336 protein-coding genes and 3 rRNA genes (2 of these 339 running past the window's edge) are annotated in these 344,406 nt (G+C 50.1%); 202 read left to right on the top strand and 137 right to left on the bottom strand.

The window, feature by feature from the left end:
• From AC55FS_RS19235 to AC55FS_RS19220, 4 genes are all read left to right on the top strand, one after another.
• A 16S ribosomal RNA gene (locus AC55FS_RS19235) occupies positions 1 to 448 on the top strand; it begins 1,091 nt to the left of the window's first position.
• Between the two features lie 234 nt (positions 449 to 682).
• Positions 683 to 3,570: ribosomal RNA gene (locus AC55FS_RS19230) — 23S ribosomal RNA — on the top strand.
• Positions 3,571 to 3,734: 164 nt separating this feature from the next.
• Positions 3,735 to 3,850: ribosomal RNA gene (gene rrf, locus AC55FS_RS19225) — 5S ribosomal RNA — on the top strand.
• The 16S, 23S and 5S rRNA genes sit together here, the layout of an rRNA operon.
• Positions 3,851 to 4,054: 204 nt before the next feature.
• A complete protein-coding gene (locus AC55FS_RS19220; protein WP_496933914.1) occupies positions 4,055 to 4,234 on the top strand; it encodes a hypothetical protein in 180 nt (59 codons plus the stop codon).
• 175 nt (positions 4,235 to 4,409) lie between these two features.
• Here AC55FS_RS19220 and AC55FS_RS19215 read toward each other — a convergent pair whose 3' ends face one another.
• The 4 genes from AC55FS_RS19215 to pomA all read right to left on the bottom strand — a co-directional run bounded on the left by AC55FS_RS19215 (position 4,410) and on the right by pomA (position 7,587).
• Complete coding sequence (locus AC55FS_RS19215; RefSeq protein ID WP_496933913.1) at positions 4,410 to 5,135, bottom strand: 16S rRNA (uracil(1498)-N(3))-methyltransferase; 726 nt, start codon at positions 5,133 to 5,135, stop codon at positions 4,410 to 4,412.
• A 98-nt stretch (positions 5,136 to 5,233) separates the two neighbouring features.
• A complete protein-coding gene (locus AC55FS_RS19210; protein WP_496933912.1) occupies positions 5,234 to 5,818 on the bottom strand; it encodes a PilZ domain-containing protein in 585 nt (194 codons plus the stop codon).
• Positions 5,819 to 5,848: 30 nt separating this feature from the next.
• Entirely contained in the window at positions 5,849 to 6,826 is a 978-nt protein-coding gene (locus tag AC55FS_RS19205; RefSeq protein ID WP_496933911.1) for a flagellar motor protein MotB, read from the bottom strand.
• Positions 6,827 to 6,828: 2 nt separating this feature from the next.
• Positions 6,829 to 7,587: a flagellar motor protein PomA gene (gene pomA, locus AC55FS_RS19200; RefSeq protein WP_496933910.1), complete on the bottom strand. Its 759-nt coding sequence runs from the start codon at positions 7,585 to 7,587 to the stop codon at positions 6,829 to 6,831.
• A 220-nt stretch (positions 7,588 to 7,807) separates the two neighbouring features.
• On the opposite strand from pomA, the gene AC55FS_RS19195 reads away from it, so the two are divergent.
• The 4 genes from AC55FS_RS19195 to nosR all read left to right on the top strand — a co-directional run bounded on the left by AC55FS_RS19195 (position 7,808) and on the right by nosR (position 12,377).
• Positions 7,808 to 8,050 carry an exodeoxyribonuclease VII small subunit gene (locus AC55FS_RS19195; RefSeq protein ID WP_496933909.1) on the top strand — a complete coding sequence of 81 codons (243 nt, stop codon included), beginning with the start codon at positions 7,808 to 7,810 and terminating at the stop codon, positions 8,048 to 8,050.
• On the top strand, positions 8,047 to 8,925 hold the full coding sequence (gene ispA, locus AC55FS_RS19190; RefSeq protein WP_496933908.1) for a (2E,6E)-farnesyl diphosphate synthase: 879 nt from the start codon (positions 8,047 to 8,049) through the stop codon (positions 8,923 to 8,925). The genes AC55FS_RS19195 and ispA overlap by 4 nt, the downstream gene beginning before the upstream one ends.
• Before the next feature lie 90 nt (positions 8,926 to 9,015).
• Entirely contained in the window at positions 9,016 to 10,896 is a 1,881-nt protein-coding gene (gene dxs / locus AC55FS_RS19185; protein WP_496933907.1) for a 1-deoxy-D-xylulose-5-phosphate synthase, read from the top strand.
• A 68-nt stretch (positions 10,897 to 10,964) separates the two neighbouring features.
• Positions 10,965 to 12,377 (top strand): response regulator c-di-GMP phosphodiesterase, NosR family, encoded by a 1,413-nt coding sequence (gene nosR / locus AC55FS_RS19180; RefSeq protein WP_496933906.1) that lies wholly within the window; start codon positions 10,965 to 10,967, stop codon positions 12,375 to 12,377.
• Here nosR and ribA read toward each other — a convergent pair.
• Positions 12,346 to 12,957, bottom strand: a complete 612-nt coding sequence (ribA, locus tag AC55FS_RS19175) for a GTP cyclohydrolase II (RefSeq protein ID WP_496933905.1) — start codon at positions 12,955 to 12,957, stop codon at positions 12,346 to 12,348. The two genes, nosR and ribA, sit on opposite strands and share 32 nt — an antisense overlap.
• A 134-nt stretch (positions 12,958 to 13,091) precedes the next feature.
• On the opposite strand from ribA, the gene AC55FS_RS19170 reads away from it, so the two are divergent.
• The 8 genes from AC55FS_RS19170 to AC55FS_RS19135 all read left to right on the top strand — a co-directional run bounded on the left by AC55FS_RS19170 (position 13,092) and on the right by AC55FS_RS19135 (position 18,700).
• Positions 13,092 to 13,766: a zinc metallopeptidase gene (locus AC55FS_RS19170; RefSeq protein ID WP_496933904.1), complete on the top strand. Its 675-nt coding sequence runs from the start codon at positions 13,092 to 13,094 to the stop codon at positions 13,764 to 13,766.
• 232 nt (positions 13,767 to 13,998) lie between these two features.
• Positions 13,999 to 14,442 carry a 30S ribosomal protein S6 gene (gene rpsF / locus AC55FS_RS19165; protein WP_496933903.1) on the top strand — a complete coding sequence of 148 codons (444 nt, stop codon included), beginning with the start codon at positions 13,999 to 14,001 and terminating at the stop codon, positions 14,440 to 14,442.
• 14 nt (positions 14,443 to 14,456) lie between these two features.
• A complete protein-coding gene (gene rpsR, locus AC55FS_RS19160) occupies positions 14,457 to 14,687 on the top strand; it encodes a 30S ribosomal protein S18 (protein WP_094059612.1) in 231 nt (76 codons plus the stop codon).
• A gap of 60 nt (positions 14,688 to 14,747) precedes the next feature.
• The gene (locus tag AC55FS_RS19155; protein ID WP_496933902.1) at positions 14,748 to 15,578 is read left to right on the top strand and encodes a hypothetical protein; all 831 of its coding nucleotides are present in this window, start codon (positions 14,748 to 14,750) and stop codon (positions 15,576 to 15,578) included.
• A 28-nt stretch (positions 15,579 to 15,606) separates the two neighbouring features.
• On the top strand, positions 15,607 to 16,053 hold the full coding sequence (gene rplI, locus AC55FS_RS19150) for a 50S ribosomal protein L9 (protein WP_094059614.1): 447 nt from the start codon (positions 15,607 to 15,609) through the stop codon (positions 16,051 to 16,053).
• Positions 16,054 to 16,171: 118 nt separating this feature from the next.
• Positions 16,172 to 17,545 (top strand): replicative DNA helicase, encoded by a 1,374-nt coding sequence (dnaB, locus tag AC55FS_RS19145; protein ID WP_496933901.1) that lies wholly within the window; start codon positions 16,172 to 16,174, stop codon positions 17,543 to 17,545.
• Positions 17,546 to 17,555: 10 nt separating this feature from the next.
• Positions 17,556 to 18,182 (top strand): GNAT family N-acetyltransferase, encoded by a 627-nt coding sequence (locus tag AC55FS_RS19140; RefSeq protein WP_496933900.1) that lies wholly within the window; start codon positions 17,556 to 17,558, stop codon positions 18,180 to 18,182.
• Entirely contained in the window at positions 18,179 to 18,700 is a 522-nt protein-coding gene (locus tag AC55FS_RS19135; protein WP_496933899.1) for a GNAT family N-acetyltransferase, read from the top strand. The genes AC55FS_RS19140 and AC55FS_RS19135 overlap by 4 nt, the downstream gene beginning before the upstream one ends.
• Positions 18,701 to 18,714: 14 nt before the next feature.
• Here the strand turns inward: AC55FS_RS19135 and AC55FS_RS19130 are convergent, their stop codons facing one another.
• Positions 18,715 to 18,858: a zinc ribbon domain-containing protein gene (locus AC55FS_RS19130; RefSeq protein ID WP_496933898.1), complete on the bottom strand. Its 144-nt coding sequence runs from the start codon at positions 18,856 to 18,858 to the stop codon at positions 18,715 to 18,717.
• Between the two features lie 154 nt (positions 18,859 to 19,012).
• On the opposite strand from AC55FS_RS19130, the gene AC55FS_RS19125 reads away from it, so the two are divergent.
• Positions 19,013 to 19,852 (top strand): N-acyl homoserine lactonase family protein, encoded by an 840-nt coding sequence (locus AC55FS_RS19125; protein WP_496933897.1) that lies wholly within the window; start codon positions 19,013 to 19,015, stop codon positions 19,850 to 19,852.
• Positions 19,853 to 19,999: 147 nt separating this feature from the next.
• On the opposite strand, the gene AC55FS_RS19120 is transcribed toward AC55FS_RS19125, so the two are convergent.
• Complete coding sequence (locus tag AC55FS_RS19120) at positions 20,000 to 21,961, bottom strand: TonB-dependent copper receptor (protein ID WP_496933896.1); 1,962 nt, start codon at positions 21,959 to 21,961, stop codon at positions 20,000 to 20,002.
• Between the two features lie 163 nt (positions 21,962 to 22,124).
• Here AC55FS_RS19120 and AC55FS_RS19115 point away from each other — a divergent pair, with 163 nt between their 5' ends.
• Together AC55FS_RS19115 and AC55FS_RS19110 are read left to right on the top strand one after the other, a co-directional pair.
• Positions 22,125 to 23,135, top strand: coding sequence for a type I glyceraldehyde-3-phosphate dehydrogenase (locus tag AC55FS_RS19115; protein WP_496933895.1), 1,011 nt, complete (start codon positions 22,125 to 22,127; stop codon positions 23,133 to 23,135).
• A gap of 110 nt (positions 23,136 to 23,245) precedes the next feature.
• Entirely contained in the window at positions 23,246 to 24,409 is a 1,164-nt protein-coding gene (locus AC55FS_RS19110) for a phosphoglycerate kinase (protein WP_496933894.1), read from the top strand.
• A 64-nt stretch (positions 24,410 to 24,473) separates the two neighbouring features.
• Here the strand turns inward: AC55FS_RS19110 and AC55FS_RS19105 are convergent, their stop codons facing one another.
• From AC55FS_RS19105 to AC55FS_RS19085, 5 genes are all read right to left on the bottom strand, one after another.
• Complete coding sequence (locus tag AC55FS_RS19105) at positions 24,474 to 24,917, bottom strand: GNAT family N-acetyltransferase (protein WP_496933893.1); 444 nt, start codon at positions 24,915 to 24,917, stop codon at positions 24,474 to 24,476.
• 253 nt (positions 24,918 to 25,170) lie between these two features.
• Positions 25,171 to 26,895, bottom strand: coding sequence for a hypothetical protein (locus AC55FS_RS19100; protein WP_496933892.1), 1,725 nt, complete (start codon positions 26,893 to 26,895; stop codon positions 25,171 to 25,173).
• A 363-nt stretch (positions 26,896 to 27,258) separates the two neighbouring features.
• Complete coding sequence (locus AC55FS_RS19095; RefSeq protein ID WP_496933891.1) at positions 27,259 to 27,696, bottom strand: GNAT family N-acetyltransferase; 438 nt, start codon at positions 27,694 to 27,696, stop codon at positions 27,259 to 27,261.
• A gap of 59 nt (positions 27,697 to 27,755) precedes the next feature.
• On the bottom strand, positions 27,756 to 28,181 hold the full coding sequence (locus AC55FS_RS19090; RefSeq protein WP_496933890.1) for a bifunctional diaminohydroxyphosphoribosylaminopyrimidine deaminase/5-amino-6-(5-phosphoribosylamino)uracil reductase RibD: 426 nt from the start codon (positions 28,179 to 28,181) through the stop codon (positions 27,756 to 27,758).
• 33 nt (positions 28,182 to 28,214) lie between these two features.
• Positions 28,215 to 28,637: a VOC family protein gene (locus tag AC55FS_RS19085; RefSeq protein WP_496933889.1), complete on the bottom strand. Its 423-nt coding sequence runs from the start codon at positions 28,635 to 28,637 to the stop codon at positions 28,215 to 28,217.
• A 247-nt stretch (positions 28,638 to 28,884) separates the two neighbouring features.
• Here AC55FS_RS19085 and AC55FS_RS19080 point away from each other — a divergent pair, with 247 nt between their 5' ends.
• Positions 28,885 to 29,508, top strand: a complete 624-nt coding sequence (locus AC55FS_RS19080) for a LysE family translocator (RefSeq protein ID WP_496933888.1) — start codon at positions 28,885 to 28,887, stop codon at positions 29,506 to 29,508.
• Positions 29,509 to 29,800: 292 nt separating this feature from the next.
• Positions 29,801 to 31,498 (top strand): phosphoinositide-specific phospholipase C-related protein, encoded by a 1,698-nt coding sequence (locus tag AC55FS_RS19075; protein ID WP_496933887.1) that lies wholly within the window; start codon positions 29,801 to 29,803, stop codon positions 31,496 to 31,498.
• 3 nt (positions 31,499 to 31,501) lie between these two features.
• Here AC55FS_RS19075 and AC55FS_RS19070 read toward each other — a convergent pair whose 3' ends face one another.
• The 7 genes from AC55FS_RS19070 to AC55FS_RS19040 all read right to left on the bottom strand — a co-directional run bounded on the left by AC55FS_RS19070 (position 31,502) and on the right by AC55FS_RS19040 (position 36,362).
• Entirely contained in the window at positions 31,502 to 31,852 is a 351-nt protein-coding gene (locus tag AC55FS_RS19070) for a cupin domain-containing protein (protein ID WP_496933886.1), read from the bottom strand.
• A 2-nt stretch (positions 31,853 to 31,854) separates the two neighbouring features.
• Positions 31,855 to 32,298 carry an Aq_678 family protein gene (locus AC55FS_RS19065; protein ID WP_496935993.1) on the bottom strand — a complete coding sequence of 148 codons (444 nt, stop codon included), beginning with the start codon at positions 32,296 to 32,298 and terminating at the stop codon, positions 31,855 to 31,857.
• Between the two features lie 99 nt (positions 32,299 to 32,397).
• Positions 32,398 to 32,739 carry a UCP032817 domain-containing protein gene (locus AC55FS_RS19060; protein ID WP_496933885.1) on the bottom strand — a complete coding sequence of 114 codons (342 nt, stop codon included), beginning with the start codon at positions 32,737 to 32,739 and terminating at the stop codon, positions 32,398 to 32,400.
• Positions 32,729 to 33,088, bottom strand: a complete 360-nt coding sequence (locus tag AC55FS_RS19055; protein WP_496933884.1) for a glycine-rich domain-containing protein — start codon at positions 33,086 to 33,088, stop codon at positions 32,729 to 32,731. The genes AC55FS_RS19060 and AC55FS_RS19055 overlap by 11 nt, the downstream gene beginning before the upstream one ends.
• A gap of 168 nt (positions 33,089 to 33,256) precedes the next feature.
• Positions 33,257 to 34,456, bottom strand: a complete 1,200-nt coding sequence (locus tag AC55FS_RS19050) for a type III PLP-dependent enzyme (RefSeq protein ID WP_496933883.1) — start codon at positions 34,454 to 34,456, stop codon at positions 33,257 to 33,259.
• Between the two features lie 519 nt (positions 34,457 to 34,975).
• A complete protein-coding gene (locus AC55FS_RS19045; protein ID WP_496933882.1) occupies positions 34,976 to 35,815 on the bottom strand; it encodes a delta-class carbonic anhydrase in 840 nt (279 codons plus the stop codon).
• 91 nt (positions 35,816 to 35,906) lie between these two features.
• On the bottom strand, positions 35,907 to 36,362 hold the full coding sequence (locus tag AC55FS_RS19040) for a GNAT family N-acetyltransferase (RefSeq protein WP_496933881.1): 456 nt from the start codon (positions 36,360 to 36,362) through the stop codon (positions 35,907 to 35,909).
• A gap of 415 nt (positions 36,363 to 36,777) precedes the next feature.
• Here AC55FS_RS19040 and AC55FS_RS19035 point away from each other — a divergent pair, with 415 nt between their 5' ends.
• Genes AC55FS_RS19035 through AC55FS_RS19025 form a run of 3 tightly spaced genes read left to right on the top strand, consistent with a single transcriptional unit; the run spans position 36,778 to position 39,039 of the window.
• Positions 36,778 to 37,755 (top strand): GNAT family N-acetyltransferase, encoded by a 978-nt coding sequence (locus AC55FS_RS19035; RefSeq protein ID WP_496933880.1) that lies wholly within the window; start codon positions 36,778 to 36,780, stop codon positions 37,753 to 37,755.
• A gap of 9 nt (positions 37,756 to 37,764) precedes the next feature.
• Positions 37,765 to 38,322, top strand: coding sequence for a riboflavin biosynthesis intermediates N-glycosidase (gene ybiA / locus AC55FS_RS19030; RefSeq protein WP_496933879.1), 558 nt, complete (start codon positions 37,765 to 37,767; stop codon positions 38,320 to 38,322).
• Positions 38,323 to 38,337: 15 nt separating this feature from the next.
• Entirely contained in the window at positions 38,338 to 39,039 is a 702-nt protein-coding gene (locus AC55FS_RS19025; RefSeq protein ID WP_496933878.1) for a class I SAM-dependent methyltransferase, read from the top strand.
• Between the two features lie 386 nt (positions 39,040 to 39,425).
• On the opposite strand, the gene AC55FS_RS19020 is transcribed toward AC55FS_RS19025, so the two are convergent.
• From AC55FS_RS19020 to AC55FS_RS19010, 3 genes are read right to left on the bottom strand one after another with little or no spacing between them, the layout of a single operon-like run.
• Positions 39,426 to 39,860 carry a YqaA family protein gene (locus AC55FS_RS19020; protein ID WP_496933877.1) on the bottom strand — a complete coding sequence of 145 codons (435 nt, stop codon included), beginning with the start codon at positions 39,858 to 39,860 and terminating at the stop codon, positions 39,426 to 39,428.
• On the bottom strand, positions 39,857 to 40,564 hold the full coding sequence (locus tag AC55FS_RS19015; protein ID WP_496933876.1) for a gamma-glutamyl-gamma-aminobutyrate hydrolase family protein: 708 nt from the start codon (positions 40,562 to 40,564) through the stop codon (positions 39,857 to 39,859). The genes AC55FS_RS19020 and AC55FS_RS19015 overlap by 4 nt, the downstream gene beginning before the upstream one ends.
• Positions 40,565 to 40,570: 6 nt before the next feature.
• Entirely contained in the window at positions 40,571 to 41,578 is a 1,008-nt protein-coding gene (locus tag AC55FS_RS19010; protein WP_496933875.1) for an amidoligase family protein, read from the bottom strand.
• A 335-nt stretch (positions 41,579 to 41,913) separates the two neighbouring features.
• On the opposite strand from AC55FS_RS19010, the gene AC55FS_RS19005 reads away from it, so the two are divergent.
• On the top strand, positions 41,914 to 42,870 hold the full coding sequence (locus AC55FS_RS19005; protein WP_496933874.1) for a ribonuclease Z: 957 nt from the start codon (positions 41,914 to 41,916) through the stop codon (positions 42,868 to 42,870).
• 109 nt (positions 42,871 to 42,979) lie between these two features.
• On the opposite strand, the gene AC55FS_RS19000 is transcribed toward AC55FS_RS19005, so the two are convergent.
• Both AC55FS_RS19000 and AC55FS_RS18995 read right to left on the bottom strand, forming a co-directional pair.
• Positions 42,980 to 43,795: a Tle-like phospholipase domain-containing protein gene (locus AC55FS_RS19000; RefSeq protein WP_496933873.1), complete on the bottom strand. Its 816-nt coding sequence runs from the start codon at positions 43,793 to 43,795 to the stop codon at positions 42,980 to 42,982.
• A gap of 597 nt (positions 43,796 to 44,392) precedes the next feature.
• The gene (locus tag AC55FS_RS18995) at positions 44,393 to 44,797 is read right to left on the bottom strand and encodes a winged helix-turn-helix transcriptional regulator (protein ID WP_496933872.1); all 405 of its coding nucleotides are present in this window, start codon (positions 44,795 to 44,797) and stop codon (positions 44,393 to 44,395) included.
• 173 nt (positions 44,798 to 44,970) lie between these two features.
• Here AC55FS_RS18995 and AC55FS_RS18990 point away from each other — a divergent pair, with 173 nt between their 5' ends.
• The 20 genes from AC55FS_RS18990 (at position 44,971) to AC55FS_RS18895 (ending at position 58,647) form a co-directional block, all read left to right on the top strand.
• Positions 44,971 to 45,450, top strand: coding sequence for a nuclear transport factor 2 family protein (locus tag AC55FS_RS18990; protein WP_496933871.1), 480 nt, complete (start codon positions 44,971 to 44,973; stop codon positions 45,448 to 45,450).
• 151 nt (positions 45,451 to 45,601) lie between these two features.
• The gene (locus tag AC55FS_RS18985; protein WP_496933870.1) at positions 45,602 to 46,309 is read left to right on the top strand and encodes a hypothetical protein; all 708 of its coding nucleotides are present in this window, start codon (positions 45,602 to 45,604) and stop codon (positions 46,307 to 46,309) included.
• Between the two features lie 177 nt (positions 46,310 to 46,486).
• Positions 46,487 to 47,551, top strand: coding sequence for a class II fructose-bisphosphate aldolase (gene fba / locus AC55FS_RS18980; RefSeq protein ID WP_496933869.1), 1,065 nt, complete (start codon positions 46,487 to 46,489; stop codon positions 47,549 to 47,551).
• 909 nt (positions 47,552 to 48,460) lie between these two features.
• Positions 48,461 to 48,880 (top strand): hypothetical protein, encoded by a 420-nt coding sequence (locus AC55FS_RS18975; RefSeq protein WP_496933868.1) that lies wholly within the window; start codon positions 48,461 to 48,463, stop codon positions 48,878 to 48,880.
• A gap of 90 nt (positions 48,881 to 48,970) precedes the next feature.
• On the top strand, positions 48,971 to 49,492 hold the full coding sequence (locus AC55FS_RS18970) for a hypothetical protein (protein WP_496933867.1): 522 nt from the start codon (positions 48,971 to 48,973) through the stop codon (positions 49,490 to 49,492).
• Positions 49,493 to 49,620: 128 nt separating this feature from the next.
• Positions 49,621 to 50,016: a cupin domain-containing protein gene (locus AC55FS_RS18965; protein ID WP_496933866.1), complete on the top strand. Its 396-nt coding sequence runs from the start codon at positions 49,621 to 49,623 to the stop codon at positions 50,014 to 50,016.
• A gap of 171 nt (positions 50,017 to 50,187) precedes the next feature.
• Complete coding sequence (locus AC55FS_RS18960; RefSeq protein WP_496933865.1) at positions 50,188 to 50,400, top strand: SDR family NAD(P)-dependent oxidoreductase; 213 nt, start codon at positions 50,188 to 50,190, stop codon at positions 50,398 to 50,400.
• Positions 50,401 to 50,447: 47 nt separating this feature from the next.
• Positions 50,448 to 50,861 carry an SDR family NAD(P)-dependent oxidoreductase gene (locus AC55FS_RS18955; RefSeq protein ID WP_496933864.1) on the top strand — a complete coding sequence of 138 codons (414 nt, stop codon included), beginning with the start codon at positions 50,448 to 50,450 and terminating at the stop codon, positions 50,859 to 50,861.
• A gap of 707 nt (positions 50,862 to 51,568) precedes the next feature.
• A complete protein-coding gene (locus tag AC55FS_RS18950; protein ID WP_496933863.1) occupies positions 51,569 to 51,799 on the top strand; it encodes a hypothetical protein in 231 nt (76 codons plus the stop codon).
• Positions 51,775 to 52,005, top strand: coding sequence for a hypothetical protein (locus AC55FS_RS18945; RefSeq protein WP_496933862.1), 231 nt, complete (start codon positions 51,775 to 51,777; stop codon positions 52,003 to 52,005). The genes AC55FS_RS18950 and AC55FS_RS18945 overlap by 25 nt, the downstream gene beginning before the upstream one ends.
• Before the next feature lie 136 nt (positions 52,006 to 52,141).
• Complete coding sequence (locus tag AC55FS_RS18940; protein WP_496933861.1) at positions 52,142 to 52,888, top strand: DUF6348 family protein; 747 nt, start codon at positions 52,142 to 52,144, stop codon at positions 52,886 to 52,888.
• A gap of 541 nt (positions 52,889 to 53,429) precedes the next feature.
• Positions 53,430 to 53,729, top strand: a complete 300-nt coding sequence (locus tag AC55FS_RS18935) for a hypothetical protein (protein WP_496933860.1) — start codon at positions 53,430 to 53,432, stop codon at positions 53,727 to 53,729.
• Between the two features lie 97 nt (positions 53,730 to 53,826).
• Positions 53,827 to 54,108 carry a hypothetical protein gene (locus AC55FS_RS18930; protein WP_496933859.1) on the top strand — a complete coding sequence of 94 codons (282 nt, stop codon included), beginning with the start codon at positions 53,827 to 53,829 and terminating at the stop codon, positions 54,106 to 54,108.
• A 439-nt stretch (positions 54,109 to 54,547) separates the two neighbouring features.
• Positions 54,548 to 55,117 carry an HD domain-containing protein gene (locus tag AC55FS_RS18925; protein ID WP_496933858.1) on the top strand — a complete coding sequence of 190 codons (570 nt, stop codon included), beginning with the start codon at positions 54,548 to 54,550 and terminating at the stop codon, positions 55,115 to 55,117.
• 69 nt (positions 55,118 to 55,186) lie between these two features.
• The gene (locus tag AC55FS_RS18920) at positions 55,187 to 55,648 is read left to right on the top strand and encodes a hypothetical protein (protein WP_496933857.1); all 462 of its coding nucleotides are present in this window, start codon (positions 55,187 to 55,189) and stop codon (positions 55,646 to 55,648) included.
• 116 nt (positions 55,649 to 55,764) lie between these two features.
• Positions 55,765 to 56,181 (top strand): GFA family protein, encoded by a 417-nt coding sequence (locus AC55FS_RS18915; RefSeq protein WP_496933856.1) that lies wholly within the window; start codon positions 55,765 to 55,767, stop codon positions 56,179 to 56,181.
• A 92-nt stretch (positions 56,182 to 56,273) separates the two neighbouring features.
• Positions 56,274 to 56,714 carry an NUDIX hydrolase gene (locus AC55FS_RS18910; RefSeq protein ID WP_496933855.1) on the top strand — a complete coding sequence of 147 codons (441 nt, stop codon included), beginning with the start codon at positions 56,274 to 56,276 and terminating at the stop codon, positions 56,712 to 56,714.
• Between the two features lie 274 nt (positions 56,715 to 56,988).
• On the top strand, positions 56,989 to 57,261 hold the full coding sequence (locus AC55FS_RS18905) for a DUF3088 family protein (RefSeq protein WP_496935992.1): 273 nt from the start codon (positions 56,989 to 56,991) through the stop codon (positions 57,259 to 57,261).
• Between the two features lie 155 nt (positions 57,262 to 57,416).
• Positions 57,417 to 58,031, top strand: coding sequence for a LysE family translocator (locus tag AC55FS_RS18900; RefSeq protein WP_496933854.1), 615 nt, complete (start codon positions 57,417 to 57,419; stop codon positions 58,029 to 58,031).
• A gap of 151 nt (positions 58,032 to 58,182) precedes the next feature.
• On the top strand, positions 58,183 to 58,647 hold the full coding sequence (locus AC55FS_RS18895; RefSeq protein ID WP_496933853.1) for an SAM-dependent methyltransferase: 465 nt from the start codon (positions 58,183 to 58,185) through the stop codon (positions 58,645 to 58,647).
• A gap of 436 nt (positions 58,648 to 59,083) precedes the next feature.
• On the opposite strand, the gene AC55FS_RS18890 is transcribed toward AC55FS_RS18895, so the two are convergent.
• A complete protein-coding gene (locus AC55FS_RS18890; protein WP_496933852.1) occupies positions 59,084 to 60,910 on the bottom strand; it encodes a ricin-type beta-trefoil lectin domain protein in 1,827 nt (608 codons plus the stop codon).
• 612 nt (positions 60,911 to 61,522) lie between these two features.
• On the opposite strand from AC55FS_RS18890, the gene AC55FS_RS18885 reads away from it, so the two are divergent.
• The 11 genes from AC55FS_RS18885 (at position 61,523) to AC55FS_RS18835 (ending at position 69,854) form a co-directional block, all read left to right on the top strand.
• Positions 61,523 to 62,152: a Type 1 glutamine amidotransferase-like domain-containing protein gene (locus tag AC55FS_RS18885; RefSeq protein WP_496933851.1), complete on the top strand. Its 630-nt coding sequence runs from the start codon at positions 61,523 to 61,525 to the stop codon at positions 62,150 to 62,152.
• 123 nt (positions 62,153 to 62,275) lie between these two features.
• Positions 62,276 to 62,581, top strand: a complete 306-nt coding sequence (locus AC55FS_RS18880) for a hypothetical protein (RefSeq protein WP_496933850.1) — start codon at positions 62,276 to 62,278, stop codon at positions 62,579 to 62,581.
• Between the two features lie 269 nt (positions 62,582 to 62,850).
• The gene (locus AC55FS_RS18875; protein ID WP_496933849.1) at positions 62,851 to 63,042 is read left to right on the top strand and encodes a GNAT family N-acetyltransferase; all 192 of its coding nucleotides are present in this window, start codon (positions 62,851 to 62,853) and stop codon (positions 63,040 to 63,042) included.
• Positions 63,043 to 63,622: 580 nt separating this feature from the next.
• A complete protein-coding gene (locus AC55FS_RS18870) occupies positions 63,623 to 63,718 on the top strand; it encodes a hypothetical protein (RefSeq protein WP_496933848.1) in 96 nt (31 codons plus the stop codon).
• A 159-nt stretch (positions 63,719 to 63,877) separates the two neighbouring features.
• A complete protein-coding gene (locus AC55FS_RS18865; protein WP_496933847.1) occupies positions 63,878 to 64,348 on the top strand; it encodes a bacteriohemerythrin in 471 nt (156 codons plus the stop codon).
• A 539-nt stretch (positions 64,349 to 64,887) separates the two neighbouring features.
• Positions 64,888 to 65,919 carry a phospholipase C/P1 nuclease family protein gene (locus AC55FS_RS18860; RefSeq protein WP_496933846.1) on the top strand — a complete coding sequence of 344 codons (1,032 nt, stop codon included), beginning with the start codon at positions 64,888 to 64,890 and terminating at the stop codon, positions 65,917 to 65,919.
• A complete protein-coding gene (locus AC55FS_RS18855; protein WP_496933845.1) occupies positions 65,919 to 67,262 on the top strand; it encodes a peptidylprolyl isomerase in 1,344 nt (447 codons plus the stop codon). Before AC55FS_RS18860 ends, AC55FS_RS18855 begins: the two co-directional genes overlap by 1 nt.
• A complete protein-coding gene (locus AC55FS_RS18850) occupies positions 67,259 to 67,891 on the top strand; it encodes a hypothetical protein (protein ID WP_496933844.1) in 633 nt (210 codons plus the stop codon). Before AC55FS_RS18855 ends, AC55FS_RS18850 begins: the two co-directional genes overlap by 4 nt.
• A gap of 126 nt (positions 67,892 to 68,017) precedes the next feature.
• The gene (locus AC55FS_RS18845; protein WP_496933843.1) at positions 68,018 to 68,335 is read left to right on the top strand and encodes a DMT family transporter; all 318 of its coding nucleotides are present in this window, start codon (positions 68,018 to 68,020) and stop codon (positions 68,333 to 68,335) included.
• Positions 68,332 to 68,742: an ACT domain-containing protein gene (locus AC55FS_RS18840; protein WP_496933842.1), complete on the top strand. Its 411-nt coding sequence runs from the start codon at positions 68,332 to 68,334 to the stop codon at positions 68,740 to 68,742. The genes AC55FS_RS18845 and AC55FS_RS18840 overlap by 4 nt, the downstream gene beginning before the upstream one ends.
• 377 nt (positions 68,743 to 69,119) lie before the next feature.
• Positions 69,120 to 69,854, top strand: a complete 735-nt coding sequence (locus AC55FS_RS18835) for a DUF4336 domain-containing protein (protein WP_496933841.1) — start codon at positions 69,120 to 69,122, stop codon at positions 69,852 to 69,854.
• Between the two features lie 78 nt (positions 69,855 to 69,932).
• On the opposite strand, the gene sstT is transcribed toward AC55FS_RS18835, so the two are convergent.
• On the bottom strand, positions 69,933 to 71,135 hold the full coding sequence (gene sstT, locus AC55FS_RS18830) for a serine/threonine transporter SstT (protein ID WP_496933840.1): 1,203 nt from the start codon (positions 71,133 to 71,135) through the stop codon (positions 69,933 to 69,935).
• Positions 71,136 to 71,381: 246 nt separating this feature from the next.
• Here sstT and AC55FS_RS18825 point away from each other — a divergent pair, with 246 nt between their 5' ends.
• On the top strand, positions 71,382 to 71,810 hold the full coding sequence (locus tag AC55FS_RS18825; protein WP_496933839.1) for a hypothetical protein: 429 nt from the start codon (positions 71,382 to 71,384) through the stop codon (positions 71,808 to 71,810).
• Between the two features lie 8 nt (positions 71,811 to 71,818).
• Here the strand turns inward: AC55FS_RS18825 and AC55FS_RS18820 are convergent, their stop codons facing one another.
• The 3 genes from AC55FS_RS18820 to AC55FS_RS18810 form a co-directional block, all read right to left on the bottom strand.
• Positions 71,819 to 72,244, bottom strand: a complete 426-nt coding sequence (locus AC55FS_RS18820) for a SufE family protein (RefSeq protein WP_496933838.1) — start codon at positions 72,242 to 72,244, stop codon at positions 71,819 to 71,821.
• 12 nt (positions 72,245 to 72,256) lie between these two features.
• A complete protein-coding gene (gene dapC / locus AC55FS_RS18815; RefSeq protein WP_496933837.1) occupies positions 72,257 to 73,447 on the bottom strand; it encodes a succinyldiaminopimelate transaminase in 1,191 nt (396 codons plus the stop codon).
• A gap of 65 nt (positions 73,448 to 73,512) precedes the next feature.
• Positions 73,513 to 74,409 (bottom strand): LysR substrate-binding domain-containing protein, encoded by an 897-nt coding sequence (locus tag AC55FS_RS18810; RefSeq protein WP_496933836.1) that lies wholly within the window; start codon positions 74,407 to 74,409, stop codon positions 73,513 to 73,515.
• A 146-nt stretch (positions 74,410 to 74,555) separates the two neighbouring features.
• Between AC55FS_RS18810 and AC55FS_RS18805 the strand changes: the two genes are divergently transcribed.
• From AC55FS_RS18805 to AC55FS_RS18770, 8 genes are all read left to right on the top strand, one after another.
• Complete coding sequence (locus tag AC55FS_RS18805) at positions 74,556 to 75,329, top strand: hypothetical protein (RefSeq protein WP_496933835.1); 774 nt, start codon at positions 74,556 to 74,558, stop codon at positions 75,327 to 75,329.
• A gap of 100 nt (positions 75,330 to 75,429) precedes the next feature.
• The gene (locus AC55FS_RS18800; RefSeq protein ID WP_496933834.1) at positions 75,430 to 76,002 is read left to right on the top strand and encodes a flavodoxin family protein; all 573 of its coding nucleotides are present in this window, start codon (positions 75,430 to 75,432) and stop codon (positions 76,000 to 76,002) included.
• A gap of 316 nt (positions 76,003 to 76,318) precedes the next feature.
• Positions 76,319 to 76,840, top strand: a complete 522-nt coding sequence (locus AC55FS_RS18795) for a GNAT family N-acetyltransferase (RefSeq protein ID WP_496933833.1) — start codon at positions 76,319 to 76,321, stop codon at positions 76,838 to 76,840.
• Positions 76,841 to 76,847: 7 nt separating this feature from the next.
• On the top strand, positions 76,848 to 77,447 hold the full coding sequence (locus AC55FS_RS18790) for an SIS domain-containing protein (RefSeq protein ID WP_496933832.1): 600 nt from the start codon (positions 76,848 to 76,850) through the stop codon (positions 77,445 to 77,447).
• A 28-nt stretch (positions 77,448 to 77,475) separates the two neighbouring features.
• Complete coding sequence (locus tag AC55FS_RS18785) at positions 77,476 to 78,126, top strand: class I SAM-dependent methyltransferase (RefSeq protein WP_496933831.1); 651 nt, start codon at positions 77,476 to 77,478, stop codon at positions 78,124 to 78,126.
• A 43-nt stretch (positions 78,127 to 78,169) separates the two neighbouring features.
• On the top strand, positions 78,170 to 78,715 hold the full coding sequence (locus tag AC55FS_RS18780; RefSeq protein ID WP_496933830.1) for a GNAT family N-acetyltransferase: 546 nt from the start codon (positions 78,170 to 78,172) through the stop codon (positions 78,713 to 78,715).
• A gap of 25 nt (positions 78,716 to 78,740) precedes the next feature.
• Complete coding sequence (locus AC55FS_RS18775) at positions 78,741 to 79,256, top strand: GNAT family N-acetyltransferase (RefSeq protein ID WP_496933829.1); 516 nt, start codon at positions 78,741 to 78,743, stop codon at positions 79,254 to 79,256.
• A complete protein-coding gene (locus AC55FS_RS18770) occupies positions 79,240 to 79,740 on the top strand; it encodes a hypothetical protein (protein WP_496933828.1) in 501 nt (166 codons plus the stop codon). The genes AC55FS_RS18775 and AC55FS_RS18770 overlap by 17 nt, the downstream gene beginning before the upstream one ends.
• A gap of 335 nt (positions 79,741 to 80,075) precedes the next feature.
• Here the strand turns inward: AC55FS_RS18770 and AC55FS_RS18765 are convergent, their stop codons facing one another.
• Positions 80,076 to 80,678, bottom strand: a complete 603-nt coding sequence (locus AC55FS_RS18765) for a hypothetical protein (RefSeq protein ID WP_496933827.1) — start codon at positions 80,676 to 80,678, stop codon at positions 80,076 to 80,078.
• A 625-nt stretch (positions 80,679 to 81,303) separates the two neighbouring features.
• Between AC55FS_RS18765 and AC55FS_RS18760 the strand changes: the two genes are divergently transcribed.
• On the top strand, positions 81,304 to 81,612 hold the full coding sequence (locus AC55FS_RS18760; protein ID WP_496933826.1) for a hypothetical protein: 309 nt from the start codon (positions 81,304 to 81,306) through the stop codon (positions 81,610 to 81,612).
• 273 nt (positions 81,613 to 81,885) lie between these two features.
• Here AC55FS_RS18760 and AC55FS_RS18755 read toward each other — a convergent pair whose 3' ends face one another.
• Positions 81,886 to 82,326: a GNAT family N-acetyltransferase gene (locus tag AC55FS_RS18755; protein WP_496933825.1), complete on the bottom strand. Its 441-nt coding sequence runs from the start codon at positions 82,324 to 82,326 to the stop codon at positions 81,886 to 81,888.
• Positions 82,327 to 82,569: 243 nt separating this feature from the next.
• Between AC55FS_RS18755 and AC55FS_RS18750 the strand changes: the two genes are divergently transcribed.
• The 3 genes from AC55FS_RS18750 to AC55FS_RS18740 all read left to right on the top strand — a co-directional run bounded on the left by AC55FS_RS18750 (position 82,570) and on the right by AC55FS_RS18740 (position 85,135).
• Positions 82,570 to 83,415: a M91 family zinc metallopeptidase gene (locus AC55FS_RS18750; protein WP_496933824.1), complete on the top strand. Its 846-nt coding sequence runs from the start codon at positions 82,570 to 82,572 to the stop codon at positions 83,413 to 83,415.
• Positions 83,416 to 83,760: 345 nt separating this feature from the next.
• Entirely contained in the window at positions 83,761 to 84,276 is a 516-nt protein-coding gene (locus tag AC55FS_RS18745) for a hypothetical protein (RefSeq protein WP_496933823.1), read from the top strand.
• A 346-nt stretch (positions 84,277 to 84,622) separates the two neighbouring features.
• On the top strand, positions 84,623 to 85,135 hold the full coding sequence (locus tag AC55FS_RS18740) for a hypothetical protein (RefSeq protein ID WP_496933822.1): 513 nt from the start codon (positions 84,623 to 84,625) through the stop codon (positions 85,133 to 85,135).
• Between the two features lie 59 nt (positions 85,136 to 85,194).
• On the opposite strand, the gene AC55FS_RS18735 is transcribed toward AC55FS_RS18740, so the two are convergent.
• Positions 85,195 to 85,668, bottom strand: coding sequence for a GNAT family N-acetyltransferase (locus AC55FS_RS18735; RefSeq protein WP_496933821.1), 474 nt, complete (start codon positions 85,666 to 85,668; stop codon positions 85,195 to 85,197).
• Positions 85,669 to 85,957: 289 nt separating this feature from the next.
• Between AC55FS_RS18735 and AC55FS_RS18730 the strand changes: the two genes are divergently transcribed.
• On the top strand, positions 85,958 to 88,957 hold the full coding sequence (locus AC55FS_RS18730; protein WP_496933820.1) for a ricin-type beta-trefoil lectin domain protein: 3,000 nt from the start codon (positions 85,958 to 85,960) through the stop codon (positions 88,955 to 88,957).
• A gap of 39 nt (positions 88,958 to 88,996) precedes the next feature.
• Here the strand turns inward: AC55FS_RS18730 and AC55FS_RS18725 are convergent, their stop codons facing one another.
• The gene (locus tag AC55FS_RS18725; protein ID WP_094059685.1) at positions 88,997 to 89,551 is read right to left on the bottom strand and encodes an XRE family transcriptional regulator; all 555 of its coding nucleotides are present in this window, start codon (positions 89,549 to 89,551) and stop codon (positions 88,997 to 88,999) included.
• Between the two features lie 122 nt (positions 89,552 to 89,673).
• Here AC55FS_RS18725 and AC55FS_RS18720 point away from each other — a divergent pair, with 122 nt between their 5' ends.
• Positions 89,674 to 90,399, top strand: coding sequence for an SDR family NAD(P)-dependent oxidoreductase (locus tag AC55FS_RS18720; RefSeq protein WP_496933819.1), 726 nt, complete (start codon positions 89,674 to 89,676; stop codon positions 90,397 to 90,399).
• 23 nt (positions 90,400 to 90,422) lie between these two features.
• Here AC55FS_RS18720 and AC55FS_RS18715 read toward each other — a convergent pair whose 3' ends face one another.
• Positions 90,423 to 90,887, bottom strand: a complete 465-nt coding sequence (locus AC55FS_RS18715) for a hypothetical protein (RefSeq protein ID WP_496933818.1) — start codon at positions 90,885 to 90,887, stop codon at positions 90,423 to 90,425.
• Positions 90,859 to 91,758, bottom strand: coding sequence for an alpha/beta fold hydrolase (locus tag AC55FS_RS18710; RefSeq protein WP_496933817.1), 900 nt, complete (start codon positions 91,756 to 91,758; stop codon positions 90,859 to 90,861). Before AC55FS_RS18710 ends, AC55FS_RS18715 begins: the two co-directional genes overlap by 29 nt.
• Before the next feature lie 155 nt (positions 91,759 to 91,913).
• Between AC55FS_RS18710 and AC55FS_RS18705 the strand changes: the two genes are divergently transcribed.
• The 6 genes from AC55FS_RS18705 to AC55FS_RS18680 all read left to right on the top strand — a co-directional run bounded on the left by AC55FS_RS18705 (position 91,914) and on the right by AC55FS_RS18680 (position 96,739).
• The gene (locus AC55FS_RS18705; protein WP_496933816.1) at positions 91,914 to 92,867 is read left to right on the top strand and encodes an SPFH domain-containing protein; all 954 of its coding nucleotides are present in this window, start codon (positions 91,914 to 91,916) and stop codon (positions 92,865 to 92,867) included.
• Positions 92,864 to 93,325 carry an NfeD family protein gene (locus AC55FS_RS18700; protein ID WP_496933815.1) on the top strand — a complete coding sequence of 154 codons (462 nt, stop codon included), beginning with the start codon at positions 92,864 to 92,866 and terminating at the stop codon, positions 93,323 to 93,325. Before AC55FS_RS18705 ends, AC55FS_RS18700 begins: the two co-directional genes overlap by 4 nt.
• Positions 93,322 to 93,768, top strand: a complete 447-nt coding sequence (locus tag AC55FS_RS18695) for a YqaA family protein (protein ID WP_496933814.1) — start codon at positions 93,322 to 93,324, stop codon at positions 93,766 to 93,768. The genes AC55FS_RS18700 and AC55FS_RS18695 overlap by 4 nt, the downstream gene beginning before the upstream one ends.
• Positions 93,765 to 94,691 (top strand): RluA family pseudouridine synthase, encoded by a 927-nt coding sequence (locus tag AC55FS_RS18690; RefSeq protein WP_496933813.1) that lies wholly within the window; start codon positions 93,765 to 93,767, stop codon positions 94,689 to 94,691. Before AC55FS_RS18695 ends, AC55FS_RS18690 begins: the two co-directional genes overlap by 4 nt.
• Positions 94,692 to 94,754: 63 nt before the next feature.
• Positions 94,755 to 95,837: a hypothetical protein gene (locus AC55FS_RS18685; protein WP_496933812.1), complete on the top strand. Its 1,083-nt coding sequence runs from the start codon at positions 94,755 to 94,757 to the stop codon at positions 95,835 to 95,837.
• 611 nt (positions 95,838 to 96,448) lie between these two features.
• Positions 96,449 to 96,739: a hypothetical protein gene (locus AC55FS_RS18680; RefSeq protein ID WP_496933811.1), complete on the top strand. Its 291-nt coding sequence runs from the start codon at positions 96,449 to 96,451 to the stop codon at positions 96,737 to 96,739.
• Positions 96,740 to 96,798: 59 nt separating this feature from the next.
• Here the strand turns inward: AC55FS_RS18680 and dbpA are convergent, their stop codons facing one another.
• The 7 genes from dbpA to AC55FS_RS18645 form a co-directional block, all read right to left on the bottom strand.
• Positions 96,799 to 98,175, bottom strand: a complete 1,377-nt coding sequence (gene dbpA, locus AC55FS_RS18675) for an ATP-dependent RNA helicase DbpA (RefSeq protein WP_496933810.1) — start codon at positions 98,173 to 98,175, stop codon at positions 96,799 to 96,801.
• Positions 98,176 to 98,269: 94 nt separating this feature from the next.
• Complete coding sequence (locus tag AC55FS_RS18670; RefSeq protein ID WP_496933809.1) at positions 98,270 to 99,118, bottom strand: SDR family NAD(P)-dependent oxidoreductase; 849 nt, start codon at positions 99,116 to 99,118, stop codon at positions 98,270 to 98,272.
• Positions 99,119 to 99,233: 115 nt separating this feature from the next.
• Positions 99,234 to 100,184, bottom strand: a complete 951-nt coding sequence (locus tag AC55FS_RS18665) for a cupin domain-containing protein (protein WP_496933808.1) — start codon at positions 100,182 to 100,184, stop codon at positions 99,234 to 99,236.
• 56 nt (positions 100,185 to 100,240) lie between these two features.
• The gene (locus AC55FS_RS18660) at positions 100,241 to 101,800 is read right to left on the bottom strand and encodes a PepSY-associated TM helix domain-containing protein (protein ID WP_496933807.1); all 1,560 of its coding nucleotides are present in this window, start codon (positions 101,798 to 101,800) and stop codon (positions 100,241 to 100,243) included.
• Positions 101,801 to 101,802: 2 nt separating this feature from the next.
• On the bottom strand, positions 101,803 to 102,108 hold the full coding sequence (locus AC55FS_RS18655) for a hypothetical protein (protein ID WP_496933806.1): 306 nt from the start codon (positions 102,106 to 102,108) through the stop codon (positions 101,803 to 101,805).
• Complete coding sequence (locus AC55FS_RS18650; protein ID WP_496933805.1) at positions 102,092 to 102,367, bottom strand: hypothetical protein; 276 nt, start codon at positions 102,365 to 102,367, stop codon at positions 102,092 to 102,094. The genes AC55FS_RS18655 and AC55FS_RS18650 overlap by 17 nt, the downstream gene beginning before the upstream one ends.
• A 251-nt stretch (positions 102,368 to 102,618) precedes the next feature.
• Positions 102,619 to 103,104, bottom strand: coding sequence for a GNAT family N-acetyltransferase (locus AC55FS_RS18645; protein ID WP_496933804.1), 486 nt, complete (start codon positions 103,102 to 103,104; stop codon positions 102,619 to 102,621).
• A 239-nt stretch (positions 103,105 to 103,343) separates the two neighbouring features.
• Between AC55FS_RS18645 and AC55FS_RS18640 the strand changes: the two genes are divergently transcribed.
• Entirely contained in the window at positions 103,344 to 104,063 is a 720-nt protein-coding gene (locus AC55FS_RS18640) for a GNAT family N-acetyltransferase (protein ID WP_496933803.1), read from the top strand.
• A 26-nt stretch (positions 104,064 to 104,089) separates the two neighbouring features.
• Here AC55FS_RS18640 and AC55FS_RS18635 read toward each other — a convergent pair whose 3' ends face one another.
• Positions 104,090 to 104,890, bottom strand: coding sequence for a substrate-binding periplasmic protein (locus AC55FS_RS18635; protein WP_496933802.1), 801 nt, complete (start codon positions 104,888 to 104,890; stop codon positions 104,090 to 104,092).
• A 220-nt stretch (positions 104,891 to 105,110) separates the two neighbouring features.
• Between AC55FS_RS18635 and AC55FS_RS18630 the strand changes: the two genes are divergently transcribed.
• A complete protein-coding gene (locus AC55FS_RS18630; protein WP_496933801.1) occupies positions 105,111 to 106,136 on the top strand; it encodes a glycoside hydrolase family 5 protein in 1,026 nt (341 codons plus the stop codon).
• Between the two features lie 109 nt (positions 106,137 to 106,245).
• Here AC55FS_RS18630 and AC55FS_RS18625 read toward each other — a convergent pair whose 3' ends face one another.
• On the bottom strand, positions 106,246 to 106,563 hold the full coding sequence (locus tag AC55FS_RS18625) for a cupin domain-containing protein (RefSeq protein WP_496933800.1): 318 nt from the start codon (positions 106,561 to 106,563) through the stop codon (positions 106,246 to 106,248).
• 239 nt (positions 106,564 to 106,802) lie between these two features.
• Positions 106,803 to 108,476, bottom strand: coding sequence for an AMP-binding protein (locus AC55FS_RS18620; RefSeq protein ID WP_496933799.1), 1,674 nt, complete (start codon positions 108,474 to 108,476; stop codon positions 106,803 to 106,805).
• A 365-nt stretch (positions 108,477 to 108,841) separates the two neighbouring features.
• On the opposite strand from AC55FS_RS18620, the gene AC55FS_RS18615 reads away from it, so the two are divergent.
• From AC55FS_RS18615 to AC55FS_RS18555, 13 genes are all read left to right on the top strand, one after another.
• Positions 108,842 to 110,179, top strand: a complete 1,338-nt coding sequence (locus AC55FS_RS18615) for a class II 3-deoxy-7-phosphoheptulonate synthase (RefSeq protein ID WP_496933798.1) — start codon at positions 108,842 to 108,844, stop codon at positions 110,177 to 110,179.
• Positions 110,180 to 110,324: 145 nt separating this feature from the next.
• Complete coding sequence (locus tag AC55FS_RS18610) at positions 110,325 to 110,942, top strand: nucleotidyltransferase domain-containing protein (RefSeq protein WP_496933797.1); 618 nt, start codon at positions 110,325 to 110,327, stop codon at positions 110,940 to 110,942.
• A 123-nt stretch (positions 110,943 to 111,065) separates the two neighbouring features.
• A complete protein-coding gene (locus AC55FS_RS18605) occupies positions 111,066 to 111,788 on the top strand; it encodes a riboflavin synthase subunit alpha (RefSeq protein WP_496933796.1) in 723 nt (240 codons plus the stop codon).
• A 476-nt stretch (positions 111,789 to 112,264) separates the two neighbouring features.
• Positions 112,265 to 112,735: an HAD family hydrolase gene (locus AC55FS_RS18600; RefSeq protein ID WP_496933795.1), complete on the top strand. Its 471-nt coding sequence runs from the start codon at positions 112,265 to 112,267 to the stop codon at positions 112,733 to 112,735.
• Positions 112,736 to 112,798: 63 nt separating this feature from the next.
• Positions 112,799 to 113,323: a GrpB family protein gene (locus AC55FS_RS18595; protein WP_496933794.1), complete on the top strand. Its 525-nt coding sequence runs from the start codon at positions 112,799 to 112,801 to the stop codon at positions 113,321 to 113,323.
• A gap of 10 nt (positions 113,324 to 113,333) precedes the next feature.
• Complete coding sequence (locus AC55FS_RS18590; RefSeq protein ID WP_496933793.1) at positions 113,334 to 113,792, top strand: GNAT family N-acetyltransferase; 459 nt, start codon at positions 113,334 to 113,336, stop codon at positions 113,790 to 113,792.
• Between the two features lie 163 nt (positions 113,793 to 113,955).
• The gene (locus AC55FS_RS18585; protein ID WP_496933792.1) at positions 113,956 to 115,599 is read left to right on the top strand and encodes a methyl-accepting chemotaxis protein; all 1,644 of its coding nucleotides are present in this window, start codon (positions 113,956 to 113,958) and stop codon (positions 115,597 to 115,599) included.
• Positions 115,600 to 115,709: 110 nt separating this feature from the next.
• A complete protein-coding gene (locus AC55FS_RS18580; RefSeq protein ID WP_496933791.1) occupies positions 115,710 to 116,297 on the top strand; it encodes an HD domain-containing protein in 588 nt (195 codons plus the stop codon).
• Between the two features lies 1 nt (position 116,298).
• The gene (locus AC55FS_RS18575) at positions 116,299 to 116,811 is read left to right on the top strand and encodes a GNAT family N-acetyltransferase (protein ID WP_496933790.1); all 513 of its coding nucleotides are present in this window, start codon (positions 116,299 to 116,301) and stop codon (positions 116,809 to 116,811) included.
• Positions 116,808 to 117,272 (top strand): ASCH domain-containing protein, encoded by a 465-nt coding sequence (locus AC55FS_RS18570; protein ID WP_496933789.1) that lies wholly within the window; start codon positions 116,808 to 116,810, stop codon positions 117,270 to 117,272. The genes AC55FS_RS18575 and AC55FS_RS18570 overlap by 4 nt, the downstream gene beginning before the upstream one ends.
• Complete coding sequence (locus AC55FS_RS18565; RefSeq protein WP_496933788.1) at positions 117,269 to 117,778, top strand: GNAT family N-acetyltransferase; 510 nt, start codon at positions 117,269 to 117,271, stop codon at positions 117,776 to 117,778. The genes AC55FS_RS18570 and AC55FS_RS18565 overlap by 4 nt, the downstream gene beginning before the upstream one ends.
• A gap of 22 nt (positions 117,779 to 117,800) precedes the next feature.
• Positions 117,801 to 118,352: a GNAT family N-acetyltransferase gene (locus AC55FS_RS18560; protein ID WP_496933787.1), complete on the top strand. Its 552-nt coding sequence runs from the start codon at positions 117,801 to 117,803 to the stop codon at positions 118,350 to 118,352.
• The gene (locus AC55FS_RS18555; protein WP_496933786.1) at positions 118,349 to 118,837 is read left to right on the top strand and encodes a GNAT family N-acetyltransferase; all 489 of its coding nucleotides are present in this window, start codon (positions 118,349 to 118,351) and stop codon (positions 118,835 to 118,837) included. Before AC55FS_RS18560 ends, AC55FS_RS18555 begins: the two co-directional genes overlap by 4 nt.
• A 7-nt stretch (positions 118,838 to 118,844) precedes the next feature.
• Here AC55FS_RS18555 and puuE read toward each other — a convergent pair whose 3' ends face one another.
• Positions 118,845 to 119,744 carry an allantoinase PuuE gene (gene puuE, locus AC55FS_RS18550; protein ID WP_496933785.1) on the bottom strand — a complete coding sequence of 300 codons (900 nt, stop codon included), beginning with the start codon at positions 119,742 to 119,744 and terminating at the stop codon, positions 118,845 to 118,847.
• Between the two features lie 237 nt (positions 119,745 to 119,981).
• Here puuE and AC55FS_RS18545 point away from each other — a divergent pair, with 237 nt between their 5' ends.
• Positions 119,982 to 121,043 (top strand): lipin/Ned1/Smp2 family protein, encoded by a 1,062-nt coding sequence (locus AC55FS_RS18545; protein ID WP_496933784.1) that lies wholly within the window; start codon positions 119,982 to 119,984, stop codon positions 121,041 to 121,043.
• 47 nt (positions 121,044 to 121,090) lie between these two features.
• On the opposite strand, the gene AC55FS_RS18540 is transcribed toward AC55FS_RS18545, so the two are convergent.
• Positions 121,091 to 122,587, bottom strand: coding sequence for a protein adenylyltransferase SelO (locus tag AC55FS_RS18540; RefSeq protein WP_496933783.1), 1,497 nt, complete (start codon positions 122,585 to 122,587; stop codon positions 121,091 to 121,093).
• A gap of 706 nt (positions 122,588 to 123,293) precedes the next feature.
• Here AC55FS_RS18540 and AC55FS_RS18535 point away from each other — a divergent pair.
• The 12 genes from AC55FS_RS18535 to AC55FS_RS18480 all read left to right on the top strand — a co-directional run bounded on the left by AC55FS_RS18535 (position 123,294) and on the right by AC55FS_RS18480 (position 130,563).
• Positions 123,294 to 123,638: a DUF7674 family protein gene (locus AC55FS_RS18535; protein ID WP_496933782.1), complete on the top strand. Its 345-nt coding sequence runs from the start codon at positions 123,294 to 123,296 to the stop codon at positions 123,636 to 123,638.
• A 156-nt stretch (positions 123,639 to 123,794) separates the two neighbouring features.
• A complete protein-coding gene (locus AC55FS_RS18530) occupies positions 123,795 to 124,133 on the top strand; it encodes a DUF6547 family protein (RefSeq protein WP_496933781.1) in 339 nt (112 codons plus the stop codon).
• Positions 124,090 to 124,566 (top strand): immunity protein Imm33 domain-containing protein, encoded by a 477-nt coding sequence (locus AC55FS_RS18525; protein WP_496933780.1) that lies wholly within the window; start codon positions 124,090 to 124,092, stop codon positions 124,564 to 124,566. The genes AC55FS_RS18530 and AC55FS_RS18525 overlap by 44 nt, the downstream gene beginning before the upstream one ends.
• A gap of 110 nt (positions 124,567 to 124,676) precedes the next feature.
• A complete protein-coding gene (locus tag AC55FS_RS18520; protein ID WP_496933779.1) occupies positions 124,677 to 125,261 on the top strand; it encodes a DMP19 family protein in 585 nt (194 codons plus the stop codon).
• A gap of 137 nt (positions 125,262 to 125,398) precedes the next feature.
• The gene (locus tag AC55FS_RS18515) at positions 125,399 to 125,806 is read left to right on the top strand and encodes a DUF2251 domain-containing protein (protein WP_496933778.1); all 408 of its coding nucleotides are present in this window, start codon (positions 125,399 to 125,401) and stop codon (positions 125,804 to 125,806) included.
• Positions 125,807 to 125,911: 105 nt separating this feature from the next.
• Positions 125,912 to 126,526: a DUF2185 domain-containing protein gene (locus tag AC55FS_RS18510; RefSeq protein WP_496933777.1), complete on the top strand. Its 615-nt coding sequence runs from the start codon at positions 125,912 to 125,914 to the stop codon at positions 126,524 to 126,526.
• A gap of 44 nt (positions 126,527 to 126,570) precedes the next feature.
• Entirely contained in the window at positions 126,571 to 127,029 is a 459-nt protein-coding gene (locus AC55FS_RS18505) for a hypothetical protein (protein WP_496933776.1), read from the top strand.
• A gap of 88 nt (positions 127,030 to 127,117) precedes the next feature.
• Positions 127,118 to 127,588 carry a GNAT family N-acetyltransferase gene (locus AC55FS_RS18500; RefSeq protein ID WP_496933775.1) on the top strand — a complete coding sequence of 157 codons (471 nt, stop codon included), beginning with the start codon at positions 127,118 to 127,120 and terminating at the stop codon, positions 127,586 to 127,588.
• Positions 127,589 to 127,610: 22 nt separating this feature from the next.
• Positions 127,611 to 127,922 carry a hypothetical protein gene (locus tag AC55FS_RS18495; RefSeq protein WP_496933774.1) on the top strand — a complete coding sequence of 104 codons (312 nt, stop codon included), beginning with the start codon at positions 127,611 to 127,613 and terminating at the stop codon, positions 127,920 to 127,922.
• Between the two features lie 83 nt (positions 127,923 to 128,005).
• A complete protein-coding gene (locus AC55FS_RS18490) occupies positions 128,006 to 128,320 on the top strand; it encodes a hypothetical protein (RefSeq protein ID WP_496933773.1) in 315 nt (104 codons plus the stop codon).
• 510 nt (positions 128,321 to 128,830) lie between these two features.
• Positions 128,831 to 129,490 (top strand): hypothetical protein, encoded by a 660-nt coding sequence (locus AC55FS_RS18485; RefSeq protein WP_496933772.1) that lies wholly within the window; start codon positions 128,831 to 128,833, stop codon positions 129,488 to 129,490.
• Positions 129,487 to 130,563: a hypothetical protein gene (locus tag AC55FS_RS18480; protein ID WP_496933771.1), complete on the top strand. Its 1,077-nt coding sequence runs from the start codon at positions 129,487 to 129,489 to the stop codon at positions 130,561 to 130,563. Before AC55FS_RS18485 ends, AC55FS_RS18480 begins: the two co-directional genes overlap by 4 nt.
• Before the next feature lie 204 nt (positions 130,564 to 130,767).
• On the opposite strand, the gene AC55FS_RS18475 is transcribed toward AC55FS_RS18480, so the two are convergent.
• The gene (locus AC55FS_RS18475; RefSeq protein ID WP_496933770.1) at positions 130,768 to 131,004 is read right to left on the bottom strand and encodes a protein adenylyltransferase SelO family protein; all 237 of its coding nucleotides are present in this window, start codon (positions 131,002 to 131,004) and stop codon (positions 130,768 to 130,770) included.
• Positions 131,005 to 131,466: 462 nt separating this feature from the next.
• Between AC55FS_RS18475 and AC55FS_RS18470 the strand changes: the two genes are divergently transcribed.
• Genes AC55FS_RS18470 through AC55FS_RS18460 form a run of 3 tightly spaced genes read left to right on the top strand, consistent with a single transcriptional unit; the run spans position 131,467 to position 134,987 of the window.
• Positions 131,467 to 132,645 (top strand): ABC-three component system protein, encoded by a 1,179-nt coding sequence (locus tag AC55FS_RS18470; protein WP_496933769.1) that lies wholly within the window; start codon positions 131,467 to 131,469, stop codon positions 132,643 to 132,645.
• The gene (locus tag AC55FS_RS18465; protein ID WP_496933768.1) at positions 132,638 to 133,132 is read left to right on the top strand and encodes an ABC-three component system middle component 2; all 495 of its coding nucleotides are present in this window, start codon (positions 132,638 to 132,640) and stop codon (positions 133,130 to 133,132) included. The genes AC55FS_RS18470 and AC55FS_RS18465 overlap by 8 nt, the downstream gene beginning before the upstream one ends.
• Positions 133,133 to 133,136: 4 nt before the next feature.
• Positions 133,137 to 134,987, top strand: coding sequence for an AAA family ATPase (locus AC55FS_RS18460; RefSeq protein WP_496933767.1), 1,851 nt, complete (start codon positions 133,137 to 133,139; stop codon positions 134,985 to 134,987).
• Positions 134,988 to 135,427: 440 nt separating this feature from the next.
• On the opposite strand, the gene AC55FS_RS18455 is transcribed toward AC55FS_RS18460, so the two are convergent.
• The 6 genes from AC55FS_RS18455 to AC55FS_RS18430 form a co-directional block, all read right to left on the bottom strand.
• On the bottom strand, positions 135,428 to 136,009 hold the full coding sequence (locus AC55FS_RS18455) for an NnrU family protein (protein ID WP_496933766.1): 582 nt from the start codon (positions 136,007 to 136,009) through the stop codon (positions 135,428 to 135,430).
• Between the two features lie 321 nt (positions 136,010 to 136,330).
• Positions 136,331 to 136,789 carry an NUDIX domain-containing protein gene (locus AC55FS_RS18450; RefSeq protein WP_496933765.1) on the bottom strand — a complete coding sequence of 153 codons (459 nt, stop codon included), beginning with the start codon at positions 136,787 to 136,789 and terminating at the stop codon, positions 136,331 to 136,333.
• Positions 136,790 to 137,115: 326 nt separating this feature from the next.
• The gene (locus tag AC55FS_RS18445; RefSeq protein WP_496933764.1) at positions 137,116 to 138,291 is read right to left on the bottom strand and encodes a lipocalin-like domain-containing protein; all 1,176 of its coding nucleotides are present in this window, start codon (positions 138,289 to 138,291) and stop codon (positions 137,116 to 137,118) included.
• Positions 138,288 to 140,786: an ABC transporter permease gene (locus tag AC55FS_RS18440; RefSeq protein WP_496933763.1), complete on the bottom strand. Its 2,499-nt coding sequence runs from the start codon at positions 140,784 to 140,786 to the stop codon at positions 138,288 to 138,290. Before AC55FS_RS18440 ends, AC55FS_RS18445 begins: the two co-directional genes overlap by 4 nt.
• A 24-nt stretch (positions 140,787 to 140,810) precedes the next feature.
• Positions 140,811 to 141,479: an ABC transporter ATP-binding protein gene (locus AC55FS_RS18435; protein ID WP_496933762.1), complete on the bottom strand. Its 669-nt coding sequence runs from the start codon at positions 141,477 to 141,479 to the stop codon at positions 140,811 to 140,813.
• Between the two features lie 73 nt (positions 141,480 to 141,552).
• Positions 141,553 to 142,953 (bottom strand): nicotinate phosphoribosyltransferase, encoded by a 1,401-nt coding sequence (locus tag AC55FS_RS18430; protein ID WP_496933761.1) that lies wholly within the window; start codon positions 142,951 to 142,953, stop codon positions 141,553 to 141,555.
• Here AC55FS_RS18430 and AC55FS_RS18425 point away from each other — a divergent pair.
• A complete protein-coding gene (locus AC55FS_RS18425) occupies positions 142,952 to 143,095 on the top strand; it encodes a hypothetical protein (protein ID WP_496933760.1) in 144 nt (47 codons plus the stop codon). The two genes, AC55FS_RS18430 and AC55FS_RS18425, sit on opposite strands and share 2 nt — an antisense overlap.
• Positions 143,096 to 143,120: 25 nt before the next feature.
• Here AC55FS_RS18425 and AC55FS_RS18420 read toward each other — a convergent pair whose 3' ends face one another.
• Complete coding sequence (locus AC55FS_RS18420) at positions 143,121 to 144,167, bottom strand: bifunctional nicotinamide-nucleotide adenylyltransferase/Nudix hydroxylase (RefSeq protein ID WP_496933759.1); 1,047 nt, start codon at positions 144,165 to 144,167, stop codon at positions 143,121 to 143,123.
• A gap of 122 nt (positions 144,168 to 144,289) precedes the next feature.
• On the opposite strand from AC55FS_RS18420, the gene AC55FS_RS18415 reads away from it, so the two are divergent.
• Together AC55FS_RS18415 and AC55FS_RS18410 are read left to right on the top strand one after the other, a co-directional pair.
• The gene (locus tag AC55FS_RS18415; protein ID WP_496933758.1) at positions 144,290 to 145,027 is read left to right on the top strand and encodes an NUDIX hydrolase; all 738 of its coding nucleotides are present in this window, start codon (positions 144,290 to 144,292) and stop codon (positions 145,025 to 145,027) included.
• Between the two features lie 58 nt (positions 145,028 to 145,085).
• Positions 145,086 to 145,559 carry a DM13 domain-containing protein gene (locus AC55FS_RS18410; protein WP_496933757.1) on the top strand — a complete coding sequence of 158 codons (474 nt, stop codon included), beginning with the start codon at positions 145,086 to 145,088 and terminating at the stop codon, positions 145,557 to 145,559.
• Positions 145,560 to 145,598: 39 nt separating this feature from the next.
• Here AC55FS_RS18410 and AC55FS_RS18405 read toward each other — a convergent pair whose 3' ends face one another.
• The 3 genes from AC55FS_RS18405 to AC55FS_RS18395 all read right to left on the bottom strand — a co-directional run bounded on the left by AC55FS_RS18405 (position 145,599) and on the right by AC55FS_RS18395 (position 149,020).
• Entirely contained in the window at positions 145,599 to 147,566 is a 1,968-nt protein-coding gene (locus AC55FS_RS18405) for a bifunctional 2',3'-cyclic-nucleotide 2'-phosphodiesterase/3'-nucleotidase (RefSeq protein WP_496933756.1), read from the bottom strand.
• A gap of 119 nt (positions 147,567 to 147,685) precedes the next feature.
• Positions 147,686 to 148,573: an alpha/beta hydrolase family protein gene (locus AC55FS_RS18400; RefSeq protein WP_496933755.1), complete on the bottom strand. Its 888-nt coding sequence runs from the start codon at positions 148,571 to 148,573 to the stop codon at positions 147,686 to 147,688.
• 33 nt (positions 148,574 to 148,606) lie between these two features.
• The gene (locus AC55FS_RS18395; RefSeq protein ID WP_496933754.1) at positions 148,607 to 149,020 is read right to left on the bottom strand and encodes a MarR family winged helix-turn-helix transcriptional regulator; all 414 of its coding nucleotides are present in this window, start codon (positions 149,018 to 149,020) and stop codon (positions 148,607 to 148,609) included.
• Positions 149,021 to 149,228: 208 nt separating this feature from the next.
• Between AC55FS_RS18395 and AC55FS_RS18390 the strand changes: the two genes are divergently transcribed.
• A complete protein-coding gene (locus tag AC55FS_RS18390; protein WP_496933753.1) occupies positions 149,229 to 150,089 on the top strand; it encodes an AraC family transcriptional regulator in 861 nt (286 codons plus the stop codon).
• 18 nt (positions 150,090 to 150,107) lie between these two features.
• Here the strand turns inward: AC55FS_RS18390 and AC55FS_RS18385 are convergent, their stop codons facing one another.
• Entirely contained in the window at positions 150,108 to 150,698 is a 591-nt protein-coding gene (locus tag AC55FS_RS18385) for a LysE family translocator (protein ID WP_496933752.1), read from the bottom strand.
• A gap of 127 nt (positions 150,699 to 150,825) precedes the next feature.
• Between AC55FS_RS18385 and AC55FS_RS18380 the strand changes: the two genes are divergently transcribed.
• The gene (locus tag AC55FS_RS18380; protein ID WP_496933751.1) at positions 150,826 to 151,380 is read left to right on the top strand and encodes a hypothetical protein; all 555 of its coding nucleotides are present in this window, start codon (positions 150,826 to 150,828) and stop codon (positions 151,378 to 151,380) included.
• 194 nt (positions 151,381 to 151,574) lie between these two features.
• Positions 151,575 to 152,585 (top strand): type I asparaginase, encoded by a 1,011-nt coding sequence (locus tag AC55FS_RS18375; protein ID WP_496933750.1) that lies wholly within the window; start codon positions 151,575 to 151,577, stop codon positions 152,583 to 152,585.
• A gap of 7 nt (positions 152,586 to 152,592) precedes the next feature.
• On the opposite strand, the gene AC55FS_RS18370 is transcribed toward AC55FS_RS18375, so the two are convergent.
• The 3 genes from AC55FS_RS18370 to AC55FS_RS18360 form a co-directional block, all read right to left on the bottom strand.
• Positions 152,593 to 153,075, bottom strand: a complete 483-nt coding sequence (locus AC55FS_RS18370) for a thioredoxin family protein (protein ID WP_496933749.1) — start codon at positions 153,073 to 153,075, stop codon at positions 152,593 to 152,595.
• A 137-nt stretch (positions 153,076 to 153,212) separates the two neighbouring features.
• Entirely contained in the window at positions 153,213 to 153,593 is a 381-nt protein-coding gene (locus tag AC55FS_RS18365; RefSeq protein ID WP_496933748.1) for a VOC family protein, read from the bottom strand.
• A complete protein-coding gene (locus tag AC55FS_RS18360) occupies positions 153,590 to 153,925 on the bottom strand; it encodes a zinc ribbon domain-containing protein YjdM (RefSeq protein WP_496933747.1) in 336 nt (111 codons plus the stop codon). Before AC55FS_RS18360 ends, AC55FS_RS18365 begins: the two co-directional genes overlap by 4 nt.
• Positions 153,926 to 154,146: 221 nt before the next feature.
• Between AC55FS_RS18360 and AC55FS_RS18355 the strand changes: the two genes are divergently transcribed.
• The gene (locus tag AC55FS_RS18355; protein WP_496933746.1) at positions 154,147 to 154,464 is read left to right on the top strand and encodes an antibiotic biosynthesis monooxygenase family protein; all 318 of its coding nucleotides are present in this window, start codon (positions 154,147 to 154,149) and stop codon (positions 154,462 to 154,464) included.
• A gap of 69 nt (positions 154,465 to 154,533) precedes the next feature.
• Positions 154,534 to 154,926 (top strand): GFA family protein, encoded by a 393-nt coding sequence (locus tag AC55FS_RS18350; RefSeq protein WP_496933745.1) that lies wholly within the window; start codon positions 154,534 to 154,536, stop codon positions 154,924 to 154,926.
• A 453-nt stretch (positions 154,927 to 155,379) separates the two neighbouring features.
• Here the strand turns inward: AC55FS_RS18350 and AC55FS_RS18345 are convergent, their stop codons facing one another.
• Positions 155,380 to 156,543, bottom strand: a complete 1,164-nt coding sequence (locus AC55FS_RS18345; protein ID WP_496933744.1) for a hypothetical protein — start codon at positions 156,541 to 156,543, stop codon at positions 155,380 to 155,382.
• A gap of 533 nt (positions 156,544 to 157,076) precedes the next feature.
• A complete protein-coding gene (locus tag AC55FS_RS18340) occupies positions 157,077 to 157,994 on the bottom strand; it encodes a LysR family transcriptional regulator (protein WP_496933743.1) in 918 nt (305 codons plus the stop codon).
• 159 nt (positions 157,995 to 158,153) lie between these two features.
• On the opposite strand from AC55FS_RS18340, the gene AC55FS_RS18335 reads away from it, so the two are divergent.
• The gene (locus AC55FS_RS18335) at positions 158,154 to 159,284 is read left to right on the top strand and encodes an alkene reductase (RefSeq protein ID WP_496933742.1); all 1,131 of its coding nucleotides are present in this window, start codon (positions 158,154 to 158,156) and stop codon (positions 159,282 to 159,284) included.
• Between the two features lies 1 nt (position 159,285).
• Positions 159,286 to 160,314: a zinc-binding alcohol dehydrogenase family protein gene (locus AC55FS_RS18330; RefSeq protein ID WP_496933741.1), complete on the top strand. Its 1,029-nt coding sequence runs from the start codon at positions 159,286 to 159,288 to the stop codon at positions 160,312 to 160,314.
• 22 nt (positions 160,315 to 160,336) lie between these two features.
• On the opposite strand, the gene AC55FS_RS18325 is transcribed toward AC55FS_RS18330, so the two are convergent.
• A complete protein-coding gene (locus AC55FS_RS18325; protein WP_496933740.1) occupies positions 160,337 to 160,687 on the bottom strand; it encodes a hypothetical protein in 351 nt (116 codons plus the stop codon).
• A gap of 149 nt (positions 160,688 to 160,836) precedes the next feature.
• Here AC55FS_RS18325 and AC55FS_RS18320 point away from each other — a divergent pair, with 149 nt between their 5' ends.
• Entirely contained in the window at positions 160,837 to 161,205 is a 369-nt protein-coding gene (locus AC55FS_RS18320; RefSeq protein WP_496933739.1) for a hypothetical protein, read from the top strand.
• Between the two features lie 278 nt (positions 161,206 to 161,483).
• Here the strand turns inward: AC55FS_RS18320 and AC55FS_RS18315 are convergent, their stop codons facing one another.
• Positions 161,484 to 162,350, bottom strand: a complete 867-nt coding sequence (locus AC55FS_RS18315; RefSeq protein ID WP_496933738.1) for an alpha/beta hydrolase family protein — start codon at positions 162,348 to 162,350, stop codon at positions 161,484 to 161,486.
• A gap of 110 nt (positions 162,351 to 162,460) precedes the next feature.
• Here AC55FS_RS18315 and AC55FS_RS18310 point away from each other — a divergent pair, with 110 nt between their 5' ends.
• Positions 162,461 to 163,444, top strand: coding sequence for a GlxA family transcriptional regulator (locus AC55FS_RS18310; protein WP_496933737.1), 984 nt, complete (start codon positions 162,461 to 162,463; stop codon positions 163,442 to 163,444).
• A 10-nt stretch (positions 163,445 to 163,454) separates the two neighbouring features.
• Here the strand turns inward: AC55FS_RS18310 and AC55FS_RS18305 are convergent, their stop codons facing one another.
• Both AC55FS_RS18305 and AC55FS_RS18300 read right to left on the bottom strand, forming a co-directional pair.
• Positions 163,455 to 164,291: an alpha/beta fold hydrolase gene (locus AC55FS_RS18305; protein ID WP_496933736.1), complete on the bottom strand. Its 837-nt coding sequence runs from the start codon at positions 164,289 to 164,291 to the stop codon at positions 163,455 to 163,457.
• Positions 164,292 to 164,300: 9 nt separating this feature from the next.
• Positions 164,301 to 164,723 (bottom strand): MarR family winged helix-turn-helix transcriptional regulator, encoded by a 423-nt coding sequence (locus AC55FS_RS18300; protein WP_496933735.1) that lies wholly within the window; start codon positions 164,721 to 164,723, stop codon positions 164,301 to 164,303.
• A 223-nt stretch (positions 164,724 to 164,946) separates the two neighbouring features.
• On the opposite strand from AC55FS_RS18300, the gene AC55FS_RS18295 reads away from it, so the two are divergent.
• The 4 genes from AC55FS_RS18295 (at position 164,947) to AC55FS_RS18280 (ending at position 169,780) form a co-directional block, all read left to right on the top strand.
• Complete coding sequence (locus AC55FS_RS18295) at positions 164,947 to 165,666, top strand: SGNH/GDSL hydrolase family protein (RefSeq protein ID WP_496933734.1); 720 nt, start codon at positions 164,947 to 164,949, stop codon at positions 165,664 to 165,666.
• Positions 165,663 to 166,628: a hypothetical protein gene (locus tag AC55FS_RS18290; protein ID WP_496933733.1), complete on the top strand. Its 966-nt coding sequence runs from the start codon at positions 165,663 to 165,665 to the stop codon at positions 166,626 to 166,628. The genes AC55FS_RS18295 and AC55FS_RS18290 overlap by 4 nt, the downstream gene beginning before the upstream one ends.
• Positions 166,629 to 166,692: 64 nt before the next feature.
• Positions 166,693 to 168,060 (top strand): sodium-dependent transporter, encoded by a 1,368-nt coding sequence (locus AC55FS_RS18285; RefSeq protein WP_496933732.1) that lies wholly within the window; start codon positions 166,693 to 166,695, stop codon positions 168,058 to 168,060.
• 148 nt (positions 168,061 to 168,208) lie between these two features.
• Complete coding sequence (locus tag AC55FS_RS18280) at positions 168,209 to 169,780, top strand: BCCT family transporter (protein ID WP_496933731.1); 1,572 nt, start codon at positions 168,209 to 168,211, stop codon at positions 169,778 to 169,780.
• 12 nt (positions 169,781 to 169,792) lie between these two features.
• On the opposite strand, the gene AC55FS_RS18275 is transcribed toward AC55FS_RS18280, so the two are convergent.
• Complete coding sequence (locus AC55FS_RS18275; RefSeq protein WP_496933730.1) at positions 169,793 to 170,443, bottom strand: replication protein P; 651 nt, start codon at positions 170,441 to 170,443, stop codon at positions 169,793 to 169,795.
• A complete protein-coding gene (locus tag AC55FS_RS18270) occupies positions 170,364 to 171,524 on the bottom strand; it encodes a DnaT-like ssDNA-binding domain-containing protein (RefSeq protein WP_496933729.1) in 1,161 nt (386 codons plus the stop codon). The genes AC55FS_RS18275 and AC55FS_RS18270 overlap by 80 nt, the downstream gene beginning before the upstream one ends.
• Before the next feature lie 178 nt (positions 171,525 to 171,702).
• On the opposite strand from AC55FS_RS18270, the gene alr reads away from it, so the two are divergent.
• The 4 genes from alr to AC55FS_RS18250 all read left to right on the top strand — a co-directional run bounded on the left by alr (position 171,703) and on the right by AC55FS_RS18250 (position 175,013).
• Positions 171,703 to 172,803: an alanine racemase gene (gene alr / locus AC55FS_RS18265; protein ID WP_496933728.1), complete on the top strand. Its 1,101-nt coding sequence runs from the start codon at positions 171,703 to 171,705 to the stop codon at positions 172,801 to 172,803.
• Positions 172,804 to 172,816: 13 nt separating this feature from the next.
• Positions 172,817 to 173,200 carry an MmcQ/YjbR family DNA-binding protein gene (locus AC55FS_RS18260; protein ID WP_496933727.1) on the top strand — a complete coding sequence of 128 codons (384 nt, stop codon included), beginning with the start codon at positions 172,817 to 172,819 and terminating at the stop codon, positions 173,198 to 173,200.
• An 86-nt stretch (positions 173,201 to 173,286) separates the two neighbouring features.
• Positions 173,287 to 174,288 (top strand): NADPH-dependent aldehyde reductase Ahr, encoded by a 1,002-nt coding sequence (gene ahr, locus AC55FS_RS18255; protein ID WP_496933726.1) that lies wholly within the window; start codon positions 173,287 to 173,289, stop codon positions 174,286 to 174,288.
• Complete coding sequence (locus AC55FS_RS18250; protein ID WP_496933725.1) at positions 174,288 to 175,013, top strand: helix-turn-helix domain-containing protein; 726 nt, start codon at positions 174,288 to 174,290, stop codon at positions 175,011 to 175,013. The genes ahr and AC55FS_RS18250 overlap by 1 nt, the downstream gene beginning before the upstream one ends.
• A 286-nt stretch (positions 175,014 to 175,299) precedes the next feature.
• Here AC55FS_RS18250 and AC55FS_RS18245 read toward each other — a convergent pair whose 3' ends face one another.
• The 7 genes from AC55FS_RS18245 to AC55FS_RS18215 all read right to left on the bottom strand — a co-directional run bounded on the left by AC55FS_RS18245 (position 175,300) and on the right by AC55FS_RS18215 (position 182,194).
• Positions 175,300 to 175,989 carry a winged helix-turn-helix domain-containing protein gene (locus tag AC55FS_RS18245; RefSeq protein ID WP_496933724.1) on the bottom strand — a complete coding sequence of 230 codons (690 nt, stop codon included), beginning with the start codon at positions 175,987 to 175,989 and terminating at the stop codon, positions 175,300 to 175,302.
• A gap of 94 nt (positions 175,990 to 176,083) precedes the next feature.
• A complete protein-coding gene (locus tag AC55FS_RS18240; RefSeq protein ID WP_496933723.1) occupies positions 176,084 to 177,310 on the bottom strand; it encodes a DUF2860 family protein in 1,227 nt (408 codons plus the stop codon).
• Positions 177,311 to 177,314: 4 nt separating this feature from the next.
• Positions 177,315 to 177,644: a hypothetical protein gene (locus AC55FS_RS18235; RefSeq protein ID WP_496933722.1), complete on the bottom strand. Its 330-nt coding sequence runs from the start codon at positions 177,642 to 177,644 to the stop codon at positions 177,315 to 177,317.
• Positions 177,645 to 177,723: 79 nt separating this feature from the next.
• Positions 177,724 to 179,370: a sensor histidine kinase gene (locus AC55FS_RS18230; RefSeq protein ID WP_496933721.1), complete on the bottom strand. Its 1,647-nt coding sequence runs from the start codon at positions 179,368 to 179,370 to the stop codon at positions 177,724 to 177,726.
• A 119-nt stretch (positions 179,371 to 179,489) separates the two neighbouring features.
• Entirely contained in the window at positions 179,490 to 179,861 is a 372-nt protein-coding gene (locus AC55FS_RS18225; protein ID WP_496933720.1) for a hypothetical protein, read from the bottom strand.
• Positions 179,862 to 180,006: 145 nt separating this feature from the next.
• Positions 180,007 to 180,783, bottom strand: coding sequence for a substrate-binding periplasmic protein (locus tag AC55FS_RS18220; RefSeq protein WP_496933719.1), 777 nt, complete (start codon positions 180,781 to 180,783; stop codon positions 180,007 to 180,009).
• A 223-nt stretch (positions 180,784 to 181,006) separates the two neighbouring features.
• Positions 181,007 to 182,194, bottom strand: coding sequence for a thiolase family protein (locus AC55FS_RS18215; RefSeq protein ID WP_496933718.1), 1,188 nt, complete (start codon positions 182,192 to 182,194; stop codon positions 181,007 to 181,009).
• A gap of 405 nt (positions 182,195 to 182,599) precedes the next feature.
• Between AC55FS_RS18215 and AC55FS_RS18210 the strand changes: the two genes are divergently transcribed.
• From AC55FS_RS18210 to AC55FS_RS18200, 3 genes are read left to right on the top strand one after another with little or no spacing between them, the layout of a single operon-like run.
• Positions 182,600 to 185,383 carry a hypothetical protein gene (locus AC55FS_RS18210; RefSeq protein ID WP_496933717.1) on the top strand — a complete coding sequence of 928 codons (2,784 nt, stop codon included), beginning with the start codon at positions 182,600 to 182,602 and terminating at the stop codon, positions 185,381 to 185,383.
• 20 nt (positions 185,384 to 185,403) lie between these two features.
• The gene (locus tag AC55FS_RS18205; RefSeq protein WP_496933716.1) at positions 185,404 to 187,296 is read left to right on the top strand and encodes a DUF1302 domain-containing protein; all 1,893 of its coding nucleotides are present in this window, start codon (positions 185,404 to 185,406) and stop codon (positions 187,294 to 187,296) included.
• A gap of 35 nt (positions 187,297 to 187,331) precedes the next feature.
• Entirely contained in the window at positions 187,332 to 188,693 is a 1,362-nt protein-coding gene (locus AC55FS_RS18200; protein ID WP_496933715.1) for a DUF1329 domain-containing protein, read from the top strand.
• A 52-nt stretch (positions 188,694 to 188,745) separates the two neighbouring features.
• Here AC55FS_RS18200 and AC55FS_RS18195 read toward each other — a convergent pair whose 3' ends face one another.
• Together AC55FS_RS18195 and AC55FS_RS18190 are read right to left on the bottom strand one after the other, a co-directional pair.
• Positions 188,746 to 189,720, bottom strand: a complete 975-nt coding sequence (locus AC55FS_RS18195; protein ID WP_496933714.1) for a serine/threonine protein kinase — start codon at positions 189,718 to 189,720, stop codon at positions 188,746 to 188,748.
• A 77-nt stretch (positions 189,721 to 189,797) separates the two neighbouring features.
• On the bottom strand, positions 189,798 to 190,454 hold the full coding sequence (locus tag AC55FS_RS18190) for a ComF family protein (protein ID WP_496933713.1): 657 nt from the start codon (positions 190,452 to 190,454) through the stop codon (positions 189,798 to 189,800).
• Positions 190,455 to 190,664: 210 nt separating this feature from the next.
• On the opposite strand from AC55FS_RS18190, the gene bioB reads away from it, so the two are divergent.
• From bioB to AC55FS_RS18160, 6 genes are all read left to right on the top strand, one after another.
• The gene (bioB, locus tag AC55FS_RS18185; RefSeq protein WP_496933712.1) at positions 190,665 to 191,711 is read left to right on the top strand and encodes a biotin synthase BioB; all 1,047 of its coding nucleotides are present in this window, start codon (positions 190,665 to 190,667) and stop codon (positions 191,709 to 191,711) included.
• A gap of 267 nt (positions 191,712 to 191,978) precedes the next feature.
• On the top strand, positions 191,979 to 192,230 hold the full coding sequence (locus AC55FS_RS18180; RefSeq protein ID WP_496933711.1) for a hypothetical protein: 252 nt from the start codon (positions 191,979 to 191,981) through the stop codon (positions 192,228 to 192,230).
• A gap of 12 nt (positions 192,231 to 192,242) precedes the next feature.
• Positions 192,243 to 193,169, top strand: a complete 927-nt coding sequence (locus AC55FS_RS18175) for a putative metalloprotease CJM1_0395 family protein (protein WP_496933710.1) — start codon at positions 192,243 to 192,245, stop codon at positions 193,167 to 193,169.
• Between the two features lie 529 nt (positions 193,170 to 193,698).
• Positions 193,699 to 195,504 carry an acyl-CoA dehydrogenase C-terminal domain-containing protein gene (locus AC55FS_RS18170; RefSeq protein WP_496933709.1) on the top strand — a complete coding sequence of 602 codons (1,806 nt, stop codon included), beginning with the start codon at positions 193,699 to 193,701 and terminating at the stop codon, positions 195,502 to 195,504.
• Positions 195,505 to 195,678: 174 nt separating this feature from the next.
• Positions 195,679 to 197,469, top strand: coding sequence for an acyl-CoA dehydrogenase C-terminal domain-containing protein (locus tag AC55FS_RS18165; RefSeq protein ID WP_496933708.1), 1,791 nt, complete (start codon positions 195,679 to 195,681; stop codon positions 197,467 to 197,469).
• A 244-nt stretch (positions 197,470 to 197,713) separates the two neighbouring features.
• Positions 197,714 to 198,319 (top strand): TetR/AcrR family transcriptional regulator, encoded by a 606-nt coding sequence (locus tag AC55FS_RS18160; protein WP_496933707.1) that lies wholly within the window; start codon positions 197,714 to 197,716, stop codon positions 198,317 to 198,319.
• A gap of 56 nt (positions 198,320 to 198,375) precedes the next feature.
• On the opposite strand, the gene hpf is transcribed toward AC55FS_RS18160, so the two are convergent.
• Complete coding sequence (hpf, locus tag AC55FS_RS18155) at positions 198,376 to 198,738, bottom strand: ribosome hibernation-promoting factor, HPF/YfiA family (protein WP_496933706.1); 363 nt, start codon at positions 198,736 to 198,738, stop codon at positions 198,376 to 198,378.
• A 183-nt stretch (positions 198,739 to 198,921) separates the two neighbouring features.
• On the opposite strand from hpf, the gene AC55FS_RS18150 reads away from it, so the two are divergent.
• From AC55FS_RS18150 to AC55FS_RS18085, 14 genes are all read left to right on the top strand, one after another.
• Complete coding sequence (locus tag AC55FS_RS18150) at positions 198,922 to 199,449, top strand: opioid growth factor receptor-related protein (RefSeq protein ID WP_496933705.1); 528 nt, start codon at positions 198,922 to 198,924, stop codon at positions 199,447 to 199,449.
• 72 nt (positions 199,450 to 199,521) lie between these two features.
• The gene (locus tag AC55FS_RS18145) at positions 199,522 to 200,193 is read left to right on the top strand and encodes an HAD family hydrolase (RefSeq protein ID WP_496933704.1); all 672 of its coding nucleotides are present in this window, start codon (positions 199,522 to 199,524) and stop codon (positions 200,191 to 200,193) included.
• A gap of 235 nt (positions 200,194 to 200,428) precedes the next feature.
• Positions 200,429 to 201,910, top strand: coding sequence for an anthranilate synthase component I (gene trpE / locus AC55FS_RS18140; RefSeq protein ID WP_496933703.1), 1,482 nt, complete (start codon positions 200,429 to 200,431; stop codon positions 201,908 to 201,910).
• 20 nt (positions 201,911 to 201,930) lie between these two features.
• Positions 201,931 to 202,515 carry an aminodeoxychorismate/anthranilate synthase component II gene (locus AC55FS_RS18135; RefSeq protein ID WP_496933702.1) on the top strand — a complete coding sequence of 195 codons (585 nt, stop codon included), beginning with the start codon at positions 201,931 to 201,933 and terminating at the stop codon, positions 202,513 to 202,515.
• 7 nt (positions 202,516 to 202,522) lie between these two features.
• The gene (gene trpD, locus AC55FS_RS18130; RefSeq protein ID WP_496933701.1) at positions 202,523 to 203,578 is read left to right on the top strand and encodes an anthranilate phosphoribosyltransferase; all 1,056 of its coding nucleotides are present in this window, start codon (positions 202,523 to 202,525) and stop codon (positions 203,576 to 203,578) included.
• On the top strand, positions 203,575 to 204,375 hold the full coding sequence (gene trpC / locus AC55FS_RS18125) for an indole-3-glycerol phosphate synthase TrpC (RefSeq protein ID WP_496933700.1): 801 nt from the start codon (positions 203,575 to 203,577) through the stop codon (positions 204,373 to 204,375). The genes trpD and trpC overlap by 4 nt, the downstream gene beginning before the upstream one ends.
• A gap of 364 nt (positions 204,376 to 204,739) precedes the next feature.
• Positions 204,740 to 206,728 carry a two-partner secretion domain-containing protein gene (locus tag AC55FS_RS18120; protein WP_496933699.1) on the top strand — a complete coding sequence of 663 codons (1,989 nt, stop codon included), beginning with the start codon at positions 204,740 to 204,742 and terminating at the stop codon, positions 206,726 to 206,728.
• Positions 206,728 to 208,350 (top strand): ShlB/FhaC/HecB family hemolysin secretion/activation protein, encoded by a 1,623-nt coding sequence (locus tag AC55FS_RS18115; RefSeq protein ID WP_496933698.1) that lies wholly within the window; start codon positions 206,728 to 206,730, stop codon positions 208,348 to 208,350. Before AC55FS_RS18120 ends, AC55FS_RS18115 begins: the two co-directional genes overlap by 1 nt.
• A 47-nt stretch (positions 208,351 to 208,397) precedes the next feature.
• Positions 208,398 to 221,384: a two-partner secretion domain-containing protein gene (locus AC55FS_RS18110; RefSeq protein ID WP_496933697.1), complete on the top strand. Its 12,987-nt coding sequence runs from the start codon at positions 208,398 to 208,400 to the stop codon at positions 221,382 to 221,384.
• 607 nt (positions 221,385 to 221,991) lie between these two features.
• Positions 221,992 to 222,414 carry a barstar family protein gene (locus AC55FS_RS18105; protein ID WP_496933696.1) on the top strand — a complete coding sequence of 141 codons (423 nt, stop codon included), beginning with the start codon at positions 221,992 to 221,994 and terminating at the stop codon, positions 222,412 to 222,414.
• A 141-nt stretch (positions 222,415 to 222,555) separates the two neighbouring features.
• Positions 222,556 to 225,735, top strand: a complete 3,180-nt coding sequence (locus AC55FS_RS18100) for a glycohydrolase toxin TNT-related protein (RefSeq protein ID WP_496933695.1) — start codon at positions 222,556 to 222,558, stop codon at positions 225,733 to 225,735.
• Position 225,736: 1 nt separating this feature from the next.
• Positions 225,737 to 226,156 carry a hypothetical protein gene (locus AC55FS_RS18095; RefSeq protein WP_496933694.1) on the top strand — a complete coding sequence of 140 codons (420 nt, stop codon included), beginning with the start codon at positions 225,737 to 225,739 and terminating at the stop codon, positions 226,154 to 226,156.
• A gap of 236 nt (positions 226,157 to 226,392) precedes the next feature.
• Positions 226,393 to 226,809 carry an Imm63 family immunity protein gene (locus AC55FS_RS18090; RefSeq protein ID WP_496933693.1) on the top strand — a complete coding sequence of 139 codons (417 nt, stop codon included), beginning with the start codon at positions 226,393 to 226,395 and terminating at the stop codon, positions 226,807 to 226,809.
• 246 nt (positions 226,810 to 227,055) lie between these two features.
• Positions 227,056 to 227,301 carry a hemagglutinin repeat-containing protein gene (locus AC55FS_RS18085; protein WP_496935991.1) on the top strand — a complete coding sequence of 82 codons (246 nt, stop codon included), beginning with the start codon at positions 227,056 to 227,058 and terminating at the stop codon, positions 227,299 to 227,301.
• Here the strand turns inward: AC55FS_RS18085 and AC55FS_RS18080 are convergent.
• Entirely contained in the window at positions 227,253 to 227,447 is a 195-nt protein-coding gene (locus tag AC55FS_RS18080; protein ID WP_496933692.1) for a hypothetical protein, read from the bottom strand. The two genes, AC55FS_RS18085 and AC55FS_RS18080, sit on opposite strands and share 49 nt — an antisense overlap.
• Here AC55FS_RS18080 and AC55FS_RS18075 point away from each other — a divergent pair.
• From AC55FS_RS18075 to AC55FS_RS18060, 4 genes are all read left to right on the top strand, one after another.
• Positions 227,433 to 229,106, top strand: a complete 1,674-nt coding sequence (locus tag AC55FS_RS18075; protein WP_496933691.1) for a hypothetical protein — start codon at positions 227,433 to 227,435, stop codon at positions 229,104 to 229,106. The two genes, AC55FS_RS18080 and AC55FS_RS18075, sit on opposite strands and share 15 nt — an antisense overlap.
• A gap of 116 nt (positions 229,107 to 229,222) precedes the next feature.
• Positions 229,223 to 229,540, top strand: coding sequence for a hypothetical protein (locus tag AC55FS_RS18070; RefSeq protein WP_496933690.1), 318 nt, complete (start codon positions 229,223 to 229,225; stop codon positions 229,538 to 229,540).
• 331 nt (positions 229,541 to 229,871) lie between these two features.
• Positions 229,872 to 230,219: a hypothetical protein gene (locus tag AC55FS_RS18065; protein ID WP_496933689.1), complete on the top strand. Its 348-nt coding sequence runs from the start codon at positions 229,872 to 229,874 to the stop codon at positions 230,217 to 230,219.
• A 105-nt stretch (positions 230,220 to 230,324) separates the two neighbouring features.
• A complete protein-coding gene (locus AC55FS_RS18060; RefSeq protein WP_496933688.1) occupies positions 230,325 to 230,921 on the top strand; it encodes a hypothetical protein in 597 nt (198 codons plus the stop codon).
• Between the two features lie 869 nt (positions 230,922 to 231,790).
• Here AC55FS_RS18060 and AC55FS_RS18055 read toward each other — a convergent pair.
• The 3 genes from AC55FS_RS18055 to crp all read right to left on the bottom strand — a co-directional run bounded on the left by AC55FS_RS18055 (position 231,791) and on the right by crp (position 234,994).
• Entirely contained in the window at positions 231,791 to 232,486 is a 696-nt protein-coding gene (locus AC55FS_RS18055; protein WP_496933687.1) for a substrate-binding periplasmic protein, read from the bottom strand.
• Between the two features lie 249 nt (positions 232,487 to 232,735).
• On the bottom strand, positions 232,736 to 234,286 hold the full coding sequence (locus AC55FS_RS18050; RefSeq protein ID WP_496933686.1) for a DUF3369 domain-containing protein: 1,551 nt from the start codon (positions 234,284 to 234,286) through the stop codon (positions 232,736 to 232,738).
• A 42-nt stretch (positions 234,287 to 234,328) separates the two neighbouring features.
• The gene (gene crp, locus AC55FS_RS18045) at positions 234,329 to 234,994 is read right to left on the bottom strand and encodes a cAMP-activated global transcriptional regulator CRP (RefSeq protein WP_496933685.1); all 666 of its coding nucleotides are present in this window, start codon (positions 234,992 to 234,994) and stop codon (positions 234,329 to 234,331) included.
• A gap of 207 nt (positions 234,995 to 235,201) precedes the next feature.
• On the opposite strand from crp, the gene AC55FS_RS18040 reads away from it, so the two are divergent.
• Genes AC55FS_RS18040 through AC55FS_RS18030 form a run of 3 tightly spaced genes read left to right on the top strand, consistent with a single transcriptional unit; the run spans position 235,202 to position 237,621 of the window.
• The gene (locus AC55FS_RS18040; RefSeq protein WP_496933684.1) at positions 235,202 to 235,624 is read left to right on the top strand and encodes an OsmC family protein; all 423 of its coding nucleotides are present in this window, start codon (positions 235,202 to 235,204) and stop codon (positions 235,622 to 235,624) included.
• 24 nt (positions 235,625 to 235,648) lie between these two features.
• Positions 235,649 to 236,440, top strand: a complete 792-nt coding sequence (speD, locus tag AC55FS_RS18035; RefSeq protein ID WP_496933683.1) for an adenosylmethionine decarboxylase — start codon at positions 235,649 to 235,651, stop codon at positions 236,438 to 236,440.
• A complete protein-coding gene (locus AC55FS_RS18030) occupies positions 236,440 to 237,621 on the top strand; it encodes an MFS transporter (protein ID WP_496933682.1) in 1,182 nt (393 codons plus the stop codon). The genes speD and AC55FS_RS18030 overlap by 1 nt, the downstream gene beginning before the upstream one ends.
• Positions 237,622 to 237,924: 303 nt before the next feature.
• Here the strand turns inward: AC55FS_RS18030 and AC55FS_RS18025 are convergent, their stop codons facing one another.
• From AC55FS_RS18025 to AC55FS_RS18015, 3 genes are read right to left on the bottom strand one after another with little or no spacing between them, the layout of a single operon-like run.
• The gene (locus AC55FS_RS18025) at positions 237,925 to 239,667 is read right to left on the bottom strand and encodes a TonB-dependent receptor domain-containing protein (RefSeq protein ID WP_496933681.1); all 1,743 of its coding nucleotides are present in this window, start codon (positions 239,665 to 239,667) and stop codon (positions 237,925 to 237,927) included.
• On the bottom strand, positions 239,633 to 240,637 hold the full coding sequence (locus AC55FS_RS18020) for a class I SAM-dependent methyltransferase (RefSeq protein ID WP_496933680.1): 1,005 nt from the start codon (positions 240,635 to 240,637) through the stop codon (positions 239,633 to 239,635). The genes AC55FS_RS18025 and AC55FS_RS18020 overlap by 35 nt, the downstream gene beginning before the upstream one ends.
• On the bottom strand, positions 240,634 to 241,551 hold the full coding sequence (locus AC55FS_RS18015) for a MerR family transcriptional regulator (RefSeq protein ID WP_496933679.1): 918 nt from the start codon (positions 241,549 to 241,551) through the stop codon (positions 240,634 to 240,636). The genes AC55FS_RS18020 and AC55FS_RS18015 overlap by 4 nt, the downstream gene beginning before the upstream one ends.
• Positions 241,552 to 241,718: 167 nt before the next feature.
• Between AC55FS_RS18015 and AC55FS_RS18010 the strand changes: the two genes are divergently transcribed.
• Complete coding sequence (locus tag AC55FS_RS18010; RefSeq protein WP_496933678.1) at positions 241,719 to 242,189, top strand: PAS domain-containing protein; 471 nt, start codon at positions 241,719 to 241,721, stop codon at positions 242,187 to 242,189.
• Positions 242,190 to 242,258: 69 nt separating this feature from the next.
• Here AC55FS_RS18010 and ppa read toward each other — a convergent pair whose 3' ends face one another.
• A complete protein-coding gene (gene ppa, locus AC55FS_RS18005; protein WP_496933677.1) occupies positions 242,259 to 242,786 on the bottom strand; it encodes an inorganic diphosphatase in 528 nt (175 codons plus the stop codon).
• 169 nt (positions 242,787 to 242,955) lie between these two features.
• Here ppa and AC55FS_RS18000 point away from each other — a divergent pair, with 169 nt between their 5' ends.
• From AC55FS_RS18000 to AC55FS_RS17990, 3 genes are read left to right on the top strand one after another with little or no spacing between them, the layout of a single operon-like run.
• A complete protein-coding gene (locus AC55FS_RS18000; protein ID WP_496933676.1) occupies positions 242,956 to 245,262 on the top strand; it encodes a TonB-dependent receptor plug domain-containing protein in 2,307 nt (768 codons plus the stop codon).
• 17 nt (positions 245,263 to 245,279) lie between these two features.
• Positions 245,280 to 246,167, top strand: a complete 888-nt coding sequence (locus tag AC55FS_RS17995; protein ID WP_496933675.1) for an ABC transporter substrate-binding protein — start codon at positions 245,280 to 245,282, stop codon at positions 246,165 to 246,167.
• A gap of 2 nt (positions 246,168 to 246,169) precedes the next feature.
• Positions 246,170 to 247,645, top strand: a complete 1,476-nt coding sequence (locus AC55FS_RS17990; RefSeq protein ID WP_496933674.1) for a HAMP domain-containing sensor histidine kinase — start codon at positions 246,170 to 246,172, stop codon at positions 247,643 to 247,645.
• 88 nt (positions 247,646 to 247,733) lie between these two features.
• Here the strand turns inward: AC55FS_RS17990 and AC55FS_RS17985 are convergent, their stop codons facing one another.
• Complete coding sequence (locus AC55FS_RS17985; protein ID WP_496933673.1) at positions 247,734 to 248,711, bottom strand: class 1 fructose-bisphosphatase; 978 nt, start codon at positions 248,709 to 248,711, stop codon at positions 247,734 to 247,736.
• Positions 248,712 to 248,859: 148 nt separating this feature from the next.
• Between AC55FS_RS17985 and mpl the strand changes: the two genes are divergently transcribed.
• From mpl to AC55FS_RS17970, 3 genes are read left to right on the top strand one after another with little or no spacing between them, the layout of a single operon-like run.
• Positions 248,860 to 250,224, top strand: coding sequence for a UDP-N-acetylmuramate:L-alanyl-gamma-D-glutamyl-meso-diaminopimelate ligase (gene mpl / locus AC55FS_RS17980; protein WP_496933672.1), 1,365 nt, complete (start codon positions 248,860 to 248,862; stop codon positions 250,222 to 250,224).
• Entirely contained in the window at positions 250,221 to 250,844 is a 624-nt protein-coding gene (locus tag AC55FS_RS17975) for a flavin prenyltransferase UbiX (protein WP_496933671.1), read from the top strand. Before mpl ends, AC55FS_RS17975 begins: the two co-directional genes overlap by 4 nt.
• Positions 250,841 to 251,212: a PA3694 family proteiin gene (locus AC55FS_RS17970; RefSeq protein ID WP_496933670.1), complete on the top strand. Its 372-nt coding sequence runs from the start codon at positions 250,841 to 250,843 to the stop codon at positions 251,210 to 251,212. The genes AC55FS_RS17975 and AC55FS_RS17970 overlap by 4 nt, the downstream gene beginning before the upstream one ends.
• Here AC55FS_RS17970 and AC55FS_RS17965 read toward each other — a convergent pair.
• The 4 genes from AC55FS_RS17965 to AC55FS_RS17950 form a co-directional block, all read right to left on the bottom strand.
• Complete coding sequence (locus tag AC55FS_RS17965) at positions 251,206 to 252,432, bottom strand: YHYH protein (protein WP_496933669.1); 1,227 nt, start codon at positions 252,430 to 252,432, stop codon at positions 251,206 to 251,208. The two genes, AC55FS_RS17970 and AC55FS_RS17965, sit on opposite strands and share 7 nt — an antisense overlap.
• A 268-nt stretch (positions 252,433 to 252,700) precedes the next feature.
• Complete coding sequence (locus AC55FS_RS17960) at positions 252,701 to 254,161, bottom strand: dihydrolipoyl dehydrogenase (protein WP_496933668.1); 1,461 nt, start codon at positions 254,159 to 254,161, stop codon at positions 252,701 to 252,703.
• Between the two features lie 104 nt (positions 254,162 to 254,265).
• Positions 254,266 to 254,685 (bottom strand): VOC family protein, encoded by a 420-nt coding sequence (locus tag AC55FS_RS17955; protein ID WP_496933667.1) that lies wholly within the window; start codon positions 254,683 to 254,685, stop codon positions 254,266 to 254,268.
• Positions 254,686 to 254,785: 100 nt separating this feature from the next.
• Positions 254,786 to 255,523 (bottom strand): glutathione peroxidase, encoded by a 738-nt coding sequence (locus AC55FS_RS17950; RefSeq protein ID WP_496933666.1) that lies wholly within the window; start codon positions 255,521 to 255,523, stop codon positions 254,786 to 254,788.
• Between the two features lie 200 nt (positions 255,524 to 255,723).
• Between AC55FS_RS17950 and AC55FS_RS17945 the strand changes: the two genes are divergently transcribed.
• Positions 255,724 to 256,107, top strand: coding sequence for a hypothetical protein (locus AC55FS_RS17945; protein WP_496933665.1), 384 nt, complete (start codon positions 255,724 to 255,726; stop codon positions 256,105 to 256,107).
• Here the strand turns inward: AC55FS_RS17945 and AC55FS_RS17940 are convergent.
• The 3 genes from AC55FS_RS17940 to AC55FS_RS17930 all read right to left on the bottom strand — a co-directional run bounded on the left by AC55FS_RS17940 (position 256,098) and on the right by AC55FS_RS17930 (position 258,920).
• Positions 256,098 to 256,640 carry a YbhB/YbcL family Raf kinase inhibitor-like protein gene (locus tag AC55FS_RS17940; protein ID WP_496933664.1) on the bottom strand — a complete coding sequence of 181 codons (543 nt, stop codon included), beginning with the start codon at positions 256,638 to 256,640 and terminating at the stop codon, positions 256,098 to 256,100. The two genes, AC55FS_RS17945 and AC55FS_RS17940, sit on opposite strands and share 10 nt — an antisense overlap.
• A 92-nt stretch (positions 256,641 to 256,732) precedes the next feature.
• Positions 256,733 to 257,536: a helix-turn-helix transcriptional regulator gene (locus AC55FS_RS17935; protein WP_496933663.1), complete on the bottom strand. Its 804-nt coding sequence runs from the start codon at positions 257,534 to 257,536 to the stop codon at positions 256,733 to 256,735.
• Between the two features lie 40 nt (positions 257,537 to 257,576).
• Entirely contained in the window at positions 257,577 to 258,920 is a 1,344-nt protein-coding gene (locus tag AC55FS_RS17930) for an OmpP1/FadL family transporter (RefSeq protein ID WP_496933662.1), read from the bottom strand.
• Between the two features lie 153 nt (positions 258,921 to 259,073).
• Here AC55FS_RS17930 and AC55FS_RS17925 point away from each other — a divergent pair, with 153 nt between their 5' ends.
• Complete coding sequence (locus tag AC55FS_RS17925; RefSeq protein WP_496933661.1) at positions 259,074 to 259,913, top strand: sugar nucleotide-binding protein; 840 nt, start codon at positions 259,074 to 259,076, stop codon at positions 259,911 to 259,913.
• A 7-nt stretch (positions 259,914 to 259,920) separates the two neighbouring features.
• Here the strand turns inward: AC55FS_RS17925 and AC55FS_RS17920 are convergent, their stop codons facing one another.
• From AC55FS_RS17920 to leuS, 4 genes are all read right to left on the bottom strand, one after another.
• The gene (locus tag AC55FS_RS17920) at positions 259,921 to 260,514 is read right to left on the bottom strand and encodes a hypothetical protein (RefSeq protein ID WP_496933660.1); all 594 of its coding nucleotides are present in this window, start codon (positions 260,512 to 260,514) and stop codon (positions 259,921 to 259,923) included.
• 207 nt (positions 260,515 to 260,721) lie between these two features.
• The gene (gene holA, locus AC55FS_RS17915; protein ID WP_496933659.1) at positions 260,722 to 261,726 is read right to left on the bottom strand and encodes a DNA polymerase III subunit delta; all 1,005 of its coding nucleotides are present in this window, start codon (positions 261,724 to 261,726) and stop codon (positions 260,722 to 260,724) included.
• Positions 261,723 to 262,223, bottom strand: coding sequence for an LPS-assembly lipoprotein LptE (locus AC55FS_RS17910; protein ID WP_496933658.1), 501 nt, complete (start codon positions 262,221 to 262,223; stop codon positions 261,723 to 261,725). Before AC55FS_RS17910 ends, holA begins: the two co-directional genes overlap by 4 nt.
• Positions 262,213 to 264,804 (bottom strand): leucine--tRNA ligase, encoded by a 2,592-nt coding sequence (leuS, locus tag AC55FS_RS17905; RefSeq protein ID WP_496935990.1) that lies wholly within the window; start codon positions 264,802 to 264,804, stop codon positions 262,213 to 262,215. The genes AC55FS_RS17910 and leuS overlap by 11 nt, the downstream gene beginning before the upstream one ends.
• Before the next feature lie 339 nt (positions 264,805 to 265,143).
• Between leuS and AC55FS_RS17900 the strand changes: the two genes are divergently transcribed.
• The 5 genes from AC55FS_RS17900 to AC55FS_RS17880 all read left to right on the top strand — a co-directional run bounded on the left by AC55FS_RS17900 (position 265,144) and on the right by AC55FS_RS17880 (position 272,770).
• A complete protein-coding gene (locus AC55FS_RS17900; RefSeq protein ID WP_496933657.1) occupies positions 265,144 to 265,794 on the top strand; it encodes a c-type cytochrome in 651 nt (216 codons plus the stop codon).
• A 60-nt stretch (positions 265,795 to 265,854) separates the two neighbouring features.
• Entirely contained in the window at positions 265,855 to 269,493 is a 3,639-nt protein-coding gene (locus AC55FS_RS17895; RefSeq protein ID WP_496933656.1) for a hydantoinase B/oxoprolinase family protein, read from the top strand.
• A 78-nt stretch (positions 269,494 to 269,571) separates the two neighbouring features.
• Positions 269,572 to 269,892, top strand: a complete 321-nt coding sequence (gene grxD, locus AC55FS_RS17890) for a Grx4 family monothiol glutaredoxin (RefSeq protein ID WP_189388420.1) — start codon at positions 269,572 to 269,574, stop codon at positions 269,890 to 269,892.
• A 193-nt stretch (positions 269,893 to 270,085) separates the two neighbouring features.
• Positions 270,086 to 271,501 carry a DUF4856 domain-containing protein gene (locus tag AC55FS_RS17885; protein WP_496933655.1) on the top strand — a complete coding sequence of 472 codons (1,416 nt, stop codon included), beginning with the start codon at positions 270,086 to 270,088 and terminating at the stop codon, positions 271,499 to 271,501.
• A gap of 81 nt (positions 271,502 to 271,582) precedes the next feature.
• The gene (locus AC55FS_RS17880; protein WP_496933654.1) at positions 271,583 to 272,770 is read left to right on the top strand and encodes an imelysin family protein; all 1,188 of its coding nucleotides are present in this window, start codon (positions 271,583 to 271,585) and stop codon (positions 272,768 to 272,770) included.
• A 60-nt stretch (positions 272,771 to 272,830) separates the two neighbouring features.
• On the opposite strand, the gene AC55FS_RS17875 is transcribed toward AC55FS_RS17880, so the two are convergent.
• The 3 genes from AC55FS_RS17875 to AC55FS_RS17865 form a co-directional block, all read right to left on the bottom strand.
• Entirely contained in the window at positions 272,831 to 274,129 is a 1,299-nt protein-coding gene (locus AC55FS_RS17875) for a DUF4382 domain-containing protein (RefSeq protein WP_496933653.1), read from the bottom strand.
• A 130-nt stretch (positions 274,130 to 274,259) separates the two neighbouring features.
• Positions 274,260 to 275,375 carry a DUF1513 domain-containing protein gene (locus AC55FS_RS17870; RefSeq protein WP_496933652.1) on the bottom strand — a complete coding sequence of 372 codons (1,116 nt, stop codon included), beginning with the start codon at positions 275,373 to 275,375 and terminating at the stop codon, positions 274,260 to 274,262.
• Between the two features lie 13 nt (positions 275,376 to 275,388).
• A complete protein-coding gene (locus AC55FS_RS17865; protein WP_496935989.1) occupies positions 275,389 to 276,264 on the bottom strand; it encodes a sterol desaturase family protein in 876 nt (291 codons plus the stop codon).
• A gap of 119 nt (positions 276,265 to 276,383) precedes the next feature.
• Between AC55FS_RS17865 and AC55FS_RS17860 the strand changes: the two genes are divergently transcribed.
• The 3 genes from AC55FS_RS17860 to AC55FS_RS17850 all read left to right on the top strand — a co-directional run bounded on the left by AC55FS_RS17860 (position 276,384) and on the right by AC55FS_RS17850 (position 282,553).
• Positions 276,384 to 278,573, top strand: a complete 2,190-nt coding sequence (locus AC55FS_RS17860) for a TonB-dependent receptor family protein (RefSeq protein ID WP_496933651.1) — start codon at positions 276,384 to 276,386, stop codon at positions 278,571 to 278,573.
• 130 nt (positions 278,574 to 278,703) lie between these two features.
• On the top strand, positions 278,704 to 281,298 hold the full coding sequence (locus AC55FS_RS17855; protein WP_496933650.1) for a LuxR C-terminal-related transcriptional regulator: 2,595 nt from the start codon (positions 278,704 to 278,706) through the stop codon (positions 281,296 to 281,298).
• Positions 281,299 to 281,377: 79 nt separating this feature from the next.
• Positions 281,378 to 282,553, top strand: coding sequence for a response regulator transcription factor (locus AC55FS_RS17850; protein WP_496933649.1), 1,176 nt, complete (start codon positions 281,378 to 281,380; stop codon positions 282,551 to 282,553).
• A 4-nt stretch (positions 282,554 to 282,557) separates the two neighbouring features.
• On the opposite strand, the gene AC55FS_RS17845 is transcribed toward AC55FS_RS17850, so the two are convergent.
• The 5 genes from AC55FS_RS17845 to AC55FS_RS17825 all read right to left on the bottom strand — a co-directional run bounded on the left by AC55FS_RS17845 (position 282,558) and on the right by AC55FS_RS17825 (position 286,569).
• Positions 282,558 to 283,403 (bottom strand): class I SAM-dependent methyltransferase, encoded by an 846-nt coding sequence (locus tag AC55FS_RS17845; protein ID WP_496933648.1) that lies wholly within the window; start codon positions 283,401 to 283,403, stop codon positions 282,558 to 282,560.
• 25 nt (positions 283,404 to 283,428) lie between these two features.
• Entirely contained in the window at positions 283,429 to 284,397 is a 969-nt protein-coding gene (locus AC55FS_RS17840; RefSeq protein ID WP_496933647.1) for a LysR family transcriptional regulator, read from the bottom strand.
• A gap of 221 nt (positions 284,398 to 284,618) precedes the next feature.
• The gene (locus tag AC55FS_RS17835) at positions 284,619 to 284,981 is read right to left on the bottom strand and encodes a DoxX-like family protein (RefSeq protein ID WP_496933646.1); all 363 of its coding nucleotides are present in this window, start codon (positions 284,979 to 284,981) and stop codon (positions 284,619 to 284,621) included.
• 9 nt (positions 284,982 to 284,990) lie between these two features.
• Complete coding sequence (locus AC55FS_RS17830; protein ID WP_496933645.1) at positions 284,991 to 285,464, bottom strand: DUF2269 family protein; 474 nt, start codon at positions 285,462 to 285,464, stop codon at positions 284,991 to 284,993.
• On the bottom strand, positions 285,457 to 286,569 hold the full coding sequence (locus AC55FS_RS17825; RefSeq protein WP_496933644.1) for a saccharopine dehydrogenase family protein: 1,113 nt from the start codon (positions 286,567 to 286,569) through the stop codon (positions 285,457 to 285,459). The genes AC55FS_RS17830 and AC55FS_RS17825 overlap by 8 nt, the downstream gene beginning before the upstream one ends.
• Before the next feature lie 525 nt (positions 286,570 to 287,094).
• Here AC55FS_RS17825 and AC55FS_RS17820 point away from each other — a divergent pair.
• Positions 287,095 to 287,715 (top strand): LysE family translocator, encoded by a 621-nt coding sequence (locus AC55FS_RS17820; RefSeq protein WP_496933643.1) that lies wholly within the window; start codon positions 287,095 to 287,097, stop codon positions 287,713 to 287,715.
• Between the two features lie 71 nt (positions 287,716 to 287,786).
• Here the strand turns inward: AC55FS_RS17820 and AC55FS_RS17815 are convergent, their stop codons facing one another.
• The 3 genes from AC55FS_RS17815 to AC55FS_RS17805 form a co-directional block, all read right to left on the bottom strand.
• Complete coding sequence (locus AC55FS_RS17815; protein WP_496933642.1) at positions 287,787 to 288,311, bottom strand: P-loop NTPase family protein; 525 nt, start codon at positions 288,309 to 288,311, stop codon at positions 287,787 to 287,789.
• 181 nt (positions 288,312 to 288,492) lie between these two features.
• Positions 288,493 to 289,008 carry a GNAT family N-acetyltransferase gene (locus AC55FS_RS17810; protein ID WP_496933641.1) on the bottom strand — a complete coding sequence of 172 codons (516 nt, stop codon included), beginning with the start codon at positions 289,006 to 289,008 and terminating at the stop codon, positions 288,493 to 288,495.
• A gap of 14 nt (positions 289,009 to 289,022) precedes the next feature.
• Positions 289,023 to 289,613 carry a histidine phosphatase family protein gene (locus tag AC55FS_RS17805; RefSeq protein WP_496933640.1) on the bottom strand — a complete coding sequence of 197 codons (591 nt, stop codon included), beginning with the start codon at positions 289,611 to 289,613 and terminating at the stop codon, positions 289,023 to 289,025.
• A gap of 119 nt (positions 289,614 to 289,732) precedes the next feature.
• Between AC55FS_RS17805 and AC55FS_RS17800 the strand changes: the two genes are divergently transcribed.
• From AC55FS_RS17800 to AC55FS_RS17790, 3 genes are all read left to right on the top strand, one after another.
• Positions 289,733 to 290,272, top strand: coding sequence for a GNAT family N-acetyltransferase (locus tag AC55FS_RS17800; RefSeq protein WP_496933639.1), 540 nt, complete (start codon positions 289,733 to 289,735; stop codon positions 290,270 to 290,272).
• A 64-nt stretch (positions 290,273 to 290,336) separates the two neighbouring features.
• On the top strand, positions 290,337 to 290,627 hold the full coding sequence (locus tag AC55FS_RS17795; RefSeq protein WP_496933638.1) for a Bor family protein: 291 nt from the start codon (positions 290,337 to 290,339) through the stop codon (positions 290,625 to 290,627).
• Between the two features lie 14 nt (positions 290,628 to 290,641).
• On the top strand, positions 290,642 to 290,935 hold the full coding sequence (locus tag AC55FS_RS17790; protein ID WP_496933637.1) for a Bor/Iss family lipoprotein: 294 nt from the start codon (positions 290,642 to 290,644) through the stop codon (positions 290,933 to 290,935).
• Between the two features lie 61 nt (positions 290,936 to 290,996).
• Here AC55FS_RS17790 and AC55FS_RS17785 read toward each other — a convergent pair whose 3' ends face one another.
• The 14 genes from AC55FS_RS17785 to AC55FS_RS17720 all read right to left on the bottom strand — a co-directional run bounded on the left by AC55FS_RS17785 (position 290,997) and on the right by AC55FS_RS17720 (position 304,715).
• Positions 290,997 to 293,057: a TonB-dependent receptor plug domain-containing protein gene (locus AC55FS_RS17785; protein WP_496933636.1), complete on the bottom strand. Its 2,061-nt coding sequence runs from the start codon at positions 293,055 to 293,057 to the stop codon at positions 290,997 to 290,999.
• A 60-nt stretch (positions 293,058 to 293,117) separates the two neighbouring features.
• Entirely contained in the window at positions 293,118 to 293,822 is a 705-nt protein-coding gene (locus AC55FS_RS17780) for a hypothetical protein (RefSeq protein ID WP_496933635.1), read from the bottom strand.
• Positions 293,804 to 294,313: a DUF2878 domain-containing protein gene (locus AC55FS_RS17775; protein ID WP_496933634.1), complete on the bottom strand. Its 510-nt coding sequence runs from the start codon at positions 294,311 to 294,313 to the stop codon at positions 293,804 to 293,806. The genes AC55FS_RS17780 and AC55FS_RS17775 overlap by 19 nt, the downstream gene beginning before the upstream one ends.
• Before the next feature lie 4 nt (positions 294,314 to 294,317).
• On the bottom strand, positions 294,318 to 295,571 hold the full coding sequence (locus tag AC55FS_RS17770; RefSeq protein WP_496933633.1) for a class I SAM-dependent methyltransferase: 1,254 nt from the start codon (positions 295,569 to 295,571) through the stop codon (positions 294,318 to 294,320).
• Positions 295,568 to 296,452: a DUF1365 domain-containing protein gene (locus tag AC55FS_RS17765; protein ID WP_496933632.1), complete on the bottom strand. Its 885-nt coding sequence runs from the start codon at positions 296,450 to 296,452 to the stop codon at positions 295,568 to 295,570. Before AC55FS_RS17765 ends, AC55FS_RS17770 begins: the two co-directional genes overlap by 4 nt.
• Positions 296,449 to 297,720: an NAD(P)/FAD-dependent oxidoreductase gene (locus AC55FS_RS17760; protein ID WP_496933631.1), complete on the bottom strand. Its 1,272-nt coding sequence runs from the start codon at positions 297,718 to 297,720 to the stop codon at positions 296,449 to 296,451. Before AC55FS_RS17760 ends, AC55FS_RS17765 begins: the two co-directional genes overlap by 4 nt.
• Before the next feature lie 11 nt (positions 297,721 to 297,731).
• Complete coding sequence (locus tag AC55FS_RS17755) at positions 297,732 to 298,490, bottom strand: SDR family NAD(P)-dependent oxidoreductase (RefSeq protein ID WP_496933630.1); 759 nt, start codon at positions 298,488 to 298,490, stop codon at positions 297,732 to 297,734.
• Positions 298,487 to 298,933, bottom strand: coding sequence for a nuclear transport factor 2 family protein (locus tag AC55FS_RS17750; protein ID WP_496933629.1), 447 nt, complete (start codon positions 298,931 to 298,933; stop codon positions 298,487 to 298,489). Before AC55FS_RS17750 ends, AC55FS_RS17755 begins: the two co-directional genes overlap by 4 nt.
• The gene (locus tag AC55FS_RS17745) at positions 298,930 to 299,904 is read right to left on the bottom strand and encodes an acyl-CoA desaturase (RefSeq protein WP_496933628.1); all 975 of its coding nucleotides are present in this window, start codon (positions 299,902 to 299,904) and stop codon (positions 298,930 to 298,932) included. Before AC55FS_RS17745 ends, AC55FS_RS17750 begins: the two co-directional genes overlap by 4 nt.
• Before the next feature lie 8 nt (positions 299,905 to 299,912).
• Positions 299,913 to 301,379, bottom strand: coding sequence for a deoxyribodipyrimidine photo-lyase (phrB, locus tag AC55FS_RS17740; protein ID WP_496933627.1), 1,467 nt, complete (start codon positions 301,377 to 301,379; stop codon positions 299,913 to 299,915).
• A complete protein-coding gene (locus AC55FS_RS17735; RefSeq protein ID WP_496933626.1) occupies positions 301,376 to 302,227 on the bottom strand; it encodes a MerR family transcriptional regulator in 852 nt (283 codons plus the stop codon). The genes phrB and AC55FS_RS17735 overlap by 4 nt, the downstream gene beginning before the upstream one ends.
• A complete protein-coding gene (locus AC55FS_RS17730; protein WP_496933625.1) occupies positions 302,224 to 303,219 on the bottom strand; it encodes a YbgA family protein in 996 nt (331 codons plus the stop codon). The genes AC55FS_RS17735 and AC55FS_RS17730 overlap by 4 nt, the downstream gene beginning before the upstream one ends.
• 143 nt (positions 303,220 to 303,362) lie before the next feature.
• Positions 303,363 to 303,731, bottom strand: coding sequence for a sirohydrochlorin chelatase (locus AC55FS_RS17725; protein WP_496933624.1), 369 nt, complete (start codon positions 303,729 to 303,731; stop codon positions 303,363 to 303,365).
• Positions 303,732 to 303,734: 3 nt separating this feature from the next.
• The gene (locus AC55FS_RS17720; protein WP_496933623.1) at positions 303,735 to 304,715 is read right to left on the bottom strand and encodes an NAD(P)/FAD-dependent oxidoreductase; all 981 of its coding nucleotides are present in this window, start codon (positions 304,713 to 304,715) and stop codon (positions 303,735 to 303,737) included.
• 182 nt (positions 304,716 to 304,897) lie between these two features.
• Between AC55FS_RS17720 and AC55FS_RS17715 the strand changes: the two genes are divergently transcribed.
• From AC55FS_RS17715 to AC55FS_RS17695, 5 genes are all read left to right on the top strand, one after another.
• Positions 304,898 to 306,667, top strand: coding sequence for an acyl-CoA dehydrogenase C-terminal domain-containing protein (locus tag AC55FS_RS17715; protein WP_496933622.1), 1,770 nt, complete (start codon positions 304,898 to 304,900; stop codon positions 306,665 to 306,667).
• Positions 306,668 to 306,681: 14 nt separating this feature from the next.
• Positions 306,682 to 307,593: a TIGR01777 family oxidoreductase gene (locus AC55FS_RS17710; RefSeq protein ID WP_496933621.1), complete on the top strand. Its 912-nt coding sequence runs from the start codon at positions 306,682 to 306,684 to the stop codon at positions 307,591 to 307,593.
• Positions 307,594 to 307,873: 280 nt separating this feature from the next.
• Entirely contained in the window at positions 307,874 to 308,203 is a 330-nt protein-coding gene (locus AC55FS_RS17705) for a hypothetical protein (RefSeq protein WP_496933620.1), read from the top strand.
• A 445-nt stretch (positions 308,204 to 308,648) separates the two neighbouring features.
• A complete protein-coding gene (locus AC55FS_RS17700) occupies positions 308,649 to 310,175 on the top strand; it encodes an FMN-binding glutamate synthase family protein (protein ID WP_496933619.1) in 1,527 nt (508 codons plus the stop codon).
• Between the two features lie 63 nt (positions 310,176 to 310,238).
• A complete protein-coding gene (locus AC55FS_RS17695) occupies positions 310,239 to 310,562 on the top strand; it encodes a DUF6482 family protein (protein ID WP_496933618.1) in 324 nt (107 codons plus the stop codon).
• A gap of 272 nt (positions 310,563 to 310,834) precedes the next feature.
• On the opposite strand, the gene AC55FS_RS17690 is transcribed toward AC55FS_RS17695, so the two are convergent.
• Positions 310,835 to 311,812: a helix-turn-helix transcriptional regulator gene (locus tag AC55FS_RS17690; protein WP_496933617.1), complete on the bottom strand. Its 978-nt coding sequence runs from the start codon at positions 311,810 to 311,812 to the stop codon at positions 310,835 to 310,837.
• A gap of 355 nt (positions 311,813 to 312,167) precedes the next feature.
• Between AC55FS_RS17690 and AC55FS_RS17685 the strand changes: the two genes are divergently transcribed.
• The gene (locus AC55FS_RS17685) at positions 312,168 to 312,974 is read left to right on the top strand and encodes a hypothetical protein (protein ID WP_496933616.1); all 807 of its coding nucleotides are present in this window, start codon (positions 312,168 to 312,170) and stop codon (positions 312,972 to 312,974) included.
• Between the two features lie 404 nt (positions 312,975 to 313,378).
• Here AC55FS_RS17685 and AC55FS_RS17680 read toward each other — a convergent pair whose 3' ends face one another.
• A complete protein-coding gene (locus AC55FS_RS17680; RefSeq protein WP_496933615.1) occupies positions 313,379 to 314,269 on the bottom strand; it encodes a dihydrodipicolinate synthase family protein in 891 nt (296 codons plus the stop codon).
• 58 nt (positions 314,270 to 314,327) lie between these two features.
• Positions 314,328 to 315,050, bottom strand: a complete 723-nt coding sequence (locus AC55FS_RS17675; RefSeq protein WP_496933614.1) for an aldolase — start codon at positions 315,048 to 315,050, stop codon at positions 314,328 to 314,330.
• 67 nt (positions 315,051 to 315,117) lie between these two features.
• On the opposite strand from AC55FS_RS17675, the gene pdxR reads away from it, so the two are divergent.
• Positions 315,118 to 316,722, top strand: coding sequence for a MocR-like pyridoxine biosynthesis transcription factor PdxR (gene pdxR, locus AC55FS_RS17670; protein ID WP_496933613.1), 1,605 nt, complete (start codon positions 315,118 to 315,120; stop codon positions 316,720 to 316,722).
• 1,288 nt (positions 316,723 to 318,010) lie between these two features.
• On the opposite strand, the gene AC55FS_RS17665 is transcribed toward pdxR, so the two are convergent.
• From AC55FS_RS17665 to AC55FS_RS17645, 5 genes are all read right to left on the bottom strand, one after another.
• The gene (locus AC55FS_RS17665) at positions 318,011 to 318,460 is read right to left on the bottom strand and encodes a hypothetical protein (protein ID WP_496933612.1); all 450 of its coding nucleotides are present in this window, start codon (positions 318,458 to 318,460) and stop codon (positions 318,011 to 318,013) included.
• A gap of 278 nt (positions 318,461 to 318,738) precedes the next feature.
• A complete protein-coding gene (locus tag AC55FS_RS17660) occupies positions 318,739 to 319,131 on the bottom strand; it encodes a hypothetical protein (RefSeq protein ID WP_496933611.1) in 393 nt (130 codons plus the stop codon).
• A 10-nt stretch (positions 319,132 to 319,141) separates the two neighbouring features.
• Positions 319,142 to 320,269, bottom strand: coding sequence for a hypothetical protein (locus AC55FS_RS17655; RefSeq protein ID WP_496933610.1), 1,128 nt, complete (start codon positions 320,267 to 320,269; stop codon positions 319,142 to 319,144).
• Between the two features lie 403 nt (positions 320,270 to 320,672).
• Positions 320,673 to 321,056, bottom strand: coding sequence for a RidA family protein (locus AC55FS_RS17650; protein ID WP_496933609.1), 384 nt, complete (start codon positions 321,054 to 321,056; stop codon positions 320,673 to 320,675).
• Entirely contained in the window at positions 321,028 to 322,323 is a 1,296-nt protein-coding gene (locus tag AC55FS_RS17645) for a D-amino acid dehydrogenase (RefSeq protein WP_496933608.1), read from the bottom strand. Before AC55FS_RS17645 ends, AC55FS_RS17650 begins: the two co-directional genes overlap by 29 nt.
• 127 nt (positions 322,324 to 322,450) lie before the next feature.
• Between AC55FS_RS17645 and AC55FS_RS17640 the strand changes: the two genes are divergently transcribed.
• Entirely contained in the window at positions 322,451 to 322,927 is a 477-nt protein-coding gene (locus AC55FS_RS17640; protein ID WP_496933607.1) for an Lrp/AsnC ligand binding domain-containing protein, read from the top strand.
• 241 nt (positions 322,928 to 323,168) lie between these two features.
• Here AC55FS_RS17640 and AC55FS_RS17635 read toward each other — a convergent pair whose 3' ends face one another.
• Together AC55FS_RS17635 and AC55FS_RS17630 are read right to left on the bottom strand one after the other, a co-directional pair.
• Positions 323,169 to 323,501, bottom strand: a complete 333-nt coding sequence (locus AC55FS_RS17635; RefSeq protein WP_496933606.1) for a hypothetical protein — start codon at positions 323,499 to 323,501, stop codon at positions 323,169 to 323,171.
• Positions 323,502 to 323,597: 96 nt separating this feature from the next.
• The gene (locus AC55FS_RS17630; protein ID WP_496933605.1) at positions 323,598 to 325,097 is read right to left on the bottom strand and encodes a methyl-accepting chemotaxis protein; all 1,500 of its coding nucleotides are present in this window, start codon (positions 325,095 to 325,097) and stop codon (positions 323,598 to 323,600) included.
• Positions 325,098 to 325,552: 455 nt separating this feature from the next.
• Between AC55FS_RS17630 and AC55FS_RS17625 the strand changes: the two genes are divergently transcribed.
• Positions 325,553 to 325,834: a hypothetical protein gene (locus AC55FS_RS17625; RefSeq protein ID WP_496933604.1), complete on the top strand. Its 282-nt coding sequence runs from the start codon at positions 325,553 to 325,555 to the stop codon at positions 325,832 to 325,834.
• Here AC55FS_RS17625 and AC55FS_RS17620 read toward each other — a convergent pair.
• Positions 325,822 to 326,379, bottom strand: a complete 558-nt coding sequence (locus AC55FS_RS17620) for a helix-turn-helix domain-containing protein (RefSeq protein ID WP_496933603.1) — start codon at positions 326,377 to 326,379, stop codon at positions 325,822 to 325,824. The genes AC55FS_RS17625 and AC55FS_RS17620 overlap by 13 nt on opposite strands.
• A 97-nt stretch (positions 326,380 to 326,476) precedes the next feature.
• Here AC55FS_RS17620 and AC55FS_RS17615 point away from each other — a divergent pair, with 97 nt between their 5' ends.
• From AC55FS_RS17615 to AC55FS_RS17595, 5 genes are all read left to right on the top strand, one after another.
• The gene (locus AC55FS_RS17615; RefSeq protein ID WP_496933602.1) at positions 326,477 to 327,691 is read left to right on the top strand and encodes a benzoate/H(+) symporter BenE family transporter; all 1,215 of its coding nucleotides are present in this window, start codon (positions 326,477 to 326,479) and stop codon (positions 327,689 to 327,691) included.
• A 264-nt stretch (positions 327,692 to 327,955) separates the two neighbouring features.
• Positions 327,956 to 329,578: a phospholipase D-like domain-containing protein gene (locus tag AC55FS_RS17610; protein WP_496933601.1), complete on the top strand. Its 1,623-nt coding sequence runs from the start codon at positions 327,956 to 327,958 to the stop codon at positions 329,576 to 329,578.
• 371 nt (positions 329,579 to 329,949) lie between these two features.
• Positions 329,950 to 330,600: a TetR/AcrR family transcriptional regulator gene (locus tag AC55FS_RS17605; protein ID WP_496933600.1), complete on the top strand. Its 651-nt coding sequence runs from the start codon at positions 329,950 to 329,952 to the stop codon at positions 330,598 to 330,600.
• Complete coding sequence (locus AC55FS_RS17600) at positions 330,597 to 332,024, top strand: efflux RND transporter periplasmic adaptor subunit (RefSeq protein ID WP_496933599.1); 1,428 nt, start codon at positions 330,597 to 330,599, stop codon at positions 332,022 to 332,024. Before AC55FS_RS17605 ends, AC55FS_RS17600 begins: the two co-directional genes overlap by 4 nt.
• On the top strand, positions 332,021 to 335,110 hold the full coding sequence (locus tag AC55FS_RS17595) for an efflux RND transporter permease subunit (protein ID WP_496933598.1): 3,090 nt from the start codon (positions 332,021 to 332,023) through the stop codon (positions 335,108 to 335,110). Before AC55FS_RS17600 ends, AC55FS_RS17595 begins: the two co-directional genes overlap by 4 nt.
• Here the strand turns inward: AC55FS_RS17595 and AC55FS_RS17590 are convergent.
• Positions 335,101 to 337,449: a winged helix-turn-helix domain-containing protein gene (locus tag AC55FS_RS17590; RefSeq protein ID WP_496933597.1), complete on the bottom strand. Its 2,349-nt coding sequence runs from the start codon at positions 337,447 to 337,449 to the stop codon at positions 335,101 to 335,103. The two genes, AC55FS_RS17595 and AC55FS_RS17590, sit on opposite strands and share 10 nt — an antisense overlap.
• A 214-nt stretch (positions 337,450 to 337,663) precedes the next feature.
• Here AC55FS_RS17590 and AC55FS_RS17585 point away from each other — a divergent pair, with 214 nt between their 5' ends.
• The 9 genes from AC55FS_RS17585 to AC55FS_RS17545 form a co-directional block, all read left to right on the top strand.
• Positions 337,664 to 338,356, top strand: a complete 693-nt coding sequence (locus tag AC55FS_RS17585) for a cytochrome c biogenesis protein CcdA (protein ID WP_496933596.1) — start codon at positions 337,664 to 337,666, stop codon at positions 338,354 to 338,356.
• Positions 338,357 to 338,380: 24 nt separating this feature from the next.
• Complete coding sequence (locus AC55FS_RS17580; RefSeq protein ID WP_496933595.1) at positions 338,381 to 338,917, top strand: TlpA family protein disulfide reductase; 537 nt, start codon at positions 338,381 to 338,383, stop codon at positions 338,915 to 338,917.
• A 10-nt stretch (positions 338,918 to 338,927) separates the two neighbouring features.
• On the top strand, positions 338,928 to 339,866 hold the full coding sequence (locus AC55FS_RS17575; protein WP_496933594.1) for a redoxin domain-containing protein: 939 nt from the start codon (positions 338,928 to 338,930) through the stop codon (positions 339,864 to 339,866).
• Between the two features lie 200 nt (positions 339,867 to 340,066).
• Positions 340,067 to 341,650 carry a peptide chain release factor 3 gene (locus AC55FS_RS17570; RefSeq protein ID WP_496933593.1) on the top strand — a complete coding sequence of 528 codons (1,584 nt, stop codon included), beginning with the start codon at positions 340,067 to 340,069 and terminating at the stop codon, positions 341,648 to 341,650.
• Between the two features lie 90 nt (positions 341,651 to 341,740).
• Positions 341,741 to 342,052, top strand: coding sequence for a hypothetical protein (locus tag AC55FS_RS17565; protein WP_496933592.1), 312 nt, complete (start codon positions 341,741 to 341,743; stop codon positions 342,050 to 342,052).
• A 118-nt stretch (positions 342,053 to 342,170) separates the two neighbouring features.
• Positions 342,171 to 342,602: a 50S ribosomal protein L13 gene (gene rplM, locus AC55FS_RS17560; RefSeq protein WP_496933591.1), complete on the top strand. Its 432-nt coding sequence runs from the start codon at positions 342,171 to 342,173 to the stop codon at positions 342,600 to 342,602.
• 4 nt (positions 342,603 to 342,606) lie between these two features.
• Complete coding sequence (rpsI, locus tag AC55FS_RS17555; protein ID WP_496933590.1) at positions 342,607 to 342,999, top strand: 30S ribosomal protein S9; 393 nt, start codon at positions 342,607 to 342,609, stop codon at positions 342,997 to 342,999.
• Positions 343,000 to 343,242: 243 nt separating this feature from the next.
• Positions 343,243 to 343,839, top strand: a complete 597-nt coding sequence (petA, locus tag AC55FS_RS17550; protein ID WP_496933589.1) for a ubiquinol-cytochrome c reductase iron-sulfur subunit — start codon at positions 343,243 to 343,245, stop codon at positions 343,837 to 343,839.
• Positions 343,839 to 344,406: the start of a cytochrome b gene (locus AC55FS_RS17545; RefSeq protein WP_496933588.1), read on the top strand. 665 nt of this gene lie beyond the right edge of the window; 568 of the gene's 1,233 nt are visible here — the first part of the coding sequence; the start codon lies at positions 343,839 to 343,841; the stop codon falls past the right edge of the window. The genes petA and AC55FS_RS17545 overlap by 1 nt, the downstream gene beginning before the upstream one ends.

Here is a 344,406-nt window from a genome sequence, read left to right as displayed (position 1 = left end):
GTCCCGTAACGAGCGCAACCCTTGTCCTTAGTTGCCATCATTTAGTTGGGGACTCTAAGGAGACTGCCGGTGACAAACCGGAGGAAGGCGGGGACGACGTCAAGTCATCATGGCCCTTACGAGTAGGGCTACACACGTGCTACAATGGCGTATACAGAGGGTTGCGAAGCCGCGAGGTGAAGCTAATCTCACAAAGTACGTCGTAGTCCGGATTGGAGTCTGCAACTCGACTCCATGAAGTCGGAATCGCTAGTAATCGTGAATCAGAATGTCACGGTGAATACGTTCCCGGGCCTTGTACACACCGCCCGTCACACCATGGGAGTGGGTTGCTCCAGAAGTAGCTAGCTTAACCTTCGGGAGAGCGGTTACCACGGAGTGATTCATGACTGGGGTGAAGTCGTAACAAGGTAGCCCTAGGGGAACCTGGGGCTGGATCACCTCCTTAAACGATGCTTCAGTCATCTCAGCTAAGTGCTCACACGAATTGCTTTAATGCTTTTAATACAAGACTTCGGTCCTGTATTGCTCTTTAAAAATTTGGATACATGAGAATGAGAATTCTCAAGCGAACCGGCGGTTGCTTGATTTGATTAATTACTACCCGTAATTAATCAGTAAGCCCAACCATAAAGTTTCACATTTCATAGCTTGTAAATGTTGAGACGGTTTGGGGTTATATGGTCAAGTGACTAAGCGTGCACGGTGGATGCCTTGGCATCTGGAGGCGATGAAAGACGTGGTAGCCTGCGATAAGTTTCGGGGAGGTGGCAAACAACCTTTGATCCGGAAATCTCTGAATGGGGAAACCCACCTGTCATAAGGCAGGTATCTGCAACTGAATACATAGGTTGTAGAGGCGAACCGGGAGAACTGAAACATCTAAGTACCCCGAGGAAAAGAAATCAACCGAGATTCCCTTAGTAGCGGCGAGCGAACGGGGACCAGCCCTTAAGCTGCTTTGTAGATAGTAGAACGCTCTGGAAAGTGCGGCCGTAGTGGGTGATAGCCCCGTATACGAAATCTTATCTGCAGTGAAATCGAGTAGGTCGGGACACGTGATATCCTGACTGAATATGGGGGGACCATCCTCCAAGGCTAAATACTCCCAGATGACCGATAGTGAACCAGTACCGTGAGGGAAAGGCGAAAAGAACCCCTGTGAGGGGAGTGAAATAGATCCTGAAACCGTGTACGTACAAGCAGTGGGAGCCGACTTTGTTCGGTGACTGCGTACCTTTTGTATAATGGGTCAGCGACTTAATGTTAGTGGCAAGGTTAAGCTTATAGCGGAGCCGTAGGGAAACCGAGTGTTAACTGCGCGTCCAGTCGCTAGCATTAGACCCGAAACCGGGCGATCTATCCATGAGCAGGTTGAAGGTTGAGTAACATCAACTGGAGGACCGAACCCACTGTCGTTGAAAAGCCAGGGGATGACTTGTGGATCGGAGTGAAAGGCTAATCAAGCCCGGAGATAGCTGGTTCTCCTCGAAAACTATTTAGGTAGTGCCTCGGACGAATGCCACTGGGGGTAGAGCACTGTTAAGGCTAGGGGGTCATCCCGACTTACCAACCCTTTGCAAACTCCGAATACCAGTGAGTACTATCCGGGAGACACACGGCGGGTGCTAACGTCCGTCGTGAAAAGGGAAACAACCCAGACCGTCAGCTAAGGTCCCAAAGTTACAGTTAAGTGGGAAACGATGTGGGAAGGCTAAAACAGCTAGGAGGTTGGCTTAGAAGCAGCCACCCTTTAAAGAAAGCGTAATAGCTCACTAGTCGAGTCGGCCTGCGCGGAAGATATAACGGGGCTCAAACTGTACACCGAAGCTACGGATGCACTTTGTGCATGGTAGAGGAGCGTTCTGTAAGCCGTTGAAGGTCAAGGTGTGAACCAGGCTGGAGGTATCAGAAGTGCGAATGCTGACATGAGTAACGATAAGGGGTGTGAAAAACATCCCCGCCGGAAACCCAAGGGTTCCTGTCCAACGTTAATCGGGGCAGGGTTAGTCGGCCCCTAAGGCGAGGCTGAGAAGCGTAGTCGATGGGAAACAGGTTAATATTCCTGTACTTGTTTGTAGTGCGATGGGGGGACGGAGAAGGCTAGGCCAGCACGGCGTTGGTTGTCCGTGTTTAAGCTGGTAGGCAGAGAACTTAGGTAAATCCGGGTTCTTAATGCCGAGACGTGATGACGGTGACTCTACGGAGTCCGAAGTGGTCGATGCCATGCTTCCAGGAAAAGCCTCTAAGCTTCAGCTACAAAGAAACCGTACTCTAAACCGACACAGGTGGGTAGGTAGAGAATACCAAGGCGCTTGAGAGAACTCGGGTGAAGGAACTAGGCAAAATGGCACCGTAACTTCGGGAGAAGGTGCGCCGGTTTTGGTGAAGGACTTGCTCCGTAAGCTGAGACCGGTCGAAGATACCAGGTGGCTGCGACTGTTTATTAAAAACACAGCACTCTGCAAACACGAAAGTGGACGTATAGGGTGTGACGCCTGCCCGGTGCCGGAAGGTTAATTGATGGGGTTAGCATCTGCGAAGCTCTTGATCGAAGCCCCGGTAAACGGCGGCCGTAACTATAACGGTCCTAAGGTAGCGAAATTCCTTGTCGGGTAAGTTCCGACCTGCACGAATGGCGTAACGATGGCCACACTGTCTCCACCCGAGACTCAGTGAAATTGAATTCGCAGTTAAGATGCTGCGTTCCCGCGGCTAGACGGAAAGACCCCGTGAACCTTTACTACAGCTTCACAGTGAACTTTGAATTGGCTTGTGTAGGATAGCTGGGAGGCTTTGAAGCCAGGACGCCAGTCCTGGTGGAGCCAACCTTGAAATACCAGCCTGGTCAATTTGGGGTTCTAACTCAGGTCCATTATCTGGATCGAGGACACTGTGTGGTGGGTAGTTTGACTGGGGCGGTCTCCTCCCAAAGAGTAACGGAGGAGCACGAAGGTCGGCTAATCTTGGTCGGACATCAAGAGGTTAGTGCAATGGCATAAGCCGGCTTAACTGCGAGACAGACACGTCGAGCAGGTACGAAAGTAGGTCATAGTGATCCGGTGGTTCTGTATGGAAGGGCCATCGCTCAACGGATAAAAGGTACTCCGGGGATAACAGGCTGATACCGCCCAAGAGTTCACATCGACGGCGGTGTTTGGCACCTCGATGTCGGCTCATCACATCCTGGGGCTGAAGCCGGTCCCAAGGGTATGGCTGTTCGCCATTTAAAGTGGTACGCGAGCTGGGTTTAGAACGTCGTGAGACAGTTCGGTCCCTATCTGCCGTGGGCGTTTGAGATTTGAGAAGAGTTGCTCCTAGTACGAGAGGACCGGAGTGAACGAACCTCTGGTGTTCCGGTTGTATCGCCAGATGCATTGCCGGGTAGCTACGTTCGGACGGGATAAACGCTGAAAGCATCTAAGCGTGAAGCCTCCTTCAAGATGAGATCTCACTGGAACTTCGAGTTCCCTGTAGGGCCCAGGAAGACTACCTGGTTGATAGGCAGGGTGTGTAAGCGTTGTGAGGCGTTGAGCTAACCTGTACTAATTGCCCGTGAGGCTTGACCATATAACACCCAAACCCGGGTGGGCGGCTGAAACTTCAGCACAAGCCAAGAAATACGAACAGGCACCGCCGGTTCGCAAGAGAATTCTCAAAAACACTCATGTATCCAACCTTATTTGAAGTCACGTCGCTGAACGCGTAAGACGACAACACTTCATACAGGTTTGCTTGACGACAATAGAGCTGTGGAACCACCTGAATCCATCCCGAACTCAGAAGTGAAACGCAGCATCGCCGATGGTAGTGTGGGGTCTCCCCATGTGAGAGTAGGTCATCGTCAAGCTCTTATTCAAAACCCCGGTAGCTCACGCTATCGGGGTTTTTTCGTTTTAAATCGCCAACAATCATAGCCACGCCAGACCGAACGCCGTTCTAGACCTATCGAAGTCATAATGCCGCGATCCTGCGCTTATTCTACAGCCTCGCTAGCGCACGCTACTCATCTCTCACCCCAAGGTTTTTAGTGGTATATCGCCAGGCGCTCATCGTGGCGTTGCTATTTAATACGGTCATTATCAGTGCTGATGCCAATAGCCCAAAAATCCCCAGCATTTTATTACGCCTAGCCAACTTCTCCTCGTGTTACCTAATCATGCTCACCAACACCGATGCTGATATTGGCATCACGGACAAACGCCTTTCAGCAATGACCTACTGGCTTAGGTAAATTCGGAGGATGTGTATTGAACGCAGCAAACAGTGGAGCATCGTAAACCTACGATGCTCCCAAAAGCCTCGCGAGGAACATTGGCTTGGCTAGGTAAAGACGTGATTTAAAAAGATATAAAAGGTGGAATAAAGCAATGAAGGCCGTGCGATAACGGCCGCTTGTCTTGTCGGCGTTAGAAGTCGCCCCATTGATATTGCAATACCGCCAGCGCTGTCAGTGCCGCAGTTTCGGTTCTTAATATGCGAGGTCCTAATGTCAGACCATTAAATTGCCGTTGCTGACAAAGAGCCACCTCATCGTCACTCAATCCACCTTCTGGGCCCACCAGTAATGCTACCGACTCGGGCACGGCTTGTTCCTTTAATGGGCTTTGATTATGTGGGTGCAATACCAACTTGCAGTCTGCTTGAATCTGAGCGAGCCAATCTGACAAGGTTTGTGGTGCATGAATGGTCGGTACCTGGCAGCGTCCTGATTGCTCGCAAGCAGAAATAGCGACGCGCTGCCAATGCTCACATTTCTTTTGTAAGCGTTCTTGATTTAATTTCACATCACAGCGCTGACTCCATAATGGCGTGATGTCATGGATACCCAGCTCTGTGGCTTTTTGAATGGTGAAGTCCATGCGGTCGCCCTTGGAGATCACCTGACCCAGGTGTAAATGCAAAGGAGATGTCTGCTCGGTTTTTCGCAGTGCAGCAATAAACGCATCAGCGGATTTTTTACTGACGTTGCATAGGCTGGCGTCATATTCATGCCCCTGGCCATCAAAGACTATGATGGCATCGTCATTTTGCATGCGCAGTACCCGAACTAGATGTCCAGCGCTGGTGGCATCGAGGGTGACCGAGGTATTAGGAGTTATTGGTCCTGGGCAATAAATTCTTGGAGTGGCCATTAATCGCTGCTGCTGTCAGTAAAAGAAGCCATGGTAGCAAATCTTGCTGGCCTAGAGCGGACAGTTTGCTGAGCAGCTATAGCGTTTTAAAACAGCGCTTAGCTGTCATCCTCAGAGTTAGTGTCTTGCTCCTGCTGGCGAGCTTTCAGATTTCGGTTCTGCAGTTGGAATAAGTGCTGAATGAGCAGCTCCTGCTCAGCCTCGGTCAGACCTTCAAAGTTGACTCTCACGTGATGGGGCTTATTTTCTTCACCGGATGGGCTGACGGAAATCACTCGCCCCCGCAGCTCCAACACTGTATTGGATGGCTTCAGTTGCATGTTCAACATCAAATGATGGTCGGTATCGAGGGCTTCGGCGGTATTAAAGGCCATGCCGCAGGCACTGAGATTAATCCGTGTTCTGGCTTCGCTGGAACTGAGTGCTCGTTGCTGAGTGGTCTGCTGCCCGCTTTGAGCCAGTAAGTTCAGTTTTTGATTCAGCAGCTCAGCTAAGCGTGAAACCTGTGGGTTTTGCGACTTAAGCTGATAAATCAGTGCGCCTAACTCCTGTTCAATTTCTTGCAGCTCGGTTTTTACCTGGCTGGTGTGCTGTGTCAGCTCAGATAACTCTTCCGGGCTAAAGACTTGAAAGTCCAATACCACTTCGTCATCAAGACGAAAGAAACGACGGCGTTCTTCCATGCTATTGAGTCTCTCCTTTGCTCCGGTTCATTAAAAAATCTCACTGGGCTGCAGTTCAAAGTCTTCCGGCCGTGCATTGACGGCGCCTTCAACGCGATCATCTTCTGACTCGATTTCAGGTTGATCATCGGTTGAATCCGGTTTGTCTCTCAAGATTACTATTTCAACCCGACGGTTGCGCGCCCTCGATTCGGCATTGGTATTTTCTACCAGCGGGCGCTTATCGGCATGACCAACAATTTGAAAGCGGGTGGCATCCAGCTCGGGGGCGATAAATAGCTCTTCAGCAAAGGCTGCTGCTCGGGCGGTCGATAGGCCCCAGTTGGTGCGAAAACGTCCGCCACCGACGGGAATATCGTCGGTATGACCTTCTACTGAAATACGCCCCGGCACGGTAACCAGCACTTCGCGAATTTTGTCGATAACAGGCAGAAATCTGTCTTCAATAAAGTCTGAGCCTGAGCGAAATACCCCACGTTGCTGAATGCGAATAATGATCTTTTTGCCCGAGGTCTCAATTTCAACCTGACCGCGGGCAATTTCACTTTCCAGCTCTTGAGCCATTTGCATGGCTTCTTGCTCAACTTCTTCGCTACTGATCTGCTCTTTTGGTACGACCACTTCGCGTGTCATCTCCCCCTGATCACCCTGGCGTTCTTCTTGTTGAGTCACTTCATCCTGACACAAGACTTCGAGCGAACTTTTGGTGATATCACTGGTTTTCTGCCGGATCTCGTTAATGGGCGTTGGCTCAGGAATCGACGGACTAAAGTGCCGGGCAATAACACTGGTGCCTTTGGGGGGATCGCTGGCATTGATAATGGTCTGTACACCAAAGGCATTGCGCAGCTCACCGGCTAAGCGCTTAAATTTCATCGCATCCATTTCAGAAAACGACAGCAGCAATACAAAGAAGCACATCAGCAGCGACATTAGATCGGCAAAGGTCATTACCCAACCGGCTATGGCTGGGCATTCGGGACATTCCTGCTCCTCTTCTTCAGCCATACTTATTCGTCTCCGCCAGTGCGCTTGCCTTCTTGGATATAGGCTTGCAGCATTGCTTCGATCACACGTGGATTCTGGCCGGCTTGAATGGCTAATAAGGCATCGATAATCATCGATTTAAGGCGATCTTCTTCGTCCTTGCGTAAGCGCAATTTATCGGCCACTGGCAAGGCAAACATATTCGCTAACATGGCGCCATAAAGGGTGGTCAGCAAGGCCACCGCCATGGCAGGGCCAATGGCTTTAGGGTCGTCCATATTTGCTAACATGGCCACCAAGCCGATCAAGGTACCAATCATGCCCATCGCCGGGCCGACATCGCCAATCTGTTGAAATATTGACGACCCTACGTCGTGGCGGGCACTGGATAAACGCACCTCTTTGGTGAGCAAGGTTCGCACCACATCAGGATCGTGACCATCAACCAATAGCTGAATGCCGCGTGCCAGAAAATCATCGCTGACTTCTTTACCTTCTAGTGATAACAAGCCACCTTTACGGGCCAAACCGGCCAGTTCGACCACTTCCTCAATAATTTTTTCTGGTTTGCTGAGTTTGAAAGCAAAGGCTTTACCGGCAATTTTGGCCGCGCCTATGAACTGTCCCAGTTCATATTTCATCATGACTGCAAAGATGGTTCCGCCGATAACGATCAGAACCGATGGCACGTTGAAGAACATCCCAATGTCGCCGCCCAGCACCATGGCCATGCCGACGATGATAAACGCTCCCACCATGCCAACGAGTGATGCGAGATCCACTATCGCTCCTTTGAATAGTCCGTGAGTTGCTGAGAGTTTAGCCAATGTTGGCCGGTGTTTCTGTCTTTCCTGTAGCGAATGACAAAGCACCAAAGCCGAATCTTTAAACTAGTCGATGATCACCGAGTTGACCCACTCCAAGGTCGCGGTTAGTGTTGCCGCACATTGCAGACACGGCTTGAGTCGCTGTGCTCTGTTCATCGGCCAAGGGTAGAAAAATATGAGCGATGCGGCGCAAGAGTTTGAATTTGAAACGGCACTGGAGCAGTTGGAGCAGCTGGTAAACCAGATGGAAAGCGGCCAATTGACCCTGGAGCAGTCGTTGCAGGCATTTGAGCAGGGCGTTGCCCTCACCCGTCGCTGCCAGCAAACCCTGAGCCAGGCAGAGCAGCGTGTGAAGTTGCTGGTCGAGCAAAATGGCAGCAGTGTGGAGCAGCCGTTTAATCTGGATGGCGACGAATGAGTCTGGCCGATACCCTGCAGCAGGTACAACAACGTAGTCAGCAGCAATTGCAGCAGGCGCTTATGGCGTTGAACATTCAAGATGCTCGTTTGGCTGACGCCATGCACTATGGGCTATTAAATGGAGGCAAGCGTTTGCGTCCGTTGCTGGTTTACGGTGCTGCTGAAGCCGTCGGCTGTGAATGGACGGATGTTGATGCGGCAGCGGTGGCGATCGAAATGATCCACAGCTACAGCCTGGTACACGATGATTTGCCGGCGATGGATAACGACGATCTACGCCGCGGCAAACCCACTTGTCATATTGCCTTTGATGAAGCGACGGCAATTCTTGCTGGCGATGCGCTGCAAACTGCCGCGTTTGAGCATTTGTGTCGCTGCTCTGCCGACGATGCATTAAAGTTGCGCTGGCTTAGCGTTTTGAGCCGTGCTGCTGGAGCCGCTGGCATGGTGGCTGGTCAGGCCATCGATCTCAATCATGTTGGCCAATCTATGGAGCTACAGCAGCTGCAAATCATGCATCAGCATAAAACCGGAGCTTTGATTACCGCAGCCATTGAAATGGGGGCGCTGGCGGGTCAGCCGTCGGACACAGAACTAGACGCACTGCGGCGTTGCGGTGATGCTATTGGCTTGGCATTTCAGGTGCAGGACGACATTCTGGATATCGAAGGTGATACCGCCACTTTAGGCAAGCAACAGGGTGCCGATGTAGCGCGGGATAAACCTACTTATCCGGCCTTGTTGGGGATGCAAGGAGCGCGTCAAAAAGCACAGCAGTTGATCGATGAAGCACAGCAGTGGCTGATGCAATTGTCGGGTGATACCCACACCCTGACCGCATTGGCACATTACGTGATCAAGCGAGATCATTGAACAGCGCTACTCATTGATGGAGTGAGCCGGTAGAATGTGCCTCCTTTACGCCCTGACCGGCAGATTCACCGACCGGGATCACACCGCCTGATGTTTACCGAAATACCTTCACAACGCCCAGATACGCCGCTGCTGGACAGCATTGACCAGCCCGCCGATATGAAGTCGTTGTCGACGCCGCAGTTGCAGCAGTTGTGCGAAGAAGTGCGTGCGTTTTTGCTCTATAGCGTGGGCCAATCCGGTGGGCATTTTGGTGCCGGTTTAGGCGTGGTGGAACTGACCGTCGCTTTGCATCATGTGTTTAATACGCCGGACGATCGTCTGGTGTGGGATGTCGGTCATCAGGCCTATCCACACAAGATCCTCACCGGCCGCCGCGAGCAGATGACACGTATTCGCCAGGCCGACGGCCCAGCGGCGTTTCCGCTGCGCAGTGAAAGCGCTTTTGATACCTTTGGTGTTGGCCACTCCAGTACGTCTATCAGTGCGGCACTGGGTATGGCGTTGGCGTTTCGTCAGCAACAATTGCCACGTCAGGCGGTCGCGATTATTGGTGATGGGGCGATGACGGCGGGTATGGCGTTTGAAGCACTGAATCATGCCGGCCATGAAAAGGCAGACATGTTGGTGATTTTGAACGACAACGACATGTCCATCTCCAACAATGTTGGCGCCTTGAACAAATACTTTACCCGCATCTGGTCGAGCCGAACCTATTCGGCCATGCGTGAGGGTAGCAAGAAGGTTCTGGAAAAGATTCCGGCTGCCTGGGAATTTGCTCGTCGTACTGAAGAGCATATGAAGGGCATGGTCGCGCCTGGCACCTTGTTTGAAGAGCTTGGCTTTAATTATTACGGCCCGATTGATGGCCATGATCTAAATGAGCTTGTGCTGCAGCTGCAAAACTTAAAAGATTTGCCAGGCCCAAGATTCCTGCATGTGGTCACGCGCAAAGGCAAAGGCTTTGAGCCGGCTGAGCAAGACCCCATTAAGTACCATGCGTTAAAGCCACAAACGGCCAAGGCCAGTGTTGCCAAACGTCCCACTTATTCCAATGTGTTTGGTGACTGGCTGTGTGATCAGGCCGAGCTGGATGAGCGTTTGGTCGGCATTACCCCGGCCATGCGTGAAGGCTCGGATCTGATTCGCTTTTCCCAGCAGTACCCACAGCGCTATTACGATGTCGCCATCGCCGAGCAACACGCGGTGACGCTGGCGGCAGGTTTGGCCTGTGAGGGCAGCAAACCCGTGGTGGCCATTTACTCCACCTTTTTGCAGCGCGCCTACGATCAGCTGATCCATGACGTGACCTTGCAAAACCTCGATGTGTTATTTGCCATCGATCGCGCCGGTTTGGTTGGCGAGGATGGCCCGACCCATCATGGTGCCTATGATCTCAGCTATTTACGCTGCATTCCTAACCTGGTCATTATGACGCCATCCGATGAAAACGAATGCCGGCAAATGCTACACACCGGATATATGCATCCAGGTCCTGCGGCAGTGCGTTATCCGCGTGGCTCAGGCCCAGATGCCGAGCTGCAAAGTGAACTGACGCCGTTGCCCATTGGCAAGGGCGTTATTCGTCGTCAGCGCCAAGCGGCAGACGGCGGCAGCGCTTTACTGGCCTTTGGTGCTCCCCTCAGTGTGGCGCTGCATGCGGCACAACAGCGTGATGTGACGGTTGCCGATATGCGCTTTGTGAAGCCGTTAGATGAAGAGCTAGTGGTGCGCTTGGCGCAGCAACATGAGCAGCTGATCACCTTAGAAGAAAACGCCACTGCCGGCGGTGCCGGCAGCGCGGTACTGGAATGCTTGGCTCGACACGGCATTCACATCCCTGTGGTGACGTTAGGCATACCCGATCGTTATATCGATCATGCCAGCGTGGCGCAGCAGCATGAAGAGATTGGCCTGACCCTGGAGCATGTACTACAAACCATCGACCGTAAGGGCGATAACGGCCACTAAAACATCCGGCCTGTGGTCGCGACGTACTATGCTGGTGACATCAGCATAGGGAGGTTGCGGAGCAGGCTATGGTTGCAACAGATACCAACGAAGTGCTTGGCGATGTACTGATCGTCGATGACGAAGAGGCCATTTGCCAGGCATTAAAACGTTTGCTGCGTCGTCAGCACAATGTCATGACTGCCAACAGTGGCGCTGAGGCCATTGAGCTGCTGTCAAAATCCAGCTTTGACGTCATTTTGTCCGATATGCGTATGCCGGGCATGACCGGCGCCGATTTATTGGCCCATTGTCGGCGTGATCATCCCGATATGATTCGTATTCTGGTCACGGGTTATTCAGACCTGGAGTCGGCGGTGCGGGCGATTAACGAAGGCAATATTTATCGTTATGTGGCCAAACCCTGGGATAACGACGACTTACGTCAGCTGGTGGCTGAAGCGGTAGAAATTCGCACCCTGCGCAGTGCCAACCAAGCATTAAATCAACACATTATCCATCAAAACGATGAGCTTGCTCGCCTTAACCGTCAGCTGCAATTGAGCAATGGTCAGTTGGAAGCCAAAGTGGGCGAGCGTGAGCAGCAATTGCTCATTACCAATCGTCGGCTGCGTTCCGATATGCGCTCGGTATTACATATGTTGGTGTCGCTTATCGAAACCCGCATTGGTGTGCAGCGAGGCAATAGTACTCGGGCAGCGCACCTGGCACGTGCCTTTGCCAGAAGAGTGGGCTTAACGGATAGCGAAGTCGAAGATATTTATATTGCAGCGTTACTGCGCGATATCGGTAAGGTATCTCTGCCGGATCAGATTGTTGGGCAATCTGTGGTGGATATGAGCGTGGCTGAACGGGTCGAGTTTGCTCAGTTTCCTGCTCTTGGCCAGTCGATGTTAATGTTGTACGAGCCATTGGCCGGTGCTGCTAGCATCATTCGCTCACACATGGAACTGTACAATGGCAAAGGTTTTCCCGATAAGCTCAAGGGCTCGGCGATTTCCTGTGCCGCCCGTATTTTGCGCATCGTTTCTGATTATGTGGATATGCAAAATATTCACAATTTTTTGGGCGAAACACTGGAGCCAGAACTGGCGCAAAAATATTTAAAAAATATGGCGGGCCATCGCTACGACCCTGAGCTGGTCGAAGTATTTGAAGAGCTGCTAGAGGATGTGGATGGGCACTTCGCCACTGAGCACATTCGTTTGCCGGTGATGGAAGCCGAGGTTGGCATGTTGCTGAGTGCGCCTTTGATGTCACCAGCGGGTATGGTGCTGTTGTCAGAAGGCACCCGACTGACAGAGCACCATATTGAAAAACTGCATGAGCTAGTCGAGCAGTTCGAAGGCCACGAAATTTATGTGCATGTACGCAATGAATCGGCGGTCGAGGCTCAGCCTGACACTGAGCTCGAGCCTGACACTGAGCCTGAACATATGAGTGAGGAGGTCAATCCTCCGGAGCATCATCCTGATGCGTGAACATATGGCCTAACTTGCTGGCTTTAGTCGCCAGATAAGCATCGTTGTGTGGATTGCGACCGACCTGCAGTGGCACGCGCTCGCTGACATCAACGCCAGCATTGGACAGGGCTTTCACTTTGCGTGGATTGTTGGTCATCAAACGAATCGCCTTGATGCCCAGGTGTGTCAACATCGGTTCACACATGGAGTAATCGCGCATATCGGCGCCAAAACCCAGCTGCTCGTTGGCTTCTACCGTATCGGCTCCCTGGTCTTGCAAGTTGTAGGCACGAATCTTATTCAACAGGCCAATGCCGCGTCCTTCTTGGCGCAAATACAGAATCACTCCTCGGCCTGCTTCGGCTACCGCATTCATCGCTGCTTCTAACTGATAGCCGCAATCACAACGCATGCTATACAGAGCATCGCCCGTCAGGCACTCCGAATGGGCGCGCGCCAGTACCGGTTCGCCACTGTCTATGTCGCCCATGGTAAGAGCGACGTGCTCTTTGCCAGTGGCGGTTTCTTCAAAGCCATGCATGGTAAATACGCCAAAGGGCGTGGGCAGTTTCGATGATGCAACGTATCGGATGCTCAAGGGTGTTTCCCTCAGGGGTCAATCGGGCGCGTAATACTACCAGTGACACGGCGCTAATCCTATGTCGGGATTGAGTGTTCCGGCATTCATTCCGGACCGTTACCATGGGGGCTGAACATTAGAGGATGCTCGCCATGATGTGGCTGTTGTTATTGTTGCTGATCTTGTTGCTGTTATTAGGTCCTGGACTGTGGGTATCCCACGTGATGAAAAAACACAGCCGACAACGTGGCGATTATCCTGGCACGGGCGGAGATATGGCTCGCCATCTGCTCGCTAAACTGCACCTCGATCAGGTACAGCTGGAGCCAACTGACAGTGGTGATCATTATGATCCCAGCAGTCGCACAGTGCGTTTGTCGGCGGCCAATATGGACGGGCGTTCGTTAACGGCGGTGGCGGTGGCTGCCCACGAGGTTGGTCATGCTCTGCAACATGCCGATCGTGAATCCTTGTTTCAATTACGCACTGTGTTGGCCCACGTGGCGGTGTGGTCGGAGCGCATTATTCCGGTGGTGCTGCTGACACTGCCATTGATAGCCTGGCTGCAGCCAGGGCTATCGCGCTGGAGTCTGATGCTGGCGGTGGCTGCCATGCTGATATCGACCTTAGTGCACCTAGTGACCTTGCCGGTCGAGTGGGATGCCAGTTTTGGCAAGGCGTTGCCGCTATTGCAGCAAGGTGATTATTTAAGCGAAACCGATTTGGCCAACGCCAGGCAGATTTTGCGCGCTGCAGCCTTGACCTATGTTGCCGGATCGCTGATGAGCTTGCTCAATGTCTGGCGCTGGTGGCGTTATCTGAGATAAAAAAAGCCGGTCATGGGCATGACCGGCGTAAATGCGTTGGGATCTAATCGCTTTCAGCATAACCCCGTTAGCGCCCTTGCCCATGCGGTCAGATGTCGCAGTTGGTTAAGGTTTGAACTGCACAGGCTGTTCTGATACTATCCGCAGCCCTTTATCTGTCCTGGCTTGCCAGCGACAGACTCCTTGCCTTACCGGATGGGCCGGAAGGCTATAAACCCATAAGGAGTTGACAATGCGTCACTACGAAATCGTTTTTCTGGTTCACCCAGATCAAAGCGAACAAGTACCAGCCATGGTAGAGCGTTACACCAACAGCATCGAAGCGTCTGGCGGTAAAATCCACCGTTTCGAAGACTGGGGTCGTCGTCACCTGGCATACCCAATCAACGACATCCATAAAGCACATTACATTCTGATGAACGTTGAATGTTCACAAGAAGTGCTGGACGAGCTGACTACCAACTTCCGTTACAACGATGCTGTTCTGCGTAACATGGTTATCCGTCGCGACGAAGCCGTGACTGAGCTGTCTCCAATCAAAGCGGCTGAAAGCCGTGAAGATCGTCGCCGCGAAGCTCGCAGCGAAGAGCGTGCAGCTGAGGCAAAAGCTGAAGAAGACGCGGACGCTACTGAAGCGGACGCAGAAGAATCTACTGCTGACGAAAGCGCAGAGTAATAGGAGTTTTAGTCATGGCACGTTTTTTCCGTCGTCGTAAGTTCTGCCGTTTCACCGCTGAAGGTGTATCTGAGATCGACTACAAAGATCTGGACACGCTGAAAGGCTACATCACTGAAACTGGCAAAATCGTACCAAGCCGTATCACTGGTACCCGTGCTAAGTATCAGCGTCAGCTGTCTACTGCGATCAAGCGCGCGCGCTACATCGCTTTGCTGCCTTACACTGATCAGCACGACAACTAATCGTTGTTCTGATACCCCAGCTGGTTGAGTGACCTGATGTTATCTATCGCTCGATGGGCTATGACCAGCCGCACACAGGCAACTGTGGCGGCTGGTGCTGCTTTAGCCATCCCATTGTTGTTCTGGTTGGGAGCGGCCATCGTTGCACTGGTGACCTTGCGTCATGGGGCAGCGGAAGGCAGTCGCGTATTTATGTGGGCCTCGCTGCCGGGCATTGCTTGGTTAGCAGCGGGAGATCCGACTCCTTTGGTTAGCGCCTTGGGTGCAGGTGTGGGAGCCGTGGTTCTCAACCGCAGTGTACGTTTGGATTGGGCTATTGCTATGTCGGTGCTGGTTGGCATCGCATTGTACTTTAGCCTGCCGTTGATGATGTCAGAGGTCATGCCTTTGATCGTCAGCAACAGCGAAGCCGCAGTGGCGGACGCTTTGCAGAACCGGCCGGAAGTTCTGGCACAGGTGCAAGCGTACGTAGCCCCTCTGATCAGTGGCGGGCTGGCATCACTGTTTGTACTGATTATTAATCTGTGTCTGTTATTGGGACGCTACTGGCAGAGTGCCTTGTATAACCCAGGTGGGTTTGGCACTGAATTTAAGCAGTTGCGGTTGCCTGTGGCAGTGACAGCACCGGTAGTATTGGTGTTGTTTATGGCCGGGCAGTTACAGCCTCAGTTAGCCGGATTGGTACCACTGTTAACGGTGCCATTGATTCTGGCTGCACTGGCGTTGATCCATGGCGCGGTGGCCAAAACCGCTGCCAGTCCGATTTGGTTGACGGTGACTTACCTCAGCTTGTTATTCTTCGGGCCATACATGTACACATTACTAATTTTCGTAGCGTTGCTGGACAGTCTGTTGGACGTTCGCTCGCGACTAAAAGACACGGCTAGCTAATCGTTGGCCCTGTAATGAGGAATTAAAAATGCAAATTATTCTGCTGGAAAAAATCGCCAAGCTGGGCGAACTGGGTGAGCAAGTAACCGTTAAGCCAGGCTACGCTCGTAACTTCCTGTTCCCACAAGGCAAAGCGGTACCTGCAACAAAAACCAATGTTGCTGAGTTCGAAGCACGTCGTGCCGAGCTGGAAAAAGCTGCTGCTGACAAGCTGGCTGGTGCTGAGTCTCGTAAAGAGAAAATTGAAGAAATCGAACTGTCTGTTGCTGTTAAAGCGGGCGACGAAGGCAAGCTGTTCGGTTCTCTGGGCAACCGTGACATCGCTGAACTGGCGACTGAAGCGGGTGTTGAACTGGCGAAAGCAGAAGTGCGTTTGCCAGAAGGTCCTATTCGCAACGTTGGCGAATACGACATTGCTATCCACCTGCACGCAGAAGTGGAAGCAACTCTGAAACTGCACGTCGTTTCTGAGTAATACTTTACTGTGCGGCCATGGCCGTGACAGAAAGTAGCAAAAAAGGCACTATTGGATGCGTTCAATAGTGCTTTTTTTTGCCCCACCGTTTTCCAATCGATGAGTGAATGACGCAGCCATGAGCGACGAGCACGAAACCTCCTTGCGAACCCCGCCGCATTCGGTTGAAGCCGAACAGTCGGTATTAGGGGCCCTGATGCTGGACGAACGCGCCTGGGAAGATGTGTCGGAAAGCCTCGAAGACAACGACTTTTATCGCCATGACCATCGGCTGATTTTCCGCGCCATCACCCATTTGGTGTCGCAAGAGCAGCCTCTCGATGTGGTCACCGTGGCAGAAGAGCTGGAAGAGCGCTCGCAGCTGGAGAAAATAGGCGGCGCCGCTTACCTGAGCCAGCTGGTCGATATGACCCCCGCGATCGATAACTGTGCAGCTTACGCCACCATTGTGCGCGAACGAGCGCAGCAACGGCGATTAATCGAAGCCGCCAGCGATATGATGCAGCGTGCTTACGAGCCAGACGGTGCCGACTCGCTGACCTTGCTGTCGGATGCGGAAAAGGCCATCGCCCAGATTGCCGAAGGCAACCGCAAAGACGGTGGTCCGCAAGTGGTCGGACCGATTCTGAAAAACACCCTCGATCAGCTTGATCAGATGTTTAATCAGCCCGATGGCTTGACTGGCCTGACCACGGGCTTTGCCGATATCGATTCACGTACCTCGGGTTTGCAAAAGGCCGACTTGGTGATTGTTGCGGCTCGTCCGTCGATGGGAAAAACCACCTACTCGATGAACCTGGTGGAAAACGCCTTGCTGGCCACCAAACGTCCGTGCTTGGTTTTCAGTATGGAGATGCCATCGGAATCCATCGTCATGCGGATGCTGTCGTCGTTAGGGCGTATCGACCAGACCCGTATTCGTAGCGGCAAGCTGATCGAAGAGGACTGGCCCAAGCTGTCGGCGGCGGTCAATATGCTCAAAGATTTGCCGCTGTATATCGATGACACCCCGGCACTGACGCCGCAGGAAATGCGTGCCCGAGCACGTAAGGTGTATCGTGAAAACAACAATGACTTGGGCATGATCATGGTCGACTACCTGCAGCTGATGCGGGTGTCTGGCCCATCAGAAGGGCGTACCCAGGAAATTTCTGAAATCTCGCGGACGTTAAAAGCCATTGCCAAAGAGTTTAATTGTCCGATGGTGGCGCTGTCGCAGCTTAACCGCTCGTTGGAGCAACGGCCGAATAAGCGTCCGGTAATGTCGGATCTGCGTGAATCGGGCGCCATCGAGCAGGACGCCGATATTATTCAGTTTATTTACCGTGATGAGGTGTATAACGAGGACTCGCCGGATAAAGGCGTGGCCGAAATCATCACAGGTAAGCACCGTAACGGTCCGATTGGTAGCGACCGTCTGGCCTTTATTGGTAAATACACCCGCTTTGAAAATCTCGCCCATGGCTACGGCGGTGGTGACGACGATTATTAACAGGTAGTGCATGAAATTTACTCCCGAATTGGCGTTTGCTGGCGGCCGCTTACGGCCGCTGGCAGACAGCGATGTAGAGCATTTGCTGGCGTTATATCAACAACCCGAGCTGCCGGGTCAAAGACCGCTGGATCCGGCATCGGAACAAGCACAGCAACAGATGCAGCGCTTGATTGAACTGAGTGTGCAAATGGCCGCCACCCAGCGTGGCATGATGTGGTTGCTGGAAGTGAACGGTGAGGTGCAGGGCATGGTGAGCGCCTTTGACTGGCAGCCTTCAGCACTGAGAGTGACGTTGCGAGCTGACGGTTTGCCCAGTTTGCAAGACGAGCACCGGGCTTCGGCGTTGGCTGTCGCTATGGATTTTCTCGCCAGTAAATATCATCTGCGCAATTTTGCTTACCAATGGATTGCAGGTCAGGCCGAATCGCTGAAGACGCTGTTGCAGTCTCTCGGTTTTGAGCGCACGGCCGTGCTGCGCCAAGCGTGGCGCACGGGCGACAACCAGTTTGCCGACATCGAGCAATATCATCTGCTGCGCTCAGAGGCTAAGCCGGTGCCTGGCCGTTTGGGTGAGCAGGATAATCCTGGACAAAACTTGGACAAATCCTTCCACTCACCAGGAGAGTCATCATGAATTGGAACTTTGATGCCGGTGAGTTTCAGTTACGTTTGCCAGTGACAGAGCAAGATGGCGATGCCGTCTATGAGTTGCTTAAGGTGGCTGATAGGCGGGCTCACCTGCCGCAATTGGCTATGGATGTCAGCGCGCAAGCACTGGATGATTTGCGTCGCTGGGCGCTGCGTTTTCAATCGCGTGAAGCGGCTTGCTGGTTGATCGAACAGCAGGATCAGCTGCGCGGCCGCATTGGTTTGCAGCATATCAATTGGATGACACGCTCAGCACAACTGTGGTGGGAGCTGGATGAGCAAATGGTATTGGCGGAACTGCAGCCTGTACTGGCAGCGGTGCTGAATTTTGTTCAACAGGAGCTGAACTTGCACCGGGTGGAGCTGAGAATACGCCGCGGCAATCAGCAGCATGGCCAGCTGGCGCAAGGCCTGGGTTTTGTGCACGAAGGTTATTTGCCGGCGCAGTTGGAGTTTGAGGGCAATAGCATCGATCTGGATATCTACAGCTGGCTGGCCAGTTAAAAAGTTCTGCGGGGTCAGACGTCGTTTTCGCTGCGCACGCTGACCTCGATCTGTCCTTGCCAATCTTGCTGTATGGTAATGACCATTGGCTGGCAGCACACCTGGCAGTCTTCTATGTACTCTTGTTGTGGCTCGGATGGATCCACTAAGATGATCATTGGCTCGCCACAATATGGACAGTGAATAGCATATTCGTCCTGCTGCATGTTTACCCCTCGCTTTTTCAATGCCTCAATACGCGCCTTAGGCTTGATGTCTTAAATTGGATAACCCAATCTGGACCTCCCTTTAATGGACATGCACGGAGGCTCCATGCGTTATTTGTCCCTAATTATATCTAGCTGTTTTTTGCTCAATGCGGCTTATGCGGAGCAGATGCTCTCAGTGCAAGTACTCGACTGCGGCACCTTGGTGAGCCGCAATGCGTCGTTATTTAACAGCAATATCGAAACCGGCACCGAGCAGGTGTTGGCCAATAGCTGTTATTTGATTCGCCACCCTGACGGTACGCTGTTGTGGGACACGGGTATGACCGATGAGCTGGCAAAACTGCCCGACGGCAAAGACATGTGGGATGGCGCCTTTCATGTGTCGATGAGCAAAACCCTATTAGGCCAGCTGGCTGAGCACGGTGTCAGCCCTAAAGACATTGATTACCTGGCCATCTCTCATTTGCACTCCGACCACACCGGCAACGCTAATGCCTTTGCCCAATCAACCTGGTTAGTACAGCGCAGCGAACATAAAGTTTCGACCGGGAAAAAGGCCCGCCAATACGGATTTAAACAGGGCGATTACAACCGTCTGCGCAAGGTGAAAAAACTTAATGGTGATCACGATGTGTTTGGCGACGGCAGCGTGGTAATTGTGCGCACTCCGGGTCATACCCCAGGGCATCAATCGCTGCTACTAAAGCTAAAACAGCATGGCCCTGTGGTGCTCAGTGGTGATTTGTACCATTTTCAGCGCAATCACGACGACCGAGCGGTACCACAGTTTAATGCCGATGCTGGCGATACCCGCGCTTCTTTCGACAAGATCGACCAGCTGATTAAAGACACCGGAGCGCAGCTGTGGATTCAGCACGATAAACCGCAGTTTGATCGGTTAATGGCTGGCGGCAGTGGTGAGCAGCCCGGGCTGTATTTCTAGCTTGGGCTTGTTAACGCGATTTAGCTCGTTAAACATCGATCTTCGCGCCTTAACTGAAAGGTTTTCAGTGCATAACAGCGCGATCGAAATAGCGTTAACAGGCCCTAAGGTTTCGCTTCAAGGTTTTTACAGACTTTGCGCGGGTGGCTAAAACTGCCACGCGCCTTTTAGCCAGAGGCTGCGCCCTGGTTCGTTGATTCGCTGTTGGGTTTCATAGCCAGCCAGTTCCGCCCCTGCTTTGGATACATGCTCGGCATAGGCCCGATCGAACAGGTTATCAATGCCAGCACTGATATTGATATGGTCCAGCGGCTGCCAGCTGGCATTGACCGACAGCAGGGCGAAACCAGGTGTTTTGCCAATATCCTGGCCGACGATAGTGCCTTGGCCGACGGCAACGCGGTTTTGATCGCCGACCAAGCGCAGCAATAGGCCTGTGCTCCACTGACTATGGCGATAGGTCACATCGAGACGGGCTTCTAGCGGCGGTTGCTGTGCCAGTGGCTGATGATCTGTGTCGTTAACGGCGTGCACCCAAGCCAGGGTCGCCAAGCTGTGCCACTGCTCAGTTAACGAATACTGCCAGTCAGTTTCTAGGCCCCAGCTGCGGGCTTCGATCGAACGGGCGTTAGTGGCCGAAGCGCTGATATCAGGCAATTTTTCGATCAAAAGGTAGTGCTGGTGCCAAGCGTAAAAAGCCGCTAATGAACCTTGCACGGCGCTGCTTTGCCAGTGGCCACCGAGGTCGAGCTGGGTGGTGTGTTCGCTGTTTATATCAAAGGTGCTGTCGCGGTCTTGCAGGCCTGGATTGCGCGTACGCTCCCAATAGTCGGCGCTGCGTTGGTTATGGCCGATGCCAGCATAGCTGCTGAGCTGATCACTCCAAGCGCTCTGGTAACGTGCAAAACCACTCACTAGGGTTTGCTGCTGTTGATCGCCGCTGGTGCTTTTGTTGCGGCGGCGATCGCGGCTAGTGTGCTGATCAACACGGGCACCCAGGTACAGCCCTTGCTCTCCTTCTGGTTGGTATTCCAGCCACACACCGGTTTGCTTATGGTCGATGCTGTGCTGGCGGGCGACGGCGTTTATATCTGGGATTTGCATCATGTGCATGGCTTTGCGCAGTCGATGGCTGTCATCCTGCCAGTTAAAACCAAGGCTCCAGTGCTGCTGCCAATCGAACTCCAGCCGGGCGCCGCGAGTTTGACGGTCTGGGTTGCTGACCATTTTTTTGCCGTTATTAGTACGCAGCGAAAAGTTATCCATCACATGGTCGATGTAATGGTTGTAGAGGCTGAGCTGCCATTGCTTCAGCGCTCCGGATGTGGGCTGTTGCTGCCACAGTAATTGATGGTATTCGCGCTCAAAGGCGGCGCCATCCATACCTCGATCGGCATACCGCGCTTCGCCATCGCTGCGACTGGTGGTGAGTTGCAGCAGGCTATGTTGGCTGGGCGTCCAACCTAAGGTGATATCGCCGCTCCAGCGCTGATAAGCCGAGTGCACCTCATTGCCGTTGCCATCTTGGTAGTTATTGGCATCGCTGCGACTGCCATCTAGGCGAACATAACCTAACGCCTGTGCACCGCTGAGGCTGACGATTTGGTCGCTACGGTCGGCACTGCCTTGCACGGCGCTGAGGTAACCATGCAAGCCAGACTCAGGGCGTAGATCGCGTTCAAAGCGCACCACGCCGGCACTGTGTCCACTGCCATAGCGCACGCTTTGTGGCCCTTTCATCACCACCACCTCATCGTAGGCGGCGGGGTAAATATAGGCTGTGGGTGGGTCCATACGACCCCCACAACCACCGAGCAAGGTATCACCATCGATAAAGATGCCTAGGCGAGATCCTGCCATGCCACGCAGCAATGGATCACCATCAGCGCCGCCTTTGCGGGTCACACTAAAGCCTGGAATGGTTTTTAACAGATCGGCACCATCGTGGGCTGGAATAGGCTGGCGGGCAGCTTTGGGATCGGTATGTACCTGCAAGGCAGTATCCGACGTTGGGGCGGTGACGACCACCGGACTAAGTTGAGTTTCGGCCAGGGTTAGCAGAGGAGTAAAAGCTAGAGTCAGAGCAAGATATTCGCCGCGCATACGCATTCAGTCGCCAGTGAAAAAACGGCGCCACTATAAAAGACCATACTTTTTAAAAGGTGTGACAGGGTGTCGCAGTGAGGTTCAGAAGCTTGCGCTAAATCAAGGATGCTTTACCTGGCAGGGTCAAATCCCCGACAATGTTGGCCTGCGAATCAAGGTGAACAGTATGACCACGCGCATTGCCATTAATGGATTTGGCCGAATCGGCCGCTGTATTCTTCGTGCCCTGTACGCCAATGGCTATCGTCAGAACTTGCAAGTGGTGGCCATTAATGAGCTGGCTGATATCGATTCCATCAGTTATATGCTGCGTTATGACAGCACCCATGGCCGCTTTCCGGGGACCGTCAGTGTTGCCGACGAGCGCCATCTGTTGGTCAATGGTGATCGTATTTGCATTCGCCATGAAGCCGACGCCAACCAGCTAGATTGGCAAGCACTGGGGGTGGATCTGGTATTGGAATGCAGTGGTCAGATTAAATCCCGCGCCGATGCCGAAGTGCACCTGCAGCGTGGCGCCGACAAAGTATTGATCTCCAACCCCGCCGACAGCGATGTTGATAACACCATTATTTATGGCCTAAACCACGATACCTTAACGGCCGAGCAGCGCATCGTTTCTAATGGCTCTTGCTCAACCAACTGCTTATTGCCCATTTTAACGGTGTTGGATGAGGCCTGGGGCATTGAGGCCGGGGTGACTACCACCATTCACTCGGCCATGAATGATCAGCCGGTGATTGATGCCTACCACTCGGATTTGCGTCGTACCCGCGCGGCGGGTCAAAGCATAATTCCCGTCGAAACCAGCTTAGCGAAAGGCATCGCGCGGTTATTGCCACATCTGGATGGCCGTATGGAAAGTCTGCACGTTCGGGTGCCCACCATCAATGTGTCGGCCTTGGATGTATCCCTGCAATTGAAGGGCAATGCCAGTGTAGCGGATGTCAACGCGCGGCTCACACAAGCGGCGGAACAACGTTTCCCGGGCGTTTTAGGCATTGCCAATGAAGCCCATGCGTCGATCGACTTTAACCAAGATCCACGCTCAGGCGTGGTGGATGCCACCCAAACCCGGGTCAGCGGCGAGCGTTTGCTGAAGTTGCTGGTGTGGTTTGATAACGAGTGGGGGTTTGCCAATCGCATGTTAGATACCGCTGAGTGCATGACGCGCTGACAAAAAAGGGAACGTCCTGCGGGCCCCAGCCTCTGGGGCCGTCGTTGCCTTGCTGCTATACTCCCGCCCCGATTTTGACCATCTGCCAAGCGGCAATTGATGAGGTATCTATGACTGTTTTGAAAATGACCGACCTCGACTTGAAGGGCAAGCGGGTTCTGATTCGTGAAGATCTGAATGTGCCGGTAAAAGACGGCAAGGTAACATCCGATGCACGCATTCGTGCCTCTTTGCCGACCATTCAGCACGCACTTGAGGCCGGTGCCAAAGTCATGGTGATGTCTCACCTGGGTCGCCCAACGGAAGGTGAATACGCCGAAGAGTTTTCTATGCAACCCGTGGCTGAGCATTTAGGCGGTTTGCTGGGTCGCAGCGTTAATGTGATTAAAGATTTCTCTGCCGGCATTGACGTAGCCGACGGTGAGTTGGTATTGCTGGAGAACGTACGCTTTAACCCAGGCGAGAAAAAAGACACAGACGAGCTGGCTCAAGCGTATGCGGCCTTGTGTGACGTGTTTGTGATGGACGCCTTTGGCACCGCTCACCGTGCTCAAGCCTCGACTCACGGTGTGGCCAAGTTTGCCCCTGTTGCTTGCGCTGGCCCACTGCTGGCGGCTGAGTTAGAGGCGCTGGGTCAGGTACTGGATAAGCCTGCACGCCCTCTGGTAGCGATTGTTGGTGGCTCTAAGGTATCGACCAAGTTAGAAGTGCTGGAAAGTCTGTCTGAGATCTGTGATCAGATTATCGTTGGTGGCGGCATCGCCAATACCTTCCTGGCAGCCGCTGGCAAGCCAGTGGGTAAATCTCTATACGAAGCCGATTTAATTCCTGCGGCGAAAAAGCTGATGGAAAAAGTCTCCATTCCTGTGCCAACCGATGTGGTATGTGGCAAAGAGTTTTCTGATCGCGCTGAAGCGACACTGAAGTCTGCCGACGACGTGGCCGAAGACGATATGATTTTTGATATCGGCCCGGACTCTGCTAAAGCACTGGCAGAGCAGTTAAAAGAAGCCAACACCATTATCTGGAATGGCCCGGTGGGCGTATTTGAATTTGATCAATTTGGCGAAGGCACTAAAGCCTTGTCATTGGCCATTGCTGAGTCTGATGCTTTCTCTATTGCTGGCGGTGGCGACACCTTGGCGGCGGTGGATAAATACAATATCGCGGAGAAAGTCTCTTATATTTCAACTGGCGGCGGTGCTTTCTTAGAGTTTGTTGAAGGCAAAACTCTGCCTGCGGTAGCGGTGCTGGAGCAGCGCGCTAACGGTTAATTGGCGCTTGATACTTGTAAAAAAGCCGGCAATTGCCGGCTTCTTTTGTGCTTTAAAGCCATGTTTATGCCTGGCGCCAGTGGTATAGCAAATCCGGCAATCCTTCTTCGTTGTCGCTATTTCCTGCTGAAAACTCAAACCCATGGGCTTGGTAAAAATCCCGAGCCGGTTGGTTTTTTTCAAAGGTACGAAGCGATAAATAACCGTCCGACTGTTGTTTAGCCACTTTCATTAACAGGCTGCCAATGCCTTTTCCTTGATAATCTGGATGCACGTATAGCTGGCTGATTTCGCTGCTATTGGACGCCATAAAGGCAACCACAGTGTCAGCATCTAGTACCACCTGAATATCATAGTCTTGCGGCAAAATATGCTGCAAAAAATACGTTTGTGATTCAATGCTGTGTATAGGCTCAAGGTCCAGTGCCTGGCTGTGGGCTTGGCGCCATAAGTTAACCACAGCCTGGCTATGCTGTGGCTGGAAAGCCGTTATAACGAAGTTAGACATTGTAAAACCCAGTAGTTTTGGACGGTTTTAGCAAGCTTATCATAGCCTCGATTTTTTGTGCCATCTCAAACCGTTATCGACCATTTGTTATGAATTCAAATTCTGGCCTTAGCAACGAGCAGGATCGCTCACCATCTTAATGATTGGAATAATAGGCAGTCGGTAAGGCATGAAGGAATCGGCTAATGACTACCGTTATCGCCTTATGGTGAAATTCCCCCCCCATAAGGCGTGGTAGTATCCTAGACGTTAGTTACAGCTTGAACTGAACAAAAATTCGATAGGTCACGCGTTTACCATCACGTTTAGTGATAGGTAAATAAATAACGTCCTGGCGATTATTCCAGCTTTCATCCATCCCATGCGCTTGATATACCAGATAGCGGCCATCTTCTGTGTGCTGCCAAGAAAGCTCGCCGAGAGGATTGTCAAAGACATAGCTGTCATCATGTTGCAGTTGTACGCGCGTATGTTTCAGTTCTGCGCCTTCAGACTTCTTGCTCTGAGTATTCCAATACTTACCATTCAACTGCAGTGGCTTATGACTACCTTTATAAGCCGAGTCGATCGAAGCGACAGGAACCGTCCAGCGGTGCAAATTCTTTTGGCCAATGGCTTTAAGCTGTTTTAGGTTGATACGGCGTTGTTCAAGGGAATAACCTTCGATGGTTAAATTGATGGTTTTAATCGATTCACCTTGCTCTGCATAATATTTGTCCTCGGCTAGAGCATAGACATTGCCAAATGGATCTTTTTTGGCCCAGCCAGAATCCCAGGGCGAGTTAGGAGAGTTAAACTTAGGCACATCAACAGCAGCATCGCCGCCAAACAGCTTGGCAAACCAGTTCACTCCGCCTAATAGATTGGCGGCATCTTTTGCAGCACGGCGCAAGATAGCATCATCGACGTTGGGTACATTGCCGCTGGGTTGGCCCATGTTGGTCGCCAGGCTTTTGGTTTGTCCCCAGCGGCCTTGCCAGTTTTCTAAATTACGTCCTTCTAGGGTCTCGACACCATTGCCGCGATATGCCTGCCAGCTGTTCCAGACTAGGCCTTCCGGCTCTCCCTGGTCGTTGCGATATGCCGGTTCTGAGAACTTAACTAACTGTCCCAGATCTTCAGACGACGTTAAATCAATCGTTCTCAGCCAATCAATTTTCCAGTTTGGCTGAGTGACTGCGTAGGTATTGTACAGCCCGACCAATGGCTTCAGATCAGACGCCTTAGAGGTATAGTGAAGCTTGCCTGAGCCTTTAGGGTAGAGGCCATGAGTATTTAGCGAAACGGCAATGCGAGGATGCCAGCCACCGTTACCATTGGAAGCATCGGATTTTTCAAAAGGTGTAAAAATTTCTTTACCGTGGGCAACGGTGACAATGCCCAATACTTTGCCAGGTTGATTCTGGTTATCCAAAACAACCGTGGTGGTTTCCCAATCACCGTAGTGTTTTGCTGCATTACACCATTCAAAGTTGCGACGTTTTCCCGCTTGGGAGTGATGATATTGTTGATAGATTTTAGCGCGAAAAATTTGGCAATCACTAAACGGCAGCAACATCGAATAAATAAGGTAAAGCCGTTTTTTAGACTCCCGAACTGTTAGGTAGATAGGAGTGTCATGAATTAAGTTTCGCTCACCAATAGGCCTAATTTTGAGAGCCTCGCTGTCAATGATAATACGATCATTATCATGGCGGTTGCTGAGGTCGGGCCCCAGTTCTCCCGTCAAATGAGCCATTGTCGGATGCTCAGTGGTCAGATCATTATGCTGCCATTGAATCGTCGAGTGAGAGAGTAAGGTTTCAATCGATATGGGAAAGGTTTGCTCATAGGCATGGAAGAAATACTGAGGCGCTACCTTGTGTGCAATAGACAACATCCCTTCAGGGCTTTCTTTATTATCAATGTTAACAGTATAGGAGTTGGCGGATACCGCGAAGAATAGCGATAGCAAGGTAAGATACTTTTTAATACTCATGGGTGACCCAGATGAAAAGAACAGAAGCGAGTGATTGTATCACGTTGCTAGCGGTGATCGATGATAGTAGATAACTAGCCATATTTTCTATGGTATAAGGCTGGCAGAAATCCAGGTCAGTCATAGTAAGTCAATAATACTGAAATACTATTGTCGGTACAAAGTTATCGAATTTGGGCTGTCTGTTTAGCGATCAATACTAGGGAGTAGTTATTAAATTGATGCGTATAGATATTCGAAGCCGTATCCAGACAATCACATGCTATGGTACTCACTAATGCGTTAACAAAAATATGCCGCAGTAACAATCTGGATCTGACCTTAAAGTCACTCATCGCTAAAGCGATACACTGACAATGTGTTTTACAGCAGAATTTCAGCGAGCATATCTTCGCCATCTGGGTCCATGCCGACTTCGATAAAACCAAAGCTGGCGTAAAAGTCCTTCGCGACCGGATTGTTAGGGTTATAGCAGATTTCAATGCAAGATAGCCCTAAGTCCTGTTGAATCTCTTGCAAGGCCATTGTCATTGCCTGACGGCCAATGCCCTTACGCTGATGTGTTTGATCCACCATAAAACGGTAGATGGAGACCTTGCTGTGCGATTCATAAACCCACATAAAAAAGCCAACGGGCTTATCGTTCAGATAGATGCCACGAGTAATATGGCCATCATTGTAGGCTGCTTCAACCAACGACCACATATTGCAAGCCACGAAAGTTTCTTGCTCTGGAGCGACATCCAGGTCGCAAATCGCTTCATAGTTGTCGGCTGTAACTGGGCGTAAAGACAGCGTCATAAACAATTCCATTAAAAAGGGAAGTACTGTCTGAGGCCGAGACTGCGAAAATTCAAGCCTTAGGAGTGTCCGAGGTGGGGATGCAGAAATGCCGCTACTTGATCGGCAGCACAGTCCACCTCAACGTCTATACCGGCATTTTTCAGAATATTGATGCCACGGCCATTATTGCGTGGATCAGGGTCGATTAAAGCAACCACAACACGCTTTATTCCGCTACGCGCGAGCATCTGCGCACAAGAAGGTGTGCGTCCAGCAAAAGAGCAGGGCTCGAGAGTAACGTAGGCCGTCACCTCAGACAGCGAGCCTTGGTACTGCTTGATGGCCTGTGCTTCGGCATGATCACCGCCGATGGCCTGGGTGTAGCCCTGTGCCACTACTTCCTCATCTTTTACTAATACACAGCCTACCGGAGGGTTGGGCTGGCATGCGGGCAAGGCTTTTTTTGATAAGGCCAATGCTTGCAGCATAAACAACTCATCCATGTATTTCTCCGGCGACTGATGATAGGCAACGAGCTAATTATCGTTGTCATTACGTTCAATGGGAAGGTCGGTTAAATACTGGACAAATTCAACCTCATAGCCATCTGGGTCGATAAAATAACGGTTTTTACGATACTTTCCATCACCGCCTGATGGGGTGGGCTGAAAGCCCGCTGCTATTAAGCGATTTGCCAAGGCTTCTAGATTGTGTGTGATAAACGCAAGATGAGATAGCCCAATATCATTGCTTTCACGGTTTCTGTTTTCTCCAGTACCGTTATCGTTAAAGGTTAAAAACTGGTAATCGTCGCCAAAATGAACCCAGCGTCGCTCTGTACCATACCAGTTGCCCTGACCTTCGGTACGAATACGCCAGTGCGGAAAGGCGGCACGATAAAAGGCCAGTGTTGCGGGAATATCTTTAACGATTAAGTTGAGATGCTCTAGCTGAATCATGGTGATGTCCTTATTGGTTAGGGCTGTCAGGTCAGCCAACGCAGAGCATGGTAGAACCTCAAGTTAGATTGAGGTAAATGCTGGAATGCATAGTATTTTGCTATCGCTGTTATTGCCTGCGACTACGACGAGTTAGTAGCGACTAGAAATAAGCCCTTGTCGATGCCAGGGGCTGGCAAACCTGGCTTCACTGTCCTGATGCCGAGGTATACTGCACGGTCTTCACTCTGACTTAATGGTGATTGTTATGAATTGGGCGTTGCTAGCGGCCTTTATCCCAACCTTTGCATTTATCTCCTTAACACCAGGGATGTGCATGGCTTTATCCATGAGTTTGGGCATGACCATAGGTGTGCGCCGTACCATGTGGATGATGGCTGGCGAGTTGGTGGGGGTGGCGTTGGTCACCTTGTGTGCTGTATTGGGTGTCGCTACGCTGATGCTGCAGGCGCCTAATATCTTTATTGCCTTCCAACTAATGGGCGGTGCCTACTTACTGTGGCTGGGCTGGCAAATGTGGCAGTCGAAAGGCTCCCTTGCCATTCCTGAGCAAAATGAAAATAAAGCATACAGTCGTTGGGGATTAATCCATCAGGGTTTTGTTACGGCAGTTGCTAACCCTAAAGGTTGGGCTTTTTTGGTGGTCTTTATGCCTAGCTTTATCGATGCCGACCAGCCCTTGGCAGCACAGCTGGTTGTGTTAATGGCAATCCAGCTGTTGCTCGAATGGCTAGCTTTAATGCTGTATGCCAGTGGTGGTTCGGGTTTGCGGCACTGGTTGTCGAAGAAGCATTCTGTGCAGCGTTTAAATCGCATCGCTGGCACTCTCATGATGGGAGTAGGTGTGTGGCTGGCCAGCGGAGCGTTTTAGTAATGCTTACTCTGGCTAGCGTTTAAACCTTTGTCCAATGTCTACTAGGCAAGGAAAACTCCTAGAGTATTTCATTGCTTTATCAGCAGACTTTGGCCAACTCAGGACTCACTGCGCCAATTTGGGTGATCCATTAACCAACCCGGTTCACACTTTTACTATTGCTCATACCTTCTTCTGACTGCAATTCACGTCAAGGGTTACTGTAAAATCTCTGTCATAGGGTATAGCCATGCTAGCGTAATCAAGTAATAAGGAAGGTAGCATGTTTTACCCAATCAGGCTGGCAGTTATGGCCAGCCTATTTTTTTGTTTTTCTGTTATGGCGGAAGATAAGGTTTGTTTTTATCAAGACGCAGAATATCAGGGCACTGAGTGGTGTTATGGCGTAGCGGATATTAGCCAGTTAACGGCAGAGAACAACGATCAAATCTCGTCAATAAAAACCTATGGAAAGGCTTATGTTGATATCTTCGAGCACAAAGATTTTTCTGGTCAGCAAACTCGAGTGATGGCCAATACTTATCGTATGGATGATTTAAACGACGCTGTTAGCTCATTTCGTATTAGTGTCCGCCATAGCACTGACTTTGCCTGTTTATTTGAACATCCGGGCTTTCGCGGTACACCACACTGTTTAGAGGCAGGGCAGCAACAGCAAGACTTAGATGATGTCGCATTAGGGCGAAATAAAGCATCGTCTATTATGATTATTGGCAATGCGGCTGTTGATGTGTACCAGTACCCAAACTTACGTGCCGATAAAGCCCATACTCGCTTGCAGCGCAGTAGCTCCAACCTTGAGGTGCGACCCGCTGGTTGGCTGGAAGATGATATTGATTCCTATGGTGTTGTTAGCACAGCTCGTGATGCTGGCGAGGTGGCTGTGGATATATTGGATGCATTAAATATCAGTGTGCCTGTTACTCAAGCTAACGTTTTAACCTCGCATAATGCTTATAACAGCACTGCTTACTTTAGTACTCAGTTAATTCCTGGCCCCAATCATCGGCGGGCCTTGGTTGAACAGTTACAACTGGGAATACGTTCAATGGAGCTGGATATACGAGTAGCAAATGGCTTTACCAAGGTGTGCCATTCGGTGGACTGCAATACCAATAATTTCACCAGTTTGAGGCGAATGCTAGGGGAAATCGATAGCTGGTTAAAAGGTGCTGATGATAATGATATTGTCTTTATTTATTTGGAAGATGGTATTAATGGTGATGTGGCTGGCTATCAGCAGCTACAACACGATCTGGCTTGGCTAGGGGATATTGTTTATCGCCCCGGCCAGTGTCATCAGGCTGAAAACATCACCATGCAAACCTTGCTGGATCAAGGGAAACGGATTTTCTTCTACAAAGATGGTGACCGCCAAGGGTGTGACTATCTCGATACCGTATTGATTAACTTTGAACGCAGTATTGCCGTAGCTGATATTAATATTGATGATAACTTCTATTCGGCAGACTATTTTCGTCGAGCCTACGAATGTGATAATTATTTCTGCAATAATACGCTAACGGCACTGCAAACCATGACAGCTATGGAACACGGATTGAATGCTGTAGGCATGGATATGCTTGAAGAAAAACACCTAGATAATCAGGGTGAACGATTAAACGGTCAGTTATGGGCAATAGGTCCTGAAGACAGTTTACAGCCCTATGACGATGGTCGTTCTGTACGCATGACGGCTAGTGGTGAGCGCTACTTCTCTTTGTCTTGGAATACAATGAACTTGGCCTATGCTTGTCGCAACAATGCGGGGGAATGGCGAATAACGTCTCAACAAGGCATCAGTGAAAAAGGAGCACAGGCGTGTCGGGATGAGTATCCTGGCTTTAGTTTTGATGTTCCTTTATCGGCCTATGAAGCCAAGCAATTGCGCCAACAAATGGCATCTGGCACAGATTTACATGTGAATTTTGCCGTTCACAATGGACGCTGGCAAACGGCAGTGTGGGGCGATCTTTCAGCCAGGTAACATTCAGACCGGATCGGCAGCGATCCGGTCACCCCGCGTAGGCGGTGTTGATGTCACAATAAACACCGCTTCTACCTCAGTACGATTGTGCATGCAGTGAGGTACTTTTGCCGGTACATGCAGACCTTGCTGAGCCTGCAGCTCAAAAAACTGGCCATCGACTTCAAGCGTGACAGTGCCAGATAGAACATAAAAGAACTGCTCGGCTTTTAGGTGGCGGTGACGTGTTTCAGATTTACCCGCTGGCACACGTTCCTGAATAACGCTGAGTGTCGGTGTATCGACCAGCAACCAACCATCACATTGTTCTCCCCAGATATAATGAGGAGCATTGCTTGTCGATACGACAGACATGGTTATTTTACCTCTTCCATTCGGCCACCGCATTGCTGGAAGCACAGATTAAAGTCTGAGCGGCAGCTTCTGTAATTAGGGCTGTGGTAACAAGTTTTTTTGTTGCAACTCTCTTTCTTACATTGTGCTCTTTTACATGTGTTGCGATTTTCAGAATATTTCAAACAGGCGGTATATTCAGATTCTGCTCTGGCCTCGCAAGCGCTGTAGCGACTGCTACTTTCAACTTGACAGGCATGTTGTTCGCTTACCGAGCTTTGCTGGCACTGTTGAAGCATCTGATCAGCCCGATGATCGGCCTGTTGTTTGCATTCTTGCTCACGTTGTTGGCATTGGCTAACGCATTGAAGGCCCGCTTCTGACGTCGGAGCAATATAGTTGTATTGTGTCGTGCAGCCGGCCAGCAATAACAAGAGGCCACAGGTTGTTATCAAGTGTTTTATCATTGGATTGCCCATAGTCACAGCAGAAAAGGCTCGATTCTAACTCCGGGGTCGTCTATCAGCTAGCCCTGCTCACCGTAACAGCAAAGCAGAGCTCTATTGTTAATCGCCGCCACCACCACTGCATCCGCTGCTGCAACCACCACTGCCACCATCGGAATCACCGCCGAAATCAAAGCAAGAAGACGAGTCTGCGTCGCCATAACAGCCAGAGCTACAGCCAATGTGAGTGGCACATTGACTACCAGAAGAGCTGTTTTTACTTTGGCAGTTAAGAGAATACTTAAAGCCATCTTCAATGCGCAGCAAGGCATCAATGGCAAATAGCAAGGGCAGCTGTGATGGAGACTTTGGGTCGAGACCTGTCTTTTTACAAGCTAGGTTCCAGGCTCGTTTCAGTCCACCGCTGGCTCGTGTTGGGGTATCCATCGCCTCAGTCGGCATGTGATGCAAAAAACCTGCCTTGGGACTTTTGACAGAACTGCTGATACTCCTGGGTAAAGAGAATAAATTCATGCCAAGCAACATCAACCACTTGAGAGGGCATTGAGACCATTCGCCCTGAAGCCAGGTTGCAAATATGGAAGTAATCTCGCAACCCTTTTAAAACAGTTTGCAACTGAATGTCGTTGAGGTGAGGGTAGATATTCTTTATTTTTTTACTGATGGCGGGATGGAATTGATAGTTTTCGATATAAGCTAGCTGCTTATCGCGTTTGATCTGTCGGTGGAGGCGGAATAACAGCTTAATAAGAATTAAGCTGCCTACTGCAGCAAGTATCCATATGAACATCACAATATCCTTTACTTAGCCTTGTTGAGTAGCAAGGTGAAGAAAATAAAAGACTATTGTAGCGATGTGCCTTAAGCAGGCCAATGCTTGCCCATTGCAGGGAGCGGAAGCTAGCAGAAAGGGTACCAATGGCCAGGCATCCATGCCGACCATTGGTGGGTGCTGCGATTATCCGAGCAGACGTTCTTGATCTGCCACATCTTCATTCAACACCACGGTATGAGCGCGTTTGAAGAAGTTAAAGTCCGTGGCGGTCGCGCTGGTGTAGGCGCCCATCATTTTGGCAATCACCAGATCGCCGTTTTCCAGCTTGGGCAGCATGATGTTTTCAGCAATCACATCAATGCTGTCACAGGTCGGGCCAGATAACACACTGACATACTGTTCACCGTCTTGCTTCAGGGTGTGCAGTGGGTACTTGGCATCGTCAAATATCAAACCACTAAACGAACCATAAATACCGTCATCCAAGTAATACCAGATCTGGCCTTCACGCTCAGCGCTACCCATAATAGACGCGACACTGGTCATAGCGGGGGCAACAATAAAGCGCCCAGGCTCAGCCAACACCTGTACTGTGTCAGGCAGTTGGTTTAATGCCGCATTAATGGGTTGACAAAACTGCTCGATGCTCATGACATCAGTGTTGTAACGTACTGGAAAACCACCGCCAATATCCAATGTACTCAGCGCTGGCAAGCCAGCTTCTACTACCTGTTGCATCAGGCTGGCACAAGCACCGATGGCATCCACATATTTTTGTGGGTTGGTGGTTTGTGAACCAACATGGAACGACAAGCCTTTAATGCGAATATTCCACTCTTTAGCCATACGGATAATCGTCATGGCTTGTTCTGCATTGCAGCCAAATTTTTTCGATAGATCAGCAAAGACTTCAGAGTTTCTGAAACTTAAGCGCACCAGCAGCTCAACGTCATCACTGTAACGGCGGAATTTTTCCAGCTCGTTCAGGTTATCGACCACAAATACTCGAGTGCCATAAGCCAGAGCGTCACGAATATCACTGTCGCGTTTAATCGGGTGGGTGTGAATAGTACGCTCGGGCTCAACGCCTTGCTGTTGCACCAGTTCGACTTCGCCTGTCGTGGCCAGGTCAAAGCACGCACCTTCCGCCATCAAGGTACGCACCACGGCAGGGTGCGGTAACGGCTTCAACGCAAAGTGCAGGGTTACACTGGGCAGTGCTTGTTGCAAGGCACGGTACTGCTGGCGAATAGCGTCGCAGTCGAGCAGCAATAAAGGTGCACCAAACTGCGCAACAGACGACTCAATCAGTTGAACCTGATCCAGCGTTAATGCATCGGAAGAATATGACTGAAAATCTAATACAGAATGAGCAATAGCCATCGCCTGTCTCCAACCAGTTGAAGCACTTTTCAGTTATTTAATAAGAAAAGTGGAGTGTCAAAAAAAGCACGTACGTGCAGTCAAAGTCACTCTTGGATAGTTGCTCTATCGCCTTGCCACAATGGTTGTGATGTACTCGGATTGGCTATCAACAAGAAGCGAGCTGATAGTAGAACTGCAGCGGGTTAGACGCAATAAAAAACTCAGTGGTGGATCATGATAAATTTTGATCGTCAGGATCAAGGGCATCTCTGAATAATTCGGTACCCGCTCTGGGTGACCAGGGGCTCGAGATTCCGAAGCCGGTTTGCCGCTCTCATAACTCGGCGACACAGAGCCGGAGCTCTCTGGCGGGCGCGGACGGCAGGTCTCCATCGCGTCGTTGGCGATGTTGAAAAGGGCTGGCCATTGCCTGCCATTACCGCCTTGTTCTGCAAGCCTGTTGCACTGGCGCAAAGCTGTGCAGAATTATTCAGAGATGGCCTAGAAATGCCCGCCGCAGCGGGCTGAGATAAGGGTCTACTGAATGTTGGACAGCAGCTCTGGATTGGTAACCAGGTTGCGAACGCCGTGAGCGTGATCTTCGTTAAAGACGTTGTTGCCACACCAGCGGCCAACGGATTCGATACTGACTTTCTTTACCTGCGGTCGCACACTCCAGCTGACCTGAAATGGCGAGCCTTTTTCGTTATAGCCAGGGCCTGTGGTGGAGCCGGCATACTGCACTGGGGTACCGGTATCGGTGGGAATGTTCAGCGCTTGCTGATAGCCATTGCGTTGAGCAACCGCAGTCAGCTCGGTAAAGTCGGCGGCGCTATCATCGTTAACGAGTACATACACTTGCGCTTCTACTCGTAGTTGCGGATTGTTGATGGCATCACTTAAGCAAGCACCTAGGGTGGGCCCTGGGCTGACCTGGGCACTGGAATAAACATAATGCAGCTCAATGGTATCGCCCGGTGCGAGAGCACCATGTGGGCTTGGGCATATGTCGTTGTTACTCGCAGCAAGCTCTTGCGCGGTTAAAGAGCCTGAGTACTGATAGCCGCTATCAAAGCCGTGACCATCACCGTCACCTGCGTAGCGGGTAAATTCACCGCCTTTGTGCTCAGCGTTTTTATGAAAATGAATATTGCACAGATTCATCTGGCTGGCGGCGGGCGCTTGGCCAAATACCACCGGGTTGGTGCCCTTCGTTGAATCTATATCGCGTGGTGATTGTGGGCCAAAGCCTTTGCCTAGAGTATTCTCCGCTAGCGCTTGGCGCTGCTGGTCTGCAGTGGTGGAAGCGCTCGCTGCATTGACCATGGTGCTGCTGGCCAGCAGCCATGCGGTGATCACCGCCGTAGTAGTGTGCATGGGTTTCTCCTAACAACAGTTGCTTATGGGGGGCCAAGCTTCGACTGTTATTGCAGCACATGGTTCTCGTGGTGTGAACGGCTCGTCTTGCTTATAGCGTACGCTTCATAAATACACTGTGCGGGTCGAGTTGATAGTGGCCAAATGGACCACATTCCTGAAAGCCGTGTTTGATATACAGCTGCCTGGCCGGCAGGAAAAACTCCATTGAGCCCGTTTCCAGCCACAGAGTATGGTAATCACGTTGTTTGGCTTCTGTTATTAACTGCAACAGTAAGACGCTGGCAATGCCACGGCCACGTGCGGTCTCTCGAGTGCGCATGGACTTGATTTCGCCTTCGCCATGATTGAGTTGCTTTAATGCGATACAGCCTAAAGCTTGGCCATGTTCGCGCGCCGACCAAAAGGTTAGATCATCGGCCTTAAGCGCCTGTAGGGGTAATGCGTGCACGCTGTCGGCTGGTGAATGGGCATACATATCTTGGAGATGCTCCTGTAGCAGTTCAGGAATGCCATCATCTTCTATCGGGTCGAGAATAATATGCACCGGAGAGACTCTTAATTATTGGCTTAGTTATGGAGTTAAAAGGTCAGCAGAAGAAACAGCACGGTGAGCTATAAATTCTCTGCAGATAAAAGATGACAGTGTAAATCAAAAAGCTAGTCGTTTTCCTGCAGTTATAGAGGATAAAACGTCAATGTTGGCAAATGCTGGTTTGAACAGTCTTCTTCTTAAGCTGTATCTAGTGCTTTTGTGGTCGAGACAGTGCCGCAACCTTTATAGCAGAAAATATCAGAAATAGGCCCTAGAGCTTAGGGGCTAACAAGTGCCAAGTAAGCAGCTATGTCAGTAGCTGATAAATATCAACTGATATTTTAATGACTGATTTGGCTGTACTGTTTTGACGGGTATGATGGCCATAATCCTTTAGCAGTACAACATAATATAAAGAGATAGAAGCATGATCATACGCCAAGCACAGCGCCACGATATTCCCGCCATGCACCGCATTCGCTTGGCCGTTAATGAAAATCAGCTGACCACTGCGGCGATTACTGAGGCCCATTATGTGCCTGAGATAGAAATCAGTGGTCGTGGCTGGGTGGTGGAAGATAGCGGCAACATTTTGGGCTTTGGCATAGCCAATCAACAAACGGCGTCGATTTGGGCACTGTTTGTAGACCCACCGCAACAGGGCAAAGGCTATGGCAAAGTGCTGTTAACCACTATGGTCGATTGGTTATTTGCTCAAGGTGAGCGCTTGATTCAGTTGTACACCGAAGCCAATACTTGCGCCGAGCAATGGTATTTGGCCAACGGGTGGCGGTCTTTGGGGCTGCAGCCGAATGGCGATTGTTTATTGCAGCTAAGATATAACGCCAGCACCACAGTAGAGCGTTTTGCGTCGGTACCAACACTCGTCACTGAGCGCTTAACATTGCGCCCTTGGCGGCAATCTGACGCTGAAGCTTTAGCGACGTTAAATGCAGATGAAGAATTTGTGCGCTACCTGGGTGGCCAAACTTTATCAGCCGAAGATAGCTGGCGTGTGCTGGCGGTATTAGCCGGCCATTGGACCTTAAAAGGCTATGGTTTTTGGGCGGTTGAAGTAACACATACCGGTGAGTTTATTGGTCGGGTGGGTTTATGGCAGCCACAGGGGTGGCCGGGGCTGGAAATTGGTTGGGGCATTGCCCCTAGCCATTGGGGCCAGGGTTACGCCACCGAAGCCGCTCAAGCATCGCTGGCCTGGGGTTTTCAGAACTTAGATACAGAATCCATTATCAGTGTGATTCATCCCGATAACCATCCATCAAAGAAGGTGGCTCTGCGCTTGGGTGAGAGCTATAGCCATAGCCAACTGGTTAAGAATATCGAGTGCAATATTTATCGAATTAGCCGCAGTGAATATGAAATGATTCACGGCAATAAAAAGTGAACGAATATTATGAATTTATTGAACATTAGAAGCAAAGAAGAACTGGTTGCTTATCTGGATCAGGGTAATACGGTTAAATTCGTATTTTTCTGGGGCCATAAAGACAATGGCACAGTTGGAAAGAACTGCTTTAGCCAATGGTATGAGGCCGGATTTGACAGTGACGGCCATCACTATCGCAGTGCTGAGCATTATATGATGTATAAAAAGGCCAAGTTATTTTCCGACCATCAAATAGCGGAAAAAATTCTGCTGGCTAAAACTCCGGGCGAGGCAAAGTCACTGGGACGATCAGTTTCAGGGTTCGATGATAGCGTGTGGAGTCAAACTAAATTTCAATTGGTGGTTGAAGCCAACCTGGCTAAGTTTGCACAAAACCCGGTACTGCTAGAGTTTTTGTTAGCGACCGATGACAGTGTTCTGGTCGAAGCCAGCCCGGTCGATGCCATATGGGGCATTGGACTGGCTCAGGATGACGCCAAAGCGTCGCAGCCAAAGCAATGGAAAGGAGAAAACCTATTAGGTTTTGCCTTAATGGAAGTCAGATGCCAACTCAATGAACAATAAAGGAACATATAGGCTATGCAGGAACTCATTGCCCAATACACAGGTGCTGACGAAGACTCGCGCCTGACACGTCAGTACATCGCTCAAATTGAATACGACACCACCATGCATGTACTGAAACCGTATTGGAAACAGGGCAGCAAACTGTGTGAGTTAGGGGCGGCGACGGGGCGCTATGCACTGGCATTTGCCGAGCAGGGCTGTGATGTCACTGCGGTGGAACTGGCACCCGAGCAAGTTGAGCTGATGCGTCAACAGGCAAAAGAGCGCCAGCTCAGTCTGGCTATGTATGAAGGCGATGCGTGTGATGTGAGCTTTATTGACGATGCTAGCCAGGATATCTGCTTGATGCTTGGCCCAATGTACCACTTAACCGCGCTGGAGCAGCGCAACCAGGCCATTGCTGAAGCTAAGCGCATACTTAAACCAGCCGGCATTTTAGCGGTCGCGTATATTTCACGCTTTTTTGTCGCTGGCTTATTTGCCAAACACTGGCCGAGCTTGATGACACCCGATGTGCTAGATGAGCTGCTACAGCAAGGCACGGTATCAACGCCTGGAGCCGATAGCTTTTTTCGCGTCGGTTATTTTGCTACACCGGCAGAGGCCGAAGGCTGGTTAACGGCAGCGGGTTTTAGCCTTGAAAACCACGTCGCTACCGATGGCTACGTACGTTATTTAGCCGACAGTGTAAATACTTTCAGTCTAGTGTCCTGAGTCAGAAGTTCGTATATTTTCAGAGCGAAGGGAAGGCGCTAGTACAAGGCGCTGTTCGCAGGAAATATCGGGATCTTTTCAAGATCAGCAACGCCGTAATGGCGCCTTCCATTCGCTCCCTTGGGCACGCCGTTCAAGCCCTCTCGCGTCGTTCTGCCTCTTGCCAATGGAACCACCATTGCCCACGAGACACGCCTTGCCAGAGAACTTGAGTGGCCCGCTGAAAGCATGCGAACTTCTGACTCAGGACACTCGAACAATACCAAGCCTGGTTGCAGCAGCATTTGCAGTATTGCCATGAGCCGAGCTTATTGGGTTCAACCAATCATGGCTTGGTGATTGCCCGAGCGCTGTGACAAGGATAGCTGGCTCGCTGTAGAACGCCGTTACAGTGAACCAGGCAAAGCGGCCTGGGCCAGCAACATCACCACAAAGTAGCGCACACCTTTGCCAATCAGCACCAGGACAAAAAACAACCCAAAATTCACCCGCATGATGCCCGCCACCAAAGTTAAGGCGTCGCCGCCAACGGGCAGCCACGAAAATAGCAAACTCCAAACACCATAGCGTTGAAAATAATATTGGCTTTTTTCCAGTCTTTCTTTGGATGCAGGAAACCAGCGTTTATGCTGAAAGTGCAATAAATACCGCCCCAGCCACCAGTTCACGCAGGCACCCAGGGTATTGCCAAGGGTGGCACTTGCCCATAAAAGCCCTAGGTGATAGTCCCCCATCATCAGCGATACCAACAGTACTTCGGAATAAAACGGCAGCAAGGTGGCGGCTAAAAAGGCACTGGCAAACAGCAACAAATAGCTCATAACTGATACAGCACATTATCGGTTTTTTGCACCGCTTGCGTGAATGCCGTAAACAGACGCCGATGCACAGCCGATAGCAGCAGATATTCCGGATGCCATTGCACGCCCACCTGAAACAGCGCCGAGCGGTTTTCAAACGCTTGAATAAAACCATCGGCATCCCAGCCGACGGCCGTTAGCGGTTCGGCAATGCGATCAATCGCTTGATTGTGCAGGCTGTTTACCTTGATTTGATGTTGGCCATAAATATCAGTAAGTCGACAGCCTTGTTCAAAGTCGACCCACTTAATCGGCACTATACTATTTCGATTAGGCGTGACGTTACGCAGTGGCCGAATATCCTGATGCAGATTACCGCCTTGCACAATGTTTAACAGCTGCGAGCCACGGCAGATGCCTAAGATAGGAATATTGGCCTGCAGCGCACGCCGAGCCACGTCCATTTCTAAGCGGTCTCTCTCTGGGTCGTAGTCGGCCCCAGCATCACCCAGCATGCCATAGTGCTCAGGTTCAATATCGTTGCCGCCGCATAAAATCACACCACGTATATTGCCATCAATATTGGGCTTTTCTGCGGTGACATAACGAGCCTTTAAACCGTGCAAGCGAACCAGTAAGGAGGTTGCCCACCAGGCGGTTTTTAATCGTTTTACCGGGCCGGTAATCGCAACAATCGGTGTTTGTTCCTTTTTGATAGGTGCCATTGAGGATTACTCCAGCGCTTCTAGCCATTGGTGGCACTGCTTTGCCCAGTCGTCATCGATAAACCGAGTGAAACGCTGCAATTCCAAGCGAAATACCCGGCACACCTTGGCGAGCTTCTCTGGGTTATGGGCCAAATACTCTACCTGTAGCCACTCTCGCCAAATACTATCAATGCTCCAGTTAGGATTATCAATATCACAATTAGGCAAGCGATAATGCAAAGTTGGCCTGGCCTTAACACGTTTATCCTGCACCACTGCGCGCACTCGTTGCTCATCCAGATAAGTAAATAATGGCAGCATATCTAAACTGCGATTGCGAGTGGGGTTGGCGTCTAAATAGTCATCCATTAGCTCAGTCAGTGTTGGCTGATAGTTTAAGTTGATGACTTTTTCAATATAGGCCTGTGGGAAGTGTTTGATATAGGGGGTGACGCGGCGCGCTAGGTCAATGTCTTCTTGCTGCACGATCCAGTCATAGAGGCAGAAATAGGCGCGCATATAGGCCAAAATGGTGCCAACGTCTAAGTCAGGAAGCTCCATATTTAAATGCACACCAAAAGCAAAGCGCAGCGACTCGCGCGTGCCCTTAGCGCCGCGCTGGCGTAAATTAAACGTGAGTTCATTTAATCGATGGAGCTTATCGAAAGCAAAAGGTGCGGTCACTATCTCCCAGGGTACAAACTGCTCGGCCGCCAGAGATAGTAGCTCCATGGAAAAATCTTCAATAAAGCTGTCTTCGTCGTTTGTACGACCCTGTTCATAGGACTGAGCCAGTTGTTTGAGTTGCTGTGCATCCAGCTCCAGCACAAAGGTGCCCAGCTCAGTGTCAATCACCTCATACTCAAACAGGCTGTGTTTAATCACATGGCCGCCAAAACAGTGCTGAATAGCAGTTAAGATCTTTTGTGCGGGTAGACCGGCCAGTTCAATTTCAACACCGATACGTCGTGGGCTGCCATCCGGTGTATCGATCGCCGGCGGCAGCAGTGTGCTTTGGCTAGAAGGCTCCATAGTGAACCACCAGGGTGCAATGAAGTGATGGTTAGCATTGCATAATCTGGTGTGTGATTGAAAGTCGAATTGATATTCACCTCAGAGTCTCAGTGGGCTTGGGGTGAATGTTGACCTATGGCGCGTTACAATCCCACTCTGGGTGACATTGATCTCAGTCTTGCACACAGCCCGAACCCACACAGCCAACGTTTAATCGCCTTAGTTGATGCTTTATTGGTCAGAGCCAAACCTCTGCAGCGAGCTGAAGCTATTAGATTCTATTGGTCGTAGTGTGTTTGAGCATCAGTCACAACGCTTGTCGTTTTTACCTCCGATTTTACAGGGTGCATATCATGTATATTCAATTTCTGGGCACGTCTTCAGGCACACCCACCAAGTCGCGCAATGTGTCTGCGGTTGCCATTTGTGAAAGTCAGGGGGCAGACTGGTATTTGGTGGATTGCGGTGAGGGAACTCAACATCAGATATTAAGTACGCCACTATCGCTCAATTCGTTGGCGGGCATAATGATTACCCATATTCACGGTGATCACTGTTATGGTTTACCAGGCTTGCTAGCCAGTGCTGGAATGAGTGGCAGACACAGAGCTTTGACGATAATTGCGCCAGTCGGTATTCAACCTTGGTTACAGGCAACCCTAGAGCATACTCAGTTATATTTGCCATATGAGCTCAATTTTGTATCGGTCGAAAATATGCCGATACAACATTTTGGGCAGTTCTCTGTCAGCAGTATTGAGCTGTCCCATCGAGTGCCATCCTTTGCTTACTGCTTTACCGAGGCGCAGGTTAAAAGCAGTTTAGATATGGAAAAGCTTAAACAGGCCGGCATTGCCAGAGGGCCGCTTTGGGGCCAGCTGCAGGCAGGTAAGCGCATTGAACATAATGGTCAACATTTTGAGGCCAGTGACTTTTTAATGCCGTCTGCTAATCCTCGTCAGGTGATCGTTTGCGGAGATAATGACACACCGGCCAAGCTACAATCTTATTGTAGCGATTGCAGCGTACTCATCCACGAATCGACCTACACACAAGATATGGCTGAAAAAGCCGCCAGTGCAGGGCACAGTTGCGTCAATCAAATTGCAGAATTTGCCCAGCAACAAGGGATAGCCAACTTGCTGTTAACTCACTTTAGTCCACGCTATCAGGATGGAGATGGCACAACACCATCGATTTCCAGTATGGAAGGTGAGGCGCGAAGCATCTACACCGGAAACTTATTTATGGCTTCTGATTTTGATCGTTACCATTTATTAGCAGATGGTGTGTTGAAACCGGTTGTTTAACTTCTTTAAACAGTCGGCCTGTTTTTTTTGGTTTTTTACTTTACTGGTTAAATGGGGTAGCAAAGGCTACCCCTAATCGACTTGCGAATTATTCAATGCTCTCGCTAGATTAATCCAAAAAATCCTTATTGGTCAGCTTATACACAAAGGTATGGTAAAAGTGATTAACGATTCGGAAGGGATTAGCCTTTCCACCTGTTCCAAGCATATTATCCAACCAAATAGTTTTGCTGCCGTACTGCAAGGTATTGTAAAACGGGGCTTCACGATTCATATGGCCATCAAAATCTGACAGTGGATCGTATTGCACATTAATGTGGGTAATAAACTGGCTATTATCAGCAATCATCTTTTGGCTAATGCCTAGATCTTCAAATGTGTCGGTGGTAATGCCAGCAGCTTCGAAACAGGTGGTTTTTAGGCCAGTCGCCAGTCCTGCAACCTGTGCTAAGCCACCGCCCAAGCTATGGCCAGTAAACTGTAGCTTGTCGCCATATTGAAGTTTTAACTCGCGAGCAATCTTAACCGCCTGCACATACTGAGAAATATCAACTTTTATATAGTCGTTAAGTACCTGAGCCAGGTCGGCGATCCAATCGGCAGCGCTAAAGGCTTGGGTACCTCGAAACGCCATAACGTAGCTATCGGCGTCAGTGTTGTAGTACAGCTTGGCATCAAAGCCATCCCAGGTCTCGGTGTAGCTTCGCACCACCACGTATTCTTCAGTATTGCCTTCAAAGTCGATATCGGTAAACAAGTAGGGCGCCAAAACATCAACGGCAGTATCCCAAGGGTCGTCGTAAACACGGCCACTTAAGTTGGCCATATCGACAGCGTTGTCGTACTCAGTACCTACTAACTGCGCGTGTGATTGATATGAAAATAGAGCGCAGGAGACCAGCGCTGCAAGCAGTGTTTTTTTCATGACTTCCTTCCATTTTGCTATTAATAGTTCCTAAGGAGTATTGATTGGACTTCGACCTTGTGGTTGTTACCAGCAGAGTGAAATCCATACGCCTTGCTCTTCAAGCTAGTAAAAGGATATGCACAAATCTTTGCGCAATGTCACGTTTGTTTTTTAATTTTTAATGGAATTACGTTGCAATTTTGTGACGATAAAATAGTTGGATTTTAATTCCATTGGATATGGCATTATTGCCACTTAAAAAAACAATGGGGTGTTGCTAGATTGTTTTGGTACCCTAGTTTTGATTTTTGTTTATTTTAATAAACTATACGTCTCGGCATTGGATTAAGGGGTAGCTATGGATGCTACTTAAGTACCAATGTCTGGTCGTACTGCACACTGGTATGAGTATGAAAATGCCTCTATTCAAGTGAAGCGATTGATTTTTTAGGTGCAACGATTAATGCTTGATAAGTTAATTAAATGATAAGTGACGCAGATTTAGGGGGCAGGTATAACTTGAAGAGCTGGAATTCGTTGTGCTCTGAGCTGTGTTATGCGTTGCTTAAAACACGCGTCTTATGCATGGCTCAAGAAGAGCCAGCAGCCAGGGTCTCATTGGCGTTGACTGGCCTTATCCAATAACTCAGCAATAAGATTTTCGCGATCATTCTTGATGCGCTCAAGCAGATGCTTGGGGGCGTTGGTATTGGCATCGTACTTACCACTCCAAGCAATCATTTCTAACAACATGGGCAGCATATCTCGCCCAGATTCGGTCAGCGCGTATACACGCTTGCGCTTATCCTTTGGGTCGGTGGTTTTTTCAATTAAGCCATCTTGTTCCAGTTGGGCTAAGCGTGCCGATAGGATATTGCTGGCTATACCCTCGTCGGACGCTTGCAGCTCCGAGTAGCTGTGCTTACCGAAGAACATCAGATCTCGCAATATTAACAGGCTCCACTTGTCTCCAACGTGGTCGAGCACATTCGATATCGGGCAGTGAGAACGGCGTTGCATAAAGCTCTCCGGTGACGTGGTGATAAGTATTGCTGTCGCTACCGCTCTGGCGTTAGTGAGGAATAGTCAGTTTGTCGCCAGTATAAATCACTTGCAAACCGCAAGCTAATAATTTAACTTGCAATTTGAAAGCTAATTGGCCCTTTACCCCTGCAACCAACGAGGACAACTCTATGCCAGCGCCCCAACTGCAAGTCTCTGCCTTTATGCGCCCACATTGGACTGATCACGAACGTGCTAACGCCACGGCGGTGATCGAATTTGTGCAGTTATTAATGAATGATCACAACTTTGATGCTGTGCTGCAGCTCTGTGCTGACCAGCCCTATCGCCAACATAACCGCAGCATGGCGGATGATATTGGCGGTGTGGTGAGTACCTTGCGCAATCTGGTGAAATCAGCGCCAGAGTTCTCATACGATGTGAAGCACCTGTATGTCGATGCTGATCACGTCATTCTGCATTCCCATGCCACTTTGAAGGCCAAACATAGAGGCGACGACCGTCAGGGCTTGAACATTATCGATGTCTGGCGGGTAGAAGACGGCCGATTGCTGGAGCATTGGGATTCGGTGCAGGGCATTAGCTTATCGATGCGGTTGTATGGCCTGCTAACGGGCGGACAAGTGCGTAATAGTAACGGCGTGTTTTAAACCTCAGGCCCTCAACCGGGTCGCCTTTGACCCGCTGCCTGTCGAATGCTATCGCTGCTGGCCCCTATATATGGGCCCTTTGCTGGGCTGTCTGTTTGGCCTGATCCTTGCGGTGAATAGTGCTACCGATAGCGTTAGCAGGGAAGCAAATATGGCGTACTTTAGAAAAAAGGCAATGCAATACACTGGCAGCTTGTTGTTTGGTGGTCTGATGGAAAATATCGGGCGCAAATACAGCGAGCACAACCCACAGCAAAAGCGCCAATATCACTCACAGCAAGGCCAGCAGTATGGCGATCAGCTCGATCGCAGCATGCAAAAACCGTTTGATCAGCATTATTGGCAGTCGTTTGATACGCGTCAGTGGCAGCTGCCCAAGTTTGGTGCCGATATGTGGAAAACCGGTCAATATGCCTGGAAGACCACCACCGCGCAAAAGCGTGAAGACATGGGCGAGGCATTGAAGCAAAGTGCCAAGAATGCGGTGCAGGAACTGATGAACGATCCTTTGAAGCAGATGAGGCAAACTGTCGCCAAGGCGCAAAAAGCCAAGGGGCAATACGATGCCTTTCAGCAAGATGGCGATACCCTGCAGCAGCACAGTAAAGACCTCACCAGCCAGAAGAGCATGGAGATGGCGCGCAGCTTTGGTCGTAACTCCATGCTGAAGGCCCCTGGTTATCTGATGCCGGGTGTGTTGGGAATGGCGTATCGCAGCTTTTTCACCGCCAAAATGATCGGCAACTTTGGTGCCCAATATAATGAGCTGCGCGAAACACACGATAAGATGCCAGGCACTATGAAGCAGCAGCGCGATCAGCGCTTGGCATCGATGAACAAGGGTGGCCAGCATCAATAGCGCTAGGGCTTGGGCAAAGACTTCGACTGCATTGCCAGCCGGCCTTGTGCATGGTTGTCGTCCTGCCGTCAGAAAGACGGCTGGCATGGCATTAGGCGCAGGACTGTGTGTGTTTCGTTAAGGCAGAGAAATCGCTAGAATAGCGCCGATTCTTTCTATCGAACTAAGGTGAACTTCATGGCTTTGATCAGCATGCGTCAAATGCTGGACCACGCCGCCGAGCATGGTTACGGCGTCCCAGCGTTTAACGTTAACAATCTGGAGCAGATGCGTGCCATCATGGAAGCAGCGGACAAAACCGACTCGCCCGTGATTGTGCAAGCCTCTGCCGGTGCGCGCAAATATGCTGGCGCGCCCTTCCTGCGTCACCTGATTCTGGCCGCGATCGAAGAGTTTCCGCATATTCCTGTGTGCATGCACCAGGACCACGGCACCTCACCGGCGGTTTGTCAGCGTTCTATCCAGCTGGGTTTTAGCTCAGTGATGATGGACGGCTCACTGGGTGAAGATGGCAAAACGCCAGCCAGCTATGAATACAATGTTGACGTCACCAAACGTACCGTTGATATGGCCCACGCCTGTGGTGTGTCTGTAGAAGGTGAGCTGGGCTGTTTGGGCTCGCTGGAAACCGGCCAAGCCGGTGAAGAAGACGGCATTGGCGCCGAAGGCATCTTAAGCCACGACCAGATGCTTACCGATCCAGAAGAAGCGGCCGACTTTGTTAAAAAAACCAATGTTGATGCCCTGGCGATTGCTTGTGGTACCTCTCATGGCGCCTACAAGTTTACCCGTCCACCGACGGGCGACATTCTGGCCATCGACCGCATCAAAGAGATCCATAAGCGTATTCCTAATACCCACTTGGTGATGCACGGCTCTTCATCTGTGCCGCAAGAGTGGCTGGCGGTGATTAACGAATTTGGCGGTGAGATTCCGGAAACCTACGGTGTGCCGGTTGAGCAAATCGTTGAAGGTATTAAATACGGTGTGCGTAAGGTCAATATCGATACCGACCTGCGTCTGGCGTCAACCGGTGCTGTGCGTCGCTTCCTGGCGGAAAACAAATCCGAGTTTGATCCACGTAAATATCTGATTGCTTCTATGAAGGCGATGACGGATATCTGTATCGCACGTTACGAAGCCTTTGGTACCGCAGGCAATGCCTCTAAGATCAAAGCACAATCGCTGGATACTATGTACGAGCGTTACCTGACCGGTGAACTGGACGCGAAAATCAACTGATTTAGCGTTTAAGTTAAGTGGTTAAAGAAACCCGCTGCATGAAAGTGCAGCGGGTTTTTTATTGTGTGAAATTGTGGGGGTATTAAGGGCTGGTTTAATTTTTCAGTACGCTGAGCGGAGTTGCACTCGACAAGCGCAGCTTACAAATAATAAGTGAGCATTGTACCGGGCTCGCGCACGAGGCGCTTTTTACGCCAATCCCTATGCCCTCCTTGAGGTTATCCCTCACGCCGGGCGGGCTGACGACTGAGAGCGTACATCGAGGCAGTTTCAGCTAGGCAAAAAGCGAGCGGAGTCGCGCTCGACATGCGCAGCTTACAAGTGGTAAGTGAGCATGGTGAGGCGCTTTTTAACGCAGCAGAAACAACGTAGATAGCTATCAGCCTGCTTTGCGCTGCGCAGGCCATAATTCCTTCGTTGCCAATGCTGCGGTCGCCGCAACGCCAACAGCCTGCATCCCGGCAGGATGTTGACTGGCGCTGCCATTAACAACTCAGGTGGCCTGCTAAGGCGCGGGCAACTTGGGCGAGAGAGCGAGTTCAAGGCTTAGAGAGGATGTGCCGCTGGTGTAGATACGGGTAAAAAGTGGATTGGCATCTAATGTAAAGGAATACTGATATTCAACCAGTATATTTTTCTAAACAACAGAAACCTGGCACGCTTTCCCGGTTGGGTTGCCTGTATTTCCACAGGGTGGTAGCTTAAACGCCAGAGAAATCAGTGTGTTAGATCTTGAGTGCCAGAACTTTGAGGCGTGGATAGTAGGCACGCACGTTTTTCAGGAGGGAATGTGGAAGAAAGGAAGACATCCAATAGTAAATCAATGGCTTGGAAGAGATGCCTCGAATGGTTCTAGCTGGAAAAACAGGCACGCACACTATTAAAACTGTTAGGCAAAAGGAGAGAATAGTGTCTAAAAATTTCATGGAAGCGATTTTTCAGGGGCCAGATAACCTAGAGATTGCCCAAAAGATCGTGAACACTGCTGTCGGGGTTTCAATATTTATCATCCTGCTTACAGTGACCTTCTCTATAGTTGGGTTTTATAAGTCCAGCTCAGACGCAACACTAAATTACCTGCTTGACCCCTGGATGCTTATCGATGTTTTCCTTATGGTGCTATTCACGTTCTACTTGTACAAGCGAAAGCTTTGGGCACCGATAGCATTAGTCGTTCATCAATTGTTTGGCTTGGTCGTGCTTTATATCGATCTAGGTCAATTTCCGGGTGCTATCGCAATCTTTAAGCTGGTTCTGTTTGTTGGTGCTATTCGGGCAATCCATTTCATCAATAAAAATACCGAAATCATAAATATAGAAGATGCCTAACAAACAGCACCAGCAACCGCTGCTAACGCAGCTCAGGACTCACGCCTACGGCGCTCGCCGCTGTGCTGGGCGTTAACTCTATGAGGTCGCATGGAAGAAATATTTAACTGGATCAGGCCAATTCTTAGCGGATTAGCAGGTGGGCTCGTTGTCTTGGCCTTAGTGGCATTCAATAAAGATCAAGGAAAGCGTGAAGGCAGTACAAGACATTTAAATTACGGGAAGTCATTCAAGATATTTGCATTGCTACTAATTCCTTTTGCCGCTTTCGTAGTCTATGCAGTTTCTCAATCATATAAAGGCCAAGAAATACCTGCGTTTCTTGTTGCATTGGGTTTTGTTTCAGGTGCCATATTTTTCCCTTACCAAGCTTTCTTAGTGAGGTTTAGCTACGATGACGAATTCGTTTATTACAAAAGCCCCTTGGTGGGTACAAAGAAAGTGCCATGGAGTAATCTCCTAGAAGTAGGTTATTCGAAACTACTCCAAGCTGACTTCATTGTGGTCGATGGCATTGGTAAGATCTGGTGTTCGAATATGCTTAATGGCTACGGTGAGCTTGGTGAGTTTCTTGAGAAGAAAGTTCAAGAGCTATACCCAGAGCAGAGTTAACAAGGCGCTGTACTCGGACCAAACTACGCGCAACAAGCTTGTGGTTTGCTGCGCAAACTTTACCACAAGCTTGCCGCGCACAGTTTGGCCGGTAAGCTGAGCGTTATGTACCTCAAGGGAGCCAGTAAGTGTCGAAATCTGTTGCGATTACCATTGAAAGCGAATTCACCAGAGTAGAGTTCTTGAAAAATAGAACACCTGAAACTACAGATGAAGAAGCCAAAAATGCATTTGCATTGTTGTCTGAATATAGAGATGGTGGAATATACGTGGCTCACTATTCTGGTTATACTGAATGGGAAAGGCACGTGAATGGTGACGAATTCGTTCAGGTTTTGGGCGGTGAAACGACATTGGTTATTTCGAGTGGAGAAAAAGAACAACGCAACGAATTATCATCTGGTCAAATGCTGGTTATCCCTAAAGGTGTCTGGCATCGGTTTGAATCACCTGTTGGTGTGAAAGTAATGACAATTACGCCTCAACCAACTGAGCACAGCATAGATAGACCAAACGGTACATAACAAGCCGTTGCAGGCAGGGACTGATCTTGCCCCGATTTAACGGACACCAGCGTCTAACAGGCGAGGTGTCTAATGCCAAAATACAAACAGCCAAGAAATGTGCTGGACCTCTGCTGCTTCACACCTTCGGCCTGTACTGCGGGGCGTTATAAAAATAAGGAAATTTAGAAAATGGAAACAGTCTTAATCACTGGAGCTTCAAGAGGTATTGGACTTGAATTAACTCGCCAGTTTTTAGCTTTAGGCTATAACGTCATCTCGACTTACCGTGGTCAGCCATCAATACAGTTAAAAAACCTGCTTATTCACGATTCGTTGAATCTGTATGAGCTAGAGGTCACTGATGAAACCTCTAGGCCTCTAAACTATCCAATGTTCAGTTAGACATACTTATCAATAATGCGGGTGTTATTGGTTCAGATGAGCAATCCATGGAGGCTATCGACCCAAAGGAATGGCTTAATACCTTTGCCGTGAACTCAATCGCGCCTCTTATGGTTAGTCGAGCTCTTTTAGGGCTTCTCGAAACTAGTGCTAACCCTCGTATTATTACCATCTCAAGCCAAATGGGGGCATTAAACCGAGATAGCTATGGTATGTATGCGTATCGAAGCTCAAAAGCAGCGGTTAATAAAGTCATGCAAGTGCTGGCATTAGAATTAAAGCCAAAAGGGATAGTCGTTTGCCCAATCCATCCTGGCTGGGTAAAAACGGACATGGGTGGCCAAGATGCTGACATTACTGTTGAGGAAAGTGCATCAGGTATTGTTAAACTTGCTCGTAACCTTACTACAGAACAAAGCGGTAAGTTTCTAACATGGCAGGGTACGGAACACGTCTGGTAAATTCGTATAACAAACTGCTCTAGAGAGAATCTCAACGGGGAGCATTTTTATTATGCGTTTAGTTGATTGATTAAGGGGTTGTGTGGAAGGGCGGCTTGATAACGGCTTGATAAGACAGTCATGATAAGAACGCGCACCAGGCGCTTTTTAACGCAGCAGAAACAACGTAGATAGCTTTCAGCCTGCTTTGCGCTGCGCAGGCCATGATCCCTTCGTTGCCAATGCTGTGGTCGCCGCGTCACAAAAGCCTACGTTCTTGTAGACTTTTTTGTTGGCGCTGCCGTCCTGGCAGCGCCTGCGGGCACAGCCATTAACAATTCAGGCGGCCTGCTAAGGCGCGGACAGCTTGGGCGCGAGAGTGAGCAATGAGCCAAGAATTTGCAAAGAAATCAATGTGAAAAGGTACGATGACTTGCTCATCTAACCAGTATTTCTCGCAATGTCACAAAAGCATGGTGCGTTTTCCCTGCTGGCTTGTCTGCACTTCCGCAGGGTGGTAGTTTAAGCGCCAGAGAAATCAGAGTGTTAGATCTTGAGTGTCAGAACTTTGAGGCGTGGATAGTAGGCACGCACGCTTTTCCAGGAAGGAATGTGAAAGGAAGGAAGACATCCAATGGTAAATCAATGGCTTTGCAGAGATACCTCGAATGGCTCTAGCTGAAACAACCGGCACGCACACTATTAAAACTGTTAGGCGTAGTTAAGTCATGGAACCTATCGAAATAATTAAGAATAAATCGGAACTAGAAGGCACTTGCTATATTGAGCTCAGTTTAGGTAAATACCAGGGCAAGCACTGGGAAGATACCAGCCTATTTTTTGATGAAGAAGTATTTGGCTATATCGAAGCTATCTTTGAGAAAAATGTCCCGGATTATGATCATTACAGCATGAATGATGCTGACGTAGAGTCGTGGCAAAGATCATTTCTGAACTGAGAGAACTAGCAGCCTTAGTTGGTTCTGCAAACGAAATCACGGATATTATGGGGAAGGTCGGTTTTGTATTCGGAGGCACACGAGATTATTTCCAAAATAATTTCCAGCTTTGCAAAGCCCAGTTGCATAAAGTAATCATTGAAGTAGTTGAATGGGCAGAAGAAAATATTGAAAAACATGGACACATTGCAGTATTTGGCATCTAAACAAAGTCCAGCGCCTAACCAGTGCATCTTGCAGGACTTGGGCACACTGTCACCTTTTTCGCGCTGCGCGGCAAAAAAAGTCGCCAGTCCACCCAAGCCGCAAATGCAGGCGTTATGTGTTTAGATAGAGAACAAAGTGAAATTCATTAAGAATCTATTTACAAAACCAGAAACCTCAGAGCGAGAGCTCGCTCTAAATTGTATTTATCAGTATTTTGTTGCTCATGATGTAAAGACACATCTGAAAGAATCGTGTGTTCTACTATTCTCACAGCCAGAGGTTCATATTGCGGAATTAGATTGCTGGCAACATGAGAATAATAAGAGCTGGCTTGCTCATGGTGTAATTCAGTTTCGGCTAAATCCCGAGAGGAAGGATTCCTGGGTGGTGGATTGTGCTACGGGCGTTGGCGATACAAAGGGTGAAGCTATTCGCGATTTCGCCAATAACTGGAGTGTATTTACTGCCCCTACACCTTTATCTTTATTGCTTAAGGAAGAGTCTCATGGCGCAACACTGCTTTCACCTGAAGATGAAGATGGATTTCCAGGGTGGGAGGGATTTAGTGGTCCATTTATGTTGCGTGGTAGTGATGAGCAGAAAGCTATTTTAGAAAAGTTCCTTCGTGAAAAACCAGTTCTTCCAAGATTATCCAAGATATTGGAGCCGGATTTCCCTGCACCCATGCTTGTAGGTATTCGTATATTCTGGGGGAATAGCAATGGTAAGGTTGATGCGCGGGTTGCTATCAATGATGTAGAGCATAAGGTCGCTACGGAGAAACTGGTTGAAATTATGAAAAACTACCAGTTAGAGGGTGAGTTCTACACAATTAGCCAGTTTGTTCTTTTGTTGCAGAAGGTTCATGCTGAAAACACATAACAAGTTTGTGAATTACACTCCGGTGGCTATCGCCACCTACGCGGGACAGCCAAAGGGCGGTTCGTTTGTGAATGGCTTGCGCCATTTTGTCACAAACGCCCCACACTTTGTCTGCCCCTTACCAAGGCGTTATGAGTCATATAGCATCGAGGCGTAGCTTTATATGGATGTAGTACTGTTGATTGTTGTGGGGCTAGTACTCTTGGTCATCGCGGTGTCTCCGACTCTTCTGGTATGGAGCATGTCTTGCCTCTGGCTTCCGGCACGGTACTCAATGCCGCCAATTCGCATGACCCTTATATCAGTTGTTCTGTCGGTGGTTACGTCGTTTGTGCTTCAAGCTGAACTTCCAGATGGTACACTTTCAGTTGCTCCATTGGTTTTGGCTCTATCACTAGCTTGGTCGTTAGTTCTTATACCCGTGATCGCTCTTACAGGTATGGTCAAGCAGATAACTCATAACAAGCGGCCGTTGAGGCCACTGAAAAGCGTGGCGGGACGCGTAAAAAGTATGCGTACAAAGGCTGGGCGTTAAGGGAAAATGAATGTCTGGGAGCTATACAAAGAAGACAAAAAGTTGGCCGACTTAACACAAACAGAACTTGATCAGCCTTGGTTCATAGGTTTGTTAGTCCCAACTCCGGACTTTGATGAATATCGTAATCTTTTTGAAAGAGCTCAGAGATTCATAGAAGCCGATGAATTCGATTCTGAAGAATCAGAAATTACCTTTGTAGAAATTGATAATTTAAAACTCCGGCTGGTGCGTATGTCGGATAAACGTGTATTTGAAGACGTAATGCTATGTGTGTCTGGTGATGAGATATGGTGGCGTATTTAGTAACTACATGCGAGTCACTTAACAGGCGCAGGAAAAATCGCGAACTTTGTTTGCTGGCCATCCGGCCTGTGCTGAGGGGTGTTGCGTGTAAATCACTATGAATCCAGCAATTGAGAAACTACAAAACTATCTGAACGAGCTAGAGGTTGTTGAGAACTTCGATTCAATTGAAGAAAAGGAAGATTATATTGACCTTGTAAACCAGATCAAGTCAGCAATAGGTCAAGTTGAGTTGTGTGAAATGTTTATCATTAATGCGGGATTTTTGGTGAGTGTCTTACCTGGAACTGAGAATCCTAATTTCTGCTATCTAGCCGTTCATGAAAACGAGTCATCAAAACCAGAAGACTGGGAAGAGGTGGTTTTTGAAGCAATATAATAAACAAGACAGCCATTAATAACTCAGGCGGCCTACTAAGGCGAGGGCAATGCTATCGGTGATGATGATATAGCGGTAATCGGCCATTCTTTATGTCTTGGCTATCTGGTTAGTATCCTGCTGGATGAATTTGGTTTTGGCCAAAACGTCTACTTGAACGTTGAGCAGTACTGTGTAAATATACAGTTGTTATGGGGGCTGGATAGTATGTTGGCAGGCTTTCCCGGCTGACGTACCTTTACTTCCGTAGGTCGGCAACTTAAGCGTCAGAGAGGGGAGTATGTCAGTCTTTTAGTGCCGGATTTTTGAGGCATGGATGGTCGGCAAGTGCGTTTTTCAAGGAGGAAATATGAGAAAATCAGTGCTTTGTAAGGGATACATCGAATGGTTCTAGCTGGAAAGTTAGGTATGTACACTATTAAATAGTAAAGCATTGAGTATGGACGAAATAGCACGCCTAAGCCTGGAGCTAGACAAGCTCAAATCAGTCTATAGAAAATCCTATGTTTCGGACGGTACAAGAAACGAGAATTCTGCGGAGCATAGTTGGCATCTCGCTGTCTCGCTTTTGGGTTTTGCAAGGTACATGCCTGCTGAAGTGAACTTAGACAAATGCATAAGAATGGCTCTCTGCCACGATATCTGTGAGATTGGCGCTGGTGATGTATGCGCATATCACGATACTTCAGGAAAATATGAACGGGAGCTTGCATATATGACGGTACTGCAAACTCAGTTCTCAGATTTTGGTACCAAGGCTAAAAGCCTATGGGCTGAGTATGAAGAAGGCACTTCACTGGAAAGTCAATGGGTCAAAGTCTTCGATAAGCTATTGCCGTTTGTTCTGAACCTTTCTAATAAAGGTCGAACCTGGAAAGAGCAAGCAATCACAAGGTCTATGGTGTTAAAGCACAACGAATTTATTGGGATGGTTGCTCCAGATATTCACAACTGGATGCTCGTTGAGATAGATAAAGCAGTGGATGCTGGATGGTTAGACCCTGCCTGATATCCAATGCGTCGGATACGGAAAAGCCCCTTGCCGATGAATAGGGGCGTCATGACAAGGAGATAAAGAATGTCTTACCCAGAAACAACCAATGTCAGCGAATGGGAACGATATATGGCAATTTCTGCCAATAATCTAGCTTGGGGGCTGACCACAAAGGACAGATCCAAAGGTGAAGATGCAGAGATGCTGGACGCGGCTCATAGCGCTGCATTCCATTGGAAGAAAGTTGGTACTGAATTGAATGTAGCAAGAGCCAATATGCTACTGGCTGAAGTTCATGGGTTGTTGGGTTTAGGTGAAACGGCCCTACAGTATGCGAATGAAGTTTCAGAATATTTTTCTGACAAAGACATTCCTACGTGGGAGCGAGCGTTTGTTTCTATTGTGCTTTCGCGAGCTTATAAAGCCCTAGAAGATACTGACAATTATGAGATCCATCTGAGGCTGGCTAAAGACACCATTTCTCAAATTGATGCCCCTGATGATCGAGAGGTTGTAGAAGCCTCAATGCCATCACTACTTGCTTAATAAGGTAAAGTGGTTCGTGCCTGCAACACCTAGTTCGGTTGTGGGCATTCGACGAAATTATACTAGGCTACAGCTTAGGATATTAACGTTATTAAATATTCATACGGAGTAGGTAGATGGAATATCCAATTAAGGGCTCTTGCCAATGTGGACAAGTGACGTATCAGTTGTATGAAGCTCCAAAAGCAGTTTATGCCTGTCATTGCACCGAATGCCAGAAGTTATCGACGAGTCCATTCAGTATCACAGCTATCGTGGATGCGTCGAAGATAGAGTTTCATGGTGAGCTAAAGGAGTGGGGGCGTTTAGCTGATAGTGGTAATAAAAATAATGCAATGTTTTGCCCAAACTGCGGTAATAGAATTTATCACTTTAACCCCGAAGAACGTTCAACCGTAAAGCTAAAACTGAAACCAGTAAACTTGGAATATGATGGGGTGTTCAAGCCTCAAGCACATGTTTGGGTAAGTGAGAAGTTGGACTGGTATCACATTCCTGATGGCGTGAAAGTGTTTCAGGGGCAGCCAGAATAATACTATTCTAGCGCTATCCTTTGATTTAAATCACCGGCTCCAGGTTATGGCACTATATCAATCTATCCACGGACTAATGATAACTCCAGACTATGCGAGCACCCTTTCAAGTATTGGTCTTCCCTTACCAACTATCTAATGGTCATCCCGAGTTTTTAATCGCCCAGCGAAGTGATAATGGCTACTGGCAAACTATTTCAGGCGGTGGAGAAGGTGCTGAATCATGGCTAGATTCCGCTAAACGAGAGCTACTAGAAGAAGCTGGTCTGGTTGGCAGCGATTGGCAGCAGCTGGATTCGATGTGCATGCTTCCCAAAGTGTATTATAAGGGCCATGAGCATTGGGATGAGCATCCATTTGTTGTACCAGAATATTCATTTTCTGTATTGGTATCTGGCGAGCCAACTCTTTCCGAAGAGCATGTCGACTTTCGCTGGTGTAGCTTTCAGCAGGCCAGTGAGCTTTTGAAATACGATTCCAACAGGATAGCTTTATGGGAAGCTAATCAGCGACTACAGGATATAGGTTTTTAACTTTGACCTAACTACACCACTTGAAACGATAGTAATGGAATAGAGTGGTGCTACGTCTCCATCGATAAATGAAAGTAACAAGTAAATCAGAACCTTACTGGCCTGTTTGGTGTTGGTAAGGCCAGCACCGCTAATACAGTTCGGGAGCTTTTTTATCCAGCACTACTCTCTGTGCTATAAACTGGTATCCCATATAGACCGTTGCTGGGTTATTATTGACATCAAATTCAAGTTTGAAGTTTTGCCGATGAAGCCCAGGTTGTTTGTTTTGAAGATGCCATTTGAAGATGGTCCGGGAAAGATGTGGATTTGTTCCCACTGTGCTCTGATTGAAGGGGCGTTATCTGTCAACCAACATTGGCAAGACTTGGTGGATATTCGTCGTATTGACTTTGCTAAGCCTCGGACGGAAGTTGTCGAGTTGCTGGGTGAGGACAATCAATGGTTACCTGTGCTGGTATTAGAGGGCAACTCAACCATCACCGACCCGGTGGAAATAATCGATTATCTGGCACAAGAATTTGGCGGAGCCATGGTTCATCCTTAGTCGATGTGCAACTACCACGAGGTTTTTGATTCATATTGACGGTTTATCTAAGCTGACAGGTGTTTTGGTATAGGGCACCTCGTCTAGACCTTGGTGTCCATTAAATCTGGGCAGGACCAACTCTATCTTCGAGATTGATGTAAGGGCAAAACACGATGGAATCTTTGAAGTTATTACTATTTATACCAGCTTGTTTTGCGCTCAATATGACACCAGGGCCTAACAATCTGTTGTCTATGAATAATGCTCGATGTTATGGGTTTGTATCAGCGCTTATCGCTGGTTTGGGACGAATCGCTGCATTCTCGGTGATGATTGCTTTGGCAGCGTCTGGCCTGGCTATTGTTTTGTACACATCCGAAGCGCTATTTTTAGTGATTAAATTACTTGGGGTGGCATATTTGATGTGGATTGCTTTCAACCTGTGGCACTCAAATGCTAGTCCCATCGCTGAGATAGAAAAAACCAAGAGTCAGTTTTTTTTGGTTAAGCAAGAGTTTTTATTGGCGTCTGGAAACCCAAAGGCGATCCTAATATTTACCGCATTTCTACCTCAGTTTATCGATGTGTCGTCGAGTGTTAATGAGCAGTTCTTTGCTTTAGGTAGCACTTTTCTGATGTTAGAGCTGGTTGCAATCTCCATCTACTCGGCTTTTGGTTTGTACCTGCGTCAATGGTTCACGCAGCCCAAAATGGCGAAGCGATTCAATCGAGGGTGTGCGGCTTTCCTTGCCATATCTGGCATCAACCTGTTGCTCAGTCGCCAGTGATGGTGCCAAATAAGGTTAGCCGGTTGGCGGATATATCGACCTAGGATCAATCGGAGGCGTTCAAGCTGGTTACAGAAATGAAAGGCATCCCAATTTGGTTCTTTTGGTAATCCCCCCAAGAAAAAATTACAGCATCTAAAAGGATAATCATATGGTGAGTTTTACCATCAAACCCATTGCTTATGTGTCATCAACACGAGTTGACGCGGTTGATGACAACTGGGACCGAGAAACAAGTTACATCGAGCTAGACAGCGCTTTTGATCAAGATTCCTTTTCAGGGCTGGAGGCATTTTCCCACGTTGAGGTGGTGTACTGTTTTCATATGGTAGATGAATCCAACATAGTAACGGCTTCTAGGCATCCTAGAAATAATGACAGCTGGCCTAAAGTCGGTATATTCGCTCAGCGAGGAAAAAACAGACCCAATCGTCTGGGTATTACTGTATGCAAGATTGCCGAAGTGAAAGGTAACAGACTAAGGGTTGAGGGTTTGGATGCCATTGACGGAACACCGGTAGTGGATATTAAACCGGTTATGCAAGAATTTCTTCCCAGAGGAAGGGTGCATCAGCCTGAATGGTCAACAGAGATAATGGCCGACTACTGGAAATAACTCCATCTAACGAGCGGGAGCCAATTATGCACTTAACCTGCCATTGCGGCAAAGTTGTACTCGTTCTGAGTGCTGCAGTTGACGAAGTTGGTGAATGCAACTGCTCAATCTGTCGGCGTTACGCTGCTTCATGGGCCTATTTTTCACCCGATCAGGTTCAGCTTACAGCGGCAGATACTGAATTTTACTGCTAGGGGGATCAAGAGGTTGAGTTTCATCGTTGCAAGACCTGTGGTTGTTTGACCCACTACATCACCACGGATAAATGCTCAGAAGCCATCCTCGCCGTTAATATGAGACTGGCTGATACCCAAGTGTTGTCAGCAATTCGGGTGCGAAAAATAGATGGCGCATCATTGTAACGCACTTTAATCGAGTACAAATAACAACGGCGAGCATTAAGCTCGCCGTTCTTTAAGCTAACTAACAGTTTAGCTTATTTCCAAGCCCAGTCGCTACCTGCAACGTCGGCTTCTACACGCCAGCTATTAGAATTCCACTTTAATGCATTATCCAGAGCATTAATCAGCTGACCGTTGTCCATTCTCCAGGTTTGGTTTGGACGATCAGTACAGGTTTCCATCGTGATATCGGCACCTTGCTGGTCTAGGCATAAATCAGGTGCTACTTTGCTGATTAACTTGCCTTGTGGCGTCAGTTGCCATTGCTGGTTGTCACCATCATGACACCACCAGCCATAAACCGTGGTACCTGGTGAGGTGCTGCTGCCGGCAACGTCCAGGCACTGGGTTTGCTCAGTCACCAGCTGCTTCCATTCTGCCGTTGGCGTATCAACTTCTGCTGAGGCGTTAAACAGAGCCGTGACGACTGACGTCATAGGCTGTGTATAACGTGATGCACTTGGTGCTTGTTCTTGCCAGCTTTGTGGTACGGGTTGGGTAATATCCCAGTTACCTTGGCCATCGTAGTAAGACTTAGCCACTGTTTTTGGCGTAGGTGTCCACAAGAAGTCAGGGTGAGCGTTTTGATACCATTCACCACCAATCACGTCGCCTTGTGCGTCAAGTTCCAAGTCGTAGTAGTAAGTAACGCGCGAAATACCGTCATATCGTGGAATATCGGTATCACGGTGAGTCGGGCTGGTTTCAACCATATACTGCACCTGCATCTGCACACCGACGACCGACTGTGCTTCTGAAGCGCGATATTTAGTGAACTTATCTTTGCTGTAGTCTGCCATAGCGATGGTAACGTCGGCAGGGTTATCAGAGGTTTGATTGGTTTGTGGGTTAAAGTATTTCACTTTATAGCCCAGGATCGGTTGGTTCCAAACTTGATAGTCATAGGTCGCATCCATGATCATGCTGCGGCCGGTAATACCAATCTGGTTTAGAACCGATAAGTGCCAAGTGCCTGGGTTGTTATCGACACATTCGGACGCAATGATACGACCATTTTCGTCTTTTTCTGGGTTCTTAATGTTACAGCGGCCACCAATAAACTTGGTGTTGAATGGAGCTTCGGCCCACAACAGGGTTCCCAGTGCTTTAATATCCGATGGGTAGAACTTCAACATCTCACCGTTGGCATCCGGTACCGTCACAGACTGAGCAGGACGAGGAAGCATGTAAGCAGCCGCAGCCCAGCCGTGGCACAGTCCCATCCATCTTTCTACGCTGCCGTTGGATTCAAAATAGCCTTTGCCTGAATCCCATGAGCGCTTAGTTAAGGTACGGTTTTGGTCACCTACGAGTAAGTCATATTTTTCAGCCGGCGACAGCAGATGACGCTCATCAGCAGAGTAGTTTTCCAGCGGCTTGATAGAGTGAGAAAAGTCGTAATAGTCTTTCCAGTTATAGGCAGACAAGTCACGATCAGCGTAACGCCAAGCTGCAGCGCCGGAGTACAATGGCCAATAGGTGTCTGACCATGGCTGCATATCCAGTTTCTTCGAGTCAGGTGCTTGCTGGTCCAGAGTGCTGAGGTTACGCACTAAGCCATTACCGGCGTCAACCAGTCGAGCTGGGTTGTCGTTGTATAAACGGATAGCAGAAAACGGCTGAATACCATGTCCTGAAGGCTGAGCCGAGCGTTCAATAATTTCACCACGGATTCGGGTGCGAAGTTCTTCAGCTTCCTCTTCGCTTAGCGCTTGGTAGTCGTCGCCTTCTTTTTCAGGCAATGCGTTCATGACTGCCTGTGGGTTTTGATGAAACTCGGTCATAAACGAGTTAATCTGAGCATCATCTGCCATAGCAGATAGAGGCACAGCAATTGCCAACAATGAGATCGTTTTTTTCACTGCAATAACTCTTCTTTGTTTGTGTTTTTTATTCCGGTTCAAGATCTGTGTTAACCGGAGGGCGCGCATAGTATTTTTAGAAAAATATAAAATCAATTGGTTGTTTTATTTAATTTAGATATTTATTTAAAACCATAATGATATAGTACTAAGTTAGATTGTTAGTGAATCATTCTGTGTCACGAAGTTGATCCTGATTGTCACTATCAACATTATTATTAGGTCGATAGCTTTCCGGGTTTCGTTTTTCTAGAAGCATTTTTTGCCGATATCTGGGTTGATGCATATCAATATCATAGGCTGAGTCATTGGTGATATTTTGGAATAAGTGACATTGTGATCAATAGCAGGTGAGGACTTCAAGTGATTGATTACTGCCCGTATTAATTCGAATAACTACGTAAGTAGAGGATATTTTTTAACCAATGCATTGGGTGGTTTGGCTCTATTTGTTGGTGATTTTCCTTTTCGGCTTGACAGATAAATGGGTGAAACTCGTTATTGGCGTAGGTATGCTGTTAATAGCAGGCCCTATCGGCAGTGCTGGTGATAAAATTTCTAGGCCTTAATTATGCTTGGCTCAGGATATTATTCTTTATTAGGTGGTATAAAGTGAATTTAGCTCTGCTAAGTAACCAGGATAGCAATAATGGCAAGCAGGCAATTGCCAAGCTTCTATCATCAACTCCGAATTCCTCTAAGCTCGGTGCATTCTTTGCGTCGCAGCCTGACCCAGATCGACACTTCTATGGCATGGTGGTGGAGACTTATCAGTCAATGGGGTTCAGCATCGATCAGTATCTGGACTTTGAAGAAGGCTATTCTGCCGAAGCGTTTGAGACAGCCTTGTCAAAGCCCTTTATCCATCTGTCCGGTGGCAATACCTTTCGCTTCTTGTACTCTATTAAGCAACGTGGTGCTGAAGCCAGGCTGGTTCAGTATGCAAATAATGGCGGAATACTAATAGGTGTGTCAGCGGGAGCCATGATACTTACTCCCAGTATCGAAAGCGCCTACCTTTGTGGCGATCAGAATCATGTCAACCTGCAGGACCTAACAGGTTTGAGCTTGACTCCCTTCCTGTTTGATCCACATTCAGACAAAAGACATGGCAATGTTGGTCGGCTCGAAACATCCTTAGATTTATTAATGGCTTCTGACGATGATGGCTGTATTGTGATCAATGGAGGGCAGCACTTTATTGGTGACCCGGTACTGCAGCAGCGTGTTGAGGTGGTCTGATAAGGTGCTATTAAGTGGTAGCAGCGGCTTAGTCGATGAGGCTGCAACTATGATTAAAGGATCTTTGGCTGCAGGGTATTGGGTTCAAGGCTCTTGCTGCCAAATCGTAGCAAGAGAGTTTATATGCTTTCAGATATCGAGAAGTTTGTGTTGTCAGGTAACATCGCCCATGACCTAATATCTCTTAGCAGGAACAGTGATGACTGGCGGATCACTGTGTGCCTGGCTAATGGTGGCGACTCGCTCAAGTCATTTCGATTTACTGATGTTGAGGAAGAGTATATGGAGGTTCAGGGAGCCGCTATTGATTACCCTTTGCCCATTATAGGCATTGACTCTAAAAAGTTGGCCGATGGACGCTGGCGGTTTTGCCTTAATGCTTGTGATATGGAATGGTGCTTTACGGCGAACTGGCCAGAGCGTGTATAGAAATTTGGATTCACTAAGACTTTACTTACCTTAGTCAGGTCCCAAGGCCTCTGCTGTTGGAGTTTTCCTTTTTTCTCAATATCGCCAATTTTATGGTAAAATTCTGATATTGATGCTGCTCATGAGTTTTTACGTCAGCGATTCGATTGTCGAGATTCTCTGATTTTTATAGCGCTCGATGATAGCAGTCATGCTGTAGGTTTTATTCAATTGTACCCGTCGTTTTTTCTGTCTCTATGAAGAAGGTGTGGTACCTGAATGATCTATTTATGACCGAATCTGCAAGGAATACCAGTTTAGCCTTTAAGTTGCTTCGGTATGTGCAAGGCTATGCAAAGGAGCATGGTGGATTCTCACTCAAGCTGGCTACCGAGGTAGACAATGCTGCGGCAAAACGATTATATGAAAACTTCGGATTTAGTAGAGTGGTGGGTTATGATCATTATACTCAAGAGCTTTAGGTCATAGGCCATAGCTTTGTTTGTAACCGTTTATTTTGTTGGTGGGTGTGTATATGTTTGTTGCAAGTAGAGAACTTCATGTTTTATCGACTGTGTTGTTGATTGTCTCATTATTTGTTTATTTCGTCTGCTTCTATTTTGTGAACTTTGCTTTCGAGTTTGTTAGTTGCTCGGTTTACGGAATAGGAGTTGGCTATGCGTTGGTTGCACTTAGATGTGTTGTAGTGGTGATGCTTGTTTATTTGTTATTTAGTGTCGCGGTGTTCTTTGTTTCTCTGTTATTTTTCCGTTCTTCTTATGGCACTCGTGTGGCTTTTTTCTCATTGCATAAATATCTGTCGTATTGTCTTTCGGCAGTTTCTTCCTTTGGTTTGTTTTTTGTCGTCCCCGAGGCTGTAAAAAATTCTGGTCTTTTGTTTTGTTTTTTTTAATTCCGGTTCTTCGGCATCCTTCTGGCGCTACGAGCCGTTGCCTGGCTAAACCACAATCCGAGTCTACCTCGCAATAATTCATTGCTTTGTCTAAAGCGCTGAAGAAGTAAGGCTGGAAGTTTGTTGGCCCGACAACGGCATTTGCCGTTATGCAGGCAATGGGGCTGATTAATTACCATGCAAAAGGCTGTGTGTTCCGAGGAAAAGCAGAGCAGGCTCAAAAGCATTTTGCCAAACCAGTCTGATGTGCTGCATCGTTGCCGCCCTTATGCGTAACTATACGCAGGCTATCAACCGCTATGCCACCGCCCTGTAGAAACGATGCAATTGATTTAGATCAATTAGAAAAACTGAGCAAATTCTAGACTGGCTTAACCATACAATAACAATGACTGGGGCCGGACATGGAAGAGTACCGCTGGACAGACGATCTAAATCTGGGTATTGACATTATCGATGCTCAACACCGCCGAATTGTTGATTATATTCGTGAGGTTGGACAAGCCATTGAGCAACAGGACGCTTCTTTAGTATTTGATGTGATGGAGCGCTTAAAAGATTACACCCTGGATCACTTTTCTTTTGAAGAGCAGTTGATGCAAAGGGCAGGCTATCTATTGTGCGATGCTCACCAGGCCAAACACCGGCGCTTTGAAGAAAAAGTACAGCGTTTGTCAGAGTCGCTGCGTCAGGGCGATGACCCTTTTGGAGTGGCGCGTCGTATTCGCAATACCCTAATGGTCTGGCTGATACAGCATATAAAACACGAAGACGCTGATTATGTGCCGGTGGTAAAGAAGGTGTTGGCCAAGGAGCAAGGTTGGATCAGCGGGGCGTTACAGCGCATATTTAACAGCCAGGTTACCTCGTCTTAGGGATGCCGTTTAATAGCATTGTTGTGGATAAAAAATCGGCGGTGCATGCACCGCCGCGAAAGGTTCTAGAGTGGAGAGCTCACAGAAATCTCATTCAGGGTCTGGCTACACCGCTGAGATAACCAGTCTGACGGCTATGCGCTGGGAAAGTTCCCGCGGTGTTGCCGAATGTCTTTGAGCGACCGTCTCTGCCCAGCTTGCTTAAACAAGTAAGATTTTTATCAGTACTCGCTTAGAGTGTTGATGGCCGCTTGCCGCTTATCCCACTTGCTCGTCTTCTCGCCTACTTTCTGCCAAACCTGTCAGCAAAGTTTCTCTCTGCCATCAAGCTGTAACAAAACCTCCGTACCGTTTAGAGCGTCTATTTAGGACGGTAATCGTCACTAAAACGGACAACTTTGGTGCGAGATGTGTCGTCTCAGGCCAACCCTCTGTGGCTACCGCTCCGGCTATTGTCAGAACTTTGTCAGGAATGATGCAATGCCTGCCATCGTCGCGTCACGACGGTGCCACAACAACAAAAATACTGGACAGCGATCATGAAGACACCACTTACCCTGGCAATGGGAACTCTGTTGGCCATGGCTGCGGCCAACACTCAGGCATTCACTCAGCCAACGCACAAACGTATTGTGCAGGACGCCATTGCCTACATGGAACGCAACCCGGATAGCACCGAATATAACAAGCTGGCTGCGGCCGCTCAGGCAGCGGGATACAGCATGCAGCAGTTTGCCGAAGTCATGGGCCAGGGTGCCTACGACGTCGACGATTTTGCCGATACCTTTCTCTGTGGTGCCGTGACTGGTGACTGCGTTGAGGCGCCGGTATGGGGCGCAGGTGCTTCGATCGTTAAGTACACCTCCTATTGGCACTTCCAAAACCACACCCGTGGTGGCGATGCACATGGCAACGACCTAGGCGGTTATAACTACGATTTGCTGACGGTGTGGGGCGCTATCGACAATATGGCAGCGACCTGGTTACGGGGTGACCACCTGGATGATGGTAAAGACGGTATGACCGGCTGGTGTTTCTTCTGGTCGTGCAATGAAGATTCGGAGTACAACAGCTACGGCATCACCGAGGCGAATTACCGCCAAGGCAGCCACTCTCATAAAGGCATGTACGAAGACTTCGAGAAAATTCCATTCCAACCCATCGATAATATGGGTCAGCACTGGTACAACGAATTCTGGAAGCAGCCTACCGCTCAGGCGCTGGGTTTTGTTCTGCACGCCACCGACTTACTGCAACCCCATCACACTTGGACCACATCCGATTTAAACCACTCGGGCTGGGAAGGCTGGGTGGAAGATAACTACAGCAACCTGGAGTTAAACGCCGATGCTTTGGTACGTGATGCCATGAACAGCTTTACTCCGATTCCGGCAAATCAGCGCGATATTCGTCCGCTGCTGACCGAAGGCGGCGCTATCTCGTATAGCCAGGGCGGCATGGTGTTGAGTTCTACTGCTGCAGCGGATCGTGAGCAAGTGGCTAAGATTGTTATCCCTCATGCCATCGCCATGACGGTACACGTGTTGAACCACGCGGCGAACCGCTTCTGATGACGCGCTGCTTTACTGTCATTGCACTGCTGCTGGTTCTGGCATTACCTGCCCAGGCCAGCATTGATTATCAGCTACAAAGCGACGATCTGATTGCCCGGGTGAACAGCGGGCAGCAGGAGTTGCTGCTGAGCAAAACGGTGGTGGATATTTTTGTCCACCACCAGCGCAATACGGCTCGCACGCATGGTCAGCCGGTCACCGCGCGCTTGGTTCTGCAACAGCTGTTAGACGATGCCTTATTAGCCCAATACGCGCAGCAGCACTATTCGCCGCAGCAGTTATGGCCGCCGCAGCGGGTTGGCTTCGCTTATGCGGTGGATCGTCAGCGGCAACGAGCTGCTTTGTTGCGTGGTTATTATGGCGAGGCCATCGAGCAGTCGATCCAGGCATTGCCGGGGGCCAGTCTGGAGGCTGTTAGTCAGTGGAATAGCGAGCTGACCCAAGCGCAGTTCGGTCGCGATTTTGCCTTGCAACCTGGTTTAAGCATTGATCTGAGCGAGCAGCAGCGAGCGCTGGCGAAGGATCTGTGGGTGGTGCGCACCGACCTCGACCAAAACGGCGACAGCGAGGGAATGGTCAGCCTGCTGGATATTTATCAGCGCCAGAATGTGCAGGGCCGTTTGAGCTTACAGCAAGGCAATCTGGCCTATCTTACAGCCCAGGCGCGCCAGCGTGTTGGTGAGTTGTATATTCAGCATTGGGCACGTCAGCAGCTGACTGCATCTGACTGGCAGGCGCTAGAGAAAATACTGATCAACCAGCAGTTGGCACAACAGCTGCGCCGCTTGGTCGGTGTATATGCCGATATTCATGATGATAATCCGGCCTTACGCGCCGCCGCCGAGCAGGTATCGGACAAGCAACTGCAGCAAGCCTATGCCGAACACCGCGACGACTTTAAAGTGGTTGAGCGGGTTAAGGTGCAGCGTTTGCAGCTGGCCGACCAGGCCAGTGCCGATCAGGTTTACCAGCAGATTCAGGACGGGCTGAGCTTTGCTGAGGCAGCGAGCCGCTATTCCCAAAGCGATGAGTTGGAGCTGGGCTGGCTACAGCGAGCCGATAAACAGCGTGGCTGGATGCATACCGTGGCCTTTACCCAACCTAAAGGGCATGTGTCGCGGCCGTTTCGCAGCCCACAAAATCAGGGCCCGGTGGTGTACGAGATTGTGCATATCGTCGAACGTGAAGATGGCTTTTTGCCGCTGAGCGATGACGGCGTACGCTATGAATTGGCGCGTGAGGTCGCTGCCAAGCAGCTGCTGCAAGATTATCAACAGCTGCAACAGCAATTACGCCGTGAGGCGCGTATTTCGCTCAACCAGCGCCTGCGCCAGTCATGACAAGAGCAGCAACAGCCCTGCTGGCTGTGTCGGCGGGTGTGACGCTGTTGTGGTGGGCCCAGCGAGATATCGATGTCACCGTGCTTCCGGCGGCTGCGCCCATGGCAATGCAAACGAAGCCCGTGGCTGCCAGTGTGGCAGCGTCGCCTGCACCTGCACCGGCTGAGGTTCAAGTCAGCACTGAGGCCGTTGGACACACAGCTCAAGATAACTGGCTGCCGGAGCTGGATGCCGCGGCCATTGATAGCTTGGCGCACTCTCGTTTGCATGGTGATGCCAGGGCACCGGCGCTCAGTGCCCGGACGGTGCGTACCGCGCCGACGGCGGCCGAGCTGGATAACCATGATTTGTATCTGGCGTATGAGCAGCGTCAGGATAAGCAACTGAAACGTGCTTATGTTGAGGCGGCCCAGGTGAAAACCGCCGAGTTACAAAGCTGGATTGACAAGGGCCGACAGCATGGCATTAGTGACGAGCAAATTGCCCAGGCACAGCAAAAGCTCGACGGTATTCAAGCCATGGCGGCGGAATTACAGCAGCAGCATCCAGATTTGTTGAATGATGAGTTTCAACCGGCTGATACTCCTTGGCTCAAGGACGCCGATGCCTCCACCCTTGTTGAGCCCTAATGGCTTTGTTATAACTGCTCTAGATCACTTGGAAGTGGGGACGACCCCACCGCTCCATCTCTCAACGGGGACGGCCCCATTAAAGGCTGCCTCGTTTTTCTTTGACGGTCAGCCAGGAGCATCATCATGGCATGGCTGTATCTATTGGCCGCTGGTTTATTCGAAATTGGCTGGGCCGTTGGGCTCAGACACAGTGACGGTTTTAGCCGCTTGTGGCCATCGTGCTGGACCTTAGTGTGCATGTTGGCAAGCCTGGTGCTGCTGGGGCTTGCGCTGCGTGAGCTGCCCCTTGGTAGTGCTTACGCTGTGTGGGTGGGCATCGGTATTGTCGGTAGCTTAATCGCCGGCATTTTGCTGTGGCAGGAGCCAGTAGGTCTGCTTCGTCTTGCCAGTGTCGGCTTTATTGTATTGGGCATCGTGGGTGTAAAAGTGAGTAGTGTATGAGCGGATTAACCAACCTGGAACAAATGATCAAACAGATGGAACCTGAGCTGATAGAAGGGCAGTGGGCTTTTTGCACAGTGCCGGGGCCTCTGTCTCGTTACCTTGAGCTGCAGCCCTTGGCTAACATGCAGGAAAAAGAAGGCCTGAGCCTAATTGTGCCGCAGGCAAGCGCTGACCATCCGCTGCTGGCCGGGGTCGAGGTGTTAGGCCCGTATCGGCAAATCACGCTCAATGTGCACTCCAGTTTGGAGGCAGTTGGTCTGACGGCGGCCTTTGCTGCGGCACTGACTGAGCAGGGCATCAGTGCCAATGTGGTGGCAGGGTTTTATCACGATCATATTTTTGTGGCAGTGGATAAAGCCGAGCCGGCTTTATTGGCGTTGCAACGACTGAGTCGCGCCTCATAAGAACTGCCGTGGTGAGAAACGCCGTGGCACACACTGTTGTTTGAAGATCACTGATAGGGCCTGTTAACGCTATTTAGCTCTTTGCTGCTGGAAGTCCGTTGTTTCTTAAGTAAGGCATGAGGAGTGTGGTTTAACTGAATAAGCAACGAATAATGCGACTCAGGGAATAACGGACTCCAGCCCTTCGGGGTATGGCTGAAAACCCCTCAATCTATGTTGCTCATCCTTCATTTAACTCGTTAAACATCACTCTTCGCGCCTTGATTGAAGGGTTTTCATCTCATAACAGCGTGATCGAGATAGCGTTAACAGGCCCTAGCCCCTAACGTCCACCGGCCGATGTCGGTATAGTGCAAAAAACGCTCAAGGAGGATGTCATGCTCGCACTTGCTGAAGATATTTGGGTGGTGGCCGGAGAAACCGTGCCGTTTTTTACCTTGCCCTTTGCCACCCGCATGGTGGTGGTTCGGTTAGCTGATGGTGGTTTATGGATACATAGCCCAATTCGCTTAAATCCAGCCCTGCAGCAGCAATTAAACGAACTGGGCGAGGTGCGGTATTTAATCGCCCCTAACGCCTTACATCATTTATTTCTCGCCGACTGGCAGCAGGCTTATCCCAAGGCAAAAAGTTATGGCACTCAGGGGGTGGTGAAAAAACGCCCGGACCTTAACTTTGATGGCATCTTGGATGAGACAGATAGCTGGCCATGGCAGCAATCTTTGCATACTCGGTTGATTACCGGTTCTGCGGTAATGCAGGAGGCGGTGTTTTTTCATCGCCCCAGCCATACCCTGGTCGTGACGGATCTTATTGAAAACTTTGCTAAAGATGCCTTGCCGGCGAGTAAACGTTGGCTGGCAAAACTGGCCGGTGTGGTGGCCCCCAATGGTAAGACACCGTTAGATTGGCGCTTGACCTTTTATGGTAATAAAGCAGAGATTCGCGCTCATATCGAGCAGCTGTTGAGTTGGCAGCCAAGCACCGTGGTTATGGCTCATGGCATGATAGTGCACCAGCAGGCAGACGCTTTTTTGCGGCGCTCATTTGCCTGGACAGGCATAGATGCAACGATTGCCGAGGCGGCAGGTAAAGTCGAGCCGGTGGAGTGAATGTGCCTGATGCAGGCTTTAGTTTGCTGCGCTAGCAAAGAGCAGTGGCGGCCTTAAGAGCAAGGCCGCCATGGGGTATTAGGCGCCGCGCTGGGAAGCTGCAGCGGTGAATACCACGTCGGTTGAGCTGTTCAGCGCAGTTTCGGCTGAATCTTGAATCACGCTGATAATAAAGCCAACGGACACCACTTGCATGGCGATATGCTGGTCAATACCAAACAGGTGGCACGCTAATGGAATCAGCAGCAAAGAACCACCGGCAACGCCGGAGGCGCCACACGCAGAAATGGCTGCCACCACGCTTAACAACAGCGCTGTGCCCATATCTACCTGAATGCCCAAGGTGTTGGCGGCGGCCAATGTCAGTACCGTTACGGTAATGGCTGCACCGGCCATATTGATGGTAGCGCCCAGTGGAATCGACACCGAGTAAACGTTTTCATCCAGTTTCATGTCTTTACACAGCTGCATGTTAACGGGAATGTTGGCTGCCGAGCTGCGGGTGAAAAAGGCCGTCACTCCGCTTTCGCGCAGGCAGCGCAGTACCAGCGGATAAGGGTTGGAGCGGGTCATAAACCATACCAGTGCCGGGTTGATCACCAATGCGACAAATACCATGCTGCCGACAATCACTGACAGCAACTTAACGTAACCGGCCATGGCCTCAAAGCCAGTGTGGGCCAGAGTATTCGCCAGCAGGCCAAAAATACCGATCGGAGCCAGTTGGATCACCCAACGAATAACCTGAGATACCGCATCGGATACATCTCCCAGCGCTTGGCGAGTCGTGTCACCAGCATGGTGCAAGCTGATGCCCAAAGCCGCTGCCCATACCAGGATGCCGACATAGTTGGCTTCGGTAATGGCGGTAATGGGGTTGGCGACCATGTTAGTGATCAAGGTGCCGATCACTTGGCCGAGGCCTTCCGGTGGTGTGACGCTAACGTCACCTGACTCCAGAACCAGCTCGGTAGGAAATGCAAAGCTGGCAATAACAGCGGTCAGGGCGGCGGCTAACGTGCCGACTAAATACAGCCCCAGTACAGGGCGAATATTGGTTTGAATATCGCGCTGGCGGTTGGCAATGGCCGACATCACCAGGAAAAACACCAGAATTGGCGCAGTGGCCTTTAGGGCGTTAACAAAAATGGTGCCCAAAATTCCCACATGTTTTGCGGCTTCAGGTGAGACCAGTACCAGCACTACCGCCAATACGATCCCGATCAGGATACGACTTACCAGTGAAGTGGCATCCATAAAGCGTTTTATTATTGCGAGCATAATCAGCTTCCGGAAAATTCAAAACGCCGCAATAAGCCGGTTTTGTATTAAACAGTCAAGGGAATAGGCTGAATTGTCGCCAATTGAACAGGAAATCTGCGGTTATTTGATTATTTTACGTAACCCTGCCTAGGGTTTTTACTTGCCTGTGGTTGGGGGCCAGGAATATGCTGAATTTATCGTTATGGCGTTGTACTGCGTCACTCACTGGATGGCGACAAACGACATCCGCTGTAGGAGGTGATGATGTTTGATATTACTCAAGGCTTGCAGCCTTTGGCGGCATGCTTTCAGGCCGCCGAGCAAGAAAGCGATAGCGCTCTGTGTGCTCGTTTGCAGTTGCTGGGCTTATCTGAGGTTGAAGCGCAGCAATGGGCGCTGCTGATGCCGTTAGCCTTTGCGCGGGCGGCCTATCGCTTCCAACTGCCCGAGCTGGCGGATGACGTACTGTTGTGCGCTGGCGAGCACTGCCGCTCGGCTCAGCTGCAGCAGCTGGCGCCCTATGCGCTGGCACAACAGTGGGCGCTAAGCTGCGCTGCCATGGATTCCATTTCTACCCCGGAGCATAACGCCATTGTGCGCCGCAGTGTGGAGTTCGACGCCATTCAGCAGCTGCGCCAGGGCGAGATTGATCAGCTGCCCATTCCTATGGTGAATTTGCCGGAGCTGGATTAACGGCAGAGTTAAGCCGCTTCTGCCGTGGCACGGATTTTCTGCACCATAGAACGAAGGCCATTTCCTCGTGTTGGGCTGAGGTGCTTAATCAGGTCGATATCGGCAAAATAGGCCTCAATATCAAATGCCAACACTTCTGCTGGTGTTTTGTAGTTATATGCGGTGAGAACAACGGCTAATAATCCACGCACAATATGGGCATCGGAATCGGCTTCAAATACCAGTTTGCCGTCCTCGCTGTGGTGATCGATCCATACCTGGCTTTGACAGCCGCGCAGCAAATAATCGTCGTTCTTTTTGCTGTCGTCCATGGCGGTTAGCTGCTTGCCTAAGTCGATAATATATTTGTAGCGCTCTTCCCAATCGTCAAAAAATCCCAGGGTATCGAGAATATCTTCGGGGGTAATATCGCGGCCAAAGGCGGTGGTGCTCATAGCAGTCTCTCGTTACAAGGAATTAATAAAGGTGCGGATGCGCTGAGCGGCTTCGACACATTCTTCAACACTGGCTACTAGCGCCATACGTACTCTATTGGCGCCTGGATTAATGTCATCCACAGTGCGTGATAAATAACTGCCTGGCAGAACGGTCACATGCTGCTCGGCATACAAACGCTGGGCAAAGCGTTCATCGTCTATCGGTGTTTTGGCCCATAAATAGAAACTGGCAGGCGTCTGCTCGACGTCCATAACGGGTTGCAAAATTTCTAAAACAGCACGGAATTTTTGCGTGTATTGGCTGCGGTTTTCCTGCACATGGTGTTCATCGCCCCAGGCAGCAATGCTGGCCAGTTGGGTTTGCAATGGCATAGCGCAGCCATGGTAGGTGCGATACAGCAAAAATGCTTTGAGGATATCGGCATCACCGGCAATAAAACCGGACCGCAGACCGGGCAGATTGGAGCGCTTTGACAACGAGTGGAAAACCACACAACGGCGATAATCATCACGCCCTAAGCGGGCACAGGCTTCTAATAAGCCAACCGGTGCGGTCTGACCGTCGATATAAATCTCTGAGTAGCATTCGTCACTGGCCAATACAAAGTCGAACTTATCCGCCAGTTCAATGAGTTGTTGCAGTTGCTGCAACGACAATACCGCCCCAGTTGGGTTGCCGGGCGAGCATAAAAACAGCAGTTGGCAGTCTTGCCAGACTTCATCGGCAACGGCGGAAAAATCGGGAATAAAGCCATTTTCTTCTAAGCAAGGCAAAAAATGTGGCTCGGCACCGGCTAAATAAGCGGCCCCTTCATAGATTTGATAAAACGGGTTGGGACTGACCACCAAAGGCCGAGTTTGGCTGCGATCAACCACCGCTTGGGTAAAGGCAAAGAGGGCTTCACGGGTACCGTTAACGGGAATGACTTCATCACAGCTTAAACGGCTGAGGGAAAAGCGCTTGCTGGCCCAGTCGACGATGGCCTGATTGAGCTCTGGCAGCCCTTTGGTTGTCGGGTAATTTTCTAACCGACGAATATTGTTGATCATCGCCTGTTGCACAAATTCAGGTGCCGGGTGTTTGGGTTCACCAATGGAAAGCGCGATAGCAGATAGCTCAGGGTTGGGCGTCACTGAAGCCATCAGTTGCTTGAGTTTTTCGAACGGATAAGGCTGCAGCCGTTTCAGGTCTGGGTTCACGTTTCGCTCCACCAAGGTGTTCAACAGGGGCCGATATTGTAACAGTGCGGCCTAAACCCCGACAGTCAATCACCAGCGCAGGTCGACAGCTGCTGAAACAAATCTCTGAGCCAATGCTGCAGGCGCTGATAGTGCTTGGCTTTATGATCGTTGGGCTTAGTGACCAGATAAAACCCCTCTTTGCAGGCATAACGTTGCTGACTGCGTGCTTGCAGCCGACCAGATTGCAACTCTGGCGTGCTGATAGGGAAGGTCGCGATCAAAATGCCAAGGCCGTGTATGGCAGCCTGCACGGCGCTGTCATAGCTGTTGAAATACAGTTGTTTTCTGGGTTTGAGGGCGAGCCCCAGCTGCTGTTCCACCCGCTGCCAATCATTACTGTGCCGACGGGCGTGTATTAAACATTGATGCTGCCAATCTCGGCGCTTGTTAATGGGGTGGCGCTGAAAATAGTCGGGTGACGCTACTAGTGCTGTGCTGGCATCGGCCAGCTTATAGGCGTCGTGCTGCGGCCAGGGCGGGCAGCCAAAGCGAATGGCGGCATCCAAATGCTTAGCCAGCAAGTCTTCGTTATGGGAGCTGGTGTGAATCTCTAGGGTGAGTCCTGTTTGCTGTTGCAATTGATTCAGGCGCGGAATGATCAACTGATTAGCGACGTAATCTGTGCTGCTAAGGCGAATGGTGTTGGTTAAAAACTGATCGCTAAAGGCGTGCCAGTGATTGTGATAAGTGTCCAGCAGCGGCTGTGCAAACTGGAAGAAGCTCTGTCCGGCTTGGGTCAATAATAGCTGGTTGGCCTGGCGTTGAAACAGGCTTAAACCGACTGCTTGTTCCAGACTCTTTATTTGCTGGCTAATGGCCGACGGGGTGATATGGAGTTGCTCGGCAGCACGAGAAAAGCTCAGCTGTTGAGCGGCAGCGACGAACGCTGGTAGATATTGAAGTGGGGGTGAGGCTTTCATAGTGCTATTAGAAAATCTAAAGGGTGATTGAGATATTAGCGTTTGCTGCCGATGCGGGTTAGCCGCAGGATAGGTCTTTCTAGATGTTTTTCCCTACAACGCCTAAGGGTGTCAGCGAAGCTGTCATCACAACATAAGGATATCTAATGAAGCCAGAGTATGTTTCTGTCTCGGTTGCGCAGTCTGCAGCGGGACTTAGGTTAATCGCCCCGCGTGCCATACCTAGCCCTTGGAGTGAGGCGGTGAAGGGCATGCTGGCGGTTTGTGATCTGCCTTGGTTAGGGGTCTATCTGGATCAAAAAGATGAGCAGCAGTTTGCTTGGTCTGGCCGTCGCGATGCCCCTGTGTTGTTTTATCAACAGCAAGCACCTTTACACCACTGGCGCGACATAGTGCTGCGGTTGCAGCAACTGAGCGCTACCGATCGGTTATTGCCAGAGGACAAAGAAATGCGCCAACAGGTGTTAACCTGGTGCGGTTTTTTTGCTGATCCACAAGGGTTGGGCTGGTATCGGCGTCTGCTCGGCGTAAAGCGAGGATTGGCGGGTGAGCCAGGCGGCTATAGCCCAGGTATCAGCCACTATCTGGGGAAAAAATACGGCTATCAACAACAGCATGACGACCACTATGAAGGCTGGGTGGTGGAGCATTTACAACAGCTGGGTCAGCAGCTACGCCAGCAACAAAAGTACAATAGCCGTTATTTGATTGGCCAGAGGCTAACAGCGGCGGATATCTACAGTGCTGCTTTTAGCGCTCTATTTAGCCCGTTGCCTGAATCTCAGTGTGCCATGCTGGCGCCACTTAGGCAGGTATTTGAGTACCTAAGTGACGCAGAGCAGCAGGCTCTTGATCCTCTGGTATTGCAGCATCGCGACTATATCTATCAACACTATTTGTCTTTGCCTCTGTCTCTGTAGTCAGTGGCTTTGCATTTTAAATAATGGGCTTGACCTCAAGTTAAGCTGAGGTTTTAGCCTTGCGGCCCTTGAGTTTATGAACAGGTGAAGGGCCCTTTAAATGTCGATGAATCAGATTGCCATTATTTATCATTCTGCAACCGGCACCACACAGCAGCTAGCCGATGCCGTTGCCGATGGCGTAAATACTCACTCAAAAAGCCAAGCGCTGGTGTTGCCAATTGAAGCGCAACAGATTGAGCAAGGGCGCTTTGTCGCCAATGAGGTATTGGATGTGCTCACTCGCGTCGATGCCATGGTGTTTGGCTCTCCTACTTACATGGGCAGCGTTAGTGCACAGTTTAAAAGTTTTGCCGACGCCACCGGCAATTACTGGGCAGAGCAAGCCTGGGCAAATAAAGTAGCCGCGGGTTTTACCATCGGCAGTAATTTAGGCGGAGATCAAAAACACACGCTGGAGTATTTGCAAACCTTTGCCGGTCAACACGGCATGTTGTGGTGTGGACTGGATGTTCCTGGCAATTATGATCCGCAGCTACGTAATCGCTTGGGTACACAAACGGGCTTAGTGGCCCATTCAAAAGACGGAATGGTTGATGAAAAGGACACAGCATTAGCCTTTTATTTGGGACAGCGTGTTGCAGACATCAGTCATAGGCTGGCATCTGCGTAAACAAAGTAATTGGAAATGCCAAAGTTAGATAACGTCAATTTCTGGAACGTAACGGATTGCTTTTAATGAACGAGGTATAAGACGCGCCGTTTAACCCTCTAAATAAGCAGCGAATAACACAGTTCAGGGAAGAGCTGACTCTTACCCTATGGATTTAATTACTCAATCTATATTGCTCATCATTCATTTAACTCGTTAACCATCCCTCTTGTGCCTAATTGAGCGATCTTCCGTTCATAACAGCGTGGCCGAAATAGTGTTAACAGGCGCTAAACTTTGATAAGCTACTTAAAGTATCAAGGGAGATAAGGCACATTTGAGTATTCTGCCAGAAATTGACGTTGGGCTAGGCCTTTACGCCCAAATACAACAGCTTCGCAATCAATCCTTTCCTGATTACGCCGTTCCTCGCTCCTACTTTAAACAGCTACCTCATTACCGTGTTTTGCATTTTTTTGAGCAAACACTCGTCGCTACCATGGGCTTGGATTACCGTGCCATGAGGGTCGCCGAGCAAGTAGTTAAGGTACTTGGCATCATCGATTTATGTGTCGATGAAGATTTTCGTGGCCAAGGAATTGCGTCACAAATGCTGGCGGAAGTGTCTGACTATGCGGCTCAGCGTGATGTTGATTTTTTATTACTGATGGCTGACCTCCCCGAATACTATGAAAAACATGGTTTTAATCGAGTTGAGTGTGTTGGCCAGTGGCTGAGAATACATGAACATCAAAGCTTTGGCACCGCAAGTGAATTTGTGGATGACTTAATGGTAAAACCGGTATCCGGCAAACCTTGGCCAAAGGGCGATGTTGACTGGTTGGGTTATATGTATTGAGAAAATTATGTTAAATGATATCAAAATTAGCCTGAATGAAGCCCACAATGCCCTTATGGCACTGTTGAATGATGAGCAATCTCTGCAGTCTATTCAGGCTGCGGCGGATCAGCTAATTGCTAGCTTGGCTGATGGTGGGCGGATTTTCTCTTGCGGTAATGGTGGCTCTATGTGTGATGCCATGCATTTTGCAGAAGAGCTCACCGGCCGCTATCGCGATGACAGGCCAGCCTATGCGGCCACCGCCATTTCAGATGCCAGCCATATGAGCTGCGTAGCCAATGATTATGGTTATCAGCACGTGTTTTCGCGCTACTTGCAAGCCCACGGTCACCGTGGTGATGTCTTGCTGGCGATCAGTACCAGTGGTCGCAGCCCGTCCATTATTAATGCTGCTGAGGTCGCTCAGCAGTCGGGCATGAGGGTGGTCGCTTTGAGTGGCCGAGTACATGAGCCGTTACAAAAGCTGAGTGACGTGTATATCTGTACTCCAGCGGGCCAGTATGCCGATCGAGTGCAAGAACTGCATATTAAAGTACTGCATATATTTATTGAGTTGATTGAGCGTCATTTTCATCCAGAAAATTATCAGCATCAGCAAACCTAATAGTTTGCCATCACATTCAGGAGAGCGAATGAGCACAACCGAGCTAACCCGCTATTATGCCCTGCGAGCGCAAGAGTACGATCGTATCTACGATAAACCAGAACGCCAGCAAGACTTACGCACGCTGGAGCAGAAAGTCACTCAGTTTGGTGCTGGTAATCATGTATTAGAAATTGCTTGTGGCACGGGTTATTGGACCCAGTTTTTGTGCCGTCAGGCGAGCAGTGTGACAGCGGTTGATTACAATCAAGAAGTATTGGACATCGCTAGAAGCCGGGATTATGGCGAAAATCCGGTGCATTTTATTCGTGACGATGCGTATAGCCTACATCAGGTGAATGATCAGTTCGATACCGCGTTTGTTGGTTTTTGGTGGTCCCATGTGCCATTGCAGCGCATCGATGAGTTTTCACAAGCTCTGCATGCCAAGCTCAAGCCGGGAGCTAGAGTTTGCATAGTAGATAATCGATATGTTGAAGGCAGCAGCACCCCTATAAGCCACAGCGATGACGCTGGCAATAGTTATCAAACAAGGCCATTAGATGATGGCAGTCAGCACCAAGTATTAAAAAACTTTCCATCTTCTACTGATCTTGCGCAACAGCTGTCGGGCATGGCTAATTCCTTACAGGTAACGGAACTGACGTATTTTTGGCTGGCTGAATATAAAATCCGCTAATAATTAGTGCCTGACCTATGGTCGGGCTTTAGGAGAGATCTCGATGATTCGGTTGGCAAACGATTCGGATTGTAACAACCTAGCCATATTAGCAACCTTGGTATGGCTAAACACCTATGCCAAAGAGGGCATCAAACAAGGCTATTCAGAGTATGTGCTAAGTAATTTCACACCAGACTATTTTCGCTCATTGCTGGCGGATAAAGGCTATTGCCTGTGGGTGTGTGAAGACGGCGAGATACTGCAAGGCTTTGCATTGGTGAACATGACATCACAGTGTCCAACCGACTCTTTAAAGCCTGATTACTCAGATTTATCTGCCACGGACTGTGGCTACGAGGTAGAAAAGCTTTATGTTGATGATCGCCATCAGGGCAAAGGCATAGGCAAGCGTTTGCTGCAGGCCGTTGAGCAGTCTTTGGGGGTGCCCTACTGGCTATACACCTGGATAGAAAACGACTCCAATGGTTTTTATCAGCATTTGGGTTTATCAAACGTCGGCAAGCTGGCTTTTGATTTCTCCGGACACACAATCGACAACAACCTGTACGTTCGCCTTGCTGCTGAGGCAAACAGACGTAGGAATTAAAACTGTTTTGGCATAGGACAGATAGTTGAATACCGTATCGATTAGACCGATCACTGAGCATGATGGCGACATTCTAACCAAGATATTATCGTGCCCTGAGCAAACCCGTTTTTTGCCAAATGAAGCACCTTACAGCGATGAGCAACAACAAACCTATCTAGACAATCGCTGTGAGCATTGGCAGCAACACGGTTTTGGTAGCTACATTGTTGTGATGAAGGACGCCGCTAACACTAAGTTAGGCTTTGTGGGAGCCGAGTTATCACCCGATCCGAGCTTTGTTGATATCCGCTTTGCCTTGGCGAGGGAATTTTCAGGGCAGGGGTATATGGCCCAAGCGTGCAGATTGCTCTTGCAGCAGTACTTTGAACATCATAAAAAAGACGTTCTTTATGGAGCAGCTATGATCAAAAACTTTCCTTCACTGGCCGTACTCAAGAAAATTGGTATGAAGGAAAATTCTAGTGTGGATTTTTATCGCTGTGATGGTTTGCAGTATTTTTCACTCACCCAAGAGCAGTATCATGACATCACTCACTGAGCGTGAAAAATGTATAGCACAGGCACTCAGTTGGCTCATCCAGCAGCTGGCTGAGACGCCGTGCTCGATTTGTGGTGGATTGGCAGCAATCGCCTATGGCAGTCAGTGTGAGCTGAATGATATCGACCTATTTGTGCCCGAAGTGGACTTTGCCCGGCTAGTGAATGAACTACAGCCATATGTGAGCAAACCCGCACAGCGCTATCAGGGTGAAGGCTGGGATTTGGAGTATGTACAACTGATATACGCAGGTATCAAAATTGAGATTGGTAACCCTAAAGAAGCCTTTATTCTTAATGCTAGCCTGAACGTGTGGCAACCTCTTAATATAAAATTCTCCTCGCAAAGAGAGGTGGTTTTGTATGGGAGTAAATTGTCCATAATGGATAGGGAGGACTTGATTGACTATAAGTCTGTCCTGCAGCGTGAAGTTGACTTAGACGATATCCAAATAATAAGAAACAGAGAATTAAGCAATGTCTAATGACCTAGGTTTTAGCTTTAAGAAACAAGGTGATGATTATCTCATCTACCGAAATGGTAAAAAGATTACTGTGTTAAGAGGTGTTCGCGCGAAGGAATTTGAACAACTAGTAGAGCGAGGTGACTTTCATTCACAGCAGCAATTGATGGCTCGGCTGACAGGGAATTATAAACGAGGAAATGAGCGAACTGCCAAGCAGCATCAGCGTAATCGCTAGATGTTCGTGTTTAATCTTTGAATTGTACAGTCAAAGAAGGAAGGATTTTACATATGCTCATATTGGTGCACAATTTTCCTGAGCCAGCCGGTTTCTTTCCGGCTGGCCATTAAAATATTTAGTTAAACTGAACTGGAATAACAATTCCTGAGCTACAGCGTATGGTTTTGCCTTTGTCACACTGCAAAAGGTGTAAGTTAAGTTTTGCCGGTAGTTTATCTGTGACTGAGTCCAATGCTAGCTCGAAATTGCCACACATAACCTGACCTTGCTCGGTGTATATGCATTTAATATCACTATTAACCATTCCAGTATCGACGGCAGCAGAGATACTGTGCACTTCAGTATCTTTATATGGCTTGTCTGCCTGTGTGATGGCCAAACGCAGCTGTTGAGGTGTGGATATTTGCTGCTGTATTCCTTGAACAGCCGCTTGCAAGTGGAAGACACCACTCAGCATATTGGAATGAATCTGAGCGTACTTGCTTTTTCCGTAAATGACAGGTTCAGCATTACCATACACAGTGAATTTTTCTAAGGCCGATACTTCACCGGGTATATACCAGTTCACTTGTGTGCTTGTTGTGGCATGACTTTGTTGATGATGCATTCCTGTTGCGGATACACATTGTACTGTTAAGCCGTTTGTTGACAGACGTCCGGCAGAGATTCCACCGAGATGCAGTCGGCCAGCAATACAACGCAGTTGATCACCACTCATGCTGATATTCAGCTGCGATAAGTGTGCTTGAGAGAGCCTACAGCTTGTCCCGTTCTCTATACTTATTACCGCGTTATTCTCGATACAATCCTGAACAGCTGGTGTTGAGTTGACCGGCGGCTGTGATGTGCTGCTGGTGCACTGAGCTGATAAGCCATTGCCTGTCAAGCGGCCGGCAGAAATTCCGCCTAACTGCAGTCGTCCCTGGGTGCAACTCAACTGGTCACCACTCATGCTGATATTCAACTGGGTGAGCTGGCTTGCTGACAACCGACAACTCTGACCTTCCACCAGGCTGATAATATTGTTATTAGCTGAGCAATACTGGCTATCAGGATTTGGCTCAACAGGTGCAGACGTGTCAGGTGCTGGGCTTTTATTTGATGAACACTGTGCCGTTAGACCATTACCCAACAAGCGTTCTGCTGAGATGTCGCCTAACTTCACTCGCCCTTCGGAACAACTCAGTACTTCGCTGCTGCCACTGATGTTAAGACGTGTACGCTGCCCTGATGACAGTTTGCAGTTGGTGCCTTCAGGTAGGCTAATAACAGAGTCTGTTTCTATACAGCCTTGTTGATTTGGTGCAGGGTTTGGCTGCTCTTGTTCTGGAGCCGAGCCGTCCGTGGGTGCGGTATCTGTTACACCTGGTTTAGAGTTGCTCGAATCACTTCCACCTGATGACTTGTCATCATTACATGCGGTCAGTAGCGACAATGCGAGTACTGTTAGAATTGTTTTTTTCAACTTTTTGTACCGTCGTGAGATTGTGGCTGCAGGATTCTATCGGCAAAAAGTTAAAAATAAAGGAAATAAATTTAATAATTATATTTTTTTGATTTTGGTGGGAAGTAACTTGTTTTGTCGCATTTTTACGAAGAACTATTGTGACTATTTTGTGATTTGTTCAGGTTTGGTTAAGGATGTGTTTTAAGGAGAGGCCGATATTTTCAGTTTCAGCTTGTTGTGTAAATTGATCTTACCTTTGCTGGTATTTTTGTCAATTGATGACTTGTGTAGGCAAGTGTTATTCATGATTCTTGTCTTTATTTGGAACATTCGTTCCGGTTTTTGTGGTCAGAGAAAAATGAATAATTTATAGCACATAGGCTATAGAATACGGTTTATATAGCCACCGTTAAATCAAAGACTATCATTTGGTCGCGGTCGACCAAGGGTACGGGTCGACATTATTGATAGCTCCGGACTAACTGGAACGCTGCATTCGCAAGTAACGTAGCCCATTGACGCTTTCTTCACTACCAGCCGCAACAAAACCCTGTGAACGATAGAAGTCGACGGCATTTATGGATGACCTCAGTCTAACTGGACCAGTTGTCTCTTTTAGCAGCTGTTGGAGCATTGCCTTACCCAGTCCTTCGCCCTGGTGCTGGGTGTCGATAAACAAATGAGTGATGTAATCGCCATCGCGTAAAGCGCCAAAGCCAATAAGGTTATGTTTATCCTGTATCTTATAAATAACGTAGCTGCCATTGCTCATGACTTGTTTCAGATCGGGCACGATACGCGAGAGAAAATAGCTTTTTCCCTCTCTGCTTAGGCTCGGTAAAATCGACAGCTCAGCTACCTTGGTAACCAATGAGACAATCTGAGAGTGGTCTCGACGGGATGCTTTTTCTGGCGTCATAAATTTTCCAGTCCTTGGGTATCAGTTATCGAGATGTGGTTAGAGAGAGTGGGGGGTTTAATCAATTCCTGATTTGAGAGGCTAGTGACAGCCTCTGTGGTAATATGACCCTAGTCATTATTTACCCACTTGGGGTATTTACGCGACAAGAGCCTGGTACAAGAGAACTAATTAACATCCACCTGTAGCTACTGGTACGTATGTTGCCTCGAGATTATTCCACATCCAAATAGGAGATGGAATATGCCTACAGCTGAGGAGCTAGTTGCAGCCAGACAGGCCTTACGCCGAGCTGACTTTGGGGTTGCCCACAGCAAAGCAACCAATATTCGCGTACGACGAGCGGCAGGGCAATCTGCTGCCAGTTATTACGATCATATGCTTGATACAAGACGCTCAATGAACAAGCTGATGAGCCAGCCAACGGGTCAGCACTTGGTTCAGCAAATTAATACTCGAGGTACATATTTAGACCCTGGAGGACAGCGCAACGAGCATGCAAACCCGTATTCATTTGTTGATATCTTTCAGGGGGACCGTAATGCGGCTCGGCCTAAACTGGATGCTATGGATCCAATTGGCAGTGCACAAAAAGCTTATCGCTATGATGGGGTCGCCAGTGAAGGCACAGGCACTCGTGTCACTTATAACTCCAGTCAGGCCAGCGCTAACCGATTTATCGGTTTAGGCCATGAGCTCATTCATGCTTATCGCAATGCCCATGGCATAGGTGTCAGTGCACCGGATGTGAGCCCCATGCGTAATGAACCAGTATTGGCAACGCCACTGGGAGGAGGAAGTACGGATACGGTGAATACCGTGGTTGGTCAGCATTCTTTGTTGAAGGAAGAATTCGAAACAGTCGGCATTCAGGGTACGACAGGCCATCCTGTGATACCTACAGAGAATCGTTTGCGTGCCGAACATGGAAGGCCAGCTAGAAATGATTACTCCGGTGCGCGGCCTGGAGGGCAGACTGACCAGGCATTGGCCAGTGTCGATGAAGGTACTGACAATCGTGACTTCATTGACAAAATGATGGGCAAAAAATCACCCGTGCAGCGTGTGGTAGATCACTTGGAAAAATAGCTGGGTAGGGCTGAGGTAGGTTGGCTACATGTAGGTATGCTACTTTAGCCCTATATCATATAGAAATATCGGTGCTTAAAAGAGGAGGAGTTGTTTCAACTCATATCTATGCACCTATTAACTGATTCCTACTAAAAGCCGACTTGAGACGAATATTCCTATGGTAGTGTTTTTTCGTCTAGATATTTTAGTGTCTATTTTATTTATAATCATATTTGTAATTAATTATTGTTGGGGGCTAATGTAACAATCATGCATTCCCGTTCTGATTACGGTTGAATTAATAATAGGACTTCCATAGAATCCGCGGCCTTCTGATACCCAGAAAATTCTAGAGATAAGTTAATGATAAAAAACATTGTTTTAGGGGCTGTGATGGCCAGCTCATTGGTATCGCCTGCCGCTTTCGCAAATGATGACGAACGAGATATATCCTTCGGTTTAGGTTTAGGGATTCCTTACGCGGTACTCGGTGCCAATCTGTCAGTGAAACTGAATGACCATGTTGATCTTACAGCGGCCTTGGGTACAGCAGGAAAGCTGGCTTGGTCCTCTGGTGTACGCCTATATCCAATGGCTGACAGTAACTTTCGCCTATCTGCGTTTTACGGGACCAATGGCGCCGTTCAAGTGGAGCAATGTGGACGCTGGAGCTGTGACGATCCTGAATGGAAAACATTTACTGGATTTAGTACTGGTATCGGTTGGGGAGCTCATGCCGGTGATAGAGGATTTACAGCTGATCTAATATATTTGGTGACTTCCGGCGTTTATGATGAAGTCGATCGTCTAGAAGATGAAGGCTACGATGTGGATGGCAGCAATAGCCGAGTAAAAATATCCTTGGGTTATCAGTTCTAAAAATACTCGTCATCCTCTAGTAGAATGATCGGCGATAGCGGTTATAGCGCTATCGCTTTTGTTGTTTAGAGCTCGAATAGAGACGACTATGTACTGGGTCAGCATGAGTTTATGGGGTCTCAGTATCATTTTTAGTAAGATTCATTTGAATATTTTAATCTGGGTATACGTTCAGACGTAGCCATTCACTATGTTTGAGTTCGATTGTTAATTAGCTGATAGAAATATCAAATTATGTTTGTGCCGACATCGCTTTAGCGATCGTATCGCAAAATCACATTGCAGTTGATCTGTGTGGTGGATTTTCCTAGAATCCGCGACCTTTTAAAATCACTGAGAAACAGTAATGATAAATAATATTATTTCTGCATCTGTTCTGACAGCATCCCTGTTGTCATCTGCTGCTTCGGCAGAAGAAACTGACTCTAAGATATCCTTTGGCGCAGGTCTAGGTATTCCATACGCGGTTATCGGCGTCAATATGACAGCGAATATCAATGAGCATGTTGATGTTTCAGCTGCCATTGGCACTGTGGGTGAGCTGGCATGGTCTGCTGGCGCTCATCTGTATCCTTTGGCTGATTCCGACTTTCGCGCATCTATGTATTACGGAACTAATGGTGCGATCCGTGTACAGCGTTGTTATTGGACTTGTGAAGACCCGGAATGGAATGGCTACACTGGTCTGAGCACAGGTTTGGGTTGGGGTACACGAGGAGGAGAAAGTGGTTTTACGGCGGATCTTATACTACTGATTACTTCTGGCGCGTTTGACGAAGCAGACCGATTAGAAGACCAAGGGCATGATGTGAGTGGTAGCTATAGCCGAGTTAAAATAGCCCTCGGCTACCAGTTCTAATAAATAATCTTGTTCCACCTGATGGTTTAGAGGCGGTGGCGATTACTATCGTTATCGTCTTAGGTTTCTAACACTTTCTGCATAATGTACTGCGGCCCGGCCATGCCTCCGAGGTATAGTGCGCCTGTGTCAGAAAAACCTGCTTTTAGATAGCAGTTATAAGCGACTGTATTTTGACAGTTTACCGTTAGGATCAAACCCTTAACGGTAGGATACGCTTGTTTTACATAGTGGTTTAATGCCTCTAGGGCCTTTTGAGCATAGCCTTGGCCCTGCTGTCTAGCGTCAATCATGAAAGAACGTAGCCCGAGGTAAAGATCATCTACTGGATATTCAGCTAATTGATAGCCGGTATCTAGCACCAGAAACCCTACGACCCCTTGTTCACTTAGTATGGTATGGCAATGCCAGTCAGTTGGGGCTTGCTCTAGGGTTTCGGCAATAGGTGAAATAAAGTCACGCTGTTGAGATCGTAATTCCAGCTGTAGCAGAGCTTGTCGATCCTTGTCTTCGAAGGGTCTGATCGTGATCATGGTGTATCCCTGTCTTAGCAAAATATCCAATTGATAGCGTTTGCGTAGTGTACCTGAACGCTACTTCATTGGGTTCTCGCTGCCACCCCCTCACGCTGTGCAAAGCTTCAAATGTCATCGTGCACAGCCTGAACGCGGACTAAAGGCTAGTTTTTGCACAGTTCGCTTAGGCAGCTTTCAACTTTTGCACCATGATGACCCGTTTATTCCTGTCGCTTTCGTTTGATTTTTGTCCATAGTTTCCGGGCAGTAATAACAACAATACAAAGCCGTCAGGCAAGGAACGATCATGATGATGCAATTTTCACGTCGCCGCTGGCTGGGGCTAGCGGCCTCGTTGCTGCTGGCTCAGCAAGCAGCGGCTTTCTCCCAGCCTCCCCCAGAAGAAGCGCCGGTAGACCAGCGCTTGGATGCCGAGCAGGCGGTGCACGAGTTGGCCCAGGGGTGTTATGCGATTCAATCGCCTACTAATGGCAAATTCATTAATCGCTACCATAAGGGCGGAGCCATTGATGATGGCTTAGGCTGGCAGGTCAAAGCCAACAGCCTGGAGCAGGCGACGAGCTTTTACTTTAAGCCTACCTCCTTCTTTCACTTTATGTTGACCGATAAAGATGGGCGTTATCTGGCAACGCATTTGCCCAATGAGATATCTGCCGGGCGCTACGCCGGTGAGTTTGCCGAATTTAAGCTGACAGCTCATCCACAGTCAGAGGGTGAATTTCTGTTTAGTATCTATGGACCTAAGTTATCTAAGGTCTTACGTCACAATTATGGTGGTACTGGTCACTATAAGGATGGTGGCCTGTATGTGATTGATATTCTTAACCCCACCAATAAAGACAGTGAAACGCAGTTTAAGCTGGTGGCAAAAAGTGACTGTCAGCCCTTTCCTGAGGCTCAGGTAAATGTTTCGGGTGACTCTGAGGCTCTCACAGGTGACGCTGGTTTGCCGGTACGCGGCAGCATAGACCCACACACCCATATTACCTCCTACGAGTTTATGGGCGGAAAGTTCTTGCATGGTGAGCCCTTCCATCGCTGGGGTATCGAAACCGCACTGCGCGACAGTAAAGAGATTCATGGGCCGAATGGATCACTCGATATTATTGGTAACCTGATGGGTTATGACGATGTGAATCATAGATATGACACTCGGGGTTGGCCGGATTTTCCGTTTTGGCCTAATCGGGCACAAGTGTCGCATATGCAGTACTACTACAAGTGGATCGAGCGTGCTCATCGTGGCGGTGTGCGCATGATGGTCACGCACTTGGTAGAAAATGAAGTACTGTGTAATGTGCAAAAAACCGTGAATCCTGCCAGTTGGATCAACCCCAATAACTGCAACACCATGGCCAGTATTCACTTACAAATTCGCCGTTTACGGGAGATGCAGGATTACATCGACGCTCAACAGGGCGGACCTGGTAAGGGCTTTTTCCGTTTGGTGACGTCCCCTTCCCAAGCGAGAGAGGTTATTGCCGATGGCAAGATGGCCGTTCTCATGGGCATAGAAGCATCCGAACTGTTTAACTGTGGTTTAAAAGATAGCTGCAGCAAGGAGAGCATCGAGCGTCAGTTGATGGAAGTCTACGATGCCGGCGTGCGAGTGTTATATCCGATTCATCGTTTTGATAATCAGCTGGGTGGTTCAAGCCAGGAAGATGGTTTTATTAACGTTGGTCAATGGTTGTCGAGTGGTCGTTTTTTTGAAACCGAAGAGTGCGATGCCGAAACCCGCGGCGAGCCTTTTACCAGTGGTTTCCCATTGCTTAGCGATGTCCCTGTGATTGGTGATATTTTAAAAAGCATTGGCCTCAGTCCAGAATATGACGAAAGTCGTTTGCATTGTAACCGCCATGGCTTAACGCCATTAGGTGCCTATTTGGTTGAGCGTATGATGGATATGGGCATGATTATCGAGCTGGATCACACCTCGACACACAGTGGCCGTGCCATTATGGATTTGATCGAAGCGCGTCATTATTCCGGTGTTATTTCTGGCCATAGCCACCTCAGTCGCAAGCCAGATGGCTCGGCCCATGAGTTGCACTATCGAATTGCCCGAGCAGGAGGTATGTTAGCGCCTTACAATAGCGCGTCGTCCAATCTGGAATGGAGTATTGGTGAATTTGTCGATATTTTATCAGCCACGGAGTATCTGGTTGGTGTGCCATTTTCTACCGATATGGGCGGCATTGGCTCTCAAGCGCGTCCTCGCGATGATGTCGACAGTAAACCGTTGATTTATCCTTTTGTGACCGAATTTGGCCAGACCGTTGATAAGCAGCAAACTGGTAATCGTGTATTTGATATTAATCAAGATGGCCTCGCTCACTTTGGCTTAGTTGCAGACCACATCCAGGATATTCGAGAAAATACCAGTACTCGAATTTATGAGGCGGTTATGACGTCGGCCGAGGCGTATTTGCAAATGTGGGAAAGAGCAATGGCTAATGATTCGCCTAAATATGCAGGCGCAGCGGGTACCTATGTGTCTATTGTTGATCGTCGTTCAGGACGTTGCATGGATATTCCTGGCAACGACGATAATCTAAACAATGGTGTCAATGTTCAGCTGTGGGATTGTCAGCTCACCTCACAGGATCAGAAATGGCGCTATGATAAAGCCACCGGTATGTTGCGTAATAAAGCCAATCCACAAAAATGCTTGGATAATCGTGGTCAGGCCCATGATAACGGTGAAATTGTTATCTGGGATTGTATCGATTCCGATAATTTGCGCTGGGATTATCAGGGCAACAAGTTATCGAGTCGCCATAGTAACAGTATTGTTGCCGATGCCTACGGCACAGGTAATGGGGCCAACGTAGGCCAGTGGAACTATCACGGTGGTAGCAATCAGCAATGGGAGCTGAGAGTGACTGAACCACGCAATGCCTGGGTTCAGTATCGAAGTGAATCCAGCGGCCAATGCATTACCGCTCAAGGTGACCATGTCGCCGCCGCCGTCTCCATGGCTGTGTGTGGCGATAGTGATGCACAATTTTGGCGCTATGATACCGGCACAGGGTTGTTGCTGAACGCTCAGAATGGCGGCTTGTGCCTAGCCATACCAGACGGCATGATTTACAACCATACCGCGTTGCAGCTGGAGACTTGTGATGCCAATGCCGAGCATCAGCAGTTTAATTTTGCTGGCAATATGCTTAGGGCAAAACTGGATGCTGATCAGGTGCTGGATGTTGCCGGTGATGGCAATCAGCTGATTATGTATGCTGCTCACGGTAAGGCTAACCAACGTTGGCATGGTACCTTGCATTAGCAACTAAATTAAACCGAGGGAGAATGAACAGCTTGCTGTTTATCCTCCTTCTTCGTTAACCCAGAAGATCCCCTCTGCCAAGACGCCTTGGCGACACTCGAAGCGATGTGGTCTTGACGCATCAAATGGCAGTAACTGTCCCGCCTGTAGCTGTACAGATTCGGCCGCTAAATACAGCGTCAAAACCCCTTTTTGCAACCATAGGTATTTGCGCCGTCCAGAGCTGTTGGCTGCAAAAGTGGTCTTTCCATAACGACGAAAGCAAAATTGATAACACTCGGGCACACCGCCAGGGCCTTGGTAAAGCCTATGACATGCCATGGTACTGCTTGCACTGCTGACTAAATTTTCGTCGTTGGCTTGATAAATGTTTAATGGCAAACCCTGGCGCGGTGGTGTGACCAGATCGCCAATGCGAATATTCATAGCCTCAGCCAGCTTGGCCAAAGTATTGAGTGTCGGGCTGGTTTGGTTGCTTTCAATGTGTGCAATCATGGAGCGGCTAACGCCAGATCGATTGGCAAGGGATTGCAAGCTTTCTTTATTAGCTTGGCGATAGCTGCGAATCAATGCGCCCAAGTAATCGAATGACATGCATGTCCAATATATTGGAAAAATTCGAATATATCGACCTGCTACTCAGACTGCAAGCTTACCATGACGGAACTTAATGGGTATCAACAGTTCTAGGAGAATTTCAAATGAGCACTCCCGTAATGGCGATAACTGGCGGAAACTCAGGTATTGGAAAAGCAACGGTTGCTTTGTATCTGGCGCGCGGTTATCGAGTGGCAGTATTGGCACGAACGCAAGGGCAACTATCAGCTCTGCTCACCCAATACCCGGAGCAACTGATGCTGCATCTTGGTGATGTTTCTGTAATACAGGATGTGATCGATTTTTATCAGTGCTGCCAGCAACGTTGGGGTGGTATCGATGTCGTGATTGCTAATGCTGGCATTGCTAAGCCGGAAATGCTGGCAGATGTCACTAGTGATAGTTTTTCCGAGAGTTTCGATATTAATGTTAAAGGGGTATTTTTTACGGTGCAACAGGCTCTTGACAGATTAAATCCAGCTGCTTCGATTATCTTAGTCTCTTCTATTCAAGCACAGAAAGGTGCGGGAGTATGGTCTGTCTATGGAGCCAGCAAGGCGGCGGTTCGTTCTTTGGCTCGCTCCTTTGCTCAAGAGTTGGGGCCGAGAGGTATTCGCGTCAATGTGTTATCGCCTGGTGTTACAGAAACGCCTATCTTGCACAAGTTTGGTTTTGAATCTGACCAGCTGAAGACAGTATTGGATAACGTTAAAGTAAACACCCCTTTGCAGCGGCTTGGACAGGCAGAAGAAATAGCGCAATCGATTTTCTTCTTAAGTTCTGACGCTGCCTCATTTGTTCATGGCGCCGATTTACAAGTAGATGGTGGTTTAGCGCAGATTTAGTTCATGTCTGACTGTATATCGTCTCACCAGGATCTACGGATATCCCTGATGTATTCTGTATCTGGATTATCCTCATCCTGGTACAGATAACCATGATCTCTTAAGATACCTTGTTTAATTAATTCATCCACTAGGGAGTCAGTTTTGTCTGAAAACTGACATAACTCCTCTTGACTCCCGGTGGCAAATGGCCAGTAATTATCATGGTCAGAGATGAACTGGATCTGATCACCTTGGTTGCTCAACAGATACCAGGTAACCATGGCCGGCTGTGCGTCATTGCCGGCCAGTTCTCTTTTTTTGGCACCATTTAGATGTGTAAAGGATATTAGCTCCTTCTTCGTTTGATTGACGAGAATATACTCAGTTCCCATGGCGGTCCTATCTCTTAATTGCGGTTGGCTGGAGCTGGTAAAGATGTTGTTTTTATAAATGTCGGATGTCAATTGGCCTATGCGGCTAACACAGCAGAAACGTTCGCGCGTCATCAGCGCTTTGTTTTGGTATTTCTTCCATTGGTAAGTGTCCGCAATTGGCATAGCGTATGTGTTTGGCATCGGTCAAAAACTGCTGAAATTTCTCCACATGGCTGATGGGAATCCACTGGTCTTGCTCGCCCCACATAATCAGAACCGGTGCAGAAACCTGCTTGAGTGCTTGTTTGTTGAATCCACCATGATTACGAATAAAAGCCAGTACTCTGGCAGCAGCGCTGCGATTACCTGAACGCATCAGTAGATCAAAATATCGATGGGCAACGGCTGGTTGTAAACGCTCTGGCTTGGCATAGGTGCTGCGGACTATGGCGCTGACCATCATGCGAGGTAACGACATATGGGAACTGAGCCAGCCCATTAGTGGCAGCCCCATCAGTATCAGGATGGGTGGTGGTACAAAAAAGAACCCGGCACTGTCCAACAAAATTACTTTATCGACTCGCTCAGGAAAACGCCCCGCGAATTCCCAGGCCATCCAGCCGCCTAGAGAATTGCCCGCTAGGTGGCAATGCTCAATTCCTAGGGTTGTGAGGAACTGGTCAATAAAGTCACTATAGAGCTGTGCTCGCATGCCTTGTGGGTGGGGGCCAGTGAGGCCAAAATTGGGGCAGTCGATGCTGATAACACGAAAATCGTTTTGTAACTGGTCTGTCCAGCCTTCCCAGGTATGACACGAGGCAAATATGCCGTGCAGGCATAGTAATACCGGCCCATTGCCAACATCACGATAATGCACCTGCATGCCTTGTAGCTCGACATAGCGGGATTCAGGATACTCATGGCGCTGACGCAGTGTGTCCAGAGGTATGGCTCCAGGTTCCTGCCAAAAGTCTGCCCATTGATGCCATAGGCCTTGCCACATAAGCGTCGTCCTCGCTAATCAGAGTTTAGTACTGCAGACGTTAGCACGATAGGTGTCGGTGAAAAGGTAGGATTCCGCCAAAGCTTGCATGCTAAACTCGGCCCGAGCAAGGCTGTGGTGGCCAAGCAATCACAAGCAATCAGGAAGCAATCAATATGGAAACCCTGCTGAATATCATCTTCTCCGTAGAGCTGGCTGCGCTGGTTCTGGTCGTGATTTTCCTCAAGTCCAGTATCAAGTTTGTACCTCAAAATCGTGCTTGGTTGGTAGAGCGCTTTGGTAAATATCAATCAACCAAAGAAGCGGGTATCAACTTTATTATTCCTTTCATTGACCGTATTTCAGCAGATCGCAGTTTGAAAGAGCAAGCGGTTGACGTGCCCAGCCAGTCTGCCATTACCCGTGATAACATTACCCTATCAGTGGATGGCGTGTTGTACTTCCGGGTGCTTGATCCCTACAAAGCCACCTACGGCGTCGATGACTACGTGTTTGCGGTGACTCAACTGGCGCAAACCACCATGCGCTCAGAGCTGGGTAAAATGGAACTGGATAAAACCTTCGAAGAACGCAACCAGCTCAATGCCTCAATTGTTAGCTCCATTAATGAAGCAGCAGAACCTTGGGGAATTCAGGTACTGCGCTATGAAATTAAAGACATTGTACCGCCCAAATCGGTGATGGACGCGATGGAAGCGCAAATGAAAGCTGAGCGAGTAAAGCGTGCCCAAATTCTGGAATCAGAAGGTGATCGCCAGGCCGCAATTAACGTCGCCGAAGGTAAGAAACAGGCTCAGGTATTGGCAGCTGAAGCCGAGCGTGCTGAGCAGGTACTGCGCGCTCAAGGTGAAGCGAAGGCCATTTTGGAAGTGGCAGAAGCTCAAGCAGAAGCTCTACGTAAAGTCGGTGCTGCTGCCGATACTCAGGAAGGTCAGAAAGCGATTCAGTTGGACCTGGCAACTAAGGCAATTGAAGCCAAAGCGGCCATTGCACGTGAGTCATCTGTGGTGTTGTTACCAGAGCAAAGCAATGATGCCAGCGGTATTGTGGCCAGTGCCATGACCATAGTAAACCGTATTAATCAGCAGCAGCGTGGTGATGGCCTATGACGGACTGGTTCGTGCAACACTTACCACAAGGCTTGATGGTATTAGGCCTCTTAGCACTAATAGTTGAAGTTGTGGTGTTAGGGTTTGCAACCTTCATCCTGTTGTTTATCGGTATCTCATTACTCATTACCGGTTTTTTAATGCAGATGAGCATACTGCCTGTTGATCTGGTAACGGCGCTTTGGAGTAATGCCCTGCTGACATCAATATTGGCGGTAGTATTATGGAAACCCTTTAAGCGCCTGCAGAATAAAACTGATGATAGGCAAGTCAAAAATGATTTTGCCGAGCAAACATTTGTCGTTGAGCACGACATTGATGCCAGTGGTCATACGACGCATCGCTATTCGGGCGTTGAATGGAAACTTAAAAGTCTTAAGCCCATTGCAGCCGGTACTTTGGTAAAGGTCGTGCGTAGCGAGGTCGGCGTATTGTGGGTGGAAGCCAGCGATTCGTGACCGCCATTGAATGGCTGCCCCAGCTAACGGACAGTCTGGGGTGGCTCTTTGCATTATCCTTTCTTGCTGCCACCTTATTGCCTTTAGGGTCTGAATGGCTATTGGTTACTATGTTGGCCAAGGGAGACTCAGCGTTTTCTTTATGGTGTGTTGCGACGGTGGGAAATGGCCTTGGCAGTGTTGTCAACCTATTATTGGGTGGCTGGTTGGCGCAGCACTTTCTACACAACTTTGACAAGCCTGCATGGCAGCGAGCACAACAATGGTTTCGACGTTTTGGCATTTGGAGTCTGCTGTTAGCCTGGGTACCCGTGGTTGGTGATCCTCTTACCTTTATTGCCGGTATCTTCCGAGTTAAGACCAGTGTTGGGATTGCTTTAATTTTTATTGGCAAAGCCTTGCGTTATGCACTGCTGATAGCGGGTTACCAAGTCATCACATGAAAATAGATTTTTCAGTATTTGCCAATGCGAACTTGGCTGAGTTTATGTCTGTGCGGTTGCCGCGCAGCAGTGATGCGTTAGTCGATGTTATTAAACAGCAGCGACTTTGGCGAAACGGTGAGCTAGTAGAGGATGCTCAGCTGCAACTACAGGCTGGGGATTGTATTGAGTTAGGCTTGTTAGGTCATCAGGAACTTTCGGTGGATTGTCAGTGGCAATTGATATGGCAAAACGACGAATTTATGGTGGTTAATAAGCCCGCTGGCCTGCCTGTTAGTCGTACCACTCGAAACTTGTTTCACACGCTTATTTCATTGGTTCGCCGTCAAACCCCATATTTTGACGCGCACTTGATGCATCGACTGGATGCAGAAACCTGTGGTTTGATACTGCTGGCCAAGAACAGTCATGTTGACAAAAAATGGAAGAAGAAGGCTGACCGTCTGCTAGCCGAAAAGGAATACCTTGCTTGGGTGTGGGGAACACCTGATTGGCAGCAATATGATATGCAATGTGATGTCAGTGAGCGACTAGACAGTGCTATTCGCAGCCAGATGTATGTGTGCAATGATCAAATCGAATTCTATAAAAAGCCACAATACAGTCGTACTGTGTTTACGCTGGTGCGATCTGAAGGCGATAGAAGTCTGATTCGTTGCCGGTTGTATACTGGTCGTAAGCATCAAATTCGTTGTCATTTGGCGCATCTTGGACATCCTATTGTCGGGGATAAAATTTACTCCTTTGATGGTCATTTTTATCTAAAGCGATTGCAGCACGAATTGTTAGATGAAGACTATCGTAATCTTGGTTCTGAATATCAGCAGCTTCAGTCGGTTAAACTACGACTAAAAATGTATGGAAAAGAGGTCGAGGTCTTGATGGATGATGATGCGTTTCTTGACATAATTTATCCCGTTTGACAGTTGAGTTTCATCTTTTTCGATGCTTAAATTTTCTAACATTTTTAAATGAAGGTGAAAAGGATGACCTATTTACATAGCCTGCGAGTCGCTGTTGCTGGGTTACTGTTTTCTTCTGTGCTGGGAAGCACTGCACAAGCTATCGAAAATGATGAAAGTTCCGATTTATTTGAGTATCCAATGACTGGGTCTAGCTGGGGTGAAAGACTTAATCCTAATGATATATTTCCTGAGAACGGATACGTAGGATACTTCTTTAATACTGAAAACCCTGAGTTATTGATTCATACGGAGAAGACCAAAGCGCTCGGCATTACTTATTCTTGGAGTGAATACCATAATATCAAGTCGGAAGACTTTGGCGCATACTGGGCTGGTAGTTTTGTAATGCCGGAAGCCGGACAAAAGGTGATCACGGCTAGTCTAAGCTGGGCCGAGATACGCATCATTGTCGATGACCACTTAGTTTATGAAGGTGATAGTAATACTGAAATTAATCTTCAGCTAGATGAAGGGCGTCATACGATTGAAGTGGAGTATGCAAATAACTGGCATAATACTGATGTTATGGTGCGTGTACTTGATTCTGTACAGCCGTTATCTGGTAGCCAGGTACAGACAGAACTAGAGGACCTTTCCAAGCCTTACCAGGTATTTTATGCTGGCGTATATGAAAGTGACGCTCAAGATGGTGTCGTTCAATTGGATCTGCTTCCTTCGCAGCAACCAATGGTACTCTTCTTGGACTCCCACAATCCAGTCCAATGGCACATCAACAACCCAAATGAGAATGTAATTGCGGCTGTCGTGTATTCCTCTTACAAACCAGGAGCTATCGTGACTGGAGACTTGGCGGAAGACACTCGTTCAATGATGCTATCTGGTTATTTCGGTGCCTATGGCTTGGTGGAGCAATGCTCGTGCTTGAACGGCCATTTTTACTGCAGCGGTAAAGATTTTGGCAGTACGCTTACTCAGCTGGAAAGTATCGCACAAAGCCAGTTGGTAGGCTTCTCTGGTAAGTATGGTGCGGGTTCACTACCTTTGCCTCAGGTGTTAATGAATGAAGAAACTCATCAAATGATGGAAGATCAGCGGCAGAAGAATACTCAGCTACAGCAGCAGTGTATGCAGGACGCTGACTAACATCTCAATATATTATTTAATTTGAGTAGCTGCCCAGAGCCAAGCTCTGGGTGGCATTTTTCTGAGGACTACCCCTATTTTGGACTCAGTGTTTCAGTTTGTTAGCAGTGCCAGGCATCAATGCAATGACCTCCTGCCTTCGCGTGAAACACACTCGATAAATTTTCAATCTGAGAGGCTGACTGTTGCTGATATGCTATGTCGACGGATTGAACATGGCTTTAATGTAAGCTGAGAAAATTCAGGATTTATAGTCATGTTTTCGTGATTAATATTATATTTATTAATTTAATAGATGCTAAATAAAAGTAGCGCCTATGCGCCGCTTTTAAAGAGTCCCAGTTGCTATATCATTCTCTACTGTGATTGCCTGTTGTCAGTGTCGGTAGGGGTTGCTGTAGCCAATACAATAGCTGCAGATTTGATCTCAAATGATGAAAGTATCTAGAAAACAACTGGGTAGTTTTAGTGCAGTGCTTCTGTTTGTCTTCTTGTCATGGTTTCTCGGCCATGTGTTTGACTACGATGAGGTCAGCCATCTCGATGAATATACATAACTGCTCGGCGAAAGGTTTACCCTAGTAGACAAAGTGGTCGCTGTTGGTGTGACGATGGACCAGATCTACCGGGGTGATGCGGATAGAATTTACCTAAAGGAATTCGGCAGTTCTGGACCTGAAGTGAGGTTTAGACAATCGATTGCTGATGGTGTGCTCGAGATCGTTGGCGTACATGAAGAAAAGTGGTTTATTGGTGCTGGTATTTACTATCGTGTCAAATACAAAGGTGCGCAAAATATTCCCGACCTACCCATTTATGTGCGTGTTCCTGGACCGATCAATTCAGACAATCTTGGCCTAGACGAAGCACTGTATCAGCGCATTAAGATAGCCGACTCGTAGAAAGGTATCAGGAATTCCATTTCCTGATTTCAGCAGCTATTTTTATTAGCCGCAGCACCTTATGCCTTGCGTACTTTAATACGCCGTCCTTTAATACGGTTTTCCTGCAGTTGCTTAAGTGCATCCTTGGCATGCTCGCGTTCAATGGCAACATAAGCGGTCCAATCGAGCACGTCGATTTTTCCGACCGCAGAACCTGGAACACTACCGTCTTTGGTTAGGGCGCCAAGAATATCGCCAGGGCGTAGCTTATCTTTGCGGCCGGCTGCTAAATTTAGCGTGACATAGGGCGGTGGTTCTATCTCTGGCATGGCTTGGCTGAGGTTTTCCAGCGCCTGTTCATCGGGTGCCAGACCTGTATGCTCGATGACCCGGTCGAGTACATATTGCTCATTATGAGCGACGATATTAATCGCTTGTCCACGTTTGCCAGCGCGGCCGGTACGGCCAATGCGGTGCACATACACTTCCGGGTCGCGTGGCAATTCGAAATTAATCACTGTGTCTAAGTCGTCGACGTCCAAGCCCCGTGCGGCGACATCGGTGGCGACCAAAAAGTGCACGCTGTGATGTTTAAAGCGGGTCAGCAAACGGTCGCGATCTTTTTGTTCTAAATCACCATGCAGTGCAACCGCACTGGTGCGCATTTCTTGCAGTGCTTGCGCCACGTCCATGGTGGCTTGTTTGGTATTGCAGAAAATGACTGCTTGGCGCACCGGATAATGTGCCAGAATGCCTTTTAATGCTGGCAGTTTTTGCGTCTTATCACAGCGAATGCTCAGCTGAGTAATGGTACTGAGGCTGTGCTGACCTTCGATACGCACCATCACAGGTTCATACTGAAAATCACGGCTCAACGCTTCAATATTGTCCGGGTAGGTCGCAGAAAACAGCAGTGTTTGTCGTTGCTCTGGGGTATGGGCAGCAATAAAGCGCATGTCTTCGCTAAAGCCCATGTCCAACATGCGATCGGCTTCGTCCAATACCAGGGTTTTGATTTGGTCTATCTCTAGGGTGCCTTTGCGCAAATGATCGCAAATACGCCCTGGCGTGCCGACAATAATATGAGCGCCATGGGCCAGTGAGCCAATTTGTGGGCCAATACTTTGGCCGCCACACAATAGCACCACTTTAATATTGGCCATGTAGCGCGCCAGCTTGCGAATTTCGTCGGCGACCTGGCCAGCCAGTTCTCGTGTTGGGCACAACACCAAGCCCTGTGCGCCAAAAAATCGCGGATTAATCTGCTGCAAAATACCCAAAGCAAAGGTAGCGGTTTTGCCACTGCCGGTTTTTGCTTGGGCCAAGACGTCTTTACCCGCCAATACCGCGGGTAAGGCCTGCTGCTGAATATCGGTCATCTGGTGATAACCCAACTGCGCCAGATTATCCAGTTGCTCAGGCGGCAGGTTAAGAGTGTTAAAGGCGTCAGACATGAACAGCAGGCTCGTATAAGAGAAAAGGCGCACAGTATACGCATCCCGGCGCCGGCCGGCGAACCCGCTGTCGCTTGCTGTCAGGAGAGACGGGTCAGGTGAGGCAGGCCAGAGCGGGCTGCCAGCCAAGCTGTTGCATGGCTTTTTCACTGCTGAATACCTGTTTCAGGCCATAGCCCTCAGCCCAACGACCATAGCGTTCACACCATTGGGCTATCGGCACAGGCTGGGCAGTGGCGGCTTGCAGCTTTTGTGTTAATTGTTGCGGTGAGGCCTTTGCAATGGCGCTAGCGATATATTCTTCACCCGGCTGGCCGCGTTCCAGTACCAAACGATAGAGCTGGGCCAGATCCTGACGCTCTACCAAGGACCAGCTGAGTTCTGGGGTATCGGGTACCGTGGCATGGCCGAGCTGTTGATATTCCCAGCGCAAAATATCGGGTAGCAGATCCTGTTCACGATTAACCACATTGCTAGGGCTGACGATGCGCACATCAATGCAAGGCTGGCTGCGTAAATATTCCATGCCATCAAGCATCCACTGAAAATCTATTGTTGAATGTTTTGCAGTGTTTTCGTTTATCACATCATCATGGCTGCCATAGGTCCAGCAACCTGCGGTGTACAGCAGGGTCAGTGGTTGTTGCCGGCCCTGTGCCTGCTGGGTTAAACATCGCAGAAAATGATGGTCGGTTTGGTCCATATCACTGGCAAAGGTACAGGCGGTGTGGATAACGGCCTCTACATCGTCGATCACCTTTATCCATTGCTCGGGGCGGGTTAGGCAGCCTGTAACAACCTGAACCTCCTGCTGTTGTAAGGTATGTGCACTGTTATTGCTGCGTGCTAAGCCCATCACCTGGTAGTCGTGGCGCAGTAGCTCAGCGCAAATAGCGCTGCCAATATTGCCGCTGGCGCCCGTCACCAATATGCGTTTTTTCATACCACTCCCCAAAGTTTTATGGCGATGAAAAAACTCTAAAGTACCTTGCGGTGCACACCAATGGCGTACACAGACAAGCGGATAAAATGTCGATGATGGCGGATTTTTCGTCTATTTAGCTGAGGCTCGTGCTGGCCAGCGGGCTACTGTCACGTAAGCGCTGACGATATTGTGCCGGTGTGCACTGATGGAATTGGCGAAAGTTGCGAATAAACACATCCACAGATGGAAAGCCGACGTTATGGGCCAGCTGCTTGATGGATAGTTGGCTGGAGACGAGCTGCTGAGCGGCAATAAAACAGCGCCATTGACGTAAAAAGGCCATGGCACTGGTGCCGGTAAGCTGCTTAAAACGCTCGGCAAAACTGGAACGTGATAAGGCTGCCACAGCTGCTAATTGCTCCAGCGTCCAGTCGTATTGATAGCGCTGCTGAATGGTCAGCATGACCTTAGCCAGACGTTCATCGTTAAAGGTATACATCCAGCCTGGCCAGCGCTGAGTTGGTTGGCTAAAGCGCAGCATTTCCAACAGTAATAACTGCGATAAATGCTCAATGGCCATGCTGTGGCCTGCTTGATGTTGGCTATTTTCCTCATACAGCCACAGTAGGATCTGCTGTAAACGGCTGTCAGAATTCACTTCTACTACAAATACTTCGGGTAAAAAGCCGATGTTGGCGTCCCGCCCCCAGTGGGTAAGGGGAGCAAAACTGAAAGCGCCGCACATCATCTGGCAATAGGCACCATTGCCACCAATGGTCATGGCTTCAATTTCATGCTGGTCTTTATTGGCAAATAAAAACTGCGCTGACTGACAACTGGCTTGCTGACTGCTGCGTATACGATGCTGATGGCCATAAGGCAATAACGCCAGTTGGCCGGGTTGCAGTTCGACGCTCTGCCCAGCTTGGGTATCGATTAGGCAGCGACCTGTGCGTAAATAGCTGAAAAAAGCTTGTTGCGATGCTTGCTCTTCGATGCCCCAGGGTTCGCGCAGTTGCACCTGAGCAAACACTTCACAGCGTGGTGTTAATTGCTGAATAAACTGGCTAAGAGGGTCTGGCATTTGATTACCTGTTGGCAGCGAGGCGCCGGCAAAGCGACGCCTCAGCATGCCAAAGGCTAAGACTGGGTGGCAAGTGTCTCTGAAGCTTGCTCTGGGGCTGGCTCATAGGATTGCTCTGAGCTGATTGCCGGCTGTGATGCACGCAGGCGTGCCACCATGGCAGCAGCAGCGGCTAGCATGGCGGCCAAGCTTAACAAAGCAATATGTACACCGACGGTCAACCAGGGGGCACTCCATAACCAGCGATCATTCATTAGGCCGTCGCCGAGCAAGGCGAGCAGCAGCAAGGCGCTGGCGCCATTTAATTGCAGTTGCAACTGGCGCTTCAGTGCTATTGGGCTAAAGGCAATTAATACGCTAGCCAGCCATACCAGCCAGAATATACCTTCTTCCCACATAGCCTGTTGCCCAATGCCTTGTAACCAAGGGCTGGCACACATTAGTGCTGCACAGGCGCTCACTAAGCCGGCGCAGACGCCTAAGGTGAGACGAGCCAACGGATGGGGCCTTGTTCGGGCTTGCTTGTGTGGTGCGTCGAGTTTGGCCAGCCAAATCATATTGCCGGTAACAATCATTATGCTGAGAGCCAAGGTCGACAGGGCATAAAAGGCCTTTAATGCCATATCGCCAAACATCACAAAATGCAGCGGTGTGACTGCGGCAAAAATACGCTGAAATGGACCACGCTCGGCAGCATCAGACTGATGCACCAGCTCACCGTCAGTGAGCTGCAAAGTAACATTTTGCAAATTACTGAGCTTGCTGTGATGGTTGCCAGAGAACTTCACCAAACCATTAGCATCGCCGTCGGCAGTCACATGGATAAAGTGCACGTCGAGTTCTGGTTGAACCGTCAGTGCCTGGCGTTGCAGTTCATCCAGGCTGAGGCGTGCTGCCGCGGTACCGCTGATTTGGGCTTGTGGGCCTACCACGGCAGCTACGGCTTTATCGACATCGCCTTCAAACTTGGCCACAGCTAATAGTGGCGACACTAAACCCAGCAAACCCAAAATGGTGCCGCTAAAGGCCAAGATAAAAGCAAAAGGTAAGGTCCACAGTCCCAGCAGTTTATGGTGGTCGGTGAGCAATAGGCGCCAACTGCGTTTAGGGCGCAACATCACAAACTCTTTGCGCCACTTAACGTGTATGAGTATGCCGGCAATGATGGATAACAGCATCGCCATACCCGCTAAGCCAACAAGATAGCGGCCAAAAGGACTGGGTAAATGCAGGTCGGTATGTAAGTGCTCTAACACATGGGCCATATCGGAGTGGCCAATATCAATGGCCTGATGACTGCTGGCATCGTAGTAGCGCACATCCGGCTCCTGGCCCTCTTCAAAATGAAACAACTGCACAAAACCGTGCTCCAATTCCGGCACGATAAAGTAATTGTTATAATCAAAACCGTCGTTTCTGGCTTGCTGCAGTATTGGATTGAGTTGCGCGTCATCGGTGGAATTTAGTTGGCTTAATGCCGGTGATTGCCACACCTCCAACTCATGGGCAAACATGGCGGGCAGGCCAGAGAAGGTCACCACAAACAATAAAATGCCACACCAAATGCCGATCCAGCTGTGGGTGTTGTACAGGGTTTTATGGGTTGCTTGTTGCATGCTTAACCTCCAATAAAATGCAGCGCATTAATTAAGGCCAAGGCGGCCATCAAGGTCAGCATGCGCCGCCACGCTTGCAAGCCACTACGGGACAACAGCGCCCAGTAAAAAAAACCGGCCCAAAAAACAAAGAAAAATACTCCACCAGCAAAGATCTGCTCGACCGCATCACCAAACGGCCACCAAAGGGTGATGCACAGCGTGAGTAATACCGTGGCGATCAGGGCGCCGAGCAAGGCTGCTGTCACTCGACTTAAGGTGGAATTTAATCGTGGCCAGTTGCCTTGACCATCAGACCAGACCGACATACAGGCCTCCCAAAGCGCTAATCGCAGTGAGCACTAACACGCTGCGTGGCCACCAGATACGCAGCTGCACAAAAATCACAGCGCAGGCTATGACACTGAATAGCCAATAAAATCCGCCTTGCTCCCAGCCAAAGGGCTGACCCATCCAGGCCAGGCTAAATAACAGCGCTAACAAGCCGGAATAACGACGGTGTTTTGCTATGCGCTGACTGCGGTGTTCGCCAACGCCATACATAAGATGCAGGGCTGGCCAGATCATAAATATTCCCAGGGGCATAATTAAGCTGCCTATCGCTTGTCATTATCAGGTGGCAGCGCTGCGCCATGTGGGCAGGGCCAACCGACAAGGGATACTAATGAAACAAGTGTTTAATGCAAACGATTTGTAACTGTATTTGTATCAAGATCAGAGGCGCAGCGACAGTGCATTACCCCAAAGTGGTCGTACTTTGACAGCCACAGATCAAGCGTTAACCGGTTTGTATGTGTTAACGGGTTGGTGAGTGCTAACTATAGTGAACGTAACATTTGGTGGTTGGCCAGCATTACGCCACGACGACGCAGCACCTGAATGTTTTGCTCAATAAAATCGTGCTGCAAAAATAGCGAGCGTGCGCAGCGAGAAGCATCCGCGCTCAATTGGCTTAGCCCTTGCTGTTGAGCATGCTGAATAACATGCTGTAATAATGCAGTCCCTATACCTTGCTGCTGAAAATCGGGATCAACGTACAGGCAATCGATATGACCTTGCTCATCGAGCTCAATAAAACCAGCGACTCTTTGATGCACCAGTGCCACCCAGGGCTGAGTTTGAGCAAAGCGGCGGTACCAAAAATCCATATCGGCAGGTAACGGCGCCCAGACGTTCTTTTGCTTTTGATCGTAATACTGATCATCAATATGATGAACAGCACGGCAGAAAACATCGACCAAAGAGCATACACAATGAGTCTGGTAGCGTTGAATTACAGGCGGACGGGTACAGGTGGTTGACATAAAAACAGCATGATAAGTAACTATGGCTATAGTGTACTGGGCCCAAGGGCATTGGGTCGGGCGTGCAACACAGCTATGTGCCCAATGGATCAATTGACACAATCTTTGCGTCCCAGCGCTAGCTCTGATTTACATAGCCGGTACAATCTTTGCCGATCCTACTCGTCTGGTAGCGAGTAACCTCACAACGACATCTCCCTAACATGCGTGTGCTCTGGCCTTATAATAAAGGATCAGTTATGCCTGTTTTTGCAAGTAGTATTCTCGATTTCTGGCAGCAGCGTTTTTTGCCAGGCAACATGCTTTTTTCCGGCCAGCAGCAATCCGTCGTAGTGAGCAGCAACTCCGCATACCCCTTGATGCAATTGCAGCACAGTGGTGATCAGCAATGGCTGTGCATGACACCAAAGATGGCTGAATTATTACAGCTAGGTCCAAGTTGGCCAGTATCCGAACAGCGTTTGCAGCAGGCTCTGGTAGAGCGTGGGCTGGAATTTTATGGTGAAGATAATCTGTATTATTTTCCGGCCAACCAGCGAGATAGCATACTAAATCGTACTCTGGCTCCCCATGTGCGCCGTTTAACTGCCGACGATGCCGCGTTATTTAAGGCGTTTGAGGAGTCAGCCACAGAGCAAGATCTGGATGACGCCTACGTTGAGTTAGATCACTGGCGTGTTTTTGGTGCTGTAGTGAATAACCGCTTGGTGGCGGCTGCCAGCATGTATCCGTGGGACAATTCAAAAATTGCCGATATGGGCGTACTAACGCTACCTGACTTCCGTGGTCAGGGCCATGGCAAAGCCGTGGTGCAAGCGTTGGCGAAACATGCTTATGAGCTGGGTTATGAGCCCCAATATCGACATCAATCGCATAACTTATCGTCGAAAGGTGTGGCGCTGGGTTGTGGCTTTGAATTTTTTGGCCAACGCGATGTGGTGTTGCTACCTGACTCGTAGCTGGACTAGGGCCTGTGCAGCAGGCCCTATTTTGGCCGTTGTTTTTGCTTCTTGTGTCTAATAATTTCGGCATCAATATCAACGGATGAAAAATACTGTTTTAGCGTTTTTTTCCATGCCTCTGCATACAGGGTCAGGCCATCAGTGCCTTTGCCAAACGCATAATAGGCTGGCGTTTCGCGAGATACGGTCAGCAGCGTTTTAAAGTCCGATTGATTGAGTTCAGGGTCTTCTAGGCTGTGCTCAGTGATCAGCGGTCCCAGCAGCCCTTCCTGTAAGAGAACGTAATCTACACGTTTTGACTTCACCATTCTCAGCGACTGAATATGTGAGTTGGTGAGTGAGATATGAGTGCTGGGCAGACCTTGTATATGATCATCAATACGGCCGCCAAAGGTGTCCCCTCTGACCAGTGCTAGATGGTAGTGGCTGAGTTCATCCAGTGATTTCAGATTATTCATCCGATCGTTATCGACAGAGCTATAGGCGCTGACACTGCTTTTGTTGACAAAGGCAGGCACCTCTAAATAGTCAAATATCAGTGCTCGCTCAGGAGTTTTATTGGCGCCTAGAATCATGGTGACGTTGCCAGCTTCGACTTCTACTTGGCAGCGCTTCCAGTTTTCAATAATTCTTGCTTCAACCTTGATCTGGGGATTATTTTTTTTGAATAGGTTCAGTTGATCAATGAGTATTCCGGCATAGCCGTTATCTACTGGGTAGATCCAAGGGTTCCAGTTGTAGTACGCACACCAAGTCAGTGTCGACGCCTGGCAGGGAGTCACGATAACGCAGAGCAGTAGTAAAGCTGTGGATAACTTGGTCATGTTTATCTTATACAAGATAACGGCAATCGGTGTCCAAGAGTGTGGGTGAAAGGTTACAGAAAGCAAGGGGGGGCGTATTTCGAGACATGGGCCTTAGCTGAGCACTGCTGGCAAGAAATCACCTTTTTTACGGATGCCCAGGCATGTCTGCTGAGCTTATGCTGGTGAGCATAGTATCGCCTCGACGCTATACATATCTGCTTCCCATAGGAATACACGGATGTCCAATAGAAAGCTTATCATTGCATATTTACTGTACTGTTTCTGTAGCCCATCTGCTCTAAATGCAGCCGTTATCGGGCATAAAAATACTCCCGTCGAACAGCATGGTCAGCTCAGTGTGTGTGGCACGCAACTATGCGACCAGCATCAAACGCCGGTGCAGCTGGTGGGTATGAGTACTCATGGCTTGCAATGGTATGGCTGGGGTAACTGTTTAACCCCATCGTCCCTGGATGTGCTGGCAAATGACTGGCAGGTCGATATTGTGCGCCTCTCATTGTATGTGCAGGAAGGTGGCTATGAAACAGATCCGCAGGGTTTTACCGAGCAAGTGCAACATTTAATAGAAGAAGTGTCACAACGAGGCCGCTATGTACTGGTTGACTGGCACCAGCTTAGCCCGGGTGATCCAAATTATAATTTGCAGATCGCCAAGCAATTTTTTAAAAATATTGCGCAGGCAAACCAGCACAGAAACAATATTATTTATGACATTGCTAATGAGCCTAATGGCGTAGCCTGGGCAGATATTCATCGCTACGCCAGTCAGATGATTCCTTGGATTCGCCAATTTGATGCCGATGCGCCCATTTTAGTGGGAACACATGGTTGGGCTAGCTTAGGGGTATCCGACGGGCGCAGCTATCAAGATATCCTGGATATGCCGCTAGACTTTGACAATATCATGTACAGCTTTCATTTTTATGCGGCCTCCCACGGTGTTTATTACCGCAACATGTTAGATCAGGCTTCTGACGTATTGCCTATTTTTGTTACTGAATGGGGCACTCAGACTTATAGCGGTGATGGCTATAACGATTTTTACAGCGCTGATTTATATGTAAGGTTAATGAATCAGAAAAAAATCAGCTGGATCAACTGGAACTACTCCGATGACTTTCGCACTGGCGCTGTTTGGAAAACCGGTAGTTGCTATCAAGGTGCTTGGCATGATGACCAGCTAAAAGCTGCTGGGAAATGGATTAAGGCTAAAATCCAGCAGACACATTCTAACCATCTATAGCAGGATAATGCTGGTCTGATTATCGTTTGCTAGCTGCAATTTCGATTTCCCTTGGCTGAAGGATTGAACACTCTCTTTCAGCTATGGGCAGAGTAGTAAGATATTGCTGTTAGATTGATGCCGGGTCAAACCATAGTTCAATCTCATCGGTTTCTTGCTCAAATCGAGCAGCATGCTCGACGCCTGCCGGAACATGGTACCAATCCCCCACGGCAAAACGCTGAGTCTCACCGTTCATGCTGAGTATCAATTCGCCACGAATAATAACGCCATGGTTATCGGTATCGTGTCGGTGGGGTGGTATTTCGGTTCCAGCTGGATAAGAAGCAAATAATACCTGGGCCGAATCGGCATCCAGCTGATAAGCATCGAAGCGGCCATCATAGAGTGGCAGGCTGCGTATTTTGTTGGGGTACTGTCCTGGCATTGCATATCCCTTATGTTGCTAAGTTAACGGTTGCCTTAAAGCTAGCAGTAACACAAGGTCTTGACTCGATACAGAGCCTGCAAAAGTTAGGGAAACAGTTAGTGTAATACCGTTATGCCTGAATCAACCCGTGAAGTTATTGGTGTTGATGGAAAGACGATAATAAAACCGGAGACTCCTATGATCTTCAATATCGGGCCCCGATGAACAGGCTATCCATCGGAGCTGTGGGTCTCGCATTAAGACTCTAACCCCAATTCTTCGATACTAATCTCTCGCATTTTAAATTTCTGGATTTTCCCCGTCACTGTCATAGGGAACTCATCGCTAAAGCGAAAGTAGCGTGGAACCTTGTAGTGTGCGATGTGTTGTTGGCAGAAGTCACGTAGTGCCTGCTCAGTTAACAGCTCACCGGGTTTAATAATCACCCAAGCCAGCAGTTCCTCTCCGTATTTGGCGTCTGGCACACCAGTGACTTGAACATCCTCTATGGCCGGGTGGCTATACAGAAACTCTTCGATTTCTCGTGGATAAATATTTTCACCACCACGAATTACCATATCTTTGCTGCGCCCGACAATACTGATATAGCCGTCATCATCCATGCAGGCCAAATCGCCGGTGTGCATCCAGCCGTCGCTATCAATGGCTTGTTGTGTGGCCTCTGCATTGTTCCAATAGCCCAGCATAACGCTGTAGCCTTTGGTACATAGCTCGCCAATGGTGCCGCGTTCAACGGTGTGACCGTAGGGGTCGATAATTTTACTGTGCAGGTGTGGCTGGGTACGGCCAACACTGCTAACGCGTTTTTCTATTGGGTCGTTGCCTTGGGTCTGGGTGCTGACTGGACTGGTTTCTGTCATGCCGTAAGCGATTTGCACCTGCTGCATGTGCATTTTTTCCATCACTTGTTTCATCACTTCCACCGGGCAGCTGGCGCCGGCCATAATGCCGGTGCGCAATGAGCTGAGATCAAACTGCTCAAAATCCGGAACTGCCAGTTCGGCAATAAACATGGTAGGCACACCGTATAACGCCGTGGCTTTTTCTTGTTGCACGGTTTCTAGCACTTCTAGCGGGTCAAAAGCTTCGCCAGGATAAATCATCGCAGCACCGTGGCTGATACAGCCAAGGTTGCCCATCACCATGCCAAAACAATGATACAAGGGCACCGGAATGACCAGTCTATCGTGCTCACTAAAGCCCAGGTTTTCCGTCACCATAAAGCCGTTGTTTAAAATATTGTGGTGGCTAAGGGTGGCTCCTTTGGGAAAGCCGGTGGTGCCGCTGGTGTATTGAATATTAATGGCCTGCTGGCAATGCAGGCTGGCTTGTCGCTCTGCAAGGGCTGCAGCAGAAACCTGTGTCGCCATCCCTTGCAGTTGCTTCCAGCTCATCATTGCTTTGCTAGTAGGTTCCTCGGCCAGGCTAACGACAGCCCGTAAATAGGGCAGCTCTTGATTGCGAATCTTGCCGGCTTGATGGTGGCTTAGTTCAGGCACCAGCTGCTGCAGCATGGCGCTATAGTCAGAGCCCTTAAAGCGCTCCGCAGCGATCACAACCGAGCACTGCGACTGAGTCAGCGCATACTTCACTTCATGCAGGCGATAAGCGGGGTTGAGGCAGACCAGAAGAGCACCGATTTTGGCGCTGGCCAATTGGGTAATGCACCACTCGGCATTGTTGGGTGACCAGATACCGACCCGATCACCGACCTCAACTCCCAATGCCAATAATGCCCGAGCACAGTGATTCACATGCTGCTGTAGCTGGCGATAACTCCAGCGAATCTCTTGCTGGCGGCAAACCAGGGCCAGGTTGTCGGGCCAGCGCTTAGCTGTTTGGTCAAAGCAATCGCCAATGGTTTGGTGTAATAACTGGGGCTCTGTGGCGCCACGGCTATAGCTGTTCATATGCACATCCTTATCGGGCCAGGCCGGCAGCAAGCTGGCTGCATCAGCAATCAAGGGAAGTTACTAAGGTCGGCAAAGTGCGGCAGGCTTACAAGACTACTAACGGATAAGTCAATAGAGGTCAGGGAAGGAAGGCAGAGATAAAACTGCTGGCGCTCACTGTAGGGCGCAGGCGTCAGGCTCCCATAACGTCGTTCTGCAAGCCTGCTGCACTCGCGCAGAGCGGTGCAGTGCTCAAGGCATATGCACCGAATGGCCAGCCATTTGTAACCCTGATGCACTCTCAAGACAGAGAGAGATTGCAATGCGCGCGCTTGAGTTATAGTGTCGGATTCCATAATGAACAGCTGTACAAGAGACATACCGTGACCTGGCAACCCGATAGTTGGCGCTCACTGCCAATCCAGCAACAACCTCATTACGATGACCCCGACGCGTTAGCGCAGGTAGAGCAGCAGCTCAGTGCTTACCCTCCGCTGGTGTTTGCACAGGAAACCCGCGAGCTGTATCGCCAGTTGGGTGAAGTCGCGCAAGGCCGTGGCTTTTTGCTGCAAGGTGGTGACTGTGCTGAATCCTTTAGCGAGTTCGGCGCCAATAAGATTCGTGACACCTTTAAAGTCATTTTGCAAATGGCCATTGTCATGACCTACGCCGGCCATTGCCCGGTGACTAAGGTCGCGCGTATGGCGGGTCAATATGCCAAGCCGCGCTCCAGCGATAATGAAACCATCGATGGCGTGACTCTGCCGAGTTATCGCGGCGATATTGTTAATCAGTACGACTTTACCGCAGCAGCGCGTCGTCCTGATCCACAACGCATGCTGGATGCCTACCATCGCTCGGCAGCGACCATGAACCTGCTGCGCGCTTTTGCTCAAGGCGGTTTGGCCGATCTGCATCAGGTGCATGGTTGGAATATGGCGTTTGTGGAAAATAATCCACTGAAAAATGAATACCAGGCGCTGGCCGATCGCATTCAGGATACCCTGGCCTTTATGAATGTGGTGGGAATTAATTCCAACACCCATCCGACCCTGCACGAAACTCAGCTATTTACCTCCCACGAGGCATTGCTGCTGAACTATGAGCAGGCATTGACCCGGGTCGATACCCTCACAGACAAATACTATAACTGCTCGGCCCATATGCTGTGGATTGGTGAGCGCACCCGTCAGCTGGACCATGCCCATATCGAGTTTTTCCGTGGCATTCATAACCCGGTAGGCGTTAAGGTCGGTCCGAGCATGCAGCCTGACGAGCTGATTCGTTTAATCGACGCGCTGAATCCGAACAATGACCCTGGCCGTTTAACCCTGATTACTCGTATGGGGGTTAATAAGCTGGGTGAAGCCTTGCCATCTTTGGTGCAGGCTGTACAACGCGAAGGTCGCCATGTGGTGTGGTCATCAGATCCGATGCACGGCAATACGCGTAAAGCTTCCAGTGGCTATAAAACCCGTAATTTCGATGATGTCATTGGTGAAATTCGTGAGTTCTTCGATGTACATCGCGCAGAGGGCAGCCATGCCGGCGGCATTCATCTGGAAATGACAGGCCAGCACGTCACCGAATGCACGGGCGGTGCTTACCAGATCAGCGAAGATGACCTGGCCCAGTGTTATCGCACTCAGTGTGACCCGCGCCTCAATGCTGATCAGGTATTGGAAATGGCGTTTTTGGTGGCCGATCACTTAAAGCCTTAGCTCTTCTCCCCTATATACAGGCGCCTGCTCAGAGGCGCCTGTCGTCAGCTTTTTTCTTCAGGCACTAGCTCCGTCGGTTCTGCACAATCATCGCACCGGGGTTTGCCAAAGTTTCGCAGTTATCCGTTTTTCTTTAAGGACAGCCATGAAAACCATCGCCTTGCGTGCGGCCGAAGAACTGGCTCGCCTGCATCAGCCTGATTTTATTATTTTATATGGCTCCATTGCTCGGGGTGATTCTACTGCCAGCAGTGATATTGATATCGCCTGTTTTTGCCCAACACCCGATGTGAAAAAAGATCATCGTCTGTTTGACGGTGTGCCCTTGGATGCCTGGTTGTATGCCAGCCACGAGGCCGACGCCAGCCGGGAGGAATTTTTACGCTTTGTTGGCGGTGAATTACTGCTGGATCGGCAAGGGCAGGGCAAGGCTTTTTTACAGCAGTTGCAGCAGCGCTTTGAGCAAGGCCCCGAGCCTTTGAGCGTCGATGAACGCCAGCATATAGTTGCTTGGAGCCATAAAATGCTGCAGCGCTCGCGCCAGCAGGAAATTGAGTCCTTGTACCGGCGCCACTGGTTGCTGACGGACTTGTTAGAATTCTATTTTAAATTGCGCCAGCGCTGGTTTTTGGGTTCCAAGGCGGGCTTTTATTATTTGCAGCAGCACGATGCTGAGGTGTACGCGCTATATCAGCAGGCCTTGCAACAGGGCGGCGATGCGGTGCTACAGCAGTTGGTACAGGCAGTTGTGAGAGAAAGCTAAGCACAGGCTCATGAGCAAACGTGTCAACACACTGATCCACGCACAGTTTGATCCTTGGCTGGTGCGGACCACAGCCCTGTAGCAAAATAAGCACTCTGTCAGCATCTATTCCGTGGAGAAGTTATGTTTACCGGCATCGTGCAGTCCGTCGCCACCCTGGAAGACGTCCAAGACCATCAAGGCATTCGCACTTTTGTAATTCACTTTGAGCCCGGCTTTTGTGATGAACTAGAAATTGGTGCCAGCGTAGCGGTGGATGGCGTCTGTCTAACGGTGACGGAACTGCTGTCTGAGGTGCGGGTAAAGTTTGATGTCATGCTGCAAAGCTTGAACATTACCACTTTAAGCCAATATCAGGCGGGCGATCGCATCAATGTCGAGCGCGCGGCTAAAGACGGTGCTGAAATTGGCGGCCATCCGTTGTCGGGTCATGTCGATTTTAATACCGAGGTGCTGGAAGTGCGCCAGGTAGAAGACAATTATTGCATTCGTTTTGCGTTGCCGGATGCCTGGAAACGCTACATCTTCCCCAAAGGCTATATTGCCCTAAATGGTGCCAGCCTGACCTTGGCGGAAGTGGATAAACAGCAAGGTTGGTTTGAAGTCTGGCTGATTCCCGAAACCCGTCGCATGACGACCTTTGAAGATAAACAAGCCGGCAGCTTGATCAACGTTGAAATCGAGCGCGGCACCCAGGTGGTGGTGGATACCGTGCGCGATACCCTGCAAGAAAGCCTAGGTGAGCTTATGCCGCTGTTTGAAAAATTATTACAACAGCAAGGCATCGATGTTGATTCACTCGGGCAGAGTGCCAAAGCCTTAGTGAAAAAAGACAAGGAAGATTAATGCAGCCAGCAGCTGAGTCATCTGAACAACGCGCTGTATTATTTGATTTGGATGAAACCCTACTCGATCGCACAGCCTCGCTTAAGCGGTTTGCTCTATGGCAGGCTGGTGGCATGTTGCGCAACCAGATCAATAATGCCCAGCAGTTTTGCGATCGCTTTGTAGAACGAGGACACCTCTGGGTAATTCGGTGCCCGCTCTGGATCGCCAGAGGGCTCTAGATCACGAAGCTGGTTTGCTGCTCTAGCAAGGCTACAGCAAAAATCGGCGACACAGAGCTGGAGTTCTCTGGCGCTCCCCGCAGGGCGCGGACGGTAGGCCTCCATAACGTCGTTGGCGATGTTGAAAAGGGCTGGCCATTTCCTGCCAGCGCCGCCTTGTTCTGAAAGCCTACAGCACTCGCGCAGAGCTGTGCAGAATTACTCAGAGGTGTCCTAGACAATGGCCGGGTTTGGAAAGATCGCGTTTATCAACAGTTGATCGACGAGTTTGCGATTCAAGGCTGGTCGATACAGGAACTGCTGAGCAGTTATGAGTTGTGTTTTGCAGGCTTTTGCCAAGAAAAGCCGGGTGTCAGTACAGCGATCAAAACACAGCATCAACAGGGTTATCGCTTGGGCCTGATTTCTAATGGTAAAACACCGTTTCAGGAGCGTAATTTTCAGGCCCTAGGGCTGTGCGACTATTTTGATGTGGTGATTGTCTCGGAGGCAGTGGAACTGAGAAAACCCGATGCGGCTATTTTTCAACTCGCTTGTGAGCGCTTAGCTGTGCCTGTATCGCAGGCTATTTTTGTGGGCGATAATCCCATTGCTGATATTCAAGGTGCTCACCAAGCAGGCATGAAAACAGTCTATATACCGGGTTTTTTTGGCAAACATTGCGCCGAGGCCGATCGCGTCTGCTTACACTTTGAACAGTTGCCTGCTCTTATAAACGGGTTATAACTTGCGTGTTTTACCGCCCAGTTTGACTGACGAATGAACAATCATTTTAAGTAGTATGAAACAATGACTCAGCGAATTCTTACCGTGGTCGCAGCCAATCCGGCATGGCCACAGATGTTTAAGCAAGAAGCACAAAAAATAACCGGCGTCCTAACGGCAAGTAACCTGCATGCTGTGCAGCACATCGGCAGCACCTCAGTGCCGGGGCTGGCGGCGAAGCCCATTATCGACATACAGCTGCAAGTGCATGACCTTAAGGCACTCGACGATGAGTCTGACGCCATGCAAGGACTTGGTTATGAAGTAAAAGGCGAGTTTGGTATACCGGGCCGGCGGTATTTTCGCAAAAGTAGCCAACATCAGCGCACGCATCATGTGCACGCATTCGAAGTGGACTCAAGCGCTGCCATCCGTCATTTGGCGTTTCGCGACTACCTAAAAGCTCATCCATCTGTTGCTGAGGACTACGCCAAGCTAAAGCTGCAGGCGGCACAGCTGTGCAACAATGACATGGACTTTTATTGCGATTACAAAAATGAGTTTGTCCAGCACCACGAAGCGTTAGCGCTGCAGTGGTATCAACAGTAGCGGAGCGGCAATGGCAACAGCAACTGAAAACTGTGCAGAAATAACCGTGCAATTATTATCAGCAACCGGGCCAAAAGACGCCGTGTCTGCCTTGTTGCGCCAGCTACGGCCAGCTTACAGTAAAAAAGCCATGAGCGAGCAAATTAATAAGCAGCAGTCACAAGGCTACCAGCTGGCTTATGTTGAGCAGCAAGGCGAGGTCCTCGCGGTGGCCGGATTTTACATCGGTGAAAAGCTAGCCTGGGGCAAACACTTGTATGTCGATGACCTGGTCACCAGCGATCAGCATCGCTCTGCCGGCATGGGCAAGCGTCTTATTGATTGGCTGAAACAATACGCGATTAGTCAGCACTGTCAGCAGCTGCATCTAGACTCGGGCGTACAGCGCTTTGCTGCCCATAAGTTTTACTTGCGTGAAGGCTTTTATATCGCCAGTCACCATTTTTCCATGCAACTACCACAAGGCTGAGCACTGAGTCTGGTGCACAGCTAAGCCCCATATCTAACGGAGCGGTTTCGGCAGATCATTCAAAGTCAGTAGCTTTGCTGCCATCTCTAAGCCAGAACGCCAGTACTGGCTACACTGTGTAGCGTATGACCTTGGCAGAGTATGCAAACACAGGGGGCAAAATATGTTAGGACAAATGAGTCTGACTCAAAGACTGATGCTGGGCTTTGGTGCGGTCTTGTCACTGATCTTGTTGGTTACCTTAGTGGGTATACAACGAGTGGGCGTGATTGACTCGCTGATGAACGAGATCAACGACGAGTTTAGTCCACAGCAGCGCGCCGCCATCAACTTTAGGGGCAGTGTTCATGACCGGGCGATTGCTCTGCGTGATTTGGTGCTGACGGAAAATGACAGCGCCTTATCAGGCATACAAAACGATATTCGTGAGCTGGCGGATTTTTACGACCAAGCTCGTAACAAGCTTGAGCAGTTGCATCAACAGCGTCCTCCAGATAGTGGCGAGCTGGCGATGATACGAGCCATTGAACAAGCTGAAAAAACCGCCTTAGCAGCGTCAGAAAAAGTGACTCAGGCGCGGTTGCGTGGTGATCTGCAAGCCAGTCGTAAACTGGTGCTATCCGAGGTCGGGCCGGCCTACAGTCAGTGGCTGAAGGTGATTAATGTTTATATCGATGCCCAAGAAAAGGCCATTCGTGCAGGTGTGAAGGATGTGCGAGCCATTGCCGATGGTTTTAGTACCACTATGGTGCTGGCGTTTTTGGCTGCGGTGGTTCTAGGTATTGGCATGGCGATTGTCATCATACGCAGTGTGCGTAGCACACTGGGGGCCGAGCCGGACAGTGTTGCTAAGGCCATGCGCTCTATGGCCGATGGCAATTTGCGCATTGAAAATTATGCGGTATTGCCCGGCAGTGTGATGGCGTCAGCACGTGAGCTGACAAAAAAACTGAATGACGTATTGGCCGATGTGCAGCAGGCATCTAACGATATGGAAAATACCTCAAATAATATGCAGCAATTAGCATCGGAAAACTCCCGGCTGATCAACCGCCAGTCTGACGATACCGAGCAGATGGCGACGGCGGTTACGGAGATGTCGCAGTCGGTGAGTGAAGTGGCCAATCACGCTAAAGCAGCAGCCGATGCCGCACAAAAAGCCGATAGTGAAGTCGACCGTGGGCATAAAGTGGTGGAGCACAACGCCAATATGATGTCGCAACTGGCGCAGCGATTAGAGCAGTCTACCGCCGTTGCTCAGCGTTTATCGGAGCGCAGTGGCAATATTGAAAGCATTATCGAAACCATTAACTCCATTGCCGAGCAAACCAACTTGCTGGCGCTTAACGCGGCCATTGAAGCCGCCCGCGCAGGTGAGCATGGCCGAGGTTTTGCGGTGGTGGCCGATGAAGTTCGTAACTTGGCGCAGCGTACACAAACCTCCACCGGTGAAATCAGTGACATGATAGGTACCTTACAAGCTGATGCTGAAGAAACCGTACAAGCCATGGTGGAGAGTCAAAAGCAGGCCAACGACACCGTTGAGCAAACACAAGAAGCACGCACGGCGCTGCAGCAAATTCGCTCAGAAGTCGGTGAAATCTCCCATATGAACAGCCGCATTGCCGATGCCGTCAGCGAGCAAACCAAGGTGGCCGATGAAATTAACTTTAATATTGGCCATATCAGCGAGGCCATGGCTGACATTGCCCGTTCAGCCGAGCAAACTGATCAGCAAAGCCAGCGCTTGGGTGCCCTGGCGGATACACTAAAATCCAAAGTGAGCTTTTTTCGATTGTCTTCTTAATCATGACCCACCACGTTCACCTTTAAAGGCCCTGCATGGGCCTTTTTATTTGCCTGTTTGTTAATAGCGCTGTGATATATTGCCTCAAGGCTAACGAGAGAGGTGAAGCGATGGATGCTATTCAACAAATTCTTGATTTTGTCGTGGCGATTGAACAGCTCAAAGATGTGCAGCGTAAAACCCGGCCAGTGGGGCTTGATCGTTATGAAAATTCAGCCGAACATAGCTGGCATGCTTGCTTAACTGCGCTTCTATTTAAAGACTATGCCAATGAAGATATCGACATTGAGCGTGTGATGAAGATGCTGTTAATTCATGACCTGGGCGAAATCGATGCGGGTGATACCATTATTTACGCCAGTGAAACCGTTGAAAATAAACAGCTAGAACAGCAAGGAGTTGAACGTCTATTGGCCTTGCTGCCTGAAAAGATGCGCCAGCCGCTATTAGACTTGTGGATAGAATTCGAAACCGGCGCCAGCAAAGATTCGCAGTATGCAAGGGCCATTGATCGTGTGCCGCCGTTATTGCATAACCTGCACGGAGAGGGCCACAGCTGGAAGCAGCATGGCATTAGTCTTAAGCAGGTATTGGCAGTCAACACCCGTATTGGTAAAGGCAGTGATGCATTGTGGCAGGTAATAAGACCCAAGCTAGAACAAGCGGCTAACGATGGCCTGATGAGCCAGGAATCTTAACATGAGCATGGTGTGCGAGAGCGAGCGGCTAAACATTCTTGAGTATCGGCTGGCGGATGCTGAGGCTATTTTGCAGCTATTTAATGAAGACGCTTTTATTAACAATATTGGTGATAAACAGCTGCGCACCACTGCCGACGCCGAGGCCTATATTAGCGACACGCTGCTGGCCAGTTATCAGCAATATGGTTTTGGTTTGTATTTAATCGAAGATAAACACACGGCCAAGGCTATCGGCATGTGCGGCTTGGTTAAACGTGCGGAACTTGAATACCCAGATTTAGGTTATGCCTTGCTGCAGCAATATACTGGCCAGGGATACGCCTATGAGGCCTGCATTGCTGTGCTGAACTGGGCCGCTCAGCAGTCGCTGGAGACTATTCAGGCCGTCACCTTGCCAACAAACCAGCGCTCCAATCAACTGTTGCAACGCTTAGGCTTTACCCATATTGGCAGCAAAGCTCTGTACGGCAGTGACAATTATCTTTACCAAATTCGGCTAGAAACACCATGACACCAGAGCAGCAACAGTATTTACAGCAATATCTTGATCAACTGCCAACGGATCAACTTCCACCGGCAGCGCAAATGGTGGCTGAGCACTTTTGCGCCGATGAATACAATGCCAATGAATGTGCTCGGTTGATTACTATTGGTAAAAAGACAGCCACCTGCAGCTTAAAATCGGCGTATGAGATCGAAAATGAGCCGTTACCGGCAGTGGGGCGTTTAACTCTGGTACTCAACTGGAGCCAGCAGCCAGTATGTATTATTCGCACCAGCAAGGTCGCTATTTGCCCCTTTAATCAAGTGGGGCCTGAATTTGCGGCAGCCGAAGGCGAAGGAGATGGCAGCTATGAATGGTGGCGTGATGCGCATATTAAGTTCTTCAGCCAGTATGCCGAGGAAGTGGGCACCGAGTTTAATGAAGACTCTGAGCTGGTATTAGAGCATTTTGATAAGGTCTATCCATGACAGTGATGATCCGATCAGCTGAGGTAAACGATGCTGAGTCTCTGCTTGAACTATTTCAGCAGCTGGATAAAGAAAGCCAGTTTATGTTGTTTGAGCCGGGCGAGCGGCCGACAACCCTAGACGATCAAACCCTGGCCTTGCAGCGTTTTAACCAAAGTCATAATCAACGTATTTTTGTCGCTGAACATGACTCTGAATTGCTGGGCTTTGTGGCCTGTATCGGTAACCCGTGGCAGCGTAATCGCCATGTTGCCAACTGTGTGATTGCTGTGAGTCAGGCCTGGGCGGGTCAGGGTATTGGCACACAACTGATGACACATATGCAAGCTTGGGCTGAAAAGCAAGGCTTGCACCGTTTGGAGCTGACCGTGATGGAGCACAACCACGCTGCTATTGCACTGTACCAGCGCATGGGCTTTGAAAAAGAAGGCCTAAAGCGCGATAGCATGAAAATCGACGGTGAAACTATTAATGAATGGTTGATGGCAAAGCTGCTGCAACCCTAGCCGACTCACATCAAGGATTAGCATGTTTAGCAAGATAGTCGATGACGAAATCACCTTAGCACTGGTTCAGCCCAGCTTTGCCAAAGAGTACTGGGCAATAGTCGAGCAGCAGCGAGAGTATTTATCACAGTGGCTCGCCTGGCCAGCCCTGGCCGATGGCGAAGACTTTTTTTTACAGTTTATTAAACACTCATTGCATGATTATGCTGATGGCAAATCATTGACCTGCGCCATCTTGTATCACGGAAGCGTGGCCGGAAATATCAGTTTTAATAGTATCAACCATAGCCTCAACAAGGTGGAAATTGGCTATTGGCTGCGCCAGGACTACCAGGGAAAAGGCATTGTTAGTCGAGCTGTGACCGCACTCATTCACATGGCCTTTAATGATCTTGCCATGCAAAAAGTGCAGATCTCTGCGGCTGAGCAGAACCAGCCAAGTCGTGCGGTGTGTGAACGTTTAGGGTTTACCCTGGAAGGCACTATCAGCCGTGCAGAAAACATTAACGGTCGGGTGATCGATCATGCTGTGTATGGCTTAAACCGTGAGCACTGGCAAGAGAGGCAGGCATGAAGGTTCGCCCATTTCAAGACGCTGATGCAGATGCCTTGTATCGCATCTATTTAGAACCGGATGTGATGGCCAATAATGCCTATTTGCCGTCCATGTCGCGAGCTGAGTTCGATAGTCTGCTCAATCACATGGCACACAATTTTGTGGCCTGCGATGACGATGGAACTGTGATGGGGCATTTATGCATACGCAACGCCGCCAAGCCCAGAATAAAGCACATTGCCTCGTTTGGCCTGGCGGTTTCAAGTAACCATAGACGGCGTGGTGTGGCGCGGTTGTTAATGCAGCATCTACTAGATTTTTGCTTTAACTGGCTCAACGTTGTTCGTATCGAGCTGTCGGTACACGCGAATAATGACGGTGCCATAGCATTGTACCAATCTTTCGGCTTTGAACTTGAAGGGCGACAGCGCCAAGCCGTTTATGTCGACGGCTTATACCTGGATACACTGTCCATGGCGCTGCTTCATCCTAAAGACCAGTAACGCCTATTTATACGGGAAACTGCTCATGCCAATGGCGAGCAATATCGGCTCGTCGGCATACCCATACCTGCTGGTGTTGCTGAATATAATCCAAGAAGCGAATCAGCGCCGCAGCCCGCCCAGGGCGGCCTATCAGTCGACAGTGCAAACCTATGCTGAGCATTTTTGGGCTGTGTTCGCCTTCGGCATACAGCACATCAAAGCTGTCTTTTAAATACTGGAAAAACTGCTCGCCAGAATTAAAGCCTTGATTGGTGGCAAAGCGCATATCGTTGGCGTCTAAGGTGTAAGGCACAATCAGATGCGGGTGGCCATTTTCAATCACCCAGTAGGGCAATTCATCGGCGTAGCTGTCGGCATCGTATAAAAAATCGCCTTCTTCACATATTAAGCGGCGGGTATTGGGGCTCATGCGCCCGGTGTACCAACCCTCCGGCAATTGCCCGGTTAGGCGTTTATGAATTTCCAGCGCCTGGCGAATATGTTCTCGTTCAACGTCTTCCGCTATATGTTGGTAATCGATCCAGCGCAGACCATGGCTGGCAATCTCCCACTCAGCCTTGAGCATGGCCTCTACCACATCGGGGTGGCGCTCTAATGCCATAGCAACACCAAAAACCGTCACCGGCAGGTTGCGCTCAGTAAAGATGCGATGCAGACGCCAAAAGCCAACACGTGAGCCATATTCGTAAATAGACTCCATATTCATATGGCGCACGCCTTCCATCGCATGGGCACCAACGATTTCCGATAAAAAAGCCTCAGAAGCGTTGTCGCCATGCAATACGCAGTTTTCGCCACCTTCCTCATAATTTATGACGAACTGTACAGCGATACGGGCCTTGTTGGGCCAGGCGGCGTGTGGGGGGTGTTGGCCGTAGCCGATCATGTCGCGTAGGTAAGTCATATTGTTATCCTGACATTATGGTCAGAATATTGTAGCGGTTGTTGGCCTGCTGTACAGATACCTGAGGCCATCCACGTCAGCCTGACAAAGTGGCCCATCTGGCGCTTGCCGTAGCGACGAAATTTCGTTGCACTGGGCGCGCTGACACATATCTGTCATCTCGTCGTCGCTACAGTGTTGACGCTAGCCAAGCGGCGGCTGGCAGCTATTTCTGGCCCATAATAACAAGAGGTTGATATGTCTCGTTTCTCTCCGTCTACTACGCTGCTGCGTTGGTCTTTATTGTCTGCTTTTAGTGCACTGAGCTGCGTTGCTCAGGCCATGACAGATCCCAATGATATTGATGACGCCAATGGCGATGATGTTGATGTGGTGCTGGATGGCATAGTCGCCTGTACCGATTATGACGCCGTACAGCAAGGGCCGGCTTTTTCTTTTCCGGCCAAACAGCGCTTTAAACATTTTGGTAATCGTTTATTGGCATTAGATACGCCTTTTCATATGGGCCACGATCAAATCGTTACGGCTGGTCAGGCAACTACCTTGGTGGGTAAATTCGATTATGGTGCCGTATTCCATAAAGACCTGGAAGACGAAGCCGTGCAAGCTTTTATCACAGGCACAGGTAAAGACGACTGGCAGTATCTCGGCCAATTTACCACCAACAGCGATGGTAAGATTTTTGTACCGGTTGATGGCCAGCAGGAAGGCCAATACAAGGTGCGCTTGGTGGTATTGGGCGATTTGAGTTATACCGACCTGTATCTCACCGCCATCGAACCGGGCCGTAAAGCCGTCGTGTTTGATATTGATGAAACTCTGACCAAAGACGATTTAGAACAGATTCTGGACTATACCGGCATAGAAGCAGCTGAGCCTCGCCCGGCAGCAGCGCAGCTGGTGCAGCAATATATAGAGCGTGGTTACCATCCGGTATTTATCACCGCACGAACGTATTGGTACGCCAAAGGCAGTCGTCAGTGGCTACGTGATAGCTTAAGTCTGCCGGACTTTACTCTGCGAACCACATTTTCAAATAAGCAGGGCCTGTTTGAACCCGCGCAATACAAAACCGACGTGATGCAAGGTATGCAGGCAGCCGGAATTGAATTTGTGCGTGCCTACGGCAATGCCGACACCGATGCCGAAGCCTTTGCCAATGTTGGTATTCCGCTATCAGAAACCTACATTATTGGCGATAAAGCCGGAATTAACGGTACTCAACCCATTAACGCCGCTGGCTACCAGCAGCATATCAGTGATGTAGTGCTAAATACGCCGCATAGTGGTTGTCAGTAGTTTTAACTAATCGTTAATAAAAATGGGCACCAAGGTGCCCATTTTTATTAAGTACCGCAAAAGGTCTTTAATACCTTTTCTCCCTCGACCGGTGGCTGCTGGTAAGCGAGATGCTCTGGCTGCTCATCAAATGGCTGAGTAATGATTGCTAGCAGCTGATGAAACGGGCGTAAATCGCCGTGTTCTTCTGCCGCTTTTATCACCTCGGCCACTCTATGATTGCGAGGGATATAAGCCGGATTGCTGGCCAGCATCTGCTGCTGTTGTTGCTCCGGTGTGAGTGCTTCTTGCGTCTGGCGCTGTTGCCAGAGTGAATGCCAGTCGTTAAATAATTCTGGGCGATTAAATAGCTCAGCCACCTTGGTATAAGCATCGCTGTGCTTATCGTTATCACACAGCCATGACAGCCGGCGGAAAAACAGCGTGTAATCCACCTCGCATTGCTCTAGCAAGGTTAATAAATCATCCACTAACACAGCATCGCTGTTTTGCTCGTCTATTAAGCCCAATTTTTGGCGCATACCGGCTAGCCATGCACTTTGATGAACTTGCGAATATTGCTGCAGACACTCGGTTGCCAACTCTACCGCCGTTTGCTCATCGTTGCTGATTAATGGCAATAAGGTTTCGGCCAGTCGCGCTAGGTTCCACTGGCCAATGGCGGGCTGATTATTAAAGGCATAACGACCGCCACGATCAATAGAGCTAAATACCTGCTCTTTGCGGTAGGTATCCATAAATGCACAAGGGCCATAGTCGATGGTTTCGCCACTCACCGTCATATTGTCGGTATTCATTACGCCGTGAATAAAACCCAGTTGCATCCAGTGGGCAATCAACTGCGCTTGTGCTGTGCATACGCTGTTTAATAATGCCAGGTACCTTTGCTCGCTGTTTGCTGGTTGCGAGCAAAGAATCTCAGGAAAATGCCGTTCGATTACATAATCGGCCAAAGTCTTCAGCGCGTCATGATCACGGCGCAAGGCAAAATACTGAAACGTACCTACACGAATATGGCTGGCGGCAACGCGGGTAAAGATGGCACCAGGCTCTAAGCGCTCGCGCACGACTGTTTCTCCACTGGCGACCGCTGCCAGTGCTCGCGTGGTCGGTACGCCTAGAGCATGCATGGCTTCACATAATAAATACTCACGTAATACCGGCCCTATGGGTGAGCGACCATCACCGCCACGAGAAAAGGGCGTGCGGCCGCTGCCTTTTAATTGAATATCAAAGCGCTGGCCCTGATCGTTTACCACCTCACCCAGTAGCAGTGCTCGGCCATCACCCAGCTGAGGATTTAACTGACCAAATTGATGGCCACAATAGGCCATGGCCAAAGGCTCAGCGCCTTCGGGCAGGTGATTGCCCGCAAACCACTGCGCCAGCTCTTCATCACTGGCTTGGCTGGCATCGATACCCAGCTGCTCGGCCAAGGCACTGTTGAATGCAATCAACTGCGGCTCGGCCACTGGCGTTGGCTGGGCGGCGGCATAAAAGTGCTGAGGCAAGCGGGCGTAGCTATTGCGAAAGGGGATCTGCATGGCGATGGTGATATCTGAGTAAAACACTCAGGATAAAGGTGGGGGTGAGGGCTGTCTAGGTAGGGGGGAGTGAGTAGTATGTGGATTATGTGAGGAAAAAACGACCTAGAGTACGAGGCGCTTTTCAACGCCAAGTTCTATGTCCTCCTTGAGGGATCTTATCCCTCACGCCGGACGGGCGAACTCCCTGCATCGCGCTGCGCAGGCCGTGATTCCTTTGTAGCCAATGCTGTGATCGCCGCAACACCAACAGCCTGCATCCCGGCAGGATGTTGGCTGGTGCTGCCATCCGGGCAGCCCCTGCGGGCACAGTCATTAGCAACTTCGGCGGCCTGCTAAGGCGCGGAAAACCTGGACGCGAGAGCGAATAATGATTTGAAAAACAGCCATCCCTCGAATGTAAAGACATACTGATATATAACCAGTTGTATTTCCTGGATCGACAAAAATCTGGCACGCCTTTCAAGCCAGCTTGCCTGTTTTATCGCAGGGTGGTAGCTTAAATGCCATAGAAATCAACCGGTTAGAATTTGAGTGCTTGGGCTTTGAGGTGTGGATAGTAGGCAAGCACGTTTTCCAGGAGGAAATGTGCGAAAAATGAAGACATCCAATGGAAAATCAATGTGTTGTCAGAGATACCTCGAATGGTTCTAGCTGGGAAAACAGGCACGCACACTATTAATCTGTTAGTGGTCTTGGAGAGATCGTGCTAGAAAAGTTGCTCATTGAATATATTCCAGAATTCGAAAACCATTGGAATCAGGAAGATATATTTCGGGAAGATGATGGTTCTTTCACAGAGCATGGCGTGATGGGGTCTTTCCTAGAGTACTATCAAAATAACTATGAGGACTTGAATAACCTCAAGCTAAGTAGACTTTGCCTAGAATTTGAAAATATTGTTTCATCTGATCCAGATGATAAAAATGACTCAGCTAATGCAATCTGTACAATGTTCTTAGAGGTGCTTGTAGAAACACCTTCAGGGGATACAATTGAGCGTTATCTTGGTAAGAAATGTAGAGAATATTGGAATCATTGGAAGTCATAGAAACCACTAACAAGTTTAGGCAGCAATCACGCACAAAAAAACGTGCGCTAGGACGCCCAACACTCCGTTTGCTTTGTGTTGTCGCTTCGCTCCAAATTAACACAAAGCAAACTACGCGTTAGGCGCCGCTGCTAAAGGCGTTATGGCCCTTAAGTCATGAGTAAAGCATTAGATACGTACAAAAAGTTCATTGATGAAGTGGTCTCCATTAAAGACGCAGCCACTTCGACCTGGGTGGCGCGAGGCTCGTACCCGGAGACGACAGAAAATGAGTATCGTAATGAGGTTTTATCTTCTTTGGCTGTGGCTCAACGAGAAGAGATTGCCAAAATAGTACAAGAATCCAAAGAGTCCGGTATCCATGATCTTTTGGCTTTTCTAAATCAGGAATGCGCAGTTGCCTACAAAGGCACGGCATTGCCCTCTGAGCCCTTCGGCACAGAGTTAAATTATGATTTTGTTGCCCGTTCGGAAGGTGATAAATGGCCGCAGTGAATCCAGCCATAACAAGCAAAGGCAGCGGACTTCAAAACCGCCGCTTCGCCCTGGTTTTGGTCCGCTGCTTTGGGCATCGTATTTGACTATGGCAAGAACTGTTACAGATGAGCAAAGAGATGTTTGCAATCGAATTGGTGCTGATTGCTTTGGTCTCGACACTTCGCTAAAGGTCGGCATCGCTCTAGAGTCTTTGGACCAAGTACCAATTCATGCTGTTCGTTTGAAAGAAGAAAACGGTACAACTGGTTGGTATATTTGGTGCGGTGAGTACTCGAACGATCCGGATTTTTATTCTCCGTTGTGCGCTGTTCATTTGGCAAAGTACCTTCCTTCAGTTTTAAAATATTTGGGTTTACCACCTGGCTATAGATTCATTATCGACCATAAAGGGTACGAAGATGTTTGGTTTGACTCGGAGCTGATCACATAACCAGCGCATCAAGAGCAGACGGTCAACAGTTGGCTACCGTTCGTTCCTCACTAATTTTAGCCAACTGTTTCCCGCTGATTATGCGGTCGTTAAGTAGCTAAAGTTGAGTTATGGAAGAAAAAGTAAAGTGTAATGATTGTGGCGCATTAATTTTACCTGGTACCGCAAACCGTACCGGTGGTCTATGTATGCCATGTAAAAACGGTACCCGGAAAAGTATGGACGCCGCGAAAGAGAGCTATGCAAAAGAGCGAGAGCTTGATAAAACGTGTCCTTATAGGGCACTTTGGCGAGAGCTAGTAGAGAAGGTGCACGAAACCGAAGTTGGTTTTCACGGCTTAACCGAAGAGGAAAAACAGTACTTCGCGGTCAACTTGTTAAGTGGTGAGGTCTACAATGGCGGGTTTAATCAGTACTTCTTCAATAGCTCATCCGATTACTACAAATTCGCAGAACTGGGGCTAATTCGAATTGGTGCCAAAGAATCTCTCAAATTAGTACGTAGTGCTAAAAAAGATTTTTTTGGTTCCACTGCGGTGCCAGAATCCCAAGAACGACGGTGGGCTCTAATTCGCCAGCATGAGGTTGAGCCCGAGTTAGATGATTACGACACCGAGTTCTATAAAGACCTAGATGGTCTGGATATTAAGTTAGAGAATTTTGCAAAAGAGTGTGGGCTTGTAAAAGCTACTTAACAAGGCAATCAACGGCGACCGCCTAAAGCTGCTTCGCTGTTGCTACACACTTTAGGCGGCACGTTATGCGGCGTTAAACGAAAATGATCATCAAGCACCTACTGCTAGCAATAACGATTAATTGGAGCCTTATTAGCATGGCCGATGATGAGGCAATGATATATGCCGAAACAGAGTTCACTGTTGGAGTAGAAACTGTTCTTGAAAGTGGATCGCCCAAGAATAGCTATATGGTAGTGTTCGAGGATGACGGAGACACTGGATATTTATACGGACTAGATAGGAGCCGAGATGGTAACCCCATTATCGACGCCCTCAATGTTTATAATGTTGCCGATGTCACTGACAAACATCTTCCCTCAGAAGCACAAATAGTATGGTCAGGAGACGGAAACAAGGCCCTATTACTAATAAACGGCTATCCTCATGCGGCTTTCGACTTTGTTGCTAAAAGAGGCTATTGCCGAACCAACTTCCCACCTCCGGACACCAAGTGGACAAAGTACAGTCATGAGTGGAGTGATGATGTTCTTTCACTGTTCTGAGTCCGCGTTTAAAAAGGCCAGCGAGAGGAACCAAAAAACCGCCGCTTTGCTCTGGTTTTTCGGACTCTGCTGGCGGCGTTATCTATAATCAAGAACAGAGAAATCATGCAAAGTAGAAGCTGGAAATTGGAAGATGCTCAGAAGATTGCAGAGGAGTTTCCGTACACCTTTTATAAGCCATCAAGTGAAGTTGTGTCACAGCTAGAAGCTGGGAATCAGGCTAAGTTAATATTTGAGTTTGAATCTGATGATCCAGAAGCCCCTAGAGCAGAAAGAATGTGGGTGGAGATTACCGATGTTAAAGATGGGTTGTTTTCTGGGTATTTAGACAATGATCCGGCATATATAAAGGATCTCAAACATAAAGATCCAATTGAATTTACCGAATGCCATATCATTGATACGGACCTAGACGATCCAGTTCCCTCAATAACCGAGAAATACATCATGCGTTGCTTCGTAACGAACAATATCCTTTATGAAGGTAGATCAGTCGGTTATCTATATCGTGAAGAACCAGATTACGAAGATGATAGCGGTTGGAGGTTTACCGCTGGTGACGAGACTGATGGGTACATGGATGATTCTGAGAACTCATCATACGTTTCGTTAGGTGCGGTGCTTCGTGAAGATGACAGTATTCTTACTTTACTTGAGCGAGAGGCGGGAGTTGCTTTTGTGAAAGATGAGCACGGCAATTTCGTAGAACTAGATGACTAATACAGGTAACAAAGCCAGCCAGAGGGGCATTATACGTAACCAACATGAAACACAGTCCCGACGAATACAATGTTCTGAGCTACCTCTTGAAGAAGAACGCTATTTCTTACGAGAAAGCTATCGAATGGGCGTACTCCCAATACACGGATGAGGGGGTTGATCCATTTGTTGATAAAATATCTTTGGCATCTGATGTGTCAGAGATTCTTGAAATGATTAGCAACGAATTTCAAGTATATGGAGAGCCAGGACAAGAGTTCCTTGCTGGTGAAGCCGCGAGTAAATATTCAAAAGGAAAAATTTCATTGTACGATGCTGTAGAACGAATACTCTTTGACCTTGATTTGGAGTTGCTTGAAGAAGAGCGCCAAGAGCTATACATAGCTGAAGATTATTTTTGCTGGCATAATCAGGCAGAGGAAGAGGCTGTTAAGCATGTGGTACCAATTTTTAGTAAATACAGGCTCATTTATGATAGCGCTGTCGCAAAGTTCAGCGTATAACAATCGCTTGTTGTCGCCCTGCGTGCTGGGATAGCTTACGCTACGCTTCAGTCGCCCGAATTCGGACGTTATGTGGTTACGAGGAAATATGGAAATCTCATTATTAGCGGATTATCCGCACGAAGCTCCGAAGATAGCTAAGTGGTACTACGATGAGTGGGCGAGAATAGCTCCAAATGTCACCGAGGAAATGGTGCTCGAAAAGGTCATCGAGAAATCAGTCAATCGAGAGAAAATTCCGTTATCGTTAGTCGCCCACCTAGATGGTGAGCTTGTCGGCGTGCTTGAACTAAAAATTCGTGAAAATAGAAGTTACCCAGAGTACGAAAACTGGGTTGGCGGTGTGTTCACTCACCATATGCATAGACGTAAAGGGATCGCTCACAATCTATTAGAGTCAGCGAAAGAAAAGGCAGTACGTATTGGTGTCAAAAAACTCTATTTGCAATGTGAGAGTTTTAATATCGAACTTTACTTGAATCATGGTTTTAAGGTCTTACACCAAGCACAGCATCATGAGATCGAAACGACGATCATGGTGTGGGAAGCCACCACTTAACGCGGAGTTATGCGTCACGATTATGAAAGTAATAGATTCTGAAAACTGTGCATGGTTTATCTTCGAGCATGGAGGCAGTTTGTATCTAGATGCAAACTGCAACATGGGTGTATTTGGCTATACCTACATGATTGAGTTAAATGCTCAAGAGCATAAACAATATCAAGATGGTGGTCGCGAGTATCTGAATAAGCTTGCTCATCATATCCATTATTCTTATCCAATTGCAAAAGATACAACGTCAATCTACCAAGGCCGCGATGCATCAAAAGAGCTTTCAGTGTTAGTAACTGAAGCTGTTAAGGCATGGCGAGAAGCCAATAATGGAAGCTAAACAACAAGTAAAGGCAGCATCATCCTGAGGGCTGGACGCGCAAACGCGCAGCGCTGATTTGGGCTTTATCTGTACAGGAAAATATGGCTAATTCATCAAGTTTCAGAGACAAAATCATTACTGAAGTCTCAATTAAATATGTTTGGGATGGATCATTGCATTCGGCAATGATAACAGTAAGTGATCAAGACGGTCTCGGACAAACTTACAAGTTAGGTGGCCTACTTGAGTTCAATATATATGATGACTTTGGCGCCATGTATATTTCTCAAGTGAAAATGGTTGATGTTGGTGAGCAAATTTATCTTTCACTAGATCCATTTGATGAGTTAAATGGAATTGCTGATTACGATAAAGACAATATTTGGTTTCAGTTTACAAGTATTGAGATGTGTTAAATGTAAAGATAATAAGTTTGTCTATAGGACGCAAAATGCTTGGCTTGTGCTCCTTCGTTGCAGTTTTTTTGGCCAAGTATTTATGATTCCATTGGTAAAGGAAATAATATATCCCAACCCCGAGATAACCTGCCCCTCAATAAGGCAATCGCGCTTAAACAGCCCTAAATAAGAAACCCATTCTCAAACAACAAATTCGTTTAAAATTCTAAGATCATCGCTGGAGAGATAGCTCGATGGATGGATTTCTATGTAGTTTTTAGTAGTTTTTTTATATGTTTTCCTGTTGATATTGACAAGAGAAATTATCAAATTTACGTTTTTGCGCTCTCGCCTAGATGGCTAGCTAGATTGAATGTTAGAGGCACTAGGTATCTTGATAACTAACTTGCATTTAAACACTAAAATCAAAGCATGATATTTAATAGAAAATTACGGGTAATAAAAAAGTCTGGAAGCGCACTGTCTAATGCACAGCTTGAGCATATATGCAGTCTTAACGAATATGTCATGAACACAACAGGCAGTCAATATATAGAATTAGAAAGGTGTAAAGTAAAGGACTTTGTTAGCAGTGTAGACAGTGCCTACTTAATAGAAGATACCATTAACAATAGAGTGTTGGGTTCCATTTTTGTTGACCACATACCTTCAAGCAAAAGCAATCGAACGTTTATACAGATTGACTATATGCTGGTTCACCCAAGTTTGCGTGGAAGTGCATTAGCCAATTGGATGTTCATACGAATAGGTATCGATATATTACGGCGATTTTATGGTAAAGATATATGGTTTATTGCTATCGGGTCTTACCCCCTAGGATTTCGCGCAGCTTGGAAGTATGGCGGTACAGTAAGACATTCTTTAGACCCTGAAATCCCAACAGAGGTGAAAACGGTTATGGTAGATCTTGCCAGAAACCAATGTAAGGAACGATGGAATCCAGAAACAGAATGTATCCAAATCCTAACACTTCCACCTAATATTCCAGATAAGGCTCTTGAACGATTTAAGAGAGAACCCTGGTGGGACTACTATCATTCAGTCTGCCCAAATTGGAAAGATGGTTATGGCCTTATTGCAGGTTATAACTGGCGTTGGAGAGACCTGCTCTCTGCAATTCGGTTGGGCTGTAAAAGAGTTCTAAATAGAAGAGTGGTATTGAAATGATAGATGCAGATAAGTATGTAGATTCATTATCAAAGCGCCCAATCAATGAATACATAGCAAATGTAAGTGGGTTGTTGGAGAATGTTATTGTTGGAGGTAAGGGGATGCCATTCTTTTGCCCTTCGCCTGATAGTCTTGCCTATGTAACCAATCCTGGCATTCATTACTTTGATTATGCAGCTCATGTGCTTAGGGTATCCGGTGTGAAAAACGCGGGCTGGCAATCCCGTGCAATAGAACTACTAAAGAGATCTCTTGCTTTCAGCAAGCCAAAAAACATTGTATATGCAAACAACTATCTTCTATCGACAAACCCATCATTGAACATTAGTACGCAAGATGCGAAAGAAATCATTGACTTTTCAAGTGTTAATTATCCGGGTCACGCACTGCTAGTCAGATCAATTTCCAGCTCCCCATTAACATCAAAGAAGACTTGGGATTCATTAAATGAGTCGGGTTTTAAGTATATTTTTAATCGGAAGGTGTTTTATGCAGATTATCGCACTCCACCGTCCAAATTGCCTAAAAGCTTAAGAGAAGATATTAATCTTATTGGAAAGGGGCCGGTAGAATATATTGAAGATGCTCCATTGGGAATGATTGACTTCAATACCGTCTCCAATCTCTATAATAGCCTCTATATTGATAAGCACTATCAGCACAACTTAAAGTTAAGTGCAGATTGGTTTCGTGTTGCTGCAGAAACTAAACAGTGTAAGGTTAATTTATTTCTGTTGGACAAGAAGATAGTAGGGTTTTCGACACTATCTCACCAAGGAGACTCGATAATCGCTGGGTATGCTGGCTATCAACCTGATCTTAAGGATCAACATAAACTCTACAGAAGAGCGATTGGGGCAATATTCGATTACGCAATTAGAAACAAATGCTTACTTCATCTTAGTTCCGGAGTGGGAGACTTTAAGAAGCGTCGTGGGTGTGTAGTTGGCTCTGAATATGATGCTGTTTATACAGAAGATTGTAATTTCTTCGATAAATATCGCTGGAATATATTGCTAAATTTATACTCAAGTTTTGCAGAGGATTATGCCGAAGATCTTAATTATTAATAATTCGATGGAACAACACTGATACCTTGTTGCCGATAATAACCGTTATTGGCAGTATAGGCTACTTCATCCAATGGATGATTTCTCTCGGGCTAGGTTTGAGCTTTATGTTTAAGGCGAACTTTGCAGCGGACTCTTTCACCATCCTATGCAACAGCCAGGGAATTATAACCCTGCGTTGGTAACCCTCGGCAAAATATGCCGTTAGGCAATCAGATCAAGCTGAGAGTTTAGCTGACCAAACTGATGGCCACAGTAGGCTATGACCAGAGGCTCGGCGCCTTCGGGCAGGTGATTGCCCGCAAACCACCGTGCCAGCTCTTCATCACTGGCTTGGCTGGCATCGATACCCAGCTGCTTGGCCAAGGCACTGCTAAATGCAATCAATTGCGGTTTGGCCGGCGGCGTCGGCTGTGTGGCGGTATAAAAGTGCTCGAGCAAACGCTAAATCCAATGTCCTCCTTGAGGGATCTTATCCCTCACGCCGGACGGGCGAACTCCCTGCTTCGCGCTGCACAGGCCGTATTTCCCTCGTTGCCAATGCTGTGGTCGCCGCAACGCCAACAGCCTGCATCCCGGCAGGATGTTGGCTGGTGCTGCCGTCCGGGCAGCCCCTGCGGGCACAGTCATTGCCAACTCAGGCGGCCTGCTAAGGCGCGGAAAACCTGTACGCGACACCGTGTTAGAAGCAGACTCTGCTATGAGCCGCTGACACACTTTTCAGGTTAGCTTGCCTGTATTTCCGCAGAATGGTAGCTTAAATGACCGATAGATCAGTGAGTTAATCTTAAAGCGCCAAAACTTAGAGATGTGGATAGTCGGGAAGCACGTTTTTCCAGGAAGGATTATGAGAGAAAGCAGGATACCCAGCAGTAAATCAATGGCTTGGAAGAGAAACCTCGAATGGTTCTGGCGGGAAAACCAGGCACGCACATTATTAAGTTGTTATACGATACAGAATATGACTACTTGCGAAAAATAATGAACCAAGATGATTTTAAAGAGATTTCACCCAGTCCTCAAAGAGGATTGTATAGCTCAGAGCATGTGGTTTCCGGCATTCCTATACCGAAAACGCAGCGCGTGCAGCTTTTTGGCGCGGATGAGTGGGAGGAATTCACCGAGGAATGGGCTTCATCGCTTGAAAATTCCTATCATTGCGTCAAGCGCTTTGCCGGTGCAGGCGATAAAGGACTAGACGTCGTAGGTTTTATCGCTTCTAGCCAGTTTAGTGATGGCTGGGACAACTACCAGTGTAAATTTTACGCTAAGCCTTTAACTCCTTCCGATGTCTGGGTTGAGTTCGGGAAGATTATTTACTTCACGCATTGCGGTGAATACACACCACCGCGAAAGTATTACTTTGTGTCCCCAAAGCAAGTTGGAACAAAACTAGGCAAGCTACTTGCTAATGCTCAGAAATTGAAAGAAGAATTAAAAGATAACTGGGAAAAACACTGTGAAGATGGCATTACGTCTACAGACAAGATAAAGCTTGAGGGCGATCTCCTAGCACATTTAGAAAGCTTTGATTTTAATATATTCGATTCCGTGTCACTTGTTCCAATGATTGAACAACATGCCTCCACGCCTTTTCATGCCGTAAGATTTGGTGGAGGGCTAGCCCCCCGTCCCGAACCTGAAATCCCGCCAGAAGATTCGGTATCTATGGATCATCGCTACGTAAGACAGCTATTAAGTGTATACGCGCAGTCCATTGGCGATGACCAGGAATCGCCCGATCTTTCCCTGCTAGATAAAGATGATGGGATACGGAAAAACTTTCGAAGACAACGTGAGCGCTTTTATCATGCGGAGTCCTTGCGTAACTTTTCTCGGGACACAGTTCCCTCAGGTGTCTTCGAAACTCTTCAAAATGATGTTTTTGATGGCGTTGTAGATGTGTGCGAGTCTAAGCACGACTGCGGTATGGATCGTTTAAATGCAACGATGAGCCAGGCAGCTAATGTTACCGTTGATGCAAGCCCTCTCGCTAGTGTCACCCACACGCGGGACAAACAAGGGATGTGCCACCAACTTGTGAATGACAGTCGGTTGGATTGGAGTGAGCACGATGAGTGAAAAGCGTCAACAAAATGTCACAGTTTTTAACAGCGCACTTGAGACAGGTGTTCGCTCGGTAGTCATTCTTGCAGCGAATTTCCCCGCTGCTTTGGATTTACAGCGTCTTGTTGATTTTGACTATCTGGTTGTTCATTCAGGCGATGTTAATGGCCCAGAAAGCCTTCACCCACCTCTCCCTATGAGAGAAGGCGAGCTTCTGGTTAGGCGTAACATTATTGAGTCTGGGCTTTCTTTAATGATGAGCCGTGGGCTTGTCACCAGAATAGCGGGCGCGGAAGGGATCGTATATCAGGCAAGTGACTATGCGAAGCCATTCGTCGATTCAATGACTACCCCGTATATGCGCTCATTGATGGATAGAGCAAACTGGGTCGGGGATACTTTCGGGAATATGGACACTACGGAGCTTCAAGACTTGATCAGCAGATTTTTTGATAAATGGACTACCCAATTTCATCTATCAGAAGGCTTAGGTGGCGGTTAATCAAATGGATGAGACAATTCAAATAAGAAACATAAGCTTTTTGGGCAGTAGAGTTGCCCCCGCTTTGATTGATTTCGATCAAAACTTAAGCGTTGTATGCGGTGCATCTGATACCGGAAAATCCTTTCTTGTCGAGGCCATTGACTTCCTCCTTGGTGGTAAGGAGCTACGAGATATTCCTGAGCTGTCCGAATACGACAAAGCTCGAATTGCTATCGAATCCTCGGAAAAAGGTCTCTGGACATTCGAACGAAGTATAGTGGGCGGTAACTACCGGATATTTGAAGGGAATATTGAAGCTGCGACTGATGCCAAAGAAAGCGGCACGATGAAGATGAAACACGCAGCAGGCCGGGAGGACAATATATCCGGTTGGCTCCTTGGCGCTATAGATTTGCTAAGCAAATATGTGCGAAAGAATGCGAACGGAGATTGCCGGTCTCTCAGTTTCCGCGATATCGCTCGACTCATTATCGTTAATGAGCAGGAAATAATCCGTCAGGATTCTCCGTTCTTAACTGGTCAATATGTTTCTAAAACTGCCGAAAAATCTACCTTGAAGCTCATGCTTACGGGAGCCGATGATAGCGCCATAGTACCAGCAGATACTCGAAAGCAATCGGAGTCAAATAACCAAGCAAAAGCCGAAATTCTCGAACAATGGATTGCTGATGTAGAGGACGAGATTACTGAAGACGGTTTTGGGCGTGAAGAACTGGAGGAACAACTCGAAAAACTTGAGGAATCTATTTCATCTACTAGAAACCAGCTTCAACTGGTTCAGTCTCAGCTCAATGAAATGATCACCCAAAGACGAGAAATTGTGAAAACCCGGGAGGCGATTAAGGACAGGATAGATGACATAGCCAACATGTTGGAACGCTTCGCTTTGTTGAGGGCTCAATATGTAACAGACTTGCGTCGACTGATGGCCATCGAAGAATCCGGTTCCCTTTTTGTGCACCATGAGCGAGTGCCTTGCCCGCTTTGCGGCGCCTTACCTGAATCTCAACATAGTGCCGAAGAGTGCGATGGCGACGTTGAGTCAATAGTCATTGCTGCAGTAGCAGAGATGGATAAGATCAAGAGGCTGGCGAGTGATCTTGATTCTACAGCTACTTCGTTGCGTGACGAGTCAGTCCGTCTATCCGACGACCTGATTGAGATCGAAAGCAAATTCAATGGCGTTGATAGTGAGATCAAAAGCGCCATTGCTCCAGAATTATCGGATGTGCAGTCTAACTACTCCGAGTTTGTTGATAAGCGCAGCAAAGTTGTTTTGCACCTTTCGGTCTTTAACAAATTAGACAAGCTCCGTGCACAAAGAGAAGAATTGTTCGGAGACGAGGAGGAAACTGGTAATCAAAATATTGCCGCGAAGCTACCAACCCAGATTCTACATGATTTTTCTAAAACGGTAGAACGAATACTTGATGAGTGGGACTTTCCCGATACAGGCAGTGTTTATTTTGACGAAACTTCTATGGATTTTGTTATCAACGGTAAGCTTCGTGGAAATAGGGGTAAAGGTCTCAGAGCGATAACGCACGCTGCCGTTACTTTAGGAATGCTCGAGTTTTGTAAAGAGCGCTCGCTACCTCACCCAGGTTTTGTTGTGCTTGATTCACCCTTGCTCGCCTACTACAAGCCGGAGGGTGAAGGCGATAGCCTACAGGGCACGACTCTTAAACAAAAATTTTATAAATATCTGATCGAAGAACATTCCGACAGCCAAGTCATTATCGTTGAAAACGAACATCCACCAGACTCTTTTGAAGGCCAGCTCGGGCTGACGGTATTTACGAAAAACCCTCAGCACGGTCGTTTCGGCCTCTTTCCTTTGAAAGAAAGCTAGTACTGACGGGGCATCCACTCTAAGCCTTGAAGACGCTCTTGCGTCTAGGTTTTTCGCGCCTTAGCAGGCCGCCGGAGTTGGTAATGGATGTGCCCGCAGGAGCTGCCCGGACGGCAGCGCCAGCCAACATCCTGCCGGGATGCAGGCTGTTGGCGTTGCGGCGACCACAGCATTGGCAACGAGGGATTAACGGCCTGAGCAGCGCAAAGCAGGCTGAAAGCTATCTACGTTGCTTCTGCTGCGTTAAAAAGCCCCTCGCCATGCTCACTTACTATTTGTAAGCTGCGCTTGTCGCGATCACTTTTTGCCTGGCAGAAATTGCCTCGATGAACGCTTTCGGTCGCTCGCCCGCCCGGCGTGAGGGATAAGATCCCTCAAGGAGGGCATAGAATTTAGCCTCTTAAAGCCATTTCTATCGTAAAAAGTTAATTTTCAAACTCCTACCCCCCAAACGGCGCCACACCAATTAACCAAGCATGCCCCACCATAGCAAAGGCTGCCCAAGCCACTAGACCAACCACCACAGCGATGGCATCGCGAGCCATACCAACAGCCGGGTATTGTTTGCCGGCGGCGCGGTCACGCTTGCGCAAAACAATAAAACCAAACACTGCCCATGCTAAAAAGCCGCCAAATAACAGCACATCGTGCAGGCCGCCATTGGCCAATAAATGCGCAATGGCCCAGGTTTTGGTGGCCAGTAGCATGGGGTGGCCAATACGGGCTTTAATATGCGTTCCTGGTACATAGGTGGCCAGCAATAAAATAAAGGCTGGCAAGGTGAGCAGGGCAGCTAGATGGCGTGTCCATACTGGTGCTTGCCACAGCCAGATTGGCTCCATTCGTGCGGCGCCGTAGCCACTGACTAGCAGGGCAAAACCGAGCAGCGACAGCAGCGCATAAATACCTTTCCACGGCAGCGCGCCCAGTTGTTGAATTTTTTGCTCACGCCACTGTGGCGCTAGCAAATTAATGGAATGCACACCTAAAAAAATGATCAGGCCGGCGATTAATAGCAGCATAGTGTTTTCTCTTATCGGGTTATCACGGTGCTGCCACTGTAGCCTGTTATGGGCAGCACTAACACAGGCCAGATAGGTGAATCTTTGATTTAGAGTGGCGTCGGTTTTTGTTGATGCAGCCAGTGCGCCGCTTGTCACTGACTTTGAAGCAGAGGTTTTCAGCGCTATTGTTGCGCGCCAGTGCTATTGCTACGAGTCCTGATGCTTAAATGATTTTTCAGCTCCTACTCCATACTTGTTAATGCTCGGTCGAGCTTAGCCAAATAGTTGGGCCGCACCTTCAAGCCTAGATTGTGTTCAGTCAAGTGGATGTTGCTTAGTTTACCCAGCGACATCCAGACGATTAACCAAGTAGGGTTCAGCCAACTGGATGTTGCTTAGTGTATCCAGCGGCACCCAGACCACGGACTGCTGATAACGGTCAGGCTGGGGGCCGTTTTGCGGCACATAGCTTCCTGTTAGCTGGCACTCAAATACATGATCGATAATATGACGGTATACATCGGCTTGGCCGCTGCGCTTGCGGTAATAGTCCTCTAGCCACAGCATAGGGCCAACCTCAACTTGGGCAGCCAGTTCTTCTAAACACTCTCGGGCCACAGCCTGTTCAAGGGATTCATGGGGTTCTTGCTCGCCACCAGGCAAGCCAAAATGCACACCCTTGTCGGCGTTGTACTTTTGCACCATTAGCAGTTGATGTTGGTGCACAATTAATGCACGCACGGTTTTACGCAATTGAGGATCCGGCGGCACCGGAGCCCGCGAATCCGTTATCAACATGGTTGCACGCTCTTTATTATCATTAAATGGTAAACAGTGTTATATGGACTGGAGCATAGGCTATCAATAGCCAAACACTGAGTTGAAATAAATATCAGCCATTGATGCTATCACAGCTGGCCAGCTCGCTCTCTTAAACCGTGTGAAGGTTTGTCATCTGGTTAACCCGTCATTTCCAAATAACCGACGCCTACGGCCTGTTGCTGGTCGAACAGCTGTCCCTTAAACCGTGTGAGGGTTTGTCAGTGGCCGGTCATTTCCAAATAACCGACGCCTACGGCCTGCTGCTGGTCGAACACCTGTACCTTAAACCGTGTGAGGGTTTGTCAGTAGCCTGTCATCTCCAAATAACCGACGCCTACAGCCTGTTGCTGGTCGAACACCTGTACGGGGCCTTCCCAGTAGGGGAATAAAGTATCGAGCCAGGCATTGGCGGAGCGGGCTTTAATTTGCCACTGGCGATTTAACGTTGGCAATGACAATTGCCAACCGGTAGCAATGCGCTTTTCGCCTTGTGCGGTATCAATGACGTCAAAGCCAGTGGGCGTTAGTTGAATATCATCGCTATTTAATGGCGTGACCTGATGCTCGGGCGTGATCCAGCTGCCGGAGTAATAATGCTGCTTCGTGTCGCTGTGGTGTAGACGAAAGACCATCAGTTTATGGCCGTCTGCCAGTTGCAGTGAAAACCAATCCCAACCGCTTTGATTTTGCGCCAACGGCTGTGAGCTCCATTCGCGATCGAGCCAACCCTGGCCAGTTAATGCGACGCTATCGCCAGAACTGGTCTGCCACTGGCCAACAATATTGATGCTGGGCTGGCTGTAATAATAACTGGCCTGACCTTGCTCGGATTTTTGGCTAAAGCCTTGCTCACCGTGCAATACCCAAGGCTGATTGCTGCTCAGTTGCAGTGTTAGCGGTTGACCCTGAATACTGACCGTTAACCTACCTGGTAGCGGTGACGGGCCATCTCCTAGCCACTGCCAGTCGTCCAGCCAAGCGTCAAACACAGGTTCTGTTTGCACACCGGCCTGACCGATGCCGCCGCGAGCAAAGCGTTCTTCGTACAGGTGTTTATCGCCTTGGCTAATGGCGGCGTGTGCCATCCAACTTTGGCGACTGGCCCAAGGCGAAGCTTTTTCCAGGCTCTGGTTCGCGGAAGCCTGTACTTGGAGAACCTGTTCCTGAGCAACCTGTTCTTGAGCAACCCGTTCCTGAGCAAACAGCGCCTGGCGAAAAAGAGTAAAGTGCACACCATAATGCTGGCCGTTGGCGCCCTCGAGGTTGGCGGTTAAGTACCACCACTCAATACGAAAATCCGGGTGGGGGCCGTGATCTTTTGGGAAAGCTAATGTATAGCCCGGGAGTACCGGAGCAAACTGGGCGGCACCGTCGCCATCGCGCAACACCTGATAAACGTCATTTGCCTGCTCGCCATAGCTAGGCCCGGCCAATAGCAATAGCGCCAGCACTGGTACTGAGCAAAACCACTGCTTCATTCGTCGGCCCTCAATTGCTTTAACGCATACGGTAAGCGCTGGCGCACTTGCAAGGCGGCGATGGCAAAGGCGATGACGGTCACGCCCAAACACAGCAATGCCAGCAGCAGCGCAGGTCGGCCTTGCCATTGCAGCGGCATGGTCCAACCAAACGACAACACGTTGATGTCATGAATCAGTAACCAAGCCAGCGCACTGCCGAGGGGAATGGACAGCGCCCAGGTGAGCATTAAACACAGTGCCAATGGCACCGCCGTGAGTTGTAGCCACTCACGCCAACTTACTCCCATAGCACGCCAGTGGGCATAGTGCGGTAAACGCTGCTGGTGAATAGCGAGCAAGGCGGCCAATAAGGCGATGCCGGCGACGGCAAAGGTTAGGGTATTGATGGCGGCCGTCATGGCAAAGGTGCGATCAAAAATCCGCAGCGACAACTGCAATATGGCGCGGCGATCGATCCAGTCACCGGGTTGTGCACCGGCTTCGACTAACGCCTGTTCTACTTCAGTCATATTGGCGTCTTCGCTTAACCACAGTGCCAGCCCTTGAGGATGTGCATTCGGCCACAGCTGTGCCACGCGCTGATAAGGCAGATAAAACTGAAAATAGGGGTTGCCATAATCGTAGTAAAAACCGGCAAGGGTAAAGCGCTGTTGCTCACCATTGCCAAGCGGCAAATAAATAACATCGCCGAGCTGTTTACCGGCTAGGTGTTGCACTTGCTCATTGGCCAAAATGCCGTCGTCAGGCCAGGCAGCTCCGCCGTGTGGATAATTCTGATTGGGTGGATAACTCTGGCTGGCCATGGGCAGCTGTTGTACATCGGGTGCGCTGGGGTCGAGGCCGCGAATCAGAGTCGGGCGGTCTTGCCAGCGCAGGCTCAAACCATTGCGCTGATGGCTGTGCTCTAGCCAAGCATGTTGGCTGAGTTGGTGGGCATCGAGCTGCTCGCTTTGCACGTAGACATCGGCAGCAATGCGTTGCTGCAACCAGTTATCCAACGCTTGGCGAAACGAGCCGACCAGATTATCGACGCCAAAGTTAGCGGTGAGCGCCAGCAGCATGGCCATCAGCGCCGGGCGCAATGGCCCTAGCTGAACTTGCCCTTCTGCCCAACACCATTGCGCCAGCCCAGGCTTGGCGTTTTGGCTGAGCCAATGCAGACACTGGCTTGCCAGCCAGGGCAACAGCCAGGCGCCCGCAAATAACAGTGCCGCCAACAAGGCAAAACCATGAGCGAGTGAATTAAGCCAAGGGTAAGACAATAGCGCCACTGCCAGCAAAACCACGGCGCTGATGGCCAAGCGGCGTTGATTACGCTGTTCTTGCTGCAGCAAGTCTATGCCTTGGCGCTGCGCCAGCACGCCCTGGCGGCTGCGCTGCCACAGCGGCCATACCAGGGCCATCAATAGCCCAACACAGGTGAGCAGCCAGGCCTGCAGCAATACCTGAGGCTGTAGCAATAAACGCTGATCCAACACGGCGCCATAAAGATGTTGCAGAGTTGCAGCGACGGCGGGCAGTAATAATTGGCTCAGGCCAAAGCCCGCAGCTAGCCCCAGTGCGGTGCCGATTAAGCTCAGGGTAAAACCCTCCAGCACAATGGCGCTAGTAAGTGTGCGGGCGCTCACTCCCAGTTCACGCAATGTGGTCAATGTGCTGGCGCGGCTGTGCAGGGCAAAGCGCACGGCGTTAAACACGATAAACAGGCCAACGGCAAAGGCCAGCAAACTCATGGCGTTGAGGTGAATGTGCAAGCTGGCGGTCAGCTCGGTTAAATCTAATGGTTGCTGATTGCTGCGACGTTTGAGCTGGGGGGCGTATTGAGTAAGCCATTGATCCAGCCGCTTAAGTTCGGCGGGATTAATAGCACCAACGGCCAAATAGCTGAGATGGGTTTCGCCCAAGGTGATGGCAGCCGCACCTATGTCCATAAATAGGCGTTGGCCTTGGCGTGGTTGGCTATCAATCACGGCCGGTGGCAGCTGGCGACCATCACGTAAGGTTAAGCGCTGCCCGGCCTGCAGTGTCAGCGAGTTGGCCAGACTGGCGGGCACCCACACGGCGTACGGCGGCTGGCTCAGTTTTGACCAGGCGCGGATATCGACGTGGTTGTTGCCTTGCTCTTCCGTTGGATTAGTGCGGCTGGCATCCATGGCCATTAAATCCGTGGCGATTAGTGTAAGCGGTTGGTTGTCTGGTGTGCTCAAACGCAGCTCTAACACTGGGTAGACTTGGCGAAATCCAGCGCGGCGCAGGGCGACATAATCGTTTAAATCGACCCGGCCTTGGGGCGATTGAATCCAATGGCTGGCCTGAGCATCGAGCAGCTGGTCGGCCTCGGCATAGCTAGCACGGGCATGGGCATTAATGATGTGCACTGCCGACCACAAGGCCACGCCGGTAATCAGGCCGAGCAGTAAAAACAGCGTTTGGCTGGGGTGGCGGCGGTAATGGCTAAGCAGTGTTAGCCAGCTCCATAACAGCGACCTCATAACTGCGACCTCATAAAAACGGCTTCACGCTGATGGCTCGGCGTGTAAACGGCCATGGTGCAGGCGCCAGCTGTGGTCGCAATAGGCGGCCATGGCGGGGCTGTGGGTGACCATCAATAAACTGCTGCCGTTATCGCGCACCAGGCGGCTTAGCAGCTGCATCACTTGCTGGCTGGTGTTTTCATCCAGATTGCCGGTGGGTTCATCGGCCAATACCAAAGCAGGGCGGTGCAGCAGGCTGCGGGCGATGGCTACGCGCTGTTGTTGACCTCCGGACAGCTGCTGCGGCAAGCGTTTTAATAGCGGCGCTAAGCCAAGTGTTGCAATGAGGTGCTGTCGAAAGTCATCGTCAAGGTGGCCGCTTAAACGCGCTTGCAGAGACAGGTTATCGAACACAGTGAGGGTCGGGACCAGATGATATTGCTGAAAAATCAGGCTGAGCTGAGTGCGGCGCAGTTGATTAAATTGCTCATCACTAAACTGATGCAGTGGTTGCTGTTGCAGCCAAATTTCACCGCCATCGGCGCGATCTAAACCAGCAATTAAGTGCAATAGTGTGCTTTTACCGCTGCCGCTTTCGCCCAGCAGCGCCGCCGATTGGCCAGCTGCCAGCTGCAGCGATGCTTGCTGCAACACGCTGACCTTGCCGTCGGGCTGATCAAAACTTTTATTCAGTTGATTAATACGCAGCATAAACATCGGCTTGCCGTGAATATGCTGCCATTGTTACCAACTGACGGTGCAATTGCCAAGCGTGGTGCTGTTACTAGCGATCCAGAGCGGGCACTGGATTATCTAGCTCAGCATGTTGGCGCACTTGCTCAAAGGACCATTCTTTTAGCAGCTGCCCATTACGAAACACGGTGTGTAATAGATTGCTGGCATTGCCGAGATCATCTTCGCGAATGGTTTTTACACCTTGCTCGGTGGCGATTAAGGCTAAACGTCCTCGTTTAGAGCGTTTGCCCGGATCGGTCACTGGATCTTTATAAATGTCGTGCCAATGGCCGTTAATTTGAATGGCCGAGGCCTTCATAGCGAATTTTAGGGTATCGCGATTGACCTTTTGCAGCAGCTCTGCCCCCATGCCAAAGGCAACATTTTCAGCGCTGATACCGCGTTCTTTTAGTGCCGCCAAAATGTTTTCAATGCTTTGCACACTGATGCCATCGCCCTGAATAACACGCAGGTAATCTGGCAATACTCGATAACCACGAGTGTTGATATGGCTGCCAAAAATAGCCATTAAGCGCTCGATGGTTTCAGTCACGACGCTTACCGGGTCTCCTGAGTCGGGCCGAATGACCAGGGTGCCGCCCATTTGCTCAACCCGGGTTTTTAATTCTTTGCCCCATAACTGCTCGATGGCATGCCAAAGGTCGTAGGAGTCACTAACGACGGCGAGCAAGCGCCCGTCGCCGCCGAACTGATCGAGCATGTTGGCGTAGGCGGCGCACTCGCCGTCTTTGCCCCAACTGGTGATGGTGCTGTGCTCCGCCGCCGGTATCGAAAACCCCGCCGTCTCGGCCGCATAAAAACGCTGTGCCGCCACCAGAGCCGACAAGGTGTCTGAGCCCAAAAAATGAATGAGGTGCGCCATACCACCTAATGCGGCAGTTTCTTCAGAGCTGGCTCCGCGGGCGCCAAAGTCATGCAACTTAAAGGGCAAGCTATCGCAATTATCGGCGGTGTCGTGCAAATAGCGTTGGATAATGTTTTTACAGGCCTTAGAAACCGTCGCCACTGTGCTCGGATACCAGATGGCGCGCAGCAATGCAGTTTCTAGATAACTGGTTAACCAGGCGCACTGCGGATCGGTATTTTTGATTTGCAGCATAACGTTGCCAGCGGGTACTTGGGTACCTTCTGGCACAGCCTCAATTTCCACCGGCAAATAGCCATTATGTTTCTCAACAATGTATTGCCAGCCAGCGCGATTAAAAGGCACACCATGGGCCTGTAACAGCGATTCGGCCTGGTCGATATCAGCACTGCTAAGTGGGGTCGATAAATAGGCTTTGATAAAGGCTTGCAAGCCAAAAAATACCGTCTCTGAATAGCGCCCACCCCGTGATTCGATATAACTGGAAACCACTTCAGTCGCTGGCGGATATTGTTGGTAATGAGAGGTTTTATACGAGTCGGTATTTAAGATCAGGTTAATCATGACGGAGTTCCTCCTGTCGTGGTTGCTGCAGCGTGGTCTGTCCATTGCTGCCTTGGTTAGCCATTGCTGGCTGCTTCAGCGCACGATTCCCGTCGCCGATGACCATATAGTGGCATTAAGCCACTATATGGTCAAGTGTTAATGTTGAGGCCGTTCAGGCTAAACGCTTAGGCGGTGCCTAGCATGTCCTGAATAATGAAATAATGGTCTTCAAACATGTCTTGCGGTTTGATATCGCCCAGTGCCAGCCAGCGTGCCTGGCGGGCGTCGTCGCCGCCTTTTACCTTGGGTAAGGTGGCGCTGGGGGCCAGCTCAATATGAAAGGCATGGGTAATGGTGCGTCCACGAGCAGATCGATGTGGATCATCGAATACCGCTTGGCGGCGAATCGAGCCTTTTAAAACCGGCGCCGGCACCTTTAACCGGGTTTCTTCACGCAATTCTCTTAGGCAGGCATCCAGCAGGCGCTCGTGCGGATCGACAAAACCGCCAGGCAAGGCCCATAAGCCTTTGCCCGGACTGGCCCGGCGCTGCACCAATAAGATATGACCCGACTGCACCAACACCGCATCGACGGTGACAAAGGTGGGCGCGTAGGGCGCTGCTTGCCAGGCTTGCTGATAGCGCTGCACAAATGCCAGTTCTTCGGCAATTTGTTGATAACCCGCATGCTGCTGAGCAAAGTCCGCCAACCACTGGCAAACGGCTTCGGGCAGTTCAGCTTGGTGCTGGGCCAAGCTATCGGCTTGGCTAAAAAACTGCTCACGAATCGGTGTCGCACTGATGCCCTGCAAGTTATCAACCGCCAGGCTGCTCCACTGCGGAAACAGGTTGAGATAAAAACCAGTGTGGTCTTTTTGATGGCCAATTAAGGCAATGGACGGCGCTTGGTGAGGCACGGCATGGTGGGCGGTCACTAAGCCAGATACCGTGGTTTGCACATTGCGCACCCACAGCTCGTCGTTATAGGGCACATCCATTAGCGGCAAACAAATGAGCCGCTGATTGTCTTGCTCACTGAGACAAGCACGAATCATTTGCTCACGTTCTGCGTGCAGCCACGGGTTTCTTAAACTTCTTGCCTGCCAGGCTGAGCCGATCAGTACAATTAAGGTATTGGCTTGTGCTAGTCCCTGGCGAATAACGTGCAGATGGCCTTGGTGAAATGGCTGAAAGCGGCCGATAAATACCGCAAAATCAAATTCTCGTTGCATACAGCAAGCTCCTTGCCGTGGTAGATGATGGGTAGGTCTATCCCGCCCGTTACGCTGCCGACTATGCTACAGTTATTGGCTATATGCCAATAAAATAAATTAATCTCTATAGTGGGGCGATAATGACAGCAGCGGATGAGCAGACGTTTTTAGCCGACTACGACGCTAAGCGCTACGACGGACCGATTTTTACCGTGGATGTAGCCATATTTACCCTGCATCAAGGGCAGCTGCAGATATTATTAGTGCGCCGTGCTCAACCACCTGAGCAGGGCAAGTGGGCCTTGCCGGGTGGTTTTGTTGACGTGCACGAAGATGCCTCTATTGAAATCACAGCCAAGCGTAAACTGCTGTCGAAAACGGCCGTGAGTGCGCCCTGGCTGGAGCAGGTGGGCAGCGTTGGCAACGCCACACGCGACCCTCGTGGTTGGTCGGTCACCACCTTGTATATGGCCTTAATTGCCCATGCACCAACGGCATCCTTTGTCGACAGTGTGGATGATGTGCAGTGGTGGCCTTGGGAGCAAGTGGCGAGCCTCGATCTGGCGTTTGATCATGCCAGTTTGTTGCAGCAGGCAAGAACTCGACTAAAAAATAAAACCGCCTACACGGCGTTGCCGTTACACCTGGTCAGCGCGCCTTTTTCCCTGACTCAGCTGCAGCAAGCATTTGAACTGTTGCTGGATAAAACCTTGGAGAAAAAATCGTTTCGTCGTCGCATTAGCCATGCCGGAGTGTTGCAGGAGGTTGGTGAAGGCATACCAGAAGGCGGACGCGGCCGGCCAACGGCGCTGTTTATTCCCGCGCCGGGCTGCGATCAGCATGTGTTTTTACGTTCAGTGTTGGGCAATGGTGATTAGCCTGTAAGAAATGTCAGTCTAGGGCGACTTAGCAAGGGTCTACGTATGGGAGCACATCATGTTTAACAAACTTCTGGCTTTGCTGCTTAGCCATGGCCTAGTGGCGATACTGGGTTTTGCTGCGGGCATCTATACACTGCCGATTTTAACCGCCAAACCCGCACCTAGCGCCACAGTTTGGCAGCAACGTGAGCAGCAGGCTGTGTATCGCACGGAGTTTGATCATCAGCGCCAAGACAGTGATTTTTTACATCGTGGCCAAGGCCGGGTGTTGGTCGGCAGTGATTTTGTGTCGTTTCAAGGTTCACTATCGCCGGGGCCTGATTATCGCTTGTATTTTTCACCTGAATTTATTGAAACCGAAGCCGACTTTTTGCGTTTAAAACAGCGCATGCTTAGCGCCGGTGATGTGCGCAGTTTCGACGGCTTTGATATTGAACTGAATGGTATCGACATTGAGCACTACAGCACTGTGATTGTTTGGTGTGAGTCGATGAACCAGTTTATTACATCTGCTCAGTATCGCTTTTAGCAAAGAGCGAGCCTAGTGGCTCGCTCATAGCATCGAGTGTTAAGGCTGGCTTAAATTTATCTCGTAGATGCCGTAGCCCTCATCACTGGTGCCCAGATAAGCAATGCCGGCTTGCTGGGCAAATGCTTGGGCGGCGTCGCTGGCGGAGCTTAGGATACGAACTCGAGTATCGGCCACAGGCTTAAACTGCCAGTTGTTATCAGCAGAAGGGTCAAAACCTGTGGTGGGGTTCTTTTGCGTTTCTTCGATCAGATAGTTCGCTACGGTTTGGCGGTTTTCATCAGGAGCATCAATCACAATGCGACTGGCATTGACGTTGGGAAACTTGCCACCGCCACTGGCGCGGTAGTTATTTGAAACCAGCAAAAACTGTTGCTCCAGGTCGATGGGCTTGCCTTGATAGGTCAAGTTCACAATCCGCTCAGTTTGACTAACGGGCGTATCGCCCCCGCTAGGGCTGTAGCGAGCCGGTTGAGTAACGTCAATTTGATACTGAATGCCATCAATCACGTCGAAGTTAAAACTGGGGAAATCGCTATTAATAAGCAGTTGGTCGCTACTGCCGGGCTCAATTTGGTTAAACTGGCCTGCCGACATTTCTAGCCATTCTTTGACTTCAGCGCCAGTCAACTGCAGTACTTTTAATGTGTTGGGATAAATATACAAATCTGCAACATTACCATAGGACACGTCACCGGCTTGTAGGTAGGTGTAGTCGCTAACACCGCCGCGGCCAGAACGAAAAGGTGCGCCGACGGATAACAGCGGTAGCCCGTCCAGCTCAGTGCCAGTGATGATTTTTTGGGTATACGCGCGCTGTGCATCGGTCACGACTTGAATCGATGGATCGTCTTGTACCAGGGCAAAAAAGCTATGAATAGGTGCAGAGACTTTGGCGAATGGTTCACTGACCCACTGCACCACTTTGTTATGGTCGTCGGCCACGGCTTCCATGACAGCGCTGTCGGCGTCAACTAAAGCAATGCTTTGGCCGTCTTGTTTTTCATAAATAGGCTTTAATACCGACTCGCTATCAATCACCGACCACTGGTTTTGTGCATTTTTCTCCAGGGTTAGGTCTATGTAGCCTAAATGATTTCCCCAAAAACCGGGCATGATGGCTGGTACGTCGAGAATGGTGCCTTTTTCATTATCAACGCCTGCTAGCTCATCGTATCGGCTATTACCCGGGAAGGTGCTGTGGGCATGGCCAAATAAAATGGCATCGATGCCCTCCACTTGCGCCAGATAATAACTGGCATTTTCATCGCCGCCGCTGCGGTTGGTGCTATCCAGACCTGAATGAGGGATGGCAATGATTAGATCGGCACCGGCGGCTTTCATTTGCGGCACATAATGCTCTGCCATGTCGACTATGTCTTTGGCAATCACCTTCCCTTCTAAGTTGGCTTTATCCCACTGCATGATTTGCGGTGGTACAAAGCCAATGTAACCAATATTCAGCGTGTGCGACTTACCGCTATCGTCCAATACCGTTTTGGCTTGTATCACATAGGGCTCAAAGTAGGGCTGATCGGGCTTGTCGGCGTGAAAAACGTTGGCAGAAATATAAGGAAATTGGGCATCGTCTAACGCTTGAGCCAGAAAATCTAAGCCGAAGTTAAATTCGTGATTGCCAATGTTGGCCACGTCATAATCGAGCAAGTTCATTGCCTTGTAGACGGGATGCACTTGATTGTCCTGTAGTACATCAATCTTGGCGAAATAATCTCCCAATGGGCTGCCTTGCAATAAGTCACCATTATCAACCAATACGCTATTGCTGACTTCGGCGCGAGCTTGGCGGATCAGGCTGGCGGTTTTAGTTAAGCCAACCTGGATGTCTTGTGCTCCGGTGTAATAGTTATGGTGCATGACATTGGCGTGAATATCTGTGGTTTCCATCACTCGTAAAGTAACGGTGGCGCTGTTGGCGTTGTCATCATTGTCGCTGCCACAGGCCGCCAGTAGGGCGACCATGGTGAGTGCTAGGGTGCGCGGGTACATAAAAATGTGTCCATTTGGTCAATTGAGCAACGAACTTTAAAGATCGAATATGTCAGTTCGGTGTCGGCTTGCCATTAAACCATCGCCACTTTGCTGCGCCATATCCTGGGGAAGAAAAGTCAGTGATGTGTGCTATCGGCCGACAGCACAGGAGCAAAGTAGCGCTCCCATAATTGTCGGTAACGCTCTTTGTGCCAGCCAATATGACGAATAGACTTTTGCTCAACATCCTGTGGGCGAATATGAATATGGGTTTGCGGAGCCTGGGAAAAGCTATGGTGTAGGCGCTGAATATTTTTTGGTGACATCATGTCATCGTCGCTGAATGACATCGCTGTAATGGGCGTTTTAACCCCAGCAAAACGCTGGCGCAGCCAATCGCCTTCTTTGCCTATGGCGTAGTCTTTATGCAGGCACCAGCGTCGCCATTGCATAATGACGCCCTTAGGCATATCGCACATGATTTTTATTTTATTGCCAGGGAAATAGCCAAAAATAGGCACCAACACAGGCACCAGTACGTACCACAGAAACCAGGCGACACGTTTGGTAGGTGCGGCGTTATACCACCAAGTGCCTGTGCCCGAGGCCACGGTAATGGCTTTATCGAGTAAGTCGGTGTGACAATTTTCCATCATGCCGAGCATATGGCCGCCGACGCTATGGCCAATCCAAATTAATGGCTGTTGCGGGTAATGTTGACGGGCAAATTGAATCACGGCCGGGCAATCGTATTTGGCCCAGCTTAGCTTATCACTGATACTGTCTTTAACATGTCGGCCGATTGATAACCCCATGCCGTCGTAATCAAAGGTAATGACGTTAAAACCTTGCTGGCTGAGCCAGTGGGCAAAATCATCGTACAGATACTGGGCCACGCCTGTGGCAGGGGCGATGATACATACGCCCTTACTGTCGCCTTGCTGATTGGCTTCTGGCTGGCTGGAAAAGGTATGAGCGACCAGACTGTGTCCGGCTTGGGTTTGAATATCGACTCTTTGTTTCATGGCATGACTCCCACATTCAGGCTCGCTGGTGCATTAAAAACGCCGCAAAATAAAGTTGAAAAACCGCAGCACGGTATCGATTTCTTGTTCGCTAAAGTGCTGTTCAAATATGCCATTGAGCTCGGTCAAATAGGGTTTTGATTGCTGCACCTTGTCACGGCCCTTGCTGGTGGCAAACAGCTCGCTTCGCCGAGCATCCTGCTCATGGCTGCAGCGTTCTATTAAGCCGTTGCGCTCCATACGTTGAATCAGCCCTGACACTGCTGGCTTCTTTAACTGCAGCGCCGTCCCTACGTCCATTTGCGAACACCCCGGGTGTTGCTGTATGTACATCAGCGCCGCTAAATGTGTGGCACTGATCTGCAGTGCTTCTTCACACGCTCGATCGACGTGGCTGAATAAACGATGCTGGGCCATGTTGAGCAAAAAAAATAATCGACGATCCATAGTGGCCTCTTAGGTTTGCATGCGAACCAATATAGTTTGTATGTGAACTATATGTCTAGTTTTTCCGCAGTTAATAATGCAACTAATGAGGTAACTGGGCCCGATCGGTTAAGCTGGTACCATCAAGTCGACAGCTGGCATCCACGTGTTAAGAGTGGCATGTGATGCCTTGGGCACTGGCTAATAAGGAATCAAGGGCGGCAACCGAATGGCCGATAAGCATCAATTCTGGCGCGATGAGCGCATCCCCCATGCCGAACTTCGTTTGGTAAAAGAAGGCCGGCAGGTTTGCTACGCTCCCCACAATCATGAGCAGTGGTCGATGGGTGCCATTATTAACGGTCAAAGCACCTTTGATTACCGTGATCAGAGCTTCGATATTCAAACAGGTGATCTGGTCTTGATGAATCCTTATTGGGTGCATGTTTGTAATCCAGTCAGCGATGTCTGGGGATATTGGATGCTGTATATCGATTGCTCCTGGCTCACTGCTTTGCGCCAAGAATTAACAGCCAGTGAGACTCCTAGCAAAAACCCTGGCTGGCAAGATATTGAAACCGCCGTTATTAAGGGGCCTAGCCAGTGGTTTGCTGACTATGTTGATATGGCGGAAACCCTGATGGACGATCAGGCCTCTGTCATGGAAAAACAGTCGTCCTTAATCGACTTTTTGTCGTCCTTGATGGCAGGTTTGTCGCAGCCTGTTATGCCAGCATCGTTAGCTATGCCAACGCCGTTCACTGATGCTAAAAATCAACCTGCCTTGCAGCTTGTGGCGGATAGGCTGCAATTCAGTAATGATGACGAAGCCCCCGATCTGGCAAGCTTGGCGCAGTTAGCTGGCTGCAGTGAAGGGCATTTAGTGCGTTCGTTTAAGCGTCAGTTTGGGTTGGCCCCCCATGCCTATTTGCTTAATGCTCGCATTCATAAAGCACAGCAGCTATTGCGTCAGGGTCATGCTATTGCGGATGTGGCACTGGCAACGGGCTTTACCGATCAGGCGCATTTTCAGCGGGTGTTTAAAAAACTGACGGCTGCCACGCCGGGGCAATTTCTGCGTTTGCGCTAGAGCGTGTTAACACCATAGCTAGAGCAGTAGTCCCACACAGCTAGCTGCCAGTAATACACTCAGTATCCGGTTGAACCAACGCAGCAGCGACGGACGTTGCACGTAGCGCTGTAAACATAAGCCCGCCAGTAACCAGCAGCTCACCGAGAGCCAGCAAATGGGTAAGTAAATCGCCGCAAATATCCAAATGAATTCGCTATCGCCTTGGGCCGTGTAAGCACCGATACCGGACGCTGATGCCAGCCAGGCCTTGGGGTTAAGCCATTGCATCAGAGCGCCAGTCAAAAAACCTGGGGCCGACTCAGGCTGGCTCGGTGCAATTTCACCATCACTGGTCAGCAGCAACCAAGCCAGGTACAGCAAAAAAGCAATGCCAGCCCAACGCAAAGCCATTTCGAGCACAGGTAAACGCTCTAGCAAAGAGTGCAGGCCGTATCCTGTGGCAACAAACAAGGCAATAAAGCCTAAGGTTGCACCGCTAACAAAACTCAATCCTCTCCCCAGTAAACGTTGACTACCAAGGCTTAACGTCACTAGGTTGACGGGGCCTGGCGATATTGACGCTGCTAGGGCAAAGCTGGCCATAGACAGGTAAAGCGGCGTGTTCATTTCTGACTCCTTTATAGATCTGACCGAACTATGCAATCTCGGCTGCACTGGGTCTTGAACAAAACTGATCTTTTGCCAATATCTCTCTACACTGCTCACCTTTAATGACCCAAACAGGACGTAACCTATGAGAGCTTTTGGATTGATTGTGCTGTTTTCTCTATTGAGTCAGGCAGCATGGGGAGAAGCATTGACTGCCTCAGTGATAGAACGTTGGTTGGCCTCACAGCAGGACATAAAGGCGTGGGGCGATAAACATGAAGCTGCCTTTGACGAGCAGGATGATGCCAGGGGATTAGAGGTTAGCGATTTTATTGAGCCGCTAAAACGTGCCGGTTTGTATAACGATATGAAGGGACTGCTGAGCGGCCATGGTTTTACGTCCCCGGAGCAATGGGCGCAGGCGACCATACAGATCGTATCGGCCTATGCGAAGACACAGATGAGCGCCACAGCCATGGCGGTAACCCCAGAAGACTTGCGCGAACAGCTGAAGCAGATGGATGACTCTCCTCATTTAAATGCCGAGCAAAAGCAACAAATGCAGGCGATGTTGCAATCCAGTATCGATATGATGGAGAAGGTTAAACAGGTGCCCGATGAAGATGTATCGGCCATTCAACCTTATCTCAGCCAGTTAGACGAAGCGATGCGCGACGATGAAGATGAATCCATAAACTAACCATCTAGCAAACTTAACCGACAAGTATCTAGCCACGGTGCTTGTCGTTTTGATCAGCCACTATGCCTGTTAAGAGCAGCCTGAGTAGCTGTGACTGCATTGCTCCTGCTCCCTGATAGCTTCAACGAGCGATAAAAAAACTCATGATATACTCCTGCGCCATTAATGATATTTTTGGCAGCAGAGGTAAGGTCGTGAATAGCAAGCGCATTGCCATTATTTATACCGGTGGCACCATAGGTATGATGCCTAGCGAGCAAGGGCTGGTGCCAGAAGCTGGCTATTTACCAAAGCGTTTACAGCAAGAGCCACGTCTGCAATCTGCCAGTGTTCCAGATTTTGAACTGATCGAATATTCACCACTGCTTGATTCTTCCGATATGGAACCAGCGGATTGGCATCGACTGGCCAAAGACATCAGCGATCGCTACAGCGATTTTGATGGTTTTTTGGTTCTGCATGGCACAGACACCCTAGCGTATACCGCATCGGCCTTGTCTTTTTTATTACCTGGTATGGACAAACCCGTCATTGTTACCGGTTCACAGTTACCCTTGGCTGAGCCACATAGCGATGGTCATGATCATATTGTTGAAGGACTCATGCTGGCGGCTAAGCCTGCTTGTGCCGGTGTGAATGTATTGTTTCATCATGTGCTACTGCCGGGTAATCGGGTCACCAAAAGCTCGTCGGTGGCATTAGGCGCATTTACGGCTCCCAACGCTGAACCAGTATGGATCATGGATGCCAGTTCTGGCCCAAAAATCCAGGACATAAAACGTAAGCCAGGCTTAGCCCCCCAGGTTCCGCCGATCGAATCTTGCCGTATTGGTGTGCTGACCCTGACGCCTGGTTTTGCTCAAACTATGGTTGAGCATTTTTTTAGTCAGCCACTGGATGCGGTAATTTTACACAGCTACGGCGCAGGTAATGCACCGCAGCAGGCGGCTTTTTTGGCGCAAATAGAAAAAGCTACCAGCCAAGGCGTGGTGGTGGTTAACCTAAGCCAGTGTGATCACGGTGGCGTGAGTATGGGTAGCTATGCTGGTGGCTCTGCCTTGGCGCGCGCCGGCGTAATTTCCGGCGGCGATATGACGCTAGAAGCATGCTACAGCAAGCTAGTGGTGCTGCTCAGCCATTATGACAGTGTCGATATTGTGCGTGAGCGCATGCAGCTGAATTTGGCTGGGGAATTAACGACCTGAACGGTCGTTAATCACTCAAAGACACTGGCTCTGGATTCGTCATGCTGTTATCCAGAGCTATAAACCAGTCATTAATAGACGTCACTTTCGAATGGCGAGCGGAAGCAAATTCACCACCTTCGGCCACATAGCGCACGTTGTGCTGCTGATCGATAATGGCAATAGATGGAATGCCTTTTCCTACTGGGTCACCAAAACGTTCGGTAAAGGCCATATTTTTGTCCCAGCGGCCAATATCGACATGCATGACCACATAGCGCTGCTGAATCGTGCTGGCTAATGGCTGTTCAGCGAGTTTTTTATTAAAACTACGACAATCCGGGCACCAGTCTGAGCCAAAAATAACCAGTATTTGCTTTTGTTGCTGTTGTGCCAACTGGGTGACTTGTTGCAGTTGTTTTTCTGGATCAGTGTCTGGCTGATAGTGGTAACCTTGAGCGAGGGCGCCCATGCTTGTTAGCCACAGGCATAAACTCAGCAGTGTTTTCATCGTATCGTGTCCTTACTTAACCAGTTGATATTGTCTGTGTTGCTTTCAGTGCCTAGTAACTACGCAGATAAATGCGTGCTCGCTAGGACTGGGCTTAGGGAGATAGGTATATCATAAAAGATCTGATCCCCCCTGTTTTAGTCAACGGAAGCTGGGCACATGGTTGATTTTGGCCTGCCGCGCAGACCAATCAAATTGCCAAACGGATCTTCTAGTTGGCACATAGACAAGCCATTTTCAATGGCCATAGGGCCGCGGTACAGACTGGCCCCCAGCTCAATCAGGCGTTTTAGGGTGGCATCCCAGTCGTCGCTATGCCAGTAAAGGACAACACCCTTTTTACCGCTGCCGACTTTGTTATCGGCCTGAACGACTTCGAGCGAAAAGCCATTAATGTCCAATACGGTAAAATCAAACTCCGGGTAATAGCGCGGCACCGCCTGTGGAAAAGCTTGCTGATACCAGGCGAGGCCAGCCAGGATGTCTGGTACATAAACCAGCAGTGCTGCGGGTATCATGCTTTTTTAACAAATTGAGCGGTTACCATCATTTCGCCGGCGCCATCGACCTTGCAATCTAGCTGGTGGTCTTTGCTATCGACGATGCGACGAATCAGCGCTTTTGTGCCGATTTTAAGCACCATAGAGCTGCCTTTCACTTTTAGATCCTTGATCAGAGTGACTTTATCGCCTTCAGCCAGCTGGGTGCCGTTGGCATCCCTCACTAGGATGCTGTCTTCTTCAGAGATGGCATTAGGTTTCCACTCATGGGCACACTCTGGGCAAATCAACATGTCCTGATCTGGGTAGACAAATTCGGATTGGCATTTGGGGCAGGGAGGAAACGACATACTCTCTCTCGCGGTAAAAAACAGGGCAGGCCATGATAATGGCTCTGTTGTTGTAACTCTATGTTCCTTGCCGCAGCGATGACACCACTGCAGTATGATATGAGCTAAAAACCGGGCTTATTAGCGCACTTGTGTTGCTGATAATCTATGGCCAGTCAGCGGTCCGGCAGGTCATCATTGCCCTGCCTTGATTGCCGCGACGATAAATACTAGGAGCTTTAATGTCTGAGATTGCCAATACACCCGAACCGCCCTACTACGCGGTAATATTCACTAATGAGAGAACCTCCGTAGAGGAGGGGTATCAGTCCATGGCAGAGCGCATGGTGGAACTGGCGCAGCAGCAACCAGGATTTTTAGGTGTGGAGTCGGTACGTAATGGCTTAGGCATAACAGTGTCGTATTGGCAGAGTCTAGAAGCCATTCAACAATGGAAAAATAATGGCGAGCACCTGCAGGCCCAACGCCTGGGCCATGAGCAATGGTACCAGCACTTTTCTATCCGCATAGCCAAGGTTGAGCGCGAGTACGGCATCTAAAATTAACACTGTTTATTTAAACAGTATTGTGTATGCTAAGACCGTGATTCATTACTGCACAGGTGACATATGATCAAAGGAAGCTGTTGTTGTGGGGCGGTACGTTTTGAGTTGACTGAAATGCCAGCCATGATGGGGACCTGCCATTGCAGTCGGTGCCGTAAAGTGGGCGCCAGTACTCTGGTATTCGTTAAGGCTGACACGTTTCGCCTAGTGCAGGGCAATGAAAGCATTTCAACCTTCAAAGCTCAGCCACCGTATCAGTATGACCGCTGCTTTTGCTCTGTTTGTGGTACTGCACTGGGGGAGGTTTTATCCGACGCCGAGTCTTTTCCCATCGTCGCCAATTGTTTGGATGACAGTCTAACAATTGAAAATCAGTTTCATGAATTTGTTGCTGAAAAACCCAGCTGGTTGCACATTGGTGACCAAGCAAAACAGTTTGAGCAGCATCCTGACTAACCGTTGCTCACCCTTTGCATCGATGAAAACACGGTTGTCTGGGTTGGTTAAAGCCCTAACCCAAAGGGCTGGCGTCCGTTGTTCTCTGAGTCGCGTTATTCGTTGCTTATTTAACCGGTTAAACCACGCTTCTCATGCCTCAAAAAACTGACTTCCAGCAGCAAAGAGCTAAATAGCGTGAACAGACCCTAGGCCTGTTCACGCTATTTCGATCACGCTGTTATGAGTTGAAAACCCCTAAATTAAGGCGCGAAGACTGATGTTTAACGAGTTAAATGAAGGATGAGCAACACAGGTTGAGGGATTTTAAGCCCTGGCGTCCGTTTTCCCTGAATAGTGTTATTCATTGCTTATTCCGTTAAACCATGCTCCCCATGCCTCGAAAAACTGACGTCCAGCAGCAAAGCGCTAAATAGTATTAACTGGCCCTAGCAGGCTCGCCGTTAACGAAAGCTAGCAGGCGCTCAAACTAGCAGGCCAGCTTAAATCGCCTGTCATACAGTTGACCGTGGTAACGGTCGTTGGTGCGACAGCCATACCTGGTTGCCAGAACAAGTACAAGGAATCGACGCGTGGACTTTGCAGCTTAGAAAAATTAGTACGTAAGGTGTACTGGATGCCAGCTTCACTATCCGGCGCCAGTGGAGTAAATAAGGTACGCATCAAACTCTCTGTCAACGCTTGCGCCAGTTTTTCGTCAGAAGCCTCGGTACTATTGCGTACCGTGACACCCGTTTCTTCTACTGGGTGATGCACCAGAGACAGCATAAAGCTTTGAATATCGTCGTAGCTGTATACATGATCTGCACCTTTATAATTAAACAGATAGGGCAACAAGGCTCGCCAATCCACCTGGGCTGAGCCCAGCTGTTCGATACGATCACTTCTGTTTTTGACCGACCATTCCGTGACGAAGCTCATCATGTCCTGCCAGCTGCTTTTTTCTAGCAGTTTTTCTTCTATTTTTTCTACCCATCCTGAGGTTGTTACGCCGGTGATCATAATGCGATCACTGTCGACGCTGTAGCCTTGGGGAATTGCTCGAACATATTGAGTTCCGGCTTCTGCGTTAATCCACTCTCCAGACTGCGTTTGTGCTTTACAAATGGGTAGTTGGAACTCAGTGCCACGGTTGGATGAGACGTTCTCCAGCGTGCAATTGACCTTTACTTGGCCTTGATCATCTGTAGCCAGTCCCGCAGCCGCTGCGGTGGTAAAGGCTGCGCTGGCGCCTAGTGGCTGAAAGCGAATATTGTGTTGCTGGGCGTAACTTTGCAGTGCAGTTTGCAGCTCTGAGCTGTTGTTACTGTCCAATGCGCCGGTATAACTAACGGCGGCTTGGCCGGCATAAGGACCATAGTTAGCCATGGTTAGGCGCAAGCGAAAGTCGGTGCGATTGCGGTTGCTTTTTAATTGTGCGGTTTTAGCGGCATACCAATAAAGCTGACTGTCTTGATCATCGCCGTAGATATGCAACTGCGAGCTTAGTTCCGCTGGCAAATTGGCCATTGTCTGGGCATCTAAATTTACCGGGCCAGCATTAACTTGATGCAGGCTTGCTAGGCAGGCAGCAATAGGAGTTAAAAGTCGTAGTAGTGTTTTAGGTGAGTAGTTCATCTTGCATTCCTTTGTAAATTTCTTTGCACAAAGTCACGGTGAATTTGTGCCGCCCAGGAATATTTCTTGATCGCCTGGTCAGGATCAAATAGGTAATATCCACAGTGTGATCAGGGTCTATAAACTCAGATTCGGCATCGAATGCCCTTGTTTCGAGCAAAGCAAAACGATAGTTCTACTTTGTTTGGAGTAAGCTTTTTGCATATTTTTGGCGTTTTTTTTCTATGGTTAAGGCGCTATATGACGATTTCAATGAATGCCTCTTTAATCTCTGTGTGGCAAAAAAAAAATTGTGGCCTGTTTTGTCTTGCGTTCTGTTGTATTTTGGTGGTGGGATTTTTTGTTTGTTTTTTGATCGAGGAATGTTTTTTGTTTGAATTATCAAGAGCTTCGGGATAACTCTTTGGTAATGTCTTGATAAGGCAAAGAAAAGGTTAATAAATAGTGTTATCGACAAAAATCTGAATGTTAAAGTTAATGACGCAAAATAAGCACAAATAATACGAAATATAAGTTCGATAGTGCGGGCTATTTTATTTGGCGTTGCTGAGTTGAGCCAACACTTGCAGGCAATACACTTGTAATTCTTGATGCAGTGTTCTTACCGCCGGGTTGAGTTGACGCCGATCGGCACATAATAAGTTGAGAGGGGCCGCTTCTCCCTGCCAATCAGGGCACACCGCAACCAGTCTGCCGGCGGATAAATCTTGGGCAATGTCCAATTGCGATTTATAGGCAATACCATGGCCAGCCACCGCCCAACGGCGCACCACATCGCCATCGTCAGACAGACGTTTGGCGTGCACCTTGATGGTTAGTTCTTCACCATCGCGCACAAAGCGCCAGCGGTCATAGTGGTATTCCCCCAGCATGTAACACAAACAATGATGCTGCTGTAGTTGCTCTGGGGTGGCGGGCGTGCCGTGTTGCTGCAGATAACTGGGGGCTGCACACAGCATTCGCCGGTTGTGGGCGGCCACCGGCAGCGCAATCAGATTAGAGCTGGCGGGCTCGCCATAGCGCAATACCAAATCCACTGGCTGGCTATATAAATCGCTTAACCGGTCGGTGACCTGCAATGCCAGTTCGATGTGAGGAAAGCGCTGCTCAAACTCATCGAGCCAGCTGAGCAACAGGTTGCGTCCCAAATCTGATGGTGTTGATAACTGCAAACGCCCACGTATCAGCTCAACACCCTGGCTCAGGGTTTGAATACCGTCGTCGAGAATCTGCAGGGCTTCCTGGCAGTGCTGGCGAAATAGCTCGCCTTCCTGTGTTAGCCGCAAGCGTCGGGTGGAGCGCACAAACAGCATGACATCGAGCTCCGCTTCTAGCCGTTTGATGGCGGCGCTGGTGGCGGCTGGCGTCAGGTTCATTTGCCGGGCACAGGCCGACAAGCTGCCCAGCTGAGCGGTAAGGAGAAAGATTTTAAGATCTTGTAGAGCTTTCATTTTCAAAAATTATTTGAATCTGATTCTTGATGTGGCCTGTTTTTCAAATTATGGCATTGGAATACCGTGATCACCAAGGTGGGGTTAAACAGCGCTGTCTGCATTCGGCAGGCAATGGCGTTTGCTCCCTGCAGTTCTGTTGTCACTGGAGCTATTCGTATGTCCAACTCACTGTTTGATCCTTTGCCGCTCGGCACCCTGACCTTGCCAAATCGTATTGCGATGGCGCCGATGACCCGTTGCCGCAGTGCCCAACCAGGCAATATTGCGACTGCTTCGATGGCACGCTACTACGCCCAGCGCGCCAGTGCAGGGCTCATTATTAGCGAAGCGATGCAAATCTCGCCCCAAGGCCAGGGCTATAGCTTTACCCCTGGCATCCATAGCGTCGAGCAAGTTCAGGGCTGGCAGCAAGTTACCGATGCCGTGCATCAAGCAGGTGGGCGCATCTTTGCTCAGCTGTGGCATGTGGGGAGGATGTCACATCATCAGTTTCAGCAAGGCAAAGCGCCGGTGGCACCGTCGGCGATAACCGCCGATGCCCAAGTGTGGGTCGCCAATGATCAAGGCGAAGGGCAGATGCTGCCATGCTCGCCGCCGACGGCGCTGAGCCAGCAGCAAATAGACGACATCATTGAGGATTATCGCCGCGCTGCCCGTGCTGCCATGGAGGCTGGCTTTGATGGTGTCGAAATACATGCCGCCAATGGCTATTTAATTGATCAATTTCTGCGCTCGACCTCAAATCAGCGTGACGATGTTTATGGCGGCAGTATCGAGAATCGTGCTCGTTTTTTGTTGCAGGTCAGCAGGGCGGTGACAGAAGAAATTGGTGCCGACCGGGTAGGCGCTCGCTTGGCGCCTTTTATTACCGCTAGGGGGATGAACTGCCCCGATATCATTGACACCATCGGCTATGCCGCTAGGCAACTCAATCAGCTATCGCTGGCGTATTTGCATTTGGCGGAAGCCGATTGGGACGATGCGCCCAACGTTCCATTGAGCTTTCGCCAGCAATTAAGAGCCGATTTTGATGGCGTATTAATGGTGGCAGGAGGTTATCAGCAAGACCAAGCAGAGCAGCTATTGGCCAGTGGTCTGGTCGATTTAGTCGCTTTTGGCCGCGCCTTTATTGCCAACCCAGATCTGCCAGAGCGTTTGCTGAATGCTTGGCCATTAGCAGTATTTGACCCCGCCACTCTATTTGGTGGCAATGAGCAGGGCTACTGCGACTACCCATCTTTTAGCGAAGAAAAATTAACCCCTAATACCATCAATAATCGAGGCTGATATGAAAGCAATTGCCTACGAACAGGCTCATGCCTTAACTGATCACTCAAATTGGCAGTCGGTTGAGCTGCCTAAGCCTGTGGCGAAGGGTCATGATGTATTAATAGAAGTGCAGGCGGTGTCTGTAAATCCGGTGGATTGCAAAATTCGCCAAGCGGTTTCGGCGCCAGAGGGTGAATGGAAAGTATTGGGTTGGGATGCCAGTGGCATCGTCACTGCGGTCGGTGACAAGGTCAGCTTGTTTAAACCTGGCGATAAGGTTTGGTATGCCGGCGATTTATCCCGCCCTGGCAGTAACGCCGAATATCAGCTGGTTGATGAGCATCTGGTTGGGCACATGCCAGCATCGCTGACTTTTGTTGAAGCGGCCGCCTTACCCTTAACCACCATCACGGCCTGGGAAATGCTGTTTGATCGTTTGCAAATTGCTCAAAGCGTTACCAGCGACATCAACCAAGGCAGTAAAACTTTGCTAATTATTGGCGCCGCAGGTGGTGTTGGCTCCATCATGACGCAGCTGGCTAAGCAACTCACCGACGTGACTGTGATTGCCACGGCATCGCGCCGCGACAGTCAGCAATGGCTGCAGCAGCTGGGTGCGGATCACATCGTTGACCACAGACAGCCTTTGGCGCCACAACTGAGTTGTATAGGTGTGACGGCAGTGGATTATGTGGTGTCATTGAATCAGACCGATCAACACCTCAGCGATATCGTCGAGGTGATTGCGCCACAAGGCAAATTTGGTTTAATCGATGATCCGGCTGAACTCAATGCCCTGCCATTTAAGCGCAAGAGTGTATCTCTGCATTGGGAGTTGATGTTTACCCGTTCGCTGTATCAAACCGACGATAAAATACAGCAGCATCATTTGTTGTCGAAGGTCGCAGCTTTGGTGGATGAGGGGCTGATTCGCACCACCATGACGCAAGATTTTGGCTTATTGACCGTCGACAACCTGCGGCGTGCCCATGCCTTGTTAGAGTCGCAGCAGTCGCGTGGCAAAATTGTATTGCAAGTGAGTGCCTGAGCTGTGTTGTTGCCAGTGTGGGTTATAGCAACGCCTCGCTGGCCGTCCGCGCCAGTAAATGCGCCAGCGTAGGCGGAAGCGTAATAAAACTTACCCACAGCAGTTGGCTAATCAGGCTGTTGAAGGTGATAGCACCCGTATGCAGGTGGAGTGATAGCGGTGTCCCTAGTAACACGGCACCGATGGTGGCGAGTAGTGTGACTTGACGTGCCTGGGCCGCTGTCTTGCTCAGCCAAGCGGCCGGAATTAACAGCAACACGCTAATCAACCAGCCAGATGTGAAGGGACCGGGAAGCCAGTTGCTGAAAAAATACACCGGCACGATTTTGAAAAATAAAAATTGATACGGCAGCAGTGCAATGGCGGCTGCCAATGACAGTAGCGTTCCCCACAGTAGGGCCAGATTTTTGCGTGACGTGTTTTGTGTCATCAGAGAATGTGGCCTGCGTGGCTACCGGTGGGGCGTTGTCATATCGTAATGTGAGTTGCTACAGTCATTGCAGCTCTAATTAGGAGATTACTATGCCCATGCTGCTGCAGTTAAGTAAAGTTTTGCAGGCCATTGCTGTGATGATAACGACTTTGGTCAGTATTCAGGCATTAGGTCTGGGGATTTGGTCTTTATTAAGTCTCGCTGTCGCATTGCTGTTGCTGTTGTCAGTCTTTTGGCCAGTATTGCACTGGCCGGCAGTGTGGACCGGCCGAGTGTTTGGCGTGCTAGCATTGGCGGCGTTGGTGTTATTAATACTGGCCGGTTTTATTGGCGGCAGTTTTCATCTCGCTGAAAGTAACCAGATAATTGCCAGTGGGCTGTTTTTCATTTTTGGTTTTTCATTGCTGTTGTGGTTATTTGCGCCATTAATGCCACCAGAAGGTGATGACGGCAAATAACCAAGCGATAGAGCAGCCAGCTTTGATTAGCGCAGGCTTGGGCCTGTTAACACTATTTCGATCACGCTGTTATGAGCTGAAAAGCCCTCAACTAAGGCGCGAAGAGTGATGTTTAACGAGTTAAATGAAGGATGGGCAACACAGATTGAGGGCTTTTCAGCCACAACCCGAAGGGCAGGAGTCCGTTTTTCCCTGAGTCGCGTTATTCGTTGCTTATTCCGTTAAATCACACTCCTCATGCCTCACTCAAGAAAAAACTGACGTCCAGCAGCAAAGAGCTAAATAGTGTTAACAGGCCCTAGCACCGGCTTAGCGGCTCGATCCGCAGGTGCACTCTTTTCTTGTAGCGCAGCATCAAAGAAAAAACGCACTTTTTCTGCGTACTGTTGCGGCTGTTGGCGATACGCATGGGTGTGCTCAGCGCAGGGTACTTGCCACAGTTCGGCGTTACAGGTTCGGCTCAATGGTTTCATCAGGCTGTGCCCTTGGCTTACGGGAGTGAATTTATCTGCTCCACCGTAAATGAGCAGCATATCTGGCCGATGTTGAATTTTCTCGGCAGCTAACATAGGCCGTAAGCGCCTTTCCCCTGATGGGTACAGCCACATTGATGCCTGCAGTGCTAACTTGGGCAGTGGATAACGTGACCAAAAATCGAGCAAGGTCGCAAAGGGGGCTTCTAAAACAGCAGCCTTAAACGGATGACTGGCATGACTTAGCGTACATAACGCCATGGCGGCACCCATCGAAGCTCCCATTAAACCGATGGGCAGGTTTGCATAGCGTTGCTGCATAAACACACCCGCGGCTAGGATATCGAGCGGATAATCCATATGCGTCGATTCACTTTCACCAAAGCCATTTAAGTCAAACAGCAGTACGTGGTAGCCAGACTGGCGTAAGAATTCGGCATGGCCATGCTTGATCCAAAAGCCTTTGGCCGCTGCTCCCATCGGATGACAGAGTACAATTGCTCCTTTGGGGCGACCACGTGCATCGCCGATTAGCCCTGCCAGCGTTGAACCGGTATGGCCACTAAAGCGTACGCTGATCCAGTCTTTAGGCTCGCTGTGCTCGGGCCATTTCCACGGTACTTCAAAACGACCAAAAAACGGTTTTTTCAGTAAGCGATAGAGGTGTTTCATAACATTTTTATCTCGACTAACAATGCCTCCATGCTAGATGTTGACAGCCCTGGTGCTCCATAGGCATAACAGACTTAGTACATGCGGTTTTTGCAATCAGGGGAATAGAGGTGAAAGTTTGTATTTTGCTGCTGGAGCATTGCTCATCGATGAGTGTGGCAGCAGCGATGGAGTTTTTTGAGGTAGCCAATGCCTTGCATCATCATTCGAACCAACAGCAAGGTCAGCCGGTGGACAATCTGTTTGATGTTTGTACTGCCTCGCCCGATGGTCAGCCAGTGTTGTCTACGGGCGGTTTGCGGTTACAGCCTGAACGTATTTTGGATGACGTTGAGGATGTTGAGCTGGTATTAATTCCAGGCTTCCTATTCAAAATATCCCCGTTAATGCAGCAATCGCAGGCAGTGATTCCTTGGCTAAATCGGATTTATCAGCAAGGCAGTTATGTGGCTAGCATGTGTACCGGTGCCTTTGTATCGGCAGCGGCAGGCTTGCTGGATGGCAAGCAAGCCAGCACTCATTGGCTATTTGCAGACAAATTTTCTCAACTATTTCCGGCGGTACAGCTCAAGCCAGAAAAGTCGGTGACTGATGATCAGCGCATGTTGTGCTCGGGCGGTGCGGCGACCGGAGGCGATTTGTTACTGTATATTGTGCGCAAATTCTGCTCGCCACAATTGGCGCTGGAGTGCTCTAAAAAAATGCTGATGGATAGTGGTGAGCGTCAGCAGACGGCCTATGCCAGTGAGCAGTTTCGGCGAGCACATCAGGATCCCGAGGTGTATAAAGTACAGTTGTGGCTGGAGCAGCATTGTCAGCAACCGCTACAGCTGGATCAGGTAGCCAGCCAGTTTGGTTTTGGTCCGCGTAATTTTGTGCGCCGTTTTCGAGAGGCGACCGGCATGCCACCGGTTCAATATTTGCAGCATTTGCGGTTGGAAAAAGCACGTTTTTTATTAGAAACCACGCGTTTATCCTTTGAAAAAATTACCTGGCAAGTCGGCTATGAGGACAGCAACTCGTTTCGGCGCCTATTTAAACAGCGCTTGGGTCTGTCGCCGACTCAATACCGACAGAAATTTATGCTGGCCTAAACCGCAACCATCAATATGGCGGTGATAAAAAATCCAACATCAGTGAGTTAACGCGTTCAGGTTGCTCCATGTGTAGCAAATGGCCGCCGCCATCCAGGCTGTGAAGCTTGGCATTGGGCATTATATTTGCCGCTTGCCGAGCATGTTTGATATTAAATAGCCGGTCTTGCTGAGCATTAATAAACAGGGTTTCGGCTTTAATGTTTCGCAGCTCCTCTCGGGTAAAGGGGGCAACGGCAGTCCCTCGGCCTAGACGAAAAGCATGTTTACCGCCAGGGCTTTTAAGCACGGCATTGGAATAGTGTGCATGGGCGGCAAGGCGCCGAGACGGTTGTTGCAGTAAATAACGACTATAAAAGCGGTTGGCCAATTTTGATGGCCTAGTATGCAACCATAGCAGCCCGAGCAGTGCAGCAAGCGGAGGTTTGGCTGCCAGTCCTGCGCTGTTAATCAGCACCAGCTTTTCTACTCGCTGTGGCTGCTTAAGTGCTAGGTGTAAAGCCAGTGCACCGCCTTGAGAGAGGCCAATCACAGGCATTGGCGGTAACTCCAACTGCTGTAAAAAATCAGCCAGCCAGTGGATAAAAAAATCGCGATCATAGCGACCAGCGGGCTTGTCCGATTCGCCATAACCGATAATGTCCGGTGCAATAACCCGATAGCCATTGGCCAGCGCCGCTATGGTGGGATACCAGCTAACGGCGCCAGCACCGGCACCGTGTAACAATAAAATTGCTTTGCCTTGGCCTGCGCTTAGATACGCACTTCTCCCATCTTGAGTCACTAATGACTGCACCGGACATTGCATGGCCTGAATTAGTTGTTGGCGCAGTTGCTGCTGTTGCATAGCGAAGCCCTAGCGCCTAGGTAGCAGCGTCGATAGAGTTTCTGCCAGTGTCATTCGTTGTTGCTGGGCGAGGGGCTCAAGCAGGCGGTCGGCGCTGTGCTCAAAAGCAATCAGAGCTTCGCTATAAATGCGTTTACCTGTCTCACTCAATTTCACCAAGCTAACCCGGGCATCACGAGGATTGAGCTGCTTTTCTACCAGGCCAATCTTTTGTAGCGGATTTAACATGCGTGTGACGCCGGAAGGACTCAAGCCAATTGCTGCGGCCAAATCCGAGCGGCGCATGGTATGAGCCGGCGCCTGGTGTAGTTGTTGCAGCAGCTGAAAATCGGACACGCCAATGCCATGGACCGACAAACTGCCGGTTAAGTGTTTGTGAAGCAGGGTCTGCAGTCTGATGAGATCGGTGAGTAAATCGGCATTGTTGGCCATGTATTTTACCAGTGCTTGATAAGTAGTTGAGTAGTCAAATATATGGTTGGCTGAATGCCTGGGTCAAGTGGCTTGACGTCATGGTGGCTTTAAATGCCTCACTCCAATAACTGAATCCCTTGGTTTGGGTGGCAACATTTCAGGCCAGGTTGCGTTGATTTCCTGCAGCTCAATACCGTCTTTCTAGTCTGGAAAAACTGTTGATGAGTGAACGGAGAGCACTATGACGACAATAAGCAAAAAACTATTGATGTTATTCAGCGCCTTATGGCTAGCAGCCTGTGGCGGTGGCAACGTAGTGTCGGATGCCGACAATGATCAGGTCATTACCTTGGGAGATTCCATTTTTGATTTATCCAACGAGCTACAGCTTAATCTCGAAGCTTACGCTGGTGAAACCTTTCGCAAGTACACCCGCAGCGGTGCCGAGCTAGAAGGTGGCATTGCTGTGCCCTCGGTGGTTGAGCAATATGCCCAGGCCCGTGGTGATAACAGCGACATTGATGTGGTGGTGATGAATGGCGGCGGTAACGATATTTTGATACCTGTGTTGACCTTGCTCGATCCACATAACTGCAAAACCCAATGGTATCAATTTGGTCGGCTGAGTGGCCGCTGTAAAAGTTTTATCGACGATCTGTATGTCGACGGCGTTAATTTACTCAACGACATGGCCGCCGATCAGGTCGAGCACGTTGTTTATTTAGGCTATTACTACACCAAAAACGGTGTTTTTAGATTGGACAGCCTGGAAGAGGCGGTAGATTACGGCAATGCCACCTTAGATCGCGCTTGTGGTAATGCCGCCGTTGACTGCCAGTTTGTTGATCCTCGCGCCAGCATAAACGACGGTGACATCATTATTGATGGCATCCACCCCGCGTCATCGGGCTCGGAAAAATTGGCGCAGTTAATCTGGCCGGTGTTGCAGCCGCTGTTATGAACTTCTGGTTAGGCATATTGGCGACGGCGTTTGCCGTCGCTCTGTTGTTGGCGCAGATGCGGCCTGTGGTGCTGCAGCGTAATCCCACAGATGCACTGTCAGAGGCCCATCTGCAGTCCGCACCCAGCAGTTTGATGCAGACAAGCTTGGCTCAGCGCTTACAGCGTGACTTTCAACCGATCGAGTCTCTGTCTGTGCGCTTGGCGCTGTATCACTTTCGACAGCAGCAAATTAATAACATGGTGCCGGTTGCGGTACTCGATAGCGCTATTGAGCAGGCTTTTCCGCTCCAGGCGATCGAGTTGCAATGGCTGTTTGCCGGGCTCGAAACTTACCAGCAGTGGCTCATGCAGCAACATAAAATCTTATTGAATATGACGCCACTTGAGCGCGAGGCACTGCTGTGGCAGCAGCGGCGTGCACTGTTTGCTGAGCAGGCTGAGCACATTTGGCAGCATGAACGGGATCAGCTGGAGCAACAGCAACTTGCCCTGCAAGCAAAATTGCAGCGCCTGCAGCAGACATCTCAGCCGTTAGAGCAAACCCTAAGCGAGCTGCAACAGCTGCTGTTAGAGACACCCACAGCCACCGAAGCTATCTCCCAGAGTGCCGTGGCGACGGTTTTTTTCAGCCTAGATTCAGTGCAGCGGCGGCTGGCGGACATGGCCGCCCTAGACAGAAAAGCCGCCATTGATCGCGCCCGCCAGCAACTGGGCATTAGTGCGGAAAGGCGTCAATGGCTTGCGCAGCGTGATGACAAACGCGAGTTACGTTGGCAACGCGGGCTGGATTATATGCTCCAGCGTCAGGCTCTGACCCAGCAGTGGCAGGGCGAGTCTTTGCAGCGGCGCCTTAATCAGCTCAGGCAGCAGGTGTTTGGCCATGAGGCCATCACCATTGCACGCGAGGAGCAGCAGGGGTTTTTTCGCTATCAGCGGCCGCGCTATTACGGCCGTAACTGAGCGGCGCTGCTTGAAACGCCAAGGTCCCGTATAATCGCCGCTTTTTTGCCGTCGCGGAGTAGCCATGGCCGATCCTCAAACCCCTGTTCGCTGGCAATCGCGCCGCGCCTTTATCCTTGCCGTCACTGGCGCCGCCGTGGGTCTTGGCAATATTTGGCGTTTCCCTTACATGACCGGTGAAAACGGTGGCAGTGCGTTTTTATTGCAGTATGTGCTGTTTATTCTGGTGCTCGGGCTGCCGGTGATGATGGCCGAAATCATGATTGGTCGCACCGGTCGGGCAGGCCCATTAGAAGCACTGACGAAACTGGCTAAACGTAACGGCTCAGGCTCACAATGGCGCTGGCTGGCCATGTTTGGCGGGCTTACCCTGTTCTGTATTTTATCTTTTTATGCCGTGGTGTCGGGTTGGTCGCTGGCATATCTTGGCAAGTCCGTGAGTGGTGAATTTATTGGCTTAACCACCCCCGAAGTTGGCGCCCATTTTAATAGTTTTTTGCAAGACTTGCCTTTGATGCTGGGCTGTCACGTCGCCTTTTTGCTGATGACCATGGCGGTGGTGGCCCGTGGCGTCAGCGCTGGCCTTGAAAAGCTAAATAACTTGTTAATGCCGCTGTTGTATCTGCTGCTGTTATTGCTGGCCGGCTTTGCGGCCACCACACCGGGCTTTGCCACAGCTATGCACTGGCTATTTTGGCCAGATCTTGAGGCATTAAGTTGGCAGGCCACCTTAGATGCCATGGGCCATGCCTTTTTTACCCTGGCGGTGGGTGCTTGTGCACTGATGACCTACGGCGCTTATATGCCAGAGCAGCAAAGTTTACCGCGTGCTGCGGTGGCGGTGGCGGTACTGGATGTGGTGGTGGCCTTGCTGGCGGGAATCGCGATTTTTGCCGTGGTGTTTAGCCATAATATGGAACCCGCCGCAGGGCCTGGGTTGATGTTTGTGACCCTGCCGGTCGCTTTTGCGGACGTGCCGGGCGGCCCTTTGTGGCTGTCGGCCTTCTTTTTACTTCTGGTACTGGCCACCTGGACCAGTTCCATTAACTTGGCAGAACCCTTGGTGGCCATGTTGGTCGACAAACACTGGCCGCGCCCGCTGGCATCATTAGCGGTCGGCTTCAGCGTTTGGGCGGTGGGCGTGGCGGCTGCCTTGTCTTTTGGGGTGCTGGCCGACTGGCATCCTCTGGCCTTTATCGATGTCTTTGCCGGTAAGACCTTATTTGATTTATTGACCAGCATTCCACCGGATGTGTTTTTGCCCATCGGCGGTTTATTAATTGCCTGGTTTGCGGCCAAGGTGCTGACCGCAGAGCAAATAGATGCTGCCTTGGGCAGTGCCGGCGTCGCCTTGTGGTGGCGGCGTTGCGTATTGTGGCTGTCTATTCCACTGCTACTGCTGATTTTGCTGGTGACTCTGTATCGCTGGTAGCCAAATTGTACCGCTGGTAGCCAGAGCTGACATCTGTGTGCTATTACCTTGCACATGATGCGTGAATCTGGACAATTCCCGCCCCGCAAAGCCCATCTCATGATGGGCTTTTTTTATCCCGGTTTGTTACCGGCTCAAAGGAGACTTCATGCAAAACATTAAAACAGAGTCGGTGCGCACGCCGCTTGCTCATGGTCCACCTCAGAGCTGGCTAGCTCATATCGACTGGCCCGTTCTGGTGCTCAGTGGTGGTTCCCTCGTGCTCTTCACCGTGCTCTCATTATTCAATCAACAAGCCGTATCTGACTGGGTCTCATCCAGTTTTTCCATTGCCACCCAATGGTTTGGGGTGTATTGGCAAATCTTATTATTACTAACGTTTTTTATTGGTCTGGTGTTGGCATTTGGCCGTACCGGCGATGTGGTGCTGGGCGGCACCGACCAACCAGAAATGTCGACCTTTCGCTGGACCAGCATCATCATGTGCACCTTGCTGGCCGGTGGCGGTGTGTTTTGGGCAGCGGCGGAGCCGATGGCGCATTTCACCTCGCAGCCACCGCTGTTTGCGGCTGAAGAGGCGGGCAGTTTAAGCGCGGCGCATCACGCGTTGGCGCAAAGTTTTATGCATTGGGGCTTTCTCGCCTGGGCCATTCTCGGCAGTTTGACCGGCATTGTGTTTATGTATTTGCACTATGAAAAAGGTCTGCCACTGAAGCCCCGCACCTTGCTTTACCCTGTGTTTGGCGACAAAGCCTTACATGGCCCGCTGGCCAGTTTGGTCGACGCTGCCTGTGTATTGGCGGTAGTGGCCGGTACCGTCGGGCCGATTGGCTTTTTGGGCTTACAAGTGAGCTTCGGTCTGGAAAAGCTGTTTGGTATTCCCGATACCTTTGCCACTCAGCTGGCGGTGTTGTTGGGGCTGATTGTGCTCTATACCTTATCGTCGGTCTCGGGTGTGACCAAAGGCATTCAATTGCTGAGCCGCTTTAATGTGGTGCTGGCAGTGGTACTGATGGCCATTATCGTGCTGTTTGGGCCGACGGCGTTTATCTCCGATGCCTTTTTGGCTTCATTTGGTATTTATCTCGATCAGTTTATTCCTATGGCCACCTTCCGTGCTGATCCGGGCTGGCTGGATTGGTGGACGGTGTTCTTTTGGGGCTGGTTTTTGGGGTATGGCCCTTTGATGGCGATGTTTGTCGCCCGTATTTCCCGTGGTCGTACCATTCGTCAAATGGTGGTGCTGATTTCACTGTTAGCGCCTGTGATTACCTGTGTGTGGTTCACCATTATCGGCGGTTCTGGCTTGGCGTTTGAGTTGCAGCAGCCCGGGGTGATTTCAGAGCCCTTTACTGGCTTTAACTTGCCCGCTGCTTTGTTGGCCATTACCGAGCAGTTGCCGGCAGGGTTTTGGATGTCGCTGGCGTTTTTAGTGCTGACCACGGTATTTGTTGCCACCACAGGTGATTCCATGACCTATGCCGTGTCGATGGTGATGACGGGTCATGATCACCCACATAGCGGCGTGCGCGTATTCTGGGGCGTGATGATGGGGGTGATGGCAGCGGTGCTGATTTCCCTCGGCTCAGGTTCTATCTCGGCGCTGCAGTCCTTTATTGTGGTCACGGCAGTACCGGTATCTTTGGTATTGCTGCCGAGTCTTTGGACGGCACCACGCATTGCCCGACAGATGCTGCAACAGCAGCAACAGTCCCAATAGGCTCCTTAATAGTTACAGCGCGTTTTTTAGTTCCTGCAAACGCCGCTGCTGCTCTTCAGGGGAGAGCGGCACGGCGCTCTCTTCTGGCAATGCAACAGGCAACTCCAACTCCAGTGATTCACCTTGCTCAAGGCGCTGCAATAGCAGCTCGTAGTTGCGCTGAAATACCGGAAAGGCCTGGCGTTCGGTGCTGTTGGCCAGAAAATACCAGTCACTGGCTCGACCGGCGTAATACACCGCAGGATGACTCCAGTTAAAGCTGTGTTTGGGGGATGGCGCTCGGCAGGCTTCGATATAGGCGGCATGGGCGTCGGGTAACCCCAAGACGTCAGCTCGGTCACAGCGGCGCACAACATCGTGCACCGTAGGCAAATAAGTACTGTCTTTTACTGCCTTTTCCGCCGCCCGCATAATCACCTCACCTGAGTAGTCGAGCAGCAAACGTGACCACAGCCGTTTCGCCATGACCAGGGTGTCGTAATCGGGAAACGCTTTTAAAAACTGGTTGTGATAGTTAAAGCGAAACAGCTCAAAGATCTGATTGATGGCTTCTTTTTGCGCCACACTGGGCTGTGGCTCGGCGTTACCAGCTGGTGTCTTTGAGTCTTTGGACGCTGGCTTCAGCTGTTGCGTAATGCGGTTGAGCAGTTGCTTGCTGTCCATTGGATACTCCATTGCTAGGCTGCGCGAGACGGCGCGCCCACTGTTGTTTCACATATTGTAAAAAGCGGCTGTTCCAGCTGTTGTGCGCTTGGCCTGAGTCGCGCCAGTAGAGCACAAACTCGCCCACCAAGCCTTGGGCAAATTGGCGATCAATGTGGCCCATGGCGAGAATATCAAAGCAGTCTTCGGCCGGCTGCCAATTGTCAGCAATGGGCGTTGGTAAACTGGAATGCTCCACCGAGGCGCTGTAGCGTGCCCATTGTTGGCGCACATGCTGGATAAACTTGCTGTTCCAGGTTTTATACGCATCTCCACGCTCGGACCAATAGAGCACAAACTCGGGCACAGCGTCGGCGATAAATTGCGGATCAACACCAGCACGTTGCAGAATCTGGCTAGCATCCTGGCTGGGTTGCCAGTCGGCGGATATCGGCTGTGGCTGCTCTTGTTGCGGTTGAAAGCCGGTGCGCTCGAGTTGGCGTTTGCCGCGCTGGGCGTCGTTTTGAGTAAACACCCACTGCTGCTTCACATGGCGAAAAAAACGCGTATTCCAGTCGTTGCGATTGGCGCCTTGCTCTTGCCCTTGCAGCATAAATACATCGTATTGGCTCATGGCAAAGCTGCGCGGAATGCCGTGTTGCTCAAGTCTTAACAAGGTATCTTCTTGCGGCTGCCAGCTGCGCTGCAAAGGTTGATGGCGGCTAGGGCGCTCAGCCTGAGCTGCCTGGGGCTGATACTGGCCGGCTGGCTGAGCAACTTGATGGTGAGTGGGTGAATTCGGCTGTGCCGTTGACTCGCTGTAAGCAAAAGACAGCACATTGCTGTCGGCAAAACCGGGTCCTTGCAGCTGCAGCAGACCTTTATCGAGCAAACTATTGAGCACCCTGCGCACGCTGATGTCATCCCAGAAGGGCAGTTGCTGGCGCAGCGCTGCGGTGCTGACCTGATATACGGGCCCAGCTTGGCTGCAGGCCGCATCATTCAGCACGGTCAATAGCAAGGCCTCTTCCAGGCCTATGGTGGCGGCCAGGGTCGATGACAGGGCGATAATTTTGTCAGAAAACAGCGGGTGGCTGGCCATGCATTCGCATCCGGCAGGTAAGTTGATACATAATGCCGGCATTGTACTGTGTTTGAACCGCCTCTTAACAGCGGCTGTCTGGAGAACGGCAGCCGTTTTTGTTTTAAGGTGCTACTCGCTCACACCCGAGCATCAGGGGCGGACGGCCCTGGTGCCAGTATTGAAGGAAGTGAACCCTATGACACGCGCTACCAGAGCTGAGATTAACTGGGCCAACCTGAGACACAACTACCAGCTGGCACGCCAGCATAGTCAGGGCAAAGCCCTGGCCGTGGTAAAAGCCGATGGTTACGGCCATGGGCTGGAAAATTGTGCCCGCGCGTTAGGTGATGCCGATGGTTTTGCGGTGGCCTGCGTCGATGAAGCCATTCGACTGCGCGAAGCTGGCATCAAGCGTTCGATTTTAGTGTTGCAGGGTGCTTACAACGTTGACGAATGGGTGATTGCGTCGCAACTCGGTTTGCAACTGGTGGTGCATCATGGGCAACAACTAGAGCACGCCAGCCAAGCAGCACTGACTAACCCTATTTCGGTATGGCTGAAAATCAACACGGGTATGAACCGGGTAGGCATCTTTGCCGACCAAGTGGCCGACTGCGTAGAACACATCCGCCAGCAGCCGCTTTTGCAACTGGTCAGTGTGATGACGCACTTTGCCAATGCTGATACGGGCTTGGCAGAGGATGTCAGTGCTCCTATGGCATTGTTACAGCAAGTGGCTAAGCAACTGCCCGAGCTGCAAATCAGCGCTTGCAACAGCGCGGCGATTTTGGGCGATAACGGCCTGGTCGATGATGTCAGTAGGCCCGGCATTATGTTGTATGGCAGCTCGCCAATGATTGAACAATCGGCTGCAGAGCTAGGTTTAAAGCCGGTAATGAATCTGATGTCAGAAATCATTTCTGTGCATAGCGTTAAACAAGGTGATCGAGTCGGCTACGGCGGCGATTGGCTGGCGCAGCGTGATACCACGCTGGCTGTGGTGGCGATTGGTTACGGCGATGGTTATCCTCGCCATGCACCGTCAGGTACACCAGTGATGGTTGAGGGTGTTGAATGCCCGCTGGCGGGACGTGTATCGATGGATATGATTACCGTTGATATTACCGATCACCCGCAACGCGAGCAGCTGTCGCTTGGCGCCAGCGTGCAATTATGGGGTGATCAGTTGGACGTCGATCGTATTGCGACAGCCGCTGGCACCATTGCTTATGAGCTGTTTTGCCAGCTCACCCCGAGAGTCAAACGACTGGCCACAGAGGCCGTTATCAACTCATAGCCAAGGAGCGCACATGGACGAGCAACAGTTGGCCGATTACCTGGCCAGTAAACCGGAGGCCGAACTGGATTATCCGTTTGGCCCCGAGGCGAAGGTATACAAGGTGGCAGGCAAGATGTTTGCGCTGCTTTATAGCCAGGGCGGTGAGGTGCGCGTTAACCTGAAATGCAATCCAGAGCAGGCGCAGCAGTTGCGCGATGTGTTTACTGGTGTGTTGCCTGGCTATCACATGAATAAACGCCATTGGAATACCGTGCTGCTTGACGATGATGTGCCAGCAACAGAGATAGAGCGCCAAGTGGATCACTCCTATGGCCTGGTGATGTCTGGGCTGCCAAAAGGTAAACGTCGCCACTTTGAAACTTGTTATCCTAAGGAACAGCTGTACTGCGATTAATGCCCATTCAAGAAGTTATCTGATTCGAGCAAACTTGCTATCTGTACCAGACTGTTGATCACCCTTATGTGATTTTCGGAGTCGTTATGATTAAAGCCTATGCCGCAATGCAGCCCGGTGGTGAGCTGCAACCGTTTGAATATGACCCAGGTCCGCTGGGCGATCAGGATGTCGAAATCGATGTTGAATATTGTGGTATTTGCCACAGCGATTTAAGCATGCTGGATAACGAATGGGGCATCAGCCAATACCCACTGGTTCCAGGCCATGAAGTCACCGGCAAGATTGCTGCGGTGGGGGCTCAGGTGCGCCACTTTATGGTCGGCGATCGCGTTGGTTTGGGCTGGCATGCTGGCTATTGCGGTCACTGCAATACCTGCCTCGATGGTGATCATAATTTGTGCTCTGGCGCGGTCGATACCATTGTTGGTCGTCACGGCGGTTTTGCCGATAAGGTCCGTGCCCAAGCCACCAGCGTGGTGCATTTGCCCGATCAGCTCGATGCCAGCACCTCGGGGCCGCTATTTTGCGGCGGTATTACGGTCTATAACCCACTGCGCCAGTTTGATATTAAGCCCACCGCCAAAGTGGGCGTAATCGGCATTGGTGGCTTGGGGCATATGGCGCTGCAGTTTGTAAACGCCTGGGGCTGTGAGGTCACTGCATTTACCTCTTCCGACAGTAAGCGTGAACAAGCGCTGTCGTTGGGGGCGCATAACACGCTTAATTCGCGTGATGCTAGGGCATTGGAACAGGCGGCGGGGCGGTTTGATTTGCTGCTGTCGACGGTCAATGTGGCGCTTGATTGGAATGCCTATCTGGCGACATTAAAGCCGAAAGGGCGTCTGCATTTGCTCGGTGCTGTGCTAGAGCCCCTCGATATCAGCGTCTTTGCACTGCTGTCTGGGCAACGCAGTGTCTCCAGTTCGCCAGTTGGCAGCCCGGCCACCATCGCTCAGATGCTGGAGTTTGCCGGCCGTCATAATATTCATCCTCAGGTTGAGGAGTTTGCGATGGCAGACGTGAATGCTGCCATTGAACATTTACGAAATGGCCAACCACGCTATCGCATTGTGTTAAAGAATTGATGCAACCCTCTCTTGAACTGCGCAGTTTCAGTCAGGAATTAAAAGCACACCAGCATGATTTTCATCAGCTGGTGTTGCCCGTTCAAGGTCAGTTGGAAATGACCCTTGAGGGCCGTGATGGCTGCGCCACTGAGTCCTGTCTGGCGTTGGTATCGGCGGGGGTTCGCCATGGCTTTGCCGCGCCCACGGATAACTGTTTCGTGATTGCCGATATTCCCACCGCCTGGATGCAGGGGTTGGAAAGTTGGCCTGCGTTTCAGACCTTGGATGAACCTTTGCGGCAGTATGTGCGTTTTCTCTATGCCCAGCTGACGCAGCACGGCGGTGGTGCGGCCGAGCGTCATATGCTGATGTTATTGTTGCAGCTACTGCAGCAGCGACAACAAGGTGCACAAGCACTGCCAGATCAGCGCATGCAGGCAGTGCGTAGCTACATCGAGGAGCATTTTGCCAAGCCGCTCACCCTGACTCAGCTGGCGGCGGTGGCTCATCTGAGTGTGCGTCAACTGTCATCGCGTTTTCGCCAATCGGAAGGACAAACCCCATTACAGTATTTAACCCAGGTGCGCATGCAGCGTGCCCAGTGGCTGCTGCAATCGACCCGATTGCCGGTACAGCAAGTAGCGGACGCCGTCGGTTACACCAATCTGGCGGCCTTTAGTGATCGTTTTCGTCATTATTGTGGCCACTCTCCGCGTTATTACCGTCAACACGCGCCACGATAACTGCTGATTGGCAAAACACGAGCGCCATTTGGGCAAAGTTTTTCAGCTCAAAATCGCTATCCTTAGCGCTACTTCTTAGACGAGTTTCTCCATTGAGCTTTCACATGGATAACCTTCGTGTACCGCTGAGCTGCCTTGCATTGGCGACGCAGACATTACACGACTGGCGTTACCCTGATTGCTTGAATCGTCTTTCTCGTACTACCTCGCTCAGACTCTGATCAACCTCCGCTGTGTTGATTGGCTTTGAGGTGCCGCAGCCATGGCTGCGGCTTTTTTTTGCCCATTACATGGTCAACAAATAACCGCGATTGCGTACGGTTTTGATCAAGGTAGGGGCGTTGGGATCATCACCTAGCTTGGCACGAATTCTGGACACATTGATATCAATGCTGCGATTGCAGCCGTCGTAATCAATGCCACGCAAGTTTTCAAAAATGTAATCACGCGACAAAATCTGCCCGGCATGACGTGCCAATAACCACAGCAGTTCATACTCAGTATTGGACAAGTTAATCAGCTGCTGTTGGCGCATCACTGTGCGGGCTGAATCGTTGATGGTTAGGTCGTGAACGCTCAGCGTGCGGCCTTGTTGACTGCTCTGATGCTGGCCTTCGCTGCGCCTTAATAGCGCTTTGATATGGGCCAGCAACACCCTGGGCTCAACGGGTTTGTGCACATAGTCATCGGCGCCAACTTCTAGCCCCAAGATTTCATCAATATTATCGCTGCGCGCGGTGAGCATCAGAATGGGTCCCTGATAAAAATGGCGCGCCTGTTTGCATACATCAAAACCATCCACTTGCGGCAGCATGACGTCGACAATGGCCAAATCCGGATGCTGACGTAACAACGCCAGACCGCTCACACCGCACTCTGCCAGCTGTACGCTAAAGCCTTGCACACCCAGGTATTCGGCAATCAATTGCGCTAACTCAGGATCATCTTCAATGATGGCGATACGTTTGTTTTCCATTATGTTTCTCTCGCAGCAAACGTCAGCCAAGGGCTGAATAGGTATACCTGTTGGTGGTTGGGCACCACCGATGGAATGGATGTGTTGAGCATGGTTAATCCATTCGGTACTGCAGACTGAGCTGAGTCAGTTGGCGTTGGTATTGATAAATATCCAAATTAGAGTCACGCCTATCGTATTGATGTGATAACGCCAATTGCCAATGCTTTTGCCACTGCCATTGCAGTTTTAACCGATGTTGCCAGCTATGGTCATCGCGTTTGATGACGTAAAGTTCATCGCGCTGGCGGTAATCGCGCTGGCTATAGGCACTGCGCCACTGCAATTGCCACTGCTGCTGATACCATTGCCAGGGAGTGCTGTATGACAGGCTCCATTGGCTTTCATCGTAGCTTTCGCTAGTGCCATCCAAGTTGGCCTGACGCCAATCTGCCGCTGCCTGCATAACGCTGTTACTCCAATCGAACTGGTATTGCAGAGTCTGGCTGATACGAGTGCCTTGGCGCTGGTCATCTTCCTTTTGCAGATAGCGTCTTGGGTTGGCTTCCGCCATGACACTGAGACTGTGCTGATCAGCCAATTGCCAGAGGCCACCGACGGTGACAAAGCCATAGTTGGCGAGGGCATCATTGCCGACATAGATATGACTGATAGCCAGGTTGGTGTGCAGGCGCCACTGTTGTAGCGGCCATTGCAGGCCGGCACGCAGATTGGCAAAACTGAGATTCGAGCGACTGATGTCCTGATAGCGTTTGTCATACAGGCTGATGCCGAGATGATAGCGACTAACGGTTGGCAATCGATTGGATAAGTAACTGGCATCGTATTGCAGGCCAGCAAACTGATCGGCGCTTTTGACCGATTCACGCTTAAGCTCACCTATCTCAAGCTCGGCATCGTCCGGTCCTATGGTGGCATTGCTGTCGTGTCCGACAAACAGCTGTGCGTGCTGTAACCAATAGGATTGGCTGAGACCCTGGCGCTGACGTTCAACGTTGGCAAGAAAACGCTCAATATTGGCACGCACCTGCTCTGGTACCTGCTGTGCTTGCAAGACGGCACTGGCCCAATGCTGAGCCTGATCAAACTCGCCCAAATGCAGATAACTCACTGCCAGCTCGAGCTGCAGTCGCAGCTGCTGAGGGTGCTGCTCTATGGCCTGTAACAACAGCTCGACGGATTGCTGCAGCTGCCCTTGCTGACGCAATTCGATGCCCTGTTGCAGTGCTTCCGTGGATGCCATGGTGAGCGGACACAGCGCTGCTAAAAGCGCAGCCAGTAACGAGGTTCGCATGGTTCGAACAATGTAAGGGGAACCCATAGGACTACTGATCACCTCCCTGTAACTGGGTGCCGATGATCTCATCTGGTATTTCCGAGCCTGGTGGCACTTCAAAATCTAACTCATCATCCATGGTTTTTTGATAATCCAGTAAGTAGCTTTGATCGAGCTGGTGCAGCAGGTTTTCAGCGCTGCCCGCGATACCTGTGCCATAGCGCTGCGGGCTATCCGTGTGCTCGTTGGTCTCGGTGGTTGGCGCCGTATTGCCCCAGTGGCCCCAATCCTGATCGGTGATCGGTTCGGTTGGCTGTTCAGCGTGGGCCGCTAGGCTCATGCCGCTGCCAAGCAGGATCACAATAACTGCTCTGTTCATAGGCTTAACTCTGTTCGCTAGATGCTCAGGGTACCCTGAGTGACAAGGCGCTGGGTGGTGCGCCGGTATCGGCTTTGTATCAACTATGTATCAAAGCCGCTGGATGTGTGGTGGGCTGGGATACTGTAACGACGGGCAACTGCAGTCGGACCTCGCAGCCTCCTAACCGCTGACTGCGATGGATCGATACTTGGCCCTGATGGGCTTCAATAATCCGCTTTACCATGGCGAGGCCCAGCCCAAAGCCCTGTTGGCTTGCCGCAGGTTCTATGCCCAAGGTGCCATTGGCTGGGTTGCTATTGTTGTTGCCCTGGTTGTTGTTTTGAATATGGCGAGGGCGACTACTATCGACGCGGTAAAACGCTTGCCACACATGATCTCTGTGTTCTTTTGCTATGCCTGGGCCATTGTCCTCAACCGACAGTTGCAGCCCATCTTGCTGTTTCATGGTGCGTATCAGTACCTTGCCTTGGCCATAGCGCAGCGCATTGCTAATCAGATTGTTTAACGCACGCATCAACTGAGTCGGTTCTGCCAATAGCACGGCTGGGTAGTCACTTTGCAATTCAACTTGGGCGGCACTGGTCGCCGACAGCTCGCTGATCAAGGCCTCTAACATTGGCTGTAATTCAACCTCGATCAACTGCCAGTCTTGACTGTACTCCAACTGTGCATGGCTCAGAATTTCTGCCGTGAGGGCGTTTAAATTGTGTAAGTCACGCCGTATACCGACCAGTAAAGGGTGATGGTCGGCAAGATCGAGCTGATCTTGTAACGCTTGCAGTCGAAACAGGCTGCGCGCCACCGGAGTGCGTAATTCATGGGCAATGTCGTTACTGAGTTGGCGTTGTTGCAATAGCAGTGAATGAATGCGTTGTTGCAGGTGATTCACACTGTCGGCAATGGCACTGAGTTCATCATTGCCGGGCAGATGAATGCTGATCAGCTGATCATGACCGGCATTGGCGATGCTGGCCTGCAAATTCTGTATGCGCCGCTCCAGCTGCTGGTTTAATCGCCAGCCAATCAGTAATAAGAAAATTAATGCAGCGCCGGCCAGAGCTGCCATCCAAGCTGGTGGATAGGGCTCAAATACTGGCACAGGGCCGAGCTGTAAAAACTCGCCACTGTTGCCAAGCGGAGCAATGGCGGTCATATGAGCAGGCTCTGCGGTACTCAGTAGGGTAACGATTTCGCCGGCTTGCAGCTGTCGCAGCTGCGCTTCTTGTAGTGACAGTTGATGTGCCGTCCGTCGTGTCAGGCCATTAGGAAACCAGCCTTGCAGCTGCTCAAAACGTTGTTGGCGCTGGCTGTTCGGATAACGTCCAAGATCGTTCAGTATCAATACCATGGCGGTGCGCAATTGCGCTGGCTGAAACTGAGATAAGCGCACTTCAAAGCGTTGCTGCTCAGGTAGCGCAATACTAATAATGGCAGGATGTTGCTGCTGTACCTGAATCCCTTTTGCAGGGCCTGCTGATTCGTTGATCGATGCACTGGCAGGCTTTAACAGGTGCTGTATGGCCTGTAACCAGGCCTGCTGTTTTTCTCCCTGATGACGCATCAGGCCGTCTCGGGCCAGTTGCATCAAGCCTTGGGTATGGCGTTGCAAATAGTACTGCCAGCGCCACTGTTTTTGCCACCAAAGCGCGCCTGCCGTGGCCAGCGCAATGACCAAGCTGGAGGCCAGTAAGGCCAGATATAGACGAAGAAAAATTCGGTTCATAGGCTGTCAATCGTTGCAGAATGAAGTGGGCACAACGCTTTCAGCGTTGCTTCAAAGGGTGCCGCCCGGGCTGCAGCAATGCAAGGACTGTGAGAATGCCATCGCCCGGGGGCTGAGTGTTATCCGGCTAGATCAACAGGAATGCCATCCTCATTCAGTTCAATGCTGCCGCTATCCACTGGAATTGCATCATCGGGGTCGATGGCAAAGTCTTGTGGAATGTCGACCGTTACCTCATCGCCGCTGGCTGGTAATGGGTTGGCTACGGGGTCTGTGTCCAGTCCGGTAAAGGGAGTACCGGCCAATTGAGTGCCTGCGGCAAAATCGGCGCTGTTGCTGACGTCGAGTTCGGTTTGCAACAGTTCGGCATCATTAACGCTGGGTGCCGATAAGTCGGCATCACTGCTCCAGTCTCCCCATTGCTCAGCCTGAGCCGTTAAGCTCGCGGCCAGCCAGAGACTGGCCAGCCAGGACAGATGTTTAGCTTTCATAGCATCGCTCCATATGATTAAAAGTCACCAGCCCATGTAGCTGGTCAAACCATAGTGGCGAGCTTGCGGTCATAGGTCTGTGCCGGCCCTGTTGCGCAGATGTTGGCGAGGTAACAAAGCTTGTTACACAGGCCCTAGTGAGCGCTTAGGGATTGGCGGATTGTGGCGGTAAGCCAAGTTCAGTCAGGGCGCCTTTGGCTCTGAGCTTTTTTAAACCGATATTAAAACGACGCAACAGCTCAACGCTGCGATCACTACTCTTGGGCAGCAATAAATGGCCGCCATCTTGTCTAACGGGCAGTGGGTGATAGGTGAACATAGCTTGCTGTTCGTCGCTGAAATCGGACTTCAAAAAGCCCAGGCCTGCATGTTTATCGATGGGGAACAGATCAATGCGTTTGTGCTGTAACATGGTAAACAGCATGCGGTCATCGTGGGCGGTGCTGCTGGAGAAAACTTGCTGTTTTTGTGCCTGTGCAAAGGCTTCCCCAAAGGCCTGGCCATCGTTACTGTACTGAGCAACTCCTACTCGCAGACCTTTCAAATCGTCATAGTTTTTCCAATCGAAATCATAGTCAACACGATGAAAAAAAACGGTTTCGGCCATCATGACAGGCTCGCTGATGTAAAAGTCTTCGGCCCGCTCGGCGGTTGCAAACCAGACACCAGTGCCTTCAACCATCGCGCTTTGGGCCAGTTTGTAAGATCGTGTCCAGGGATAAAACTCAAACTCCACGTCAATGCCTTGATCGGCAAATGCCTGCTGAATGGCGTGAGAGGCCAGACCAAAGTTGGGTGCTTTGCTGTCGTGATAGGGTGGCCACTCACCGATGGCAATGCGCACCTTTTCTGTTTCGGTGCTCTCTTGGCTTAGGGCGATGCTTGAGCAGAAGCAAATGATTAATAAGGTCAATACGCGCATGGCAACACTCCTTGGTTGCAATAACCATAGCCATGTTTTGCTACCGCAAGCGGCAAAAGTCAGGATTGCAACAGCACAGCGGTTGTATCGCTATTGGTAGCATTCGCATGGCTGCAACCAGGGGCAAGATCGCGCTGTATTTGGGACAGGAGTTTTCGTCGAAGTGATGGTTTGGGTTAAATCTAGGGCCTTTAAAAGGGCCACATCCGTGGCCCATATCAGCTTACAGCAGTTCGATGGCCATAGCCGTGGCTTCACCACCGCCGATACACAGGGCAGCGACACCTTTTTTGCCACCGGTGTTTTTTAAGGCATTCATCAACGTCACTAGCAGACGCGATCCAGTTGAGCCTACCGGGTGGCCCTGGGCACAGGCGCCGCCATAAATATTGACTTTGTCGGCATCCAGACCGAGCTCATCAATTGGCATCATGGCCACCATGGCGAAGGCTTCGTTAATTTCGTACAAATCAACGTCATCGGTGCTCCAGCCGGTTTTCTCCAATAGGGTTTTAATGGCGCCGACGGGAGCGCACGTAAACTCACTCGGGTGCTGCGATTGAGTGCTATGGGCAAGGATACGAGCCAGCGGCTTTACCCCTTTGGCTGCAGCAGCCGATTCGCTCATCAGCAATAGCGCCGAGGCACCATCAGAAATCGACGAGGCATTGGCGGCCGTCACCGTGCCGTCTTTTTTAAACGCAGGACGCAGTGAGGGGATTTTTTCGATATTGGCGTTAAACGGTTGCTCATCCTGTTCGACCAGGGTGTCACCTTTGCGCGTTGTCACCGTCACCGGCACAATTTCTGCGCTGTTTAGCCCTTGCTCGATGGCTTGCTTGGCGCGAGTTAATGAACGAATGGCGTAGTTATCCATTTGCTCGCGGCTGTAGCCTTTTTGATCGGCCATATCCTGGGCAAAAGCACCCATCAGCTTACCGGTTTCGGCATCTTCTAAGCCATCCAGGAACATATGATCTTTAGGCGCAGAGCCATGGCCCATGCGGTAGCCACTGCGCGCATTTTCCAGAATGTATGGCGCGTTAGACATAGACTCCATGCCGCCAGCGACGGCGATATCAATTGAACCGGCTTTAATGGCGTCGTGTGCCATCATGGTGGCTTTCATACCTGAGCCGCACAGCTTATTGATGGTGGTGGCGCCGGTGGCGTCAGGCAGACCAGCCTGGCGCATCGCCTGACGAGCCGGGCCTTGTTTTAGACCGGCAGGCAGCACGTTGCCCATGATGACTTCTTGTACATCGGCGCCGTCTATGCCTGCGCGTTTAACTACCTCGGCGATGGCAACGGCGCCTAGCTCGGTGGCGGCAACGCTAGATAAACTGCCTTGGAAGCCGCCCATCGGGGTACGGGCACCGGCAACAATGACGACTGAGTCCTGGTTAGACATATCACATGCTCCTGTTAGCGAAAGCCGCATTCTAGGCCATCACTTCACCGATGCACAGCAGCCAGGTGAGGGAAACTACGGTGTCGGTTGCGGATTCGTCGTATTTGGACGCTGGGCTACCGGCAGCCGTAACTAATTGCTGTAAATAGTCATCTAAGAAAGCTAACTCTTTGAATTTTAAAGTACTTTCTTTTTAGTTTTGGCGTCTTGCTTAGCTAAAAACAGGCCTATGTGGCGTGATGAGTTACATATGGATACAAAAACTGCCGGGGTGAGGTAAGGAATCATACTTTCGAGTGATGAGGGTGCAAGCGTGCCACTTTATAGTCGTCGTATCTTTTAAGAACCATCTTTGGCGTTCTGAAAGTGCACCAAATAACCATAAAAACACAGACAGGTAGCAATATGGTGAAGAAGACCCTTCTCAGTCTGGCCATCGCAGCGTCGGCTGCCGGATTGGCCGGTTGTCAGCTCAGCAGTGTTGAAGGCAACGATAAAGTCGACGATACGCCGGTAACTTCAGGTCAACCTGACGCCGCGCGTAGCTCTGTCTCCCCTATCTTTTCTCCGGCTAACTCGCTGCTGCCACCCAATATTGATTTACTGTTTGCGTCTGCTGCAGCAACCGATGGTACCGCTCAGCTGAGCTCTGCCAGCTTGCCGCCGGAAGTGGCGGTGAATAAGCTGCCTGGCTTCTCTACTACCGCTGCGTTTTATCTTCCTTTTAACGGTGCACTCAACCCGGACAGTGTTGCAGCAGGCAGCACGGTATTCCTGGTGAAACTGAAGAACTCTGATGACGATGCCAGCATTGATCCACTCGATCTGACTTCCATCGTCGCGGCCTTCCCTGAAAATCCGATTGCGGCTGACAGCGTGCAGTCAGTATTCCAGGCCGACTATGTTGAGCTGGCGGATGGTACGCACACCATTCGTATTATGCCGACAGAACCTCTAGAACCACGCACTAAGTACATCGTGGCGGTAACCGACGGCATTAAAGGGGCTGATGGCTTGCCAGTACGCCCGTCTGCTGATTATGAACTGCTAAGTGGTGATTTGGAGCTACCGTCATCGGCGCTGGCGCCGGTGCGCGAAGCGGTTAAAGGCTGGGAACAAATAGCCGGCGGTTTCCTGATGCAGGCTTCATCCGGTGCTTTGACGCAAGATAACGTGGTACTGAGCTATGCCTTTACCACTAACTCAGACGCCATGGGCCTGACTCGCTATGCCGCACCAGCGCTGTTCGTTAAAGATCAGCTACCACTGGCACAAGCCGAAGGCTTGTTGGATGGAGCACAACTAGGCACTACCGATCTGATTGCAGCAGGTGTCGTGCAAGCTGGTGGTGGTAACCCAACCGATGCGGCGCAGGTGGCTGCGGCTAAGCAAACGCCTCAATATGAGGCTGCTTTGTACAGCACTATTATTTCTCTCGACGATGAGCTGGGTCTGCCAGTAGGACTCAACATTAATAACGCTGTTAATGCTCCAGCTCCGCGTACCGTCGATATTATCGACGTGACGGCTGTAGCGGGCGGTGTGGGCATTCCAGCCAATGCGTTAAACCCGGCACTGCCAGCGACTGCAACGGTTTATCAGGGCCAAATTCAGCTGCCTAATTTCCTGGAGCAGCCAGTCAAAACCACTGAACTGACGCCGACAGGTATTGGTGCAGCCATGGCTGCCGATGAAGACTGGGCGGCGAATACGGCGGTGGGCGCTATCTTGGACGGTGCATTAGGTAACGAGGCAGGAACGACTCCGCCTAAAGATGCTGACGGCAGTACCAATGTGACCTGGCGTTATCCTTTCCCACAACCAGCAGCCACTAACAATGGTGTGAACTACGCGCCATTGATGGTGACGCTACCGAATGGTGACTGTGGCGCGGAAGTGCCGGTGGTGATGTTTGTACACGGCATTACTTCTAACCGCGCAGCTTCTTTAGCCTATGCCTCGACTATGGCTGATAACTGTGTTGCCACCGTAGCAATCGACTTGCCGACCCACGGTATTGCACCGGTAAGCAGTGATAATAACGGTACTGCGGTAGATAATTCCTTATTGTCATTCAGTGTTGATCCGGCCAATGCACAGTTTACTGGATCACCTTGGGCTGGTGTGGCCGCGCAAAACGCGACCTTCGCTAACTTGCAAGAGCGCCACGGCAATATCTACCAAGATGGCAATAATATCCGTAAGGATATGGTGTTTAATGCATCATCTCTGGCTACGGCGGGTGAGGGTGAAGCCACCCGTGAAGGCACTTCAGGTTCAACCTTTATTAACCTGAGCAATTTCTCGCGTACTCGTGACAATATGCAGCAGGCGGTGGTCGATCTGCTTAACCTGAATGCGTCGCTGGATAACATCGACAATAATCTGCCAGTCAATTTTGATCTGGATAAGGTCTTTGTTGCCGGTCACTCGCTGGGCTCTATTTTGAGCACCACCTACGTTGCGGTGAACAACGATGCCTCTGTGTTGGCGTACAACCAGAACCTGAATAAGGTTCAGGGCGTGATTCTGGCCAACGGCGGTACTCATATTTCGAAATTGTTGGAAAACTCCATTTCCTTTGGACCGACCATTTTGGGCGGCCTGGCAGCCGCTGGCGTCGAGCAAGGCACGGCTAATTTCGAAACCTTTATGTACATGATTCAAGCCACCATCGATGTGGTGGATCCAGCTAGCTCGGCCAAAAAACTGGCTGACAGCGGTACTCCCGTGGCCCTGTTTAATATGGTTGGTGGTGCAGCGCTGCCTGCTGATGCTTCGGCTGTGCGCTTCCCCGATGCATTAAAAGTTGCAGGCGTGTTCTTGCCGGATCACACCGTGCCTAACTACGACTATTTCGGCAATGCCGCCAGCAACCCTTATGCTGCCTTTGCTCCAGCTCTGGGTCTGCAAGCAGGCATTATGACAGCTCAGGCTCCGATGGCGGGTACTATCGGTCAGGCTGGCATTATGGGTCTGGAAACCGTCAACGCTGCCACGGATGTGACCGCGTTAAGTACGCCAGTACAGGTGCAGGTGCGTTTTAATCAAGGTACTCATAGCACCTTTGCGGCATCGGATGTGCCTGCTGCCTTTGGCGAAATGGTGCGTCAGTCGTTGATGATGGTGAACGGCGCCTATAACACCGCAGCGAACACATTAAACACCAGTGTTCTGGAATCTAACTAAGGTCTGGCGGAGTAATAACAATGACAAGCAAAGCCAAGCAAACAGTGTTTAAAAAAGCCCCGCTGGCACTGGCACTCATGGGCGCAATTCAGGCCCAAGCGGTCGAGTTTAATTTTGGTGATGTGAATGCCCAGTGGGATAACACCATCAGTTACGGTGTCGGCTGGCGCCTGGAAGATCAGGATCAATATCAGATCATGCCCGGCAATGGTGGTAAGGGGTCTTCGTATAACTATGACGACGGTACTCTGAATTACGACAAAGGCGATATCTACACCCACGTCTTAAAGTGGAGTTCTGATTTAGAAATCAGCTATGAAAACTATGGTGCCTTCTTCCGTGCACGTGCTTATTACGACGCCGCCATCATGGATGAAGAAACGGATTTCAAACCACTGACCGACGAAACCAAAGATGCTGCTGGTAAAGGTGCCGAGCTGCAGGATGCGTATGTCTGGGCCGATTATTACGTCGGTGAAGCGCCAGTCAGCTTGCGTTTAGGTCGTCAGGTAGTGAGCTGGGGTGAAAGTACCTTTATCCAGGGCGGTATTAACAGCATTAACCCGGTGGATGCATCGGCCTTCCGTAAGCCTGGTGCTGAAGTGAAAGAAGGTTTGCTGCCAGTCAATATGGTGTACACCTCTATTGGTCTGACCACCAATGTATCTCTGGAAGCCTTTTATCAGCTGCAATGGGAAAAGACTCGCTCTGACCCATGTGGAACCTTCTTCTCAACGGTCGACTTTGTAGCCGACGGCTGTGGCCCTGTGGTCTTGGGTGGCGAAGCGGACGAGCGTGATATTCTCGCTTTCCGCCAGGCTGAAATCGATACCAATGTGCCAATGACGCAGCGTGTTGCTCCAATTACCGAGCGATTGGACGATGATGAGCCCAAAGACTCTGGCCAGTTTGGTATGGCAGTGCGTTGGTATTCAGAGGAACTGGGCGATACTGAGTTTGGTTTCTACTACATGAATATTCACAGTCGCCTGCCGTATATTAATGGCGCGGTATCCAATAAGGATGCCACCGGCACTGTGACGGGTACCGTGGATGCAATGGTTAACCCTAATGCGACCTACGACAGCCATTACCCTCTGTATCAGATCGCTTATCCAGAGGACATTCAGATTGCTGGTGTCAGCTTTGCCACCTCAACGGAAAGCGGTGCATCGATTTCTGGTGAAATCAGCTATAAGCCTGATGCTCCGATTCAGTGGAACGCATTTGAACTGATTCTGGCGGGTAACGCTGCGCCTTATAGCCGTCTGTACCAGGCACGCTTAGACGAGCTGGGTGCTGATCGTGAGAAAGAGCTGTATGGCGAAATTTCTCAGGGTTATGACGAGTTTGATATTTGGCAGATCCAAAGCACATACATCAAGTTCTTTGATCGGGTGATGGGCGCTGACCGTTTGGCACTGGTGACTGAAGCGGGTTTGACCTACGTTGATGGTCTGCCAGATACCGATGATGCACGTTATGGTCGATCTGGTGCTTATGGTATCGGTAACAACGATGGTGTGTGGGCGTCGCCAGCAGATCCGAATAAAGAAGTGAACTACTGTACAGCGCCTGGCTCGGGTCAAAATACCCAGTCTAAGCACTGTTCTGATGACGGTTATACCACCGAGCTGTCAGCGGGTGTTCGTGCTCGTGTTTCAGCCACCTATAACAACCTGTTCTCTGGCGTTAACGTGACTCCGACTTTAAGTGTTGCCTACGATAGCGGTAATGCGCCTGAGCCGGGTGGTCAGTTTGTTGATGGTCGTTTGACGACTGGCTTGGGTGTGAATTTTGTGTATCTGAACCAAACATCCTTTGATGTCAGCTATACCAATTTCTCAGGTGGCGATTACAACCAGATCAAAGATCGCGACAACATTACTCTCTCTGCCAAGTATTCATTCTAAGTCAGAGCTCAGTGAGAACGTTTTTGAGGTTTAATATGATGTTGAACAAATACAAACAGTGGGGCGGCGCATTAGCGCTGTCCCTGATGGTGGCTTCCGCACACTCAGCGGTATCGGAAGCCGATGCCGCCAAGCTTAACAATGAGCTGACGCCCATGGGTGCGGTGAAAGCGGCCAGTGGGGATATTCCAGCTTGGACCGGCGGATTGGTGGAAGCGCCAGCGGGCCATAAAAAAGGCGGCAAGCCAACCGATCCATTTGCGTCCGACAAGCCCAAGTTTGTGATTACTGCGGCCAACTATAAAGACTATGCCGACAAGCTCAGCGACGGCCAAAAAGCCATGTTTGAGAAATATCCAGAAACCTTCCGTATGCCGGTATACGAGACTCGCCGTACTGCAGCTTATCCGCAGCATATTTATGAAGCGAGTAAGCAAAATGCCAGCAAAACCACGCTGGTAGCCGGTGGCAATGGTCTGGAGAACTATGTCGAAGGTGTGCCTTTCCCGATGCCACAAAATGGTCTGGAAGCTATCTGGAACCACATTGTGCGCTACCGTGGTGGCAGTGTTCGCCGTATCGTTGGCCAGGTAACGCCGCAGGTAAACGGTGATTACACTGTGGTGCGCTTCCAGGACGAGTTCACCTTCCGTAACAAGCTATCGGACTTTGATCCAAGCCAGGATCAAAACGTGCTGTTCTACTTTAAGCAGGACGTTTTGTCGCCAGCACGTTTGGCAGGCAACGTACTGCTGGTACATGAAACTCTGGATCAGGTAAAAGAGCCGCGTAAAGCTTGGGTATATAACGCTGGTCAACGCCGCGTTCGCCGTGCCCCGCAAGTGGCCTATGATGGCCCAGGTACGGCTGCCGATGGCATGCGTACCGCAGATAACTTCGACATGTATAACGGTGCTCCGGATCGTTACAACTGGAAGCTGGTTGGCAAGCAAGAAATGTACGTTCCGTACAACTCTTACAAGCTGAAAAGCGAGAAGCTGAAATATGATGACATCGTGAAAGCGGGTCACATTAATCAGGACCTGACCCGCTACGAACTGCACCGGGTATGGAAAGTGGAAGCGACGTTGCAGGAAGGCAAACGTCACATCTATGCCAAGCGTGTATTCTACATTGATGAAGATACTTGGCAGGCATCTGTGATCGATCATTATGATGGTCGCGGTGAGCTGTGGCGTGTGGCTGAAGCGCACAGCCTGATGTACTACGACTACCTGGTGCCTTGGTACGCACTGGAAGTCTTGTATGACTTGAACTCAGGTCGCTATTTAGCGCTAGGCCTGGATAACGAAGAAGAAAGCGCCTACGAGTTTGGCTTTGAACGTAATCAGGGTGATTACACGCCGGCTGCACTGCGTCGTTCTGGACGTCGTTAATTCGACAGTAAAAAGAGGCCCTGCGGGGCCTTTTTTTATGTCTGTAGTCGGGCTAGAAACGTTGCAATGGCTCTTCCCACAGATTTGCCTGTTGTTCTCGCAAGGCCAGCAAGTGTTGTGACCAAAATTGATGGCCAGTAAACCAAGGGAAAGCATTCGGGAAGGCAGGGTCTGACCAGCGCTGGCTGAGCCAGGCGGCGTATTTGGCGATACGCAGGGTTCTTAATATTTCTATGCTGGATAACTCGTCGCCAGGAAATGGCCGAAATACCTCATAGCCTTCGGCGATGGTGCGAATTTGCGCTTGCTGTTCATCGCGCTGACCACTGAGCAACATCCAAATATCCTGCATAGCAGGGCCTTGTAGACAATCGTCAAAATCGACAAAAAACAGCTGTTCATCGCGCAGCAGTAAATTGCCGTTATGCAGGTCGCCGTGCAGACGTATGGTTTGCCATTGGTTGCTGGCGGGAAGTGCCTGAGCGAAGGCTTCCATGGTGGTGCGATAGGCGTCGCGATAATCGTCTGGCATTAGTCCAGCACTCATGACCTGCTCGCTGGCCAGCTGAATGTCGTGCTGTGGCTGAATGCTCAGGCGATGTTGGAAGGATTGCCTCGCCCCCACCTGATGTATGCGCGCCAGCCAGCGGCCGATTAACTCCAGATCTTGCTCGCGACTTAGCTCAGGGGCTTGGCCACCACGCCTGGGAAATAACGCAAAATCATAACCACCGTGATGAAACAGGGTGTCACCGTCATGCTCAAGCGGCGCCACTACCGGCACATCTTCTTCGGCTAATTGCAGTAGAAACTGATGCTCTTCGCGAATCGCATCGCTGGACCAACGCTGCGGCCGGTAGAACTTAGCAATGAGCGGTGCTTCATCTTCTAAACCCACCTGATAGACCCGATTCTCGTAGCTGTTGAGAGCTAGGATTCGGGCATCACAGTGATAGCCTAGGCTGTCGATGGCATCCATCACCGTGTCCGGAGTGAGGTCGGCGTAGGGTAAATGGCTTTCGGTCATGAGTTGTGCTCTTGCTGTGGAGTGAACAGGCCTGAGCCTGAAAAGCGGTTATGGCTGAGGGGCACTGGAGCGCGACATCAACTTGCTGAAACAGCGTTGTGCCTCTGTTTGCTGCGTTGATTCACCGTGCTTTTCTGTGCCCGTGCCAGAGCCCAGCATCCTACCAGTTTTACGCCACTCTGTTTGAGCAATTGTGCCGCTCGATTAAAGGTTGCGCCGGAGGTCATGACATCATCGACCACCAACACATGCAGCAAACTCAGTTTGTCGTTTACCTTCGCTAAATGGCGGTGATTCAACTGCAGACCGTGACGCAAATTTTGTCGGCGCTGCGTTAGGTTTAGGCCTCGTTGGTCGCGTAGATGTTGCTGCGTAAATAGATGAATTAACGGTACATTGAGTTGGGCAGCCACGGTGGTCGCCAGTGACCGCGACAAGTTAAAACCACGTTGTAACAACTTAGCGCGGCTCGATGGGATAAAGGTGACGGCATCGATGGCCACGGTTGGTGGCTCGTAACTGTCGCTGGCCAGATATTGCAAACGATCGTGCCAGGGCAATGAATGCTGGTCTTTGCAACGAACAATCCACTGATCAATGGGAAACTGATAACAGTAGCCAGTGTTGCTGTAATCGAAGTGGGGAGGCGACTGCAGGCACTGGCCACAACGCCATAACAGCGGCGATTGCACAGGTTCAGCACACTGGCGACAGGCGTGCAGATTATACGGCAATTGCGCACAGCAGCTCATGCACAAAAATGGGTGACTACTGTCCAGAGCCCCTGCGCACCATTCACAGATGGAGCATGCCGTAAGAAAATCAGTTAACTGCTGGTTTATTTTTGACCAGAGGTTGTCGAAATTTTCCATCTGAGTTGACCGCAATAAGTGCCCGTTTATGATCAATAGCACCTTAGTGATCGGAATTTGAGGCAAGTGATCATGGCACAGCAAAATACGACGACTTTGCGACACGACTGGAGCGTCAGTGAGGTTGAGGCACTGTTTGCCATGCCGATGAACGACTTATTGTTTCAGGCTCATAGCGTTCATCGTCAGCACTTTGACCCCAATTCGGTCCAAGTCAGTACCTTGTTGTCGATTAAAACCGGTGCCTGCCCGGAAGACTGTGCTTATTGCCCGCAAAGTGCTCGTTACGACACCAAACTGGAAAAAGAAAAGCTGATGGAAGTGGAGGCCGTGATAGAAAAGGCCAAAGCTGCCAAGGCCGCAGGCTCACAGCGCTTTTGTATGGGAGCGGCTTGGCGCTCACCGCGTGAAAAAGATATGCCTTACGTTGAAGCCATGGTGCGAGGCGTTAAGGAGCTGGGGCTGGAGACCTGCATGACGCTTGGCATGCTGGATGCTGATAAAGCCAGTCGTTTGGCAGATGCTGGGCTGGACTATTACAACCACAACCTAGATACCTCGCCAGAGTACTACGGTGAAATCATCACCACCCGCAGTTATAGCGATCGCCTTGAAACCCTGGATAACGTACGCCAAGCCGGCATGAAAGTATGCTCGGGCGGTATTCTGGGTATGGGTGAGTCAAAGGCTGACCGCGCCGGGCTGTTGGTGCAGCTAGCTAATCTGCCGCAGCATCCGGAATCAGTACCTATCAATCAACTGGTACGCGTGGCAGGCACGCCGCTGCAAGATCAACAGGGTATGGACCCTCTCGATTTTGTTCGCAGTATTGCCGTGGCTCGCATCATGATGCCTAAATCCCACGTGCGCTTGAGTGCCGGACGTGAAGAGATGACTGACGAAATGCAGTCGATGTGCTTCTTTGCTGGCGCTAACTCCATCTTCTACGGTGAATGTTTGCTGACGACACCCAACCCCGCTGCTAATAAGGACCAGGCACTGTTTGCTCGCTTGGGTATTAATCGCGATCATCAGGTGACTGAAGCACCTCAGGAACTGGAGCAGTTGCTGGCGGTGAAAGACAATCCTCAAGCGGCCTTCTACGACGCGGCTCGCTAGCCAACAGCACTAAGCATTACAGCTCGGTCTGCATTAACCCAGCAAATGCCGCTTCACCCAATATAGTGTCCCTGTATTGGGTGCGGTCAACGTTCTGAATCATGCGTTAGTTAGCACTGTTTCTGTTCCTTGGCTGCTGCTTGGGAGGGTCAAGTGCTGTCTGACTGTCATATGTGACATGTGCTGCAAATGCCTGATATCTGGTATTTATGGTTGGCGTTGATTATATTTTGACCAATAAGCCAAAAACCATAGTGGGAGGCATGTATGAATATTGGATCAACCGCCGGTTCGGCGTTTACCAGCGCAGCGACAGGCATTTCACAGGGAATTGAGCAGGTGCGTCAGGCGGCGCAGCAAGTCAATGATGCCACTACGACTCGCCCGGTTCAGGATGCCCCAGAGGTCAGCGAGGGCTTGGTCAATCTGCGTGAAGGTGAGCGTCAGGTTGAAGCCAGCAGTAAAGTGCTGGAAGCCGCAGACCAACAGTTGGGCACTCTGATTGATATTCAGGCCTGATGGAATGTTGTCATGCAAGTAACTGCCGCTCCAGTCAGCTTACCCACGGCCAGTGTGGCACCGCCAGCGGCCAATACCCGGGTAGCCAGCAGCACCACAGCGCTGCCTGAAACTCAGGGCAGTGCCAGTTTTGCTCCTGTGGCAGCAGTTGAGCTTACTCCTTCTGTGCGTCCCTCCGATACCTACAGCCCTGCAGCGAACAAGCCTGCAAATGAAGCCGTGCAGGAACCGATCGAAAGCAGTGCCAGCATTGAACAAGCCGTGACTGAAGAAAGTACACCTGCTGATAGCCAAGGTAGTGAGGTGAAGTCTGCCCAGACAAGCGACGTTGCAGCCACTGAGCAGGAGCAGCGCAGCGAAGAACTGGCACAAATACAGCAGTTAAAACAAACCGATGCCGAAGTACGAGCCCATGAACAGGCTCATTCTGCGGTGGGCGGCAACCTTGCTGGTGGAGCGAGCTTTTCCTACCGTAGCGGCCCTGATGGTGTGCGTTATGCCGTTGCTGGAGAGGTAAATATTGATGTTGGCAAGGTAGCCGGAGACCCTCAGGCGACGCTGGATAAAATGGAGCGAGTTCGCCGGGCAGCATTGGCGCCTGCAGAACCTTCTTCTCAGGACCGCCAAGTCGCAGCACAGGCGGCGCAGTTGGCGGCTGAAGCCCAAGCAGAAATTGTCGCCGAGCAGCGCGAGATCAGCCGTTTGCAAAGCAATGTTGCTGATGACCAGCGGCAGGAAGCACGAATAGAGCTTCAAGAAGCGCGTGAAAAACAGCAAGCGGCTGAAGAAAAAGCCAAAGATGAAGAAGAAAGCACCATTTCTGCGGCTGAGCGTTTTGCTGAATACAATGCGAAGGTACGGCGCATTAATGAAACTCTGCTGCGTATCTCTCAGCCAGCCCCGGTATCAGCGGGTCAGCTGCTGAACGATATTGCCTGAATCTTCACTTCCCCTAGATTTCGTGCATCTCTGTGATGTTCCCCTGCTAATTACTCTGAACCCTCTAGCAACCCTTTGTCATTCATCCGCACAGAGTTGATAGCCACTTAGAGCACTCGTCATGGCTATGACAGAGATTTTCTTTCTCTGTGTCTGACGGTTTGTAGCATAGCTACAGACTTATTTTATCTTTCATCGTTGTTGAATAAATGGGTCTTTTGCCAGCGGGATGCGTGTCGGGCACAGCAGTGTGCGGTTTAGCATCAATATTTACGTCGCTAGATTACGGGTCAGTGAAACACCACCCTTACTAGGGTGTTTGCTGTTTTTACTGGTGAAGTTCCTTACGTGTTAGCCCTTGCATAATGTGACTCGCCCTTGACAAGGCAAGAGGGCGAACGTATGTTTCAAACACTTGTTTGAACGGACGATGTTGGCTGACCGGTTGTGAGCAGCCTATTTGTTGATCCATCGTCGATTACAACGGCAGCAAACGCTGTAAAAGATAACCGGCAACGAGGTCTGTCCCATGCCTGAATACAAAGCCCCTCTTCGTGAAATTAAGTTCGTAATGGATGAGCTGCTGGATATGTCTCAGCATTACGCCAGTATTCCTGCTTACGCCGATGTTGCGACTCCAGACATGGTTGAAGCCATCATTGCCGAAGGTGCGAAGTTCTGTGAGCAGGAGTTGGCGCCGATCAACCGTGCGGGTGATATCGAAGGTTGTACTCGCCATGAAGATGGTTCAGTCACTACGCCAACCGGCTTTAAAGAAGCTTATGCCAAGTACGTAGAAGGCGGCTGGCCTTCACTGGCACACGAAGAAGAGCATGGTGGTCAAGGCCTGCCTGAGTCTCTGGGCATTGTTATGTCTGAAATGGTGGGCAGTGCTAACTGGTCTTGGGGCATGTACCCAGGCCTGTCACACGGTGCCATGAACACAGTTGAGCTGCACGGTACGCCTGAGCAGAAAGAAACCTACCTGACCAAACTGGTATCCGGTGAGTGGACCGGTACCATGTGCCTGACTGAACCTCACTGTGGCTCTGACTTGGGTATTTTGAAATCTAAAGCAGAAGCCAACGCTGACGGTTCTTACAGCATCTCTGGCACCAAGATATTTATCTCTGCCGGTGAACACGATATGGCCGAGAACATTGTGCATATCGTACTGGCTCGTTTGCCGGGCGCACCTGAAGGTACCAAGGGTATTTCCTTGTTTATCGTGCCTAAGTTCCTGCCTAACGAAGATGGCACACCAGGTGAGCGCAATGCTGTTAGCTGTGGTTCGATCGAACACAAGATGGGCATTCATGGTAACTCGACCTGCGTTATGAACTTCGATGGCGCCAAAGGTTGGTTGATTGGCCCTGAGAACAAAGGTTTGAACTGCATGTTCACCTTTATGAACACCGCTCGTATCGGTACTGCATTGCAAGGTTCTACCTCTGCCGAAGCGTCGTTCCAGGGTGCGCTGGCGTATGCCAAAGACCGTTTGGCGATGCGTTCTCTGTCTGGCCCTAAGGCGCCAGAAAAAGCCGCCGACCCTATCATCGTGCATCCTGATGTGCGCCGTATGCTGCTGACTCAAAAAGTCTTTGCAGAAGGTGGTCGTGCGCTGGTGTATTGGGCAGCACAGCAAAACGATATCGTTAAAAAAGGCGACGACGAAGAAGCGCGTAAGGCCGCCGATGAGCTGTTGGGCTTTTTGACGCCAATCGCTAAAGCTTTCCTGACGGAAGTGGGCTACGAAGCCACTAATCTGGGCGTACAGGTGTTCGGTGGTCATGGCTTTATTGCTGAATGGGGTATGGAGCAGCTGGTACGTGATACCAAGATTGCCACCATCTATGAAGGCACCACGGGTATTCAGGCACTCGACTTGTTGGGTCGTAAAGTCCTGATGACTCAGGGTCAAAGCTTGAAAAACTTCACCAAAATTGTGCACAAATTCTGTCAGGCCGAAGAAGGCAATGACGACATGGCACAGTTCGTCGCACCGCTGGCTGCACTGAACAAAGAGTGGGGCGATCTGACCATGAAAGTGGGCATGAGCGCGATGAAGAACCGTGATGAAGTGGGCAGTGCCTCGGTTGATTACCTGATGTATTCGGGTTACGCCGTGCTGGGCTACCTGTGGGCACGTATGGCTAAGTTGGCGCAAGACGCTCTGGCAGCGGGCACCACTGAAGAAGACTTCTACAAAGCCAAGATCGCCACTGCGCGTTTCTACTTCACTCGTATCCTGCCACGCACCAAAGGCCATGCAGAAAGCATGCTGGCGGGCGCCGATACGCTGATGGATCTGGCAGAAGAGCACTTTGCATTCTAATGCATGTTAGGCTTTTTACTGGGTCTTAAGTACGAGAAAAGCCGCGCTTAAGCGCGGTTTTTTCGTATTCGGCTCTGGGAATGAAAAACAGAGCCGGTACAATAACGTCATTTTGTTGTCCGGCCGATGTTCTGCTGCGGGCAGTTCGTTGGTCAACCTAACTTGAGGTGAGTCATGGCTGATTACAAAGCACCGTTACGCGATATGCGTTTTGTCCTGAACGAAGTATTCGAAGCCGATAAACTTTGGTCTTCGCTGGCTGGTCTGGAAGGCGCCGTCGATGTTGAAACGGCAGAAGCCATTCTCGACGAGTGTGGAAAAATTGCCAGCCAAGTACTGGCACCTATTAACCGTGAAGGTGATGAAGTAGGCTCGCACTGGGAAAACGGTGAGGTCACTGCAGCCCCTGGTTTTAAACAGGCTTATGAAACTTACGTTGAAGCGGGCTTAAACGGCCTGGGCGGTAATCCCGATTTTGGCGGCATGGGCATGCCAAAGACCCTAGTAGGTCAGGTCGAAGAGATGATTCAGGGCGCTAATATGTCATTTGGTCTGGCGCCTATGCTGACCGCCGGTGCCTGCTTGTCACTAAATGCCCACGGCTCACAAGAGCTGAAAGAAAAATATCTGCCGAATATGTACTCTGGCCAGTGGTCAGGGGCAATGGATCTGACCGAGCCGCATGCTGGTACCGATTTGGGTATCATCCGCACCAAAGCGACTCCGAATGCCGATGGCTCATACGACGTGACGGGCACCAAGATTTTTATTACTTGGGGCGAGCACGATATGGCCGAGAACATCATTCATCTGGTATTGGCCAAACTGCCGGATGCGCCAGCAGGCCCCAAAGGGATTTCTTTGTTCCTGGTGCCTAAGTTCCTGGTCAACGACGATGGTTCTCTGGGCGAGCGTAACAGCATGGGTTGTGGTTCGATTGAACACAAAATGGGCATTAAAGGCTCAGCCACCTGTGTGATGAACTACGACGGTGCCAAAGGCTGGTTGGTGGGCGAAGAAAACAAAGGCCTGGCAGCCATGTTTACCATGATGAACTATGAGCGCCTGGGAGTTGGCATCCAGGGCATTGGTGCTGCTGAAGCGTCTTACCAAAATGCCGTTGAATACGCACGTGATCGTATTCAAAGCCGTGCACCAACTGGTGCCGTGAACAAAGACAAGGCCGCAGACCCTATCATTGTTCATCCTGATGTCCGTCGCATGTTGCTGACGCAAAAGGCCTTCACCGAAGGCGGCCGGGCATTTTCAACCTATGTAGCAAAGTGGCTCGACATCGCCAAGTTCACCGACAATGAAGATGATCGCAACCACGCCGATGCCATGCTGGCACTGCTGACCCCCGTTGCTAAAGCTTTCCTGACCGATACCGCATTGGAATCTGCCATCGCTGGACAGCAGGTCTTTGGTGGCCATGGCTTTATCCGCGAGTGGGGCCAGGAGCAATATGTGCGTGATATTCGTATCACCCAGATCTATGAAGGCACTAACGGTATCCAAGCGCTGGATTTGATGGGACGTAAAGTGGTGGCTAATAACGGTGCTTTCTATCGCCTGTTCGAACAGGACGTGAACGACTTTATTGCTACCTATGAAGGCAATGAGGCGGCATCTGAGTTTATCGAACCGTTAAAAGCGGCGCTGGAAAATCTGAGCGACCTGACTCAGTGGGTGATCGATCAGGCTAAAAACGATGCCAATGAAATTGGCGCGGCATCGGTTGAGTACCTGCATGTGTTTGGTTACACCACGTTGGCCTTTATGTGGGCCAAGATGGCACTGGTTGCCATGTCCAAAGACGGTGATCGTTTTTATCAAGGCAAGGTGGCTACCGCGCGCTTCTATATTAAGCGCTTGTTACCGCGCTACATCGGCTTGAGTGCTGCCGTTCGTGGTGGTTCTGAATCCTTGTACGAACTGGATGAAGACTTATTTGCGACGGCTTAAATCCATCGCCTAGGGGGCGTCAGAGAACTCCAATTCTGTGTCGCCGATTGTTGCTATAGCTAGAGCAGCAAACCGGCTTAGCGATCTTGAGCCTTCTGGCGATCCAGAGCGGGCAGCGAATCATTCTGAGGTTCCCTAGTTACAAGCCGCCATTGTGCGGCTTGTATTTTTTCACTCCTCTGGCGGATAGGCTAGATCTGCCCAATTCGATTTAATAGACACTTGTCTATTTCTTGATCCTGCTATGCCTCAACAATCCGATAAGCGTGTTGAACGAACCCAGCAGCTGCTGATGTCGTCGTTGCTGCAATTGATGGCGATACAGCCCTACAGCAAGTTGTCGGTGGCCCAGCTGTGCCAGCATTCTGGGGTGGCCCGGCCCACCTTTTATAGCCATTACCGCAGTAAAGATGACTTGCTACGAGCCTACATCGGTCGCATGTTTGAAGCGTTTTATGCAGAAGTTGATCCGTATTTAACGTGCTCCATCGATGCCGACCCAGTGATCGCGACGCTGATGTTTCGGCAGTGGTCTGATAAGCGAGAAGAGTCCAAGGTGTTGATGCAGGCTGATGTCGAGGCGCTGATTATGGCGGAGTTTAATCACTACGTACGGCGCATCATTGAACGTTTTGTGCACCACCATCAATTGCCAGTGATCGACAATGAACGGCTAAATTATGTGATTGATTTTCTGACTGGCGCGTCTTTTATGGTGATTGTGCGCTGGATCCGCCAAGACTTTCCGATTTCAGCCGCTGACATGGGCGCTTTGTACGCTGACTTGGTCCGGCCCGGGTTGCTGCAGGTGTTATTGGCTGGTCAGAATGCACAAAAAAGGCCCGCATAGCGGGCCTTTATTTTATTGGACTGAGTATCTTGTCAGTGGCAACCCCTTAAGGTTGCTTATTCTGCCACCAAAGGTGCTACTGCAGCCCGGCGTTTGCTGTCGATACGGCGCTCATGAATCTTACGGATCTTACGCTGCGCCTTGTCAAACGCGTGCCGTATGGCGATGTACATATCCTCGTGGTCGGTCTGATCATGCTGGTCATGGGTAATGGCAACGGTTTCTCCTGGTAGCCCGACTTCCACCGAAACATGGGCCAACTTGCCCTTGTTGCTGTGGTTGTGAGGTAAAGCGACAACGGTGCGGATACCAGTAATGTCATCATAAGTACTGGTGAGCTTGTCGGCTTTGTCACGGATGTGCTGCTCGATAGCATCGGAGTGGTCAATGTCGCGGAAGCTGATTTCCAAACCTTTCATAAAAACTCCTTTGATCAGTGAAGGGCGGCTAGGCCGCCACTGACTAAGAGCATGGATGAGTTCATCGTCCGATGCTATGCCTCAGATCAAGTCTTTTCATGTCTATACTGTCGTTGACGATTGGCCAAGCAGGCGGCGAATTTGGTGCGGGTCAGCCCTGCTGCAGACCCGTTGGAGAACAGTATGCACCCTTTGATCGCGTTTTATTCTGGTACCGGTACCGACCATCGCGGTCGTACACTGAGTGGTATTCTGGCATTTAGCAATACCGAGCTGGAAAGCTGTCACGACTACATTCAGTGGTTGTTTCCATTAAAAGACCCCAGCCCATTTAACCCCGAAGCGCCGGTATTGGACGATGAGCTGATTGCGGAATTCCGTCGCCAACCAGAGCTGCAAGCCGAGCTGCATCGAGTGTTGCTGCGCATGACACAATTCTTTGGCGTGAGCTTGCGAGAAACGCCGCAAGGCTTTGAGTTATTGCTGCCAGCTAATGTGGCTGATCTGCACTGGATGACACCCGATAACCACAATCACAGGCGCCTATCACGAATGATGGCATCTCTGAAACTGCTTGGGCTGGAAACCCATGTATCTGCGTTATGGCATGGTTTACAGCAACTGGTGCTGAAACATCCGCAAGCCTTTACCGCAGCCACTATTACTCACTGGCGCTTGGCCGCCGATGGCGACGGAACTGGCGGTATTTAACGGCAACAGAGCGTTGCCACGAATGCCGGGGTGATCTGTGGTACAGTGCCAGCAGCAGGTAATGGACTGGCTATGCAGATCTACAACTATCCCGTGGTCTTTTTTGACCTCGACGATTCTCTTATCAACAAGGACGCCAACAGTCTTTGGATCAAATGGCGCTTTAAGCACGAACGCTGGGCTCTGGTCGAAGCTAGTCAGGCGTTAGCGTCCTTGTACCGCGCCTATAAAAAAGGTCGGGTTACCCATCGGCGCTTGTCTAATTATTACCGTACCCGCACGCGCGGCATGACACTGGCGCAGTATCAGACCCAGGTACAACGGTTTTTCCAAGAGCGTGGGCGGTTACATATTTATCCACAAGCAGCGTCGCTGTTGTTTGCTTATCAACGCCGTGGCACCCAGTTGGTGATGATCACAGGCTCAGATGATGTGGTGGCGAAGGTGTATGGCGATGCCTTAGGCATTGATCATGTCATCAGCAATCGCTTGAAGGTGGAACAGGACCGCATTACTGGGCTTGAGCATCCGATGTGTTATGGCGACGGTAAGGTCGAGCTGGCACGCGACTATTTACAACAGCAAGGCCTGAGTTTTTGCGATGCTGCCTTTTATACCGATAGCCATTCCGACTTGCCGTTGCTCAAGGCCGTGGCTCAGCCGGTAGTACTGAATCCAAACGTACCGCTTAGGCAAACGGCTCAACAACAGGGCTGGCCCTGTCTGGATTGGCGTCAGTCCTAGTCTTGGTGATGGCTGATAAACTGGCCACCCTGCAGATAGGGCTTAGCCCTATCGTCAGCTTCTGATATAGTTCAAATCCGATTAAAACTAACCACCTCTGGAGTCCGTGGTGTTTTTTCAATACAACCGGCCTTTGCAGCAAGGACAGCACCTCAACCGTCGATGGTGACGCTTAGCACACTTCCGTAGTGGCCGTTTGGCCGTGTCTGTGTTTTCACCAATGCAAAGGTAATGTATGACTCCGCAACAATTTGCTGCCCTGGCACAACAGGGTTACAACCGTATTCCTGTGTCTAGAGAAGTGCTGGCTGATCTGGATACTCCGCTCACGACTTTTCTAAAACTCGCATCTGAGCCTTATAGCTATCTGTTCGAATCGGTTCAGGGCGGAGAAAAGTGGGCGCGCTTTTCCATTATTGGCTTACCCGCTCGAGAAGTGCTGACGGTCCGTGGTCAGCAGGTGAGCTTGACGCGCGACGGTGTCGAGATTGAACAGTGTCAGGTGGATGATCCACTCAGTTATATTGATGAATTTCAACGGCGCTACCGGGTGCCGGAGTTACCGTCATTGCCAAAATTTAACGGCGGTTTGGTCGGTTATTTTGGCTACGATACCGTGCGCTACATTGAGCCCAGGCTCAAACACAGCTGTCCGCCCGATGAGTTGAATACTCCAGACATCTTGTTAATGGTGTCTGAAGAGGTGGTGGTGTTTGATAACCTTAGCGGCAAACTGCACCTGATCGTTATGGCCGACCCTCAACAGAACGATGCCTATGAGCACGCGCTGCAACGTTTGGAGCAACTCAGACAGCAGCTGCGCGCGCCGTATCAGGGCGACGTTGGCCAAACCAAGCAGCCTGAAGAAGTGCTGGAGCAGGATTTTGTTTCACTGTTTGGCGAAGATAAGTTCCAACAGGCCGTTGCTGATGTGAAAGAGTACGTATTATCCGGCGATATCATGCAGTGTGTGTTATCGCAGCGTATGCAGGTACCTTTTAAAGGCAACCCTGTAGATATTTATCGTGCTCTGCGCACGCTGAACCCGTCGCCTTATATGTACTGCTTAAATCTGGAAGATTTTCACGTTGTTGGCTCATCGCCCGAGATTCTTGCACGTTTAGAAGATGGTGAAGTGACGGTACGTCCCATTGCCGGTACCCGTTATCGTGGTAAAACCGAAGCCGAGGACAAGGCGCTGGAACAGGAACTGCTGTCTGACCCGAAAGAAATTGCCGAGCATTTAATGCTGATTGATTTGGGCCGCAATGATGTTGGCCGGGTGGCAAAAACCGGCCAGGTCGAAGTGACGGATCAGATGATTGTCGAACGCTACAGTCATGTGATGCACATCGTTTCTAACGTCAAAGGTCAGGTCGGTGATGAAATTCGCGCCATGGATGTACTGCGAGCAGCGCATCCGGCCGGCACCTTAAGTGGTGCTCCTAAAATCCGCGCGATGGAAATTATTGATCAGTATGAGTCGACCAAACGCGGTGTGTATGGCGGTGCCGTGGGTTATATCAGCTGGAATGGCAATATGGATACCGCCATTGCTATTCGCACTGCGGTGATTAAAGACGGCATTTTAAACATTCAGGCGGGTGCCGGTGTGGTGGCAGATTCCATTCCGCGATTGGAATGGAAAGAAACCATGAATAAAGGTCGGGCAATGTTCCGCGCAGTGGCCATGGCTTCGGCCGGCCTTGATCAGTAAGTGGAGTTGAGGATACCAACATGCTGTTAATGATTGATAACTACGACTCATTTACTTACAACGTGGTGCAATATTTTGCTGAGCTGGGCGCTGATGTACGTGTTTTTCGTAACGACGACATCACCTTGCAGCAAATCGAAGAGATGAACCCCGATCATTTGGTGATTTCTCCTGGCCCCTGTACCCCGAATGAAGCGGGTATTTCTATGGCCGCGATTGAGCACTTTGCCGGTAAATTGCCAATTTTAGGCATATGTTTGGGCCATCAAAGTATCGGCCAGGTATTTGGTGGTCATGTGGTGCGTGCGGGTCAGGTGATGCATGGCAAAACCTCGGCCATTTATCACACTAATCAGGGTGTATTTGCGGGGCTGAATAATCCATACCAAGCCACACGCTACCATTCTTTGGTTATTGATAAAGAGCGCCTGCCGGATTGCTTAGAAGTCACCGCTTGGACCCAAAATGAAGACGGCAGCATCGAAGAAATCATGGGTGTGCGGCATAAAACCCTGCCTATTGAGGGTGTGCAGTTTCATCCTGAGTCGATTCTGACGCAGCACGGCCACGATTTATTAAAGAATTTCCTCAACCAAACATTGTGAGATAGCCATGGATATTCAAAGCGCGCTGGCCAGAGTGGTTGAGCGACAGGATTTAAGCACGGATGAAATGATCGACGTGATGCGCCAGATTATGACCGGCCAATGCGACCCGGCTCAAGTGGGTGGATTTTTAGTGGCGCTGCGCATGAAAAGCGAAAGCATCGACGAAATTGTCGGTGCTGTCACTGTCATGCGTGAGCTGGCCGACGGCGTGCCGGTAACGGATAAACATGCGGTCGATATTGTGGGTACCGGTGGTGATGGTGCCAATCTATTTAATGTATCAACGGCCTCGGCGCTAGTGGTGGCCGCCGCCGGTGGTGTGGTGGCCAAGCACGGTAATCGTGGCGTGTCGTCCAACTCTGGCAGTGCTGATGTACTGGAGGCTGCCGGGGTAAATTTGCAGCTGAGCAGTGAGCAGGTAGCACGTTGTATTGATGAGCTGGGTGTGGGGTTTATGTTTGCTCCTATGCATCACAGTGCTATGAAACATGCCATTGGCCCGCGCAAAGCTCTGGGCATGCGTACCCTGTTTAATATTCTCGGTCCGCTAACGAATCCTGCCGGGGTTAAAAAACAATTAATCGGTGTTTTCACTCAAGCGCTGTTACGTCCAGTGGCGGAAGTATTGCAGCGTATGGGTGCTGAACATATTTTGGTGGTGCACTCTCAGGATGGTTTGGACGAAATCAGTCTGGCATCACCAACCTGGGCGTGTGAGCTGAAAAATGGCGAGATTAAAGAATTTATCATCACGCCAGATGAGCTGGGTATTCGCCCTCAGGTGTTGTCTGGGCTGGAAGTGGACAGTGCTGAGCAAAGCTTGGCACTGATCCGTGATGCGCTGGGCAAACGTGAGACCGAGGCTGGTAAAAAAGCTGCAGACATTCTGGCGCTGAATGCGGGTGCGGCCATCTACGTGGCTGATCTGGCCAGTTCCTTAAGCCAGGGAGTACATATGGCCGAAGATGCCATTTATTCAGGCCTGGCACTGGAAAAGTTGCGTGAGCTCAGCAGCTTCTCTAAATACATCAACGCAGATACAGATGGCGGTATGCAATGAGCACTCCTACGGTATTAAAGCGCATTCTCGATACCAAGGTGATCGAAGTACGCCAGCGCAGCGCTGTGCTGCCGATTAATGAAATAAAAGCCCAAGCACATGATTGTGATCCAGATGCCTTGCGTGGTTTTTATCAGGCTATGCGTAATAAAGTGGATGCGGGAAAACCAGCCGTTATTGCGGAAATCAAAAAAGCGTCACCCTCCAAGGGTGTATTACGTGAACAGTTTGTGCCCCAAGCTATTGCCGAATCGTATGAGCAGGGCGGCGCTGCTTGTTTATCGGTATTGACCGATCGTGACTATTTTCAGGGCCATGAAGATTATCTGCTGGCCGCTCGCAGTGCATGCTCGCTGCCGGTCATCCGCAAAGACTTTTTGATCGACCCTTATCAGATATATGAAGCGCGTACATTAAATGCTGACTGTATTTTGCTGATCGTGTCGGCTTTGTCAGCTATGCAGCTGCAGGATTTGGCTGGCTTGGCGCATGAGTTGGGCATGGACGTGTTGGTTGAAGTGCATGATGGTGAGGAGTTAACGTCAGCCTTGACGTTGGAAACGCCACTGATCGGAATTAACAACCGTAACCTGCATACCTTTGAGGTGAGCCTGGATACCACCTTCGACCTGTTGCCAAGGGTGCCAGCCGATCGCTTGCTCGTTACCGAAAGCGGTATTCTCGTTCGTGAGGATGTCGAGTGCATGCGTGAAAATAATGTTCACGCGTTTTTGGTGGGCGAAGCCTTTATGCGTGCGCTAGAGCCGGGTGAGGCGCTGGCGCAATTGTTCGACTAAAGCGCCGCTAGAGCATAGAGGGGCTTCGCCCCTCTATTTTTCTCTTTTTATGCGTTCTGTCTTGCTGCTATGGGATTGTGTAACCGTCGGCCTTGCCAGCCATAGTGAGCCAGTTGTGACTGCCCGGCCCGATACTGCTACTCACGGGAGAGGCAGTGACGCTATCTCCATAGTTAGACTACGAGACCGTAGTTTCACTCGGTCATCCGTCAGAGCCCTTATGAAACCTGATAAGTAGTGTCAGCATCTGTAACTACTCGTCAGGCATTGTATGTGATCCTGTTCACTTTTTGTTCGCTTTCTTGGTTGAAAAGTATCCAACCCTAAGGTAAATTGCGCGCCCCTGACCAACTGGCGCATAAAGATGAACTACACACGGATGTCACTTGCCAACAAATTAGTCATTACTGTGCTGGGCTGGTGGCTTTCTCTTTGTTGCGTTTCTGCCCCCTTGGTGCTGCCTGATGGCAGCACGGCAACGTCGGTGCAATTGGATGATCTTGGCCGTACCGTTATTGATATAGCACCCGCCGATCGTGATCGCATCAGCCACAACCGTTACAGTGAATTTAACTCTGATATCAGTGGTCTGCTCTTAGATAATCAACAGCAAGCTGCTCGTACCATTATTAACGAAGTCACAGGTGTCAATCCGTCAAATTTGGCGGGTGAAATACGTGTGTTAGGAACACGTGCCCATGTCATCATCGCCAACCCAAATGGTATCGCCATTAATGGTGCTGAATTCTTTAATACAGGCGGGCTGGCACTGACCACCGGCACATTGGGCTTTGTTGATCGTGAAGACAGTTTAGGTCGCATTCGACGCAACCCCACGGCCTTGGTTGAGCAAGGTGAAATTTACGTTGGCGCCGACGGCTTGTCGGGCATCATTAGTCACCTCGAGTTGATTAGTAAAACCATCAAAATAGACGGACCAATCAGCAACAGCTCTGATGATGATTTCACCAATATTAATCTGGTGGTCGGGGCGTCTGACAATGAATTTAACTCGGCTCAGTCGGTTACTGATCCAACCCTGAACTGGCGCACTAGCAAAGGCCTATCTTCACAGTCTGCCGAGCTGGCAGTTGATATCAGTTCAAACGCCTCATTTAGCGCATCAAGGGTGCTGATGATGGTGACAGATCAGGGTGCAGGAGTACGTAATTATGGTGACATCGCTGCCACAGCGAGTTCCTTTACTTTATCTGCCGATGGTCGAGTAGAACTGAGTGGCAGCATTATTGCTGCAAGCGATGTCGAGGTCGATGGTGTTGATATTGATTTAAACAATATCACCGATACTCAGCAAAGCATTCAATCGGTGGCGGGCAATATTCGATTAAATTCCAGCGCCGATACTGATATTCGTGGCTATCTACTGCAGGCAACCAGCACCGCGATAGAAGGCGAGCAGCGGGTTGCCACGGTGGAACTCAATGCAGAAGGAACACTACGACTGGACGCACCGTCGCAGCAAAACAGAACTGTGCTATTTTCAAACCAAGATATTGCGATTAATGCTACTCACGTCATTAACTCGTCATCACGGTTATTGGCTAACGGTGATATTAATATTGAAGCCGGCTCATATACCAACAACCTGGTGCAGTCAGATTTGGGCACAGGTGGTGAGATTATCTCTGACAGCAAAGATGGCCGTTCCCTTTGGTATACCTTGTATACTGATAATGAAAAGATCTATACCCGCTATGTCGACTTTGGCGAGCCCGATATTGGCCGTATTGTGCCGGAAGTTATTTCTACTATTGGCGATATTAATATCAATGTCGATCAGTTTTCTAATCACGGCGGATCACTGATTTCTAATGCTGGTGATATCAATATTGATGCCGGCGATTTCAATAATTCAGCTCTTGCTGTCGGTAAAACCTGGATGAACAGCCGCTGCAATATAGGTGGCTGTGATCGTACTGGAGGCAACAACATGGAGCTTCTTGGCGGTCAAATTCAGGCATCTGGGCAGTTAAATATCAGCGCTGAAAGTGCCATTAACCGTGGTGGCTTGATGCAGGCTGTCGGCGATGTTCGCATCGACTCGCCTCAGTTTTTATCCCAGGGATTAGCCGTTTACGACGTTATTACTCGCCCAGGTGGCTTACGCACATATTTTCTCAAAAGTATGGGCCTTTGGACCTCGGTCGATCAAGGTGGCAGTTTGATTTCCAATATGGGAAAAATCATCTTTCTGGGGCAATCGAACCAGTTCGATGGTGGTCATGTGGAGGCCGCACAGGGTATTGAAGGTGACTACAACGTGGTGCGCGCTCCGACCACCCAAGACCTGATTATTCAGCGCGAAATTGGTGTATTCAGGGATCTCTATTAATGCCATATCTAGTTGTTTTACTACTCTTTGTCAGCAGTCTGGTTCATGCCGCTGATCCTGAAACAGAATTCGGTGAGCGTTTCCTGGAGCGTCAGAAACAGGAGCGCGAACGTGAGTACCTGGAGAATAAACAGGAAAATCTACGCCAGCTACCAACCACGCCTGAGTTGCCACAAGAAGATGTGTGTTTCGACATCGACAACATTCAAATCAGCGGCAATACCCTGCTTACCGAGCAGGACATGCTGACGCTATTGGAGAAGTACCGCGATCAATGTCTTGGTAAGAATGGTGTTAATTACCTGATGCAGGACTTAACGGCAGTGTATGTGCAAAAAGGCTACATCACTACTCGCGTATATATTCCACCGCAAGATCTAAATTTAGGCACGCTCAAGCTGATCGTAATCGAAGGTGAAGTAGAAAGTGTGATTCTAAATGACGGTGAGGCAGACGATGAGCGAAAGCTCTGGTGGGCAATGCCATCGTTGAGTAAAGAGCTTTACCTACCCGACATAGAGCAAGGCCTGGATCAAATAAACCGGGTACGATCTGCTAATGCCACGATGAAGCTTTGGCCAGGGAGTGAGCCGGGTTTGACCAAGATTCAGATTATCAATCAAGTGGATGATGAGGTTCGCGGTGAAGTTGAGTTAAATAATGATGGCCAGGAAGACACCGGTAAAACGAAAATTCGTGTTGGACTAGAAGCGGATAACTTGCTTGGTATCAACGACTCCACCAGCATTAACTACATTGGCAGTCAGAATACCAATGCTGTTGCTGCAACCGCGAGTTTTCCCTATCGCTATTCGTCATTCAATTTTTCTCATAGTTACTCTGAATACTTGAATATTCTACCTGAGCAGACGGATTTATTTGGCCAATCCAATACCAGCACGCTGTCCTGGGACTACTTACTGTACCGGGATTCTTCTATGCGGGTAAACCTGGTGAACTCATTGTCGGTGCGTCGATCTGAGCGCTACTTGCTAGGGGTTAAGCTGTCGCCTCAAAAGATCGTGCCTTATCGCATTTCACTGAATGCATCGGAGAACTTGCCTTGGGGTTATTATTCGATGGAGCTGGCCGCGGCTTTTGGTAGCAAGCTGTTTGGCGCGACAACGGACGATAGTGAGTTGCCAGATGCAGCCCCTCATGCGCAGTTTGCCAAACTGGAATGGCGCTCGTCGATCGCCAAACCCGTGGCCTCAATAGGCAGCTATCAGCTGAGTTTGAGCGGCCAGTACAGCGAGAAAGGCCTATATAGCTCTGAACAAGTGCATATCGGTGATCGCTCTTCCGTTCGAGGCGGTGAAACGACCATCGCATCGGGAGATAGCGGCTTCTATATAAGAAATGATTTTAATATCAATGTTCCCGCTTCTGGCTTAAGGCAGCTTGGAGTGTCTGTTCGGCCCAGCGTTTTTATCGACTATGGGCATGTCTTTGCTGATGAAAACAACATAGGCGAAGAAGCCATGGGCGGCGGATTTGGCCTCAATGCAAGCTACAAAGACGTTCGTCTGCAGTTTGTTTGGGCGCATATTCTCACTACCAGCGTAAAAGCAGCACGTAGCAGTAATAGTGCATTTTTATCACTTTCTACACAGATTTTTTGATGACAATGGCAAAGAAAATAGCAGTGGCTCAACGGACTGAGATAGCAGTGTTGGATTCAATTCGTGGTCGACGCTACGGCTGGTTAGCCAAGGCATTGGCCTACTGTATTACCGCGACTCTGGTGGTGCCTGTTGTACCGGCTAGCTATGCCGCAGGCATAGTCACAGACCCAAATGCTGAGGTGCGTTTTCAGCCTCAGGTGAATGTTCAAAACTCTGTGCCTGTGGTGAATATCGTCACGCCGGATAACACAGGTCTGTCGCATAACCAGTACGAGCAATTTAACATTGGTAAAAACGGCGCAGTATTAAACAACTCGCTGGTGTCTGGTTCCAGTCGGTTAGCCGCTGAAATTATTGCCAACCCCAACTTGAATGGTGTGGCTGCTAGCACCATTTTGAACGAAGTCACGTCATCGTCTAACACCAATATGTTGGGTGCACTGGAAGTGTTTGGCCAGTCTGCCAACGTCATTATTGCCAATCGCAATGGTATTACCTGTAACGACTGTGGTTTTATCAACACAGATAGAGTGACATTAACCACCGGCTCGCCTCACTATATTGGCAACTCGTTGTTTTTTGATATTACCGATGGAGCCGTAACTTTTGCGGGTGAAGGGGTAGATCACAAGCTGTCTCCTGCAGTGTTGGACATCTTTGCCCGTTACATCGATGTCAATGGTGAAGTGCAGAGCAGCCAGCAACTAAATTTGATCTCAGGTGCATTAAGCCTCAATTACACCGAGTTGCTGTCGGGTCAGTTGGATATAACCCCGCTGGCTACCGACACCGCCGAGCAGCGCGCATATGCTATTGATGCATCGATTTTTGGTGCCATGCAGTCGGGCAAAATCAGCGTTATGGCAACCGAAGAAGGTCTGGGTGTACGCAGTGACAGCTACCTATTTTCGCAATCCGATAGTTTGTTTATTGAATCTGCTGGCGACATTGCCTTACGCGATGCCGACTCCTTTACCGGTATGGATATTCGCTCATCCAGCGATGTTCATATTTCGGATGATCTGATTGCAAACACCCAAATTCGCACTCAGTCAGGTAGCTTTGCCAACGTATCCAACTCGGAAATCACTGCTGATCTGGTTGATTTATCAGCCACGGATTCAATCACTCTTTATGGTGAAGTGAATTCACGTAATACTCATATTGATAGTGGATCAGCCAATATCCATGCTGATTTGATCAGTATGGAAGACATTAGCATAGATACGAGCGCATTAAGCCTGAATGATAATGAGGTGGTGGCCGATAACATTGCGCTGAACGCTAAGCAAAGCAACATTAGCGATGCTCTGCTATCTGCCCGAGATATTGAACTGGATAGCCAGCGCTCATTAGATATTAATAACTCTACCTTTGCTGCCGAGCAGTTGGCCATTGACAGTGCTGAGCTGGACCTGACCAACAGCCAGTTACAAAGCAACCAGATCACCATAGATTCGCAGCAAGTCAATGCCACGGGTGTTGAGTTAAGCGCGGCGGATATTCGCGTTGATGCCGGTTCTATCTTATTGTCCGATGTGTTCACTCACAGTGATAAGTTGCAGGTTAATAGTGATGACTTATCTGTCTTGTCGTCGCAGTGGGTGGTGAAAGATCTCGCCATCGATAGCAACTCTATGCTGTCGAAAGATAGCCAGTATCAGGCGGAAAGCGCACAACTGGATGCTCGCTCGGCACACTTGATTGGCGATCAGTGGCAAATATTGTCATTTACAACGGACGCCGAAGCTGACGCCACGAGCAACAGCCAGGACCGCGCGGCGACGGAAACTTTCAGCGCTAAGGTCGACGATTTAGAGTTGATTCACTCGGTGCTGGTGGCCAGAGATATCGAGCTTACAGGGAAAGAAGTTGCACTGCGAGACAGTGATTTGCAAGCAGAACGCTTGCAAATAAAGGCGCCGAAAACCTTGCTGGATGGAAACTCCAACGCGCGAATCAGCGATACGATTAATATTGATGGTAGCGAAGTGATTTTTGCTGCCGACACCGACGCCCGTCAGATTGATATTGACGGCAAAGCGGTAACAGTGGGCGGCAAAATAGCCGTGGCTGAAGACTTTAACATTGATAGCCAAACGCTGGACCTGACCCATGGGAATATCAATGCTGATAAACTGGCGATTCGTACCGATCAGTTGTCAGCGGAGTTTGCCAGTATTATCAGCCGGGTATTCAATGCCTCGGTGACGGATGTTATCAGCACCGATACCTTAAACCTACAAAGTGACTACATTGCGCTCAACGCCCGTCAGGTATTGTTTGGTGAGAAGACAGAATTATCGTCGAAACGATTGTCTGTACAAGCGCAAACGTTAAATAACCTGGGCGATGTACGTACTTCTGATACAGCTGAACTCAACATAGATCAGGCCTTTAATAATACTGGTAAGCTGATCAGTTATCAAAATCTGACCATTAATGCAGACAGTATTAATAACCAACAGGGTGCAACCTTGTCGGCAACTCAGGCCTCAATGAGTGCCGGTCAGTTCAATAACCAAGGTCAGGTGGGTGCTGATTATCTGGTGCTCGACTACGACAAAATTTATAACGCTGCGGGTGCTACGTTATCGGCCGCCGATGTGAGTTTGACCGCCGCCAGTGAGCAAAGCAGCTTCAATAACGCTGGCACTGTATCGGTAGGCCAGCGTATGGGCTGGGACAATGCAGAATTGACCGCCGGTACCTTTATTAACGGCGGCACACTGGATGCGCGCAATCTGGATGTGACAGGGCTAAACCAGTTTTTTAACAGCGACCCCAACAATACCAGTCATGCAGGCCGTATTTCTATTGCCAATGAATTAAGTGGCAGGGTGGGATACTTCTATCAAGCAGGTCAGCTCAATGCTGAAAAGCTGCAGCTGCAAGCCAACACCCTTGATAACCTGGGAACGATTCAAGCGAGCATCGCCAACCTGGATGTTAGTGGCCATACTAAAAACGGTGGTCGTATTAACTCCGGGGTTTTGGTACTGCGCTCGGCTGGCTTGGAAAACCAGAAAGATGGACAGCTTAGTGGCCAAAACTTAGTGCTGCGAGCAAACGAACTGAGCAACCATGGCAGCATTGGTGCATTTAATCTTGAATTATTAACGGAAGCGGCCAACGGTACGCTGGTAAATAGCGGCAGCATAGTGCAGCGCAACGAGTATGCCGGCCAGCAGCAGGCAGATGGCCAGTTATCCATCTCGCACTTTGCTCAAGTGGACAACGACGGCAGCATTGAGGCGGATGACAAGATTCGTATCGCCGAAGTGGCCAGATTAAATAATGCCCTAAACAACGCCGATGCGGTAATGATCTCCGCCGATAATATTTCTGCTGATGCGGTCGCTAGCATTAACAATGCAGGCTTATTGGTTGGTGAACATTTTGATATTAATGCCGGTCAGCTCAGTAATACCGGAAAAATATCCCTTACCAGTGCCGATATAGCGATTACCGACACGTTGGAAAACGACGGTATCCTGTACCAGCGTGATGAAGCAGCAGATAACGCTCAGGTTAATCTTAGCGCCGCTACCTTTATTAATGGTGAAAACGCCGCGACCGACGTGATTCGTGGGGTTATCGATTTGTCGTCGGGCACCCCTGGTACCCTAATCAATAAAGGCCTATTGGCAGAGCGCAAAGATGCAGCCAATAGTGGCTTGGCGATGCGTGGTATTAGCTCGTTGCAAAACTCCGGACAAATCAGTTTGTCGTCTGAGCTGGCCATGTCTGGCGGTGATTTTCATAATCAGGGCGTTGATGCCTATATTGGCGTTGGCGTGCTGCGCTTGGAGGCGCTGCAGTCGTTACAAAACGACGGTTCTATGGTGTTTGATGGTGATAGCGTGATGGCTGCCCGTCAGTTTATAAACCAGGGCACCATTGCCAGTACTGATCAAAACCCACAAACTGCATTGGCGTTGGATGCAGAGCAACTGCAAAACGCCGGGCGAATTTCAACATCGGCTGAGCTTGCGGTAAACCAGGCAGTAAGTGGCCGCATTAACAACAGCGGCTTGTTGTACGGTGGCGAAGTCAGCCTGGGTAATGCTCATCAGCGTCAGCAGGCTGTCGTGAACAGCGGCGTAAATAGCGTTGATGGTAATGGCGATCTGGTGGCGGCCGGTATTCAAAGTGGCCAAGGTGATGTATCGATTGTGACGCAATCGTTTGCCAACCATCAACAAACTCAGGCTGGCCAGGTGACCAGTGCTGGGCAAATGTCGATTGATGCCAGCCAGGCGGTTGAACTGCGTGGCAAACTCGAGGCCGCCAATGCCATGGCATTGACGATGGCTGGGCTGGATGTCGACAGCGCTGCCAGTGTGCGCTCGGCAGCAGGCAATAGTACTGTGACGGTGGCAGGCCATGCCAATATTGATGGCCAACTGTTGCTGTCTGATAGCAGTCGCCTGACACTAGGCTCACTATCGAACCAGGGCCATATTCAAGGTGAGCAGTTGGCCGTTGTGAGCAGCGGTCAACTGACTAATAGTGGCAAGCTGATAACTGACAGTGCATCCGTGTCGGCAGCACAGATCAATAACAGTGGTCAGCTGCATGCGAATCAGCAGCTATCAGCACAGGCTCGTCATATAAGTAACAGTGGCCAGCTGACCAGTGCCCATGCAATGTCGTTGTTTGCACAAGGTGGTAGCGTCAGTAACAGTGGCCGCATCAATGCGGTTGAACTCACGGCCAGCACCGATCGCATTCAAACCTCTGCCGGCAGTTTAATTAACGCCCAAAGGGCTCAGCTGCAGGCACAAAAAATTGATAACCAAGGCACTCTGAATCAGGCCAGTGGCAGCGGTGAGTTTGTTTTAACTGCCCCTAGCATTAATAACTTGGGTGCTAATGCGGTGATGGATATTAGCCGTGGCCGTCTGAATGCCAGTGACTTAGTGAATGAAGGCACCATTGTCAGTGAATCTGGCAGTGATAGCGGCCAGTTGCTGATTAGCCCACTGCAAAGTCTGAATAATAGCGGCCAGCTGTTTGCCCATAGCGATATAACCGTGGCACAGCAGCTGGACAATAGTGGTCAGATGCAGGTTAAAAATCTAACTGCAAATACCCTGAGCGATTTTGCCAATAGCGGTGATATGCGCGCCAGCGAGCGTATCGAATTGGCGAGTCAGCAAGCACTTAACAACGACGGCAAAATGCTGGCGTCTGAGCTGCAGCTCACCAGTGCTAGACAGATCATCAACGCCGGATTGCTGCGCGCCGATAAAGAATTGCTGATCGATGCCCAGAGCATCGACAATGGCCAAGATGCGGAAATGTCTACCAGCAATGATCAAGCGCGCATGCAACTGAGCAGCCGTCAGGCGACAGTGAATGCTGGCAATATTATCGCCAAAGGCGATATCGATATGGACGTTGCCCACTTTGAAAACCGTGGCAATATGACGGCCACCCAAACCGGTACCTTAAAGCTCGATAGCCTGAATAATGGCGGCTATATATTTGGTAAGGACCTGATCGTTGGTAGCCATAATCAGTATATTTCTGAAGAAGGGTTGGCCGGCAGTCAGGGGGCTTCTGGCAGTGGCAGCGTGACCGGACTGGTGGCGGAAAACAGTCTTACTATGTTTGTGCGTGGCTTGCTACAAGCCTCGTATCAATCAAAGCTGATTAACCTCAACAGTGATCAAGATCTGCAAATCGCTGGCTCCATCTTGGCCGACGATGCACTTAATATTGACGCCAAAGGCCTTACCGTACAAGACACGGGTCTTATTAGCATTAATGGCGGTCAGCCAGAAAGTATTTGGAAGCTTGATGGTGACTTGGTCAACCAAGGCAGTATCACGTCGATGGCGGGTTTAAGCATTACCGCCAAACAGTTAAACAATGAAGCCAACTTTGCCACCAATGGGCTGCTTGATATTACCGTGGATGGTTTAACCAACATGGAAGCCGGAGTACTATCGGGCGGCGGTGGTTTGAGCATTAAAGGTAGTGGTGGCCAGCTGCAGGCACTAAGCAATAGCGGGTCTTTGGTATCGGGAGACCATCTGGATATATCTGCCACTGATATTGAAAATGAAGGGAAGATTTCTTCAAGAGGTGGTGTATGGAATTTTGCTAACCTCGATAATGCTCAAGGCGGAAAGATATATAGCCTAGGTGATACCCGTTGGGGTAGTGCAGCCGAACGCTTGGGTTCGTTTGATAATAAGGGTGCTGTAGTACTAGGTGCTGCCGACATCTATGTGTCCGACTTTACCAATCACGAAGGTTCACAGTTAGTGAGTATTGATGGCTTGCTAACCTTAGACTCTGCTGCATCTATTCGTAATGAAGAAGGTTCAATTATTGCTGCAAATCAGGACTTAGTTGCTACTTCGGCGGGCCAGCTATGGAACTTCGGCGGTATTAAATCCAATGGTTCAGCAACATTAAACGCATCGACCTTGATGAATGGTAGTTTGGATGAGCGCGTAAATGGTTTGATAGATGTCGCCGGTGTGCTGGATATTAACGCTGGATTGGTTCGAAATGATGGTTGGACGACCTCTAGTGGAAGTAAGAAACTGGCTTATAAGATAAATACCTACAGCTTTTACTATCGTACTAAGACAACTAAGGATAAGTTGGGGCGAAAAGACGACGATTATTATCTGCATCATACTGTTGGCGTAGACTATGGTTACTCCGAAACGAAAGCAGTTCGCAGCGGTATCTACAGTGGTGGCAACCTAACCATCAATGGCCGTCTAGAAAATAATTTAAGCTATGTGGCTTCTGGTGATGTGGTTACCATTAATGGCAGTGGCTACAACTCATCAGACACTATTGATGTTAATAGAACTACCTTGGAGTTTATTAGCGATAAGCAGGAAAAGCCCAAGGAAGAAGCACGCGATTATTTCTATAAGTTGCAAGCTGACTTTGTGTCGTCTGACCAAGGCGTCAGGGATGGAGCGTATAGAACCCTGGATAACAGACATGTAATGGTTGGCGGCAACGGCACCATCTTATTTCAAAACTATAAGTATCCAGCACCTACAGCGCCAATTGTTCACGACAAAGTCCTGAATTCAAGCACAGCCAAGATGAATAATCCCCATGTGGTTGGGATTATTTATGGCGCTAATGGAACCAATATCACGGGCTCAGGTTTTGAGAATTACGGCTTTGCCAATACCAAAGAGTTCAATATCAATGGCATTGTCGATGGCAGTGATGCCGATGCCGCCAGTGATACCGATGTGACACAATTGGCTCAGCAGCAAGACCAAGACAATCAGGACGCAGGGGATTTGGCAACCAATGGTAGTGGTTACCGAGGCTCTGATGCTTCCACCGGTGGGCAAGACGTTGCTGTTCAGGATGTAGATCAAACACAGGTTCCTGATGGTGTATCGAAAGGCAGTTTTAGTAACCAGGTGTCGGGTCCGAATCTGTTGGGGTTAGAGAAAAAGCCGTCGGCTGCTTTGTTGCTATTGCAAGCCTCCGGTATTGATTTTGATTACCAAGACTTAAATGCGTTAGCGGTGGGTGGAGATAAATCACCGCTAGAGTTAGCTGGTGAAGAGGCCTTAAACGATGCACTGGCACAGCTAGGAAACCGTACGGATGATAACACGTCAAGCATGGCGATTGGTCAGGGCAGCGCCTTTGGCAATACCACGGCTACTTTGTACGATCTGCCAGAAGATATTCGTGACATTGTTTTTGCATCTTACGGGATTTCTCCAAATCCACGCTCGGCCTTAGAGCAAATCGATCAGGCAAAACGCCCTGATGTGAGTGCTCAGTACTTTTATAATCCAATTGAGGAAGCTCAGCTACTGCGTGACGTAGCGATGCGCGAGTCTGGGAAAACCTACTTTTCTGACGATTGGCGTTCAGCACAACAGCAACGCGACGTCATGTTTAGCAATTCATTGGCGTATCTTGAAAACCATGACAACGTAAAGCTGGGAGAAGCATTAACTCAGGAGCAAATCGCTAGCCTGGAGTCACCGCTACTTTGGTATGTCAGCAAAAATATCGGTGGTGAAGAAAAGCTGGTGCCAGCTGTGTATTTGCCTGAAGCAACGATGGCACAAATGACCACACCTGAAGCGGGAACCGTCAATGCAACGACTTTGATTGCTGATGTTGATGACTTCACCAACAGCGGTGTCATTAATGTAAAAGAGCACGCTAGCATTAAGGCTAATACCTTTACCAATCAGCGTGTTACCGACAGCGTAGAAACCGATCGTTACGCCCATACCAGTGTCAGTGATGCGGGTGCCATCAATGCCGGTAGCCTGATCGTTGAAACCACCGAAGACATCAATAACATCGGTGGCAGCATCAAAACCGAAGGTTATCTGGAGTTAAACGCCGGTGGTGATGTTAACCTGACGGCGATTGAAACGCGCGACTACCAACAGTTTGGCAAAAATATTGACGAGAAAAATGGCTATGTTACCAGCGCCATTGAAGCCGGTGGCAACGCCAACTTTATTGCTGATGGTGATATTAATAGCCAGGCCGCTCAGGTAACCGTCGAGGGTGACCTGGGGCTAGAAGCCGAAAACATCAATTTGCTGGGCGTGACCGAGCGCGAATACCAGCAGCGCTACAAAAAGAAAAATGGCACCTTTAGCTCGTCTGAAACCACCGAGCAGTGGGAAACGCAAACCTTTAAAGGCACCGGCTTTGACATAGGCGGCAATAGCACCATGATTGCCCGCAGCGACATTAATATGGTGGGAACCACAATTGAAGGTGATGGCGATATTCGCCTAAAAGCAGGCAATGATGTCAATATTACTGCCGGTATTAACCAAGACAGCTACAGCAAAGAAAAATCTGGCGAAGGCATTGCCACCACCAATAGCCAACAAAAAGGCCATATTAAGCAAACGGCAGTGGGCAGTAATCTGACTGCCGGTGGCTACTTAACCATCGACAGTGACGGTGGTGACGTCAGCATTTTAGGCTCAACCTTACGCGCCGAAAAAGACCTGCGGTTGGGCGACATGAAAATCCAGCTAGACGAAAACGGGGTGCCCATTGTCGATGAAAATGGCCAGTACATCACCGAAGACGGTGAAAGTATCGCCAACCTCACCATTGGCAGCGTTGAGCTGACAGATGAAGAGTGGAATGAAAAACAATCTGGCCTCAAAGGCCCGCTGAAAAAACTGGCTCAGGTCGCGGCCTTTACCCTCAGTTCTATGGGGGTAACGCAGCAGCTGCAAGCCATGGGCATAGATACCGAAGTGACGGTATCGCGCAGCGAATCTGAACGCATCGAGAAAACCCATCACGCCAGCTCCAGCACGACCGCCGGTGGCAAACTGGTGGCTATGATCGACGGGCATTTGCAGGTAGATGGTAGTGAACTAGGCGGTGATGCCGGCGGCTTGTTGCAAAGCGACAGCGCCAGCTACGATGCTACTGTTAACACCACCACCACGGTGACTGAGCACAGCGAAGAAACCGTCAGCTCAGATGCACCTAAGCTCAATAAAGACGAAGTCACAGTAGCATCGGTGACCAACACCGATCACACCGAAACCGAGACCAAAGTTGAGCAAACGCTCAACCGTACCCAGCTGAATTTTGGTGTCGGCCTAGTTTCCAATTCCGTGGGAGATACTGCCTTTAACGCAGTGGATGCCACTATTTTGGGCGACGCCAGCATTACTGGCGGCAAGGTTACCTTTGGCACCGCCAGCACCACCGACAGCACCGAACGTGAAGAAGAAACCGTTGAAACCAGCTACTCAGCTGGCGTGCGCAACGCTTATGTTGATGCCGGTTATGCCGCCAAAGCGGTGGCCGATGCCACCAGCGCTGTCGGCGATGCCAAAGATGCCTTGGCCGATGCTAAGCGTCGTGTTGATAACGGTACCCTGGCGAAAAGCGCGTTGGACGATTACCGCGCCAACCTGGTCGCTGCACAAACCCAGCTGGCCAATGCCACCCTGGCGATGGCTAGTGCCGGTGCTACCGCTGTTGCCTCTTCTACTACCGGCGGTTTTTATGCCAGCGCCAGTGCCAACGTCAGTAAAACCAGCAAGCACAGCAGCGAATCGAGTACTAAACAGCATGGCAGTGAGTTTACTATCACTGGCAATGCCTCGGTTAGCGCCCGTGATGGCGGTGCCATCGACATTATTGGCTCAGGCCTAGACGTTGGTGGGCAGCTGTCGTTGGATGCCGACGACGTCAATATCCTCGCCTCGGCCGACGAGAGCAGCAGCTCCTCTTCTGAGCAGACTCGCAGTGCAGGAATGACCATGAGCACTGCTGGCAACGGCAGTGTGGGTGTTAACGCCAGTGCACAAAACAGCGATAGCGACAGCTCCAGCAAAACCTACAACAACAGTCGCATCAACGCCGGCAGCTTTAGCAGCACCAGCAAAAACCTGCACCTGGCCGGCGCCAACGTCGAAATCACTGGTGATATCGATATCACCACCGACAACCTCATCGTTGAGAGCTTGCAAAACGAATCCCGCAGTAGCCACAGCAGTGAAGGCGGCAACGCCAGTGGGTCGAACAGCGGCAGTTTCAATGTGGGTTACAACAACTCAGAGGGCAGCAGCGAGAGCAACTGGACCGAAGAGCAAACCACCTTGATCGGCGGCGGTAACGTCAATATCGATGCCAAGCGCACCGAAGTACATGGCGCTGTGGTGGCTAATGCTGTCAGAGATGGGGATACCCTCACCGACCTGGGCAACCTAAATTTAATTACCGATGAGCTAATCGTCACTGATCTTAAGGATACCGACGTTAGCGAGAGCAGCGGCATCAATATGTCTTTGTCGGTATCAAAAGGAAAAGATGCCGCCGGTGACAAAGAGTTCCGCAGCAACAGCAGCTCGTTAGGCCTTACCAACCAAGGCCACCGCAAAGAGCAAACCACCGCAGGCACCCTAGGCGGCGGTAGCATCACTCGCCGTGACGGCAGTGAGCACGAGTTAGGCGATACCAACCGCGACCTGGATCAGCGCCAAGTGGTGACGCTGGATCAGCAAACCGGCGGCTTAGATGCCACATTTGAGCTGGATCATCGAGTGCTGTCGGAGCAGGGGCTGGACAAAATTCAGGAAGACTTCCTCAAGAGCGACATGATGGTCGAGGCGGTCGAGCGAGCTTTCACTACCGATCGTGTTGGGTTTACCGATCTAAATAGTGAAATCGGTAAACAGCACGATGTTTACCAAGCTGTTAAAACCGAATTAGCCAATAACCCAGAACTGGCGAGGCAGCTACAAGACCCAGACCTCAGTGCAGAAGAAAAGCAACAGATGATGAACCGGGTGACGCATGTAGCCATGCAAACCCTAGGTTTTGACACAGAAGGCTATGAGAACCGTGTGATTGACCAAGGGGATAATCTGGTTGTCACCGAAGATGGCGTTTTTGAGCGTGTTGGCTTCTTTTCTGAGGAAACAGGGCAAGGCTACATTAATGATGCGGCAATCGATGACACAGAGGGATTAATCACTACGGCTGGCCATGAATCGTCGCACAAGATGGATAGCCTGTCCTCAGAGCAATACAGCGAGCAAGATCAAGAGGCGTACGCCCATGCGTTTGGTGACTCGTTGGCCAGTTACACCGACATGGGGTTGGATATCAATGGCTACGACTCAGGTATGGCGACGTCGAATAACCACGTCGGCAATGATGGCCCAACTGTCCAGGCTAATAATGCTGAGTTTGCCGGGTTGGATAAGGAGCAGGGGGATGATTTCCTTTTTCCACTGGTTCCTATTAGTGTTGGCTTGGGCCTTTATCTGACGGATGTTCGTTCAGCCAATGCACCTGAAACCCTTGAAACACCGAATCAAGTTGAACAATCCATCGACCTGACGCTCACGGGTATTAGCACCCGTGTGGCAACAACTAAAATCGCAGAAAATTTCTCACCTGAAACTGCAGAAACACTCACAAACGTGTTAACGATCGTTGATACGGCGACCAGTGTCAAAGGCGCTGTCAAAAGCATCGATGAGATTGGGCAAGTCGTTCTTGGTGCAGTCTCCGGCAAAAAAGGTGACGGTGTTGGTACTAACGTTAACGGTGGAAGCCAAGGGAATGGTTCTAACACCACCTCTGCTAGTGATCGCCAGGAAGAGATAAATCGTACGACGGAAGAGTTTGGTGAAACTCCAGATACCACTGACTTCGTAACAAACGTTACAGTAACAGACCATCGAACCAAAATAAGCGAAACTGGAACTGTAGATGTTAAAACGACATTAGAGCGCATTAACAACGGTGGATCGTATCCCCACAGAAATGATGGGACTACTTTTCAAAACCGGCCTGATAGGGTTACTGGAGAGAGAGGTCTTCCAGAAAAACCAGAAGGATACTACAAAGAGTATGTTGTTCCTAGTGAAGGTATACAGGGTGTAGGTCCGCAACGGATTGTAGTCGGTGCTGATGGTGAAGCGTACTATACCCCTGATCACTACAAAACTTTCATTCCTATTCGCGACAAGAACTCAGGAAGCGCAAGCGTACCGGCCTCAAGTGAACAGCGCACAACTAGTGGAACGAACTCCAGTTCAGAGCCAACGGTAAACAGGGACACTGGTGCGGGTTCTGGTGAGATTTTACTGCTAGAAAATGGATACAAAACGAGTAACCCCCCAGAGCATCCTGACCGCCCTATAAGTTCCGGCCCTGCTCCAGAGGGTAGTCGAGGGTGGATGGCTGTTGACGAGGGGCAGGTAAATCCAATAACAGGTCAAGTCGATCGCCCAGGTTCATTTTTATCCGATGAACCTATTACTTCTGTGGAGCAGGTTAGAAATGATCTTGCGGTAAGAAAGGATTGGAAAGAGAACCCTACACACGTCCAAGAGTTTGAGATTGTACCCGGAACACAAGTACAAAAAAGTACAGTAGGCCCACAAACGAACATCGATGGAACTGAGCTACCTGGGGGAGGAAAACAAACCGAATTGTTACGACAGATAGGACAAGATAATATAGATGTTCTAATACCTATCGGCCCTGCGGTGCGTATTGATGACTAGGATAGCATTTGATCAGAAGAATAAAGTTTGGGTAGACCATTCTGGATCTAGATTGGACATAGAGATTGTACCGGTAGGAGAAGATTATTATTATCATGTTTCAGATAGTGATCTTGTTTTGAGATGCTTCTCAACTGGATGCTTATCAGGCCGGCCACTTGGAGAAATTACAACTCGTGATGGTGTTTTTGTAGGCAATATTCCACCTTTTCGGCACCCTAAAATCTTGGTTGATGATGGCAACTACACTAGCCGTATTAGTTGGGTCCAAAAGTCGGCAGGTGATTATGTTTTTTTGGTTGTACATTGCTCGGGTTTGGAAGATCTTAGGGTCAAACTAAACTTGAAAACATTGGATTATTCAGATCCTGATTTCTCTGTTCGATAGTAGTTCGAAGTTTGGTCTTTAGGAATGTGCTGGGTGAGTTATTTATTGCTTCATTTCTGTAAGGAAGTAGTTGTTTTGGTTTGGACTTTATTGTTCGATGTATGGATTTTCTTGGGTGTGGGTCTGTATTCGGCTGGTAAGGTCATGTGGTGGTGATAAGGTCGATTTTCTTGTACGTTTGAGGTTGAAAGTGGCTTAGGGTGTTGGGTTCTCTTGGATATGAATATACTTTTCTGTACTGAAGTTCCTTCTTATGATACAAGCAAAGTCTATTTTGCTCGGGTTAGTCCAAACGTCTGTACTGCTGACGATTTTTTATTGTCTTTATATTATGTATTGGATTTTCCGGGGTATTTTGGATTTAATTGGAATGCTTTAGAAGACTGTTTAACAGACCTTGGTTGGATTACTGAGTCGCAGGTTGTTCTATACCATCCGGACATTCCCAGCATACCGGTTGAGCAATTAAAGATATATCTTGAAGTCTTGAGTAGCTCAGTCATTGATTGGGAGAGGAGTGGACAAAAGAAGCTAGTGGTCTATTTTCCCCTCAGTGCGAAGGATTTAGTTTGTGAAATTCTTGGCGCGAAAACAGCACAGCAAGAAAGCAACACAGACACCCATCCTAAGCTGCCACGCTAGTGGCCAAATCACAAGCGAGCCCCTCCCTAATAACAAGCAGCTCGGCTAGCGCCGAGCATTGCTTGCTGCTTCTGCGCCAGCAATTAGGCTCGCGACAGCTCTAGCAAAACCTACAACAACAGCCGCATCAATGCCGGCAGCTTGAGCAGCACCAGCAAAAACCTGCACCTGGCCGGCGCCAACGTCGAAATCACTGGCGATATCGATATCACCACCGACAACCTCATCGTTGAAAGCCTGCAAAACGAATCCCGCAGTAGCCACAGCAGTGAAGGCGGCAACGCCAGTGGGTCGAACAGCGGCAGTTTCAATGTGGGTTACAACAACTCAGAGGGCAGCAGCGAGAGCAACTGGACCGAGGAACAAACCACCTTGATCGGCGGCGGTAACGTCAATATCGATGCCAAGCGCACCGAAGTGCACGGCGCTGTGGTGGCTAATGCTGTCAGAAATGGGGATACCCTCACCGACCTGGGCAACCTGAATCTGATCACCGATGAGCTGGTCGTGACCGATTTGCACGACACCGACGTTAGCGAAAATAGCGGCATCAATATGTCGGTGTCGGTATCGGTGGGCAGCGACAAGAAGGGAAGCCCAGAGTTTAGTAGCAACAGCAGCTCGTTAGGCCTTACCAACCAAGGCCACCGCAAAGAGCAAACCACCGCAGGCACCCTAGGCGGCGGTAGCATCACTCGCCGTGACGGCAGTGAGCACGAGTTAGGCGATACCAACCGCGACCTGGATCAGCGCCAAGTGGTGACGCTGGATCAGCAAACCGGCGGCTTAGATGCCACATTTGAGCTGGATCATCGAGTGCTGAGCGAGGAGGGGCGTAAGGATATTAAGGAGAACTTCGAAGATACCTACGAGCACGGTGAAGATATTGGTCGTGCAGCCCATACCGTAGCGACTGATGAGCGCGCTAGCCTGCTCTCCTTTGGCACCAATGTCCATAACAACTCACAGCTTACTCAGCTGAAAAATGAACTGGTGCGCAACCCAGCGTATCAGTCGGTCTTGGCTGGACTAAATAGCAAAGACCCTGAGCAATACCAGCAAGCCATGCAGGTGGTGGGTCAGCTGGCGCAAGATAAGTTTGGCTTAAATCCAACGGATATTCAGTTCTACGACGGTGGAGAGACCACCAGCTCGTCGCTGGCAGATGTCGACGGCCTCACTGATCGTAAGGGCGGCACGGTTACTGCTGCTAATCATGCGGAAAGTGGCAACATCTTTATTGATGGCGGCGATGGTGCCAGCAAAACCGATATGGCCAATACCCTGGGTCATGAAGTGCTGGAATCACAGATGCAGCAGGGCCAAGGTGGCGGATTATTTGGTACGCCAAGCGGGGAAGCCAAAGAGTCGTTGGCCGACGCTCTCGGCGCACAAATGCAGGACCGTTTGAATCAGGCCGCCGGTGGTAACCTTGATTCAACCGGTGGGGCTGACTTTAGCGCGGCTTTGGCCAGCAGTGCTGGCGTTCGTGCGGGTACTGAACGCGCAAATAATGTCGGTGGTGCTGCGGTGGAAAACCGTCAGTTGTATACCGACGAAGCGAAAGCAATTCTTAATCATGCGCCTGCTTATGCAAAGGAGCATGGCATGAGCGAGGACGATGCACGTCGTGAACTCACTCGTCAGGCACTTCGGGAAATCGATGACAAGTGGGCTGGGCAAATAGCAGAAAATCCTGCGGCACGAGAGGCCATACAACAGCTTAGAGTTAGCACTCCACCAATTAACGATTCGTACGTAGAGGGGGGCCAGGTAGACGCGTTTGTAGCGACACCGGATGATAAAGCGAACCCCTATATCAATGCCAACGCGGCACGGATGCAAGAAGAGTACGGTCATGCAGGTGTCGACAACTTCTTAACTCAGAATGCTTTGGAGGAAGGGCAAACTTTGCCCGAGCTAACTCCGCTTGACCAGATTACAGAGTCAGTAGCGGGTACCGCAGCCGACATAGCGAAATTTGCCGGTGCAATGGCTGAAGACCCACCGGGCACTATGGGCAAGGTAACAGATGCAGTCAGTAACGCTGTATCTGGCTGTGTGAATGCTGGAATAGCCTGTGTTATGTCGCATAACCCAAGAGAAGGCTATGACGGTGATAAGGCATTTGTTGATCTATTGCAGGGTGACCGAGAGTCAGCCATAGAAAATAATAATGCTGCTCTTGCAGGAGAGGCGCTCCCAGGGCTTCCTGTCGTTGTTAAGGCAGGGCAAAGAGTTTTATCTATCTTGGATAAAGCGGTTCCTGATGGCACACGGACAAACGTGGATGTAGAAGCAAGAAGGACCACAGGGGAGACAGATGATTTTTATCAACAAGATCCAAATTCAGGTGAGTATTACTGGCCAGGAAACTTAGGATTTAAAGGGGAGCCTACTAAGGCTACCTTGGAAACTGGTACAGTGATTGATCGATATGGTTCGGAATCAGGTGCATTCCTGTCTGATAGCAATTCGACCTTTTCACAGAGAGCGTTAGGGCCTGGTGATGGAGTTCGTGAGTATCATCAATATGAAGTGATTAAACCCATACCCGTGATTCAGGGGCCGATTGAACCTGCTTTCGGAAAAGAGGGTGGCGGTCAACAAATGCTGCCTAACTTTGAAGAACGACGAAATGTTCAGTGGATGCTTGACAACGGGTACATTCGGGAAATTAATACTCCCGAGTCACCTAAGTCGCCCGTTAAGAATTACACAGATCAAACTGGTGGAAAAAGTGGGGGAGATGATGCTGCCCCGGCCGTTGATACAAATAATCGTTCTGGTCAGAGTGTTAATGATCGTACCAGTAATAAGCATGAAGAAGCTTCTAGTGACTCGGAGTATTTGGATTCAACGATTTCTGCAGGTTCTAGGGTTCATCATGGGCCTCATAGTACGGCCATTGGAAGCGATGATGCTACATTGGGTAATTTTGAGAAAGCGATAGATACAGGGTATGGTCATAATGTTATTGTGCATGGCTCGCGCCCAGACTATGACGAACTGGGTGGGATTTTTATGGTTGATGAAAATCCGACAAATAGTAATCAAATCGTGGAAGCTCTGTTTGGTAACCCAAGCTACAAAAGGGGATCTCCCGTCTGTCTGGGTTCATGTTGGAGTGGCTCAAATGGGACTGCTCAAGAAGTAGCAAATGCAGTCAAAGCTCCTGTGGCAGCGCTAACTAGACCTGTTCGATTTAACGAATTCACAGGACAGTGGGAACAAATGTCAGACACATTGATGATGAGAAGACACCCGGATTTAATTGATGTTAAACCTGAAATTAAGATCTTTAATCCGGAGGAGAATTGAGATGAAGCTATTGCCGTATTACCTTGAAGACGAAGGTGCGAAATACTCAGGTTCGATTAGTTTGGCTGAAAATAAGAATTTCTTGAGTGAGTTGGATGCGGAGATTCTATGTAAGTATATGAGCTCTGGTGTTGTTATTGATGAATGGCTTAGCAATGTTAAAGATGCATTGACTGGAGTTCTTGAAGTGCCGTCAAAAACATGGAGTGATGGTGTGTATGTTTGGGACTCTCTCCATATCCATTATGTGAGGAAGTACCGCGCAAAACTTCCCAAAGAATTCATTGAGCATGTCCGGAGCTGTGTTCGGAGCGGGAAAAGGGCAGAAGGATTGGATAAAGATCAATTATTAAATGATTTCGATAAAGTATTAAGAGATCTGGCTAGTGGGGATGAATCATATTATGACGGCTCGTACTAAGTAATAGGGCTATTTCATTCAATTTGTATGAGTAGGCGATTCTAGGTTCTTTGTGAAGATGTGGTTGGTTTTGTTCTCTTCTAAGAGGTTTTTCTGGAGTGGTTTTAGGGATTTGGGTAGACTTTGGATTGATGATTCTAAATTAGTCGTTTCTGGGTAAGAGGGTTAAGTTAATGTTTTCTCGTTAGAAATTTATTATCTTGATTTGGTCGTGAAGTTTATTTGATGATGGGAATATGAGTCTTATGGAAAGTGTTGATGAAATTCAGAATCGTATTTTTCGCCTAGGTGCTATGATCGATGCCCCTGATGAGTTGTTAAAGGTTAGGCGCGCAGAGAATCCTAGTGCGATGCCCTACCTTGTTATCGATGGTGAAGAATACAAATACATTTGCTCAGAAAGGGGATACTTGATTTGGAGTAAGTCAACAACAGAATTGGATGAACTTATTTTCTGGATATTTTCTGATGTGACAGCTGTTATGGCACGAACGCATTGCATGGGCATGGATCATGGGGGGAAAGACCCTCGAAGGTTGCAGTTCTCGGAAAGAGTTAGACTTATGGCAATTTTAAACCCAATTTGGGCTGAAAAACTTAAATTTGAAATTGAAGAGATCCTTACTAATAACCCCTATGTTGATTCTCGATAAAAAGCAAGCCGAAAACCTAAATCAATGACCCTGTCCCTCCCTTAGCAACAACTCAGAAGCAGCACAGACACAGCAAAACAGAGATCCACCCTAAGCAGTCACGCTAGTGGCCAAATCACAAGCGAGATACCTCCCTCTTGACGAGCCGCTCGGCTAGCACCGAGCACCAGCGGCGGCACCGCTGGCAGCTTCAATGTCAGCAATTAGGCTCGCGACAGCTCCAGCAAAACCTACAACAACAGTCGCATCAACGCCGGCAGCTTTAGCAGCACCAGTAAAAACCTGCACCTGGCCGGCGCCAACGTCGAAATCACTGGCGATATCGATATCACCACCGACAACCTCATTGTTGAGAGCCTGCAAAACGAATCCCGCAGTAGCCACAGCAGTGAAGGCGGCAACGCCAGTGTGTCGAACAGCGGCAGTTTCAATGTGGCAACAACTCAGAGGGCAGCAGCGAGAGCAACTGGACCGAGGAACAAACCACCCTGATCGGCGGCGGTAACGTCAATATCGATGCCAAAAACACCGAAGTGCACGGCGCAGTGGTGGCTAATGCTGTCAGAAATGGGGATACGCTCACCGACTTGGGCAACCTGAATCTGATCACCGATGAGCTGGTCGTGACCGATTTGCACGACACCGACGTTAGCGAAAATAGCGGCATCAATATGTCTTTGTCGGTATCAAAAGGAAAAGATGCCGACGGTGACAAAGAGTTCCGCAGCAACAGCAGCTCGTTAGGCCTTACTAACCAAGGTTATCGCAAAGAGCAAACCACCGCAGGCACTTTAGGCGGAGGTAGCATCACTCGCCGTGACGGCAGTGAGCACGAGTTAGGCGATACCAACCGCGACCTGGATCAACGCCAAGTCGTCACGCTGGATCAGCAAACCGGCGGCTTAAATGCCGCGGTTACGGTGGATCATCGACTGCTGTCGGAGCAGGGGCAGGAGGATATAGTCAAGGACTTTGAGATCTCTGAAAACCACTTTAACGATGAAATCATTGGTGGCATTGCTGAAGGTCTTGATGTCGGCAGCGCGACGGCGGGCCTCAATGCAGTAGAGCGCAAAATTGATGAGCGCGAGGGAATTTTACAGGTCCAGCAAAATGCGAATGTCGGTGCAGTCATTGAAAGTGATGATGCCGGTGCGGCAGACAAAGAAGGAGCGATACAAGCGCTCTCCGACAACCTAACCAACCGTGCAGAGGTTGATCAGCAGAAGATAGCAATATACGTCAATGAGGGTGAAACCAATGAAGATGGTTTAGTGGCTGGTTTCCATCAGGACAGCACCAATACCAGTTTCATTAATGCCGGCAACACTGACATGACGTCAGGTGCTGACGTGGCCGAGGTCTCTGTTCATGAAACCACCCACCATATTTTGAATGAACAAGACAATGGTTATACCGATGAACAAAAAGAGCGTGCAGCCACGGCTGATGGCGATTATGCCCGCGAATTATGGGAGCAAGGCGTTAAATATGGCGACCTAGCATCGCCTGCTCCTGCTACCACCGCTCAGCCAAACAATACGGGTGGGAACGATGGCAAAGCTGACTGGTTAGTTGCACAGCAGGGAAGCGACCGGGCGTTATTGGATCAGAATACCGCCACCGCTGCTGATGTGCCCAGCGGTGAGAGGGAGGAGTTCGCACCAGCGCTGGCGGCATGGTTTCTTTCAACAGAGGGGTTAGCGGCGGGGTTCACAGCGGTAACAACTGTTGGGTTAGCGATTGTAGGTGATCTGGTCGGTGATAAGCTCGATGAAGAACGTACTGCTGCGCCAGAAATTGACAGTGGATTGATGGATCGTCCCATACTCGGAGAAGACGAGCGTGTGGTTAGCAATACGGGTGGCTTACCTGTTGCTGACATCGATACTCCATCTACGGAGACAGAGCTGAGACCAGAGCAGGGCCCCACAATTACTACAACGCCAGCAGCTAACGGCGATGAAGTGAGCCCGAATAGTGGTGGCTATGTGGGTGAGGATGCCACACTAGATGATCTGCTGATGATGGCGGAGGGATTGGATCATACCGCGCAGGGGCCATTGAACTGGTCTGGTAAGGACCGTGATGGCTTGGGTAGAAAAGACCATATTCGCTTACATGACGCTGATCAGCCAGATCGGAATGTTCCTCATGGTGTTTTTAACAATAACTCTATTAATCAGACAGCAGCGGCATGGAAGAAAGCGCAGGAATTAGGGATACAGCCTGAAGTTCAGGGGACGCGATTAATTTACCTTGTGCCGCAAAAAAAATGCTGGGTATCAGGGAGGTAATCCTACTGCGCCAGGGCATGGTCAAACATTAGATTATGTTAAAATCGTTGTTGAATCTGGTAGCAATAAACTCGTTACCTCATACCCCGCACCTAAGAATTAATACAGGAGTTATTATGAAGCATGTTTTTTTTGTGATTCCAGATAAAGGAAGATACGATCGTCAGAGTGATGGGGTGGAGCTTTGTTATATTCCTGAGTTTTTTGATGAACGAGTCTACTTTTATTGCAAAGAGTATGATGTTTATTGGGATGACTTGGCTAATGTTGGGGATCTATCGCTTGCTAGGTCCTACAAAGTTAAGTCTGGCATCAAGGCTCTTACACTATCAGAGGTTTGTGATGCAGGACTGGCGCATGCTGTGCAAACAATCAAAGAGTACAACGTTCAGGGGGGTAGTGTTAAGGTAAACTACATCCACTTGAATAACTAGTCGGGCATATATAGACGTTCTCCTGGTGTCAAGGTATCGCATGGCCTTGGCGCCTGAACACACCTGGCTAACCTCTTTTTTACTAAAAATATTAGCTAAAACCTACCTCAGAAAGGAAATAACAATAACGTAAAACAAGACAGGCACCCATCCTAAGTGGTCATGCTAGTGGCCAAATCGCAAGAGAGCACCCCTCTTGACGAGCAGCTCGGCTAGCGCCGAGCACCATCGACAACCTGATGGTTGAAAGCTTGCTGTTTAAATAGTGGGGCGATGACCCAAGCTTACCTAGGGCTGGAAAGTGGGCTCCGATAGAAAATTGATAATCAGAATGTTCGAGACTGAGTTAGATCGGGCAAATGAGATACTAAATACTGAGTTTTCGTTTGATTTAGCTGAACCGAACTATCTCGTTTGTTTGGCATTGATCAATGGTTATGAAGAGCTGAAGTCAGACTTTGAATCAAGTTTGATTCGCCTTTTTAGATCAAAGAGGATAGATGACGAACCGATAGCCTATTTGATGTATCGGCTGAGATGGGAAGGCGTAAGGAATTGGGCTGTTCGTGAACTTAAAGAGCTGGATACCCCCATGATTGAAGGGTGCAGTCTGCAAAAGATACTTGATGCATTCGATGACGATTGGGGGCACAGGGATTTTTATAATAAGTTAAACTGATAGTCACCCCTAGGCTGTTAAATTCATCCAGTGACAACTATGCAACTAGTGACGGAACAGCTCCGTTGTCCGACAATGTCAATAATCATTAAGAAGGTATATGGTATGAAGAATGGTTGGTTGATATTGCTTATGGTGCTGTTTGGTATACCGGCGCTAGTTTATAGTTCGGAGGAGGAGAAGCTTGGCTACCCTTCAGAGGGTATTCTTTCTAGCAATACACGTGACAGTGCAATGGCGCGTTATTTTTTAAGCGATTATACGAAGGTAGAGTCCGTCCAAAATCGAGAGGGTGATTTTTGTAAGTTTTATATGTCGTCGGTTGCACTGGCAAAGCTGGAAGAAATTCTGGTTTTTTCGAGAGATGACATTGTTGCTGATAAAGAGCTGGTCAGTGCATATGGTCCAGAGTCTGATGTATTTGAAACCTGTAACTACCTTGAATCATCCCCTCATCTGTTAAAGCCTCTAGGGTTATTTTTAGAAGGTAAGTGGCCGGAAGATGTAGCGCTAGAGTGGCATCGAACCGATGCATATGTTGAGGGAGAGCATACCTTGCTTCTTTTGCAGTTTCCGGAGGGTTTTAGTCTTATGGGAAATGATGATTTGATGATCAAGGCGCTGTTTATAGATAAAAGTCGCCAAAAGGCTTCAAATGAAATGTATGGCGGATCAGAGATTACTAAAGCGATTTTTGGATGATGTAAGCTAGACGGAAATTGGTAAAACAACACTACAGCAACACAGACACTCATCCTAAGCAGTAACACCGGTGTCTACTTTTTGGGTGGTGAGTGGGGTAAGTTCTGAAATTATTGACAGATATTGAAGGTTAGATCATGGCTGATCCGTTTATTGGAGACTTATACTATGACGGTGAGTCTGTGGGTGGTGGCGGCGTTTCTTTTTCTTGTGAGGAGTGTGGTCGAACTCTCCAAAAGGATACTTTATCTATCGCCATAGAATCTAATAATAATCCGAACTCGAAGCAAGAACTAAGCGTTTGCTTTAAATCCAGTGGTTGTTCAGAGTCATTGCCAAGTCGAATGTATATCGCCAAGATTGATTGTGTTTGTGGGTCTCGGTATTCAATTTGTATATCGTATGGAGAGGTTCAGGTTGGAAGGTATCAGTCTAGGCTGATTTGTATCAAAAAAGTTAGCTAGATTTTCCAGCTGTCGATGCTGAAAATAATTCTATGATCCCTGATCAGATTAAACGAAATAAGCTGGGCGCCCGCCCGAGGACATGCTCAGATGGAGTAATTGCAAGCTAGATTCTCAATTCAGAAGTTTGTTATGAAAAACGGCTTTGTGCCAGTTCCAACACTTGCAGCAAGAAGAGAAATCACGGCTGGTATGTGATGCTCTAAATTATCAGTGCTCACCAGGGCTTAGTCGCTGTCGAACGTTACTCCATGACAGGCCTGATAACACTGCCCAATCATTCGGTATCATTAGAGAATTTTGAGGAAATCCATCGCCAATATTCACAGTCTAGGCTGTCACTGACGTAGGCGTGGTTATGATGGGAGTATTTTACTCTATGTTGTTCATTGATTGTTACTAAAATTATTTATTTTTTACTTCTTTAAGTCCCTCATCAAATATTAGCTTAACTTCATTTCCTTTGGGTGTTTTAGGGAATAGAACATAATAATAAAACACTTTGCTTGGCTTCTTCGATATCTCAATTTCACTCTGTATGTTTTTATCTAGTTTGGTTTTTATGGAGTCAACCCCGGCTTTCAGGTTGGCCTCCAGGATGTCAGCTCTATTGTCAATAATCATATTTAAGGCTTGTTTTTCTGTTTTTACTCTGTGGATTGTTATACCTTCCTTTTCAAGGTACTGATAATTGAATCCTAGAATTCCAACAAATCTGTATTTTTTAAGGTCAGAAATTTCATTCCAAGCTATTGTTCGGCCTTTTTTGTAAAATAAGTGGGCAGGCTCTATAAGTACTGGCTGATCCGAGAATAGATAATCTTCCTCCCGATCTTTGCTTCTTGACCAGCCAGGGGTCAAATCAAGATCACCGTTTTTAGTCATAATAAGTGCTCGCTTCCAAGGTATCCATTGGAAGTCCACCTTAACCCCTTTTGAGGAAAATGCTTGAGCTACCGTTTTACTAATAACCCCATGCTCAGGCAAATCTCGACCAACAAATGGTTCCCACTCGTCAACGCCGGCGAGCACAGTTTCAACTTCACTTGCAAAAATATTAGCTGTAAAGGCATAAATAACTAGATATTTTTTTAGTAGCATAAGTGTAGGTCTAGTTGATGTTAATTGAGTTTAGTTGGTGGTTAACATAATCTAGAAGCGAATAGCAGATATTAAAAGTATACATTTAGGGGGTGATAGGGAGCCTGTTGAAGTTTTCAGGCTAAAAAAACAGCTGCCTACTTAAGCTGGCCCGTCATCGCCTTTGATTTTTTTGACTCCACCCGAACCCGTCAGTCATTGTGACACCAACTGCTAATACCTGATTACAATTGCAATACAAGCAACCAGTTAGTCTGGATGATTTTCCCGAATGGCCGCTATCTCGGTTAAGTTATCCACAAGAATCTGGACCAAATCAGGGTCGAAGTGCTTGCCGGACTCTTCTTGAATCAGTTTAACGATATCATCCAGTTCCCAGGCATTTTTATAGCAGCGTTTGCTGCCGAGGGCGTCAAACACGTCGGCGAGTGCGGTAATACGCCCGGCGATGTGTATATCCTCACCCTTAAGGCCCAAGGGGTAACCACTTCCATCCCAGCGTTCGTGATGTTGTCCGGCGATGATGGCGCCCAGGCGCAGAATGCGACGGTCAGATTTACCCAGTATATCGGCACCCACTTGTGCGTGGGTTTTCATCACTGTCCATTCGTCGGCGTCGTGCTTACCGGGCTTGTGCAGAATATTGTCAGGAATGGCAATCTTACCAATATCATGCAGTGGTGATGCGAGTTTGATCAGGCTGGCTTCGTTAGCCGTTAAGCCGTGTTTGAGTGCTAATAGCTCAGAGATTTTGGCGACACGCTTGACGTGCGCACCGGTTTCTTTTGAGCGTTTTTCTACCGCCTCTCCCAGCATGTATACCAGTTCTCGCTGAGTTTCGAGGATTTCATCGCGCATCAGAATGTTTTCATAGGTGATCGCGACGTTGGTGGCATAAATCTCTAACAGCTGTTTGTCGAGTAATGACGGTTTGCCTTGGCATGCCACATACAGCAGGCTTTCGCTGCCACGATCGGATGAGAAGTAACCGATGTAGTAATCATCAAAGTACAGGCTGCGCTTGTCCTGCATGGCTTGTTCAAAGCCAGCGCGAATATGCTCGGGAATATTGTCGAAGGAGTCGACTTCAGACAATTGCTGCATGCTGCCGGTCGCAGCAAGCACTCTAAAGCGGCGACAATCTCTTACTAATGCCCCGCTGGGAGTCGAGCTGGAGCAATACAGGGCGCTCTGCTCAAGTCCGAGTAGGTTCGTGACCTGTTCCAACACTGCCGAGGCAAAACCACCGAGTTCGCCGGAGCTGAAAACTTGCGCTGACGCCTCGATGACTTTTTCTAACCCGCGTCTGTGTTCGTTAAGAATGCAGATATCTCGATAGCTACGCAGCGTGGCGTACATCAGGGTGTTGAGCTTAGTGGTGGTCAGCTCGGTTTTGTCTTTGTAATCGTTGATGTCGTAGGTGCGAATGACTTCTTGCTCAGGAGCTTGGCCTGGTTGGCCTGTTCGCAACACGATGCGGGTATAACGGTTGTTCAGTTGCTCACGGATGTAGCGGGCTACGTTGAGGCCAGCGTCGTCGGTTTCCATTACGACGTCGAGCAGGACCATGGCGATGTCATCGTGTTGCTCCATCACCTGGCGTGCTTCTTCACCACTGTAAGCGCTGATCAGTTCGACTTTGCGGCCATCAAAGCTAAAACCAGACAACACCATGCGGGTAATGCGATGCACGTCTGGCTCATCGTCTGCGACCAGTACTCGCCACGGACTTCCTGTTTCGCGGTTCTGTGATACATTGCCGTCGTCGTCATCGTCGGCAAACAGCAGTTCATCGTTCATTCACAGCTCCGGCATTAGGGTTACTATGAAGTCTAGCTGCTTTTAACGTGGTTTGGTGGCCGACATCGTTGGGCGAGTGCCAAAAACCACCATGGTTTTGCCTTTGACAGAAACCAGTCCTTGCTCTTCCAGATCTTTTAATACTCGACCCACCATTTCGCGAGAGCAGCCAACAATGCGGCCAATTTCCTGGCGGGTAATCTTGATTTGCATACCGTCTGGATGGGTCATGGCGTCGGGCTCGCGACTTAGGTCGAGCAGGGTGCGAGCTACGCGGCCGGTAACATCTAAAAAGGCCAAATCACCTACTTTGCGAGTCGTACGGCTGAGTCGGTTAGCCATTTGGCGGAACAAACGAAACATCAGCTGAGTATCTTCTTCGACCAGTTCACGGAACTTGGCGTAACTGATTTCGGCCACTTCACACTCGGTTTTGGCTTTGACCCAGGCGGTGCGCGCCTGCTGGGCGTCATCAAACAGTCCCATCTCACCAAAGAAGTCGCCTTCGTTGAGGTAGGCCATGATCATTTCACGGCCATCTTCATCTTCGATGATGACGGTGACAGAGCCTTTTAACAAATAATACAGGGTGTCGCTTTCTTCTCCGGCATAGATCAGGGTGCTGCGGGCTGGGTAGCGGCGTTTGTGACACTGAGCCAGGAAATCCTGCAGTGGCTCATGTTTGTCAGGCAGCAATGGAAGACTCATAGACAGGTCCAAACGTTGATTATTTCACTCTGCCCCAAGCTGCTAAGCCGCAGCTAGCGGGCCCGATTTTTATTAGGACTATAGCAGCCACTGATAAAGTTGCCGACCGAATGCACGGTAACAGCGCTATCAACGGCTGCGTAATGCTACTCCAGAGGCGACAGCCTGTGGTACCCTCCGCACCTTTCAAAACTGAGACGGTGTTCAATGAAAGCAACAATCAAGTGGGTTGATAACGCCATGTTTCTTGGTGAGTCTGGCAGTGGCCACAGTGTGGTGATGGATGGCCCTGAAGATCACGGCGGTCGCAATATGGGTGTGCGACCGATGGAAATGTTGCTGCTTGGCTTGGGCGGCTGCACCAGTTTTGATGTCATGAGCATCCTGACCAAACAACGACAAGCGGTAACGGATTGTCAGGCACAAATTGAGGCTCAGCGTGCCGACGCTGTGCCCAGTGTGTTTACCGATATTCATATTCACTTTGTTGTGACAGGTAAGGGGCTAAAATCTGCCGCCGTTGAACGAGCGGTAGCCTTATCGGCCGAGAAGTATTGCTCGGCTTCGATCATGTTGGAGCAGGGCGGCGTTAACATCCGCCATAGCTTTGAGATAGTTGATGAACAATAACCTCGCTTGGGGGAGGACTCGCGCGTGAATGATCAGCTGCGTTTGCACGGCTTTAATAACCTGACGAAATCGCTCAGTTTTAATATTTATGACATCTGCTATACCCAGACGGAAAAAGAGCGTCAGGAATATATTGCTTATATCGATGAGCTGTATAACGCTGAACGGCTGACTAAGATTCTGACCAATGTTGTCGATATTATTGGTGCGAATATTCTTAACATCGCGCGTCAGGATTACGAGCCCGAAGGGGCCAGTGTCACCATGCTGATTGCTGAGCATGAAATGCCGCCGAGTGAAGAATTTACCGAAGAAAAGCCAGGTCCTTTAAAGGATTCGGTGGTAGGGCACTTGGATAAAAGCCACGTGACCGTACACACCTATCCGGAAAGCCATCCTTACGCTGGTATTAGTACCTTTCGTGCCGATATTGACGTATCAACTTGCGGCTTAATTTCTCCATTGCGAGCGTTGAATTACCTGATTCATAGTTTTGAGTCCGACATCGTGGTCATGGATTATCGAGTGCGTGGATTTACTCGTGATGTCGATGGTGTGAAGCATTATATCGATCATGATATTAACTCTATTCAGAACTATCTGACCGACGATACGCAAAATGCTTATCAGATGATTGACGTGAACGTGTATCAAGAAAATACCTTTCACACCAAAATGCTGTTAAAAGAGTTTGAACTCGACAATTATCTGTTTGGTGAAGGCGTAAAAAGCCTGACGCCAGAGCAGCGCACCGAAGTCGAGCGTAAGCTGCGCAAAGAAATGCTGGAAATTTTCTACTCGCGCAATATGCCCTAATGCCAGCACTTGTCTGGGCGCTGATGGCAGCACAAGCGCTGAATCTCAGTGCCCTGACGTTAATGGTGCTTATTGGTGGTGTGCTGGGCAGCAGTCTGCACACTGACAGCCGGCTTGCGACCTTACCGGTGGCGGCCGCCATCATTGGTACTGCTTTGGCAGTGCTGCCCGCTGCGGCGTTGGCGCAGCGCTTCGGGCGTCGCATTCTGTTTGCATCGGCTTCATTGCTGGGCGCCGTATCGGCGCTGGTGGCGATGCTGTCGCTGCAGCATTCTTCGTTTTGGGGGCTAGTTCTGGCAGCAACGGGCATCGGCGTGGTGACGGCGGTGGTGCAGCAATATCGCTTTGTTGCCATGGCGGTGGTATCTGCCGATAAACAGGCTCAGGTCGCGGCAAGGTTGCTACTGGCAGGCTTGCTTTCAGCCTGGCTCGGGCCTGAATTATCACGCTTGGCGGACTGGTGGCCTGATTATGGTTTCACGGCATCGTTTGCAGTGGTGATGCTGCTGTATTTGTTAGCCAGCGCGATTCTGTTCAGGTTTGTACCGGCAGTGGCTGCTGGGCATGACAACGCTTCTGCAATTGGGCGAGGTTGGGCTGAGCTATTGCGGCAGCCTGCTTTATGGCTGGCAATCAGTGCGGCGGCCGGCGGTTACGCCGTGATGTCCTACGTTATGACCGCCACGCCGCTCAGCATGACCAAAGTACAAGGCATGCCGCTTAGTGATGCTAAATGGGTGATTCAAAGTCACATCACGGCGATGTTTTTACCGTCGCTATTGTCGGGTTGGCTGGTTCAGCGTTTGGGCTACTGGAATATGATCCTGGCTGGATTGCTGGTTGTGTTGCTGTGCTTGGTGATTGCCTGGTGGGATCAGACGCTGCTGCATTACTGGGTTGGTTTGGTGCTGTTGGGATTGGGCTGGAACCTCTTGTTTGTTTCGGCCACCGCCTTGTTGCCGCGATGCTATAGACCGCAAGAGGCCACTCGGGTACAGGGGCTTAACGACTTTATGGTGTTTGGCTGCCAAGCTCTCTCTGCCATGGCGTCAGGTGCAGTGGTGTTGCAGCTGGGTTGGCATGGTTTGCTGCTCACCACCATTCCTCTGATGATCTTACTGCTGGCGGTGTTATTGATCAGTCGTCGCGAGGTCGTCGCTTTGCATCGCGCTGTAGCTTAATTGGCTGACGTGCAATCAAGCTCTGGTGTTGCAGGTAGGCATAGATACTGGCGCTGATAACAACAGCGAACAACATGGTGGTCAGTGACAGCATGGCAACGTCCTCATGAAGCGTCTCTTTCAGACTAGCAGCGTGCGGAGCAGCTGCAGCGAAGCACAGAGTTTGATCACTTCTAAGTAGAGGCTGAGACTGAATTCATCCCAGAACTGGTGGGTTCTCGCGCATATATATGGCCGATGGCGGTCATTACTGACAGCCGTTTCTCGCTACCGTTTTATCCCCCTTTTTTAGCTAAGCCAACACTACCAGCGATAGCGCACGCCTGCATGCCAGTCCCACTGGCCAACGGTATTGTAGGTTTGGGCCATCAGTCCAGGGCGGTGATAGCCTAAGCGCGCATTAATATGCCATTGCGCAATGGGCAGCCAGCTAATGTTAATCGCTGAGCGGTATCCTGCTGGTGCTATGGCATCGGGCAGCAAAGAACTGTGGTCCTGGCTGCGGCTTTGCCATTGCCAATCAAGTGCCCAGCGCAGCTTGGCTGAGGCTATGTGTACTAAAGCGACTTTTGCCTGAGCAAAGTCACTGGTATCGGTTCCTGGTTGCAATCGGCTTTGACGGCCGCGCCAGCGATAAACCCCTAAGCTGCTATTTAGCTGCCAGGGCTGTTGCCACACATAGTGGCGCCCCTGCCAGTGCCATTCATAACCTTGCAACTGCTGTACTTCATCGCTGTTTTCTAACTGCAATTGCTCATTGTCGAGAGGTTGAGCTACCAAGCTGTCGTGCCAGGTCTGGCGCAGCCAGCGTAGCTGCCACTGATGATTGGACGACGATGAATGGTGCCAGCTGAGTTGCATACGATTAAGAATTTCTGGCTGCAGCTGGGGGTTGGGTAAGACGTTGTCGGTGGCGGACAGTCGTTGCTCCGCGGTGGGTGCTTGGTTGTATTGCCCTAGGTGCCAGTCAATCCGATTGGCGTTGTCGTATTGGTATTTTAATCTTACAAACGGCAGCCACTGGGTGTTGCTGTTGCTGTCTGATAGTGACTCTATTTGTGTGCGTCTGAGCTGTTGCTGGCTGCTTTGCATGCGATAGCCCAGGGTCAAATGAAGGTCTCTGCTGAGTTGCCAGCGGTCAGTTAGGGTCAGTCCAAAGCGGTCGTCACGCAGTTGAAAGCGTTGTTGATTGTTTTTATGGCGACGATGTTCTCGTTGCCATTCTCCTTGCAGTTGCCAGCGATGTTCACCCTGAGTGCTGGCTAGAGTCCCCAGCCATTGCCATTGCCGGGTGTGCTGCTGGTCTGAGGTTAACTCTTGATCAAAAGCGCTGAGAGTTACGCGATTATTAAGGGTTAAGCCGGTTAGCGTTTGTTGGCTGCGTAGCTGCAGTCGGCCCACATCACTGGTCAGTGTTTCATCGCTGCTGGTTTGCTGTTTGGCGCTGATCCACAGCCAGCGGGCATTGAGATCAGCGCTGTCTATTTGCCAGCGTTGATGGCTGCTAAACAGACTTTGTCGATCTTCGAAGCGTGAGCTGCTGTGCATTAATTGAAGTTGTTGCCGTCTCGTGCTCCAGCGCAGTGCTGCTGTCCCATCCTTACTGCCGGTTAGGCGCGTCTGCAGTTCGCCACCAGGTGAGCTGCTATCGGTATTATGCAGTTGCACGCGAATAATGGCGCTGCCAAGTCCGAGTGGATCGAGGTCGTTACCATCGAGCTGAATGCTGGCTACGGCAGCGGCAGGTATGCTGGCGGCAATGCTCTGGCCGGAGCCATCACGGTCGGTGAGGGCGACACCATCAATGAGTAATCGGCTTTGGCCTGATGGGGTACCAGACACTTGAATGCGGCGAGCATCGCTGTCGCCGCTGATGCTAACCCCCGGCAGCAGCTGCAGCATATCGAGCAAGGTTTCTGGCAAAAAAGGCGAAAACTCGTCGGCAGAATAGATTTGTGCGTTGGCTGCAGGGCTGAGGGTCAGCCATAGCCACAGCCACCAATGACGAGCGTTATTGCTGGCTGGCCAGCAGCAGCTTAAAGCCATTGCTCTGCACCATGATCTCGACCCTGGCAAAATGCTGCTGTGCCCAGTCTTCGTAAGGCAAATGGCGGTTAGCGATGATCCACAGCTGTCCGTCCAGGGTCAGGTGTTGTTTGGCATCGGCAAACAGTCGCTCAGCAAACTGATAGTCGGTTGACTTGCCTTGGTGAAACGGAGGATTACTAATAATGTAGTCATAGCGCTCCTGCAGTTGCTGTAGACCATTGCTGGCTATCACTTGTACCTGGAGTTGCTGACGTAGGCTGTTTAACTCAGAGCTACGCAGTGCCAGGGCGTCAATATCGCTTAGAGTGACTTGCAACTCTGGGCTGCGGGCTTTGAACGTCAGGCCAATTACACCTGCGCCACAGCCTAAATCCAGTAAGCGACCACTGGCGGGAGCCGGTAAATGTTCCAGTAATACGGCTGTTCCCTGATCGAGGCGGTCAAAACTGAATACACCGGGCAAAGCCATAAAGCTCTGCTGTTCGACGCTAAAGGAGCCTGCGTACTTTAACCAGTTAAATGCGGGTCGTGCTGTCAGCTGAATGCGCCACAGGCTGCAGCGTCGGGCGCTGTCTATTTTTTCTGCACTTTGACCAGCCTTTTGTGCGGCACTACCAATGCTTTTACCACCGGCATCATTGGCGGCCACGGCCAATACCTGTTGGGCACTGTTTGGCATGGCGGCAATACAGTCCAGCAATGCTAACGCCAATGCTTTTGATTTGGGCCACATCAATAGGATGGTGTCGGCTGTCAGAGCCTGTGGATCGGGTACGCCATGTTGGCAATCAATGTGTTGGTTTTGAAAGCTCTGTTGGGTGCTGAGATCCCAACTTAATACCGACACTTGATGTTGGCGTAATACGGCTGCGAACTCCGGATCTAGGCTTTGATGACCGCACAGCATTTGAGTATTGGGCTGCTGCCAAAGTGAATGGCGTAGCAATAATTGTTGTTCATTACTCATGCGCTAGGGTCTGCCAATAAATCGCGAATATTAAGTGCGGCTTGTTGTATGTCATCTTGCAAGGCAATAGCCCCGCGTTGGCGTAATGCTTCATGCATCTCTTTGGCTGCTGTGCTGATAAAAACTGGCCGGCCAGATTCGAGAATGATGTCTTGAACGGTATCCAATTGATGATCATCGGCAGCGTCTGGCAGTTGCAGCAGAGCGGCTTGCCAGTCCATCTCGACTAAGCATTCTGTAATCTGCTTTGCACTCAGCATGCCGTGCATCCAGATACAGCGCAGCCCTAGTTGTTTCAGCAATATGGCGGTGAGTAACAGCTCTATGCTGTCTTGCTGGCGGCTACTGGCCACCAAAATGCTGGCACTGTGGGGGCGTTGGGTTTGTTCTGACAATCGCCATGCTAACCGCGCATGTAAAAAACCGCTGTAAAAACGCAATCGCGCATGTCCCAGTGACTGGGTCACATCTTCGCGCAGCTGGTTATAAATCGGAATGAGTAAGAAGCGCAGAGCAATATCGATGGGAAAAAACTGGCTCACTTCGTCAAAAATGCTGCCTAGGGCTTGATCGTCGAAGGCTTGTACGGCGTTGCTGAGTTGCTCGCGGTATTGATGCCATTGCGACGGTTGTGCTTGGCTGCTAAGGCTGACATCACCGGCATTGGGTTCATGGTCTAGCATGGCACGGGCTTGTGAAATAGGAATGCCGCGATTCAGCAGAGTGACCACCTGTTTGATCAGACGGATGTCGTCTTCGCTGTACAGGCGATGGCCTTTGGCGGTGCGTTTGGGCGTAATAAGTCCATAGCGACGTTCCCAGGCACGTAGGGTGATGGCATTGACCCCGGTCTCGTTAGAGACAACGCGGATGGGGTAATACGCGGCCTGTGGCTCTTGTCGCTGATTGCTCATGGCGGGCTCTTACTGCACAATTTTGTGATACAGCATTCTATAAGCAGTTATACACAATGTAAAAATTCTGCTGACTGACGACGCTCAGTGAGCGGTTTAGCTTGCATCTTTCTTTATGCCTACTGCCTATAGTATGGTTACGCGGTCACTGACATTGGAGACATGGCATGGTCACTGACCTGGAACACGGCGGACCGATCAGTCTGGAATTGTTAAAAAAAGCGGTTGATGCCTCTAATGACGGCATTGTGATTGCTGAGCAGGAAGGCGATGATAATATCCTGATCTACGTCAATCGCGCCTTTGAGCGGCTGACGGGCTACACCGCCGATGAGATTTTGTATCAGGATTGCCGTTTTCTGCAGGCGGGTGATAGGGCACAAGACGGTTTGGATGCGATCCGTGAAGCGATTGAATTAGGTCGCTCTAGCCGGGTGGTACTGCGCAATTATCGCAAAGATGGCAGTTTATTTTGGAATGAGCTGAGTATCTCCCCGGTGTACAACCAGGACGATAAACTGACGTACTACATTGGCGTGCAAAAAGATGTCTCGGCTCAAGTTGAAGCCGAACAGCGCGCTGCCAAGGCCGAGCAAGAGCTAGTCGAACTCAGAGCTCAGCTGTCTGGAAAAAGCTAAATCCAGCGTAATACACTGTCGATACAAAAAAGGAGCCAAACGGCTCCTTTTTATTTTCTGCACCAGCCGTTAGCCTTGGTAGGCTTCAGCGGAGGCAGTAATCATATTGCGGGCGGCTTCAGCGTTGTCCCAACCCTTCACCTTCACCCATTTGCCTTTTTCCAGATCTTTGTAGTTTTCAAAGAAATGGGTGATCTGATCGCGCAGCAGTTGCGGCAGATCGTCGACATCTTGCACGTCGTTGTACAGCTGGGTCAGTTTTTCGTGTGGCACTGCCACCAATTTAGCGTCTTCACCGGCTTCGTCTTCCATGTTCAGTACGCCGACTGCGCGAGCACGGATCACCGAACCTGGCTGTACTGGGTAAGGCGTTACTACCAGCACATCTAATGGGTCGCCGTCGTCGGCCAGTGTATTTGGAATGTAGCCATAGTTCGCTGGATAGAACATTGGCGTTGCCATAAAGCGATCAACCAGCAAACAATCCATGTCTTTGTCGATTTCGTATTTGATCGGTGAGTGGTTGGCAGGGATTTCAATCACGACGTATACATCGTTAGGAAGATCTTTGCCTGCAGGGATTGAGTTGTAGCTCATCTTGGTGGTCCACTGGGTTGATAATTAGAGGTCGGCGATTATAGCCGTAAGGCATGGCTGTGTCAGGCATTGAGCAAATAGCCAGGAAGGTCAGGATATTCGCAGGTTTACCTCATTGGGATTTGTTCCTAGACTGACAAAGCGATAACTAATCGATGACTTTTTTATCATGAAAACTTGGACTTCTCTGCTACTGAGCGCTTGTGCTGTACAGGCAGTAGCGGTGCCATTGGACGATGATCTAATGGCCGATGATTTTAACTTAGAAACCCCCTTTGCACTGGAATCGGAGCTGCCGGTCGTGCTGACTGCCTCAAGGCTGCGTCAGGCCAGGGCTGATGTGCCAGCCAGTGTGACTGTGATAGAGGCGGAGCAGATTGCTGCTTGGGGAGTACGAACCGTGCCGGAGCTTATGCGATTTGTCCCTGGTATGTTTTTGGGTCACGGTGACAACGAGAATAACCCATCGGTTACTTATCATGCTGGCAACCCAAATTTGACCCGACGCATGCAGGTTTTGGTCGACGGTCGCTCGGTGATCCGACCTGGTATCGCGGCCGTCACTTGGGATGATTTGGCGGTCGCCCTTGAGGATATACAGCGTATCGAAATCACTCGCGGGCCCAACTCGGCTACCTATGGCGCCAACGCATTTTTGGGTGTGATCAATATCATTACCCGTCACCCGGCCGATAGTACCGGAACTCGGCTGCGTTACCGGGTCGGTAATCAAACGACTCGTGATGGTTTCGCCAGTATTGCCGGTGTTTCTGGCTTGAGTAGTTATCGAATCAGCGCCAGTGTGAACGGCGATGATGGTTTTGATGGTGACGGCGAATTTGACGATGAAGAAGAAAGAGATCTGAGTGGCGACAATTTTCGCGATTCTAAACGCCATCAGTTTATCAATGGCTATTATCATCAGCAGCTGCAGCCCTGGGTGCAGCTCAATTTACAAGCGTCGCTGAAGCGTGGCCATACGGATATTCGCCGCAATGGGGACGAAGCTTGGTTGGAACCATTAGACCAAGATACCGATCAGCAGTACTTGTGGGGCAAATTGCAGTTTGAGCATAGCGCTAACCACTCGTCATATTTACAGGCGTACTGGCACCACAATGAGCGTTTGGTCGGCTCGCCTGTTTGCAGTCCTACCATTACCTTTGATCCAGCCTTGTTTGGCCTTTATCAAACCAATCCCAGCTGGGTATCGGTGTTTTTATCGGGTAATGAGCAGCTATTGGGCATGCTGCTGAGCGGCAACGCCGATGCTGAGGTCATCACTGAACTGGCCGGTTTTGAGGTGTCAGATAATGACGTGCAGCAAGTTGTCGGAGTGTTGCAGCGTGCAATAGACCCCTCAAATCCGTCGGACTTATCCAATCTTAGGGAAGAGAGCTGTGGCGATATTAATTGGGATATGGTCGAACAGCGCTATGATGTGGAGTGGCAAGACACCTTTGTGTGGTCGGATAGTTTGCGCAGCGTGACGGGGATTAACCTTCGTCGCGATCAGGCGGACTCCGAAACCTATTTTGACGGTTATGCCAAAAACGACACCTATCGTTTATTCGCTAACGTTGAATGGCGCATGTTTAAACGGCTATTGCTTAACTTAGGTGCGACCTATGAAAACGAGCAAGCCAATGACAATGTGCTATCTCCACGGGCGGCATTAAACTATTTGCTGTCGCCGCAGCACAGTGTCAGATTTGTTGCCTCTCAGGCCGTCCGCTCTCCTGATTTATTGGAGCAAGAGCCGGTCTACTCGTTGGAGGCCACTAATTTAGTCGTCAAAGACAGTACTGAACTCAATTACCTGGGCTTGGATACCGCTACCTTCTTTATGAATCAAACACCTGAGTCGAGGCAGCTGGATCACGAAAAAATTACTAGCTGGGAGTTGGGCTATTACGGGCATTTCGCTGATATCGGCTTGGAGTTGGATCTCAAGCTTTATCGTAACTTACAAAGTCAGTTGATTTCGGACCCTATTAATTTGCAAACCATCAGTGTTCGTTCCGACACAAAAATGCGGGTTCAGGGGGCTGATCTTCAGGCAATATGGCGCTTTACTCCTCGTGATACGCTGTGGTTAGCGGCGGCTTATGTGGATGCAGACGTTACGCTAGGTGATACCACGGAACTGAGCAGTAAAGAAAAGGCCAACCTCAAGAAAGTGGAGCTCAGGTCAAGTGCCAGGGATAGCGTGGTACTGAGCTGGATTCACCAGACAGAAAACTGGAAACTGGCTTTGTCTCACTTTTGGCATGATGCTTATGGAGACGGATTTAGACAAAACCGTCGTTATCGCCGTTACGAAGTCAATGCTAGCAAGTTGTGGCAAATTGGGCGTTATCGCCCCTATGTTGGTGTCTTCTGGCAGCATATGATTGATGACTCACAGCTGATTTATGCTAACCAGCGTTACAATACGCGAGAAAAATATTACCTCCAGCTTGGGCTGGACTTTTAAAGCGAGACGGCAACCGCATGGATGCAATGCACAAGCAGCGATGGTGTGCTATCGCTGCTATGGCCCTGATGTGGCTGGCAATGCCAGCTTGGGCTGCAGATATTATGGTGTTCGCCAACCGACCGTTAAAGTCGGTGGAGGCCTTTACCGAACAGTTGCAACAAGGCACTGAGCACACGGTTACCATGACTACCCGGCGAGCAGACTTGGCTCGCGCGGATGTGGTGGTCGCATTGGGAGGGGCGTCATTAGCTGCGCTACCGGATGACTTTAATAAGCCGTTAGTGGCGGCATTTGTCAGTCGGCAACAATACCTGGAACACCGTAAAAAGATACGCTCAGCGGTTTTTATTGAACCGTCACTGGAAAAACAATTGCGCCTAGCAAGGGCGCTACTTGGTCCTGAGCAGCGTTTAGGAGTATTGCTGGAGAGCGCCAAGCAATGGGCTGAATTTAGTCCGCTGGCATTACCAGAGGAAGGTCAGATTGACGGTATTGGCCTGACGGCGGTACGTTTTGTCGAAGACTATGACAGCCTCAACCACGCTTTGGTGTCTTTATTGCAAGACAGCGAAGCTTTGGTGGGTATTTACGATACTGAGTTGTATTCAGCGACCAATATTAAAAATATTCTGATTACAGCATATCGGCAAAATGTGCCGTTAATTGGACCTTCAAATGCCTATATTAAAGCTGGCGCATTAGCCTCGCTATACAGTGATTTACCGCAAATGGCTAAACGCAGTGCCGAAATTATTGAGCAAGGGCTGCAAGGGCAGTGGCCTGATGCCGATTACAATCCATATTTTCATGTGCGCTATAACCAACAAGTGGCGCGCTCATTGAACATGGTTCTACCCGATGCCGATGTACTGGCTGAACAGCTGTCGAGACCACGGCAGTGACTATGCGCCAATGGTCTATCCGGCGGCGTATATCTTTGGTTGGCGCGATACCAGCACTACTCACTGTTGTGTTACTGACGGCAGTCAATTTATGGCAGCGATGGAATGATGTCAGTGCCGAAAGTGCTCGCACAGCCGATATCTTAATGGCCAACCTCATCGCTGCGGCTGAGTATCCGTTAATATCGGGCAATTATTCGTTATTGAATCCTTTGGTTAAGCAAATTTTGGCGCAGCCGGCTTTTGTTTTATTGCAAATGCACTCTCCAGAAGATGAGTTGTTGCTAGAGCAGCAGAGTGATGATTTTGAGCAACTCAATGCGGTAGATATTGCTCGGTATAAATTTGAAGTGACTCGTGTGGTTGAGCCGCTGTCGGATTTCTCGGAGTTAGAGCAGCAAACCTCCAGCATTGAAACGCTGGCTATTATTACGTTAGGTGTGTCACATCACGCTATTCGTCAACAACAAATGCGGACCTTGTATCAAACGCTGTTTTCAGGTGCTGTAGTGGTGCTATTGGCCGCCATTTTTGGCCGTTTCGCTGCCATGGGGATTATTCCGCCGTTAGAGAACGTGACACGGTTTATTGGCAAACTGGCTCTTGGCAATGTGTCTGGGCGAATGGATGTGGATCACGGTGCGGAAATTGGTCAGTTGCAAGAATCAGCCAACCGCTTGGCGGAGTCGTTAGAGCAGGCCCGACGAGATCAGCAAACCTTTACTCGACGTTTGTTAAGCGAGCAACAAAAAACTCAGGCGGCCAGTCGGGCAAAAAGTGAATTTCTGGCGATGATGAGTCATGAACTGCGTACGCCATTAAATGGTGCGGTTGGCATGTTGCAGCTAATGAGTCCCGATAACAGTGAAGAAGAATTTAACGAATTTAAAGGCTTGGCTGAGCAGTCGCTGACGCATCTGACACAGCTGCTTGAAGATGTGCTGGTAGTGGTCGATATTGAAAAAAATCGTTTGACCGTGAGGCCAGAATCTCATCAGGTGGCACCACTATTAGATAATCTACTGATGACGTTTCGCCAGCGTGCTCTCAGCAATGGCGTGTCTTTAGTGGTGGATTATGATCCTAATTTGGCCAATCTTTGGCTACGTTTAGACCCCTCGCTGTTGCGCCAAACCGTCCGGCATTTAGTCGACAATGCCATTAAATTCACCGAGCAGGGCATGGTGATATTGCGACTGGCGTTAATCCCCAGCGAGGATCATCAACGTTTATTGGTGGAAGTCACAGATACCGGCATTGGTATTGATGACAGTCAGAAAGAGCGTGTGTTTGAAGCGTTCGCTCAGGTCAGCTCGTCTTTTAACCGCCGTTTTGAAGGCGTGGGCTTAGGCCTGACTATATGTCATCACATCAGTCAGATTGTCGGCGGTACGTTGCGCATCGAAGACAATGACAAGCAAGGAACCCGAGTTATTGTTGAGTTACCCGTTGATGTTGTTGATGACCCAGGTGTGTAAACACGAATACAGAAAATGTCTGGCATGAGATGCATGCCAAAATGAAACAGGCAGCGCACAAAGTGCTGCCTGTTTAACGGGTAAGCTGTTACGCCTCGGAACCGTGATAACGCTCAACGTTATCGACTTCCTGCGCCGAGCCCATCACCACAGAAACACGCTCGTGAATGCCTTGTGGCTGAATATTCATAATCTCGGTAAAGGCGGTTGACGCTTTGCCGCCTGCTTGCTGAACCAAAAAGCTCATTGGATTGCCTTCGTACATCAAACGCAGCTTGCCGGGTTTGTGCGGTTCGCGGTTGTCGTAGGGGTACATAAACAAGCCGCCGCGGGTCATGATGCGATGTATCTCAGCCACCATAGAAGCAATCCAGCGCATGTTGTAACGCTTGCCTAATGGGCCTTCTTCGCCTTGCAGCAGGTCGGCCACATAGTTTTGCATTGGCTCCAGCCAGAAACGCTGGTTGGACATGTTGATGGCGAATTCTTTGGTTTCAACTGGGATAGCGATTTGCTCACGCTGCAGCACAAATTCGCCAATACGTGGGTCCAGGGTAAAAGAGTACACGCCTTTGCCCAGGGTCAGTACCAGAATGGTCGACGGGCCGTAGAGCACATAACCGGCAGCCAACTGAGCACTACCTGGCTGCAGATAGGCGTTTTCGCTGCTAGCGTCATCACCGTCGCGGGCTGGCAAAATCGAGAAAATGGTGCCAACGGTGACGTTCACATCGATATTGGAGGAACCATCTAATGGATCAAACAGCACCAACAGGCTGCCATCTGGGTTGGCTGCGACTGGCAGCTCTTCTTCTTCGCTGGCCATACCTTTGACGGCAGGCTGAGCAGCCAGCACGTCTTTTAAAATATCGTTGGAAATCACGTCGAGCTTTTTCTGGCACTCGCCTTGTACGTTTTCCTGCTCCGCACTGCCCAGAACACCTGCCGCTGCACCCAGCTGGATGCGATAAGCGATGTCTTTGCAGGCCACCATCAGGCCGTCAATTACATCGGTCAAAGCCTGATGATCACTGTGCTGTTGAAGAAACGTACGTAAGCGTTGCATGCGGATTCCCGGTGTTGGTCGAAAAGTGCGCGCAGTCTACCTGAAGCGCTGGCAAATTTCAGTGCCAATGCGATGGGAACTTGGGTGCAATAGCGCCAGCCAGTACACTATGCGCTACAAATGACAGACACAGGCGGAGCAAGCGCTGATGCGTATTCATATTCTTGGCGTATGCGGCACCTTTATGGGATCTCTGGCGCAGTTGGCAAAAGGCCTCGGCCACGAGGTCAGCGGCAGCGATGCTGGCGTTTATCCGCCGATGAGCGATCAGCTGCAAGCCGCTGGTATTGAGCTGTTTGAGGGTTGGTCACCGGAGCATATAACCGAGGATATTGACCAAGTTATCATCGGTAATGCGTTATCGCGCGGCAATCCGGCGGTGGAATATGTGCTGGAACGTGGCATTCCTTATACCTCAGGGCCGCAGTGGCTGAATCAACATGTGCTGCCTGGGCGTTGGGTGTTGGCGGTGGCTGGCACCCATGGCAAAACCACCACCAGCTCTATGCTGGCTTGGATTCTCGATCATGCTGGAATGGCGCCTGGCTTTTTGATTGGTGGTGTGCCAGAGAATTTCTCCTGTTCGGCCCGTCTAGGTGATACGCCATTTTTTGTCATCGAAGCCGATGAATATGACACCGCATTTTTCGATAAGCGCTCCAAGTTTGTGCACTATCAACCACGCACTCTGGTGCTGAATAATCTGGAATTTGATCACGCCGATATCTTTGCTGATCTGGCCGCCATTGAACGTCAGTTTCATCATGTCATTCGCACTGTTCCAGCCTCGGGCCAGGTCATTTATCGTGCCGATGAAGAGGCTTTGCAGCGGGTATTAGCCCAAGGCGTGTGGTCCGATTCATTGGCATTTGGCGATGCCCAGGACTGGCATTGGCACTTGCACCAGGCCGATGGCAGTGACTTTAGTGTGTGTTATCAGTCGAGGCCTGTGGCACGCATTCGTTGGTCATTAAAGGGGCTGCATAATGTCAGTAATGCCATGGCCGCGATCCTGGCCGCTCATCATGTCGGCGTAGCTGTTGAACAAGCGGCCGAAGCGCTGCAACAGTTTCGTTCAGTCAAACGCCGCTTGCAGTCGTTGGGAACGGTGGCTGGCGTACAAGTACTGGATGATTTTGCTCATCACCCGACGGCCATCGCCAGCACGTTAGAAGGCATGGCGGCGTCTTTGCTGCCGGGGCAGCGTTTAATTGCCGTGCTGGAACCTCGCTCCAACACCATGAAGCTGGGTGTGCACCAGGCAACATTGCTGCAGTCGGTGGCGGCAGCAGATCAAGTGCATTGGTTGCAGCCAGCCGAGCTAAGCTGGTCGTTGAATGAGCTAGCACAACAGCATGGCCAGGCATGTTACTCCAGCAGTCAGCAATTGCTGGATGAATTGGTCATGCAGCTACAGCCGGGTGATCAGGTGGTGTGTATGTCTAATGGCAGCTTTGATCGGCTGCCACAGCGATTACTCGAGGCGCTACGTCTGCGGGAGGACAAACAATGAGGGTTTGCATTGCAATTACCGGTGCCTCTGGCTCGTTATATGCCCTGCGTTTGATGCAGGCGCTGATTAGTGCTGATGTGGGCGTCGATGTGATTGTGTCGAAAGCGGCACAGTTAGTGTTTGCCACTGAAACGCCGTTAACCTTGCCAGCTAAGCCTCAGGCTCAAGCCCAGCGATTGCGTGAGTATTTACAGGCATCTGAGCCGCAGTTGCGGGTATTTGGTCGCGAAGATTGGATGGCCCCGTGGGCGTCTGGCTCGGGGCAGCCCGGTCCTGTGGTGGTGTGCCCTTGCAGCACTGGCACTTTATCGGCCATCGCTACCGGTGCCAGTAATAATCTGATAGAACGCGCTGCCGATGTGGCATTAAAAGAGCGGCGCCAGCTGATTTTGGTGCCACGAGAAACACCGTATTCGGAAATCCATTTGCAAAACATGCTTACCCTCAGTCGCATGGGTGCGGTGATACTGCCGGCCAGCCCAGGGTTTTATCATCAGCCGCAACAGCTGAGTGATTTGATCGACTTTGTTGTGGCGCGCATCTTGAACCAACTGAATATTGATCATCAATTAATGCCCGCCTGGGGCAAAGACCATCTTTCATCCGAGGACCCTTCATGAGTAACGAACCGGTAATGCAGCAAGACACCGACAAAGGCAAATGGTTAGGCGTAGGTTTTTTTGCCGGTGTGATCGTCTCTGTATTAGCGTTGGAATATTATGGTTTTATCCAGCATTCCGATAAGGCCGATGCCGCAGTGATTGACCAATTTCAGTTGCTCACCTTAGCACCCGATTATGAAACGCGAGTATCGCCAAAAGAATCTGGCAAAGAAGGTTTTTGTGTGAACGGTTACTTGTTGTTGCGCCCCACCAACGGCAATGCCACCGCGGGCATTTTGGTGGATGGTAAAAATCGCGGCATTCGCTGCCGCGATGGTTTAGCGGTATCCGATCAACAGTTGAAGGCCGAGCCCGCTTCTCAATAATGTCGGTGGCCGTCGTGGGAATGGGCCGCTCGAGAACGTGGCCCAGCTCCCGTTCCTGGATTGGAGACAAAACTGTCGTGCACCGCGCCGCGATAGCAATTCATAATCCAAGGAAAGCCATTGGTGACGTAATAGCCGTACTGGCCATCCACCGTCATACCATTGCACTCATCTAAATCTCCCGCTCCAACCTGGTACTGATAGTCGCCGCGGAATTGGCCATCATAACTGTCGCTAGCCACACTGCCGACGCCGGCAACGGGTGTTTGATAATCTGACACGGCTTGTCGAGTGCCTGATTTCAGCACATAACTGGAACGCGCTGCTCGCAAGCTGCCGTTGTCGTTAATGCAGGGGCCGTATAGCGGAAAGCCATCGGCAGCAAAACCAATAACGCCAGAAGCGCTGCTGACGCTGTTGCAGTCGAGGGCATAGAGAGCGCGCGGATCGCCATGATAGTGGTAGGTACCATCGGGCTGAGAATGGGCGTTATGGCTGTCGGTACCAAAGCCGTTTAGTGCTGACATGGGGTCATAGCGCCAAGGGTTATCGATTTGGTCTGGGCCACAACCAATTTTTTCCTGCCCTAACGGCTCATTGCCAACGCCATAACAAGCCGCAGCCAGCAGATCGACGGTGGCACCATTAAGAAAAATGGCATTGGTAACCCCTAGGGTTAATGCCGTACTCGTGGCTGCCATTTGCGGCTGGCGTGCTATCTGATAGTTGCCACTTTGCTCACTGACCGGGGTGGCAAACTGGGCATCACCGTCATGAAAATCGTGATTGGGAATTTCATTCACCACGAACTGGCACTCGCTTGTGCTGGCAGTCAAGGTCACCTGGCCACTAAAGGCAAGGTTGCGGTTAATGTCGGTTACCTGAGAAGTGAACTGGCCGATATAGTTTCCGCAGTCACCAGAGCGCTGGTTAAACACCGCATTGGTTATATCCTGCGGCGTATCAGGCTCAGGCTCAGGCTCAGGTTCTGGTTCTGGTTCTGGTTCGGGTTCGGGTTCGGGTTCGGGTTCGGGTTCGGGTTCGGGTTCGGGTTCGGGTTCGGGTTCGGGTTCGGGTTCGGGTTCGGGTTCGGGTTCAGTGGGTGTTTCAGGTGTGCTGGCATCGTCATCATCTGATGAGCTACTACTGCCTGAGCCGCAACCGGCCAGCAATGTCAGCGATAACCAGCAACACAATAACAGCGAAGATTGATTAGTCACGATAGGAACTCCCGTTGAACCCAAGTGGCCATCAGTCTAGTAGAGCGGATAGGCGGCTGCGCGATCAACGCAGCCGTTTAATCTAGGGCCTGGTAACGCTATTTAGCTCTTTGCTGCCGGGAGCCCGTCTTTTCGTGGTATGTCTGAAAATCCCTCAATCTGTGTTGCTCATCCTTCATTTAACTCTTTAAACATCAGTCTTCGCGCCTTAATTGAGGGGTTTTCAGTTCATAACAGCGTGATCGAAATAGTGTGAACAGGCCCTAAGTTAAGAGCCAACGCCACATTCAGCGCAACGGTCCATCAAGGCACTGCCTAAATGCAGATTGGCGTTAACGTCGCGTAAGGCGGTACGCAGTCCTTCTTCGATGACGGGGTGATAAAACGGCATTTCCAGCATTTGTGGAATGGTCATGCGCTGCTGATGAGCCCAGGCCAGCAAATGAGCCAGGTGCTCGGCACGCGGACCGGCCATTTCCGCCCCCAAAAACAGTCCGCTACCTTGCTCGGCGTACACTCGCAGTAAGCCCTGATTTTTCAGCATCACCCGTGAGCGCCCTTGGTTGTGGAACGACACTTCGCCGATGGCATAACAGTCTCGCTGATAGCGCTGACGGACCTCGCTGTAACGCATGCCAATGGTGGCCAACTGAGGATCGCTGAACACCACGCCTATCGCAGAGCGGCGTAAACCCGAGCGTATATAGTCCATGTTGGTTAAGGAACGACCGGCATTGTCGCCGGCGATCTTGCCCTGATCGGCGGCCTCGTGCAGCAATGGAATCTGGTTGGAAGCATCGCCGGCAATAAAGATCGGCGTTTGTCCTATCTGCATGGTGAAAGGGTTGGCGATGGGAACATCACGTTCATCCAACGGCAAATCCAGGTTTTCCAGCCCCAGCTGATCGACATTAGGTCGACGGCCAGTGGCGGCAATCAGGTAATCGACGTTGATCTGCTGATCGCCATCATAACGAATACGCACACCCTCTGACGTGCGCTCGATACTATCTACTTGAGCATCGGTATTAAAGTAATGGAACTCCTCTGCCAAGGCTTGGTGAGCGGCGTCGCGTACCTGGGGGTCGGTAAAAGGGCCCAAGGCGCCACCGACACCAAACATCGACACTTCTACCCCCAAACGGCTAAGCGCCTGGCCTAATTCCAAACCAATGACTCCAGGCCCGAAGACTGCCACCGAACGCGGTAAATCATCCCACTCGAAGATATCGTCATTAACGATCAGGCGATCTTCGGCGGCGTTGAAAAATCCAGGGTAAGTGGGGCGAGAGCCGGTAGCGATAACGATACGCTTGGCGTCGATGTGCACATCTTCATCGTGCTCGCGTTTTACCAACAAGCGGTTAGCATCGATAAAGCGGGCGTAGCCACGCAAGCGGTGTTGCTCATCAATGCTGTCGACAGACTCCAATACAAAACCCACAAAGCGATCACGTTCACTTTTGACCCGCTGCATCACCGCCTGGCCATCAATCTTGGGTTCATCGGCGATGACGCCAAAGGCATGGCTATGGCGAACATCATGGGCGGCATCGGCTGCGGCAATCAGCAGTTTACTCGGCATACAGCCTACCCGCGCACAGGTGGTGCCATAGTGTCCGGCTTCAATCAGTACGACCGAATCTGTGTGTTCGCGGGCGGCGCGATAGGCCGCCAGACCGGCGGTGCCGGTACCGATAATCGCAACATCTTTGCTTAGCGTGGGCATGGGTTACCTCCATCCAAATGATGGGCGCCAGTATGGAATGGCTCACTTGTTAGTAAAAGTTGATTAGATTTATGAAATCGATAGCTAACAAGTATTGAGCTGCTTTACCACTCACCGCTATTAGTCATCGACGCCCAGGGCTCTTGTGCCGGCAAGGCCTCGCCTTTTTGCAGCAGCTCAATCGATATGTTGTCTGGGCTGCGCACAAAGGCCATGCGACCATCTCGCGGTGGACGGTTAATGGTCACGCCAGCGTCCATTAAGGTTTGGCACAGGGCGTAAATATCGTCGACTTCATAGGCCAGATGACCAAAGTTGCGGCCACCGCCATAGTGTTCGCTGCAATCCCAGTTATAGGTCAGCTCAATTTCCGGAGCACCGGTTTCAGTGGCCAAAAATACTAGGGTAAATTGGCCGGCCGGTACGTCTTTTCGGCGTATTTCTTTAAGGCCTAAAAGATCACAGTAAAAATGCAGCGAGGCGTCGAGATCACTCACTCGCACCATGGTATGTAGATAGTTCATTGCCAGCTCCGGTTAGTTATGCGATGCCTACCATACAAAAAAGCCCGGCTACTCAACAGCAGCCGGGCAAGGGGAATTGATCAATTTAATAGTTCAGTATTTACGCCGACAAAAATGCAGACAGCTCTTCGCTACCCCCAATCAGCTGATTGCCTATGTACACCTGAGGTACGGTTTCACGGCCGGTAATAGCTCGCAGCGAGGTGGTACTGGCATCGCGACCCAACACAATTTCTTCGAACTGAATGCCCGCTTGCTTCAATTCGTCTTTAGCGCGTGCGCAGAACGGGCAACCTGGCTTGGTAAACACCGCTGCCGATTGTGGCAGCTCGGCCTCGGCATTGATGTAGTTCAGCATGGTGTCGGCGTCAGACACTTCAAAGGGGTCGCCTGGCTTTTGTGGCTCGATAAACATCTTTTCTACCACGCCATCTTTCACCAGCATGCTGTAGCGCCAGCTGCGCTTGCCAAAACACAGGTCAGCTTTGTCGACCAGCATGCCCATGCCATCGGTAAACTCGCCGTTACCATCAGCAATCATGCGAATGTTCTCGGCTTCTTGGTCTGCCGCCCAAGCGTTCATTACAAAGGTATCGTTGACGCTGACGCAGACAATTTCATCCACACCATTGGCCTTAAATACGGGCGCCAGTTCGTTGTAGCGTGGCAAGTGCGTGCTGGAGCAAGTCGGTGTAAAAGCACCTGGCAGAGAAAACAGCACCACAGTGCGGCCTTTAAAAATATCGTCACTTTGGACGTTGACCCATTCGTCACCGACGCGGGTCGGCCAGGTGACAGATGGAACAGTTTGACCTTCTTTGTTGATCAATTCAGACATGTATAGCTCCTAAAACAATGTGCTAGAAAGGGCACTCCGGGCGGCCTTTCGTTGAAGTCGGGGCCAGTATGCTGTGATGGCTCCTATTGTTGAAATCAATAAACTAAATCGAATAGTTAGTTTTTGACAATCTTTGTCCGGCGCCAGCCGCTGGGTATACTGTTGCCAGCGAGTAACCTAAGTGAACAGCGGAGAGGCCCATGCTGCTAGAGAACAGTTCAGACTTGATTGCGCACATAGAGCGCACACAGCTGACCAATGGTGAGCCTGTTGACTTGGCACACCTGATTAATGGCCAGGTTCTGGCAGTCAGCAGTGATGCGTTGGCGTTGTACAGTCGCGCTGATGCTGTTCAGGATGCTCTTGGCAATGGCCTGCTGAGCAGCGTTGCTCTGCCTGAAGGCGTGCGCTTGTCAGTACAAGACGATGGCTTTATCCAGCGACATCGCGCCGGTTATGTGGGCTTGAGCGATGATTATGTCTTGCTGATTACCCTGAACGATGTGCAGTTGTTCGCCAGCAAGTCAGACGCATTGCGCAATCAAAACGAGCTGGCGCGGTTGGCACTCAGCGATCAGCGCTGATAAAGGCCTTCGAGGCTGGCGGTTTCTAATGCGTGGGCATTGAGGTAATAACCGACTTGTGCGGCTGGCGTATCGGCTGACAAGGGCAGTGCCTCGACGTCCAAGGCAAACAACGTCAACTGATAACGATGCGGCTTATCGCCAGCGGGCGGGCAAGCACCGCCAAACCCTAGACTGCCATAATCGGTTCGGCTTTCTATTGCGCTGGCTGGCATATTATCGCTACCACTGGCTGCGCTTGGCAGCTGCTGCAGATCCGCAGGCAGGTTATACACCAGCCAGTGCCACCAGCCACTGCCGGTGGGCGCATCGGGATCGTAGAGGGTGATGGCCAGACTGCGAGTGCCTGCGGGCACACCTGTCCAGCTCAGCTGTGGCGATGCATTACTGCCATTGCAGCCAAAACCATCAAATTCCTGTGCTTTGCTCAGCGAGTGTCCGGCACGGATATCAGTGCTGCTTAACGTTAACTCAGCTGCGGCTTGGCTGGTTGCCAGCACAGCGCTTAAGGCCACCAAGGTGAAGGCTTTCATATTTTTCTCCATTGCGGATAACGGAGGCTGCAGTGTACGCAAGCGGTGTTTGTCGCAAGATGCGCAAACGTTCGGCGAGTCGCCGCAAACGGTCAATCTGACAGGCTGTGGCGCAGCGCTTGGGGGGTCATGCCAAAACGCTGGCGAAAACGTTCAGCAAAACGCGAGGCGGATTGGTAGCCACATTCCAGTGCCAGTTGTTGAATGGGGTGATGTGTCGTTTGCAGCAAGTTAAGCCCGTGCACCAGGCGCCATTGCTCCAACAGTGGGCGAAAGCCAGCACCTTCTGCCTTGAGTTTACGTCTAAGGCTTGATTCGCTGATGGCCAGTGCCTGGCAAACCGCCTCTAACGTCCAGTCGTGGGATAAGTCCTGTTGTACCAAGCGTTGTAACTTGTGCCGCCACTGCAAACTGTGTCCGGCTTGAAGTTGGGCGGCAAAGCCGAGCTGCAGTAGACGATCGAGGATTTCCCTGCGCCTATGGGCCAGCCAGTTTGATTGGGCCGGTAGTTGCAGCCACTGAGCGATTAACTGCAATAACAAGGGATCGTGGGTGCTGATTTGCGGCTGATGACTAACTGCAGCGGTGGGCAGATGCATCAGCTGTTCGGCATCAAAGGCCAAAATCAGCGCGCGATAGCCGTAGGTCGGTTGTGGGTGGTTGGTGAAGGTCAGCTCAGTGCCGGCCGGTACCATTAGCATCTGGCCTGCCGCTACGCTGTTATGGCCTGGGCCGTGTAACTGCTTCTCGCCGCGCAGCACAATCATCAGGGTCGAGTGTTCAAACGGCACGGCGTGCAGTGCTTGCGCACTTTGCGCACGAAAGGCAGTCACCAACCCATTGTTGGGTTGATTGACTGCCGCCTGCCACAGTTGCTCGTCGCAGGGAATAACCATCGGCTGGGGCTCCACGAAAAATGGCCACCAGCTTGTGGCATTACATCGTCCAGCGCAAGCCAGCGGCCATGGAGTTAACGTCCGTGGTCATCTCGCCATTAAGGCGAGCACCTGCAGTCATCAAGTTGTTCTGATCGATATCGCGCTGCTGCTGCAACGTATGCTGAAAGCCGAGATCTAGGGTGAGCTGCTCGCTAACGACGTAGCTGAGGCCAACGGAAATCGCTCGATAGTCGGCAAAACCAAAGTCGACCGTGACTCGGTCATCGTCGATGGGAGACTGATCGTAGGCAAAACCTGTGCGCAGTTGCAGCGCTGGTGACAGCTGATAGTCGACACCGGCTGCAAAGCGATAGGAGGCATTCCAATCGTATTCTTGCGGTGTTTCGGTGAGCGCCGCTACTGTGCTGTTGCGGCTGTCGATGGCCAGCTCTTGGTAGCGTGACCAGTTAGTCCATGACAGATCCGCCTGCCAGGACCAGTCGCCCTGTTGCTGGAAATAGCTCAGGTTGACCACTTCTGGGGTGACAATTTGAGTGGTACCAGCGGCATTGACGTTGTTTAAGCCGGCTAAAGATACAAAGGTGGCACTGGCCTCAGGAAAGCTGACTTTGGCAGTGCCACTGAGTTCATGGGCGATGCGGCTGCGATAGTGCAAGCCCAGGCGGGCGTTGTCTGACAGGTGATAGAGGGCGCCGGTGGAAAAGCCCACGGCGGTATTATCGCCCTGCATTTCAAATTCACCGTCCAGGGTATCGCTGCCGAGTTCGCTGGCGTTAATGCCCAAGGCGGCACAACTGGCGGCATCCAGTTCGCCCAGGCACAAGGCTGGAGTATTGATAGCGACGACATTTTTTGCGCTGACGTATTGAATGATCATGCTGAGGCCGAGATCGAGTGACGAGGTTGCTGAGAAGCCCAGCGCCAGTCCTAAGTCGATGCCGGTAATATTGCTTTCACTCACCTGGTAGCGCGATAGCGACCCTTTACCAAAGTCGGTGCCCGTTGCGTACGGAGCATTCAGATAAAGTCCGGCGGCCATGCCGTCACGGATTTGTTGAACTGCGTAGAAGGTGGGCAGCAGGTCAAAATTATCCGCTTTGGCAGATTTTCCCTGAATGGGCACGCTGCCGTCGGCGGTGGTTGCGTCGCCGTCGAACTCAGACTGTACCGAAATACCAGCGAGATTGATGGCGATTTCATCACCTACGAGTAGCATGGCTGCCGGGTTGTAATACGCGGTGGATGCGTCGCTCCCAGAAGCCGCGCCGCCGGAGAAGGCATTGCCCAAGCGTAAAGCGGATTGTTCATCGACATAATAGCCCTGAGACCAGCCGGAGGAGGCGGCCAAAGACAGGGCGATGGCTAAGCATGATCGTTGCATTGTGTCCATTCTCATATTTATTCTGTGGTACGAAAGTACCCAAAAGAGCTTGGCAGGTAAATACTTTGTTGCCTGCTACTCGATCTGGATGAAGCAGGCTGTCAGTCACTGCGACTGGTGGCATAATCGCTGCAAACGCTTATCAGCAAATGGATGATTCTCTTGGTCAATACTGGATTCAGCCCCTTAGTCGCAGGAGCCGATCGGCCGGTCGGGCAGCACCTGATTCGCTTACTGCAGCAGCAGGATTATTTTTACAAAGGTCTGTCGTTGGAGTCGCGTGAACGCTTGCCTGCCACGGGTGCTATGCCGGTGTTGGTGTTGTTACCGTCGATGTGGCGCAGCGATGATCTGGAACATATTCCCTATTGGCTCGATCTGGCCCAACAAGAAGATATGCCAGTATTACTGGTATCGTCGATGTCGGTATACAAGGCCGCCGTCGACACTAGCTACCGCGAAAGTGACGATGCCTTCGACGATTCGGAGCTAGCGCAGACCCTGCTGCAGCTGGAGCAGAAAGCACAGGAAAATCCGCGCCACCTGATTTTGCGTCAAGCCCAGGGTTTTTCGCTACAGGGCGGCGACTATGCCAGTGAGTGGCTAAATCGCATGCGCTCACAATCCTTGCTCGAGTTTGATATGCAACGACCGTTCAATCCCACTCCGGCTGACGATATTGCTGAAGTGCTGCTCGCTATGCTGAAGCAAAGCTTTTGCGTCGATGGTCTTTGGGGAACCTATCACTTTGGCGGTGTGGAGCCGGTATCGTCGTACGCATTTGCTGAGGCTTTGTTAGCTGAAGCCAGTCAGTACGAGGATTTGAGTCAAACGGATTTGCGTTCGCGGGAGGGGGGCATTATGCCGTCAATCTGGGCTCCGCAGAGCAACCATACATTGTTATTCCATACCTTTGGCATTCAACCCAAAGCCTGGCGCCAAGGGTTAAGCCGCTTGGTGCGGCGCTTCTATCGGGCTGAGCAGGGCGATTGACCCCTGCTCAGGCGATGCTGAAGCTGCCAGCTTCTTGATACAAGCCCATCAATTTATCGGTAATAATGCTGCGAATACTGTCCTGCTCCAGCGATGACAAGCTGGTCAATTCGCTCAGGCGCAGACGATGCAAGTGCAAGCAAGGCAGTTTCTCGTTGAACTCGCGCAAGTCACCCTTCATCAGCACAGGCAAGAACGGGTCATCTGAGTTGGAGCGGCGCAGAATCTGGCGGATGCCTTCCTGGAACGGAATTGGCACAGAGCGCACTTTTTTGTTTTTGTGCGAAATCACCAGGTACAGGCCTTTTTTGCCAATCAAGTTGCCCGGAATCACATGCAGACCAGTCGGGTGCACGGCTTCGCGAGTAAGGTGGCTAAAGGTGTCGTGGAAGGCATATGGATCCGGCAGAATAACCATCTGACGGTTTACTTCTTCCGGGAAGAAAATACTGTAGTTGGTGTACAACTGGCGCACTGACGTTGAAAACACACAAAAGCGGTTTTCAAATAGCTTGATGAAATCAATGGCGCGCTGATGCTGGTGGAGCTTATCAAGATCCCAGACCAGATCAGAATTCTTCTGTTGTACTGCAGTATTCATAACCAGCCTCTAGTTGCTTCTTAGATGCCTGCTCATGGCTCGAGTTCGGCATGGGTGTATGTTAAGCGAAAATAAAACAATTTCTATGGCCGTTGCTGACCTATGTCGGGAACTGACGCTATTTGTCAGTTCTGGATAATCGCTGATCAGTGTTAAGTATAGGTGGGTCGACCAACGAGGTCTGTGAACTAGCCTGCAGCTTCGGCGTTAACTGCCCACCACTACGCCAATACAGAGCAGACTGACCAATTCTGACAGTAATAGCCAAGGATCGTCACCGCTGCCTTTAATGGCGTTATCGGTCTTATTGGAGAGACGCAGAGCGTCATATAACTGTCGCAAGGTCAGTCTTTGCAGGGCTTTTTTATAAGGCCCTTGTTGTCTTGGCCAGACGTTTTGTTGTTTGAAGGCAGCGCTCAATTGCTGGCCTGACTGGCCGTGAAGAGAGATCAGTTGGCGTATTTTGCGATTCAAGGCGCCAACAATCATGATGGCATCGACCCCTTCGCTGTGAAGGTGGGTGAGCATGCGACAACTGTGGACAAGATTGCCTTCCAAGCAGGCGTCTGCCAAGCCAAAGGCATCAAAGCGCGAACTATCGCCAATGGCGTCGGCGATGATCTCTTCGGTAATCTGTGCGGTGCCGAGCAGTCGCAGTTTTTCAATCTCTTGTACCGCAGCCAATAGGTTGCCTTCGGTTTGCTGAGCCAGCGCCGCCAGAGCACCGGGGTCAGCGTGCAGACCTGCGGCATGTAAACGGCGTTGCAGCCAGCCTGAGTACTGAGCTCGTTCGATTGGCCAGATCGGCAGAAACACACCGGCTTGGTCTAAGGCTTTGAACCAGCTGGTTCGCTGTGTTTTGGCGTCCAGCCTGGGCATGACCACGAGTAACAGGTTGTCCGGGTTTGGGTGCTCGGCTAAGGCCTGTAAACTTTCGCCTTTATCCGAGGGTTTGCCATTGCCAACGCGCACTTCCAACACCCGGCGTGAGGCAAACAGCGACATGGCGTTGGCTTCTTCGCGCAGAGCTATCCAGTCAAAGCCGGCTTCGGCATGAAATAGCTGGCGTTCCTCGATACCTTGCTGGTGTGCTTTGGCGCGAATGGCGTCGCAGGCTTCCATCACCAATAAAGGATCGTCACCGGAAACCAGATAGCAGCTGGCCAAGCCCTTATTGAGGTGATCCTGCAATTGGTCCTGGCGCAGCTTCATGGGGTGTTGAGCTGAGTAAACTGCAGACGGCGCATTAATTGACTGGCCAGGTCTTCAATCAACGCCTGACGCTGAGCGCGCTCGGTATTGTTGGTACCAGTAACGTTATTGATGTCATTGGCAAAGATGCGTCGTGCTTCGAGTTGGTATTCGATAGTGCTATCGCTGCTATTGCGAACTAAGGTCGCACTTAAGCGCCCATTCAGCTCGTATTCCGATACTTGGCCATCACTGCCGACAGACAGTTCACGGCGTTCGATCTCTGGGGCAGCGACCAGCAGCTGCACCGGAGCATCACTGGCACTGGCGGTTAGTAGCACGCCGCTGAACTGCAACTGCAAGCGCAATTGCTGATCAAAGCGTGCCCCTGCCTGGCTGTGCAGATGCATGATTTGCAAGGCCGAGGGCAGCTCGGTGCTACCACGCAGCTGCCAGCCGCAGCCTGATAATATCAGGCTGGCTGCCATCAGGACGGCGGTTAGTGCTTTAGTTCGCAACGATATTCACCAGCTTGCCAGGTACCACAATCACCTTGCGCACGGTTTTGCCATCGATCTGCTTTTGCACCGCGTCGTCGGCCATGGCCATGGCTTCCAGCTCGTCTTTGCTGGCGCTGGCTGAGGCCTCCAGTTTGGCGCGCACCTTACCGTTAACCTGCACCACCAGCTGAATGCTGTCTTTTACCAACGCATCTTTATCAACAGCGGGCCAGTCGGCATCCAATACCAGACCTGATTGGCCAAAGGCTTGCCAGATGACCTGGCAGATATGCGGCGCAATCGGGCTTAGCATACGCACTGTGGCCTGCAGACCTTCGTACACCACAGCGGCGCCTTGATCCTGGCTGCGATCGGCCTTTTGCAAGGTGTTCATCAGCTCCATGATGGCGGCGATACCGGTATTAAAGTGGTAACGACGGCCAACGTCGTCACTGACCTTGGCAATGGTTTCATGCACTTTACGGCGTACGTCTTTTTCGTCTTTGCTCAGGGCTGCAGTATCAACGGCTGCCGGCAAACCATTGCTGACCAGCTCATGGGCCAAGCGCCATACACGTTGCAGGAACTTCTGTGCGCCTTGAACGCCGTTTTCTGACCACTCCAGGGTTTGCTCTGGGGGCGCGGCGAACATGGTGTACAAACGCACGGTGTCGGCGCCGTAAATGTCGATGGCTTCTTGCGGGTCCACGCCGTTGTTTTTCGACTTGGACATTTTAATCATGCCCTCGTGCTTCAGCTCTTTGCCATTCCACAGGGCTTTGACCAAGCGGCCTTTGTCGTCGCGCTCAGCTTCAACATCTTTCGGCGCCACGTATTCTTTGCCGCCTTTGTCGTTTTGGTAGCTGAACGCATCGGCCAGCACCATGCCCTGGCACAGCAGGCTAGCAAAGGGCTCATCGCCCTTCACCAGGCCAACGTCACGCATCAGCTTGTGGAAGAAACGCGCGTACAACAGGTGCAAAATGGCGTGTTCAATGCCACCGACATATTGATCCACTGGCAGCCAGTAATCGGCCTCGGTCGGATCCACCATCTGGCTGTCGTCCCACGGCGAGCAGTAGCGAGCGTAATACCAGGACGATTCCATAAAGGTGTCGAAGGTATCGGTTTCGCGGAATGCGGCTTCACCTTCAAATTCGATGTTTTCGAATGCTGGGTTATTTTTAATCGGGCTGTTAACGCCGTCCATGACCACATCGGTCGGCAGTTCAACCGGCAGCATGTCTGCAGGCGTCGGAACTTGCTCGCCGTTGGCTTTGTTGATCATAGGCACAGGGGTGCCCCAATAACGCTGGCGGCTAACGCCCCAATCGCGCAGGCGGTAGTTGGTTTTTACCTGGCCTTTACCGGCATCGGTTAACCATTTGGCGATGGCGTCAAAGGCGGCATCAAATTCCAGACCGTCAAACTCACCCGAGTTCACCAGCTTGCCTTTTTCGGTGTAGGCCTCGGCTGACAGGTCAAAGTCGGCAGGTGTTTCGATCACCTGGTTGATGTCCAAACCGTATTTTTGCGCAAATTCAAAGTCACGCTGATCGTGGGCGGGCACGGCCATCACAGCGCCGGTGCCGTAATCCATCAGTACAAAGTTGGCGACCCAAATCGGCACTTCTTTGCCTGAGATTGGGTGGATCGCCGTCATACCGGTGGCGATGCCTTTTTTCTCCATGGTGGCAATGTCCGCCTCAGCGGTACCGCCTTTTTTGCACTCTTCGATAAATGCGGCCAGCTCTGCATTGCCTTGGGCAGCTTCGGCGGCCAGCGGGTGACCGGCGGCGACAGCCACGTAGCTAACACCCATTAGGGTATCCGGACGAGTGGTGTACACCTCAAGTGATTCTTCACGGCCCTGCTCTTGACCTTCTTTTTTAACGCCAAAATGCAACTCAACGCCCTGGCTCTTGCCAATCCAGTTGCGCTGCATGGCTACCACTTGCTCAGGCCAGCCTTCCAGTTGCTCCAGGTCATTCAGCAATTCTTCGGCATAGTCGGTGATGCGAATAAACCACTGTGGAATTTCTTTGCGCTCAATCGGGGTGTCGCAGCGCCAGCAGCAGTTGTCGATTACCTGCTCATTGGCCAATACGGTTTTATCGTGCGGACACCAGTTCACTGCCGACACTTTTTTGTAGGCCAGGCCTTTTTCGACCAGCTGAGTGAAGAACCACTGCTCCCAACGGTAATACTCAGGTTTGCAGGTCGCCAGTTCGCGGCTCCAGTCATAACCAAAGCCCAACGATTTTAGCTGGCCTTTCATGTAAGCGATGTTTTCATCGGTCCATTTGCCGGGCGCGGTATTGTTTTTGATGGCGGCGTTTTCTGCCGGCAAACCAAAAGCATCCCATCCCATTGGCTGCATGACGTTTTTGCCCTGCATACGCTGGTAGCGGGAGATCACATCACCAATGGTGTAGTTACGCACGTGACCCATGTGTAGTCGACCGCTGGGATAAGGAAACATGGATAGGCAGTAGAACTTTTCTTTATTGGTGTCGACGACAGCCTTAAATACCTGGTTCTCTTCCCACTGCTGTTGCACAGTGGCTTCAATTTCCTGCGGTTGATAGGTCTCTTGCATCATGGTGATCTGTTTTTTGGGAGGTTAAAAAAGATTTGGCAGTGTACCGCAATGGTGCCAGAGGAGCTATGGCGCACAGCGGCTTGGGATAATGCTGGCTTTAACTTTTTAGTTTTGACCGAGCTATTCGGACATAGGCCATTACAACAGTCACAAAGCGTTTTTTCTCGATCACAGGGCTATTGATACATGTCAGCTTTGGTGTCGATTTTTTGACCTTGTCTTGTCCCGCCTCTTGGCCCACCTGGGCAATCATCGTAATGTGGCCGCGCTGCACAGTGAAGCGCAGCCATCAGACTATTTCGCATCCCATCAGCAACGGATTTACGAAACGACATCATGAACAGAACTTCCTTATTTCGTCAGCTAAAACTGCTGGCGACCTGGACGCTGGCAATGCTGGCGCTACCGCTGCATGCGGAATCGGTTGAGCAGCTGCTGCAGGAAATGGCCGTTATCGAGCAAGACCCCAAGCAACGTCAGGCTGCCATCAGTAATGGTGAGGAGCGAGCGCAACTGTGTTTTCGCTGTCATGGCCGTGACGGTAATAGTACCCGCGATTACATTCCCAATTTGGCCAGTCAAAACGCTGCTTATTTGTTTACCCAGTTTGAGAAGTTTGCCAACGGTCAGCGCCAGGACTATGTCATGAGCAAACTGGCGAAGCACTTATCACCACAAGATCGCATTGCCATCGCCTTGTATTACGCCGATCTCGATGTGATTGTGCGCCAGCAGCCTGTGCCGCCAACGGCCGAAGGTGAGCGTATCTATAACTCCATGTGTTTTGCCTGCCATGGTAAAAGTGGTCACGGCAGCGTGACTTATCCACGCATTGCTGGCCAGCCATTTGAGTTTATGGAAACCACACTGTTGAAGTTTTTGCACAATGACCCTGATCGTCGTGACTCGCCCATGGTGTCGGTGATTAAGAACCTCGATGAGCAACAGTTGAAGGAAGTCGCGGCTTACGTTGCTCATATGCCCTAAGCAGGTCACTGTTTGGCAATCTGATACACTGTCGCACCTGTTATGGAATAAGGGTGCGACATGTCTGACCCCACGTCTTTACCGCCAACCGAAGGTGGACCTGGCTGGCGTTTCTGGATCGACCGAGGTGGAACCTTTACCGATCTGGTGGCACAGACTCCTGATCAGCAGCTGCTGAGTTATAAGCTGTTGTCTGATAATCCAGAGCACTATGCCGATGCCGCCGTTGAAGGCATTTGCAGGCTGCAAGCATCGCACCCTCAGCTAACGGATCACATTGAAGAAGTGCGCATGGGCACCACGGTGGCGACCAATGCTTTATTGGAGCGACGTGGACAGCCGACGGTATTGCTGCTTTCTCAGGGGTTGCGCGATCAATTACACATTGGCTATCAGGCAAGGCCGGATATTTTTGCACTGCACACCCAAGCGCCACAGCTGCTGTATAGCGAAGTATATGAGGTGCCTGAGCGGGTATTGGCCGATGGCACTATTGAACTGTCATTGGATCAAGAAGCTTGCTGGTTACAACTGCAAGAAGCGTATCAACAGGGCTATCGCGCCATCGCCGTGTGTTTGATGCATAGCTATAAATACCCGCAACACGAGCAGCAAATAGGCGAACTGGCACGCCGCATAGGTTTTGAGCAAGTATCTCTAAGCCATGAAGTTAGCCCTCTGATAAAAATGGTGGCGCGCGGCTCAACCACCGTTGCCGATGCGTATTTATCACCGGTGCTCAAGCGTTACCTGCAACAGCTCACAACGGCGTTACCCACGGTGCAGTGGCACTTTATGCAGTCCAACGGCGGATTGACCACTGCACAGCATTTTGCCGGCAAAGACGCAGTGCTGTCGGGCCCTGCAGGCGGTGTTGTGGGGATGGTTAATAGCGCCAAAGCCGATGGTTTTAGCCACCTTATTGGTTTCGATATGGGCGGTACATCGACCGATGTCAGCCATTTTGCCGGTGAGTTAGAACGCCAGCAGGAAACCGAGCTGGCCGGTGTCAGGCTGCGCGCACCGATGACCCAAGTACACACCGTCGCTGCCGGTGGTGGCTCCATCGTGCAGTTTTGCGATGGCCGTTTGCAGGTCGGGCCACAATCGGCCGGAGCCTACCCTGGCCCTGCCTGTTATCGCCATGGTGGTCCACTGACCATTACTGACTGCAACTTGTTATTAGGGCGCATACAGGCAGAGCATTTTCCGGCGATCTTTGGCCCTCAGCAGGATCAAATGCTCGATTTGGATGGCGTTCGCCTGCAGTTTGAACAGTTGGCGTTAGAGGTCAGTAACAGCAGTGGGCAAGCCTTTAGTGCAGAGCAACTGGCCCAGGCTTTTCTCACCGTGGCAGTCGACAATATGGCTGCCGCCATCAGTCAGATATCGACTCAGCGCGGCTACGATCTTGAAAGCTATGTGCTTAATGCCTTTGGCGGTGCCGGCGGTCAGCATGCTTGTCAGGTTGCCCAAGCGTTAGCCATGCGCCAGGTGTATTTACACCCCATGGCCGGCGTATTGTCGGCATACGGCATTGGCTTGGCGGAGCAACGCTGGTTGGCGGAAGCAGCGGTAGGGCAGCGTTTGTTGGACTTCAGTGAGCAGCAACTGGAGCCGCTGTTTGCCCCCTTGTGGCAGCAATACTGTCAGCGTGATGACTGCGATAAGAAAGCCCAGCAACAACGCCGGGTATACCTGCGTTATCAGCAATCCGACACGCCGTTATTAGTCAGTTTTGCTTCTCCCGAAGCTATGCAGCAGCAGTTTGAATACCAGCACAAGCAGCTGTATGGCTTTGTTAATGCAGATCAGCCCATCGTTTTGGATGCCGTGCAGCTCGAATGTGTCTGGGGAGAGCGTACACCGTCAGCCTTGGCGCAGGCGTCTGATGACACTGGTCTTAGTCGTGGCGTCGATACCAGTAGTGGCAGCATTAACATGTATGCTGACGGTGAATGGCAGCAGGTCGCTGTGCGCTCGCGCTCCAGCCTTGCTGTTGGTGAGCAACTGGCTGGTCCACTAATGATTACCGAAGCGACCTCCACGATTGTGGTGGACCCGGGCTGGCAGCTGCACGTCTTGCCGAGCGGAGCATTGTTGCTGCAACAGCAGCAAGGTCATATTCAGCGACGACTCGGGTGTCAGCGTGACCCACTAAGGCTAGAGCTGTTCAATCACACCTTTATGGCCGTTGCCGAGCAGATGGGCCAGGTGCTGGAGCAGACCGCCAGCAGTGTAAATATTAAAGAGCGACTGGATTTTTCCTGCGCGGTGTTTGATCAGCACGGCAATCTGGTGGCCAATGCGCCGCACATTCCTGTGCATTTGGGCTCGATGAGCGACAGCATTCGGGTGGTGATGCAAGGCCATCGCGATATGCGCCCTGGCGATGCTTTTGTGCTCAACACACCCTATAACGGCGGCACTCATCTGCCCGATATTACCGTGGTGAAACCCGTGTTTAATGCCGGCAAAAGGCCTGCATTTTATGTCGCCGCACGCGGTCATCATGCCGATGTTGGTGGCATCAGCCCTGGCTCGATGCCGGCTGATTCAAGCCATATCGAACAAGAAGGGGTGCTGCTGGATAACCTAGTGTTGATGCGAGACGGTCAGTTACAGGCAGGCACTATTCGGGCGGCGCTGGCCAATGCCCCTTATCCGGCACGCAATCCTGAGCAAAACTTGGCTGATTTGGCGGCGCAACTGGCGGCTTGTGAAACCGGTGCACAGCGACTTATACAATTGTGTCAGCACTACGGCGAAGACGTAGTGCAGGCATATATGGGCCATGTACAGGACAATGCGGCTGAGATTTTGTCGCAGGCGTTAAAGACATTACCCAGCGGTCAATTCCACTGCGATATGGACGATGGTAGCCGTATCCAGGTGGCCATTCAGGTCGATCAACAGCAAGGTCGTGCGCGGGTGGATTTTAGTGGTACTGGCTATCGGCCGCAGCAGTTACAGCATCCTGGTAACTTTAATGCCCCGACTTCGGTGGTCCATGCAGCGGTGCTGTACAGCTTTCGTGTGCTGGTCAATAAGCCCATTCCTCTTAATGCTGGTTTTTTCCGACCACTGGAAATCCTGGTGCCTAAGACCTCCATGGTGGCCCCTGAATATCCGGCAGCCGTGGTGTCGGGCAATGTCGAAACGGCACAGTATTTAGTAGATGCAGTCATGGGTGCACTGAATCTCATGGCGGCCAGCCAGGGCACCAATAACAACATCACCTTTGGTGACGCTCAGTATCAGTATTACGAAACCTTGTGCGGTGGCACGGGTGCCAGTGCCTTGGGTGATGGCGTCAGTGCCATGCATTCACATATGACCAATTCACGCCTGACCGATCCGGAAGTTCTGGAGCAGCGTTTTCCTGTGGTGCTGGATTGGTTCCATATTCGCCGTTTGTCGGGCGGGGCAGGTCAGTTTCGCGGTGGCGACGGGGTAGAGCGACATATTCGTTTTTTACAGCCGATGCAGGCCAATATCATCAGCGGTCGTCGCCAGGTGGCGCCCCACGGGTTGGCGGGCGGCAATCATGGCAAGGTCGGGCATAACTTTGTGTTGCGCCGAGCGGGTCAGCTACAGCGTTTATCGGGATGTGATGGCATGCAGTTAGAGGCAGGAGACACCTTGTGTATACATACGCCCGGTGCCGGTGGTTTTGGGGCGGAACTGAACGATGAGTAGCCTACTACGGCTGTCGGGTATTCGACCGGCTGTGATAAACTGCGCGACAAATCCTTGAGCTAAGACTGAGAGAGCACCATGGAAATAATGGACGTTATCAAAGACCAGATCGAAAACAACGACATTCTGCTGTACATGAAAGGCTCCCCCAACCAGCCTATGTGCGGCTTTTCTGCTCAAACCGTGCAAGCGGTAATGGAATGCGGCCAAAAGTTTGCTTATGTTGACGTGCTGTCGAATCCAGATATTCGCGCCAACTTGCCTAAGTACGCCAACTGGCCAACCTTCCCGCAGTTGTGGGTAAAAGGTGAGCTGGTCGGTGGCTGTGACATCATTACCGACATGCATCAAAAAGGTGAATTGAAGCCTTTGCTGGAAGAAGCAGCTCCTGCTGAATAAGCGCCACGGTATGAAAAAGCCCGATCATTGATCGGGCTTTTTTGTGGCTGTTTGTTGTGTACGGAATATAGGCGTTAAACGAAACATAACCCTACAAACTATCACAGATTGAGAATCGTTTTCATTGTATTTGTCTTTTGCTAGTATCTGCTCACCTAATTTTTAACCCTTCAAATTTTAAGGCAACAACACTATGCAAGCGATTAAAGGCTTATCTGTGTTATCGGCCGCCATCCTATTGGCGGCTTGTGGTAGTGACGATAAAGACAGTGATAACAAAAACAATGTTAACGCCCCCACAACTTATACCTTTGATAGCCAGGTAACTGCTGGTGAGTCGTCCGTTTCTTACGGTGGTCAGGTAGCGCGTAATGTGCTGATCAATGAATTAAAAACCTTGATTGGCAGCCCCTTGCTGACGTCTGAGTTGGGCAGCAATGATTCGGTTCAACAAGCGGTATTGGATAAGCTCAATTTAATCTACCAGGTCGGTACCAGTACACCCGATGGCCAAACCTATAATTTAACCTCGCAAAACGCCTATACCCTGGCGCTGGAAGAAACGCCGGTCGGCGTTTCTTTAACCGCAGGTTCGTTGCTGCAAAACGGATACGCCGATCTGAGCAGTGACAAACATCTCTCCAGTAAAATGGCGGGCATAGATAATGCCCTGGCGATGGCGGAATTTGTTGGCTGGGATATCTCTGCCGATAGCGACAACGCCAAGCCGGATGCACTGTTACAAAGCTGGTTTGCGGCCATTGCCGCTCAGGCCGCCAACCCTGAACATCAGGGTATGGTGTATGTTTCTGCGACGGGTCTGGATTACCAACAGTTAATTCAAAAATTTCTACTCGGCGCCGTATCATTTTCGCAAACCGCTAATGATTATTTAAAAGCCGATAAAGGCCTGCTCAAGCAAAATAGTGCCGGTGATAAAGACGGCAGCAAGCCGTATACCTCGTTGGAACATCAGTGGGACGAAGGCTTTGGTTATTTTGGTGCGGCGCGTGATTACAACAACTACAGCGATGCTGAGCTAAAAGCGCAAAAAGATAACGACAGCAATGGCGATGGCCAGATTGATTTAACGGCTGAATACACCTTTGCTATGGCACAGTATGCCAATAAGCGTGATGCCAGCATCGAAGGTTGGGATAGCAGCAAAAAAATCATGGATGCCTACCTAAAAGGCCGCCAAATCATTGTGAACAACTATGGCACGGACCCAGTGGCTGGCGAAGGCTACCATGCTGAGTTGGTGGAGCAGGCTGAGATTATTATCGAGACCTGGGAAGAAATCTTTGCGGCTAATGTGATTCACTACATTAATTCGACGTTAGCCGACATGGCGAAGATCGAAGGCGACGATTACAGCTTCGATAAGCACGCTAAACATTGGAGCGAAATGAAAGGTTTTGCTCTTGCGCTGCAATTTAACCCCATTGCCGAAATTGAGTTGGATGAGTTAACGCAGTTGCATGTATTGCTCGGTCAAGCACCCGTCTTAGCCGGTGGTGACGTGGAGGCTTATCAGCAAGCGCTGACGCAAGCGCGTGATTTGCTGGCGGATGTTTACGACTTTGATGGCGATGTGAGTCAATGGTAAGCCATCGGATCATCGAATGATTTAAACACGGGGTCGTCCGCTTGCGGGCGGCCCTTTTGTCGTTTTTGTGCGGAGTTTTTTATGATGAAAAAGTCGGCTTTAACTTTATTGTCTTCGGCGCTGGTGTTATCTGCCTGCGGCGGCGGAGGTTCTTCTTCTGGCAGTGATAGTGGTAATGGCACCGATGCTTGCACGGGCCTGAACACTGATGGCTTTAACTGCGCTCAAGTGTTGGCTGACCTGGATCAGGTGCAGTACCAAGCCGCTGAACAGTTTTCGACTGAGTTGGCTAATTTGCAGCAGCAAACCAATACCTATTGCAGTGCGATCGGTGGTGATCAGCAAGCAACGGCACGCTTAGCTGCGCAGCAAAGCTGGAAGCAAGCCATGCTGAGCTGGCAAAAGCTGGAAGTGATGCAGTTTGGCCCTGTCAAAGAATACCGTAATGCGTTTTATAGCTGGCCGCTAAGCGTTAATAAAACCTGCAATATGGACGGTGTTATAGCTTCAGGTAACTTTGCCAGCACGACACCACAATTGCGTGGCCTGCCTGCCGTTGAATACGTACTGTTTGCTGATGCGCCGCTGGCCAGTTGCAGTGATGCGCCAGAGGCCGCCGCCGATGCTGCTAAACGGTGTGCTTTTGCCCAGGCTGCGGTTGAATCGATGCGTACCAACGTCGCTAATATGAGCTTTGATTTGGGCAACTATGAGCCCGCCACAACTCCAGGTGGCCAGGCGGCAGCGCAGCAAATATTTGAAGCCTTGTTTTACGTCTATAACCAGACTAAAGGCGAAAAGCTGCAAAAAACTGTCCTGCCCGAAACCGCAAATGACGTATTTGAGGCCGATAAGCTGGAGCTGGCGTTTACGGATATTAATGCACAAGCCATAGCCGCCAATCTTGAAGGCGCGATGGCATTGATGTCTGCTGGCAAAGGTAATAACGGTGGTTTTGCCGCTTATTTAGTGGCGGCCGGTCAAGCTGACCTTGCCAATAACATGTTGAGTTCTTTGCAAACCGCAATTGATGGCGCTAACGGCTTAAATGCCAGCATGCGTGATATCGTCACTACGGCAGCGGCAGACAACTCGGATAACGATGTTGATGTTTGCATCAATGCCGATGCCACGAGCAGCGGCAGTGATGTTGCTGAGCTGTGTGCGCTCGACAGTAAAATCAAAGTCTTTACCGATGATCTAAAAGGTCAAATGGCATTAAACTTGGGCTTAACCGTGCCCAGTGATGCCGAGGCTGATGGCGATTAAAATCGAAATAAAAAGGGCACCGAATGGGTGCCCTTTTTTTATGTCGCGGATATTGTTTTTTTAACCTGCACTACTGCCACCGTCGGTGCTGGAGTCATTGTTTTCTTCACCACTGCCATCACTGTTACTGTCATCACTGCTATCGCCATCCGCGGAAGCGCCATCGTCTGTGCTGGAATCTTCTGAACTGGAATCATCATCTGAGCTCGTATTGCCATCGTCCGTGCTTGGGTCTTCATCGTCTGAACTAGAGTCGTCGCTGCTGCCGTCCTCCGAGCTACTATCGTCATCTGTGCCTTCATCATCGTCTTCATGACCGACATTGCTGTCATCTTCACTGCCGTCGAGAATAAACTCGGCATCACCAGCTTCGATATTGACTACCTCTGTTCCAGCAAAGGTTAATTCGTCAGCCGCTTCAGGATCATCGCTGCTGGCATCACAGGTATAACTCAGGGTGTAGGTGCCCGGTTCTAAAAAGCCTAGTTCAAATGTGTATTTGTCTTCCTTGGCATTAACCAGGGCGGTCAGTACCGGGTCACCATCGTTACCTTGTAAATCTTGGGGTGTTGCTTCGCCTGAGAACACATAGACAGCGCCATCATCCAAAGAGGCATCGGCACATTGCGCAGCAATCAGTTCGCCGGCAACTTGGCCTTCAATTTCTCGTGCGGTTTCATTGCTCACCAAACGCATGACGGGCTTCATCATCACGCCGCCGCGACCAGGGTTGCTGTTAAGGGATTTGCGCAAATCAAAATCAACGGTGAAGTCGGCGCTGCCGGTATCGGGCACAGTAAAACCCGACACCAGTTTGAGCTCAGGATTATTACCCGGCAGCCATAGTTCTTCCTGACTGCCGTCTTTCATTTCGACATAAGAGTCGAGGTTTTCGTCAAGGCTGGCATTGGCTTCTAACCGCACCCATTCATAGTCGCCGGCAGGCACTTCGACAGCGTCTAACAGTTCGGCTGAGCTACTGCCTTGCAGGCTAAGCAGATCAATGGCTATGGGCGCTGGAAAATCAAAACGCAGGGCCTCACCTTCAGCAGGCTTAATACTGACGCCGGTAAACTCAACGATGACCTTGCTGGCGTCATCGACAGGAGCGTCCGTGATATCGAGGGAAAATTCGCCCAAGCCATCACCCGCGACGCTTCCTGCGCCTGAATTGCTATCTCCTGAGCTGCTATCGCCGCCAGAGTCACCACCGCTTGAGCCGCTGTCTCCACTATTGTTGCCGTTACCACTGTCGGTACTGGTATCTGAATCACTGGAGCCACCGGAACCACCGCCGCAGCCGACCAGGGTGAGTGGGGTGGTGATGGCTAACAATAGGGCGAGGCGTAACGGGGTCATAGCGCTTTCTCCTGACAGTGAGCTGATCATTTATCAGACTTATTTATCAGGTTATGCCGATGGTTGCTGCAGTGCAGCCTGTGTGGGCAAAAAACAGCTGACTTTGTGATGTTGTGCACGCACTGCAGGGCTAAACAATACGACCGTGCAAGTGATTCTCCCACCAGATACCTGTTTTTACCGACTTGGTTAGCTGTGTCAGCGCGTTGTTATGCCAATGCCACAACTCTCCGGCACCAGCGCTGATCCAACCTTGATTGCCGAGCAATGCAATACCCTTGGCATAGGGCATGGCTTGAGTGTGTTGCACGGCAGGAATTGCTCCCTGCCAGTGACTGAGCAAATGCCCTCTGGGGTTGCTAATCAAGGCCGCATCGGCGTGTGCTGAGTCAGGTGAAAAAGCCCGCACACTGGCGGTATAACCCTGCATATCCCAGTGCAGCCAGTCGTTGTCTTGCTCCAGCAATTGCAGCTGTTCGTTGTCTGGCGTCGCTAGGGCAACACAGGGCGGACGTTCATTGGCGCGCTGATACTGACAGCCGACCAGCACTTTGCCATTGGCCAATATATCCAGATGTCGCGCGCTTAACGCCTGACGCGGCGAGGCCCAACGGTGCAATAGCTCGCCATTATTGCCATCAAGCTTTACCAGTTCAGATTGCATGCTATCGATATTAAGCGCTTTGCGGCCGCTATCTGGGTGGGTGCGTACGCCGGTGTTGGCCAAATACAAATCATCGCCTTGCCTCACTAATTCATGTGGGCCAACGCCGCCCGTTGGCCAGATGTCCAGCAGTTGCAAAGTATTGGCATCGACGATTAATAACCGCCCTTCACCACGGCGATAGTCACTGGCACTGGCATACAACACTTGGCCATCGGCCGAAAAAACGGCGTGGCCTTCTAAATGCAAGCCATCGGGTAGCGGCAAGCTGGCTTGCAAACGACCGGAAAAATCGTAGCGTCGAAGCGGTGCGCCTGGCACCCGCGAGTTGACTAACACACTGCGTTGCTGCGGCACCAAATCGGCCATATGCACCCGTTCTGGCACGGCAAAGTCGGCCACTATGGCGCCTTGGTGATCGAGCACCAGAATACCAAACTGAGTTTCGGTGGCCTGGTCGCGATAGCCAGACACCAATAAGCGCTGACTATTCGGTGCTAGGGCAAAGCCACTGCTTGCCGCTGCTGCTAGCGCCAACGTGGTGCTAGATAACTGCAAAAATTGACGTCGGCTCAGGGTCATAAAGGGCTCATGGTCATTGAGTTTGTTTTAACAATAATTGCGCCATCAATCCGCTGCGATGGTTAGGCAACGGTGCTTGGCGTGCACCACTTTGCCAGCTGCCAAACAGCACATCCCAAATGGCCAGCCAAGAGCCGTAGTTGCTTCGGCTGCCTTGCAGGCTGTGATGAAACTGATGTTGCGCCGGGCTAATAAAGATACGTTCCAGGCGGCCATAACGCAGCGCAATATGGCTATGGCGCAAGTTAGCGCCGAGCAAATTAAACAACAATACCGAACCACTGATACCGGCGATTAACCAAGGCTGAGCATGCTGGCCAAAAGCAAAAAAATAGCTGCCACTAAGGCCACCGTGCACTAAGGCAGTACGCCATTGATACAGCAGTTTTTCGAGTGGGTGCACTCGCAAAAAGGTAATGGGTGTTAATACGGTGGCGCTGTGGTGTAAGCGGTGAATAGGCCACAGTAGCCGACTATGCAGAGCACGGTGCAGGCTGTAACGGCAAAAATCGTCAACCAACATCAGTAGTAGGGCATAAGCGAGAAGGCTTTGGGGGCCGTGCCAGTGGGCCAGAGCTGCGGGGGCTGCCAGTAACGACCAGCTTTCGTAGCTGAGGTTGGCCAGTTGCATAATTAACAGCAAGGTGGCGCTACCAAAGAGGGTAAACAGTGCGCTATTGATGGCCAGCAGCCCATAGTCTTGGCGTGCCGATGGATGCCACCAGTAGTCGCGACTCAACCATTGGCTTAACAGCGGCTTGCGCTGTGACCAATGACAACCGGCCCAGCCCAGTGCGATCACGGCGCTGGTGAGCCAAAAGGCCCAAAAAGTACGCTGACCTGGTTGCATCAGCCAGGCCAGCGCGTCATTCAGCGTGCTGGTTACCATCAAGTTCACTGCGACAACAGAAGCAAAATTGTGCAAATGATAACCGTGATTATTCTTAATATCGAATAACCTTTGTGGTTAAATTGGCCACCATTTTTTACAGGCAAAGAGGTGTGGTTGTGTCGCATTGGTGGTCTGCTGCGGTCGGTATGGGGTTGTTGTTGCCGGTTGCTGCGTCAGCACAAAATGAGGTCGATCTCGACAAGGTGTACATTACCGGCGGACAAGACCAGGTATTGAAGCAACCCGGCTCTGCCACCTTGATCGATCAGCAAGCACTAGAAAACTTTGAATACACGGATATTCATCGCATTTTGACCGCTGTGCCGGGCGTTAATCTGCAAGAAGAAGACGGTTATGGCTTGCGCCCCAATATTGGTTTGCGCGGCACCAGCCCGGATCGCAGTAAAAAAGTCACCCTAATGGAAGACGGTGTGCTGTCGGGCCCGGCGCCATATTCGGCACCTGCGGCTTATTATTTCCCCAATGTGTCGCGTATGACGGCAGTGGAAGTGTTTAAAGGCCCATCGGCGATTAAATATGGCCCGGCGACCATTGGTGGTGCAGTGAATCTGGTCAGTCGAGCTATTCCTTATTTGCCCGCTGGCGAGCTTGATCTGCAATACGGCAGTGATAACTTTCAACGTTACAATGGCTGGTACGGCCAGGAGTCAGGGCATTTCGGTTATTTGCTCGAAGGTCTGCGCGTGCAAAGTGATGGCTTTAAAGACCTCGATGGCGGGGGTGATACCGGCTTTGAGCGCAATGACATCAATTTAAAGCTGAGCTGGACCCTACCCGGTGAATTGGCTCAGCGCTTTGTATTGAAAGCCGGTTACGCCGATGAGGTCTCAGACGAAACGTACCTAGGCCTGACCCGCGCCGATTTTGATGATGATCCTTACCGCCGCTACGCAGCTAGCCAGCTGGATCGCATGGATTGGACCCATCAAACTCTGCATTTAACCCATCAGCTCAACTGGTCTGAGCACAGCCTAACCACAGATGTCTATCGCCATACCTTTGAGCGTGATTGGTTCAAAATTAATGGCTTTGGTGGCAATGGTCCCTTGTTGCAAACCGTGCTTAAAAACCCCAGCGGTATTAACGGTGAATTTTATCGTGTACTGACCGGTGAGCAGAGCTCAGCCAACGTTAACGAACAGTTGATGATCGGCAGCAATGATCGTCAGTACGTATCACAAGGCATTCAAAGCCGGGTGAATCTGCAGCTGAGCTTGGCTGGCCTTAAGCACGATGTTGAAGTGGGGCTGCGCTACCACTTAGATCAGGTTGAGCGTCAGCACAGTGAAGCAGCCTACGACATGCTGCAAGGCGGCGAGCTGACAAAGGTCGGTGAGGTGCACAATACCCTGGATAACGAAGGCAATGCACAGGCGTTGGCCTTGTATGTTCAGGATGATATTCGCTGGGGCGATACCACCTTAAGCTTAGGTTTACGATCAGAGCAAATCGATACCGAAGAAACCAGCTTCGACAATACCACGGGTGATAAAACCGATAAGGTCGACAGCAACGAATCGGTATTGCTACCCGGTGTGGGTGTGTATTCACAGCTGACTGAGACGGTCGGTGTGTTGGCTGGTGTGTACAAAGGCTATAGCGCCACGACGCCGGGCAAAGAGGGTGAAACCGACCCGGAAGAGAGCATCAACTACGAACTGGGTAGCCGTTATCAGGGAGATTTTGGTCAGGCCGAGCTGATTGCTTTCTTTAACGATTATAAAGAGTTGACCGGCACCTGCAGTTTCTCCAACGGTTGTGATAACTCTGTGGTCGATAGCCAATTAAACGCCGGAGCAGCTCAGGTCTATGGCGCTGAAGCCAGCTGGAATAAGCAGCTGTTTGCCGGTGCGCACATTATTCCACTGGCGTTAACTTACACCTACTCTCACGGTGAATTTGATGCCAATTTTGCTGATGACAGCGGTGTGTTTGGTGATCGCAACAACAATATTAAAGCCGGTGAAGAGCTGGCGTATCTGCCCAAGCACCGCATCAATGCCCAGGCCGGCATTGAACGTGGACCACTGGCGTTAAGTTTGTCGTTGCTGTATCAAAGCGACATGCGTGATACCCCAGGAACTGGCAGTATCCCAGACTCCGCCCGCATCGATGCCTATACCCTGATGGATTTGTCGGTGCGTTATCGTGCTCTGCAGGATGTGTTGCTGTACGCCACCATCGATAATCTGCTGGCGGAGGAGTACGAAGTCGCCTCTAAGCCTTATGGCTATCGCCCTGGCAAGCCGCGCAGCGCTAATCTGGGAGTTAAAGTCAGCTTTTAATCCTTGCTGATCAAGCATGAAAGCCCTCCCAGCAGGTGTGGAGGGCTGGCGGCTCACCGCCAGTTTGTGTTCGTGCAGGTGTCGTGGTTAGATTGGCGCTTGTTTGCCAACCTGAAGCCAAAGCCTGCGCATGGAGCTGACTCCACCTTCCTCCCCTTATTGGGCCGAACGACTGCAGCAAAAGTCTCTGACTGCACGTATCGCCAGCAAGGCACGTATTGCTGAGCCTGCTCGACCTATGCTGCAGCGGCCAGCGTTGTTGCAGCAGCTGGCAAATCATCGTTTGTGCTGCTTATTGGCGCCGGCCGGTTACGGCAAAACTCAGTTAATGGCCGATTATCAGCGCAGCCAGACCCGTCAGCAGGCGGTGATCTGGATGTCTGTGGACGATCAGGACAACAGCGCCGAAGGCTTCTTACGTCATTTTCTTGAATTGGCAGAACGTCAACTGCCCGGGGTGGCTACCGATGCGCTGGTGCATTGGCAAGCGACGCAGCAGCGTGGCGAAGTCGATATTGGCGGTGTGTTGCTGTTATGGATTCAGGAAGTCGCCAGTTTTGATGAGGCGGTATTATTGTGCCTGGATGACGTGCACTGGTTGTCGAATGAAAAGGCCTGTCAGGTATTAGGGCTGATCATAGAGCAGCTACCTGCCAATGTTCGTATGCTATTCAGCGCCCGCTATTTGCCAGCTTATCTTGGGCGTTTGCATTTGCACGCCGATATCGGCTGGATATCTGCAGGCCAGCTGGCCTTTAGCGACGATGAAACTCGCCAATGGTTGGCCAAAACAGAACTAGCGACGCCCCATCGTCTGGCCACTGAGCTGCATAGTCAGCTACGAGGTTGGCCTGCCGCCTTGCGTATTTGGTTGAATCAAGGGCCGGCAGCAAGCGCCTCATTAGCGGCATTGCAAAAGCCTCTGGCTGACTATTTGAATGCCGAAGTGCTACGTCATTTATCAACTGAGGTGCTGACGTTTTGGCGCCAGCTGGCGGTACTTGGCCGCTTTACCAACGATTTATTGCATGTGTGTTTAGCCGAGTCTGAACTGCATGAGCGTTGGCAGCAGGTGCTGTCGCAAGACCTGTTTGTCACACCATTGGCGACTCAAGGCGATTGGTACGAGCTGCACCCCGCCGTGGCCCAGGTGCTCAGGCAGCAATTATCGCCAGCCCGTCGGCAAGTGTTGCATCAGCGTGCCTTTACCTGGCTTAGCCAGCACCATGAGCCGGTCGCTGCACTGCAGCATGCTCGTGCTGCGGGTCTAACCCATGAAGTCGCGGATTGGGTGGAAGCCGAGGCTGAATCCATTCTCGCCAATCTCGATATTGCAGGTTTGCTGGCCTGGTTTGAGCAGGCCGGTAGTGAGCTGATTCATGCCAGCCCGCGTAATATGCAAATGGCGGCCTGGGCTTGGCTATTAACTCAGCAGCAAGACCATGCCGCGCCGCTGCTCGAACGTTTACAACAGTGCCAACTGCCAGCGGCAGAGCTGTACGCCTTGCAGGGCTATCAGGCCAGATTGCAAGGCCAGATGGTAAAGGCTCAGCAGTTGTGTGAGCAGGCGCTGCAACAGTTGCCGGCACAGCGCTACAGTGTCCGTATTTTGATGAGCAGCACCCTGGCACACCTGGCACTATCTCGTAACGACCCTGATAGTGCCCGCCTGTGGAATCGCTACGCCCAAGACATTGCCCGTCAGCACCGGGCTTTGGCGATGGAAGCTCTGGTGCAGTACGACTATGCCCGAATTGAGCTGAATCGCGGCAATATTAGCCGCGCCAGCCAAATTATCGAACAAGCTCTAGTGCTGCTGGAGGATGGTCGGGAGCCCTTGGCACCTTTGCCGCGTGGCCGGTTATTGCTGTATCGGGCGTTTTTGCTGTGGTTACAAGGCAACCCGGATGACGATGCACGGGTACTGGAGCTGCTGCAGCAAGGCTTAACCGATGCCAGTCAGGCGCAGGACATATCAGTTTGTTATGGCTTTGCGGTGCACGCCATGCGAGCGACGGCGCAGGGTGATACAGATAGAGCATTAGACTGGCTCGATCAGGTCGAACGATTGATGCAACACTGGCGAGTGACGCAAAGCAGCTACGACTGGTTACTGTTGGTGAAAGCCAATGTTTGGATCAGCCAGCATAAACTGCAGCGGGCTCAGGGCTGTATTGATGAGATTTGTCGCGGCCAAGCGTGTCATGAACTGCCTAGCCCTGAAGTGTTTCCCATGCTCCCTGGCTTAGCCGCCGTTACCCAAGCACGTTTATACCTCGCCAGCCAAGATCATGACGCCTGCTTGGCGCAAGCCGAGGATTGGCTGCAACACAGCCGTGGCAGCTTAATGAACCAGGTGATGCAGTTGGTGCGTGCTGGCGCTTTGCAAGCTCGTCAGCATCCCGATAGCCAACTGATTCAGAGTCGCATACAGCAATTGCTGGAGCGCCAGGGCATACAAATGGATTTAACCGTGTGGCTGCCGGCGGGCAATAATAGCGGCTTGCCGGTTGATGATGTGCCGATCAGTGTGGCGCAGTTAAGCGCCCGTGAACTGGATGTACTGCGCAAGATGGCGCAGGGTTTTTCCAATCAGGAAATTGCTGATCAGCTATTTATCTCGCTGCATACGGTAAAAACCCATGCCCGAAAAATCAACGTCAAACTGGGGGCCAAAAGTCGTACCCAGGCCATTCATCGAGCTAAGGAGATGTTACTGTTGTAGCAGTAACCCTATAGAATTAGTGGAAAAATTCGGGCCATTCGGCTAAACCAGAGAAAGATATCAATACGGGGCTGAAGGAATGGCCGAACGTTTAACCCTGATCATTGCGCAACACAACAGCCATGATATTAAGCAGTGGCTGGAGCCCCAGTATCAATGTTTATTATCTAAGCCTGGCGAAGAGCTGAATGTGAATGAGCCTTTAGCGCTGATTCTTATCGATGCTCGAACCTTAACCAATGACGATGTAACGGCTATCTGTCGACAATTACGCCAGGCTCATGATCAGGTGCCCTTGGTGGTGATCGTTAATCATGACGAGTTAGCGTTGCGATTAAAGCTTTATGAAGTGGGCTGTGATGATTGTTTACAGGCCGATGCGCTGGCTGAACTGCGTGGCCGTCTCGATCATTTGGCGATGAATAAAATCGCCAATGATCAGTTAAGGCTGCAGTTACAGCAGGCGAATGAAATGGCTTTTCTGGCCATGAGTGGTACCTCCGATTTGGGGGTGAATATTCAGTTCTTATTGGATTGCCATCATTGCAATAATCTTGATGAGCTGGGCATGCGCTTATTTCAGGCTTTGCGCAATTACAGCTTAAATTGCAGTTTGCAGCTGCGCAGTCGCTTTGACGTTAAAAACATGGAAGCCAATGGCATGGCAAAAGCGATGGAATCGTCTTTGCTCGAAGCCTGTAAAGATGAAGGTCGTTACGTTGATTTTGGTCGTCGCTCGATTATGAATTACGGTCGGGTGTCGATACTGGTAAAGAACATGCCGGTTGACGATGACAACAAATATGGCGCCATTAAAGATAACGTTTTCTCTTTGCTGCAGGGAGCCGATGCCCGGATCGATGCCTTGGATAATCAACGTTCACTGCAATTAGAAGGGCATCTAATTCGTGAAATGGCACTGCAAATGCGTCGTTTAGTGGATGAAGTCGATGAATCTCAGCTCAAGGTGATGCGAGATATTGCCGATGTGGTGGAGAATTTCTCTGAACAGGTCGAAAGCAGCATGCATATTCTGGGCATGGACGAGCAGCAAGAGCAGCGACTGGAAGCCATTTCTGAATATGCGGTGGAAGAAACCAACCGCATTTTTCATGAGGGTCTGACCATGGATCAGGGGCTGCGTGATTTTCTTGCCGCAGCTGAGCTGTTGTTAGCAAAACAGCATCTACCCGTTGATGCCATACAGCGTTTATTGGATACCGGCCAAGCGTTGCAACAGCAGCGCAGCAGCTGAAATATTAGCGCGAGTCTGTTACGGGCTTTCTAAATTTCAGCGTCATGCGATCACTTTCGCCAATGGACAGATAATGATCTTTGTTGTCGTCACCTAATCGCAGTGACGGCGGCAGTGTCCACACCCCCTTGGGATGATCTTTATTATCTAGAGCGTTAGCATTTAGCTCGCTTTTACCAGCCAAAACAAAGCCCGCCTTTTGTGCCAATTTGATCACGTAGTCTTCGCTGACGTAACCACTGTCGATCATTTGCTGGCGGCTAAAACTAGCCGGTGCTCTGTGTTCCACCACGCCCAAAAGACCACCGGGTTTTAGCGCGTTAAAAGCGGCGTTAAACACCGCCTGCTCTTGCTGATTACGCATCCAGTTGTGCACATTGCGAAAGGTCAGTACCCGATCGGCGCTGGCGTTTGGCGCCAGTTGTAGCCACTGCGGCGGCTCCAGTATCGACATTTGAATGTCGCCATAGAGTTCAGGCTGAGTTAAAAAATCATTGTCGAAATCATTGCGCAGGCGTTTAAAAAAACCGACCTTGGATTGAGGATGCCAATGGGCTGCAATCAGCTGGCCATGGTCACGCAGGTAGGGTGCCAATATCTCTGTGTACCAGCCGCCACCTGGCCATATTTCCACCACGGTATGTTCGGGCTGAAGCTCAAAGAAGCTCAGCGTTTGCTGCGGATGACGGTACTCATCTCTGGCCCTGGCTTGTTCACTGCGATGGAGCTGTGACGTTAGCGTGACTGCAGTACTGGTTGCTGCGACAGCGATGTTTGCAGAGGGCTGAGAAGAGGTTAAGGCACACCCTGGCAGACAGGCCAGGGCAGTGATCAATATCCAAGGGCGCATGCAACACCTCCGTGTGACAGTTTTATCAATGATGCGATGACGATTGGGTACCCTGCAAGCAGTCACTTTCTCCCAGGTCTACTTCCCACGGTGGGTTCGGGCGAACACTGTCGATGACGTAATCGACAAACGAACGGACCTTGGCTGATAAGTGTCGATTGCTTGGGTAAAGAGCATGGATAGGGTTGGCTTCAAACGGCCAGTCACACAGTACCGGTACCAGATTGCCGGCACGAATAGCAGAAGCAGCAATCAGGGTGGGCAGTGGGGTAATGCCTGCCCCAGACAAGGCTAGGGTATACAGGCTAGCAAAGTCATTGACCTGCAGTTGTGGCCTCACCTGTACGGTGCAGTCTTCACCATGTTCATTGGTCAGATGCCATTGCATAAATTGCGAGGCGGTTAATAACCTGTGGTCGCGCAGCTGATCTGGGTGGCTGGGGCTACCATGCTGGCGCAGGTAATCGGGGCTGGCACACAACAGTGCTCTGGCATCGCCCAAGTGGCGACCAATCAAAGAGGAATCTTCCAGCTGGCCAATACGAAAGGCAACGTCGATGCCCTCCTGTACCAGATCCAGTTTTTGATCGCTTAGCACCATATCGACATTCACTTGCGGGTGGCGATCCATAAACTCAGCCACCAAAGAGCTCAGTACGGTGGAACCAAACAACACAGGCGCGGTAATGCGCAGAGTCCCGGTGGGGGTGCTTTGCATTTGCGTAACCGCGATGTTGGCTTCTTCAATTTCCGACAGAATGCGAGAGCAATGGTTGTAATAGGCGGTGCCGGTATCGGTCAGGCGCAAGCTGCGTGTGGTCCGCTGAATCAGGCGTACACCCAGGCGTTCTTCCAATTGGGTGATCTTGCGGCTGACCGTTGACTTCGGCAGCCCTAGGTTGCGCGCGGCTCCAGTGAAACTGCCGGCGTCGACGACATGGACAAAGATGGCCATTTCGTTGAGGTCAAACTCTTCTCGTTTTCCAATTTGCATGAGTGTCATTCCTCTTAGGTACCCCCCTATTATGGGGATGATTGTTGAGATTTAAAGAACAATGTGACAAAAAAATACGTAATTGGCCCGTCGGAGGCGGTGAGAGGAGGAGAACGTTTCTCGCAGTGCTGGTCTCATGAGTTCTTTGTGCGAAACAGCTAGCGCGATGTGTGTCAGCGAGCAGAAAAGTAGCGCTAGTTCAGCTGAAGGGGCAGTTGTTGTTACTCTTTTAGATAGAGGTAATAAACCAAGGCTAGCATTGGCAAGTTCTTGGTTAAGGGACCAAATGGATGAAGCCAAAAGTTAGGGTCGATGATGGTGAGCAGCAGTGTATATAGCAGCATAACCAGAATCTGAAGCAGGTAGCAGAGCTTGCGCCTTAGTCCGGTGATAATCCATACGCCAATAACAACATCAAGTAAGCTGCCGCTATAGATCGACAGTGTTGCTGTATTCCCCGTGATGCCAGCCTGAGCTAATACTTGATAACCGATATCTTGAGCCCAAAATGCTGATGTAACACCGGTAAAAATCCAAACAAAACTGAGGCTGGCTCTAGCCAGTATGTGAGCAGATCTGTCCATAAATTCGGTTTACACCACAGAGTAGGGTTTAAATATCATCAACCAAAAGATGACGAGTACGGACAAAAAAGCGGGTATGCCAAGACACGTCCAAATACGCATCAAGTGGTGAAATCTGGGTTGTAATTGCCCTGAATCCAGCGCCAAGTTTGCCAAAGACTTTAACTTATACTGGATTAACACCACAGGAATCCAGCAAAGGCCGATAAATACAAACAGACTGATAACTAGCAAGAACCAAGTAGAGCTGAAGGAATAGCCCAATCGCTGCATAAGCAGTATTCCGGTAACGAACTGAATGACAACGGCAGGCGTGGTGAAAATCCAGTCGGCTAAAACGACATGGCGTGCAGTGACGGCTATGGCTGCAATATTAGACGAACGATGGGCCATCAACATAAAAAAGGCGATACCTGCACCTGTACCAGTAATGACAACAGCACCTAAAACATGCAACAGTTTAAGGATGAGGTAGCTATCCAAGGGTTTCCTCCGTGGTGTGGTAGATATCGAGTTGACTGACTTCGTTATCGAACTCTTGCAGGGAAAACATCCCTAAGCAAGGCATAGCCCCTCGTTCTGATAGCTCTCCATTAATGAGCTTTTTCGCCATGATTATCGCAGCAATCGTGGGTATATAAGGGCCGACACCGTTTTCTGCACAGAGTGTCCATTTTACTTTCTTGGGCTTGTTGTTGAGGTCTTTACCCTGGAGGTTGATCTGCATACCGCCAATATCAGTACCGAACGTTTCAAACAATTCACTGCATTTAAAAATCGGCCCAGAAAACACTGACCAGTCCTTGATCAGTTTAATACGTGCCAGCATAGCCATGAACACCATACCCAAATGTAATGTGGTTAACTCAAGTCCCGCTTGAAATTTAACGGTTTGCAGCACTTGGTAGCGAGCTGGAAAGAGCTCCAAATCAGGGATGTCGATATTGGCTAACCAGCGCTTGCCTATGCGTCCACCAAAATCAACTCGTCGCGGAGACATCCATCCATATTGTTTGCGCCAACCCCCATTCTCAAATACCGGAAAAGCGTGTCCGGTGTAACTTAAGATGGCCTTGACGGTGGCTTCACCACGCTCTGCACGGTTTCCTGGTGCGATGTAAAAATCAATCGATTCCAGTGTTGCAAACTTTGCAATAACACTATCGATAACCGTTGACGATAAGCCCGGCACTGAGCTGGCACCGGAAATGACGAGCACGCCATTGGCCAATGCTTGCTCATGCAGGTTTGTGATATCGCAAACAAAGCGCCTATCGTCGGCTAGGTCGATGTAGTGGCTATTGATGTTAATACAGGCCTCTGGGACTTTATAATTTTGTCCTTGAAAGGGACCACCAGTATGTATGACAAGGTCTGGTGCCAGAGCTGCTAAGGCGTTCGGAAAATTTGAGCTTTGCGTATCCAGTGCCGCAGCCTCCAGTGTCGCAACCGAGGTTGCTGACAGCTGCTGGCAGAATTGCTCGGCTTTATTGGCATTTCGACCGGCGACGATTATGGTGATGCGCTGAATATGAGCCAGGCTCACGACAAGGCGTTTGCCAAAATTTCCGTAGCCACCCAGTACCAAGACTCTGCTTACCGACATATATAGATCTCTGTCTTACATTGAAGTGCCATCATACTGATAATGGATAATATACCGTGGTGATTGAACTTGTTAGTGCTGCTTAGGGAGCGTTTGTTACTGGTGCTCTGGCTACTCTGTTGCGCACTGTTTTTACGATATGGTTCCACTCGACAATCGATCTATGCGGCCGTTGCTACCATTGAGCATGCACAGCAATATCTCGGCTTGCCGTCATTCTCTTTGCAGTATTATGATGCTATCGCTTGCTAGCAGTGTGGCAAATGCAGAGGGGGCTTTTCTCCCGAGTCAACGGACACCAGTAATAATATTCGTAGTGTAGACAGTGAGAGCGGAACAGCCGACACTCCTTTATAGCTTATGTGAGGTGTTTATCGCCAAAACGGCTAGGCTATGAGTCTTAATCTGATAGAGTCAGGTGTAGTCAGCTAATCGAATCTAAGATTAGTCCGTCACGATGCACGCTGAGGCATTGCTATCCGATAGTTAAGCGTTAAGGAGAGATCAGTGCAAATAGAAAGTTGGTTAGCGTTTTGTGCCATGGCCTTATTGGCAACAGCTACCCCAGGCCCTGCCGCTTTATTGGTGTCGGTACACAGTGTTTCTTATGGTTTTAAGAAATCACTAATGACGGTCTTGGGTAATGTTTCTGGGCTGTTTGTTATGTCTACCTTGTCCGTTCTGGGTCTCAGTACACTGGTGCTTCATTCTGCAATCGGGTTTACCCTATTAAAATTGATCGGGGCGTTTTATCTTGCTTATTTGGGAGTCAAACTTTGGCGAACTGGGCTGGCAAAAATTGAGATAAACGCGGCGGCAGAAAACAAGCCGGCGGGAGGTTTATATTTCCAGGGTGTTTTAGTTGCTTTAACGAACCCTAAAGCGATTGTGTTTACCACTGCGCTTTTCCCTCAATTTGTATCTGTCTCACAACCTTTATTACCCCAGTTTGTTATCTTAGTAACAAGCTTTATGGCGCTCTCATTTACTTGCCTGATGATATACTCTGCAGTTGCCTGCAAAGCTAACTCTCTGGTTACCAAGTCTACGGCGAATACAATAGCTGGAAAAATCATCGGCTCAACGTTCGTTGCGGCAGGTTGCTATCTAGCGACATCATCGAAGTAAAGGTGGAGCTGTAAACATAGTGGGAAGCTTAAGAAGGGCGCCTTGAACAGGTGCCCGGGCATGGTGCTAGTTTATTTGTTGAGTGATGATCTCTGATGAATTAAGTCATTGAAATCGATCAATGATCGAATAATCAATACAGCTCGCTGGCTGGATAATTCATCCAGTGATGCGGTAAAACGATCATTCCAGAACTTTGGGCAAAGTTTCAAGGTTTTATAGCTTTGCCAGGTTCCCTTTAAAACCGAGCATCCTTCTGGCCAGCCGTCAGGATGAACAAAAATAGCCTTTATTAAGCGCTTAGTGACTAACCAGTAGCACAGCCAATAAGGCAGATCGATATATATCAGGGTGTCTGCCTGCTCTAGACGTTTGAAAAAAGCGTCAATAGGACCCAGGCCATCGATAATCCATCGTTCCTCTGCCAATATATGCTCATGAGCTGTATCAAAGGCCTGGCGATCAATCACGGTACCGTTGGGCTGATACATGATATTGTCCAGCTGGTGCAGCGGAATCCCTGTTTGGGCCGCTAGCTGCTGGCTGAGCGTGGACTTGCCACTACCCGGCTTGCCAAATATTGCAATGCGTTTCATCTAGCCTCCTGCGTTATGGTTCCCATTGAGGCAGATACAAAAAACCCACCTCTCAGGGTGGGTTGAATAAAATTCAGTGCATACAGCAGCCCACCATTCCTAAGGAATGGTAATAATTCGTGCGCTGTGTGCTTGAGTCATCGGTTTCATATGAACATCCTTGTTCTATTGTTGGCGAATGTCAAGTGTTATCATTCCACGTTGTGGCTGTTGGACGCGTGGGTAAAGACTTACTATAGAAAATGCTATCTATCGACATAACAGGGAATGATTGAGGTAGCTCACTCATTGCAATTGTTCGATAACCATGCTTTTCGTAAAAACGATGGGCTGCTTTAAAACGATCAGTGGTACCCAAGTAGATAACAGATGATTTCTGTGATCTTGCCCATTCTTCTGCATGTTTGAGTAGCTGGGCTGCAATATTATGGATTTGGCCTCTATATTTTTGGTGCACAAACATTTTTCGAAGGGCAAAGCTACCATCTGCGATGTTTAGCAACGAGATAGTTCCAACCACTAGGTCATTAATCAAGAATAACCAGAAGTTACCGCCAGCCTGCTGGTAAAATTTGGCAATATTGAGCAAGTCTGGTTGATCATCAAGGTTTATGTCGATTCCAAACTCTTGGACTTGTATCGATACGATAAGGTCGCCAACTTGCTGTTGGTATGGTTCGGAATATTCAATAATCACTGTATGGAATACCCTTATTCATCATGCGTTGTACAGAATTTTTTCTCATGGTCACCTTCCAAAATAATGACAGTATCATTCGGCTGAGATAGTGCCATAGTTTGCTGTTGGGATAGCCCAAGATACGCTCCACGAATAGTCTTAGCGGTCATTTCATGGCAGATTGCAACAGTGTAGTGATCATTGCTAAGGCTGTGCAGCCAATCACAGGTTCGATGAGATAGAAGAGCGTAGCTTTCACCATCGGGGATTTGGTAATTCCATTTATCGGCTAATCTCGCTCGCCACTGTTGTGGATAACGTTGTTGAACCTGAGTGAGGGTTAAGCCCTCCCACTGGCCAAAAGAGTATTCCTTGAGTCTATTATCGGTTGTAACCGTTATATCGTTCTCCAGGCGGGTGGATACAATTTTAGCGGTTTGTTGGACGCGCCCTAATGGACTGCAAGTTATGCTGAAGTCTTGGCCATCCGTAATCGTAGCTAATAATTCTGCCAATTGTTCTGCTTGTTGAATACCTAGGCCTGTTAGAGGTGAATCTCTCCAGCCCTGTAGTCGACTATTGACATTCCACTCGGTCTGGCCATGGCGACATATAATAAGCATGTTCTTTCTCTAGTAGAGCCAGACTGTTATTCTACAAACACTTAGGGTAGTTATGAAGTTTAAACAATAAATATATCATCATAGACAATAGTTTATCGCCGAGTATTCAGTTAAGTATCATGTTATCGAGTCAAAAAACACGAATTAAAATCCAAAGCAGGTCAGATGCTGAAGCATTGTTGGACTACTATTTCAGAAATCAGGGCCATTTAGCTCCCTGGGAACCTCTACGTGACAGTAGCTTTTATACTTTAGAGCACTTCCAGCTAATGGGAGAAGACAGTGAACGTTCTTTTGAAGAGGGAGCGAACTTTAGATTTGTGGTACAGCCGTACCATGAAGATAGAATAATTGGAGTATGTAACTACTCAAATGTTGTTTATGGAGTGTTCCAAGCCTGTTTTCTTGGTTACTCTATTGATCACGCCTTTCAAGCAAAGGGCTATATGACTGAAGTGCTAACTACAACGATTGACTATATGTTTTCAGATGTCGGACTTCATCGTATTATGGCTAATTACATGCCAAGAAACCTTGCAAGTGCTAAGCTTCTTCAGAAGCTTGGTTTTGAACAAGAAGGTTATGCACGCGATTACTTAAGAATTGCAGGGCGCTGGGAGGATCACGTTCTTACGGCAAAAGTAAATAATGGTCTGTGATTTTAATAATGAATATTGATTTAGTTTTTCTGTATGGCAATTGTTGTTGAAGGAGTTGGTTTTAGTGAAGGTTAAGGTTCTGTTGTTTCTATTTTTTTCCTTATTATATGGCTGTTCTACTGTAACGATTCAAACGGAATATAACATCAGGGTTTCTCATCAGCCAGACTTCTCTCAGAGTCAGGCATTTTATCTATTTGGTTTGATTGGTGAGCGTAGGATCGACGTATCGAGGATTTGTGGTGATTCGGGGGCCGCGCAATTGCAGAGTCAGCAGACCTTTGTAGATGGCTTGCTGACCATAGTGACCCTGGGTATATATGCCCCTCACACTGCTAACGTGTGGTGCAAATGAGAAATTTAAACAGTATGAAACTACTAGTCCTAATTTTGATTTGGTCCTTATCTGGCTGTTCAACTATTCATTTTGATAGAGTAAGTTCAGGTGACAGCGTCAGTTACACCACCTCACAGTGGCATCATAATGCTGTTCTGGCATTGATCGAGGTGTCTGACCCTGTGGTGTTGGAAGAAGAATGCAATGGAGACGAATGGGTATCCGTCAAAACAGAACTCAGCTTTCTGAATTGGCTGGCCAGCAGTTTAGTGAATGTGGTTGGGGCTATTTGGTATCCAAAAACGGTGGATGTCAGCTGTCATTAGCTGATGTATGTTAATCAGATCATACCTTATCAATTTAGCCAGGTATGATCTGATTTCATGATTATATTCTCGCTTTTATTCCAAGTGACACAATGGTTGGAAGATCAGTTACTTCTTCTCTATTGCTATAGTCTGCACCTTCATATTCGTAGCCGACGACATTTTTTCGACCGTACAGATTAAGTACTTCAACGTAGAGGTCCATATCCCAGTTGCGGAAGTTAAAGCTGCGATCAGCACGTACGTCCAGCTTGTGATTTGCAGGTAACCTTTCTGAATTAACCGTACCATAAACAGGGTTGTATAGATCAGGATCTTCACTGTCTTGAATAGCGGTTTCTAATGGCGTAATCAACTGACCACTCTGATAACGCCACTTAAAGCCAATTTGCCAGTTTTCATTCAATTGATAATTAGCAACCGTGTTAATAATAACAGGCTGATCGTAGTTGTAGTTGAAATCGCGTCCAGTCAGGTTGTCATGGCGGAAAGTGCGGGAGTAGGCAACGGAAACCCAGCCGTACCAGCGATCCGTTAGGTTTTTATTAAGAAAGAACTCCATGCCCCAGGCTTTACCGTCAGCATCATTGGTATAACGTGGAAGAGCGTTATATTGTTCTTCACTGAGGTCAGCATATAAAGGGTCTTTTGAAGGGCGTCCCACTATAATGTTGTCTAAGGTTTTGTAGTAGGTTTCGACCTTCCAGAATAGATTCTCATCGATTTCATTTTCCAAGCCCAGCTCGTAGTGGTCAGCGGTGGGCTGCTTTAGATCTGGATTGCCAAAAGGAGCAACATATTGGCCAAAGGCATCCGGAAGAATATGGTGTTTGCCATAGGCGGTGGTGAAGGTCCAGCCAGGGGTAAATTGCCAGCGGCTTTGAATACGAGGTTCGGCAAAGCGCTCGTCAGTATAGTCATCGTTTGACAACGCTAAGCCGGCAGTCAAGTTCCAATCGCGAGTGACTTGCCAGCTATCAGCGATATGGCCATCGAGGTTTAACACGACGGGTTTGCCGTCTCCTTCGATGGTTTCCGTTCCATCAACAATGCGGCAGTCGGGGTCAAACTCATCGCAGGGTGGCGCTTCAAAACGTCCATCGTAGCTGATGTGGCTTTCGGTAACTTCTAGGCCCCACTGCAACTCGTGTTTGAAATTAATAGGGTAGGTAAACTGACTGCGCAGATTAAAGTCATTAACTTTAACGTCGATGCGGTTGTCGATGCCAATATTAAACGCAAACTTCTGCTCTAAATGAGATAAACCGATCTTATGGCTCATTCCATTCTGATAGAACTTGGTCCAAAGCAATCCTTGACTGTTAAAAAATGACTCAAAGTTAATGCCACCACTAAGACCTGGGTCCTGCAATACTTCATCAGAATCATCTGCAAACTTTAGACCCGCCTTGTCACGTGCACCGATGACCTGAAAGGCTAAGGTTTCACTGTCGCTAATACGGTATTCATATTTGCCTTGATAATCGTAGTACTCGGGCACTGTGGTGAACTTGAAGTCCTCATCGTCGAGGAAATTTTCAATGTAATACTGGAATAGACTCTGACGCCCAGCAAAATAGAAGCTTTGATTTTCACTGATGGGGGCTTCAACGAAGATACCTGCTTTTAAGAAGCTGGCATCAATAACGACTTGGCTACGATCATAATAAGGCGAACGCGAGGTCGCCTCAATTACTGCGCCAGTGGCGTTGTTGTATTGGGCCGAAAAGGCTGCCGTTTCCAGTTTGAAGTCCTCTACCACGTTATCGCTGAGGATGCTGCTGGAATCAGTGTGAAATATGTATCCAACGGGCAGGAAGTCGATAATGTAGGCATTATCTTCTGGAGATGAGCCGCGTACAGCAGGCTCAGATTGATTTCCGCCAGCGAAAGTGACGCCTGGCAAGCTTTCAATGGCGGCCAAGGGGTCGTTTCCTGAGCCAGGCAGGCGCAATAGCTTTTTGGTTGAAATCTCTGTTAAAGGTTCTTTGCTTCCGCTCACTTCCACTGTATCCAGTGTGACGTCATCATTGGCCACACTGCTGATGCTGACCCCAGCACAGGCCAAGGCCAGCAATGAACGACGCCACAGCTGGGGAGTGACAAGGTTTAATTCTGACATTGGGCTTCCTTCCTGATGGGACCAAGGCAATTTCACGGCAGTTTATCAGCTTTAGCTGAATCAATTGTGAACCAACTCGTCATAGCGGTAGCGGATGTCGACGTCTAGCCCATTGCCATCGGCATCTTGTAGGTTACTTATCCCTCGATAGATACGCAGGCGCTGGCTGCTGCGCTCGTAATGGAGCACGATAGGATCCAAGAGCCAGGCCAACCAGCGAGACTGCAAGCGCATCTCCAGCTGCAGTTCGTTATCTGTAACTAGGGTGGGTACCAGCCGAAAGGCGATAACATCTTGCCTGGCAGGCGCTGCAAAAAAGAAATCGACGCTGTTGCCTTTTAACAAGGTGTTCCAATGCTGGCGAACAAACTCATCAAAGCCGGCGTCTATGACCAATGGCTGTAGATCGCCATCGACGCTAGCTTGCTTTTGCTTGCTACCGTCTTGCAGTTTCATAATGAACTGCCCATCTTCAAACACGACTTGTTCCCGATAATCCTTGCGTAAGTCGTTTAAGGTAAACTCTGGAGCTGTCTTCAATTGACGGTATAGATTGCGCTTTTCGGCGATGAGGTTACCTTGTGCATCCCGATACTCGACCTGGCGTTGACTGAGGCTACCGTCTACCAGCGTCAACCTATGGTGTTCGATATATAACAGATTTTCAGTGCCCGGCTGATAGGCATGCCCATGGTAGTTTAAGACGACTTTGGCGTGGACCAGCGTGCAGCCCAGTAGTATGAATATCAAGATGATAGGTTGCATCGTCTCACTTCCTGCCAGCTAACGGTACCGAGTAACAATGCCCAGATAATGGCAATGGCAATAAATCCAGACATGGTGATGGTTACGACTTCAAGTTTCATACCGGCGTAATAGCTGCATGGGGCAGCCACTACGCCGAGTGCTATAGCGAGCCAAGGGCGTCGTATAAGCCAAGCGAGGCTATGTCGCAAAGTGCTCGCAAAGGCGAGCCACAGAATCATTAACCAAGGTGGAATTATCCAGCTTTCATAACTGGGGAATTGCATCCAGCCAATTGCAAGTAGCAAAGAATCTGCAGCAATACCAACCGTGCTAACCCACGCTAATAACGGCAATTCACCAGGCTGCAATAGAAAACGATGCCAAATTAGCAGCACAGGTAGACTTACCAGTGCCGCCAAGTTTCCACCCAAGACACAAGCTAGCCAACAGGCTTGGAATACCAGCACATTGCCGATTAGCTTTGCCTGCATAGGCAGGGGCTTGATCATATTGCTAGCCTAATTGCCCAAGAACATGTGGGCGACGGTTAAGAGGTTTGGCAAACATCAGGTGAACATCGCCGATAACTCGTTCGGCAAAACCACCCTGGCAATAAGCGAAATAAAAATCCCACAAACGAATAAAGTCGTCATCGTAGCCGAGTTCATGAAGTCTATGACGTTGATTTAAGAACTGTTCTCTCCAGCAGGCTAGGGTACGCGCATAGTGAGAAGTAATATCTTCCATGTGGATCATTTTCATATCACTGACTCTAGTCACTGCACTTTGTATTGCGGTAACGCAGGGAATAAAGCTGCCAGGGAATATGTAGCGCTTAATAAAATCGACTTCTTTTTTGGCTTGTTCATAGCGCTGATCGTCTATAGTAATGGCCTGAATCAGAGCTATACCATCGTCTTTTAGTAACCGGTTACAGGTTTCGATATAAGTATCTAAGTACTGATGGCCGACGGCTTCTATCATTTCAATCGATACCAGCTTGTCGTACTGGCCGCGGAGATCGCGGTAGTCCTCTAGCAATAGAGTAATCTTATCTTGTAACCCAAGCTCCATGATACGTTGCTCGGCCCAATCGTATTGCTGCTTGGAGATGGTAGTGGTGGTAACGTGACAACCATAGTGCTTGGCCGCGTGTATGGCCATGCCACCCCAGCCGGTGCCGATTTCAACTAATCTATCATTTTCATTGAGCTGCAATTTCTGACAAATACGGTCCAGTTTATGGATAGATGCCTGCTCTAATGTTGCATCTTTATCAGGGAATATCGCACTGGAGTACATCATGGTGGGATCGAGAAAACACTCGAACATATCATTGCCAAGATCGTAATGGGCGGCAATATTTCGCCGTGAGCCCTTGGCAGTATTGCGGTTCATATAATGTAAACCTTTTAGCAACCATTGCCCCAGGCTGGCCCAGCCACTATCAATACTGTCTACAACGTCTTTATTGCGGGCAAGAATACGGATTAACGTCGGTAAATCGTCGCAGCGCCAGTCCCCGGTCATATAGGCTTCGCCGGCACCAACACTACCGGTTAAAGCGATACTGCGGTACGCTTCATAATCATCAATATAGATGCTAGCCTGTAGCTCAGGGTCTGGTTTGCCAAATTCATGGCACTGTTCGCCTTCATAGACGCGCAGCAAACCAGTGTGTAACCGATCAAGAGTTTTAAACAAACCGCTACGACACAGTCGATCAAGCCAATGAATAGAGTCAGTGTTCGCTGTTATGGTTTTCATCGAATGCTCTCCTGTTGGCGACACGTTTTTTGCCTACTGGCCTGCTGATAATCATGCTTCTGCTGCCAGTCGTTTTCAGGTTGATTTTTGGGGTGAGGGTAAAAAGGAGATTTTTTAAGCCATAGTTGTAACGCATTCCAATAAATGCCCCAGAACACCTTCAGGGTCATCAATGGATATTGGCGCAGTACACATCCCATGCTGGCTCGACTTAACTCATGGCGGCTAAGCACCATAGTCGCGTCAAAGTCTTTATGGTGGTTCTGCAAGGTTTCCATATGAATTCGCAGCTGCTGGCTTGGATCTTCCATCACCCAACGATAATTCATCTCTAGTGGGTTGAATGGGGACACATGAAATACCTTGGCAAAGGTATATTCTCGTTTGACGCTAGTACCGCTCTGATAAATCTTCACGGGAGCCGCTGAGCGTGCGGTCTGCTTACCTTCTGCCAGTAAGCTGTAGTGAAAGCGCTCGTCCCAAGGGGTGTTGGTAATCTCCGCCAGCACGCCAGCCAAGCTGCCGTCTGCTCTGTAGCCATAGTAAAAACTGACAGGATTGATCAAATAGCCAAAATAACGCAGGTTGGTGAGAAGACAAACCTTACTGACCTGTTCTCCCATTTCTTGTAAAAAAGTATCTTGGACTTGCTGCTTTAAGTCGGCTGCGGTGTTTTCATAGGCATGCTCTGCCATAAAATAATCTAGTCGATTAAAGCGTGCCAAAGCAGGCTTGCTGGCCGACCAAAAAGGATGCATATCCATTACTTCGTCTACTTCGTCCAGATCCAGCATGACCATAAATACTTGGTAGTTAAGCTGGTGAGCAACAGGATCAAATCGTCGATGGCGAACCTGGCCAAGATACAGAGCACTGTTCACAGGCTCACTCCGAATTCCTTGCATACACGCAGTGCGCTGCAGACTCCATCTTCATGGAACCCATTAAACCAGTAAGCGCCGCAGTAATGAGTTCGATTGATCGCACTGATCTCATGATGACGTTGCTGTGCCGCCATGCCTTCAAGGGTGAACACAGGATGAGCGTACTGAAATTGGCGAATAATTTTGTCGGGGTGAATGTCCTGGGTTTTATTCAGGGTGACGCAGAAGGATTGTGGTGCATTGTCAAAGTTCTGCAACCGGTTCATGTAATAAGTAACCGCAACAGCCTCATTGTTCTGGCGAGAATCAATGTGATAGTTCCAGGCAGCCCAGGCATTTTTTCGCCTCGGTAGAATACTGGCATCTGTATGCAATACGACATCGTTCATTTTGTATGGAATGGCTGCCAGTATTTGCTGCTCTTCTAGGCTGGGAGCCGTTAACATCGATAACGCCTGATCACTATGGCAAGCCAGGATGACGTGATCAAAGCGCTCACTGCCCTGAGTTGAATGGATAATGACATGATCGTTATGGCGCTCAATGCGTTCAACGGCGTCATTCAAGCGAAACCGCTGTTCACCCACCCGTTGCTGAATACGTTCGACATAGCTGCGCGAACCGCCAGAAATCACTCGCCATTGTGGCCTGTCATCGACACTGAGCATGCCGTGATTCTTAAAAAATCGTACGAAGAAATATAACGGAAATTGCATCATCATATCTTCGCTGGCTGACCAAACTGCCGCTCCCATGGGGATGATGTAATAGCGGCAAAAGTAGTGTCCGTAGTTGTTACGTTTTAAATAACTACCCAATGTTTCAGATTTGTCAAGCTGTCCGCTCTCTAGCTCAGCCTTAGTCTCTTTATTAAAACGTAAGATGTCGCGAATCATTGCCCAGAATTTAGGGTTGATAAGGTTGCTACGTTTCGCAAATAAGGAGTTCAGGTCATGGCCGTTGTACTCCATATCCGTTTGCTCACACTTAACGCTAAAGCTCATGTCGGAGGCTTCGCTAGCAACACCTAAACGATCCATTAATTTTATAAAATTTGGATAGGTCCAGTCGTTAAAAACGATGAACCCGGTGTTAACTGGAAACGTCTGTGATCCAACCTTGACGCCTGTCGTTTGTGTATGGCCGCCAAGATAGTCGTTGGCTTCGTACAAGCTGACATCGTACTTCTCATGCAATAAATAAGCGCAGGTTAATCCAGAAATTCCGGAGCCCACGATAGCAATGCGCTGTTGATTGGACATCATTCAACGGCTCCTTATTGGCGTGATAGACGCGCAGCAATCTTTAGTCGAAGTAATGCCGGCAGTAGTCCCAATATTCTCAATGGCCAGGTGAACCGTTTCGGAAAATGAATGGTGAGTTGGCGTTGCTCTAAACCATGAGCTATGTGCCGGGCGGCCTCACTTGCGCTGATCATCATTGGCATATCAAAGTCGTTGCGTTGGGTTAATGGTGTATCAACAAATCCTGGATAGATAATGCATGTATCAATTCCTTCGTGTACGAGGTCGGCACGCATGCTTTCCATAAAGTAGTTGGTTGCCGCTTTACTGGCACCATAAGCTTGCGCCCTAGGCATCGCCAGCCAGCTTGAGCTGCTGCTCATGGCCGCCAAACATCCTTTGTGGCTTTTCCTTAATAGAGGCAGCGCGGCAGCTGTGCAGTTCACTAAGCCGATAAAATTGGTACGCATAACACGCTCGAATAAAGCCACATCCAACTGCTGAACATCGACGTATTCGCAGGTCCCGGCGTTTGCTATCAGCATATCGATACCACCCTTTTCAGAGATCTGATTGGCGACAGATTGAACAGCATCAGCATCAGTCACATCCAGTGGCAGTGCTTTAACATTGTTATATCGAGATGCCATTGTTTGCAGTTTTTTGTCGTTACGCGCACTGATATAAAGCTGATGGCAGCGCGGTTGTAGCTCTGCGACCAGCGCTTCACCGATACCGCTGGAAGCACCCACCAACCAAATCGATTGTTGTTTTAGTGGCACATAACTCATTGAGACATCCTCTTTTTTAAAGCCCTAATGACTTTGCCAAGCAAGGGGATGTGCTCGTACAATAATTGCCCACCATCAAAGAAATCTCTGTGCTCAATAATTGCGCCGTCTCGAATGGTTAGCTGGGTAATACCTTCAACGCAGACTTGTTGCCCTGCATTGATACGGGGATGTTGAAACAGCATGGTCCAACTGAGGATAAAACCCTGCTCATTGAACCAGTGCTGATGAAAGACAAACTCTATACTTTTGACGTTTTGATATAACGACATGAAGTATTGCTTCAATGCTGTCAGGCCAGATACGGTATGAAAAGGATCCTGAAATACAACGTCGCTATGGTAGCAACGAGAGAGCAGTGATTCGTTGACGGTATATTTGTCCAACTGGCGATATAGAGATTTAAACTCATCGATAAGTTGTGGAAACTGATCCTGGTTCATGACTTATCTCCCGCATTGACTGCCAGAGATTCGTTTGTACTTGGTTGTTGGCCCTCAAGCAGAATCTTTTCTGGTACTGGGTTTAGGTCATAGACGATCCCCAGCCATTGCAGGACTTTAAGCAGGTAAAAACTAATGTCGATCTCCCACCAATAGAATCCCTGGCGAGCGGATGTTGCCCAGCGGTGGTGATTGTTGTGCCATCCTTCTCCTAACGTGAGCAGTGCCAGTAACGCATTATTGCGGCTGTTGTCTTTGGTATTAAACCGTCGTTTGCCCCAAATATGACCCAATGAGTTGATGGTTACTGTCGAGTGGAACAATAGCACCGTAGATATGAAGAAGCCCCAAATCACCAGTTGCAGCCCTGAGGTCCCCAGCTCGGGATAGTAGTTGGCTAGCCATTGTCCGGTAATAAACAATATAACCACGAGTAAAAATGGTGCAAAAATGTCGTACCTATCTAGCCATCTGAGTTCTGGATAGCGAGCAAAGTCTTTTATTCGATGCCACTGGGTTTTGAAACTGGCATCGCAGGTAAACCATCCCATGTGACTCCACCAAAAGCCTCGTTGAACAGGGGAGTGTAGATCTTCTTCTGTATCAGAATGCTGATGGTGAGCTCTATGGTGAGCTGCCCACCATAGCGGACCACGCTGTGCTGCCATATTGCCGATCAGGGCAAAGACAAACTGCCAAAAACGATTGGTTTTAAAGGCTTTATGGGAAAAGTATCTATGGTAGAAAGCTGTGATCGCAAATAAGCGCAGCCAGTATAAGGCCAAGCAAACGACTACATCTGTGGTGCTGACGGGCAATGCAAATGCCAACAAGCAAGTGGCATGGACAAAGATAAAGGGCACCACTCGTAAGCCATTAAACTGGGTGCTGGTCATGGGTGTACCATCATCGGCGCTAGAATCTATCCAGCGCTTTATCTGAGTCCATGAACTGACATCTCCGTTATTCATAGGAATGCTCACTCAATTAATGAAGCCTGGTCATGTGCCTGTTGACTGGACTGCTTAAAGGCATCCAGAGCTCGTTGTCTGGCAAATTTGTGTTCAACAATTGCGCTGCCATAACCCGTTTTCTTTCGCTGAAGGTCTGTTGGCTGATGGCGGTCGCGCGCAGATAAAGAATTAAGTTCAGGAACAAAGTGACTAATAAAGTCACCATTAGGGTCAAAGCGTTGTGATTGAGTCGTTGGATTAAAAATACGAAAATAAGGTGCACCGTCCGCTCCGGTAGAGGCACTCCACTGCCAGCCACCGTTGTTGGATGCTAAGTCGGCATCTACCAAATACTGGTTAAAGTGTGCCTCACCGCGACGCCAATCTATTAACAGATGCTTGGTCAAAAACATGGCGCTGATCATCCGCAGGCGGTTATGCATCCATCCTGTTTCTATTAATTGTCGTTGTGCAGCATCGACAATGGGATAGCCGGTGTTACCCTCGCGCCATGCTTTAAAGTCAGCGTCGGCTGCTTTGCCTGTGCGCCAGGCAACATTTTCTGTTTCTGGCTTAAACGCCTTGTGTTTGCATAGCTGAGGAAATGCAACCATTAAATGACGATAAAACTCTCGCCAGATAAGTTCGTTGATCCAGCTATCAAGGCCGGGATTTCCTCCGCTAAGTACACAACCATTTTGTTGCCATGCGCTGTACAGGCATTGACGGGGAGATAACAAACCTAACGACAAAGCATAGGACAACTGACTGGTAGAAGGCTTAGCTGGGAAATCGCGTTCATCGGCATAGTAGCAAACATTCTGATCGAGAAAATCTTGTAATCTTTGATGGCACTGATGCTCTGAGCACGGCCACAAGTCATCTTTCACTTGGGCTGGGAGCTGTTGCCAAAATGCCAGTAACTCTTTCTCATTGACGGCGATGTTAGGGCGCCTTTTGGGCTTGGCCAGTGGTGCTTGCTGATACTGCTCGAATTGTTGCCACCAGGCCTTTTTAAATGGTGTATATACTTTGAATGGCAGATCTTGTTTAGTGACAACTTCTCCTGGTGGAATCACGCATTGATCATGGAATTTGTAAACTTCTATGTTTTTGGTTCGACACCAGCGCTGTAGTTCAATATCGCGTTTGCGCTCATTGACTTCGTATTCAAGGTTAAAATGCAATGAGCTGATCACCACCTTATGTTTGTTAAGATAAGTGATAAGCTGTTTGATCTCTTCCACGCTGTTGGCAAACGTTGAACTGTTAATGACCAGTAAGGGTATATTTAGACTTTCTAGAGACGAGCGCAATTCGTGCACGCAATTGATGAGCAGTTGCCATTTTCTTTCGCCCAACCCGTGTTGTTGCCATTGCTCTTGTGTCAAACAAACTAATCCATACACCTGGCCTGGTTGTTGGCATGCATGAAATAAAGCGGGGTTATCATGTACTCGCAAGTCATTGCGAAACCACACCAACTGGCTCACGAAAAGTCTCCACTGGTTATAAACTGTTGAATTTGTTGGCTAAAAGTCTCAGGTAGAATGTGTATGTCGCTTTGCTGATTGAACTGTGCCGGTATCGCACCAGAGACATACAAATGGATATCGAGTGACTGCAACTGCTGTAGCCATTGGCGACTGACATCCAGATTACACGGGTGAAAATGCAACCACAGATGCTGACAAGATAAGCTGACAGCGGCTAATGCCAGATCATTGGCGCTGAGTTTGGCGCCGAAATAGTGTGTCTGAAAAGCCGCTGCACCTAATGCATAGGCACAGGAAAGCAGCTCAATTTCTGCATCTTCATGATTGGTTGCCAATAATATCGCCGGGCCATCACTGTGCTTCTGTTGATGATGCATAAATGTGCACAGCTTGCGTTTTAGTAAATACTCAAAGGCTCGTGCTAAAAGAGGTTGCTCGTGTTGACTGCGCACATGTTGCAGCACAGGTAAAAGACAATGCTCGTAATAAACCGACATGGGGTAACAGGACAATCCGTCGCTAAACAGTTGATCCAGTTTATGATTGTTGAGCTGGGTCGCCGCTTGGATAATGTCATATTGCATAGATGACCAATTATCATCGCTAGATGGTTGGGACTGCTGATTGTCTTTAATCAGCAATTTAACCTGACGAATGGGATAGCCTTGTTCCAGCCAATACAGAATATTTTTAACCCGACCGATATGCTGATCGTTATACAGTCTGTGACCTTTTTCAGTGCGTTCTGGCTTAATAATACCGTAGCGCCTCTCCCAGGCCCTTAGCGTTACCGGGTTCACACCGGTAATGCGAGAGAACTCACGAATCGGATAAGCCATGCTCATATACGATTCCTTAACCCCAGCTCATAGGGATAAGGGTTCAGGTAGACCTGAGCACGAGCGTAGGCATTTGCTTCAGGGTGGTGATTTAAGTGATGTTTGAGCAACGTCAGTGGCACGATTAAGGGCACAATTCCCTGACGATAATCATCAATCACCTGGGTTAGTTCTTGTTTGTCACTGGGGTTTATCAGATTCTTTAAATAGCCTTGCAAATGCATCAAGGTGTTGGTGTGCATTTTGCGGCTGGCCGGTTTCGCTAACGCTGCCATCAACTGGCTAATGTATTCATCTGCAATATCGCTTAATGGCTGAGCGTGAAGATTGGCTAAAAGTCTCCCGAGGCTTTTGTAGTGCACTAGGCTGTGCGCCATCACCAAATATTTATAGCGTGAGTGAAAGTCGATGAGGTCACCAGCAGTGTATGGCTGGCGTATAAATTCTTGCCACTCGTGGTAGGTAAACACACGCAGCATAAAGTTTTCTAATAAGCCTGCGTCGTTTAAGCGTCCCGCTTCTTCAACCGGCATCAAAGGGTTTTGCTGGCAAAAATGTTTGGCAAATAGCCCTTGGGTGGTGCCTTCTGGGTGACCATTTTCCAAATAACGCTTAACGCCAAAAACGCCACAGCTGGGCGACTTTTGCATAAATATGTAGCCGCACAAATCTGTTTGCTGCTGACCCTGGGTGCGGCCGTACTCTGACAGCGCTTCGGTTACATCAATGCTGGCGTCGTCACTGCCGATGGCGCGAATCTGTTCATCATTAGCTGTCTTGCTAACCAGGCGGATGGGCTGTCGCGGTGTCCCCATGCCAATAGCGACTTCTGGACATAAAGGTCGGAAGTCGAAGTAGCAGCTGAGGGTGTCGGTGCAAAAGCGCGAGCGTTTGTGGGAGCCATTAAATCTGACACTGTGCCCCAGCAGGCAAGCACTGATGCCTACTGGGATGCGACCGCCGTTGTTGGTAGTGGAGGACGATATTGACTGTGCCATCTTTGTATAACCTATGGTTCATACTTGTATAGGATTAGTCTGGCCCAAAAACGTTCAGCTGGTCAATATTTTTTGTACAAATAAACCTAAAGTTGTATAAGTATTGGTGTTACTACTGTGGTTTTGCATAAGGGGACACGGTCTTAGCCAATGCGCCGAGTGACCACCTGGGCAATGGCGGCGCTGACTTCGGGCTCTAAACCTACCGGCTGATGCAGTTCAATGTGCACGCCCGTATGTTGCTCGCAGAGTTCGGCAATCATTGCTGGCACGTCGCGGCGCAAATGGCGCCCGGCTGCAAAGAATAATGGCAATACATCGATGTGGCTGGCACCGCTGCCGACCAGCTCATCGACCTGGCTAGCCAGTGTCGGCGATGCCAGTTCCATATAGGCCAATCGCACGGGTTGATCGCCTGGTAATTGCTGACGGATACGCTGTAGCAGTTGCTCAAACGGTGCTAGCCAGTGTGGGTCACTACTGCCATGGGCCAATAAAATTGATGCTTTCATACCTTACTCCAGAATGTTTCGTAGCCATTGCCCGGCCTGATTGCCACTGAGCCAAGCCCCTTCAATGGCGCCGCGATCACACCAGTCGCCGCAAACGCTGAGGCGTTTATCGCCGTCCAGCAGAGCCCCTTGTTGCAGCGGATTAGCACAAATAGCGTAAAGCCAGCGATGCAACCACTGCTCGCTCGGCGCTTGCGGGTCTAATGCCAGTGCTTGCCAGAAGGCTTGCGTCAGCTGTTGTTGTACCAACTCTCTTGGGCTGTCGATATGCTCTTGGCTCCAGTCGTGGCTGGCCTGAATCACCCAGCTTTCCAGTGGCTCGCGTTGATGTTTGCTGTTGTTGCGCGCTAACCAGGTAAGGGCGCCAGTACGCACAAAGGCGCCATCGAAGGGGACATTAATACCTTGCTCAAACGCCATCAGCAGGGTCCAGCAGGGTTGCATGGCTACCTGGCACTGTTGCTGTAGTTGCGGGCTGTCAGCCAACAGTGGCTGTGCCTGTGCTGGTGGCATATTGAGAACCAAAGCATCAAAGGGACCGTGGCGCTGTTGCTGCTCGTCCTGCAGCCACCATTGCGACTGCTGCCACTGGCATTGCACGATGCGGGTGGAGGGCGAAAACTGGTCGGCGGCTGCTAATAATTGTCGGCTTAGGCCTGTCATGCGAGGTACGGCAACGTACCGATCAACCTGATCTGGCGACGGCCGTGCGCCGCCTTTATCGATGATCCAAGGGGTGATGGGCCAGCGGGCAAGCCAGCCCTGCTTCTGCCACTGCTCTAGCTGGGCGGTAAACTCAGCACTATGGCTGCGGATAAACTGTGCCCCCATATCCCAACTGGCGTGGCCCACTTTTTTGCTGGCTAGCCGTCCACCTGAGCCGCGGCTTTTATCAAAAACGTGAATAACGTGGTTGGCTTGTCGCAGCTGCTGCAAGGCAGTTAAGCCGGCCATGCCAGCTCCGACGATGGCGATGTTGGCCATGGCAGTCCTCAGAAGTCAGGTCGAGGTCATAAACCTTGACGTATCTTGTACAAAAATTCAAATGAGCGTTCGATACGATTTGCATCGGTTCAATCCACTGTTGTATAACAATTGTATAGTCATGCTGAGACAGATAACAGCATTCAATTTGTTAACTTGGACCGAACTAAAAGGTGAGCTAGATGAAGTATCAGGCACCACTGCGAGATATGCAGTTCGTTTTGTATGAGTTGTTACAAGCTGATCGTGTATTGCCAGCCTTGCCTAGCTTTGAAGATGCGGGTCAGGAAATTATGGATGCCATGCTGAAAGAAGGCGCCAAGCTGGCAGAAAATGTCATGGCACCGCTCAATGAAGTGGGCGACCGGGAAGGTTGTCAGTATCACCCAGAGTCTCACTCGGTCAGTACGCCGAACGGTTTTAAGGAGGCTTATCGACAATTTGCAGAGAGTGGCTGGATCGCGTTGGCAGCACCAGTTGAATACGGCGGTCAGGGCCTGCCACATACGCTCAACACCGTTGCTGAAGAAATGATGTGCTCCGCCAATCTGTCGTTGGGAATGTATCCGGGCTTAAGCCATGGCGCTATCAATGCTCTAACGTCTCATGGCAGTGATGAACTGAAAGCCTTGTATTTGCCCAAGCTGATCAGCGGCGAATGGAGCGGCACCATGTGTCTGACCGAGCCCCATTGCGGCACCGATTTGGGCTTGATTCGCACTAAGGCGGAGCCGTTGGCAGATGGCAGCTATGCGTTATCTGGCACTAAGATCTGGATCACCGGTGGTGAGCACGATCTGGTCGAGAACATAGTGCACTTGGTATTGGCCAAACTGCCCGATGCACCCGCCGGGTCGAAGGGGATATCGTTATTTTTGGTGCCTAAGTTTTTGTCTGATGGCGAGCGCAATCCGGCCTATTGTGGCGGTTTAGAGCACAAAATGGGCATCAAAGGTTCAGCCACCTGTGTGATGAACTTTGAGCAAGCCAAAGGCTGGTTGATTGGCGAGCCGCATTGTGGTTTACAAGCCATGTTTGTGATGATGAACAGTGCACGGCTGATGGTGGGGCTGCAGGGCTTAGGTGTCGCAGAAGCGGCCTATCAGACATCGCTACAGTTTGCCCGCGAACGGCGTCAAAGTCGCTCCCTGGCAGGTCCTAAAGAGCCCGATCAGGCCGCTGATAACATCTTGGTTCATCCGGATGTTAGGCGCATGGTGCTGCGTCAGAAAGCGACCATAGAAGGTGGGCGAGCGCTGGCCTATTTTACTGCCATGCAATTGGATCTGGCCCACAAAGCGGAGACGGTAGAACAGCGTCAGCAGGCCGATGATCTGGTGCAACTACTGACTCCCGTGGTGAAGGCCTATCTCACTGATGAAGGCTTCTTTTGTGCCAACGATGCGCTGCAACTGATGGGCGGCAATGGCTATACCCAGGATTGGCCGGTAGAGCAGTTGGTACGTGATGCCAGAATCACTCGTATTTATGAAGGCACCAATGGCATTCAAGCGTTGGATCTGGTGGGGCGTAAACTCGCCATGCACAACGGCCGGGCGATAAAAGCTTTATTGGCCATGTTCGACAGCTATATTAAATCCGACGCTGAGGTAGCCCACGGCGCTTTATTGACCCAAGCGGTCGGCCAGTTGCAGCGCGCCACCATGTGGTTGGTGCAGCAAGGTATGCAGGATCGTGAGCAGGCTGGCGCCAGTGCAACTCCCTATTTGCGTTTGCTAGCTTTGACTTTGATGGCGTATTTTTGGAGCCGTATGGCCAATACCGCTCAGCAAGCACTCGACCGGGGCAGCACTGAGACCGATTTTTATCAGGCTAAGCTGTACAGTGCGGATTTCTTCTTTGCCAAGCTGCTGCCACAAAGCGGTGCTTTGCTGGCCGAGATAGAGGCGGGCAAAGACAGCCTGATGGCGATGACGGCTGACATGATGTAGGCGCGGAGGACGCTATGACAAAACGCATTCTAATTACTGGTGGCACAGGGTTTATTGGTCGGCATTTGGTCGAGCAGTGGCTGCATCAGGGTCATCAGGTGACTGTGTTTAGTCGGCGTCCTGAGTTTGTTGAGCAGCGCTGGGGCAGTCGGGTGCTGGTGGTGAATACCTTGGCACAGCTGGGAGAGCGTTATGATTGGTTGGTCAACCTGGCCGGTGAGGCCATTGCCGATCGGCGCTGGAGTGATGCTCGCAAACAGGTTTTGCGGGCCTCCCGGGTCGACTTTACCCGCGACCTGGCTGATTGGGCAAAAAGCAGTAGCCAGCATTTCGAAGTGGTTATCAGTGGTTCTGCCGTTGGTTACTACGGCGCTTTGTCGGGCACGGCAGAGCAGCAAACCGTAACGGAGCAAGCGCCAGCGGGTCACGACTTTGCCGCCAGGCTATGCCAGGACTGGGAGCAAGCCGCTAGCTTATTAAAACCTTTGAGCTCTAGGCTGGTGATGGTACGCACTGGCATTGTTTTAGGCCCTCACGGCGGCATGCTGCAGCGCTTGTGGCTGCCGTTTTCGCTCGGTTTAGGTGGCAAAATTGGCTCAGGGCAACAGTTTTTGCCCTGGATTCATCTGCAGGATTACTGCCAAGCGGTTCAGTGGTTGTTGCAGTCCCAGTTGAGCGGCGTATTTAACTTAACGGCGCCAACGCCGGTTGATAATCAGCACTTCACCCAGGCCTTGGGTAAGGTTTTAAAGCGCCCAGTCTGCCTTCCTATGCCGGCCTTCTCGGCACGTTTGCTGTTTGGTGAAATGAGCGAGCTGTTATTGGGAGGCCAGCGAGCGCTGCCTGAGCGATTGCAGCAAGAAAACTTCCAGTTTGAGTTCCCGGATATCGAACCTGCCTTATATGACATCCGCCAGCGTTGGTAGCGCCTCAGTTTTTTGTTGATATTTCTATTTTTTAAAACTGATGCCATAGCCTGAGGTGAGCGGGCAAATCTGACTTTAATTGACTGATAACACAGTAATTTCCGGTTACAGGGCCCTGGTTTTGGCGGGAATGTAGGACCTAAACGACTGTTTTTACGTCAAAAACTCATCATTGGATAAAACAGGACAGGTTACTGTAGCTTTCTGTTATCGGGTATTGCGAAGTGTGTATGGGCTGACTAAACCTATAAGTGCAATGCCCACTACACAGGTGTTAGTTATGAGCATCAGCAAACCCACACTGGCTTCGCCATTGTACGAATTCGACTTGGGCTACCAAGTCACTTACGTCAACTACAGTCGCGCAAATGAGCTGGTGGATGCTCAGCTAATACTCACCCTGGAACGTGGACATGAGCGCAAAACCTTTGTTTTTTCACAACCTCAGTTTAATGATGTTGATCGCAATCTTATTGCTAGTCATGGCATTTATATCGCCACCATTAAAAGCTCGCCACTGGCGCCCAATCGTATCGAAGTGGGGGATGTAGACGGAGGATTCGCCTACTTCACTGCCAGAAGCGTGCGCAACGTCACCCCGACGGCTTAAATGACAAACTCAGCACCCTTGAAGCGGCCTCGGCCGCTTTTTTTTCGCGCCAAAACCCCCTGGTCAAAAACAGAATGAATTAAGGCACCTCTGAATAATTTTGCACAGCCCTGCGCGAGTGCAGCAGGCCTTCAGAACAAGGCGGTGATGGCAGGTAATGGCCAGCCCTTTTCAACATCGCCAACAACGTTATGAAGGCCTGCAGCCCGCGCCCTACGGGGAACGCCAGAGAACTCCAGCTCTGTGTCGCCGATTTTTGGGAGCGGCAAACCGGCTTCGTGATCTGAAATCCTCTGGCGATCCAGAGCGGGCACCGAATTATTCAGAGGTGCCTTAACACAGCTTGGATAATTGCTGGATTTATAACCTTGCTTACCGCTATGTTATGCGGGCAGCTTATCCAAGCTGACCTGCCCGGGGCTTTGCTAAATAAATGGATGATCCTATGTCTGAGACTTTGTTTAATGCCGCCGCCTATGCGGTATTACTGTTGGTCGGAACCTTTGCGGTGTTATGGCTGGCGTTAATGCTGTGGGCTGTGACCGCCTACATCAGTGATCGACGCCAGATCCGTCATACCGTGCGGCGTAATTTTCCCGTTATTGGCCGCTTTCGTTATGTGTTTGAACACCTGGGTGAATTTTTTCGCCAGTATTTTTTTGCCATGGATCGAGAAGAAATGCCTTTTAACCGCGCTGAACGTGGCTGGGCTTATAAAGCAGCAAAAAAAGCTGACACCACGGTGGCCTTTGGGTCGACCCGGCGTTTGGATGTGGCAGGCACCGTTATGTTTGTGAATAGCCCGTTTCCTGCACTGAAAAAAGATTTTTGCCAGCCAACATCATTAGTCATTGGTGAATACAGCCGTCACCCCTACGAAACCTCATCATTGCTGAACATCTCGGGCATGAGCTACGGCGCCTTGTCCAGGCCCGCGGTTGAGTCGCTAGCGGCGGGGGCCAAGCTCGCCGGTTGCTGGATGAATACTGGCGAGGGAGCGCTGACGCCTTATCACTTAGAAGCCGGCTGTGATGTGGTGGTGCAAATAGGCACTGCCAAATACGGCGTGCGAGACGCCAATGGTGAGCTGGATGATGGCAAGTTGAAAGCCGCCGCAGCCCATGAACAAGTGAAAATGTTTGAAATCAAACTCAGTCAGGGCGCTAAACCGGGCAAGGGCGGCATATTGCCGGGCACTAAGGTCAGCGAAGAAATTGCCCATATTCGTGGTATTCCGGTTGGACAAGATTCCATTAGCCCGAATGGCCACCCGGATATTCGCTCCGTAGACCAGCTGCTCGATATGGTTGCTCGGGTGCGAGACGTCACCGGCAAGCCCACGGGATTTAAAACCGTGCTCGGTGATATTCATTGGATAGACGACCTGTGCCGGGCGATACACAGTCGTGGCATCGAGAGTGCCCCCGATTTTATTACCCTCGATGGCGCTGAAGGCGGCACCGGCGCTGCTCCACAGCCGTTAATGGATTATATGGGCTTACCGCTGGCCCAGGCGCTGCCCATGCTGGTCGATAAGCTGGATGACTATCACCTGCGTGGCCGCATTCGAATAATCGCCTCCGGCAAACTTATTAACCCGGATCGGGTGGCTTGGGCCTTGTGCGTCGGTGCGGATTTTGTCGTCAGTGCTCGCGGTTTTATGTTCGCGCTGGGGTGTATTCAGGCGTTGCAGTGCAACAAGAATACCTGCCCCACGGGTATCACCACCCATGACCCCAAACTGCAGCGTGGCCTGGTGGAAGCCGACAAGGCCCATCGAGTTGCCAATTATGTGGCGACCATGGTGTACGAAGTGGGCATGATTGCGCATTCATGTGGTGTGGACGAGCCGCGCAAACTGCGCCGTGACCATGCCCGCTTGGTGCAACCCAATGGCAGCGCGCCTTTACTGAGCGAGCTGTATGGCAGTCGTGAGTTTCACCCAGGTCCTGAATTGGTGATGGAAGAATAGTTGTGCGGTTTGTATAAGTTGTGCATATACTTGGGTTTTGCTAAGTGTGACTGGAGCCTGGCTATGAGCATTGCGATGAGTGCCGTGCGCAAACTGAAGCTGATCGATAAGGTGATTCTGCACTCGCTGGACCTGTGTTTGTATCAGGTGTCCGTGGTGGTAGATGGCGAAGAGCATTATGTTTGTGATGAGCAAGGGGCGCTATTACGTGCCCACAATATGCTGAATTTGCAGACCTTGTTTGAAGCCTTACCAGTGCGACATATGGTGTTGCGGCAGCAAAGTGCCTATGACGAAATGGTAGGACAACCGTATCGTGCCAAAGATAACGCATTAGAGATAACGTTGGGCAATAACTATGTTGGCCAACCTTTAACCTTGCAGTAATAGTGGGCGGGCGAACTCCCTACTTGGCGCTGTACAGGCCGACCTTCCTGAACGGACAATGCTGTGGTCGTTGCATCACTAAAGCCTATACCCTTGTAACCTGAGTTTGCGCTGCCAGCCAAGCAGACCTGTGGGAGTCATAACCAGCAAGGGGATCTGTTAAGATGCCGATCGGCTGGGAGCAAAGGCGAGTTAAAAAGTTAGAGTGGGTAGCTGTGTTGCTCATCAAAGAATTGCTTACCGCCCAGTTAAATACCACATCTATGCTGTTTTTAATTTGTATAGATGTTCAGCGAGTCTTGCAAACGCTGCATTAGCTGCTGTTGCAGAGACTGTGGCTCGATCAGTTTGGCGGCGGCGCCATGACGAATAATATCCATTAATAGCTCATTTGGCTGGTCGCTGTTATAGGGAAGGCTAAGCCGGTAGTGCCCGTCTGCTAAAAACTCTCCCTTTTGTTCTGGGTGCCAGAGTTCGTCGGCAACTCTGTTGGCGATATCGCTCGTGAACTCTATGACTGCCCACTCGATATTATCACCGGCATAGATGCCGTAACTGGCGTTAAAGTAGTCGTCCAGTGTTTTACTGTCGATTGCCTGAAAAGTGTCCTTAGAGTCTGTGATACTTTGGATACACTCCATGGCGAAGGTGCGATAGTCTTGGCGTTCATGGCACCAGGTGTCCAAATACCAGTTGTTTCGGTAGTTCACCATGCGCTGGGGAGAAATATTCCGGCAAGAGGTGACTCCAGAATCGCGCGTGCTGTAGGTGATTGTTAATGGCTTGCTGCGCGCTACAGCCTCTGCCAGAGGCAGAAAAATATGGCTGTCCACCTTGCGGGTGGCAACCCCGAGGATTCGGATACGATCCTGTAGCAGCTCGGGATCCAGAGACTGTTTCTTCAACAGGCGATCGATGCGCTCCTTTATCGGCGACAGTTCTTGTTGAAGTAAACTGATACTAAGATTGTTCAGCAGCGACTGAATCATCAAAAGTGCGTATAACTCCTGTTGATTAAACCAGAGCCCGGGCAACTCATAGCCGCTGTCCGGGCCCTCGATATAGCGGTAGCCCCCCTGATCTTTATTGAATTCTATCGGTGCGCCTAAATAGTCGCTCATATGGCGACGTATACGATGAAAAGTCGCCTTGGAACATTCCATATGGTCGAGAATATCATTCAGCGCCAGGGCAGTTTTGCGTCCTTTTAGTAGCTTGTGGAGATCGTAGATACGGTCAAAGCCATCCATTTGCTGTTGTCTCCATTTTGTCCTGTGTCGAATGATGCGGCGTAAGAGTCGGTCTATTCTATATCGCTTCAGTCTCACATGGTGAGACTGAGTTCTCTGCAAAAGAGCTTGATGGGTCATGGGGAACGTCAAAATACTTCGGCGTTTCGCGCATCTCTCTTATCTACCTCCTTTTTATTGTTGGTTCAGTATTTTTTCTTCCCTTGGTCTCGGGATCTGAGACTGAGCTTTTGGATAATAGACTTCAACGAGTAAACAAGCCCCAAATCGATGCCTCTCGTATGTGCATCCGTGGTGTCGTCCACAATGAAAGCCTCGTCAAAAAAATATTTAATAACCTATAAAAGGAATGTTTATGAAAAAAATAGCCACTCTTTCAACATTGCTAACAGTCGCAGCTCTTTCTTCTACGTCTAGTTTCGCCGATGTATTTACCACTGAGGCCAGTTTCTCTCAGTCCTTGCCGCTTCATCTTGATCAGGGGGTGCCAGTAATGGCTCACATCGATTTTGAACAGCGCTTTAAGTCGATTGATAGAATTTGTTTTACTGTCAGCTTTGCTGGTGATTTGGCCGATCCAGGGGAAGGGCTTTTGTATGGCCCCTTTGGTAGTTCCCGATACGGCTGGAATAATGTTCGCGGCAATCCTCTAGAAAGTCGAACCACTTGTATTACGCCAGCGCATAGCGGGGCGGATTCTTTCCTCGATGGTGTGCAGAGCTTCGGTGTAGAAATGTCGAAGGGACAGGCAACTATGACCAATTTGATGGTGCGGGTGACGGGCGAATCTGAGGACACGGCTCCAATGCCAACTCTCGCAGTTTCTATTGGTCTTGATGACGGTGAAGGGGTTGTATCAGCGGTGGGAGGTAAGGTGAACTACGATGCCAGTGTAGAAAATCTGGACTTTACTTCAAGCTATAAAGATTTTATTCGCTGGTCAGTCTTGACTCTACCAACGGGCAAGCACTATTCAACTCTCGAGCCTTCTGAGGTGCAATTAGGTTCGGGTGAGGTGAAGAGTTATCAGGATTTGAGCATTGATGTTCCTAGCTGGTTTCCTGCTGGTCGATATCAGTTGTCTTGGTATGTAGCAGACCCGGAAAATGAGGAATATACAATCATGAGTGATACCCTCACCTTTGAAAAGCTAGCGCAATAATGTCTGGAATGTCTAGTTAGAAAATCCTAATAGATTGCCGGCGGTTTTCCGCCGGTTTTTTCTGGGGGCTGGTCTTTTATCAGGCGGTTTTACTGGCATTGTTGGGAGTGGGTGTTGAGATTGGGTTCCTGCTTTTCCAATCAGCTTCAGTGGTACTCCTGTCGCTAGCCTATTATATGATCGGTGCTACACAGGAAGGCGTGCCGTACACAGCGTGATACGCAGTGATAATAAGCTGTAGCGTCGAGCAAGATCTGATGTTTTCTGGGATTGGAAGTAATAACACTCCTGCTCTGCAGCAACTGATATCAGCCTGGTAACTGTGGAGCGGGCTGCCACGAGTGTGGCAGCTTGGAACGGGTGCCCGAGCAATTTTTAGACTAGCAAAGTCTGGCTAGTTCTCGTTAGTCTTTGGTGGTTTCTAATAAATTTTTAAGTGTAAGTAAGTCGCCCGGATTTAAAGGTAGTAAAGGCCTTCTGGCGACCCCAGCGTCGAACCCCTTCACTGATAGCCCTGCTTTAACTGAAGCGGCAAGACCTTTTTTGACAATAAACTCCAATAGATCACGCTGCTGATGAAAGAGTGAAAACGCTTTTTGTATATTGCCTTCTTGAATGGCCTCATAAAGGGCTTTTGGTTGATCTCCAATTAAACAAGGCGCCGCAGTGCACCAGCCGCTGGCGCCTGCATTCAGTGCTTCAAATGCGAGGTAATTGCACCCATTATAAAAAGGTACTTCACCTTTCGATAGGCTGTAAATTTTGTGCATGCGCTGAATATCGCCACTGCTTTCTTTAATCATGCTCACTTGGTCTAAATTCTTGACCATAGACAGCATAAATTCAGGCGACATATCAACGCCGGTGGTCGCTGGGTTATTATAAAGCATGATTGGGATGCTAATGGCATCAGAAATGGATTGAAAATGTTCATAGATTTCCGTCTCACTTAAAGGGTAATAAGATAGAGGAGCAATCATGACAACGTCTGCACCCATTTGCTCGACCATTACTGCTTTTTCGATAGCACGTTCTGTGGTCAGTTCGGCGATGCCGATAATGACAGGTACGCGCCCTTTAACCTGTTCAATACTGTGCTTGGCGACCTGAAGCCATTCATCTTCATCAAGGTACGCAGCTTCTCCTGCGCTGCCAAGCGCTGCAATCGCATGAGCGCCATCGTCAATTAGCTGATTGATAAGCGTTGATAAAGCGTCGAGATTAATCGCACCGGAGCGCTTTAAAAAAGGCGTGATCGGGTAGGCAATGATGCCCTTTAATATTGGATGGTTCATAAAACACCTATTGATGACTGCGTGAGAAGGAAAAATGCCTTTAATGTGAATTGCTTATTTATAAGCAATCAGGGTGGGTTTTTAACGCTTGCCTTGCGTAGTAATGAAAATTCACTTGATTGCGTTTGTCGGTGGATACCCAGTCATGAGCTTCTTTTGCGAGTGCTTCGGGCAAAGGTTGAATGTGCCCTGCGGACATGGCCAGTAGCTGAAGTTTTGCAGCGCGCTCAATTAAAATGGCTAGATTGCAGGCCTCTTCGATGGTTTTGCCAACGACTAATTGACCGTGGTGTGCCAGTAAAATGGCGCGTTTATCCCCCAGGGCCTCTGAAATAATAATGCCTTCTTCATTGCCGACAGGAACGCCTGGCCATTCTTTTAAAAAGGCACAGTCGTCATAAAGGCAAGATGTATCCATTTGCGACACCATAAGGGGCACTTCTAACATGGATAAAGCGGCAACATAGGTTGGGTGTGTGTGAATAATGCAATTGACATCTGGGCGTTTTTTATACAGCCAGGTATGAAAACGGTTTGCAGGGTTTGCCATGCCTTCGCCATCAATGGGTTGAAGATCTTGGTCCACGGTTAATAAGTTGTCAGCGGTAATTTCATCAAAGCCCAAGCCGAGGCGCTGCGTAATAAAGCGATCCTGTGCATGGGCTCGGCATGTGATTTGTCCAGCAAGTCCAGCGTCGTGGCCCTTTTCGAACAAAATGCGGCATGTCAGGGCGAGCTTTTGCTTGTCGCTTAGATCACTGTCTTTGAAAAGAGCTGACATTTTTGACTGCGCTTGCTGCATGAGTGTGCTTTTTTTAGGTTGGCGGTTTTCATAGGGATATGCCTCTTTGCCTTCATTAGGAGGGGCATCATGTCGGATTTCTGGACCATCAAGATCATCCAGTTTTTGTTATAGTTATGGTCCAGATGGCGGCAGGTGCTTTGCAGGTACAATGAAAAAGGCGTGGGACTTGAATCTATGGCTGGCCGATCGGCCAGAGCATTCTTTTCATTTAAAAGCGGTCAATCAGTTAGCGGATGATATTCAAAATGGCCGGCTGCAGCCAGGTGAAGCGCTCCCGAGCACTCGAATACTGGCAGCGCAGCTTGGGGTGAATAGAAAAACCATACAGCTGGTATACGAAGAACTAGAAGCGCAGGGTTGGGTCGTATCAAAGCCAAGGCGCGGGACCTTTGTTGCCGAATGGCTGCCCATGATAGCGCTGGAGGAAAGTGACCGGTTGCAGTTGGGCGGTCGAATGGACTCTAAACAAGCGATTACGCTTGCCCAGCGGTCACAGCAAGATGACGCCTTTGATAGTGCGACCTATACCCAGATTAATGACGGTGTGCCGGACGAGCGACTGCTGCCCTATGAGCGCTTAGCAAAAGCGTATCGCAGTGCCATTATGCAGTCTGTCGCAGAGCCGGTGTCGGGTTATATCGATCCTCGTGGCAGCATTGAGCTTCGTAATGCCATTCTTAACATGCTGCGAGTAGATCGCTTTGTGACAGCGGAGCTTGCACATGTGTGCGTGACGCGCGGCAGCCAAATGGGCATGTATTTGGTGTCGAAGGTGTTATCACCCGAACAAGGCGTTATTGTCTGTGAAGACTATACCTACCCGCCAGCCGTTTTGACCTTCGAGGCAAGTGGGTTTCAGGTCGTGAGATGCCCGATTGATGAAAATGGGCTCGACACCCATGCTCTGCAAGCGATCGCAAAACAGCACAAAATTGCGGCTATTTATGTCACGCCTCATCACCAGTACCCCACGACTGTCACGATGAGCATGGAAAGGCGTCTACAGCTGATTGCTCTTTCAAACCAAGAACGCTTTTGGATTGTAGAAGACGATTATGATCACGAATTTCACTATGATCATCAGCCTATCCCACCTTTAATTAGCCTGGAGCATGCCAAGCACGTCATTCATATTGGCTCGTTATCGAAGGTGTTTACGCCAGGCCTGAGGCTTGGGTACATGGCTGCGCCCTCGGAATTGATTGATAGGGCGGCAAAAGAAATCTTACTGATTGATCGCCAAGGCAACCGGTTTACTGAGCTTGCCGTAACCGAACTGATGACATCGGGCGCAGTCAAAGCGCATATCAGGAAAATGCGCACGGTCTATCGCAAACGAAAAGCCCATGCGGTCGCGACCTTTGAGCGAGTATTCGATCATCAAGCAAAGGTAACGGCATCCAAGGGCGGCATGGCGATTTGGGTGGATATGCAAGCGGTGCTTAGAGGTTCAGATCAAAGTGTGGTTCCGGACAGTTTGCCGAATATGCACTTTAATCCTTTTTTTCATTCAAGAAAGCGTGCGGTGACGCATGTGCGCTTCAGCTTTGCAGCATTGAATGAGTATGAAATTACGCAGTCAGTAGAACGGTTGAAGAAAAATTTACTTAGAAAGGCAAATCGGTGTTATCCCCTCGAACCAGACTGAAGTGATTCCATGGCTTGCAAGTACGTTTAAGCTTTCGCTCTTATCCGCTAGGACTTTTCTGGAGCAACGCTGACACTCACACGAGCTCATATACTACAACCAGGACAAATATAGATGCTCTCCCGGTATTAAGGCAGGAGGCAACTCGAACACCAGGATACAACTCGGACACCCACCCGAACGCATAAACCACTCGGCATCGCGCCCAGATTCTCCGCGCCTGAGCAGGCCGCCGACGTTGGCAATGACTGTGCCTGCAGGGGCTGCCTGGATAGCAGTACCAGCCAACATTCTGCTGGGATGCAGGCTGTTGGCGTTGCGGCGACCACAGCATTGATAACGAAGGAAATAAGGCCTACGTAGCGCAAAGCAGGGAGTTTGCCCGCCCGGCGTGAGGGATAACCTCAAGGAGGTCAAGGGTCTTTGATGGTTTGAAACTATCCAAATTGTTTTTTTTGCTTTAACAATTATCTCGCTAGCGAGTCTGATCAAAATGCTAAATTGCGGCTTGGAGTTTTGGATTTTTCATTGTTTTTAGGAAATTATGCTGGGTGTCTGATTGGTTTGTTATTACTTCAGTTTTTCTCCGCAGTGGTAGCAGTTTTCTCCAGGCAGTCTCAAGTCTGATATAGAAGCTGAACGATAAATTTGTGGGCGCCGACAGTCTGAATTGGGGCACCTAAGCGTAATGACAAACCAGCCGATATGAGCCATCTGAATGAGATTTACTATATAAAATAGGGTAAAAGTAAATTGTCCCTCTTTATGCAATGGAATCTCAAAGAAAACGTCTAGTACTTTCACCGTTACTAGCATAGCCAGTAGAAAGAATAACTTCTTTGATTGATGTGACATCAATAAAATCCTCAGGTGTCGACTAGTTGATTAGCTAGTCTATCAGCTATGTATCTTAGCTCGCAAAGCCATCACATCAAGACTGCTTAGGTTGGGTGTCCAATCAGTTGATAAATGTATTTATTTCATCCGGTAGTCGTTAGCGTGATGAAATAAACGGGGTTATCCGCCCTTCCCAGAACCTGGACTGGACACGATCGAAACAGATCGAGTGGGTGTTTTTAGGTGGGAAGGTGCGGATCTCATCAGGGCTCCAGGCCACGGCCTGATCAGAAGCCGAATATATGTCAGAGCTACCAGCAACTAGCATGGACCACCACCCATCATAACGACCGGGCATGAGTAAAAAAGAAGTTAATCAGGGGTGTTCAGGCGCCAGGGCCATGTTCTGCCTTGACACCGGGAGAGCGTCTATATATGTCCATGTAGTTCCTCAGATCCCTCTTTCAAAATGAAAGACCAAAAACGTAGATGCAAACAATAGAACGATTGATACAACCGCAGGGGTCAGAAGGTAGTGCTGATCATTCTGGCGAATATTTTTCAATGATATATCAGGATAACGTTCGGGGTAGTCTCTATATTTATCCCCTTTGACGCAGACAAGATAAAAGATCAAAAATGACACTATAAAACCAGTGTACATTATAGGAGGCGGAACATTTGGAGTCAGCTTCCCAGATAAAAACAAAAAAGCGGGCAAGTCAAATATCAAACCGAAGATCACTATTGCTGCCGTAACATAAACAATACCTGACGCAGCTAGTGTGATCATCACATTCGCAAGCAACAAAAACTCACTCTGATTCTCAGGCTTCACCTTAGACGAGTACTTCACTCTAAGATAAACAACGTAAAAAATCTTCTCTAACAAACTAATCAAAATATCACCAGAACTTAAATAAATCGCATTTAAAGCAAAACCCTGCTACCAAGGAGCCATGACTTCACTCTACCGACCTAAAGGATTGCCGCAGAGCAGGCTGCCACCAACGTGACAGCTTAGAGTGGGTGTCCGTGTAGGACCGCTGTTTTCTGGGCTTGGGCATAATCACACTCCGGCTCTGCAGCAGCTGAATCTTAGCCTAGCCGCTGCAAAGCAGGCTGCCACCAATGTGACAGCTTGTGTGTGTGTGGGGGGGGCTGACCAGTCCCTTTTCTTTAGATGTCAACATCTTCCATGTGGAAATATTTTTTATACTCTCCAGCCCTACTCAAAATCTCATCCTGCTCACGCTTCGAGTAAATTCCCAAATTAATAGATTTGGCCCCACTGTTAACCGCACTTTCCAGGTCAGAGAAGTAGAAGTTTGACATACCAGCAAATATCTTCTTTATCAAAAACAGTGCTTTCCTGCCAAAAAAAGACTCATCCAAACCAACGAAGATAAATTTATTATCCGGACTTGAAAAAGCCTCTTCGCCATCATCATAAAAAATTTTCGTCACATACATGTGGTCGCATGAAGAACATTTAAAAGTTTCAATGACCCCTTGCTTTCTAAAGAGAGCCATTTCCCCACCACACTTTTCGCAAAAGCTGTCAATTGTCATATCAAATACCTTATTTTCTTAGTAAGTGATTGTCATACCCGAGACCTTTGCGCAAAAAGTCATCAATAACGTTCTGCGTAATTTGAGGGTAACTATCACTTTTCACTAAGAATTTCATAACATCTTCATCGGTTTGCAAAGAAAAGTTCTGCTGTACTCGGCGCTGAACTCTATAAGCTCCCAGTTCAAGTTGTAAAGCATAACCACCGTCTCTAACGTATCGATTTAAGTCATATCTCTGCATCACATGCTCCGTTTCATGTGTTGCTATTCCAGCAGCTGATTGAGGGCTGCCAATATTGTCGCTATATAAAACGATTTTATTTGTTCCCGGTGGCTGCTCACCAGCGATAGTCGGGCGCAACACACTTTTATTTTCGATAACTAAATCAACATCACCCCTCTTAATGAGCTTCGCAACAGCAGCCCCTTCGACAGTACCGCTCTGCCTGAGAGCCCGAAGTACAGAATGCTGATTAACACCACTTACCGAAGCAAATTGATCTGCCCAGCCCGCTGCTGAGCTAGCGACATTATTTGATACAAAATACCCATCCAACTGCCCAACTCTAAAGCCTTCATTACGCACCACTGGAGTGACATCGTCCAATGTACCAAGGACCTGACCCGACCCTCTCGCCGCTGAACTCGCCGTAACACGCGCCCCCAACATGGTCGACGTCGCACGCGCAGCATAAGGCAGGCTTGTAAATATACCCCCCATAACTGGTGGTAAGCGCAGAGCATCAGCTCCCTCACCTAACAAGATGGCTGGCAGTAATGCCGTATTCAACCCCGTTGCAGCCAAGTTATAGGTGCTATTCAGGCCCGTTTCGAGCAAGCCAGCCCCCTCTCGAGCAGAGTAGGTTGGCAACACCTGCCGCTCTAGCAAGAAGTTGTCGACCGTCTCAAGCGCCGATAGTTCGTTCTGCTGGTTATAAAGAGTGCGTGCCTCGTCGGCTAGAGTATGCTGCCAGCCAGGGCTGATAACGGGCTTATCACCTTGTTGTTTATCATACCAGTTCAAATACAGACCGGGATTTCTCTCAATTTGCTCGTAGTCCAACACTAATGGAAGGCCCAGGCTACCGTAGTCCTTGGATGAGGTTTGCGACTGCTGAATCGGCAGCTGACTCATACAACACGGATACAACACGGACACCCACCCGAACGCATAAACCACTCGGTATCGCATCCAGGTTCTCCGCGCCTTAGCAGGCCGCCTGAGCTGACAATGACTGTGCCCGCAGGGGCTGCCCGGATGGCAGCAGCAACAAAAGGCCTACAAGGATGTAGGCTTTTTGTGATGCGGCGACCACAGCATTGTCAGCGAAGGGAATAAGGCCTGTACAGCGCAAAGCAGGGAGTTCGCCCGCCCGGCGTGAGGGATAAGGTCCCTCAAGGAGGGCATAGGGCTCTGACGGCTTTTATTAAACCTACTTGTTTACCGCTTCAGCGACAGCAATGACAAAAGCTTAAGTTAGGTAGGAATAAAATAGGATGCAGAAAAATCAATGGCCGCTTACCGCGGCCGCAATTTCTTACAGTGCCATAATGCCTTCAATTTCGACATCGGCATCTTTTGGCAAAGTTTTTACCGCAAACGCTGCGCGCGCGGGGTAAGGAGCCTGGAAGTATTTTTCCATCACGGCATTAACCTGAGCGAAGTAGCTCATATCCGACAGCAAGACCGTCAGCTTGACCAGGTTATTCAAATCACCGCCAGCGGCCTCGCAAATCGCTTTCAAATTTTGCATGACCTGCTCTGCCTGAGCTTCAAAAGACTCAGTCACCATTTCCATGGTGGTCGGATTCAAAGGAATCTGTCCCGACACATATACCGTATTGCCGACCCGAACTGCCTGTGAATAAGGGCCAATGGCTGCCGGTGCTTGATCAGTATGAATAACGTCTTTTTGGTACATAATGACTCCGTTTGTGGTAGCGGTGTAGAGATAAATCAGCGGCATCAATATCGGTATGGCGCTGGCTAATAACGTCGGCGATGACTTTGGCAGAGCCCATGGACATGGTCCAGCCTAGGGTGCCGTGGCCTGTATTTAAGAACAGGTTGTCAATATTGGTCGCGCCGATAATGGGTGTACCATCTGGTGTCATTGGACGCAAGCCAGTCCAGAATTCTGCCTCGGCGGTATTGCCTGCGCCCGGGAATAAATCATTAACGACAAATTCGACGTTGGCGCGGCGTTTGGCCGGCAGGTCAAGTTCGTAGCCGGCGATTTCTGCGGTGCCACCGACCCGAATGCGATCATCAAAGCGGGTGACTGCGACCTTGTAGGTTTCATCCATAAGGGTCGATTGTGGCGCTCGTTCGGCATCGACGATGGGCACGGTCAGTGAGTAGCCCTTGATCGGATGTACCGGTAAATCGATGCCGATTTGTCGCAACATGGGTGCAGAAAAACTGCCCATGGCCATCAGATAGGCATCGGCTTGCAGGTTGCCCTGGTTGGTGACGACACCATCGATGCGACCTTGCTGGCACAACAATCCTTGCACACTGGTGTTCATGCGAAATTCAACGCCCAGTTGGCGACAGTGATCAGCCATTTGCTGGGTGAAACGATGGCAGTCACCGGTTTCATCGCCTGGCAAACGTAAACCCCCCACCAGTTTGTTGGCGCTGGCCTGCAGACCTGGCTCGTACTGCAGACATTCATCGACCGACAGCACTTGGTGCTCAACGCCGCACTCCTGCAATACCGCAATGTCTTTGGCCGACGCGTCGACCTGGCTTTGGTTGCGAAATACCTGCAAGGTGCCTGCGGTGCGATGTTCGTAGTCGAGGTTAAGCTCTTCGCGAGTCGCTTTCAGGCAATCGCGGCTGTACTCGGCTAAGCGCATCATGCGGGATTTATTCACGTGATAGCTGAACTCATTGCAGTTCAGCAGCATTTTAGTCATCCAGCTCAGGGTATGACGATCCCAGCGGGTTACATCCACTGCCAGTGGAGCCAAATCCTGCAACAACCATTTGATCGCTTTGATCGGCACGCCAGGGGCAGCCCAAGGGGCCGAGTAGCCCGGGGAGATTTGTCCAGCATTGCCGTAACTGGTTTCCATCGCGGGTTCGCTTTGGCGATCGACCACAGTCACTTGGTGGCCTGCGCGGGCAAGGTACCAAGCGCTGGTGACGCCGATGACGCCTGATCCAAGAATCATGACATGCATAAGCACTGCCTTTTTCGGTTGTTGTTTTTGGCTATGCTAAGGGGAAATTAAGCGTTTTATCCTTTGTTTTTGCTGATTACATAGCTTTATCATCTGCAGTGGTTTACTTTTCTAGTGGAAAACTCTGATGGCTCAAGATGCAATCAAACCCCTTGATCGCCTCGACCGGCGTATTCTCGAAGTACTGCAGCGCCAAGGGCGCATCAGTTATGTCGATCTGGCTGAAAAAGTTGGATTAAGCTCAACCCCCTGCATGGAACGGGTGAAGCGGTTAGAACGTGACGGCTATATCGAGGGCTATTACGCCAAGCTTAACCCCAGGTTGATGGATCATGAGCTGCTGGTGTTTGTTGAGATCTCGTTATCTCATCAATCGCCGCAAGCGTTTTCTGAGTTCACCGCGGCGGTTCGTACCTTGCCCTATGTGCTGGAGTGTCATCTGGTATCGGGCGATTCCGATTATCTGGTCAAGGCTCGAATTAAAGACATGTCGCAATATCGAAGCTTGTTAGGCGATATGCTGTTGCAGCTGCCTGGCGTGAAGAACTCAAAAAGCTATATCGTGATGGAAGAAGTTAAAGAAAGTTTGGCACTGCCGCTGTAATTGGTATAGGAGGAAAGTGATGTTTAACGAGTTAAATAAAGGATGGGTAACACAGATTGAGGGGTTTTCAGCCATACCCCGAAGGGCTGGAGTCCGTTTTCCCTGAGTAGCGTTATTCGTTACTTATTTAACCTGTTAAGCCACGCTCCTCATGCCGTACTCAAGAAAATACTGACGTCCAGCAGCAAAGATCTAAATAGTGCTAGCTAACAGGCCCTAGGTGAATTGGACGTCTTAAGCGCTAAAAACTAAACAGCGATGGCCCTTCGTGGCGCATGCCATGCACCCTATGTTCGTAGATATAGCCATCTTGGGTGACCTGGCAGCGCACCCAGCCATGATTATTTTTGTCGGACACACGCAAATAAACGTCGTAATACTCGCTGTTTTCACGAGTCGATAAGCGATCGATAGAAATGGCGGTATCGTCAGGTAAAACGGCACGGGTGTAGTTGCGGCAATGGTTAATGGCATCGCCTATATCTCGCACATTAGCAACGCGCTCGGCATCCCGTAGGCAGCCAGCTAGGGTCAGGCAGAGGATCATGGCTGACACGGCAGCAAAGCGATGCATAAGCATTCCAAAGTATTAGGCTGACTTCAGCATAGCAAGGGCAATAAACGCACGACGAGCGCTGACGCGAGAGTCAGACGCTCGGTGATGGTTTTATTATTTAAAGAAGGCCATGGTGGATACCAGAGCTTTGGCTTGGCTGGTCATTTCTTCGGCGGTGGCGTCCAGTTCTTCTGAACTCGAGGCATTCTGCTGTGCTACTGAGCTGAGTTGCGCCATGGCAGCGCTAATTTGGCTTAACCCGGCAGATTGATCTTCTGAGGCTTGAGTAATCTCTTTAATCAGGTGGGAGGTTTTTTCAACGTCAGGCACTAGGGTATGCAAACGCTCGCCGGCTTCCTGCGACAAGCCCACACTACGCTGTGCCAGCTCGCCAATATCTTGCGCCGCCAGGCGGCTGCGTTCTGCTAAGCGTCTTACTTCAGAGGCGACAATGGTAAAGCCACGACCATGGTCACCCGCTCGGGCTGCTTCGATGGCGGCATTTAAAGCCAGCAAGTTGGTCTGGTAGGCGATGTCGTCAATGATAATGATCTTTTCGGCAATGTCCTGCATGGCGCTGACGGTATCGGCCACCACCTTGCCACTGCTGCTGGCATCGACCGCTAGTTGCGCTGCGATATCATCGGTGGCGCGAGCATTATCGGTATTTTGCTGCACGGATTCGGCAATTTGTTCCACTGATGCAGTGGTTTGCTCAACACTGGATGCTTGTTCGGTGGCTGCATCGCTTAACGCACGCGACGTTGAGGATACTTGGCTGGCGGCCGAAGACAGGCCATTGGCCGATGAGCGAACGTCATCAATGATTTGTTTCAGTCGGCTAATTAACTCGTGCATGGCATGTTGCAGATCGCCCAGCTCATCACTGCGATCGACGGTGATTTGCTGGCCTAAATCCCCTTGTGCCAATAGCTTGGCATAATGGACCACCTGATACAGGGGAGTGCGCACGCTGCGTGTTAGCAGCACTGCAGCAATTAAGGTCACCACCAGCGCCACCACCACAGCCGTGATGGTTAAGCGAACGGATGAATGCATGACGTCGGTGGCGGCAGTGTATTCTTCCGCCGCCACTCTGAGCTGCAGCTCGACCAGCTCATTAATTTTATTACTGATCGGATCTATGACCTGGTACAAGGGGCCGTCGAATTGCTCGAGCTGGCCGCCAATATTGCCTTGCTGCTTGGTCAGTTGCTCACGTAATAAAGCAATTTGTTGATCGGCAGGGCCATACAGTTTTTGCGCTTGTTGCGCCAGGCGCTGCTCTTCTGGGGTCAGTTCCGTCGCCATATACAGGCCCCAGCGCTCGCTGATCAAGGACTCAGCCTGCTCTACCGAAGCCAATGCCTGTTCCGCCGTCATGCTGCCGCCGTTGGCTTTATTCACTGCGTCAATGACTAAAACTGCGTAACCATCGGCGATGGCTTTTAGCTGCTGCAGCGGAATAACTCTGTCTTGATAAACCGTTTCTAAGCCTTGATTAGTGGTGCGGATACCATCGAGGGCAACCACCCCCATAAACACTAACAGCGCTAACGGAACGGAAAACGCCAATGCCAATCGTTGTGACAGTTTAAGGCTGAGACGCTTCATGCAAGCCTCCGGCAGAATGGTCAAGTAAACAGCTTAATTAGGGGTTGATAGCTAATAACCAAGCTTGCTGATTACCAGTGTTTTCAGCGAAAAGTAAAAAGACAACAGCGGGTTAAGTGAACGATATATGTCGCAGTGAACTTAGCCCAAAGGCAGGGCTATGCGTTCTTAATACTGCGTTGCTGCTCGCTCCCTTGAGCCGTCTGCTCTCTCTCCCTGTGCTGTGTTTTCGACACTGCTAGCCAAGAACAGCTAAGTTGCATAAATATCAACATCTTCTAGTTAAGCAGGATGAGTTTCGATACCACTTGCCCGGCCGCTAATGACCTAAGATCTCATGCTTTCGGTTGATCTATAAGAAGGAGGGTAACGCCCAGCTCGAAGCCAACGTCATGGGCAGACTGAGCAGTTGAGATTGCGTTAGCATAGCGAGCCGACATCAAGGGAGACATGTCATGGGGTGGCAGTTAGCAATCGTTGTGGGGGTCGTTGTTTGTCCTTGGCTGGTGCGCTGGGGGCGCCGTCTGTTATTGCTGAGCCTGACGCTTTGGTTTGGCCTGTGGGGATTGCTGTTTGTTTTTTTGCAGCGAGCTGCTGATGTGAATGATCGTTTTGGCCCTGAACTGTTGCTGATGCTATTAATCGTGCTCTACAGCATCTCGTGCTTATTGCGCTTGCTGCAGCATTGGCTGTGGATGCGCTGGCGGCGCTACCGCCAGCAGCGTCAGATGGCATAGTGAATCAAATCGTGAAAGACCGCCGGCTCACTACCCTGGTTACGATAACCATGGCGACAGTCGGCGGCAAAGCGCACGGCATCACCAGGCTCTAGAGTTTGCCATTCATTCTCCAGTAGTAATTGCATCTGCCCTGATATCACCACCACATGCTCGGTCACACCGGCCTCGTGCGGCTCTGAAATACGCTCGTAGCCTGGCGCCAGCGTCAGCTCAAATAGCTCAAACCCCATGCTGGCATCGTAGGCAAACAAGGGAGCCACCAACATTTCACCGGCACTGGGCTGCTGCCTCAAATTGGCCGCCTGGCGTTTAAGGGTTTGCTGCTCAGCCGGTGCGGGCTCAATCAGGCTCGATAACGAGCAATGAAAGCCGCTGGCAATTTTCCAAAGTCTGGCCACCGTGGGGCTGGATTCCCCCCGTTCTATCTGGCCCAACATGGCTTTGCTGACGCCGGTCTCTTTGGCGGCTTGATCCAGACTCCAGCCTTTTTGCTGACGTAATTCTTTTACCTTGCTGGCCAGGTGATGACTGATGTCCTGCATAAAACTGCCTTGTGGATAAAAATTAGCTGTGCGTTATAGCGCACGAGTGCTATCTTGTGCGTTATAGCGTACAAGACTCGTTTAAGGAGTGTAAAAGATGCAAAAGACGGCAGCAAATGGACCGGCCAGCGTAGCGGTGGCCAGCAGGCAGCAACAGGGCAGCGCTTTTACCTTGTCGTTTATCAGTGCGGGTTTTATTGCCGTGTTGGTGGGGTATAGCAGCGCCGTGGCCATTGTTTTTCAGGCCGCGGTCGCTGCTGGCGGCAGTGCGCAACATCTTAGCTCCTGGTTATGGGCCTTAGGCACGGGGATGGGCATTAGCAGTATTGGTCTGTCGTGGTATTACCGTAAGCCCATTTTTACTGCCTGGTCGACGCCGGGGGCAGCCTTGTTAGTGACCAGCTTGCCGGGTTTTTCTTTGGCTGAGGCCATAGGAGCCTTTCTGGTCAGTTCTGCGCTAATGCTGTTAATCGCCGTGAGTGGCGGCATTGAACGGCTATTGCGTTTGTTGCCGCCGTCGCTGACGGGGGCTTTGTTGGCCGGGGTGTTGCTGCAATTTGGGTTGCAGGTATTTAACGGTTTGAGTGAGTTTCCGTTGTTACTCGGTGCAGTGTTATTGGCGTTTTGGCTGTTCAGGCAGCGCAGTCCGCGTTATGTGATTCCTTTGGTGTTGCTGGTGGGGTTGTTGGTGTCCTATGTCGAAGGCTTATTGCAATGGCAAAGCTTTGATTGGCAGTGGCCAACACTGGTGTGGACTACACCTGAGTTTTCTTGGTCGGCGACCATGAGCGTAGCCATTCCTTTGTGCATGGTGACCATGGCATCACAAAACATTCCCGGGCTGGCGGTGTTGCGCGCCAATGGCTACCTAGCCCCGGCGTCATCACTGGTTGCCACCACCTCGGTGACCGGATTATTACTCGGTGGCTTCGGTGGTTTTGCCTTTAATTTGTCGGCCATGACGGCAGCGATTTGTCAGGGAGAAGAAGCGGGTGGTGAGCCGTCGCAGCGTTATTGGGCAACTATATGGGGTGGTGTTTTTTATTTACTGGCTGGCCTATTGGGGGCTGCATTAGTCACCGTATTGCAGATGCTGCCGGCGGTATTGGTGGCAGCGATAGCGGGCTTGGCGTTACTTGGCCCTATTGCTAACGGCTTGTATGCCGCGATGCAAGAAGCAAAGGAGCGTGATGCGGCGTTAATTACCTTTTTGGTGACGGCATCCGGAGTGTCGTTGCTGGGGGTTGGCAGTGCTTTTTGGGGGCTTCTGGCCGGTTTGATAGCGCTTTATGGCTGGAGAAAAGCAGACTAGGGCCTGTTCGCGCGGTTATGAACTGAAAACCTCTCCATTAAGGCGCAAGGATGGATGTTTAACGGGTTAAACATGCCTTGCTCAATAAAAAATGGATTCCAGCAGCAAAGCGCTAAGTAGCGTTAACAGGCCCTAGTCAGTACTTTGACTGGTTTGGCCTGCGGAATCATGTATAAATACCTACCGTGTTGCGGTTTTTTCGTTGTTTTGATTCTATCATGGAAATAGACTGCGTCCCTTGTTTTATTAATAGGGACGTATGGCATGTCAATTTCGCAGTATCGTGCAGCGCTGTCGCAGCCATCTTTAGTGTTAGCAATAGCTTTGTCAGTAACCGCTAGTGTGCAGGCTAACAGTTATCATATTGATAGTGTTGAGCAGCAACTGCAGCAGCATTTTCCCGGCAGCCAGGGCAGTGTGTGGCAAGTTACCGACGGCAATTTGATCTCTGGATACGGTGGCGGCGAAGACAGCTGGTTATTGCAAACTCCCAACTGCTGGGGAGACCCGCTATGCCAGGATAGCGGCGCGCTACAGCATTTTGCCGATACCATTGAGCAGGATTTGGCCAAGGCTCAACATTGGGTCGATATCACCACTTTAGTGACCTATCCGGATGGCATATTTCAACAAGCCATCGTGCGCGGATTGCAGCAGGCGTACCAACACTCGCCTAATATCACTGTACGTATTTTAGGTGGCACTCCGCCGGTGATGGGCAATATCGATACCTCCTTTAGCGAAACGGCCAAGTCCTATCTACGTCGCCTTAAAGAAGATTTAGGTGATATTGCCGACGACATGAATATATCGGTGGCTGGGGTCGAAACCAGTTGGCTGTACTCCTGGAATCATTCCAAAATCATTGCCGTTGATGGCCGCACCAGTATTGTTGGTGGCCACAATATGTGGGAGTCGGCCTATGGGCAGGTAGACAGTCCGATTAACGACCTCACCATGCATTTGCAAGGCCCAGCCACGCGAGCGTCACATCAATTTGCCGATTTATTGTGGCAGTTTACTTGTCGCTGGAAAGATGGCGTGATTAATAAAACCTTGTACGTCGATTTAGAGCAAACTGCCACAGCGGCTGGCAGTTGTCCAACAGAGTTCAGTGCGCCGCAGATAGATCCTGCAGGTGATGTAAAGGTATTGAGCCTAGGTGGATTAGGGTTTGGCATGCAGACGCCGGGTGGCGATGACGGTGGTTTGCCGGATGCTGATGATCGCAAAGCTGCTTGCTCACGTTTATTTAAGGACTATGTCAATAATGACGAGGAGTACAGTGTCGCCAACCCTGAACAGCTTGGGTTGCGGGCGTTAATAGCCAGTGCGCAACATTCGGTATTTATTTCTCAGCAGGATTTAATTGCTCCTTGTGTTGGGCCGTTTGCAGCCAGCTACTATGATGCGCGCTTATTTGATGTGTTGGCCGATAAGCTGATTGAGGGGGTCAAGGTCCGCATTGTGGTTAGCTCACCTGGGGCCAAGCAAAGCCTGTTAGCTCCATATTCTAATATGAAAAAAATGTCAGAAATTACCGATGTATTGCAGCGCAAAATTGCCAGCCGAGCACAGCTATCCGATGCTGATGCTAAACAAACCATGTGTGACTCACTGCAGTTGGCACCGATTCGCAATGCAGAAGGTGTAGCAACATGGAGCAATGGTTACGCTATTGGCAACCACGCTAAAACCATTTTGGTGGATAATGCTGCCTTTTATATCGGCTCGAAAAACCTATACCCAGCAACCTTGCAGGATTTTGGTTACATAGTCGAGGACGCTACTGCAGCAGAGCAGTATGACCACTATTATCAGCAACCTCTGTGGCAAAACTCACAGTCCGCCGCCGTGGTGGACTATCAAACCGGCGTTTGCTTGTAATTTGGATGCCAGCCTACGGGCTGGCAGATTTCTTATTTTCGACAACTGCCCGTTCCCAGTTGCTTTCTGAGCCGTTTGTCATCGTCTTGCACTGTGTCTTTTGTTAGTGCTTGTGATTTTGTTTTTGTCGTTGGCGACTCGCGGGAGTGCTTTCTGTCTCCACGCTCCTGTCTAGCCTTTACTGTCTCTAGCCTGTGTCCTCTTTAGTTCCTTCTCTTGACCGTCACTGGGTGGTGTCTTCTTTACTTTCTAGGTGACTAACAGCAGGCCTTTGAGATGGTGTAGAGCCTGTCTTTCTTTTATTAACCCTTGGCAGTGTTAGAGTGGTCGTGCTAATTTATTAATCAGTTGATTAATGAAATGGTGTCCGTATGAGCCGTGGCCGACCACAAGACCCGTTGAAGCAGCAGCAAACCATGTCTGCCTTGCTGGACGCTGCACGCGAGTTGCTGCAGCAGCAGTCTTATAAAAGCATCACCATTCGCCAACTGGCGCAGCAGGCGGGTACGCAAACAGCCATGATCAGTTATTACTTTGGCTCCAAGCAGGGGCTATTTGAGCAGCTGATGGTGCAAACGACAGAGCAGCGCCAGCGCAAGTTGATGGCACTGGCGCAAGAGCTGCAAACACGGCCCGAGCGTCCCATCGAGCTGATGGTGAATCGTATTCTCGATATTGTGCTGAGCGAGCCTTGGTTATTTCGCTATTTCCAAAGCGAGATGTTTAGCGATCAACCCAATACCGAACTCAGTGAATTACCGCAAAAAATCCGTGCTGGCATCGTGGCGCTATTTCGTTTGCTGCAACAACAAGGCGTATTACGTGCCGAGTTTGATTGTGAAAAAGTGGCTGCGACTTTTATGAGCCTATTGGCCTTTCCGCTGCTATCGCAGCCGATGTTTCAAACTGTGTTTGGTTTAGGCCTGGATGAGCTCAACAGCGACGCCTGGCGCGCGCATTTATGTCAGTTATTGCAACATGGTCTCGTTGAAGACACACAATCTAGGGAGGGCGCACAATGACAGCCGTTAAAAAATGGCCTGGCTTGGCAGCCTTAGCGCTGGCGTTCGTGATTATGGTGATATTGCTGGTCAATAAAACTGGGCCACAGCAGCGCGAGCTAGATAACCAGGCCACGGCTGTGTATAGCATCAATACCGAGTCACAGCAGATACGGCCATTTGTTGAAGGGTTTGGCCAGGTCAGTGCCAGTCAACACTATCAGGCCGTGGCTGAGGTAGCGGGGCGCATTGTGGCGTTAGCGCCGGGTTTGGAGCAGGGAATGATGTACCCGGCCGGCACTGAAATTGTGACTTTAGATGATCAGGACTACCAGCTGGCTTTGGCCCAGGCAAACGCTCAGGCGCAAGTAGCTAAGCAGCAATTACAGCAGTTTGCACAGCAATCTCAGCAGTTAAAAACCTCGCTGCGCTTGACCAACGAGCGTTTGCAATATGCCCAATCGGAAGTAGAACGCCTGCAGCGTTTGTTTAAGCAAGGCAGTGTGTCAGCCTCGCAGCTGGATGGCGAACGCCAGCGCTGGTTGCAACTGCAACAAGAGCAGGTGTCGCTGCGCACCCAGGTGGAGCAATTGCCCAGCCAACAACGCTCATTAGCCAGCCAAAAGGAGTCGGCCGAGGCCCAAGTCGCCCAGCAGCAACGCAATATTGAACGTACCCATATTCGTCTGCCGTTTGCTGCGCGATTGGGGGCGGTGGATTTTGATATCGGCCAGTTTGTTGGCTCAGGCCAGGTACTCTTTACTGCTACCGGTTTGGATACGGTGGATGTTATCGCTCACGTTAGCCTGGCGCGTTTAAAGCCGTTTTTTGCTGCCTTGGCCAAGCCTAATGAAGAACTGGTATTAGGCCCTGAGGTAATGCAGCAATTACTGCAACGGTTTCAGTTATCGGCCGAGGTTGAGCTGCCCGGTTTTGATGGCCGTTGGACGGCTCAAGTCGTATCGATTCATGAAGCACTGGACCCTGCCAGTCATTCCATTGCCTTTACTTTGCGAGTGCCACAGCAACAAACGCGGGTTAAGCCCGGCGTTCGACCGCCGCTAATGGCCAAAGCACAAGTCAATGTGCGAATTTATGGCCATGCCTTGCCAGGCTTGCTGGTGCCGCGCATTGCTGATCACCAAGGTCAGCTGTATGTGATGGAGCAGCAGCGGCTTCAATTTTTATCGACCCCAGCGCATTTGCTGATGGGCCCTTGGCTATTTATTTATCGGCCCGCTATGGCCAAATTGCAGGTGATTACGTCGCCACTAATTCCTGCGCTGCCTGGCCAGTTATTAACGGCGAGCCCTGACCCGGAGTGGCAGTCGCTGTTACAACAAAGTCTGCAAAACCAGACACAACAAAACCAGCTACAGCAACACCAACCACAAGCGTTACCGCAAACAGAACAACCGCAGCCGTCACAGGAGCAGCGGTTATGATGCGCTTTATTATTGAACATCCAACGGCGGCTAATTTATTGATGTTGTTGGCACTGGTATTGGGGTTAAATCAGCTGGGATCGTTAAAACGGGAAACCTTTCCCCATATCGAATCCTATGAAATGCAGGCCAGTGTGACATACCCTGGTGCTGCAGTAGAAACCATCACCAACGCTGTCTGTCGGCCGTTGGAAGACAGTGCCACGGATGTGCTGAACTTGCAGGAAATGCGCTGCGATGCGCGCTCAGGCAGGGCATTATTGACCTTGACCATGGCGCCTGACGGTGATTTCACCGCGTTTCAGGCCGATGTTCGCAGTGCCATTGATGGCATTGATGATTTACCTGAGCAAGCTGAGGAGCCGGTGGTCAGTGAGCTTGGGCAAACTCAGCCGGTAGTTAGTCTGGCGCTCACATCCTCACAGTTGCAACGCTGGCAATTAAAGGATTTGGCTGAGCATTTAAAATTGCAATTACTGCAGCAGTCGGATGCGGCTCGCGTTGATATAGACGGCTTTGGTCAACGTCAATGGCGCATATCGTTACTGCCTGAACAGTTGCGTCGTTATCAATTAAGTTTGCAACAAGTCAGTCAACTGATTGCACAAAACAACATTCGCATTCCCGCGGGCCAGCTGCAGGGCCAACAGCGGGTATTTGATGTACAGGTGGATCACGAAAGCCGCACCTTGGCGCAACTACAGCAACTGATTTTATTGTCTCCGCCTGACGGTGATCAGATTCGGCTGATGGATATTGCCCGAGTAGAAGAAGTGTTTGAGCCGCTGGAATCTCGTATTCTATTTGATGGCAAGCCAGCGGCGTTATTGCACATTAAAAAGAATACCGGCCAAGACAGTCTGGATATTTTAGCTCAGGTTAACACCTTTATGGCGCAACAGCAGCAGCGCCTACCCGACTCAATAGAGCTGCATTTAACTCAGGATCAAACCAGCATTATTGTCGACCGTCTGAATATGCTGATGAATAATGCCTGGCAGGGACTACTGCTGGTATTTGTTACTTTGCTGTTGTTTTTTAATTTACGTTATACCTTTTGGGTGGTGATGGGGCTGCCGGTGTCGTTTCTCGGAGGCCTGTTTGTATTAGGCTGGTTTGATATCAGCATTAATATGATGAGTATGGTGGCGTTATTATTGGCGCTAGGAATATTAATGGATGACGCCATTGTTATTTCTGAAAGCATTGCCGAACAGCTAAAAGGCGCTAACTCAGATCATCAAAGTATTTCTCAAGCGGTGATTGCCGGCGTGCAACGAGTCGGACGCGGGGTGCTATCGTCCTTTGCCACTACGGTATTGATTTTTGGCTCTATGATTGGCTTGCAAGGCGATCTTGGGCAGGTGCTGCGTGTCGTGCCCCTGGTGTTATTAATCGTGGTGTGTGTCAGCTTGCTGGAAGCGTTTTTTATTCTCCCCAGTCATTTATTTCACAGCGTTACTGGTGAGGCAAAGCCTGATCGCACGGCACGACTGCGCGCTTGGGTACAAGAGCACTTTGAGCGGTGGCAAAAAAAGCTCGGCAATGGTGTGCATTGGGCGATTCGCTGGCGCTATGCGGTATTGGGATCAACGCTGGCGTTATTTATGTTATCGGTGTCATTGTTAGCTTCAGGGGTGCTTAAATTCTCGGCGCTGCCAGAGCTGGACGGTGATGTCCTTCAGGCACGCCTATTATTGCCAGCGGGAGCCACCTTGGCGCAAACCCAGCAGCAGGTGGATCAACTGCAGCAGGCGCTCAATAAAGCCAGCAATGAGTTAGAGCCGGGATTGATCGAACATCAAACCGTCACCTTTGGTTTTAATGCCGATGCCTATGAATCGGGTCCACATATGGCGACTGTGAGTCTGGATTTACTCAGTGCTGAGCAACGCCAAACCAGCATTGATGAGCTGATCAGTGCTTGGCAGGCACAATTGCCGGCGTTGCCTTGGCTGTCATCACTCATTTTTACCGAGCCTGCATTAGGCCCTGCAGGGCGATCCATTGAACTGGGTTTTTCAGGTTTGCCGGTGGCGCAACTGGATCAGGTGGCGGAGCAAACACGGCAATGGTTAGGCGGTTTTCATGGCGTCTATAATTTATTCGACGATTCCCGCCCGGGTGTCGCTCAGCTTAATGTCACGTTAAAAGCAGAAGCGCAACGTCAGGGCTTAGATCAACGCTGGCTGGCCAATGAGCTGTATGCGGCGTTTTATGGCATCAAAGTGAATGAGCAATACACCGAGCTGGATGACATTGAGGTGCGTATAGCGTTAGACCGAACTTCGGTGAAAAACCAGGATCAACTGGCGCTGTATCCCGTGCGTTTACCGACGGGCGACACCGTTGCTTTAGAAGCCATTGCCGATATCGAATGGAAACAAGGCGTGCAGCGGCTGCAACGGGTCGATCGTCAAACCACAGTCACCGTGTACGGCTCGGTCAATGGCTTACAGGCCAACAGCAAAGAAGTCATACAGGCCTTTCAGGCTCAGCTGTGGCCACAATTACAGCAGCAATATCCGGCGCTGCGCTTACAGCTGGAAGGCGAGCTGGCCAACAGTGCAGAGACTCAGCAGTCACTTAAACAAGGTTTTTTATTGGGCTTGCTGGGGGTGTTTATCTTGCTGAGCTTGCAATTTCGCAGTTATTCCGAACCCTTGATTGTTATGCTGGCGATTCCGCTGGCGCTGATTGGGGTGGTGTTTGGCCATTTAGTGATGGGCTATAACTTGGCCATGCCGAGCATGATTGGCTTTGTCTCCTTGGCGGGTATTGTGGTGAACAATGCCATTTTGATCGTCGAATTTGTTAAACAGCATGCCGCCCAAGGGCATGCCCTGGCAGATGCCGCACAGCTGGCCAGTGAGCAACGCTTGCGCGCCATGTTATTAACCACCTCAACCACAGTCGCTGGCATGCTGCCGCTGTTATTGGAAACCAGTCTGCAGGCACAGGTATTGATTCCCTTGGTGATCAGTGTGGCCTTTGGTTTACTGGCCTCGTCGATCATGGTGCTGTTTGTGATTCCGTGCTTGTACGCCTGTTTGCAGGATATTCAAAGCTGGCAGCGTCAGAATTGACTAACCAACTCCGGCAATTGCCAGTCGGATTCACAGTACACCAAGTGCGGCAGCAACTCGGCGGCCAGCAGCATTGACTGACTGCCGCCACTGGCATGGGCATTACGATAATCACGTAAGCGCTGCTCATCTTGTGGCAACCATAAGTCCGGGTGTTGCTGCTGAAAACGACTTAGCACCTCGGCGGCTTGCTGGGAGTGGCCCAGTTGATGCCAAGCGCGGGCCAGATAACGTGCTTGCAGGCGGGTGATCGGCTGTCGGTCACCGGTGTGATCAATCACAGCTTGTGGCTGATTGAGCTGCAGTTGCACGTACATCCAGCTGAAATCGGCATAGGCGGCGGTAATCGGCATGCCTAACTGCTGGTTGTTCTGATAGGCCTGCAGTAAGGTCGTGGCGGCTTTTTCATGCTGGCCCAAATCGGCATAGGCCCAGCCTAGAAACAACTGCGCCGCAGCGTGCCAATAGGGGCTGTGATCTTCACTCAAATAGCGATTTAACGCCGTAATAGCCTGCTGTAAACGCTCCGGCCGTTGTGCATGGCCGCCTCGCTGCTGCTGATTTAGACCCTGGTCCAGCACCGCAAAGGCGAGATAAAACTGGCTGACTTGTTGCCAGTGATGGCTACCTAATTGCGCCGCCAGTTGGCTGGCGTCGGCAAAATACTGCTCGGCAATATCGCCCTGATGCAGCTGCATATGGAAATAACCAGCATACAGTTGGGCCTGCATTAACTCGTAGGGATATTGCAGTTGCTGGTAGCCTTTCAGGGTGTGTTGCAAATGCTGCAGGCGTTGCTCGATGGGTAAGGAAAAATTACGCGCCAGGGCAAAATGGCTGGCGATGATGTCGGGCGTTTGCTGCAACTGCTGATACAGGTTGAGCGCTTGCTGCAACTGTTGGGCGTTTTGTTGCAAGTCATTGAGTGGGCTGCGCTCTAAGCCGACTTCAGCTGGGTTTCCCAGATAAAATAAGCTGTCTGCCTGTAATGAAGCATCGGCGTTATCCGGCAGCTGTTGTTGCATTTTTTCAATCGCGCGTCGATGGGCTTGCCAATCATTTTGCTGCCAGGCGAGACGAGACTCTAATTGATAGCTAGCGATGATCCTGTCTTGATCTTGGCTTTGCTGTGCCAGTGCCAGTGTTTTCTGCAGCAACGGCATAATCTCTTCAGCGTCGATGCCTTGGCGCCAACGCAGCTCGGCCAACCAGTAATGTACATAAGCGCCGAACATGGCTGAGTCCGACTGCTTCGCTAATTGTTGCAATAAGGCTTCGGCTTGCGGCCAGTCGCCCGTTAGTACCTGAGAGTGCGCCGTCAGTGCCTGAATCCACAGGTTATCTGGCTCTATCATCTGGCTGGCGGCAAAGTAGCGCTGAGCACTGCTGGCCCCGTGATGTTGCAGGGCACTGATTCCTTCGGCCATGGCGGTGGCAGCAACGGGGTCTTGGGCTTTGGGCAGGCGGTTGGAACTGGGCAGGCCTGGCTCTAACAGACGTTGCAGCTGTTGTGCAACGGCCTCGCTGGAGGCGGCCAAGGAGGGATAGCTGATGCTGCCTTGTTGCTGGCGGCCATCGGCAAACACCAGCTGAAAATCCAATACTTGCTGACCTTGATGCTGGCGCACGCTGCCTTGCAGTGCCGCCCCTAGTCCATATTCAGCCAGCAAAGCTTGCAAGCTGACCGGTAGAGCTGGAATGCGAATATCCGCCTGTGCCAGCCATTGGCGTGCTTGATGGGGAGCGACCAAGCGGTGCTGACTGCGCTGCTGCAAGGCTACAAACACCATATCGGCCAGTCCCAGTTGCACCCAATCCTGGCTGCTATCACCGGTCTGATTGGCAAACGGCAAAATGAGCACGCCGTTTTCTGCTCCCGAAGTATCGGGCTTGGGCCACCAAAGGATCACAACCATGGCCACCAGCACGAGCGCGGCTGTGATCAGCCAATGGGGCTTTATGGCCAGCCGTGCTGGTGGTGTTATGGGATGTTCTGCTTGGGCCTGTGCAGGCACATCGTTGGCCGCTGCTTCAGACACTGGACAGATCCACTGATAACCGCGCTGTGGAAAAGTCTTAATAAAAGTCGGTTCTTGAGCCTGATCTCCGAGAGCTTTACGCAATTCACGAATGCTTTGGGTGAGGGCATTTTCGCGGTATTCGCCATGCTGCCATAGCGCATTTAATAGTTCTTCTTTGCTGACAATACGATCGCGATGTTGCAACAGGTAAGCCAACAAGCAGGCGACCTTGTGGCGTAAGACAGTGGTCGTTGCAGTGGTTTGAAGTTCACCGCTGGCTTCATCAAATTGCCACTGGGCAAAGTGGTAACACGACATATTGGCTCATCAAATATGGCTCAAAAGAGGCTTAATCATACGTGACTCAGCAGCAAAGGCACAGTCTGCTTTGCTTTGCTTGATGTTATCTAAGCTATTGAAATATAACGATAAATATAAATTTCACGGCGATTTTGAGTGGATTTTATCGGCCTTTGATAGGAGAAAAGCAGTTCCGTCGCAACACTGATGACGTTTTCACAGGAGTTGCGCGATGGAAGCCTTTATTCAAACCGCTTTGCAATCTGGCCACTACTCACTGGTGGTGGTGGCAGTGGTGTTTGCCACCGGTGTTCTCACCAGTCTGACGCCGTGTGTTTACCCTCTGGTACCGGTGACGGCTGCCGTCATTGGTCATCAGGCCGATAAGCCTCGAGTGGCCGTCCGTTTAACGCTGGTGTATATCGCCTGCCTGGCGCTGGTGTACGCCGTGTTAGGAGTGTTGGCGGCCAGTACCGGGCAGCTATTTGGCAGCATTGCTAGTCACCCCGTCACCTTGGTGATGATGGCACTGTTTTGCTGGCTGATGGCAGCCTGGATGCTGGGCTGGCTTAGGGTTCCTATGCCGCAGCTAGCCACGGCTCAGCCTAAGAACCCGGTGCTTAATGTTGCCGTTGCTGGCCTGATGTCTGGTTTGGTGATGGCTCCTTGTACCTCGCCAGTATTGGGCATGTTGCTGTTGTACGTCGCCAGCCAGGGCGATCAGCTGTGGGCAGCGCTGTTGATGTTCGTTTTTGCCATGGGTATGAGCATGCTGTTGCTGGCGGTTGGCAGCTTTTCTGGCCTGGTCAAACGCTTACCCCGCTCGGGCGCCTGGATGACGGTGATCACACGCATATTTGCCGTGTTGATGCTGCTGGCAGGTGCCTTTTTTCTACTTCGTTCGATCTTTCCTCATCTTTTTTAATATCGCATGCACAGGAGAATCCTTATGCGTAAGACTTCAATCATGTCGTCCGTTAACAGCTGGGTGTTAGCCCTGACCTTCAGTTCTGGAGTGGTCATGGCGGCGCCGCAAACTGGTGATGCAGCGCCAGAATTCACCGCAACTACTATTGATGGTGAAGTGTTTGATTTGGCCGATTATCGTGGCAAAAAACCGGTGTACCTAAAGTTCTGGGCCACCTGGTGTAATTACTGCAAAGCGGAAATGCCGCACCTGAAGCATATTCGCGAACAGTACGATGATTTGGTGGTAATGACGGTCAATATCGGCCTAAACGACTCTGTTGCCAATATCAATGAGCTCTATCAGAAGCAGGGCTATCGTTTGCCGACGGTATTTGATCGCGATGGCAGCTTAACTCGCCTGTACGGCATTGTCGGTACCCCGCATTCGGTGGTGATTGATCGTCACGGCGATATCGTTTTGCGTACTTTCCAGGCCGGTGATGAGCTGGATAAAACGTTAAAAACCTTGAATCAACCATTGCTTAGCAGAACTGATCGTCTGCGTGCCCAGCGCTAATGAGGAGTGAATGATGAAAAGCATACAAAATCGATTAGCGTTGTTGGCACTGCTGTTATGTGCCAACTGGGTTCAGGCCGCAGATGCTGTAGCGGCTGCCGATAATCTGATCATGACCACCACCGATGGCAAGCAGATTCAGCTGAGCCAGCAGCCGCGTCGCCACCTGGTGTTTATGGATATGTTTGCCAGTTATCTGGGGCAGGGCGCTGAGCTTCAGGTGCAACAATTACCAGACAGTTTTGGCCAGCAGTATCCGCTGCTGTGGGTGCAGCCACATCTCAATGTGACGCGTGCGCAGCTGGCGGAGTTTCAGCAACTATTCCCGGCTATCCAGCCCATGGTCTTGGATGATGAACTGCAGTGGATGCAACACTTTAAGGTTTGGTCATCGCCATATCATGTATTGATGCGCGATGGTGAGGTGGAGTTTGCCGGTGATTACAGTGCCTTACGCCAGTATCTGAAATTGCCGCCCGTGCCGGATCCGGTATTGGTGAATGCCACGCCTATGCCGGGTTCGGTTGACGGTTTTGATTACCATTATCTTGAGCCGGGTGATATTGCGCCCCGAGGCGATGTCACTACCATGGATGGTCAGCGCATCAACCTGGCTGACTGGTATCAGCACAACCAGGGTGGGCGTATCGTCTTTCTCGACTCCTTGTGTCCGATGCCGCACTTTCCTGGCTGTGAGCAGCAGCTACAGCAGCTAAGCCAGCAACTCAAGCAGTCCGATCAAGGTTGGCTGGGAGTGGTCAGTGGTTTTTATGTCAGCCCAGACGTCGTTCAAGGGTTTCTGCAGCGGTTTGATTTGTCGTTGCCTGTCGTGTTTGACCACGGCAATCAACTGTTTGGCCAGTTTGGTGTGTTAGCAACACCTTATGTGGTGGAAGTGGATCAGCAGGGGCGCCTAGCGCAACGTCAGTCGCTGGCGGCGGATCTGTAATCATCATCGGCGGCAGCGGAACTTTCGCTGTCGCACTTACTTCTTTATTGGCATTCAAGCCAGCGTCTATCCGGGCGCATGCATTGTGCCCAGGCTGTGTATCAGCGAGAATGGCGGCAAATTTGAAGAATCACTTGCCAATGCACCGATAACGCCACGCGTTTGTGTGCCACTGGCCATGTCAGTTATAGAAGTTATTTATGTCTCAGTTACAACAAGAAATCGCCAAACGCCGTACGTTTGGCATTATCTCTCACCCGGATGCGGGTAAAACCACCATTACCGAAAAGCTGCTGTTATTGGGTAATGCCATTCAGTTGGCAGGCACTGTCAAAGGTAAAAAAACCGGCCGCATGGCCACTTCTGACTGGATGCAAATGGAGCAGGATCGGGGTATTTCGATTACCACCTCGGTGATGCAGTTCCCCTATAAAGAGCGCATGGTAAACCTGCTGGATACCCCAGGGCACGAAGACTTCTCAGAAGATACCTACCGTACCCTGACCGCTGTGGATTCCGTATTGATGGTGATCGACGGTGCTAAAGGTGTGGAAGACCGTACCATCAAACTGATGGACGTGTGCCGTTTGCGTGATACGCCGATTTTCACCTTTATCAACAAAATGGACCGCGAAGTGCGCGACCATATTGAAGTGTTGGATGAAATCGAAACGGTATTGAATATTCAGTGTGCACCTATTACCTGGCCGATTGGCATGGGCAAAGCCTTCCAAGGGGTCTATAACCTGTATAAAGATGTTGTGCATATCTTTACCCCAGGGCAAAACAGCGTAGTGCCGGACGACATTCAGATTCAAGGCTTAGACAGTGCGGAAGCACGCCAGCGCTTGGGCGATGAGGTCGTTGATGAGCTGTTGGAAGAAATTGAATTGGTGCGCGGCGCTAGTCATGAGTTTGAGTTAGATGCGTATTTACGCGGCGAAATGACACCGGTTTTCTTTGGTACCGCATTGGCGAACTTCGGCATTCGTGAAATGTTGGATTATTTTGTCGACTGGGCGCCAGCACCGATTGCACGTCAGACCAACGAGCGTGAAGTGGCGCCAACAGAAGATAAATTCAGTGGCTTTATTTTTAAAATTCAAGCCAATATGGACCCTAAGCACCGCGACCGTATTGCCTTTATGCGCGTCTGCTCGGGGGCTTATACCCGCGGCATGAAAATGCGCCATACCCGTATGGGTAAAGACGTGAAAATTGCCGATGCGGTGACCTTTTTGGCCGGTGATCGCTCCAATGTCGAAGAGGCAATATCGGGTGATATTATTGGTTTGCACAACCATGGCACCATTCAAATTGGCGATACTTTTACCCAAGGTGAAGAGCTGCAATTTACCGGTATTCCGCATTTTGCGCCGGAATTGTTTAAGCGTGTGCGATTGAAAGATCCGCTGAAAATGAAGCAGCTGCAAAAAGGTTTGCAGCAGCTGTCAGAAGAGGGCGCGACTCAGCTGTTTATGCCGCTCAATAATAACGATCTGATATTGGGTGCGGTGGGTGTGCTGCAGTTTGATGTGGTGCAGCAACGTCTGCGTGATGAATATAAGGTCGAGTGCATATACGAGCCAGTGAACGTCAATACCGCCCGTTGGGTCGAGTGCGACGATGAGCGCATGCTCGATGACTTTAAGCGCAAAGGGGCTGAAAATCTGGCAATGGACGGCGGTGGCTATCTCACTTACATTGCCCCCAGCCGGGTTAACCTGAGCTTGACGCAAGAGCGTTGGCCAGACATTCGTTTCCGCGATACCCGCGAGCATTGATCGAGGGCGCAGCCATCTGACCTGACTTGCCTGTCAGGTATAATCTACTAGTCTGTTATGTCGTGCAAATGGGATAACGGATTGGGGATTATGCTTGCCTTCTTTCTTGTCGGTGTCTTGGCAGCAGCAGGGGTTTGCCTTGCGGTATACTTCTGGCTGCAAAAAAAAGTTGTGCGAGAAACGCTAAGCCTGGATGATGGCAAGGGCTATTATCTGATCGCTTGCATCGTGATTGGCTTTGTTGCTGCGGCAGGCGCTTTTGTCGCTGGCCAAGTGCTGGGTTACGATGCTTCAGACAATACCTCTACCATGATGGCGTTGGCGATTTTGCTCAATGTTATGGCCAGTTTACTGGCATTAATATTCGGATTGGTGCGCTTTCACGAGCCTGAGCAGTTCTAAATTCGCGCTCTGCAGCGACTTGAACAAACAAACAACAAATCGGCTTGCGCCAATTTGGCTCTTCCTATAGAATGCCGCCCTCTTTTCGAATCAACCTGCCCTTAAAGGCGAGAAATTGATGAAAACTTACAGCGCAAAACCTGAAACCGTAAAACGTGACTGGTTTGTTGTTGATGCAGCTGAGCAGACGCTGGGTCGCCTGGCCACTGAGGTTGCTCGCCGTTTGAGAGGCAAGCACAAGCCAGAATACACTCCACACGTAGATACCGGCGATTACATCGTTGTGATCAACGCCGACAAAGTTAAAGTAACCGGTAACAAGGGCAGTGATAAAATGTATCACCGTCACACTGGTTACCCTGGTGGCCTGAAGTCTATCTCTTTTGACAAGCTGATCGACTACAAGCCAGAACAGGTTATCGAACTGGCCGTTAAAGGCATGCTGCCTAAGAACCCTCTGGGTCGCGCCATGTTCAAGAAAATGAAAGTCTACGCTGGCGGTGAGCACCCTCATACTGCTCAACAGCCTCAGGAACTGAAACTGGGATAATACGATGGCAGCTTCTCAATACTACGGTACTGGCCGTCGCAAGACTTCTACTGCACGTGTTTTCTTGCGTCCGGGTACCGGCAGCATCATAGTCAACAAACGTCCTCTGGACGAATACTTCGGTCGTGAAACCGCTCGTATGGTGGTTCGTCAGCCTCTGACTCTGACTGAAAGTCTGGAAAAATTCGACGTTATTGTTAACGTTCAAGGTGGTGGTGGTAATGGTCAGGCGGGTGCAATCCGTCATGGCATCACTCGTGCCCTGATGCAATACGATGAAACTCTGCGTCCAACACTGCGTGCTGCGGGTTATGTAACTCGTGACGCTCGTGAAGTTGAGCGTAAGAAAGTGGGTCTGCGTAAAGCACGTAAGAAGCCACAATTCTCCAAGCGTTAATATATCTGGCAGTTTTTTGCTGCCATTTATTTCGCTTAAAAAGGCGTCCCTTGGCATAGATCAAGAGACGCCTTTTTTATGCCTATATCCCCAGTCTCCATGGGCTTTTCGCCTTGTCTCACCGTGCCATTTTAATTAGTATGTGCGCCGCTCTGTATGCTACGATGGACCTGTACAAAAACTGTACAACATCGCCAGGTCGCGCGGCTACATAAGAATTCTTGTTGATGGGAGAAGATGGTAATGAGTCAAGACGGCGTGAATCATGGTCGCCGCACCCTATTGGTGGGTGCGACCGCTGCTGTCGGTGCTGTCGGTGCTGGCTTCGTCGCTGTGCCCTTTGTCAAATCTTGGAATCCAAGTGAAAAGGCAAAAGCGGCGGGAGCCCCGGCAAAAGTCGATATCAGTAAACTGGAACCGGGTGCCATGCTAACCGCAGAGTGGCGCGGTAAGCCGGTCTTTGTCGCCCGTCGTTCGGAAGACGCATTGCAAACCTTGCCGACCCTGAATGATCGATTAAAAGATCCGGAAAATAGCAACAAAGCACAACAGCCTGAATATGCAGACAACGTGAATCGCTCACGTCGCCCAGAAGTGGTAGTTCTGCTGGGTGTGTGCACGCACTTGGGTTGTGCGCCTAAATATCATGCCGAAGTCAAGCCTGAACCCTTTGATCCTGAGTGGAAAGGCGGTTGGTTCTGTCCTTGTCACGGTTCGCGCTTTGACTTGTCTGGTCGTGTATACAATGGCTCTCCGGCTTCTGACAACCTGGCAGTGCCGCCGCATTCGTATGAGAGCGATGAGGTCGTGGTGATTGGTATCGATGAGGAGAACGCCTAATGAGCAAGCAGCAGAATACGCTGATGGGCTGGATTGACGATCGCCTGCCGGTTACCCAGACCTACGAAAAGCATATGTCTAAGTACTATGCGCCGAAAAACTTCAACTTCTGGTATTTCTTTGGCGTCTTGTCGATGCTGATGCTGGTTAACCAGATTTTATCGGGCGTATGGCTCACCATGAACTTTGTGCCTAGCGCTGAAGGTGCCTTTGCATCTGTTGAGTACATCATGCGTGATGTTGAATGGGGCTGGCTGATTCGTTACCTGCACTCCACTGGCGCCACCTTCTTCTTTGTTGCGGTATACCTGCATATGATGCGGGCGCTGTTGTATGGATCCTATCAAAAGCCACGTGAGCTGATCTGGATCTTTGGTATGTTTATTTACCTGGCGCTGATGGCTGAAGCCTTTATGGGTTACGTACTGCCATGGGGTCAAATGTCGTACTGGGGTGCCCAGGTAATTATTTCTCTGTTTGGTGTGATTCCTTTTGGCATCGGTGATGCGCTGACCGAATGGATTCGTGGTGACTTCCTGATTTCTGGTGCCACGCTAAACCGTTTCT

The sequence above is a fragment of the Bacterioplanes sp. CLAM21 genome, from assembly GCF_059641015.1.
Note: the sequence above shows the minus strand (reverse complement) of the source record. Positions and strands in the feature narration are given on the sequence as shown.

What these genes read in the sequence shown, in the direction of transcription:
- AC55FS_RS19215 (WP_496933913.1), bottom strand. Translation starts at nt 5,135, where the DNA reads ATGGCCACTCCAAGAATTTATTGCCCAGGACCAATAACTCCTAATACC.
- AC55FS_RS19210 (WP_496933912.1), bottom strand. Translation starts at nt 5,818, where the DNA reads ATGGAAGAACGCCGTCGTTTCTTTCGTCTTGATGACGAAGTGGTATTG.
- AC55FS_RS19205 (WP_496933911.1), bottom strand. Translation starts at nt 6,826, where the DNA reads ATGGCTGAAGAAGAGGAGCAGGAATGTCCCGAATGCCCAGCCATAGCC.
- AC55FS_RS19195 (WP_496933909.1), top strand. Translation starts at nt 7,808, where the DNA reads ATGAGCGATGCGGCGCAAGAGTTTGAATTTGAAACGGCACTGGAGCAG.
- ispA (WP_496933908.1), top strand. Translation starts at nt 8,047, where the DNA reads ATGAGTCTGGCCGATACCCTGCAGCAGGTACAACAACGTAGTCAGCAG.
- dxs (WP_496933907.1), top strand. Translation starts at nt 9,016, where the DNA reads ATGTTTACCGAAATACCTTCACAACGCCCAGATACGCCGCTGCTGGAC.
- nosR (WP_496933906.1), top strand. Translation starts at nt 10,965, where the DNA reads ATGGTTGCAACAGATACCAACGAAGTGCTTGGCGATGTACTGATCGTC.
- AC55FS_RS19170 (WP_496933904.1), top strand. Translation starts at nt 13,092, where the DNA reads ATGATGTGGCTGTTGTTATTGTTGCTGATCTTGTTGCTGTTATTAGGT.
- rpsF (WP_496933903.1), top strand. Translation starts at nt 13,999, where the DNA reads ATGCGTCACTACGAAATCGTTTTTCTGGTTCACCCAGATCAAAGCGAA.
- rpsR (WP_094059612.1), top strand. Translation starts at nt 14,457, where the DNA reads ATGGCACGTTTTTTCCGTCGTCGTAAGTTCTGCCGTTTCACCGCTGAA.
- AC55FS_RS19155 (WP_496933902.1), top strand. Translation starts at nt 14,748, where the DNA reads ATGACCAGCCGCACACAGGCAACTGTGGCGGCTGGTGCTGCTTTAGCC.
- rplI (WP_094059614.1), top strand. Translation starts at nt 15,607, where the DNA reads ATGCAAATTATTCTGCTGGAAAAAATCGCCAAGCTGGGCGAACTGGGT.
- dnaB (WP_496933901.1), top strand. Translation starts at nt 16,172, where the DNA reads ATGAGCGACGAGCACGAAACCTCCTTGCGAACCCCGCCGCATTCGGTT.
- AC55FS_RS19140 (WP_496933900.1), top strand. Translation starts at nt 17,556, where the DNA reads ATGAAATTTACTCCCGAATTGGCGTTTGCTGGCGGCCGCTTACGGCCG.
- AC55FS_RS19135 (WP_496933899.1), top strand. Translation starts at nt 18,179, where the DNA reads ATGAATTGGAACTTTGATGCCGGTGAGTTTCAGTTACGTTTGCCAGTG.
- AC55FS_RS19130 (WP_496933898.1), bottom strand. Translation starts at nt 18,858, where the DNA reads ATGATCATCTTAGTGGATCCATCCGAGCCACAACAAGAGTACATAGAA.
- AC55FS_RS19125 (WP_496933897.1), top strand. Translation starts at nt 19,013, where the DNA reads ATGCGTTATTTGTCCCTAATTATATCTAGCTGTTTTTTGCTCAATGCG.
- AC55FS_RS19120 (WP_496933896.1), bottom strand. Translation starts at nt 21,961, where the DNA reads ATGCGTATGCGCGGCGAATATCTTGCTCTGACTCTAGCTTTTACTCCT.
- AC55FS_RS19115 (WP_496933895.1), top strand. Translation starts at nt 22,125, where the DNA reads ATGACCACGCGCATTGCCATTAATGGATTTGGCCGAATCGGCCGCTGT.
- AC55FS_RS19110 (WP_496933894.1), top strand. Translation starts at nt 23,246, where the DNA reads ATGACTGTTTTGAAAATGACCGACCTCGACTTGAAGGGCAAGCGGGTT.
- AC55FS_RS19105 (WP_496933893.1), bottom strand. Translation starts at nt 24,917, where the DNA reads ATGTCTAACTTCGTTATAACGGCTTTCCAGCCACAGCATAGCCAGGCT.
- AC55FS_RS19100 (WP_496933892.1), bottom strand. Translation starts at nt 26,895, where the DNA reads ATGAGTATTAAAAAGTATCTTACCTTGCTATCGCTATTCTTCGCGGTA.
- AC55FS_RS19095 (WP_496933891.1), bottom strand. Translation starts at nt 27,696, where the DNA reads ATGACGCTGTCTTTACGCCCAGTTACAGCCGACAACTATGAAGCGATT.
- AC55FS_RS19090 (WP_496933890.1), bottom strand. Translation starts at nt 28,181, where the DNA reads ATGGATGAGTTGTTTATGCTGCAAGCATTGGCCTTATCAAAAAAAGCC.
- AC55FS_RS19085 (WP_496933889.1), bottom strand. Translation starts at nt 28,637, where the DNA reads ATGATTCAGCTAGAGCATCTCAACTTAATCGTTAAAGATATTCCCGCA.
- AC55FS_RS19080 (WP_496933888.1), top strand. Translation starts at nt 28,885, where the DNA reads ATGAATTGGGCGTTGCTAGCGGCCTTTATCCCAACCTTTGCATTTATC.
- AC55FS_RS19075 (WP_496933887.1), top strand. Translation starts at nt 29,801, where the DNA reads ATGGCCAGCCTATTTTTTTGTTTTTCTGTTATGGCGGAAGATAAGGTT.
- AC55FS_RS19070 (WP_496933886.1), bottom strand. Translation starts at nt 31,852, where the DNA reads ATGTCTGTCGTATCGACAAGCAATGCTCCTCATTATATCTGGGGAGAA.
- AC55FS_RS19065 (WP_496935993.1), bottom strand. Translation starts at nt 32,298, where the DNA reads ATGATAAAACACTTGATAACAACCTGTGGCCTCTTGTTATTGCTGGCC.
- AC55FS_RS19060 (WP_496933885.1), bottom strand. Translation starts at nt 32,739, where the DNA reads ATGCCGACTGAGGCGATGGATACCCCAACACGAGCCAGCGGTGGACTG.
- AC55FS_RS19055 (WP_496933884.1), bottom strand. Translation starts at nt 33,088, where the DNA reads ATGTTCATATGGATACTTGCTGCAGTAGGCAGCTTAATTCTTATTAAG.
- AC55FS_RS19050 (WP_496933883.1), bottom strand. Translation starts at nt 34,456, where the DNA reads ATGGCTATTGCTCATTCTGTATTAGATTTTCAGTCATATTCTTCCGAT.
- AC55FS_RS19045 (WP_496933882.1), bottom strand. Translation starts at nt 35,815, where the DNA reads ATGCACACTACTACGGCGGTGATCACCGCATGGCTGCTGGCCAGCAGC.
- AC55FS_RS19035 (WP_496933880.1), top strand. Translation starts at nt 36,778, where the DNA reads ATGATCATACGCCAAGCACAGCGCCACGATATTCCCGCCATGCACCGC.
- ybiA (WP_496933879.1), top strand. Translation starts at nt 37,765, where the DNA reads ATGAATTTATTGAACATTAGAAGCAAAGAAGAACTGGTTGCTTATCTG.
- AC55FS_RS19025 (WP_496933878.1), top strand. Translation starts at nt 38,338, where the DNA reads ATGCAGGAACTCATTGCCCAATACACAGGTGCTGACGAAGACTCGCGC.
- AC55FS_RS19020 (WP_496933877.1), bottom strand. Translation starts at nt 39,860, where the DNA reads ATGAGCTATTTGTTGCTGTTTGCCAGTGCCTTTTTAGCCGCCACCTTG.
- AC55FS_RS19015 (WP_496933876.1), bottom strand. Translation starts at nt 40,564, where the DNA reads ATGGCACCTATCAAAAAGGAACAAACACCGATTGTTGCGATTACCGGC.
- AC55FS_RS19010 (WP_496933875.1), bottom strand. Translation starts at nt 41,578, where the DNA reads ATGGAGCCTTCTAGCCAAAGCACACTGCTGCCGCCGGCGATCGATACA.
- AC55FS_RS19005 (WP_496933874.1), top strand. Translation starts at nt 41,914, where the DNA reads ATGTATATTCAATTTCTGGGCACGTCTTCAGGCACACCCACCAAGTCG.
- AC55FS_RS19000 (WP_496933873.1), bottom strand. Translation starts at nt 43,795, where the DNA reads ATGAAAAAAACACTGCTTGCAGCGCTGGTCTCCTGCGCTCTATTTTCA.
- AC55FS_RS18995 (WP_496933872.1), bottom strand. Translation starts at nt 44,797, where the DNA reads ATGCAACGCCGTTCTCACTGCCCGATATCGAATGTGCTCGACCACGTT.
- AC55FS_RS18990 (WP_496933871.1), top strand. Translation starts at nt 44,971, where the DNA reads ATGCCAGCGCCCCAACTGCAAGTCTCTGCCTTTATGCGCCCACATTGG.
- AC55FS_RS18985 (WP_496933870.1), top strand. Translation starts at nt 45,602, where the DNA reads ATGGCGTACTTTAGAAAAAAGGCAATGCAATACACTGGCAGCTTGTTG.
- fba (WP_496933869.1), top strand. Translation starts at nt 46,487, where the DNA reads ATGGCTTTGATCAGCATGCGTCAAATGCTGGACCACGCCGCCGAGCAT.
- AC55FS_RS18970 (WP_496933867.1), top strand. Translation starts at nt 48,971, where the DNA reads ATGGAAGAAATATTTAACTGGATCAGGCCAATTCTTAGCGGATTAGCA.
- AC55FS_RS18960 (WP_496933865.1), top strand. Translation starts at nt 50,188, where the DNA reads ATGGAAACAGTCTTAATCACTGGAGCTTCAAGAGGTATTGGACTTGAA.
- AC55FS_RS18955 (WP_496933864.1), top strand. Translation starts at nt 50,448, where the DNA reads ATGGAGGCTATCGACCCAAAGGAATGGCTTAATACCTTTGCCGTGAAC.
- AC55FS_RS18950 (WP_496933863.1), top strand. Translation starts at nt 51,569, where the DNA reads ATGGAACCTATCGAAATAATTAAGAATAAATCGGAACTAGAAGGCACT.
- AC55FS_RS18935 (WP_496933860.1), top strand. Translation starts at nt 53,430, where the DNA reads ATGAATGTCTGGGAGCTATACAAAGAAGACAAAAAGTTGGCCGACTTA.
- AC55FS_RS18930 (WP_496933859.1), top strand. Translation starts at nt 53,827, where the DNA reads ATGAATCCAGCAATTGAGAAACTACAAAACTATCTGAACGAGCTAGAG.
- AC55FS_RS18925 (WP_496933858.1), top strand. Translation starts at nt 54,548, where the DNA reads ATGGACGAAATAGCACGCCTAAGCCTGGAGCTAGACAAGCTCAAATCA.
- AC55FS_RS18920 (WP_496933857.1), top strand. Translation starts at nt 55,187, where the DNA reads ATGTCTTACCCAGAAACAACCAATGTCAGCGAATGGGAACGATATATG.
- AC55FS_RS18915 (WP_496933856.1), top strand. Translation starts at nt 55,765, where the DNA reads ATGGAATATCCAATTAAGGGCTCTTGCCAATGTGGACAAGTGACGTAT.
- AC55FS_RS18910 (WP_496933855.1), top strand. Translation starts at nt 56,274, where the DNA reads ATGCGAGCACCCTTTCAAGTATTGGTCTTCCCTTACCAACTATCTAAT.
- AC55FS_RS18905 (WP_496935992.1), top strand. Translation starts at nt 56,989, where the DNA reads ATGCCATTTGAAGATGGTCCGGGAAAGATGTGGATTTGTTCCCACTGT.
- AC55FS_RS18900 (WP_496933854.1), top strand. Translation starts at nt 57,417, where the DNA reads ATGGAATCTTTGAAGTTATTACTATTTATACCAGCTTGTTTTGCGCTC.
- AC55FS_RS18895 (WP_496933853.1), top strand. Translation starts at nt 58,183, where the DNA reads ATGGTGAGTTTTACCATCAAACCCATTGCTTATGTGTCATCAACACGA.
- AC55FS_RS18880 (WP_496933850.1), top strand. Translation starts at nt 62,276, where the DNA reads ATGCTTTCAGATATCGAGAAGTTTGTGTTGTCAGGTAACATCGCCCAT.
- AC55FS_RS18875 (WP_496933849.1), top strand. Translation starts at nt 62,851, where the DNA reads ATGACCGAATCTGCAAGGAATACCAGTTTAGCCTTTAAGTTGCTTCGG.
- AC55FS_RS18870 (WP_496933848.1), top strand. Translation starts at nt 63,623, where the DNA reads ATGCAGGCAATGGGGCTGATTAATTACCATGCAAAAGGCTGTGTGTTC.
- AC55FS_RS18865 (WP_496933847.1), top strand. Translation starts at nt 63,878, where the DNA reads ATGGAAGAGTACCGCTGGACAGACGATCTAAATCTGGGTATTGACATT.
- AC55FS_RS18860 (WP_496933846.1), top strand. Translation starts at nt 64,888, where the DNA reads ATGAAGACACCACTTACCCTGGCAATGGGAACTCTGTTGGCCATGGCT.
- AC55FS_RS18855 (WP_496933845.1), top strand. Translation starts at nt 65,919, where the DNA reads ATGACGCGCTGCTTTACTGTCATTGCACTGCTGCTGGTTCTGGCATTA.
- AC55FS_RS18850 (WP_496933844.1), top strand. Translation starts at nt 67,259, where the DNA reads ATGACAAGAGCAGCAACAGCCCTGCTGGCTGTGTCGGCGGGTGTGACG.
- AC55FS_RS18845 (WP_496933843.1), top strand. Translation starts at nt 68,018, where the DNA reads ATGGCATGGCTGTATCTATTGGCCGCTGGTTTATTCGAAATTGGCTGG.
- AC55FS_RS18840 (WP_496933842.1), top strand. Translation starts at nt 68,332, where the DNA reads ATGAGCGGATTAACCAACCTGGAACAAATGATCAAACAGATGGAACCT.
- AC55FS_RS18835 (WP_496933841.1), top strand. Translation starts at nt 69,120, where the DNA reads ATGCTCGCACTTGCTGAAGATATTTGGGTGGTGGCCGGAGAAACCGTG.
- sstT (WP_496933840.1), bottom strand. Translation starts at nt 71,135, where the DNA reads ATGCTCGCAATAATAAAACGCTTTATGGATGCCACTTCACTGGTAAGT.
- AC55FS_RS18825 (WP_496933839.1), top strand. Translation starts at nt 71,382, where the DNA reads ATGTTTGATATTACTCAAGGCTTGCAGCCTTTGGCGGCATGCTTTCAG.
- AC55FS_RS18820 (WP_496933838.1), bottom strand. Translation starts at nt 72,244, where the DNA reads ATGAGCACCACCGCCTTTGGCCGCGATATTACCCCCGAAGATATTCTC.
- AC55FS_RS18810 (WP_496933836.1), bottom strand. Translation starts at nt 74,409, where the DNA reads ATGAAAGCCTCACCCCCACTTCAATATCTACCAGCGTTCGTCGCTGCC.
- AC55FS_RS18805 (WP_496933835.1), top strand. Translation starts at nt 74,556, where the DNA reads ATGAAGCCAGAGTATGTTTCTGTCTCGGTTGCGCAGTCTGCAGCGGGA.
- AC55FS_RS18800 (WP_496933834.1), top strand. Translation starts at nt 75,430, where the DNA reads ATGTCGATGAATCAGATTGCCATTATTTATCATTCTGCAACCGGCACC.
- AC55FS_RS18790 (WP_496933832.1), top strand. Translation starts at nt 76,848, where the DNA reads ATGTTAAATGATATCAAAATTAGCCTGAATGAAGCCCACAATGCCCTT.
- AC55FS_RS18785 (WP_496933831.1), top strand. Translation starts at nt 77,476, where the DNA reads ATGAGCACAACCGAGCTAACCCGCTATTATGCCCTGCGAGCGCAAGAG.
- AC55FS_RS18780 (WP_496933830.1), top strand. Translation starts at nt 78,170, where the DNA reads ATGATTCGGTTGGCAAACGATTCGGATTGTAACAACCTAGCCATATTA.
- AC55FS_RS18770 (WP_496933828.1), top strand. Translation starts at nt 79,240, where the DNA reads ATGACATCACTCACTGAGCGTGAAAAATGTATAGCACAGGCACTCAGT.
- AC55FS_RS18765 (WP_496933827.1), bottom strand. Translation starts at nt 80,678, where the DNA reads ATGAGTGGTGATCAACTGCGTTGTATTGCTGGCCGACTGCATCTCGGT.
- AC55FS_RS18755 (WP_496933825.1), bottom strand. Translation starts at nt 82,326, where the DNA reads ATGACGCCAGAAAAAGCATCCCGTCGAGACCACTCTCAGATTGTCTCA.
- AC55FS_RS18750 (WP_496933824.1), top strand. Translation starts at nt 82,570, where the DNA reads ATGCCTACAGCTGAGGAGCTAGTTGCAGCCAGACAGGCCTTACGCCGA.
- AC55FS_RS18745 (WP_496933823.1), top strand. Translation starts at nt 83,761, where the DNA reads ATGATAAAAAACATTGTTTTAGGGGCTGTGATGGCCAGCTCATTGGTA.
- AC55FS_RS18740 (WP_496933822.1), top strand. Translation starts at nt 84,623, where the DNA reads ATGATAAATAATATTATTTCTGCATCTGTTCTGACAGCATCCCTGTTG.
- AC55FS_RS18735 (WP_496933821.1), bottom strand. Translation starts at nt 85,668, where the DNA reads ATGATCACGATCAGACCCTTCGAAGACAAGGATCGACAAGCTCTGCTA.
- AC55FS_RS18730 (WP_496933820.1), top strand. Translation starts at nt 85,958, where the DNA reads ATGATGATGCAATTTTCACGTCGCCGCTGGCTGGGGCTAGCGGCCTCG.
- AC55FS_RS18725 (WP_094059685.1), bottom strand. Translation starts at nt 89,551, where the DNA reads ATGTCATTCGATTACTTGGGCGCATTGATTCGCAGCTATCGCCAAGCT.
- AC55FS_RS18720 (WP_496933819.1), top strand. Translation starts at nt 89,674, where the DNA reads ATGGCGATAACTGGCGGAAACTCAGGTATTGGAAAAGCAACGGTTGCT.
- AC55FS_RS18715 (WP_496933818.1), bottom strand. Translation starts at nt 90,887, where the DNA reads ATGACGCGCGAACGTTTCTGCTGTGTTAGCCGCATAGGCCAATTGACA.
- AC55FS_RS18710 (WP_496933817.1), bottom strand. Translation starts at nt 91,758, where the DNA reads ATGTGGCAAGGCCTATGGCATCAATGGGCAGACTTTTGGCAGGAACCT.
- AC55FS_RS18705 (WP_496933816.1), top strand. Translation starts at nt 91,914, where the DNA reads ATGGAAACCCTGCTGAATATCATCTTCTCCGTAGAGCTGGCTGCGCTG.
- AC55FS_RS18700 (WP_496933815.1), top strand. Translation starts at nt 92,864, where the DNA reads ATGACGGACTGGTTCGTGCAACACTTACCACAAGGCTTGATGGTATTA.
- AC55FS_RS18690 (WP_496933813.1), top strand. Translation starts at nt 93,765, where the DNA reads ATGAAAATAGATTTTTCAGTATTTGCCAATGCGAACTTGGCTGAGTTT.
- AC55FS_RS18685 (WP_496933812.1), top strand. Translation starts at nt 94,755, where the DNA reads ATGACCTATTTACATAGCCTGCGAGTCGCTGTTGCTGGGTTACTGTTT.
- AC55FS_RS18680 (WP_496933811.1), top strand. Translation starts at nt 96,449, where the DNA reads ATGGACCAGATCTACCGGGGTGATGCGGATAGAATTTACCTAAAGGAA.
- dbpA (WP_496933810.1), bottom strand. Translation starts at nt 98,175, where the DNA reads ATGTCTGACGCCTTTAACACTCTTAACCTGCCGCCTGAGCAACTGGAT.
- AC55FS_RS18670 (WP_496933809.1), bottom strand. Translation starts at nt 99,118, where the DNA reads ATGAAAAAACGCATATTGGTGACGGGCGCCAGCGGCAATATTGGCAGC.
- AC55FS_RS18665 (WP_496933808.1), bottom strand. Translation starts at nt 100,184, where the DNA reads ATGCCAGACCCTCTTAGCCAGTTTATTCAGCAATTAACACCACGCTGT.
- AC55FS_RS18660 (WP_496933807.1), bottom strand. Translation starts at nt 101,800, where the DNA reads ATGCAACAAGCAACCCATAAAACCCTGTACAACACCCACAGCTGGATC.
- AC55FS_RS18655 (WP_496933806.1), bottom strand. Translation starts at nt 102,108, where the DNA reads ATGTCGGTCTGGTCTGATGGTCAAGGCAACTGGCCACGATTAAATTCC.
- AC55FS_RS18650 (WP_496933805.1), bottom strand. Translation starts at nt 102,367, where the DNA reads ATGATCTGGCCAGCCCTGCATCTTATGTATGGCGTTGGCGAACACCGC.
- AC55FS_RS18645 (WP_496933804.1), bottom strand. Translation starts at nt 103,104, where the DNA reads ATGTCAACCACCTGTACCCGTCCGCCTGTAATTCAACGCTACCAGACT.
- AC55FS_RS18640 (WP_496933803.1), top strand. Translation starts at nt 103,344, where the DNA reads ATGCCTGTTTTTGCAAGTAGTATTCTCGATTTCTGGCAGCAGCGTTTT.
- AC55FS_RS18635 (WP_496933802.1), bottom strand. Translation starts at nt 104,890, where the DNA reads ATGACCAAGTTATCCACAGCTTTACTACTGCTCTGCGTTATCGTGACT.
- AC55FS_RS18630 (WP_496933801.1), top strand. Translation starts at nt 105,111, where the DNA reads ATGTCCAATAGAAAGCTTATCATTGCATATTTACTGTACTGTTTCTGT.
- AC55FS_RS18625 (WP_496933800.1), bottom strand. Translation starts at nt 106,563, where the DNA reads ATGCCAGGACAGTACCCCAACAAAATACGCAGCCTGCCACTCTATGAT.
- AC55FS_RS18620 (WP_496933799.1), bottom strand. Translation starts at nt 108,476, where the DNA reads ATGAACAGCTATAGCCGTGGCGCCACAGAGCCCCAGTTATTACACCAA.
- AC55FS_RS18610 (WP_496933797.1), top strand. Translation starts at nt 110,325, where the DNA reads ATGAAAACCATCGCCTTGCGTGCGGCCGAAGAACTGGCTCGCCTGCAT.
- AC55FS_RS18605 (WP_496933796.1), top strand. Translation starts at nt 111,066, where the DNA reads ATGTTTACCGGCATCGTGCAGTCCGTCGCCACCCTGGAAGACGTCCAA.
- AC55FS_RS18595 (WP_496933794.1), top strand. Translation starts at nt 112,799, where the DNA reads ATGACTCAGCGAATTCTTACCGTGGTCGCAGCCAATCCGGCATGGCCA.
- AC55FS_RS18590 (WP_496933793.1), top strand. Translation starts at nt 113,334, where the DNA reads ATGGCAACAGCAACTGAAAACTGTGCAGAAATAACCGTGCAATTATTA.
- AC55FS_RS18585 (WP_496933792.1), top strand. Translation starts at nt 113,956, where the DNA reads ATGTTAGGACAAATGAGTCTGACTCAAAGACTGATGCTGGGCTTTGGT.
- AC55FS_RS18580 (WP_496933791.1), top strand. Translation starts at nt 115,710, where the DNA reads ATGGATGCTATTCAACAAATTCTTGATTTTGTCGTGGCGATTGAACAG.
- AC55FS_RS18575 (WP_496933790.1), top strand. Translation starts at nt 116,299, where the DNA reads ATGAGCATGGTGTGCGAGAGCGAGCGGCTAAACATTCTTGAGTATCGG.
- AC55FS_RS18570 (WP_496933789.1), top strand. Translation starts at nt 116,808, where the DNA reads ATGACACCAGAGCAGCAACAGTATTTACAGCAATATCTTGATCAACTG.
- AC55FS_RS18565 (WP_496933788.1), top strand. Translation starts at nt 117,269, where the DNA reads ATGACAGTGATGATCCGATCAGCTGAGGTAAACGATGCTGAGTCTCTG.
- AC55FS_RS18560 (WP_496933787.1), top strand. Translation starts at nt 117,801, where the DNA reads ATGTTTAGCAAGATAGTCGATGACGAAATCACCTTAGCACTGGTTCAG.
- AC55FS_RS18555 (WP_496933786.1), top strand. Translation starts at nt 118,349, where the DNA reads ATGAAGGTTCGCCCATTTCAAGACGCTGATGCAGATGCCTTGTATCGC.
- puuE (WP_496933785.1), bottom strand. Translation starts at nt 119,744, where the DNA reads ATGACTTACCTACGCGACATGATCGGCTACGGCCAACACCCCCCACAC.
- AC55FS_RS18545 (WP_496933784.1), top strand. Translation starts at nt 119,982, where the DNA reads ATGTCTCGTTTCTCTCCGTCTACTACGCTGCTGCGTTGGTCTTTATTG.
- AC55FS_RS18540 (WP_496933783.1), bottom strand. Translation starts at nt 122,587, where the DNA reads ATGCAGATCCCCTTTCGCAATAGCTACGCCCGCTTGCCTCAGCACTTT.
- AC55FS_RS18530 (WP_496933781.1), top strand. Translation starts at nt 123,795, where the DNA reads ATGAGTAAAGCATTAGATACGTACAAAAAGTTCATTGATGAAGTGGTC.
- AC55FS_RS18525 (WP_496933780.1), top strand. Translation starts at nt 124,090, where the DNA reads ATGATTTTGTTGCCCGTTCGGAAGGTGATAAATGGCCGCAGTGAATCC.
- AC55FS_RS18520 (WP_496933779.1), top strand. Translation starts at nt 124,677, where the DNA reads ATGGAAGAAAAAGTAAAGTGTAATGATTGTGGCGCATTAATTTTACCT.
- AC55FS_RS18515 (WP_496933778.1), top strand. Translation starts at nt 125,399, where the DNA reads ATGGCCGATGATGAGGCAATGATATATGCCGAAACAGAGTTCACTGTT.
- AC55FS_RS18510 (WP_496933777.1), top strand. Translation starts at nt 125,912, where the DNA reads ATGCAAAGTAGAAGCTGGAAATTGGAAGATGCTCAGAAGATTGCAGAG.
- AC55FS_RS18505 (WP_496933776.1), top strand. Translation starts at nt 126,571, where the DNA reads ATGAAACACAGTCCCGACGAATACAATGTTCTGAGCTACCTCTTGAAG.
- AC55FS_RS18500 (WP_496933775.1), top strand. Translation starts at nt 127,118, where the DNA reads ATGGAAATCTCATTATTAGCGGATTATCCGCACGAAGCTCCGAAGATA.
- AC55FS_RS18495 (WP_496933774.1), top strand. Translation starts at nt 127,611, where the DNA reads ATGAAAGTAATAGATTCTGAAAACTGTGCATGGTTTATCTTCGAGCAT.
- AC55FS_RS18490 (WP_496933773.1), top strand. Translation starts at nt 128,006, where the DNA reads ATGGCTAATTCATCAAGTTTCAGAGACAAAATCATTACTGAAGTCTCA.
- AC55FS_RS18485 (WP_496933772.1), top strand. Translation starts at nt 128,831, where the DNA reads ATGAACACAACAGGCAGTCAATATATAGAATTAGAAAGGTGTAAAGTA.
- AC55FS_RS18480 (WP_496933771.1), top strand. Translation starts at nt 129,487, where the DNA reads ATGATAGATGCAGATAAGTATGTAGATTCATTATCAAAGCGCCCAATC.
- AC55FS_RS18470 (WP_496933769.1), top strand. Translation starts at nt 131,467, where the DNA reads ATGGTTCTGGCGGGAAAACCAGGCACGCACATTATTAAGTTGTTATAC.
- AC55FS_RS18465 (WP_496933768.1), top strand. Translation starts at nt 132,638, where the DNA reads ATGAGTGAAAAGCGTCAACAAAATGTCACAGTTTTTAACAGCGCACTT.
- AC55FS_RS18460 (WP_496933767.1), top strand. Translation starts at nt 133,137, where the DNA reads ATGGATGAGACAATTCAAATAAGAAACATAAGCTTTTTGGGCAGTAGA.
- AC55FS_RS18455 (WP_496933766.1), bottom strand. Translation starts at nt 136,009, where the DNA reads ATGCTGCTATTAATCGCCGGCCTGATCATTTTTTTAGGTGTGCATTCC.
- AC55FS_RS18450 (WP_496933765.1), bottom strand. Translation starts at nt 136,789, where the DNA reads ATGTTGATAACGGATTCGCGGGCTCCGGTGCCGCCGGATCCTCAATTG.
- AC55FS_RS18445 (WP_496933764.1), bottom strand. Translation starts at nt 138,291, where the DNA reads ATGAAGCAGTGGTTTTGCTCAGTACCAGTGCTGGCGCTATTGCTATTG.
- AC55FS_RS18440 (WP_496933763.1), bottom strand. Translation starts at nt 140,786, where the DNA reads ATGAGGTCGCTGTTATGGAGCTGGCTAACACTGCTTAGCCATTACCGC.
- AC55FS_RS18435 (WP_496933762.1), bottom strand. Translation starts at nt 141,479, where the DNA reads ATGCTGCGTATTAATCAACTGAATAAAAGTTTTGATCAGCCCGACGGC.
- AC55FS_RS18425 (WP_496933760.1), top strand. Translation starts at nt 142,952, where the DNA reads ATGACGGAGTTCCTCCTGTCGTGGTTGCTGCAGCGTGGTCTGTCCATT.
- AC55FS_RS18430 (WP_496933761.1), bottom strand. Translation starts at nt 142,953, where the DNA reads ATGATTAACCTGATCTTAAATACCGACTCGTATAAAACCTCTCATTAC.
- AC55FS_RS18420 (WP_496933759.1), bottom strand. Translation starts at nt 144,167, where the DNA reads ATGCAACGAGAATTTGATTTTGCGGTATTTATCGGCCGCTTTCAGCCA.
- AC55FS_RS18415 (WP_496933758.1), top strand. Translation starts at nt 144,290, where the DNA reads ATGACAGCAGCGGATGAGCAGACGTTTTTAGCCGACTACGACGCTAAG.
- AC55FS_RS18410 (WP_496933757.1), top strand. Translation starts at nt 145,086, where the DNA reads ATGTTTAACAAACTTCTGGCTTTGCTGCTTAGCCATGGCCTAGTGGCG.
- AC55FS_RS18405 (WP_496933756.1), bottom strand. Translation starts at nt 147,566, where the DNA reads ATGTACCCGCGCACCCTAGCACTCACCATGGTCGCCCTACTGGCGGCC.
- AC55FS_RS18400 (WP_496933755.1), bottom strand. Translation starts at nt 148,573, where the DNA reads ATGAAACAAAGAGTCGATATTCAAACCCAAGCCGGACACAGTCTGGTC.
- AC55FS_RS18395 (WP_496933754.1), bottom strand. Translation starts at nt 149,020, where the DNA reads ATGGATCGTCGATTATTTTTTTTGCTCAACATGGCCCAGCATCGTTTA.
- AC55FS_RS18390 (WP_496933753.1), top strand. Translation starts at nt 149,229, where the DNA reads ATGGCCGATAAGCATCAATTCTGGCGCGATGAGCGCATCCCCCATGCC.
- AC55FS_RS18385 (WP_496933752.1), bottom strand. Translation starts at nt 150,698, where the DNA reads ATGAACACGCCGCTTTACCTGTCTATGGCCAGCTTTGCCCTAGCAGCG.
- AC55FS_RS18380 (WP_496933751.1), top strand. Translation starts at nt 150,826, where the DNA reads ATGAGAGCTTTTGGATTGATTGTGCTGTTTTCTCTATTGAGTCAGGCA.
- AC55FS_RS18370 (WP_496933749.1), bottom strand. Translation starts at nt 153,075, where the DNA reads ATGAAAACACTGCTGAGTTTATGCCTGTGGCTAACAAGCATGGGCGCC.
- AC55FS_RS18365 (WP_496933748.1), bottom strand. Translation starts at nt 153,593, where the DNA reads ATGATACCCGCAGCACTGCTGGTTTATGTACCAGACATCCTGGCTGGC.
- AC55FS_RS18360 (WP_496933747.1), bottom strand. Translation starts at nt 153,925, where the DNA reads ATGTCGTTTCCTCCCTGCCCCAAATGCCAATCCGAATTTGTCTACCCA.
- AC55FS_RS18355 (WP_496933746.1), top strand. Translation starts at nt 154,147, where the DNA reads ATGTCTGAGATTGCCAATACACCCGAACCGCCCTACTACGCGGTAATA.
- AC55FS_RS18350 (WP_496933745.1), top strand. Translation starts at nt 154,534, where the DNA reads ATGATCAAAGGAAGCTGTTGTTGTGGGGCGGTACGTTTTGAGTTGACT.
- AC55FS_RS18345 (WP_496933744.1), bottom strand. Translation starts at nt 156,543, where the DNA reads ATGAACTACTCACCTAAAACACTACTACGACTTTTAACTCCTATTGCT.
- AC55FS_RS18340 (WP_496933743.1), bottom strand. Translation starts at nt 157,994, where the DNA reads ATGAAAGCTCTACAAGATCTTAAAATCTTTCTCCTTACCGCTCAGCTG.
- AC55FS_RS18335 (WP_496933742.1), top strand. Translation starts at nt 158,154, where the DNA reads ATGTCCAACTCACTGTTTGATCCTTTGCCGCTCGGCACCCTGACCTTG.
- AC55FS_RS18330 (WP_496933741.1), top strand. Translation starts at nt 159,286, where the DNA reads ATGAAAGCAATTGCCTACGAACAGGCTCATGCCTTAACTGATCACTCA.
- AC55FS_RS18320 (WP_496933739.1), top strand. Translation starts at nt 160,837, where the DNA reads ATGCCCATGCTGCTGCAGTTAAGTAAAGTTTTGCAGGCCATTGCTGTG.
- AC55FS_RS18315 (WP_496933738.1), bottom strand. Translation starts at nt 162,350, where the DNA reads ATGAAACACCTCTATCGCTTACTGAAAAAACCGTTTTTTGGTCGTTTT.
- AC55FS_RS18305 (WP_496933736.1), bottom strand. Translation starts at nt 164,291, where the DNA reads ATGCAACAGCAGCAACTGCGCCAACAACTAATTCAGGCCATGCAATGT.
- AC55FS_RS18300 (WP_496933735.1), bottom strand. Translation starts at nt 164,723, where the DNA reads ATGGCCAACAATGCCGATTTACTCACCGATCTCATCAGACTGCAGACC.
- AC55FS_RS18295 (WP_496933734.1), top strand. Translation starts at nt 164,947, where the DNA reads ATGACGACAATAAGCAAAAAACTATTGATGTTATTCAGCGCCTTATGG.
- AC55FS_RS18290 (WP_496933733.1), top strand. Translation starts at nt 165,663, where the DNA reads ATGAACTTCTGGTTAGGCATATTGGCGACGGCGTTTGCCGTCGCTCTG.
- AC55FS_RS18285 (WP_496933732.1), top strand. Translation starts at nt 166,693, where the DNA reads ATGGCCGATCCTCAAACCCCTGTTCGCTGGCAATCGCGCCGCGCCTTT.
- AC55FS_RS18280 (WP_496933731.1), top strand. Translation starts at nt 168,209, where the DNA reads ATGCAAAACATTAAAACAGAGTCGGTGCGCACGCCGCTTGCTCATGGT.
- AC55FS_RS18275 (WP_496933730.1), bottom strand. Translation starts at nt 170,443, where the DNA reads ATGGACAGCAAGCAACTGCTCAACCGCATTACGCAACAGCTGAAGCCA.
- AC55FS_RS18270 (WP_496933729.1), bottom strand. Translation starts at nt 171,524, where the DNA reads ATGGCCAGCCACCCGCTGTTTTCTGACAAAATTATCGCCCTGTCATCG.
- alr (WP_496933728.1), top strand. Translation starts at nt 171,703, where the DNA reads ATGACACGCGCTACCAGAGCTGAGATTAACTGGGCCAACCTGAGACAC.
- AC55FS_RS18260 (WP_496933727.1), top strand. Translation starts at nt 172,817, where the DNA reads ATGGACGAGCAACAGTTGGCCGATTACCTGGCCAGTAAACCGGAGGCC.
- ahr (WP_496933726.1), top strand. Translation starts at nt 173,287, where the DNA reads ATGATTAAAGCCTATGCCGCAATGCAGCCCGGTGGTGAGCTGCAACCG.
- AC55FS_RS18250 (WP_496933725.1), top strand. Translation starts at nt 174,288, where the DNA reads ATGCAACCCTCTCTTGAACTGCGCAGTTTCAGTCAGGAATTAAAAGCA.
- AC55FS_RS18245 (WP_496933724.1), bottom strand. Translation starts at nt 175,989, where the DNA reads ATGGAAAACAAACGTATCGCCATCATTGAAGATGATCCTGAGTTAGCG.
- AC55FS_RS18240 (WP_496933723.1), bottom strand. Translation starts at nt 177,310, where the DNA reads ATGGGTTCCCCTTACATTGTTCGAACCATGCGAACCTCGTTACTGGCT.
- AC55FS_RS18235 (WP_496933722.1), bottom strand. Translation starts at nt 177,644, where the DNA reads ATGAACAGAGCAGTTATTGTGATCCTGCTTGGCAGCGGCATGAGCCTA.
- AC55FS_RS18230 (WP_496933721.1), bottom strand. Translation starts at nt 179,370, where the DNA reads ATGAACCGAATTTTTCTTCGTCTATATCTGGCCTTACTGGCCTCCAGC.
- AC55FS_RS18225 (WP_496933720.1), bottom strand. Translation starts at nt 179,861, where the DNA reads ATGAAAGCTAAACATCTGTCCTGGCTGGCCAGTCTCTGGCTGGCCGCG.
- AC55FS_RS18220 (WP_496933719.1), bottom strand. Translation starts at nt 180,783, where the DNA reads ATGCGCGTATTGACCTTATTAATCATTTGCTTCTGCTCAAGCATCGCC.
- AC55FS_RS18215 (WP_496933718.1), bottom strand. Translation starts at nt 182,194, where the DNA reads ATGTCTAACCAGGACTCAGTCGTCATTGTTGCCGGTGCCCGTACCCCG.
- AC55FS_RS18210 (WP_496933717.1), top strand. Translation starts at nt 182,600, where the DNA reads ATGGTGAAGAAGACCCTTCTCAGTCTGGCCATCGCAGCGTCGGCTGCC.
- AC55FS_RS18205 (WP_496933716.1), top strand. Translation starts at nt 185,404, where the DNA reads ATGACAAGCAAAGCCAAGCAAACAGTGTTTAAAAAAGCCCCGCTGGCA.
- AC55FS_RS18200 (WP_496933715.1), top strand. Translation starts at nt 187,332, where the DNA reads ATGATGTTGAACAAATACAAACAGTGGGGCGGCGCATTAGCGCTGTCC.
- AC55FS_RS18195 (WP_496933714.1), bottom strand. Translation starts at nt 189,720, where the DNA reads ATGACCGAAAGCCATTTACCCTACGCCGACCTCACTCCGGACACGGTG.
- bioB (WP_496933712.1), top strand. Translation starts at nt 190,665, where the DNA reads ATGGCACAGCAAAATACGACGACTTTGCGACACGACTGGAGCGTCAGT.
- AC55FS_RS18180 (WP_496933711.1), top strand. Translation starts at nt 191,979, where the DNA reads ATGAATATTGGATCAACCGCCGGTTCGGCGTTTACCAGCGCAGCGACA.
- AC55FS_RS18175 (WP_496933710.1), top strand. Translation starts at nt 192,243, where the DNA reads ATGCAAGTAACTGCCGCTCCAGTCAGCTTACCCACGGCCAGTGTGGCA.
- AC55FS_RS18170 (WP_496933709.1), top strand. Translation starts at nt 193,699, where the DNA reads ATGCCTGAATACAAAGCCCCTCTTCGTGAAATTAAGTTCGTAATGGAT.
- AC55FS_RS18165 (WP_496933708.1), top strand. Translation starts at nt 195,679, where the DNA reads ATGGCTGATTACAAAGCACCGTTACGCGATATGCGTTTTGTCCTGAAC.
- AC55FS_RS18160 (WP_496933707.1), top strand. Translation starts at nt 197,714, where the DNA reads ATGCCTCAACAATCCGATAAGCGTGTTGAACGAACCCAGCAGCTGCTG.
- hpf (WP_496933706.1), bottom strand. Translation starts at nt 198,738, where the DNA reads ATGAAAGGTTTGGAAATCAGCTTCCGCGACATTGACCACTCCGATGCT.
- AC55FS_RS18150 (WP_496933705.1), top strand. Translation starts at nt 198,922, where the DNA reads ATGCACCCTTTGATCGCGTTTTATTCTGGTACCGGTACCGACCATCGC.
- AC55FS_RS18145 (WP_496933704.1), top strand. Translation starts at nt 199,522, where the DNA reads ATGCAGATCTACAACTATCCCGTGGTCTTTTTTGACCTCGACGATTCT.
- trpE (WP_496933703.1), top strand. Translation starts at nt 200,429, where the DNA reads ATGACTCCGCAACAATTTGCTGCCCTGGCACAACAGGGTTACAACCGT.
- AC55FS_RS18135 (WP_496933702.1), top strand. Translation starts at nt 201,931, where the DNA reads ATGCTGTTAATGATTGATAACTACGACTCATTTACTTACAACGTGGTG.
- trpD (WP_496933701.1), top strand. Translation starts at nt 202,523, where the DNA reads ATGGATATTCAAAGCGCGCTGGCCAGAGTGGTTGAGCGACAGGATTTA.
- trpC (WP_496933700.1), top strand. Translation starts at nt 203,575, where the DNA reads ATGAGCACTCCTACGGTATTAAAGCGCATTCTCGATACCAAGGTGATC.
- AC55FS_RS18120 (WP_496933699.1), top strand. Translation starts at nt 204,740, where the DNA reads ATGAACTACACACGGATGTCACTTGCCAACAAATTAGTCATTACTGTG.
- AC55FS_RS18115 (WP_496933698.1), top strand. Translation starts at nt 206,728, where the DNA reads ATGCCATATCTAGTTGTTTTACTACTCTTTGTCAGCAGTCTGGTTCAT.
- AC55FS_RS18105 (WP_496933696.1), top strand. Translation starts at nt 221,992, where the DNA reads ATGAATATACTTTTCTGTACTGAAGTTCCTTCTTATGATACAAGCAAA.
- AC55FS_RS18095 (WP_496933694.1), top strand. Translation starts at nt 225,737, where the DNA reads ATGAAGCTATTGCCGTATTACCTTGAAGACGAAGGTGCGAAATACTCA.
- AC55FS_RS18090 (WP_496933693.1), top strand. Translation starts at nt 226,393, where the DNA reads ATGAGTCTTATGGAAAGTGTTGATGAAATTCAGAATCGTATTTTTCGC.
- AC55FS_RS18070 (WP_496933690.1), top strand. Translation starts at nt 229,223, where the DNA reads ATGAAGCATGTTTTTTTTGTGATTCCAGATAAAGGAAGATACGATCGT.
- AC55FS_RS18065 (WP_496933689.1), top strand. Translation starts at nt 229,872, where the DNA reads ATGTTCGAGACTGAGTTAGATCGGGCAAATGAGATACTAAATACTGAG.
- AC55FS_RS18060 (WP_496933688.1), top strand. Translation starts at nt 230,325, where the DNA reads ATGAAGAATGGTTGGTTGATATTGCTTATGGTGCTGTTTGGTATACCG.
- AC55FS_RS18055 (WP_496933687.1), bottom strand. Translation starts at nt 232,486, where the DNA reads ATGCTACTAAAAAAATATCTAGTTATTTATGCCTTTACAGCTAATATT.
- AC55FS_RS18050 (WP_496933686.1), bottom strand. Translation starts at nt 234,286, where the DNA reads ATGAACGATGAACTGCTGTTTGCCGACGATGACGACGACGGCAATGTA.
- crp (WP_496933685.1), bottom strand. Translation starts at nt 234,994, where the DNA reads ATGAGTCTTCCATTGCTGCCTGACAAACATGAGCCACTGCAGGATTTC.
- AC55FS_RS18040 (WP_496933684.1), top strand. Translation starts at nt 235,202, where the DNA reads ATGAAAGCAACAATCAAGTGGGTTGATAACGCCATGTTTCTTGGTGAG.
- AC55FS_RS18030 (WP_496933682.1), top strand. Translation starts at nt 236,440, where the DNA reads ATGCCAGCACTTGTCTGGGCGCTGATGGCAGCACAAGCGCTGAATCTC.
- AC55FS_RS18025 (WP_496933681.1), bottom strand. Translation starts at nt 239,667, where the DNA reads ATGGCTTTAAGCTGCTGCTGGCCAGCCAGCAATAACGCTCGTCATTGG.
- AC55FS_RS18020 (WP_496933680.1), bottom strand. Translation starts at nt 240,637, where the DNA reads ATGAGTAATGAACAACAATTATTGCTACGCCATTCACTTTGGCAGCAG.
- AC55FS_RS18015 (WP_496933679.1), bottom strand. Translation starts at nt 241,551, where the DNA reads ATGAGCAATCAGCGACAAGAGCCACAGGCCGCGTATTACCCCATCCGC.
- AC55FS_RS18010 (WP_496933678.1), top strand. Translation starts at nt 241,719, where the DNA reads ATGGTCACTGACCTGGAACACGGCGGACCGATCAGTCTGGAATTGTTA.
- ppa (WP_496933677.1), bottom strand. Translation starts at nt 242,786, where the DNA reads ATGAGCTACAACTCAATCCCTGCAGGCAAAGATCTTCCTAACGATGTA.
- AC55FS_RS18000 (WP_496933676.1), top strand. Translation starts at nt 242,956, where the DNA reads ATGAAAACTTGGACTTCTCTGCTACTGAGCGCTTGTGCTGTACAGGCA.
- AC55FS_RS17995 (WP_496933675.1), top strand. Translation starts at nt 245,280, where the DNA reads ATGGATGCAATGCACAAGCAGCGATGGTGTGCTATCGCTGCTATGGCC.
- AC55FS_RS17990 (WP_496933674.1), top strand. Translation starts at nt 246,170, where the DNA reads ATGCGCCAATGGTCTATCCGGCGGCGTATATCTTTGGTTGGCGCGATA.
- AC55FS_RS17985 (WP_496933673.1), bottom strand. Translation starts at nt 248,711, where the DNA reads ATGCAACGCTTACGTACGTTTCTTCAACAGCACAGTGATCATCAGGCT.
- mpl (WP_496933672.1), top strand. Translation starts at nt 248,860, where the DNA reads ATGCGTATTCATATTCTTGGCGTATGCGGCACCTTTATGGGATCTCTG.
- AC55FS_RS17975 (WP_496933671.1), top strand. Translation starts at nt 250,221, where the DNA reads ATGAGGGTTTGCATTGCAATTACCGGTGCCTCTGGCTCGTTATATGCC.
- AC55FS_RS17970 (WP_496933670.1), top strand. Translation starts at nt 250,841, where the DNA reads ATGAGTAACGAACCGGTAATGCAGCAAGACACCGACAAAGGCAAATGG.
- AC55FS_RS17960 (WP_496933668.1), bottom strand. Translation starts at nt 254,161, where the DNA reads ATGCCCACGCTAAGCAAAGATGTTGCGATTATCGGTACCGGCACCGCC.
- AC55FS_RS17955 (WP_496933667.1), bottom strand. Translation starts at nt 254,685, where the DNA reads ATGAACTATCTACATACCATGGTGCGAGTGAGTGATCTCGACGCCTCG.
- AC55FS_RS17950 (WP_496933666.1), bottom strand. Translation starts at nt 255,523, where the DNA reads ATGTCTGAATTGATCAACAAAGAAGGTCAAACTGTTCCATCTGTCACC.
- AC55FS_RS17945 (WP_496933665.1), top strand. Translation starts at nt 255,724, where the DNA reads ATGCTGCTAGAGAACAGTTCAGACTTGATTGCGCACATAGAGCGCACA.
- AC55FS_RS17940 (WP_496933664.1), bottom strand. Translation starts at nt 256,640, where the DNA reads ATGAAAGCCTTCACCTTGGTGGCCTTAAGCGCTGTGCTGGCAACCAGC.
- AC55FS_RS17935 (WP_496933663.1), bottom strand. Translation starts at nt 257,536, where the DNA reads ATGGTTATTCCCTGCGACGAGCAACTGTGGCAGGCGGCAGTCAATCAA.
- AC55FS_RS17930 (WP_496933662.1), bottom strand. Translation starts at nt 258,920, where the DNA reads ATGCAACGATCATGCTTAGCCATCGCCCTGTCTTTGGCCGCCTCCTCC.
- AC55FS_RS17925 (WP_496933661.1), top strand. Translation starts at nt 259,074, where the DNA reads ATGATTCTCTTGGTCAATACTGGATTCAGCCCCTTAGTCGCAGGAGCC.
- AC55FS_RS17920 (WP_496933660.1), bottom strand. Translation starts at nt 260,514, where the DNA reads ATGAATACTGCAGTACAACAGAAGAATTCTGATCTGGTCTGGGATCTT.
- holA (WP_496933659.1), bottom strand. Translation starts at nt 261,726, where the DNA reads ATGAAGCTGCGCCAGGACCAATTGCAGGATCACCTCAATAAGGGCTTG.
- leuS (WP_496935990.1), bottom strand. Translation starts at nt 264,804, where the DNA reads ATGCAAGAGACCTATCAACCGCAGGAAATTGAAGCCACTGTGCAACAG.
- AC55FS_RS17900 (WP_496933657.1), top strand. Translation starts at nt 265,144, where the DNA reads ATGAACAGAACTTCCTTATTTCGTCAGCTAAAACTGCTGGCGACCTGG.
- AC55FS_RS17895 (WP_496933656.1), top strand. Translation starts at nt 265,855, where the DNA reads ATGTCTGACCCCACGTCTTTACCGCCAACCGAAGGTGGACCTGGCTGG.
- grxD (WP_189388420.1), top strand. Translation starts at nt 269,572, where the DNA reads ATGGAAATAATGGACGTTATCAAAGACCAGATCGAAAACAACGACATT.
- AC55FS_RS17885 (WP_496933655.1), top strand. Translation starts at nt 270,086, where the DNA reads ATGCAAGCGATTAAAGGCTTATCTGTGTTATCGGCCGCCATCCTATTG.
- AC55FS_RS17880 (WP_496933654.1), top strand. Translation starts at nt 271,583, where the DNA reads ATGATGAAAAAGTCGGCTTTAACTTTATTGTCTTCGGCGCTGGTGTTA.
- AC55FS_RS17875 (WP_496933653.1), bottom strand. Translation starts at nt 274,129, where the DNA reads ATGACCCCGTTACGCCTCGCCCTATTGTTAGCCATCACCACCCCACTC.
- AC55FS_RS17870 (WP_496933652.1), bottom strand. Translation starts at nt 275,375, where the DNA reads ATGACCCTGAGCCGACGTCAATTTTTGCAGTTATCTAGCACCACGTTG.
- AC55FS_RS17865 (WP_496935989.1), bottom strand. Translation starts at nt 276,264, where the DNA reads ATGGTAACCAGCACGCTGAATGACGCGCTGGCCTGGCTGATGCAACCA.
- AC55FS_RS17855 (WP_496933650.1), top strand. Translation starts at nt 278,704, where the DNA reads ATGGAGCTGACTCCACCTTCCTCCCCTTATTGGGCCGAACGACTGCAG.
- AC55FS_RS17850 (WP_496933649.1), top strand. Translation starts at nt 281,378, where the DNA reads ATGGCCGAACGTTTAACCCTGATCATTGCGCAACACAACAGCCATGAT.
- AC55FS_RS17845 (WP_496933648.1), bottom strand. Translation starts at nt 283,403, where the DNA reads ATGCGCCCTTGGATATTGATCACTGCCCTGGCCTGTCTGCCAGGGTGT.
- AC55FS_RS17840 (WP_496933647.1), bottom strand. Translation starts at nt 284,397, where the DNA reads ATGCAAATTGGAAAACGAGAAGAGTTTGACCTCAACGAAATGGCCATC.
- AC55FS_RS17835 (WP_496933646.1), bottom strand. Translation starts at nt 284,981, where the DNA reads ATGGACAGATCTGCTCACATACTGGCTAGAGCCAGCCTCAGTTTTGTT.
- AC55FS_RS17815 (WP_496933642.1), bottom strand. Translation starts at nt 288,311, where the DNA reads ATGAAACGCATTGCAATATTTGGCAAGCCGGGTAGTGGCAAGTCCACG.
- AC55FS_RS17805 (WP_496933640.1), bottom strand. Translation starts at nt 289,613, where the DNA reads ATGCTTATTATATGTCGCCATGGCCAGACCGAGTGGAATGTCAATAGT.
- AC55FS_RS17800 (WP_496933639.1), top strand. Translation starts at nt 289,733, where the DNA reads ATGTTATCGAGTCAAAAAACACGAATTAAAATCCAAAGCAGGTCAGAT.
- AC55FS_RS17790 (WP_496933637.1), top strand. Translation starts at nt 290,642, where the DNA reads ATGAAACTACTAGTCCTAATTTTGATTTGGTCCTTATCTGGCTGTTCA.
- AC55FS_RS17785 (WP_496933636.1), bottom strand. Translation starts at nt 293,057, where the DNA reads ATGTCAGAATTAAACCTTGTCACTCCCCAGCTGTGGCGTCGTTCATTG.
- AC55FS_RS17780 (WP_496933635.1), bottom strand. Translation starts at nt 293,822, where the DNA reads ATGCAACCTATCATCTTGATATTCATACTACTGGGCTGCACGCTGGTC.
- AC55FS_RS17775 (WP_496933634.1), bottom strand. Translation starts at nt 294,313, where the DNA reads ATGATCAAGCCCCTGCCTATGCAGGCAAAGCTAATCGGCAATGTGCTG.
- AC55FS_RS17770 (WP_496933633.1), bottom strand. Translation starts at nt 295,571, where the DNA reads ATGAAAACCATAACAGCGAACACTGACTCTATTCATTGGCTTGATCGA.
- AC55FS_RS17760 (WP_496933631.1), bottom strand. Translation starts at nt 297,720, where the DNA reads ATGATGTCCAATCAACAGCGCATTGCTATCGTGGGCTCCGGAATTTCT.
- AC55FS_RS17755 (WP_496933630.1), bottom strand. Translation starts at nt 298,490, where the DNA reads ATGAGTTATGTGCCACTAAAACAACAATCGATTTGGTTGGTGGGTGCT.
- AC55FS_RS17750 (WP_496933629.1), bottom strand. Translation starts at nt 298,933, where the DNA reads ATGAACCAGGATCAGTTTCCACAACTTATCGATGAGTTTAAATCTCTA.
- AC55FS_RS17745 (WP_496933628.1), bottom strand. Translation starts at nt 299,904, where the DNA reads ATGAATAACGGAGATGTCAGTTCATGGACTCAGATAAAGCGCTGGATA.
- AC55FS_RS17735 (WP_496933626.1), bottom strand. Translation starts at nt 302,227, where the DNA reads ATGAGCATGGCTTATCCGATTCGTGAGTTCTCTCGCATTACCGGTGTG.
- AC55FS_RS17730 (WP_496933625.1), bottom strand. Translation starts at nt 303,219, where the DNA reads ATGGCACAGTCAATATCGTCCTCCACTACCAACAACGGCGGTCGCATC.
- AC55FS_RS17725 (WP_496933624.1), bottom strand. Translation starts at nt 303,731, where the DNA reads ATGAAAGCATCAATTTTATTGGCCCATGGCAGTAGTGACCCACACTGG.
- AC55FS_RS17720 (WP_496933623.1), bottom strand. Translation starts at nt 304,715, where the DNA reads ATGGCCAACATCGCCATCGTCGGAGCTGGCATGGCCGGCTTAACTGCC.
- AC55FS_RS17715 (WP_496933622.1), top strand. Translation starts at nt 304,898, where the DNA reads ATGAAGTATCAGGCACCACTGCGAGATATGCAGTTCGTTTTGTATGAG.
- AC55FS_RS17710 (WP_496933621.1), top strand. Translation starts at nt 306,682, where the DNA reads ATGACAAAACGCATTCTAATTACTGGTGGCACAGGGTTTATTGGTCGG.
- AC55FS_RS17705 (WP_496933620.1), top strand. Translation starts at nt 307,874, where the DNA reads ATGAGCATCAGCAAACCCACACTGGCTTCGCCATTGTACGAATTCGAC.
- AC55FS_RS17700 (WP_496933619.1), top strand. Translation starts at nt 308,649, where the DNA reads ATGTCTGAGACTTTGTTTAATGCCGCCGCCTATGCGGTATTACTGTTG.
- AC55FS_RS17695 (WP_496933618.1), top strand. Translation starts at nt 310,239, where the DNA reads ATGAGCATTGCGATGAGTGCCGTGCGCAAACTGAAGCTGATCGATAAG.
- AC55FS_RS17690 (WP_496933617.1), bottom strand. Translation starts at nt 311,812, where the DNA reads ATGGATGGCTTTGACCGTATCTACGATCTCCACAAGCTACTAAAAGGA.
- AC55FS_RS17685 (WP_496933616.1), top strand. Translation starts at nt 312,168, where the DNA reads ATGAAAAAAATAGCCACTCTTTCAACATTGCTAACAGTCGCAGCTCTT.
- AC55FS_RS17680 (WP_496933615.1), bottom strand. Translation starts at nt 314,269, where the DNA reads ATGAACCATCCAATATTAAAGGGCATCATTGCCTACCCGATCACGCCT.
- AC55FS_RS17675 (WP_496933614.1), bottom strand. Translation starts at nt 315,050, where the DNA reads ATGTCAGCTCTTTTCAAAGACAGTGATCTAAGCGACAAGCAAAAGCTC.
- AC55FS_RS17660 (WP_496933611.1), bottom strand. Translation starts at nt 319,131, where the DNA reads ATGACAATTGACAGCTTTTGCGAAAAGTGTGGTGGGGAAATGGCTCTC.
- AC55FS_RS17655 (WP_496933610.1), bottom strand. Translation starts at nt 320,269, where the DNA reads ATGAGTCAGCTGCCGATTCAGCAGTCGCAAACCTCATCCAAGGACTAC.
- AC55FS_RS17650 (WP_496933609.1), bottom strand. Translation starts at nt 321,056, where the DNA reads ATGTACCAAAAAGACGTTATTCATACTGATCAAGCACCGGCAGCCATT.
- AC55FS_RS17645 (WP_496933608.1), bottom strand. Translation starts at nt 322,323, where the DNA reads ATGCATGTCATGATTCTTGGATCAGGCGTCATCGGCGTCACCAGCGCT.
- AC55FS_RS17640 (WP_496933607.1), top strand. Translation starts at nt 322,451, where the DNA reads ATGGCTCAAGATGCAATCAAACCCCTTGATCGCCTCGACCGGCGTATT.
- AC55FS_RS17635 (WP_496933606.1), bottom strand. Translation starts at nt 323,501, where the DNA reads ATGCATCGCTTTGCTGCCGTGTCAGCCATGATCCTCTGCCTGACCCTA.
- AC55FS_RS17630 (WP_496933605.1), bottom strand. Translation starts at nt 325,097, where the DNA reads ATGAAGCGTCTCAGCCTTAAACTGTCACAACGATTGGCATTGGCGTTT.
- AC55FS_RS17625 (WP_496933604.1), top strand. Translation starts at nt 325,553, where the DNA reads ATGGGGTGGCAGTTAGCAATCGTTGTGGGGGTCGTTGTTTGTCCTTGG.
- AC55FS_RS17620 (WP_496933603.1), bottom strand. Translation starts at nt 326,379, where the DNA reads ATGCAGGACATCAGTCATCACCTGGCCAGCAAGGTAAAAGAATTACGT.
- AC55FS_RS17615 (WP_496933602.1), top strand. Translation starts at nt 326,477, where the DNA reads ATGCAAAAGACGGCAGCAAATGGACCGGCCAGCGTAGCGGTGGCCAGC.
- AC55FS_RS17610 (WP_496933601.1), top strand. Translation starts at nt 327,956, where the DNA reads ATGTCAATTTCGCAGTATCGTGCAGCGCTGTCGCAGCCATCTTTAGTG.
- AC55FS_RS17605 (WP_496933600.1), top strand. Translation starts at nt 329,950, where the DNA reads ATGAGCCGTGGCCGACCACAAGACCCGTTGAAGCAGCAGCAAACCATG.
- AC55FS_RS17600 (WP_496933599.1), top strand. Translation starts at nt 330,597, where the DNA reads ATGACAGCCGTTAAAAAATGGCCTGGCTTGGCAGCCTTAGCGCTGGCG.
- AC55FS_RS17595 (WP_496933598.1), top strand. Translation starts at nt 332,021, where the DNA reads ATGATGCGCTTTATTATTGAACATCCAACGGCGGCTAATTTATTGATG.
- AC55FS_RS17590 (WP_496933597.1), bottom strand. Translation starts at nt 337,449, where the DNA reads ATGTCGTGTTACCACTTTGCCCAGTGGCAATTTGATGAAGCCAGCGGT.
- AC55FS_RS17585 (WP_496933596.1), top strand. Translation starts at nt 337,664, where the DNA reads ATGGAAGCCTTTATTCAAACCGCTTTGCAATCTGGCCACTACTCACTG.
- AC55FS_RS17580 (WP_496933595.1), top strand. Translation starts at nt 338,381, where the DNA reads ATGCGTAAGACTTCAATCATGTCGTCCGTTAACAGCTGGGTGTTAGCC.
- AC55FS_RS17575 (WP_496933594.1), top strand. Translation starts at nt 338,928, where the DNA reads ATGATGAAAAGCATACAAAATCGATTAGCGTTGTTGGCACTGCTGTTA.
- AC55FS_RS17570 (WP_496933593.1), top strand. Translation starts at nt 340,067, where the DNA reads ATGTCTCAGTTACAACAAGAAATCGCCAAACGCCGTACGTTTGGCATT.
- AC55FS_RS17565 (WP_496933592.1), top strand. Translation starts at nt 341,741, where the DNA reads ATGCTTGCCTTCTTTCTTGTCGGTGTCTTGGCAGCAGCAGGGGTTTGC.
- rplM (WP_496933591.1), top strand. Translation starts at nt 342,171, where the DNA reads ATGAAAACTTACAGCGCAAAACCTGAAACCGTAAAACGTGACTGGTTT.
- rpsI (WP_496933590.1), top strand. Translation starts at nt 342,607, where the DNA reads ATGGCAGCTTCTCAATACTACGGTACTGGCCGTCGCAAGACTTCTACT.
- petA (WP_496933589.1), top strand. Translation starts at nt 343,243, where the DNA reads ATGAGTCAAGACGGCGTGAATCATGGTCGCCGCACCCTATTGGTGGGT.